Raw genomic sequence first — 460273 nt, 5'->3', positions numbered from 1 at the left:
ATAGATCAGCGGATTGAGAAAGCTCTGGAAGCCGCCCGGCGCGACATCGACATCGAAGCGGCCATGCACCAGCGCGAAGCCGGCATAATCGTGATAGTTCTGCCAGTCCCAGTTGATGTCCTCGCCCGCGACATAGGCGTAGACGGCGCCGGCGATCGCCGATCCGGCGATCACGAGCGGCGTGGCCGGATGTATGCGCGTACTGGGCATCGGTTGCGGAAGCGCCTGGACCTGCGAGACGCGGCGGCCGTCCCGGCGCCGCACCCGACCATGGCGGCGAGGCATGAATCCTTGCTTAAGCGCGAGACCGCGCCGGCCGGCTCAGGCGCCGACCAGGCTTTTCACCGGCAACACCGCCTGCACGACAAGGCCGCGGGCGCGGGCATCCATCACGCCGACGGCGCGCAGCGCCAGCAAGGTGACGGCCTGGACGGTGTCGCGCAGCTTGGCGGGATCCTCGAGCGTGTCCGTTGCCAGCGGCCCGACCAGCGCCTCGTGCAGCGCGCCTAGCAGCGCGGTCGCGGCGAGCTGGGTGTCCTGCGCCGGGAGATGGCCGGCGCGCACGGCGGCATCGATCCGCGAGGCGATCTCGCCGACGATCTCGCGGCGGCTGGCAATGCGCGAGGCGGTCACGTCGACGTCCACCGGTTCCGCGAGAATGCCCCAGGCCAGCTTGCGTTGAGACAGGACGTGGACGGCGACGGTCGAGACGGCCGCGGCGAGCGCCGAGGACGGACCTGGCGCCGCATCGGCCGCGCGGCGGACCGCCGCCAGCTCGTCGCGCGATACCTCGGCGATGAGCTCGGAAATCAGATCCGCCTTGGATGGAAAGTAGCGGTAGACGGTTCCGGCGGCGACGTTCGCCCGCACCGCGACCGGCGCGATCTGAACCGCCGACATGCCGCCTTCCGCCGCGGCTTCGCGCGCGGCAGCCAGAATCGCGCTGCGGCGGGCCGCCAGCCGCTTCACGACTTGATGGGTTCGCCGATAGACCATGGCGTTTCTCGTCCCGGACGCGCCCGTCCAGGAAACGCCCGGCGAACGCTGGTTCAGTGTTTTTGGAGGATCACCCTCGCAAACCGCTGAAAGAACTGAACACCTGTTCAGGAAAAAACACAAGCGCAATCACGGCTTGGTCCGCCTGCGCACGGCGTCACGCGGGGGCGAACGCCGTCTCGGAGCTCACCGGCTGGCGCCGCCACCAGGATCCGGCCCGGGCCAAAACCAGAGCGCCGACCGTTAGATTGGCGACAAGGCCGAGCGGTATGCCGGTCAGCATGAAGCTGATCTGCAGCGCCGCGACGCAGCCGAAGGCCGGCAATTCGTAGCGGCGGAACCCGTCACGAAGGCCCATCCGCACCAGCCACGCCACGGCGATTGCCTGAACCATCATGTCGTACATGAACAGATAGGGCGTGGTCAGCAGCAGCCCGACTGCAAGCGCCGCGGCCTTCAACGCATAGCGCACCGGACTCCGCCATAGCGTCACCAGCACGACCGCAACGGCCGCAGTCAACACCCATTGGAAGGTCCAGGCCAGCGTCTCCGAGCCGCCGAAATAGCGCACCAGCGAAAACAGGCTCTGCAGCTTCCACCATGTCGCCTTGCCCTCGGTCAGAAAGGCCTGCGAGAACATCGGCAGCCAATGCACGAAAGCCTGCCAGCTCTCGAGGCCGAAGGCCATCCAGGACGCGAGCGCCAGCACGATCGCCGTGGCGCTTGCGGCGGCGAAGGCGGTCCAGCGCTGCGTGGCGATCAGCAGGATCGGAAACAGCAAACCATATTGCGGCTTGTAGGTCAGAAGCCCGAGGCAGATGCCGGCCAGCACTGGCCGCGCCGGCAGCCAATACAGCGTGCCGCCGACGAGTGCGGCGGTGAGGCAGCCGTTCTGCCCGACCAGCGTGTTCGAGAACAACGCCGGGAAGCCGGCGGCGAGCACCAGACCGAAGCCGCGGCCGACGATGGCGCGCATGGCAATCGCGAACGGAACGAAGCTCGCATAGGCCCAGCCGGCGAACGCGATGATGTAGGGAAACTGCGCGACAAAGGCGGCGACGAACAGGAACGGCGGCGGATAGTGCCAGGCGAAATAGCCTGGAAAATCCTGCTTCAAAAGATCGAGCTCGACCTGACGCTGCACGTCCCAGTCCCAGGCCAGCGCCGGATGGCCCTGCAGCGCGAGCTTGCCCGCAGCCCAGACGTTGACGAAGTCGGTGGGAAGCCCGAGCCCGTCGGCGCCCCAGATCCAGATGCCCGACAGCAGCCCTGCGGGAAAGAACGCGGCGTTGATGCAGGCGAGCGCGAAGCACACCGCGAACAGGCTCGCGGGAACGCCGGGACGTTGCGAAAGGCGCTGCGATGGGATCGCGGCGGCAACAGGATTGTCGGCCATCTGAACCTCGCCCGCGCCGGCACGGGCGCAACTCCAATCAAGCCATAGGCCGGGAGGCTTGAAGAAGGCTTAAGCGCAAACCGGCCCCGGCGCCGCGCTCAGAAGGCGCGGCTGTAGCCGACCTGGAGGCCGTAGGTCAGCGTGTTCTGGCTGGCGGCATTGGCGCTGATCATCGCCGCCGAGCCCTGCGCGAGCTCGTAGCGCAAGCCGGCACTGCCCTCGACCCAGCTCCGGCTCAGGCGCGGACCGAGCCCGGACATTCCGCAGAACGCCGTGAGCGGCGAGGTGCTATTGCAATCCGCCGCCAGCAGCGAGCCTTGCACGGCAGGCGCGTCATTGCGGAGATTGCCGGCCCAGGCGAGACCGCCGAACGCCGAGAGCCGCTCCGTCAGCGAGCCGCGCAATTGCGCGCCGACGCGCAAGGTCGTTGCCGCCGCATTGAACGCGGAGATGGACGCCGGGAACAGGCCGCCATTCTCGACGAAGCCGCCGACGCGCGCATTGACGTGAGACAGCTGCGCGTAGGGCGTGACTGTCGCCTTGAGGCCAGCGACTGCAAAGGCCCAGCCGATTCGCGCCATCGCGCCCGCCGAACTCGCATGGGTCGCGCCTTGCGAATTCGTCAGCATCGTGCCGTTGAGATAGCCGCGGGTGAGCGTCAGGTCGGGATAGAGCGAGGCCACCGCCATCGCCAGAAACTGAAAGCCGGTGTCCGGGCGGTGCGCGAAGTACGTCCCGAATGTCGCCCCCGGCGCGTCGAAGCGGCCGCCAGAGGCGAGGCCGTTGCGCAGGCCCGAGACGCCGACGCTGAAGCCGATCGACGTCGAGGGCCCAATCGCGCGGGCGAGACCGAAGCTGCCCGACAGTTCGGTGCCGCTGGTGCCGTAACTGGAGTTGCCGGCGACCAGGCCATAAGCGAAGCCGCACCATTGTGAGGCCTCGCCGGCCGCTGTCCTCACACAACGATAGTAGTCCGCGGCGGTCGCGAGCGCGCCCATCGCGGCGTCGGTCGCGGTGACGCCCTGGTTGGCGACGACGCCGAGGCTCCCGAGCGAGCTCCGCTGCTCCAGAACGCTGGTGATGCCGCCAGAGGTCGCCGGAGTGCTCGACGATACGCGGTCCAGCTTGATCAGGAACAGGTCCTGCGTGCTCCCTGGATCGTTGCGAGTGCCGTTGCCAAGGATGAGGATTTGTGAGGACGAGCTGGTCGTGGACACCGCAATGGCAGTCGCGTCGGTCAGCGTGACATTGCTGGTACTGATGCCGACGCTCGCCAGGATCGAGGCCAGCGTGGCGCCCGACGAGGACTGGCCGTCGGCGGACACCGACCAATAGACCGCCTGCGAGCAGGAGCCGCTGCTGCTCGCCGTGCAGGCATATTCGACACGCCCGACCACGTTGTTGCCGGAGGCGTCGACGGCATTGGCGACCGCACCGATGCGGCCGAGATTGTCCGCATCGGTCGGCGCGACCGCGGCGAGCTGCAGGGTGGAATGCGTCGCCCAATTGTCGGTGGAGCTCCAGCGCACCGCCTCGAAACTGCTGGCCGAATTGCCGAGCCAGCCGACCGCGACGCTCGCGGTGGCAACGCTGCCGGTCCCGGCGTTCAGCGCCCGCGCTTCGCCATAGGCGTAGGTCGTTGCGCTGTCGTTCAGCGGCGTCATGCCGAGCCGGGTCATGATGCCCGAGGCGAGCGTCCAGACGAACGGCTTCGGCTGCCAGATCGTGGCGTAGTCGCCGTAACCGCTGATGTCCGACAGCAAGAGGCCCGAGCCGCGCGCCAGGTTGACGTCATTGGTGAAAGCGTCGCGCGGGAACAGTCCGTACCAGCCGACCACCGTGCCGTTGTCGGCTACCGCCTTGCCCGAGCTTGCAGGCGAGTTGACGGGGTCCGGCGTGGCGCCGAGCAGTTGCACCGAATTGGACGCGAGAGTCCAGACGGCCGCCTGCATCGTGCTGGTGCTCGTCGTGATCCGATGCGGCCAGGCCGCGTCGAACTGCAGAGTACCGCTCCAGCCGGTCGCATAGCTGCCGTTCGGACTGATGCCATACGCCGCGCCATCGCTGTCGGCCCCGTGCAGCGGAAGCTGCGTCGGCACGACGCCGGTGAAGGCGCCGGCGGTCGTCGCCTGCCAGACATAAGGGTAGATATCGTAATAGGTCTGGGTGCTGTCGGCGCCGAGCACGACACCAACGACGGTCTTGCCCGCCGCATCGACGCCCGTCGCCGCACCGCTGGCGAAATTGTCGAGCCGCGCAGTCGGCAGCGCCAGCTCGGTCACGCCGCCGGAGTCGAGACCGGCGCCGCCGAAAGTCCAGATGATCGGCACCTCGACCGCATTCACCGAGATGTAGGGCGTTTCGCAAACCTTGCCGGCACTGCCCACCGCCAGGCCGGAGGCGCTCATCCCGCCGGAGCGGACATAGCTCCCGAAGCAGCTGCTGCCGGTGGCATAGGTCGCCTCACCGAAAAAGCTCGAGGTGAACGGCCCGGCGGCGGCCGCATCGAAAACGCCCTGCGCCGCTGCCTCGCGACCGCCAAACGCGGCCAGGCCGACGAAGGACACACTGAAAAACAGGCCCGCAGGAGAGCGCGCCGCACCCAAAATCGTCATCATCCGAATACCCAGCCTTTGAGCATTCGTTAACAACGACAATGGGTTGCAGACAACGAAAAGCCCGGCTGCGAACCGGGCCTGTCGTCTCAATCTCTTGATGTTCCGTATCGGCCCCCGCGGGTCGGCCGCGCCCCCGCCCCGATCAGGCCTGGGGCTGCGGCTCGAGGCCGGGATCCGGATCGGGACGCGGCCGCGGCTTGCCGGCCGGCGGCACGGCCGAGGCGCGCGGCGTCGACGGCTCGATCGCCGATTCGCGGTTCGGCTTCTTGCCCTTGAGCAGGTCGAGGATCTCCTCGCCGGTCAGCGTCTCATATTCGAGCAGCGCCTGGGCGATAGTCTCCCAGTCCTCGCGCTTCTCGGTGATGATGCGGCGGGCCTCCTGCTCGCCGGCCTCGATCAGGCCGCGGATTTCCGAGTCGATCAGGCGGGCGGTGTCGTCGGAGATGTTGGTCGATCGCGCCACCGAATGACCCAGGAACACCTCCTGCTCATTGCTCTGGTAGCGGACGCGGCCGAGCTTGTCGGACATGCCCCATTCCATCACCATCGCACGGGCAAGGTTGGTGGCCTGCTGGATGTCACCGGTGGCGCCGTTGGTGACCTTCTCGGGCCCGAACTTCTGCACCTCGGCCTCGCGGCCGCCGAACATCATCGCGAGCTTAGAGACGCACCATTCGCGGGTGTGCGAGTGACGGTCGGCCTCGGGCAGCGACTGCACCATGCCGAGCGCGCGGCCGCGCGGGATGATGGTGGCCTTGTGGATCGGGTCGTGGCTCGGGACGTTGAGGCCGACGATCGCATGGCCCGCCTCGTGATAGGCGGTCAGCATCTTCTCTTCCTCGGTCATCACCATCGACCGGCGCTCGGCGCCCATCAGCACCTTGTCCTTGGCCTCCTCGAACTCGGCCTGCGTCACCATCCGCTTGTTGCGGCGGGCGGCGGTCAGGGCGGCCTCGTTGACGAGGTTCATCAGGTCGGCGCCGGAGAAGCCGGGCGTGCCGCGGGCGATGGTCTTGAGGTTGACGTCGGGCGCCAGCGGCACCTTGCGGACGTGAACCTTGAGGATCTGCTCGCGGCCGATGATGTCGGGATTGGACACGACGACCTGACGGTCGAAGCGGCCCGGACGCATCAGGGCGGGATCGAGCACGTCGGGACGGTTGGTGGCGGCGATCAGGATCACGCCCTCATTGGCCTCGAAGCCGTCCATCTCGACCAGCAGCTGGTTGAGGGTCTGCTCGCGCTCGTCATTGCCACCGCCGAGACCGGCGCCACGGTGACGGCCGACGGCATCGATTTCGTCGATGAAGATGATGCAGGGCGCGTTCTTCTTGGCCTGCTCGAACATGTCGCGGACGCGGCTGGCGCCGACGCCGACGAACATCTCGACGAAGTCAGAACCGGAGATGGTGAAGAACGGCACGTTGGCTTCACCGGCGACCGCGCGTGCGATCAGCGTCTTGCCGGTGCCGGGAGGGCCGACCAGGAGCACGCCACGCGGAATCCGGCCGCCGAGCCGCTGGAATTTGCCGGGGTCGCGCAGGAATTCGACGATCTCCTGCAGGTCCTGCTTGGCCTCGTCGACGCCGGCGACGTCCTCGAAGGTGACGCGGCCATGCGCTTCGGTCAGCATCTTCGCCCGCGACTTGCCGAAGCCCATCGCCTTGCCGGCGCCGCCCTGCATCTGCCGCGACAGGAAGATCCAGACGCCGATCAGCGCGATGAATGGCAGCCAGGAGACGAGCAGCGAGACGAACCACGGCACGTTGTCGCCCGGCGGCTTCGCGGTGATCGAAACCTTGGCGTCGTACAGGCGCTTCACGAGATTCGGATCGCTCGGCGCGTAGGTCTGGAACGAGGAGCCGTTCTTGAAGGTGCCGTGAATTTCGGGGCCCTGGATCACAACGTCGCGGACATTGCCCTGATCGACCTCGGTCAAGAGCTGCGAGAAGGTGATGTCTTGCGAGGACGCGCGTTGGCCCGGATTTTGGAAGAGCGTGAACAGAGCCAATAGCAACAGAACAATAATGACCCAAAGGGCGAAATTGCGCAGATTGGCGTTCATCGATTTTCCTTCGTGGTCGCGCGGATCGCGGCCGTCTGTCCTCGGACTCATCCCTGGGTAGCCACGAGGGAATCCCCCGGTCGACCGTCTCGTAATCTAGGTACCACTCGCCGCAATGCCAAGGGAACCAGACAGGACTATTTAACGCATCCTAGCCCGATTCCCGCTCAAAAAAAGGCGCGGGAAAAGCGCCGCCGACGCAGGTGGTTAAGGGTCAGCGAAGGCTGCCTCCGTCTCAACTCCGGCGCGGACGACGAGGCGGCGCCGGAGTGATGCGAATGGCCTCGCGCGTCATGCTTACCAGCGCACCAGCCAAGGTTTGTTTTAGCCTGCCCGCCGCAGAGGTACCACCATTTGCGACCCCCGCAAGAGTCCGGTCCATCGTCCGGTCCATGCGATCGAGCAGCGCTTCCGCCTTCCCGAGTTCCACCGGCCCCTCGGTTCCAATCTGGTTGATGGCCCGCATCAGCAATCTCAGCCTGATCTCCGCCGGAAGTGCGACAAAGGCGCGCGCCTCGAACGTCTGCCCCTGGGCAGGCCGGATCGAGCCGCCGCGCGAAGCGCGGAGCGCGAGGTGCTTCTCGGCACCATCGACCATCAGCTCGATGGCCGCGTTGGCGCGGGCGAGGCGGCCGGCGAGCGTCGCCAGCGTCCGCGAATCACCACCCTCGGCTGCCAGCGCCGGCATCAGCGCGCGCAAGCGCGGCCGCGTATAGGCCGGATCGTGGTTGGTGGGGTCATCGGCAAACTCGATCCCGGCCGAGCGAAGGGTGGCGACGAGCCGGGCCTTCGAAATCTCCAGCAGCGGGCGCGCCAGCAGCAGCCCGTCGCGGGCGCTGACCGGTGCCATGGCCGCGAGCCCGACGATGCCGCTGCCACGCAGCAACCGCATCAGCACCGTCTCGGCCTGATCGTCGCGGGTGTGAGCGGTGAGGACGTGGCTTGCACCGGCCTGCCGCGCAGCCCGTGCCAGCAGGCGATATCTGGCCAGACGCGCCGCTTCGGGAATTCCCGTGGTCGGCTTCGGCTCGGTCCAGCGCAGCATCCGGTGCGAAACCTCGAGCTGCCGCGCGAACCGCTTGACCATCGCAGCTTCGCGCCGGGCTTCCGGCCGCAAGCCATGATCGACGGTGATTGCAACCAGTCGCGGCCCGTCTGCCAGCGCCTGCCGCCAGCGAGCCGCCAGCCATAGCAGCGCCATCGAATCGGGGCCGCCGGACACGGCAAGCACCAGCGCAGGCGCATCGGCGAGCGAAGCGAACAGCACCTCCGCTTCGGCCACGCCGATGGGACGGCCGTCGTCGGAAGGATTCGCCTGCGCGGTCTCGTGGGCTGCCATGACGACCCAGATTAGTCGTCGGACGCCGGAACAACAAACTCAAGGCCTTCGCGCGCGACAAGCGCCGCGCGCGGTCAGCACTTCACGCGCTTCTGCTCCTGATCGACGGCCGCCTTCACGCCGGCCGAGGCGCGCGGGTATTTGCGCGTCACCTCGCCGAACGCGGCGCAGGCCGCTTCCTTCTCCTTGAGGGCCGCCAGCGACTGGCCGAGGCGCAGCAGCGCATCGGCCGCCTTCGACGATTTGTCGTGCTTGGTCGTCACCGTCAGGAAGATCTCGGCGGCATCGCGATATTGCTGGCGCCGGTACAGGCTTTCACCGAGCCAGTATTGCGCGTCGCCGATCATCGGATCGTTCGGATATTTCTGGGTGAAGTTGCGCATCGTCTGCTCGGCCAGCGCGTAGTCGCGGCGCTGCATGTAGCCGATGCCGAGATCGTATTCGTCGCGCGGCGTCTGCCGCGGTGGCGCGGTGTCGAGCCCGGCAGCGCCGGGCGCGGCGGCAACCGGCGCACCTTGCGGGTAGCGCCCTGCCCCGGCGTTGGCGACACCAGCCGGATCGCCCGCCGGACGGCCGGCAGGCTGCCCACCGCCGGGCTGGATCGGCAGCGCGCCGCCGCCGAGCGCCTGCGGGGCGCCAGGCGCAGTCGGGTTCTGGCTCGGATCGAACGCATCGCCTCGGCGGCGGACGCCGCCGGCGGCCGGCGGGTCCTGCGTGATCGGCGCGGGTGCCGCGGCCTGTGCCGGCGGATAGCTCGGCGGCGGCTGCTGCGGATAGGCCGGCTGCTGCTGACCATATTGCGGCTGGCCATAGGCGGGCTGGGCGGGCTGGCTGTAGGACGGCGCGATCTGAGTCGGAGGCGGCGGAGCCGCCGCAGTCGGCTGCGCCGCGGGAGCGGCAGGCTGCGCCCCGTTCTGCAGCTGGCGAAGCTGCTCCTGGAGCTGACGATTGCGGTATTGCAGCTCTTCGTTCTGGCCGGTCAGCTGCCGGAGCTGGTTCTCGAGCCGCTGGATCCGGATCTCCGGATCGTCATCGACCTGGGCGATCGCCCGGGTCGGGACCGCCTGCGCGAAAACAACAACGAGCGCTGCGAGAACCGCGATCGCGCTCCTGGAAAGAGACATGAACGACATGCTGCCCTGACGACCGGATCGGCGAGAGGTTGGAAAACATAGCCCAATGGATGGGGCTGTACGGCAGAACGGCAATAGAGACAAATGACGTTCAAGCGAAGACAAAAAGATGAAGCCGGCGTCGGTCTCCGACGCCGGCTTCATCAGCAATCAGTTTGTTCAGCTTTATGAACTTGCGTTCAGCACGGTGACGGCACGACGGTTCTGCGACCAGCAGGAGATGTCGTTACACACGGCGACCGGCCGCTCCTTGCCATAGGAGATGGTGCGCATGCGGCTCTGATCGATGCCGCGCGAGACCAGGAAGTTGCGCACCGACTGCGCCCGGCGCGCGCCGAGGGCGATGTTGTACTCGCGGGTGCCGCGCTCATCGGCATGGCCTTCGATCGTGAAGGAGTAGCGCGGATAGCTCTGCAGCCACTGCGCCTGCTTCTCGAGCGTGGCGATCGCCTGCGGCGTGAGATCGGTCTGATCGCTCTCGAAGAAGACTCGATCGCCGACGTTCACCACGAAGTCCTGCTGGCTGCCCGGGGCCGCCGCGCCGCCCGCCATGGCGTTGGCGTCGGTCAAGCTCTTGTTCGCGCAAGCACCCATCGACAGTGCAACCGCGAGCACGGCAGCCAACTTCAATCCCTGGAGGATACGCATTTGATATTTCATTCCCGGAGCCTCCACGCTCACGTTCTCAACTGCCATCCGGTCTACAGGGCGATGGTTAAGCGAACGTTCCGTCAACCTTGATGGGGCCTTGCAGAACCCCGTCAAATGCTAACGAAACCCGAAAAAGCAGCCCCGATGGTTAATGGGTTGTAAATGTGGCGCCAGGGTGAAGGCAAGCGGTCGTGCGCCTTGAGCAAGGCGCTTTTTCGCTGATTCCTGCGGGAAAGTCGCGGATTGAACTTGGCTGACAGCCTGGTTCGCGCGATCAGGACCGGCGATCAGCCGGCTTTTGCGACCGGCTGAATCCTGAACGAATCACTGAACGCGTCGGGAGCCGGACGATCGAACAGCATGCGCCGCTCGAACGCGCTCGAACGCATGAACGGGAAGCGCTGGAACACACGCTCACGAATCCTGGGATAATGGGCCGCCACGAGCCCGACCGGCTTGGTCAGGCCGGAGTAGAGCCGCGGCTCGCCCCATGGTTCCTGCAGGAACACCTTCTTGTAGAAGGCCCTGTGCTCCGGCCGCACATTGGCGAGACCGATGTCGGCGTTGAAATGGGCGCAGGCGACGTAGCCGAGCCGGACCGTCACATAAGGCAGCGCCGGAAACGACCGGGCTTTCTCATAGTCGGCGACGAACCGCGTCGGATCGATGATGACCTTGCCGCGGTCGAGCTCCGGATGCAGCAGATCGGCGAACATGTCCGACGACAGCGACCGGCGCCATTGCGCGTTCAGCACGCTGATGCGGATCGAGCTATACAGCTCACCATCGACGTAGACGCCGAAGATGAAGCTGTTGGGAAGATCGTCATACTGGTCGGTGACGCGCTCGCTGGCCGAGGGGAGAATGGCGCCTTCACGGAGATAGGCGCGGTAGCGCAGCCGATAGATCTCGTCCTTGTCGTCGGCGGTCAGCGCCAGCCGGTAATCCACATTGTCGAGCGCATCCAATTTATGATCAGCAACGGCAGTCACTTTAGCCGCCGATTTCATTCGCAACCCCTTTTCACACAACCCTTACGAGCACTAATGAGATTAACAGTGCGTTAATTGGGATGCAAAGCTTTCGCCGGTACAGGGTTAACGGCACGTAGAATCCCGGTGCCGCAACCGAGACTTACAGAGAGGCCGGCAGAGCGATGAGGGTTCGCTTCGGATCAACTGCGTGCCGATTCGAAACGAACTCGCGCGCGATGCGCGCGTCCTGCCCCCGGCTGGTACGACGTCCGGTTGTCTTGCATGGCTGGTCGCGGAGCCATGACTCTGAGGCAGAGCCGGTAATCAGGCGATCGAGCGGCTGCCGCCGATGGCAGCCAACGGTTCATCGATCGTCCGCCGCCCATGCGACGCATTGAGCAGCTGGCGGATCCGCACCGCCGGCACGGGCCGGCTGAACAGATAGCCCTGCGCCTCGGTGACGGTGCCGTCGACGCTAACCAGCTCGAGCTGCTCGTTGGTCTCGATGCCCTCGACGACGACCGACATGCCGAGATCGGCCGACAGGCGGGCGACGCCGCGCAGCAGCGTCAGAGGACGGTCGCTGTCGATGCCCTCGAGGAAGGAGCGATCGATCTTGACCTTCTCGAGCGGGAAGTTGTGCAGATAGCTGAGGCTCGAATAGCCGGTGCCGAAATCGTCGAGCGAGATCCGCACGCCGAGCATGTGCAATTGCGACAGCACGTCATGGGTCAGCTGCGTGTTGCGCAGGAGCGACGATTCTGTGATCTCGATCTCCAGGCGATGCGGCGGCAGGCCCGACACTTCAAGCGCATAGCGCACCTCGCTCAGCACGTCGCGCTGGTGGAACTGCTGCGGCGAGAAGTTGACGGCGACGCTCACCGCCTCCGGCCACTTCATGCACTCCAGGCAGGCCTTGCGCAGGATCCAGCGGCCGAGATCGACGATCAGGCCCATGTCCTCGGCGACGGGGATGATGTCGACCGGCGAGACGGTGCCGCGCACCGGATGGTTCCAGCGCAGCAGCGCCTCGCAGGTGGAGATCTTGCCGGATTTCAGATTGACGAGCGGCTGGTAGAACAGCTCGAACTCCTCGCTCGCCAGCGCCTTGCGCAGATCGAGCTCGAGGATGCGGCGCGCCTCGACGGTCTGGGCGAGTTCGTCGCGGAAGAAGCAGAACGTGCCCCTGCCCTCGGCCTTGGCGCGATACAGCGCCATGTCGGCGTTCTTGAGTAGCGTATCGGCGCTGATCCCCGGCGCCGTCATGGCGATGCCGACGCTGGCGCCGATCTCGACCAGGTGATTGTCGATCTTGTAGCGCTCGCTGAGCTGGTCGACGATGCGGCGCGCCAGCACCGCGGCGTCGTCATTGGAGCGGATGTTGCGCTGGAACACGACGAATTCGTCGCCGCCGAAGCGGGCGACGAAATCCTCCGGGCGCAGCATGTCGCGCAGCCGCTCGGACACCGCGCACAGCAATTGATCGCCGCAGGGATGGCCGAGCGTGTCGTTGACCTGCTTGAAGCGGTCGAGATCGACGAACAGCAGCGCCGACAGCTCGCCGTGGCGCTGCGGGATCTTGAGCAGGCGCTCGATCTCGTCGCGGAAGCTGACGCGGTTCGGCAGGGTGGTGAGCTCGTCGTAGCGGGCGAGGTGCGAGATCCGCGCCTCGGCATGCTGGCGCTCGGTGATGTCCTCGAGCAGGACGACAGCGCCGCCATCGGCCATCGGCTGGAAGGTCCATGACAGCGAGCGGTCGCGCACGATGTCGGGATCGCTGGTGATGATGTTATGCGTCTTGGTATGCTCGATCTCCGACAGGATCATGCGGCCGCTGGGGGCCGAGATTGCACCGGAGATGACGCAGGCATTGATGATGTCGGCCGCCTTGCCGCCGCGCTGCAGGATGTCCTCCGGCAGGCTCATCATCTCGCCGAAGCGGTGATTCATGACGGCGAGACGCCCGTCGGGCCCGAACATGCACAGCCCGTGCGGCATGTTGTTGAGCGCGGTGTCGAACTGCTTGGCCAGCGCCGCCTCGCCCTCGCGCGCCACGAAGGCCTGGACGAAGATGCGCTGCAGATTGGTCGAGATGTGCTTGAGCGACATGAAGAACAGCACGCAGAACGCCGCCATCCCCATGTAGTAGGGACTGCCATGCAGCGCGAGCGCCATGGCCAGGGGTCCGCAGGCGAGCAGGATCTGGACGTGGAAGATCCAGGGACGGCCATAGGTCCGCCCCGCCCCCGCCGACATGTAGCAGAGCGTGACCGAGATCGCGATCAGGTGGACGACCGGGTCGCTGTTGTCGACCACGGCGACGACGCACCAGACGCCGAGCACCAGCGCGTACAGCATCGCGCCGATCTGATAGCGGATCTCCCAGCGCGCGACCGCCTCCTGTGTCAGCCGCCCGCGGTCACAGAGGTGCCGGTAGTAGCGCATGTCGAGCGAGCGAAGCCCGCCCGCGACGATGAGCATGACCGCGCATGGCCACAGATTGGAATCGCCGCTCTTCATGGCGGTCATGACGGCCGCGACGGCGGCGCAGAGTGCGCCGGCGAACATCGGACCTGGATCCTGGAAGAGAGAGTCGACGAGAGCCGCCTGGATGGACGGCGACAACTTCTGTTCGTCTTCTCTGGTCTGACTGGCAAGCTGCATTCGGACGCACGCGTTCGGTTCGGTGCGCAAACATTACCGTTCGCAGATGAAGTCTTTCTGAGGGAACATCGTTAGCGGACCGTTTCCATCGCCGCAAAGCGCAGGAATTCCCTCGAAAATTCAGCAGACTAGGCAAACACTACCCAGTTGCTGCAACGAATGGTTCCAATATTTTGGAGAACACGTATCGCGCGACTCAAAAACTGGCGTCCACCGTGGCGTTAGCGGGCCGTCGCCGGCCCGCTCATGCTCACGACAACAGCGGCGACCAGGCCGGATCCGACGCGTAGCCGGGCGTCGGCACCTTCTGCTCGAAGCGGCCGGAGACGTCGATCGTGTAGAGCGACGGGCCGGCCGTGCCGCCGGGATCGCGGAAGAACATCAGCACGCGGCCGTTGGGCGAGAAGGTCGGACCCTCGTTGTGGAAGCCAGCGGTCAAAATGCGCTCGCCCGAGCCGTCGGTCTTCATGATGCCGATCGCGAACTGGCCGCCGCCCTGCTTGGTGAAGGCGATGTAGTCGCCGCGCGGCGACCACACCGGGGTCGAGTAGCTGCCCTCGCCGAACGAGATGCGCTGCGCATTGCCGCCACTGGCGGACATCACGTAGATCTGCGGCTTGCCGCCGCGGTCGCTCTCGAAGCAGATCTGGCTGCCGTCGGGCGAGTAGCACGGCGAGGTGTCGATCGCCGGCGTGTCGGTGAGCCGCGTGGTCGAGCGCGAGCGCAGATCCATCACGAACAAATTCGAATTGCCGCCCTGCTGCAGGCTCAGGATGATGCGCTGGCCGTCCGGGGAGAAGCGCGGCGAGAACGACATGCCGGGAAAATTACCGACGATCTCGCGCTGGCCGGTCTCGATGTTGAACAGATAGACCTTCGGGTCGCCCTGCCCGAACTCCATATAGGTGATCTCCTGGCTCGACGGCGAGAACCGCGGCGTCAGCACGAGATCCGAGCCACGCGTGAGATAGCGGACATTGGCGCCGTCCTGGTCCATCAGCGCCAGCCGCTTGACGCGGCGCTCCGACGGCCCGCTCTCGTCGACGAACACGACGCGGCTGTCGAAATAGCCCTTCTCGCCGAGGAGTGCCGTATAGACTTGGTCGGAGATGATGTGAGCGATACGCCGCCAGTACTCCGGCGCAGTGACATACTGCTGGGCTGCCGATTGCTGTCCCGAATTGACGTCCCACAGCCGGAATTGAACGTTCAGCCTCCCGTCGCTCTGACGCGTGGCACGGCCGGTCAGCAGCCCCTGGACGCTGAGCGGCTTCCAACTGTTGAACTGCGGCAATTGATCGAAATTGGTGATCCGCTCGGGGAACGCGGCCGGATCAACCGGTGCAAAGTACCCGCTACGTTTCAGATTGTTGGTGATCACTTGCGAAATGCCGTTAGCGACGTCGGCGTCACCAGGCCCGCCGGGGACGAACGGAGGAATCGCAATCGTAATGGGCTTCGATTCAGGGCTGATCGACACGCGCTGCGCAAAGGCTCCGCCCGCACGGATCGCAGCGATCGATGCGCCGCCAGCGATCACGAATTGGCGCCGAGTTATCAATTTGGTCATGCTCATCGCTTGACGACTACCTTCAATTTGGCGGTCCACATTGCTCACGATCGCCGATGCAGAATCTCATCGGGATCATTTTCCACAAAGCATACTGCTGCTTGGGCAGAAAGCTGTAAGCCTGGCACTGTAGCGTTGCCCGCTTCCCATTCTCCGCGATCGCGTTGGCAACCGAACGCGAGGGCCCGCCCACCTTTACGATGGACATTGAAGCGACACTTCCGTCAGGCTGGAGATTGATATCGACGTCTGCCCAGAATTGATCGGCGTCCGGACCATTGTACGGAAAATTATAGCAGCGTTTCACCGCCGCACTGAAGGCGCCCTGTAGGCTCGCGAGGTTGGCCTCGGACATTCCCCGGCTCGAGCCGAGAGCCGCATTTGCATTCAGCTCGGCTCCCGTCACCGCCTGCCGCGTCGGGTCCTTCTGGTTGATCAGGCTCGCCATCTTCTCGGCGTCGAACTTGCGTTCGCTCTTGTGCTTCGGCTCTGGGGGCGTGGCATCGGCCTGCTGCTGCGGCTTCGGCGGCTTCGGCTTGTCCTTGTTCAGCACGCTGGCGATCTGGTCCGGATTGAACGGATCGGGCTTCTTCTCCTCCGGCTTCGGCTTCTCGGCCGGCGCGGGCTTCGGCGGATCCGGCTTCTTTTCGGCCACCGGCTTCGGCGGATCGGGCTTCTTCTCGACCGGCTTCTCCGGCTTCGGCTTGGGCTCCGGCGCCGCGTCGGTCTCGGTGACCTGCTTGGTGTCGACCTTGCCGACGATGTCCTCGGTCGGCTTCTTCTCGCCGATCTTGTCGGCCAGCAGCTTCGGCGCGTCCTTCTTGCCCTGCAGCGCGCCGGCCTTGGCCCTCGAGGTGTTGTCCTCGGAGATGACGTCGACCGGCACCAGATCCTCGGGCGGCATCACCATCGGCCGGGCCGAGAAGCTGAACAGACCCACGCACAGCACGATGACGTGCGCGGCCACGGACAGCGCCGTGCCCTTGCGCGTCCGTAGGAAGTGCATGAGGTCGTCTGACGTCATGAGCCCTGTTCCGGCACCACCACGATGCTGGCGCGGTAGCCGGCGTCGCGCGCGAGTCCCAGCACCTTCATCATGTCCGAGTAGCAGGCGTCGCGGTCGCCGCGGATCTTGACGACGTTGTCGGGGCCGCCTGCACCGGCATCCTTCATCGCCTTGATCTTCGGACCAAGCTCGTTGATCGCGATCGGCGAGTCGCCGAGATAGACGTCGACCTTCGAGGCGCAGCCGCCGCCGGTCTTCTTCACGGTGACCTCGAGCGGCGGCTTGGCATCGGCCGTCGAGGCCGAGCCGCCCTGCGCCTGCGGCAAATCGACCTGGATGTTCACGGTCAGGAGCGGCGCCGCGACCATGAAGATGATCAGCAGCACCAGCATGACGTCGACCATCGGCGTGACGTTGATCTCCGCCATCACCTGCGCTCTGCGCCGACCGCGGCGACCACCGCCGCCGGACGCGCTGCCCATGCTCATGCCCATGTTCTGGTGCTCACGATCCGGAGGCCACTATACCCGCCCTCATCCCCGCTCGTCGATCTGACGGGACAGGATGGCCGAAAATTCATCCGCGAAGCCTTCCAGCCGCTGCGCCTGCCGGTTCACCTCGGAGGAGAACTTGTTGTAGAAAATCGTCGCCGGAATGGCCGCGATCAGGCCGATGGCGGTGGCGAACAGCGCCTCCGCGATGCCCGGCGCGACCACCGCCAGCGAGGTATTCTTCGACGCAGCGATCGACTGGAAGCTGGTCATGATGCCCCAGACGGTGCCGAACAGCCCGACGAAGGGACCGGCCGAGCCGACGGTGGCGAGCACCAGCAGGCGGCGTTCCAGCCGTTCCACCTCGCGGGCGATCGACACGTTCATCACCTTTTCGATGCGCATCTGCAGGCCCGCAAAGGAGCGGGCGTGGCCCTCGAACGAGCGCTTCCATTCGCGCATCGCCGCCACGAAACAGGCCGCCATGGACTGCGTCGGCTTGGCCGACAGCACCCGGTAAAGCTCCTCGATCGACTCGCCGGACCAGAACGCCTGCTCGAACCGGTCCATCGAGCGGCGGGTGCGCGAAAACAGGAACATCTTGTCGATCGCGATCGCCCACACCCAGATCGAGCAGGAGATCAGGCCGAGCATGATGATCCGGACCACCCAGCCCGCGTTGGCGAACAATTCGATCAGGGACAGGCCGGTACCGTCGCCAGTCATCCGCAGTATCCTCTCAACCAACCATCCCGGTGTTTTCCGGGGCCATGCATCCGCCGTTCCACGACAGATGCCGTCGCGGCGAAAGCGCCTACGCGAGAAAACCCTGAACTGATCGCTTTAAGAGGCCCGCCGAAGCCATAAGCGGCCTGCTTCCTCTGCCAACGTGTCAAAACAAGGGCTCGTGGCGCGCGTAAGCGCCCCTTAACCAAACCCCCTCCGGGGTTAAGGCGGGGTTACCGCGGACATCCACGGAGGTCAAAGGCCGAGCCGGGACAGCCAGATAGAGCCTTTGTGATCAGGCGCTTGCAAGTTCCGCAGGCATTCGCCTGCCGAACGGCAGCGGCGAGTTGCCACGGCTACGGCGGTATCCCGAAACGCAAGACGCCCGCCGGCGGGGATTCGCAGGCGGGCGTCTCGTGCCGTCAGGGCTGGGGCTGAAAGCCCTGCGGCGTGAGGATCGGTCGATCAGCGCCGATCAGTTCTGAGGCTGGTCGTTCGGCGGCGTCGCCGGACGCGGCTTGTGTTGGGCCATGAAGGCGTCGAACTCTTCCTTGTCCTTGGCGTGGCGCAGCCGGGTCAGGAAGTCGCGGAACTCCTGCTGCTCCTCCTCGAGCCGGCGCAAGGTCTCCATGCGATATTCATCGAAGGCGCGGTTGCCGCTGGAGGCCGGCTGCGAGAAGCCGAACCCGAAACCGCGGCGCTCCATCTTGTCGCGCATGCGGTCCATCTTCCACTGCATCCGCTCCATCTTGTTCGCCCAGCGATCACCGCCGTTCCAGCACGCCATCTTTCTGCTCCCGAGTGTGAAAAAGAGAAGGGCAAGTCCGATCGGCCACCAGATGATGAAGCCGAGCACGGTCACGGCGATCCAGCCGGGATGCCAGGGCGACTCCAGCATGTGGGGCCGGTACCTCTGCTCCTCCTCCGAACCGCGCCATCGATTGACATCTGCGGTGTAGGCCATCTCCCTCTCCATTCGCGGCGCCATGCCGTGTGAATGTAAATAACATTTACATAGCTAGACCAACCCGGGATTTTGTCAAGGCGGCCGCCTGACGCGCCGCCCGGAATATTTCTCACGCTCCGTTGAACCTTTATTTCGGCCGGCCCCAGGGCCCCGCCGGCTTCTCGTCCTCCGGCAATGGCGGCGGCTCGCCGCCAGGCTTGGCGGCCGGCTGACGATCCGTGCTGAAGCCGAGCCCACGCAGATAGATCAGCACCTCGGCTTCGAGGAGTTCCTCCGGCGACATCGGCAGCTTGCGCCGGGCGGCGTCGCCGCGCGCAAACAGCGAGGCGATGCCGTGGGCCATCGACCAGATGTGCAGCGCCATCATCATCGCCGGCGGCCGCGGCACGCCGGGCGGCGCCAAAGCGGCGAGCCGCTCCGCGGCCGCGCGGATCACGCCGAACGCGCGCTCGCCGGCCGCCTGCAGACCTGCCGTCGAGTCGGCCGGCACGCCGGATTCGAACATCGCCGAATAGAACGCCGGCTCCTCGCGGGCGAAGGCGAGATACGCCTTGCCGACGCGCTCGAACGCGGTGACCGTGTCGGGGCGGCCGTCGTCCCAGGCAGCCGAGAGCCGCGCCTCGAACTGCTCGAAGCCGCGCTGCGCGATGCTCGACAGCAGTTCGTCGCGATCGCGGAAATGCCGGTACGGCGCCGCCGGGCTGACGCCCGCCATGCGGGCCGCATCGGCAAAGGTGAAGCCGGCGGCCCCCTTCTGCGCAATAAGGTCGAGCGCCGCCTGCAGCAGCGCCTCCTTGAGGTTGCCGTGATGATAGCCGCGCTCGGCGCGGCGCTGCTCCTTGCGCCAGCTCATGTGAAGGGCTTTTACATGAGCCGGGCGCGAACAAGCCAGAAGCTTTTGGGCGTTCACATTGGCCGGTCTTCGCCCTGCCGCAGGTGTTCTCCTACTCTTTCAGGTGAGAGTGGCAACGAGCACGCCACGCGGTGTGGGACCTAGCCGCCCGGGACCGGCAGCACCGGCATGATCTCGACCCGCTCGCCCGGGAAGATCGTGAAATGCGGATGGTTCACGAACATCTTCGCCGCATCCTCGTGCGAGGCGGCGCGGACCACGGTGAACGCGCCCATCTCGTTGGCGATGTCGTTGACGCCGCCCTTGTCGATCCGCTTGGTCTTGCCGAGCGGTCCGCCCATCGCGACGATGGCGTCCTTGTGGGTGTCGACCCAGGCGTGCCAGGCTGCCATGCCCTGGCGTCCCCGGGTGTTGCGCTCCGTCTCCGAAAGCGCCTCCCAGGCCTGCCATGCCGCACTGGTCCGGCTGCCGAGAAACACGGCGAGATAGGTGTTGCTGTTGTCGCTCATTGCACGTCCCTCCTCTTGTGAACTGGCATGATCAGGCGCGGCCGGCGTGCGGCAGTTCGGAAAAGCCTGCGGCGGCCTGCTGAACCTCTTCGGAAAAATCCGACATCTCCTGCACCTGGCGGATCTCGATGATCTCGTTCTCGGAGGCCGGGCATCGTTTCGCCCAGGCGACCGCCTCTTCGCGCGAGCCGACCTCGATCATCCAGTAGCCGCCGAGCACCTCCTTGGCCTCGGCAAAGGGGCCGTCGGTGACGACAGGCCGGCCACCGGGAAATGACACCCGCGCACCCATCGACGGCGGGTGCAGGCCCTCCAGCGTGATCAGCACGCCGGCATCCTTCAGCGCCTCGTTGTAGCGCATCATCGCCGCGACCCGCTCGGGATCGAGCCGCACATCCGGCGGTGCGCTCTCATAGCCGAGCGGGATCATCAGCATCATGAATCGCATCGTGTCCGCTCCTGTCCTGATCGGGCGTCGCGTCAGCTGTTCGACGCCAGCGCGCGCAGCCGATCCTCCTGCGCGCGCAACTCGGGCGTCAGCGCCGCGCCAAAATCCTCCGCCGCATAGATCTGCCGGATCTCCACCTGGCCGCTCGGGAACGGCGCGCGCATCATGGCTTCGATGACCTGATCGAGCGACTCCGCCTTGATGATCCAATAGCCTCCGACGAGATCATTCGTGGAGCCGAACGGACCGCGCAGGATGCGCGACTCACCATCGGAGTATTCGATCCGCGCGCCCTTTGACGTGGGATGCAGGCCCTCGCCCGTCTCCATCATGCCGGCTCTGATCAGCGTCTCGTTGAACCGGCCCATCTCGGCGAATTCCTCGGTGGTCGGCAGCACGCCGGCTTCCGACTGCTGCGTCGCCTTCACGATCACCATGAACCGCATGGTCGCTCTCCCTGTGCTGCGATCGGCAGGATGTCCCCGCCTTCGTCAGAAAGACGATCCGTGCCGGTCCCCGCCGACAGCGGGGACGGAAATTATTTCGCGCGGTTCCGCGCTCAGCCGGGCTCTTGCGGGAACATGTTGAAATAGGGCTCGGCCTCGGCGAGAACGCGCGCGACCGAGGGCCTTGCCTTGAGCCGGTCGAGATAGAAGGCGACGATCCGCAGATCGCCGCCGAGCGGCTCCACCTTGTTGCCGTAGAACAGCGCCGGCAGCGCCGCGCAATCCGCTAGCGTGAACCGATCTCCCATCGCCCAGCCGCCCGGCGGCAGTTCGGCCTCGAGCATCGCATAGGACGTCCGCAGCCGCATCCTCGCTTCAGCAACGCCAGATGGATTGCGCGCGTCGCTCGGCCGCAGGCGGTCGAATACGATCGTCTGCGTCGGCATGTGCAGATACAGATCGAGGAAGCGATCGCGCAGCCGCGTCCGCAGGCCGAGATCAGGATCCTCCGGAATCAATCGCGCTGCTCCGGGGACGTGCTGATCGAGATACTCGATGATGATGCTCGACTCCGGAACGGTGCGCTGCGCGTTCTCGTCGCGCAGCACCGGAAACTTGCCCACCGGCCACAGCTTCAGGAATGCCGCCCGCTCATCCGCATCGCCGAGATTGACCAGCTTCGGCGTGAACGGAATATCGTTCTCATACAGCGCGATCAGCACCTTCCAGCAGAACGACGAGAGCGGATGATAGTAAAGCGTGAGAGACATGGTTCGCTCTTGATGCATCGATGAGAGAACAGCTTCAATGAAGCCTCAGGACACTTTCCCCTCCCGCGCCGGCACGTAGCGCACGATCACGACGCCGCTCGCCAACGCGCGGCTGTCGATCAGCCGCAGCTTCATCGCCTGCCCCGGCTTGAACAGCGGCGCGCCGCCGCCGAGCACGCGCGGATTGATCGCGATCCGATACTCGTCGATCAGATCGTGCGCCATCAGCGTGGCGGCGAAATCCGCGCTGCCGAACAGGAACAGCTGTTTCGCAGACTCCGTCTTGAGCCTGTCGACCTCGGCCTCAGGCTGCCGGCCCAGCAGATGCGCGTTCGACCACGCGAGTTCGGACAGCTTGCGCGAGGCGACGTATTTCGGGATCGCGTTCATGAACTCGGCGATCACGCCCTGCTGGGCCGGCCAATAGCCGGCCATCAGGTCATAGGTCACGCGCCCGAACAGCAGCCCGCCCGCCTCCTGCAGTTGGGTCTGCGAGAACTGCTCCAGCTCGGGACCCCAGACATCCTCGTGCCAGGACAGGTCGCCGCCGGCGCCCGCGACCATGCCGTCGAGCGTCATCATGTCCCACAACACCAGCCTAGCCATCGGCACGCCTCCCTGACCGCTTTTATTTTGCAAGCAGTTGGAGGATGCCGAGACCGATGCAATATTGCAAGCAGTTTGTTCGCGACGATGCTCACGAGATCCCGATGTCCGACCCTCAGCGCTCCGGCTGCCCGATCAACCTCACCCTCGAGGTGGTCGGCGACAAATGGAGCCTGCTCATCATCCGCGACCTGATGTTCGGTAATCGCCGGCACTATCGCGAGCTGCTCGGTGGCTCCATTGAAGGGATCTCCTCGAACATCCTCGCGGACCGTCTGAAGACGCTGCTCGCCGCCGGCATCATCAGCCGCCAGGACGATCCGAGCCACAAACAGAAGGGCATCTACTCGCTAACCGAGCAGGGCATCGAGCTGCTGCCGATTCTCGCGCAGATGGCCGGCTGGGGTTACAAATACCTGCCGGTCTCGGAGGAGCTCGGCATCCGCGCCAGGCTGCTGATGGAAGGCGGACCGAAGATGTGGGCCGAGTTCATGGACGAGCTGCGCGAGATCCATCTCGGCGTGAAGCGGCGCCGGAAGGCCGGACCAAGCGTCGGCGAGCGGCTGCAGGCAGCCTATCAGAAGGTGGTTGCCGAAAAAAAAGCCGGCGCCACGACGGCGTGATCGCTCTCAGCGACTCTGTCCGCACCGCTACGACCACCGTCATTCCGGGGCAAGGCCGCAGGCCTTAAACCCGGAATCCCGATTTGGTCTCGCGTTTATTTCAACAAGTTCGAGATTCCGGGTTCAATCGCCAACGCTCGGCGCTCGGCGCCTGCGCATCGACGATTGCCCCGGAATGACGGCGCGGAGCCGCAGCTCAGCTCCTTCACGTCGAAGCTGCGCAAGTCGTGACATTAGCGTCGCTCGGACCCGCGGTCCTCGCTGCTCAGTACGGCGTATTGTCCGCCCTGTAGCGCGACGATCTGCGCGGCGCGCGTTCCGGGACCTGGTCGAGCTGCGCGATCGGCCGGCGATAGGTCTCGGCGCGGCGCAGCCAGCCGGCTTCCCACACCCGATTGGACGGCAGATTGCGCACGCGCTGCTGGAGCACACCCTGCACCGCGTCGGAATATTCGGCGAGCACCGCCTTCGGCTCGGTGGTGCTGCCGTTCATCTTGAGCAGCACCTGCTTGAGTCCCCAGCCCTGGCGCTGACCCGTTTCCTTGTCCACCGCCGTCTCGGACGGGTTCGTGCCCTCGCCCTTGAAGTTGATGTAGTCGATCAGCGGGTAAAGATCCTCCGACGCGCGAACGACGCGCGCATATTGCGCCACGATGTGCTCGCGCTCGGCGCCGTCGGGCGTGTTGGCGAGGATCTTGTCCATCGCGCCTTGTGCACGCGCCACGAGGAACTGCGTCTGCTCGGCCATGGTGTCGAGCAGGAATTGCCGCAACTGACGCATCTGCGGCGAGTTGAAATTCTTCTTGAACTCGGCCCGGCTGTTCCATGGGCATGGCGGAACGGGATTCTTGTCGAGCCACGCCGGAAGCGGCGTCTTGCCCTTGCGCAGGAACGCGATCAACCCCGGAAAGCCCTCCTCGTAAGGCGGCTTCGCGGTGACGGGGTACCAGATGAAATGCCCGATGCCGAGCGAAGCGAACTCCTCGCCGGCATTCCACGAGGTGATCGCATCGCGCCGGCCGCCGGCCTCGTTAAGCCAGATCTTGCGTCCGATCATCTGCGCCACGCCGGCAGGGAGCACCCGCTGCGGCACCGTCAGATTCTTGACGTCCTTGGCCTCACGGGCTGCCGTTCGCAGATCGCCCTTGCGCTCGGCGGTCGCGGGCTTGGCGGGCTCCGCAGAAGGCACGGCCAGTTTCTGCGCCGGCGCTTGCGGATCGGCCGGTCGCCCCACGGTCTCCGCCGGGTCGGACTTCAGCGCCTCCTGCTTCGGCGACTCCTGCTTTTGAGCCTCCGGCTTTTGACCGTCTGGCTTTGCTGTCTCCGCCTTTGCCACCTCTGGCTTTGCCGTCTCTGGCTTTGGCGTCTCCGGCTTTGGAGCTTCGGCCTTCAAAGGCTGCGGCGATTGCGGCGGCATCGCGGCCTGCTCGGCCGCTGCCGGCTTCGCAGCAATTGCGGCGCCCTCCGCGGCGGCCGCAACGCTCGTCGACAGACCGAGGACGACACAGGACAGCAGGAACGTGCGCCGCGCGCGCAGCACGCTTTCCGGCCGGCGCGGCGCCTGCCTCTCGGTCGTTCCTAAGAACAATGTGATTCGCTGGCTGATGGATGGACCGCCCATGTCGATTCTACCGAGACTTTGACTTTACGCTACCAGTATGGGGGTCGTCCAAGACGGCACCCGGCACCGCGGCCCGACGGGCAAATCAAGCGCCGGACGAGGATCGCATCCGGCGCGGAATGCCCGCTTATAGGCGCCAGCGCAACCCGCAGGCCGGCTGCGCGGACAGCTTTTTTTCGTGAAGACTTTCAAGCCGATCACCCTTGTCCAGTTCTTCCCGTCAAAATTTTCTTGTTTCTTTTTTCCAGAATTCAGGCTTTCTTGACCACATCCTGCCGCCGATCGAGAGGGACGTTTCGCGGTCGTCACGAACGTTGGGAGCGGGATGCGGTGGACGCGTCGATGTTGCAGCGTGGAGCATGATTCGGAACCGGGGAGCCTCGGCGCACATTGCGCCACAGCTTTCCGACAACATCATGCTCAGAAGTAGACACGCAGACGAACAACGCGGTGCGTACGGCGAAATCGTGTGGTCCTGGCATCCCGATGCTGATGCCGCGTCCGATGCGTGAGCGCATTGTGGCGGAAACGGGGGCAAGACAGCCGGTCCCCGGGGAGAGCACGTATAAGTCGTCAGACCATCGCGCAGGGAAGGCCGGGATGTCTCAGCCGAACCTGTGGTTCCTTCCCCGTGCACTCTTCCCGCACGGGGGCCATGGGGGCGGCGGGCTCCCGGCCTTCCCTGCTCCCTCCGATCGCCGAAGGGAGTCTCGTCGGGCAAAGCTCGGGCACATTGCGCCGCGAGAACGCGAGCTGATGCGCCTGGTACTACCCTTGGCTGTTTGACAACGGCCGCGAACTTCGCTGCGCTATTCGGCCGCGGGGGATCGATCGAACGCATACTCATGAATGTGACGACCTTCACAGCTGGTCCGCGCAGCCCGTGTTAGGACGGAACCAGAGCAAGAGCCGGAACGCCGGCCGAGGAGCCGATGGCCGTGACGGAATCACCTGAGCTCACCGACAAGGTCGCCTTGATCACCGGCGCCGCACGCGGCATCGGGCTCGCGACCGCCAAGCGGTTTTTGCACGAAGGCTGGCGGGTGGCGCTGCTCGACATAGAGGCCAAGCTGCTCGCGGATTCGGCCGCTGCGCTCAAATGTCCCGATCGCACGCTGGCGCTGCATTGCGACGTTGCAGATGCAGCCATGGTCGCCGACGCGCTGGAGCGTATCGCCACGCGATTCGGCCGGCTCGATGCGCTCGTCAACAATGCCGGGGTCGCGCGGTTCGCGTCGGTGATGGAAACCAGCGAGACCGATTGGCAGCGCATCCTGGACGTCAACTTGACCGGACCATTCCTGTGCACCCGGGCGGCGGTGCCGCTGATGCGCGAGCATGGCGGAGCCATCGTCAACATCACCTCGATCTCGGCCGTGCGCGCCTCGACGCTGCGCTCCGCCTACGGCACCAGCAAGGCGGCGCTCGCGCATCTGACCAAGCAACTCGCAGTGGAGCTGGCCTCGGCCGGCATCCGCGTCAACGCGGTGGCGCCCGGTCCGGTCGAGACCGCGATGGCGCGGGCCGTGCACACGCCGGAAATCCGCGCCGACTATCACGACGCCATTCCGCTCAATCGCTACGGGCTTGAAGAGGAGCTGGCCGAGGCCATCTTCTTCCTCAGTTCGGAGCGGTCGAGCTACATCACCGGCCAGGTGCTGGCCGTGGATGGCGGCTTCGATGCCGCGGGAATCGGTCTGCCGACCTTGCGCGGCCAACGCCGGAACGCCTGAGACGGGAACGAATGAAACGATGCCGAGCCGGATGCGCATCATTCTGACCGTGCTGCTCGCGGTGGTGCTGTGGGGCATCGCCACGATGCTGGCGCGCGCCGATGTCCGCATCATCTCCTCGCCCGGCGGCGAGGTCGGACCGTTCCTCGATCTGTTCGAGAAGGTGCGCGCCTCCGGCGAGCGCGTCATCATCGATGGCCCATGCCTGTCGGCCTGCACGCTGGTGCTCAGTCTGGTGCCCGGAGAGCGCATCTGCGTGACGCGACGCGCGGTGCTCGGCTTCCACGCCGCGCGCTCGGTCGACCGCCGCGGCCGCACCTATGCCGAACCCGAGGCGTCGAAGCTCGTGCTGCAGACCTATCCGGCACCGGTCCGCGGCTGGATCGAGCGCCGCGGCGGATTGACGTCGCGGCTCTTGGTGCTGCGCGGGCGCGAGCTGAAGGCGATGTACGCGCCGTGCCGCTAGCGGCGTTACGCCGCGTAGCTGTCGGCCGGCGCGTTGATCATCCAGGGAATGCCGAAGCGATCGACGCCCATGCCGAAGCCCTTGGACCAGAACGTCTTGCCGAACGGCATGGTGACGGTGCCGCCCTCGATCAGCGCCTTGAACTTGCGCTCGGCTTCGGCGGGATCGTTGATCTGCAGCGAGACCGAGATGCCGTTCGGCTTGCCTTGATAGTATTCGGGCGGCGAGTCCGAAGCCATGATGACATCGCCCGCGATCGAGAAGCGGACGTGCATGATCCTGTCCCTGTGCTCCGGCGCACAGGGCATCTCCGGCGGAGCCTCGCCATAGCGCATCATCATGTCGACCTTGGCGCCGAGCACCTCGCCATAATGCTGGAGCGCCTGCGCGCAATCGCCGTTGAAGGTCAGATAGGGGCAGATCATGTCATCCTCCTTGGTTGGAAATGTCAGGCGTCAGCGCAACGGCAGCAACGCGCGCAGACGACGGTCGCGCAGCCACAATCCGCCCCATACCATCAGCCCGAGATAGAGCCCGAACAGCACGTGGCTGAACAGCGGACTGCCGATGCGGACATGCGAGGCGATGGCGCCGCCGAGATAGCCGGTGAGCAGGATGGCGCCGAGCAGCGAGGTCGCCGGCAGCGCATAGAGCAAGGTGCAGAGCAGCGTGATCAGACCGAGCGCGCGAGCAAGGGCGTCGCTGCTTCCATAGCCGATTTGATCCATCGTCTGCGTGACGACCGGAAGCGGGATCAGCTTGATCGCGCCGTCGAACAGCAGGAACAGGATCACCAGCGCGCTCAGGATTCGTCCGCCCCACAATGCGGCGCGCGAGAGCGGCTGGTCCAAGCTGATCGTCGACATCCCGAACTCCTCCCCATGATGCTGCTCCAAGGACGCCGGACGTCTGGCGCCGCCGACAGAGATGCAGAAGCTTTTAGCGCCGGTAGCGGCCTGACCTCACCGGCCCGCCTGCGCCGGCGCGGCTGCGCTGTCGCGCATCAGCCGGTCGAGCTGCATGCGGATATGCGCCGCCTCGGCCGAACTGTGGGCCAGCGCGATGGCGCGGTCGAACGCCGCCCGCGCCTCATCATGGCGGCCGAGTTGCATCAGCAGCGCGCCGCGCACGCCGAAGAAGTAGAAGTAGTTGGCAAGGCGTCCCTCCAGCGGCGCGATCAGATCGAGCGCGGCCTGGGCGCCGCGCACCTTGGACACCGCAACGGCGCGGTTGAGCGTCACGACAGGCGAAGGCTGCACCACTTCGAGCGCGCCATAGAGCAGGTCGATCTGCGTCCAGTCGGTCTCCTCGGGCCTGGCGGCGCGCGCATGCAGCGCCGCGATCGCCGCCTGGATCTGATAAGGGCCGCTGCGCCGGTGCCGCATGGCCTTGTCGATCAGCGCCAGGCCCTCGGCGATCATCGGCTGATTCCACAGCGTGCGGTCCTGATCCTCCAGCAGGATCGGCAGGCCCTCGGCGTCGAAGCGGGCCGCACTGCGCGCGTGCTGCAACAGCAGCAGCGCCGTCAGGCCCATGATCTCCGGCTCGCCTGGAAACAGCCGCAGCAGCAGCCGCGCCAGCCGGATCGCCTCCTCCGACAGCTTCCGGCGCAGCGCGGCGGTCTCGCCACTCGACGAATAGCCCTCGTTGAAGATCAGATAGATCATCGCGGCGACGGCCGTCAGGCGCTCGGCCCGCTCCACCGCACCCGGCGTCTCGAACGGCACGTTCGCCTGCGCGACGCGCGCCTTGGCGCGGGTGATGCGCTGCTCCATCGCCGCGTCGCTGACGAGAAAGGCGCGGGCGATCTGCTTGACTGTCAGGCCGGACACCACGCGCAGCGCCAGCGCGATCTGTTGCGTCGCCGGCAGCTCCTTGTGGCAGCAGATGAACAGCAGCCGCAGGATATCGTCGCGATAATGCGAGCCGTCGAGCCGGTCGACGACGGCGCTCTCGGCATCGCCGAGATCGGAGATCGCTTCATCCTCCGGCAGCGGCTGCTCGCGCCGGCTGCGCCTGACATCGTCGATCGCGGCATTGCGGCCGACCATGATCAGCCACGCCGCGGGATCGCGCGGCGGCCCGTTCTGCGGCCAGCTCTTCAGCGCGCGCAGGCAGGCGTTCTGGAACGCCTCCTCCGCCGTATCGAGGTCGCGGAAATAGCGCAGCAGCGCGCCGACGGCCTGGGGACGGGCTGATGTCAGGGCCGCATCGATCCAGGCAACGTCGGTCATGCCAGCGCCCCGCCCGGCCTGAAGGTGCCGACCGGACGGATCTCATAGGAGCCGCCGGGATTGGCCTCGCCAAGCTCGCGCGCCACCGCGAGCGCCTCGTCGAGATTGGCGCAATCGACGATGTAGAAGCCGAGCAGTTGCTCCTTGGTCTCCGCATAGGGACCGTCGAGCACCAGCGGCGGATCCTCCTTGCGCAAGGTCGTCGCCGCCGTCGTGGGCAGCAGCCGCGCCACCGGGCCGAGCCGTCCCTGCTTGGCGAGCCGCTCCTGGATCACCGCGAGCTTGGCCATGACCGCTGCGTCCTGGTCCTTGCTCCAGGCGCAGACGACATCCTCATCGTGATAGCAAAGCAGCGCATACAGCATCGGCCGGCCTCTCCGTTCGTCTCCAAGACGGCGGAGTATGCCCGGGGCCGACAGGCCCGCGAAGAATTTTCGCGGGTTCCATCGGCACGAACGACCGACCTACCAGGAGATGCCGTACTTGGCGGCGATGTTGCGCGCCCGCGTCTCCTGCGCGCTCTCGCGTGGCTGCTTCGACCGGCCCGCCTGCCGCTGCGACTGGCCCTGCCCGGAACCTTGCGCTTGACCTTGCCCTTGGCCTTGCCCCTGACCGGCGGCGCTCTGGCCCCCCTGCTGGCCGGCGCCCTGCGCCATGCCGGCCCCGCCACCCTGCTGACCGGCCTGCGGCTGTCCGCCGCCCTTGCCGATTGAAATGCCGTTGGCCGACAGGATCGAGCCGACGTCGATGGTCTGGGCCTGCGCCGAGGCGGAGGCGATGACGAGGGCGGCGGCGAGCAGAATTTTGCGCATGACGATGTCTCCGTGGTGATGGCCGGAGATTGGCCCATCCGCGCGATCTGGTATGTGGAACAGATCACGCAAGCTCAAGAGGACCCTGCAATGACCAAAGGCGCGCTGGCGCTCCTGATCCATGGCGGCACCGATAATTGGTCGCCGCAGCGCTGGAAGGCGCGCTTCAACGACGTCTGCGCCGACCGCCCGGTGGTGCTGCTGCCGGATGCGAACCTCGACCCGGCCGACGTCCACTACGCGGCCGTGTGGAAGCCGGTGCCCGGCGAGCTCGCCGGCTTTCCGAACCTGCGCGTGATCTTCAACCTCGGCGCCGGCGTCGACGCGCTGATGGCCGACAAGACCCTGCCGGGCGTACCGCTGGTGCGCGTGGCCGTCGACGACCTGACGCAGCGGATGACCGAATGGGTCGTGCTGCACGTGCTGATGCACCATCGCCAGGAGCTGTACCTGCGCGAGTCGCAGCGGGTGAAGCGCTGGGCGCCGAAGTACCAGTGGCCTGCCGCTGCCATCAACGTCGGCATCCTGGGGCTCGGCACGCTGGGGCTCGATGCCGCCGAGGTGCTCAAGCGTATCGGCTTCCAGGTCGCGGGCTGGAGCCGCAGCGAAAAGCAAATCGACGGCATCGAGACCTTCCACGGCGCAGCGCAGCTCGACGCCTTCCTGGCGCGGACCGACATCCTGGTATCGCTGCTGCCGCTGACTCCGGACACGCGCGGCATTCTCGACCGCAAGATGTTCACGGGGCTGCGGCGCTCGTCGCCGCTCGGCGCGCCCATCATGATCAATGCCGGCCGCGGCGGCCTGCAGGACGAGGCGGATATCCTCGCCTGCCTCGATGACGGCACGCTCGGCGCGGTGTCGCTCGACGTGTTCGGCCAGGAGCCGCTGCCGGCCGACAGCCCGTTCTGGACCCATCCGAAGGTCGTGCTGACGCCGCACAACGCCGCCGACACCGACGCCGACGCGATCTCGCGCTACGTCGCCGAGCAGATCGCGACCTTCGAGGCCGGCGGCACGCTGCGCAACACGGTCGATCGCACGAGAGGATACTGAGACGTCACCTGCCGCCCAGCATCACATCGATCGCGCCGGCGACGATCGCCTCCAGCGCCTTGCGCGGCACCCGCGCGCGGGCGCGCACCGCGATCGAGTGGATCGTGGCCGACGCCATTTGCGCCAGCACGGCCGGGTCGGCCTGCTCCGGCAGATCGCCCTTCTCCTTGGCGCGCCGGAAGCAATGCGCAAACGCCTTGTCGAGCTCGGTCAGCGCATTCTGCACCATGGCGCGGATGTCGGGATCGGCGACGGCTTCCGAGCCGGCCGTCATTACCGTGAAGCAGCCGCGCGGCCCTTCATCGCCGGAGAGATAGATATCGAGCGCCGAGGCGAAGATCTGCTCCAGCTGCCGCCGCACCGGCCAATCGTTGCGGAAGATCTCGCCCATCAAGGCGCGGGCGTTGTCGCGATAGCGCTGATAGCTCTTGATGTAGAGCTCGCGCTTGTCGCCGAACGCGCCATAGAGGCTCGGCCGGTTCATCCCGGTGGCCGCGCTGAGATCGTCGAGCGAGGTGGCAGAAAATCCCGTCGTCCGGAACAGATCGAGCGCCTTGCCGAGCGCGAGGTCCGGCTCATAGGCCCGCGGCCGCCCGCGCCGCTTCGGCTCGGTCGGCACCGCGGGCTTTTCGGAGGGCAGGTCGCCATGCGGCGGCCCCTTCTTTTTTTGTACCATTTCGCACTAAATTCCTTGACCGGTTTTATATTATGCGAGACAGTATAAAAATCAATCAAAGCTCCTGTCGGGAGCCTCAGGGAGATGTCCATGGACCTGTATTTTTCGCCGCTCGCCTGCTCGCTCGCCACCCGCATCGCGCTCTATGAGGCGGGCGCGACAGCGAACTATCTGGAGGTCGATCCCAAGACGAAGATCGTGATGAACGACGGCTCGGATTTCCGCGCCGTGAACCCGCTGGGCCTCGTCCCGACGCTCCGCACCGATGACGGGGAACTGCTGACCGAGAACGCCGCCATTCTTCAATATGTCGCGGACCGCTTCCCCGACGCGAAGCTCGGCACCAGATCCGGCATGGACCGCAGCCGGCTGCATCAATGGCTGTGCTTCATCGGCACCGAGTTGCACAAGGGGCTGTTCATTCCGGTCCTCGACAGGACGGCGCCCGATGAGATGAAGGCCCATGTCCTGAAGAAGAACCTGTCGCGCCTTGATCATCTCGACAACCACCTGCGCGGTCGCGAGTTTCTGCTCGATCATTTCACCGTCGCCGACGCCTATCTCGTCACCGTGATCAACTGGACCATGGCCACGCCGCCGATCGAGCTCGCCAAATGGCCCGCCGTGAAAGCCTACTACGAGCGTCTGCGTGCACGGCCGTCGATCGCACGCGCGATCGCCGAGGAGTTCGAACTCTACAAGGCGGAACTCGCGCGTCACAAGGCAGCCGCCTAGCCACGATGCTTGACCGCGGTCACGCCGGGTTGCAATCCTCGAATCACAGGAGGATTGCACGTGGCAAGCACATCCGTACGAGACCGATTGCTGGCGGACCGGCGCGCGCTGCTCGATCTGGGCACGCGCAACCGGCTCGTGCACATCCCGTTCAAGACCAAGACCACTCGCACGATCGACATCGTCGGCGCACGCTCGGCGACGCTGTTCGAGCTGCTGGGAGAAGGCAAGCGTCTCACGTTTCTGCCGATCAAGGCGGAGACGCCTACAGAGAAGCCGGAAAATCTTGCGGCGACGGAGGACATCGCTCCGCCCCTTCCGCTGCCACCTCCGAGCACGCCGTCCGCGAGCACAAGACAGACCGACAACGACTCTGAGACGCAGCCTCGGCCAGCCGATACGCGCCTCCAGACCCGCCTGTCGTCCGAGGCGCTGCAGAAGCGCCTGCTCGACATCTGGTACGACGCCCGCACGCTGGAGGAGGAACAGGGCGTCAACATCCTCTATCTCGCCTTTGGCCTGCTCAAATGGTTCGAGGACGACGAGTCGGACACCGAGCGCTTCGCACCACTCGTCCTGCTGCCTGTACGTCTCGAACGCAGCAGCGCGGCCGAGCGCTTCCATCTCCTGTCCCGCGCGGAGCCGCCCTCGCCCAACCTGTCGCTCCAGGCCAAGCTGAACGAGGAATTCGGACTCAAGATCGAGGATTTTGGTGACGAGGACGATGTCGACATCGCCGCCTATCTGGCGGGCATGGCCGAGACCGTCGCGGCCAAGAAGAGATGGGAGGTGAAGGCGGACGCCATCGTCCTCGGCTTCTTCTCCTTCTCGAAATTCCTGATGTATCGCGACCTCGATCCGGAGACCTGGCCGGCCGACGGCGCTCTGGACCGGCATCCGCTGATCACGGCGCTGCTGCAGAACGGCTTCGAAGCCTCCGAGCCGATCGTGGCCGACAATGGCAAGATCGATCCCGTGATCCAGCCGATCGCGATGAACCACGTGGTCGATGCGGATTCGTCGCAGGCCGTGGTGATCGAGGAAGTGGTCCGCGGTCGCGATCTCGTCGTCAAGGGACCGCCCGGCACGGGCAAGTCGCAAACCATCACCAACATCATCGCAGCGGCTGCGGCCGAGGGAAAGACGGTGCTGTTCGTGGCCGAGAAGATGGCGGCGCTCGACGTCGTCCACCGGCGGCTCAAAGCCGTCGGTCTCGGCTCGCTCGCGCTTGAGCTGCACTCCAACAAGGCCAACAAGCGGGTGCTGCTCGAAGAGCTGAAGCGCAGCAAATCCGCGAGCGTTCCAACGCAGCGTGGCGAGGCAACCTTGGTACAGCGGCTGACCGACAGCCGCGACGGCCTGAACCAGCATGCCGACATGATGCACCAGCCGCATCAGCCCAGTGAGCTCACGCCGTTCCGGCTGCTCGGCCATCTCGTGCGTTGCGGCGAAACCTCCACGCAGCCGGCGCTGCCCTTGCAAGGCGCGGCATCCTGGACACCGCTGGACCTGGAGCGGCGGCGCGAGCTGATCGCAGAGCTGGCCGAACGAATCGCGGCCGATGGAGCTCCGCATTTGCACCCCTGGCGCGGCGTCGGCCGCGATGCGCTGGACCCCGCCGAGATGGCTGAGTTGCGGAAGTCGCTCGCGGATGTCGCAAGCTTGCTCGACCGTGTCGGCGCCGGGGGTACACGCATCGGCACGATGTTCGGGCTGCCGTCGCCGGCCACCTTGGCCGACGCCACGGGCGTGCTGGCGTTCGCCGAAGCCGCGGCGGCCATGCCCAATTGCGACAGAGCTGCCTTTCGAGATCCCATCTGGAGCCGGCCGCACGAGATAGCCGACGTCATCGACAAGGGCCTGCGCTTTGCCAAATTGAAGACTGCCTTCGAGCAGGCTTTCGTCGATTCCGCCTGGGATGCATCGATGGCCGATTGCCGCAGGGTGATCGCAGAAAAAGGCGGTTCGTGGTTTCGACTGCTCAGCGCACGCTATCGCGGGCATATGGCGGTGCTGACCTCGTACCTGAAGGTGCCGATGCCGAAAGCGCTCGAGCAGCGGCTCCTGCTGATCGACGGCCTCATCGCCGCGCAGGCCGCGCGCAAATCCTTCGACGATGTGGCGAGCGCCGGCAGCGCAGCCTTCGGGACGGCTTGGCAGAAGGAGCAATCCGACTGGGATGCGCTCGCGAAGCTGGCGGCCTGGTGGACGGCGTTCGCGAAACCATTCGCCAATGATGAGACGCGCCAACATCTGGCCCAGCTCACGCTGTCCAGCGAGGACCGGCAAGCGATCGATGATTTCAAGGCCAATCTCGTTCGCATGGGGTCAGGCCTTCAGCGGCTGATCGATTTTCTGCAGCTGGATCCCAGCCGCATCCCGCTGAATCAAAGCGATCAGCTGCGCCTCGAGTCGTTGGCGCAGACCCTGTCGGAGTGGAAGAGCTCCACCGAGCGGCTCACGCGCTGGATCGCCTTCATGGCGCGCGTCCGCCTCGCACGCGCCGACGGCCTCGCGGCGCTGGTCGACCGCGCACTGGATGGCTCGTTGCCGGGCGACTTGCTCGAACAGACCTTCGACACCTCCTACTACGACGCGATGCGCGGCGCGATCTTCGCCCAGCAGCCGCAGCTCAAGCGGTTCGACGGCGCATCGCATGACCGGCTGGTCGAGGGCTTCCGCAAGCTGGACGTCGCGCGCATGCAGCTTGCCCGCGACCAGATCGCCTATGAGCATGCTGCAGCACTGCCGCGCAATGCCGGCGGCATCGGCCCGCTCGGGGTTTTGAACGGCGAGCTCGCCAAGAAGCGCAATCATCTGCCGATACGCCAGCTGTTGGAGCGCGCCGGCCCGGTCATTCAGCAGATCAAGCCGATCTTCCTGATGAGCCCGCTGTCGGTCGCCCAATTCCTCAAGCCCGGTGCGATCGCGTTCGACCTGCTCGTCGTCGACGAGGCTTCGCAGATCGAACCGGTGGATGCGCTCGGCGCGGTCGCGCGCTGCCGGCAGATGGTCGTGGTCGGCGACGAGCGGCAGCTGCCGCCGACGCGCTTCTTCGCCAAGCTCACCGGGAACGACGAGGAGGACAACGAGGATGAGGATCAGCCGACCTTCCAGGTGAAGGATGCCGAGAGCATTCTCGACCTCTGTCTCGCCAAGGGCCTGTCGCATCGGATGCTGAACTGGCACTACCGCAGCAAGCACCAGTCGCTGATCGCCGTGTCGAACAAGCAGTTCTACGACAACCGGCTGTTCATCGTGCCGAGCCCCTATGACGCCGTAGCGGGTATGGGGCTGAAGTTCAACTACAACCCCGATGCGCATTATGAGCGCGGCAGCAGCCGGACGAATCCCAGGGAGGCTCGGATCGTCGCCGAGGCGGTGATGCGCCATGCCCGAGAGATGCCGGAGCGAAGCTTGGGGGTCGCGACCTTCTCGGTGGCGCAGCGCCAGGCCATTCAGGATCAGCTTGAAATCCTGCGGAAGGAAAGCCCCGGCACCGAGGAGTTCTTCTCGCGCGGCACCAGCGAGCCGTTCTTCGTCAAGAACCTCGAGAACATCCAGGGCGACGAGCGCGACGTCATCTTCATCTCGATGGGCTATGGCCGGACGAAGGAAGGCTTCGTCTCGATGAGCTTCGGTCCGCTGAACTCCGATGGCGGCGAGCGCCGCCTCAACGTGCTGATCTCCCGCGCCAAGCTGCGCTGCGAGGTGTTCTCCTCGATCACCGGCGACGACATCGACCTGACGCGTGCCAAAGGCCGCGGCATCGCCGCGCTGAAGACGTTCCTGACCTTCGCGCAGACCGGCCAGCTCGGCCTCGCCCAAGAGACCGGCCGCGATCCCGACTCCGTGTTCGAGGAGCAGGTCGCCGCCAGGCTGCGTCGGCTGGGTTACGACGTAAAGATGCAGATCGGCACCGCCGGTTTCTTCGTCGATCTCGCGATCGTCGATCCCGACAAGCCCGGCCGCTTTCTGCTCGGCATCGAATGCGACGGCGCGCAGTATCACGCCTCCCGCTCGGCGCGGGATCGCGATCGCCTGCGGCAGAACGTGCTCGAAGCCCATGGCTGGGTGCTGCATCGGATCTGGTCGACCGACTGGTTTCTCCGCCCCAAGGAGGAGACCGACAAAGTTGTGAGCGCCATCGAGGCCGCCAAGGCGCATTGGCGGGAGATCGACGACGGGGCGGCCGAATCGCAGTCCGCACCGCCAGCAGAACCGGAAGCCGCATCGCCGGAGCCGATGGACAATCGCCCGGCAGAGGTCGTCGGCCAGGCACCGACACTGGTGCCTTACGAAGAGGCCAAGCTGCGGGTGCGACGCGAGGTCGAGCCGCACGAAACGTCACTGGCCAACATGACGCGGCACGTGGTCGAGATCGTCGCTGTCGAAGGGCCGGTGCATGAATCGGAAATCATCGTCCGGATCCGATCCGCCTGGGGCCTGGCGCGCGCCGGCAATCGCATCCGCGACGCGGTGAAGGCTGCGTTGAACGCGGCGGTCGCGAAGGGACAGATCGCTGGAGGTCCTTTCTATTCCGTGCCCGGTCAGGCGATCGTCGTGCGCAACCGTGAGGATGTGCAGTCGACGACGCTACGCAAGCCCGAGATGCTGCCGCCGGAGGAGATCAAGGCGGCCATCATGCAGGTGATCGAGCAGAACTTCGGTGCGGAGGAGGATCAACTAATTCAAGCCGTCGCACGCCTGTTCGGCTTCGGTTCAACCAGCGCACAGTTGCGCGAGGCGGTGCAGGGAAGCCTCGCGCATCTTCTGCAGTCGGGACGACTGCGTCGGGAGGGAGAGCTTCTGACCAAGCCGGAAGCCTCATCAGCGTAATCTGTCAGGCGAGATCCGCCTTCATCAGGTCGCGCAGGGCCTTCGGGATCGGCTGCGCCCTGCCGCCGCTGATGAAGGCGACGCGGACGTCGGCCTTGACCAGCAGGTCCTCGCCGCGCCGTACCTCCTGCGCCAGCGTGATCGAGGCGCCCTTCACCACGACCGGCCAGGTGACGACGTCGAGCACGTCGTCCATCCGTGCGGGCCGCAGGAAATCCAGGGTCATCGAGCGCACCACGAAGGCGAAGCCCGGGGCCTCGCTGGCGGCCTCCGCGAACAGCGCGTGCTGCTCGGCGCCCATCAGCCGCAGGTGGTTGGTGCGGCCGCGCTCCATGAAACGAAGATAGTTGGCGTGGTAGACGATGCCTGAAAAATCCGTGTCCTCGTAATAGACGCGCACCTGCATGTGGTGGCGGCCGTCGCGGATCTCGCCGTCGAGATGTCTTTGGGTCACCGGAAATCCTCGATCGTCGGAATGCGATCGTTTGGCGCAAGTGAACCGTGAGCGCAAGCTTAAGACGTCACCTCCATGGGTTCCCCGCCGACCGTGACATGCACGATCTCCGGCGGCATGCCGATCCTGACCGGCATGATACTGCAGCCGAGGCCGCCGGAAACGATCACGTCGCATTGCGTGCGGATGTGGCCGTAGGCGAGGTTGACGCCGTTGCGCGCAGGCACTGCAGGCGACCAGCCGAGCACGCGGATCTGGCCACCATGCGTATGGCCGGAGAGCTGCAGCGACACGCGCGCGGGCACGCGAAGCGCGATGTCAGGCTCATGCGCAAGCAGGATCACCGGAGCACCGTCCGTGACCTTCTGCAGCGTGGCTTTGAGATCGTCGACACCGATCCGCGGCACCGGCCTGAAGCGTCGCGCCGGCATGTAGGCCAGCTGATCGCCGAGACCGGCGAGCCAGAACCCATGGCCGTTCTTGCTGAGACGCACGACATCGTTCTCATAAACCGGAATGCCGGCAGCCTCGAGCGCCTTCTGAGCATAGGGCGAGCCGCGCCCATCGCGCTGCACGATCCGATCATCCCAGTAGTCGTGGTTGCCAAGAATGGCGTGAACGCCGAGCGGCGCCTTCAGTCCTCCCAGCACCGGCGCCCATTCCGCGGCATCGATGCGACCCATGTGATGGCGGTGACCGGCGACGTAGTCGCCGAGCAGGACGATCACATCCGGCTGTAATGCATTGGTCCGCTGCACGATGCCGTCGATATGAGCGAGCGACATCCAGGGATCGCAGGCATGAATGTCGGCGATCGCCGCGATCTTCAGCGTCAGGCCGGCCGGCCAGTTGCGCGGGCGAACATGGTAATCAGTAACGCCGAGGCGGAGCGGCTCGACGCCGACGCCGTAGGTGGCGGTGGAAAAGCCGGTGGCGGCAAAAGCGCCGGAGAATTTCAGGAAGCGACGGCGTGACAGCATGGACGAACTCCTCGCACGCAATCCTTTTCCTCGTTCATTGCAACCGATTTCGGGTGCGTCTGTGCAGATTGTCAGCAGATTTCGTTAATCATCGTCGTTGCCAAACAGGCCGATCTGGCTGGGATCGCGGTTCGCGGGCTCGGCCATGCCGAGATGCTTGAACGCATGCGAGGTCAACAGCCGGCCGCGCGGGGTGCGCTGCAGATAGCCGCATTGAATGAGATAAGGCTCGATGATGTCCTCGATCGCATCGCGCGGCTCCGACAGCGCCGCCGCCATCGTCTCGACGCCGACCGGGCCGCCGCCGTAGTTCAGCGCGATGGTCGAGAGATAGCGCCGATCCATCGCATCGAGCCCGGCCGCGTCGACCTCCAGCGCGCTCAGCGCGTGATCGGCGATGGCGCGATCGATCGCGCTGGCGTCGGCCGCGGAGGCGAAGTCGCGCACCCGGCGCAGCAGGCGGCCGGCGATGCGCGGCGTGCCGCGGGCGCGGCGCGCGATCTCGTTGGCGCCATCGGGGGTCATGCCGATCCCGAGCACACGGGCGCCGCGAGTGACGATGCCTTCGAGCTCCTCGACGGTGTAGAAGTTCAAGCGGATTGGAATGCCGAAACGGTCGCGTAGCGGATTTGTCAGCAGGCCCGCCCGCGTCGTCGCGCCGACCAGCGTGAACTTCGACAGATCGATCTTGACCGAGCGCGCCGCTGGTCCCTCGCCGATGATGAGATCGAGCTGGAAGTCCTCCATTGCCGGATAGAGCACCTCCTCCACCGCCGGGCTGAGCCGATGGATCTCGTCGATGAACAGCACGTCGCGCTCCTCGAGATTGGTCAGCAGCGCCGCGAGATCGCCCGCCTTCGCTATCACCGGGCCGGACGTGGCACGGAAGCCGACGCCGAGCTCGCGCGCGACGATCTGCGCCAGCGTGGTCTTGCCAAGACCCGGAGGACCGACGAACAGCACGTGATCGAGCGCCTCGCCGCGCTTGCGCGCCGCCTCGATGAAGATCGACAGATTGGCGCGCGCCTGCTGCTGGCCGACGAACTCCGACAGCTGCTGCGGCCGCAGCGCGGTGTCACCGACATCGTCGGAGCGCCGCTCCGGGCTGACCATGCGCGCCGGCGGCTTCATTTGTTGCCGCGCCGGTATTTGTTCGGCAGCAGTTCGCCGATCGTCACGACGTCGGGGCCCTTGCCGTTCGACGGCACGATGACCCGCGCTTTCGCATCATAGTCATGGATCAGCTCTCGGCAGGTGCCGCAGGGCGACACCACCGCGACCTCGCCGGGCTCGCCGGGCTTGGGATGTCGCACCGCGACGATGGTCTCGATGCCGTGGTCGCCGTGCTCAGTAATGGCGCGGCCGATCGCGATGGCTTCGGCGCAGACGGCGTTGCGGCCGAGATAGGCGTCGATGTTGACGCCGGTGATGATGCGGCCGTCGCGCGTTCGCATGGCCGCGCCGACCTCCTGCCAATCGTTGCGGTAGCGGCTCTTCACCGCCGACGCGGCCGCCTCGATCAGCTCCTTGTCCTTCTTGCTCACCATGGGGAAGATCGTTGTCCTTCTGCTCGCCCGGCGCGGCGACCTACTTTGCAACCTACTTGGCCAGTTCCTTGAGGCCGAGGCGGATGAGTTGGGCAGTCTCGGCCTTGTCGCCGGCGGCACGCGAGGCGGCCGCGATGGCGGCGGCGGCCTGCGGCTGGCCGTAGCCGAGATTGATGAGCGCGGAGATCGCATCCGCGACCGGCTGCGGCGCGCGGGATTCCTCGATGGCGCCGGACAGCCTGACGACGCCGGGATCGACATTGGCGAACGCCGGCGCCTTGTCCTTCAGCTCCGTCACGATGCGCTCGGCCACCTTGGGCCCCACGCCCGGCGTGCGCGCCACCGCAGCCTTGTCGCGCAGCGCGATCGCGTTGCCGAGATCGGCCGGAGGAAGCGTGCCGAGCACGGCAAGAGCGACCTTGGCGCCGACGCCCTGCACGGTCTGCAAAAGACGAAACCATTCCCGTTCGACATCCGAGCGAAAACCGAACAGCTTGATCTGGTCCTCGCGCACATAGGTCTCGATCGACAATGTGGCGGCTTCACCCGGCGACGGCAAGGCCTGCAGGGTGCGCGCCGAGCAGTGCACCTGATAGCCGACGCCGCCGACGTCGATGATCACGAAGTCCTCGGCATAGGAATCGATCAGGCCCCTGAGCTTGCCGATCATAGCCCGGCCACCTTCATGCGCAGCGCCTGGCCCTGGCGGTGATGGGCGTGGGTGATCGCGATCGCCAGCGCATCGGCCGCGTCGGCCGAGGGCGGCTCAGCCTTGGGCAGCAGGATCTTCAGCATCACCGCGATCTGGCCCTTGTCGGCGTGACCCGCCCCGACGACCGTCTTCTTGACCTGGTTGGGGGCGTATTCGGCGACCGTAATTCCGAACATCGCCGGTGCCAGCATCGCGATGCCGCGGGCTTGGCCGAGCTTCAGGGTGGCGACGCCGTCCTTGTTGACGAAGGTCTGCTCAACCGCGGCCTCCAGCGGCTGAAAATCGGCGAGCACCTTCGCCAGCCCCTCGTGGATCGCCAGCAGGCGGCTGGCCAGCGGCAGGTCGTCGGGCGGCTCGACCGAGCCGCAGCCGACATAGATCAGCCGGTTGCCCTCGCTCTCGATCACGCCCCAGCCGGTGCGGCGGAGGCCGGGATCGATCCCGATGATGCGGATAGCTGCGCGAATCGGCTGGGCTTTCATGGGTTAGAGATAGCCTCGCGCCGCCCAGGAGGAAACATAAACGGAACAGCCCGCTGCTCATGCGGCCAGATGGTTAACCGTCCGTCAACCGCCCATCTTCGCCATCAGCGCGTCCGAGATCTCGAAATTGGCATAGACGTTCTGGACGTCGTCATGCTCGTTGAGCAGGTCCATCAGCTTCACCAGCTTCTCGCCCGTCTCGTCATCGACCGCGACCGTGTTCTGCGGTTTCCAGGTCAGTGCCGCCTTGCGCGGCTCGCCGAACTTGGCCTCGAGGTTCTTGGCGACCTCATGAAAACTGTCCGGCGAGGCATAGACCTCGTGGCCGCCCTCGCCCGAGATCACGTCGTCGGCGCCGGCCTCGATCGCGGCATCGAGCACCGAATCGTCGGAGGCGACACTGCGGTCGAACTCGATGATGCCGACGCGGTCGAACATGAACGACACCGAGCCGGTTTCGCCGAGATTGCCGCCGGACTTGGTGAAGAAGGAGCGGATGTCGGACGCGGCGCGGTTGCGGTTGTCGGTCAGCGCTTCGACGATCACCGCGACGCCGCCGGGGCCATAGCCCTCGTAGCGGATCTCGGCGTAGTTCTCACCCTCGCCGCCGAGCGCCTTTTTGATCGCGCGCTCGATATTGTCCTTCGGCATGTTCTCGGCGCGGGCAGCGACGACGGCGGCGCGCAGGCGCGGGTTCATCGCGGGGTCCGGCGTGCCGAGCTTGGCGGCGACGGTGATTTCGCGCGCCAGCTTGCCGAACAGCTTGGACTTCATCGCATCCTGCCGGCCCTTGCGATGCATGATGTTCTTGAATTGGGAATGGCCGGCCATGCGAGATCTCTTGCAATCGTCTGGAGGTCAGGTGGGGACGCGCGGCCTTATAGGCCGGGAATCGTCAAAATCAAAGATTTGGGGTGGTTTCAAGGGGGACGGCCGGCCCTGGGGACCGCTGCGCCGCCCTTGTCCCATAAGCCAAATGTTAACCATGGCTTCACTGTCAAGTGCAAGGATACCGGCCCTCTGCACCTTTTCACGCGCGACCAGGGGTCCACCCCAATGGCGTTTGCTTTCCTTGCAAGACGGACCCCCGCTCCGGAGCCGGTGGCCGAGCCGAAGCCGGTCGCGGCCCCTGAGCCGGCGGCGGCGCCGGACGATTCGGCGAAGGCCATTCTCGACCTTCTCGAGCTCGAGCTTGGCGGCATGATCCGCCAGCTGGAGCGGGCCGCCAATGCCGTGGCGAGCGGCGCTGAGGCGACCGCGGGCACGCTGACCGACATCCGCCAGCGCGCCGATGCCCTGTCCGGCCGCAGCAGCGCCGCGCAGGGCACGGCCGCGACCTTCGCCCAGGCCGCCGAAAAGGTCACCCAGTCCGCCCACGGCATCCGCGCCCAGGTCCAGGACGCGGGCCAGCTCGCCGACCTGGCCAGCGCCGCCGCCCGCGAGGCGCGCGAGAATGTCGATCGTCTGCGCGAGTCCTCCGCGGCGATCGGCAACGTCGTCAACCTGATCTCGCAGATCGCCCGCCAGACCACCCTCCTTGCCTTGAACTCCACGATCGAGGCCGCCCGCGCCGGCGAGGCCGGCCGCGGCTTTGCAGTCGTCGCGACCGAGGTGAAGGCACTGGCGGTGCAGACCCAGAACGCGACCGAGGAGATCACCCGCAAGATCGAGGCGCTGCAGAAGGACGCCTCCGGCTCGGCCGACGCCGTCCACCGCATTGCCCAGGCAATCGAGGCGATCCGCCCCGTCTTCACCAATGTCAACGGCGCGGTCGCCGAGCAGAATCAGACCACCGGAGAAATGTCTGATAACGCCGCGCAGGCGTCGCAATTCATCTCCTCGGTGGTCGACAGCGCCGCCGACATCGGCAGCGCCACGCAGCAGGCGGAAAGCTATGGCGAGCGGGTCACCAGCGCCGGCCGCGCGGTGACGATGTATGCGCAGAAGCTGAAGGCGCGCTGCGCCGTGCTGCTGCGTCAGGGCGACCGCACCGCGCGCAGCGGCAGCGAGCGCCTCCCCTGCCATCTCAAGCTCCAGATCAAATTGGGTGCGCGTGCGATCACCGCGCCGGTCTACGAAATCTCCAATGACGGGGTGCTGATCACCGGGCCAGACGCCAGCCGGCTGCCCGTGAACGAACGTTTCGACGCCGTGCTCGAGGATGTCGGTCGCTGCCGTCTCCGCGTCACCGAGCAGATCAAAGCAGGCGCCCAGGCGAGGTTCGATGCACCCGGCGCGGAGCTGCGCGAAAAAATCGAGGACAAGCTCTGGGCGCTGCACGAGGAGAACAACGAGTTCGTCGCGCGCGCGATGGAGGCCGGCACCGAGCTGAACCGGATCTTCGAGAACGCGATCGCCCGTGGCGAAATCACGATCGAGGACATGTTCGATACCAACTATGTCGAGATCCCCGGCACCGATCCGCTTCAGCATCGCAGCCGCATCCTCGACTGGGCCGAGCGCGCGCTGCCGCCGTTCCAGGAGGCCTTCCTGGCCCGGGATCAGCGCATGGCGTTCTGCGTCGCGATCGACCGCAACGGCTATCTGCCGGTGCACAACAAGATCTATTCGCATCCGCAGCGGCCGGGCGATGTCGCCTTCAACACCGCCAACAGCCGCAACCGCCGCATCTTCAACGATCCGGCGGGGCTCGCCGCGGGCCGCAACCAGCGGCCCTATCTGATCCAGAGCTACGCGCGCGACATGGGCAACGGCAACACCGTCATGATGCGCGAAATCGACGTACCGATCCGCGTCCGCGGCCGGCACTGGGGCGGCTTCCGCACCGCCTACAAATTGTGAGCCGAGCGGTGACCTGCTGAATCCGTCAAGCCCGGGAGCCTGGACATGTCCGTCGCGCAACGCGCCATTCTGGAAAGTCACGACGCGCGATCCGGCGCCGAGCGGCTGATCGACGAGATCGCCGACCGCATCGGCGGGCTCGGCGTCGAGCTCGCCGACGTCGCCGGCAACGTCCAGGAAGTGGCCAACCGGGTAAGCTACCAGTCGCAGCGCTTCGGCCATCTGCAGGCCACCGCCAAGACCATGGTCGCGGCCAATCACGACATCGCCACCGCCTCGCAGGCGGTGCAATCGGCGACCACAGCTGCGGTCGGCGACATCGCGCAGTCGCGCAACGTGGTTGAGACAGCGGTGCGGCACATCTCCGAGCTGGTCGATTCGGTGGAGCGCATCGAGCAGCGGCTCGGTTCGGTCGGCGATGCCCTGTCGCAGGTCGCCAAGGTCTCGGTCGCGATCGAGGCGATCGCCAAGCAGACCAATCTGCTGGCGCTCAACGCCACGATCGAGGCCGCCCGCGCCGGCTCTGCCGGTCGCGGCTTCGCGGTCGTCGCCAGCGAGGTGAAGTCGCTCGCCGAGGCGACGCGGCAGGCGACGCAGCAGATCGGCGACACCCTGCGCGGGCTGGACTCGCAGGTGAAGAGCCTGCTCGGCGAGAGCGGCCAGGCCTCCTCGCGCGCCAAGACCGCGGGCGAAGGCGCCCAGCAGATCGGCGGCATCATCGTCCGCGTCCAGGACGGCTTCACCAGTGTCGGCCAGGAGATCGATGGTGTGGCCAAGGCCGCGACCTCCAACCTCGCGCATTGCGACACGGTCATCACCGAGCTGGCCGAGCTCGCCAAGGGCGTCGACCAGTCCTCGCTCGAGCTGAAACAGGCCGACAGCCGCATCGCCAAGCTGCTCGATCATTCCGAGGCGCTGATCGGGCTGATCGCCGAAAGCGGCGTGGAGACCGCTGATGCGCCCTTGATCCGGACCGTGGTCGCGACCGCACGGCAGATCTCTTCTGTGTTCGAGGCGGCGATCGATCGCGGCGAGATCGCGCTCGCCGATTTGCTGGACGAGAGCTATCGCGAAATTCCCGGCACCAACCCGAAGCAATATCTCACCCGCTATGTCGAGTTCACCGACCGCGTGCTGCCCGCCATCCAGGACCCGATCCAGGGCAGCGACCCGCGCATCGTGTTCTGCGTCGCCTGGGCGCGCGGCGGCTATCTGCCGACGCACAATCCGAACTACCGCAAGCCGCAGGGTCCCGACCCCGTCTGGAACAACGCCAATTGCCGCAACCGCCGGCTGTTCGAGGACCGCGCGGTGAAGAAGGTCGCCGCCGCCAGCAGCAAGCCGTTCCTGCTGCAGACCTACCGCCGCGACATGGGCGGCGGGCAGTTCGTGCTGATGAAGGACCTCTCGGCGCCGATCTTCATCAAGGGGCGCCATTGGGGCGCCTTCCGGATGGGCTTCCGGCCGAGCGCGTAGCGCAACTGTCGTCGCGGAGTCATTGACGCTTCCTATAACTCCGCCGCGATCAGTGGCGGGAGTTGGGACATGAGCGACCATCCGGAGCTTGATGCACTGCAGAAGGCCTACAAGGACGCGGTCGAGGAGTGGATCGTCGCGATCCGGCATGAGGAGGAGCTCGCCTCGGTCAACCACGACGTCGCCGACATCGACCGCTGGGAGCAGGCCCATTTCGACGAGGACGCGGTGCGCGGCAAGGTGAAGGACGCCAAGGCGGCCTATGAGGACGCGCTGCGCGAGAAATTCTTCGGCTTCTGACCGCCCGGCTGCGATCCTATGCTCCCCAGAATGTCGGCTTCGCCTGCGACAGCCGGCCTCCGAGGCGCACCGGCGCGATCCGCTCCGCCAGGCCCGTCGCGTCGTCGGTCTCGACCGCGACGCCGCTCAAGGTCGCCTCGCCCATCGCCGGCTCGAAGCGGGCCGAGGGAATCCCCGACTGGAAGCGGCGCAGCGGCTCGTCCTTCTGCATGCCGATGATGGAGTCGTAGTCACCGGTCATGCCGGCATCGGTCATGTAGGCGGTGCCGCCGGGTAGGATCTGGTGATCGGCCGTGGGCACGTGGGTGTGGGTGCCGACGACGAGGCTGACGCGGCCGTCGCAGAAATGACCAAAACCCTGCTTCTCGCTGGTGGCCTCGCAATGCACATCGACCACGATCGCATCCGCGGCCTCGCGCAGCGGGCAAGCGCCGATCTCACGCGCGATGGCCGCGAACGGATCGTCGAACGGCGTCATGAACACGCGGCCCAGCACGTTCACCACCAGCGCGCGAGCGCCGGTCTTGGTCTCGATCAACGCCGCGCCCCGGCCGGGCGTCCCCGGCGGATAGTTCGCGGGCCGCACCAGGCGCGGCGCCCGTTCGATGAACACCAGCGCCTCGCGCTGGTCCCAGGAATGATTGCCGAGCGTGACGGCGTCGGCGCCGGCATCGAGCAGCTCCTGATAGATCGCCTCGGTGATGCCGAATCCGCCGGCCGCGTTCTCGCCATTGACGATGACGAGATCGAGCCGCCAGTCGCGGATCAGGCCTGGAAGGTGGTCTGTGACGGCGGTGCGGCCCGCGCGGCCGACGACGTCGCCGACGAAGAGAATTCGCAACTCAATGGCTCCGGAAATCCAAGGTCTCTCGCTCGGTTAGCACATAATCGAGTGCCGCGTCGTGGGCCAAGGCCGGGATGGCCTCGGTTTCCTGCACGGCGAAGCCGAGACCTATGCCGATGACATGATGCGATTTGCGCAGGTGCGAGAAGGTGTAGTCGTAGTAGCCTCCGCCATAGCCAATGCGGTGCCCGGTGCGGTCGAAGGCCGCGAGCGGCACCAGCATGATGTCGGGCACCAGTTCGGCCGCCACCGGCGACGGCTCGGGGATCCCCAGTGCGCCGAGCGTCAGCCGGTCCCCCGGCGCGTAGGCGCGGAACGACAGCGAATGCCCGCGCGCCAGCACCACCGGCAGCGCCAGCCGCGCGCCCTGCCCGGCTAATTCGCGCATCAGCGGCATCGGATCGAGTTCGTTGCGGATTGGCGCGTAGCCCGAGACCACCATGCCCGGCTTCGGCGTAAAGGGCAGCCCGCGCGCAGCGATGGCCTGCGCGGCGGCGGCTCTGTCGTCCTCGCTGAGAGCGTCGCGCGCCGCGAGGGCCGTCGCGCGGAGCTGCTGCTTGGTGTGCTGAGCGGCCTTCATCGGCATGCGACGGGACCTCCGTTCAGAGCGCGCGAGCGCGAGCATTTCAACGTTGCAGAAACGCGGCAGGCCAGCAACCGAAGGGGGAGAGGCGATGGAGACCAGACAAGCAGGGACATAAGAGCGAAGCCGCAATCGCCGTTGAAACGCTCGATCCCGGAGTTCCCTACGAAAGTAGGTGGGCACCATATGTCCAGGTCCACGGACCTGGCCAGGGACAGTTCCCTTAAGGATCGATAAGGCCCCGGGGATATGTTGGTTCCGGACGCGCGTCGCAGCCTCGCAGGGCCAATGTAACCATGGCCAGGTGATTTTGCCAGCGGCGGACGTGGATAAGGCACCATCGGGCCGCCAACTCGCTGTCGTCGCCCGGCTCGACCGGGCGACCCAGTACGCCGTGACGGCAGCGATTGAGCCGAAGGGCCGCGGCGTACTGGATCGCCCGCTTTCGCGGGCGATGACAGTTGCGGGGTGGTGGGATCCGGGGCCGACCGCGGCAGAGCAGATCAGAACAGGCATGGCTTCACACTCTCGCGGCGCTCAGCGTCCGAGTTGTTGATTTCGATCGCCCTCTTCAAACAGAGGGCGCAGGGGAGGCCGGGCGTCGGCTGACGCCCATGGCCCGCCTGCGAGAAAAAATGCAGGCGGCAGGTACCACAGGTGCAGCCGGGCTCGCCCGGCCTCCCCTGCGCGACGGTTTGAACGGCTGCTTCGCGTTCTCCCTGGTGCGCCGGGCTGTCTAGCCACCATCATCCACGCGAAGCAGAACGCTCCGCCGTGAACTTGACACCAGCGTCGGGGTGTCAGGACCGCGCGACTTGACCGGTCGTGCATCGCCGTTCGTCCGCGCAAATCGCTTCACGCTGCGTCGACACACGCCCATCGCATCCCACTGCCAACGTCTCGTGACGGTCGCGACACGCCCCTCATGCGGCAGCAGGACGAGCGGAAGCATCCGCCTGATTTGCCCGACACGACAAGCGAGACAGCCTGCGACATCGTAACGCGACGGGCACTTTGCGCATGAGCGACATGCACGGATTGCCCGTCGTGCTGTTGCTGACATGAGCTGCGTGCATCGATTGCCCGTGACGCATCTCAGCACTTCCGCTGTCATCCCGGCGAACGCCGGGATCCAGACCGCGGAATCCATCAATGAGGCACGACGGCAGCCATCGCGTGCAGCCAACTAACAGCAGTGGTTATGGGTCCCGGCGTTCGCCGGGACGACGTCGGTGGGTTGGGCGCCGGCATCGTCCGCGCAGTCATTGCGAGGCGCCCTTGCGTTGAAGCAATCCAGACTGGCTCTGCGTCGACAGTCTGAGTTGCTTCGCTGCGCTCGCCATGACGCTGCGGATATTGCGGCGGATCACACTATTCGCTCCAGATGGACGCAACATCGCTCTTGCCTCCATGCCCGGCGATCAAACAAGCACCATCGCGGCGCTCGCGCGGCAGGGCCGCGTCTTCAAGCGCATAGTCTCGCCACGATTGGGGCTCATCGGTGGGAGCTGAGGTTGTGCAGATTCACGACCACATCCAATGCCTTGTATCGTGCATTCCTGTTGCGTCCATTGGAGTCCTGGCATGCGCTTCGATCTCAGAACTGCGGCGGCGAGCTGTGCGCTGCTGATCGCATCAATGGCGGCGAGCCCCGCGGCCGACGTCAAGACTCACCGCGTCGCGATCCAGGTCGATCAGAACGATCCGGCGGTCATGAATCTGGCGCTGAACAATGCCGCCAACATCATGGAAACGTTCAAGGAGAAGGGCGAGGAGGTCGAGATCGAGATCGTCACCTACGGGCCGGGCCTGAACATGCTGCGCGAGGATACCTCGCCGGTGAAGGATCGGCTGAAGCAGATTGTCGAGCTCAGCTTTCCGGCCAAGATCAAGTTCTCCGCCTGCAACATCACCAAGCGCGGGATGGAGAAGCGCGAGGGACACCCGATCGAGATCGTCGCCCAGGCCAGCCTGGTGCCATCGGGCGCGGTCAGGCTGATGGAACTGCAGGAGAGTGGCTGGAGCTATCTAAAACCATAGGTAGTCATCGCCACAAATCCGCCCGGTTTAGGTCGCACATCATATCTACTTCTGATTGAAACGGTCAGGTCCAGCAGTCGGCTCAGGGGGACTGGGGCAGACGCGATCGGGGGACAATCGTCATGCGTCGAACGCGCGCGGGCGCAGCGCTGATGCTGCTGGCCACGATCTCTGCTGTCTCTCTCACGGCCGGATGCCCGGCCCTGGCTCAAGACGTCCTGAGGGCAGAATCGCTCGACCCGGAGCGGCCCGCCGAGCAGCCGTCGACACCGCTGTCCCTGAAGCCCGTACCACCGGCACGCGCGCCGGTGCGGCGGCCCGCCGAATCTCGGGCCCTCGAACCGCGTGCGCCGGAGACACGCAGCGTGTCCGACGAGACCGCGATCAAGGCCCGGATGAATCAGTGGACCGTCGGTCTCGCCGCCGGCCTGCCGGACGGCGGCTTCGTGCGCTTTGCCAGCGAGATGGCGCGGACGATGGATGACGGCGACAATATGCGCCTCATCCCGATGGTGACGCGCGGCACGACGTCGAACATCGCCGATCTGCTGTACCTGCGCGGCGTCGACGTCGCCATCACCTATGCGGACGCCTTCGACTTCTACGCCAAGCAGGCCGGCCTCGCCAACATCAACGACCGCATTCGCTACGTGCTGCGCTTCTTCATCTCCGACGTGCACATCTATGCGCGCGAGGAGTTCAAGACGCTCCAGGACCTGAAGGGCCAGAAGATCGCGGTTGGCACGGCGGGGGTCGCGGCCGCGCACACCGGGCCTCTGATCTTCCGGCGGCTGGGCATCGACATCCAGCCGGTCGCGGTCGGCGGGCCAGTGGCGCTGGAGAAGCTGCACAAGGGCGAGATCGCGGCCATGGTGTATGTCGCATCGAAGCCCGGCGAAGTGTTCAGCGGCATGAAGACCGCCGACCCTGGCTTCCACTTCGTGCCGATCCCCTACACCAAGCAGTTTGCGGACTTCTATTACCCGACGGCGATCAAGGCCGAGACCTACCCGGCGCTGCTGGCGCCGGACACATCGATCGAGACGATCGCGGTGCCTTCGGTGCTGGCGGTCTACAACTGGAAGCCCGGCAGCGACCGCGCCGACCGCGTCAACCGCTTCGTCGACACGCTGTTCAGCAACCTCGGCCGGCTGCAGCAGCCGCCGTTCCATCCTGGCTGGAAGGATCTCAACCTCGAGGCCCAGGTGCCCGGCTGGCAGCGCTATCCCTATGTCGAGACCGTGCTGGAGCGCATGAAGAAGGACGCCGATATCGGCTTGCCGCCGGCGGCCACAGGCGGCCTGAGCCAGCAGCAGCGCTCTGACGCGTTTCTCGAATCGCAGGCCAAGGCGTCGTCGAAGGCCGAAAGGGACGAGCTGTATCGCTCGTTCCTGGAGTGGAGCAGGAAGCAGCGGAAGTGAGGCTTTGTGCCGTCGTCGGGACAGAGCGCGGGGATCAGCTCAACAACAACGCCATCCCGGGATCGCCCTGGGCCATCGCGCGCTGATAGGCTGGCCGGGCGGCGATGCGGGCGAGATAGGCGCGGATGTTGGGGTATGGCGCGAGATCGCAGGGCAGGAAGTAGCGCATGGTGGTCAGCGAGAACACCGTCATGATGTCGGCCGCCGTCAGTCTGTCGCCGGCGAGATAGTCCGCCTCGCCGCAGCGCGCCTCGACGCTCGCAAAGGCGCGGTCGAGACGCGCACGCATCGCACCGAGCACGGCATTGTCGTCCGGCAGATTGAGCCGGTTCAGGATCATCATCCGGCCCATCGCCGGCTGCAAGGTGCCGTTGGCGAAGTGAAACCAGTACAGGAACGGCGCGAAGTCGGGATCATCGGGCGAGGGCCGCAAGCGGCCCTGGCCATATCTAGCGATGATGTAGTCGACCACCGCACCGGATTCGGCAAGCACGAGTTCGCCGTCGGTGATGACCGGCGCCGCCCCGATCGGGTGCAGCGCCTTGTACTCCGCGGGCGCCAGGACCGTCCTGGCGTCACGCGCGTAGCATTTCAGATCATAAGGAATCTCCAGCTCCTCGCAGAGCCAGACGATGCGTTCGGATTGGGATTTGCCGAGATGATGGACGGTGAGCATGGCGTCACTTTACCATCGCGCCATAGACGATGTCCTGCACCTGCTCGCGATAATATTTGCGCAGCTCGCCCGGCGCGGCCGTGCCGACCACCACCACCAGGCGCTCCTTCGGATCACAGAAGAACTGCGTGCCGAAGGCGCCATTCCAGCTCAACTCGCCGGGATTGCCGGGCACCGCCGACAGGCCCTCGCTGGTGCGCACCGCGACACCAAGCCCGAAGCCGAAGCCGGCGCGATGCGGCTCGACATTGGCCACCATGTTCTTGATCTCCGGACCGAGATGGTTGGCGGTCATGTGATGCACGGTCTTCGGGCTCAGGACGCGCGCGCCGTCGAGTTCGCCGCCATTGAGCAGCATCTGGCCGAAGCGGATGTAGTCGCCGATGGTGGCGAAGGAGCAGGCACCGCCGCAGTCCGACTTCGTCACTGTATCCAGGAGCCTGATCGCCTGCGGCTTGCCGGTGAGCGGATCGTTCGGAAACGGCCGCGCCAGCCGCGGCCGTTGCGCGTCTGACGGCGCGAAGGTCGCATCGTTCATGCCGAGCGGCTTCCATACATTGGCCGCGAGATATTCTCCGAGCCGCTGCTCGCTGACCTTCTCGATGACGGCGCCGAGCACGTCGATCGAGAAGCCATATTCAAACTGCGTGCCCGGCTGATGCGCCAGCGGCAGCTTGGTGATGCGCTCGATGAAGGCCTGGGTGTCGCCCTCGATCGCCGGTGCGATGCCGTCGGGATAGAGCCGCGCCACCGGGCTCGCGCTGTCCGGCCGGCCGCCATACATCAGACCGGAGGTGTGGCGATAGAGATCGTGGATCAGGATCGGCCGGGCCTGCGGCTCGAGCTTGAGCGCGCCATCGGCCTGGACCACGCCGACCTTCATGTCGGCGAAGGCCGGATAGTAGTCCGCGAGCTTCGCCTGCAGCGGCAGCCGTCCCTGCTCCATCAAGGTGAGCCCCGCCACCGCGGCCATCGGCTTGGTCATCGAGGCCAGCGCGAAGATCGCATCGAGCGGCATCGGCGTGCCCTTGACCGGATCGAGCTGGCCGTAGGCCTTGTAGTGCACCAGCTTGCCGTCGCGCGCGATCGCCACCACCGCACCAGGCACGCGCTTCGCGGCGATCTCGCGGGCGAAGAAATCGTCCATGCGAGCCAGGCCGGATGTCGAGAAGCCGACCTCCTCGGGCCTGGCCTCCGCCAGCGGCGCGGCGGCGAGCGGTGTGGCGAGCGCGGTGAAGGCTGCGGCTGCGGCCGCGAAGATCAGCTTGTTCAAGAGCACCTCCCTGAGGCGAACACGATCCCGTTTGTCGTCATGGGATTCGGTGACGTCCGCTTGCTCAAGCAGTAGGGCAGCAGGCGGCGAACGACAAGCGCTCGCAAAATGATCGCGCCGCGGCGATAACGGTTTTCGCGGTTGCACAACGTGACGTCATCGCGAGGGGCGCTCATGCAGACCAGCCAAACAGCAAGACCGCGGGCAGACACGTCCCTCGACGGATCACGCGGTATGGGTCCCGGCGTTCGCCGGGACGACTCGGAGGGTATGGCGAGCAGCGCGCCACACCCTCCGCTGTCGTCCCGGCCTCGAGCCGGGACCCATAAACACCGATGCTGGGATTGGACAGGCACTGGAGCTACAGCGCCGCATCGACGGTGGGAACAGCGCGCGCCGGGGAGGATTGATCACGATCAGTCCCTCAGTTGAGATCATCACCATGACCGCAGCCGAGCTCGCCGATCATTATCGCGCCTATATCGTCTGCCTCAATGCGCAGGCTTGGCCGGCGCTTGGGGATTTCGTGCACGAGCACGTGGTCCACAATGGGCGCGAGCTCGGACTCGCCGGCTATCGCGACATGCTGACCGGCGACTTCGCCGCCATTCCCGATCTTCGCTTCAATATCGGCCTGCTGCTGTCAGACCCGCCACGGATCGCGTGCCGGCTGGACTTCGACTGCACGCCGACGGACGATTTCCTCGGCCTGCCCGTCGCCGGCCGGCGCGTCACCTTTGCCGAGAACGTGTTCTACGAATTTCGCTACGGCAGGATCGCGCAAGTGTGGTCGGTCATCGACAAGGCGGCGATCGAAGAACAGCTTGCGCAGATGTGAGCGAGACGGCGTAGGGTGGGCAAAGGCGCGCCCGTCCTCTGCGTTGTCTTGATCTGTCGGCTGAACGCGCCGTGCCCACCGCCGGCATCACGGATGGGAATCGGTGGGCACGGCGCACGAGACATTGATGTCTGTCGAGACAGCGTCGTTTGCGCCTTTGCCCACCCTACACTCCCGTCATTGCCAGAGGAGCAAGCGGCAAGCCACCGCGATGATGAGTTGTTAGTTCGCCCTCACCTACCCTATCGCCACCCCGCCACCGATGGTCCGGTTCAGCACCTGCGTTGTCCGCTCGATGCGCTCGGCCGCGGCGTTGAGTGCCTTGGCCACCGCGACCTGCGTGGCGCGGGCGCGGTCGCTGGCCTGGTTGCGGACGTTGCGCAGGCCTTCGAGCTCCTGCTCGAGCAACTGTACGCGCTGGTTGGCATCGATCAGCTCATCGCACACGGTGAGCGCGGCCATCACGGTGAGGCGGGCGTCGCCAATCTCGCCGAACTTGCCGCGCAGATTGGTGATGCGTGTTTCGAGGCTCTCCGCGAGTTTCAGAAGCCGCAGTTCCTGGCCCTCCTCGCAGGCCATGCGGTATTGGCGGCCGTTGATGGTGACGTTGATGTGGCTCATTCCTCGTCCTCATCGTCTTGCCCGCCGCCGTTGAGCACCGCGCGAATGGTGCCGATCGCGGTGTCGAGACGTTCGGCGATCTCACGGTTGGTGCGTTCCAGCCGGCGCGTCTTCATCAGCGAGCCGTCGAGTTCGTCAGCGAGGCGGGAGCGGTCGGCGCCGAGCGCCTGGATGCGGGTCGCCAGCTCGTCCTCGTCGCGATCGGCCTCGCGCCGCCGCTCGACCGCGCTCTCCAGCGCGTCCAGCGCGGTCATGAGGCGCCGCGTCGCCGCCTCGAGATCGGCGGCGCCGGGTTCCACCTGGCCGGCAAGATTGGCAGGGTGATCGTTCATGACGCGGATGCGAGGCCCTTATCCCACCTGGGGATAGCGACAAAAGCCGCTGTCCGGCAAGCGTTTACGGGCAAAATCTTACGTGCTGGGCGAGCCAAGTGCAACGCTCGGCCGAAACTATGCACTACTAAGCAACTTTTGGGACGCCCGGGACGTTGCATTGCCTTTGATTCCCGGAACTGAGGTGCTAATCAGCCCGCAAAATCCCGGCCCGCCAGCGATACCGGCGGCTCTCCTGTCATCAGCATTTCACGTTTGGACGGATTCCAGCATGACGCAGGTCGATCATTCCCGCATGGCCAACGCCATCCGCGCGCTCGCAATGGACGCCGTCGAAAAGGCGAAATCCGGCCATCCGGGCCTGCCGATGGGCGCCGCCGACGTCGCCACCGTGCTGTTCACCCGCGTGCTGAAATATGATGCGGCCGTGCCCGCCTGGCCCGACCGCGACCGCTTCGTGCTGTCCGCCGGCCACGGCTCGATGCTGCTCTACGCGCTGCTGTATCTGACCGGCAACGAGGAGATGACGCTCGACCAGATCAAGCGCTTCCGCCAGGTCGATTCGCTGACCCCCGGCCATCCGGAGAATTTCCGCACCAAGGGCATCGAGACCACCACCGGCCCGCTCGGCCAGGGCATTTCCACCGCGGTCGGCATGGCGCTGGCCGAAAAGATGCTGCAGGCGGAGTACGGCAAGAAGATCGTCGACCATCACACCTATGTGCTGGCCTCCGACGGCGACCTGATGGAGGGCATCTCCCAGGAAGCGATCGCGATGGCCGGGCACTGGAAGCTCAACAAGCTGATCGTGCTGTGGGATGACAACGGCATCTCGATCGACGGCCCGCTGTCGATCGCCGATTCGGTCGACCAGGTGAAGCGCTTCAAGGCGTGCGGCTGGGCCGCCGAGCTGATCGACGGCCATGATCCCGAGGCGATCGCCGCGGCGATCGCGCGGGCGCAGAAGTCGAGCCGGCCGTCGCTGATCGCCTGCAAGACCACGATCGGCTACGGCGCGCCGACCAAGGCTGGCACCTCCAAGGTGCATGGCGAGGCGCTCGGCGCGGAGGAGCTGAAGGGCGCGAAGGAGAAGCTCGGCATTTCCCAGGAGCCGTTCTCGGTGCCCGATGACGTGCTCGCGGCCTGGCGCGAGGCCGGCCGCCGCGGCGCGCCGGCGCGCGCCGAATGGGAGACCCGGCTCGGCGAGATGGGCCCGCGCAAGCGCGCGGAGTTCGAGCGCCGGCTGCGCCACGAGCGGCCCGCGGCGCTGGCAAAGGCGCTGAAGGACCACAAGAAGGCGCTGCTGGAGAACCCGCTGAACATCGCCACGCGCAAATCGTCGGAAGCCGCGATCGAGGTGATTGCAGCTGCGATGCCTTTCGAGTTCGTCGCTGGCTCGGCCGATCTCACCGGCTCCAACAACAACAAGGCGAAGTCGGCCACCTCGTTCTCGGCCAAGACGCCGAAGGGCCGCTTCATCCATTACGGCATCCGCGAGCACGGCATGGCCGCTGCCATGAACGGCATCTTCCTGCATGGCGGCTTCGCGCCGAACGGCGCCACATTCCTGGTGTTCTCGGACTACGCGCGCGGCGCAATGCGGCTGTCGGCGCTGATGGGCGCCGGCGTGGTCTATGTGATGACCCACGATTCGATCGGCCTCGGCGAGGACGGCCCGACGCACCAGCCGGTCGAGCATCTCGCCGCACTTCGCGCGATCCCGAACATGCGCGTGTTCCGCCCGGCCGACGCGGTCGAGACCGCCGAATGCTGGGAGCTGGCGCTCAACCGCACCAACGGCCCGACCGTGCTGGCGCTGACGCGGCAGAACCTCCCGCAGCTGCGCACCTCAGCACCGGCGGACAATCCCTGCAGCCATGGCGGCTACGAGCTGGTAGCGGCGCAGGGCGACGCCAAGGTCTCGCTGTTCGCCACCGGCTCGGAGGTCGAGATCGCGGTCGCCGCGCAGAAGCAGCTTGCCGAGCGCGGCATCCCCGCGCGCGTCGTCTCGGTCCCCTCGCTGGAGCTGCTGCTGGAGCAGCCAGCCGAGGCCAAGGCCAAGATCATCGGCCACGCGCCGGTCAAGATCGCCATCGAGGCCGCGGTGCGCTGGGGCTGGGACGCGGTGATCGGCACCGACGGCATCTTCATCGGCATGCATTCGTTCGGCGAGAGCGGCCCCTACAAGGAGCTGTACAAGCATTTCGGCATCACCGCGGAAGCGGCGGTGGAAGCGGCGGTGAAGCGGCTGGGGTGAGCGCGCAACCGCCAAGGCTGCATCGTCGATCTCGCATCTCAACCCTCTCCATGAACTCGCCGGTTGGCGTGTTCATGGTCCTCCGTGTGCAGCGGCCGGTCCGCCGCCCGACCCTCATGGTGAGGAGGCGCGAAGCGCCGTCTCAAACCATGAGGGTCGAGATTGAGATCACGGGCCTCGCCCTTCGAGACGACCGCCTCCGGCGGTCTCCTCAGGGTGAGGGGCAGCATTGACTATGATGCCTCCAGACGTGGACAATACGAGAACAGGCGCGGCTTGATGCGCCGGTTTGCCTGACCTTCCGGAAGCTCCCTTCGCACCATGGCCCCATCCTCCACCGCCCCGACCGACACGGCCGATCGCGCGCTGGCGGTGCTGCATTCGGTATTCGGGCTGCCGGGCTTTCGCGGCGCGCAAGAGAAGGTGGTCCGGCATGTCGCCGAGGGCGGCAACTGCCTGGTGCTGATGCCGACCGGCGGCGGCAAGTCGCTGTGCTATCAGCTGCCGGCTTTGCTGCGCAAAGGCTGCGGCATCGTGGTGTCGCCGCTGATCGCGCTGATGCGCGACCAGGTCGCCGGCCTGATCGAGGCCGGCGTCAATGCGGCGGTGCTGAACTCCACACTGTCGCGCGAGGAGGCCGACGAGGTCGAGCGGCGGCTCATCGTCGGCGATCTCGACCTGCTCTATGTCGCCCCCGAGCGGCTGGTGACGCCGCGCTGCCTGTCGCTGCTGGAGCGCGCCGAGATCGCGCTGTTCGCGATCGACGAGGCGCATTGCGTATCGCAATGGGGGCACGACTTCCGCCCGGAATATATCGGCCTCTCGATCATCGCCGAGCGCTTCCCGGACGTGCCGCGGATCGCGCTGACGGCGACCGCCGACGAGCTGACGCGCAAGGAAATCGCCGAGCGGCTCAGCCTGAGCGACGCGCCGCAATTCGTCGCCAGCTTCGACCGTCCCAACATCCGCTACGAGATTGTCGACAAGAACAACGGCCCCGCGCAGCTGAAGGCCTTCATCAAGGAGCGCCATCCCGGGGACGCCGGTGTCGTCTACTGCCTGTCGCGCGCCAAGGTCGAGGACACCGCGGCGGCGCTGAACGAGGCCGGCATCACCGCGATCCCCTATCACGCCGGGCTCGATCCGGCGGTGCGCTCGCGCAACCAGGACCGCTTCATCAACGAGGACGGCGTCGTCGTCGTGGCCACCGTCGCCTTCGGCATGGGTATCGACAAGCCGGACGTGCGCTTCGTCGCGCATCTCGACCTACCGAAGAGCATCGAGGCCTACTACCAGGAGACGGGCCGCGCCGGGCGCGACGGCAAGGCCTCGACCGCCTGGATGGCCTATGGCCTCTCGGACATCGTGCAGCAGCGCCGCATGATCGACGAGTCCACCGGCGCCGAGGCGTACAAGCGGATGTCGATCCGCAAGCTCGACGCGCTGGTCGCGCTCGCGGAGACCGCCGGCTGCCGGCGCAAGCTGCTGCTGAGCTATTTCGGCGAGAGCCCGGCGGGCGAGAACTGCGGCAATTGTGACAACTGCGTGTCGCCGCCGAAGATGCGCGACGGCAAGGTGATCGCGCAGAAGCTGCTGTCCTGTGCCTATCGCACCGGCCAGCGTTTCGGCGCCATGCACCTGATCGACGTGCTGGTCGGGCGCGCCACCGAGCGTGTCAAGCAGTTCGGACATGATCAATTGTCAGTGTTCGGCATCGGCCGCGAGATGAATGAGAAGCAGTGGCGCGCCGCGCTGCGCCAGCTTGTGGCCATGGGCTACCTGGCGCCCGACAGCGAGGCCTATGGCGCGCTGAAGCTGACGGAGACGTCGCGCGGCGTGCTCAAGGGCGAAACGCCGGTGATGCTGCGCGAGGAGACCGCCAGCACCCGCGCCATCCGCAGCAAATCGCGGCGCGGCGAGCTGGTGGCGCGGCCGGCCGCGGCTGCCGATGCGCCCTTGCTCGCGAGCCTCAGGGCATGGCGTTCGGAGATCGCGCGCAAGCGTGGTGTACCAGCCTATGTCGTGCTGCACGACGCCACCATTGACGGCATCGCCAGTGCCCGCCCGACGACGCTCGGCCAGCTGCGCGATATACCAGGGATCGGCGACAAGAAGCTCGAGCATTATGGCGAGGAGCTGCTTGCGCTGATCAACGCCGCGCGGTCGGCAGGAGCAGGATCGCCGCCAGACAGTTGAGGTTTGCGCGAAAAAGGTCTACCAAAAGGCCCTTATCGTCCGCTCCCGCCCGGCAGAACCGGTCGGCATTAGTTCCAAAACCCTCGTGGCGCCCCTGTTAGGAGGACGCAGACGGGGACGAGAAACGTCATTGAAGGAGACGAAAATGGCAGTCCGGGTCGGGATCAACGGGTTTGGCCGCATCGGCCGCAACGTGCTGCGCGCCATCGCGGAATCGGGCCGCAAGGACATCGTGGTGGTCGGCATCAACGATCTCGGCCCGGTCGAGACCAATGCCCATCTGCTGCGCTTCGACAGCGTGCACGGCCGCTTTCCGCACACCGTGACGGTCGACGGCGACACCATCGATATCGGCCAGGGCAAGATCAAGGTGACCGCCGAGCGCGATCCGTCGAAGCTGCCGTGGAAGGATCTCGGCGTCGACATCGCGCTGGAATGCACCGGCATCTTCACCTCCAAGGACAAGGCCTCCGCGCATCTCACCGCCGGCGCCAAGCGCGTGCTGGTCTCGGCCCCGGCCGACGGCGCCGACGCCACCATCGTGTACGGCGTCAATCATGCGACTCTGACCAAGGATCACCTGGTGGTCTCGAACGGCTCGTGCACCACGAACTGCCTGGCGCCTGTCGCCAAGGTGCTGAACGACACGGTCGGCATCGAGACCGGCTTCATGACCACGATCCATGCCTACACCGGCGACCAGCCGACGCTCGACACCATGCACAAGGATCTCTATCGCGGCCGCGCAGCGGCGATGTCGATGATCCCGACCTCGACGGGTGCGGCCAAGGCGATCGGCCTGGTGCTGCCGGAGCTCAAGGGCAAGCTCGACGGCGTCGCGATCCGCGTGCCGACGCCGAACGTCTCGGTGGTCGATCTCAAGATCGTCGCCAAGCGCAACACCGAGCCGAAGGAGATCAACGAGGCGATCAAGCGCGCCGCCGAGCAGGAGCTCAAGGGCGTGCTCGGCTACACCAACGCGCCGAACGTCTCGATCGACTTCAACCACGATCCGCATTCGTCGACGTTCCACATGGACCAGACCAAGGTCATGAACGGCAACCTCGTGCGCGTGATGTCCTGGTACGACAACGAGTGGGGCTTCTCCAACCGCATGGCCGACACGGCCGTTGCGATGGGCAAGCTGCTTTGAGCCTGTCCCAGTCATTCCGGGGCGATGCGAAGCATCGAACCCGGAATGACGACTGAGGAAGCGCCATGACCCTTCCCAATTGGCTCGGCATCCCCGGCGTACTGCTGCTGATCGGCTTGATCGCTTATGGCTTCCGCCAGGGCATGCGGGTGACGACCAAACAGGAAGGTAATCCGCCGGAGAACACCGACGGATTCAATCACCGCTGATGAGTCCCTCGTATTACGGTGGCTTCAATGACCAAATTCCGCACCCTCGATGACGTCGATCCAAAGGGCAAACGCGTGCTGCTGCGCGTCGATCTCAACGTGCCCATGGAGAACGGCCACGTGACCGATGCGACGCGCCTGGAGCGCGTTGCGCCGACCATTAATGAGCTTGCGACCAAGGGCGGCAAGGTCATCCTGCTCGCCCATTTCGGCCGGCCGAAAGGCCGCGACGCCAAGGACTCGCTGAAGCCCGTTGCTGACGCGCTGTCGAAGGTGATCAAGCGCCCGGTCGCCTTCGCCGATGATTGCATCGGTGAGCCCGCGGCGAAGGCCATTGCCGCGATGAAGGACGGCGACGTGCTGTGCCTGGAGAACACCCGCTTCCACAAGGAAGAGGAGAAGAACGATCCGGCCTTCGTCGCAGAACTCGCCAAGCTCGGCGACATCTGGGTCAACGACGCCTTCTCGGCCGCGCACCGCGCCCATGCCTCGACCGAGGGCCTCGGCCATAAGCTGCCGGCCTATGCCGGCCGCACCATGCAGGCCGAACTCGACGCGCTCGACAAGGCGCTGGGGCGCCCCGCCAAGCCTGTCATCGCGATCGTCGGCGGCGCCAAGGTGTCGACCAAGATCGACCTGTTGGAAAACCTCGTCACCAAGGTGGATGCGCTGGTGATCGGTGGCGGCATGGCCAACACCTTCCTGCATGCGCAGGGCGTGCAGATCGGCAAGTCGCTGGCCGAGAAGGATCTCGCCGCGACCGCGCTGCGGATCATGGAAAAGGCGGAAGCCGCGAACTGCGCGATCATCCTGCCGGTGGATGCGACCGTGTCCTATCACTTCGCGGCCAACTCGCCGTCGTTCGCCTACGGCCTCGACGCGATCCCGCCTGACAGCATGATCCTCGACGTCGGCCCGCAATCGACCGCGCGCATCCATGCCGCGATCGACGACGCCGCGACGCTGGTGTGGAACGGCCCGCTCGGCGCCTTCGAGCTGAACCCGTTCGACCGCGGCACCATGGTCGCCGCCAAGCACGCGGCGGAACGCACCAAGGCCAAGAAGCTGATCTCCGTGGCCGGCGGCGGCGATACCGTCGCTGCGCTCAACCAGGCCGGCGTGGCCGGCGATTTCAGCTACGTCTCGACCGCTGGCGGCGCGTTCCTGGAATGGATGGAAGGCAAGCCGCTGCCGGGCGTCGAGGTGCTGAAAGCCTGACGCTCTGACACTTGTCGGCCATGGATGTTTCTGTTATGTTCTATCCATGGCCGAGACCCCGACAGACGCCGTCCATTCGATCCTGATCAAGATCCAGGAGAGCATTTCCGCGCTTCGATCGGACGTCAGTCAGTTCAGGCAGGACAACCGGGCCGAACACGAGCGCATGGAAGCCGTGATCCGCAAACAGCGCCGGGATTCCGCTGGCATGCTGGTGGTGATGCGCGCCGCTGCCAGCGACTTCGACGAGCGGGTCAGCGCGGTCGAGGAGCGCATGGCAGCTCTCGAAGCCAGAAAGACCTGAAGGCAGGACCTGAAGGCAAGACCTGACAGGAAGACCTGAGCCGGCCCAAAGCCCTCGGTGCTCGTTACGGCTGCTAACCCAAACGGCGCCCTGTTGCCCAGGCCCCTCGCCTGCATCGCCGCCACCCTTGGATTCCGCCGGTCACCGCGTTATGCACGGTGCAGCAGTTTCGACGCGTGCGTCAGCCGCCGCACGGTCCAAATCATCATCAGGGAGTTCCAGCCATGGCCCGCATTACCTTGCGTCAATTGCTCGATCACGCGGCGGAGCACGATTACGGCGTCCCGGCCTTCAACATCAACAACATGGAGCAGGCGCTGTCGATCATGGAGGCGGCGAGCTCCGCTGACGCCCCGGTGATCATCCAGGCCTCGCGCGGCGCCCGCGCCTACGCCAACGACATCATGCTCAAGCACATGATGGACGCGCTGACCGAGATCTATCCGCAGATCCCGATCTGCGTGCATCTCGACCACGGCAACGGCGCCGACACCTGCATGACCGCGATCCAGTCCGGCTTCACCTCGGTGATGATGGACGGCTCGCTCAAGGCCGACGGCAAGACCCCGGCCGACTGGGACTACAATGTCGGCGTCACCAAGACGGTCGCCACCATGGCACATCTCGGCGGCATCTCGGTCGAGGGCGAGCTCGGCGTGCTCGGCTCGCTCGAGACCGGCATGGGCGACAAGGAGGACGGCCACGGCGCCGAGGGCAAGCTGTCGCACGACCAGCTGCTGACCAATCCCGACGAGGCCGTGAAGTTCGTCCAGGAGACCAAGGTCGACGCGCTGGCGATCGCGATGGGCACCTCGCACGGCGCCTACAAATTCACCCGCAAGCCGGATGGCGACATCCTTGCAATGAACGTGATCGAGGAGATCCACCGCAAGCTGCCGAACACGCATCTGGTGATGCACGGCTCCTCGTCGGTGCCGCAGGACCTGCAGGAGATCATCAATTCGTTCGGCGGCAAGATGAAGCCGACCTGGGGCGTGCCGGTCGCCGAGATCCAGCGCGGCATCAAGCACGGCGTGCGCAAGATCAATATCGACACCGACAACCGCATGGCGATGACCGGCCAGATCCGCAAGGTGCTGTCGCAGCACCCGGAGGAGTTCGATCCGCGCAAATATTTGAAGCCGGCGATGGAAGCCATGACCAAGCTCTGCAAGCAGCGCTTCGAGGAGTTCAACACTGCGGGCCAGGCCGGCAAGATCAAGCGCGTGCTGACAACCGCCGAGATGGCCAAGCGCTACGCCAAGGGCGAGCTCGACCCGAAGGTGGCGTGAGCTGGCCTGCAATCAGCTCTCTGGACCTCAGTGACCGCCAAGACCCCGGTCAGCTCCGCTCGCCCTTGCGGCAGGGCTATCGCATATGAAGATCGCGGTTATGTGCTCGTCTCTCTCCACGTCGTCATGGCGGGCTTGTCCCGGCCATGACGACGTCCGGTGCCCTGAGAACGACGTGGTTGCCCGGGCCTTCGCCGCGCCGAAGCGGCTTCGGCCGCGCAGGCGGGGCAAGCCCGGGCATGACTGAGCAACAAGTGAGCAGGATCGTTCGCCGGTACAGCTCCGCATCGCCATATGCGATAGCCCTGCCCCTTACGGGGCGGGTCGGGGTGGCGGTCTCCGGGCGCGATCGAGGTGATGAGAGCCGAGCCACGGCCTGCGGGCACACCGGTCGTTGGAGGCAGGGACCTCACCGCGTCATTGCGAGCAAAGCGAAGCAATCCAGGGGCTGCGGGCGGGACTTTGGATGCTTCGCTCGCAATGACGATCCGTAACTACGACGGAGAGCGTCGGCGAGAGCTGCGACCGCCGCGTGCCGGTCACGGGCCGGTGAACCTCACGGCAGCCGGCGCCCGTGGACCCCACCCTCGCTCCCTCGCCGCAAGGGGGGGCCGACTGCCGCCGACGCGAAAGATCGCTCGACCAACGACGATGAACTTCCCGTTCACCTCTGTGAGAGCCTGCCCCGGCAACGGCCAATGTTCGCTCGGCATCCGCCCGAGAACCGACTAGTTTGACTCGCAGGGCAGGTGTCGTCTGGAGCAGATGATGGACATCTTCGCACTGAGCTGGCACGACCCTGCGTGCCGCCCGCGCCGCGGGGCTCGGCGGCCTTGCGGATCACCGCACCACGGTTTACCCGCAGAGCCATGCTCCGCCCCAGACGTCCCGGGGCCCACCGCATCGACAATGACAGGATTCCCCGGTACGTGATGACGCGGCGCGACGAGAAGGCGGCATAATTTGTCCGGCAAGAGCACTCCCGCGCGGCCTGAGCCGCGCATCTATCTGGCGACGCCTGTGGTGACCGACGCGGCGGCGCTCGCCGCCAGCCTGCCCGTGATCCTCGCCAGCGCCGACGTCGCTGCGGTGCTGGTGCGGCTCAAGGAGAGCGATCCGCGCAGCATGATCACGACGGTCAAGACGCTGGCGCCTGTGATCCAGGGCACCGGCGCGGCGCTGCTGATCGACGGCCATCCCGATATCGTCGCGCGGGCCGGGGCGGATGGCGCACATCTGACCGGTATCGCCGCGCTGGAAGAGGCGCTGCCGGGGCTGAAGCCGGACCGCATTGCCGGTGGCGGCGGGCTGTCGACGCGCCACGACTCGATGCGGGCGGGCGAGCTCGGGGCTGATTACGTGCTGTTCGGCGAGCGTGACGCACAGGGCCGGCGGCCCTCGCCCGATGCCGTCAACGAGCGTCTCGCCTGGTGGGCCGAGCTGTTCGAACCACCCTGCGTCGGCTATGCGATCTCGCTGAAGGAGGCGGCGGACTTCGTCGCCGCGGGAGCGGATTTCGTGCTGGTGGACGACCTCGTCTGGAACGATGAACGCGGCCCCGCAGCCGCGCTGGCCGACATTGGCGCAACCATCCGGCAGGCCCATGCAGCGGCACCCATCGCGATTGCTGGAAGCTGAACGGCCCCGCCCATGACGATGCTGCGCCTGACATGCCTCGTTGCTGCGTTCGTCGTCATGAGCGCCGGTGCACGCGCGCAGATCTCGTTGACGCCGCCGGCCCTGCAGCCGCCGCCGGCGGAGAAACCGAGACCCGCCGAGAAACCGGCCGAAAAGGCGGCGGAGAAACCGAAGGCACCAGCTGCCGCGGCGAAGAAGCCCGCGCCAGCCCCCTCGGCCAAGCCGGCGGCCCCGGCTCCCGCGCCGACGCAGCAGCCGGCGGCCAACGATCCCAATGTCGATTTGGTGTACGGCGCCTATCAGCGCGGCCAGTACAAGACCGCCTTCGACCTCGCCACGCCGCGCGCGCAGGCCGGCGATCCCAAGGCGATGGCGATGCTCGGCCAGCTCTATGAGAACGCGATGGGCATCCGCCGCGACTACGAGAAGGCGGCGATCTGGTACAAGCGCGCCGCCGAGGCCGGTGACCGCGAGGCGATGTTCGCGCTGGCGATGATGCGTCTGGCGGGACGCGGCGGCCCGGTCGACAAGCCGGAAGCGGTCAAGCTGCTGGCCTCCGCCGCCAAGCTCGGCGAGCCCAAGGCGGCCTATAATCTCGCGCTGCTCTATCTCGATGGCCAGACCCTGCCGCAGGACCTGAAGCGCTCGGCTGAGCTGCTGCGGATCGCGGCGGATGCCGGCAATGCGGAGGCGCAATACGCGCTTGCCACCTTCTACAAGGAAGGGACCGGCGTGCCGAAGGATCTGGAGAAGGCCGCCCGGCTGCTCCAGGCCGCGGCTCTGGCCGACAATCTCGATGCCGAGGTTGAATACGCCATCGCCCTCTTCAACGGCTCCGGCGTTCCGAAGGATCAGCCCGCCGCGATTGCGCTGCTGCGCCGGGCAGCCCGACAGAACAGCCCGGTTGCCCAGAACCGGCTGGCTTGGGTGCTTTGGTATGGGATCTCCACGCCGCTCGACAAGATCGAGGCCTACAAGTGGCACCTGGTGGCCAAGACCGCCGGCAAGGGCGATCCCAAGCTGGAGGAGAAATTCGCCGACATGTCGCCCGAGGACCGCGCCAAGGGCGAGGAGGCCGCCAAGCGCTGGCTCGGTACGATCAAGTGACCTGCGGGCGACCAAAGGGCGGCCGGCCGATCCGCCCTTGACGCGGCGGCCCCTTCAGGGCACCCACAGCCAGCCATTTCCAACCGCCTCCCCGTTTTCCGGCGAGGCGCGCACCGCAAGGTGCGGTCAGCCCAGCGCATCGAGCACATGATTCATTCCGCCCTCATCAATGTCATGGTCAAGGCCGCGCGCCGCGCCGGCCGCAACCTCAAGCGCGATCTCGGCGAGATCGAGCACCTGCAGGTGTCGCTCAAAGGGCCGGCCAATTTCGTTTCCCGTGCCGACAAGAAGGCCGAGGAGATGCTCTATGAGGATCTCTCCAAGGCCCGGCCGGGCTACGGCTTCCTGGGCGAGGAAGGCGGCAAGCGCGAGGGCAGCGACAAGTCGCATACCTGGATCGTCGATCCGCTCGACGGCACCACCAACTTCCTGCACGGCATCCCGCAATTCGCGATCTCGATCGCGCTCCAGCGCGAGGACACCGTGATCGCGGGCGTGATCTACAACCCGGCCAATGACGAGCTGTACATCGCCGAGCGCGGCAAGGGCGCGTTCCTCAACGACCAGCGGCTGCGCGTCGCCGCGCGCAAACAGCTGCATGAATGCGTCATCGCCTGCGGCCTGCCGCATATCGGCCGCGGCGACCACCAGCTGTTCCTGCGCGAGATGACCTCGCTGCAGGTCAAGGTCGCCGGCCTGCGCCGCTTCGGCGCCGCCTCGCTCGACCTCGCCTTCGTCGCCGCCGGCCGCTTCGACGCCTATTGGGAACGCGACCTGCAGCCCTGGGACATCGCGGCCGGCATGATCATGGTGCGCGAGGCCGGCGGCACGGTGTCGGGCATCGACGGCAAGGAGGATGCGCTGGCGACCGGGCACGTCGTGTGCGGCAATGAGGTGATCCACCGCGAGCTGGTGAAGGTGCTGAAGGCGGCGGCGTAGTTCGGTTGAACGACAACGGACATCGTTCCAGAAGACATTGGCGTGCTCGCGCCTCACTCTCGGTGTCGTCCCGGCCTCGAGCCGGGACCCATCACCACCGGCCGTCGTGATAGGGCGAGATCGGTCGACCAGCGTGCCTCAAACAGCTCCCTGGGGGTATGGGTCCCGGCTCGAGGCCGGGACGACATCGGGAGTGTGGCCGGCAGCTCGCCCTATCGCTCGAAGGCTATCTGCGCCCGCTCGTGAAGGCCTGCGGCGTGGCGCCGGGCAGTGCCGGGGAGTTGATATCGCTGTCCACACGGTCGGACGACTGGCCGGCATAGCTGAAGCCGAGCGACAGGCTGACATTGGACGCAGGCTTGAACTCGACGCCGCCATTGATCGCGTAGGCCGGCGTCGAGGTCGAGCGACCGTCGAAGGTCGCGAACGGACCGCCGAGGCCCGGCGTGACCTTCAGCGCCTCGAAGCCGCCATAGAAGCTGACGCCGCTCTTGAACGTGTAGCCGTATTGCGCGCCTTCGGTGGTGTACGAGCCGAGCGAGCCGTAGCGATTGACGATGCCCGGGCTGAGGCCGACGCCGGACAGCGCGGCCCAGTTGTTCGCCACGCTGTAGCGTCGCGCGAAGAAGCCGGTGTTGCTGCCGCTCGCCGTGAAGCCCGGGACGTTGCTGTAGGAATCGAGAGTCTGCACGACGCCGGGGTCGGTACTGAAGCCGATCGGCCAGCTCGGAAGCCAGTATTTGACAGGGCCGGATTGGGCCAGAGCTGCTTGGCTTCCCAAGCATACGCCAGCGAGCGCGAAGGCGAGAGCGGATTTGCGAGAGACCATCGACATGCCGTACCCGTTACATGTCGGCGAAGCATACACGGAGCAGACGGGGAACTCCAGCTTGCGAGGATCGGGCACCATGGCGCGCCACCGACGGTGCACTCCCCTCCCCGCAAGGGGGAGGGGAGCGCACCGCCCCGTCGCGACGTTTCGGCGCAATCATCCCCTAAGTCGTTTTTATCCTCTACGGCTGCACCGGGGCCGGCGGCCCATACGCCTCGTCGTCCGCTGCCCCCGCCTTCTCCCGATCCCCCGCGAGCACGCGCTGCACGGACACGAAGAACACCGGCACCATCAGCAGCGCCAGGATGACCACGGCGATCATGCCGCCCATCACGTTGGTGCCGAGCGCCTGCTGGCTGGCGCCGCCGGCCCCCGTGGCCATCGACATCGGCAGCACGCCGCAGACGAAGGCGAGGCCGGTCATGATGATCGGACGGAAGCGCAGCGAGCAGGCCTCGATGGTCGCCGCCACAAGTGGCTTGCCGTGCGCGCGCAGGTCCTTCGCAAACTCGATGATCAGGATCGCATCCTTCGCCGCGAGGCCGATGATGGTGATCAGCGCCACCGTGAAGTAGACGTCGTTGGAAAGGCCGCGCAGATTGGCCGCGACAACGGCGCCGAGAATGCCGAGCGGCACCGTCAGCAGCACCGCGAGCGGGATCGTCCAGCTCTCGTACAGCGCGGCGAGGCACAGGAACACGACCAGCGCGGACAATCCGAGGAGCAGCGGCGCCTGCGAGCCCGACAGCTTCTCCTGCAGCGACTGTCCCGTCCACTCATAGCCGAAGCCGCGCGGCAGCTTGGCCGCCAGGCGCTCCATCTCGTTGAGCGCGTCTCCGGAGGTGAAGCCCGGCTTGGCCTCGCCGGAGATGCGGATCGCCGGATAGTAGTTGAAACCCGCGATCTGGGTCGGTCCCTTGGCCCACTGGACGGTCGCGAACGACGAGAATGGCACCAGCTGACCCTTGGCGTTCTTGACGCTGTAGTTGAGGATGTCGTCCGCATTCATGCGGCTGATGCGGTCGGCCTGCACCACGACGCGCTGCATGCGGCCGCGATTCGGGAAGTCGTTGACGTAATTCGAGCCGAGATTGGTCGAGATCGTGTTGTTGATGTCCTCGAAGGTCACGCCGAAGGCGCCGGCCTTCTCGCGGTCGATCATCAGATTGACCTGCGGCCCCTGCGGCAGCCCCTCGACATAGACCTTCTGCAAAACCGGGCTGGCATTGGCCTCGGCGATGAGCTGATCGGCGGCCGCCACGAGCGCGGTGTAGCCCTTCTGCCCGCGGTCCTGGAGGCGGAAGCTGAAACCGGAGGAGTTGCCGAGATTGTCGATCGGCGGCGGCTGCAGTGCGGTGATTTTGGCGTCGCGGAGCGAGGCGAGGTCGCGATTGATGTCGGCGACCAGCGCCGCGGCGCTGTCGTGCTTGCCGCGCTCCGACCAGTCCTTCAGCGAGATGAAGGCCTGCGCGGTGTTCACGCCCTGGCCGGCATAGCTGAAGCCGGTGAGGAAGGTGACGTCCTCGATGCCCTCGCGCTTGGCCAGGTACTTCTCGACCGCCTCGACGGCGGCTTGCGTCCGCGCATAGGAGGAGTCGGCCGGCGTCTGCACGTCGGTCGTGATGAAGCCCTGGTCGTCGACCGGCAGGAAGCCGCCCGGCAACTGGATGAAGGCGAAGGACAGGCCGACGATGAAGATCGCGTAGATCATCATCAGCCGCCCGGTGCGCTTCAGCGCGCCGCCGACCACGCCGGTGTATTTGGTGCGACTGAAATCCATGAAGCGGTTGAACCAGCCGAACACGCCGGTCTTGGCGTGACCATGGCCGGCCTGCACCGGCTTCAACAGGGTCGCGCACAGCGCCGGCGTCAGCGACAGCGCGAGCAGCGCCGAGAAGCCGATCGCGGCGACCATGGTGACGGAGAACTGCCGGTAGATGATGCCGACCGAACCGGGGAAGAACGCCATCGGCACGAACACGGCCATCAGCACCAGGGTGATGCCGATGATGGCGCCGGTGATCTGGCCCATCGCCTTGCGCGTCGCCTCCTTCGGCGACAGCCCCTCCTCGCCCATGATGCGCTCGACGTTCTCGACCACGACGATGGCGTCGTCGACGAGGATGCCGACCGCGAGCACCATGCCGAACATCGTCAGCATGTTGATGGAGTAGCCGACCAGCATCAGCGTCGCGCAGGTACCGAGCAGCGCCACGGGCACCACGATCGTTGGGATGATGGTGTAGCGGATGTTCTGCAGGAACAGGAACATCACCACGAACACCAGCACGACGGCTTCGACCAGGGTCATCAGCACGCGCTTGATCGAGGCCTTCACCACGGGGGTGATGTCGTAGGGAATTTCATAGGCGATGTTGGACGGGAAGAAGCGCGACAGCTCCTTCATCTTCGCGTCGACCGCGCTGGCGGTCGCCAGGGCGTTACCGCTCGGCGACAGCAGTACCGAGAGGCCGGCGGTGGGCTTGCCGTTGAGGCGGGTGTTGAACTGATAGCTGAGACCGCCGATCTCGATGCGCGCAACGTCGCGCAGCCGCACCGTCGAGCCGTCAGAATTGGCGCGCAGGATGATCGCGCCGAACTCGTCGGGCGAGTCCAGCTGGCCCTTCACCAGCACCAGCGCCGAGGTGCGCTGCACGGTCGTAGCCGGCTCCGCGCCGATGCTGCCCGAGGAGACCTGCGCGTTCTGCGCGCCGATCGACTTGGTGACGTCGTCGGCGGTCAGGCCGTAGCCGATCAGCTTGGCCGGATCGAGCCAGACGCGCAGCGACCGCTCGGTAGAATATAGCGTGGCGCGGCCGACGCCTGGGATGCGGCGGATTTCGCCGAGCACATTGCGGATCATGAAATCGCCGAGGCCGACCTCGTCGAGGCTGCCGTCGGTCGACTGCAGGGTGATGATCTGCAGCACCGCGGCCGAGGCTTCCTCGACCAGGATGCCTTGCTGAATGACCGCACGCGGCAGCCGCGCCTCGACGCGCTTGAGGCGGTTCTGCACCTCGACCGAGGCGTCGTTGGTCGACGTACCCGGCACGAAGTTCGCGGTGATCTCGACCTGCCCCAGCGAGTCGCTGGTGGACTCGAAATTGAGGATGCCGGAGGCGCCGTTGAGCTCCTCCTCGATCAGCCGCGTGACGCTGTTGTAGAGGTTCTCGGGCGAGGCGCCGGGATAGCTGGTCGAGATCGAGATCGAGGGCGGCGCGATGATCGGATATTGCGCCACCGCCAGCAGCGGGATCGCGATGGCGCCGATCAGGCAGATGAACAGCGCGACGACCCAGGCGAAGATCGGCCTGTCGATGAAGAAGCTCGGCATCAGGACTTACCGCGACGCCGACTTGGTTTCGAGCTGCGTCGCCGTGCTGACCTCGGTCCAGGCCTGCGGCGCGACCTTGTCGCCGGCGGCAAATTTCTGGAAGCCGTCGACGACGACCTTGTCGCCGGCGCGCAGGCCGTCGGTGATCAGGACGAGACCATCCTGCACCGGTCCGGTGCGGATCGGACGCGCGATGGCGCGGCTGTCCTCGCGGATGACATAGACCTCGGAGCCGCCGGCGGCGTTGCGCTGCACCGCCTGCTGCGGCACCGCGACCGAGTCGCTGTCGATGCCCTGCTCGATGCGGACGCGAACATACATGCCAGGGAGCAGCTCGCGCTTGGGATTGGCGAACTCGCCGCGCAAGGTCACCTGCCCGGTCGCGGCATCGACCTTGGCGTCGGAGAACAGCAGCTTGCCGGGGATCGCATACGGCGTGCCGTCGTCGAGCACGAGCCGGACCTTGATCGCATCGGGTGCGATCTGGTCGAGATCACCGGACTCGAAGGCGCGGCGCAGCCGGTTCAGCTCACTGACCGACTGAGTGAAGTCGGCGTAGATCGGATCAAGCTGCTGGATGGTCACCAGCGAGGTCTCGTTCTGGACGGCGATGGCGCCTTCGCTGACCTGCGCGGCGCCGACGATGCCGTCGATCGGCGCGCGCACGGTGGCGTAGTCGAGATTGAGCTGCGCGCGTGCGAGATCCGCCTTGCGGGCCTCGATATCGGCCGTGGCCTCGCGTTCTGACGAGATCGCTTTCTCATTCTCGACTTCGGGCGCGGCGCGCTCCTTGAACAGCAACGCGATGCGGCGCGCCTGCTGCACGGCGCGCTCGTGCACCGCCTCGGCCTTGGCCAGCGCCGCGCGGCTCGACAGGATTTCCACCTCGAACGGTTTGGGATCGATCCGATAGAGCGGATCGCCGGCCTTGACCTCGCTGCCCTGGCGGAACAGCCGCTCGACGATAATGCCGGAGACGCGCGGCCGCACATCAGAGACGCGGGTCGGCGCGATACGGCCGGGCAGCTCGCGGACGATCGCGCGCGACTTCTGCTCGACGGTGATGATGCCGACGTCGGGCACGGCGATCTGATCGTTGGCCGAGGCCTGCGCGGGCGTGGTGTCGTTGCAGCCTGCCAAAGGAAGAGCCGCTGCGAGCATCAAGGCGCTGCCGATGAGCGGCGCGCGAAAACGAGACATGGACAATGGAGCCCCTCGATCATGTTTGAAAGCGGTCGACCCAGTGACCGGGTCATGGCGCCATTCTGGTGCCGAGCATGGCCGCACCATAAAAGCGCGCTGCTGCGGCGCAATGCAGCGGCTGGGCGGCCGTATGTCACAGCCCTTAGGCGGTTGATCGAAAATGGCTTTTGGCGACTCACCCAATTGTGAGCGCAATGTGACCGCGCGGTTCCCAAAGGTTCCGTAGAGCGAAACCCGAATCCCGCGCGGTATCCTCGGAGCTAATCAGTTCGTGCGCACTCAGTCGGCGGGCCGCAGGCGGTAGTGGCTGACCCCCCATTCGCGCCCTTCGTCATGGCCGAACAGGCCCGCAGTGGCGAGGAAGAACCAGCGCCAGCGGCGCATCCAAAGCGCGGCGTCGTCGCCATAGACCGGCTGCAGCACCTCGAATATCCGCTCGCGATCGGCGTCGAAATTGGCGAGCCAGTCCCTGGCCGTACGCTGATAGTGCGTGCCGCTCCAGCGCCATTCCTTCTCGACCGCGAACAGATCGTCGAACTGCCGGATCAAGGTGTGGCTCGGCATGATGCCGCCGGTGAAGAAGTGCTGCGCGATCCAGTCCTCGCGATCGTTCCGATCAAACAGATAGGATCCTTTGCGATGGGTGAAGATGTGCATGAACAGCCGGCCGTCCGGCTTAATCCATGACCTGACGCGCGACAGCAGCTCGCGCCAGTTCATCATGTGCTCGAACATCTCGACCGAGACGACGCGGTCGAAACGCCCGTCCGGCGCGAACGCGTTCATGTCGGCGGTGATGACGCGCAGATTGAGCAGGCCGCGCGCGGCCGCCATCTCCTCGATGGCGCGGCGCTGCGAGTGCGAGTTCGAGACGGCGGTGATCTTCGCGTGCGGGAACTGCCGGGCCATGAACAGCGACAGCGAGCCCCAGCCGCAGCCGAGCTCGAGAATGCTCTGCCCATCCTGCAGATCAGCATTGGCGACCGTCTGCCGCAGCGCCTCCTCCTCCGCCTCCTGCAAGGTCGAGACCGGCTCCTTGTAGAAGCAGCAGGAATATTTGCGGTTCGGCCCGAGCACGCGGGCGAAGAACGCGGCCGGCACCTCGTAGTGCTGGGCGTTCGCGGCGTCGGTATGCTCGGCGATCGGGCGCGTGGTCAGCAGGCGGGCGAACTCGGCGTCGCCCATCGCGTTCGCGCCGCTCAAGCGCGTCGCGGTGCGCGCGCACAACTCGGAGATCGCGGCCCGGATGACGGCGTCGGGCAGCGGCACACGCTCGGCGGCCCCGATGATGGTCGAGATGAAGCTCATGCGGTGGCTCCGTTACTTGCCGGCTGAATTCGGCGGGAGGGGAAAGAAGGCGCTGGTACGCGCCTGATAGGCCCGGTAGCGGTCGCCGCGCGAGCGCAGCATCTGTTCCTCCAGCGGCGGAATGCCGGTGACATGGACCAGGATGTAGTACATCAGCAGCGGCGCCAGCAGGCTGGCGAGGCCCCAGGGGTTGTCGAGTGACAACGCGATGACAGGGTAAGCGAGCCAGCACATCCACTCGAAAAAATAGTTGGGATGGCGCGACCAGCGCCACAGGCCGATGTCGCAGACCTTGCCCTTGTTGGCCGGATCGGTGCGAAACGCCTTCAATTGGGCATCTGCCAGCCCCTCTCCGGCGATACCGATGAACAGCACGAGGATGCCGAGATAGTCCTGCAGGCGCAGCTCGGGGGCCGGGGCATGGGCGGCGACGAACATCGCGAACACCAGGGGAATCCCGCCCCAGGCCTGCTGCTGCAGGAACACGAACATCCGCCGCGGCGCGGCCTCACCCCATTGCCGGGCGAACTCGGCATAGCGCGGGTCATCGTCGATGCCGCGGCTGCGCATTGCGACATGGCTGCCCAGCCGCAGCGCCCAGATCGCCACCAGCACCGCAACCAGCCATTGCCGCGTGTTAGGTGATGCGCCGTCCACGGGCCAGATCGCGCCAACGGCGCCGACGAGGCCGACCGAAAATGTCCAGATCGTGTCGACCCAGCCGGAATTCCCGGTGCGCTGCTGCACCACCCAGGCGCCCGCCATCAGGAGGGAGAGTGCCAGCGAAAGCGCCAGCAGCGCCTGCAGAACTTCAACGACGGTCATGACAAAGCCCGGGCATTCCAGCTAGAAATGAACCACGGGACTAAGTACGCCGCGGATGCCCCCCGGTTTCAGCCTCAGTTCCGCGCAGGGGACGGAGATTGCGCCGATCGCGGCTGTTCTCCGGACCCTGGTATGCCATAGTGGATTTTCGGGACCGGTCCCCCGCAACGGATGTCATCGACAATGCCTCAAGGCTCCCCTCCCCGCCCCGCGATGTCAGTCGAACCGACCAAATTGTCGACGCCCCGGATCTTCCTGGTGCGGATGCTGGTCTTCCTGGTGCTGTGCGCCCTGGTCGGGGTCATCCTCTACAAGCAGATCATCATGGCGTTCTTCGCCAATCCGGGCCTCAACGCCCTGATCGGCGCGGTGCTGCTGATCGGCGTGATCCTGGCCTTCCGGCAGATCATCCGGCTGTATCCGGAGGTGTCCTGGGTTAACAATTTCCGCATCGCCGATCCCGGCCTGGCGGTGGCACGCCACCCGACGCTCCTGGCCCCGATGGCCGCCATTCTCGGCCGCGAGCGCACCGGGCGGATGTCGATCTCGCAGCAGACGATGCGCCATCTGCTCGACTCGATCGCCACCCGTCTGGACGAGGCCCGCGACATCTCGCGCTACATGACCGGCCTGCTGGTCTTCCTCGGCCTGCTCGGCACCTTCTGGGGCCTGATCGAGACGGTCGGCTCGGTCGGCAAGGTCATCGACGGACTGAAGGTCGGCGGCGACGCCGGCGCACTGTTCGACACGCTGAAGGGCGGTCTCGCCGCCCCGCTCAGCGGCATGGGCATTTCGTTCTCGTCCTCGCTGTTCGGCCTCGCCGGCTCGCTGATCCTCGGCTTCCTCGATTTGCAATCAAGCCAGGCACAGAACCGCTTCTATACCGACCTGGAGGACTGGCTCGCGGGCACGGTGCGTGAGTATGGCGGCAGCGGCGACACCAGCGCCGACCTCTCGGTCGCGATCGAGCGGCTGCGCACCGCCATGGAGGAAGGCTCCAACCGCGGCGCCACCGCGGCCATGGCGAACCTCGCCGAGGCGATCCAGGGCCTGGTCGCGCACATGCGCACCGAGCAGCAGATGATCCGCGAATGGGCGGACGGCCAGGGCGAGCAGAACCGCGAGATCAAGCGGCTGCTGGAGCGGCTGGCCCGGCAGCCGGAGAAAAGCTAGCGCGCTCTTCGCGCTTGCGTTTGAAGTTCTGAGGAGACGCTGAATGGCGCTTGCCCGTTCCCGCCGGGGTGACTCTGGCCTGAACTACTGGCCGGGCTTCGTCGACGCGCTGTCGACGCTGGTCTTGTCGATCGTTTTCCTGCTCACCGTCTTCCTCGTCGTGCAGTTCTTCCTGTCGCAGGAGGTCACCGGCAAGGACAAGGCGCTGGAGCAGCTCAACGCCAAGATCGCCCAGCTCAACGAGATGCTGTCGTTGGAAAAGCTCGGCAAGCTATCGCTGGACGACCAGGTCGCGCAGTTGCGCGCCGGCCTCTCGAATGCCGAGGCGGAGCGCGACCGCATCAAGGGCCTGTATGACGGCCTCGCCAACGCCGGCAGCAATGCGACCGGCCGAGCCAATGAGCTGAACCGGGCGCTCGAATCCGAGAAGCAGGTCACGGCGCGGGCGCTGGCGCAGATCGAGGTCCTCAACCAGCAGATCAGTGCGCTGCGCCGCCAGCTCGCGGCGCTCGAGGACGCGCTCGACGCGTCGGAGAAGCGCGACAAAGAATCGCAGAACCGCATCGCCGATCTCGGCTCGCGCCTGAACGTCGCGCTGGCGCAGCGGGTGCAGGAGCTGACGCGTTACCGCTCGGAATTTTTCGGCCGGCTACGCGCCATCCTCGGCAACCGCCCCGACATCCGCGTCGTCGGCGACCGCTTCGTGTTCCAGTCCGAGGTGTTCTTCGACACCGGACAGGCGACGCTGCTCCCGGAAGGACAGCAGGAGCTGAACTCGGTGGCGACGGCGCTGATCGATCTCGACAAGCAGATCCCGGCGGAAATCTCCTGGGTACTGCGGGTCGACGGCCACACCGACGTCCGGCCGATCAACAGCCCGGTGTTCAAGTCGAACTGGGAATTGTCGTCGGCGCGCGCCATCTCGGTGGTACAGTACCTGATCTCGCTCGGCGTCCCCGCGCAGCGGCTCGTCGCCGCCGGCTTCGCCGAATTCCAGCCCCTCGACACCGCGAACACCGACGAAGCCTTCCGCCGCAACCGCCGCATCGAATTGAAGCTGACGGAGCGGTAGTGAGCTTGGTCCGGCTCTCCCAGACGTCATGCCCGGCCTTGTGCCGGGCATCCACGTCGGCCGGCACACAAGGTGCGACGTGGATGGCCGGGACAAGCCCGGCCATGACGAGCGCATCATGAGCACCCTTTTTGTCCTCCGTACCTATCACCCTGATGATGAGGATACGGCGATCGCGCTGTGGCAGGAGACTTGGCAGCTGGCCTACCCTGCGATCGACTTCGCGGCGCGCGTGCCGTGGTGGCGCGAGCGCTGGCGCAGCGAACTGGTGCCAAAGGCCGAGGTGATCGTCGCCGAGGCGAACGACACGCTCGCCGGCTTTGTGACGATCGATGCATCGGGCTATCTCGATCAGCTGGTGGTGTCGCCGCAGCACTGGGGCTCGCCGCTCGCGACGCAATTGGTCGATGCCGCCAAGCAGAAGTCGCCAAGCGGCATCACGCTGCTGGTCAACCAAGACAATGCGCGCGCCATCCGCTTCTACAAACGCAACGGCTTCATCGTCGCCGGCGAGGACGTCAACCCGACCTCCGGCCGGCCCGTGCTGCGGATGGCGTGGACAGCTTAAGCGCTGATAGCCCGTATCGCAGCTACACCCACCGCTGTCGTCCCGGACAACCGAGCGCAGCGAGGGCAGATCCGGGACCCAGACGCCGCAGCAGATGTTTGGCGAAGAACGATGTGGCGAGCGTCGCCCGCAAAACATTCGACCGGGGTTGTGGGTCCCGGCGTTCGCCGGGACGACACCGAAGGTGCGGCGAGCCGCAACTACACCCCGCGAAACAGCACGCCGATGGTCAGCACCACGAAGGCAATCGCCAGTGCGTCGAAGGCATGCGCTGTCGACAGCAGCGGGATCGAGGCGTGCATATAGTGCGCGAGCATCGCGACGAGCGCGAGCACCAGCGCGATGGCGAAGATCACGAAGGACGGCGGCGTGAGGGCAAAGCTGCCACGACGATAGGGCATGGTCGTTCATCCCTGTGCAATGGCGCCACAGCATGGATGGCGCGGTGAAGTTTCGCGCAGGGAACGTACAAAGCTGGAGAAAGGTTGCAGGCTCAGGGCTGAGAATTCGCAGTGTTGCCGGGCGCCCACATTGTTGCCGAAACTACACGGTCTCGAACTGCAGCCGCGCAAGCCGCGCATAGAGGCCATTCGCCGCAACCAGCGACGTATGCGTGCCCTGCTCGACGATGCGGCCGCGGTCCATGACCAGGATGCGGTCGCACGAGAGCACGGTCGCGAGGCGATGCGCGATCACCAGCGTGGTGCGGTCCTTCATCAGGCCTTCGAGCGCCGTCTGCACCAGCGTCTCGCTCTCGGCGTCGAGCGCCGAGGTCGCCTCGTCGAGCAGCAATAGCGGCGCGTCGCGGAGGATGGCGCGCGCGATCGCGATGCGCTGACGCTGGCCGCCGGACAGCGTCACGCCGCGCTCGCCGAGCGGGGTCTCGAAACCTTCCGGCAGGCGACGGATGAACTCACTGGCATGGGCGAGATCGGCGGCGCGCTCGACCTCGGCATCGGTCGCTTCGGGGCGGCCGAAGCGGATGTTCTCGCGCGCGCTCGCGGCGAACACCACGGATTCCTGCGGCACCAGCGCCATGCGTTCGCGCACCTTGCGCGGATCGGCGGACCGGACCGGCACGCCATCGACCGAGATGACGCCGGACGCCGGATCATAGAAGCGCAACAGGAGATGAAACAGCGTGCTCTTGCCGGCGCCGGAGGGGCCGACGATCGCGACCTTCTCGCCGGCGCGGATGGCGAACGAGACGTCCTCGAGCACGCGGACATCGGGACGGCTCGGATAGGCGAAGCTGACGCGGTCGAAGCCGATGTCGCCGCGCGCCGGTTCGGGCAGTGCGGTCGGATGCGCCGGTGCGATGATCTCCGGCTTCACGTGCAGCAGCTCGAACAGCCGCTCGGCGGCGCCCGAGGCGGCCGACACTTCCCCCCAGACCTCCGAAAGCTGGCCAAGGCCGGCGGCGGCGAAGGCCGCGTAGAGCACGAACTGGCCGAGCCGGCCGGCGCTGATGTTGCCGGTGAGCACATCGTGCGAGCCGACCCAGAGGATCGCGACCACGCTGGAGAACACGATGAAGATGATGATTGCGGTGAGCACACCGCGCGCCTTGGTCGAGACCCGTGCGGCCTCATAGGCCTGCTCGACCTCGCCGCCGAAGCGTCCGGCCGCGAGCTTCTCGCTGGTATAGGCCTGCACCGTGCGGATGGCGCCGACCAGCTCGGAGGCATAGGCCGAGGCGTCGGCCAGCGTGTCCTGGGCATTGCGCGACAGGCGGCGCACCCAGCGCCCGAACGCGACCAGCGGCAGCACGATCAGCGGAATGGCCAGCAGCACGAAGCCGGACAATTTCGGGCTGGTGAACACCATCATCGCGGTGGCGCCTAGAAACAGCAGCAGGTTGCGCAGCGCGATCGAGACCGAGGCGCCGGCGGCCGACTTGATCTGCGTGGTGTCGGCGGTGAGCCGCGACACCAATTCGCCGGAGCGCGCGGAATCGAAGAACGAAGGCGACAGCGACATCAGATGCGCGAACACGTCGCGGCGGAGATCGGCGACGATGCGCTCGCCGATGGTCATGACCAGGTAATAGCGAGCGGCGCTGGCCAGCGCGAGCACGGCGACCACCGCGATCATGACGCTGAAATAGCTGTTGATCAGCGCGATGCCCTTCGGCGTGAAGCCGAAATCGATCATGCGGCGGACCGCGACCGGGACCAGCAGCGTGGTGAGAGCGGCGATCGTCAGTGCGACCAGAGCGAGAAAGGCGCGAACGCGGTAACGGGCGATATAGGGCGCCAGTGCCAGCAGTGGACGCAGCTTGGAGCGGCGGACCGGCGTCGCCGGCTCGGTCAGGGCCTCGACCGCGGCGACGGCGTCCTGGACCGCCTCCTGCGCCGAAGGGGCCGCGCCCTGCCGCCCGTCAAGCCGTTCCACTGCACTCATGGGATCACCTGAGAATTCATCCAATCTGCCGTCGTGATAGGCCCGCCGCACGTCGCTTGGCAAATCCGGAAACATACCAAGGTGCCGACCGGCACCCCTGGCTTGTTTGGCGACCTTGGCTTGTTTTGGGCGGGACCTTGGGCTATAGAACGCGCCAATTGTCCCCCTTCAGTGACGACAGGATCAGGCGCGGCCGCGCCCCGTCATGTCGTCGCATCACGCCGCAGGATCTGCCATGAAAGCCGACATTCACCCGAATTATCATACGATTACGGTCGTGATGACCGACGGCACCGAGTACCAGACCCGTTCGACCTGGGGCAAAGAGGGCGACAAGCTCAACCTCGACATCGACCCGAAGTCGCACCCGGCCTGGACCGGCGGCACCCAGCAGATCATGGATCGCGGCGGCCGCGTCTCGCGCTTCCAGAAGAAGTTCCAGGGCTTCCTCAAGAAGGATTGATGCGGTGTGAGCCGCCTCGGCGCGGCTCCAGGCCAGCCCCCGAAATGCCCACAGCAAAACGCCCCCGGAAACGGGGGCGTTTTTGTTTGTCCGGCTCGTCAGCTGACACAGCCGGCTCGGCCGAGGCCGAGTGCCACGCCGGCTTATTGCTCGAAGGCAGCCTTCAGCCGGTTCAGGTGCGGAACCAGGGGATTGCCGATCGCGCTCTGGTCCGGCGGCGGCGAATGGATGGTGGAGTCGAGGCGGCGGACGCGGCCCTGCAGGCTCATCGAGCGGGCGATCAGATCCTGCAGCTGCTGCGGCAGCTTTTCCAGCAGGTCGGCCGGGCCGGGATCGGCGGCGGTCAGCTTCACCTTGGTCTTCTCGCGGTTGGCCTGGCCGAGGGTCATCTCGCCCTCCTTCACCGCGCGGTGCAGCAGCAGCCAGGAGGCGAGCTGCATCAGGCGCGTGGTCAGCCGCATGCTCTCGGTCGCGTAGGTCAGGCTGACGGCGCGGTCGAGCGCCTTGGCCTCATTGCGGCCCTCGCCGTCGAGATAGGCGGCGGTCTCCTCGACCAGATCCATGCCTTCCCGGAACAGCGCGCCGAATGCAGCAGAGTTGGTGAGCCGCTCATTGAACTGAACAAGAGCGCCATCGCCCAGCAAACGGTCCGACATGGTTAACGCCTCTTATACGCGACTGATGACATCGTCCGGCAACCGCGCCGGTATGATGAACAAATCATTGCGCGGCCGGTTTCGAGAGTCCAGCAGCAACGCCTAATATGGTTTCCACGGCGTGGGATGTGCCGTGCTCGCCTACCATCTGCGGCTGCAACCCGGCTGTTCAGGCCCGCGTCACGCCGCTTGATCAGTTAGCAGACACAATCACGGCAATAGTGTGCGGTTGGAGGAGGATGTTGTTACTCCTCGCAGCTGCCCACCGCTGCAGGTATTAGCCGATGGAAGATCAGGTGGGGTCTCAAGGCCGACCCGCGACCATCGTTCCTCGCCCGGGCAAGGCCGTCTCCTGCTTGGCGGGGGATCGGTTAACAACTCGGCGCCGACGGCGCGGACTCCGCGAAAGCGGTGCTGCCAAAAAAAGAGCCGCCGTTGCCGGCGGCTTTGAAGTTGATAACAGGGAGGCGTCAAACAGAGTGGACAGGAGCCACTCAGTGTCCAAACGAGGACGGTACCGGTTGTAAACGCGAAAGCTTAATCAACCGTAAATGGCAGGAATTTTTCAAACTTCATTAGCCATCTCGGCCACTGGCCGACCGTATTTTCACGTGCCGCGGAACCAGTTCAGGATTTGAAGATGCTGGCTGCTGCGTCGCGCGAGGCGCGCTTCCTGGCCACCGCCTGCTCGATCCGCTCGATCTCGCCACGCAGGAGCGCGATGCGGCCGGTCAGTTCCTCGACGGAGAGCATCGACAGGTCCTGGCCGATCTCGTGCGAAGCCGCCTTACGCGGCCGGTCGTCGTCCTCGTTTGCCATCTTCGCCCTCTCCCGGTTGCCAGCAGGGGCTGGGCTGGCTTAAGCACGCCGCAGCACCCGCCCGTTGTTCACGCCTGAAGGATTTCTCATGGAACAGCTGCCCGCGCAAATGACCGTGGTCGCCATCAGCCAGCCGGGCGGGCCCGAGGTGCTCAAGCCCGAGACGCGGCCCGTGCCGAAGCCCGGTCCCGGCGAGATCCTGATCAAGGTGAAAGCCGCCGGCGTGAACCGTCCCGACGTCGCGCAGCGCTCCGGCAGCTACCCGCCGCCGCCCGGCGCAAGCGACCTGCCCGGCCTGGAAGTCGCCGGTGAAGTCGTGGCCCTCGGTGAGGGCGCGGTCCGGCACAAGCTGGGCGACACCGTGATGTCGCTGGTCGCCGGTGGCGGCTACGCGCAATATTGCATCGCACAGGACGCCCAGGCGATGACAGTAGCGCCGGCGCTCTCGATTCTGGAAGCAGGCGCCTTGCCCGAGACGCTGATGACCGTCTGGCACAATGTGTTCGAGCGCGGGGGCCTCAAGGAAGGCGAGACACTACTCGTGCATGGCGGATCCTCCGGCATCGGCACCATGGCGATTCAGCTGGCCAAGGCGTTCGGCGCCAAGGTGCTCGTGACGGTCGGCTCCCAGGACAAGGCCGATGCCTGCGTCAAGCTCGGCGCCGATCGGGCCATCAACTACAAGACTGAGGATTTCGTTGCCGTGGTCAAGGAAGCCACCGGCGGCAAGGGTGCCAATGTGATCCTCGACATGGTCGGCGGCGACTACATCGAGCGCAATTACGACGCGGCGGCGACCGACGGCCGCATCGTCCAGATTGCCTTCCTCGGCAGCCCCAAGGCCACGGTCAACTTCGTCAAACTGATGGTGAAGCGCCTCACCCACACCGGATCGACCCTGCGTCCCCGTAGCAATGCGGACAAGGCGGCGATGGTGGCGGCCATTGAGGCCAAGGTGATGCCGTTCCTGCGCGAAGGTCGCATCAAGCCGTTGATGGACTCGACCTTTCAACTCAGCGATGCAGCGAAAGCGCATGCGCGCATGGAGACGAGCCAGCATATTGGCAAAATTGTGTTGGAAATCTAGGCGCCCTCTAAACAGAGTGTGTTTGGAATCTCTTTGATTTTCCTCGCTTTCGTGCCAATGATCGCGCACCTCTGAACCGTGCCTGGAACGGCTCCAAATTCTTTGCGAACGTGCCTTTAAGTTTGAACTGTTTCGCTGTGGTTGGGTGTCGAACGCGGAGATTTGACATTGCGTCTGGTCAGGTGCCTGGCGTCCTTGGTGGCGCTAGGCCTCGTGATGTGTGGTGCCGTTGCCCCCGCTCAGGCCGTTGACGCCGTCAGCGTTCGCAGCGACGCGCCCGCGATCGACCTGACCGGCATCCTCGATCACCAGCGCAGCGAGAACGATCGCATCCAGGTCTCCACCGCGCCCGGCACCGACGGCATCGTCCGTCGCATCGAGGTGCGCGCGCGCGAGGGCGGCCAGAACTGGATCGTATTCGCGCTGGCCAACAACACGGACGACCAGCTCGACCGCCTGATCGTGGCGCCGCACTACCGCGTCGTCGGCTCCGGCGTGCTGTGGCCCGATCTCGGCCTTTCGCGCATCGCCACCATCACGCCCTCGATTGGCGACCTGCCGGAGCGGCAGGAGAGCCCGACCGCCGACGTCTTTCGCGTCACGCTCGATCCCGGCTCGGTCGTGACGTTCGTTGCCGAATTGCGCACCGACAAGCTGCCGCAGCTCTACCTGTGGGAGCCGGAAGCCTACAAGGACAAGGTCAACTCGTTCACATTGTACCAGGGCATCGTGATCGGCATCTCAGGCCTCCTGGCGCTGGTGCTGACGATCCTGTTCGTGGTGAAGGGCAGCATCATGTTTCCGGCCGCCGCGGCGCTGGCCTGGGCGGTGCTGGTCTATATCGGCGTCGACTTCGGCTTCTGGGGCAAGGTCCTGGACATGTCGAACAACGCCGAGCGCGTCTGGCGCGCCTCCGGCGAGGCGATCCTCGCGGCCACGCTGCTGGTGTTCCTGTTCGCCTATCTCAATCTGTCGCGCTGGCATGTGCGCTACTCGCACATCACGCTGGGCTGGCTGTTCTTCCTGGGCTCGCTGGTCGCGGTGGCGCTGTTCGATCCCGCGGTCGCCTCCGGCATCGCGCGCATCTCGCTGCTCCTGATCGCCGTCGTCGGCTTTGCGCTGATCGTCTATCTCTCCAGCCACGGTTTTGATCGCGCGGTGCTGCTGATCCCGACCTGGTTCCTGCTGACCGTGTGGGTCGGCGCCGCCAGCATGACGGTCGCCGGCCAGGTCACCAACGACATCGTCGGTCCGGCGTTGCTCGGCGGCCTCGTGCTGATCGTGATGCTGATCGGCTTCACGGTCATGCAGCACGCTTTCGCCGGCGGCGGCGCCACCACCGGCATCGTCTCTGACGTCGAGCGCCGCGCGCTGGCGCTGGCCGGCTCCGGCGACCTGATCTGGGACTGGGACGTCTCGGCCGACAAGGTGTTCACCAGCCCGGAGACCGAAAGCCTGCTCGGCCTGAAGCGAGGCACGCTGGAAGGCCCCGCCGCGAAATGGCTCGAGGTGCTGCATCCGCTCGACCAGGACCGCTTCCGCGCCGCGCTCGACAGCGTGCTCGACCAGCGCCGCGGCCGCCTGGTGCAGGATTTCCGGCTGCGCACGCCCGACGGCCATTTCATGTGGTTCGCGCTGAAGGCGCGGCCCGTGGTCGGCTCCGACGGCGAGGTCTCGCGCGTCGTCGGCACGCTCACCGACGTGACCGAGTTCAAGAATGCCGAGGAGCGGCTGCTCCACGACAGCGTGCACGACAATCTGACCGGCCTGCCCAACCGCAAGCTGTTCATCGACCGGCTGGCGGCGGTGGCCAATTTCGCCAAGACGATGCCGGCGCTGCGGCCGACCCTGATGGTGATCGATCTCGACCGCTTCAAGCAGGTCAACGATTCCGTCGGCATCGCGGTCGGCGATTCCATTTTGCTGACGCTGGCGCGGCGGCTGTCGCGGATCCTCAAGCCGCACGACACGCTGGCGCGGCTGGCCGGCGATCAGTTCGGCCTGATCCTGCTGTCCGAACAGGATCCCGCGCGCATCACCGCGTTCGCCGAGACCATCCGCAAGACCATCCGCGCGCCGATCGCCTTCAACGAGCGCGAGATCTTCCTGACCGCCTCGATCGGGCTCGCTTTGTCAGATCCGCAGACGCAGCTGTCGGAGGACATCATCAAGGATGCCGAGCTTGCGATGTATCACTCCAAGCGCATCGGCGGCGACCGCATCGACGTCTACAAGCCGGCGATGCGCGCACGCAAGAACGACCGGCTGACCTTGGAAAGCGAGCTGCGCCGCTCGATCGAGCGCCAGGAGATCACCATCCTCTACCAGCCGATCGTGCGGCTGGAGGATCGCTCGATCGCCGGCTTCGAGGCCTTGGCGCGCTGGGATCATCCGAAGCTCGGCCGGATGTCGCCGAGCGAGTTCATCACCATCGCCGAGGAGATCGGCCTGATCGTCGATCTCGGCACCTTCGTGCTCGACCAGACCGCGCGGCAGCTCTCGGTGTGGCAGCGCGCGACGCGGCTGCGCGAGCCGATCTTCGCCAGCGTCAACGTCTCCTCGCGGCAGCTCTTGCGCCACGACCTGATCCACGACATCCGCTCGGTGCTGGCGCGCTCGTCGGTGGCACGCGGCTCGCTCAAGATCGAGCTGACGGAATCGCTCGTCATGGAGAACCCCGAGCACGCCGCGCAGATGCTGGCCCGCATCCGCGAGCTCGGCGTCGGGCTCTCGATCGACGATTTCGGTACCGGGCATTCGTCGCTGGCCTATCTGCAGCGCTTCCCGTTCGACACCTTGAAGATCGACCAGTCCTTCGTCCGCACCACCGCGCGCGGCACGCGGCCGGTGATCCTCAAATCGATCATCGCGCTGGCCCACGACCTCGGCATGGACGTGGTGGCGGAAGGCGCGGAGACGGACTCCGATGCGGTCGAGCTCTATCAGCTCGGCTGCGAATACGCGCAAGGCTACGCCTTCGGCGAGCCGATGGACGCCGACGCCGCGATGCGGCTCTTGACGGAAGAGCGGCTGGAAGCGGCGAGCTGAGGCGGCTCATCGGTCTGGGCGCGGGAGCAAAGCCACGCCGGCAATGCGAGAAGCCCTCCACACCTTCCGGATGCATCTTTTCTTTTCTATATCTTAAGATAGATTTGCGTCAGTACCGCGTTCGCGTGCCGGCTGCGTGTGGCCGCTGCGCACTGCTGCGGCGGGAGGCTCGCGACAGTGCCTTCAGAAATACGTCTAGTCCGCCTCGAACTGCGCCAGTGCCGCGAGCGCGCGGCGATAATTTTCGGCGCCGAGGCGGCGCGCCACCCGCTTCTCGTGCGCAGCAACCGCGACGTTCGCCTTCTTCAGGATCATGCGGCCGCGCTGGGTCAGGTCGAGCGCATGCGCGCGGCGGTCCAGCGCGGAGCGCTCGCGCACGATCAGCCCGGCCTGCTGCAGTTCGTCGAGCAGCGCGACCATGCGTGCGCGCTCGATGCCGAGCGCGCACGCAATCGCGATCTGCGTCGCGCCTGGATTGGCCGTGATCGTTTCCAGGATCGAATAGAGAATGACGTCGAGCTCCAGCGGCGCAAGCGCCGCATTGACGTCGCGGAAGATCCAGTGCTGCAGGCGGCGGACGAAATAGCCGAGATGATTGTCGAGCTCACCGAGACGAATCCTCGGGTCCTGGGCGGCTCCGGCTCGTTGCGCCCGTGCGCTCGCGGTCTTGGACATAGGGCTCTCGCTGATGTCGGACGCCCCTGCCTAGACCGACGCCGCCGCGCGCACAAGCCGCCGCAATTGGTCACACCCACAATAATTGCAAACCACAACTATTCTGTTAGTCTGGCGGACAACAATATAGGTGGGAGGGGGAGCCATGCCGTCAATGACGACGACGGCTGCCTGCATTGCGACGGCAATGCGGCGGCGCGAGAGAGCGGTGCACGGCACGGTCCGCATCGGCGCGCGGGACGTCGCATCGGCCAACGGCCCTCTTTTTTGCGCAGCCTCCGACGGGACGGAGGCTTCTCATGGGTAGCCCCGAGCGCCGTCAAGATCCCGCGCCTGAGATGTTCGCCGCGCCATCCATCGACGCGCTGAAGCGTGACGACGGCGCCATCATTCTGCGCTCGCGCATGCCGCTGGAGCCTTCTGCGCGCTGTACGGGCGAATGGCTGGAGACGTGGGCGCGCAAGGCGCCGGACCGCACCTTCCTGGCGGAGCGCCGCGGCGACACCTGGACGTGGCTGACCTACGGCGAGACGCTGACGCAGGTGCGCGCCGCGGCGGCCTGGATGCTGGCGCAGGGCCTTGGGCCGGAGCGGCCGCTCGCGATCCTCTCCGACAACAGCATCGCGCATGCGGTGCTGGCGCTCGCCGCGCAGCATGTCGGCATCCCCGTCTGCGCGATCTCGTCGGCCTACTCGCTGATGTCGACCGACCATGAGAAGCTCAGGACGATGATCCGGCTGCTCGATCCCGGCGCCATCTTCGTCGCTGCGCACGGCCCCTTCGTCCGCGCGCTGGCCGCAATCGAAGGCTTGCATCGCGCTGTGATCATCAGCGGCGATGGCGAGGGCTCCGGCGCGATGCCACTGCAGGCCTTGCTGACGACGAAGTCCGGTCACGAGGTCGATCGAGCCTTCGCGGCGGTGACGCCCGATACGATCGCAAAGCTGCTGTTCACCTCCGGCTCGACCGGGCAGCCGAAGGCCGTGATCAACACGCACGGAATGCTGACGATGAGTCAGCAGGCCAAGGGCCAGCTCTGGACCTTTCTGCGCGAGGTCGAAGGCGGCCCCGTCATCGTCGACTGGCTGCCCTGGAGCCACACCTTCGGGGCCAACCACAATTTCAATCTGGTGCTCGCCCATGGCGGCTCGATCTATATCGACGGCGGCAAGCCGGCGCCCGGCCTGTTCGAGACCTCGCTCGCCAACCTCCGCAGCATGGTGCCGACGATCTATTTCAACGTCCCGCGCGGCTTCGACATGCTGGTCGCGGCGCTCAAGGCAGACGACGAGTTGCGGACAAAGTTCTTCTCCGGCGTGCAGTGCATCCTCTATGCGGCCGCCGCGCTGCCGCAGAATCTCTGGGATGCGCTCAACGAGATGAGCCTGGCCACGGTCGGCCGGAAGGCGCCGCTGGTGTCGGCCTGGGGCGCCACGGAAACGTCGCCGCTTGCCACCGACTGCCACTTCTTCGCTGAGCGCGCCGGCAATATCGGCGTACCGATCCCCGGCACCGAGCTGAAGCTGGTGCCCGCCGGCGAGAAGCTCGAAGTGCGCGTGCGCGGCCCCAACGTGATGCCGGGCTACTGGAAGGCGCCGGAGATCACCGCCGCCGCCTTCGACGAGGAAGGTTTCTACAAGATCGGCGACGCCGTGAAGCTCGCCGACCCCGATCATCCGGAAGCCGGCCTGTTCTTCGACGGCCGCATCACCGAAGATTTCAAACTCTCCTCCGGCACCTGGGTGAATGTCGGCGCGCTGCGCGTCGCCGGCATTGCTGCGCTGGCGCCGCTGGCACAGGACATCGTCATCGCCGGCCACGGCACCGACGAGGTGCATTTCCTGATCGTGCCGAACATCATCGCATGCCGGAGCAAGGCAGCGCTGGCCGACACATGTTCAATCGGCGAGGTGCTCGCGCATCCTGCCGTGCGCGAGGCGATCGCGCGGGGGCTGGCCAAGCTGCGCGCCGAGGCGGTCGGCTCGTCGCGCTATGCGACACGCGCGCTGCTGCTGGCCGAGCCGCCGTCGCTCGATGCCGGCGAGATCACCGACAAGGGCTACATCAATCAGCGCGCCGTTCTCACCCGCCGCGCCAATCTGGTGGCAAGGCTGCAGGACGAGGCTGCGGCGGATCTGATCAGGCCAACTCCGAACACCTGATGACAATGCGGCCGGCAGGGCAAAGCGACTGATGAGGTCACGGGGGCATCGTGGACCATTGCCGCGATCCCTGTTCCGCGCTGAAATCCCGTAGAACTACGTGGCGGACAACGTCTGTTCGGCATGATGCTACCATGCGCACTTAACCGGGCATCAACTGCGATTCTTTAAAACTATTCGCAATTGGCTCCTCACCTGTCCGGATACATCATGGCTCAGCCGCGTTTCTCGCTTGCGCTCCGCATCTACGCGATCATCGGTCTGTCCTTCTGCGGGCTGGCAGGCCTCGCGGCGACACAGACGCAGAATCTGGAAACCGCATTGCGAGACCAGCGACAGAGCGAGCTGGTGCATCTGACGCAGACCGCCGTCAGCATTGCCCGCGAGGAATATGACGCGATCGCGCGCGACAAGGTGGCGCCCGAGGCCGCGCAGAAGAAGGCCGCCGAGCGCATCGGCAAGCTGCGTTACGGCAGCGGCGACTACTTCTGGATCAACGACATGGGTCCGAAGATGGTCATGCATCCGATCAAGCCGGAGCTGAACGGCCAGAGCCTCGCCGAGAATAAGGATCCCAACGGCAAGCGGCTGTTCGTGGAGATGGTCGACGTGGTGAAGCGCCAGGGCGCCGGCGTCGTCGACTACATGTGGCCGAAGCCCGGCAAGGAGGCGCCGCAGCCGAAGATGTCCTATGTCGCGGGCTTCGAGCCGTGGGGCTGGATCATCGGCACCGGCGTGTATGTCGATGATCTCGAAGCCCAGGTCTGGGCGAGCAAGCGCGGCGTGTTCATCGCCGCAGTCCTGGTGATGCTGATCATCGGATCCATCACGCTGATCATCGCGCGGCGGATGTCGTCGGCCCTGGCTTCGATGAGCGGCGCGCTAACCGAGCTCGGCCACGGCAATTTCGACATCAAGCTGCCGGGCCAGACCCGCAGCGACGAGCTCGGCGACATGGCGCGCTCGATCGAGCAGTTCCGGCTGAAGACCGAGGAGAAGGCGCGGCAGACCGCGATGCTCGAGGACGAGCAGCGCCAGGTGGCCGAGCGCATCAAGAGCAAGGCGCTGAAGGAGATGGCCGAGGCGGTCGAGCAGGCGGCCAGCAGGGCCGTCGGCGAGGTCGCCGAGGGCACCGGCCAGATGGCCAGCAATGCAAAATCGATGACCGACAGCGCGCTCACCCTGGAGCGCAATTCGAGCAGCGTCGCGGCCGCCGCCGAACAGGCGCTCGCCACGACACAGACCGTCGCCAAGGCCTCCTCGCAGCTGGCCGCCTCGATCTCTCAGATCTCGGCCCAGGTGAACTCCTCGCGCGAGCTGACACGCAAGGCGGTCTCCGCGTCGTCCGATGCCCAGGCGACGATCGCGAAGCTGTCGGAGGCCGCCGACAAGGTCGGCGCCGTGACCAGCCTGATCAGTGAGATTGCCGGCCAGACCAACCTGCTGGCGCTGAACGCCACCATCGAGGCCGCCCGCGCCGGCGAAGCCGGTCGCGGCTTCGCCGTGGTCGCCTCGGAGGTGAAGTCACTGGCCGAGCAGACCGCGAAGGCGACCAGCGAGATTGCACAGCAGATCGCCGAAATCCAGGACTCGACGCGCGCCTCGGTGACGTCGATCGGCGCGATCGGCGAGGTCATCCGCAACGTCGAGGCGGTGTCCTCGGGCATCGCCGATGCGATCCAGGCACAGAACAGCGTCACCATCGAGATCTCGCGCACCGTCGAGGAAACCTCGGCCGCGGCGCGCGAGGTGGCGAGCCAGATCGCCGAGGTCTCGCGCGAGGCCAGCGAGGCCGGCCGGCGCTCGACCGACATTCGCGACGGCTCGGGCTCGGTCGCCGAAAAGGTCCAGCGCCTGCGCACAGAGCTGGTGCGCGTCATCCGAACCTCGACAGCCGATGTCGACCGCCGCCTGTCGACCCGGCTGAACATCAATCGTCCGGGCACGCTGCAGGTGAATGGCGCGCCAATCGCCATGACCGTGCGCAACCTGTCGCTCGGCGGCGCGCTGCTCGAGCAGATTCCGACGAGGCTATCGGTCAACACGCCCGTCACGCTGGCGATCGCCGGCATGGTGTCCGATCTGCCGGGCACGGTGACCCGCGTCGGCGATCGCACGGCGCTGGTGCAGTTCACGCTCAACGACGAGCAGACCGCGCGCCTGACGGCCCTGATCTCGGATCGCCAGGCGGCGTGATCCCCCAGGTCTGCTTCAGCGGAAGTGGCAGGCGACGAGGTGGCCCTCGTCGCTCGCCTTGAGGGGCGGCACTTCCCTGCTGCAGATGTCTTTGGCGATCGGGCAGCGGGTGTGGAAGTGGCAGCCTGACGGCGGGTTGATCGGGCTCGGCACCTCGCCCTTCAGCCGGACGCGCTTGCGCTTGATGCTGGGATCCGGGATCGGCACCGCCGACAGCAGCGCCTCGGTGTAGGGATGCTTCGGCGTCGAATAGAGCTGGCGTGACGGCGCGGTCTCGACGATGCGCCCGAGATACATCACCGCGACGCGGCGGCTGATGTGCTCGACCACCGAGAGGTCGTGCGCGACAAACAGATAGGCGATGCCGAACTTCTGCTGCAGATCCTCGAGCAGGTTGATGACCTGGGCCTGGATCGAGACGTCGAGCGCCGACACCGGCTCGTCGCAGATGATCAGCTTCGGCTCGACCGCGATCGCCCTGGCAATGCCGATGCGCTGGCGCTGGCCGCCGGAGAATTCGTGCGGATAGCGCGTCATGTGATCGGCCTGCAGGCCGACGGTCTCCAGCAGATGGACGATGCGCTCCTCGTATTTCTGACGCGAGGACGCCAACCCATGGATCGTCAGCGCCTCGCCGATGATCGCGCCGATCGTCATCCGCGGATTGAGCGAGGCGTAAGGGTCCTGGAAGATGATCTGGATGTCGCGGCGAAGCGCGCGCAGGTTTTCGCCAGACAGCGAGATCACGTCCTTGCCTTCGAAGGAGAGCTCGCCCGAGCTCGGCTCGATCAGCCGGAGCACGCAGCGTCCGGTGGTCGACTTGCCGCAGCCGGACTCGCCGACCAGGCCGAACGTCTCGCTCGGCTCGATGTGGAAGTTGACGCCGTCGACGGCGCGGACGCTGCCGATCTGGCGCTTCAACAGGCCGCCCTTGATCGGAAACGCCTTGGTCAGGTTGCGCACCGTGAGCAGCGGCGCCGAAGCGGCGGCGGGAGCAATGGCAGTGTCGGTCATCACAGCAGCGTCTCTTCGGCGCGAATGCACGCCACCTTGTGGCCGGGCTCGATCTCGCGCAGCGGAGGCTGCGCACGCTTGCAGTCGGGGATGACGAAGCGGCAGCGCGAGGCGAAGCGGCAGCCTTCGGGCGGATTGACCAGCTTCGGCACGCTGCCCGGGATGCTCTCGAGCCGGCTCTTCTTGACCGCAGCGAGATCGATGCGCGGGATCGAACGGATAAGGCCTTGCGTGTACGGATGGCGCGGATTGGCGAACAGGCGCTCGACCGGCGCCTCCTCGGCCACCCGGCCCGCATACATGACCACGACGCGCTGGGCGACCTCGGCAACGACGCCCATCGCGTGGGTGATCAGCATGATCGACATGCCGAGCCGCTCCTTCATGTCCAGCAGCAGGTCGAGGATCTGCGCCTGGATCGTGACGTCGAGCGCGGTGGTCGGCTCGTCAGCGATCAGGAGCTTGGGATTGCACGACAGCGCCATCGCGATCATCACGCGCTGGCGCATGCCGCCGGAGAAATGGTGCGGATAGTCGTGCACGCGGCGCTGCGGATTGGGGATCTGCACCAGTGCCAGCATCTCCGCGGCACGGTCCATCGCCGCCTTCTTCGACAGGCCCTGATGCAACCGGATCACCTCGGCGATCTGATCGCCGACGGTGTAGACCGGGTTCAGCGAGGTCATCGGCTCCTGGAACACGATCGCGATCTCGCTGGCGCGGATGCGATTGAGCTCGGAGGTCGGCAGCGGCACGAGATCGCGGCCTTTCCACAGGATCTGGCCGCCGGCGATGCGGCCGGGCGGCATCGCGATCAGCTTCAGCACCGACATCGCGGTGACCGTCTTGCCCGAGCCGGACTCGCCGACCACGCACAAGGTCTCGCCGTGGCCGATCGAGATGTCGACACCGTCGACGGCCTGAACCTGGCCCTCGTCGCTGTTGAAATAGGTCTTCAGCCCCTTGATCTCGAGGAGCGGAGCGACGCGCGCGTCCATCACATCACCTTCCGCGGATCGAGTGCATCGCGCAGGCCATCACCGATGAAGTTGATCGCGATGACGGTCAGGAAGATCGCGCCGCCGGCGAACAGCGCCCAATGCGGCGCGATGTCGAGATAGTCCTTGGCGTCGAACAACAGCCGTCCCCAGGTCGGAATGTCCGGCGGGAAACCGAGGCCGAGGAACGACAGCGTCGATTCCGCGATGATCGCCGCAGCGACGTCGATCGTGCCGGCGACGATCACCGGTCCCAGCGCGTTCGGCAGGATGTGGCGGACGACGAGGCGGAGGTTGGAGGCGCCGAGCGCGCGGGCGGCCTCGACGAACTCCTTCTCGCGCAGTGACAGGAACTGCGCGCGCACCAGGCGCGCCACCGGCATCCAGCGAAAGCCGCCGATGACGAGCACGATCAGCACGAAGGTGCCGCCTTCCGGGCCGACGATCCCCTTCAAGAGATCGCGGAACAGATAGATCACGAGCAGCAGCAAGGGCAGCTGCGGCAGCGACAGGAACAGGTCGGTCAGCCACATCAGCGCGGCATCGACCGGGCCTTTCGAGTTGCCGGCGACAGCGCCGATGACGACGCCGACGAACAGGCCGACCGCCATCGCGGCGAAACCGACCGCGAGCGAGATGCGCCCGCCATAGATCATGCGCGACAGAAGATCCTGGCCGAGATCGTCGGTGCCGAACGGATGCTCCCAGGACGGCGGCGCGAGACGCGCGGTGAAGTCGATCTCGTTGATCGGCACCCGCCAGATCCACGGGCCGACGATGATGGCGAGCGCCAGCAGCGCCAGCACGACGATGCTGACGGCCGCGAGGCGGTGGCGCAGGAAGCGTCGGACCGCATCGCGCCCGGGCGAGAAGCGGCGCTTTTTCGAAGCCGGCGCGACCGCCGCTTCAACGGAAGGAGATGCGTGGGTCAAGCCAGCCATACAGAATATCGGCGATGAGGTTGAACAGGACGACGAGGCAGGCGAACACGAAGGTCACCGCCATGATGACGGGCGTATCGTTGGCGAGGATCGCGCTGATCAGGAGCGAGCCGATGCCGGGAATGCGGAAGATCTGCTCGGTGACGATGGCGCCGCCGAACACCGTGGGCATCTGCAGCGCGACCAGGGTCACCACCGGGATCAGCGCATTGCGCACCACGTGCTTGACGATCACCTTGCTCTCGTCGAGCCCCTTGGAACGCGCCGTCGTGACGTAGTCGAGCTTGATGACGTCGAGCACGGCCGACCGGACATACCGCGTGTAGGATGCGGCCTGGTAGAGGCCGAGCACGGTGACCGGCATCACCGCCTGCTTGAAATTTTCCCACCACCATATCCACCCCGTCGCCGGGATGTCGGCGCGGTAGACGAACGGCAGCCAGCCGAGATTGACCGAGAACACCAGGATCAGGAGCAGGCCGGTGAAGAAGGTCGGCAGCGAGAAACCGATGAAGGCGAAGGTGTTGGCGATCTGGTCGAAGATCGAATAGGGCCGGCGCGCCGCCAGCACGCCGACCGGGATCGCGACGATCAGCGCCAAGAGCTGCGCGGTGCCGACCACGTAGAGCGTGGCCGGAATCCGCTGCAGGATCAGCGTATCGACGTTGACGCGGCTCGCGAAGGAGAAGCCCCAGTCGCCATGCAGCATGGCGAGCAGCCAGCGGAAATAGCGCACCATGATCGGATCATCCATGCCGAACTTGATGCGCAGGGCCTCGCGGACCTCCGGGGGAATGTTCGGATTGCTCGCGAGCTCGCCGAACGGATCACCCGGCGCGAGCGCAAGCAGCACGAACAGAATCAGGCTGATGCCGAGCAGGCTCGGCACGGCCACGATGAGGCGCCTGAGAAGGTAGTTTCCCATCGCTCCACCTCTACGATGTCTGGCTGGTCATGCTGATGGCGCGATCAGGTCTCGCGATACCAGTTGGCGATCTGCCAGAGGTCGTTGTCCCAGCCGCTCTTGTTCACGACCATGCCGTTCTTCAGACCGATGCAGTTGCGCCGGTTGATCTCGGGCAGGATGTAGTTGTCCTGCACCACGAGGTCGTTGAGCTTGACGAACAATGCCGCGCGCTTGACCGGGTCGAGCTCGCTCGATGCCTGCTTGTAGGTCTCGTCATACTCCTTATTTTGCCAGCGCGAGATGTTGCGGCCCTGCCACTTGTTCTCCTTGCTGGCGACCTCCCACGAGGTGAACTGGTTCATGAAGAACTGCGGGTCGGCCTGCGGCATGGTGGTCTGATACATCTCCATGTCGCAATAGAAGTGCGGGTAGGTGTCGGGGTTCGCCGGATCCGACGAGAAGAACACCGAGGCGACCACCGATTTCAGCTCGACCTCGATACCGGCTTTCTGGAACGCCTGCTTGATGATCGCCTGGTTCTTCTGGCGCGGCGCGTTGATCGAGGTCTGGAACACCAGCTTGATCGGCTTGCCGTCCTTCTCGCGGATGCCTGATGCGTTCTTCTTCCAGCCGGCCTCCTCCAGGATCTGGTTGGCCTTGTCGATCGAGAATTCGAACTTGTTGTTCGGCGAGCGGAAGCGCTCGGGGTTGTTGAGGAAGTTCGCGGTCGCGACGCCGGCGCGGCCATAGATGAACTTCTGCACCGAGGCACGGTCGATCAGGAGGTTGATCGCCTTGCGCACCGCCGGATCAGTGAAGAACGGATGCTTGGTCTTGACGCTCGCGCGCTCGCCATCGACCTCGGTCCAGGGATCGGTGACGTTGAGCGCGATGTACTCGATGTGGCCGGTGACCGTGAGCTGGGCCTTGCCCTGGCCGCCGGCTTCCAGCTTGGTGAGGATCTCGTCCTCGACCTGGAGATTGTAGGCGTAGTCGTATTCGCCGGTCTGCAGCACCGCGCGGGCCGCCGACACGGCATCGCCGCCGCCCTTGACCTCGACCGAGTCGAAATACGGCCGGTTCGCCTGATGGTAGTCGGGGTTGCGCTTGGCGGAGATCGAATCGCCCGGCTTGAAGTCGACATAGATGTACGGGCCGGTGCCCACCGGCTTCAGATTGGCCGGCGCCTCGCGCGACTTGCCGCCGATATAATCAGCGAACAGGTGCTTCGGAATGACGAGACCGTAGGCTGCAACGAAGGCATCGGCCCAGAACGGCGTCGGCGCCTTGAAGTTCAGCTTCACGGTGAAATCGTCGATCTTGTCGATCGACTTGATACCGCGATAGCTGCCGACCGAGACCGCGGCGGTGTCGGGATTGACCGAGTATTCCCAGTTGAAGATGACGTCGTCGGCGGTGAACGGCTTGCCGTCGTGCCACTTCACGCCCTGCTTCAGCTTCCAGGTGACGGAGAGACCGTCGGCGCCGAGCAGGCCGTTCTCCTTGCTCGGAATCTCCGCGGCGAGGATCGGCACGAGATTGCCGTCGGCGTCCCAGCCGGCGAGCGGCTCGTAGAACAGCCGGCAGGCTTCCTGATCCTTGGTGCCGTTGGCGAAGTGTGGATTGAGCAGCGTCGGCGCCTGCCAGAACAAGAGCTTGAGCGGACCACCGCCGCCGGCCTTGGTCGGCTTGTACTCCATCGAGTCCGCCGCGAAGGCGACGCCGGAATGCGCGAGCATCGTGCCGGCCATCGGCGCCGTCAGCCCCACAGCCATCATCCGCTGCACAAAATCGCGCCGCGACAGGCGCCCCGCTTTGACATCAGCGATCTGGTTACGGAGGTCACGCTCGTTCATTCATCGACTCCAGTGTGGTGCTGAATGCCAAAAAAAGCGCCCCGCCAAGCATCTTCGCGGAGCTGCACAAAATTGGATCAGCCTTCTGAGCGACTGTCAAAGCAGAATCCGGGCCAATTTCATAATAAGGAATGGAACGATTGTCGCACCTCGCAGCTGCAGCAAGAGCAGCCCTCCGGAATTCCGGAAACTGGAACTCACCCCGGTATGGTGGCAGCCACAGCCGGGGTGTTCGGATACAGCCCAGCGAATGTGCTCAGCTCTCGCGATACCAGTTCGGCAATTGCCAGAGGTCGTTGTCCCAGCCCGAGGAGTGCGTCTGCAGCCCCTTGCGGATGCCGGAGATGCGCGGCCGGTTCAGCTCCGGAAGCACGTGGCGTTCCGAGCAGACGATATCGTTGAGCTTGATGTAGAGCGCTGCGCGCTTGACCGGATCAAGCTCGACCGTCAGCGCGTTGTAGAGATCGTCATACGCCTTGTTCTGCCAGCGCGCGATGTTGCGGCCCTGCCATTTGTTGGCCTTGCTCGCCGCTTCCCACGATACGTACTGGCTCATGAAGGCCTGCGGCTCGGGCGAGGCCATCGTCATCTGATACATTTCCATGTCGCAGTAAAAATGCGCATAGGTGTCGGGATTGGCGACGTCGCTGGAGAAGAACACGGAGCCGACCACCGATTTCAACTCCATCTCGATGCCGGCTTTCTGGCAGGCCTGCTTGATGATCGCCTGGTTCTTCTGGCGTGGCCCATTGGTCGAGGTCTGGAATACGATCTTCAGCGGCTTGCCGTCCTTCTCGCGGATGCCGTTCGCGCCCTTCTTCCAGCCGGCGTTCTCCAGGATCTGGTTGGCCTTCTCGACCGAGAACTCGAAACGCATGTTGGGCGAGCGATAGCGCTCGGGATTGTTGACGGCGTTCGCCGTGGCGATGCCGCCGCGACCATAGATGAACTTCTGAATCGAAGCGCGGTCGATCAGCAGGTTGATCGCCTCGCGCACCGCGGGATCCGAGAACAAGGGATGCCCGGTCTTGACGCTCGCGCGCTCGCCGTCGACCTCGGTCCAGGGATCCGTGGCGTTGAGCAGGATGAATTCCAGATTGCCGGTTGGCACGATCTCGACCGCGCCTGGCCCGCCGCTCTCCAGCTTGACGAGGATCTCGTCCTCGACCTGCAGATTCCAGGCGTAGTCGAATTCGCCGGTCTGCAGCACCGCGCGCGCCGCCGACACCGCATCGCCGCCGCCCTTGATCTCCAGCGTGTCGAAATACGGACGGTTGGGCACGTGGTAGTCGGGATTGAGCTTGCCCGTGAGCATGTCGCCGGGCTTGAAGTCGACGAACAGATAGGCGCCGGTACCGACCGGTTTGAGGTTGTTCGGCGCCTCGCGGGACTTGGCGCCGATATAGTCGGCGAACAAATGTTTCGGGATGATCGCGCCACGGCCGCTGACGAACGGCGTGAACCATTGCGGCGTCGGCTTTGCGAATACGAGGCGAACCGTAAGGTCGTCGATCCTCTCGATCGTCTTGATGTCCTTGTAGTCGGCGATGGTGACCGCCGAGGTCTCGGGATGTGTCGCGTACTGCCAGTTGAAGATCACGTCGTCGGCCGTGAAAGGCTGGCCGTCATGCCATTTCACCCCCGGCTTCAGCTTCCAGACGACAGAGGTGCCGTCCGCCGCAAGCGTGCCGTTCGCGAGAGTTGGGATTTCCGCGGCGAGCACCGGCACGAGATTGCCGTCGGCATCCCATCCCGCCAGCGGCTCGTAGAAGGCGCGCGAGGCTTCCTGGTCCTTGGAGCCGATCGCGAAATGCGGATTGAGCAGGGTCGGCGCCTGCCAGAACAGGATGCGCAGCGGACCGCCGCCGCCGGCCTTGGTCGGCTTGTACGGAAACGCCTGCGCGGCCATCGCCACCCCTGAATGCGCCAGCATCATGCCGGCCAGCGGTGCCGTCAGCCCGGCCGCGAGCACCCGCTGAACGAAATCGCGGCGTGACAGCCGCCCTTCTTTGACCGCAGCGATCTCGCGGCGCAGGTCCTGTTCGTCCATGACTGTCTCTCCTCCAAATTGTCGGCACCATCGATCGCGCTGCCCTCGTGCCTTCATGCCGGGCGCCCCCTGGGCCATCTGCATCCGGCGGAAGGCACGATCCGGGCCAATGACGACGACATTGTTTCAGCGCGGTGGCTTCAGCTTGCGGAAACGGACGCCGGTGCCGTCGGGCAGCCGGGTCGCGACATAGCCCGCGGCCAGGCAGGCCTCGCGCTGCGGCATCTTTTCCTGAGGGCTGCGCAGGCTGTCCCACCACGACGCCCGCTGAGCGGCCCGCGGCAGGCTGTCGCCGATCAGTTCCTCGATCTCGTCGATGCTGAGTACCAGTTCGGGACGCGTCTGCCGCTTGAGGTAGTCGCTCAGGGCATCATAGTCGGGCAAGGTTCGACTCCATTCGGCAAGCGGCTGTCGACCTGTCTTGACGACAAGCCAGGCCAACGCAACCGCTCGTTAACCTAACATGCGTTACTCGGAGGTTATCCGTCGGTCTACGGACGGAAACCCACGGGGGATGGGACGAGCCGATGCGCTGGATACGCCGAACAGGCAAGGCAAAACCGCCTTGGCGTCTCTCGGCCCGCACGCTCGTCACCTGCTCCATCTCCACCATCATCGGCTTCTCGGCCATCTGCGCCAGCATGATGATCGACCTGCGCCGTGGCGAGGAGATCCGCGCCCGACAGTCGCTGGAAAATCTCGCAGCCGGCATCGGCGCCGACATCAGCCGCAACATCGAGTTGTACGATCTGTCGCTGCGCGCGGTCGGCGCCAACATGTTGCTGCCCGAAATCAACGAGGTCAGCAAGCCGATCCGCCAACTGATCCTGTTCGACCGCGCATCCACCGCGCGATATTTCGGCGCCATCCAGGTGTTCGACGCCAACGGTCGCCTCACCATCGACTCGGCCACGCTCGACCCGTCCCCGGAGGACCGCGGCGACGCCGACTTCTTCCACGTCCAGCGCGACCGCGCCGATGTCGGCCTTCTTGTCAGCAGGCCGGCGCAGCAGCGCGGGCACTATTCCATTGCTCTGAGCCGCCGCATTTCCGCGGCTGACGGTCGCTTCGTCGGCGTCGTCGCCGGCTCGATCCGCCTCAGCTATTTCCGCGACCTGTTCAGCCGGCTGACGCTCCCCGCGGGTGTCGGCCTGACGGTGCTCGGGCGCGACGGCACCGTCGTCGTGACCGCGCCGTTCGACCCCGCCGCGATCGGCCGCAACCTGGCGCGGGCGCCGGCCGTCAATCGCATCTTGACGGAGCCGAGCGGATGGCTGTCCAGCGCTGGCGTGCTGGACGACCCATCGCGGCTCCTGGTCTGGCGCAGCGGCAATGATCCGCTGGTGGTGGTGGCGAGCCGGACCTGGGACGGCGTCTACGCCGTCTGGCGCAACGAGGCGGCGCAGATCGGCGCGATGATGCTGGCGCTCATCGTCTTCGTGCTGGCGGCGACACAGGTCGCCGCGCGCGAGATTCAATTGCGCACCCGGGTCGAGTCCAGGCTCGAGCGGCTCGCGACCACCGATCCGCTGACCGGCCTGAAGAACCGGCGCAAGTTCGACGAGACCATCGAAATCGAGTGGCGGCGCGCGCAGCGGGCCCAGGTGCCGCTGGGGCTCCTGATGATCGATGCCGATCATTTCAAGAGCTACAACGACACGCATGGGCATCAGGCCGGCGACCAGGTGCTGGTCGGCATCGCCGTTTGCATCTCGGATTCGGTGCGGCGGGCCGGCGACTGCGCCGCGCGCTATGGCGGCGAGGAGTTCGCGGTGCTGCTGCCGGGCACGGCGGAGAAGGATGCGCTGCATGTCGCCGAGACGATCCGTATCAAGGTCGCGCTGTGGGCCGGCGAGGCCGGCAACGCCTCGATCAGCATTGGCGTCGCCAGCGTGACGCCGACGCGCGATGCCGACTGGAGCAGCCTGCTGAACGCGGCCGACCGCGCGCTCTACATGGCGAAGGCCGCGGGCCGCAATCGCTGCATCAGCGTGGCCGCACCGAAGCCGCAGCCGCCGGGCTCGCTGGCGGCGTGACGCGGCGCGCGCGGCGTCACATCTAGCTGTTGGCTTCTAGCTCTTGGCTTCTAGCTCTTGGCTTCTAGCTCTTGGCTTCGAGGTACTTCTGCATGTCGGCGCGCAGGCCGTCCCGCAGATCCGCGCGGGCCATGCCGAAGGCGATGTTGGCCTTCAGGAAGCCGGACTTCGAGCCGCAATCATGCCGCTCGCCGTCGAAATCGACGCCGTAGAATTTCTGCGTTTTCGACAGGCCGATCATGGCATCGGTGAGCTGGATCTCGCCGCCGGCGCCGCGCTCCTGCGTCGCCAGGATCTTGAAGATCTCAGGCTGCAGGATGTAGCGGCCGGTGATCGAGAAGTTCGACGGCGCGGTGCCCTTGGCCGGCTTCTCGACCATGCCGTCGACCTCGAAGATCTTGCCGTCGCGCGGGCCTACGCCACAGATGCCGTATTGATGCGTCTGGTCGGCTGGCACTTCCTGCACGGCGAGCACATTGCTCTTCTCGGGCAGCTTGTTGGCGGCGGCGATCATCTGCGCCAGGCACCCCGGAGAATTCAGCACCAGTTCGTCCGGCAGCACCACCGCGAACGGCTCGTCGCCGACGATGTCGCGCGCGCACCACACGGCGTGGCCAAGACCGAGCGGCGCCTGCTGGCGGGTGAAGCTGACGGCGCCGGCCTCCGGCTGGTCGCGCGCCAGGATTTCCATCTCGGTCTTCTTGCCGCGCGCCGCGAGCGTCGCGTCGAGTTCGTACATGCGGTCGAAATGATCCTCAATCGCCGTCTTGTTGCGCCCGGTGACGAACACGAAATGCTCGATGCCGGCTTCCTTCGCCTCGTCGAAGACGTATTGGATGAGCGGCTTGTCGACGATCGTCAGCATCTCCTTCGGCATCGCCTTCGTGGCGGGAAGGACGCGGGTGCCGAGACCGGCGACCGGAAAAACGGCTTTGCGGATCTTCATGGGGCCTGATTAAACCTTGTGACGAATGAATGCGAAATCGATCGCATCTTGGTAGCTCGTTTGCAGCCGAGAACAAAGGCGGATGTTGGTCGACTGGTTCCGTTCGAGGCGCGATGGCACGGCCATATTTCGCTGCTGAGAAACGATTAACCTTGTTAATCTCCCGTTAAGCAGGTCCGGGCCTCCTGTGGCCCACCCTGAGATGGACCTATTGAAGATGCGACGCAACGTCATGCTGGCAGCCTTGAGGACCGGAATGCGGATGGCGGTGGTGGCCGCGGCCCTGGCGACGGTGTCCGGTTCCGCCAACGCGCAATCCGGCAATCCGCTGAACTTCCTCGACAGCCTGTTCACGGGTACCCTTTCGAAGGACAATCCCGGCGCCGCCGCGCCCGCGCAGGCGCCCTCCGTCTCGGGGCCGCAGCCCTGGAGCGGCGAGGACGGTGCCTCCGGCCATCCGCTGATGACGGCGGCGGCGATCCGCGAGGCCGCCGGCAATTTCGACGCCTGCGTCGCAGGCATGTGGCCAGATGCCGCACGGCGCAACATCACGCAGGACAATTTCCAGCGCTTCACGGCGGGCCTCACGCCCGACCTGCGCATCATGGATCTGCTCGACGCCCAGCCGGAGTTCACCAAGTCGATCTGGGACTATCTCGACATCCTGGTGAACGACAATCGCCTGGCCAAGGGCCGCGAGGTGCTGGCCAAATACAAGCCGCAGTTCGACGCCACCGAGCGCGCCTATGGCGTCGACCGCTTCATTATCGCGGCGATCTGGGGCATCGAATCCAACTATTCGACCCAGATCGGCGACCGCAGCGTGCTGCAGTCGACCGCGACGCTCGCCTGCATCGGCCGCCGCCAAGCCTATTTCAAGGATGAGTTCCTGTCGGCCCTGGAGATCCTCAACCGCGGCGATCTCAGGCCCGAACAGTTGCGCGGCTCCTGGGCCGGCGCCTTCGGCCCGACCCAGTTCATGCCGACTGCCTTCAAGCGCTTCGCCGTGGACGCCGACGGCGACGGCCGCCGCGACGTCGTCGACAATCCCGCCGACCTGATCGCCTCGACCGCCAACAATCTGAAGAAGGACGGCTGGCAGAGCGGCCAGAGCTGGGGCTACGAGGTCGTGCTGCCGCAGGGCTTCAACTTCATGCTGGCCGACCGCGCCAAGACCATGAGCTTCGCCCAATGGGAACAGCTCGGCCTGCGCCGCGCCAACGGCCAGCCGTTCCCGGCGACCACCGAGAAGGCCTATCTGCTGGCGCCGGCGGGCGCCCAGGGCCCGGGTTTCCTGATGCTGCAGAATTTCCGCGTCATCATGAAATACAATCCGGCCGAGGCCTATGCGCTGGCGATCGGCCACTTCGCCGACCGGCTGCGCGGCGCCCCGCCCTTCGTGCAGGCCTGGCCGCGCGAGGAGCGCACCCTGTCCCGGGCGGAGCGGCTGGAGCTGCAACAATTGCTGGCGAACCGCGGATTCTACCGCGGAACGCCGGACGGCCAGTTCGGCGGCCAGACCCGCGAGGCGCTGCGGAACTTCCAGGCCTCGATCGGGGCGCCGGCGGACGGTTTTGCCACCACGGACGTGCTGGAACGGCTGCGTGGCCGCTGATCGCCCGCGATGCGCCGGCGCGCGGTAACCTTCCACGGCAAATACCGCGACCCGTCAACACCAACAGGTGAATGCCCGTTTGCGGCCTGATTCCGGTCCTATTATATGGGTTGTCACGATTTGCCGCGCGACGGCTGCGGACGGGTGCGCATGTCAAAGCTGAAATCCATCCTGAAGCTGCTGAACGAGCCCGGCCCGGCGGTCGTGCTGGCCGTTGTCGTCGCCATGCTGGTCGGCATCACTGGCCCGGCCTCGGCCCAATTCTTCAACTTCAACCCGTTTGCCTCGCCACGACCGGCGCCGCGCGGCGGCGGCGGTGGCGGAGGCTGGTTCGGCGGCGACTTCTTCTCACCCTACCAGCCGCAGCAACCCAAGAAGGTCATCCAGGATTATTCCAAGGCGCCGGCGCCGGAGAAGCGCGACAATGCCGCCGCGCCCGAGCGCTACGTTCTGGTGCTCGGCGACGGCATGGCCGACTGGCTCGCCTATGGTCTCGAGGACGCCTATTCCGAGCAGCCGGACATGGGCGTGACCCGCAAGATCAAGACCAATTCCGGCTTGATCAAGTACCAGCCCAAGGGCGAGCCGGCCGACTGGACCGCAGCCGCAAAGAGCATTCTGGCAACCGAGCGCGCCGACGCCATCGTGATCATGCTCGGCCTCAACGACCGCCTCTCGATTCGCGAGCCGGCGGTCGAGAAGACCGACAAGCCGGACGACAAGAAGGCCGCGGCCGACAAGGCCAAGAAGGAGGCCAAGGCCAAGCCTGGGGATACGAAGCCGGGTGATGCCAAGGGAGCCGACGGCAAGCCGGGTGATGCGAAATCCGGTGATGCCAAGTCCGACGCCAAGTCCGACGCCAAGTCCGACGCCAAGGCCGATCCGAAGAGCGACACGGCCGCCAAGCCGGCCGACAGCGAGCTGCCGCAGGACGAGGCCGACAACGATACGCCTGTCATCGCCGCCCCGGAGAAGACGCCGCGCGCGCCGGGCGCGCTGTACGAGTTTCGCGACGAGCGCTGGGTCGAGCTCTACACCAAGAAGATCGAGGAACTGATCGCGGTCGCCAAGAGCAAGGGCGTTCCGGTGCTGTGGGTGGGCCTCCCGGCCGTGCGCGGTCCGAAGGGCACGGCCGACATGCTGTTCCTGGATTCGCTGTATCGCGACGCCGCCGGCAAGGCCGGCATCACCTATGTCGACGTCTGGGACGGCTTCGTCGACGAAGCCGGGCGCTTCCTGCAGAAGGGCCCGGACTTCGAGGGCCAGATCCGCCAGCTGCGCTCCTATGACGGCGTCTATTTCACCAAGCCCGGCGCCCGCAAGCTTGCCCACTATGCCGAGCGCGAGATCAACCGGCTGCTGGCCGCCCGCTCCACGCCGCTGGAACTGCCGACCGAGCCGGCGACCCCGGACGCCAATGCCGTTCCGGGTCAGCCGGCGCCGCGCCCGGTCGCCGGCCCGATTCTGCCGCTGGTCGCTTCGTCCGTCGGCACCGATCAGTTGCTGGGGGGACCCGGCTCACGCCCAGCGGCGGTGGATGCGCTGGCCTCGCGAACCCTGGTCAAGGGCGAGGCGCTGAGCCCGCCCGCAGGGCGTGCGGACGATTTCATCTGGCCGCGCCGTGAGGTCGGCCGCGAGCAGGCCAAGGAGCCGCCAAAGGAGCTCAACAAGCCGGATACGCCCGTCGCGGCGACATCGCCCACGGAGACGCAGCAAACGGCTCCCGGCCAGCTTCCGCCGCAGCAGCGGCCAAAGCGGCTGACGACCCCCGGGGCCCCGGGCCAAACTCAACAGCCGAATCAGAACGGCCAGGCCGGCCAGGGGCTCCGCGACTTCTTCGGCTTCGGCGCGCCGCAACAGCAGCAGCCGGCCCCGGCCAGGCCGCCGACGGCGCGTAATCCGAACGCCCCGCCGCGTCCACCGGCTGCGGTCGGCCGTTCGGCCGCGGTGCTCGACGGAGCTCCGCGCTGACATGACGCAGCCGCTCGCAACGCGCGAGCGAGACAACGAAACGGCCCGCATTCGCTCTCGAATGCGGGCCATTTGTTTGGTCCAAATCGCTGGCTGTGATCAGCTCAGTAGCGCCAGCGCTGCGGCTGCGGCCGGCTCGGACGCATCAGCATCGCCAGCAGGAAGCCGATGCCGCCAGCGACCAGCAGGGCGCCCATCGGGTTGTCCTGCACGCGCTTGGTGAGCGCCTGGGTGCCGTCGCGCAGGCTGTCGGTGCTGCTGCCGAACGTGTCCTTCGCATAGTCCATCGCGGCATCGCCGGCCTCGCGGGCGGCGTCCTTGGCCTGGCCGTAGAGGTTCTGTACGACGCCCGACGCCTCGCGCGCGCGGCCAGACGCCTGCGTGCTCTTGTCGCCGGTCATCTCGCCGATGCCGCCCTCGACCTTGCCTGCGACATCCTTCGCCGTTCCGGTCAACCGATCCGTATCCATCGCCGCCTCTCCTTGTCTCGCGTTTGCGGGGCTTTCCGCTCTGCTAACTGGCTCGGGCGGCGACGGTTCCGACGAACTACAAAATCAGCCCGCCATCGACAACGATGGTCTGGCCGATGATGTAGGACGACAGCGGTGAGGCGAGAAACAAGGCCGCACCGGCCATGTCCTGCGGCGTACCGAGCCGCTTCAGCGGAATCCGCTGCAGGGCGCCTTCGAGGCGCTGCGGATTGGCGGTCGTCACCTTGGTCATCTTGGTATCGACCAGACCCGGCGCGATACCGTTGACGCGAATGCCGTCACCGGCCCACGCCTCCGCCAGCGTCCGCGTCAGCCCGACGGCTCCGGTCTTGGAGGCATTGTAAGCGGGATTGCCCATCGTCGAATGATACGCCGCCGTCGACGACACGATGATCAGCGCACCCTTGGTATCACACAGCAGGCCGTGAAACTTCGTCGCGCAGGCCATCAGGCTGATGAGATTGACCTCCATCACCTTGCGGAAGCCGTCCATCGCGAACTCGCCGCGGCGATACAGCACCGCGCCCTGGGCCAGCACCAGCACGTCGAGCCGGTCGAGGCCCGGCGCGAACGCTTCGATGGCTGCGGCGTTGCTGACGTCGAGTTGATGATAGTCGAGGCCCTCGAGATCGGAACCATCCTCGGCGCGGTAGTCGGCCGCACGGGTCCGCGTGCCGCAAATCGCGACGCGGGCGCCTTGCGCGCGGAACGCCTGCGCGATGCCGTTACCGATGCCGCTGGAGCCGCCGATCACCAGCACCCGTCGCCCTGAGAAATCCAGCGCGTTCATCTCCCCTGCCCTCGTCTTGTTGTTTGTTTCGACGTGCGTGGAGAGCAGACCCCACGCTGTCAACGCGGCCGCGGCTTGCGCCGACGCGCTGCAGACCCCGTCTATTTCGCCGGCGTCAAGCGTCGCAGGCGGCCGGGCGAGTCGTCCTCGATGATCCAGACGGCACCATCCGGCGCGATCGCGACGTCGCGGATGCGCTGGCCCATGTCCCAGCGCTCGGCTTCGTCCGGCTGGCCGTCGGCGCGGAACGCCACGCGCACCAGCGCCTGCGACCGCAAGCCTCCGATCAGCGCGGATCCCTTCCATTGCGGAAACATCGCGCCATCGTAGAAGGCGAGGCCGGCCGGCGCGATCACCGGGTCCCAATAGAGCGGCGGCGCCGTCAGATCCGGCCGCGTTGCATGGCGCGGAATCGGCGTGCCGTCGTAATTGTCGCCATTCGAGACCAGCGGCCAGCCGTAGTTCTTGCCCGGCTCGATCAGGTTGAGTTCGTCGCCGCCGCGCGGTCCCATTTCGTGCAGCCAGAGCTTGCCATCCGGCGCGAATGCGAGGCCATAGGGATTGCGATGGCCCGTCGTCCAGGTCTGGGCCGGCACGCCCTTGTCCTCGGCGAGCGGATTGTCCGATGGCGTGGAGCCGTCGAGATTGAGCCGGAGCACCTTGCCGCGCGCCTGCCGCGGATCCTGTGCGCTGGTCGGCTGCATGCGGTCGCCGACCGTAAGGAACAGATGCGTCCCCTGCGGATCGAAGGCGATGATGCCGCCGGGCTGGCCACCGCCGCCGGCCGGCGTCTGGCGCCAGATCACGGTCGGATCCGTCAGCGCGGTGCGATCAGTGACCAGCGACAGAACGGCCCGGGTCAGAACGAGGCGGCTGCCCTCCGTGCTCGGCTCCGTGTAAGTGATGTAGATCTGCGATGTCGTCGCGAAGCTCGGCGAGACGGCGACGTCCAGCAGACCGTTCTGTCCGCGTACCGCCACCGCGGGGACGTTGCCGATCTCGGTTTTCTCGCCGCTTGGGGTGACGACGAAGATGCGGCCCGGCTTCTCCGTCACCAGCATCCGCCCGTCCGGCAGGAACGCGATCGCCCATGGCGTATCGAATTTGGCGATGTTTTCCGCCTTGAAGGGTTGGCTCGTGCTGGGCCGGCGATTGCCCGCATTGATGCTGTCGGCATGCGCATGAGAGATCGCCATGAGCCAGCGGCCACGAACGCCATGAATGTCTTTCGCGAGGCCATGATGACTCCGTTTGAGCTTGCGGGGGCAACGCACACGCAGTGCGTCAGAGAACGTGGGGACTTCCGCGCCGGATGATAGGTGGCACTGCGGCAAAGTTGAGTGAGCGGCATCTGCACGGTGCTTCGCGTCGGCCAGATCGATACCAGGCCGTAGCGTAGATGCGCATGTCCGACGCGCGCCTACCGCACCGATGTGTTTGATGCTAATTCGATCATGAGATCGTGATGCAGGAATTTCCGCGGGCCGCAAATATGTCCGACCACAAGCAGCTCAGCCGATCGGTGAAGGGATTGACCGTCCTGGTGACGGGTGCGGCGTCCGGCATGGGCCGCGCGACCGCGCGGGTATTCGCGGATGAAGGCGCGCAGGTCGCAGTGACCGACATCGACGAGAATGGCGCGCGCGCCGTTGCGGCTGCTATCGTCGCCGCGGGCGGAACTGCGCGAGCCTGGCCGCTCGACTTGACGGATCGCGATGCGATCTCGGCCGTCGTCAGCAGCGCGGCTGCGCAGTTCGGCGGCCTCGACATCGTCGTGAACAATGCCGGCATCTCGGTGCGGGTGGCGATCGACGATGAGACCTATGACGAAGCCTGGGCGCAAGGGCTCGCGGTGATGCTGACTGCGCAGCAGCGCGTCATCCGCGCGGCGCTGCCGCATCTGCGCCGGTCCAAGCACCCACGCATCGTCAATATCGCGTCCACCGAGGCGCTCGGCGCCACCGCGTTGCACAGCGCCTATTCCGCAGCCAAGGCCGGCGTGACCGGGCTGACGCGCTCGCTCGCGGTCGAGCTCGGCCGCGACGGCATCACCGTGAACTGCATCTGCCCTGGACCGATCACGACCGCGATGACCGCGCGCATCCCCGACGAGCAGAAGGCGATCTATGCGCGGCGCCGCACCGCGCTCGGCCGCTACGGCGATCCCGAGGAGGTCGCGCACATCACCCTGAGCCTGTGCCTGCCGGCAGCCTCGTTCATCACCGGCGCGGTGATCCCGGTCGATGGCGGGCTGATGGCCCGCAACGCCTGACATCTGCCGCGCTGGCATGACAGCCGTGCGCGCGTCTCCCCGGTGCCTGCGTTGACTTCGCAGAGCGCCGGCGTAGCCTTTCGGGTGAGAAGCGGACCGACAGATCCGCCGCGACGAGGACACGCAAGGAGAACGCCATGGCCATCGCCATCCGGCAGCTACACCCCCATTTCGTCGGTGAAGTCTCGGGCGTGGATCTGCGCCATCCGCTCACGCGCGATGAGGTCGCGGAGCTGCAGGCCGCGATCGATCACTACGCGGTGCTCGTCTTCCACGATCAGGACATCGGTGACGAGCAGCAGCTCGCCTTTGCGCTGAATTTCGGCGACCGGGAGAAGGCGCGCGGCGGCACCGTGACGAAGAAGGAGGACTACCGTCTCACCACCGGCCTCAACGACGTCTCCAATCTCGGCAAGGACGGCAAGCCGCTGCCGCCGGATCATCGCACGCATCTGTTCAACCTCGGCAACTGCCTGTGGCACTCCGACAGCTCGTTCCGGCCGATCCCGGCGAAGTACTCGATCCTGTCGGCGCGCATCGTCAACCCGAAGGGTGGCAACACCGAATTCGCCGACATGCGTGCGGCCTACGACGCGCTGGACGAGCAGACCAAGGCCGAGATCGATGATCTCGTCAGCGAACATTCGCTGATGTATTCGCGCGGCTCGCTCGGCTTCCTCGACTACACCGACGAGGAGAAGAAGATGTTCAAGCCCGTCAGGCAGCGGCTGGTCCGCACGCATCCCGCCCACGGCCGCAAATCGCTGTATCTGTCATCGCATGCCGGCGCCGTGGTCGGCATGAGCATGCCGGAGGGACGGCTGCTGCTGCGCGATCTCACCGAGCACGCCACGCAGCCGGAATTCGTCTACGTGCACAAATGGCGACTGCATGACCTGGTCATGTGGGACAACCGCCAGACCGTGCATCGCGTGCGTCGCTACGATCAATCGCAGCCGCGCGACATGCGCCGGGCCACCGTGGCCGGGACGGAGCCGACGGTCGCGCAGCAGGCTGCGGAGTAGCGCTGGTTCAGCGACTTCGTTCCGGAGAGGCCGTCATTGCGAGGAGAGAAGCGACGAAGCCATCCAGAGGGGTCGCAGGGCTCTGGATTGCTTCGCGGAGCCCTCTTACCTCGGCGCGGAGCCTGGCCGTCTCCACCGCTGTCATGCTCCGCGAAGGCGGAGCCTCCAGGACGCCGTGGCAGACGATCTCGAGCCGAGATGTCATGGCGTACCGGATCGTCCGCCTGCGCGGACGATGACAGCTCGGGTCTGCACCTCCGGTCAGACCGGACCAAAGTATTGGAAAAGCCGCCTTACGCGTGGCCCGCGGCGTTGGACAGCATGCCCGGATCGATGCCGATCTTGCGCAGCGCCAGATCGTATTTGCTTTCGACATTGTCACCGAAAATCAGCTCAGGATCGGCGTCGCAATGCAGCCAGCCATTGTCCTGGATCTCCTCCTCGAGCTGGCCCGCGCGCCAGCCTGCGTAACCGAGCGCGAGGATGGCGTGCTTCGGCCCCTGGCCCTTGGCAATCGCCTTGAGGATGTCGATGGTCGTCGTCAGGCAGACGCCGTCATTGATCTTCAACGTGGCGTTGGCGATGAAGTAGTCGCTCGAATGCAGCACGAAACCGCGGCCGGTATCGACCGGACCACCGCTCAGCACCTTCATCGTCTCGGCGCTGTCAGGCAGCGTGATCTGGTCGCTCTTCCCGATGATATTGAGTTGCATCAGGAGCTGCGGGAAATCGATGCTGCCGGCCGGCCGGTTCACCATGATACCCATGGCGCCCTCCGCCGAATGCGCGCACAGATAGATCACGGAGCGCTCGAAACGCGAATCGCCCATCACCGGCATCGCGACCAGCAGCTGGCCATCGAGATAACCGCCGTGAGAGGCTTGATCGCCGATCCCGGTGACTTTGCGGCGAATGTCGCCGAGCCGTTTTGCTTCAGGATTCATCCGCAAGGACTCTCATGATCGCTGATATCCTGATATTGGGATGCGCATCTGTCAATCAAGGTTCAGGTCCCCGCAGCGAAAACTGCCTCACAAGCAATTCAATGGTTTGCGGCTGAACAGCACACTAAAGACGTTTCATGTCCGCCTTGGTTCCTCACCACTCCGCCACACTGTTGATCGCCGCAATGCTGTCGAGCTCGCTCGCGGTCGACGCGCGCGCGCAGGACTCCTCCCCCTGGCAGCGCGACAGCCACTCGGCCGTGCGCCTGCTCGCAGGCTCGCGCAGCGGCCCGGTGCTGCTCGGAGGCATCGCGATCCAGCTGCAGCCGGGTTGGAAGACCTATTGGCGGACGCCCGGCGATTCCGGCGTGCCGCCGCGGTTCGACTTCTCCAAGTCGGAGAACGTCGAAGCCGTGACGGTTCTGTGGCCGGCTCCGACCAAGTTCGACGACGGCGCGGGCGGCCATTCGCTCGGCTATCATGACCAGATCGTGCTGCCGCTGCGCATCGTCAGCAAGAGCGCGGACAAACCGATGATCCTGCGCGCCGACATCAGCTACGCGGTGTGCGAGAAGATCTGCATTCCGGTGGACGCCAAGGCCGAGCTCGCCTTCACCAGCGTCGCCAGCACCGAGGACACCGCCCTGTCGGCGGCCCTCGATGCCGTGCCCAAGCCCGCCAATATCGGCGACCCCAATCCGGTCACGATTCATGACGTCAAGCGCGACGGCAAGAAGGATGTCATCGTCGACGTGGCGGCGCCCGAGGGGCGCGGCGTTCATTTGTATGTCGAAGGACCGACGCCGGACTGGTCGCTGCCGATCCCGACCGCGCGCGACAGCGGCACGCCGGGAATCACACGCTTCGCCTTCGAGCTCGACGGTGTGCCGCCGGGCGTGAAGCCCGATGGTGCAGCGCTGAAGTTCACGCTGGTCGGGCCGGACAAGGCCTACGAGTTCAACGTCAACCTGCCGTAATCGCGCCTTCGGCGAGCCGGGGCTGGCGATCCAACCGATTCTTAACGATGCGTTGATAGGAAGCCCCATCGCCGCCAGCGCGCGGCCGTGGAGCCCGTGCCGTGGCCGTGATGGACACCCGCAACGACCCCGTTTCCCCAGGCCTTCTCGCCCGGCTGAAGACACGGCTTGCCGCGCTTGGCGGCAGCGGCGAGGCCTCGCTGACGCGGCGGCTGGCCGGCACCATCTTCCTCATCCGCGTGCTGAGCGCCGGCCTGGCCTATCTCAGCCAGATCCTGCTGGCGCGCTGGATGGGTGGCTCGGACTACGGCACCTACGTCTATGTCTGGACCTGGGTGCTGCTGCTCGGCAGCATGCTCGATTTTGGCATCGCCTCGTCGGCGCAGAAGATCATCCCGGATTACCGCGCGGCGAACCAGCACGCGCTGCTGCGCGGCTTCCTGTCCGGCGGCCGCTGGCTCACGCTCGCCACGTCCGGCTGTGCGGCGCTGCTGCTGGCCGGTCTCCTCGCCCTGCTGTCGCCGTGGATCGACGACAGCGAGCGCCTGCCACTGTACATCGGCTGTCTCACCCTGCCGGCCTTCGTGGTCGCCAACACCCAGGACGGCATCGCGCGCTCGCATGACTGGATGGCGCTCGGCCTGATGCCGCAATTCATCATCCGGCAGACGCTGATCATCGGCTTCACCGCAGGCGCCTTCGTGCTCGGCTTCGATCTCGGCGCGACCGCGGCGATGGCCGCGAGCGCCGCCGCCGTCTGGATCGCGATGCTCGGCCAGATGCTGGTGCTGAACAATCGGCTCGATCGCCATGTCGAGAGTGGACCGAAGCAGTATGACCTCAGAGGCTGGCTCGCGATCTCGCTGCCGATCCTGCTGGTCGAGAGCTTCTATCTCCTGCTGTCCTACACCGACGTGCTGGTGCTGCAGCAGTTCCGCTCATCGGAGGAGGTCGGCATCTATTTCGCGGTCGTGAAGACGCTCGCGCTGGTGTCGTTCATCCATTACGCGATGTCGGCGACCACGGCGCATCGCTTCGCCGAGTATCACGCGCTCGGCGACAAGGCGCGGCTGTCGGCCTATGTCGCGCATGCGATCAAATGGACGTTCTGGCCGTCGCTGGCCGCGACCCTGGTGCTGCTCGCGCTGGGCAAGCCGCTGCTATGGCTGTTCGGCGCGCAGTTCACGGCCGGATATGACATCATGTTCATCGCCGCGGTCGGGCTCGTGGTCCGCGCGGCCATCGGTCCGGTGGAGCGGCTTCTCAACATGCTGGGCCAGCAGCGCGCCTGTGCTTCCGCTTACGCGGCGGCGTTCGTCTTGAACCTCGTGCTCTGCATCCTGCTGGTGCCGCGCCTCGGCGGACACGGCGCCGCGGCCGCAACCTCGCTATCGCTGGCGTTCGAGACCGTGCTTCTGTTCCGCATCGTCAAGCAGCGGCTGGGCTTGCACGTTCTCGCCTTCGGCAAGGCGTCCTGAGGGAACCACGGTGACGTAACAGTTGCGTCATCTTGTCCTCCGCTTGACGGAACTAAGAGCGTCGCCCCGGCAAGGATTGCCGTGCGCGACGATCACGCAAGTGTTGAGTGCAACGCCTTGATATTGGCGCGATCCTTCGAGCACATGGTTTATACCGCGCGTTGGGGGAGATCGAGATGCCGAGACTGGGGCTCGCAGTGGTGCTGGCTGCACCGTTGTTGTTGGCGGGCTGCATGGAGGCGACGCTGTCGCCAACCACGGATGCCGCGCTGACTCCGCGCGACCGCCAGCTCCTGGCGCGCGCGCCTTACACCGAAGCGCGGATCCCCGAGCAATTCCAGCGTCACATCGTTGAATATACTCGGCAGGAACAGCCGGGCACGATCGTCGTCGATACCGATGCCCGCTTCCTCTACTACGTGCTTCCCGATCGCAAGGCGGTCCGCTACGGCGTCGCCGTGGGCGAGGAGGCAATGGCCTTCTCCGGCGTCGCGACCGTCGGCAAGCTCGCGGAATGGCCGGACTGGGTACCGACCGCCGACATCCAGGCGCGTCTCGGCCCCTATCCGAAGCGCGTCGCCGGTGGTCCCGCCAATCCGCTCGGCGCCCGCGCGATCTATCTCTACGAGGGCAACAAGGACACGCTCTACCGCATCCACGGCACAAACCAGCCGGAATATATCGGCCAGGCGATCTCGTCGGGCTGCATCCGCATGACCAATATCGACGTCGCCGACCTCTACAACCGCGTGCAGATGGGTTCGACCGTGGTCGTGCTGCCGCCGGGCCAGAGCGTCGCGTCGTCGTCCGCAAACGCCTTCGCGCGCCGCATCTGACGGCGGCGGCCGGTCAGGGCGCGGCGGGGCCTAGCCGTAGCGCAGCTTGAGGCCGAGGATCGCCGCGACGAGTGCCAAGGTGATGGCATTCGCGAGGACCAGCGGCAGGTCGCCGATCAGCGCGCCGTACAGCAGCCACATCGAGTTGCCGGTGGTCAACAGCACGAACATGCCAGTGGAGATGTCGTGGGTCGAGCGCGATCGCCAGGCCTTGATCACCTGCGGCAAAAACGAGCTCGTGGTGCAGACGGCGGCGCCAAGGCCGATGAGGGTGGTGAGCAAGGTGACGAGTCCGTGCGCTGGTCGTGAAAACGCAGCGCTTGTAGAACGGCCCGCGCCGAAGCGAAACCCGCTCCGGCGCGAAATTGCGTTTGGGGTGCACGGCCAACGTCCCCCATGGTCATTCCCCGCGAAGGCGGGGAATCCAGTACGCTGCGGCCGTTCGGTGGCTCACGACTGCCGGTGAGTACTGGATCGCCCGGTCAAGCCGGGCGATGACAACGGAGAGAGTTGTTACTCCGCGGTCCAGCCGCCGTCGATCGACAGGTTGGTGCCGGTGATCTGCGCCGCCTCGTCGCTGCACAGGAACAGCGCAAGCGCGGCGACCTGGTCGACCGTCACGAATTCCTTGGTCGGCTGCGCAGCCAGCAGCACGTCGTGGATGACCTGCTCCTTGGTGAGGTTACGGGCCTTCATCGTGTCCGGGATCTGCTTTTCGACCAGCGGCGTCCAGACATAGCCCGGCGAGATGCAGTTGCAGGTGATCTTGAAGGTGGCGAGCTCGAGCGCGACCGTCTTGGTCAGGCCGGCGATGCCGTGCTTGGCCGAGACATAGGCCGACTTGAACGGCGAGGCGACCAGGGAGTGCGCCGAGGCGGTGTTGATGATGCGGCCCCAGCCGCGCTTCTTCATGCCGGGGACGGCGGCGTGGATGCCGTAGAACGCGGAAGAGAGATTGATCGCGATGATCTGCTCCCACTTCTCCGGCGGAAAATCCTCGACCGGCGAGACGAACTGGATGCCGGCATTGTTGACGAGGACGTCGACCGAACCGAACGTGGACTCGCCGAGCGCGATCATGCCGGCGATCTCGGCCGGCTTGCTCATGTCGGCCGGCGAGTGCACCGCCTTCACCTTGAACTCGCTCTCGATGCTGGCGCGCTCCTTCTCGATGTCATCGGGCGCGCCGAAGCCGTTGAGCACGATGTTGGCGCCGGCCGAGGCGAAGCCGCGGGCGATCGCAAGCCCGATGCCGCTGGTCGAGCCGGTAACCACCGCGGTCTTGCCCTTCAAATTCGTCGTCATTGCTTCACTCCTTTTTGGCGGCAGCCAGGTTGCCGTCCTGCGTGAGATCGTAGGTCACCATGGTTTCGCCGGACTGGGGGCGCTCCAGCTGGTCCTTGTGGCGCATCGACGAATGCACGTCGCGTACGCCCGCCTCCCAATGCTCGACCATCGCGACATGGGAGAAATCGTAGTCCTTCGACGACGTCTCGTAGTTCTTGCTGCGATAGATCAGGTGCACCACCGTCACGGTGTTCTCCTGCGCGGCCTTGCACAGGACCTCCAGCGACGGATCGTTGCGCAGCTCCTCCGGCAGCTTGGCATAGAGCTCGCGAAACGCCTTGCGCGTATTGTGGATCATCCGGTTCTTGTCGGTGTTCATCCGCGTGCGGCTGGAATAGCGGATGTCCTTCTCGCGCTCGGCCGCCTCCAGCAAGGTGCGCGGCAGGTCGCCCCGCGCGGAGAACAGATCGACCTGGAAGATCAGCAGGTCGCGGCCGGTCTCGGTGTCGAGCACGTAGTCGAGCGGCGTGTTGGAAGCGATGCCGCCGTCCCAGTAATGCTCGCCGTCGATCTCGACCGGCGGGAAGCCGGGCGGCAGCGCGCCGGAGGCCATGATGTGCTCGGGCCCGATCCGCTTGCCCTGCTTCTTGAATTCGACATTGTCGAAATAGGTGAAGTTGCCGGTGGTGACGCCGACGGCGCCGACCGACAATCGCGTCTTCAGATCGTTGATGCGGTCGAAATCGACCAGCCGCTCCAGCGTCCGTTTCAGCGGCGCGGTGTCGTAATAGCTGACCGATTGCGGCGTGCCGGCCGGCCACAGCGGCGCCGGCGGAAAGCGCGGCGTGAAGAAGCCGGGCACGCCGAAGGCAGCGATCAGTCCGGCGCTGATCTCGTTGAACGCCGAACGGTGATGATCGCCATTGACCAGCGGCTTCCACGGCACCGGCGAGGAGACCATGTGCCAGAACTCCTTGAGCCGCTCGATGCGCTTCTCGCGCTCGTTGCCCGCGATGATCGCGGAGTTGATGGCGCCGATCGAGATGCCGGCAACCCATTCGGGCTCGAAATCGAAATGACACAGCGCCTGATAGGCGCCGGCCTGATAGGAGCCGAGCGCGCCGCCGCCCTGCAGGACGAGCACGCGCTTGGCATCGGAGGGAGTCGTCGGCGGAGCCGGCAGCGGATGATGATTCATGTCAATCGATCGGTTATCAGCAGTTGCGCCAAGGTGGCGTGAGTTCCTGATAACGTCAAATCAACCTCCGGAATAGGTCGCTTCCGGCCAGCGGGGGGGCCTCACCGGACAGGGCGTGCCGCCCACGCAGGGAGCAGCAGTGCCCGTCAGGAAGGCTTCCTGCTGTCAGGCGCGGCCAGGATCATGGTCCAGAAGACCTTGTATTTCGTATTCGGAGCATAGCTCGCGGCAATGCCTATTTTTGTGACACCGCTCTTGAGCATGTTGGCGCGATGGGGCGGCGAGTCGCGCCAGCCCGAAAAAGCTTCCGCCAGCGTGTGATAGCCCGCCGAGACGTTCTCCACCGCGACGGCGGCGTCGTAGCCCGCGCCGTTCAGCCGCTTGGCCAGCGGCGCGCGGACGTCGTGATCGAGCTTGTTCTTGTCCGCCATCGCCTGCGACTGCGACTCCGCAAGCCGCATCAGCTCGGGATCGACCTCCACCGTGCCGAGCCCGTTGTTCTGACGGTATTGTGAAATCATCGTCGCCGCGGCCAGCGCATCGAGCTTCGCCCCCGCGACCGCCATGTCGGCATACATCGTCGGCGCCTGCACCACCGGAGTCTCGGCCGCGCAGCCGGCGAGCAGGAGTGCGATGGAGAGAGCGAGTGCGCGATGCTTCAATGAACCGATCCCTGTACCGATGAGAGAGGCGGGTTGTTGCACATCAACCGTGGCTGAAAGGTGAATCGACGGTAAGTTCCATCGGTTCAATTGCAGCCGTTCCGGCCGATTAAGGGTTGGTCAACCATAAGCCCGGATCGGTCAAGCCACGGTCGGCGCCACATTCCCGCTGTCGTCCCGGCCGACGAGCCGACAGCCAATGTTGTGACGAGAACGGCGCCCCACCCTCGGTGTCGTCCCGGCCAACGAGCCGGGACCCATACTCCGCGGCGGATGTGGTGGAACGCGATGCCGCTCCAGCCTGCCTCAAACAAACGTCACGGAGTATGGGTCCCGGATCGGCGCCCGGCAACGCTGGCGCGTTGCCGGGCTTGTCCGGGACGACACCATGTTGGGTCGAGGTCTGTGATCAACTAACGGTGGGCGAGCCCGAGCGCGACCGCCGCTACCCGCCGGCGAAAATCCGATAATGCCGCGGCTTCAGGCCGATGCGGTCGCCAATGCGGAGCTCGCGGTCGCGGGGGGCGTCGATCTCGATCGTGGAGCCTTCGGTCAGCGCGATCTCGGCGCGTTGCACCGGGCCGAAGCTACGGACGTGGGTGACGGCACCATGCAAGGTGCCGCTCTCGGCCGGACCGATCAGCATGTCATGCCGGCGCACGAACAGGGTCGAGGCGCCGGCGGTTGCGCCGGCTGCAGCAATGTCCAGCGGTCGGCCGTTGAGATGCACGGCCCCGCCGGTGACCTCCACCGGCAGCATGATGGACTCGCCGATGAATCCGTGCACGAAGGCGGTCGCCGGGCTGTCATAGACGTCGCTCGGCGACCCCACCTGCTCGATGCGGCCCTTGTCCATCACGACGACCCGGTGCGCGACCTCGAGCGCCTCCTCCTGGTCATGCGTGACGAAGATCGAGGTGACGTTGATCGAGTGGTGCAGGGTGCGCAGCCATTGCCTGAGCTCCTTGCGCACCTTGGCATCGAGCGCCCCGAACGGCTCGTCGAGCAAGAGAATGCGCGGCTCGATGGCGAGCGCACGCGCCAGGGCGATACGCTGGCGCTGGCCGCCGGAGAGCTGACTCGGATAGCGGTCGGCGAGCCAGTCGAGCTGCACGAGGTCGAGCAGCTCCTTCACCCGCGCGCGGATCTGCGCCTCGCTCTTGCGGATCTTGCGCGGCTGCACGCGCAGGCCGAAGGCGACGTTCTCGAACACGCTCATGTGCCGGAACAGCGCGTAGTGCTGAAACACGAAGCCGACATGGCGCTCGCGCGCGCCGCGGTCGAGCGCGTTCTCGCCGTCGAACAGGATCTCGCCGGCATCAGGCCATTCCAGCCCGGCGATGATGCGCAGCAAGGTCGTCTTGCCCGAGCCGGACGGCCCGAGCAGCGCCAGCAGCTCGCCATTGGCGACCTTGAGGTCGACGCCGTCGAGCGCCTTGAAGGTCCCGAAGGTCTTGACGACGCCTCTCGCTTCAATGGTCATGAGGCATGTCCTCGTCGATGTTACGTTCGAGAATGGTCTTGGCAATCAGCGTGATCAGCGCCAGCATCGCGAGCAGCGAGGCAATCGCGAACGAGGCCACCATCTGGTACTCGTTGTAGAGAATCTCGACCAGCAGCGGCATCGTGTTGGTCTCGCCGCGGACATGACCCGACACCACCGACACCGCGCCGAACTCACCCATCGCCCGCGCATTGCACAGCAGGACGCCGTACAGCACGCCCCATTTGATGTTGGGCAGCGTGACGCGGAAGAAGGTCTGCAGCCCCGAGGCGCCAAGCGAGATCGCCGCCTCCTCTTCCTGCGTGCCCTGCTCCTGCATCAGCGGAATCAGCGCGCGCGCGACGAAGGGAAACGTAACGAAGATGGTGGCGAGCGCGATGCCCGGGAAGGCGAACAGGATCTGTAGACCGTGCGCCTGCAGCCAGGGTCCGAAGAAGCCCTGCGCACCGAACAGCAGCACGAACACCAGACCCGAGATCACCGGGCTGACCGAGAACGGCAGGTCGATCAGCGTGATCAGGAAGGTCTTGCCGGGGAAGTCGAACTTCGCGATCGCCCAGGCGGCGGCCAAGCCGAACAGCAGGTTGGTGCCCACGGACACCGCCGCGACACCCAGCGTGAGACGAATGGCGGACCAGGCCTCGGGGTCGGCCAGAGCTGAAAAATAGGCCACGACACCCTTGCCGAACGCCTCGACGAAGACGACGACCAGCGGCAGCACGACAAAGATGGACAGGAAGGCGATCGCGAGCGTGATGATCGCCAGCCGAACGACGGTCGGCTCGGCGCGCGGATCGCGTCGGGCGGCGCTTTCGGCCAGGCTGCGCGCCGAGGCATCCGGCGTCCGTTGCAGGGTCATCTCGATGCTCATGTCGCGGCCTCAGGTGGACGCCTGGGTCTGAGCCCAGCGCTGCAGGCGATTCACCGCGAAGATGATCACGAATGCCACCACAAGCATCACCACTGCAATGGCCGTGGCGTCGGCATAGCGGAACTCGGACAGGCGGATCACGATCAGGAGGGGGGCGATCTCGGAGACATTCGGGAGATTGCCGGCGATGAAGATCACCGAGCCGTACTCGCCGACGGCCCGGGCAAAGGCGAGCGCGAAGCCGGTCAGCAGCGCCGGTGTCAGGCTCGGCAGGATGACCTTGGTGACGATGTGCCAACGGCTGGCGCCGAGGCTCGCCGCCGCTTCCTCGATCTCGGGATCGAGATCGATCAGCACCGGCTGCACGGTGCGGACCACGAAGGGGATGCCGATGAAGATCATCGCGATGAAGATGCCGAGCGGCGTGAACGCCACCCTGATGCCGGCCGCCGCCAGCGGCGCGCCGAGCCAGCCCTTCTGCGCGAACAGCGCGGTCAGCGCCACGCCGGCAACCGCGGTCGGCAGCGCGAACGGCACGTCGACGATGGCATCGAACAGCCGCCGGCCGGGGAAGCGGTAGCGCACCAGCGCCCAGACGACGATGGTGCCCATCACCAGATTGACGAGCGCCGCCGCGAACGACAGCCCGAACGAGATCTTGAGCGCGCTCAGGGTGCGCCGGCTGGTGACGATGTCCCAGAACTGCGCCAGGCTGAGATCCGTCGAGCGGACGAACAGCCCGGCCAGGGGAATGAGGACGATCAGGGACAGCCAGGTCAGCGTCAGTCCCATGGTGAGACCGAAGCCCGGCAAGGTGCTGCGTCGCGGTGCAAGGACGCTCAAGACGCCACCTGGCTCATTCCGATGTCCCTACTTCCTGCTCGTCATCAGTTCTTGTAGATCTGATCGAACACGCCACCTTCGCCGAAGTGTTCCTTCTGCGCCTTGGTCCAGCCGCCGAACACGTCGTCGATGGTGAACAAATCGACCTTGGCGAACGACTCGGCATACTTCTTGGCGACGTCGGCATCACGCGGACGATAGAAGTTGCGTGCGGCGATTTCCTGACCGTCCTTCGTATACCAGTACTTCAGATAGGCCTCGGCGGCCGCCTGGGTCCCCTTCTTGGCCACGACCGTGTCGACGACGGCGACTGGCGGTTCTGCCAGGATCGACAGCGACGGCGAGATGATCTCGAACTTTTCCTTACCGAATTCCTTCAAGGCCAGATAGGCCTCGTTTTCCCAGGCGAGCAGGACGTCGCCCACGCCGCGTTCCACGAAGGTGACGGTCGCGCCGCGGGCGCCGGTGTCGAGCACCGGAACGTGCTTGTAGAGATCGGCCACGAACTGCTTGGCCTTATCGGCCGAGCCGGCCTTCTTCAGCGCATAGCCCCAGGCGGCGAGATAGTTCCAGCGGGCGCCGCCGGAGGTCTTCGGATTGGGCGTGATCACGTCGACGCCCGACTTGAGCAGGTCGTCCCAATCCTTGATGCCCTTCGGGTTGCCCTTGCGGACCAGGAACACGATGGTCGAGGTGTAAGGCGAGGCGTTCTGCGGCAGCCGCTTCTGCCACTCCTTGTCGAGCAGCCCCTTGTTGGCGATGGCGTCGATGTCATAGGCGAGCGCCAGGGTGACGACGTCGGCCTGCAGGCCGTCGATCACGCTGCGCGCCTGCGCGCCGGAGCCGCCATGCGACTGCTTGATCTCGACGCTCTTGCCGGTCTCCTTCTGGTAGCTCGCGGCGAACGCCTTGTTGAACTCGACATAGAGCTCACGGGTCGGATCGTAGGACACGTTGAGCAGATTGACGTCCGCCGCATAGGCCGATCCCGCCCATGCCAGGCCCGCCACGACAGCCAGAACACGTCGCATCATCGAAGCTCTCCATTTCCAGGCCCGCGATGGTGCAGGCGTCTCCTGCAGATCGCCGGATGTGCACGTCAGAGTCAACGAAACCGGATTTTCTTGTTTCCGATCCGACATTGGCATTTTGCTACGTCATGCACGGCGATGGGATGACTGTTCTTTGCCGCGAGACAATGTCGTCACGACGGCCTGAGCAGCCCGCGCGCCGGGCCCAACTACACCGCCGGTGTCGCAATCGTGTGGATGCCGCACTCTGTCTTGCCGCGACCGCGCCAGCGGCCGGCGCGCTCGTCCTCACCCGCGTCCGAGCGGCTGGTGCAGGGCATGCAGCCGATCGAACGGAAGCCGGAGGCCACCAGCGGATGCTGCGGCAGATTGGCCGAGCGATAGATCTCCGCGATAACCTCGCGACTGACATTGGCGAACGGGTTGAACTTCATCCGCGCGCCGTCCTGCTCGACCACGGCAATCGCCGCGCGCAGGCCACCCTGGAAGCGCTTGCGGCCGTTGATCCATCCGGTGAATGGCGCCAGCGCGCGGGCCAGCGGCTCCACCTTGCGGATGCGGCAGCAGGTGTCGGGATCGGAGAACCATAGATCGTTATCGGCATCCTCGCGCGCCAGCGCCGCGGCATCCGGCTCGATCGAGCGCACGTCGCGCAGACCGAGGATGTCGATGAGCTGGTCGCGATAGCCGAGCGTCTCCGCAAACATGTGCCCGGTGTCGAGAAAGACCACGGGAATCGCCGGATCGACATCGGCGGTGACTTTCAGCAGCGCCGCCGACTCCGAGCCGAACGACGACACCACCGCGAGCCGATCGCGGCCGATCACCTGAAGCGCCGCTTCGATGACCTCGGGCGGCGTTGCGTTGCGCAGCGCCGCATCAAGCGCCGCCACGGACGTGTCATCGGCCTGATGTGATGCGGCCAGCGTGCTCATAGCCCGGCGCGCTCTGCGTGACGCTGTTGCAGCCGCTGATGCAGCGCCGAGATGCGGCCGTCGCCGGCCGGCTGGTAGAACACCGAATAGCGCTTCACGGTCTCTGTGAAAGCCTCGGCGTCGGCCTGCTTCTTGACGTCGAACGCATCGAAGCCGGCGCGCAACATGAACACGAACTGGTCGCGCAGCACCTGCCCGGTGGCCCGCAGCTCGCCCCGGTAACCGTAGCGCTCGCGCAAGAGACGCGCCTGAGTATAGGCGCGGCCGTCGCGGAAACTCGGGAACACCAGCGCGACCAGCGCGAGCCGGTCGAGATAGGGCACGAGATCGTCGATGTCGCGATTGTTCGGCCAGATCACGCCGAGCTTGCCGCCGGTGCGGCCGACCAGCGCGTCGGGACCGGCAAGAAACCGCGTCTCGGAGACGAGGATCGCGCCTTGCGCCGGCAGCTCGGCATCGTCGGTGACGCGGACGAACTCGTCCGCGATGATGTGTCCGCCCTTAACGAGTGGCATAGACCCGCTCCCTGAATGGTTCGACCCCGAGCCGCTTCACCGTGTCGACGAACAGCTCCTCAGGGCTCACGCGCAGCGCAAGATAGGCTTCGACGATGTCCTCGACGACATCGGCAACTTCGGCGTAGGGCACCGCAGGGCCGATCAAGGTGCCGAGCTCGGCGCCCTCGTCGGCGCGGCCGCCGATGGTGATCTGATAGAATTCCTCGTTGTTCTTCTCGACGCCGAGGATGCCGATGTGCCCGACATGATGGTGGCCGCAGGCATTGATGCAGCCGGAGATATTGATGTGCAGCCGGCCGATCAGGTTCGCGGTGTCGTGGTTGGCGAAGCGGCGCGTGATCTCCTGCGCGATCGGAATCGAGCGCGCATTGGCGAGCGAGCAGTAGTCCAGGCCCGGGCAGGCGATGATGTCCGAGACGAGGTTGACGTTCGGGATGGCGAGCCCGATCGCCTCGAGCGCCTTCCACACCGCCGGCAGGTCGCGCTTGCGCACATGCGGCAGCGCCAGATTTTGCTCGTGGCCGACGCGGATCTCGCCGAACGAGTATCTGTCGGCAATGTCGGCCAGCGCATCCATCTGGTCGGCGGTCGCGTCGCCCGGCGGCTTGCCGACCGGCTTCAGCGACACCACGGCGATCGCGTAGCCCTGCTGCTTGTGCGGAAAGACAGAGTTCTTGCGCCAGGCCTCGAACTTGGCATCATGGGCGGCCTGCTTCAGCTCGTCCGGCATGTGCGGCAGCGTCTCGTAGGCCGGATAGAAGAAGCGCGAGCGGATGTCCTCGACGATGCCCTGATCGAGCTTGAGCACGCCGTCGCGGATCTGCTGCCATTCCTCCTCGACCTCGGCCGCGAACTTCTCGATGCCAAGCTCGTGGACCAGGATCTTGATGCGCGCCTTGTAGATGTTGTCACGGCGGCCGTACTGATTGTAGACGCGCAGGATCGCCTCGACATAGCTCAGAATGTCGTGGCCGTGCACGAACGGCTTGATGGTCTTGGCGATGAAGGGCGAACGGCCGAGGCCGCCGCCGACCAGCACCTCGAAGCCGGTCTCGCCCTGCTCGTTCTTCTTCAGACGCAGGCCGATGTCGTGGATCTTGATCGCGGCGCGATCGTGCTCGGACGCCGTGATCGCGATCTTGAACTTGCGCGGCAGGAACGAGAATTCCGGATGCAGGGTCGTGAACTGGCGCAGCAGCTCGGCCCAGATGCGGGGATCCTCGACCTCGCCCGGCGCGACGCCGGCCCACTGGTCGGAGGTGACGTTGCGCATGTTGTTGCCGGAGGTCTGCATCGACTGGATGCCGACCTCGGCCAGATCGGCCATCGCATCCGGCAGCTCGGCGAGCTTGATCCAGTTGAACTGGATGTTTTGCCGGGTCGTGAAGTGGCCGTAGCCGCGATCGTAGCGGCGCGCGACATGCGCCAGCCGGCGCAGCTGATCCGACGACAGCGTGCCGTAGGGAATGGCGATGCGGTACATGTAGGCGTGCAGCTGCAGATACACGCCGTTCTGCAGCCGCAGCATCTTGAACTCGTCCTCGGTGAGCTCGCCCGAGAGACGGCGCTTCACCTGATCGCGGAATTCGGCGACGCGCTCGTTGACCAAAGTGCGGTCGATGTCGTCATAAGCATACATGAGAAGGCCTTCAGGCTTGAGCCGGGAGCGCGATGGTGGCGCCCGTCAGCCGGATGTGTTCGCGCATGTTGCCGGGCTTCACCGCGCCGTCGGCGGCGACCTCGACCGGCGCGATATAGGGACCGATCGCGTTGAGATCATCGGCCACCGCCTCGGTCAGCAGCGCGCGCGCCTCGTCGGCGGTGCGCACGATCGCAGCGTCGGTGAGCTCATCGGACCAGCTCTTCGAACCGGTGCGATAGATCACCGCGCCGTCCCATGTCCGGTTCGCCGTGACGATCGAGGGACCGGTGATCTTGATCTTTTGTTGCAGCGGGGAGGTCATTCAGACGGGTTCCAGGAGTTTTGCAATCACGCCACTGAGAGTCTGCTGACGCCACGGCGCCGAATGCGCCACGACATCACCGATGATGAGGATGGCCGGACCGCCCTCGATCTTGGCGACGAGATCCGGCAATCGATCGAGCGTACCGACCGCGGCCTGCGCATCGGGGCGCGTCACGCGCGCGAACACGCCGACCGGCGTCTGCGGCGAGCGGCCCGCCGCGAGCAGGCCGGAGCGCACCGCCGGCGCCGCTGTCATGCCCATGTAGACGACGACGGTCATCTTGGTATCGGTCAGCGCCGACCAGTCGACCGCCTCGGCATCGCGCTCCTTGTGCGCGGTGAGGAAGGTGATGCGCAGCGCCTTGCTGCGGAAGGTCAAGGGCACCTCGAACTGCGCGGCGGCGCCGATGCCCGCCGTGATGCCGGGCACGATCGTGTAGGACACGCTCGCCTGGCGCAGCGCGTCGACCTCCTCGCCGCCGCGGCCGAACACGAAAGCGTCGCCGCCCTTCAGGCGCACCGCGCGCTTGCCCTCGCGCGCGGCGTCGATCAGCAGCTTGTTCACCGCGTCCTGGCCGATGCCGGGCTTGCCGACGCGGCGGCCCACCGGAACGCGCGAGGCGTCGCGGCGGATGCGGTCGAGAATCTCCGGCGTCACCAGCTCGTCGTAGAACACGACGTCGGCGTCCTGCAGCGCGCGCAGCGCCTTGATCGTCAAGAGATCGGGATCGCCAGGCCCGGCGCCGACCAGGGTCACATGCCCCTCGCCGCGGCCGGCATGATCGGCCCCCGCGAATGCGGTAGGATCGGCGATGCTGTTCAGCGCCGCCTCGGCGTCGTGCTTGCGGCCGGCCAGCACCAGCGCGCCGATCGGGCCATCGACAACACGCTCCCAGAAGCGACGGCGCAGCGGCATCTCCGCGATCCGCGGGTTGATGATCTTGCGGAAGTCGCCGATGAAACCCGCGAGCTCGCCGATCCGCGCCGGCAGCAGCGCCTCGATGCGCTCGCGCACGCGGCGCGCGACCACGGGCGACGAGCCGCCGGTGCCGATCGCCACCACGACGTCGCCGCGATCGACGATCGCCGGGAAGATGAAGCTGGAATGCGCGAGGTCGTCCATCACGTTGACCGGCAGGCCGACGCTGCGCGCCCGCGCCGACATCGCCACGCCGATATCGCCGGCGCCCGCGCACAGCACGGCGATGACGCCCGACAGGTCGGTGGTCAGCGGATCGCCGTCAGCGCGCGTGATCTGGCCATGATCGTCGTGCAATCCTCCGAGATCGAAATCGCCATCGGTCGCGAACCAGCGGATGCGCGCACCCGCGGACAGCAAGACTCTAAGCTTCGCGCGCACGAGCTCGCCCGCGCCGATCAGCAGCACGGGGCCGGTCTTCAGATCGAGAAACACCGGCAGATATTGCATTGCGCTCTTCGGCTTCGACTCTTCGGGGTTGACTGGAATTATTTTCTATATAAGTGTCACGCTACGGACGTAAAGAGAAAATTATTTCTTGGCTTCGCCATAGAATTTTCTCCCAAGCAGGCGATGGCTGATAGCATGCACATTCTCACAAACGACGTTTCCAGAGATCGGTTGCCCTCCTCCGAGCTCGAGCAAGCATCTTCCATGCCGCGCGTGCTGAGCGCCGCGCCGACGATGGATCATCTCGACCAGCTTGAGGCGCAGAGCATTTATATTCTCCGCGAGGCCTTTGCACGGCTGAAGAAGCTCGCGCTGCTGTGGTCGCTGGGAAAAGATTCCAACGTCATGATCTGGCTGGCGCGCAAGGCGTTCTTCGGCCGCGTGCCGTTCCCGGCGATGCATGTCGATACCGGCAAGAAGTTTCCGGAGATGTATGCCTTCCGCGACACTTACGCGCAGGAATGGGGCCTCGATCTCCGCGTCGAGCCCTGCCCGCCGATCGATGCCGTCGATCCGACCCTGCCTCCGGCCGCCCGCTCGGCCGCGCGCAAGACCGAGGGTCTGAAGATGGCGCTCGCGAAATACGGCTTCGACGGCCTGATCGCCGGCATCCGCCGTGACGAGGAGGCGACGCGCGCCAAGGAGCGCGTGTTCTCGCCGCGCGGCGCCGAAGGCCATTGGGACGTCCGCGACCAGCCGCCGGAGTTCTGGGACCATTTCAACGCCTCGCCGCCGCAGGGCGCGCATTTGCGTATCCATCCGATCCTGCATTGGACCGAGGCCGACATCTGGGCCTACACCGCGCGCGAGAACATTCCGATCATCCCGCTGTATCTGTCGAAGAACGGCAAGCGCTATCGCTCGCTGGGCGATCAGGACATCACCTTCCCCGTCGCCTCCAACGCCTCGAGCATCGCGGAGATTCTGGCCGAGCTCGAAAGCACCAAGGTGCCGGAGCGCGCCGGCCGCGCGCTCGACCACGAGACCGAGGACGCCTTCGAGCGTCTGCGCGTCGCCGGCTATCTCTGAAGCGGAGCGCGAGGGTCATGAACATGAGAGTCCCGGCCGCCGCTCCCGCCACGCCGAACGGCACCAGCCGCCCGCAGGTCTCAATCGTCATCGTCGGCCATGTCGATCACGGCAAGTCGACGCTGGTCGGCCGCCTGCTGCATGAGACCGGCAGCCTGCCCGACGGCAAGCTCGAAATGCTGCAGGCCGTCTCGGCCCGCCGCGGCATGCCGTTCGAATGGTCGTTCCTGCTCGACGCGCTGCAGACCGAGCGCGACCAGGGCATCACCATCGACACCACCCAGATCCGCTTCCGCACCAATGCGCGCGAGGTCGTGCTGATCGACGCGCCCGGCCACGCCGAGTTCCTGCGCAACATGATCACCGGCGCATCGCAGGCCGACGGCGCGGTGCTGATCATCGACGCGCTCGAAGGCGTCCGCGACCAGACCCGCCGCCACGGCTATCTCCTGCATCTGCTCGGCGTGAAGCAGGTCGCGGTGGTCGTCAACAAGATGGACCGCGTCGATTTCGGCGAAGCCCGTTTCAATGAGATCAAGGCCGAGATCTCGGCGCATCTCCAGGGCCTCGGCGTCAAGCCGGTCGCTGTGATCCCGATCTCCGCCCGCGACGGCGACGGCGTCGCCGAGCTGACCTCGCGCATCGGCTGGTACAAGGGGCCCACCGTGGTCGAGGCGCTGGACGGGCTGGAGCCGGCCAAGCCGCTGTCGAGCCTGCCGCTGCGCCTGCCGGTACAGGCGATCTACAAGTTCGACGACCGCCGCATCGTCGCCGGCCGCGTCGAGGCCGGTGAATTGCGCACCGGCGACGAGATCGTGATCATGCCGGCTGGCAAGATCGCGAAGATCAAGACCGTCGAGGGCTGGCCGCAGACGCCTGTCACATCAGCGCAAGGCGCCGGACGCTCGGTCGGCATCACGCTCGACCGCGAGCTGTTCATCGAGCGCGGCGACGTCATCGCCCATGTCGGCCGCGAGCCGCAGGCGGCGCGGCGGCTGCATGCCCGCATCTTCTGGCTGCACGATCAGCCGCTCGCTAGGGGGGACAACATTCTGGTGCGGCTCGGCACCCGCGAGGCGCGCGGCAGCGTGGTCGCGATCGAGAAGGCGGTCGATCCCGGCTCGCTGTCGAACGAGGAAAACAATGCGATCGCGCGCAACCATGTCGGCGAGATCGAGATCGCGCTGACCCAGCCGGTCGCCGTCGATCCCTACACCGAGAACGCGCGCACCGGCCGTCTCGTCATCGAGGTGCAGGGCCGCATCGCCGGCGGCGGTCTGGTGCTGTCGATCGCTGCGGGCAAGCGCGCTGCACCCGTCGACATCATTCCGGTGGAGTCCGCGCTGCAGCCGCAGGAGCGCGCCGACCGCTATCGCCACAAGGGCGCGGTGGTCTGGATGACCGGCCTGCCCGGCGCCGGCAAGTCGACCTTGGCGCGGGCGCTGGAGCGGCGGCTGTTCAGCCGCGGCGGCGCCCCCGTGCTGCTCGACGGCGACACCGTGCGCGCCGGCCTCAACAAGGATCTCGGCTTCACGCCGGAGGACCGCGCCGAGAACATCCGCCGCCTCGCCGAGGTCGCGACCCATCTCGCCCGCAACGGCCACATCGCCATCGTCGCCGCGGTGTCGCCGGCGCGCGAGGACCGCGCCGCCGCGCGCCGCATCGCCGGCGACCTGTTCCGCGAGGTCTACGTCGCCACCGCCGCCGAGATCTGCGAGAGCCGCGATCCCAAGGGCCACTACGCCAAGGCCCGCGCCGGCGCGCTGTCGAACTTCACCGGCATCGGCAACGACTACGAGCCGCCACTCGACGCCGAGCTGGTGCTCGACACGGCCACGCGCGGCATCGCCGACGCCACCGATGAGCTGGAAGCGCTGCTGTCGAAAACCGGCGTGCTGTTCGACGACATCGCCGATCTCGGGGCAAATATCTGAGACAGACCGGCGTTCGCCAGCATCGGCGATTGCTCCTGGGGTGAAAGTCTTGCCGTCCCGATGATTGTCATGCTCCGCGAAGGCGGAGCATCCAGTACGCCGTGGCAGACGATATTCGACCGAGGTGTCACGGCGTACTGGATCGTCCGCCTTCGCGGACGATGACAGCCGGGTCTATACGGTCCAATGTGCCAGGACTTTCGAGGCAGTCATCGACCTAACCCGGCACGTTCAGAGCGCCCCGACATACGCCGTGAGATCGTCGAGTTCGGCCTCCGTCGGCAGCCGCGATTCCATCTTCTTGGCGTAGACCTCCCACATCAGCTTGACCGCGTCGCGCAGCGAGGCCGTGCGGCCGTCGTGGAAATAGGGCGCGGTCGACGCCACCGCGCGCAGCGCCGGCACCTTGAACTTGCCGCCGGTGCCGATGTCGTCGCGGCTCTTCTTGTCGAAGGTCGACAGCTGGTGGCAGGTGCCGCAGCCGCCGTCGCCGACATAGAGCTCGAAGCCGCGCTTGACCGCCGGGCTCGCATCGTCGCGCGGGGTGCCGTCCTCTCTGACCTGCCAGTTCGCCGGATAGTTCAGCGTCTTCACATATGCGACCAGCGCCGCGAGGGTCTCCTTCGACGGATCCGGCCCCTTCATGCGGTTGACGATGATGCCGCGGATGCTGTCCTCCAGCGTCGCGGCCTGGCCCTGCCAGCCGAACACCGATCGCTCGCCGACGCCCCACAGGGTCGGCGTATTGCGGCCGTTGGGATCGCCATCGGCGACCGCGTCGAGGCCGACATAGGTCTTGTTGTTGGTATGCCCGGTCGAGAAGTGACAGGTCGCGCAGGAGGCCTTGCTGCCGCCCGACAGGCTGGCATCGTTGAACAGCGCCAGCCCCTTGGCGGCAAGCTCGGCCTCGGAGAGCTGTCCGGGCGGCGTGGCGGCGGCCCCCACCGTTATCGGCTCCGCGGCAGGTGTCTCCGGCGCCGTCGCAGCAGCAACCGGCGGAGTCTTGTGGTTCGGCGTGCGCGGCGCCGCGGCCGCGTGCCTGATCCTGGCTTGATGCGCGGGGGCCGGCGTGGCCACCGCCGTGTGCACCGTCTTCGGCCTCCATGCGGATGCGAGCATCTGCAGCAGGCTGGGCTTGGTCTCGGCCGCATGCATGTAGGGCGCCGTCGACATGTCCGCGGCCAGGGCAGGCAGCGCCAGCAGGCTCAGACAAACAACGGCTGATTTGAGCCCCGCGAACGACATCACCCCGTCTCCCCGCACCCTGTAGATGCGATTAGTTATCGGTAGCCTTTACGTCCGAAGTGGGACTGTGACGCGGCAATGAGTCGGCGCGGGCAAAGCCCGAGTGCTGCAGAGATGTGTCGCGATTGCGGACGACCGGCCTGCGCGACGGCGATCATGGTCGATGCCCGCATGATCTCCCACGCATCAACCTATCAACTGAACAACGTACGAATTAAACATGTGCGCGTGCATGCCACTCCTTGCACAACCTCACTTGCGCGATGACAATCGCTGCGGGGATGGTGGGGACAATGTCTATGGCTAAGAGACTGTTGCGAACGTTGTTGATGGTCGCGATGACGACGATCGTCGGGCGTGAGGCCGCGGCCCAGCCGCCGGCCACGCCGGCGGCCCCGATCGCCGAGTTCGGCACGTTGCCCGATGCGATGATCTTCTATGTCGCGCACGGTCCGCCCGATTCCTGCGGTCCCGGCTGTGCTGATTGGATCGCCGCCGAAGGCACCATCCGGTTCGATACCTTCAAGCGGCTGATCGCGATTCTCGACCGCCAGTCCGGCCGCAAGCTTCCGGTGATCATCAACAGCCGCGGCGACGCCGACCTCGACGTCGCCCTCAGCATGGGCCGCATCCTGCGCGGTCGCGGCCTCGATGCCGGCGTCGGCCGCACCCAGGTGGACGCCTGCCGCGACAAGTCGCAAACCGACTGCCTGACGCTGAAGCGCGCGGGCGGCCCTTTCAACGCGGCGCTCGAGACCTCGCGCGTGCTGTGCGAGACGTCCTGCTTTCTGATCCTGGCCGGCGGCGTCCACCGCAGCCTGCCGCCGGACGCGCGAGTCGAACTCGTCGGCACGGAAATCCGCAACCGGCTGGCCCCCAACGTCTCCGCCGAGCACCGCGCTGGCCTGACCACCTACTACAGTGGACAGGCCCGACTCTATCTGCGCGAGATGGGCATCGACCCCAGCATCCTGGACATCGTCGACCGCAACTGGGCCGATCGCAAACGCCCGACCGACGTGCCGCCTTCGGCGTGGCTCAAGTTCGGCGTGGTGACATCCGGGGCGCTGTAGCGCGCGACCCTCGCGCAAAACGCAGATCTGTAGGGTTGGGCAAAGCGACGCCGAAGGCGGCGCGTGCCCACCGTCCTGCACCGTGCAAGCCCCGGTTTGCACGCCGCTCCCGCGCGGCGCGCGGGCGCGGCTTTGCCCGCCCTACAAACTAATTACGCGGCACAGGCGTTCGTTCGTAGAGGTCGGCCACCCCGCACACCAGGCCGAAGCTAGGAAGCGACAGCTCGTCCCCTGCTTCGAGTGAGATCGATGTCCAACCGCCGCTGCCTCTGAGCTCAAGCATGACCTCCATCCGAGCCACCGCATATCAGCATGGCCGCCGCGATGTATGGGTCCCGGCGCGGAGGCCGGGACGACACCGAGATTGAGGCGTAGGCGTCGTCCCACAGAAGGTGTCGTCCCGGACAAGCCCGGCAACGTGACGCGGTGGCGGGCGCCGATCCGGGATCCATATCCCGTGACGCGGGTTTGAGGCACGTTTCAGCTCATGGCGTCGCCGAGTTGCGCAAGCACCCGCACATCTGCTGCGCGCAAAAGCCGAACTGGCCTGCTCCTCGACCCGATTTCTCCGACGCGTCCGGCAACAGAAATTTCTTTCTTTTTTTCGGAAATCATGTATATCTGTTTGCATCCCGTCCCACACGAGGGACGTTTCGCGACCGTCACGGACGTCGGGTGCGGGATGCGGTGGGCGTCTTGGGCTGCGGTGTGAGCGATCATGCTGGCGGACAGTCCCGAGGCGCACGGCCAAGCCGTGGAGTCCTGGCATCCCGATGCTGATGCCACGCCTGCGACGCGCCAACGCGCTGCGCGGGCAACGGTGACCAGAAAGCCCGGCGCACCGGGGAGACCACGGAGCAACCGTAGAGCCATCGCGCAGGGGAGGCCGGATGTCCGGCTCGTACCTGTGGTGACTGCCGCCTGCATTTTTTTCTGCAGGCGGGCCATGGGTGCAGCCAGCACCCGGCCTTCCCTGCGCCTCTCGTGATCGAGGGGCGGCTGATAGTAAAGCTCGGACGCGAATGCGCGCCGCGAGGACGGGTTCGCATGAGTTATGATTTCGATGAGCGACCATCCCCGTGAGTGCGCCGCCGCATCCCCACCCACAGCCGTCATCGCCCGGCTCGACCGGGCGATCCAGTATTCCAGAGTCGACAGTGAGGCCCACGAGAGGTCGCGGCGTACTGGATCACCCGCTTTCGCGGGTGATGACAGCGGAGGTGATGGCGACAGTTCCGGCGCGGCGGAGGACCCGGGATGACAGCCGTGGATGCGGCGGCAGGATCGCATGCGGCAGGCGCGGGTTGTCCGGAAGCGCCCAGGCCGACCCCGCCGTGCCCCTCCCCCGACCATCTACGATACCCCCTCCCCCCTTCCTTGGCCCCGGCTTTCACGTTAAATGCACTGCACAAGCCGCCGGGAGGCGGCCGTTTCAGCATGCCCAAGACACGCGCAACGCCCTTATTCGAGAGAAACGTCCCATCATGACCCGTATCGACGCCCATGGACTGAAGATCGCCCCCGTCCTGTTCGACTTCATCACCAAGGAGGCGGCGCCGAAGACCGGGATCGATCCGGACGCGTTCTGGGCCGGCGTGGCCGCGATCCTGCGCGATCTCGGGTCCAAAAACCGCGAATTGCTCAAATTCCGCGATACGCTGCAGGACAAGATCGACGCCTGGCACCTCGCCAACAAGGGCAAGGCGTTCGACCTCGGCGCCTACACGGCGTTCTTGAAGGAGATCGGCTACCTCCTGCCGGAGCCCGCGACCCAGAAGGTCGAGACGGCCAACGTTGACGACGAGATCGGCAAGATCTGCGGTCCCCAACTCGTGGTGCCGCTGACCAACGCCCGCTACGCGCTGAATGCGGCCAATGCGCGCTGGGGTTCGCTGTACGACGCCTTCTACGGCACCGACGCCATCCCGCATGATCCGAGCGAGGGCGGAAAGGGCTATAACAAGGCCAGGGGCGACAAGGTGATCGCCAAGGCCAAGGCGTTCCTCGACGCCGCCGCGCCGCTCGCCACCGGCAGCCACACCGACGTCACCGCCTACAGCGTCATTGCTGGGCAACTGTCCGCCAAGCTGAAGAGCGGCAACGCCACTGCACTGAAGAACGCCGGTCAGTTCGCCGGCTACCAGGGCTCGGCCGAGGCGCCGTCCGTGATCCTGCTCGCCAACAATGGCCTGCATGTCGAGGTCGTGATCGACCGCAGCCACGTCATCGGCAAGGACGACCCGGCCGGCGTCTCCGACATGATCCTGGAAGCCGCGGTCTCGACCATCCTCGACATGGAGGACTCGGTCGCCGCCGTCGACGCCGAGGACAAGGTGCTGGTCTATCGCAACACGCTCGGCCTGATGAACGGCACGCTGTCGGCCGATTTCGAGAAGGGCGGCAAGACGCTCACGCGCGCCTTGAACAGCGACCGCAGCTACACGACGCCGTCCGGCGGCACGCTCGCTTTACACGGCCGCAGCCTGCTGCTGATCCGCAACTGCGGACATCACATGTTCACCGACGCCGTGCTCGGCGCCGACGGCGAGGAAATTCCGGAGGGCATTCTCGACGCCGCCGTCACCGGCCTGCTGGCGATCCACGACCTCAAGGGCCACTCCAAGGTCAAGAACAGCCGCACCGGCTCGATTTACATCGTCAAGCCGAAGATGCACGGCCCCGACGAGGTCGCGCTGACGGTCGAGCTGTTCGCGCGCGTCGAAAAGATGCTCGGCCTGCCGGAGAACACCATGAAGGTCGGCATCATGGACGAGGAGCGCCGCACCACGGTCAACCTCAAGGCCTGCATCCAGCAGGCCTCCAAGCGCATCGTGTTCATCAACACCGGCTTCCTCGACCGCACCGGCGACGAGATCCACACCTCGATGGAAGCGGGTCCGATGATCCGCAAGAACGAGATGAAGGCGCAGCCCTGGATCAAGGCCTATGAGGACTGGAACGTCGACATGGGCCTGATCGACGGCCTGCCCGGCCACGCCCAGATCGGCAAGGGCATGTGGGCGGCGCCGGACAAGATGGCGGACATGCTGGCGCAGAAGATCGGCCACCCCTCCGCCGGCGCCACCACTGCCTGGGTGCCGTCGCCGACGGCGGCGACCTTGCATGCCCTGCACTATCACCAGGTCAATGTGAAGGCTCGGCAGGACGAACTGACAAAGGGCGGGCCGCGCGCCAAGCTCGGCGACATCCTCACCATCCCCGTGTCGAACTCGAACTGGGCGCCGGACGACGTCCGCCAGGAGATCGACAACAACTGCCAGGGTATTCTCGGCTACGTCGTGCGCTGGATCGACCAGGGCGTCGGCTGCTCCAAGGTGCCTGATATCCACGATGTCGGCCTGATGGAAGACCGCGCAACGTTGCGCATCTCCAGCCAGCATCTCGCCAACTGGCTGCATCATGGCGTGGTCAGCAAGGACCAGGTGATGGATTCGCTGAAGCGCATGGCGGTGGTGGTGGACAAGCAGAACGCCGGCGATCCGCTGTATCAGCCGATGGCACCATCGTTCGACGGAGTGGCGTTCAAGGCGGCCTGCGACCTGGTGTTCGAAGGCCGGACGCAGCCGAATGGCTATACCGAGTACATCCTCACCGCGCGGCGGCGCGAAGCCAAAGCCAGCGAGACGGCGAAGGCCTGACGACGAAAAGCCCCGGCCGACCGCCGGGGCTTTTTTAGAGCGAATAAAGGTATCATGAAACCTTTTCAGATGACGGCGATGTATTTCAGCAGCGAGATCACGCCGAGCACGATGACGATGACGCGGCAGATCTGCTTGGCCCGGCCGTCGAGCGGCAGGAGGTTGATGAGATAGAGAATGAGAATGACGACGAGGAAGGTGACGAGAGCACTGACGATCATGGAGGACCCCTCTTGCGACGCGTGGACTGCGCTGGCGTTGGCGACCTAACCCGCTCGACGAGGGTTGGTTCCGCAATCGGAACCTCCGAAAGGACTGCGGGACCGTCCGTAGTTCTACCGAGAAATGGAACGCACGAATCTTTACCCATAGGCCGGAAAATTCCTGCGCTTTCAAAGATTCAAGAGACGACCAATGCTGAACCGCCTAACCATCTCCTCGCTGCTGAAGACCGTGATCGTCACGGCTGCCCTGGCCGTGATCGCCCTCTTTTCGCTGAACGCCTGGAGCTCCTGGAGCAGACTGCAATCCGCCCAGCGCATCGCGCGGGTCGCGGAGGTGTCGGGCGTGGTGTTCAAGGCGATGAACAGCATGCGCAGCGACCGCTCGACCACGATCCGGGTGCTGAATGCGGACCAGCTGATGGATGCGGATACCGAGAAATTCGTGCGCGGAGCGCGCGACATCTACGTGCCGGCGCTCAATCGCGCGCTCGAGATGCTGAGGGACATCGAGTTCGCCCAGGCTCCGACGCTGATCGCCGATCTCGACCGGCTCAACAAGATCATCACCGCCGAGCACAGCGAGTTCTGGACCGAGATCGTCAAGCCGAAGGCGGCTCGCCGGACCGGCCTGCCGAAGGAATATAGCGAGACTTTCGACGCGCTGCTGGCGCTGCTCGACAAGATCTCCGGCAATATAGCGGCCAGCGTCAATCACCAGAGCGCGACGGTCGATCAGTTGCTGATGGTCAAGCAGATGGCTTGGCTGATGCGCAACACCGCGGGCGAAGCGTCACTCGTCATCAGCAACGGACTGACGGCAGGCAAGGTGTCCCCGGAATCGGTGCTCGCCTACAACAAGTTTGTCGGTGGCATTGAAACCGCCTGGAAGGCCGTGCAGCTCGCCACCTCCGGCATGGAGATGCCGCCCGCGCTGTCCGCGGCGATGGCGGGCACGGACAAGGCTTATTTCACGCCGGAATATGCCGGCCTGCGCGAACGGTTGATCGCAGCGCTGCAGAAGGGCGAGAAGCCCGAGATGACCGCTTATCAGTGGAGCCCGTTCTCGGTGAACAAGATGACGAGCGCGGTTGCGCTCGCCGAGGCGGCGCTCGATGCTGCCAAGGATCATTCGAGCGCACAGCAGCGTAAGGCGACGGAGTCGCTCATCCTCCAGCTCGTGCTGCTGCTCGCCGCCGTCGTCCTGGGCGGCGCCGCGATGGCGGCGGTGAGCGGCCGGGTGATCCGGCCGCTGCATCGGATGCGCGACGCGATGCTTGCCGTCGCCGGCGGAGACCTGGCCGTCGATACCGGCTATACACAGCGCCAGGACGAGATCGGCGCGCTCGCCAACGCCCTCGAAACGTTCAAGCAACAGGCCCAGGACAAGCTCGCAATCGAGGCCCAGGAGCGCGAGCGCAACGCGGCGACGGCGGCGCGGCAGCGCGCGATCGAGGCCTATGTCGCCGAGTTCGAAGGACTGGTGCGCGACTCGCTGGAGCAACTCGGCCGCGCCTCGACCGACATGCAAGCCACGTCGGCGGGGCTGACCAACGTCTCCCGGCAGACCAATGCGCGCGCCGAGGAGGCTTCGAAAGCGTCCAACGATGCCTCGATGAGCGTGCAGACGGTGGCCTCCGCCGCGGAGGAGCTGAACGCCTCGATCGCCGACATCTCCAAGCAGGCCTCGCATGCCGCGGGGATCGCGAGCCGCGCCGTGGAGCAGGCGCGCATGACCGACGGCACCGTGCAAGGCCTGTCGCAATCGGCCAACCGGATCGGCGAGGTTGTGGGGCTGATCAACAGCATCGCCTCGCAAACCAATCTGCTGGCGCTCAACGCGACCATCGAGGCGGCCCGCGCCGGCGAGGCTGGCAAGGGCTTCGCGGTGGTCGCGTCGGAGGTGAAGACGCTGGCGAGCCAGACCGCGAAGGCGACCGAGGAGATCTCCGAGCAGATCGCCGACATCCAGCGCGTCGCCAATGACGCGATCGACGCGATCCAACGCATCGGAGGCATCATCGGCGAGGTCAACGAGGTCGCCACGGCCATCGCAGCCGCCGTGCAGGAGCAAGGCGCGGCCACGCAGGAGATTTCACGCAGCACCCAGTTCGCCGCCGACGGCACCAAGAACGTGTCCGACAACATCACCGGCGTGAAGTCCGATGCGGATGCGGCAGCGGCGGCGGCCGAGAACGTACGCAATGCCTCAGAGACGCTGGAGAACCAGAGCAGGAGCCTCGGTCATCAGGTCACGGATTTCCTCGGCAAGATCCGCGCGGCCTGAGCGCTGCGCAGGATCATTCCGACGCCACCACCGGCGCGCGCTCATACTTCGCGCGCAGCGCGGCGGGGGCCGGCGAGAAGTTGAGCTCGGCGCTCTTGCGCCCGGCACTGCGGTTGGCGACCTTCAGGCCGTCATCGCTGGCGACGACGTCGCCCTTGCGCAAGGTCGGGTCGTTGTCGATCGATACCTTGGCAAGGCCGAAATGGTCCTTGCCGTTGCAGCTGCAGTTGTCGACGATTTCAGTGCGATACTTGAACGCATTGGGCAACGCGGAATACGACTTGCCGCCCTCGGTCTCGGCATTGTCGATCGAGCTGCCGTAGACGACCTCGGTCTTGGACGCCGGACAGAAGCTATTGCACGTCGCTTCCTTGCTCTGGTCGCCGGTGGCACCGAGCGGGAAGTAGCGTCCGTCACAGGTGCGCACGCACCAGGCGACGCTGCTGCTGCCGCCGCGGTAAGTGACATCGCCGCGCGGGGCAGGCCGCGGGGCCGGCGCCGCCTCGTCGGCGAACGGCATGCGGATGTAAGGCTGCGGCGCTGGCCGCTGCGGCGCATTGAAGCCGCCGAACAGCGCCGAGAAGAAGTCCTGCGCACGGGCGCCGCTTGGCCCGCCCAGGGCGCCGGCGGCAGTGATGGTCGCCACGGCGATGGCTGTGAGGGCCCGTCGGCTGGTCATGATATCACTCCAAGCTTAGTAGACGGCCGCGACCGGCAGCGACATCGCCTGCCGGCCCGACGGCAGCGATGTCACGCGCGAGGCGGCGGCGCGCGCCTGCACGGACGCGGATTTCGGCAGCACCACGACCTTCGTCCCGACCTGCACGCGGCTGAACAAGTCGGACACGTCCTCGTTGGTCAGGCGAATGCAACCGGACGAGACGAACTTGCCGATCGTGGTCGGATCATTGGTGCCGTGAATGCGGTATTCGCTGGAGCCGAGATACATCGCGCGGGCACCGAGCGGATTGCCCGGGCCGCCGGCCATGAAGCGCGGAAGATAGGGCTGGCGCGCGATCATCTGCGCCGGCGGATGCCAGTCGGGCCATTCCGCCTTGCGCGTTACGCTTTGCACGCCCGACCAGGTGAAACCCTCGCGCCCGACGCCCACGCCGTAGCGCAGCGCGCGGCCGCCGCCGAGCACGTAGTACAGATAGGTGTTTCCGGTATCGATGATGATGGTGCCCGGCGCCTCGCGCGTATCGAGGTTGACGATCGTGCGGCGCAGCCGATCCGGCAGCTGACTGTCCTCGTCCTGTCCGGTGAGGGGCGCCGTCGTCTCATCCGGAGGAAACGCCTGCTGCTCCACCGGCGCGTAGCCCAGGCTCTGCGCGCGAGCCGAAGTGAGGCCCAGCACGAGCGCGGCAGCAATCGCGATCATCGATGCCGTGCGCTGCAGGCAGCGCTGGCGGGAAACAAGCCTTGTCATGAGGTGCCCCTGTCGAATGAGCATCGCCGTGCGATGCATGATTGCCACCTCAAACGCGAGATAGGTCGACGTAGTTCCGGCTCGAGAGAGGTCTCGCTGCACAAGTCAAGCGCGACCAACCTCACGTTCGCGCGACGGAACCCGAAGCAGCTTGCCTGGTTGTCGATCGTCAGCCGCGCGGAAAGAACTCCGTCGGGGGAAATCGATGGTGCGTGTACTTCCCACCGAGCGACTGCTCGGGAGCGGCAACGACGGCTCGGCCCTGAATGAGAGCCACCAGGAGCTCCCCCCGGTCATCAAGCGGGCCGAGGTCGTCGCGATCGCGCTCGTCATTCTCACCGTGATCTGCGTGACGAGCGTGCTCTACGTCGCCAGAGGCTTCTTTCTTCCGATCGTCATGGCTTTCGTCGTCGGCACCATGCTGTCCCCAGCCGCCAATCTGCTGGAGCGTTATCGCGTGCCTCGCGGCATCGGGGCAGTGTTGATCGTGATCGCCGTTGCGGCCGGGCTCGCCTTCATCATCGGATTGATCTCGGCCCCGGTGCTCGACTGGACCAACCGGCTCCCGGAGCTCGCGGCGCAGCTCAAGGCCAAGCTGCACGTGTTCGACAAGCCGCTCGCGCTCTGGCACGAGATGCAGACGGCGATCGGCGGCGGCAGCGCTCAGGCTTCCAACACCCTCGAGCTTCCGAAGCTCGACTGGGTGCAACCGACGATCGAGTTTCTCACCCCGACCTTCACCGAATTCATGCTGTTCTTCGCCACGCTGGTCCTGTTCATCGCCAGCTGGCGCGATCTGCGGCGGACGCTGATCATGACGTTCGGCGATCACGAGGCGCGGCTGCGGACGCTGCGTATTCTCAACGAGCTCGAGCTGCATCTCGGCAACTACCTGATGACCGTCACACTGATCAACACCGGCGTAGGTGTCGCGACGGGACTGGCCTGCGCGGTCACCGGCATGCCAAATCCCGCCGGCCTCGGCGCGTTGGCGGCGACGCTGAACTTTGTTCCGATCATCGGCCCCATCGCGATGTTCATGGTGCTGGTGCTCGTCGGCCTGATTGCATTCCCGACCCTGAGCGGCGGCATGGCTGCGCCGCTCATATTCGCCGTGATTACCTTCATGGAGGGTCACTTCGTGACGCCGACCATCATCGGCAGGAGACTCGCGCTCAATGCGCTGGCCGTGTTCATCGCGCTCGCCTTCTGGACATGGCTGTGGGGACCGATGGGCGCCTTCCTTGCCTCGCCGCTGCTGATCGTCGGCCTGATCGTGAAGGAGCACCTGCTACCGGACACTTCGCCGCAACTGCCGGCGGACTAATTCGGTTTCACCCAAGGAACTTCGGCCTCCACGACGCGTTTTGCAGGAGACGCACATCACCTTGCTCCGGGAGCCCTCGATGCCACCCACCGATGGTGAGACCGCCCTGAAGGATCTCACCGACAGCGCCAACTATGAACGCCTGCAGAAGGATGTCCACGCCGTGAAGAACGATATCGCAGCTCTCACCGACCAGATCACCGACGTCCTCAATGCCTTTGCCGGTCAGGCCGGCAAGCAGGCGCGCAGCGGTTACCGCCAGGCCCGCGAGAATGTCGACCAGACTTTTGACGACATGTCCGAGCGCGGCAGTGCCATGCTCGGCGCGGCCCAGGACGCTGCAAGCTCGCTGGAGGAACGGCTCGAAGACGTGATTTCGCAGCGCCCGTTGGCGACGGTCGGTCTCGCGCTCGGCCTGGGATTCCTGCTCGGCGTGTCCTGGAAGCGCTGAGCGCGGTCTCGATCGCTTCAAGCATGATGACGTGTCGGCGCCGCTTTCGGCGCCGATTTGAATTTCGGGTAAGTCGACGAGCCGGAGAAGAGAGATGTTTCAGCGGATCATCGCGGACGTCAAGGAATCGACGGGTCACACGGTCCGGCTGACGTCGCTTGCGCTGGCGGCGGCGATCGGGTTGTTCGTGACGACCTGCTTCCTGTGCGCCGCCGCGTTTGTCGCGGTGTTGCAGCACTACGGCCCGGTTGCAGCGTGCCTGACCGGGGCGGCGATCTTCTTCCTGGTGACGCTGATTGCGGCGATCAGCTACATGATCCGCAAGCGCTCGGTCGCAAAGCATGCGCCGCGGGCCACGGAGACGGCACGATCTGCGGCGCAGTCGCTGCTTGCCGATCCGATGCTATTGGCCAGCGGATTGCAAGTGGTGCGGATGGTCGGGGTGAAACGTCTCATCCCCATTCTCGCGGTCGGCGGGCTGGCTCTGGGGCTGCTCGCCCGTCAGCAGATGTCAGAGGAAGCAGAGCCGGCGGAATAGCGCGGGCAACGCGTCCGCTGTCAGGTCACGCATCGCCCCGGTTGCAGCCGCTTCGCGATCTCGGTCAGAACCGAGACGGACGGCTCGCAGGCCACCGGATGCTTGGCCATCGAGCGCTCGTTTTGCGTGCTGATGATCTGGGAGCCCTGCGGCACCCCGCGTCCCGACGCGGCTGCCGGGCTCGTCAGCGGCAGCCGCAGCAGGAACGTGGTATCGGCAAAGGCGGCGAGTTTGATCGAGACGGTCTGGGTCGGGACACCATCCACCACGACGCTCCCGCGATCGGACTTCGCCGCCCGGTTCACGTGATCCGATGTGACTACCGCCTGATCGGTCGAGGCACCGCCGGACTGGCCGCTGGCGGAGAGTGCCGCTGGAAAATTCGACGCAAGGTCGTGGCCGGAGGCGAATTGCATAGCACCCACCAGCATGGCGGATGCCGCGAGCGTGCCCAAAACTACGACCTTTCCAGTCTGCGACATATCACTGCTCCCTCGCCAGCGGGCGACCGCATGTCAACGTAAGTCGCCGGAAAGGGGTTCTCGGACGGGCAAATCACTTAACCGTGTGTCAACACATGTGGCGTCGGTGAAAAAAGTCGAGGTGGACGGGAACGACTTTTCGCGTCGAGCGTCATCAAGGCAGCCGGTTATTCCCCCTGCCCCATTGACCGGCGACGCGGGGCACCGCCGTGGTGATGCCGGCGGTGCCCCGCATCTTTTGTGCTCCCTGCCACCCGACAGTTCGGCTCCAAACGGTTCCCCTGCCGTGATATCCTTGTTCCGCACGCCTGGGGCGGAGTGGGGAGCGGCGAAGTGAACGTCCTACGATCAGCGGGAATTCTGGCAGGCTGCATCCTAGCCGGGTCCGCTCTCGCCGAGAGTCCCAAGGACAGTTGGATCAAGAGCCTGGCTGTCCAGCTCAAGGCGCATCGACATTATCCGCTGGAGTCGAGCGGCACCGGCGGGACCGCAAGGGTCATCTTCCACATCGACCGCTCAGGTCAGCTGATCTCCGCGGCTCTGCTGGAAAGCACCGGTGACCGGGCGCTAGACAAGGAGGCGCTGACGATGATCGAGCGGGCTCAGCCGTTCCCGGCTCCCCCACCAGATATGAGCGACGATCATCTGACTTTGAGCGTCCCGCTGGTGTTCGCGCCGAGACCGGCATCGGCCATCAACATGGATATCGCACCCGATCCAAGTGCACTACGCGCAAAACTGAACGGCATCTGCCGCGGCTGTTGAACCCGCTCTCCTCGCAGGAGGCCGGGAAAACAAAACGGCGCACTCCGAGGAGCGCGCCGAAGACAAATCTCACAACCAAAAATCCGATTCCGCTCAGGCAGCCGGCTTGGGCATCCGGTTGCGCGAGTTGCGCTGGAAGAACAGCGCCTGACTCGCCACGGCGGAAACCATCGCCGGCTGGAACGGCTTGGAGATCAGGAACGCCGGCTCCGGCCGCTCGCCGGTGAGGAAACGCTCCGGATAGGCCGTGATGAACACGACGGGCACCTCGAACGTCCGCAGCAGCTCGTTTACCGCGTCGAGACCCGAGGAGCCGTCAGCAAGCTGAATGTCTGCCAGGATCAGGCCGGGCTTCTTGTTCTTGGCGAGCGCAACCGCGTCGGCGTGGGTACGCGCAACGCCGATCACGTTGTGTCCGAGATTCTTCACGAGGCTCTCGAGGTCCATTGCGATGAACGTCTCGTCCTCGATGATCAGCACATCCGTCGCGATTTCGGCGGCGAGTTCGCGGCCGGCCGCATCCGCGAGCCGGCGCGTCTCTGCAACGTCGATGTCGAGGATGAAGGAAACTTCCTCCTCCGGAAAACCTTCGAGGGACAGCAGCAAGAACGCCTGGCGCGGGAGCGGCGTGATATTCGACAGGCGGCGCTCGGGCGGCATCGGCAGCGTGGCCACCTCCGCGTCGTCGTTCAGCGCGACCGAGTTCCAGATCTGGGTAAACAGCCGGAACAGCCCGGCGCGCGGGCCGTAGCGCTCGTCCAACAGCGCCGGATCCTGGATCAGCGCTTCCAGCATCGCGCCGACATAGGCATCTCCGGAACCCTGGCTGCCGGTGAGCGCACGCGCATACCGGCGCAACAGCGGCAAATGTTCAGCAACTAGCTGTGATCGGCTCATCCCCACTCCATTCGGTATTCTGGGCTTCCCGCCCGGGTTCCATGATGAGCTGATTACGCCTGAAACGAAGAAAAGTTCCCCAACGCGTGGAACTTTTGTGGCGCGGTTGCATTAGTTCCCGATCAGACCCCCTCGATGGCGAGGATAATTCTTGAAGCTTCAGGGACTTAACTCTCGGGGAAACGTGGAAAAGGTCATGAAAGATGTAAAGTCTCAAGCCAGCAAGAATGCGGCACCGCGCAAGCCCGGCGGACTCAACGCGGAGATCCAGTCGAGGATCGGTCATCAACTTCGCGCGATGTACGACGATGTCGTGCGTCAGGGAGTGCCTGACCGGTTTGCAGAATTGGTGCGCAAACTTGACGCACCGGCAGCACAGTCCCACGTGGAGAACGGCGGGGGATCCAACGACCAAAACGACGGGAGGGAGTGAATGCCTCTCACTGATTCCTTGCGGGACGATATCCTTGCGGCCGTCCCAAGCCTCCGCGCATTCGCGATTTCCTTGAGTGGTAACAGCGATCGCGCCGACGACCTCGTGCAGGAAACTCTGCTGCGGGCGCTTGCCAACATCGATTCGTTTCAGCCGGGCTCGAATCTGCCCGCGTGGTTGTTTACGATTTTGAGAAATCTGTTCCGCTCCGATTACCGCAAACGACGGCGCGAAGTCGAGGACGCCGAGGGCAACTACGCCAAGACGCTCAAGACGCATCCCTCCCAGGGGGCGCATCTGGAGTTCGAAGAGTTCCGTGCGGCTCTCGAGAAGCTTCCTCAGGACCAGCGCGAAGCGCTGATTCTGGTCGGCGCGTCTGGCTTCTCCTATGAAGATGCGGCGGCGATCTGCGGCTGCGCCGTGGGCACGATCAAGAGCCGTGTTAACCGCGCGCGCTCCAAACTCGCGGCGCTGCTTTATGTCGAAGGTGCCGAGGATTTCGGCCCTGACGAGACGGTGCGGGCTGTGATCGGCGGCAGCGGCGGCTGACGCCACTACCGCATTCTGTAAAAAGAGAAGGAGGCGGCCTCCTCGCGGCGGCCGCCTCTTTTGCGTTGGAAGAACGAGTACAAAGAAGGAGTCACGCCGTCACTTGGGCGGACGGACCGGTGCGGAAAACTGCTCCGTCCGATCGCGCTCGGTCATGTCGACGACCGTCTCCATCGGCGCGGTGAGCTCATAGACATAGCTGCCTTCGGTAAAGAAGCGCTTCGAGGCGCCGCCGAGCGCCTCGGGCGCCACCCGGTCGAGCAGGATCAGGCCGAAATCACTGTCGGGACGCCGCGTCGCCTCGCTCGTGTTGCGCTCCTCCCAGCGGAAGTTGAACACCGCGTTGGGCTCGTCGCCGGTCACCTCCCATTTCGCGGTGATGTGCGGATGCTTGCCAACCAGCGAGAGGCCTTCGTCGGAGTGCGACGCGAGCTCGAAAAATAGCAGCGAGAGGCTCTGCGCGGCCCGCGCGCTGACGGTGATATCCGGCCCGCTGACGGCAATCCGCTCGGCATGAGGAATGGCACGCGCCTCGAACAGGCCGCGCAGCTGGACACCTTGCCACTGGCTCTCGCTCAGGAGCGTGACCACGTTCGACATCGCATGGATGCGCCCGATCAATAGCTCGCGAGCCACATCGATGTCGCTGCCATGCCGGAGCGTACGCGTCACGATCGACTGGATCACAGCGAGGATGTTCTTGACCCGATGGTTCAGCTCGTCGATCACGGCCGTGAGGCGCCGCTCGAAGCCGATGCGCACCTGGATCTCGCGGCTGAGCCGGAGATTGTTGTATGCGACATAGCCGAACAGGCCGCCGATGATGCCGGTCAGCGCGAGACCAATGACACCGACGATCGCCGCGGTCTGCTGGGCTCGCCGGGCCGCATTGCTCTTGGCGTAGTACACCAGCGACCAATCGTGATTGCCAAAGGCGACAGTGCGGGTCGACGAAGGCGCTGGATCGTCCGGCCCCCGCGTCCGTGTTGTCACCGCGCCCTGATCATTGGCGACCAGCTCGTCGGACGCGTTCCGCGGGTCCTTCAATGCGACCGAGAAGAGCGAGAGATCGTCATTGGTCAGCAGCAGCGGGCCGATCTCATAGGAAAACGTGACGAACCCGGCGGGCGCGGTTGCGCCCTGCGGCACCACCGGCGCGGCAAGCACGATCCCGGCCGGGCCATCGGGCCGCAACAGCGGCGTCGGATCGGAGGCGACCGGCTTGCCCTCCGCCATCGCGCGCGCCAGCATCGGACCGACGATGGGCTGGCGGTCCAGCGCCCTACCGGGAAGGCGCGAGGTTTCAGCATTGCGCGGCTCGAGGTCCATCAGGACGTCGATCGGGTGGTCGACGTTCGGACCGAGCGGGGTGTCGTCGTAACTGCGTATCGTCGGGTTGGAAAAGCCCGCCTGATGCAACTCGGCCTGCGCGACCGGAAGTTCGTCAGGACGCAACCGGGCGATCCAGGACGCCACCACGAAGTCCGTCTTGAAAGCGTAGATCGACGAGCGCAACGGCTCGAGCATGTTGGCCTTGATGACGGAGGGTGCCCGGAACAGGCCGGAGGCGACCCGGGCCAGCAGCTCGCGCTCGGTCAGCCGGTCCTGCACGAGGCTCGCATGGACGTCGATCGCGCGGGCCAGCGCGATGCGGTCGAGCGCCAGCTCCTGGTCATGGACGCGGTAAGCAGCCAAGCCCGAAAGGGCCGTCCCGAGTAGCGCAATCACACCGATGATGACACCCAGCCGGAGCACTCGTTTACTCTAAGGTCAAGGGTTGGCGAAGGAGGGGACGAGTCATCCAATAACCGGCCTGCTACTCAAGTAACGCGCACCTCGGGCGAGCGGAAGTGATCGGAGAAATCATCGGAAACATTTCCCGAAATACCGGCGGTCGATCAGCCGCCCGAACGCCTTTGGCAGGACGCACTCCGGGTGCGAGTAACACCCGAGGGCCGAAGTTGTTCCGGCCCGGTGAGGCTTTTTTGCGTCTGCAACCAGGACCCGCTCAGCAACGCCGCGGAGTCATGGTCAGATCAGCCGCTCAGGCTTTGGGCTTGAGGCCACCCTTGGCCTCGATGAAGCCGATGATCCGGTCGAGACCTTGGCTCTTCTTCATGTTGGTCATGACGAAGGGGCGCTCGCCGCGCATCCGCTTCGCATCGGTCTCCATCTTCTCCAGAGAGGCGCCGACATGCGGGGCGAGGTCGATCTTGTTGATCACCAGCAGGTCGGAGCGGGTGATGCCCGGTCCGCCTTTGGACGGGATCTTGTCGCCGGCGGCCACATCGATCACGTAGATCGTGATATCGGCTAGCTCCGGGGAGAAGGTCGCTGCCAGATTGTCGCCGCCGGATTCGATCAGCACGAGATCCAGCCCGGGAAACTTGGCGCGCATGTCTGAGACCGCGGCCAGGTTCATAGAGGCGTCCTCGCGGATCGCCGTGTGCGGACAGCCGCCGGTTTCGACGCCCGCGATGCGGTCGGGCGTCAACGAGCCGGAGCGGACGAGAAATTCCGCATCCCATTTCGTGTAGATGTCGTTGGTGATCGCAGCGATGTCGTAGCGCTCTCGCATCGACTTGCAGAGCAGATCCATCAGCGCGGTTTTTCCCGAGCCGACGGGTCCGCCGACCCCGACGCGGAGGGGACCGTGAGACGATGCCATATCATTTACCCTTCTGTCGTCCACGCGACTGCATGGAGCCATCATTTCTGTCGCAGCACGCGCGATGCTGTCCTAACGGATTATCGGGATGCAAGAAACGGCCCGGCGCCGACCGTTGCGCCGAGCGGGATTTGCTTCGTCAAGACCGAAACAGTCTCGTGTATTGGGTCTCGTGACGAAGGCTGGCGAGGTCGGCCCGGAACGTCGCACTGCCAATGTCGTCGAGCGAGGCGTGGAGAGATCTGTCCGCGGTCGCAACGACGACCGGCTCGAGCGCGGCGAGCACGCGCTGGCTGTCGGTCTGCCCCAATGGAACGAGCCGGCTGCCCGCGGAAATCCAGTTCGACACCAGGGCGTGCAGAAAGCCATGCAGCAGCGGTTCCAGAGGCACGCCGTGAAGCGCGCCGACCATCCCCACGGCCACCGGGTAGACGACGACGTCGCATTGCGCCACCGCCTCGTCGAGGCCGGCGCAACTCCAGGCGGACCGCGCGATCTCGATGAAGGCGCGTCCCTGGGCGGCGGTTTCGAGCTGCCGCTCGCGCGACGGCACGAAGGCCGCGGCGAGCTCGGCGACCTCGCTCAGGCGCTTGATGTCGTCCAGTTCGGTCGCCCGGTGCGCGTGCACGAGAAAGGCGGCGTCACAGAAGCCCGAGCCATCGGTGAGCATCGTCGCGAGCCAGCCGCGCAGAGCCGCCGCGTCGCAGATATCGCCGGCTTCGACGGCCCATTCCAGTCCGCTGGAATAGGAGAAGCCGCCGATCGGGAACGCCGGCGACAGCCAGGTCAGCAGCCGGTACAGCGCGGCCAGCTCCGCACCGCCGGCAGCGGACGGGATACGTCCCGCATCATTTGTGGTCATGAGCATGGGAATGACCGTGATGGTGGTCGTGGCCGCAATGCTCGTCATGCACGTGATCGTCGTGCGCATGGCCGTGGTCATGATCATGATGCGCGTGGCTGTGATGCGCGTGATCATGACTGGTGTGATCGTGGCCGTGGTGATCATGGCCATGATGATCGTGATCGTGATCGCCATGCGCATGGCTGGGCTCGGCGTAGGCGCCGCCTTCCGGATCGAACGGCGCCTCGATCTCGATGACGCGCGCGCCAAGACCCTTCACCATCGCCTCGATGACGTGGTCGCGGCGGATGCGCAGGCTCTTGGCCATGATCTGGGTCGGCAGATGCCGGTTGCCGAGATGCCAGGCGAGCCGCACCAAATGATGCGGATCGCCGGCGCGGATCTCGAGCAGCGGCTCAGCAGCGGCGACCACCTCGATCAGCCGGCCATCCTCCAGCACGAGCGCATCGCCGCCCCGAAGCGCGGTCGCGTGCTCGAGATCGAGCAGGAATTCCAGCCCGCGCGTGCCGGTCATCGCCAACCTTCGCCGGTGCCGATCATCGAAATCGAGCAGGACGGAATCGGCAGCGGCCTCTTTCCAACGATGCTGCCCGAGCACGCGCGTGGCGCGGATCATGCTGAAATCCTCATCTCGTAATTCCGCTCAGCGGACATCGACCTTCTCGGGCGTAATGATCTCGATCCTGGGCGGCGCCGCCATGCACTTCACCGCCACGCGTCCGAACGTCTTCATGTGCTCGGTCGCGCGATGCGGGATCAGCGCCTCGGCGTTCTCCCACTGCTCGACGAACACCATCCTGCTCGGGTCGGTGACGCTCTCATGCAGGTCATAGGCAATATTGCCGGGTTCCCTGCGGGTCCCCTCGATGCAGGCGGTGGCGGCGGCGATGAATTCGGCACGCGTTTCGGGCTTGATGGTCAAGGTGGCGACGACATAGATCACGAGGCAGTCCTCCCGGTACGTTTCTGGTTTTGTGTACCGGGAGAAGCTTAGAACATGAAATAGCGCTGCGCCATGGGCAGCACCTCGGCGGGCTCGCAGGTGAGCAATTCGCCGTCTGCGCGCACCTCATAGGTCTCGGGATCGACCTCGATGTTCGGCGTGGCATCGTTGTGGATCATGCTCTTCTTCGAGATCCTGCCGCGGGTGTTCTGCACCGCATAGAGCTTCTTGGACAGGCCGAGCTTGCGCGCCAGGCCGCCGGCAACCGCCGCCTTGGAGGTGAAGATCACCGAGGACGCCGTCAGCGACTTGCCAAAGGCGCCGAACATCGGCTGGTAATGCACCGGCTGCGGCGTCGGAATCGAGGCGTTCGGATCTCCCATCGGGGCGGCGACGATGGTGCCGCCCTTGATGACGCAGTCCGGCTTGACGCCGAAGAACGCCGGCGACCACAGCACGAGGTCGGCGAGCTTGCCCTTCTCGACCGAGCCGATCAGCTTCGACACGCCATGCGCGATGGCCGGATTGATCGTGTATTTGGCGATGTAGCGCTTGACGCGGAAATTGTCGTTGTCCTTGCCCTTGTCCTGCGGCAAGGCGCCGCGCTGCTTCTTCATCTTGTCGGCGGTCTGCCAGGTCCGGATGATGACCTCGCCGAGCCGGCCCATCGCCTGCGAGTCTGACGACATCATCGACAGCGCGCCGAGATCGTGCAGGATGTCCTCGGCCGCGATCGTCTCCTTGCGGATGCGGCTCTCGGCAAAGGCGAGGTCCTCGGCGATGGACGGGTCCAGATGATGGCACACCATCAGCATGTCGAGATGCTCGTCGATGGTGTTGCGCGTGAACGGCCGCGTTGGGTTGGTCGACGACGGCAGCACGTTCTTCAGGCCCGCCACTTTGATGATGTCAGGGGCGTGGCCGCCGCCAGCGCCTTCGGTATGGAACGCATGGATGGTGCGGCCCTTGAAGGCCTTGATCGTGTCCTCGACGAAGCCGGACTCGTTCAGCGTATCCGAGTGCAGCATGACCTGGATGTCGTGATCGTCGGCGACCGACAGACAATTGTCGATCGCGGCTGGTGTCGTGCCCCAATCCTCATGCAGCTTCAGCGCGCAGGCGCCGGCCTTCACCATCTCGACCAGTGCCGCGGGACGCGATGCGTTACCCTTACCAGAGATGCCGAGATTGACCGGGAAGGCATCGAACGATTGCATCATCCGGCCGATGTGCCACGGACCCGGCGTGCAGGTGGTGGCGAAGGTGCCGTGCGACGGGCCGGTGCCGCCGCCCAGCAGCGAAGTGACGCCACTCATCAGCGCGTGCTCGATCTGCTGCGGACAGATGAAGTGAATGTGGCTGTCGAAGCCGCCGGCGGTGAGGATCTTGCCCTCGCCCGCAATCACGTCGGTGCCCGGGCCGATCACGATGGTCACGCCCGGCTGGATGTCGGGATTGCCGGCCTTGCCGATTGCACTGATCATGCCGTCCTTGATCGCGACGTCGGCCTTCACGACACCCCAGTGATCGACAATCAGGGCGTTGGTGATGACCGTGTCGGCCGCGCCCTGCTTGTTGGTCGCCTGCGACTGGCCCATGCCGTCGCGGATCACCTTGCCACCGCCGAACTTCACCTCCTCGCCATAGACGGTGAAGTCCTTCTCGACCTCGATGATGAGATCAGTGTCGGCGAGCCGCACCTTGTCGCCGGTGGTCGGGCCGAACATGTCGGCGTAGACGGAACGCTTGATCTTGACGGACATTTCGTGCTCCAGCCTCTAGCTCTCAATTTTTATAGCGCACCGCTCATTTCGGGCGTGCGCAAATCGATTGAAACTTGGCGACGTTCTCGAGACCAGGCTTGAGCTCTTCGCGGATGGTGGTCTTGCCGACCTTGAATGTCAGGCGTCCGGTGCGCTTGAAAGCCTCGAAAGAAGGCGCATCCGCCTCCAACTCGAAGCTGTACTCCCAGACCGATCCGGCCTCGCTATAGGAAACGTTCAGGAGGGTTTGCCCGTAACGACTCGCCGGCGCCATCTCGACGTGCGGATATCCGTTCGAGCGCAGAAGATCCGCAACCGCGTTACGTAGCTCCTGGCTGGCCTCGCCTGTGGCAGTCATGGTCCCGGACTTAGCCTTGCAGCGGAATGATGGCGAGCCGACATCGTCCGTCGCCTCGTCGCTCCGACTGGGCGACAGCAGCGCCCCCTCGTCATGCTCAAATACGCGCCAGCGCCGGTCGTCCGCTGCCGAGGCAGCAGTAAGCCCTGCAATTGCCAATGCCGCGCACAGGCTGTAGACGGCCGCCGAGGACATACGCGCCAAGCCGCTCACAGCGTCCCTCTCGCATTCGAAACGGTCTCGTCGAACAGCGCATCCAGCCGCGCGTTGACGCCGCGGCAGCCGGCGACGACCTGCTCGGCCCAGCCGACATACTCCATCAGTTCGAGCTGCTGCTCGAGATCCGGCTCGAAAAAGACACGCGCACGGATGTTGCTGATCTTGTCGGCGATCTTGATCTGCTTGGCGCCGTCGGATTTGGCCGGCGCGGCAATGACCTGGACGGCGCGCCGTTCGCTCTTCGGCAACGTCATGTCGTCGGTCACCTCCTCCACGAGGCCGGCCACGCGCGCCCCGAAGCGCTGCGCGAGCTCATCCCGCGTGGTGTCGGTATCCTCGATCGTGTCGTGAAGCCAGCCGGCCGCGACCAGCTCGGCGTCGGCACCGTCAGTCGTGGCGGCAAGGATGTTTGCCACCTCGGCGAGATGATTGACATAGGGCTCCTCGTCGCGGCCCTTGCGCTGCTGGCCGGCGTGGCGGCGTGCCGCCAGCTCGGCCGCTTCGGAGACGAGGCGCAACCCGGTCAACATCGGTCTACAGCTTGCCCATGACGTCGCCGCGGAAGCCATAGACCATGCGCTTGCCGGCGAGCGCCACCAGCTGCACGTCGCGGGTCTGGCCCGGCTCGAAGCGCACCGCGGTGCCGGCGGCGATGTCGAGCCGCATGCCCCTGGCCTTCTTGCGATCGAACTTCAGCGCCGGGTTCGTCTCGAAGAAATGGTAGTGCGAGCCGACCTGGATCGGCCGGTCGCCGGTGTTGGCGACCGAAATGGTCACCGTCTTGCGGCCGGCATTGAGCTCGATCTCGCCGTCCTGGATGAAGAGTTCGCCGGGGATCATCTGTTACCTCGCAGGTTTCCACTGCGTCATGGCCGGGCTTGACCCGGCCACCCACGTCTTTCCATTGAGATCGAAGAGCGTGGATGCCCGGGTCAAGCCCGGGCATGACGATCGAAAGAGTTGGGCTCGCCTCACCGGATCGGCTCGTGCACCGTGACGAGCTTGGTGCCGTCCGGGAACGTCGCCTCGACCTGGATGTCGTGGATCATCTCGGGGATGCCGGGCATCACCTGATCGCGGGTCAGAACCTGGGCGCCTGACTGCATCAGTTCGGCCACGGTGCGGCCATCCCGCGCGCCTTCCAGGATGAAGTCGGAGATGATGGCGACCGCCTCGGGATGGTTAAGCTTCACGCCGCGCTCGAGCCTGCGGCGGGCCACGATGGCGGCCATCGAGATCAGGAGCTTGTCCTTTTCGCGGGGAGACAGGTTCATGCGGCTTCTCTGGTGATCGCTTCTGGATAATCGTCAGTTGGTAAACGTCTAATTGAGCCACAGCCGCGGCAGCGGCACGGCGGAGGCGCAGCCGAGCACGGCCATCATGTCGGCGCGCAGGCTCGCGGCATCTTGGGCACAGAAACGCGCCATTGCAAATCCATTCCAGGCGGACAGCCCGGCCTCCCCACGGGAGGCCGGCAGGCTCTCTCGGATGCGCTCGACCAGCGCGCCGTCGCCGGGCACGATCAGCGCGGTGCCGATCGCGGTCGCGCCATTGGCGATCGCCGGCTGTGCCAGCTTGTCACCGATGTCGCCGTCGAGCCGCACGGTCTCGGCGAATACGAGCTTGCCGCCACGCCGCAGCCGCCAGCGGTCGACGAACTCGCCCTCACGCATGCGCTCGCCCATCGCGGTGCGGCCGAACACGACGATCTCGCACAGCAGCAGCGAGGCAGTTTCAGCAAGATCGATGTCCATGCGGCGGTGAATGCGGGCGCGATCGAACAGAATGGTCTCCTGGGGCAGCCAGGAGATGTGCGCGCTGTCGGCGGCCCTCAGCGCAATGGCCAGCTCGGCCGGCGTGCCCGGCGCGCGGTAGACCTTCTCGGCGGCAGCGCTGGATAACGTCACGCGGCTGCCTTCGCCGGCTGCAACCTCAATGGCGAAACGGTCACCGCCCGCAATGCCGCCGGCCGTGTTGACGAACATCGCCGAGAGACCGTCATCCTCCGGCGAGGGAAAGCGCACGCGCAGCGAGCCCGACTCGTGCAGATGATGGCGCCGAGTCACGCCGTCCTGCAGCCGCAGGTCGAAGCGCACCGCGCCGCGGGCGCGATTGGCCTCGAAAATATCGGCGGCGGCGCTGGCGGGATCGGCCCGCATCGATCCCCTCCCCTGGGACCGGACGCGGCGAGACCGCGCCCTTAGAACTCAATGACGATCACAGCGCCATCTGGCGGCTGATCTCGGCCTGGTCGAGATTGGCGCGCGTGCAGGTGAACTTCACCGCGCCGCGATCCATCACCGCGAAGTTGTCGCCGAGTTCGCAGGCAAAGTCGAGATACTGCTCGACCAGGACGATGGCGATGCTGCCGAGATTGCGCAGATACGAAATGGCCCGGCCGATGTCCTTGATGATCGACGGCTGGATGCCCTCCGTCGGCTCGTCCAGCAGCAGCAACTTCGGCCGCATCACCATGGCCCGGCCGATCGCGAGCTGCTGCTGCTGGCCGCCGGAGAGGTCGCCGCCGCGGCGGCCGAGCATCGACTGCAGCACCGGGAACAGCGAGAACACGTCGTCGGGGATGCTGCGATCGGCGCGCTTGAGAGGGCCGAAGCCGGTCTTGAGATTCTCCTCGACCGTCAACAGCGGGAAGATCTCGCGCCCCTGCGGCACGAAGCCGATGCCCTTGCGCGCCCGCTCGTAAGGCTTGAGATGCGTGATATCGGCGCCGTCGAAGGTGATGCTGCCCGACGCCAGCGGATACTGCCCGACCAGGGCCCGCAGCAGCGAGGTCTTGCCGACGCCATTGCGGCCGAGCACGCAGGTGACCTTGCCAGGCTCCGCCGCGATCGAGACGCCGCGCAGCGCCTGGGCGGCGCCGTAATAGAGGTTGATGTCCTTGACGTCCAACATCGAATTAGCGCCCCAGATACACTTCGATCACACGATCGTTCGACGACACCTGGTCGATGGTGCCCTCGGCCAGCACCGTGCCTTCGTGCAGGCAGGTGACCTTGACGCCGAGCTCGCGCACGAACGTCATGTCGTGCTCGACGACCATGACGGTATGATCCCGATTGATCTCCTTGAGCAGTTCGGCGGTCTGGTGCGTCTCGACATCGGTCATGCCCGCGACCGGCTCGTCGACCAGCAAGAGCTTCGGATCCTGGGCCAGCAGCATGCCGATCTCCAGCCACTGCTTCTGGCCATGCGACAGGCTGCCGGCGAGCTTGCGCCGGACATCCTTCAGCCGCACGGTCTCGAGCACCTTGTCGATCTGCTCCGCCTCGCCCTTCGAGCCGCGCCAGAACAGCGTGCCCTTGACGCTGTGATCGACGTTGAGCGCGAGCAGCAGATTGTCCTCGACCGACTGGCTCTCGAACACCGTCGGCTTCTGGAACTTGCGGCCGATGCCGAGCTCGGCGATGCGGGTCTCGTCCAGCCGGGTGAGATCCGTCTTGCCGTCGAACAGGACCGTGCCCTCGTCGGGCTTGGTCTTGCCGGTGATGATGTCCATCATCGTGGTCTTGCCGGCGCCGTTCGGGCCGATAATGGCGCGCATCTCGCCGGGCTCGAGCGTCAGCGAGAGATTGTTGATGGCATGGAAACCGTCGAAGGAGACGTGCACGCCATCGAGATAGAGCAGCGACGAGGTCGCGCGGGTGTCCATCACGTTCACGGGCTCACTCCGCCATCTTGGGTTCGGTGACGCCGTCCTCGCGGGCGGCGCTGTCGGCGTTCGGCGTCTTGGTGCCGAGCTGGTCCCACCACGCATTGAACGTGCCGAGAATGCCCTTCGGCAGCAGCAAGGTGACCATGACGAACAGCGCGCCGAGCATGAACAGCCAGTAAGGCGCCAGCACGCCCGAGGTGAAGAACGTCTTGGCGTAGTTGACCACGACGGCACCGAGCGCCGCCCCGACCAGCGTGCCGCGGCCTCCGACCGCAACCCAGATCACCGCCTCGATCGAATTGCCCGGCGCAAACTCGGATGGGTTGATGATGCCGACCTGCGGCACATAGAGCGCGCCGGCGACGCCGGCCATGCAGGCCGACAGCGTGAAGACGAACAGCTTGTAGGACTCCACCCGGTAGCCGAGGAAGCGCGTGCGCGATTCGGCGTCGCGGATCGCGATCAGCACCTTGCCGAGCTTCGACGACACCACTGCACGGCAGATCAGGAAGGCGAGGATCAACGCGAGGCAGCTGAGCGCGAACAGGGCCGCGCGGGTGCCGTCCGCCTGGACGTTGAAGCCGAGGATGTCCTTGAAGTCGGTCAGGCCGTTGTTGCCGCCGAAGCCGAAATCGTTGCGGAAGAACGCGAGCAGCAGCGCGTAGGTCATCGCCTGGGTGATGATCGAGAGATAGACGCCGGTGACGCGGGAGCGGAAGGCGAGCCAGCCGAAGCAGAAGGCGAGCAGGCCGGGCACCAACAGCACCATCAGCGCGGCGAACCAGAACATGTCGAAGCCGTGCCAGTACCAGGGCAGCTTGGAGTAGTTCAGGAACACCATGAAGTCCGGCAGGATCGGGTTGCCGTAGACGCCGCGGGTGCCGATCTGGCGCATCAGATACATGCCCATGGCGTAGCCGCCGAGCGCGAAAAAGGCGCCATGACCGAGCGAGAGAATGCCGCAATAGCCCCAGATCAGATCGATCGAGAGCGCCAGGATGGCGTAGCAGACATATTTGCCCCACAGCGCGACCAGATAGGTCGGCACCTGCAGCGCCGAACCCGCCGGCAGCAGCAGGTTGGACAGCGGGATCAGGATGCCGCAGGCGGCGACGATCAGGAGAAAGATCGACGCGCCGCGGTCGAGCGAGCGGGTCAGCAGATGCGGCATCATGCTTCCACCGCCCGGCCCTTGAGCGCGAACAGCCCGCGCGGGCGCTTCTGAATGAAAAGGATGATCAGCACCAGGATCGCGATCTTGCCGAGCACCGCGCCGGCGACCGGCTCCAGGAACTTGTTGGCGATGCCGAGCGTGAAGGCGCCGACCAGCGTACCCCAGAGATTGCCGACGCCGCCGAACACCACGACCATGAAGGAGTCGATGATGTAGCTCTGACCGAGGTTCGGGCTGACATTGTCGATCTGCGACAGCGCCACCCCGGCAATCCCGGCGATGCCGGAGCCGAGGCCGAAGGTCAGCGCATCGACCCGCGACGTCGCGATGCCCATCGAGGCCGCCATGCGCCGGTTCTGCGTCACTGCGCGCATCTCAAGGCCGAGCGCCGTGTAGCGCAGCATCGCCAGCAGGATCGCGAACACGGCCATGGTAAAGCAGAGGATCCAGAGCCGATTGTAGGTGATGGTAATCTGCCCCAGCTCGAACGCGCCGCTCATCCAGGAGGGATTGCCGACCTCACGGTTGGTCGGACCGAACGCGGAGCGGACCGCCTGCTGCAGGATCAGCGACAGGCCCCAGGTGGCGAGCAGCGTCTCCAACGGACGGCCATAGAGGAAGCGGATGATGGTGCGCTCGATCAGCACGCCGATCGCGCCGGCCACCAGGAAGGCGAGCGGTGCGGCGATCAGAAGCGAGTAGTCGAACAGCGCGGGATAGCGCGTGCGGATGACCTCCTGCACGACGAAGGTGGTGTAGGCGCCGAGCATCACCATCTCGCCATGGGCCATGTTGATGACGCCCATCACACCGAAGGTGATGGCGAGGCCGATGGCGGCCAGCAGCAGCACCGAGCCGAGCGACAGGCCGTACCAGGCGTTCTGCACGCCGGACCAGATAGCAAGCGAGCCCTGGATCGATGAGATCGCGCTCGCCGCCGCCCTGGCGACGTTGGCGGGCTGGTCGCCGCCGCTGATCTCGGTCAGCAGCGCCAGCGCCTCCTGGTCGCCGCGCGACCTGATGGTGGCGACGGCGTCGAGCTTGTCGACCTCGCTGGCGTCGGACTTGAACAGCAGGATCGCGGCACGCGCCTCGGCCAGCGCCTGCTTGACCGTGCGGTTGGTCTCCTTGGCGAGCGCCGACTCTACGGTCGACAGCGTCGCCTCGTCATGCGACTTGAACACCGATTTCGCAGCGGTCAGGCGCGTATTGGTGTCCGGCGACAGCAGCGTCAGGCCGCCGAGCGCGGCGTCCACGGTGCGGCGCAGGCGGTTGTTGAGGCTCACCGCCGCGGCATTGTCGGGCAGCTTGTCGACGGCCGCGCCGGTCGCGGCATCGATGATCTTGCCGTCGGTCTGCTTGACATAGACCTTCTTGGTCTCGGCATCGAACATCAGCCGCTCGTCCTGCAGCGCGCTGATGATCGGATAGGCCAGCGGATTGCCGGACACGGCGATCTCGCCCACCGCATCGTCGGTGTCGGAGAAATCGTCATTTGCGAATTTGGCGACCGACTCTTCGAAGCTGGCGGCAAACGCCGGAGCGGTCGCGACGATCAAGGCAATGGACAGAAGAAGACCGCGCACAAGCGCGAGAACAATGGCAGGCACTGGACCACCCCGGCAGGAGGAAGAGAGAAGGCGGCGGAGGTCGCCGCCTTCTCCGGTCGTCACGACGTCGTCAAGCTCAGATCAGGTGCCCGAGCCCAGGCACTTGTTGGTCTTGACGTTGTAGTTGCCGCACTTCTTGCCGACCCAGTCGCCGATCAGGTCCTTGGAGCCCTCGAGCTCCTTCGACCAGGCGTCGCCCGGCACGAGATCCTTGGTCTTGTAGACGACGCTGAACTGGCCATCGCCCTTGATCTCGCCGATGAACACCGGCTTGGTGATGTGGTGGTTCGGCAGCATCTTCGACACGCCGCCGGTCAGGTTCGGCGCCTCGGTGCCCGGGAGAGCGTCGATGACCTTATCCGGATCGGTCGACTTCACCTTCTCGACCGCCTTCACCCACATGTTGAAGCCGATCACGTGGGCTTCCATCGGGTCGTTGGTCACGCGCTTCGGATTCTTGGTGTAGGCCTGCCACTCCTTGATGAACTTCTCGTTGGCCGGGGTCTTGATCGACTCGAAGTAGTTCCAGGCGGCGAGATGGCCGACCAGCGGCTTGGTGTCGATGCCGGCGAGCTCTTCCTCACCCACCGAGAACGCGACCACCGGGATGTCCTTGGCCTTGATGCCCTGGTTGCCGAGCTCCTTGTAGAACGGAACGTTGGCGTCGCCGTTGATGGTCGAGACCACGGCAGTCTTCTTGCCGGCCGAGCCGAACTTCTTGATGTCGGCGACGATCGTCTGCCAGTCGGAGTGACCGAACGGCGTGTAGTTGATCATGATGTCTTCCTGAGCCACGCCCTTCGACTTCAGGTAGGCTTCCAGGATCTTGTTGGTGGTCCGCGGATAGACGTAGTCGGTGCCGGCCAGCACCCAGCGCTTCACCTTCTCTTCCTTCATCAGGTAGTCGACCGCCGGGATCGCCTGCTGGTTCGGCGCCGCGCCGGTGTAGAACACGTTGCGCTCGCTCTCTTCGCCCTCGTACTGGACCGGGTAGAACAGGATGCTGTTGAGCTCCTTGAACACCGGCAGCACCGACTTGCGCGACACCGAGGTCCAGCAGCCGAACACGACCGAGACCTTGTCCTTGGTGATCAGCTCACGCGCCTTTTCGGCGAACAGCGGCCAGTTCGAGGCGGGGTCGACGACGACGGCCTCGAGCTTCTTGCCGAGCACGCCGCCCTTCTTGTTCTGTTCGTCGATCAGGAACAGGATCGTGTCCTTCAGCGTGGTTTCGCTGATGGCCATGGTGCCGGACAGAGAATGCAGGACGCCGACCTTGATGGTGTCGTCAGCGGCCATCGCCGGGCCAAAGCCGGCTGCGCCAAGTGCCAGGCCGGCAGCTGCAGCCAGCCAGCGACGGCGGCTGAACGGCGCCGTTAATTCCTGAGTGAGTCGAGTAAGCATGCGATAATATCTCCCTGACGCAGACGTGCTTCGCAGCCAAGGCGGCCGGCGGTCTGCGGCGGAAGATTCGCAAGAAGCGTGCCATACCGTTCACATCTGGTAAGCCTTTGACCCGAATGTGGAACTTGACAAAATCGCGACGGAAGGTCGCATCCGACTGCCGTCAATTTGGGCAAGCCATCTGATTATTCATCCGGCATGTAGGTGATAATTTATGCATCATGTTTCGAATGGCTAAATTTAAAGCAGCAGGTTACCGCCTGCAGCGCCAACCCGTTGCGCAACGGCCTTGAAAGTGCCGTCCACCTGTTCCATATAGCTGATAGATCGAGGCGAATCGGCCGGATCTCTGCAAGCCGCGTGTTCTTTAGCTCGACCTGAGCTTCTGGCTTTGCATCCTCCCCTATCCAATCTCGACGCTCCAAACACGCGGGTGTCTCTTCAACCACCCACCCGCGTCCGGCTGCCTGCCGACACGGGCCTTATCCTCTTATGGAAAGCCCAATCTTTTGACCTCTTTTCAGGACTTCAACCTCGCGGACGCGCTGACGCGCGCGCTGAAGGAAGAAAATTACACCACGCCGACCCCGATTCAGGCCCAGACCATTCCGCTCGCGCTCCAGGGCCGTGACGTGATCGGCATCGCGCAGACCGGAACCGGCAAGACCGCCTCGTTCGCGCTGCCGATCCTGCATCGCCTGCTCGAGAACCGCATCAAGCCGCAGCCGAAGACCGCACGCGTGCTTGTGCTGAGCCCGACCCGCGAGCTCTCCGGCCAGATCCTGGACAGCTTCAACACCTATGGCCGCCACATCCGCCTGAGCTCGACGCTCGCGATAGGCGGCGTCCCCATGGGCCGGCAGGTCCGCGCGGTGATGCCGGGCGTCGATGTGCTGGTCGCGACCCCGGGCCGCCTGCTCGACCTGGTTCAGGGCAACGCTCTGAAACTGTCGCACGTCGAATTCCTGGTGCTCGATGAAGCCGACCGCATGCTCGATATGGGCTTCATCAACGACATCCGGAAGATCGTCGCCAAGCTGCCGATCAAGCGGCAGACGCTGTTCTTCTCGGCCACCATGCCGAAGGACATCGCCGAGCTCGCCGACTCGATGCTGCGCGATCCGGCCCGCGTCGCTGTGACCCCCGTCTCCTCCACCGTCGAGCGCATCGCTCAGCGCGTGATCCAGGTCGATCACTCCGCCAAGCCGAGCCTGCTGGCCCAGCTCCTCAAGAACGAGCCGGTCAACCGCGCCCTGGTGTTCACCCGCACCAAGCACGGCGCCGACAAGGTCGTGAAGGGCCTGGAGAAGGCCGGCATCCCGGCCCAGGCCATTCATGGCAACAAGTCGCAGAACCATCGCGAGCGCACCCTGGCGGCATTCCGCACCGGCGAGATCCGCACCCTGGTGGCGACCGACATCGCCGCGCGCGGCATCGACGTCGACGGCGTCAGCCATGTGGTCAACTTCGACCTGCCGAACGTGCCCGAAACCTACGTCCACCGCATCGGCCGCACCGCGCGCGCCGGGGCCGATGGCGTGGCCATCTCGCTGGTCGCGGGCGCCGACGAGATGTCGTATCTGCGCGACATCGAGCGGCTGACCAAGACCACGCTGCCGCGCGAAGATCGTCGCACCCCCGGCCAGCGCGACGCCGCTCCGGCCGGCCAGCACCAGCGCCAAAACGGCCACGGCGGCGGCCGTCCTGGCATGCAGAATGCGCGGAGCAACGAGGGCGGGAACGCAGCAAAAGGGCCTCGCCGCCGTCGTCGTTCCAATGCTAAGATGCCGCCTCTGCCAGGCAATCGTCAGGAGCCCCAGCGTCCGCCGCAAGGCGGCGGCAAGGCCGGGTCGATTCAAGGCGTTGCATTCCTGCATCGCGAGGGCAGACCCAAAAACCACGCTCATAACCGCAACCAACGGCCAAACTAGACGTCTATCGATCTGGAGAAAGACATGGCTAAGGAAGAGCTGATCCAGTTCGAAGGGCTGGTCACCGAGATCCTTCCCGACGCGCGATACCGGGTTCAACTTGACGCGGGGCACGAGATCGTCGCCTACACCGCCGGCAAGATGAAAAAGAATCGCATCAAAACGCTCGCGGGTGACCGCGTGACCGTCGAAATGTCGCCCTACGATCTGGAAAAGGGCCGGCTGATCTTCCGCCACAAGGACGAGCGGCCGAGCACGCCGGGCGGCCCTCCGCGCGGCGCGGCGCAGCGTGGCGGCCAGTTCCGCCGGCGCTGAGGCCTGGGGCGGAAGACCGTTCCGCCCTGCATCCCGCTGGATAAATCTTCGCGCAATCAGAGACACATCCAACGCGCCGGCTGCCCGCCGGCGCGTCAAAAAATCGTGCGCCCTCCCGCACCTCAGGATTGTTTTGCGCGGCCATTTCCAATAATATATCCCGCAATCGATTTTCGGCCGGACGAGATTAGCTATTACCGGTACAGCCGGTTCAGACGCTGACGACCCTTCCAAAAATTCGATCTAACCAGCCCAGACCCCTGGGTTACGACATTTGATATCTGAGAAGGGAACTACCCCCGTGAGCATGGGAACCGTGAAGTGGTTTAACGCAACCAAGGGCTATGGCTTCATTCAGCCGGATGACGGCGGCAACGACGTGTTCGTGCACATCAGCGCCGTCGAGCGCGCCGGTCTCGGCACGCTGCGCGAAGGCCAGAAGATCTCCTACGAGATCGTGGCTGACCGCCGTTCGGGCAAGTCGTCGGCCGACAATCTCCGCGCAGCCAACTAAGCCGCGCGCGCTGAAGGCGACCACCGGTTGCCTTCAGCTCTGCTCGGACTTCGTTACGCGACGCGGATCCAGAGAACGTCGAAACAAAAAAGGCCGCTTGCAGCGGCCTTTTTCGTTTTCTGAGGGACGATCCAGACGACGGACGTACCGCGCCTCGCTCCCAGTCTGGCGTCCAGATCACGTGCAGCTTGTCTTTGGGCTATAGAAGACGCAGGTCGACTGCCGCGGTCGGGTATAGGCGACGTCGCTGAGGTTGATACCGGTCTTCGCCATGACATATCCGATGGTCGGAACGTACTGGTAGCTCACCTCGCTGAAGATCAGATAGGTGTTGGCGACCAGAAGATCGGCCGGAATGCCGACGGTGGTCCCCGTGGTCCGCGGCACTGACCCCTTGCTCCACACGACCGTCGCTTGCTTCCCGGTCGAATCCACCACGATCTCCGAGATCGTCGCATTCACGGGCGAGGTCGAATACGGATACATGATGCCGGTCGAGGCAGCGAAGAAGTTCGACATGTCGCTGTCGCCGACCGATGTGGACTGCGACGTCAGATCCGACAGCGTTCGTGCCATCAAGGTCACCTTGCGGTCGACCGCGATCGCCGAGCAGAACTCCACCGTGCCGAAGAACATCACGAGCATCAGCGGCACGATGAAGGCGAACTCGGTGGCGGCGACGCCGCTATGATCGGCGCGGAAGCGACGCAGCAGACGGAATTGCATCTTGGGCCTCGGTCTTTCTACGAAACACATGAGCTGGCTCCCGGCGCTCTTATGAGTACGGCTCGTTCTTGAATGCAGCCGTTCCCACCAGCAGCCGCTTGCTGCCCGACAGGTTTGCGATGTTGTAGCCGAGTCCGGTCACGAAGATCGGCCACTGATAGAACACTCTGACGACGACAATGTCTCCCGCCGCCCCCGGGCTGTAGCTCATGTTGTTGATGAAGTTGCCGCTGGCGTCGATCTGGCTGGCGATCGTCACGTTGGAGAACGACGAATAGCTCTTCACGTCGATGTAGATCTTGTTGCAGTCGAACAACGCCGCCGGAATCTGATTGCAGACATAGCTCGCGAACTGCGACTGCGAGTACGAGCCCTGTTGCGCCTGCCCTGTCAGGATCATGCGTGCCGAGTCCTGGGTGATCGTCTCGAGCACCTGACCGGCAAAGAACATCAGCGCGGTTTCGAGGATCGCGAACAAGAGCGCAAAGAAGATCGGCGCAACCAGCGCGAACTCCAGCGCGGCCGACGCGCGTCGATTGCGTCGGAAGCGTCGCAGCAGCCTGCGGATCGAAGCGGTCGCGGGGACAGAGGCTTGCATTGTTGGACCCGGAATTGGAAAGCGACATCAACTTGGGTGAAAGAAATAGCGGAAACTCCTTGGAAAAGGGTTTCCTACAATCCGAACAAGATGGCAGGCCGCTTCAACCCGCCGTCAACCATGGTCGCGAGGACAGGCACGCAAATCGCGCCGCCACATGAGTGGCGGGTTCACGTCTGCTGACATTGGTGGATCGATAGGCACATCAGCAGCAGACCGGGGGATCGGAGCGCTGGCACCGTCGTCAGGGGAGATCCCCCCTGACAGCTGGTCTGGGAGAGACTGTCCCGAGCGTCAGTTGGTCTTCGGGGCAGACGCCGCATTTCCGGCGGCCTGGCTCGACATCGTCCCGGCCTGGTCGAGCACCGACTTGAAGTAGCTGTCTCCGTCACCGAGGGTGACGCGGCGCTGGCAAATCGGCATGCAGCTGTAGGTCTCTCGATCGACGCCGCGATACACGGTGACTAGCCGGTCGGTCGGTCCGGCGACCTGGATCTGGCGATCGATCAGCACCTGACCGCCGCGGTCCATCGCGATGAAATTGGTGGCGCCGTAGCTCTTGCCGGTCACGACGATGATGCCGCCGCTCTGCAAAGTCACATCGGCAATCATCGGATTGCCGACCACGAGGGTGGCGACACGATCGGGCAGCTTGACCAGCTTGGCCTGGTCGACGTTGACCGCAATGGCCGGATCGGGATCCGCAGATGCCGCGGCCGGACACAGCAGCATGGCAGCGACCGCGGCCCGCAGCGCGAAGGTTACATAAGAACGGCACGACACACTGAACGACATACTCAACCCCGGGACATCTTCGAGCCGTCTCAAGCGATACGCAGCGGTGACGGCGCCCGACCCGGCCAATCTGCGCTCAATTGGTGAACGATCTCCCAACGTGCGCGCCGATTCCTCGAAACCGACGGCGCACTCAGCGGCGGAACGGAAAGACCAGCTGCCCTGCGAACTCGCCCGGCATCGTCGCCTCATCCTTGCCGTAGCTCGTCGGGAGCTGCCCTGCCGGCATGCGGAACGTGCCGAACAGGATGTCCCAGAGCGGGAAGGTGCCGGCGAAATTGGTGTTGCCGCCCTCTTCCATCGCGGTGTGGTGCCAGCGGTGGAATACCGGCGTGGCCAGAACGTATTTGAACGGTCCAAGCGTCCAGTTGAGATTGGCGTGCACGAAGGCGGAATGGAACGTCGTGAACGGTCCGACCCAGATCATGACGTTCGGCGAGATGCCGGCCATCAGCAGGATCACGTCGACGGCGATCGTTCCGAGGATCAGGTTGATCGGGTGAAAGCGCGCCGCCGAGATCCAGTCGAGCTCCTCCGAGGAGTGGTGAACGGCGTGGTATTTCCAGAAGTCGCCGCCGTGGAACAACCGGTGGGTCCAGTACAGCATGAAATCAGCCAGCACGATGAACAGCAGCCCCTGCACCCACTCCGGCAGCTGCGCCAGCGGCCCATGACCGTTCTCGTAGAAAGCGATCAGGTCATCGGCCTCGTGGATCTTGAAGATGACGCTGGCCCCGAGCACCAGCAGCCCGATGCGCAGCACGCGGGCGAACACCGGCACGAAAAACCAATACACCATATCGGTGACGAGCTCGCGCTTCTGCCACCACGGCTTGCCGGGATTGCAGGCCCAGAAATGGCTGAGCACCGAGAAGACGACCGCGAGAACCAGGGTGATCGGCAGAATCTTCTCGATGGTCTGGCCGAGCATCAGCGCGACTTCCCATGGCAGACCGGACATAACATGCCTCGCTTCTTGAACCTCAACGAGGGGTACTCCCTGGTGCTTAAGGAGCCGTGAACCCCGGCGCCGGGCCGGCAAGCGCGCGTCTTTCCCATATGACTGCCGCTGACGAGCTCGCACGAGGCTGATTTCGCACACCCGTCCCCGATCTCATCGAGCGCTGCGGCCTCGTATCAGATGACGTTATTAAGAGACGTAGGGACACCACGAGCGCCAGACTTCAAGGTATGGCGGCAGCCGCCGGGCAATTGTTTCCAGTTTTTATGGAGCGGTTCATTCCAAATTTACTCTGCGCAAGAACCGCCGCGAGAAGCGATGTTTCATCGGTTGAATTAACTACGCCGAAATTCCTGCCCCCTAGGGTGCCCATATGGTCACGGTGCTGAGAACGCCGCAACGACCAGATTATGTTCGACCAGCCACGTGTACATGGAGTTACCCTATGAAGAATCTGCTTGCTCGCTTCGTGAAGGATGAATCCGGCGCGACCGCCATCGAGTACGGCCTGATCGCCGCCGGCATCTCGCTCGCGATCATCGCGGCCGTCAACGGTCTCGGCTCCAGCCTGAGCTCCAAGTTCGGCTCGATCAACTCGTCGCTGAAGTAAGCGGTCGTCACGACCGAGCAAAAAAGGCCCCGGAACTTCCGGGGCCTTTATTGTTTCAACGTCAGCTCCGCGGTGTTCCGTCATGCGTAACCACCTTGTCTCCGCCGTCTCGGCCCGGCGCCCGCAGCGACAGCTCGATGCAGCATTGCGCCTGGTCTGCGGCGCGCTCGCGCTGTCCATCGTCGCGCTCGCAGCCCGCATCGCCAGCGTCTGGTGAAAGCCGGACCCGATCGGCGAACCCCTTATCTGTTTCCCGATCCTTAAAACTCTTACCATTAGATTTCTGCCCGCCGGTGCATGCAGCGCCGTCTCGATGCCGTTGAGAGCCCATGACCCTCGATCTCGCACGCCTGCTGATCTTTCCGGCCCTGATGGCCTTCGCTGCGGCGAGCGACCTGCTCACGATGACGATTTCAAATCGTGTCTCGCTGGCGCTGGTCGCGGGATTCCTGGTGATGGCACCGCTGAGCGGAATGAGCATGGCGGACATGCTGATGCATTGCGGAGCAGGTGCGAGTCTCCTGGTCATCGCTTTCACGTGCTTCGCATTCGGCTGGATCGGCGGCGGCGATGCCAAGGTGGCGTCGGCCGCCGCGCTTTGGTTCGGCTTCGCCCACCTGATGAACTACCTGCTCTACGCCTCGATCTTCGGCGGCGTGCTCACCCTCGCTCTCATGCAGTTCCGCCAATGGCCGCTGCCGTACGGGTTGGCGGGACAACCCTGGCTGGCGCGCCTTCACGCCAAGGACAGCGGCGTCCCTTATGGCATCGCGCTCGCTCTGGGCGCGTTGATGGTCTATCCGGAGACCGAATGGGTGAAGGCGATCGACGCGGTGCGCCTCGCACTCATCTGACAGCACCGTATCAACGCGGTGTTAGGGTGATTTAGATACGCCTCATTAACCATGCTTTGACGAATAACTGCTCAACTCCCATCACGGCGGCGCAAGCGTCGCGGCGTAATGTGGAAAGTGAAGCGTATGAATACCGCACGCATTGTGGTTCTGACCATCGCTGTAGGCGCTGGCGGCGTGGCCGCATATCTGGCGAGCGGGTCCGACGATCGTCAGGCCCAGGTCGCCGCACCCGCGCCGCAGGTCCCGACCGTCGATGTCCTCGTCGCCAAAGCTGACATCGGTCTCGGCCAGTCGATCAAGCCCGAACTCCTGCAGTGGCAGAGCTGGCCGGCCTCGACCGCGAGCTCGAGCTTCATCCGCCGCAACGAGCGGCCGGAAGGCCAGAACGAGGTGACCGGCACGATTGCCCGGGCGCCCTTCATTGCCGGCGAGCCGATCCGCGAGCAGAAGCTGGTGAAATCCGACGGTTCCGGCTTCATGGCTGCGATCCTGCCGGCCGGCATGCGCGCCGTCTCGACCGAGATCTCGCCGGAGACCGGCGCCGGCGGCTTCATTCTGCCGAACGACCGCGTCGACGTGATCCTGTCCAAGCGCGAGCGCAACCCCGATCAGCCCAACGCCGGCGACGTCGTCAGCTCGGAGATCATCCTCGCCAATATCCGTGTGCTCGCGATCGACCAGGCGCCGAAGGAAAAGGACGGCCAGACCACGGTGGTCGGCAAGACCGTGACGCTGGAGCTCAAGCCTGAGCAGGCCGAGACGCTGGCGCGCGCGCGGCAGACCGGGACGCTGTCGCTGGCGTTGCGCAGCATCGCCGACGTCAACATGGCCGAGCAGCGCTCGGACGATAATCGCAGGCGCGGAGACAGCGTTGCCGTCGTTCGCTTCGGCATTCCCAGCACGATGACGACGCAGAAGTGATCGAGAGGACGACCAAGATGACTTGCAGCGAAAATCAGCGGAAACTGCGGACCCTGATGGTCCGCGCGCTGTCGCTTTCGGCCGCCGCTGCGCTGACACTCAACCCGGCGCTCGCGCCGGTGATCGCCGCGGACTACCGCCCGGCAGCCGCAGCGCCGCCCGCAGCTGACGGTCAGATCAATGCGCGCTTTCTCGCGCTCGGTGTCGGCAAGTCCGTGGTCATAGACCTGCCGCGCGACATCAAGGACGTTCTCGTCGCCGATCCGAAGATCGCCAATGCCGTGGTCCGCTCCTCTCAGCGCGCCTACATCATTGGCGCGGCGGTCGGCCAGACCAACATCGTCTTCTTCGACGCCCAGGGCCAGCAGATCGCCGCCTATGACATCGCGGTCAAGCGCGACCTCAACGGCGCACGCGCCGCGCTGAAGCAGCTCTTGCCGAATGCCGACATCCAGATCGAAGGGCTCGGCGACGGCATCGTGCTGACCGGCTCGGCCTCCAGCCAGATCGAGGCCCAGCAGGCCGGCGAACTCGCCGCACGGCTCGCTGGCGGCGCCGAGAAGGTCGTCAACTCGATCACGGTGCGCGGCCGCGACCAGGTGATGCTGAAGGTGACCGTTGCCGAGGTACAGCGCTCGGTCGTCAAGCAGCTCGGCATCGACCTCTCCGGCCAGCTCAACTACGGCACGGCCGTCGTCAAATTCGCCAACTCCAACCCGTTCACGGCGTATGGCAGCAACCTGGTCTCGAACAATGCCGTCAGCGCCGCGTTCGGATCGACCCCGTCCGTGCAGGCGACGTTGCGCGCCATGGAGAACGCGGGCGTGATCCGTACCTTGGCCGAGCCCAACCTGACCGCGATCTCCGGCGAGTCCGCGACCTTCATCGCCGGCGGCGAGTTTCCGGTTCCTGCCGGCTACTCCTGCGATCCCACGACCCATGTCTGTACCACGCAGATCAGCTTCAAGAAGTTCGGCATCTCGCTGAACTTCACGCCCATCGTCCTCTCCGAGGGCCGCATCTCGATGCGGGTGATGACCGAGGTATCGGAGCTCTCCAACGAGAACTCCATCACGCTGTCGCAGGCGGTGAGCTCGACGACCGTCAACTCGCTGACGGTGCCGTCGATCAAGACCCGCCGGGCGGAGACGACGCTCGAAATTCCCTCGGGCGGCGCCATGGCGATGGCCGGCCTGATCCAGCAGCAGACCAAGCAGGCGATCAGCGGCATGCCCGGCCTGATGCAGCTGCCCGTCCTCGGCGCACTGTTCCGCAGCCGCGACTACGTCAACAATCAGACCGAGCTGATGGTGCTGGTGACGCCGTTCGTGGTTCGCGCCGTCTCGCAGAAGGATCTGTCCCGCCCGGATGACGGCTTCGCGGCAGCTTCGGATCCGCAGGCCGATCTCCTCGGCAGCATCAACCGCATCTATGGCGTGCCTGGCCGGACCGAGCCGGGGCGTAACTATCGCGGCACATACGGCTTCATCACGGACTGAGCAGGGACCAAGGACTTGCACCCATGACCATGACATCCCGCCCCGCTCGACACCGCCGGCTGTATCTTGCGGTCGCTCTCGCCGGAACCGCCGTTCTGCTTGGCGCCTGCAATTTCCGCCGCGATCCTGACATCACGGCCAGCATTCCCGATGACTACCGGCTGCGCCATCCGATTGCCGTCCAGGAAGCGCCCGACTCCCTCGTGGTCTTCGTCGGCCAGGGCCGCGGCGGCCTGACTGCCGAGCAGCGTGCCGAGGTTATGGGGCTGGCACAAAGCTGGATGCGTCAGGGCACCGGCGCGATCGTCGCCGATGTACCAAGCGGCACGCCGAACGCCCGTGCGGCCGCCGATTCGATGCGGGAGATCCAATCTCTGTTCTCCGCCGCGGGCGTTCCGCCGCACGGCGTTACCGTCCGCAACTATCAGCCGAAGGACCCCCGCCAGATGGCCGCGATCCGGCTGAGCTATCCGAAGCTCTCGGCGACAGCGGGTCCCTGCGGCCTTTGGCCGGACGATCTCGGGCCCTCGGTCAAGAACAAGAACTGGTTCGACAACAAGCCTGATTGGAACTTCGGCTGCGCCTATCAGCGCAACATGGCCGCGATGGTCGACAACCCCGCCGATCTCGTGCAGCCGCGCCCCGAAACGCCGTCCTACACGACCCGACGCACCGCGTTATTCGAGAAATACCGCAAGGGAGCGTCAACCGCGATCACGTATCCAGAGGCCGACAAGGCCAAACTCAGCGACACAGGCAAATGATCAGCTACGCCCGACAGACCCCAGAGGAGCAGCCTGACGTCGTGCCGCCGCCGGCCGACGATCATATCGCGCCGGCGCCGCGTGTCTCGGTGCAGGCGTTCTGCGAGACGGTGGAAACCGCCGCCACGGTGCAGGCTGCCGGCGAGGACCGGCGGCTCGGCAAGGCGCATCTGAAGATCCAGATGGGCGGCATGGCGGCTGCCATCGAAGCGTATCGCTCGGCGCCGACGCCGAACGTGATCATTCTGGAGACCGACGCGCGCTCCGATATCCTGGCAGGCCTCGACCACCTCGCGACCGTCTGCGACCCCGGCACGCGGGTGGTCGTGATCGGCCGCGTCAACGACGTCACGCTGTATCGCGAGCTCGTGCGCCGCGGCGTCAGCGACTATGTGCTGTCGCCGGTCACGCCGATCGATGTCGTGCGGTCGATCTGCAACCTGTTCTCCGCGCCGGAGGCCAAGGCTGTCGGGCGCATCATCGCCGTCGTCGGCGCCAAGGGCGGCGTAGGAGCCTCGACGATCGCCCACAACATCGCCTGGGCGATCGCGCGCGATCTCGCGATGGACTCGGTCGTCGCCGATCTCGACCTCGCTTTCGGCACGGCCGGGCTCGACTACAATCAGGATCCGGCGCAAGGGATTGCCGACGCGGTGTTCTCGCCGGATCGCATCGACATCGCCTTCATGGACCGGTTGCTGTCGAAGTGCACCGATCATCTCAGCCTGCTCGCCGCGCCGGCGACGCTGGATCGCGTCTATGATTTCGGCGCCGAGGCGTTCGACGCGGTCTTCGACACGCTGCGGGCCTCGATGCCGTGCATTGTCCTGGACGTTCCGCATCAATGGTCCGGCTGGACCAAACGGGCCCTGATCAGCGCCGACGACATCCTGATCGTCGCGGCGCCGGACCTTGCCTCGCTGCGCAACACCAAGAACATTTACGATCTCCTCAAGGCGGCCCGGCCCAACGACCGCATGCCGCTGTACTGCCTGAACCAGGTCGGCGTTCCCAAGCGCCCGGAGATCAACGCCAGCGAGTTCGCCAAGGCCATCGAAAGCCCGCCGATCGTCACCATTCCGTTCGAGCCGCAGATCTTCGGCGCGGCGGCGAACAATGGTCAGATGATCGCGGAGATGTCGCCCAATCATCGGACGACCGAAATGTTTCTCCAGATCGCGCAGCGGCTCACCGGCCGCAGCGAGACCAAGAAGCCGAAAGGCTCCTTCCTGTCGCCTCTGCTCGACAAGCTGAAGGCGAAGTAAGCCTGCGTGGAGTTCTAAGCCGTGTTTGGTAAGCGTAGCGGAACGGACAGCGATACCAGGACCCTCAGGCCGGCAGCGCCAGCGCCCGAGCTCGCGCCGGCGGCCCCCCGTGCGGCATCTCCGGCCGTGCCGTCGCCTCCATTAGCTCCGACTCGGCAGGCTCCCCCGCCACCTGCCCCCGTGGTGGAAGCCCGGCGCTCGGATAATTACTACCAGGTCAAGGCGACGATCTTCGGCGCGCTGATCGAGGCGATCGACCTCGCGCAGCTCGCCAAGCTCGATGGCGAGTCGGCGCGCGAGGAAATCCGCGACATCGTCAACGAGATCATCGCGATCAAGAACATCGTGATGTCGATCGCCGAGCAGGAGGAGCTGCTCGACGACATCTGCAACGACGTCCTCGGCTACGGCCCGCTCGAACCGCTGCTGTCGCGCGACGACATCGCCGACATCATGGTCAACGGCGCCGGCACGGTCTTCATCGAAGTCAACGGCAAGATCCAGCGCACCGGCATCCGCTTCCGCGACAATCAGCAGCTCCTGAACATCTGCCAGCGCATCGTCAGCCAGGTCGGCCGCCGCGTCGACGAATCCTCGCCGATCTGCGACGCCCGTCTCGCCGACGGCTCCCGCGTCAACGCCATCGTTCCGCCGCTGGCGATCGATGGCCCGGCGCTCACCATTCGTAAGTTCAAGAAGGACAAGCTGACGCTCGATCAGCTGGTCAAATTCGGCGCGATCTCGCCGGAAGGCGCCGAGATCCTGCAGATCATCGGCCGAGTCCGCTGCAACGTGCTGATATCCGGCGGTACCGGCTCCGGCAAGACCACGCTGCTGAACTGCCTGACCAATTACATCGATCATGACGAGCGCGTCATCACCTGCGAGGACGCCGCCGAGCTCCAGCTGCAGCAGCCGCACGTGGTGCGCCTCGAAACCCGGCCGCCGAACATCGAAGGCGAAGGCCAGGTGACGATGCGCGAGCTGGTGAGAAACTGCCTGCGTATGCGTCCCGAACGCATCATCGTCGGCGAGGTCCGCGGCCCGGAGGCGTTCGATCTCCTCCAGGCCATGAACACCGGCCACGACGGCTCGATGGGCACCTTGCACGCCAACAACCCGCGCGAAGCGCTGTCACGCTGCGAATCCATGATCACGATGGGCGGCTTCTCGCTGCCGTCACGCACCATCCGCGAGATGATCTGCGCCTCGATCGACGTCATCGTGCAGGCCGCGCGCCTGCGCGACGGCTCCCGCCGCATCACGCACATCACCGAGGTGATGGGCATGGAAGGCGACACCATCATCACCCAGGACATCTTCCTCTACGACATGATCGGGGAGGATGCGAACGGCAAGATCATCGGCCGCCACCGCTCGACCGGCATCGGCCGCCCGCGGTTCTGGGAGCGCGCCCGCTATTATGGCGAAGAAAAGCGGCTGGCGGCGGCGCTCGATGCGGCCGAAGCCGCGGCCAAGGAATAAGGGAGAGCGCGATGAAGTTTCAGGCTCTCGCCCTCGCGTTCCTCGCCGCGACCGCCATCGGCGGCATCGCCTGGGTCTTCATCTATCCGATGCTGTCCGGCGAGCGGAAGGCCGAGCAGCGGCGCAGCTCCGTCGCCAAGGCCGAGCCGGTGGTCCGTCAGGTCGAACGCAATCAGCGCTCGCGCCGCGAGCAGGTCGAGTCGTCGCTGAAGGATCTCGAAGCCAAGGCCCAGAAGCAGAGCAAGGTCCCGCTGAACATCAGGATCTCGCAGGCCGGCCTGGACTGGACCGTGCAGAAATTCTGGATCATCTCCGGCGTCCTCGGCTTCGTCGTATGCGCGGTCGCGTTTTTCGCGGGCGGCGGCCCGCTCGGCGCGCTCGGCCTCGGCTTCGCGGCGGGTCTTGGTCTGCCGCGGTGGATTCTGGGCTACCTCAAGAAGCGTCGCGAGAAGAAGTTTCTCGCTGCGCTGCCGGACGCGGTCGACGTCATCGTGCGCGGCATCAAGGCCGGCCTGCCGCTGTTCGAATCGATCAAGGTCGTCGCCGCCGACGCACCCGAGCCGCTGCGCAGCGAGTTCCTCGCGATCATCGAGACCCAGGCGATCGGCATGCCGCTCGGCGAGGCTTGCGCCAGGCTCTATGAGCGGATGCCGCTGCCGGAGGCCAACTTTTTCGGCATCGTCATCGCGATCCAGCAGAAGTCCGGCGGCAACCTCTCCGAGGCGCTGGGCAACCTCTCCAAGGTGCTGCGTGATCGCAAGAAGATGGCCGAGAAGATCCAGGCGATGTCGATGGAGGCCAAGGCCTCCGCAGGCATCATCGGATCGCTGCCGCCGATCGTGATGCTGCTGGTCTATCTCAGCACGCCAGACTACATCTCACTGCTCTGGACGCATCCCACGGGCCAGTTGATGCTGGTCGGCTGCGTGGTCTGGATGTCCATGGGCATCCTGGTCATGAAGAAGATGATCAACTTCGATTTCTGAAGGGGTGAACCATGGTCGACTTTCTGGTCACCAAGCTGCACGATCCGCACTTCATGACGATGTTCTTCGCCGCGATCGCGGCGAGCGCCACCGTCTATACGTTGATCATGCCGCTGTTCGCTGGCGAGAACCTTAACAAGCGCATGAAGGCGGTCGCCAGCGAGCGCGAACGCATCAAGCAGCGTGAGCGCGAGCGTCTCAATGCCGGCGAGAAAGTGTCGCTGCGGCAGACTCCGAAGCAGCTGGTGGCCAAGGTGGTGGACGATTTCAACCTCACCAAATGGCTGGCGCAGGAGGCCGCGCGCGACAAGCTGATCATGGCCGGCTACCGCGGCCAGGCGCCCTACATCACCTTCCTGTTCGGTCGCCTGGTCACACCGGTGGTGCTGTTCGCCGGCTCCGTGCTCTATGTCTTCGTGATCGCGCATCTCGAGAAATCGATGCCGGTCAAGATCGGCATCTGCGTCGGCATGGCCTATCTCGGCCTGCAGGCCCCGATGTTGTTCCTCAGCAACGCGATCTCCAAGCGACAATTGTCGATCAGGCGCGCTTTTCCAGACGCGCTCGACCTGCTGCTGATCTGCATCGAATCCGGCATGTCGATCGAGGCCGCCTTCCGCCGCGTCGCGATCGAGATCTCCAGCCAGTCGATCGCGCTGTCGGAGGAGTTCACGCTGACCACGGCGGAGCTGTCCTATCTGCAGGACCGCAAGGTCGCCTACGAAAACCTCGCCCGCCGCACCGGCCTCGAAGGCGTCAAGTCGGTCTGCCTCGCGCTCCAGCAGTCGGAGCGCTACGGCACGCCGCTCGGCCAGTCGCTGCGCGTAATGGCGCAGGAAAATCGCGACATGCGCATGAACGAGGCCGAGAAGAAGGCCGCCGCGCTGCCGCCCAAGCTGACGGTGCCGATGATCCTGTTCTTCCTGCCGGTGCTGTTCGTCGTCATTCTGGGACCGACCGGCATCAAGGTCGCCGCCATGCAGTAGAGGCGGTCCCGTCGGCGAATTTTTCGCTTGCGGCGGCGGCGCTGCCCTGGAAGCTAGGCGGAGCTTGACCAGAGGTCTCCGCCTGATGTCCGACACTCTCCGCCGCGCCGACGGCGCCCGCGTCCTCGCCGATCTGAACGCGCTGCGGGCCTTCGGCACCTACAAGACCGGCGTGCATCGCCCGACATTTTCCGACGCGCATCGCCAATCCTTGCATTGGCTCGCCGCACGCCTGCCCGACGCGCAGCTCACGCCGGAGATCGACGGCATCGGCAATGTGCTGGGCACCAGCGCCAAGCCCGGGCCCAAGCTGCTGGCCGGCTCGCATCTCGAGAGTCAGAACTACGCCGGCTGGCTCGACGGCCCGCTCGGCGTCGTGTACGCGCTCGAAGCCGCCCGCGTGCTCAATGCTGATCCCTCCATCGCGGGCGCCGTCGAGGTGGCGTCCTGGTGCGACGAGGAGGGCCATTTCGGCGCTTTCCTCGGCAGCCGCTCCTACGTCGGTGACGTCAGCGAGGCCGACATCGATGCCGCGCGCGACCGCAGCAGCCCGCGCACGATGCGCGAGGCGCTCGCCGAGATGAGCCTTGCCGGCCGCCCGCGCCTGCATGCCGCGCGCGGCCGGCATATCGGCTATCTGGAAGCCCATATCGAGCAGGGCGACACGCTCGAACAAGGCGCGCTCAAGGTCGGAATCGTCACCTCGATCGTCGGCATCTGGCAATATCGCATTGTCTTCACCGGCGCGCAGAACCATGCCGGCACGACGCGGATGGCGGTGCGCAAGGATGCGGGACTCGCGCTCGCCAAATTCTGCGTCGCGATCGACGCGCATTTCCCGTCCGCCTGCGGCCCGCGCACGGTGTGGACCACCGGTCGCATCACGCTCGATCCGGGCGCGCCGAGCATCATCCCGGGCCAGGCCGAGATGCTGTTCCAGATCCGCGACGACAATCCCGCAGTCATCGATCGCCTCGAAGCGCTGCTGCGCGAGCTGGCCGCGCAGGCCACCGCGGCAGGTCCCTGTCCGGTCGTCGTCGAGCGCATCCGCACTGGCGCGCCGGCGATGATGGACGACCGTTTTCAGGATGCGATCGAGGCCGCGAGCGGCGCGCTTGCCGATGGCAAATCGCTGCGGATGCCGAGCGGCGCAGGCCATGATGCGCAGGTGCTGGCCACGATCATGCCCGCCGCCATGCTGTTCGTGCCGTCGATCGGCGGCATCAGCCATCACTGGACGGAGAATACGTCCGATGCTGATATCGTCACGGGTGCCGACGTGTTCGTCGACACCTGCCGCAGGCTGCTCGCGGGCGCCGCGTAGTTCGCCTCACTCGTCCGGCTGGCTGAGTGCGGCCATCGGCACCGCGCTCCGCGGCTTGCCCTTGCCTTGACCCTGGCCTTGACCCTGCCCCTGCAGCATCTGCTTCAGATAGGCGACGTTGGCGGCGGCTTCATCCGGCGGCAGGTCGGCGCGGGCGATCTGCTCGGCCTCGGCGAAGCGGCCCTGCAGGCCGACCACGAGCGCGAGGTTCTGGCGCACCCGCGCATCCGCCCGCTGCGAGCCGTAGGCCTGGCGGAGGGTTTCCTCGGCCTTCGGCAACTCCCGCGTCAACATGTAGGACAGGCCGAGATTGGACAGCACCGACGGCTCGCCTGGCACGATCTTGAGCGCGCTCTCGTAGTAGCGCCGCGCTTCCTCGTGCCGTGCCATCTGGTCGAGCACCGTGCCCTGCACCGACAGCAGCTTCCAATCGGGGTTGTCGGGCGAGTGGGCGCGCGACAGCACGTCGAAGGCCAGCTTGAAATTTCCGTTATCCGCAAGCGCCCGGCCGTAAGCCGCGAGTACGGTCTTGTTGCCGGGATTGGCGAGCGTCGCCTGCTCCAGCACCGCGACGGCCTGCTCGCGCTGGCCGTTGTTGCGCAGCGCCTGTCCATAGGCGACGGCGGTCGCCGCATCCTTCGGGTTGGCGCGGTAGCGCTCGCCATAGACCTCGGCCGCCCGCTGCGGTGTCGCCGGCGGCGGCGGCTCGGCGCGGCTGCCCAGCGAGCCCGTCACGTCGGACACGGTCTGGCAGCCGCCGAGGCCGGCGGCGATGAGAGCGGCGAGCGCCACGGAGGCGAGGAGCCGGGCGATGGAAGGCTGCTGACGCATGGTCACGGGACTCGGGACGAGACGGGCGGATTGAACGCGCCAGCAATAAACTGTTAACGCTAACAGCCGGTTAATGGCGCAATGCGGGCGCGCTGATCACACCTGCGTCGGCCGAAAGGCGATGCGCCCCGCATGATTGCAGTGGCCGGCAAACTCTGCGAAGTCTGGCTCTCGCGCGCGACTTGAGGAACCATCAGGCATGCCGTCGATTTTTGAGACGTCCCCCGCATCGTCAGCCATTCCGATTGCCTTCGTGACGAAGGCGAGCTGGCCTGGGATCAAGGACGGCCTGTCGACGGAAGCGCGCAACTTCGCCGAGGCGAATGGCTATGCCGCCAAGCCCGGCAGCTGCCTGATCCTGCCCGGCGCCGATGGCCGCATCGCGCAGGTGCTGTTCGGCATCGAGGATCCCGAGGCCAGGCACCGCGACCTGTTCCGGCCCGGCACCTTGCCCGGCCTGCTGCCCGCCGGCACCTACCGCTTCGCCAGCGCGCCGCATGATGCCAGGCTTGCGGCGCTCGCCTTCGCGCTCGGCAGCTACCGCTTCGGCCGCTACCGCAAGGCCGAGACGCCGGACGTCCGCCTCGTGCCGCCCGAGGGCGTCGACGCCGCGGAGCTCGATCGGCTGGCCGAGGCGGCGACTTTGGCGCGCGATCTCGTCAACACGCCGTCCAACGACATGGGCCCGGAGGAGCTCGAGGCGGCTGCGAAGCAGGTCGCCGACCGCTTCGGCGCCCGCTTCACCAGCATCGTCGGCGACGATCTGCTGACGCAGAACTTTCCTTTGATCCACGTCGTTGGCCGCGCCTCGACGCGCGCGCCGCGGCTGATCGAGCTCACATGGGGCAGCGCTGATCATCCCAAGGTGACGCTGGTCGGCAAGGGCGTGTGCTTCGACACCGGCGGGCTCGATCTCAAGCCGTCCAGCAGCATGCTCTTGATGAAAAAGGACATGGGCGGCGCCGCCAACGTGCTGGCGCTGGCCCAGATGGTGATGGACGCGAAGCTGAAGCTACAGCTGCGCGTGCTGATCCCGGCCGTCGAGAATTCAGTGGCCGGCAACGCCTTCCGCCCGATGGACGTGTTTCCCTCGCGCAAGGGCCCCACGGTCGAGATCGGCAACACCGATGCCGAGGGCCGGCTGATCCTCGCCGATGCGCTGGCGCTGGCCGACGAGGACAAGCCGGATCTCCTGATCGACATGGGCACGCTCACCGGCGCTGCGCGCGTCGCGCTCGGTCCCGAGCTGCCGCCGTTCTACACCAACGACGAGACGCTCGCCGCCGATGTCGCGCGTTGCGCGGCATCCGAGAACGACCCGCTGTGGCGGATGCCGTTATGGGCGCCGTATGACAGCTGGCTCGACTCGAAGGTCGCCACGATCAACAACGCGCCGTCGGGCGGCTTCGCCGGCTCGATCACCTGCGCGCTGTTCCTGCAGCGCTTCGTCGAGCCGACGACGCGCTGGCTGCATCTCGACATCTTCGCCTGGACGCCGTCGGCGAAACCCGGCCGCCCCGAAGGCGGCGAGTGCCAGGCGGCACGCGCGCTCTACAAGCTCCTGAGCGAGCGCTATGGCTGATCCACGCCTCACGCCGGCGCGCGGCGACATCGCGGCGAGGTATCTCGAAGGTCAGGTCACCGCCGATCGCTTCGTCGACGGCGAGACGCTGGTCGTGATCGATCCGATCGCGCCGCTGCGTCAGCAGCCGCACTCCGGCGCCGAGCTGGCGACGCAGGCGCTGAAGGGCGAGCGCGTCATGATCTACGACCGCAATGGCGAGGGCTGGGCATGGGGCCAGCTCGCGGCCGACGGCTATGTCGGCTGGCTGCCGGAGGCCGCGCTCGCGCCGCCCGCCGCGGCTCCGACACACCGGATCATCGCGCTGCGCAGCTTCGCCTTCCCCGGACCCTCGATCAAGCTGCCGCCGGCGGAGACGCTGGTGATGGGCTCGACGATCGCAGTCATCCGCGAGGATGCGAGCTTCGTCGTGACCGCTGACGGCCAGTACGTGCCGAAGCCGCACGTCGCGCCGCTCGATGCCGCCGTGCCCGACTTCGTCGCCACAGCCGAGCAATTCATCGGCACGCCCTATCTGTGGGGCGGCAAGAGCAGCCTGGGCATCGACTGCTCGGGCCTGGTGCAGGTGTCGCTGCAGGCCGCCGCCATCGCCTGCCCGCGCGACAGCGACATGCAGCTGGCGGCGCTCGGACGCACGCTTGCTGATCATGAGTCCGCGCAGCTCCGCCGCGGCGACCTGATGTTCTGGAAGGGCCACGTCGCCATCGTCAGGGATGCCGATACGATCGTGCACGCCAACGCGTTCCACATGGCCACGCAGATCGAGCGGATCAGCGAAGCCATCGCGCGGATCAAGGCGAGTGGCAGTGAAATCCTCGACATCAAGCGACTTGGCTGAGTTCGTCGGGTGGGCACGGTGCGCAACAAGCGTGGCCGGCGCAGCCCGTCGAGCGAGCGCCTTTGACCACCCTACTGCTCTATCACGTCAACAAATCCCGAACGTGCAACGAATCGCGCTGCTCGTGACTGCGCCCTCTCCCCTTGCGGGAGAGGGTATGTAGGACAGAGCTGCGAGCTCGGTGCGGTGAGAGGTATGCATCTACGAGTACGGTTCGCGGAGAGATACCCCTCACCCGACCGAACACGCCGCGCTTTCCTACATGCCCTCTCCCGCAAGGGGGAGAGGGCACAGTCACGACCAACGTGCTGATGACGCCATTGGGACAGCGTTCGCTGACGATCGACGTAGCCACCGGGACGTATGGCATTCCGATTCACATCTCAAACAGCAGGGCGAGCGTTCGTAGTCTCGCGGCATCTATTGCCCGAGCTATACGGCATCATCCGCCCTCGACAGATGAGAGGGCGCAGGGAAGGCCGGGTGCCGAGCGCACCCGTGGTTGCGTGCACGAAAGCACGCGGCAGTCACCACAGGTACGGGCCGAACATCCGGCCTACCCTGCGCGATGGGCTACGATTTATACGTGCTCTCCCCAGGGACCGGCTGTCTTGCCCCTGTCGGCCGCGGAGTTCATCCACTCCCGCGACCTTGACGCCAGCATCGGGGCGCCAGGACCACACGATTTCGCCGTCCGCGAAGGACGCGCTCGTCTGGCGCTTCCTCACGGCCACCGCATCCCGCACCCGACGCCCGTGACGACGCGTTCGCCCCTCTCGTGGGACAGGACGCGGCCATCATTGTCGATGATGAGCCGGGAGCGCAAGTGATTTATTTTTATCTGAATCTATTGACTGATTTTCAGAAAACCGATCCAACGGGCAAAGCAGGGCGCGGGGCCTTGTCCGGATCCCCAGCCCGACGCCGAAGGGCGACGCCGCCGGCTACGCCGAGACCGATCACATAGATCCAGCCTTCATTGACGCCGACGACATTGGAGCCCAGCATCGAGCCGACGCAGGTCTGCACGATGATCGTCAATCCGACCCACCCGATCCCGTCGCGTCCGCGGACCAGATGGATGTGACTGATCCACATTGCAGCGAGCAGGACGACACCGGCCAGTCCCCATTGCCAGGCGACGGACAGGCTCTGCGCATCGCGGCCGGTGCCGCGCACCTCCAGGGGTCCGCGAGCATCAGCGGCAAAAGGCGGACGGATCGCGCCGGTGCCGTGACCTAACAGCGGCGCTTCGGCAAGCGACGCCAGGGCGCGTCGCCAATCGGGCCGACGCTCCGCGGCTCCGTCGCCGGTGAGAATCGACAGATGCATCTGCACCACGGTTTGCACGATCGGCCGGCTCAACAACGGAGACGCCGCCCACGCAACACTGCCGGTCAAGGCCGCTGCCGCCAACAGCAGCACCGCCAAGCGCCGGCTGACATGGCGTATGGCCAGCACGAGCACGAGAGTGGTGGTGGTGACGCAGGCGGTCTGCGCGGGCGTGACGAGCAGTTCGTGGCTCAGGAACAGCGCGCTCAGTCCTGCGAAGGCGAACGCCGCGGCAGTCTGCCCCCTCGCATGGCCGGCGAGAGCCGGCCCCACCAGCGCGAGCGCGCACAGCGTGAAGGGCTGATGCGAGCCGAGCGCCTGCTCGACCGGCAGGGCTGCTGCCAGCGTCGACGGATCTGCCAGTGCGACCCATGACAGCATCATCATGACGGCCGATGACATCGCAAAGCTCATCAGCACCCAGGGGGCGCGATCCGAGCGCCTGAAGTGATAAAGCAGCAGGGGAAGCAGCAGCAGCTTCGACACGGGATTGACGGCTTGCACGCCCAATTCCCACGGCCCGTCGGACCACAGCACGCCGATATCGGCCAGGACGAACAGCGCCAGCGGCAGCGCGCAGGCCGGAAGCGCCAGGCTTCTGATGAACTCGTCCCAATCGATCGTCGGAATCACCGCGATCGACCAGCCCACCATCAGCACCGTGGTGGCGGTCGTGGACCACGGCAGCGTCACCGCGGCGAATATTGCGAGGAGATCGAGGATGAGGAGATAGGCGGGGGCTTCCGCCCAGGGACGGCCGGCTCCTCCGGCGGCCTCCAGGTTCGGCGTGTCCGGAGCACGGCCCTCGACGTTCATCAGATACGCCTCCTGGAGCATAGCGAACTCCCCATCAGACAAGTCCGACGCGTGCAGCCACGACACCAGGACGGCGGCGAAGCAGGTGCAGCGCGCCCTGGCACCCCGGCCGCGGCACGGGCCGTGGGTTGAACGTGATCCTCAATACGTGGGAATTTTTCACACGTCAACGAATGTGTGGGATTGTGTCCCACAAGCTGGCCGGATAAAATTCAGTCATGGATCCGACATCCCGGACGCCGGCGCCGCTCACCGCGACGCAGCTGCACGCGCCGCTGGCGCGGCTGCTGCGGCCGCTGGTGCGGCTGTGCATCCGTAGCGGCATGACGTTTCCGGCGCTGGCGCAGCTGTTGCGTGAGCTGTTCGTCAACGTCGCCGAGCACGATTTCGCGCTCGACGGCAAGCCGCAGACCGACAGTCGCGTCAGTCTGCTGACCGGCATTCATCGCAAGGAGGTGGCCCGGCTGCGCGGCGCCGGCGCGCCGGTCAACGTGGTGCCGGCGACCCTGTCGCGCACCAGCGCGATCATCGCGCACTGGCTCGCGGCGCCGGAGTTCACCGATGCCAAGGGCGACCCGCTGCCGCTGCCGCGGACGGCCGAGGGCGACGCCCCCTCCTTCGAGGCGCTGGTTTCCACCATCACCAAGGACGTCCGCCCGCGCGCGGTGCTCGACGAATGGCTGGACCGCCAGCTGGTGACGATCGACGCCGACGACAACATCGTGCTCACCGACACCGGCTTCGTGCCGCGCGGCGACGACGACCGAAAATGGTACTATCTCGGCCGCAATTTGCATGACCACATCGCGGCCGCCGCGGCCAACGTCGCCGAGCCGGCGCCGCGCTTCATGGAGCGCGCGGTGCATTATGACGGGCTGTCGCCTAAGCTCGCGCGGCGGCTCGAGGCGCGCTCGCGCGAGCTCGCCATGGAGGCGCTGAAGACCGCCAATCGCGAGGCCAACCGCGCGGTGGCCAAGGACAAGGGCGGCGACGCCCGCTGGAATTTCGGCGTCTACATCTATCTGGAAGAGCCGAAAGACGCGCCCGACGAAGGCGGCTCGACATGATCATGCGCAGGCACGTCTCGCGCAGGGCGCTGCTCGCCGGGCTGTGGCTCGCCGGCACATCAGCACTTGCCTGGGGACAGACCCGCAAGGGCGACGACCAGGGCATCGGCGGCACCGGCATCCGCGGCGGCCAGGATCAGGGCATGGGCGGCACCGGCATCGTCGGCGTGATCCAGCGCTTCGGCAGCATCTTCGTCAATGGCGAGCGAGTCAGCTACGCGCCGGACGTCCCGGTCACGATCGACGGCGAGACATCATCGGTGAAGGCGCTGAAGATCGGCCAGCTCGCCCGCGTGCTGGCGCGGCGCGACGCCGGCGGCACGCTCAGCACCGGCCGCATCGATATCGTCAGCGAGGTCACCGGCGCGATCGAGGCGGTCAGGCCAGGCGAGCTCACTGTGCTCGGCCAGACCGTGATCTCGCCGGGCCAGGAGAGCTGGCGCAAGGTCGGCAGCCACGTCGCGGTCTTCGGCCTCAGGCGCAGCGATGGCGTGATTGTCGCGAGCCTCGTTGACCCGCGCACGGTCCCCACGAGCCGGATCACGGGCGTCGTCGTCCGTGACAGGACCGGCCTATCCATCGGCGGCCTGCGGATCACCGGCGTCGACCAGGCGCTGGTCGGTCAGCGCGTCCAGGCCGAGGGCCGCGTCGCGCAGGGCGTGATGCAGGTGGCGCGGATCAGGCCGGATGACCTCAAGGAGTTCGCCCGCGCCAGCCGGTTGCTGGTCGAGGGCTATGTCCAGCGCGTCGGCAACGACCTGCGGTTCGGCTCCGGCTATGTCGCGCGCGACAATTCGCGCTTTCAGCCGGCGGGCGAGGCGCGCGTCGTCGTCAACGCCGTGCCCGATGGCGCCGGCGGGTTACGCGCCGAAACCGTGCAGGCGGTGACCCGCTTCCCCGGCGAATCCGTGCAGCGACCGCAGGCGCCGCGCGGCCAGGGACCAACGCAAGAACCGGGCAGTCCGCGAGGCCGGAGCGGCGTCAATGGCGGCACCACTGCGCCGGGGACACCGGGCGGCCCGGCTGCCCCCAACAATCCGGTTGCGCCGGGTCATCGAGACATGCCCGGCTTCGGCCGCGACAGCGGCATGTCTCCGGGCGGCATGGGCTCCCCCGGCGGCTTCGGCTCCGGCGGCGTCTCGAACCCGCCGGGCTTCGGCGGCGCGCCCGGTGGTCCTCCCTCCGGCGGCGGTGGCTTTGGCGGGCAAGGCGGTTTTGGAGGAGGCGGCGGAGGCGGAGGCGGTGGAGGCGGTGGAGGCGGCCGGCGCTGATCGCGGCGCGATCACCGACGCAGCCGCCCGTAACCCGAGGCGAGATGGGCGTACCAGGCTTGCGGCGAGTCCTGATTTCGAACTGATCATTTCTCGGACGACATCCATCCGGTCATCATTGCAAGGAGCGCAGCGACGAAACAATCCAGGGTCCCGCCCTGCGACTCTGGATTGCTTCGCTGCGCTCGCAATGACGAGGGGAGAGACCGTGCTTGTTGCGACGAGAGACTTGCTGTTTGCGGAGAGAGATCGGATCGCGCAGCAATCCTGCGGATCAGCAGCACCGCCCTTCACCGTTACCCTGTCCCGTAGCGGGGAGAGGAGCGCAGCGCACCGGTCTTGAGGCTGGAGTTCGTGTCCAACTCACAATGTGACCTGCGTGCGAACCGGGAACTGGCGGGTCCCGATCAGCTCGCCGCAGCGCCGTTCCCCGCGGTCTCGTTCCTGAACGCCGCGGCGAACAGCGCGCGCGTGTAGTCCGTCTTCGGCGCCTTGAACAATTGCGCGGCGGGGCCCTCCTCGACCACCTTGCCGTGGCGCATCACGATGAGATGGCTCGCCAGCGCGGCGACGACGCGCAGATCGTGGGAGATGAACATGTAGGTCAGCTCGCGCTTGCGCTGCAGCTCGCGCAGGAGCTCGACCATCTGCGCCTGGAACAGCATGTCGAGCGCCGAGGTCGGCTCGTCGAGCACGACGAAGGACGGCTCCAGCACGACGGCGCGGGCGACCGAGATGCGCTGGCGCTGGCCGCCGGAGAATTCGTGCGGATAGCGGAAGCGGGTTGCCGGATCGAGGCCGACATCGGTGAGCGCCTTGACGACCTTGGCCTCGCGCGCCTCCTCCGACAAGTCAGGCTGATGCACGCTCAGGCCTTCCGCGATGATGTCGCCGACCGACATGCGCGGACTGAGCGAACCGAACGGGTCCTGGAAGACGATCTGCATGTCGCGGCGGAACGGGCGGACTTCCTTGAAGCTCAGGCCCTGGATCTCCTTGCCCAGAAACACGATCGGTCCGTCGGAGGAGATGAGCCGCAGCAGCGCCAGCCCGAGCGTGGTCTTGCCGGAGCCGGACTCGCCGACAACGCCGAGCGTCTCGCCCTTGCGCACGGCGACGCTGACGCCGTCGACGGCCTTGATATGGCCAACGGTGGAGCGGAACAGGCCGCGCTTGATCGGAAACCAGACCTTCAGGTCCTTCGCCTGCATCACGACCGGCTGATCGGGCCGCGGCGGGGCGGGATCTGGCTTCGGCTCGGCGGCGAGCAGCGCCTTGGTGTAGGGATGCTGTGGCGCGGTGAACACCTGCTCGACCGGGCCCTGCTCGACGATCTTGCCGCCATTCATGACGCAGACGCGGTCGGCGATGCGCCGGACGATGCCGAGATCATGTGTGATGAAGAGGAGGCTCATCCCGAGCCGCGCGCGGATGTCGGCGAGTAGCGCCAGGATCTGCGCCTGCACGGTGACGTCGAGCGCGGTGGTCGGCTCGTCGGCGATCAGGAGATCCGGCTCGTTGGCGAGCGCCATCGCGATCATCACGCGCTGACGCTGGCCGCCGGAGAGCTGGTGCGGATAGCTGCCGAGCCGCGTCTCGGGCTCGGGAATGCCGACCTGGGTGAGCAGCTCGAGCACGCGCGTACGCGCGGCGCTGCCCGAGATCGGCTTGTGCAGATGCAGGATCTCGCTGATCTGCCGCTCGATCGTGTGCAGCGGATTGAGCGAGGTCATCGGCTCCTGGAAGATGATCGAGATGTCGCTGCCGCGGATGCCGCGCATCTCGCCCTCGGACAGCGGCAGCAGATCGCGCCCCTTGAAGCGGATGCTGCCGGAGGGATGCGAGGCAACCGGATACGGCAGCAGCTTCAGCACGGAGAGCGCACTGACGGACTTCCCCGAGCCTGACTCGCCGACCAGCGCGACGCATTCGCCGCGCTTGATGTCGAACGAGACGTGGTCGACCGCGGTCGAGGCGCGGCCGCCCTGGTGAAAGGCGACCGAGAGATCGCTGACCGACAACAGCGGCTGGGTCATCGCATCCATGTCATCGTACCCTGGCGCTCACCTGAACGTCTTGCGCGGGTCGAACGCGTCGCGCACGGCCTCGCCGATGAAGATGAGGAGCGACAGCATGATCGCGACCGAGAAGAAGCCGGTGAGGCCGAGCCACGGCGCTTGCACGTTCGCCTTCGCCTGCGACAGCATCTCGCCCAGCGACGGCGAGCCGGGCGGCAGGCCGAAGCCGAGGAAATCGAGCGCCGTCAACGTCATCACCGAGCTCGACACGATGAACGGCAGGAAGGTCATGGTCGCGACCATCGCGTTCGGCAACAGATGCCGCCACATGATGACGACGTTGGAGACGCCGAGCGCACGCGCCGCCTGGATGTACTCGAAATTGCGGCCGCGCAAAAATTCGGCGCGCACGAGCCCAACAAGCGACACCCAGGAGAACAGCAGCATGATGCCGAGCAGGGTGAAGAAGCCGGGCACCAGCACCGCGGAGAGGATCAGCAGCAGATAGAGATAGGGGATCGCGTTCCAGATCTCGATGAAGCGCTGGAACAACAGATCGACCCAGCCGCCGAAATAGCCCTGCACACCGCCGGCGGCGATGCCGATGATCGAGGAGAAGAACGTCAGGGACAGGCCGAACAGCACGGAGATGCGGAAGCCGTAGATCAGCCGCGCGACAACGTCGCGGCCCTGATCGTCGGTGCCGAGCCAGTTGTATTCGAGGTCGCGACAGCTCTTCAGCCCCTTCTTCTCGACCACGGCCTTGCACTGCGCCTCGGTCAGCATCCAGGTCGGCGGCGACGGCGCCGGCGTCGGCAGATCGAGATTGTGGGTGGCGTAGGAGTAGCGGATCAGCGGCCAGATCACCGTGCCGCCCTTGTCGGCGATCAGCTTCTGCAAGTACGGGTCGCGATAGTCGGCCGCGGTCTCGAAGTCGCCGCCGAATGCGGTCTCCGGATAGGAGACGAAGGCCGGCCAATACAGATGACCGTCGAACTTGATCAGGAACGGCCGGTCATTGGCGATCAGCTCGGCGAACAACGAGACGATGAACAGAAACAGGAAGATCCACAGCGACCAGTAGCCGCGGCGGTTGGCCTTGAAGTTCTGCCAGCGGCGCTGGTTGAGCGGCGACGGCCGGAAGCGATGCCGCGTCGGCGGCACGGCCTCGCCGAGCGGCGCCTGCGTAGTGGTCTCGACGGGGGCTACGGTTTTGAGCATCGTCAGACCTCCCGTGCCTCGAAATCGATCCGCGGATCGATCCACATATAGGTGAGGTCGGAGATCAGGTTCACCACCAGGCCGAGCAGCGAGAAGATGTAGAGGTTGCCGAACACGACCGGATAGTCGCGGTTGAGGATGCTCTCGAACGACAACAGGCCGAGGCCGTCGAGCGAGAAGATGGTCTCGATCAGCAGCGATCCGGAGAAGAAGGCGTGGATGAAGGTACCCGGGAAGCCCGCGATCACGATCAGCATCGCGTTGCGGAAGATGTGACCATATAGCACCTGGGTCTCGCTGCAGCCCTTGGCGCGCGCGGTCATGACATATTGCTTGCGGATCTCGTCGAGGAACGAGTTCTTGGTGAGCAAGGTCATGGTCGCGAAGGCGCCGAGCGCCATCGACAGCAGCGGCAGGGTGATGTGCCAGAAATAGTCGAGGATCTTCCAGTACCAGGGAAAGCCGGCCCAGCCGTCCGAGGTCAGGCCGCGCAGCGGGAAGATGTTGAGGAAGGAGCCGCCGGCGAACAGGATGATGAGCAGGATCGCGAACAGGAAGCCGGGGATCGCGTAGCCGACGATGATCACCGCCGAGGTCCAGACGTCGAAGCGTGAGCCGTCATGCACGGCCTTGCGAATGCCCAAGGGAATCGAGATCAGATAGGTCAGCAAGGTCATCCACAGGCCGAGCGAGATCGAGACCGGCAGCTTCTCCTTGATCAGCTGCAGCACCGACGTGTCGCGGAAATAGCTCTTGCCGAAATCGAAGCGGGCGAAGTTCCAGACCATCAGCGCGAAGCGCTCCGGCGCCGGCTTGTCGAAGCCGAACTGCTGCTCCAGCTTCTTGATGAAGGCGGGATCGAGTCCCTGCGCGCCGCGATATTTGGAGTTGATCTCGCCGCCTGAGCCGACCTGTCCCGGCGGCCGCGCGCCGAAATCCGAGCCGCTGCCGCCGGAGATGCGCGAGGTGCCGCCGGTGTCGGCGCCGGTCAGCTGCGCGATGACGCGCTCGACCGGGCCGCCCGGCGCGAACTGCACCACGACGAAGGAGATGAAAAGGATCCCGAGCAGGGTCGGGAGCATCAGAAAGATGCGGCGAGCGATATAGGCAGCCATGAACTACTTCGCCTGCTCCAGCTTTGCGGCCTTGGCGGCATCGTACCACCAGATGTCTGGGGCGCCGACGCCCGAGGCGTATTTCGGCGGCTTCGGCGGGTGGCTGAACTGATCCCAATAGGCGATCGGATGGGTCGTCCGGTACCATTGCGAGATCCAGTAGTGACCGGCGCGGAACACCCGATCGAGCGCCCGGCAGGCGGAGGTCAGCTCGCTGCGGGTCTCGGCGGCGATCGCCTTCGCAACCAGCGCGTCGATCGCGGGATTGCTGATGCCGGCGAGATTGTAGGACCCTTTGGTCTTGGCAGCGTCCGACGTGAAATACGGCCGCAAGGAGTCGCCGGGGGTCGGCGACATCGACAGCCGCTGCACCGTGATGTCGAAGTCGAAATCCTCGACGCGGGCGCGGTACTGCACGGCGTCGACGATGCGCAGATCGGCATCGATGCCGAGCGTCTGCAGGTTCTTGATCAAGGTGCCGTGGTGCGGCTTGAACGAGACCTCGTCGATCAGGAACTCGATCGCGAACGGCTCGCCGTTCGGCAGCAGCCGCTTGCCGTCCTTCACCGGCAGGCCGGCCTGCTGCAGCAATTGCGTGGCCTTGCGCAGCAGCGCGCGATCCTGGCCCGAGCCATCGGAGGCCGGCGGCACAAACGGCTCGCCAAACACGTCGTCGGGCACCTGGCCGCGGAACGGCTCGAGCAGCTTCAGCTCCTCCGGCGACGGCGGGCCGACCGCGACCATGTCGGAGTTCTGGAACGGCGACACGGTGCGCGCATAGGCGCCGTACATGATGGTCTTGTTGGTCCACTCGAAGTCGAAGGCGTAGGCCAGCGCCTGACGGACGCGCGGATCCCCGAACTTGTCGCGGCGGGTGTTGATGAACCAGCCCTGCCCGCCCGACGGCGTCTCGTCCGGCAGCATCTCGCGCTTGACTCGGCCGTCCTTGATCGCCGGGAAATCGTAGCGGGTCGCCCAGATGCGCGAGGTGAACTCCTCGCGGAACAGATAGCTCTTGGCGGTGAAGCCTTCGAAAGCGACGTCGCGGTCGCGATAGAACTCGTAGCGCACCGTGTCGAAATTGTAGAAGCCGCGGCTCACCGGCAGGTCGGCCGCCCACCAGTCCTTGACGCGATCGAACTCGACATAGCGGTTGACCTCGTATCTGCCGACCTTGTAAGGGCCCGAGCCGAGCGGCACGTCGAGCGTCGATTCGTCGAACGCACGGCTGGCGTAGTAGGCCTTGGAGAAGATCGGCAGGGTGACGACATAGAGCGGCACGTCGCGCGCCCGCTTCTCGACGAAGCTGATCACGACCGTGGCGTCATCGAGGGCCTCGGCCTTCACGAAGTCGCGCAGCTGCACGACGATCAGCGGATGACCCTTGTCCTTCAGCGTGTTCAGCGACCAGGCGACGTCCTGCGCCGTGATCCTCGAGCCATCGTGGAAGCGCGCCTCGGGCCGCAACGTGAAGCGGTAGTTCAGCTTGTCAGGCGAGATCGCGACCGATTTCGCGACCAGCCCATACACCGCATCGGGCTCGTCGCCCGATGGCACCATCAAGGACGCGAAGGTCATCGCCATGCCCTGCGCGCCCTCGCCCTTGAGGATGTAGGCGTTGAACGAGTTGAACGTCTGGTAGGACTGGTTGTAGGCGCGCACTGAGGGGATCAGCGAGAACAGCCCGCCCTTCGGCGCCTCCGGATTGACGTAGTCGAAGCGCGGAAAGTCCGCCGGATACTTCAGGTCGCCGAACGCCGACATGCCGTGCGAGTCCGGGCCGAATTCCGCGGCGTTCGCCGGCTTCAGCAAGGAGACGCCGAGCGCGCCCAGGCCCAGCCCGAGCACGCGGCGGCGGGACAGATGCGAGATCGTGCTCAAGACCGCTTCACCTTGGCAGCCTTGTCGGCGTCGAACCACCACAGTGACGGCCAGCCGCTGCTGGCGAATTTCGGGAACGGCTCGAAATGGCTGAAGCGGTCCCAGCGCGCGCTGCGCGCGAACGGATAGGTGAACTGCGGCACGACGTAGAAATTCCACAGCAGCACGCGGTCGAGCGCATGCGTCGCGGCCTCCAGGGATGCGCGGTCCTTGGCGAAGATGATCTTCTCGATCAGTTCGTCGATGGCGGGGTTCTTGATGCCCACCGCATTCTTCGAGCCCGGCTCATCGGCCGCCTTCGAGCCCCAGAAATCGCGCTGCTCGTTGCCGGGCGACAGCGACTGGCCCCAGGTATCGATGATCATGTCGTAGTCGAAGGTGCGGGCGCGCTGCTCATACTGGACATTGTCGACCTGGCGCACCGTGACGGTGACGCCGAGCCGCTCCAGCGACGGCTTGTAGAACAGCACGATGCGCTCCGATGATGGATCCTGCACCAGGAGTTCGATCGCGACCTGCTTGCCGGCGGGATCGACCAGCTTGCGGTCCTTGATCTCGTAGCCCGCGTCCTTCAGGAGCCTGGTCGCCTCGCGCAGATTGGCGCGGACGTTCTCGGGGTTGCCGCCGACCGGGTTCTGGTAGACGGTGGTGAACACCTCCGGCGGCACCTGGCCGCGCAGGCCCTCGAGGATCTGCAGCTCCTGACCCTGCGGCAGGCCGGAGCAGGCCAAATCCGTGCCCTCGAAATAGCTGTTGATGCGCTTGTATTGGCCGAAGAACAGCTGCTTGTTCATCTCCTCGAAATCGAACGCATAGTTGAAGGCGCGGCGCAGCCGGGCGTCCTGGAATTGCGGACGGCGCAGGTTGAAGACGAAGCCCTGCATGCGGCCGGAGTCGCGGACCGGAAACTCCTCCTTGACCGCGCGCTTCTCAGTGATCGCCGGGAAGTCATAGGCCGTGGCCCATTGCTTGGCCGAATTCTCGCTGATCCAGTCCGCCTGGTCGGCCTTGAAGGCTTCGAGCGCAACGAGGTTGTCGCGGAAATACTCGAACTGCAGCTCGTCGAAATTGTACTGGCCGATGCGGACCGGCAGGTTGGCACCCCAGTAATCCTTCACGCGCTCCAGCTTGATCGAGCGGCCGGGCACGAAGTCCTTGATGCGGTAGGGGCTCGACCCGAGCGGCGGCTCCAGGGTGGTCGCGGTGACGTCGCGCTTGCGGCCCTGCGCGTCGGTGCCTTCCCAATAATGCTTGGGCAGCACGAGCAGTTCGCCGACGATGTGCGGCAGCTCGCGGTTGCCCGGGCCGTCGAAGGTGAACTTCACCTCGAGGTCGCCGGTCTTCTCGGTCTTGACGACATGGCGGTAGTAGGACGAGTAGAACGGGCTGTTCTTCTTGAGCACGTCGAGCGAGAAGATGACGTCCTCGGGCGTCACCGGTTTGCCGTCATGCCAGCGCGCGTCCTTGCGCAGGCGGTAGATCACCCAGGAATAGTCGTCCGGGTAGGAGGCGGCTTCGGCCAGCAGGCCGTACTCGGTCGAGATCTCGTCCTGCGACCGCGTCATCAGGGTCTCGTAGATCTGCGCCGCCGCGACCGCGATGTTGCCCTTCACATACATCACGACGATGTTGAAGTTGTCGAAGGTCCCGAGCGAGATCATCCGGGCCGTGCCGCCCTTCGGCGCGTCGGGATTGACGTAGTCGAATCGCTTGAAGTCGGCCGGGTACTTCACCTCGCCGAACAGCGACAGGCCGTGGCGCCAGACCAACTGCTCGCCGGCCTGCGCCTGCGCCGCGTCGGCGGAAACGAAGCTGGCGGCGGCGCCGAGCGCCGGGGTCATGGCAGCGAAGGCGCTGCTCTGCAGCAGCTGTCGTCGGGTAATCGTCAAATGAGACTTCCTCTGAATAAGATCGCTCGGGAGCCTTCGGCCGGCCTGGGCCGCGACCGCTCCCTGATCCAACGTCTGATCGTAACCCAATTCGCACCGGGCAGGTTGCGCCGGCCGAAGCAGGAGCGCTCCCGGCCACCGAACCCGTTCCATTCAGGCGGACAATATAAGGCAAGGTTTCGACCGATAACCTTGCTTTTTCCTCATGATACCGGGTTGTGAACGGCCTGGATGCGACCAAAGGTCCCAAATGCGGCGAAATTCGCCTCGGATAGCAAAACGGCCGGGCTTGGGGCCCGGCCGTCCAAAATCAGAGCTGAGCCGGGGCTCACTTGGCTGCGGTCGGCAGCGGGGCCGGGTTGTCCGAGAGCGAGTTCAGATAGGCCAGCACGTCGGCGCGCTCCGAGTCCTTCTGGATGCCGGCGAAGCCCATGGCGGTGCCCGGGATGTACCCCTTGGGGTTGGTGATGAACTTGTTCAGCTCTTCGATCGTCCAGGTGCCGCCCTTGGCCTTGATCGCCTGCGACCAGTTGAAGCCGCGGCCCTCGCCGATCTTGTCGCCGACCACGCCCCAGAGGTTCGGGCCGACGCCGTTCTTCTCGCCCTTCGCAAAGGTGTGGCAGGCTGCGCACTTCTTGGCGGCGGCGGCGCCCTTCTCGACGGAGGCGGTCTGCAGCAGCTTCTCGATCGGCTCGGCGGAGGCCGGCGCAGCGGCTTCCTTGCTTGCGCCTTCGGCCTCCTTCACGGCGATCTCGAAACCCGGCTTTTCCGGCATCTTCGGCGCGAAGATCGCGTTGGCGGAAAAGCTCGTGACCAGCACGACCAGACAGGCGGCCAGCACGGCGCCGAGGATTTTGTTCAGTTCGAAGGAGTCCATTTTGGAATCAGGCTCCGAGGGCGGATTTCATTGCTTTGAGGCCGCGGGGCCGCGGCCGTGAATCGCCTCAAGGACTTCATGAAGGCATCGAGCGGAATCGAGCCGTCGCGCCTCCCCCTGCGGCAGAAGTGAGATATCGGTTTGCCCGTGCTCTGGCAACCCGTATAAGCGGGCGGTTTTTGCTGTCCCCATCCCCGTCCGGACGCGCTGTTGCGACCGGCTCCGACCTGCCGTTTTCGGATGACCCGATCCAAGATCCTCGTGCTGATCCCGGCCCGCATGGCCTCCACCCGCCTGCCCGGCAAGCCACTGCTCGACATCGCGGGCGTGCCGATGATCGTGCAGGTGTTGCGCCGTGCGGAAGAAGCGGCGATCGGTCGCGTGGCGGTGGCGACCGACACGCCGGAGATCGCCGCGGCGGTGACCGCGGCGGGCGGCGAGGTGGTGATGACGAGGCCGGATCATCCCTCCGGGTCCGATCGCATCTACGAGGCGCTGTGCAAGCTCGATCCCGCTGGTGAGGCCGATTTCGTGGTCAACCTGCAGGGCGACTTCCCGACCATCGACCCCAGGAGCATCAGCGACGTGCTGCCGCCGCTGGACGATCCCGCCGTCGACATCGCCACGCTCGCCGCACAGATCCACACCGAAGAAGAGAGCCTCAATCCGAACGTGGTCAAGGCCGTCGGCTCGCCCCTGGGTGGACGGCGCATGCGGGCGCTGTATTTCACCCGGGCCACGGCGCCGCATGGCGACGGGCCGCGCTACCACCACATCGGTCTCTATGCCTACCGTCGCGCGGCGCTGGAGCGCTTCGTGCGCCTGCCGCCGTCGCCACTCGAACAGCAGGAGAAGCTGGAACAGCTGCGGGCGCTGGAGGCCGGCATGCGCATCGACGTCATGGTCGTCGATGCCGTCCCGCGCGGCGTGGATACGCCGGCCGACCTCGAAACCGCCCGCCGGCTGCTGTCCAAAGCTTGAGCTGCTAGAAGGCCCATCATGAGCAAGATCTTGAAAATCGCATTCCAGGGCGAGCCGGGAGCCAACTCCCACATCGCCATTTCCGAGGCCTATCCGACTGCCGAAGCCATGCCCTGCCCGACCTTCGAGGATGCGCTCAGCGCGATCTCGTCCGGAGAGGCCGATCTCGGCATGATCCCGATCGAGAACTCGGTTGCGGGGCGCGTCGCCGACATCCACCATCTGCTGCCGGGCTCGGGCCTGTACATCATCGGCGAGTGGTTCCTGCCGATCCGGCATCAGCTGATGGCGCTGAAGGGCACCAGGCTCGCGGACATCAAGACGGTCGAGAGCCATGTCCAGGCGCTCGGCCAGTGCCGCCGCTATATCCGCAACCTCGGCATCCGCCCGATCGTGGCCGGCGACACCGCGGGCAGCGCGCGCGACGTGTCCGAGCGCGGCGACAGAAGTGTCGCGGCCATCGCCTCGCGCCTGGCGGCGAAGATCTACGGCCTCGACATCCTCGCCGAGGACATCGAGGACGAGGCGCACAACACCACCCGCTTCGTGGTGCTGGCGCGCGAGGAGCAGTGGGCCGAGCAGAACTCCGGCCCGCTGGTGACGAGCTTCGTGTTCCGCGTCCGCAACCTCCCGGCCGCGCTGTACAAGGCGCTCGGCGGCTTCGCGACCAATGGCGTCAACATGACCAAGCTCGAGAGCTACATGGTCGACGGCAATTTCTTCGCCACGCAGTTCTACGCCGATGTCGACGGCCATCCCGAGGACAAGGGCCTGGCGTTCGCGCTGGAGGAGCTGAAGTTCTTCTCGCGCGAGCTGCGCATCGTCGGCGTCTACCCGGCGCATCCGTTCCGGGCGACGTTCAGCGAAACACGAGAGTAGCTCTCTCGGGTCGCCACTCATAGCCGCAGCGCCGAGTGGTTATGCGACGGTCTCTCCCACCGTCGTCTCGCCGCGACATCACGCGGTATGGGTCCCATGACGCGGGCACCTACCCTTCGACATAGGCGGCGAGCTCGGCTGACGTTCCCGTCGGGAAGGCATCCTTGAGATGATCGAGGAAGGCGGAGACGCGCGGGCTCAGCAGCCGGCGCGATGGATACAGCGTCCACAGCGCCACCGGCGGGGCGTCGACATCGGCCCAGTGCACGAGGCGGCCGGCGGCGAGGTCGTGGCTGGCGAGCGAGAGCGGCAGGCAGGCCGCGCCGACGCCGGCGCGGACGGCATCGCGCACCATGATCAGCGAGGTCAGGCGCAGGATCGGCTCGACGGAGATTCGCGCCGGCCCTGCCGGTCCCGTCACGGCCCAGCTCGTGATCTGGTCACTGCTGCGAACGATGGCGCGGACGGACGTTGCGTCGTCCGGGCGGGCGAGCGCGGGGTGAGCGACAACCACCATCCGGTCGCGCAGGAAGATGCGTCCGATCAGGCTGTCGTCGGGAGCGGGATTGACCCGGATCACCAGGTCATAGCCCTCCTCGACCATGTCGACGGTGCGGTCATCCGTGGTCACATCGAGCCGCACCTCGGGGTAGCGAAGCGCGAATGACGCGGCGAGCTTGCCCATCGCGGTCTGCGAGAACAGCAGCGGCGCGCTGATGCGCAAACGGCCGCGCGGCGTCTGGCCGCCTGATGCGATCGCGCCGACGGTCTCGTCGAGCTCGGTCAGCAGCGCGCCCGTGCGCTCGAACAGCGCCCGCCCCTCCTCGGTCAGCTTCAGCGCGCGTCCGCCGCGCTCGATCAGCCGGATGTCCAGGCTCGCCTCAAGCTCCGCGACCCGGCGGGACAGCGTCGCCTTCGGACGACCGCTGGCCCGCGCGGCGCGGCCGAAGCCGCCGTAACGGGCGACGAGGGTGAAATCGGCGAGCGCCAGCAAATCCATCTGTTCCACCAATGAGACAAGCTGTCCAATCCTAGCGCCTGTCGGCTCGCATGTGGATCGCTATTTCCCAGGTCTGATCACTTGCACCTGCGCTCGGACCGCCAACACGGGCGCCCCCCTCAGAGGAGACAACCATGACGCTATCAGCCGAAGACAACAGCACGCCCAAGCCGAATATCCTCGTGCTCGGCGCCACCGGCGGTACCGGCCGGCTGATTGTGCGCGACGCGTTGGTCCGCGGCCATCAGGTCACAGCTTTGGTGCGATCGCCCGAAAAGGCCGGGGATCTGCAAGGCGCGCAACTGATCGTCGGCGATGCCCGCGACGAAGCTTCGCTGCGCAAGGCGCTCAAGGGCCAGGATGCCGTGATCAGTTCGCTCGGCACGTCGCTCAGCCCGTTCCGTGAGGTCACGACGCTCTCAACATCGACGCGTGCGCTCGTCAAGGCAATGAAGGCCGAGAATGTTGCGCGCCTCGTCGCGATCACCGGGATCGGCGCCGGCGACAGCCGGGGGCATGGCGGCTTCGTCTATGACCGGCTGATCCTGCCGCTGCTCTTGCGCAACGTCTATGCCGACAAGGACCGGCAGGAGGCGATCATCCGCGACAGCGCGCTCGATTGGGTCATCGTTCGCCCCGCGATGCTCAATGACAAGCCGGGCGGGCAGACGGTGCGCGCGCTGACGGACCTCTCGAACTTTCACGGTGGCACAATCGCGCGGGCCGATGTCGCGCGCTTCGTGGTCAATCAGGTGAGCGACGACAGCTTTTTGCGCCGCGCGCCGCTGGTCACATGGTGAGCAGGGAGATGCGGAGCTGTCGCGACAAATAATCCTGCCAACGAGGTACTCCGTCATGCCCGGGCTTGTCCCGGGCATTCACGTTGTCCTCAGCATGCCGAACGACGTAGATGGCCGGGACAAGCCCGGCCATGACGATGTGGAGAACGACGAGCGCAAACTCGGATCCTCAATCGAGATCGCGGGGAGATGATCCTGCTCTGCCGCTCCCAAGTCCGATCGAGGTCTGTCGAGGACTCCCGTTACGCCGCCGCCTGCCGCTCCAGGCCGAAGGCGTCGGCGAGCAGGGTGTAGGAGCGCTTGCGGGCCTCGTGGTCGAAGATCGCGGTGATCACCATCAGCTCGTCGGCCTGGCTCGCCGCGATCATCGGGTCGAGCTTGGCGCGAACCGTCGCGGGCGAGCCGACGAACAGTCTTGAGCGGTTGCGGGCGATCGAGGCGCGGTCGGAGTCCGTATACGGATAGGCCGCCGCCTCCTCCGGGCTCGGCAGCGGCAGGAACTGGCCGCGGTCGCGCCGGAGACGATTGAGGTCCATCGACGACGCCAGCCGCTCGGCTTCCGCATCGGTCTCGGCCGTCACCACGGCGACCGCCAGGATCGCATGCGGCTGCGAGCGCCAGCGCGAGGCGGTGAAATGTGCGCGATAATTGGTCATCGCGTCGATCGCGTCGTGATTGGCGAAATGATGCGCGAAGCCAAACCCCATGCCCATCTGCGCCGAGAGCTCGCTGGAATAGTCGCTGGAGCCGAGCAGAAAGATCGGCGGCAGCGGCGCATCGTCGGGCATCGCGATGACGTTGTTGTAGGGATGGCCCGCGGGGAACTCCCGCGTCTGCCAAAGGGTCAGCTCATGCAGCCGCTCCAGGAAATCGTCGCCGTCACGGCGGTCGAGCCGGCTCCTCAGCGCATAGGCCGTGGTGCCGTCGGTGCCGGGCGCGCGGCCCAGGCCGAGGTCGATCCGGCCCGGAAAAAGCGCCTCCAGCATCTTGAAGCGTTCGGCGACCACCAGTGGCGCATGGTTGGGCAGCATCACGCCGCCGGAGCCGACGCGGATGCGTTTTGTGACGGCCGCGATCTGCCCGATCATGATGTCAGGCGACGGGCTCGCCACCGAAACAAGGCTGTGATGCTCGGCGAGCCAGTAGCGGACATAACCGAGCTGATCGACGTGGCGCGCCAAATCTATGCTGTTGCGCAACGCCGCCGAGGCCGGCGTGGCCGTGGTTGTGACGGAGAGGTCGAGGACTGAAATCGGGATCATAGTCTCAACGTAATGGCTGCACGGGCCGCGACAATGGGCCAGCTGCGCCGGTGATCTGCTGGAAATGCAGGGATCACGTCCGAATGGAGTTGGGACAAGTTGGCTGTATACAAGAGAACCCTCGCCCTATCCCACATTCAATTTTCGGAAAAACATGCTCATGAGGCCACTTTGGCGCGGTGAAACCTCACTTTTACTTGCCCACATCGGCACCCACACAATCCGGAAAATCTCTATCTAAATCCAAATTTGTGGGCCATATCCCATTTCCGGTGGGCTGTTTATTGCGACCCACTTCCCCTATCTTGGCGCATCTGAGCAGCGATCCGCTCTCAAGTTGAAATTTACGCGCCATCGGGAACCTGCGCCGCCATGACCGACCTCGCCACCGCCGTCACTGACGGACATTCCGCGATCATCCGGCCGAAGATCTCCTTCGAGTTCTTTCCGCCGAAGACCGAGGAAATGGACCGGACGCTGTGGAGTTCGATCGAGCGGCTGGCGCCGCTGGAGCCGAGCTTCGTCTCCGTCACCTACGGCGCCGGCGGCTCGACCCGCGAGCGCACCCACGCCACTATCGCGCGCATCCTGAAAGAAACCGCGCTGCTGCCGGCGGCGCATCTGACCTGCGTCGGCGCCTCCCGCCAGGAGATCGACGAGGTTGTCGATCGCTATCACGAGGTCGGCGTCCGCCACATCGTGGCTCTGCGCGGCGATCCGCCAGGCGGCATCGGCACGCCCTATCACACCCACGCCGAGGGCTATCAGACCTCGCCCGAACTGATCGCCGGCATCAAGAAGCGCCATCCGGATGTTGAGATCTCGGTCTCGGCCTATCCGGAGAAGCACCCGGAGAGCCGCGACTTCGACGCCGACATCGACATGCTCAAGGCCAAGGTCGACGCCGGCGCGACGCGGGCCATCACGCAGGTCTTCTTCGACAACGACCTCTACTTCCGCTACCTCGACCGGGTCCGCGCCCGCGGCATCGACATTCCGATCGTGCCCGGGATCATGCCGATGCACAATTTCAAGCAGGCGCGCGGCTTCGTCACCCGCGCCGGCACCACCGTGCCGGACTGGCTGGCCGAGAAGTTCGACGGCCTCGACAACGATCCTGAGACCCGCAAGCTGGTGGCGGCGACCGTCGCCGCCGGCCAGGTGCACAAGCTCGCCAAGCATGGCGTCGACACCTTCCATTTCTACACCATGAACCGCGCCGACCTCGTGTTCGCGATCAGCCATCTGCTTGGCATCCGTCCGAAGTCCGTCAACAAGGTCGCCGCCTGATGTCCTCCCCTGTGTCCACCGCGCGGTCCGCTTTCCTCGCTGCAGCAGCCAAGCGCATCCTGATCCTCGACGGTGCCATGGGCACGATGATCCAGGCGTTGCAGTTCGACGAGGCGGCGTTCCGCAGCGAGCGTTTCAAGGACTTTCATCGTGACCTGCGCGGCAACAATGACCTCCTGATCCTTACGCAGCCGGACGCGATCGAGGACATTCACGCGCAGTATCTGCGCGCTGGCGCCGACATCGTCGCCACCAATACGTTCTCGGCGACATCGATCGCGCAGGCCGATTACGACCTCTCCGACATCATCTACGAGCTCAACCGCGAGGGCGCGCGGCTGGCCCGCAATGCCGCCACGCGCGTCGCGGCCGAGGACGGCAAGCCGCGTTTCGTCGCCGGTGCGATGGGCCCGACCAACCGCACCGCGTCGATCTCGCCCGACGTCTCCAACCCCGGCTATCGCGCCGTCACCTTCGACGATCTGCGCCTCGCCTATGGCGAGCAGGCGCGTGGGCTGCTCGACGGCGGGGCCGACATCCTGCTGGTCGAAACCATCTTCGACACGCTCAACGCCAAGGCCGCGCTGTATGCGATCGCCGAGCTCTGCGAGGCGCGCGGCATCGACGTGCCCGTGATGATCTCCGGCACCATCACCGACAAGTCCGGCCGCCTGCTCTCGGGCCAGATGCCGGAGGCGTTCTGGAATTCGGTGCGTCACGCCAAGCCGCTGACGATCGGCTTCAATTGCGCGCTCGGCGCCGAGGACCTGCGCGCCCATGTCGCCGACATCGGCCGCGTCGCCGACACGCTGGTCTGCGCCTATCCCAATGCCGGCCTGCCCAACGAGTTCGGCCAGTATGACGAGACGCCGGCCTACATGGCGCGGCTGATCGGCGAGTTCGCGCGTGACGGCCTCGTCAACATCGTCGGCGGCTGCTGCGGCACCACGCCGGATCATATCGCGGCGATCGCCGCCGCCGTCGCTCCGCACAAGCCGCGCATCGTGCTTGACATCGCGCCGCGGCTGCGGCTGTCGGGCCTGGAGCCGTTCGAGCTGACGCCGGAAATTCCGTTCGTCAATGTCGGCGAGCGCACCAACGTCACCGGCTCGGCCAAATTCCGCAAGCTGATCACCGCGGGCGACTACACGGCCGCGCTGCAGGTCGCGCGCGACCAGGTCGAGAACGGCGCGCAGGTCATCGACGTCAACATGGACGAGGGCCTCCTGGATTCGGAAGCCGCGATGCGGACCTTCCTCAACCTCGTCGCCGCCGAGCCTGACATCGCCCGCGTCCCTGTCATGGTCGACTCCTCGAAATTCCACGTTATCGAGGCCGGCCTGAAATGCGTGCAGGGTAAGCCTGTCGTGAACTCGATTTCGCTGAAGGAAGGCGAGGAGAAGTTCATCCACGAGGCGCAGATCGCGCGCCGCCATGGCGCCGCGGTCGTCGTGATGGCGTTCGACGAGACCGGCCAGGCCGACACCTACCAGCGCAAGACCGAGATCTGCGCCCGCGCCTACAAGATCCTGGTCGAGACGGTCGGCTTCCCGCCGGAAGACATCATTTTCGATCCCAACATCTTTGCGATCGCGACAGGGATCGAGGAGCACGACAATTACGGCGTCGACTTCATCGAAGCGACGCGCTGGATCCGCCAGAACCTGCCGCATGCGCATGTTTCGGGCGGCGTCTCCAATCTGTCGTTCTCGTTCCGCGGTAATGAGCCGGTGCGCGAGGCGATGCATTCGGTGTTCCTGTATCACGCCATCAAGGCGGGCATGGACATGGGCATCGTCAATGCCGGGCAGATGATCGTCTATGACGACATCGATCCGGAGCTGCGCCAGGTCTGCGAGGACGTCGTGCTCAACCGCGACCCCGGCGCGTCCGAGCGGCTGCTGGCGCTGGCCGAGAAGTTCCGCGGCCAGGGCAAGCAGACCAAGGAGGCCGACCTGGCCTGGCGCGAATGGCCGGTGGAAAAGCGGCTGTCGCACGCGCTGGTGCACGGGATCACCGAGTTCATCGATGTTGACACCGAGGAGGCGCGCGCCAAGTCGACGCGGCCGCTCGACGTCATCGAAGGCCCGCTGATGGCCGGCATGAACGTCGTCGGCGACCTGTTCGGCGACGGCAAGATGTTCCTGCCGCAGGTCGTGAAGTCGGCGCGCGTGATGAAGCAGGCGGTCGCCTATCTGATGCCATTCATGGAGGCCGAGAAGGCCGCCAACAAGGGCCGCGCCAACGAGCGCTCCAATGCCGGCAAGATCGTGCTCGCCACCGTCAAGGGCGACGTCCACGACATCGGCAAGAACATTGTCGGCATCGTGCTCCAGTGCAACAATTTCGAGGTCATCGACCTCGGCGTCATGGTGCCCGCCGCCAAGATCATCGACACCGCAAAGGCGGAGAATGCCGACATCATCGGCCTCTCCGGCCTGATCACGCCGTCGCTCGACGAGATGGCCTATCTGGCGTCCGAGATGGAACGTCAGGGCCTGAATGTACCCTTGCTGATCGGCGGCGCCACGACGAGCCGCGTCCACACCGCCGTCAAGATCGACCCGAACTACCAGGGCGGTCCGGTGGTGCATGTCAACGACGCCAGCCGCGCCGTCGGCGTCGCCTCCTCGCTGCTGTCGCCCGAGCGCAAGGACGCCTATGCGGCTGACATCCGCACCGAGTATCAGAAGATCGCCGCCGCGCATCTGCGCGGCCAGGCCGACAAGAAGCGGCTGTCGCTGGCTGACGCGCGCGCCAACGCGCCGAAGATCGACTTCGCCAACGCCAGGCCGGTAAAGCCGACCTTTCTGGGCACCAAGACCTTCGTCGACTACGACCTCGCCGAGCTCGTGCCCTATATCGACTGGACGCCGTTCTTCCAGACCTGGGAGCTCGCGGGCCGCTTCCCTGCGATTCTCGACGACGCCAAGGTCGGCGAGGCCGCGCGGGCGCTGTATGACGATGCCCAGAAGATGCTGAAGCAGATCGTCGACGAGAAGTGGTTCACGGCGCGCGCCGCGATCGGCTTCTGGCCGGCCAACGCCGTCGGCGACGACATCGTGCTCTATGCCGATGACAGCCGCACCAAGACCGTGGCGACGATGCACACACTGCGCCAGCAGCTCGAGAAGCGCGAAGGCCGCTTCAACACCGCGCTGTCCGATTTCGTCGCGCCGATGGATTCCGGCGTGCCGGACTATGTCGGCGGCTTCGTCGTCACCACGGGGCTTGGCGAGGATGCGGTGGCCGACCGCTTCAAGAACGCCAATGACGACTACTCCTCGATCCTGGTGAAAGCGCTGGCCGACCGCCTCGCCGAGGCGTTTGCCGAGCGCCTGCACGCCCGCGTGCGCCGCGAGTTCTGGGCTTATGCGCCGGATGAGGCGCTCTCGGCCGATGATTTGATCCTGGAGAAGTACCAGGGCATCCGCCCCGCCCCCGGCTATCCGGCGCAGCCGGATCACACCGAGAAGGCGACGTTGTTCAAACTGCTCGATGCGGAGACAAGTGCCGGCGTGCGGCTGACGGAGAGCTTTGCGATGTGGCCGGGCTCGTCGGTCTCGGGTCTCTACTTCGCCTCGCCTGAGAGCTTCTATTTCGGCGTCGGCAAGATCGAGCGCGACCAGGTCGAGGACTACGCCGCGCGCAAGGGCATGACGGTGGCCGAGGTCGAGCGCTGGCTGGCGCCGATCCTGAACTACATCCCGGCGCGGGGCGGCCAGGCGGCGCAGACGCCGCGCGCGGCCGCGACGCTCGCCCCGGCCAACGACGCCGAACTCGCCAGCCACCCGCCGGGCTGCGCCTGCGCGGTGCACCTCGCCTGGCGCAAGAAGGCCGTCGGCGCGAAGTAGGTGGCACTGCCTCCAAACCCCCACGGCTGTCGTCCCTGCGAACGCAGGGACCCATACCGCGTGATCTCTCCCTCGTCCGCGGTGGCTGAAACCGAGCAAAAACAACATCTCCCTGTGGTTATGGGTCCCTGCGTTCGCAGGGACGACACCGGTTTTGAGGAACGGCTGGTGGCTCCCAGAAGCACTCTCCTGGACGACACCGGTTGCGTCCTCAGTGTCCCCCGCGCCACGACCGTCCCGAATGACAAGGCGCTACGGCTAGCGTGGCCCGATCCAGCGTGGACATCGCCCCCGTAACCGGCTGAAATGCCCCGGGGGCGACGGGTGGTTTTGGTTCATGTCGTTGCAGTTCAGGCTTGCGTCGCGAAACCTGTTCCATGACAGGCTGCGCTTCGTCGCGACCGTGATCGGCATCATCTTCTCGATCGTGCTGGTGACCGTGCAGATGGGCCTCTATGTCGGCTTCCGCCGCATGGTGACGACCATGATCGACCATGCGCCGGCGCAGCTGTGGATCATGCCGGTCGGCACCAAGTGCTTCGAGGATCCATCGCTGCTCGACGAGCGGCAGCGGTTCCGGGCGCTGGCCGTCCCCGGGGTCACCGAGGCGACGCCGCTGGTGATCGGCTATGCGCAATGGCGGCTGCCGCAGGGCACCACGACGCCCGTCTTTGTGGTCGGCTCGGAGCTGCGCGGACTAGGCCTGCATCCCTGGAACGTGGTCGAAGGTCGGCTCGACGACCTCTCGGTGCCCGGTGCTGTCGCCATCGACCAGACCTATTTCGAACGGCTCGGCATCTCGGGCGTGGAGCAGGCCGCCGAGCTGCGTGACCGCAAGGTGCAGGTGATGGCGGTCAGCAAGGGCATCCGCTCGTTCACGACAACGCCATACGTGTTCACCGATGTCGAGCGGGCCCGCAGCTTCACCGGAACGCCGGCGAGCAAGGCATCGTATCTGCTGGTGCGGCTGGCATCCGATGCCGATCTCTGGAAGACGCAGCAGGCGCTGCGCGACAGTCTGGGGAATGTGGAGGTGCTGACCGCGGCCGAGTTCCGCAACCGCAGCCGCTCGTTCTGGCTGTTCGGCACCGGCGCGGGCGCGGCGCTGTTCGCCGGCGCGCTGCTGGGGGTCATCGTCGGCACCGTGATCGTCGCGCAGACGCTCTATTCCAGTACCAAGGACCATCTCAACGAATTCGCCACCTTGCGCGCGATCGGCTCGTCGAGCCGCTACATCTACACAGTCATCATCTGGCAGGCGCTGCTCAGCGCCATCGTCGGCTTCGCCGGCGCCGCCGGCATCGGCAAGATCGTGGCGACCGCGACGGCGGAGTCCGCGCTGCCCGTCATCATGACGCCGCTGCTGACCGTCGCGCTGCTCGCCCTGACGGTGACGATGTGCGTCGGCTCGGCGATCGCCGCGATCGTCAAGGTGATGCGTATCGATCCAGCCATGGTGTTCTCGCGATGAGCGACGTCGTGCTCGCGGCCACCGATCTCGTCCACCACCTCGGCCAGGGCGCCGGCCGGGTGCAGGCGCTGAAGGGCGTAAGCCTGGCGTTGAAAGGCGGCGAGCTGGTGCTGCTGATGGGCCCGTCGGGTAGCGGTAAGACCACGCTGCTGTCGATCCTCGGCTGCCTGATGACGCCGGACGCCGGGACGGTGCATGTCGGCGGCCAGGCGGTCGCCGGGCTCGATGCGGAGGCGCTGGCCAAGCTCCGGCGCGAGCGCATCGGCTTCATCTTCCAGTCCTATCATCTGTTTCCTACGTTGAATGCCGAGGACAATGTCCGCCTCGCGCTCGATGTGCGCGGCGAGCGGGCGCGGACAGCAAAGGCCGCAGCGCGCGAGGTGCTGGCCACCGTCGGTCTCGGCCAGAAGCGCAGATCGCTGCCGCGCGAGCTGTCCGGCGGCGAGCAGCAGCGCGTCGCGATCGCGCGTGCCATCGTCGGCAAGACCCAGGTCATTCTCGCCGACGAGCCGACCGGCGCGCTCGACACTTCCAATGGCCAGGCGATCATGACCTTGCTGGCCGACATCGCCAAAGACCCGTCGCGCGCTGTTCTTGTCGTGACACACGATCCGCGCATCCTGCCGTTCGCCAGCCGCGTCGTTCATATCGAGGACGGCCGGATCGTCCGCGAGGAGGCAGTGACAGACTCGATGAAGAAGGTCTCGAACGCATGAACAAGCCCGGTCGAGCTCCCTACGTTGTCGCGCTGCTGCTGGCGGCGTCGACGGTGCTCGCGGCCGCGCCGCGCTTGATCACCCAGGAGGCGCGCGCCGCCAACGCCCAGGAGGAGCGATGGCTCGCGGTCGCGCCCGGGCGTGTCGAGCCGGCGTCCGGCCTGATCAAGCTGGGCGTGCCCGTGGTCGGCGCGATCCAGGAGGTGCTGGTAAAGCCCGGCGACAGCGTGTTCGCCGGCCAGGCCCTGGTGCGGCTCTCTGACGCCGAGGCGCGCGCGCAGCTCGCCAGCGCCGAGGCGCAGGCGGCGATGCGCAAGCGCGTGCGCAACAAGGAAACGACGCCGTCGGGCGCAGGGCCCCGGCGACGCGCCGAGGATGGCGTCGCCGATGCGCAAGCCGCGGTGTTCGACGCGCGCGTTGCGCTCGACAAGGCGGTGGCCGAGCGGCGCGCCGGGCGCGGCGCCGATGCCGACGTGGAGAGTGCGCGCACGCAAGCGACGAATGCACAGGCGAAGCTGGAGCAGCAGACCGAAGAGTTGCGCAAGGTCACGGCCGACGCGCCGCTGCCGATCGGCGCCGAAGGCCAGCTCAACGTCGCCCGCGCCGATCTGCAGGCCGCGCGCGCCACGCTGGAGAAGCTCACACTCCGTGCGCCGCTCGACGGCACCATCCTGCAGGTCAACGCGCGTGCCGGCGAGATCGCCTCGCCGCAAGGATCGCAGCCGCTGGTGCTGCTCGGCGACATGTCGTCCTTGCGCGTCCGCGCCGAACTCGATCAGCGCGACCTCGACAAGATCAAGGTGGGCCAGCAGGCCGTGGTCCGCTCCGACGCCTTCCGCGGCCGCGACGTCGCCGGCAAGGTCGCGTCCGTTGCCCCGCTGGTCGAGAGCAGCCGCACGGCTGCGCTCAGCCAGCGCAACATGACCGATGTCGACGTCGTCGAGGTGCTGGTCGATCTCGCCGAGCCCGGCCCGTTCGCGGTGGGCATGAAGGTGGATGTGTATTTCAGGCCGTGAGTAGTGACTTCGCTGCTTCCACGGCGGCAGTCCGCTCCCTCTCCCCGTTCTTCACGGGGAGAGGGTTGGGGTGAGGGGCAGACGCACGGGAAGTGCGAATGGTTAGACCTGTACCCCCTCACCCGGATCGCATCTGACGATGCGATCCGACCTCTCCCCGCAAGCGGGGCGAGGTGCACCGAGCCAGCTGCGCGGTGGTCGCGCCAAAACGATAGTGAACGCCCTCCGACAGCATCAATTCCCGCTCGGCGGAGCCAGTGGCTGCACGATCTCCTGGAACGGCGGCAGCGCCTCGCAGCGCGCGGCGTGGGCGGCAAGTGCCGGATAGCGCGTCGCGTCGAACAGCTGCGGATGCGCCTCGCGCGTGAAGCGCAGCACGCAGGCGACGGCGATGTCGGCGTGGCCGATCTGCCCGCCGTACCAATACTCCGTCGAGACCGGCGCACGCTGCGCCTCCAGCATCGCCAGCACGCCGGCGATCTGCGCCTCGCAGCGCTCCACCCACAGCGCGAGCTGGTCCTTGCGCAGCACCCGCTCGTAGATCAGGCTGACCGCCTTGTCGCCGAGCCCGGTGGCGAGCGCGATCGTGTGCAGCTGCTGGCGGCGCAACGCGCCGCGCGGCGCCAGCATCGCACGCTCCGGCCCGACCGCCTCGTCGAGATGATCGAGAATCGCCGTCGAATCGATCAACGCCTCGCCGCCGTCGAGCACCAGCACCGGCACGCGCAGCAGCGGATTGTAAGGTGCGATCTTGTCGGCGTCGCCGAACGTCGACCACGGCTTGTGCTCGAACGGAATGCCGTACAGCCGGAGCGCGATGGCGGTACGGCGGACGAAGGGCGAGTCGTATTGGCCGATCAGGAACATGAGGCATCCTCCTGCTCCCGACATTGAAGCGTCATTCGACCAGGTTGTCAGCTGCCAAGTTCAGGCCAGCAGCGGCACGTGACGTGCGACATCCCGCGGCAGCGTGCCGTCGAGGCGCGGATCCGGGGCGATCTCGATCTGGCGGCGGAACGGGCGGAAGCCGGAGCGCTGATAGAAGGCGAGCGCGCGCGGGTGATCGAAGCTGCAGGTGTGGACCCAGAGCCGCGTCAAGGGCTGCGCCCAGGCGCGGCGCAGGGCGTGATTCATCAGCAGGCGACCGGCGCCGGTGCCGATCAGTTTCGACGTGACGCCGAACAGCACCAGCTCGCATTCGTTTGTCTTGCGAAAATCGAGCTCGAGCAGGGCTTCATCGCCGCCGTCGTGTTCGAGCGTGGTGATTTCGACGCCGTCGGCACCGATCGTCCTGGCAAGCTCGGCTTTACTCATGCGCAATCGCTGCGTCCACAACCACTCATGTCCGACGCGCGCGTAGAGGTCACGGTACCAGCCCGGATCGGGCCGCGCGACGCGGCGCAGCTTCCAATCGCCAACCGGATCGGGCGGGATCACCGGCGGCGCCAGCATCTCGAGCGAGGTCACCACGGCGGCGATCTTGCCGGGCGGGATATCGACGGTGCCGTCGGGAAGGGACATTCGCAGCGCGATCTCTGTCAGAGCCGATCGACAGGCGCGCTTACTCCCGACGTAATTGGATCGCCGCAGCCCAGCGCGCATGCTCGGCGCACATTCAACATCAGGAGCGATGCCCATGCAACGACGAGATGTGCTGCTGACTGCAGCGACTGCGGCCCTGGCCACGACCGGCGCGCGAGCCGCGGCAACGGCCGTGCCGCGCCCCCGGATTCGCTGCAGCGACGGCGTGACGCTCCATCATGAGGAGTGGGGCAGCGGCAGGCCGGTGCTGTTCGTGCATGCCTGGTCGTTGACGAGCGCGATGTGGACCTATCAGATCTCGGATCTCAGCCGGCGCGGGCTGCGCTGCATCGCCTTCGACCGCCGCGGCCATGGGCGCAGCGAGGTCCCGGGCGACGGCTATGGTCTCGATCGGCTCGCGGACGACATCGCCGAGGTGATCGCGCAACTGGATCTGAACGATGTCGCGCTGGTCGGCATGTCCATGGGTTGCAACGAGATCCTCAACTACATCGCCCGCCACGGCACCGCGCGCATTGCGCGGATCGCGATGCTCGGGCCGACCACTCCATTTCCGTTGCAGACCGCGGACAATGCGCTCGGCGCGCCCCGGGCCTATTTCGAGCAGTGCTGGGCGGCATGGCAGAGCGACTTTCCGAAATGGATCGAGGACAACAAGCTACCGTTCTTCACCAAGGACACCTCGCCGCAGATGATGGACTGGGTCGCGGGGATGATGCGGCAGATGCCGATCCAGGTGGCGGTCGCCACCAACCGTGCGCTGATCGCGACCGATCTGCGGCCGGTTCTGCCGAAGATCGATCGTCCCGTGCTGATCCTGCATGGCGACAGCGACGTCTCGGCACCGCTCGACACCACGGGCCGGCCGACGGCGAAAGGCATCAAGGGCGCCGAGCTGAAGGTCTATCCTGGCGGACCGCACGGATTGTTCGTGACCCATATGGCGCAGATCAATGCCGACCTGGCCGCCTTCGCGAGCTGACCGACGCTGCGGGCGCCGTGCCCTACTCGCCTTCGTCGCTTGCCAGCACGCCCTTCACCGCGCGCGCCCAGCCCGCGAGCTTGCGCTGCCGCGTGGCCGCGCTCATCGCCGGCCTGAAGCGGTGCTCGAGGCGCCAATTGTCGGCGAATTTCTCCGGCTCCGGATAGACGCCCGCATTCAGGCCGGCGAGATAGGCGGCGCCGAGCGCCGTCGTCTCCTGGATCATCGGGCGGTCGACCGGCGCGTCGAGCAGATCGGCGAGGCGCTGCATGGTCCAGTCCGACGCCGTCATGCCGCCGTCGACGCGCAGCACGATGGTCGCGGCCGACGCATCCGGCCAGTCGGCGCGCATCGCCGCCCAGAGGTCGTAGGTCTGGTAGCAGACGCTTTCGAGCGTCGCATGGGCGAGCTCGGCAGGGCCGGTGTTGCGGGTGAGGCCGAACAGCGCGCCGCGCACGCGCGGATTCCAATAGGGTGCGCCCAGGCCGACGAAGGCCGGCACCAGATAGACCGACTGCATCGAATCGGATTTATCGGCAAGCGGGCCGGTCTCGGCGGCGTGCTTGATGATTCCGAGCCCGTCGCGCAGCCACTGCACCGCGGAGCCGGCGACGAAGATCGAGCCTTCGAGCGCGTAGGTTCTGATACCGTTGAGCTGATAGGCGATGGTCGTCAGCAGCTTGTTGTTCGACTTCACCGGCGTCGCGCCGGTGTTGAGCAGCGCGAAGCAGCCGGTGCCGTAGGTCGACTTCATCATGCCCGGCGTGAAGCAGGCCTGGCCGATCGTCGCCGCCTGCTGGTCGCCGGCGATGCCCGCCACCTTGATCGGGCCGCCGAACAAATCGGGCGTGGTGGTGCCGAAATCGGCGGAGGAATCCTTCACCTCGGGCAGCATCGAACGCGGCACGCGCAGCAGCTTCAGCAGCGTGTCGTCCCACTGGCCGGTGTGGATGTTGAACAGCAGGGTGCGCGAGGCGTTGGTGGCGTCGGTCGCGTGCACGCGGCCGCCGGTCAGCCGCCACAGCAGATAGCAGTCGACGGTGCCGAACAGGAGCTCGCCGCGCTCGGCGCGCTCGCGCGCGCCGGGCACATGGTCGAGGATCCAGGCGACCTTGGTGCCGGAGAAATAGGGATCGATGATCAGGCCGGTCCGGGCGCTGACGTCGGGCTCGTGGCCCTCGGCCTTGAGCTTCGCGCAGATATCGGCGGTGCGGCGGTCCTGCCAGACGATGGCGCGATGCACCGCCTGTCCGGTGGCGCGGTCCCACACCACGGTGGTCTCGCGCTGATTGGTGATGCCGATCGCGGCGATGTCCTTGGCCGCGAGCCCCGCCTTCTCCAGCGCGTCGCGGCAGGTCATCACGGTCGAGGTCCAGATGTCCTCCGGCTCGTGCTCGACCCAGCCCGAGGCCGGGAAATGCTGCGGGAATTCCTGCTGCGCCACCGCGGCGATCGAGATGTCGGAGCGGAACACCATCGCGCGCGAGGACGTGGTGCCCTGATCGATGGCCAGCACGAAGGACATGGGGCTTCTTCCCGGAAGGTTGACGTTGGGCCGACAAGCAAGCGGATTGGCGGGGGAAGGTCAAGGTGGTTGGAGGGTGCGCAAGGTGCGCCGCTTCACCTAAGCTGCCCGCCAGACTCGGCACCGCTGCGCATGACTGCGCCCTCTCCCCTTGTGGGAGAGGGCTACGCTGACGGCAGCCACGCGGTCGCTCGGGTGAGGGGTTCGTGCCACGATCACGCTGTGAGTATGAGGAAAGAGACCCCTCACCCGGCTTCGATGCTTTGCATCGAAGCCACCCTCTCCCACAAGGGGAGAGGGTGCAGCCGTCGTGCGGAGAGAGACTACACCGCCGCCGTCGTCACACCGCCATCGACCACGATCGTCTGGCCCGTCATGAAGGTGGACGCATCCGACGCCAGATACGCCACCGCGCCGGCGATCTCGTGCGGTTCGCCGATGCGGCGGAGCGGTGTCGTTGCGCAGCGCTGCTTCAGGCGGGCTTCGTCCTCCCACAGCGCGCGGGCGAAGTCGGTCTTGACCAGGCCGGGCGCGACGCAGTTGACGCGCACGCCTTGCGGGCCCCATTCGCCGGCGAGGCTGCGGCACAGCGAAAAGTCGGCTGCTTTGGAAATGCCATAGGCGCCGATCACGGTGGAGCCGCGCAGGCCGCCGATCGAGGAGACGATGACGACCGAGCCTTTGCCGCGCGCGGCCATCGGCGGGATCGCCTTGGCGCAGAGCCACAGGTTGCTCTTCACGTTGGAGGCCATGATCTTGTCGAAGGCCTCGTCGGTGATGTCGAGCAGCGGACCATAGTAAGGGTTCACCGCGGCGTTGCAGACGAGGATGTCGACCTGGCCGTAGTGCTTCACCGCGCCGTCGATCAGCGCGTCGACCTCGGACCGGCGCGAGATGTTGCAGGGGATGACATGGGCGTCGCCGCCATTGGCGCGTATGCCGGCGGCGACCTCCTCGCAGACGTCGACCTTGCGGCTGGAGATCACGACCTTGGCGCCGAGTTGCGCGAGCAACTCCGCCGACGCCCGGCCGATGCCGCGGCTGGAGCCGGTGATCACGGCGACCTGGCCGGCGAGATTGAAGGGGTTGGGGGTCATGATGATTGCTCCGCACCGACAACGTAGCCCGGATGAGCGTAGCGACATCCGGGGTCTCACGAGCTCTGGCGATGAACCCGGATATCGCTGCGCTCATCCGGGCTACGAAACCTGCACTGCCGTCATTGCGAGCGAAGCGCTTCGCTCCTCGCAATGACGGGGTCACTTGTGAGCTAGATCAACCCGCCCGCTTCGCTGACGCGGCGGGTGTGGTAGTCGGTGTCGCCGAAGCTGCTCTCGATCATGGTCAGGCGCTTGAAGTAGTGGCCGATCCTGGCCTCCATGGTCATGCCGATGCCGCCGTGGAGCTGGATCGACTGCTGGCCGACGAACTTGGCCGATTTGCCGATCTGCACTTTGGCCGCGGCGATCGAGGTGGCGCGCTCCTTGGCGTCGTCGAACTCGGCGGCCATGGTGGCGAACATCGACATCGAGCGGGCCTGCTCCAGCGCCACGAACATGTCGGACGCCCGGTGCTGCAACGACTGGAACGAGCCGATCGCGACGCCGAACTGCTTGCGCGTCTTGATGTACTCGACCGTGGTCTTGAGAGACTCGTCCATCAGCCCGACGGCCTCGGCGCACAGCGCGATGCGGGCCTCGTCGACGACGCGCTCGATCAGCGGCAGGCCGTTGGCGGGGTCGCCGATCGCAGCGTCAGCGCCGACCTCGACGCCGGTGAAGGTGACGTCGGCGGCGTGCAGGCCGTCCTGGGTCGGATAGCCCTTGCGGGTGACGCCCTTCGCGTCCGCCGGCACGATGAACACGCCGATGCCCGACTTGTCGCGCTGGCCGCCTGACGTGCGCGCGGTCACGATCAGGGTGTCGGCGTTCTCGCCGTTGAGCACGACGAACTTCTCGCCGTCGATGACATAGCCGTCGCCCTTCTTCTTGGCTGACGTCGCGACATCGAACAGGTCATAGCGCGACTGCTTCTCGAGCTGTGCAAACGCAAAAGTCTTGCTGCCGTCGATGATGCCGGGCAGATGCGCTTCCTTCTGCGCCGCCGAGCCGCCGTGACGGAGGAAGCCGCCCGACAGCACCACGGTCGCGAGATACGGCTCGAGCACCAGCGCGCGGCCCATCGCCTCCATCACGATCATGGTCTCGACGCCGCCGGCGCCGAAGCCGCCGTCCTCCTCGGAGAACGGCAGGCCGAGCAGGCCCTGCTCTGCGAGCTTGGACCAGATCGCGCGGCTCCAGCCGCCCTTCTCCTTCATGTACAGCTTGCGCTTGTCGAAGTCGTAAGCATCCGCCAGCAGGCCGTCGATGCTGTCCTTGAGGAGGCGCTGCTCCTCGGTGAGATCAAAATCCATGTGAGTTGCTCTCTCGAACGCGTGCGTTTGTTGTCGGCGCCGTTGTCGCCATTCATTCACTCGTCATCCCCGCGAAAGCGGGGATCCAGTAATCACCGGCGCCAGTGCTTCATCACGACCGCCGCGGCGTACTGGGTCCCCCGCCTGCGCGGGGGACGACACCTGTGTATGTTGCTACAGCCCCAGCACCGCCTTGGCGATGATGTTGCGCTGAATCTCGTTGGAGCCGCCGTAGATCGAGACCTTGCGGTTGTTGAAGTAGCTCGGCGCGATCTGGGCGGTCCAATCCATGGTCTCGTTGCTGTCGTCGTCGCCATGGATGTCGTAGGGCGCGGCGAACGGGCCGATCACTTCCATCAGCAGCTCGGTCGTGGTCTGCTGGATCTCGGAGCCCTTGATCTTCAGCACCGAGGACGCGGGATTGGGCTTACCCTTGCCGTGCTTGCCCTCGTCGGCGACGACGCGCAGCTGCGTCAGCTCCAGCGCCTTCAGCTCGACCTCGCAGGCCGTCAGCTTCTCGCGGAACGACGGATCCTCCAGCACGGGACGGCCGCCGGATTCGACCTTGGCGGCGAGCTCCTTGATGCGGCGGATGCGCTCCTTGGAGACGCCGACCCGGGCGATGCCGGTGCGCTCATTGCCGAGCAGGAATTTTGCGTAGTCCCAGCCCTTGTTCTCCTCGCCGATCAGGTTCTCGATCGGCACCTCGACGTCGTCGAAGAACACCTCGTTGACCTCGTGGCCGCCGTCGATGGTCTGGATAGGACGCACCGTGACGCCCTTCGACTTCATGCTGAAGACGATGAAGGAGATGCCCATCTGCTTCTTGGCGGAGGGATCGGTGCGGCACAGGCAGAAGATCATGTCGGCGTGCTGGGCGAGCGTCGTCCAGGTCTTCTGGCCGTTGATGATCCACTTGTCGCCGCGGCGCTCGGCCTTGGTCTTCAGCGAGGCGAGGTCGGAGCCCGAGCCCGGCTCGGAGAAGCCCTGGCACCACCAATCGTCGACATTGGCGATGCGCGGCAGGTACTTCTTCTTCTGCTCCTCATTGCCGAAGGTGTAGATGACCGGGCCGACCATGCTGACGCCGAAGGCGAGCGGCTGCGGCGCCGGATAGGCCTGCAGCTCCTCATTGAAGATGTAGTGCTGCACCGAGGTCCAGCCGGTGCCGCCATATTCCTTCGGCCAATGCGAGACGCCCCAGCCCTTCTTGTTGAGGATGCGCCACCAGGTCACCATCTCGTCCTTCGACAGATGCCGGCCCTCGACCATTTTCCGGCGCGTTTCCGGCGGCACGTTGTCCCTGAAGAACTGCCGAACTTCCTCGCGGAACGCCTGCTCTTCCCTCGTGAATGCAAGATCCATTGGATCGCTCCCGTGTGTCGTATGGTCCTGTTAGTTCGTCTCGCTCCGACGTCGTCCCGGCGAAAGCCGGGACCCATAACCACCGGCGGACGTTGGGACGGAAGGCGTCGGCCATCGTGCCACAAGCGACATCACGCGGTATGGGTCCCGGATCTGCGCCTGCAAGCGCTGTAGCGCTTGCAGGCTTGTCCGGGACGACACCTGTTTTGAATCCCGCGCGACCTTGGCCCGGGGACGACAATTGTTTGAAATCCCGCGCGAGCTTCGCCCGGGACGACAGCTGTCTTTGTTATTGCAGCACCTCGAATAGGCCGGCGGCGCCCATGCCGCCGCCGACGCACATGGTGACGACGGCGTATTTGGCCTTGCGGCGGCGGCCCTCGATCAGGGCGTGGCCGGTGAGGCGCGCGCCCGACATGCCGTAGGGATGGCCGACCGAGATGGCGCCGCCATTGACGTTGATCTTGTCGGGGTCGATGCCGAGCTTGTCGCGGCAATACAACACTTGCACTGCGAAGGCCTCGTTGAGCTCCCACAGGCCGATGTCGTCGACGGTGAGGCCGTGGCGCTTCAGCAGGCGCGGCACCGCGAACACCGGGCCGATGCCCATCTCGTCCGGCTCGCAGCCATGCGCGACGAAGCCGCGGAAGATGCCGAGCGGCTGCAGGCCGCGCTTGGCGGCTTCCTTGTCGCTCATGATCACCGAGGCCGAGGCGCCGTCCGACAGCTGGCTGGCATTGCCGGCGGTGATGGTGAAGCCGTCGCCGCGCACGGCCTTGAGGCCGGCGAGACCTTCGGCGGTGGTCTCCGGGCGCGGGCCCTCATCTTGCGACAGCGTGATGTCCTTGAACGAGATGTTGCCGGTCGCCTTGTCTGTCACCGCCATCTTGGTCGAGATCGGCGCCAGTTCCTCGTTGAACTTGCCGCCCTGCTGCGCGGCCGCGGTGCGGCGCTGGCTCTCCAGCGCATATTCGTCCTGCTTCTCGCGCGAGATGCCGTAGCGCTTGGCGACCACCTCGGCGGTGTCGATCATCGGCATGTAGACGTCGCCCTTGATCTCAAGCAGCGCCGCATCGGTGGCCTGAAAGCTGTTCATCTTGTCGTTCTGGACCAGCGAGATCGACTCGCCGCCGCCGCCGACCGCGATCTCGACGCCGTCGAAGATCACCGAGCGCGCCGCGAGCGCGATCGCCTGCAGACCCGAAGCGCATTGCCGGTCGATGGTGGTGCCGCCGACCGACACCGGCAGGCCGGCGCGCAACAGCGCCTTGCGTGCGATGTTGCCGCCGGTCGAGCCCTGCTGCAGGGCCGCGCCCATCACGACGTCCTCGACCTCGGCCGGATCGATCTTGGCGCGCTTGACGGCTTCGCCGATGGCGTGGCCGAGCAGCGTCGCGCCGCCGGTGGCGTTGAGCGCGCCGCGATAGGCCTTGCCGATCGGCGTGCGGGCGGTGGAAACGATGACGGCATCGGTCATGGGCGACCTCCTGTTGGTGTTACGATTGTTTGCTGTGAGATGTTGATGATTGCTGCTGGCGTAATTCGTGACGCGACAATTTGCCGACCGGCGTGCGCGGCAGCTCGTCGACGAACTCGACCGCCGCCGGCAGCTCATGCTTGCCGAGCTTGCCGGTGAGGAAGTCACGCAGCTCCTCGACCGGGAACGGCGCAAAGCCATCGCGCAGCTTGATGAAGGCCTTGGCGGCCTCGCCGCGATAGGCGTCGGGGATGCCGATCACGATCACCTCCTGCACCGCAGGATGAGTGTAGATCGCCTGCTCGATCATCTGCGGATAGACGTTGAAGCCGCCGGAGATGATCATGTCCTTCTTGCGATCGACCAGGAAGTAGAAGCCGTCGGCATCGACATAGCCGATGTCGCCGGTCAGGAAATGATCGCCGACGAACGACTGCGCCGATTCCTCGGGCCTGTTCCAATAGCCCCTGGTGACGTTCGGTCCCTTGACGCGGATCTCGCCGACCTCGTTGATGCTGAGCACCTTCGATGGATCTTCGAGCGACACGACGTCCATCTCGATGCCGGGCAGCGCGATGCCGATCGAGCCCGGCTTGTCCGGCCCCTCCTTCGGATGGCTGGTGCCGGGCGAGCAGGTCTCGGTCATGCCCCAGCCGCTCTTCAGCTTCATGCCGACGCGGCGTTCCAGGATGCGCGCGACCTCGACGGGCAGCGGCGCGCCGCCAGAACCGACGCTGGTCAGCGACGACAGATCGCGCTTGTCGAGATCCGGCAGATTGGCGATCGCGATCCACATCGTCGGCACGCCCGGAAAGTAAGTCGCGCGCTTCACCTCGATGTCGCGCATGACCGCCTCGACGTCGAAGCGCTGATGCAGCGACACCAGGCTGCCAATGCGCAGCGCCGTCAGCAGCACGACCGTGAGCGCATAAATATGGAAAAGCGGCAGCACGCAGATGACGCGGTCGCCGCCGTCATGCTGGGTCCGGGTGGCGCGGCTCCAGATCTCGATGATCGAGACGGCGGAGGTGAGGTTGCCATGCGTCAGCATCGCGCCCTTGGGCAGTCCGGTGGTGCCGCCGGTGTATTGCAGCAGCGCGATGTCATCGGGCGAGATCGTGGGCCACGCCGCGGGCGGCACGGCGCCATCGACGAAGGCACGGTGGGTGATCACCGCCGGACTGTCCGGCAGCGGCGTCTGCGGCGTGCCGACCTTGCCCCAATCATCGTCCTCGCAGACGATCAGGCGGTCGAGCAGACCCTTCGCCAGGAACTTCAGTGCCATCGGCAGCAGCGCCGACAGATTCGACGTCACCAGGATGCGCGCGCCGGAATCGCTGAGCTTGTGCGACAGCGCGATCTCGCCATCGAGCGGCGACAGATGCACGACGCGGGCGCCGGCCTTGAGCGCGCCGAAAAAGTTGATCGGATGATCCGGCGAGTTGCCGAGAAACAGCGCGATCGAGGCGCCCTTGCCGTAGCCCGCGCGCAGGAACGCTGCGGCGGCCTGATCGACAAGCTCAGAGAGCCGATTGAAGGTGATCGGCCGGTCGCGGAATTCCAGCGCGGCGCGATCGCCGAAATCGCTGACGGACTTCGCCAGCAGATCCGGCAATGTACCTTGCGCGAGCGGCGCGTCCCAGCGGACGCCTTCGGGATAGAACTGTTCGCCGGGATGGGTCATGCAAGTTCGACTTCCGTTCGCGTAAGACAGCCCCGCTGCTTCCGTTCCCTCCCCCCTTGTGGGGGAGGGTCAGGGAGGGGGGGTGCTCCGGGCGAGACCGCCTGTGGGGACCCCCACCCCCGACCTCTCCCCGCAAGGGGGAGGGGAGTAGACCGATGCGCGGAGCGGCCGTCGAGCCGCCTCAAGCGGCCTTCCCCTGGGCCAGCGAGGCGAACGTCTTGCCTTCGTCGGCGAGCCGCTTCAGCAGCGGCGCCGGCTCCAGCGAGGGATCATTGGTCTCCTTCGCGTAGTAGGACAGCCGCTCAGCGATCTGCTTCAGGCCGACGCTGTCGGCCCAGTACATCGGTCCGCCGCGATAGATCGGCCAGCCGTAGCCGTACAACCAGACCACATCGATATCAGACGGACGCGCGGCGATGCCTTCAGCGAGGATCTTCGCGCCCTCGTTGATCATCGGATACATCATGCGCTCGAGGATCTCCTCGTCGCTCACGTTGCGGCGCTTGAGGCCGAGCTTGGCGAGCGTCTCGTCGATCAGCTTCTCGACGTCCGGATCGGGCAGCGGCGCGCGCGAGCCGGCCTCGTATTTGTAGTAGCCCTTGCCGGTCTTCTGGCCGAAGCGGCCGGCCTCGCACAGCGCGTCCGCGATCTCGCTCTTGATGCCCCGGTCCTTGCGCGAGCGCCAGCCAATGTCGAGGCCGGCGAGATCACCCATCGCGAACGGACCCATCGGCATGCCGAACTTGGTGACGACGGCATCGACCTGCTGCGGCAGCGCGCCTTCGAACAGCAGCTTCTCGGCCTGCTTGCCGCGCTGCGCCAGCATGCGGTTGCCGACGAAGCCGTCGCAGACGCCGACCACCGCCGGCACCTTGGCGATCTTGCGGGCGATCGACACCGCAGTGACCAGCGCATCCGGCGCAGTCTTCTCGGCGCGCACGATCTCGCACAGCTTCATGACGTTGGCGGGCGAGAAGAAGTGCATGCCGAGCACGTCCTGCGGACGGCTGGTCTCGGCGGCGATGGCGTCGATGTTGAGATACGACGTGTTGGAGGCGAGCACCGCGCCCGGCTTGGCGTATTGGTCGAGCTTGCCGAACACTTCCTTCTTCACGGCCATGGTCTCGAACACCGCCTCGATGACGAGGTCGGCGTCCTTGACGTTCTCCAGGCCGACCTTGCCGTCGATCAGCGCCATGCGCTTCGCCGGGGCATCCGCCGGGATGCCGCCGCGCGCCGCGGTCGCTTCCCAGTTCTTCTGCATGATCCCCATGCCGCGCTTGAGCTGCTCTTCCGCAGTCTCGATCAGCGTGACTGGAATACCGGCATTGGCAAACGACATCGCGATGCCGCCGCCCATGGTGCCGGCGCCGATGATGGCGACGCGCTCGATCTTGCGGCCCTTCGTTCCCTCCGGCACGCCGGCGATCTTGGCAGCCTCGCGCTCGGCGAAGAACGCATAGCGCTGCGCCTTCGACTGATCGCTGGTCAGCAGCTTGAGGAAGCCCTCGCGCTCGCGCTTGAGCCCCTCGTCGAACGGCAGATCGATCGCATAGCCGACCGCGTCAGCCGCCGCGAACGGTGCTTCGAGGCCACGCGACTTCTTGGTGATCGCAGCCACCGCATTGGTGAAGATCGAGCGATCGGCCTTGGCGGCGGCAATCTTCGAATCGTCATCGCGCAGCTTGCGCAGCGGACGGTTCTCCGCCACCACCTTGCGCGCGAATTCCACGCCGCCCGACGCCGGTCCCTCGACGATCTCCTCGATCAGGCCGGACTTGTGCGCTTCCGCCGCGCCGATCGGATCACCGCCGACGATCATCTTGACCGCGAGCTCCGGACCGACCGCGCGCGGCAGGCGCTGCGTTCCGCCCGCACCCGGCAGCAGACCGAGCTTCACCTCGGGCAGTCCGAGCTTCGAGTCCTTGGTGGCAACACGGTAGTGGCAGGCGAGCGCGACTTCGAGGCCACCACCGAGCGCGGTCCCATGGATCGCAGCGATGACCGGCTTCGGACTGTTCTCGATCGTGCTCAGCACATCGTTGAGCGCGGGCGGATTCGGCGGCTTGCCGAACTCGGTGATATCGGCGCCGGCGATGAAGGTCCGCCCGCCGCAGGTCAGAACGATGGCCTTGATCGCGGGATCGTCGATCGCCGCCTTGACGTTGTCGAGGATGCCGCCGCGAACTGCGGCACTCAGCGCATTGACGGGCGGGCTGTCGATGGTGACGATGCCGATGATGTCTTGGCGATCAAGCTTTGCCACTTCGCTCACGCGTAAGCTCCTTGGGATGTCGTTTCTTTGCGGCCGGTTAACGCACCAGCCCATTCTTGGGTCTTCATTTGCGCAGAGTATCAGCCTTGCTTGCGTCTACCCGCTGCCGAACATCAATTCCGCAGTGCGAAACGTAATTCCACATCTTGACAGCCAGGGTTATTTTGAAGCACGAGCGTTGTCAACGAGGCTCATCAATCAACAGCCGATGACATGAAACGCCCAGGGAAGAAACCCGCGACCGATCGCAACTTCGTGGTTGCGCTGTCACGCGGCCTCGAGGTGCTCAGGGCTTTCCGGCCCAATGACGGCCTGCTGGGCAACCAGGAGATCGCGGCACGCACCAATCTGCCCAAGGCCACGGTGTCGCGACTGACCTATACGCTGACCAAGCTTGGTTATCTCACCCCAGTTCCTCGTTTCGAGAAATATCAATTGGCGCCATCAGCCCTGCTGCTCGGCTACGCCGCGCTCGCCAATCTCGGCGTGCGCCAACTCTCCGAACCGTTCCGCGAGCAGTTGATGCGCGAGACCGGCGGCGCGGTGGCGATCGGCGGCCGCGACCGGCTCAGCATGATCTATATCGGGCAGAGCCGTCACGGTGTCGTCAACGTCGAACTCGACGTCGGCTCACGCATTCCGATCGCCACCACCGCCATGGGCCGGGCCTATCTTTGGGCGTTGCCCGAGGAGGAACGCACCGCGCTGATGCGCGAGATGCGCGAGCATTACGGCAACCGCTGGCCGAAAATCCGCGACGGCATCGAGCGCGCCGGCGAGACCGTCGCCAGGCACGGCTTCACCATCTCGGCCGGCGAATGGCAGGACGACGTCCACGCCGTCGGCGCGGCGCTGAGGCTCAACGATGGAACGGGTCCCTATGCGATCAATTGCGGCGCGCCCGCATTCCGCTTCACGGAAGAGCGTCTGCTGACCGACATTGGACCTCGCCTCGTCGCGATGGTAAGAAAAATCGAAGCAGCCTTGGCGGACTCGCGCCGCAAACTAATCAGACCAATAATCAGACGAGCCAATCGTCTCACAAAGACCTCAATAAAAAGCCGAAGCCAGGAGGAAAAGTTGCCCGTGTTGCCGAGGGTATCAGATAGCCTGCATCATCGCGGTCGGCTGGCGCCGCGCCTTCACCTGAACGATTTCGGGAGGGGCGAGACGAGATGACGCAGGCACAACTCGCCCAGACCAACGACCCGCTGCTCGCGGTCCGCGATGTCAGCGTCGTGTTCGGCGGCATCGTGGCGCTGAACGGCGTGTCGTTCGACATGCAGAAGGGCCAGATCCTCGGCCTCATCGGTCCGAACGGCGCCGGCAAGACCACACTGTTCAATTGCCTCAGCCGCCTCTATCAGCCGAGCTCCGGCGACATCCTGATGGAAGGCCGCAGCATCCTGAGCCGGCCGCCGCACCGCATTGCCGAGATCGGCATCGGCCGCACGTTCCAGAACGTCGCGTTGTTCCCGAACCTGTCCGTGCTCGACAACGTCCGCGTCGGCACGCATGCGCGGACCTCGAGCGACATCATCTCGGATTCGCTGCGGCTGGCCTGGATCCGCCGCAGCGAGACTGCCGTGAACACCAAGGTTCACGAGATCCTGGCCTATCTCAATCTCGAGGAGGTGGCGCACAAGACCGTGTCCGGCCTGCCGTTCGGCACCCAGAAGCGCGTCGAACTGGCGCGCGCGCTGGCCGCCGATCCGAAGATCCTGTTGCTCGACGAGCCTGCCGGCGGCCTCAATCACGAGGAAGTCTATGTACTCGGGGACCTGATCCGCCGCATCCGCGACGACCGCCACATCACCGTGCTGCTGGTCGAGCATCACATGGGTCTCGTGATGTCGATCGCCAACCACGTCGTGGCGCTGAATTTCGGCCGCAAGCTCGCCGAGGGCACGCCGGCCCAGGTGCAGGCCAATCCCGACGTCATCAAGGCCTATCTCGGGAGCAAGGATCAATGACGGCGCTTCTTAACGTCAAGGATCTCAGGGCCTTTTACGGCCAGGTCCAGGCCCTGCACGGCCTCTCCTTCTCGCTCAACGAGGGCTCGCTGACGACCTTGCTTGGCGCCAACGGCGCCGGCAAGACCACGACCTTGCGCGCGATCTGCAACATGGTGCGCTCGACCGGTGCGATCGAGTTCGAGGGCAAGCCGCTCAACAACAAGTCGACCGAGAGCATCGTCCGCTTCGGCATCGCCCACGTCCCGCAGGGCCGCGGCACCTTCACCAACATGACGGTGGAGGAAAACCTGCAACTCGGCGCCATCACCCGCAGCGACAAGGCGGCTATCGTCGCCGACATCGAGCGGATGTACTCCTACTTCCCGAAGCTGAAGGAACGTCATACCCAGCAGGCCGGCACGCTGTCGGGCGGCGAGCAGCAGATGCTCGCTGTGGCGCGGGCGCTGATGCTGCGTCCCCGGCTGATGCTGCTCGACGAACCGTCGTTCGGCCTTGCACCGCTGGTGGTGCGCGATCTCTTCGGCATTCTCGGCAAGATCAATCGGGATGAGAAGGTCTCGATCCTTGTCGTCGAGCAGAACGCGCAGCTCGCACTCGAGCTCGCCGACCAGGCCTATGTGATCGAGACCGGTCGCATCGTCATGTCGGGCGCGGCATCCGACATCGCGAACGACGAGAACGTCCGCAAATCCTATCTGGGCTACTGACGGAGTCAGGACAATGGAGCTTTTCACCAACCAGGTCCTGGCCGGTATCGCGACCGGCGCGATCTATGCCTGCATGGCGCTCGCCGTCGTGATGATCTACCAGGCCATCGACCATCTCAATTTCGCGCAGGGCGAGATGGCGATGTTCTCGACATTCATCTCGTGGCAGCTGATGCAATGGGGCCTGCCCTATTGGGCGGCCTTCGTCGTCACGCTCGCGTTCTCCTTTATCGGCGGCATCGCGATCGAGCGCGTGCTGTTCAAGCCGCTCGCCAAGGCACCGATCCTGACCCAGGTCGCCGGCTTCATCGCGCTGTTCTCGATCATCAACTCCTGCGCCGGACTGATCTGGGACTTCACGATCAAGCAATATCCGACCCCGTTCGGCTCCTCGCCGTTTCTGGGCAGCCAGCTGATCTCGACCCACCAGGCGGGCATGATCGGCATTACGCTTCTTCTCCTGGTCGGGCTGTACTTCTTCTTCCAGTACACCCGCGTCGGCCTCGCCATGCGGGCGGCAGCAGCGCTCCCTGAATCCGCGCGGCTGGTCGGCATCAACACGTCCTGGATGATTGCGCTCGGCTGGGGCATGGCGGCGGCGATCGGCTCGATCGCCGGCATGCTGATCGCGCCCGTGGTGTTCCTCGAGCCCAACATGATGGGCGGCGTGCTGATCTACGGATTTGCCGCGGCGGTGCTCGGCGGCCTCACCAGCCCGTTCGGCGCCGTGCTCGGCGGCTTCCTGGTGGGCATCTTCGAGAACCTCGCCGGCACCTACATCCCACACGTGGGCAATGAGATGAAGCTGCCGATCGCGCTGGCGCTGATCATCTCGGTCCTGGTCATCAAACCCGCCGGCCTGTTCGGTCGCAACATCGTGAAGCGAGTCTGATCATGAGCGCAGTCGAGGAAATCGCATCCCAGGCGCCCGCGGTCGAGGCCGTTCCGAAGCGGGCCATGACACTGAGCTCGGGCACAACCTTCGTCGTCGTGCTTCTGCTTCTAATCGTTCCGCTGTTCGTCAAGAACTTCATCATCTTCCAGATGACGATGCTCCTGATCTATGGCCTGGCCGTGCTGGCGCTGAACATCCTGACCGGCGGCTCCGGACAGTTCTCGCTTGGGCAGAGCGCGTTCTACGCCGTCGGCGCTTACACGTCTGCGATCCTGATGGAGCAATACAACGTCAACTATGCGCTGACCCTGCCGATCGCGGGCGTCATCTGCTTCGGCTTCGGCTTCCTGTTCGGACAGCCGGCGCTGCGGCTGTCCGGCGTCTATCTCGCGCTCGCCACCTTCGCACTCGCCACAGCGATGCCCCAGATCCTCAAGCTCGGCTTCTTCGAGCACTGGACCGGCGGCGTGCAGGGCCTCGTCGTCACCAAGCCCGATGCGCCGTTCGGCCTGCCGATGTCGCAAGATATGTGGCTTTACTACTTTACGCTCGCGATCACGATCGCGATCTACATCTTCTCGGTGAACCTGCTGCGCTCGCGCTCCGGCCGCGCCTTCATGGCGATCCGTGACAATGAGATCGCCGCCTCAGCCATGGGCATCGACGTGGCGACCTACAAGACGCTGGCGTTCGGCGTCAGTGCCGGCATCACCGGCGTGGCCGGTGGGCTCGGTGCCATCGCGGTGCAGTTCGTCGCGCCCGACAGCTACACGATCGTGCTCGCGATCTCGCTGTTCCTCGGCATGGTCGTCGGCGGCGTTGGCTGGCTGCCCGGCTCTTTCGTGGGCGCCGCCTTCATCATTTTCGTCCCCAATATCGCCGAAGGCATCTCCAAGGGCCTGTCGGGCGCGGTGTTCGGCGTGCTGCTGTTCCTCGTCATCTTCCTCGTGCCGCACGGTTCGCGGCAGGTGGCGATGGTGGCCCAGCAGCTGCTCGGCAAACTCAGGAAGAACTAAGGAGGAATTCTTGCAGGTCGTTCAACAACTACGTATCGCCGCCCTCGCGACGGCGGTCATCGCCCTCACGTCGGGCGCGGCACTCGCCCAGAAGAAGTATGACACCGGCGCATCCGATACCGAGATCAAGATCGGCAACATCATGCCCTACAGCGGACCCGCGTCTGCCTACGGCGTGATCGGAAAGACCGAGGAGGCCTATTTCAAGAAGATCAACGCCGAGGGCGGCATCAACGGCCGCAAGATCAACTTCGTCACCTACGATGACGCCTACTCGCCGCCGAAGGCCGTGGAGCAGGTTCGCAAGCTGGTCGAGAGCGATGAGGTCCTGGTCGTCTTCAACCCGCTGGGCACGCCGTCGAACTCGGCGATCCAGAAATATCTCAACGGCAAGAAGATCCCGCAGCTGTTCGTCGCGACCGGCGCCACCAAGTGGAACGATCCCAAGAACTTCCCCTGGACCATGGGCTGGCAGCCGAGCTACCAGAGCGAGGGCCGTATCTATGCGAAGTACCTGCTCAAGGAGAAGCCCGGCGCCAAGATCGGCGTGCTGTTCCAGAACGACGATTTCGGCAAGGACTATCTGAAGGGCCTCAAGGACGGTCTCGGCGACAAGGCTGCGTCGATGATCGTGATGGAGGAGAGCTACGAGACCTCCGAACCGTCGATCGACGGCCATATCGTCAAGCTGAAGGCTTCCGGCGCAGATACCTTCTTCAGCGTCACCACGCCGAAATTCGCGGCGCAGGCGATCAAGAAGCTCGCCGAGATCGACTGGCATCCGCTGCATCTGGTGGTGAACGTCTCGGCTTCGGTCGGCAGCGTGATCAAGCCGGCGGGCTTCGAGAACGCGCAGGGCATTCTCTCGGCCGCCTACGCCAAGGACGCCGCCGATGCGCAGTGGGACAATGATCCCGGCATGAAGAAGTTCTTCGACTTCCTCGCGCAGTACGCGCCCGATGCCAACAAGCTCGACAGCTCGACCGTCTATGGCTACGGCGCCGCGCAGACGCTGGTGAAGGTGCTGCAGATGTGCGGCGACGACCTCACCCGCGCCAACGTCATGAAGCAGGCCGCGAGCCTGAAGGATTTCGCGCCGGACACGCTGCTGCCCGGCGTCAAGATCAACACCTCGGCCACCGACTTCGCCCCGATCGAGCAGCTGCAGATGATGCGGTTCAAGGGCGAGAAGTGGGAGCTGTTCGGCGAGGCCATCAGCGGCGCCGTCGAGTAACCGAAGAAGCGAGCCATCGTGCATCGCCGCAGAAAGCGATGCCGATCTACACTGGCCCTCCGTGCTACCGGCACGGAGGGCTTTTTCATGCGCGCAGCTTCCCTTCGCAACGGTGAATGAACACCGGCCCGTCATTTCAGGCTGTTGTTGCAAGGCAAGATCCCGCAGAGATTGCGTTACCCCTCGCAGTTGCACAACAGACCAACGGTTGGGCAGACCGCGAAACCATGGCCCGTGCCGCGATGTCGCAGCCGCGCCGCACCGGCTCTGCTATAGTTTCCCGGTCACAAAGAGAGCCTCCACCAAGGAGGCCATGACACATCATCCAGAGCAACACGGGAGACACGCACAATGATGATCACGCGCAGAGCCGCCCTCGCCTCGGTCGCCGCCATCGTCCTCGCCTCGTCAGGCGCATTCGCCGCCGACAAGAAATACGACACCGGCACCTCCGATACCGAGATCAAGATCGGCAACATCATGCCGTATAGCGGGCCGGCCTCGGCCTACGGTATCATCGGCAAGACGGAGGCTGCCTACTTCAAGAAGATCAACGCCGAGGGCGGCATCAACGGCCGCAAGATCAACTTCATCTCCTATGACGACGCTTATTCGCCGCCGAAGGCCGTCGAGCAGGCGCGCAAGCTGGTCGAGAGTGACGAGGTCCTGCTGATCTTCAACTCGCTCGGCACGCCGTCGAACAGCGCGATTCAGAAGTACATGAATGCCAAGAAGGTGCCGCAGCTGTTCGTCGCGACCGGCGCCACCAAGTGGAACGACCCGTCGAACTTCCCGTGGACCATGGGCTGGCAGCCGAGCTATCAGGCGGAGTCGCGGATCTACGCCAAATATCTCCTGAAGGAGAAGCCCGACGCCAAGATCGCCGTACTGTATCAGAACGACGATTACGGCAAGGACTATCTCAAGGGCCTCAAGGACGGGCTCGGCGCCAAGGCGGCGAGCATGATCGTCATGGAGGAGAGCTATGAGACCACGGAGCCGACGATCGACAGCCATATCGTCAAGCTGAAGTCGACCGGCGCCGACGTCTTCATGAACATCACGACGCCGAAATTCGCCGCGCAGGCGATCAAGAAGGTCAAGGAGATCGACTGGAAGGCGCTGCACCTCCTCAACAACGTCTCGGCCTCGGTCGGCAGCGTGCTGAAGCCGGCCGGCTACGAGAACTCGCAGGACATCATCTCGGCAGCCTATCTGAAGGACGTCTCCGACCCGCAGTGGAAGGACGATGCCGGGATGAAGCAGTTCCTGGACTTCATGGCCAAGGACTTCCCGGAAGGTGACAAGCTCGATGGCGGTGCCGTCGTCGGCTACGGCGTGGCGCAGACCCTGGTGCAGGTGTTGAAGCAGTGCGGCGACGATCTCACCCGCGAGAACGTCATGAAGCAGGCAGCGAGCTTGCGCAACTTCCGCACCGAGATGCTGCTGCCGGGCATCAGCATCAATACGTCGGCGACAGACTTCGCGCCCGTCAGCCAGCTGCAGCTCATGCGCTTCAAGGGGACAAGTGGGAGCTGTTCGGCGACGTGATCTCGGCCGACGTCGGCGGCTGAGGCGCCGGCGGCCGGCGCGAACATGGCCCCGCAGGCTCGACCTGCGGGGTTTGCCTTCTTCATCTTGGCCGGGCTAAGGAGACGAGACGCCTCCAGCCTTGCAGGAATTCGATGATCGACCGCCGTCCACTGTTGCGTGCCATCTTCGACGCCGCCGTCGCCGCGGCCCATCCCGACGTGGTGCTGCCTGCGTTCCTGCCGGCGTCGCCCAAGGGACGGATCATCTGCCTCGCCGCTGGCAAGGGCGCGGCGGCGATGGCGGTGGCGGCGGAGCGACATTACTTGGACACGCTGGGGGTCGATCCGGCGAAGCTCGTCGGCATTGCGACCACCCGCCATGGCCATGGCGTGCCGACCCGCCGCGTCAAGGTGATCGAGGCCGGCCACCCGATGCCGGACGAGGCCGGACTGAAGGCCGCCGACGACACCCTGCAATTGGCGGCGACCGCCCAAGCCGACGATCTGATGCTGGTGTTGATCTCCGGCGGCGGCTCCGCCAACTGGGTCGCGCCGGCGCATGGCGTCAGCTTCGCGCAGAAGCAGCAGCTGACGCGGGCGCTGCTGCGCTCGGGCGCGCCGATCGGCGAGATGAACATCGTCCGCAAGCATCTGTCGCGGATCAAGGGCGGTCGGCTGGCGCGGGCGGGTCAGAAGGCCGAGATCGTCACGCTGGCGATCTCCGACGTACCGCATGACGATCCCTCCGCCATCGCCTCCGGGCCGACGGTGCCGGATCCGACGACGCTGGCGGATGCCCGCGCGATCGTCGCCAAATACAGGCTTGAGGTCGACCCGGCGATCGCGCGGGCGCTCGACGATGCCGCCAATGAGAGCTGCAAGCCCGGCGACCCCGCCTTCGCCCGCGCCTCGTTCGAGCTGATCGCGCGCCCGGCGAGCTCGCTCGCGGCTGCCGTGGCCGCCGTGAAGGCCGCCGGCTACGACGTGCTCGACCTCGGCGCCGATCTCGAAGGCGAGGCCCGAGAGGTCGCCGCCGATCACGCCAAGCTGGCACGCGAGGCCCGTTCGCTCGGCCGCCGCATGGCGATCATTTCCGGCGGCGAGCTCACGGTGACCGTCCGCGGCCAGGGCCGCGGCGGGCCGAACCAGGAATATGCGCTCGCGCTCGCCGACCTGCTCCAGGACATGGACGGCGTCGCGGCGCTGGCCGGCGACACCGACGGCGCCGATGGCGGCGGCGGCAGCGCCTCCGATCCGGCCGGCGCGCTGGTCGATGCCGAGGTCATCGCGGCGATGCGGGTCCAGAAGCTCGATCCGCCGGCCTATCTCGCCAACAACGACGCCACCGCCTTCTTCGCGGCCACCGGCGGTCTGCTGCAGACCGGCCCGACGCTGACCAACGTCAACGACGTCAGGGTGATCCTGGTCGAGTGAGGGCGCCACCCCTTCAGAACTCCTCCGCGATCTTGGTCAGCATCGCCAGCAGCGTCTCGCGCCCATCCGGGCCGAGCAGCTCGTTCAGCCGCGCCTCGTGCTTCGACATCACCAGCTTCTTGGCGCGGGCGAGCACGCCCTTGCCCTTCTCGGTGAGGAGCAGGATGTGGGAGCGCCGGTCATTGGCCGAGCGGACGCGGATGCAGAGGTCGCGGCCTTCCAGGCTGTCCAAAAGCGATACGAAGTTGGGCCGGAGGATGCCGAGCGTGTTGGCGATCTCGGTCTGGTTGCGGCCGGGATTGGCGTCGAGCAGCAGCAGCACCGAGAACTGCGCGGGCGTCAGCTGCAAGGGTGCAACGCAGCGCAGGAAGTCCTCGAACACCTTCAACTGCGCCCGTTTCAGCACATAGCCGAGCAGATCCGAGAGCTCGCCGAGCTGGACCGCTTGCGTCTCCTCGACGGCTACGGCAGCTTCCCGGCGGCTGTCGCGCTTGCTGACGGGCTTGGCGCTATCGGACATCGCGGTCCGCCAAATTCATCTCTGCTTCCATCCCTCGGTCTCGAATGCCGCAGCCGGAACAGCGGCCTTGAGATTATATTCGATAATTGTTATCCACTATATCAAACACGGGCAGCCATTCAACTGCTCCGACCAGCCGCGGGCGCAAGGCACCCCGCGGCGTGCGGTCACCATTGAGGGGGAGCGTCCTGTCTTGAACACAACGATCTTGCTGTTCCTGTTGCAGGACGGCATTACCAACGGCGCGATCTACGCCCTGCTCGGGCTGGCGCTGGTGCTGGTATTCGCCGTCACGCGCGTCATCCTCATCCCGCAGGGCGAATTCGTCACCTACGGCGCGCTCACCTACGCCTCGCTTGCCGCCGGCCGCATGCCCGGGACCGCCAAGCTTGCGGTCGTGATCGGCCTCGTCGCCTTTGCCTTTGACCTCTATGCGATGCGCAAGACGCTGCACGCGCCAAAGATCGCGCGCGCCTTCGCCCTTCACGTCGCCTTTCCGGTCGTCGTACTGCTCGCCAGCATGTGGGCTGCCGACCAACGCATGCCAGCGGGCGTCAGCCTGGTGCTGTCGCTGATGATCGTGGCGAGCATCGGCCTGTCGCTGTACCGCATCGTATTCCAGCCGCTCGCCCACACCTCGGTGCTGGTGCTGCTGATCGCCTCGGTCGGCGTCCACCTCGCGCTGCAGGGCCTTGGCCTGTTGTTCTTCGGCGCCGAAGGGCAGCGCGGCCCGACGCTCCTGACCGCCAGCGCAACGCTCGGCTCGCTCCGCTTCACCGGCCAGGGCATGGCGGTCTACGGCATCACCGTTGCGTTCATCATCGGCCTCTGGCTGTTCTTCGGCTTGACCTTGTACGGCAAGGCGCTGCGCGCCACCGCCGTCAACCGGCTCGGCGCCCGCCTGGTCGGCATCCGCACCACGCTGTCCGGCCAGATCGCGTTCCTGCTGGCCTCCACCATCGGCGCGCTCTCCGGCATCCTGATCGTCCCGATCACGACGCTCTATTACGACACCGGCTTCCTGATCGGCCTGAAGGGCTTCATCGCCGCGATCATCGGCGGTCTCATCAGCTATCCGCTGACCGCCGTGGCCGCGATCGTCGTTGGCATCGTCGAGGCGTTCTCCTCGTTCTACGCCTCGAACTTCAAGGAAGTGATCGTCTTCACACTGCTGATCCCGGTCCTGCTGCTGCGTTCGCTCGCCGCGCCCGCGGTCGAAGAAGAGAAGGATTGAGCCGTGCGCGAGCGTTGGCCTCTCATCATCTTTGCCGTCCTCGTCGCGGCGATCCCGTTCATCCCGGGCATGCCGCCGTTCTGGATCGTGCTGCTCGACAATATCGGCCTGTCCGCGCTGGTGGCGATGGGTCTGGTGCTGCTGACCGGTGTCGGCGGCCTCACCTCGTTCGGCCAGGCTGCCTTCGTCGGCTTCGGCGCCTACACGACCGCGGTGCTGTCGGCGCAGTATGGCGTCTCGCCGTGGCTGACACTGCCGCTGTCGCTGCTGGTGTCGGGTGTCGCTGCCGTGCTGCTCGGCCTCGTCACGGTCAGGCTGTCCGGTCACTACCTGCCGCTCGGCACGCTCGCCTGGGGTCTCGGCCTCTATTATCTCTTCAGCAAGCTCGCCTTTCTCGGCCGCAACGACGGTGTCTCCGGCATCCCGCCGCTGTCGATCGGCAGCCTCAAGATGCTCGATCCCGGCACGATCTATTTCGCGATCTGGGCCGCCGTGCTAATCGCGGCCCTGCTGACGATGAATCTGCTGGACTCCCGCACCGGCCGCGCCATCCGCGCGCTGCGCCGCGGCCACATCGCTGCCGAAGCGTTCGGCGTGTATTCGCCGCGCGCCAAGCTCCTGGTGTTCATCTACGCGGCCGTGCTCGCCGGCCTGTCCGGCTGGCTCTATGCGCACTTCACCCGCGCCGTGAACCCGACGCCGTTCGGTGCCCAGGCCGGCATCGAATATCTGTTCGTCGCCGTGGTCGGCGGCGCCGGTTATGTCTGGGGCGGCGTGCTCGGTGCGGCGATCGTCGTGATCCTGAAGGAGGTGCTGCAAAGCTATCTCCCGCTTCTGCTGCATGGCGAGGGCCAGCTCGAGACCATCGTGTTCGGCATCCTGCTCGTCACCCTGCTGCAGCTCGCACCGACCGGCCTGTGGCCGTGGCTGACGGCGCGGCTGCCGTTCAAGCCTGCCGCCAAGAAGCCGGACACCACGATCAAGCTGCCGTCCCGCGAGCGCTCCGCGGGCACGCCGAGCGTGCTCTTGCAGGTCGACAACGCCCGCAAACAGTTCGGCGGCGTGGTCGCGGTCAACAATGTCTCGTTCGACGTCCAGGCGCGCGAGATCGTCGCGCTGATCGGGCCGAACGGCGCCGGCAAGAGCACGACCTTCAATCTGATCACCGGCGTGCTGCCGCCGACCTCCGGCAACATCTCGGTGCTCGGCAAGGCCGTCGGCAACGCGCCGCCGCAGGACGTCGTCAAGCTCGGCATTTCCCGCACCTTCCAGCACGTCAAGCTGGTGCCCGACATGACCGTGCTCGAGAACGTCGCGATCGGCGCGCATCTGCGCGGCCATTCCGGCGCGCTGTCCAGCATGTTCAGGCTCGACCGCGCCGACGAGGCCAGGCTGCTCGCGGAAGCCGCGCGGCAGATCGAGCGCGTCGGCCTCGGCGACCAGATGCACCAGCTCGCCGGCTCCCTGTCCCTGGGCCAGCAACGCATCGTCGAGATCGCCCGCGCGCTGTGCGTCGATCCGATGCTGCTGCTGCTCGATGAGCCCGCCGCCGGCCTGCGCCACATGGAGAAGCAGCGCCTCGGCGCGCTGCTGCGCGATCTGCGCGCCGGCGGCATGTCGGTGCTGCTTGTCGAGCACGACATGGGCTTCGTCATGGATCTCGCCGACCGCATCGTGGTGCTCGATTTCGGCACCAAGATCGCCGAGGGCACACCAGCCGCGATCAAGACCAATCCCGAGGTGATCAAGGCGTATCTCGGAGCCGCCGCATGAGCACCCTGCTGGAAGTCACCGACGCTCACGTCTCCTACGGCAAGGTCGAGGCGGTCCGCTCGGTCTCGCTCACCGTGGTGGAGAACGAGATCGTCACCATCATCGGCGCCAACGGCGCCGGCAAGACAACTCTGCTCAGCGCCATCATGGGCGTGTTCCCGCTCAAGGGCCGCGTCTCCTTCCTGGGCGAGGACCTGGCCCGCTACGAGATCGAGGACCGCGTCGCGCGCGGCCTCTGCCTGGTGCCGGAGCATCGCGAGCTGTTCGCGACCATGAACGTCGAGGACAATCTGCAGCTTGGGGCCTTCAGAATGTCGAAAGCGCATGCGGCGCGCGGCTTCGAGCACGTCTACACGCTGTTCCCTAAGCTGAAGGAGCGGCGCAAGCAGCTCGCCGGCACGCTGTCCGGCGGCGAGCAGCAGATGCTGGCGATGGGCCGCGCGCTGATGGGCTCGCCGAAGATGCTGATGCTCGACGAGCCCAGCCTCGGCCTCGCTCCGATCATCGTCGCCGGCATCTTCGAGATCGTCGCCAAGCTGCGCGAGGAAGGCGTCTCGGTGCTGCTGGTCGAACAGAACGCCAAGGCCGCGCTCAAGGTCGCCGACCGCGCCTATGTCATGGAGCTCGGCGAGTTCGTGCTGAGCGGCAAAGCCTCGGAAATCGCGACCGACCAGCGCGTCGCGGCGAGCTATCTCGGCTTTGCCGAGACGGCGGCGAGCTGAGCCGGACAGCTGGATGGGACGGCGCCGTCTCAGGATGGTGCCTCCTTCGACAGCAGGAAGTCGACCATCACACGCTCCAGCGCCCGGTACATGTCGATGCCGGTCGCCGTCAGGCAGCCAAGCTCTCGTGCAGCGGCGATGAACGGCGACACCTCCGGCTTGGTGATGACGCAGCCGCAATAGGCTGACGGGCTGACGGTCGCCATGTCGATGGGCAGGGGATCACTGGACTGCATGCCCGCCGGGCTCGCATTCGCGACCATGTCAAATCCATCCGCGTCAGTGCTGCCGACGACCGCGCGGCCTTTGCCGCGCTCGTTGAGGCGCGCGATCAGGGCATCGCGACGGCCTGCATCGCTGTCGTGAATGGCGAGCTCGCGCACGCCGGCGTCGATCAGGGCCAGCGCGATAGCCGAACCGGCGCCGCCGGCCCCGATCTGCAAGGCGCGAACACCGGCCGGATCAAAGCCTGCCGCCTTCGCCGCGCCGACGAAGCCGAGGCCGTCGACCATGTCGCCATGCCAACGGCCGTTCGCACCACGCCGCATCAGGTTCACGGCGCCGATGAAGTGCGCGCGCTCGGTCGCCGTGACGCAAGCGCGGTAGCAGGCGAATTTGTGCGGGATCGTGGCGACGATGCCATCGAGATTCTTCACCCGCGTCATTGTCGCCAGGAAGTCGGCGAGATCGGCCGACGCGACTTGCACAGCCACCAGGATCGCGTCGCTCTCGCGATCCGCGAAGGCTTCGCTGACACCGGCCGGCGCGCGCACCTGCGCGATCGGATCGCCGATGATGATGTGGAGCCGGGTGGCGCCGGTGGGGGCGAAGATCATCGCAGGCCTCCGAGAAAAAGAAACGCTCCGTCCAGATGGCCGAAAGGCCGGCTCACCGAGCCGGCCTTTCTCAAACGAAGCTATGGTCCGTTCGCTCACTTCGCGGGAACGTATTTGCCGTCCTTCACGGTCAGGATGATGCGGGCGCGGTCGTCGAGGCCCGAGCGATCCTTTTCGGTGAAGTTGTAGACGCCCTGCGAGGCCGCGAGATCCTTCTCGCTCAGGAGCGCCTGGCGGATCGCCTCGCGGAACTCCGGCGTGCCGGGCTTCGCGGTCTTGAGCGCCACCGGGATGACGCGCTTGAGGATCTCGAACGCGTCGAAGGAGTGACCGGCGAACTGGCTGCGGCTGTTCGGGCCGTACTTGGCCTCATAGGCCTTGTTGAGCTCGAGGCCGGGCTTCTTGGTCAGCGCGCTGTCATCTTGCGTTTCCGGCGACATCACCGGGCCCGAGGCCATGATCACGCCCTCCGCCGCCTTGCCGGCGATGCGGATGAAGTCCATGCTCGCCGCACCATGGGTCTGATAGATCAGACCGGTGTAGCCGCGCTCGCGCAGTTCGGTCTGCGGCAGCGCCGCCGCGGTGCCGGAAGCGCCGACCAGGATCGCGTCGGGATTGGCGGCGACCAGCTTCAGCACCTGGCCGGTCACCGACGTGTCGGGACGCGCGAAGCGCTCCTCGTCGGCGATGGTGATGCCCATCGGCACGGCCTGGTTCTTGAGATCGTTGAACCAGAGATCGCCGTAGGAATCGGAATAGCCGATATAGCCGACGGTCTTGATGTTGTGCGCCTTCATGTGCTCGTAGAGCACCTTGCCCATGATCGGCACCGGCTGCGGCATCACTACCGACCATTTGGTGCGCTCAGGGGTGACCGGGAACGGCGCCAGGCCGAAATGCGGAATGCCGGCTTCGTTGGCGACGTTGGACACCGCGATGGTCGGCGGGGTCAGCGCCGAGCCCATGATGATGTCGGCCTTCGACTCCGTCACGAAGCGGCGGGCGTTGGTGGTCGCCGTGGTCGGATCGCCGCCGTCATCGAGCACGATCACCTTCAGCGGTACGCCGCCGATCTCCTTCGGCACGAATTCCAGCGCGTTGCGCTCGGGGATACCGAGGGCTGCGCCCGGACCCGTCGTGGTCGTGGTGATGCCGATGGTGATCTCGCTGGTCTGCGCCAGCGCCGGCGCCGACGCCAGCATCGCAATGACGCCAGCCGCAGCCAGATAGGCCTTCCTCATCAAATCCTCCCTCAATCTTTTCGGTTCAGCTCGTGATCCGCCGATCCTGTTTGCAGTTCCGCCCTCAACCAGGGCGCCTTCCAGTTGGGCCGGCCGATCATGTGTTCAACCGTGATCATAGCATTGAACACGAGAAGATCACGCCTCTCCATCCGACCAAAGCACGACAGCTGAACATCCTTAAGACCGCCGCGTGTCGCACCCATTCCTTCGCCTCATTCGCCGAGGAATTTCGCCCGCATCTCCTCCGGAAATGGCGCCGATTTCAACTTGTCCGGATCGGCCGGATCGCGCCCGACCAGCACCCGCGTCTCGAAACCCTCGATCGCAAGCGCCTCGCCCTTGAACACCTTGTGGGTGACGTCGAAGGACGAGCGCTTGATGCTCTCGACCCGGCTTTCGATCGTGATCCAGTCGCCATAGGTCGAGGGGATGTAGAACTTGGCGCGGGTGTCAACCATGGGGATGCCGACCAGCCCGTAGCGGCGGACGATGTCCTGCTTGGAGAAGCCGGCCGCCTCGAACATGACCGAGGTTGCATCATCGAACATCGCGAAGTAGCGCGGGTAGTAAACGATATTGGCGGGATCGCAGTCACCCCACTGGATTTGCACGTCGCGACGGTTGACGAACATGTCTTGGAAGCCTCACTGCATCGCCGATGGCGGTCCGTAGGGTGGGCAAAGGCGCTCAGCGCCGTGCCCACCATTTCCAGCGGCGGTGGGCACGCTGCGCTTTGCCCACCCTACGTTTCTCTCCGTCATTGCGAGCGAAGCGAAGCAATCCAGGGTCCCATCGGGACTCTGGATTGCTTCGTCGCTTCGCTCCTCGCAATGATGAATTCTCACTTCGGCGCCATGCGGAGCGAGCCGTCGAGGCGGACGACTTCGCCATTGAGATAGGGGTTCTCGACCATGTGCAGCGCCAGCGCGGCGAACTCGGAGGCATCGCCGAGGCGGCGGGGGAACGGGATCGCGGCGGCCAGCGAGTCCTGGGCTTCCTGCGGCAAATTGGCGAGCAGCGGGGTCAGGAACAGGCCGGGCGCGATGGTCAACACGCGGATGCCGAACTGCGCGAGCTCGCGGGCGATCGGCAGGGTCATACCGACGATGCCGCCCTTCGACGCCGAATAGGCCGACTGCCCGATCTGGCCGTCATAGGCTGCGACGGACGCGGTGTTGATGACGACGCCGCGCTCGCCGGTCGCCTGCGGCTCCAGCTTGGTCATGCCGTTGGTGGCCAGGCGCAGCATGTTGAACGAGCCGATCAGGTTGACCTTGATGACCTTCTCGAAATCCGACAGCGCCATCGGGCCGTCACGGCCGACGACGCGCTTGGCGACGCCGATGCCGGCGCAGTTGACCAGCACGCGCGGCTGCTGACCGAGCGCCTCGACCGCCTTGGCGACGGCGGCTTCCGCGCCCGCGGCATCGGAGACGTCGCAGATCACCGGAACGCCCTTGATCTCGGCCGCGACCTCCTCCGCCAGCTTGGCATTGAGATCGAACACGGCGACCTTGGCGCCCTGCGAGGCGAGCTTGCGGGCGGTGGCGGCGCCGAGGCCCGAGGCGCCGCCGGTGACGATGGCGGCCTGATCCTTCAACAACATGTCGTCTCTCCCTTATTTCGTTGATCAGCCGGCGATGATGATGTCGTCGTCCGGTGTCGACGCGTAGATGCGCTCGATCAGGTCCTTGCGGTTCTCCAGCACGGCGCGCTGGTTGATCGAGCCCTTGTCGGTGACCTCGCCCTTGTCGATCGACAAGGGCAGGCCGAGCAGCACCGCGCGCGTGATCCGCGTCGAGGAGCCGGTCGCGGTCTTCAGGAATTTCGTGAAGCGCTCGCGGAACGCGGCCACGATCAGCGGATCCGACGCGGTTTCGGCGAGATCATCGAACGGCAATGTCGCGTTGATCAGGCGGCAGCCGTCGAGGTCGAGCACGACGATGGCCGCGATCTCGTCGCGGTTGATGCCGGCGATGATGACGTCGCGCGCCAGCGGTGCGCAGGCCGCGACGAAGCGCGCGCGCAAGGGGCCGACCGACACCCAGGTGCCCGACGCCAGCTTGAAGTCCTCGGCGACGCGGCCGTCGAAATCGAACCCGGCATTGAAGTCGTTGGGATCGGCGGGCTTCAGCGCGTCGCCCATCTGGTAGTAGCCCTCGGAGTCGAAGGCGGCGGCCGAGACTTCGGGAAGACGCCAATATCCGGGCGTCACGTTCGGGCCCTTGGCGCGCACTTCCATCTTGCCGTTGTTCGGCACGAGCTTGGCCTCGTTGCCTGGCACGGGAAGGCCGACATGGCCGGAGCGGCTGGTGCGCGGATTGACCGACATGAAGAACGGCGCGGTCTCGGTCGAGCCGAGTCCCGTCAGCATCGGCACGCGATACCCCGTTTCGGCCACGGAGAGCTCGTCGAGCTCGTTCCAGACGTGCGGCGCGAGCGCGGCGCCGGAGAAGAACATCGCATGCAGCCGGCGGAAGAACGTCTTCCGCAGATTGGGGTCCTCGCGGAAATAGGGCAGCAGCGACTCGTAGCCCTTGGGGACGTTGAAATAGACCGTCGGCGAGATCTCCCGCAGGTTGCGCACGGTCTCCTCGATGCCGCCGGGCACCGGCTTGCCCTGGTCGAGATACATCGAGCCGCCGTTGAACAGCGTGAGACCGATGTTGTGGTTGCCACCGAAGGTGTGGTTCCACGGTAGCCAGTCGACGATGACGGGCGGCTCGTCCTTCAGGAAGGCGAGCGTCTCGCGGATCATCACCTGGTTGGCGCAGATCATGCGCTGGGTGTTGATGACGGCCTTGGGATTGCCGGTCGAGCCCGAGGTCAGCAGGAATTTCGCGATCGTGTCCGGGCCGATCTTGTCATGGACAGCATCGAGACCGGCGAACAGCGGCGAGGCGATCAGCTCCGACAGCATCGTGATCTTGCGGCCCGGGACTTCGCCGAAGGATGCGACGATCTCGGTGCCTTCCGGCGCGTTGGCGATCAGCGCGTCGGCAAACTTGTCGGCGTCGTCGACGAAGACGAGACCCGGCGTCAGCAGCTTCATCAGGTAGGCGAGCTTGCCGTAATCGCGCGACACCAGCGAATAGGCCGGCGACACCGGGCAGAACGGCACGCCGGCATAGAGCGAGCCGAACGCGACTAGCGCGTGGTCGATCGAATTGCCGGACAGGATCATCACCGGGCGGTCCGGCGACAGGCCGCGGGCGAGCAGGCCGGAGGCGATATGCCGGCTTGCCGCCAGCAAGGTGCCATAGCTCAGCTCGCGCCAGCCTTCGGGGCCGACGCGCTCGGCCATGAACACGCGCTCCGGCGTTTCCTTGGCGAAGTGATGCAGCCGATCGGTGATCCGCTGCGGAAAGTCGCCGAGCGGACGCGTCGGCCGGAGATAGATGGTGCCGTCGTCGCGGCGCTCGACGTCGACGACGGGATCATTGAAGGAGATGGCGCGCAACGGATGAACACTGGCGCTCCGCGCCGTGCTGTCCGTTCCTCCCTGTGTGATTTTTGTTGTTTGCGCGGTCATGTCACGTCGGCTTCACTTTGGCTGTCTTGTGATCGAGAAAGGCGCGGATGCGGCCCTTGGCCTCCTTGTCGCTCTGCGCGACGGTGGCCATCAGCGATTCCATCAAGAGACCGGTCTGCGGATTGGCTTCCGCAATCATCGGCAGCGCCTGCAGCACTGCGAAATTCGTCAGCGGCGCGTTATTGGCGATCTTGGCCGCGAGTTCCAGCGCCTTGGTCGTCGCCGCGCCGGCTTCGACGAGGTATTGCGCGAAGCCATAGGACGAGCCTTCGGTCGCGGAATAGACGCGGCCGGTCAGCATCATGTCCATCATGCGGGCGACGCCGATCAGGCGCGGCAGCCGCACCGAGCCGCCACCGCCGACGAAGATGCCGCGCTGGCCCTCGGGCAGCGCGAAATAGGCCGAGGGCTCGGCGACGCGGATATGCGCGGCGCAGGCGAGCTCGAGGCCGCCGCCGATGACGGCGCCCTTCAGCGCGGCGATCACCGGCACACGGCAATATTGGATGCGGTCGAACACGCGGTGCCACATCTGCGAATGCACCAGGCCTTCGGTGGCGTCGCGCTCGCGCAGTTCGGAGAGATCGAGGCCGGAGGAGAAATTGTCGCCGAGGCCGTGGATCACGACGCAGCGGATATCATCGGGCAGGCTGGTGAAGCACTCGCCGATCGCGAGGATGATGCCGTCATTCAGCGCGTTGCGCTTGGCGGGCCGGTTGAGCCCGATGGTCAGGACGGCGCCCTGCTGTTCGATCTGCAGCAGCGACGGATCGCCCGCTGGCGTGGTGTCGGCGTTTCCCATCGTTCGATTGTGTCCTGTTCAGAATAGTTATGTTTTATAACGATCTTGCCAGGAGTCAATAAGCGGCGCCGGACAACGTGTTGTGCAATGCAAAATGAGCGGTGCCTCGCATGAACTACATGAGGCGCGCAGGCCGCATCGTAAGGCGCATCGACGCAAAGGCAAATGACATGATGCGGCATTCCCGCGGCGAATTCGCGCCCGGGGCTTGCTGATCGTTCATCCGCTCGCGTTCACGCTCTCGTGCAGAGGGCGCAGGGAAGGCCAGGCGCCGACTGACGCCTGCGGCCCGCCTGCTAACACAAATGCAGGCAGCAGGTACCACAGGTGCAGCCGGAGAACGCCCGGCCTTCCCTGCGCGATGGTTTTCACGCTTATACGCAGTCTGCCTGGTGCGCCGGGCTTGTTGGCCACCATTGCCCGCGCGGCGCGCAAGCGCCGTCGCGAACGTAGCACCAGCATCGGGGTGCCAGCACGCTGCGACTTCACGTCCGCGCCATGCCGTTCGTCCGCGCGAGATCTCACTCACGCTGCAACATGATCGCGGCCACCGCTCCCCGCCCCGCGTGTCGTGACGATCGCGCGCAACGCCCCTCGGCTTGGGACGGGATGGCGGAAGTGAACCATGAATTCCGACAAACCGCAACATATTTATTTTTTATCGAATACGCCGGATGTCGCCTACCGGCGCCTCGCAGTCCTCCGCTGTCGTCCCTGCGAACGCAGGGACCCATAACCCCAGGGAGATGTTGTGAGGCAAGCTGCCGGACCAGCTTCGTATCCCAATAGGTGACCGGGATTATGGGTCCCTGCGTTCGCAGGGACGACACCAATGTTTTGGGCCGACAGCGTCGCCCACAGCACCTTCGCGCTCGTCGAACCCCGGCTGGCCGCCAAGGCCTGCCCTGGACGAAGGCGAAATGTCTTGCTCACCTCCAGCCAGCTCGGTGGGGCACATGAACGGCCGACAACATCACATTCAGCACCGCTTCAAAGCCCACCGCGTAGAACGTCTCCCGTCACCAAACTTCCCAATGGAGGGGACCATGGTTTCGCTGAAGACATCTCTCGCCGGCGGCGTCGCCGCGCTTGCCGTAACCGCTACCCTGCTCGCCGGCGCGGCGCCGGCCCAGGCGCATGACGGCCGCAACGCGGCGCTCATCGGCGGTCTCCTGGTCGGCGCCCTCGTCGGCGGCGCCATCGCGTCGGAAGCGCAAGCCTATGAGCCGGCTCCGGTGTACCGCTCGCAATACCAATACCGGCCGCAATACCAATACCGCTCCCACTATCGCGACGCGGCGTATGACGGTTATGGCTATGAGGGTTACCGCTACACGCCGGCTCCCCGCTATCGCAATTGCGACCACGGCGGCTACGGCCGGGTGTCGGATTGGGACGACGAGGATTAAGCGTCGGTCTCGGGGGATTTCTGACGTCCGGATAGCCCGGCACTACGCCATGGCGTCCGGACGTCCTGCCGTTCGCAGCGCTGTCGGTCAGGCAAAACCGTCAGCCTCATATTTCGCTGTCGTCCCCGCGAACGCAGGGACCCATAACCACCGGCCCGAATGGGACGATGACTGACAGTGGCGCCTTACCGATGGATTCCGCGGTATGGGTCCCTGCGTTCGCAGGGACGACAGCGGTGGTCGGAGCGATATCTCGCGCTGACATCGTCATTGCGAGCAGCCAACGGGTCCGCGCAAAGCGCGGCCCGATGACATCCGCCAAGACGCAATCTTAAGTCCCGCCCCGGCCCTGGATTGCTTCGCTGCGCTCGCAATGAGGGAGTGTGAGGCAGACAGCCCGACCTACAGCACCACATGCACGTCGATGATGACGCGATCGGCATGCCTGGCGGCGGAGCCGACGAAGACGTGCTCCATCAGCCAACGATATTTGTCATGGCCGGTCTCAAAGCGCGGGTGGGTGCGGAAGTAGATCAGCGCAGGCTCCACCGGCTCGCCGCGCTTGAGCTTCTGCAAGAGGTCGATCGGCCCGAAGCGGATGCCGCGGTTCTCGACATAGATCGTCGCGCCGTCGTCGGTCTCGAAGCCGTATTTGGCTTCGAGGTCGATCAGCTCGCTCGGCCGGATGACCTGGAAGTCGGCGCCGAAATCGCAGATCCGGCCGCTGACGCCCTCGCCGTTCAGGCCGGGGCCCTTCACCTCGCCGCCATGGATCGGGATGATCCGGCGCACGCCGATGCCGGTCTCGCCGGCCGAGGTGACGGCGCCGATCATCACGGTGAGGGTGAAGACATAGCGGGTTTCGAGAACGGGCGCGGTCATCGGTTCATCATCTGTTGCGGCAGCCAGGTGGCGAGCAGCGGGAAGGCGATCAGGATCACCAGGCGGATCAGGTCGGTGGCGACAAAGGGCAGCACGCCCTTGAAGATCGTCGAGAATGACACGTCCTTCACCACGGATTTGATCACGAAGACGTTCATGCCGACCGGCGGATGGATCAGGCCGAGCTCGACAGTCATCACGATGATGACGCCGAACCAGATCGGATCGAAGCCGAGATGCGAGATCACCGGGAAGATGATCGGCACGGTGAGAATGATCATCGCCATGGCGTCCATCAGGCAGCCGAGCACGAGATACATCACCATGATCAGCGCCAGCACGCCGTAGGGGCCGAGGCCGAGGCCGGTGAGGAATTCCGTCACCTTCTGCGGCGTCTGCGTCACCGTGAGGAAGTAGCCGAAGATCAGCGCGCCGATCAGCACGGTGAAGACGGCCGCCGCGGTGCGCGTCGCCTGCAGCAGCGAGGCCAGGATCTTCTCCTTGTTCAGCCGGCCGGTGAACACGCCGATCAGGAACGCGCCGGTGGCGCCGACGCCGCCGGCCTCGGTCGGCGTGAAGCGCGGCAAGAATGGGAGACCATAGAGGCCGCCGATCACGAACAGGAACAGCAGCACCGGCGCCCAGATGCCCTTCAGCCCCGCGATGCGCTCGCGCCACGGCGGCGCCTCGCCCTTCGGCAGGAAGTCCGGCCTGACCTTGCCGATCACCGTGATGGTGATCATGTACATGGTCATCGCCAGCAGGCCCGGGATGATGCCGGCGATGAACAGCTTGCCGATGTCCTGCTCGGTGATGATACCGTAGACGGCGAGCACGGTGGACGGCGGCAACATGGCGCCGAGCGTGCCGCCGGCGGCGATGACGCCGGTGGCGAAGGATTGCGGATAGCCGAAGCGGCGCATCTCCGGATAGGCCACCGCGGAGAACGTCGCGGCGGTCGCGACCGACGAGCCGCAGATCGCGGCGAAGCCGCCGCAGGCCGCCACGGTAGCGATGCCCAGGCCGCCGCGCAGATGGCCGACGAAGCCGTTGGCGGCGCGGAACAGCTCGCGGCTCATGCCGGAGTTGGAGACGAACGTTCCCATCAGCAGGAACATCGGGATGACGCCGAAGGTGTAGTCCGTGACCGTGCGCATCGAGGTCTGGCCGACCAGCTTCAGCGCCGCCGTGCCGTTGACGAGATAAGCGAAGCCGGAGACGCCGACGAGCCCCATCGCCATGCCGACCGGCACGCGCAAGAGCATCAGGGCGAACAGGGCAACGAAGCCGATGACGGCGACCGCATCCGTGCTCATGCGGCCCTACTCCGTGGGCTTGACGTGAGGTTCATGAATCTCCTCGGGATGGAAGATCAGGCGATAGGTCCGGATGGCGATCAACAGCACCGCCGAGACGTCGCCGATCCAGGCAATGGCGAAGAACGGCCAGGTCGGCATGTGCAGATCGTAGGTGAGGACGTTGTCCTCATAGGTGCCGCGCACCTTGTCGAACAGGGTCCAGGTCTGCACCGTGACGACGAACAGCAGCACCAGGGTGGCGAAGATGTCGATCCAGCGCTGTTGGCGCGGGCCGACATTGCCCCAGACGAGATCGACCGTGATGTGGGTGCCGCGGTAAGATGTCGCAGCGATGCCCCAGAAGATCAGGATGCCGAGCAGCATGCGGCCGATGTCGAACGAATCCGGGATCGCGTAGTTCAGCGTGTTGCGCAGCAGCACCGACAGGAAGATGTCGAGCGCGACGATGCCGACGAAGAACGCGGCGATCCACTCGATCGCGTCGATGATCCGATCCATGAAGGCGCGCTGCATGGCGTCCCCGTTCCAGAAAGTTTGGTGCTTCTCGCAGAGTGTGGAGCGAGCTGCTGCGCAGCTGTCGGTGAACTCCCTCTCCCCGTGAAGAACGGGGAGAGGGGGCGCACCGTCCGCCGCGCAACAGTTGAATGCGATGAGAGCTACTGCGCCAGCGCGTTGTACTTGGCGAGCGAGGCCTTCAGCTCGGTCATGGCGGCGTCGGCGTCGATACCGGTCTTCTTGACGCCGTCGGCCCAGGTCTTGAAGAGCGGCTCGGAGGCCTTCTTCCAGGCCGCGGTCTGCTCCGGCGTCAGCTTGTAGACCTCCTGGCCTGACTCCGCCTTGATCTTGTCGACGCCGGCATCCTCGAACTTGCCCCAGGGCTCGCCGACCTTGCCGGCGGTCTCCGTGTTGCAGTTGTCGTCGATCGCCTTCTTCTGCATCGCCGACATCTGGTTGTACTTGTCCTTGTTCATGACGAACACGAAGGTCGTCACATACATCGGCGCGTCGATGTGGAATTTGGTGACCTTGTCGACGCCGAACAGCACCAGCGAGCCGGCCGGGAAGAACACGCCGTCGGCGACGCCACGCTCGATGATGTCGCGCACTTCCGGCGCCGACGACTGCACGTTGGTGCCGCCGAGCTGGGTGACGAAGTTCGCGATCGTCGCATCCGCGGGGCGGATCTTCATGCCCTTGAGATCCTCCGGCATCGTCACCTTCTTGGTGCGCGTATGCAGCGACGACGGCGTATGCACGAAGGCGAGGCAGTATTTGACGTCCTTCATCTCCTTCTCGGCATATTTGCGGTACCACGCGTCGAGGCCTTCCGAGCCGCCCTTGGCGTCGGAGACCAGGAACGGCAGCTCGCCGGCGCCGATGATCGGGAAGCGGCCGGGCTGATAGCCGGGATTCACATAAGTGACATCCGCGATGCCGTCGCGCGCCATGTCGTAATGATCGAACGCCTTGCCGAGCTGCTGCGCCGGGAACACCTTGCCCTTGATGGTGCCGCCGGAGGCCTTCTCGACCGACGCGGCCCAATCTTCCAGCGCCTTCTGCAGCGGATGGCTGGCAGGGACCCAGTGCGAAATCTTCAGATCGAACGTCTTGTCCTGCGCGAGCGCGGGGGTGGTCACACCGGCAGCCAGCGCCAACGCCAGAAGCGTCTTCCTCATCGGGGTCGTCTCCTTCCATCGCGGGCCTTCGAGGGCCCTTTGCTTCATTGTTATAGCATATAACCATCATTGCAAGCGGGACGGCAGGCCTGCCGCCGCTGCACGCGCCGAGCGGAGCCGATCGTCGCGGCAGAGGCAAGTCTGGCAGACGAAAGTTGCAGGCGCATGGCCGATTCATTAACACGTTAAGGATTTGGCCTGCACCCGAAATTGCAGGGCTGTATCGGCACACCACGGAATTGCCGCCGGACCTGCGACATCGTGCGCAGCCGGCCGCAGCCGCGCATGTTTCAAACATCGGCGCAAAACACGTTTGAAACTTTGTAGGCGGTGCAAAATACGCGCGGACGTCGTTGACTGCCGACATCGCCAGCAACGATCGAGACCTGCATGAGCAGCATTCCCGCCGGCTTCGAGCCGCATTTTCGCAAGAGCCCGTTCACCGATCCCTGGGAGCCGCTTTACGCCAGGAGGACCGACAAGGCCGTCATCCTCGGCCTGCGGCTGGCCATGCCGCACACCAATTCGCGCGGCCTGATCCATGGCGGGCTGATCGCCTCGCTCGCCGACAATGCGATGGGCTACAGCTGCGCCCAGGCGCTGGGCTGGGAGGTCTCGCTGGTCACGATCAACCTCGCCGTCGACTATATCGGCAGCGCCGGCATCGGACAGTGGCTCAGCGTCGAGAGCGACGTCATCAAGAGCGGACGCACGGTGTGCTTCGCGCAGAGCCTTGTGCTCGCCGACGACGCGGTCATCGCGCGGGCGAATGCGACGTTTCGCGTGGTGCCGAAGAAGGAGTGACCGGGCCAGTCCGCCTGCGCGTCAGGATTGGCGTCGTCGCGCCACACCTCCGTCATTCCGGGTTCAAGGCCTTCGGCCTTGCCCCGGAATGACGGACGTGTGGCCCGCAGCCGGTGTCAGCCGAAGCGCCAATTGCAGGTTTCGGTGACGAGGTCGACGAAGGCGCGCACCTTGGCGGAGAGCAGGCGTGAACTCGGAAACACGATGTGGATCGGGACCGGCGCCGGCTCGAATTTCGTCATCACCCGCCTCAATCGGCCGGCCCGCAGCATCTCCGCGGCCTGATAGGCCATCACCCGGGTGACGCCGCCGCCCGCCTCCGCATATTGGATCGCGGCATCGGCGTTGTTGGTGACGAGCCGAGGGCTGACCGCGATCCGCAGCTCCCTGCCCTCCTTGACGAACTGCCATTCGTCGGCAGGCCCGAACTGAATCGTCTGGTGCTTCGCCACCGCCTCCGGAGCCCGCGGCTCGCCATGCGCCTTGAAGTAGGCGGGCGCGCCGACCACGATCCGCCGCATGCTGCCGACCTGGCGGGCGACCAGCGAGGAATCCTGGAGATGGCCGATGCGCACGGCACAATCGACCCCATCGTCCACGAGATTGATCTGACGGTCTTCCAGCCGCAGTTCGCCGGCGACCTCCGGATATCGGCTGAGATAGGCCGCCATGACAGGACCGACGTGAAGGCGGCCAAAGCCGACCGGCGCGGAGACCACCAGTCGCCCGACCGGCTGCAGGCGCTCGCTTGCGGCAGCGAGCTCGGCCTCCTCGAGATCGGTCAGGATGCGCCTGACGCGTTCGAGATAGCGACGGCCGGCATCGGTCAGCGTCACCGAGCGCGTCGTGCGCTGCAGCAGGCGAACTCCCAGGTGCTCTTCGAGCCCGGCGACCAGGCGCGTGATCGCCGATGGCGACAGCTTCAACCGCCGCGCGGCCGGCGCGAAGCCGTTCAGCTCGGCAACGGTGACGAACGCTTGCATGGCATCGATGCGGTCCATTCCATCATTGCAGCATTTGCAATGATCCAGTGTCAACTGGCCTGATTATTTCTGTTGGGCGTTGAGGCCATATTGGCGTGACAGCGGCACTGCCGCAGGACAAGGAGTCATTGCGATGACCCAGGCAACCATCCGCACGCCCGGCGACGTCATGTTCTCACCCGCCGCGAGGACGATCCAGGCGCGCAAGGGCTCGCGGGAAAGCTATGCGCATGTGGAGGAGACCCGCGGCTTTCGCCACGAGGTCGATGCCGATCTCGCCGGCCGCCTCGCCGAGGCCACGAGCTTCTATCTCGCCACGGCATCGGCCGACGGACAGCCCTATATCCAGCACCGCGGCGGACCGAAGGGGTTTCTGAAGGTGCTCGACAGCCGCACGCTGGCCTTCGCGGACTTCAGCGGGAACAAGCAGTACATCACCCAAGGCAATCTGTCGGAGAACCCGCGCGCCTACATCTTCGTCATGGACTATGCGCATCGCCGCCGGGTGAAGATCTGGGGCACGGCGCGGGTGGTCGAGGACGATGCCGCGCTCACGGCCTCGCTGATGCCCAAAGGCTACAAGGCGCGGCCCGAGCAGGTGATCCTGTTCACGATCGAGGCCTGGGACACCAATTGTCCGCAGCACATTCCGCAGAAGTTCGATGCCGGTGATGTCGCGGAGGCGCTGGCGATGCGCGATACCAGGATCGCGGAGCTCGAGGCGGAGGTGGCGAAGTTGAAGGGCGAAGGAGCCGCCACCGTTTAGATGAGCGTTTCCTGAGAACCGCGGACACGGCGTACTGGATCGCCCGCTTTCGCGGGCGATGACAGCTGGATGTCCATTGATGATGTGCCAAGCATCTGGAAGCGGTCGTCAAGCTTACGCTGCCTCGGCCGCCCTGCCCCACTCGAACTCCGGAAAGTACGTCGCCATCACGCGATCGACGTAGGCCAAGAGGTTGCCGAAGCCCTCCGTCCGGCGCCGCAGCTCGGAGTCGAAGAACGGCGTGAGGATGCCGGCGATGACGGCGAACGCCGTGGCGTCGGTGCCGCAGGGGCGGTCGCCCATCAGATAGGGCCGCTCGCCGAGTTGCACCGACAACGCGCGCAGCGAGCGCGCCGCGAGGTCGATGTCCTCGTCGGGGGCGTGGCGGCCGAGCCCGGAGATCAAATAGTTCTCGGCGACGCGAAACTGCGCGTCCTCGCGCAGCTTCTCGCGGCGGTCGGCCGGCACGCCGTCGAAGAAATGCGCCGGCCCCTTGGCGAAGTTGACCGGATCGACCCAGCGAGAACCGACGAGGGCGAAATACAGATGATGCTCGATCATGCGCTCGAACGCCCAGGCTTGAGCCCGGGCGCGCATGTCGAGGCCAGTATCGAAATCGAAGTCATATTTGCGCTCGACATGCGCGCGGATGAAGGTGCTGTCGGCGATCAGCTCACCGCCGTCGTCGATGAAGGGCAGTTGTCCCTTCGGCGAGGCCGGCGGCATCGCGCGCTGCTTCCGATAGGCCAATCCGGCCATCTTCAGCTGCACCTCCGTCTTGGTGACGAAGGGGCTGATCTCCGGCAGGCCGAAACCCGCGCCCAGACCGAACAACGTGATCATGACAGCACTCCCGACTTCCTGAGCAGACGGCGAACGCTACGAACATGCTGCTGCCACCATGCTGTCAGCAGCGGCAATAGCGTGGTGGCCAGGTCCAGGCCATAAAGCATCATCATCGACATCACCCCTTCATTCTCGTTGTTGGCCCGGTATAAGGACGGGCTGCTGCCAGCATCGTGTCAGCAGCGGCGGGGTGATCGCTTCCGCGGGGACACACCATGAGACGCGCCGACCGGCTGTTCCAGATCATCCAGGTGCTGAGGCGCACGCGCCGGCCACTGACCGCCGACGCGATCGCGGCCGAGCTGGAAACGTCGAAGCGCACGATCTATCGCGACATCGCCACTTTGATCGGCCAGCGCGTGCCGATCCGCGGCGAGGCCGGCATGGGCTATATTCTGGAAAAGGGTTTCGACCTGCCGCCCTTGATGCTGACGCCGGACGAGATCGAGGCGGCGGTGCTGGGTGCGCAATGGGTCTCCGTCAATGCCGATCCGGTGCTGGCGCGGGCGGCCGAGGATCTCATGGCCAAGATCGCCGACACCGTGCCGGAACGGCTGCGGCCGTTCGTGCTGGAGCCGGCCAGCCGGGCGCCGCGGCCGTGGACCCGCGAGCCCGACCGCATCGACATGTCGCGTACGCGCTCGCAGATTCACGAGGGCCGCAAGATCAAATTGCGCTATCGCGACGAGCAGGGCCGCGACAGCGAGCGCGTGATCTGGCCGATCGCGATCGGCTATCACGACGCGGTCCGCATCCTCGCCGCCTGGTGCGAGCTGCGCCGCGACTTCCGCAGCTTCAGGACCGATCGCGTCGTCGAGGCGACGTATCTGGACGACAAATATCCTGAAAGGCGCGAGGCGCTGCGCGCCAAATGGCGGCGCAGCCTGGTCTGGGAGGTGCCGAAGGATGTCTGAGCCGACCTCCGAGCCCCTGTCCGGCGAAACCGACAACAGCCCGTGTCAAAGCTGCGGCGCCTGCTGCGCCTATTCAGCGAACTGGCCACGCTTCACGATCGAGGAGGATGCCGCGCTGGATCTGATCCCGGCCGAGCTGGTGAATGAGCGGCTCTCGGGGATGCGCTGCGACGGCGACCGCTGCTGCGCGCTGGACGGCGAGATCGCCCGTGCCGTCGCCTGCCGGATCTACGCGATCCGCCCCGACGTGTGCCGGACCTGCATGCCGGGCGACGATGAATGCGCGATGGCGCGGCGCAAGTTCGGACTGCCTGTGCTCAGCTGAGAATGCGGCTCAGACGGTGACGGGGGCGAGATCGTCGTCGAGATCGTCATCCAGCGGCGCCACCGCCGACAACGGCTTTGTGGACAACGAGATGGGCTTCTTGCTGGACAGCGGGGCTGCGCGCCCGCTGCTGCTGTTGCGCGATTGCGCATAGAGCGCGGTGCCGACACGTCCGCCGAAGTGCAACAGATCCTGCTCTGTGCAGGTCGAGGCAATCGCCAGCGCTAGTGAATGCAGATGGGTGCGCCGGTAGCAGAACAGCGCCAGCATGGCCCTGACATCCGCCGACACGCTCTCCACCAGCGCCGGCAGGCCGTTCTCGTCGGCGCGATAGAGCGCCCCGAGCAGTTCCTCGCCGACCGGGCAGGCATCGCTGTCGAAGGCGCTACGGCTTGGAAGCATCTGTTGATCCTCTTGGATCTAGGATGCAGCGCGAATCGCTAACGCGGGGTTAACCATAGCGAAGAGGGGCATGATGTCGGCCCGCAGGCCTCGAGGCGCTGGCTCCAGCGCGCCTGCGCGGCGATCAGCCGTTCGCAGCCATGAAGATCGACAGCCCGAATCCGGTGAGGTGATGCAGCGCCTGGTCGACGCCGATCAGCGTCCAGAACCAGGGATGCTCGAGGGTCATGCCGAAGCGCGAAGAGCAGATGCCCTTGATGCGGTCGATGGTGATGTGGATTGCGAAATCGATCATCGCGACGAACCAGAATTTCGGCGCCACGATCAGGATCAGCACCGTCGCGACCGCGAAATGGATCAGGCAATGCACCAAAAGGGGCAGCGCCCAGCCTTTCCGCTGGTCCTTGCCGTGGGCCATCCAGGCGTTCTGCAGAACGAAGTCGGCGATGATATGCTTGAAGGTGAGCAGCAGCATCCAGCCGACCAGCGCACCAACCGGGACCTGCGACGACAAAGCGGGAAAAGACAAAGCTGACGCTCTCGCTACGACTAACCCTTGGACGCACCGGGAACTGGAGGCGTTCAGCGCAATCTGATGAGAATACCCGGCCAATTCGACGCGTAAGCGACGCTTATGACATCTCTGGTGGCGAATTGCACGCGAAAGGGAACCGCCAATCGCACTCCGCTACCCTTCGCACAGCTCCGGTGGGAGGTAAGGTTACCTATGTGACGCGGTTCCCACAGCCGCGGCAACGCCGGCCGCGGAGCTCACTCCGCGGCGTTGCTGTTCGGTGCGGCCATCGCCCGCGCGCGGATCTGGGCAATGCTCCGCTTCAAGGCGCCCTGGCCCGGCTCCGCCAAGGCGACGGCGCGGGCCTCGGCGATGGCAGCGGAAAGGTCGTGCAGCGGCAGCGTGCCGTCGAAGGTCGGCTTGGCCAGACCGTCGATGATGGCGTGCCAATCGGCGAGTCCTTGCCGGTAGGCATCGCCCTGCCCTTGAATCATCTCGGCGGTGGCGATCACGGCCGGAGCCGCGGCGGGCTGCTTGTCCAGCGCCCGCGCGATCATGTGCAGCCAACGTTCGACCCAGGCGCGCTCCTCGCCATAGCGCACCGATTGCAGCCGCCAGCGCCGCAGCCCCGCGATCAGCTTGAGACGCCGCACCGCGAACCGGGACCGGACAGAGTAGCGCACCTTGATGCGGCGCCGGCCAAGCCAGCCGACCTGCTCGAAGCCGGTCAGCATGTAATCGGCGAGGGCCTGTGGCAGCGCGCCGATCAGTTCGTCGAGCCGAAACCGCCTGACGTCATCGGTATCGCGGCCGCCCGGTCTGCGCCCGCCGTGCAGGCTCATCAGCCTCAGCTGCGCAATCCGGACCGGGTCCTCATAGGCCATGCGAGCGGCCAGATGCTTGGCAATCTCGCCGAGCATGGCGGCATCGACGTTCGACCGGCGAACAAACCGCCTGATCCGATCGACATAGAGCTGGGCGTAGCTGGCACCCTGATATTCCATCAGGAGATGGATGCCCTCGCTCACCGCCGCCGCAGCAGCCTCGGGCAGGCCATCGGGCAGAAAAGGCGGCTCGCCGTCATGGTCGCCGATCAGGTCGGCGAACAGGTAGCGCAGCGAAGACCGGACGCTTTCCACGGTGCTCCGAGCCCTTCAGGTCATGCCGACTTGGCCACGGGCGCAGCGGCCGCCGTCTGCTGCGCCAGCCGCCGCTCGAGCGTTTCGATGTTCTGGAACAGCCGGGCGCTGGCCAGGCGAAGGAAATAGAAGGCAAAGGCGGGGTTCTGGACGTAAAGCTGCTCGACCTGGTCATAGGAGACCGACAGGATCAGGCCGCCCTCGACGCATTCCAGCGTTTGCGTGCGCGTATTGGACGGCGAGATCATGCCGAATTCGCCGACGATGGCGCCGACCGGCAGCTCGATGCCGGATTCGACCAGACGGAAACGGCCGCTGACGATGTAGTACATGCTGTCGGCCTTCTCGTCCTTGTAGAACAGGACCTCGCCTGGACCGCATTTGCGTTCGGTCATGAACGGCTTCAGCCATTCCATCGAGAGGTCGCTGTTGACCGACTGCTTCACGTCGCGGACCAGCTGCAGCATCTGGTGCAGGCGGTAGCTGTTGAGGGGGAGCAGCACGCCGTGCAGGATCAGGACCGGGTAGTTGTGCATCGGGATCGCGGTCGCGATCAGCACGACATTGGTGAGAATCGCGAAAACGCGCAGCGGAATCATCGTCCGCATCGACAGCGTGGCGACCACGAAGATCGATGCGAAGAGGCTGCCGGCGGCGCCTGCATGTTCGACCAGGTGAGACGTATCCATCGGGGATCAACCAGACCCTTTGCTGCTCGGACGGGCGAACGCGCGTTCGGCCGTTTCTTGCCCAATTTAGCGTGTCCGCGCCCGGTTTTGATATACGGCGAACAGACGACGATTGAACCGGTATTTGAGCGGGGCGCGCAAAATTCCCGTCGGAGCAGAGCGGCCGACCAGATCCGACAGGCGAACGGCCCGACGAAGCCCGTGGCGCGAGCTCTCCGGCATCGTTGACGGAGGTTCCCCGATCGGGGCACTTTGCCGGCACCGCCCCTCCCCGGACTCCTCAGCCAAAGGCGCCAGCTCTCCCATGGCCAAATCGTCGTTACCTCCTGCCCTGGCGAGGTTCGTTGCAGCCACGGCCGGACGCGACATGACCGGCGCGGCCTACGCGGCGATGCTCCTCGGCACGACCGCCATGGTGCTGCTGACGCTCGACGCGACCTATGCAGCGGCGCAGCGGTGGATCTATGCCCTGTTATGGGGGTGCCTTGCCTTCTTCGTCGCCGAATGGGCGGTGCGGGTTCAGGCGGCGGCCCGCATGCACCGGGTCATCGCCTATCTCACCTCGGGGCGCGGCCTGGTCGACACCGCCTGCACGGTCGCCGTTCCCACGGCCCTGATCGCCGGCGTCGAGCCGCGCTCGGCCTGGCTGCTGGCGTTCACCTGGGCGCTCAAGGTCGTTCCCGGCGTTCCCGGCCTGCGTCGGCTGCGGCGGGTGATGGTGGTGCAGGCACGTCCGCTGCTGGCGGTGCTGGTGCTGTTCCTGCTGGTGCTGTTTCTCGGCTCCGTCGCCGAATATGCGCTGGAGCATGACGACCAGCCCGCCACATTCGGCAACATCCCCTCCGCGATGTGGTGGGCCGTCGTGACCCTCACCACGACCGGCTATGGCGACGTGGTACCGGTCACGCCGCTGGGGCGGCTCGTGGCGTCGATGGTGATGATCTCGGGCCTCGGCGTGTTCGGCCTGTGGACCGGTATCCTGGCCACCAGCTTCGCCGACGAGACCCGGCGCGACAATTTCCTCAAGACGTGGGAGCTGGTCGGCCGGGTGCCGTTCTTCGCCAGCCTCGGCCCAGCGACCATCGCCGACGTGACCCAGATGCTGCGCACCATCGACCTGCCGCCGCGCGCCACCGTGATCCGCAAGGGCGAGCCCGGCGACTGCATGTATTTCATTGCCGCCGGGGAGGTCGAGGTCGACCTGCCCACCAAGAAGATCCGCCTCGGCGAGGGCGCGTTCTTCGGCGAGATGGCGCTGCTCGGGAATAATCTGCGCTCAGCCAACATCGTCACCACCAGCCTGTCGAAGCTGCTGGTGCTCGATCTCGTCGATTTTCGCGTGCTGATGGCACGCCACCCCGATCTGGCGCAGAGCATCGATGCCGAGGCCGTGCGCCGAACCTTGGAGAACAGGACATGACCGACGGACCGAGCAGCCAAGGTGGCGATGCGCCAAGCACGCCGGTTCTGACGATCGAAGGGCCGCGCGCCACCATCCGGCTCAACCGGCCGCGCCATCTCAACCGCCTGCAGCCCGAGGACCTCGGCGCGTTGATGGCGCTGTTCGACCGCGTCGAAGCCGACGCCGGATTGCGCGTGCTCGTCCTGACCGGGACCGGGCGCGCGTTCAGCGCCGGTTTCGATCTCGGCGCGATCGGGGGCGGGCCGGAGACCAGCCCGGCAGGTGGCGCGGGCCCATCGTTCGAAGCGGTCGTGGACCGGCTGGAGGACCTGGCGCTGCCGACGATCTGCCGGCTCAATGGCGGTGTCTATGGCGGGTCGACCGACCTCGCGCTGGCATGCGATTTCCGGATCGGAGTCGACACCGCAGAAATGTTCATGCCGGCCGCGCGGCTCGGGCTGCACTACTACCCGAACGGCATCAAGCGTTACGTCTCCCGCCTTGGCGTCGATAATGCCAAGCACCTCTTTCTCACCGCCGAGAAGATCGGCGCCGCCGAAATGCTGCGGATCGGCTACCTCACCGGCATGGTGGCGGCCGACGCGCTCGATGCCGAGGTCGAACGATTAGCTGCGCTGCTGGCCGGCAACGCGCCGGCCGCGATGCGCGGCATGAAGCGCGCGATCAACGAGTTTGCCCGCGGCATGCTGGACGATGCGGCGGCTCGCCGCAGACATCAGGACAGCCTGAGCGGATCGGAGATCCAGGAGGGCATGAAATCGTTTGCAGAAAAAAGGGCACCGCGGTTTTGACGGCAATGCAGCGATCTGTCCGATCAGGATTGCATGCATCCCGCGGTATGCAGCCGGTGTTCCGCCACACGTTCAACGAACTATCGACCTAAAGCTCCAATTTGCGGTTGACAGCCTTTTGTCCGTGGCTAGCTTGGCTTTGGGCGGAGACTCTCACATGCAAGTGATAGACGCGTATTGGGGCCGGCGGGCTCTGGACTACGTCGATGCGATCGAAGCGTCGAAGACCAGCGCGAGCGTGATTACCCAATTCGAGAAGATGATCTGCGATCTGGGCTTCCATGCCTACATCATGGCGGGCGTGCCGGCGCCGGGCCAATCGCTGCAGCAGACGATCCTGGCCAATGGCTGGCCGCGGGAGTGGTTCGAGATGTATGCCCGGGAGCAGTTTCACCGCTGCGATCCGATTCCGCGGCACTGCGTGTCGACGCTGAATCCGTTCGCCTGGTCCGAAGTGCCCTATGACCGCGAGGACGATCCGGGTGCGCATGAGGTCATGATGCGGGCGCGCGATTTCCGATTGAACGAAGGTTTCTGCGTGCCGATCCATTATGACGATGCGGTCGGCGCCGTCAGCATCGCCGGCGAGCACCCCAATCTCGCGCCCGACGCCCGCGGCGCGCTGCACCTGATCAGCATCTTCACGCATTCGCGGCTGCGCGCGCTGGCCCGCGCGACCGCGGGCAACCCGGGTCGCCGCCTGTCGCGGATCGAGGCCGAGGTGCTGAGCTGGGCGGCGCGCGGCAAGACGGCATGGGAGACGGCGCGCATTCTGGGCGTCTCTGAGCGCAACGTTCGCTGGCACCTCGAAGAGGCGCAGCGCAAGCTCGCGACCAAGAACAAGACGGCGACCGTTGCGACCGCTCTTGTCAACGGCGAGATCTCGATCTGATCTGGCTTTTCTCCCACTGGATCATTTCGAGTACATCGGCAAATTCCAAACCCCAAGTTGATTCAGACGACCGGGGGTTTCGATGCCTGAGATTCATGTCGTTCGAAAAGATAATCGCGCGCTCTACGAAAAATATTTCGATCCCTATTACAGGCTGCGTCACGAGATCTACGTCAAGCAGCGCAAGTGGATGGATCTCGATCGTCCGGACGGACGTGAGATCGACCAGTTCGATACCGAGGATGCCGTCTATCTGTTCTGCATCGACAACGGTCAGTTGATCGGCTCGATGCGCGCCGTGCCGACGGTGCTGCCGACGCTGATGAGCGACATCTTTCCATATCTCAATCTGCGCGGCCCGGTTCAGCGGCCGGACGTGTATGAGCTGTCACGCATCTTCGTAATCCCGGAGCGACGCGGCGAGCATGCCGGGCCGCGCATCGACATGCTGCTGCTGACCGCCATCATGGAGTACGGCATCTCCATCGGCCTCACCGGCTTCTCGATCGTGCTGGAGAGCTGGTGGCTGCCACGGTTCGAAAAGTGTGGCTGGAAAGCGAGGCCTTTGGGTGTCCCCCACATCATGGACGGGATGTCGGTGCTGGCGGTCCTGGTCGATTGCGACGAGACGACGTGGAAGTCGTTATGCACTCAGATCGGTCTGACGCGGCCGACGCTGACATGGCAGGGACTCGAAGAGGTCAGCCGCCAGGCCCTGCCGGATATCTTTCTTCATCTTCCGCCAGCCGTTCAGCCAGCGCAATGATCTGCTCCCGGTGCCGCGTCAGCCTGAGCCTATGGAACGCCTTCAAGAGGCGGTGACCGAGGAGCGTCGCCTCGTCGACCTCGAGGGCATAGAGGTTGGACGGCGTGTTCATGGAATCCATCGCTGACACACTTCAGGTTTTGAGCCGTGACGGAACCTTCACTCGAGAAGATCATCGAGCGTCTGCAATTCTGCATCGTAGACGCTCGCGCCATGCAACTCAAAATGTTGGAAAGGATTTTGTCAATATCATTGCTCGAAGCCCACGAACTCAAGGAAAAATGCGCGCCAAAGCCATCGAACAGCAGTCATTAGTCATGAATGCTGAAAGTCGGATCGATGGTCGAATGGCAAAGCAGTGATTTCAGAGCCGCTTCACACCGCACAATCCAATGAAGCGCGCGCGGCCACATCGAGCGGCCTCAATTGAAGGGCCCCGTCCTCGACGATCCCGACCACTCGACAGAAACAGTTATTCATCATTCAGCTCGATGCGCGCCTTGATGCCGCAGACTGCGGCCGCAACGAAGATGACGCGTTCGGTTCTCTCCATCGGAACTCGTTTCCACAAGACGCGCCTATTCATCGACGAAACGGACCGTGTCGGCGATGGCGGCGCGGCTGGTCCGATAGGAGTTCGCTTGATGGGCGAGGTCCGGATAGCCGAACGAGATGCCACAGACCACCTTGCGATCGTCACCGAGGCCGAAATGCTGACGGACCAGATCGGAGTGAAACGCGAGTGCCGCCTGCGGCACGGTGGCGATGCCGAGCGCCTGCGCCGCCAGCATGAAACTCGTGACATAGCCGCCGCAGTCGATCGCACCGTAGGTGCCGAGCGCCTCGTCGCTATGGATGATCGCGACATGCGGAGCGCCGAACAGATTATAGTTCTCCAGCGCCTGCCGCGCATAGCCGGCCTTGTCGCCGCGCTCGATCCCGAGCGCGTTGTAGAGCTGGAAACCGCTCTCCCGGCGCCGGTCGAGATAGACGCCGTTGTATTCGCGCGGAAACGGGAAATCGCCCGACGGCGGCTTGCCGCTTGACGCGGCCGCATACATGATCTTGCGAAACGCCTCGGTCGCGGCTCCCGAGGTGATCTCCACGCGCCAGGGCTGGCTGTTGCACCAGGACGCGGTTGTCTGCGCGGCCGTCAGGATGCGCTCGATCGTCGGCCGCGGCACCGGCTCGGCGCGAAAGCTGCGGCAGGAGAACCGCGCGGCCATGAGGTGTTCGAGGGTGGAGATCAGGTCTGGGTAGGCGGCCACGGCTTTCGCTTCCATCTGACTGGCTCTCGTCGATCCTACCCCTCATGGTGAGGAGGCGCGCAGCGCCGTCTCGAACCATGAGGCCACATCGCGGGCCTCATCCTTCGAGACGCTGCTGCGCAGTTCCTCAGGATGAGGGTCTAACTACGTCCCTTGGTCGGGACCTTGTTGAACGGCACATCCTTGTCGACGCGGATATCGCCGGGCAGGCCGAGCACGCGCTCGGCGATGATGTTGCGCAGGATCTCGTCGGTGCCGCCGGCGATGCGCATCGAGGGCGACGTCAGCAGCATCTGCTGGAACTGTCCCTGCGTCTCCGCCTCGTCCGCACCGGTGAGCACGCCGGCCGCGCCTTCGAGGTCCATCGCGTAGGTCGCGATGTCCTGCAGCATGACGCCGGCGACCAGCTTGCCGATCGAATTTTCTGGCCCCGGCCGATCGCCTTTGGACAGCGCCGAGATCGCGCGGTAGCTCGTATATTTCAGTCCGCTCGCCTTCACCGCCCACGACGCGAGCCTGGAGCGCGTGGCGCGATCGTCGATGGCGAGACCGTTGTCGGTCATCAGGTTGGCGCAGAACTCGAACATCTCGGGGAAGCCGGTGGCGAGCCGCGCGCCGATCGACATGCGCTCGTTCATCAAGGTGGTCAGCGATACGTTCCAGCCGTCGCCGACCGCTCCGAGGCGCTGCGAGTCCGGAATCACGACGTCGGTGAAATAGACCTCGTTGAACTCCTGCATGCCGTTGGCCTGCTTGATCGGGCGGACCTCGACGCCGGGGCTCTTCATGTCCAGGAAGAACATCGTGAGCCCCTTGTGCTTCGGCACGTTGGGATCGGTGCGCGTGATCAAGAGGCCGTAGTCGGAGTAATGCGCGCCGGACGTCCAGATCTTCTGGCCGTTGATGACCCAGTCGTCGCCGCGCTTCTCGGCGCGGGTGCGCAGGCCCGCAACGTCCGAACCGCCGGCCGGCTCGGAGAACAGCTGGCACCAGATCTCCTCGCCCGAGGCGAGCTTCGGCAGATAGCGGCGCTTGTGCTCTTCGCTGCCATAGGCCATCACGGTCGGGCCGCACATGCCCTCGCCGATCTGAAACGGCTGCGTCAGCTTGCCGTAGACGCCCTCCTCCTGCTGCCAGATCACCCGCTCGATCGGCGTCGCGCCGCGGCCGCCATACTCCTTCGGCCAGTGCAGGCAGGCCCAGCCGGCGTCGGACTTCTTCTTCTGCCAGGCCTTGCCGACCTCGACGATGTCGGCGTGCTTCAGCCGAATGCGTCCGAGCGAGGAGCTCGCAAGCTCCACCTCCAGCTCCTTCGGCGCATTCGCCGCGACCCAGGCGCGCGCGGTCTCGCGAAAGGCGGCTTCCTGCGGGGTGTCGTCGAAGTTCATGCCTCAGCCCTCACTTGTATTCGTAGAGCGGATTAGCCGAAGGCGTAACCCGCCAAATCCCTGGCTTCGTTAAGCCATCGGCGGGTTACGCGGCGCTAACCCGCCCTACGGCTCTGATTACTACGCGCGTCCCTTGGTCGGGACCTGGTTGAACGGCAGGTCCTTGTCGACGCGGATGTCGCCTGGCAGGCCGAGCACGCGCTCGGCGATGATGTTGCGCATGATCTCGTCGGTGCCGCCCTCGACGCGGGTACCCGGCGCGCGCAGCAGCATCGCCTGGAATTTGCCGGCGACATCAGCCTCGGGACCGCTGAGCACGCCGGCGGCGCCTTGCAAATCCAGCGCGTAGGTCGCGACGTCCTGCACCATCGAGCCCGCGACCAGCTTGCCGATCGAGTTCTCCGGCCCCGGACGCTCGCCCCTGGACAGCGCCGAGATCGCGCGCATGCTGGTGTATTTCAGCCCGCTCGCCTTCACCGCCCAGTTCGCCAGCTTCGAGCGCACGTTGCGGTCCTCGATCGCGGGGCGATCGTCCAGCATGATGTTGGAGCAGAAGTCGAACAGCTCGGGAAAGCCGGTGGCAACACCGGCGCCGATCGACATGCGCTCGTTCATCAGGGTGGTGAGCGCGACGTTCCAGCCGTCATTCACGGCGCCGAGCCGCTGCGAATCCGGGATCACGACATCGGTGAAATAGACCTCGTTGAAGTCCGAATGCCCGCTCGCCTGCTTGATCGGGCGGACCTCGACACCAGGGCTCTTCATGTCCAGGAAGAACATGGTGAGGCCCTTGTGCTTCGGCACGGTCGGATCGGTGCGCGTCAGCAGGATGCCGTAGTCGGAATAGTGCGCGCCGGACGTCCAGATCTTCTGGCCGTTGATCACCCACTCGTCACCGCGCTTTTCGGCGCGGGTGCGAAGGCCGGCGACGTCGGAGCCGCCCGCCGGCTCGGAGAACAGCTGGCACCACACCTTCTCGCCCGAGGCGAGCGGCGGCAGGTATTGCCGCTTATGCTCCTCGGAGGCATAGGCCATCACGGTCGGGCCGCACATGCCGTGGCCGATGATGAACATCGCGGAGAGCTTGCCGAACGGCCCCTCCTCCTGCTGCCAGATCACGCGCTCGATCGGCGAGGCGCCGCGGCCGCCATACTCCTTCGGCCAGTGCAGGCAGGCCCAGCCGGCATCGGCCTTCTTCTTCTGCCAGGCTTTTGCGACCTCGAGAATGTTGGCGTTCTTCAGCGCGGTGCGTCCGAGCGAGGACGCTCGCAGTTCGTCCTCGTATTGCTTGGGCGCGTTCGCGGCGATCCAGGCACGCGCCTCGGCGCGAAACGCGGCCTCGTGCGGGGTGTCATCGAAGTTCATGGCTCAACCTCTCATCTCGTAGGGTGGGCAAAGGCGCAACGCGCCGTGCCCACCAATCCCAATCCGCGGCTTCGATGGTGGGCACGCTTCGCTTTGCCCACCCTACGATCTTGTTCCGTCATTCCGGGGCGATGCGCAGCATCGAACCCGGAATCTCGACGAGATAACCTCTGGATTCCGGGTTCGCTCGCTCCGCGCAAAATGGCGTAGCCATTTCGGCGCGCGCGAGCGCCCCGGAATGACGGGCTTGCCTCACGCCGCGTTGCGCTTGCGCATGCGGTCGATCAGCTGGTCTTCCCAGTAGGACAGGCTGCCCAGCCCGAGCGCGAGCGCGTTGGCGCGGCGGTAGTACATGTGACAGTCGAACTCCCAGGTGAAGCCCATGCCGCCATGGACCTGGATGTTGTTCTTGCCGCAATGCTGATAGGCCTGCGTCGCGCTGATGCGCGCCGAGGCCGCGGCCTCCGGCAATTCCGGCGCATTGGTCGAGAGCGCCCAGGCGCCGTAATAGGCGTTGGAGCGCGCCAAGGTCGCCGAGACATACATGTCGGCCAGCATGTGCTTGACCGCCTGGAACGAGCCGATCGGCCGGCCGAAGGCGATGCGGTCGAGCGCGTAGTCGCGGCCCATTTCCAGCGCGCGATCGGAGCCGCCGACCTGCTCGAACGCGGTCAGCACGGCGGCGCGGTCGAGCACCTGGGTGAGGATGCTCCAGCCCTCGCCGGCCGCGCCGAGCGGCTCGGCCTTGCAATTCGCAAAGGTAAGCTCGGCCTGGCCGCGGGTCGGATCGAGATTGGTCAGCGCCTTCGCCTCCACGCCGCCGGCCTTGGTGTCGACCAGGAACAGCGAGATGTCGCTGTCGCGGCCGGTTGAGGCCGTGCGCGCCGCCACGATGATGAGATCGGCGATGGCGCCATCGGCGACCGGCTTCTTGGTGCCGTTGAGCAAGCCGTTGCCAGCTTCGAGCTTGATCGCCTTCGGCGAAGGATTGCCGGTGCCCTCGAACAGCGCAAGGGTGCCGATCGTCTCGCCGTTTGCGATCTTCGGCAGCCAGGCCTGCTTCTGCGCGTCGCTGCCGGCCAGCATCAAAGCCTCGGCCGCGAGATAGACGGTCGACGAGAACGGCACCGGCGCCAGCGCGCGGCCCACCTCCTCGGCGAGCACGCACAGCTCGAGATGGCCAGCGCCCGCGCCGCCATATTCTTCCGGAATGGCCACGCCGAGGAACCCCATCTCGGCAAAGCCCTTCCACAGCGCGCGGTCATACGGCTCCTTGCCGTCGAGCACGACGCGCACGGCTTTCGGCGGGCACTTCTCGGCGAGGAATTTCCGCGCCTGGTCCCGCAGCTGCTTCTGGTCGTCGGAAAAATCGAAGTTCATGGGATCAACTCTATTGTTGGAAAGTCTCTTGGTGGTCGTCCCGGCGAAAGCCGGGACCCATAGCCACCGGCGATTCGATGGGCCCGGAACGGGCTTCGGCGGCATACGGATGAGCCTGGGAGTATGGGTCCCCGCGTTCGCGGGGACGACACCGAGCGACTGGCAATGACAGCATCACAGCACGATCACCTCGCTGTCGGGCGTTTCAGCATAGAGACGCTCGACCAGGGCGGCGCGGCGTTCCAGGCCGGCGCGCTGGTTGATGTAGCCCTTGTCGGTCAGCTCGTGGCCGTCGATCGACGGCGGCTCGACCATCAGCATCGCGCGGCCGATGCGCCGGCTGCTGGCGCCCTCGCACTCCTTGTTGTGCGCCTGAAGTCCGCGACGGACGCAATCGATGACAGCCGGATGCTTCACCACGTCCTCGAAGGTCGCTTGGGGATTGCCGACTAGTTGCCGGCAGGCGTGCAGGTTCGGCCACGCCAGCAGGCCGATATATTCGCGGTCCTGCCCCGCCACGAGCGCGTCATGGATCGCCGGCGTGGCCGCGGCAATGGCATCGGTGCGCAGCGAGCCGACATGGACGAAGGTGCCGGTGGTCAACTTGAAGTCCTCGACGACACGGCCGGCGAAGATGATGCCCTGCGCGGGATCATTGGGATCGACGAACACGCCGGCGTCGCCGATGCAGTAGAAGCCTTCGTCGTCGAACGCCTTCCTGGTCAGCTCGGGTTGGCCGAAATAGCCGGGCATCACGTTGATGCCGCGCAGCCGCAGCTCGTATTTATCGCCGGTCGGAACCATCTTCAGCTCGACACCGGGGAAGGGCAGGCCGATCAGGCCGACGCGCTCGGTGTTCCAATAGGTGCCGGTCGAGGTCGGCGCGGTCTCGGTCGAGCCCCAGCCGGTGTAGAACACGATGCGCTCGCCGGTGGTCTTGACCGCCAGCGCCTGCATGCGCTCATAGAGATCGTCCGGCAGCCGCGCGCCGCCATACGCCATGATGCCGAGGTCCTTGAAGAACGAGCGGCACAGCGCGTCGTCCTTCTCCATCGCCGCAGCGAGCGCGGCGTAGCCTGCGGGAACGTTGGCGTAGTAGGTCGGCGACACCTCGCGCAGATTCTTGATCGTCTCGTCGAACATGCCGGGCATCGGCCGGCCGTCGTCGATGTAGAGCGTGCCGCCATCGATCAGCAGCGGATTGAACGCCGCATTGCCGCCCATGGTGTGATTCCACGGCATCCAGTCCAGCACCGTGGAGACCGGCGCATCCGGCGCGCGCGGACGCGTCTGCATCATCATCGCCGCATTGGCGCACATCATGCGCTGCGTGTTGATGACCGCCTTGGGCATGCCGGTCGAACCGGAGGTGAACAGCAGCTTGCCCACAGTCTCGGGCGTGATCTGCGCGATCGAGGCATCAACGTCGCCGGTGACGGGCGTCGCGGCGAGATCGGCGAAGCTGACGCTCGGAATGCCCTCGCAGGGACGCGCGACATGCACGACGGTGACGCCGTCGAGATCGAGCGCTTTCAGCGCCTTCTCGAAGGTCGGGCCGTCCTGCACCATGACCACGCCCGGCTTCACCAGCCCGAAGAGATATTTGAGCTTGAGGTGGTCGTGGCTCATGAGCGAATAGGCCGGCGACACCGGCGCCGCCGGCGATCGCGCCTGCATCGCGGCGAAGGTCATCAGCGCGTGCTCGATGGAATTGCCGGAGAGGATCGCCACCGGGCGGCCGTCAAGCTTCAGATTGAGCAGCCCTTGCGTCAGCCCATCGATGGTGCGCTTCGCCTCGGCATAAGGCAGCTTGCGCCACTGGCGCTCGGGGCCGCTGCGCTGCGCGAGCCAGGTCCGCGTCGGCGCTTCCTTGGCCCAGCGCGCCAGCGGCGCGGCGAGATGCGGCTCATAGGCTTGAAGGGGAATGCGCGACTTGATGACGATCACGCCGTCCGCGCGCCGCTCGACGTCGATGTCGCGCGCCAGCCAGTTGACCTTGCGGAATGCCGGCTTCTCCAACACCTTCGCTGCCGTCCCGTCCATTTTGCGTCTCCCGAAATATCGTCCTTTGCGGATCTTGATATCTAGCGGTTGGTATAGACCGGCTTGCGCTTCTGGAGGAAGGCTTCAATGCCTTCCTTGAAGTCTTCCGAGCGGCTGCACAGCACCTGGTTGCGATCTTCCATCGCGATGACGGCCTCGATCGACGACGCATCGACGCTCATGTTGAGGCATTCCTTCGACAGGCGAAGCCCGACTGGGGAGGCCGTCATCATCGCATCGATGATCGGCGCGGCGGCATCATCGAGCTGATCCTCTTCGACGATCTCCGACACCAGCCCGACCATCAGCGCGCGTTCGGCGCCGATGAAGCGTCCGGTGAGAATCAGCTCGGAGGCGACGGAGACGCCGACGAGGCGCGGCAAAAAGTAGCTGGTGCCGATGTCGCAGCCCCCGAGGCCGAGCTTGATGAAAGCGCAGTTCATGCGCGCCGAGCGTGCGGCGATGCGGATGTCGGCGGCGAGCGCCAGCGCGAAGCCGCCGCCCGCGGCCGCGCCCTGCACAAGCGCGATGATCGGCTGCGGACAGCGCCGCATCAGCATGACGATGTCGGCGATGCGGCGCTGCGAGTCGAGCGATTCGGTCACAGTGGGCGGCTCGTTGACGCCGCCGCGGCGCTGCATGGCGGCCTTGAGATCGAGGCCGGCGCAGAAGTTCTTGCCCGCGCCCTTGAGCACGACGACGCGCGTCGCGCGGTTTCGCTGCAGGCTTTCAAAATAAGCATTGAGCGCGTCGATCAGCGCCGGATCGAGCGCGTTCAGGCTCTCCGGACGATTGAGCGTCACCCGGTCGACGCCGTTCTCATGCTCGATCAGCAGCGGTTGGGACATGGCGCGCTCTCTCCTCACCTTCATCCCGGCGAACGCCGGGATCCATAGCCACCGGCTTCATTGGTTAGAGCGCGGCGTCTGCCAGTTTGCCACTCACAGGCGCCGCGGAGTCTGGGTCCCGGCTCAAGGCCGGGACGACAGTAAAGTGCGCCGTCAGCGCGGGGCCATGCGGATGGCGCCGTCGAGGCGGATGGTTTCGCCATTGAGCATCGGGTTCTCGACGATGTGGACGGCGAGGTTGCCGTACTCCGAGGCGTCGCCGAGGCGGGCGGGATGCGGCACCTGGGCGCCGAGGCTCTTGCGGGCCTCCTCGTTCAGGCCCATCAGCAGCGGCGTCAGGAACAGGCCAGGCGCGATGGTGTTGACGCGGATCTTCTGGCTGGCGAGATCGCGCGCCGCTGGCAGGGTGAGGCCGACGACACCGCCCTTCGAGGCCGAATAGGCGATCTGGCCGATCTGACCTTCATAGGCCGCGACGCTGGCGGTGTTGATGATGACGCCGCGCTCCTCGCCGACCGCTTCCGCGGTGACCAGGCGCTCGGCGAACAGGCGCAGCACGTTGAAGGTGCCGATCAGGTTGACGTTGATGATGCGCGCGAACTTCGCCAGCGGATAGACGCCGTCCTTGCCGACGATGCGCTGCGAGCCGCCGATGCCGGCGCAGTTGACCAGCACGCGGGCGATGCCGTGCGCTGCCTCCGCCTTGGCGATGCCGGCCTTGACCTGATCCTCGTTGGTGACGTCGGCATGCAGGGCGACGCCCTTGATCTCGGCGGCGACTTTCTCGGCATTCTCCAGGCTCTGGTCGAGCACGGCGACCTTGGCGCCCTTGGCCGCCATGGCGCGCGCCGTCGCGGCGCCGAGACCCGAGCCACCGCCGGTGATCAGAACGGCGACGTTGTTGAGTTGCATGGTGCGTTTCCTCCTTTGTTTATTTTTAGCGAATAGCGAAAAGGGAGTAGCGAATAGATACTCCCTATTCGCCATTCGCCCTCTTCAGTATCCCGCCGCAGATCAGCGCCTCCATATGGGCGATGTACTGGCGGCAGACATCATCGGTTACCGGACCGACGCCGATCGCGCGCGACATCGCGTGGCGGCCGAAGAACAGGTGATCGCAGGCGCCGATCAGGCTGGTGTAGAACAGCACGGGGTCGACGGCGCGGAACTCGCCCTTGGCGACGCCCTCTTCGATCAGGCGGCGATGAAATTCCAACAGCGGCGCGACGAAGAACTTCGATACCTCGTCGGCGGCCTCGGGACTGCTTTCGTGCAGCAGGTAATGGATCAGCCGGTTCATGTAGGGAAACCGGTGATAGGCGCGGATGATGCCGCTGATGTGCAGCTTCAGCTTGGCGGTCGGCGGCAGCGGCTGCGCCAGAAGGTATTCGAGATTGGCGACCTCCGTGGCGGCGTCGCGCGCAAGCAGCGCCAGCAGTAGGCCGTCCTTGTTGCCAAAATGGTATTTGACCAGCGCGGCGTTGGAGCCGGACTTCTGCGCGATGTCGCTGAGCGAAATCTCGATCGACGACCTCTGAATCATCAGCTCGCTGGCGGCATCCAGCAGCTTTTCCGCGGTGGCATTCCGCCCCACGGCAAGCTTCTCCGGCACGCTGTTTTGCAGCTGAGGTCCCAAGGCGTTTCCTATCGGTTGTTGCGGCCAGATAAGCCGAAGCCGGAGTTGATCTCAAGCGTTAATTGATCGATTGACTAAAGCTCAATCGCGCATTTAAATCGGCGCCAATCACGAACCAAGTCTAGGGAGGAAACCTCATGGCGGAAGCCTATATCGTCGCGGCTGCGCGCACGGCCGGCGGCCGAAAGGGCGGGCGTCTGGCCGGCTGGCATCCGGCGGATCTGGCGGCGAAGGTGCTGGACGCGCTGGTCGAGCGCTCCGGCGCCGCGCCGGACCAGGTCGAGGACGTGATCATGGGCTGCGTCATGCAGACCGGCGAGCAGTCGACCAACATCGCCCGCAACGCGGTACTGGCCTCGAAGCTGCCGGAGAGCGTCCCGGGCACCTCGATCGACCGCCAGTGCGGGTCGTCGCAGCAGGCGCTGCATTTCGCCGCCCAGGCGGTGATGTCGGGCGCGATGGACGTGGTGATCGCCGCCGGCGTGGAGTCGATGACCCGGGTGCCGATGGGCCTGTCCTCGACCTTGCCGGCGAAGAACGGGTTTGGGCACTACAAGAGCCCGAGCATGGAGAGCCGCTATCCGAACATCCAGTTCAGCCAGTTCACCGGCGCGGAGATGATGGCGGAGAAGTACGGGCTCTCCAAGGATGATCTCGACGAATACGCCTATAACAGCCATCAGCGCGCGATCGCGGCGACGCAGGCCGGGCACTTCAAGGACGAGATCGTCCCGCTGCAGATCACCCGCGCCGACGGTTCGACCGACACCCATCATATCGACGAGGGCATCCGCTTCGACGTCAGCCTCGACGGCATCAAGGGCGTCAAGCTGATCGCCGAGAACGGCAAGCTGACCGCTGCCTCCGCGAGCCAGATCTGCGACGGCGCCTCCGGCGTCATGGTCGTCAACGAGCGCGGCCTGAAGTCGCTCGGCGTCAAGCCGCTGGCCCGCGTGCACCACATGACCATGATGGGCGGCGATCCCGTCATCATGCTGGAAGCGCCGCTGCCGGCGACCCAGCGCGCGCTGCAGAAGGCCGGCATGTCGATCGACGACATCGACCTCTACGAGGTCAACGAGGCCTTCGCCTCGGTGCCGACCGCCTGGCTCAAGACCACCGGCGCAGATCCGAGCCGTCTCAACGTCAATGGCGGTGCGATTGCGCTCGGCCATCCGCTCGGCGGCTCCGGCACCAAGCTGATGACGACGCTGCTGCATGCGCTGAAACAGCGCAACAAGCGCTACGGCCTGCAGACCATGTGCGAAGGCGGCGGCATGGCGAATGTGACGATCGTCGAGCGGCTCTAGCTGTCGCTCCATCAATGGTGTCGTCCCGGCCTTGAGCCGGGACCCATAGCCACCGAATCCAACGTTACGCGAGCTGGAGCCACAGCTCGCTTTCACCACAGCCCCCTGTGGTTATGGGTCCCGGCTCGAGGCCGGGACGACGCCTTTTCCTGGTTTAGCAGCGGTGAGCCCTCATGACCCACCCGTCCATTCATGCCCAGAGCCATCCGGACAAGATCGCCTATCAGATGGCGGGGACCGGCAAGGCCATCACCTATCGCGAGCTCGACGAGCTATCCAACCAGGGCGCCCAGCTGTTTCGCGCGCTCGGCCTCAAGGCCGGCGACCATGTCGCGTTCCTGATGGAGAACCGGCTGGCCTTCATGGAGATCGCCTGGGCCGCGCAGCGCTCCGGCCTCTACTACACCGCGATCAGCCGCTATCTCACCAAGGACGAAATCGCCTATATCGTCAGGGATTGCGGCGCCAAGGTCTTCATCACCTCGCCGAAATGCGCCGAGCAGGTGCGCGATCTCGTCGCGGCGGACGGCCCGCTGTTCTTCATGGTCGACGAGCCCGAGCCCGGGTTTCGCTCATGGGACAAGGAGGCCGGCGCGCAGCCCAAGACGCCGATCGCCGACCAGGTCGCCGGCTACGACATGCTGTATTCGTCGGGCACCACCGGACGGCCGAAGGGAATCAAGAAGGATTTCGAAGGCAATCCGATCGATCAGCCCAACCAGTTCCTGCGCGTGCTCTGCGCCGACATGTGCGGCATGAATGCCGAGAGCATCTATCTGTCGCCGGCGCCGCTGTATCATGCAGCGCCGCTGCGCTTCAACATGATGGCGATCACGCTCGGCGGCACGTCGATCATCATGGAGCATTTCGACGCGGAGGAGTTCCTCAAGCTCGTCGAGAAGTACAAGATCACGCAGTCGCAGCTGGTGCCGACGATGTTCGTGCGCATGCTAAAGCTGCCGGAGGACGTCCGCCAGCGCTACGATGTTTCGACCCTGAAGGGCGCGATCCATGCGGCCGCGCCCTGCCCGGTCGACGTCAAGGCGAGGATGATCGAGTGGTGGGGGCCGATCTTGATCGAGTACTACGCGGGCTCGGAAGGCAATGGCGTCACGGTCTGCAACTCGAAGCAATGGCTGGAGCACCGCGGCAGCGTCGGCCGCGCTGTCGTCGGCAAGATCAAGATCCTCGGCGAGGATGATCAGGAAATGCCGACCGGCGAGATCGGCACGGTCTATTTCGCCGATGCGCCTGTATTCTCCTATCACAACGATCCGGAGAAGACGAAGCGCGCCTATAACGACAAGGGCTGGTCGACGCTCGGCGATGTCGGCTATCTCGACGCCGACGGCTTCCTCTATCTCACCGACCGCAAGTCCTACATGATCATCTCCGGCGGCGTAAACATCTATCCGCAGGAGACCGAGGACGTCCTCATCACGCATCCGGATGTCGCCGATGTCGCGGTGTTCGGCGTGCCGAACGAGGAGATGGGCGAGGAGGTCAAGGCCGTGGTGCAGCCGCACGACATGGCGCGCGCCGGCAAGGCGCTCGAGGAGCAGCTGATCCTGTACTGCCGCAAGCACCTGTCGCCGCTGAAATGCCCGCGCTCGATCGACTTCGAGCCCGAGCTGCCGCGCACCCCGACCGGCAAGCTGGTCAAGCGCCATCTGCGCGAGCGCTACTGGCCGAAGAAGGGCGCGGCGTAAGCGGGCCGCGCCCGCAGCTCAAAGCAACGGTGTCGTCCCGGCCTTGAGCCGGGACCCATAGCCACCGTCCCGAGTTTTGCGAAAGCTGGAGCTGCCAGCGCTGCCTACCACATTATCCTGTGGTTATGGGTCCCGGCGTTCGCCGGGACGACACTGATGAGGGCCGCGATGACCTCTTCTTTTCCACTTCCAGCTCTTCCCCCGTTGCCTCTCCCACCCTCCATCCGCTCGCGCTATGTCGATGGCATCAACGGCTTGCGGATGCATGTGCTCGAGGCCGGCTTCGAAACACCCGGGCGCCCCTGCGTGCTGCTGCTGCACGGCTTCCCCGAGCTCGCCTATAGCTGGCGCAAGGTGATGCCGGCGCTGGCGGCGGCGGGCTATCACGTGCTGGCGCCGGACCAGCGCGGCTATGGCCGCACCACCGGCTGGAACGCCGACTATGACGGCGACCTTGCGCCGTTCCGCTTCACCAACCTGGTGCGCGACGCGCTCGGCGTGGTCTATGCCTTCGGTCATCGCCATGTCGCGGCGGTCGTCGGCCACGACTTCGGCAGCCCGGTCGCGGCGTGGTGCGCGGTCATCCGGCCCGATGTGTTTCGATCGGTGGTGATGATGAGCGCACCGTTTCCGGGACCACCGGCCGCGCCGTTCGGCATCGCCGACCATCCGCTCGCGCCGCCCGATGATCCCGTGCATCGCGAGCTGGCCACGCTGCCGCGGCCGCGCAAGCACTATCAATGGCACTACTCGACACCCGAGGCGAACGCGGACATGCATCGCGCGCCGCAGGGCCTGCATGCGTTCCTGCGCGCCTACTACCACCACAAGAGCGCCGACTGGTCGGGCAACCAGCCGTATCCGCTGCAATCATGGACCGCGGGCGAACTCGCCAAGCTGCCGACCTACTACGTGATGGACCTCGACAAGACGATGGGCGAGACGGTCGCCGACGTCATGCCCGACGCGGCAACGATTGCCGCCAATCGCTGGCTGCCGGATCATGAACTCGCGGTCTACACGGCCGAATATGAACGAACCGGCTTCCAGGGCGGCCTGCAATGGTACCGCTGCGGCACGTCGGGCCTGTTCGACGCGGAATTGCAGACCTGGTCGGACCGCACCATCGACGTTCCGTCTGCATTCATCTCCGGCCTGCAAGACTGGGGCATCTACCAACGGCCCGGCGTGTTCGAAGCGATGCAGTCCCGAGTGTGCACCAACATGATCCTGTGCGAGCTGATCGATCGCGCCGGTCATTGGGTGCAGCAGGAGCAACATGACCATGTCAATGAGCTCCTGTTCACGTTCCTGAACAAATCGACAGCCTGATTTCGGACGCCGTTCCGACGTATTAGGCGAATCGAGGAACGAACATTCGGGGTTGACGTTTTTGCATCCGGGCGATGCGCATCAGGAGACGTTTTATGGATAAGAAGATCGCAGGCTTGCTCGGCGCGGTTGCCGCTGTCGGCGCGCTCGGCTCGGCGCAGGCGTCAGCCGCTCCGGCGCCGACCGATGTGCTGAAGGCCAACTCCTACGCCGATCTGCTCGAGCCGATCCCGAACGCCGCGGCGGTGCTGCAGGCGCTCGACGAGCAGGCTCCACCGGCCGCCGAGCCGAAGGTGCAGCTGGCGCAGTGGTACCATCACCACCATCATCATCACCACCATCACCACGGCTACTGGCGCGGCTATGGCTATGGCCCCGGCTATGGGTACGGCTACGGCCCGCGGGTCTACGTGGTACCGCGCCGGTACTACCATCACCACCACCATCATCATCACCACTGGTACTACGAGCGGTATTGATCGTCGTGAGGTGAAAGCCCGGAGGGCGCCGGCCGCGAGGTCGGCGCTCTTTCGTTGCGGGAGACGGGTTGTTGATCTGGATTTGCCGCGAAGAGTGAGTTTGCCCGTTTGTTCCTCCGCCATGCCTGGGCTTGTCCCGCCTGCGCGGCCGAAGCCGCCTCGGCGCGGCGAAGGCCAGGGCATCCATGTGGTTCTGAGCATGCGGACCGGCGTGGATGGCCGGGACGAGCCCGGCCATGACGACGCGGAGACAGTCGAGCGTAAGACCAATTATTGAAGCCGACGCCCGCCTTGAGCGGTGAGAGCCTTACGACTTGCGCGCCTTCTCCTTCGCCGCGCGATGCAGATGGCGATAGGTGCCATCGAACACCGTATCGGTGCTTGACAGCCATTCGGTCTCCTTGGCGAGCACCGGCCTGCTGGCGTGGATGCGGCGCGATTGCAACTCGCGCTCGGCAGCTTCGTCCGGACTCATCGGCTCGACCGTGAAGTTGGCCTCCTCGGGAATGACGATCACCTGCGCGAAGGGCTCGCCCGGACGGAAGATGTGGGTGCGGCCTTCCGCCGGCGCCTTGAACACGCAGAAGAACAGCATCGGCCAGAAATTCCGGATCAGCGCCGGCACCGCGATTGGACAGGTATCGGTGCGATCGGTGTAGAAGCGCGGATGCGGCTCGGTGCGGATCGCGAAGCCCGGGGGCACCTTGAGATCGAGCAGGATCTGATAGGTAAAGAACGCATCGCCGAAATTGCGGAACGGCGGCCATTGCAGGCTCGGACTGGGCGGCTCGCCCCAGTCGCCCGACATCTCGAGCTTGCCGTCCCGCGTCGTGACCTGCAGCTCGAAGTCGTAGGGATAGAACAGCTCGATGCCGTATTGCGCGCCTTCGGAGAACGGCACGCAGTGCCAGACCTGCTCATGCGAGCCATTGGCGCGCGGCTGCCGCTCGCCCGCCCAGCCCGGAATATCCATCTTGGTGCGCCGCGGAGCCAGTCTCGGATCGTTCAGCCTGTATTTGACGGTGGTCATTGGAACTCCTTAGGTAGCTCAGCGGAAACGCGAACGGTGAATTTGCCCAGGGGTTCCCTGACTGGGGCCTGAATGCGACCTCACGAAATGTTTCGCGGCCACCGCGCGGCGGCAGTTTGACCGCGCTGCGGCAATCCATATACAGATTAGAAACGTTCTAAACAGTGGAATGTTGAGAACGTCAAATCCGGGGACCTTGGAATGAAAAATTTCGCCGACCTCACCGAGCGCGAGATCCTGGCGATCGCGATCTCGGCCGAAGAGGAAGACGGCCGCATCTACATGAGCTTCGCGGAGGACCTGGCGGAGCGGTATCCGGATTCTGCGAAACTGTTCGAGCAGATGGCCGAGGAGGAGAAGGGCCATCGCCACATGCTGCTCGAGCTCTACGAGGAGCGCTTCGGCAAGAACCTGCCGCCGATCCGGCGCGAGAACGTCAAGGGCTTCATGCAGCGCCGACCGATCTGGCTGACCAAGAACCTGTCGCTCGACGCCATCCGCAAGGAGGTCGGCACGATGGAGTTCGAGGCCGAGCGCTTCTACGCCAAGGCCGCCGAGCAGGCCAAGGACGTCGGCGTGCGCCGGCTGCTCGGCGATCTCGCGCTGGCCGAGAAGGGCCACGAGCAGGTCGCAGCGAAGCTGACCGACGAGATCCTCAGCCCCGACGTGCGTCACAAGGAGGACGAGACGCGGCGGCGCGTGTTCGTCCTGCAGTACGTCCAGCCCGGTCTTGCCGGCCTGATGGACGGCTCGGTGTCGACGCTCGCGCCGCTGTTCGCCGCGGCCTTCGCCACGCACCAGAACTTCCAGACCTTCCTGGTCGGCCTCGCCGCCTCGATCGGCGCCGGTATCAGCATGGGCTTTGCCGAAGCGCTGTCCGATGACGGCTCGCTGACCGGCCGCGGCTCGCCGTGGCTGCGCGGCGCCGTCTGCGGCGCGATGACGACACTCGGCGGCCTCGGCCACACGATGCCTTATCTCGTCCCGGATTCCTGGACCAACGCGTTCTGGATCGCGACCGCGATTGCCGGCCTCGTCGTGTTCTTCGAACTGTGGGCCATCGCCTATATCCGCGCGCGCTACATGGACACGCCGTTCCTGCAGGCGGTGTTCCAGATCGTGCTGGGCGGAATCATCGTGCTCGGCGTGGGGATACTCATAGGGGCGGCCTAGCATCGATCGCGGCCGGCGGAACTTCCGGCCGCGATCCTGATTGCGCCAAACCTATCGCAACGGAAAGCTCGTCATGACACCACGCCTGCACTACGGCACGCCCGCAAAGATCCTGCACTGGCTGGTGGTGGCGCTGCTCGCCATCCAGTATCCGATCGGCTGGCTGATGCCGGATCTGCACGCCAACACCCCGCCGGGCGCGCCGATGATCCTGCACATCTCGTTCGGCCTCACCATCCTGGCGCTGATCGTCGTGCGCTTCGTGTGGCGCCTCACACATCCGGTTGCGCCCGAAAGCTCGCTGCCGGCCTGGCAGCGGCTGAGCTCCGAGGCCGTGCACTGGATGCTCTATGTCATGGTGCTGGCCACCACCATCACCGGCTGGCTGTTCGCATCCTATCGCGGCTGGAGCGTGTCCTACTTCTATCTGTTTCAGCTGCCGATGCTCGCGGCCCGTAACCCAGCCGGCAATCGCGCCATCGACGGGCTGCACCAGGCGGCCGAATGGCTGCTGCTGATCCTGATCGTCGCCCATATCGGCGCTGCGCTGGCGCATATTTTTGTCTACCGCGATCGCGTCATGCAGCGCATGCTGCCCAGCTAGTCTCAACCGCGCAATTTCGATCAAGCGCCTGCCATCGCCCTGAGGTAGAAACGGACCTGCACGCAAACAGGGAGCAGGACCTTGGCCGCATCGCAATGGACGTTCGCAACCGCAGTCGACACAGCGAAGGCATTGGCGCGTCGCGAGATCTCGTCGGTCGAGCTGACGCAGCTCGCGATCGATCGCATCATCCGACATGACGACAAGATCAACGCCATCTGCGTGTGCGATTTCGATCGCGCACTGGCTGCCGCACGCGCCGCCGATGCGGCGCTTGCACGCGGCGAGCACGGGCCGCTGCTCGGCCTGCCACTGACGGTGAAGGAGTCCTTCAACGTCGCCGGGCTGCCGACGACCTGGGGCTTTCCGCAGCAGAAAGACTTCATTGCCGCCGAGGATGCGCTGACCGTGGCGCGCGTGAAGGACGCCGGCGGCATCGTGGTCGGCAAGACCAACGTGCCGATCGCGCTGGGCGACTGGCAGAGCTACAACGACATCTACGGCACCACCAACAACCCCTACGACCTCGGCCGCACGCCCGGTGGCTCCTCCGGCGGCTCTTCGGCAGCGCTCGCGGCGGGCTATGGCTCGCTCTCGCTCGGCTCCGACATCGGCGGCTCCTTGCGCGTGCCGGCCTTCCATTGCGGCGTGACCGCGCACAAGCCCACTTATGGTCTTGTCCCTACGCGCGGCCACACGCCGCCGCCATTCCCGCCGCTGCCGAACGAGGCGGACCTTGCGGTGGTCGGCCCGATGGCGCGCTCGGCCGCCGATCTCGCGCTGCTGCTCGACGTGATGGCAGGCCCCGATCCGCTGGAAGCCGGCAAAGCGTATCGGCTGGAGCTGCCGCCGGCGCGGCACACGCGGCTGCAGGACTTTCGCGTGCTCGTCGTCGCCAGCCATCCGCTGCTTCCGACCGACACCGCCGTGCGCGGCGCGATCGAGCGGCTCGCAGCCAATCTGGCGAAAGCGGGCGTCAGCATCGTCATGGAAAGCCCGCTGCTGCCCGATTTCGCCAGCTCCAGCCGGCTTTATATGCGCCTGCTGCTCGGCTTCCTCGGCGCAACCATGCCGCCGGACGTTCATGCCGGCGCCATCCAGGCAGCCGCGCACCTGCCCAAGGAGGCCTTAAGCCTCGGCGCCGAGCGTCTGCGCGGCATCGCGCTCAGCCACCGCGACTGGGTGCAGGCCAGCAACGCCCGTTTCGGGCTGCGCGCGCAGTGGCGAGCTTTGTTCGAGAGCTTCGACGCGGTGATCTGCCCGATCATGCCGACACCCGCGTTTCGGCACGACCACTCGCCTGACCAGACGCAGCGCCGCATCAGCATCGACGGCGTCGAGCATGACTACAATGACCAGCTCGCCTGGCCTGGGGTCGCGACCCTGCCCGGCCTCCCCGCCACGCAGATTCCGCTCGGGCTCGTCGACGGCTTGCCGGTCGGCGCGCAGATCGTCGGCCCGTTCCTCGAGGACCGCACGCCGCTGAAGCTGGCCGAACTGATCGAGCGCGAGTTCGGCGGCTTCACGCCACCGCCGATGTTTGCGGATTAGTTCACGTCAGGAGCGCTGCCCACCACCGTCGTCCCGGCCTTGAGCCGGGACCCATAGCCACCGGCGCTTTGGGAACGATGACTCGTGATTGAGCTAACTCGATAGATTCCGCGGTATGGGTCCCGGCTCGAGGCCGGGACGACAGCTGTGTACGCAGCGCCAGATCGCCCCACATCGTCATGGCCGGGCTTGACCCGGCCATCCATCCTTTCGGGAGAGACGGGATGCCCGGGTCAAGCCCGGGCATGACGGGCAACCATCGTCGATACCGGGTTGCCCCGCGCGACTCACGCATCAAATACGATCACGCTACGCAAGGTCTTGCCCGCCTTCATGTTGGCAAAACCCTCGTTGATCTCCGACAGCTTCAGCTTGGCGGAGATCCAGTCCTCCAGGTGCAGCTTGCCGCGCAGGTAGAACTCGACGAGGCGGGGCATGTCGACGCGGAAATGGTTGGAGCCCATCGACGAGCCCTGGATGCGGCGCTCGCGCAGGAAGTCGAAGCCGTGCAGCTCGATCTTCTGGCCGAACGGGATCATGCCGACGATGGTCGCGGTGCCGCCCGGCGCGAGCATCGCGAACGCCTGCTCGGCCGTCTCCTTCCGCCCCAGCACCTCGAAGGCGTGGTGGACGCCGCCCTTGGTGAGCTCGCGCACCTGCGCCACGACATCACCATCGAGGGGATTAATGATGTCGGTGGCGCCGAGCTTGGTCGCGAGCTGCAGCTTGGCCGGATTGGTGTCGATGGCGATGATGCGGCCGGCGCCCGCGATCTCGGCGCCGTTGATCGCGGCCATGCCGACGCCGCCGCAGCCGATCACGGCGACCGTCTCCCCCGCCGTCACCCGCGCTGTGTTGACGACAGCGCCATAGCCGGTGATGACGCCGCAGCCGATCAGCGCGGCGAGCTCGAGCGGCATGTCGTTGCGGATCTTCACGATCGCGTTCTCGTGTACCAGCATCTGCTCGGCGAAGGACGACAGGTTGAGAAACTGATGCAGCTTCTCACTTCGTCCCCATGACAGCCGGTTGGAGGCGCCGGGCGGCATTTTCACCGTGGTGTCGGTGCACAGCACCGGGCGGCCCGTGGTGCAGTTGTCGCAGGTGCCGCAGAACACCGAAAGACAGGTGACGACATGATCGCCGGGCTTCACATAGGTGACGTCTGAGCCGACCTGCTCGACGATGCCGGCCGACTCATGGCCGAGCACCGCCGGCAGCGGATGCGGATAGAGTCCCTCGATGAAGTGCAGATCCGAATGACAGAGGCCGGCGACGGCCGTCCGGATCAGCACTTCGCGCGGCCCGGGCTTGGGCACGCTGATGTCCTCGATCACCAGCGGCTTGTTGACCTCCATCAGCACGGCGGCTTTCATTGACGTTCTCCCTGTTTGTTATGATTTGAGCGAGCGGCGTAGCCGATCGCCTTCCGGCGCTCATGACTGCGCCCTCTCCCCTTGTGGGAGAGGACTACACAGACGCCAGCAACGAACTCGCCAGGGTGAGGGGTTCGTGCGTCGCACTCAGCTCCTCGCCCGCGGCAACCCCTCACCCGGCTTTCATGCTGCGCATGAAAGCCACCCTCTCCCACAAGGGGAGAGGGTGCACCGAGCGCGTGGCGTCAGCTTCGTTCCGCATGTCACTTCATATCTCCTCGCCAGCCTAGGCCACAGATATCAGTTCGCCAACCTCCTGCATCGTCGCATCGCGCTCGCCGAGGAGCAGCGTTGCAATCGCATCATCCGTGTTGTTTTCCGCGAGCTGGAATGGATCGGACGGCATCAGCCGATGATCGACGACGAGCTTGGCCAACAACAGGCGCCGGGCGTCGCCGCGCGTGGCGTAAATGCGCGCGCTTTCCCAAGTGAGCGAGACCACGCTGGCCGTGTGATACAGCAGACTCGTCGCACGGCGCGACTCGGCCTCATTGTCGGCGCGGCCGGCGACCTCGCGTGCGAAGCCGACGGCGCGATCGACGAGGCGATGCAGCTGATCGCGCCACGCCTGCGGCACGGCGGCGCTGTCGTCGAGCCGCGCATGCAGATCGGCTGCCAGCGCCGACTCGGCGCCGTGACGGCCGACGGCCCGCTTCAGCGCATCCAGCGCGACGATGTTGCCGGTGCCCTCCCAGATCGAGCCGAGATGCGCGTCGCGCAACAGCCGCGCCGTGACGAACTCCTCGACATAGCCGATACCCCCACGCATCTCCAACGCATCGCCGCAGACCTTGCGGGCATCGCGCGTCGCGCGAAATTTTAAAGTCGGCGTCAGGATGCGCAGCAGCGCCGCGGCGTCCTGGCTGCCGGCCTCGGCGCGATCCAGCGCATCGGCGGTGAGGAAGCTCATGGACAGCGCCTGCTCGGTCGGCAGCAGGATCTTCATCAGCTGGCGACGGCCGAGCGGCAGGTCCACGATGCGCTGTCCGAACACCACGCGATTACGCGCCACCGTGATCGCATCGTGCCAGGCGCGCCGCATCAGCGCCGTCGACTTCACACCATTGGAGAGTCGCGAGGAGTTGACCATCTCGGCCATCTGCACGAAGCCGCGATCGAGCCGGCCGACCGCATAGGCGATGGCACCTTCCAGCCTGATCTCACCCGACGCCATCGAACGCGTGCCGAGCTTGTCCTTCAGGCGCACGATTCGATAGTGGTTCTGCGTGCCGTCATCGAGGAAGCGCGGCATCAGGAACAGGCCGACTCCGCGCGTGCCGGGCTCGGCGCCTTCGGGACGCGCCAGCAGCATCACCACCTTGGCATCGGCATTGGAGCAGAACCATTTCTCGCCATGCAGGCGCCAGTGGTCGCCCTCGGGCACGGCGACCGTCGTCAGCGTGCCGACGTCGGAGCCGCCTTCCTTCTCGGTCATGAACTGGCCGCCCTGGGTCAGCTTGCGCATGTCGGTCTGCGTCAAGCCGTCAAGGTACTTCGCCTTGAGCGCATGGCTCCCGAAGCTCGCCAGCAGCTTGGCGCAGCCATCGGTCACGTTGATCGGACAGCCCAATCCGAACTCCGCCTGATTGAACAGGAAGGTGAAGGCGTGCTTGGCGGCGACGGGATATTTCGCCGGCCAACCGAGAATGCCCTTGCGGATCGACATCGCATGGATCCCGAACTCGCCGAAGGCGGCGCGCTCGAGCTCGCGATAGGCGGGGTGATATTCGATCCACTGGGCGTCGCGGCCGAAGCGGTCGCGCTGGTGCAGCACCGGTCCATGGCGGTCGGCCAGCCGCGCGCATTCGTCGAGATAGCCGCCGGCGAGCTCGCCGAGCCGGTCGAGATGCGGCACGAGATGCCGAAACAGCGCGTCGGGCAGATGGATGCGCAGGAGGTCGGAGAGCGCGGGATCGGCGCGGTAGAAGTTGAGCCCGGTGGTATCCGGGGCCAGCAGCTCGGGCCTCTTCCCGCCGGTCATCACGTCATCGCGCTTCAGGAACTGATGCATGATCGGTAAGCCCTCGTTCGTTTGCGCCAGTCTTCTTACGGACTCTTCGACAGGTTGCGCCTGATCGGATACACAACAGGCACGGCTCGCGCCGAACCGGGAGCAGATCCATGACCCATCAGCCGACGGAGGTTTATCGCATCTTCGGGGCGGAGATGTCGCCCTATTCGGTCAAGGTGCGATCGTATCTGCGTTACAAGGGTATTCCGCATCACTGGATATTGCGCAGCGCGGAAACCGAGACGGAGTTTTCCCGCCACGCCAAGCTGCCGATCATTCCGCTGGTGGTCGCGCCCGACGAGGCGCCGATGCAGGACTCGACGCCGATCATCGATGCGCTCGAGCTCGCGTTCCCGGAGCCGTCGGTCCATCCCGGCGACGTGCTGACGAGCTTCATCTCCGCTCTGATCGAGGAGTTCGGCGACGAGTGGGGCAACAAATGGATGTTCCATTATCGCTGGGCCGGCGAGCTCGACCAGCGCGCCTCGGCCGGGCGCATCGCCCGCATGGTCGCGCCGAAGACCGCCGACGCCGATATCGCCCGGCTGTCGGAGAAGATCCGCGCGCGCATGGTCGAGCGCCTCGCTTATGTCGGCTCCAACGAGGCCAACGCGCCGCAGATCGAGCAGGGCTTCGTCGAGATGCTCGACCTGCTGGAGCGGCATCTTGCGCTGCGGCCCTATCTGTTCGGCGCAAGGCCGGCCTATGGCGATTTCGGGCTGTGGGGCCAGTTCTACGAGCTGTGGACCGATCCGACCGCCGGCGCCCTGATCGAAGGCCGCGCCCCGCATGTGCTGGCCTGGATCCATCGCATGCTGTGGCCGCGCGGCGAAGGGGCGTTCGAGCTGTGGCCGGAATTGTCGCTGACATTAATGCCGATCCTGACCCGACAGGTCGGCGCGCTGTTCATGCCGTGGTCGCTCGCCAACGAGCAGGCGATCGCGCAGAACCGCGATCAATTCAGCGTCCAGCTCGGCGATGTCGTGTGGACGCAGAAGCCGCAGAAATATCATGCGCGCTCGCTCGCCATGCTGCGCTCGAAATACGCCTTCCTGCACGACCGCAGCCGGCTCGACGTCGTGCTGGAGGAGATCGGCTGCCTCGCCGCCCTGCAGCCGCGCCCGGCCTGATCTCAGGCAAAATTGTGGGGATGGGTGGTGGGCAGTTGGCCTTGGCTGCACTAGCTTGAGGGCCGCGGACGCTTTGCCAAGCATCTTTCAAGGACATGCCTCATGGACATCCCAGCCTACAAGATCGCCTTGATCGTCGGCGCCGGCGAAGGGCTCTCCGCCTCGCTGGCGCGGCTGTTCGCGCGCGAGAAGATCCGCGTCGCGCTGGCCGCGCGCAAGACCGAGAAGCTCGGCGCGATCTGCAGCGAGACCGGCGCCCGTGCCTATCCGTGCGACGCCACCAATCCGGAGGAGGTCGAGCGGCTGTTCGGCCTGGTCTCGCGCGAGATCGGCGAGCCCGATCTCGTCGTCTACAATGCCAGCGCCCGGGCGCGCGGGCCGCTCACCGATCTCGTCCCGGCCGATGTGCAGAACGCGATCGCCGTCAGCGCGTTCGGCGGCTTCCTGGTGGCGCAGCAGGCGGCGCAGCGCATGCTGCCGAACAAGCACGGCGCCATCCTGTTCACCGGCGCCTCGGCCAGCGTGAAGGGATACGCCCAATCGGCGCCATTCGCGATGGGCAAGTTCGCGCTGCGCGGCCTGGCCCAGAGCATGGCCCGCGAGCTGTCGCCGCAAGGCATCCACGTCGCGCATTTCGTCATCGACGGCGGCATCAGGAGCGCGGCGCGGCAGGAGCCGGCCGAGCGGCCGGATTCGATGCTCGATCCGGATGCGATCGCCGCCAGCTATTGGAGCGTGCTGCAGCAGCCGCGCAGCGCCTGGAGCTGGGAGATGGAGCTGCGTCCCTGGGTGGAGACGTTCTGAGGGTTGATGTTCTGTAGCATGGGCAAAGACAAGCCGCGGGACGCGCAGCATCACGCGGGGCGACGTGCCCACCATTGGCGCCGCGCGCTGGCTGAGGGACGGTGGGCACGGCGCGCCGACAGCACGTCACGCGGAAGCCGTGAACGCGCTTTTCCCACCCCACGAACCGCTGCCGACGAGGCCGGTTCGAGCCCCACTCTCGCCTCGTCATTGCGAGCGCAGCGAAGCAATCCAGGACCGAGCAAGGACTCTGGATTGCTTCGCTGCGCTCGCAATGACGCGGACAGGTCTTTGCCTCATAGCAGCCGTCATCGCCCGGCCTTGGCCGGACGATCCCGCAAACGCGACTGATAGCTCAAGATGCGGTGAGGCCGCGGCGTACTGGATGGCCCGCCTTCGCGGGGCATGACAATCGTCATGTCAAACGCGTGCAACCGTCGGCATGGCGTGCCCCGGTGAGAGCGCACGGCTCAACCCCTTCTCGAATCTCACCAGCGTCCAATCATCCGCATGCGGCTGGATCGTGAAGCCCGCCTTGCGGACGAGCGCGATCATCACGTCGTTGGTGCGAAGCGCGTCGCCTGACAGCGTCAGGCCGCCAAGCGCGCGGGCGCGACGTTCCAGCTCTGCGATCAGCGCCGGGCCGATGCCGTGGCCGTGCCAGCGGTCTTGCACCGAGAGGCCGAACTCGACACGGCCCGTGGCGCGGTCGAGCGCATAGCGCGCTTCGGCCACGATCTGGGCGACACCGTCGTGCTCCATCATGCCGACCAGGCTATAGCGGTCGTTGCGGCCGAGCGCGACGAAATCATCGAGCACGGCTTTCGGCAGTTCGCTGAGCGCACCGAGGAAGCGCCTGCTGCGCGAGCGCGGGCTCAGCGCGCGGATGTAGGCCTGAAGCGCGTCGGCGTCGGCCGGTGTCACAAAGCACAGACGCACCTCGTCACCGCGCCGCGTGTGAATGACATCCGCTCCGACAGCGGAGGCGGCGACAGCGGGCGTCGGCATGGCGGGCTCCTGGGAAAAGAGGTGCCGGCGCGGCTCCCATCGCGGAGCGGCGCCGGCGGGGCGGGCCGAGTGAGGGGCTCAGGCCCGCCAGAACGGTTTGTCGATCTCGGCGGCGATATCGCTGCGGGAGAGGCCGAGGTCGTGCAGGTCCCGCTCCGACCACTGCGCCAGCTCGTGGCGGGTGCGATGCCGGAAGCGCCAGGCCGCCAGCAGCTCGGCAACGCCGGACCAGAACCCCGGGCCATGATGTTTCGTCATTGACGAGGAGACGTAAAGGGACATGAAAGCCTCCTGATAAAGCGTGAAGCTGCAATATCGAGGGCTTGCCTTTCATCTACAAACGACATTTATTACCGTTTCGGATGAAATAAGCTCATGAATGAAGGAGACGCGGATGGCGCGGCTACCGTCGCTGAATGGGTTGCGGGCGTTCGAGGCCGCGGCGCGGCATCTGAGCTTCACCCGCGCCGCCTCCGAGCTGAACGTCACGCAGACGGCCATCAGCCATCAGATCAAGCGCCTGGAGGACGAGCTCGGCATCCGCCTGTTCCTGCGCCAGAACCGCAGCCTCGCGCTGACGCCGCAGGCCCGCGACTATCTTCCGCTGGTGCGGGCCGCCTTCGACGATCTGCGCTTGGCGACCGAGCGGCTGGTGCGGAAGGATAACGCCAAGGTGCTGACCGTCTCCACCATCGCCTCGCTCGCCGCCAAATGGCTGCTGCCGCGGCTGACGGCTTTCCAGGAAGCTCATCCCACCATCGACGTCCGCATCACCACCTCGACCGGGCTGGTCGATTTCCGCAAGGACGATGTCGACGCCGCCATTCGCTACGGCCGCGGCCACTGGCCAGCGGTGCGTGCGGAATGGCTGATGGCTGATGAGCTGTTTCCGGTGTGCAGCCCGGCGCTGCTGCAGGGAACCAAGCCGCTGCGCAGCCCCGAGGACCTCGCGCATCACACGCTGCTGCAGGCGAGCGGTGGCTATGACGACGACTGGCGGCTCTGGCTGACGGCAGCGGGCCTGCCTGTCGAGATGTCCCGGCAGAGCCGGCTGAGCTTCGACCTGTCGCTGATGACCGTGCAGGCGGCGATCGACGGACTCGGCGTCGCGATCGGGCGCACGGCCTACGTCCAGGACGATATCGCCAAGGGGCGCCTCGTGGTTCCGTTCGAGATGATGCTCCCGAGCGACGCCGGCTTCTATCTGGTCACGCCGGAGGCGCGCACCGATCCGCCGAAGCTCAAGGCGTTTCGGCAATGGCTCAAGAGTGCGGCGCAGCAGAAGAACGTCTCGTTGAATCCCCTTCCGCCTTAAGGATTTGGCGTCAAATCTATTGGCCGGCACGATGTCGCGTGGCAGATTGCCACACCCTTTCTCATCGGCCGGCGCAGAAGTTCTTCCGCACGAGCCACTCGACGGTAGGAGTTTTCTCGCGTGTCATCGACCCCCATCCAGCAGCCGGCCACCATCAAGTCGCGCATCGGCGCGATCCTGCGCGCCACCAGCGGCAATTTCCTCGAGCAGTTCGACTTCTTCCTGTTCGGATTCTATGCGGCCGCGATCGGCAAGGCGTTCTTCCCGTCCACCGACGAGACGGCGTCGCTGCTCAACACGTTCGGCGTGTTCTGGCTCGGCGCGCTGATGCGCCCGGTCGGAGCGATCGTGCTCGGCGCCTATATCGACAAGATCGGCCGCCGCCAGGGCCTGATCGTGACGCTTGGCATCATGGCCGCCGGCACTGTCGTGATCGCGTTCTGCCCGACCTATGAGACCATTGGCGTCGCTGCGCCGATCATCGTCCTGCTCGGCCGCCTGCTGCAAGGCTTCTCGGCCGGCGTCGAGCTCGGCGGCGTGTCGGTCTATCTGTCGGAGATCGCCACGCCCGGCAATCGCGGCTTCTACACCTCGTTCCAATCGTCGAGCCAGCAGGTCGCGATCTTCGTGGCCTCCATTCTCGGCTATCTCCTGAGCGAATCCATGCCGGCGGCGACCGTGACCGCGTGGGGCTGGCGCATCCCGTTCTTCGTCGGCTGCCTGATCATTCCGCTGATCTTCTTCCTGCGCCGCACGCTGGAGGAGACGCCGGCGTTCCTGGCGATGAAGAAGCACCCGACCACCAGCGAGGTATTCGCCTCGGCACTCGCCAACTGGCGCATCGTGCTGCTCGGCATGATGATCGCGATCCTGACCACGACGACGTTCTACTTCGTCACCGTCTACACGCCGACCTTCGGCAAGACCGTGCTGAAGCTCTCGACCGCCGATGCACTGCTTGTGACGCTGCTGGTCGCCGTCACCAACTTCATCTGGAACCCGGTCGGCGGCGCGCTGTCCGACCGTATCGGCCGCAAGCCGGTACTGATCGGAATCGCCGTGCTGTCACTGCTGACGGCCTATCCGGCGCTGAGCTGGCTGGTGTCGGCACCGACCTTCGGCAAGATGCTGGCGGTCGAGATGATGTTCTCGTTCTATTTCGGCATGTACAGCGGCACCATGCTCGGCGCGCTGGTCGAGATCGTGCCGGCGCATGTCCGCACCACCTGCTTCTCGCTGGCCTTCGCGCTCGCAGCCGCACTGTTCGGTACCTTCACGCCGTTCGCAGCGACCTGGCTGATCGAGAAGACCGGCGACAAGGCCTCGCCCGGCTTCTGGCTGATGTTCGCCGCCGCGCTCGGCATCATCGCCGCGCTGACCGTCTATCGCGGCGGCCAGCAGGCGGTGGCGGCGCGCGAGCCTGCCGCGGCCTGATCGGCTTGTTTGTTGACGCCAAGGGCGGCATCATCCGATGCCGCCCTTTTTGTTTGCGGCCGGAGCGGGAGCAAGGTCTGTGATGGATGAACTGATTGTCGTTGCCGAGCAGGTCGCCGCCCGGCTGATCGCGCGCAAGCAGACCATTGCCGTCGCGGAGTCGTCCGCTGGCGGGCTCATCGCCGCCGCACTGCTTGCGGTGCCCGGCGCGTCGGCCTACTTCCTCGGGGGCGCCGTGGTCTATACGCGCGACGCGCGACGCCTGCTGATGGACATTCCGGACGAAGCGATGAAGGGCATCCGCTCCGCGTCGGAGCCCTATGCGCAGTTGCTGGCGCGGCAGATCAAGTCGCGCTTCGCCACCGACTGGGGCCTGTCGGAGACCGGCGCCGCCGGCCCCACCGGCAACCGTTATGGCGACGCGGCAGGCCACGCCTGCTTCGCCGTCGCCGGCACGGCATCAGCCGTGGTGACGCTGGAAAGCGGCCGCACCGACCGCTTCGCCAACATGCAGCTATTCGCGAAGAGCGCGCTGGAGCTGCTGCTCAAGCATCTCGACGCATGAACCGCTGTCGTCCCGAACAAGCCCGCTGACGCGCAGCGCCGGCGGGCGCCGATCCGGGACCCAGACCGCGTGATCTCGCTTGTGGCAGGCTGAGCGTCGACCTGCTGCGCAAACCAACGTCCGCCGGTGGTTATGGATCCCCGCGTGCGCGGGGATGACAGCGGAGGGTAAGGCACGCAGTTCGCTCCACCAACGGCGTCGTCCCGGACAAGCTCGCCGGCGCGAAGCGGCGGCGGGCGCCGATCCGGGATCCATACCGCGTGATCTCGCTTGTGGCAGGCTGAGCATTGACCTTCGCGCAAGCCAACAACTGCCTGTGGTTATGGACCCCGGCGTTCGCCGGGATGACACTGAATGTGAGGCGCCGGATGTGAGCCCAGCGAGCAGCCGCCGCCCTCACTTCTCCCGGAACGCGCGCATCAGCTGGTCGTGCAGCGGCTTCATCAGATAGGAGATGACGGTGCGGTCGCCGGTCTGGACGAAGGCCTCGACCGGCATGCCCGGGATCAGCTTGACGTCACCCAGACGCGCGATCTCCTCGGGCGGCATCGAGACGCGGATGGTGTAGTAGCTCTGGCCGGTGCGCTGGTCGGTGGTGACGTCGGGCGAGACGCGGCTGACGACGCCGTTCAGCTCTGGCGTGGTGCGCTGGTTGAAGGCGGACAGCCGCAGCAAGGTCTTCTGGCCGACCTGCAGCTTGTCGATGTCCTGCGGATTGACCTTGGCCTCGACCTGCAGATCGTCGCTCTGCGGCACGATCAGCATGATCGTATCGCCGGCGGTGATCACGCCGCCGACGGTGTGCACCGAGGACTGCAGCACCATGCCGTCCTGCGGCGCGCGGATATCGACGCGGCGGAGCTGGTCCTCGGCGGTGACCTTGCGCTCCACGAACTCGCCGATCTTGTCGGTGGTCTCGCGCAGATCCTTGGAGACCTCGCTCACCATGTCCTTGTCGACCTGGATGATCTGCAGCTCGGTCTCGCTGATCTTGCCCTTGGCCTGAGCGCGGGCGGCGATGTACTGCGCGCGCTCGCCATTGAGGCGGGCCGCGTCGCGCTCCAGCGTCGTCAAACGCGACAGCTGCACGAGGTGCTGCTCGTAGAGCTGGCGCACGCCGTCGAGCTCCTTCTGCACCAGCGCGATCTCCTGGTCCTTGGCGGCGACCTGCGCCGAGAGCCCTTCGATCTCCTCGCTGAGCTGGGCGACGCGCTCGCGCAGCTGCGCCTTCTGGCCGATGCGACCGTTGACACGGACCTCGAACAGCTTGGTCTCGCTCGCAGTCAGGCTCTTGACGTCGGGATCGCTCATCCGCTCCAACAGCTGCTGCGGGAACAGGATCTTGGCCCAGCCGCGCTGCTCCGCCTCTAACCGGGCCGCGCGCGCCTGCAGCGCATCGAGATTCTTGGTGACGATGGCGAGCGAGGCCTTGGTCACGGTGTCGTCGAGCCGGACGACGATGTCGCCAGACTTGACGACATCACCATCACGCGCGCGGAGCTCGCCGACGACGCCGCCGGTCGGATGCTGCACCTTCTTGACGTTGGACTCGACCACGATCTGGCCGGGCGCGATCAGCGCGCCGGAGATCTGCTGCGTGGCGGCCCAGCCGCCCATGCCGCCGGCCACCGCGAGCACCACGGCCATGCCGACGATGAGGTGGCGCCGGATCGACTGCTTGGCGCTCTCCGGCTTCAGACCCGGGATCGGACCGGTGATGACCTGACTGCTCATGCGGTCCTGCTCCTCACGACTTCGTCACGCCGGCTTCGGAGACGATCTTGATCGGCGCCGCGGGCCGCGGCTGCAGCACCTGCGCGAGCACGGTCTCCTTCGGCCCGAACGCCTGCGCGCGGCCATCCTTCATGACCAGCACCTGATCGACCGCCTCGATGCCGATCGGCCGGTGCGCCACCACGACGACGATCGCACCGCGCGCCCGCGCCGAGCGGACCGCGCGCGACAGCGCCTCGTCGCCCTCGGTATCGAGATTGGAGTTGGGCTCGTCGAGCACGATCAGGAACGGATTGTCATAGAGCGCGCGCGCCAGCGCCACGCGCTGGGCCTGGCCGGCCGACAAAGCCGCGCCCTGTTCGCCGATCTGCGTGTCGTAGCCGTCGCGCATTTTGATGATGATGTCGTGCACGCCGGCCTCCTTGGCGGCGGCGATGATGCCGTCAGCGGAAGCGTTGGGATCGAAACGGCTGATGTTCTGCGCCACGCTCCCCGCGAACAGCTCGACATCCTGCGGCAGATAGCCGATGTGGCGGCCGAGCTCGTCGGTCGACCATTGGTCGAGGGCGGCGCCATCGAGCCGGACATGGCCGCGCACCGGACGCCAGACGCCGACCAGCGCGCGCACCAGCGACGACTTGCCCGACGCGCTCGGGCCGATGATGCCCAGACCGTTGCCCGCCGACAATGCGAAGCTCACATCCTGGACGATCGCCTTGCTGTCGCCGGGCGCGACGATCGAGATGCCCTCGACCGAGAGCTTGCCGACCGGCGGCTGCAGCTGGGTCGGCGGTGCGCGGTCCGGCATGGTCTGCAGCAGCTGGTTGAGCCGACGCCAGCTCTGGCGGGCGGCGACGAAACTCTTCCAATGCGCGATGGCGAGGTCGACCGGCGCCAGCGCCCGGGCGCTCAGGATCGAGCCGGCGATGATGATGCCCGCGGTGGCCTCCTGGTGGATCACCAGATAGGCGCCGACCGCGAGCACCGCCGACTGCAGCATCATGCGCAGCACCTTGGCGATCGCCCCGAGGCCGCCAGCGACGTCGCTGGCGCGCTGGTTGCCGGCGAGATATTTCTCATTGGTCTCACCCCAGCGCTGCAGCATCCGCCCGGTCATGCCCATCGCGACCAGCACCTCGGCATTGCGCCGGCTGGCACTGACCAGATCGTTGCGGCGGGCGGCGAGGCCCATCGCCTCCTTGGCGGGCGTTCGGGTGAGGAACTCGGTGACCAGCGTCAGGGTCACCAGGATGATGGCGCCGACCAGCGCGGTGACGCCGAGCAGCACGTGGAAGGCGAAGCAGATCGCCAGATACAGCGGCAGCCAGGGCAGATCGAAGAACGCGCCCGGCCCCTGGCTGCCGAGAAAGCTCCTGATGTTGTCGAGATCGCGCAGCGGCTGCAGGCCCTCGTTGCGGCCGCCGGCCGACAGCGGCAGCCGCACCACGGTGTCGAACACCCGCGCATTCAGGCTCTCGTCCAGCGCGGTGCCGATTCGGCCGAGGATGCGGCTGCGGATCATGTCGAGCGCGCCCTGGGCGATGTAGAGGCCACCGGCAATGATCATGAGGCCGATCAGGGTCGGCACCGAACGGCTCGGCAGCACCCGGTCATAGACCTCGAGCATGAAGATCGAGCCGGTGAGATACAGCAGGTTGATGATGCAGCTCATCACCCCGACGCCGATGAAGGCGCTGCGGCAGCCGCGCAAGGCATCGCCGAGCTCGGATTGCCTCGCGTGAGGTGCGGCCGCCATCACCACCTTCTCTTCAATTGATCAAATGAGCTGCACGACCGCCGATCAAAAGCACAAACTGGCGGCAAACAAGGCAAAATATACTGATTCCCATGGCAAGCGTCCAACGACACCAGCTTTAGCGTGAATCAGCTGTTGTGTTTGGTCTGTCTCGCGCGGTGGTGGAAATGTTCAGCCGCCCGGACTCGCGGCCTTAAAGCCGTCCGCCGGTCCGTACCAGGCGAACGACGAGCAGCAGGATGATGGCGCCGAGCGCCGAATAGACGATTTCCGAGACGAGCCCCGTCCCCAGATGAATGCCGAGCCGCGGGAACAGGAAGCTGGCGACCAGGGCGCCGAGCACGCCGATGACGATGTCGCCGATCAGGCCGAAGCCGGTGCCGCGCACGATCTTGCCGGCGAGCCAGCCCGCGATCAGGCCGACGAACAGGATGACCAGAATACCTTCGTTCGATACGTGCATGGCGAGCCCTCATCCGGCGCGGACAAACGGTCCGGCGCGCCAGCGCACCTTAGCGAGACGGCTGCGGCGCTTCGACACGGGATGAGCCGTTCGGTGCCGACGGCAGCGCGTTTCGGGACAAGCGTTACGTGGCCGCCACACTCTCCGCCCCGGCGAGGACGCAACGCGCCAACCGCTGCGGCCCGAGCTGAACGGCCGGCGGCAGCGTCTCCGAACAGCGCGGCTGGGCGAGGCTGCAGCGCGGGGCAAAGGAGCAGCTCCGCGGCGCCTGGTCGAGCGAGGGCGGCGTGCCCGGGATGGTCTGCAGCCGCTCGCCGCGCTTGGGGCCGTGGATGGTCGAGGCGAGCAGGCCGCGCGCATAGGGATGCACGGGCTGGCGGACGATGTCGCGCAAGCTACCCTGCTCGACGATCTGGCCGGCATACATGACGGCGACACGGTCGCAGATCTCGATGGCGACGCCGATGTCGTGGGTGACGAAGATGACGGACATGCCGAACTCGCGCTGCAGCTCGCGCAGCAGCAGCAGGATCTGGATCTGCACGGTGGCGTCGAGCGCAGTCGTCGGCTCGTCCGCCAGCAGCACCTTCGGCCGGCAGGCGAGAGCGAGCGCGATCATCGCGCGCTGGCGCATGCCGCCGGACATCTCATGCGGATAGGAGTCGAGGCGCCGCTTGGCCGAGGGAATGCGGACGACGTCGAGCATCTCCAGCGCACGCGCCGTGCCCTCCGCATAGCTCTTGCCCTCGTGGCGCATCACCGTCTCGGCGATCTGCCGGCCGATCGTGTAGACCGGATCGAGCGCGAGTCCCGGCTCCTGGAAGATCATCGACACCGTGCGGCCGCGGAACTGCGACAGCTCCTCGTCGCTCATCGCGAGGATATCGCGGCCCATGACCTTCACGCCGCCCGAGATCTGCGTCCGCTTCTTCGGCAACAACCGCATCAGCGCCCGCATCGTCACGCTCTTGCCGGAGCCGGACTCGCCCAGCAGCCCCAGCACCTCGCCATCGCCGAGCGACAGGCTGACATCGTTCACCGCATGCACCGTGCGCTCGCCGGTGAATCGGATGGAGAGGTTGGAGATCTCGACGAGGTTGGTCACAGTGCGGCGCTCCTCAGATACTCGGTGTCGTCCCGGGCCAGCACGGCGGCGCATCGCGCCGTCGTGCGCCGACCCGGGACCCAGACTCCCGATGGCTGTTTGCGGCACCATCGCCACTGCGAGTCGTCGCCACACGGCCGCCGGTGGCTATGGGTCCCGGCTCTGCGCCTGCCGCCGCTGCGCGACGTCAGGCTTGTCCGGGACGACACCGAATGTGAGGCGACAGCTTCGATTCCGGCGCGCGCAGGCCGACCTCTTGCATCGCCTTGAGCGTCATGTGGCCGGAGTTCCTCGCCAACACAGCGCTTCATGACAGCGTCGGCACCCGCGCGTGGAAATCGGTCGCGCGTTGGAAGGCGGCGCCGATGGTCAGGATGGTGGCTTCGTCAAAGGAGCGGCCGATCAGCTGCATGCCAACCGGGAGCCCCGTCGCCGTGAAGCCGGTGGGGATCGCCAGCGACGGCAGGCCGAGATAGTTCACCGGCCGGGTAAAGCGGGTGATGCGCTGGATCACGGCCTCCGCGCCGGGCGCGCCGCCGACATCGCTCTCGGCGATCGACGGGGTCACCAGCGGCGACACCGGCGCGATGATCGCATCGACGCCTGCGGTTGCCGCGACATGCGCCGCCAGCGCGGCGCCGCGCCAGCGCAGCGCCTCGAGATAGGCGACGCCGGAGACGGCCAGCGCGTTCTGCAGCCGCATCAGGACCTGCGGGCCATAATCCTGCGGCCGCTCTATCATCCAGCGCTTGTGGAACGCCGCCGCCTCGACCGCCAGCACGAGCTGGCACGCCGCGGTGAGCTGGCGCTGGTCGGGCAGCTCGACTTGCACGACATCGGCGCCCTCGGTCTTCAGCACCGTGATCGCCGCGTCGAGGCAGCGCGCCACCTCGGGATCGAGATCGTCGACGTAGAACGATTTGGGCACGCCGATCTTGAGACCCTTGATCGACGACTGGGTGGCCGCGACATAGTCCTGCACCTGGGCAGCGCTGGCGGTCGGATCCTCGGGGTCCGGACCGGCCATCAGGCCGAGCAGCAGCGCGCAATCCTCCGCCGTCTGCGCCAGCGGGCCGACCGTGTCGAGCGACTGCGACAGCGGCATCGCGCCGGCGCGGCTGACGCGGCCCCAAGTCACCTTCAGCCCGGTGACGCCGCAGAAATTCGCGGGCATCCGGATCGAGCCGCCGGTGTCCGAGCCGAGCGCGGCAAAGGTCAGACGGGCGCCGACCGCAGAGCCCGAGCCGGATGACGAACCGCCGGTGACGTAGCCGAGCTTCCAGGGATTGTGCACCGGACCGTAATGCGCGTTGTGGCCGGTCGGACCATAGGCGAACTCGGCCATCTGCAAGGTGCCGAGCCGGATCGCTCCGGCATCCTTCAGCCGCTGCAGCGCGGTCGAGGTGGTCGTCGCGACGAAGTCGCGGCGGATCAGCGAGCCGCAGGTCGAGACATGGCCGGCCTCGTAATACATGTCCTTATGCGCCAGCGGCACGCCATGCAGGGGGCCCTTAGGGCCGTCCTTGGCGAGCGCCGCATCGGCCTCGGCGGCGGCCTTCAGCGCCGGCTCGGACTCGATCGCCATGAAGGCGTTCAGCTTCGGCTGCCACTGCGCGATGCGATGCAGGCAGGAGCGCGTCACGTCGACCGAGGAGAGCTTCTTCTCGGCGATCGCCTTGGCAACCTCCGTCAAGGTCATCAGAGCGGGTTCCGTGCTCATCGGCCTACCTTCAGCGTCTGCGCGAGGACGTAGCTCGCGGGCTCCAGATCGAACGGCAGCGTGCCGGCGATGGCTGCGAAATTGTCGAACGCCGGTCCGATCGAATCGGAAATGCGCGTCGCCACCTCCTTGTCGACCGGCAGGCCGGAGGCCTCCGCGATGGCTTGGACTTGCTGGGGCGTGGGTCTCGTCATTGACGTTTCTCGCTGCTGGTGTCTGCCCTCAGGCGGCCGGCGCTCGGCTGTGTCCCGAACCTGATATCGCCATATGGCAGGCGGCCTGATGGCCCATTGTATCCAGCTCCGTCAATCTTGGCGCAACATTCGCGCATGGCGCCTCGGCGAATGGGCAGCGGGTGTGGAAGCGACAGCCCGACGGCGGATCGATCGGGTTCGGCGGATCGCCGGACAGCGGCGGCTGCTCGGTGCGCCGGTCCGGATCGGAGGACGGCATCGCAGCAAGCAGCGCGCGCGTATAGGGATGCGCCGGCTTGGCCCAGACCTGCTCGACCGGTCCGAGCTCGACCACTTCGCCGAGATACATCACCAGCACGCGGTCGGAGATGTAGTTGATGACATTGAGGTCGTGGCTGATGAACAGATAGGTCAGGCCGAACTCGCGCTTGAGGTCCGTCAAGAGGTTCAGCACCTGCGCCTCGACCGATTTGTCCAGCGCGGAGACCGCCTCGTCGAGAATGACGAGCCGCGGCGACAAGGCCAGCGCGCGAGCGATGTTGACGCGCTGGCGCTGTCCGCCGGAGATCTCGTGCGGATAGCGGTTGGCGAAGATCTCGTGCCGCAGGCCGACCTTGCCGAGCAGCTCGCGCGCCAGCGCACGCGCCGCGCCATCCGCCATGCCGTGCACCTTCGGCCCGAACGCGATCGACTCCTCGATCGTCAGCCGCGGATTGAGTGAGGCATAGGAATCCTGGAACACCATCTGCATGCCGCGGCGCAGCTCGCGCAGACTGATCTCGTGGCCCACCTGCCGTCCGTCGAAGATGATCTCGCCGGCATCGCGCTCCATCAGATGCATCAACAGCCGCGCCGTCGTCGACTTGCCGCAGCCGGACTCGCCGACGATGCCGACCGTCTCGCCCTTGCCGATGTTGAACGACACGTCATCGACCGCCCGCACCGTTTTGCGCGCGCCGAACAGCCCGCCGCGGACGGGGAAATGCTTTGTCAGCCCATCGACGCGCAGCAGCGGCTGCGCCTTGCCGCCGAGGTCTTCGATGGGTGCGAGACCGGTGACAACTGCAGGCTCGTTCATGATAGTGATCTCGCTGCTGCTGCGCAGGCTCCTTCTCCCCTTGTGGGAGAAGGTGGCGCGGACGCAGTCCGCGACGGATGAGGGGTCTGTGTCCGCGGAGACAGACCCCTCACCCGGATTGCATCTGGCGATGCGATCCGACCTCTCCCACAAGGGGAGAGGTACAGCGCCGATGCCGAGCAATTGTTCGACAACATCACCATCGCAAGCATCAGCTCCGGATATCCATCGCGCTGCGCAGGCCGTCGCTCAGCAGGTTGAAGCAGATCGAGACCGCGAAGATCATCACGCCCGGCAGCGCCGCCACCCACGGATTGACGTAGATCGCGGTCCGCAAGGTGTTCAGCATCAGGCCCCACTCCGGCTCAGGTGGCTTGGTGCCGAGGCCGAGGAACGACAGGCCGGCAGCAAGGATCATCGACACCGAGATCAAACCAGTCGCGTAAACGAAAATCGGCCCGAGCACGTTGCCAAGCATGTGCGCGCGCATAATGGTGAATGCGTTCGCACCGGACGCCCGTGCTGCTTCGACGAAATCGCGATTGCGTACGCCAGTCGTGACACTCTCGGCGACGCGGGTTATCTGCGGCACGAACACGATTGTCAGCGACACGATGGAATTGGTGATTCCGGCGCCGAGCGCGCCGGAGATCGCGATCGCCAGCAGCACCGAAGGGAACGCGTAGAACACGTCGATGGTGCGCATGATCATGGTGTTGACCCAGCCGCCGACATAGCCCGCGACGAGGCCGAGCATGGTACCGATTCCGAAGGCGAGGATAACCGGCGAGATGCCGATCAGCAGCGACAGTCTTCCGCCATGGATCAGCCGCGCCAGCATGTCGCGGCCGAGTTCGTCGGTGCCGAGCGGATAGTTCGGCGTGCCGATGTGGCGCAGGCGGCGGATCATCGAGCCCTGATAGGGATCGGCGAGATGCAGATAAGGCGCGAGCAATGCCGAGAGAAAGATCAGCAGCAGGATCGCGACGCAGACCATGCTGACCTTGTCACGGACGATGCGACGGCCGACGGTCGCCCAATAGCCGCGCGCCTTCGCGGCCGGCGCGGACTGCAGCGAAGCCTCGTTGATCGCGCTCGGGGAACTCACGCTCATCGCTAGCCCCGCTTGATGCGCGGATCGATCGCGGCCTGCGCGATGTCGACCACGAGGTTGAGGATGACGAAGAACATCGCCAGCACCAGGATCGTCCCCTGCAGCAGCGGCAGGTCGCGCTGGAAGATGGCGGAGTTCAGCAGCAGGCCCGAGCCGGGCCAGGAGAACACCGTCTCGATCAGGATCGAGCCGCCGAGCATGTAGCCGAGCTGCAGGCCCATCACTGCGAGCGCCGTAGGCGCAGCGTTCTTCAGCACATGGCGGAACACTTGGCGCTCGCGCAGTCCTTTCGCACGCAACGCCTCGACGAAATCCTGGCTCAAGATGTCGCCGGTCAGCGCGCGGACCGTGCGGGTGACGATGCCCATCGGAATGACCGACGTGGTGATCGCCGGCAGGATGAGGAATCGCAAATGCGCCCAGTCCCACGCCCAGGCGCCCGAGCCGGACGGACCAGCGCCGACCGCAGGCAGCCAGTTCAGCTCGACCGAGAAGATGATGACCAGCACCATGCCGAGCCAGTAATGCGGCAGCGACACGCCGGCGATCGCGATCGAGGTCGCGACCTTGTCGACCCAGGTGTCGCGGAAGTAGCCGGCGACGAGGCCGAAGAACAGGCCGAGCGAGAAGCCGATGATGGCCGCCGCAATCGCCAGCGTCACGGTGTTGGCGACAGCGCGCAGGACTTCAGCGAGCACGGGACGGCCGGTCGCGATCGAGCTGCCGAGATCGCCATTGACCGCGCGCCACAGCCACAGCCCGAACTGCACCGGCAACGGCTTGTCGAAGCCATAGGCCACGCGCAGCTGCTGCGCCAGCTCCTGCGACGCGTCGGCCGGCAGCACCGCGACGAGCGGATCGCCGGGCGTGATGTGAACCAGCATGAAGCAGACCAGCGCGACGCCGATGATGATCGGAATCGCATAGACCATCCGCCTGGCAGCATAAGAGAGCACGAGTCACCTTTTGAGGGTCTATCGGTCGTCATGCCCGGGCTTGACCCGGGCATCCACGCGGTCTCCTCCACGGGTCAAAGATGGATGGCCGGGTCAAGCCCGGCCATGACGACGAGTGGAGGATGGAGCCTTACGGCTCCACCGAGATCGGCGAGAAGTCGATGAACCAGCTCTTCGGCTGCACCACGCCCTTCACCTTCGGGCTCATCGCGCGCGGGCCGACGTCGTGGGCGACGTAGAGGAACGCGGCGTCATCCACCGACGCGGCATGCAGCTCGGCCAGCGCCTTGTCGCGCTCGGCGGGGTCGAAGGTCTGGCGCGCCTTCTTCACCAGCTCATCGAACTTCGGATTGTTGATGAAGCCCCAATTGTTCGACACCGGCGGCGCCATCGACGACTGCAGGAAGCGCACCAGCGCGAAGAACGGGTCCATCGCCGCATAGGTGACGTTGGTGGCATTGGCGCCGTTCGCCGACGCATCCTTGGCGCCGCGGCGCCAGTTGGTGAACAGCGTGTTCCACTCGATGACATCGAGCTTGACGTCGAAATAGCACTCCGCCAGCGCCTGCTGCAGATATTCGTTCATCGGCAGCGGCTGCATCTGGCCCGAGCCGGAGGCCGAGGTCTGCGTCTTCACCTCGAGCTTCTTGTTCGGGCCGTAGCCGGCCTCCTGCATCAGCTTCTGCGCGGCGGCCTTGTCATACTTGATCTCGAAGGTGACGTTGCCGCGCCAGGGATGGCCCTTCTCGAAGGTGCCGGTCGCCGGCACCATCAGTCCGGCCAGCAGACCGTCGCGCAGCCCCTCGCGATCGATGCAGAGATTGGCGGCCTTGCGCACGCGGATGTCGTTCCAGGGCGAGCCCTCGACGCGCGAGAACTGCCAGGGCCAGACATGCGGCTGCTCATTGGCGTAGAGCTTGAAGCCGCGCTGCTTGATCTCCGGCAGCGCATCCGGCGCCGGCGCCTCGACCCAGTCGACCTGTCCCGACAGCAGGGCCGCGGTGCGCGCATTGGCTTCGGGCATCGGCAGCAGGATCATCTTGTCGGCCTTGGGCACGCGCGCCTTGTCCCAATAGGCCTCGTTCTTGACGAGCTCCAGCCGCTCGCGCGGCGTGAACTTGCTCATCTTCCACGGGCCGGTGCCCGAGGCGTCCTTGGCGAACGCCGCCCACGCGGCCTGCGACTTCGCCTTGTCATCGGCGCCGGTCGCGGATTCATAGAGCTTCTGCCACTTCGCCGGGCTCGCCATGAACAGGTTGGTGAGATTGATCGGCAGGAAACTGTCCGGCTCCTTGGTCACGAGCTCGACGGTGAGATCGTCGATCTTGCGCGCCGACGCCAGCGTCGGCATGCGCGAGGCCGTGACGCCGACCTGACTCGGATCGAATTGCGGCGCGTCCTGCTTGAGCACCTTCTCGACGTTCCACACCACGGCGTCGGCATTGAACGGCGCGCCATCATGGAAGGTGACGCCGGGACGCAGCTTGAAGGTCCATTTGGTCTTGTCGGACTCGTCAACCTTCCACTCGGTCGCGAGGCCGGGAATGACGACGCTCGGCTTGTCCGCCGACGACAGGTCCCACATCGTGAGCGCGTCGTACATCGTGAGACCGGTGAAGCGGTTGCCCTCGAAACCCTGGTCGGGCTGGCCGAGCGTGCGCGGAATGTCCGCCGCGGTCATGCCGATGCGCAGCACGCTCTCCGCGCCGGCCGTCGCCGGCAGCATGAGGATGGCGGCGCTCGTCATCATCGCGGCCCCAATGGCCGCGCGCTTCGTCACTGAGGGCGCAAGACGCAAAAGCACGATCAAGATCTCCGATATCGGCTGGCTAAATTCTGGGCAGCAGTATGCAACGCCTATGCCAGGGATGCTCCCGATCGCACGCCTGCGACGCGTGGTCACAACCGTTTGTGCTCAAACGATCCCGCGGGGCTTGGCACCCGGATTGCAGGTTTGGCTCATCGAATTTGATCCGGTTTCCACGGAGCTTCACCCTGATGCGTATGAAATTGTCCTTGCTCGCCGCCGCTCTTGCGCTCGGCCTTTCAGCCGTTGCGGCCCGCGCCGAAACTGTTCTGCGCTACGGCATCTCGATGGCCGACATCCCGCTCACGACAGGCCAGCCCGACCGCGGCGCCGGCGCCTATCAGTTTACCGGCTACACGATCTACGATCCGCTTGTCGCGTGGGACATGAGCGTCGCCGACAAGCCCGGCAAGCTGATCCCCGGCCTCGCCACCGAGTGGAAGGTCGACGACGCCGACAAGAAGAAGTGGCGCTTCACCTTGCGCAAGGGCGTCAAGTTCCACGACGGCAGCGACTTCAATGCCGACGCAGTGATCTGGAATCTGGACAAGGTGCTCAACGATAAGGCACCGCAGTTCGACAAGCGGCAGAGCGCACAGGTCAAGACGCGGCTGCCCTCGGTCGCGAGCTACGCCAAGATCGACGACTCCACCGTGGAGATCACGACCAAGACGGTCGACTCGTTCTTTCCTTATCAGATGCTGTGGTTCCTGATTTCGAGCCCGGCGCAGTATGAGAAGCTCGGCAAGGACTGGGACAAGTTCGCCAGCCAGCCCTCGGGCACCGGCCCGTTCAAGCTGACCAGACTGGTGCCGCGCGAGCTCGCGGAACTGTCAAGGAATTCCGAATATTGGAACAAGGACCGGATCCCGAAGACGGACAAGCTGGTGCTGGTGCCGATGCCGGAAGCGCTGACGCGTACCAACGCGCTGCTCGCCGGCCAGGTCGATCTGATCGAGACCCCCGCGCCGGACGCCGTGCCGCAGCTCAAGGCCGCCGGCATGAAGCTCGTCGACAACGTCACGCCGCATGTCTGGAACTACCATCTCAGCGTTCTTCCAGGCTCGCCCTGGACCGACATCCGCCTCCGCAAGGCCCTCAACCTCGCGATCAACCGCGACGAGGTCGTCGGCCTGATGAACGGTCTCGCCAAGCCGGCCAAGGGCCAGGTCGACCCGTCGAGCCCGTGGTTCGGCAAGCCGACCTTCGAGCTGAAATATGATCTCGCTGCGGCCAAGAAGCTGGTCGAGGAAGCCGGCTACTCGCCGGCCAAGCCGCTGAAGACCACCTTCATCATCGCGCAGGGCGGCACCGGGCAGATGCTGTCGCTGCCGATGAACGAGTTCCTGCAGCAGAGCTTCAAGGAGATCGGCATCGACATCGACTTCAAGGTCGTCGAGCTGGAGACGCTGTACACGCACTGGCGCAAGGGCGCGGCGGACGAGATGAACGCCGGCATCACCGCCAACAACATCGCCTATGTCACGTCCGATCCGCTCTACGCCATCGTGCGCTTCTTCGCCTCCGACCAGATCGCGCCGACAGGCGTCAACTGGGGTGGCTACAAGAACCCGAAGGTCGATGCGCTGATCGCCGAGGCGAAGCAGACGTTCGATCCCGCCAAGCAGGACGAGCTGATCGCGCAGGCGCATGCGGCTGTCGTCGATGATGCCGTGCTGGTCTGGGTCGTGCACGACACCAATCCGCACGCGCTGTCGCCGAAGGTGAAGACATTCGTCCAGGCCCAGCACTGGTTCCAGGACCTGACGACGATCGGGGCGGAGTAGTGAACCGTCGTTCCGGCCTCGAGCCGGGACCCATATTCCGCGGCGGCGGTTGGCGGGCTGGCTAATGCCACGACCAGCGCGGCCACCAATCAAAGCCGGTGGCTATGGATCCCGGCGTTCGCCGGGATGACACCATTGGTGTGTCGTCCAGCCTGCCACAACGACAAATCGTAGGGTGGGCAAAGGCGCGCAGCGCCGTGCCCACCGTCCATCCGCACCGTCAATACATCGCGGTGGGCACGCGTCGCCTGCGGCGCCGCTTTGCCCACCCTACCGGCAACTACTTCGACGTCAGCGCGTGGGCGCCGTTCCAGTCAGGCGGCGGAGGGTTCTGCTGATAGTCGCGGATCCGCGCCTCGTAGAGATCGAACAGTTTCGCCAGTTCCTTCGCCTCGTCCTTCTTGCGGCCGCGCGCGATCGCCGCCAGCGCCTCGTCCCAGTCGCGGCCGCGATAGGCGGCGAGCATCTCGATCGTGAGGTTGCGCAACAGCTGGAAGCGCTCGGAATACATCACGTCCTCGCGGCCGGCGATGGCATAGATCACCTCCGGCTCGGTCTTGCCTTTCACCATGATGAAGTCGAGCTCGAGGATTGCGAGCTTGTCCTTCACCGCGAGCGCGGTCTGCGAGCCAACGATGATTGAAAAACCGTACTCCTTGGATTGCCCCTCGAGCCGCGACGCGAGGTTGACGCTGTCACCCAGCACCGAATAGTCGAAGCGCTGATCCGAACCGAGGTTGCCGACCACGCAGATGCCCGTGTTGAGACCGATGCCGATATTGATCGGAATATAGACATGGCCGCCGTCCTTCGCTTCCTGCTCGCGCGCCCGATTCAGTTCATCGACCCGATCGAGCATGTCGAGGGCGGCCTCGCAGGCGTTGCGATGATGACCTATGTCGTCGAGTGGCGCATTCCAGAACGCCATGATGGCGTCGCCCATGTATTTGTCGATGGTGCCCTTGCGAGCCAGGATCGCGTTGGTCAGCGGGGTGAGGAAGCGGTTCATCAGCTTCGTGAGGCCCTGCGGATCGTGCTTGTAGCTCTCCGAGATCGTCGTGAAGCCGCGGACGTCGGAGAACATGATCGTCATCTCGCGCTCCTCGCCGCCGAGCACCAGCTTCTCCGGCGAATGCGCGAGCTGCTCGACCAGCGCCGGCGACAGATATTGTCCGAACGCCGAGCGGATCTGCCGGCGCTGGCTCTGCTCGCGCACGAAGCTCGCGAAGATCAGCGTCAGATAGATCGCTGTGGTCGACACCATCGGATAGGTGAAGTCGAGCAGCAATCGGTGCTGGGTGTAAGCGTACCAGGACACGCCGAACAGCGCGCTGGCGAACAGACCTCCGACGAGCACGAGAGTGACAGCGCCGAGCTGTGGCGCGAACACGATCACGAGCAGACCCAGAATCACCGCCGCGAAGAACTCGGCCGAAAGCCCCCAGAATGGCGGGGATAGGATCGAGTTCGTGAGGACCGTCTCGAGGACCTGGGCATGCACTTCCACACCCGGCATGGTCGGATTGACCGGCGTCGTCTTGATATCGTTCAGGCCGATCGCGGACGGTCCGATCAGGACCAGCTTCCTCGCGATCTTCTCCGGCGGCACGCGCCCCTCGAGCACGTCGATGGCCGACACGTAGATCGATGGATCATGGTCAGCATAGTGAACCCAGATTCTGCCTCGGCGGTCCGTGGGGATCTCGAATCCGCCGAGGCGAAGGCCGGTGATGCCACCCATATCAGTCCTGATGAGCACCGTGTCCGCACCGGTCACCACGCGGAGCATCTCGAAGCTGAGCGAGAGCATCGTGGTGTCCTGCGCCTGCAGGATCATCGGGACGCGGCGGATGATGCCGTCGCGCTCAGGTGGGATCGTGAACAGCCCGCGTCCGGACGCGGCGTGCTCGATCACCGCAACGTTGCGCAGCAGCCCCGAGTAGCTCTCCATGAAGTCATCGGCAGGCGGGCCGATCGTGGCGACGCCCGTGACCGGCAGGGTCTTGTCGAGTTCGGCACGCACCTCGTTGCTGCCCGTTTCGCCAAGGACGATGCGCGACCGACGCAAGGCATCGGCAAGCACCTGATCATTGGAAGGCAACAACCTCAGCTTTTCGCGCGTCGCTTCATCGAGGTTCGGAAAGGTCTCGGCCGCAATCGCCGGGTTCAGCCGATCAGGCTCCGCGAACACGACGTCGAAGGCAATGACAACGGCACCGAGCCGCGTCAGCCTGTCGATGATCTCCGCGATCCGCGTGCGCGGCCATGGCCATTGCCCGAGCTTGGGATCAGCGACGCTCTTCTCGTCGATATCGACGATCGTGACCGGGCGAACGCTCTTCACACGCGGACTGAAGGCCTGGAAATTGTCGAAGGTACGCAGGCGCAACTCCTGCAATGGAGCAGGATCGGACCCCCGTAGTGCGGCAAAGCCGACGAGCAACAACAGGCAGATCGCGCGCGCGTAGCCGAACCTGCGCGCGAACCACCGTGGCACTGCTCTGAGTCGTTTCATAGGGATCCCACTATCACGCCGGCGCCGGCGATCCGAGGCGTCCGGCTATGCCGGGGATGGCTACGCCTGACGTTCCCACCCCGAACCGCGCTGCTGCAACCCCGGCTCAAACCAGGTGGAAGCCGTCGTGATGCGCCTTGAACTGGTCGAGCGTCACGCCCTTGAGCGTCAGCGTATCATGTGCCGCATCGGTGATGACGGTATCGTGGCCGTTGTTGGCGGACTGCGCCGAGGCGACGAGCGCGTCCATGTTGGCGAACAGCGCGTGATCGATCTCGACACTGTCCTTGGCGAGATCGAGATCGCCGATCGTGGCGCTGCCGAAATGCGGGTTGAACACGAAGGTGTCGTTGCCGCCCTTGCCAAAGATGGTGACGCCACCGCCGACATTGACGAAATTGTCGTCCTGAGCGGTGCCGTTGATCGTCGATGCGCCGTTACCGACCAGGGTGATCGTGAGCGCCTTGGTGCTCGACAGGTCGTGGCCGTCGCCGACCTTCGCTTGATAGGTGACCGTCAGCGTGTCGCCCGGCTTGAGGAAATCCAGGTTCACGGCCTCGGGGTGGTAGCTCCAATGCAGCACGTCCGCGCCGCCGTCGGAGGTCACGCTGTCGAACGAGATCGCGCCGGCGCTGGCCAGGGCCCCGAGATGGACGTTCTCCGGCAGGCTCGCCGAGCCGTTGTACTTGACGACGCCGTCGCCGAGCACCGCGGCGCTCAACACGTCACCGATGTCCTTGTCGAGCACCGTCAAGGTGCCCGACAAGCCACTGGCGAGCTTCACCGGCTGATCCGGAACGTTGCCGGCCGAGACATTGTCGATCTCGAAGGCATTGGCGCCGCTGGCGAGCACCACCTTGTTGAATGGCGACAGGCCGAGGAACTCGACATAGCCGTTCGAGGCGAGCGACGTCTGGCCTCCACTGGCGACCAGGGGCGCCACATCGCTGCCGGTGTAGGACGCGACCAGCTTGGTGCCGTTGTAGAAGGAGATGCTGTTGTAGCTGTCGACGGAGCCCCAATACAGCCCGAAGCTGTTCTTGGCGGTGTCGAAGGTGATCGTCTCGTGCGCACCGCCGCCGATCGTGAGATAGGGCGTCTGGTCCCGGCCGCCATCCATGTAGGGCGCAGCAGACACCGACGAGGAACCCTGCACGATGCCGGCAGCACCGCTCGACGTAAAAGTTGCATGCAGCGCGTGACTGTAGAAGCTGCCATCGCTGCGCCCCTCGTCATCAGCATCCCTCGAGACGTGATCGAAGGTTTCGGTCGGCATCCCCACAACGTTGGTGCTGGAGGGGCTCGCGACCACGAGCGCATGCTCCGTCAGGACGACGGTCTGAACCGGGGGATTGGCCTCGCCGGTGATGACAGGCGCATCCTCCGCGCCGTTGATCGTGATGGTGACGGAGGTGCTGGCGACGCCGCCATGACCGTCGGATATCTCGACATCGTAAGTCAGTGTCACGTGCTGGCCGACACCGAGATAGTCGAACATCTTGTCCTGGGCCGCGAAGGTCCAGGACTGCGAGGCCGCGCCGCCGCCGGTGGAATCGGTGAGCGCTCCGAGCAACAGCCAGCCCTTGAGCACGGACGTATCCGTCGGAAGCCCAGCGACATCGCCGTCGGCAGCGACGCCGGTCACCTTCACGACATGGGTGTCGGTGACGTCGGCATCGGTGAAGCTGATCGTGCCGTGCGTGGTATCGAGACTGCTCGACCCGGACTTGCCGGTCTGCTCGGAAATCTCCGCACCTTGCGGCAAGGAGGTGACCACCGGCTTGTCGTTGGTGCCTGTGAGAGTGACGACGATCGTCGAGGTTGCGGTGCCGCCGTGGTGATCGTCGAGCGTCACCGTCGATGTCACCGTGACCGTCTGGCCGGCGCCGAGGAAGTCGAGCGCGCCGTCGGCGATGGCGTAGGTCCAGTCGACCGCGCCATTGTTGGTGTTGCCGCTCTGGTTGAGCTGGAGCGCCTGCTCCAGCGCCGCGACCCGGGCCGGCGTCAGCTGGGCGGACAGATCGGTTTGCTGGTCAGCCGCGGTCCAGGTCACGCTCTGAGCGTTCTCGAGGATGGCCGCGGTCGGGCGATCGGTCAGGTCGACATCGGTGAAGTGGATCGTGCCGCCGACGCTGTGCAGGTCGCTCGCTCCCGTCGCGCCTGCCGTTTCCACGATGCCGCCGGACAGATTGGCGTCGGCGATCAGCGGCGCCGCGTCATCGGCCACCAGCGTGATGAGCGTTCCGCCATGACCATCGTCGCGACCGACGAAATGCGCATTCGCATAGTCGGCGCCGCTCAGGGTCAGGCTGATGCTGTGGCCATCGCCACCGACGACCGTGAGCACGCCGCTCTTCGAATCATAGGACGCGGTTGTGGTCGCCGGATCCCATTTGATCGTCGTGAGGTCGATCTTGTCCGAGACGCCGAGGCCGGTGATCTTCGCGGCGAAGCCGGCGTCGTCCACAACCAGCGTGCTGCTGCCGTCGCCGCTGAAATCGATCGTCTGCGTATTGCCTCCGGCGACGTGGAGCACAGCACCGGGATCGACGGCGATCGTGCCGGAGCCGGAGATCGAGCCGTCGATCTCGAAGATGCCGGCGGTGATCTCGATGGTGCCGTCGTTGACGAGCGAGCCGTTGATCTGGAACGTCCCACCGACGATCTCGATCGTGCCGTCGTTGATGATCGGGCCGTCGATGCTGGTAAAGCCGCTGGCTGTAAGCGTGCCGTAGATGCGCAGCGTGCCGTCGCCGCTCACGGTGGTGCCGGCCAGGGTGAGCAGCGCATCGACGTCCACGGTGAACACGCCGGAATTGTAGACATGCATGTCCGACAGGGTCACACCGTCGCCGGAGATTTCCAGCGTGCCGACGATGCCGATGCTCAATGCGCCGCCGGTGAGCGAGGTATCGCCCTCCAGCACCAGGGTGGACGGCACGGGGGTGTCGCCCTCGTCATCGATGATGATCTGACCGCCGGCATTGTCGATCGTGACGCTGTCGAACGTGGTCGCGTCCGCGGTCTCGACATGCACAATGCCGCGGTTGACGAGGCCGCCGCCCGCGATCGTGCTGTCCTCGAGTTGCAGCAGCGCTTCCTGATCGACCTTGACGGTCCCTAAATTGTCGATCCAGACCCCGGTCATGGTCGCGCCATCCGCGGAGGCGACCTCGAGCGTGGAATCGGGCGCGATGCCGATGTCGGCATCGGTGACGGTTGCGGCGCCCGTCACGGTCAGCGTCACGGGCGTCCAGGACGTTTCGGGCGGCCCATCCTCCGTCGAAACCAGCCGGAGATTGCCAGGACCGTCAATGCCGCCGGCATCGCCGATCAGCAGTGTACCGCCATCGACGGCACTGCCGTCGATGCTGCTGTCGCCGGTGACCAAGATCGTGCCGTCATTGCCGATCGTGCCGCCGGCCACGCTGGTGCCGGACAGTGAGAGCACGCCACCGAGCGCGATCGCAATCGTCGCCGCGCTTGCATTGGTGATGGTCTCGTCTTCGAACGCATTGCCGAGGCCCGACACGTTGACGGTGCCGGAATTGTCGAGCGTGCCGCCGAGAAGCGCGGCGTCTCCCGTCAAGGCGATCGTTCCACCGGCGTCATTGGTCACGGTGCCGTCGGTGATCCTCGCCTCCGAGAGCGTCAGCTTGGCCGCCGCTTCCACCGTGACGACGCCGTCGGCGTTGTCAATGTTGGTCCCGAGATCGAGATCCAGCGCGCCCTGCGCCTTGACCAAGATCTGGCCGGAATTGGTGACTTTCTCGTCCGAGATCGCGTTGCCGCTGCCGGACACTTCGATGGTGCCGAAATTGACGAGCTCCCCACCGCCGATGTCGGCGCCGCCCTTCAGCACGAGCACGCCGTCAGGAAGTTGCGGCGCGTCCTCCCCGGTCTCCAGCGTGCCGAACGTCTGAACGACGAGCGCGCCCTGGACCACGACCGTGCCGCCATCGATGGTGCCGCCGTCGAGCGTCAGGATGGCGCCCTGATCCACCTCGATCAGGCCGGAAGACTCTTCGCCGCCGTTTTCGACGTCGCCATACACGATCAGCGTGCCGCCGGAGAGCTCGATCGTTCCGGTGTTGCTGATGCTGGCGTCGCTGCCGAACACGCCACCGCCGGAGAGCAGCACCGTGCCGGAATTATGCAGTTCGCTATGGTCGAGGAACTGCGCTGCGCCGCCGATGCCGATGGTCGCGTCCGCGAAGTTGTAGATCCGCGCATCGGCGTTCACAGTCAGCGCGCCGCTGACCGTCAGCGTGCTGGCGTTGTCGAGCTCCGGCACCTGTCCCGCTTCGCCGAAGTCGTTCATTGTCAGCGATCGGGCGAAGGCCGCCTGATCGATGGTGACGGGGAAGGAAGGGGTCAGGCCGTGCAATTGATCGGTGACGATCCACACGTCATCGCTGGCGGTCGGCGCCTGGCCGGTCTCCCAATTCGCACCGCCGCTCCAGTGATGCAGCGCACCGGTCCCGCCCTCGCCGGTCTGCGTCGCGATCCAGACCACGGCCGGATCATCCGTGCCCGTGATGTTGACCACGACGGTTTGCGTGTCGGTGCCGCCGTGCGAATCCGCAACCGTGATCGTGTAGGTCAGGCTGATCGTCTGACCCTTGGGAATGAAGTCGGCGACATAGGCGGGAAGATCGGACAGCTTCCAGGTGACCGAGCCGTTCCCCGTTCCCGTCGAGTCCGTCGCGAGCGACACGGTCAGGGCCTTGTCGAAGAGAGTCCAGAGCGTGTCGGGAATGCTCGCGCGATCAGACGACGTCAACGCTTTCGAAACGACATGGGTGTCGGTGAGATCGACGTCGGTGAAGTTGAGCGTTCCCGAGGTCGCGTCGACCGACTTCAGCGCTCCGCCCTCCCTGCCCGTGCCGCCCGCGAATGCGACCGTCTGGGCGCTCGACGAGATCTGCGGCTTGTCATTGGTGCCGGTCACGGTGATCGTGATCGGCACCAATGTGAATTCGTTGGCCAGCGCGTAGTTGGTGTCGACGCGCACCATGTAGGTCAGGGTCAACGTCTCGCCGGCGCCGAGGAAGTCGAATGCGCTATCGGGGACGCTATAGGTCAGCGTGGCCGAGCCGTAGTTCTTGTTGTTCGGATCCGGGGTGACCTTGATCGCCACCGCTGTGGCCATGACGTCCTGCAGTTGCAGGGCGTTCAAGGAGCCGGTCACGTTGGACTGCTGCGCGCTCTGATAGGCGAAGGACTTGAAGCTGACCGACACCGTCGGCAGGTCGCCGGGATTGATGTCGCCGAAATTCACTCGGCTGAGCACCGTATCGAGATCGGTGCTGATCCCGGTCTGGCCAGGGCGCTCGGTAACAGCGAAGCTCGAGCTGAGCCCGCCATTGGCGTCGAGCACCCGGACCTCCGGCGCGCCGGCATAGTGGTCCAGGCCCGTCGATGTATTTCCGCCCGTATTGGTCGGTGTGGGACCGTCGGTGAAGACAACCTTCGGCGTTGCCGTGGTGCCGTTTGGCAGACTTACCGGCTGGAGCGCCTGCGGGACGCCAAGATCGGCGAATTTGGTCGTCGTCTTCGGGTTGGTGTTGGAATTGTCGGTGAACTTCAGCGTGAAGACGTCGTTGATCAGCTTCTGAACGTCCGGCGTCAGCGGCACCGTCGTCTGGTTCACCACGCCGTTGCTGATCTGGATCTGCTGCCCGGCCTGGTTGACGAGAGCGATCGGCTGCAAGGTCGTCTTGTCGAACAGCACGTAGGAGCCGGTGCGGCCGTCAGGCTCGACCAGCACCTGGAACTTGGCGTCGGGCAGAGTGCCCTGCCCCGGCACCGTGAAGTCGATCTCGACCAGCACGGCGGTGCCGCGGATGCCCATTGTGGCAACCGGCGTGTCGACCTTCATGTCGCCATGCTTGGCGGTTTCGCCCGCCACGAAGGAGATCGTGCCGGCGACCAGGCTGATCAGCGATGAGTTGTTCGACCCGTTGGGGTCGTAGACCATCTCGTTCAGCACCATTCGCGCGTTCGAGGACAGGCCGAACACGGTGCCGTCGATGAAGGTGATGCCGAGCGTCGAGTTCGAGCCGGACTGGACGATGTCGCCCTTCTCGACGTTGTCGCCGTTGTGCAGCAGGATCGAGACGCCGTTGCGAATAACCGTCGCGGTGCCCTGCAGCTTGGTGACGTGGCCGATCACCTTGCCGGCGCTGGCGGCGCCGCCGGCCTGGCTGACCTGGACGGCGCCGGACAGCGCGCTCACGAGATCGCCGGTCAGGTGGGCGCCATCGGGCGAGGCCAGCGCGGCCCGCTTCTCGCCCTTGAAATAATCGTGCACGACCATTTCGCGGCCGTCGGACGACAGCACGAGGTCGACACCCGACCGCTTGAAATCGGCATGGAACAAGAAATGGGCGTCGGCAACGACGATCGCGTCCGCCGGCGCGTGCGCATGCGGCGCGTCCAGCTTCACGAGCTTCGACGCGGACGTGCCCAGGCCATCTGAGAAAAGCGCGGCGTCAGATTTGCCAGCGTAATTCACGGGGGCACCGATTATGGTTAATTATTACATAACAATTGGCGTTCGAAGTCTGCATATCACTGGCAAGTGTCAGGAGGAACCATCTTGAGCTTGTGCCCGAATGAGCCGGAAACGGCGCAACTCACGAGTTTGCTTTGATGCCGTCAAGATTACGCCTTCTTTAGTTCAATGAATTTCATGTATAATAAAGTATTCATGAGCCGTAGATGAATGAAAGTAAGTCTTTAGAAGAATAGATTTTATGCACATTACAGGATCCGACCACCGCATCCGTACCGGCATACTCCCGCGAGGGAGTTTCAAGCGATCGATGGTAAGCGGGGCAGCGGAAATCTACAAATTGCATCGATTTAGCCGAGTCCGCGGAAGCCGCGGAGCCACAACCTGACCGCGAATCGGCATGGCCTTTCGCGACCCCCGTCTCGCTTTCGCTAAGATTTGTCGCCGAGGGGCAACACAACGTTCAGCTTGATCATCACGATTTTATCGCGAGCGCCCCGTTTTTAAGCCGCGCCAAAGCGCCAGCTCAGATGTTGAGTTCAACAAGTAATCGGAACCTCGCACGCGCCATGCGCGGCAGAGGTCCGGCCACGGGGCGTGACATGACTCTTCTCGCGCTGATGCGCGCTTCATTTGCGGCTGCGGCCGCCAGTGCGATCCTTTGGGCGAGCAGCCCGGTCAGCGCCGGTCCGATCGGACAGCCGCGCGGCCTTGGGTCGGCGATCGGCGATCCGGAGCCGTTCGGCCTGCTGCGGACGGAGATCGAGGCGGGCCCACTGCGCGACAAATGGCTCACGCTTGCGCGCAAGCTCGACGACGAGCGCGTGCAGCTCGCGCTGTGCGACGGCGATCGCGAGCGTTGTGCCTCGCCCGCCGCGTTGCGGCTGCTCGCCATCGTCGACCAGGGCCGCGCCCGGGAAGGCCGCGCCCGCCTTGGCGAGATCAACCGCGCGATCAATCTGGCGATCCGCCCCGCGAGCGATCTCGCTCAATATGGCGAAATGGACGTCTGGGCATCCCCGCTCGCCACCTTCGCCAGCCTGGCCGGCGATTGCGAGGACTACGCGATCGCGAAATTCGTTGCGTTGCGGCTGGCGGGGCTGCCGCAGCGGGATCTGCGCATCATCATCCTGCGTGACACCATCAGCGGCGAAGATCACGCCGTGGCATCGGCGCGCCTCGATGGACATTGGCTGCTGCTCGACAACCAGCGGATGGCCATGATCCAGGACAGCGACGCGCGCCGGATCCGGCCGCGCTTCGTGCTCGACGACATCGGCATTGCCGCGCTGCAGGACTCGCCGTGGATGGCCGAGGTGAGCAGCCGTTCGCGCGATTAACCGCCGGCCCGCGGTCGCCGTCACCCCTTGGTGACGTGGACCGCCGGCGTGGCACCGCCATTCCATCGACCGTCGATGGCGCGCTCGATCTGAGCAGCCAGCTGCAGCAACAGGCCGTCATCGGCCTGCTTGCCGATCGCCTGGATGCCGAGCGGCAGGCCGTGCTCGTTGGTGGCGAGCGGCAGCGAGACCGCCGGGATGCCGCAGAGATTGGCGAGCGGCGTGAAGGCGAAGTTGCGCCAGAGATTGCCGAACCAGTCGAGCACGTCCGGATTGTCGCTGATCGTCAGATATTCCGTGGTGCCGATCTTCGGGGTCGGCAGCGCCGTGATCGGCGTCAGGATGATGTCCCACTCCTCGAAGAAGGCGCCGAAGGCGCGCGACGTGGTGTTGAACACGGCCTGCATTGCCGCGCGCTCGGCGAAGCTGGTGCCGCGGCCGGCCTCCCAGATGCGAATGTTGATCGGTTCGATCAGTTCGGCCGGCGGCCGCTCGAGCTTCCGCTGCGCCAGCAGGTTGTTGATGACCATGGCGAAGTTCGAGATGTAGCAGGTGGTCTGCGCCGCGAACGCCGCGCGATAGTCGACGTCCGGCAGAGCATAGCCGACGTGATGACCGAGACCTTCGAGGAATTTTCCGACGCGCTGAAGCTCGGACGCGATGTGCGGCGTCGCGCGATAGTCGCCCCATTGATGCGACAGCGCGATCCTGAGCCTGCCGGGATCGCGCTTGATCAGCTCGACATAGGGCTCCGGAGCAGTCCAATACGGCATGAACTCGCCCGGCGCGCCGCCCCGGCAATGGTCGACGAAGGCGGCGGTGTCGCGCACGCTGCGCGACTGGCAGCCTTGGATCGAGACCAGGCCGGAGAGATCCGACAGATGCGGCGCGATCGAGAACACGCCGCGCGAAACTTTCAAACCGATGTTGCCGTTGACGCCTGCGGGAATCCGGATCGAACCCCCGCCGTCGGTCGCATGCGCGATCGGCACTACGCCGGCCGCGACCATCGCGGCGCTTCCCGCCGAGGAGCCGCAGGTCGTGTAGTCCGTGTCCCACGGGTTGCGCGTGACGTAGACCGCAGGATTTTCCGCCGAGCTGCAGACGCCAAACTCCGGCGTCGTCGTGCGGCCCATCAGATTGAGGCCGGCCCTGCGCATCTTTTTCGTGAGGTGCGTGTCTGCGGCCGGACGGTTGCCGCGCATGTAGAGCGAGCCCTGCTCCTGCAGGCGCCCGGCCATGGTCGGTCCGAGATCCTTCATCAGGAACGGCAGGCCGGCGAACGAGCCATCGGCATTCGCGCCGGCCTTGATCGGATCGTCCACCGCGTCGGCGAAGACTTCCACAACGCCTGATAGTTGCGGATCGACCTTGGCGATGCCCTCGGCAGCCTGCTGCGCCAGCTCCGCCGCGGTCAGTTCGCCGTTGCGAACGCGGGCTGCGAGTGCCATGCCGTCATGCCGGGCCCATTCGTCCCAGCTCATCGCCAAAGTCATTTGCCGTCCGATCCTTCGCGCTGACCGCCGATCGATACGACGATCCTGCGCTGTCTTGTTCTAGCGCGAACCTTAGTTTGCGAAGGCAGCGAGTCAATCAAGCAGGCTGCATGCCGCCAATACGGCGTGCTCATGCGGCACGGCTTACCGCCGGTCGATGACCTGTTCCGAAAATCGGGACACTCTCGGTCGATCTGCAGAAGGCGCTCGAGGCGCGGCTGCGGCAGATCCCCGAAGTCAAGGACGTTTTCACCCGCATCGGCACCGCCGAGGTCGCGACCGACCCGATGGCGCCGTCGCAAGGCGACGGCACCATCATGCTGAAGCCGCGCAGCGAGTGGCCTGATCCGGCGAAGCCGAAAGCCGACCTCGTTGCCGAGATCGAGCGAGCCGCCGACGAGATCCCGGGCAGCAACTACGAGATCTCGCAACCTATTCAGCTGCGCTTCAACGAGCTAATCTCCGGCGTGCGCAGCAATGTCGGCGTCAAGATCTTCGGCGACGATCTCGACATCCTGCAGGGCGCCGCGCGCCAGGTCGAAGCCGCGATCCGCGGCATCGATGGCGCCACCGACATCAAGACCGAGCAGGTCGCCGGCCTGCCGATCCTGACCGTGAAGATCGACCGCCAGGCGCTGTCGCGCTACGGCCTCAGCATCGCCGAGGTTCAGAACGTGGTCGAGATCGCGATCGGCGGCAAGGCTGTCGGCAAGCTGTTCGACGGCGACCGCCGCTTCGACATCGTCGTCCGCCTGCCCGAGCGTCTGCGCGGCAATCTCGATACGATCCGCGCTATCCCGATCCCGCTGCCTGCGGCTGAGGACGCAAGCGCGGCGCCACTGCGCACTGCATTCAACGCCGCCGCGCAGCCGCGCTACGTGCCGCTGTCGTCGGTGGCCGCGGTCGCCTCGGCGCCTGGGCCGAACCAGGTCAGCCGCGAGAACGGCAAGCGCCGCATCGTCGTGACGGCCAATGTGCGTGCCCGCGACCTCGGCTCGTTCGTCGCCGAAACGCGGGCAGCAGTGGCCGAAAAGGTGAAGCTGCCGCCGGGCTATTGGATCGGCTGGGGCGGCCAGTTCGAGCAGCTGCTCTCCGCCACCAAGCGGCTCACCATCGTGGTGCCGATCGCGCTGGCGCTGGTGTTCCTGCTGCTGTTCATGAGCATGGGCTCGCTCGCGGATGCCGCGCTGGTGTTCTCCGGCGTGCCGCTGGCGCTGACCGGCGGCATCGCCGCGCTGCTGCTGCGCGGCCTGCCGCTGTCGATCTCGGCGGGCGTCGGCTTCATCGCGCTGTCGGGCGTCGCCGTGCTCAACGGCCTCGTCATCATTGCCTTCATCGAACGGCTGCGCCAGGGGGGACGGAACATCATGGCCGCCGTTGAGGACGGCGCGCTGGCGCGACTACGGCCGGTGCTGATGACGGCATTGGTCGCCTCCCTCGGCTTCGTGCCGATGGCACTCGCCACCGGCGCCGGCGCCGAGGTGCAGCGCCCGCTCGCTACCGTCGTCATCGGCGGCATCATCTCCTCGACGATACTGACCCTGCTGGTGCTGCCAGCGCTCTACGTCTTATTCAGGCGGGAGACGCGACCCGCCTGAACGATCTCACGACTGATGACGCTTGGTGATCGCCACCCGCGTCGCCTGGCCATAGAGCCCCGCCATCTGGTCGAGCTGCGCGGTCGTCGCCGCGCAACTGTCGATCCAGCCGGGCACGGCATCGAACATCGGCGGCAGCGTCGCCGCGCGCAGCGCCGCATAGTCCTCGGTGACGGCACGGCCGCGCGCCGTGGCGCGATAGCGCGTCTCCTTGCGCGATGAGCGCCCCTCGGTCTCGATCAGTCCGGCGCGCACCAGCTTGCGCGTCGCATATTGCAGGTTGGGCACGTCGACGCGGTTGAGCAATTGGCCGACCTCGGCGAGCCGCTTCGGCTCGTCGCCCATGCGCACGACGTTGAGCACGGCGACGTCGTCGCCGGTCAGCGGCACCTCGCAGACGGCGGCGAGGCAGGACGCCTTCCAGCGATAATAGGACTGCGCCAGCCGCTCCAGCGCGAACTCGAACTCGGACAGCCGCCGCTCGGCGTCGCTGCGGGCCAGGTGCCAGGAGCCTCTGCTATCGCCCTTGCTGTCCTGGTTGTCGCTCCTCTCAGCAGCTTTGTCGGCCCGTGAGCGAGCCTTGCTGCCCGTCGAATTTGCCTTGACCGTCACGGTCTTGCGCTTGGCTGCGGCGTTCGTCGCCCTTTTCAAAATCCCGTCTCCCGATGCCGCTCCGCACAACGCTTGTGCAGCGCATGCTCAATCTCTACTGTTTACATCCGACATTTTTACATTAAAAATTCAATGAAGAAAACACATGAGGCCCGGCGTCACTGTGGACGCTGGCAGGACCGGGGAGCATGACGATGGCTGGCAAAAGCGCTGGACAGTGGATCGACATCGCCGCCGCCGATGGCGGCACGTTCAAGGGCTACCTCGCGGTGCCCGCGTCGGGCTCCGGTCCCGGCATCGTGCTCCTGCAGGAAATCTTCGGCGTCAACGCATCGATGCGGGACGTTGCCGACTACTACGCCGAGGAAGGCTATGTCGTGCTCGCGCCGGACCTGTTCTGGCGCTTCGAGCCGGGTATCGAGCTCGGCTATGGCGAGGCCGACTTCGGCAAGGCCTTCGGCTACTACCAGCGCTTCGACGTGAATCTCGCGATCAAGGACACGGCCGACGCGCTGAAGGTGCTGCGCGCCCGTCCCGAATGCAAGGGCAAGGTCGGTGCGCTCGGCTTCTGCCTCGGCGGCAAGCTCGCCTACCTCACCGCCGCCCGCACCGATGTCGATTGCGCCGTGTCCTATTATGGCGTCGGCATCGAGGCCGATATCGCGGAAGCCAAGAACATCAAGGGCCCGATCGTCTTCCACTTCGCCGAGCTCGACAAGTTCGCGCCTGCCGAGGCGCGCGAGGCGATCAAGGCCGGCTTTGCCGGCCGCGACGACGCCGAGTTCTATCTCTACCCCGGCTGTGATCACGCCTTCGCCGCGCCCGAGCGCGCCAGCTTCGACAAGCCCGCGACCCTGATGGCGCATTCGCGCTCGATCGCCCTGTTCCGGAAGGTTCTGGGCCCGCATTACGATCTGTCGTCGTTGTGGGACAAGCACACCGAGCTCGAATTCGCCACCCGCTCGGCCGAGGCGACGATGGGCACGATGGTCGCCGAGCCCTATGTCAACCACATCCCGACCATGACCGGCGGCGTCGGCTACAAGGACCTGCTGCGGTTCTACGCCAACCACTTCATCCCGAAGACGCCCGCGGATACCAAGCTGGTGCCGATCTCGCGCACCATCGGCGCCGACCGCGTCGTCGACGAAATGCTGTTCTGCTTCACCCACGACATCGAGATCGACTGGATGCTGCCGGGCATCCCGCCGACCGGCAAATATGTCGAGATCCCGCTGGTCGCGATCGTGCGCTTCCGCGGCGACAAGCTCTACAACGAGCACATCTACTGGGATCAGGCCTCGGTGCTGGTGCAGATCGGCCTGCTCGATCCGTCCAAGCTGCCGGTCGCAGGTGTCGAGACCGCCAAGAAGCTGGTCGATGAAAGCCTGCCCTCGAACACGCTGATGAAGCGCTGGGCCGAGAGCGCGCCGCACTGATCATCAGGCGGGGATGGGGCCGGCAGGGGCGCCATTCCCCAATCTGTCATTTGCTCACTCATCGTTCGCTCATTTGGAGTTGCATCACCATGCGTGACCATCAGATCTCTCGCCGTACGATGTTGCAGCTCGCCGGCGCGGCTGCTCTGCCGCTCGCCACCGGCCTGCCGCTGCGTCCCGCCAGCGCCGCCTCCGGCACCCTGACCATCGCCTACAACGTCAATTTGCCGTCGTTCGACCCGACCGTCGGCGTCTCCGCCGTCAATCCCACGATCCAGTCGATCTACCAGGCGATCTTCGATCCCTATATCGGCCAGGCCGCCGATCTCTCGTTCACGCCGGGGCTGCTGACGAAGTGGGGCTGGAACGAGGACCGCACCAAGGTCACGATGGAGCTGCGCTCCGACGCGACCTGGCATGACGGCTCCAAGGTGACGCCGGAGGACGTGGTGTGGTCGCTGACCCGTGCCGCCGATCCGAAGGGTGGCAACCCGATCCAGTTCGTGTGGTCCAAGATCAACAATTTCAAGATCGATGGCCAGACCATCACGGCCGATGTCGTCGAGTTCGAGCCGGTGCTGTTCAAATGGATGGCGTTCCTCACCGGCTACGTGCTGCCGAAAGCCTACTACGAAAAGGTCGGCCCCGAGGGGTTCGAGAAGGCGCCGATCGGCTCGGGCCCGTACAAGGTCGATGCGTTCGAGCGCAACGCGTTCCTGCGGCTGAAGGCGCATGCCGGCTATTGGGGGCCGAAGCCGGCGTTCGAAACCGTGGTCTTCAAGTTTGTCACCGATCCGACCAGCCGCGTCGCCGAGATCGAATCCGGCGGCTCCGACATCACCTTCGAGATTCCCTATGAGGAATTCGATCGTCTGAAGGCCAAGCCGAACCTCGCAGGCTTGACGCAGCCGATCTCCGACATCGGCATGATCTTCCTGACCGACATCGATCCGATGCTCGACCGCAATGTGCGCCTCGCCGCCAATCACGCCATCGACAAGAAGGCGATCGTCGAGAAGCTGCTGCGCGGCTATGGCGTGCCGATCGATACGTTGGAAGCGCCGGGCTACGCCGCCTTCGATCCATCGATCAAGGTCGCCTATGATCCGGAGCTCGCCAAGAGCCTGCTCGCCAAGAGCGGCTACTCGACGTCCAAGCCGGTCAAGTTCACGATCCAGACCACGCGCGGCTTCAAGCCGAAGGACTACGAGATGGTGCAGGCCATCGCCGGCATGTGGCGCAAGGTCGGCATCGAGGCCAATATCGAGGTCTACGAGATCGCCCAGCATTTCGAGCTGCGCGCGCGTCACGCGCTGGCGCCGGCCGCGTTCTACAATTGGGGCAATGCGATCGGCGATCCCACGACCTCGACGGGCTTTGCGATGTTCGGCCCGTCGCCGCATTCGGCCTGGAAGGGCAAGGACCTGATCGAGCGCATCGGGCCCTTGTGGGGCGAGAAGGACGAGGCCAAGCGGATCGCCGGCTGGAAGGCGGTCGACAAGTACATCGCCGAGGAAGGCGAGGTGATTCCGCTGCTGCAATACGTCCAGCCGATCGTACACAAGAAGGGGCTGAAGGTGGTGCCGCAGGCCAACGGCATGATCCTGCCGCAGCTCGTGACTCAGGGCTGAGACGGAGCAGAGCGATGCGCTGGAGCGCCCTACTCAAGCGCCTCGCTCTGATCCCGCCGACCCTGCTCGGCGTCGGCGCCATCGTGTTCGTGCTGTTGCGCGTCGTGCCCGGCGATCCCATCGCGATGATGATCCCGCCGGGCGCCTCGCCCGCCGATATCGCCCGGCTGCGTGCGCTCTACGGCCTCGACCAGCCGCTGCTGTCGCAGTTCGTCACCTGGCTCGGCCAGGTCGCATCAGGCGATTTCGGCCGCTCGATCAGCCTGCGCCAGCAGGTGTTCGAGCTGGTCGGCGCGCGGCTGCCCGCAACGCTCGAGCTCGCCGCGCTCTCCGTCATCATGGCTCTGCTGATGGGGACAGCCGTCGCGCTGGTGGGCAGCCTGCTGCGCGGCAGCCGCGCCGAATGGCTGCTCGACACCACCAACGGCGTCTTCCTCGCGATTCCGGATTTCCTGTGGGCGCTGATCCTGCTGCTCGGCTTCGGCGTGCTGCTGCCGCTGCTGCCGATCTCCGGCCGGCTCGATCCGCAGCTCGCAATCGCCTTCCGCACCCACTTCTATCTGATCGAAAGCCTGCTGACGCTCCGCCTCGACGTCGCTACGGACCTGCTGCGCCATATGCTGCTGCCGTCGCTGGCGCTGGCGCTGCCGTTCGCCGCGCTGGTCGCGCGTCTTCTGAAGGCGCAGCTCGCCGAGGCGGAGGATCAGGACTACGCGCAGATCGCCCACACCCGCGGCTTCTCCCGCACCACCATCCTGCAGCGCGAGGTGTTTCCCAACGCGCTGATCCCGACCGTGGCGCTGTCGGGCGTGCAGGTGACCCTGCTGCTTGGCGGCACCGTGCTGGTCGAGCGCATCTTCTCCTATGAGGGCATCGGCAACATGGCGATCGATGCCGTCATCAACCGCGACTTCCCGCTGATCCAGGGGCTGATCCTGACCTTTGCCGTGCTCTTCATCGCCCTCAACCTCGCCGTCGACCTGCTGGTGGCGCTGCTCGATCCGCGACTGCGCCATGGATGACCGCAATGGCTGATCTTGTTCTCTCCGGTCCGATCATCGCATCGCCATCACGATGGCGCAGCGCGCTCGCGCGCGGCGGCGCGCGGCTGTGGATCGGTGGTCTGATCGTCGCGCTGCTGCTGCTGATCGCGCTGTCCGCTCCCGTCATCGCCCCGCACGATCCCACTGAGCAGGATCTGATGTCGGCCCAGCTGCCGCCGGCCTTCATCCGCGGCGGCGAGAGCGCATTTCCTCTGGGCACCGACAGCCTCGGCCGCTGCGTGCTGTCGCGGCTGATATACTCGGCGCGCACCGCGGTCTCGGTGGCACTCATCGCCTCGCTGCTTGCAGCGCTCATCGGCGTCGTGCTCGGCCTGATCGCCGGCGCCTTCGGCGGCTTGCCCGATCAACTGGTGTCGCGGATGATCGACGTCTGGATGGCGTTCCCGCCGGTGCTGCTGTCGATCGTGCTCGCCGCCGTGATCGGCGCCGGCCTCACCTCCGTCATCGCCGCGATCGTCGTGGTCGACTGGACCCGCTTTGCCCGCATCGTCCGGGCCGAAACCCAGGCCCAGCTCGCGCGCGACTACGCGGCTGCGGCGCGCGTGCTTGGTCTCACCCGCGCGCAGGCGCTGCGGCTGGAGATCCTGCCCAATCTCATCCCGCTGATCGTCACGCTCCTCGCCGTCGAGATGGGCATCGCGATCCTGGTCGAGGTCATCCTGTCCTTCGTCGGCATCTCCGTCACCGGCGACACCGCGAGCTGGGGCGGCATGATCACCGAGGGCCGCCAGATCGTCTATCAGGCGCCCTGGATCATGGCGCTGCCGATCGCGGCCGTCATCGTCAGTGTCATCGGCTTCAACCTGTTCGGCGACGGCCTGCGCGCCGCGCTCGACCCGGTGCAACGCCGATGAGCGCCATCCTCGAGATCGACAACCTTCACGTCGCGATCGGCGCCGCCAATGTGCTGCGCGGCGTCTCCCTGCGCGTCGAGGCCGGCGAGGTGCGCGGCCTCGTCGGCGAATCCGGCGCCGGCAAGTCGATGGTCGGCCGCACCATCTTCGGGCTGTTGCCGTCGAGAGCGAAGATCACCGCGGGCCGCGTCAGCTTCGAGGGCCGCGATCTCCTGGCGATGCCCGGCAAACAGCGCCGCGAGCTGCTTGGACGCCGCATCGCGTTGATCCCGCAGGACCCGATGACCTCGCTGAACCCCGTCCGACGCATCAGCACGCAGATGGTGGCGGTGCTGCAGCTGCACCTGAAGCTGTCGAAGCGCGCCGCGCGCGGCCGCGCCGTCGAACTGCTCACCGAAGTCGCGATCCGCGATCCCGAGCGCGTGCTTGACTGCTATCCGCACGAACTCTCCGGCGGCATGCGCCAGCGCGTGCTGATCGCGATGGCCTTCGCCTGCGACCCCTCACTGGTCATCGCCGACGAGCCGACCACCGCGCTCGACGTCACCGTGCAGCGCCAGGTGCTGCAACTGGTCGAGCGGATGCGCCGGCGCCATGGCGCAGCGATCCTGTTCGTCACCCACGATCTCGGCGTCGTCGCCAAGATCTGCCGCAGCATGACCGTGCTGCATGCCGGCCGCGTGCTTGAGGACGGCCTCACCGCCGACGTGCTGGTGAAACCGCATCACGCCTACACGCGCGCGCTGCTCGCGGCCACGCCGCGCGCCGATCGGCCTGCGGACGCGCTCAAACCGGTGCCGCCGGCGCTGATCGAGAGCCTGTGGGCCGAGGCACACCGGCTCGATCAGCTCGCCGCAGCGAGGCCGACATGAGCGAGATCCTGCTGCGCACCGGCCAGCTCGGCTTCGCCTATCCGGCGCGGTCGCGCGCGCTGTTCGGCAAGCCCGAGATGCGCGACGTCATCAAGTCCGTTGATCTCGCCGTGCCGCGCGGCGCGGTGCTCGGCCTCGTCGGCGAGTCCGGCTCTGGCAAGACGACGCTCGGCCGGCTGCTGGTGCGATTGCTGGAGCCCACCGCGGGCGGCATCCAGTTCGACGGTGTCGAGATCAGCCATATCTCGGAAGCCGCGCTGCGGCCGTTGCGCGCGCGTATTCAGATGATCTTCCAGGATCCGCAATCCTCGCTCAATCCGCGGCTGCCGCTCGCGGTGACCTTGACGCGCCAGCTCGAGATCTATGGTCGCATCAACGGCCGGCGCGACCGCCGCGACAAGGCCGCAGCGCTGCTCGATCTCGTCGGCCTGCCGACATCGTTCGTCGATCGCTATCCGCATGAATTGTCCGGCGGCCAGCGCCAGCGCGCCGGCATTGCGCGTGCGCTCGCGCTGCAGCCCGACTTCATCGTCGCCGACGAGATCGTGTCGGGCCTCGACGTCTCGACCCAAGCGCACATCCTGATGCTGCTGAAGGAACTCAGGGCGAAGCTCGGCCTCACCGTCGTCTTCATCAGCCACGACCTTTCGGTGATCCGCGTGCTGTGCGACGATGTCGCCATTCTGAAGGGCGGCGAGGTGGTCGAGCACGGCCCGGTCGGCCGCATCTTCTCGCATCCGCAAGCCGCCTATACGCGCCAGCTTCTCGCCGCCATTCCGCTTCCCGATGTCGAGCCGGGCTGGCTCGACGACACCCCGTCCCGTCAGCAACCTCAGCAGCAGGGATCAGCCGCATGAGTACCTCGATCAAGGACTCCGTCGTCGTCATCACCGGCGCCACCGGTGCCATCGCCTCCGCCCTCGTCGCCGAGCTGCTCGCGCGCGGCGCCGCCAAGATCTACGCCGCTGCGCGCGATGTCTCGGGCCTCGCGCGCACCGACAAGATCGTGCCGCTGAAGCTCGACGTCACCAGCGACGCGGACGCGGCGGCCGCCGCGGCGCAGGCGTCCGACGCGACGCTGCTGATCAACAATGCCGGCGTCAACCACAACACCGCCTTCCTGCTGGCACCCGATCTCGCCATCGCCACCGAGGAGATCGCGATCAACTATCTCGCGCCGCTGCGGCTGACCCGCGCCTTCGCGCCAGTGCTGATCAAGAACCACGGCGCGGTGCTCAACATTCTCACCATCCTGGCGCGCGTGAACCTGCCGCTGATGGGCTCCTACTGCGCCTCCAAGGCCGCCGCGCTGAGCCTGACGCAAGGCCTCCGCGGCGAGCTGACGCCGAAGGGCGTGCGCGTCGCCGGCGCGCTGCCCGGCGCCGTCGATACCCGGATGACGGCCGGACTTCCCATCCCGAAGATGACTCCGGCCGACGCCGCCAAGGAGATCCTCGACGGCTACGAGGCGGGCGAGGAGGACATCTATGTCGGCGACATGGCCAAGGGCCTCGCCGCGGGCCTGGCGCAGGATCACAAGGCGGTGGAGAAACAATTGGCGTCGGGGTGACGCGCGAGAATAGTAGCACGATGGCAGCGCAAGCGCGTGCTCCGTCCTTCGAAAGGCTGGCTGCTGGGTTCGATCTCACCTCTCATGGTGAGGAGGTGCACCATGAGGCCGGAACAGCGGCCTCGCCCTTCGAGACGCCCGCCTGCGGCGGGCTCCTCAGGGTGAGGGGCGGAAGTCGCCGAGCGACGTGAAATGCGCGGGGTGGCAACAGCTCTCAGCTCACCTCGCGAGTTCGCTGCCGATGGCCGGTGCGCGCCGCACTCGGAACTCAACCTTCATGGTGAGGAGGGCCGTCTTGGCGGCGCGTCTCGAACCCCGAGACCTCAATCGTTCGATGTCAATCCTTGGTCGGAGTCCTTCAATGAAAATCGCCACACGCATCAGCACCACGCTCGCCGCCCTCGCCCTCTCCTCCAGCCTCGCCGCCGCCGACTCCATCCCGGGCCTGCGCGGCCACGACCACACCGGCATCACGGTGCCCGACGTGAAGGCCGCGATCGCCTTCTTTACCGATGTCATCGGCTGCAAGCAGGCAATGTCGTTCGGGCCGTTCTCAGACGACAAGGGCACGTTCATGCAGGACGTCGTCAACGTGCATCCACGCGCCGTGATTCACGAGATCAGCATGGTCCGCTGCGGCTACGGCTCGAACATCGAGCTGTTCCAGTACGAGGCGCCGGACCAGGCCAAGACGCAACCGAAGAACAGTGATTTCGGCGGCCACCACATCGCGCTGTATGTCGACGACATCGACCAGGCCGCCGCCTATCTGAAATCGAAGGGCGTGCGCACCATGCAGGGTCCGATCCCGATCACCGAAGGACCGGCCGGCGGCCAGTCGATTCTGTACTTCCTGACGCCCTGGGACCTGCAGATGGAGCTGATCAGCTACCCCAAGGGCATGGCCTATGAGAAGAACGCGACGACCGTGCTGTGGTCGACCACGGAGCCGCAGAAATAGCCCCGATCGTCGACGTTGTTCTCGTGTACCGCACCACGTGGATGGCCGGGCCTTCGCGCCGAAGCGGCTCTGGCCGCGCAGGCGGGACAAGCCCGGCCATGACAACGTGGAGACAGTCAAGCGGAAGAACGCCTGGCGTTGCAGCCCGGCTCACGCCGATATAGCTGGGTCTAGAACACCGGCGGTGTCGTCATCCAGCCATCCGAGCGCGTCGTGCGGGCCAGGCGCTGATAGCGCGATGCACGGGCTTCGCGCGTTCTGCCGGCAGCCGCACCGAACATCGAGCCGCCGCGCGGATTCACGATCGTGTAGCCGGCGATCGAGCGCGGGTGCTCGCGGGTGACATGGCCGCCGGAGTTGCCGTCATGCACCAGCCAGACATTGCCGGCCACCTGCTGCTGCAGGATCATGACGTGCCCGGAGCGGACCGCGGCCATGCCCGGAGCCGGCATGGCGCGCGGAAAGCGGCGCCAATTGGCGGCCAGATTGAGCTCGGGAATGACGCGGCCGAAGGTGTAGAGCGACGCCTCGCAGCCGCAGAACGCGTGCGGGCAGCCCGAGGGACGGCCACCGACGACACGACCTTCGACGACGCGGCCTTCCGGAATCGAAGCCATCGCGTTCATGTAGGAGTGGTGGCGATAGGAGTAGCGGTGATGGGAGACGTGATGGTGATAAGACGAATGATGGTGGTGACGAGGACGCGCCTCAGCCTGAACGGAGAGAGCAAGCAATGCGGCGACGACAAGAACAACGCGGTACATTCGGAGGACTCCTGTACGCTGTGAAATCCCCCTGCCGCGCGTCAATCACCCGGCAAACGTGTCCTCAACGTGACCGAATCGCCCGAGAGCCATGCAAAAGCGGGACGCCGCTGCCCGCTGACGCGGTTCCGAATTAACGTATCTGCTTGACTCATTGTCGAAACGTCCTTCGCCAATTCAGCGCTCGAGGGGCGGCCCGGGAGGAAAAAATGACCGCGTTTCGCGGAGCACGACGCGGAGAACGATCTGTGCGGGGCTGAACGAAGCTCCAAACTCCGCTGTCGTCCCTGCGAACGCATGCCTTCGCTGGGACGACTGCTGAGTGCAGCGGTGCACCCCCGGTTCGATTATCTGCTCGTCGAGGTGGATCTGCCCATTCGAGACAGATTGCCGGTCAAGGAGGGAAATCTCGCCCGTCGGGCGACTCACAGTGCATTCGACAGAATCCGGATCGCGCGTTCAGGCTGTTGCATCGGGCGAACCGCCATGCGCGCAAAACCCGATTACAGGAGCAGGCTCAAGCTGATTTGGCCTGTCCAGACCTGTCAGCAAAAATTTTCCGCTTCGTCTTTTCAGAATACTATGATCTTCTCAAGCTATCCCGCCTCATCGACGAGGGGCGCTGCGCGGTCGTCACGAAGCGTGGAGAGCGGGATGCGATGGACGGGCCGGTTTGCAGCGTGAACAATCGCGCCGACGAACAACACTGGCCCGTACGGTCAAGTCGCGTGGTCCTGGCCTCCCGAAGCTGAGGTCAAGTCTGCGGTGGTGCGCGAAGCGCCCCGCGGATGACGGTGGCCAACACGCCCGGCGCACCGGGGAGATCGCGAAGCAGCCGTTCAAACCATCGCGCAGGGAGGGCCGGGCTTGTCCGGCTGGACCTGTGGTACCTGCCGCCTGCATTCTTTTTCGCAGGCGGGCCACGGGCCTCAGTCGAGGCCCGGCTCTCCCTGCACCCTCGCTCTGGAGGGGGTGAGATCGATCCATCACTCGGACGCCAATGGGCGCCGCGAGAATCAATCAGTCATGTCTGGACAGTCTGCTCGGCAGTCTCGGTGTCATCACCCGCGCAGGCGGGTGATCCAGTACGCCGCGGCCGCTGTGATTATGTTGAGAGAGCGGTGGAATACTGGATCGCCCGCCTGCGCGGGCGATGACAGCGGTATCAATCGCAAAGGCGGCGATGAAGATGATCCGTCATATCGACAAACTCGGCGTCGTCCCGGACAAGCCGTGACGCGCCACGCGCGGCGCGGCGTCGATCCGGGACCCATACTCCGCGGCGGATGGATGAGGCACGCTGGAGCGACGAGCTTGTGCCGCGTTGTCCACCGGTGGTTATGGATCCCGGCGTTCGCCGGGATGACGGCGGAGAGCGTAGCCGCGCCTTCGCCATTGACCGCCCCATCCATTGGCCTATCTCTTCAGCATCCACAAGCAACGGAACTGGACACCGCCGATGACAGCACATTTCAGCAGCTTCGAGACCGCCATCGATCCCGTGAAGCTCGACCGTCTCGCCGAGGTGGCGGTGAGGGTCGGGCTGCAGTTGCAGCCGGGGCAGGATCTGCTGCTGACGGCGCCGTCGGTAGCGCTGCCGTTGGTGCGCAAGGTCGCCGAACACGCCTACAAGGCGGGCGCGGGGATCGTGACCTCGTTCTTCTCCGACGAGGAGCTCACGCTCGCGCGCTATCGCTACGGCCACGACGAGAGCTTCGACCGCGCCGCCGACTGGCTGTATCAGGGCATGGCCAAGGCGTTCTCCGAGAACACCGCGCGGCTCGCCATCGTCGGCGACAATCCGATGCTGCTGTCCGGCCAGGATCCGGCCAAGGTGGCGCGCGCCAGCAAGGCGAACTCCAAGGCCTATCAGCCGGCGCTCGAGAAGATCACCAATTTCGAAACCAACTGGAACATCATCGCCTATCCCAGCGCGGCCTGGGCGAAGCTGGTCTTCCCTGACGTCCCCGAGGAGGTCGCGGTGGCCAAGCTCGCCGATGCCATCTTCGCGGCGTCGCGCGTCGATCGCGAGGACGCGGTATCGGCCTGGGCGAAACACAATGCCGTGCTGCGCGAGCGCACCGAGTGGCTCAACGGCCAGCGCTTCAGCGCGCTGCATTATACCGGCCCCGGCATGGACCTGACGATCGGCCTCGCCGACGGCCACGAATGGGAAGGCGGCGCCTCGACCGCCAAGAACGGCATCGTCTGCAACGCCAACATCCCGACCGAGGAGGTGTTCACGACGCCGCATTGCCGTCGCGTGTCCGGGCACGTCAGAAGCTCGAAGCCGCTGTCCTATCAGGGCACGCTGATCGACAACATCCAGGTCAAGTTCGAAGAGGGCCGCATCGTCGAGGCCAAGGCCTCGAAGGGCGAGGAGGTGCTGAACAAGGTGCTCGACACCGACGAGGGCGCGCGCCGCCTCGGAGAGGTGGCGCTGGTGCCGCACTCCTCGCCGATCTCCAAGAGCGGGCTGTTGTTCTACAACACGCTGTTCGACGAGAACGCCGCCTCGCATATCGCGCTCGGCCAATGCTACTCGAAGTGCTTCGTCAACGGCACCTCGCTGTCGCCGCAGCAGATCGCCGCCCAAGGCGGCAACCAGAGCCTGATCCACATCGACTGGATGATCGGCGCGGCGGAGACCAACATCGACGGCCTGCACGAGGACGGCCGCCGCGTGCCGGTGTTCCGCAACGGCGAGTGGGCCTGAAACATGAAGGGCCGGAGCACGATCTGCTCCGGCCCTCTTGTCATTGCAATGTCCCGTGGCGGGGTTCGCCGCAGTGCTTCCGACTTATGGCGACTTCGCCTGGGTGGCCGGCTCGACCGTAATCGTGATCCGCTCGGACATCACCGGCTTGTTGTGCGGGATGTGGCTCCAATCGCCGAGCACGAGTTGCAGCGTGTGCTTGCCCGGCGTCAGCGTCACCGAGGCTTCGGTCTGGCCCTTGCCGAAATGCACGTGGCCGGCATCGACCGGGATGGCCTCGTTGAGCGCGTCGCCTTCGAGCGCGGGCGCGTCGATCAGCAGATGATGGTGGCCGGTGTTCGGCGCCTCGGTGCCGGACGGGGCGACGCCCATGCCGGACAGGCCGAAGCGGATCAGGACCGGCGAGGAGACGGTGTCGCCGTCCTTGAGGTTGATGAAGTAGGCCTTGGCATTGTCGGGCGCGGGCGTTTCGCCGGCCATGACCACCGAGGTGGTTGCAAAGGTGGCGGCGGACAGCGTGAGGGCGATGGCGAGGCTCAGTCGGCGCATCCTGGGAAATCCTTATCTCTGCGACGGCGGAAAATCTTTAATGGTGACGGCACGATGCAGGACTGGCCGGGCGTCCCACGGGACGCATGGCCGCATCTTGCAGTGCAAGCAAACAGTAGATCAGAAGGTTTGGCGAGGCCGCGAACAAATTGCGGCGCTTGCGTGATGTTTATAGCGCTGGCGTGGTTGTGATGCGACGGCGGGTCGCGGCGATCAGTTCAAATTTTAACGATCGGGGAAAGCGCCGGTCAGGCCCGTCCGGCTACGGTTGCAGGCTCATGCCGGCACCCGTCCGGTCATTTCAATCCGATGCATTTGAGGTCCATGATGTCGCCGTCCTTGATCGAAACCGCCAACCTCGCCGTCGACCTGGCGCCGGCCCCGATCGAGCCGTCGTGGATCATCGAGGGCAATCCGACTGCGACCTCCTGCACCATCGCCCGCAGCAGCGACGGCCTCGGCTCGACCATCGTCTGGCGCTGCACCGAGGGCAAGTTCAACTGGTACTACGATTTCGACGAGACGATCCTGATCCTCGAGGGCGCGATCGTTCTGGAGAGCGACGGGCTCCCGGCAAAGCGTTATGGGCCGGGCGACGTGATCTTCTTCCGCGACGGCGCGCATGCCAAATGGGCCGTCGAGGGCCACGTCAAGAAGCTCGCCTTCTGCCTGAAGACGCAGCCTTACGTGCTTGGCCTCGCGGTGCGCGTGATCAACAAGCTCAAGCGCATGTTCGTCACGCCCGACGGCCGCCGCGGAGCCAGCCTGGCCGGCGCATAGAGCTACACGCCGTCGAGAATGATCACGGTCGGACTCGACGGCAGCAGCTCGCGCGACATCTTCAAGGACCGCTCGGTGCGGCGGTCGATCTCGAACTGCTGGCCGATCTTGCGCATGAACTCGTCGAGCGGCGTCGCGAAGCGGTGCATCGGCAGCACCACCGAGGCACGCAGCCGCTTGGTGATCTCGGAGATGCCATCGAGCGACATCGTGTAGGTGCCGTCGATCGGCACCATCACCACGTCGAGCCGGCCGATCGCGGCGAAATGCGTCTCGTCGAGCTTGACGTGCAGATGGCCGAGATGGCCGATGCAGAGGCCCGCGACCTCGAAGATGAAGATCGAGTTGCCGTCCTTGATCATGTCTCCGCCGAGCGAGTCGCTGAAATAGCGGCGGATGTCGGTGGTGATGTTGCGGATCAGCACGTCGCCGACGCGCTCGAAGATCTGCGCCGGCTTGCCGTCTTCGCCCCAGCCGCGCAGCACGTGCGGAATGCGCGGGTCGGGCGCCAGCGTGTAGTGCGTCGAATGCGCCCGGTTCATCGTGATGACATCGGGCAGCCGCCCGACCTGATAGGCGCCGCTGTAGTCGGTGGCGATCCGGATGCCCATCGGCGTGTCGATGAAGTAGGTCGAATGGCCGGCATAGGTGATCGTCACCTCGTTGCCGGCCGCCGCCGTGCGGCGCAGGCTGACCGGCATCGCGCGCGGCGTCTCGCCGGCCATCGCCAGGCACTCGCTGGTGCGCGGCCCGGATTGCGCCAGCGCTGGCGAGCCAAACGAAACCAGGACGGCGAGCAGCGAGAGCAGCGGGCGAAGCATGGCGGTTCCCCTTCAACAGCGCGTGCGAGTGTAGCGAGGATTTCCGATCAGAACTATCCTCCTCGCAAAGGCCGCCGATCTCGGCAGGCTCGGCAACACGGGAGGAAGGCATGAGTGATCGGGGCGGATCGTCGCAGACGCACATGATGCAACCAATCAAGGCGGTCGATGCCGGCGTCTTGAGCATCGCTTATGTAGAGAGCGGACCTTCGGACGGTCCGGTCGTGATCCTGCTGCACGGCTATCCCTACGACATCCACTCCTATATCGACGTCGCGCCGCGCCTTGCGGCGCAGGGCTGCCGGGTCATCGTGCCCTATGTGCGCGGCTATGGGCCGACCCGCTTCCGCGATCCGTCGACGCCGCGCTCCGGCCAGCAGGCCGCCATCGGCGCCGATTTGATCGCCCTGATGGACGCGCTCGATATCGAGCGCGCGGTGTTCGCCGGCTATGACTGGGGCGGGCGCGGCGCGTGCATCGGCGCGGCTCTGTGGCCGGAGCGCTGCGCCGGGCTCGTCTCCGTCAACGGCTATCTGATCCAGGACATCGCCAAGGCGCTCAAGCCCGCGCCGGTGCCGCAGGAGTTCGCCTTCTGGTACCAATGGTACTTCCAGACCGAGCGCGGCCGTGCCGGGCTTGCGGCACACCGCGGCGAGATCGCCCGGCTGCTATGGCAGCAATGGTCGCCGCACTGGCGCTTCGACGATGCGACCTTCGCCCGCTCCGCCGCGGCGTTCGACAATCCCGATCACGTCGACGTCGTGATCAACAGCTATCGCCATCGATATGGCCTCGCCGAAGGCGACCCGCGCTATCAGGAGCTCGAGCGGCGGCTGGCGGCGCAGCCTGTCATCTCCGTGCCGACGATCACGCTCGACGGCGACAGTGACGGCGTGATCCCGGCGACCGACGGCCGCGCGCATGCGGCGAAATTCAGCAACCGGGTCGCGCATCGCGTGATCCCGCGCGCCGGCCACAATTTGCCGCAGGAGGAGCCGGAGGCGTTCGCCGCCGCCGTCATGGAGGTGCTGCGCTGACGCGATCAGGACCTCGCCGGACTGAGCTTCCAGGCCGCGAACAACAAACCCGCGGTGATCAGACCACAGATCACTGCGGCTTCCGGCAGCGCGATCGCGAGCGCCGCGGTCGCCGCCCAGCCGATCGAGGAGAAGGCTTCAGCGAACGTCGCGAGCCGCGACGAGGTCTGCCGGCGCCGGAACTGGCTGCGCCGCGCCTGGATGCGGAACCACAGCTGGATCGCCGTCGAGGAGATCGTCGCGATCAGCACCGCCGCTGCTGTCACCAGCGCCTGCCATGGCGCGACCCAGGCGAGCGCGACCACCAGGGGCGCGAAAATCACCGCGATGGTCATCAGCACGACCTCAATCTTTGCACGCACGATGCGCGCCGCCGGCAGCGGGGCCGTCGCCACGAGTTCAGGCGCATCCTCGCCGGAGATCGTGAGCCAGGCCAGACCGCCGGCGAGCTGGCCCGCCGCCATGACGAAGACCGGCGTGATCAGGATCACCGCTTGCGAGCTGTCGGAATAGCTGCGCCACAACAGCAGGGCCGGCGGCACGAGATACAGCAGCTGCATCAGCGTCTGCGAGATCAGCCAGGGATCGCGCCGCAGCAGCATGAGCTCCTTGCGCCGGAGCGCCTGCTGCCGGGAGCCGCCGCGGAAGCTGCGGATCTGCGCGCCGGCGCGGCTGGAGACGCCTTGCGCGGCGGCGCTGATCGCGGTGTCGGCGAAACGCGGCGAGAACACCATCATGACGACCCCGAGCAGCAGCAGCCCGGCCGCAAGCAGGATCAGCAAGGCCTGCGGGTCGCCGAGCGCCGCACGGGCCGGCAGCCAGACGAGGCTGTCAGGATCGGGGGCGATTGCGGCGGCGGCATCGGAGGTGAGGACGGCAAACCGCGACAGCGTGCCATAGGACACGATCGCGGCGATCTGCAGCATGATGACGAAGCCGGCACCGATCACGGCGGCCAGGATCTGCGCCACCAGCCGCGTGCGCGCCGGACCGATCAGGCGGAACAGCACGATGGTGATTGCGATCGCCAGCGCCGCAGCCGTCAGCCCCACGGCTGCCACGACCACGAAGGCAGCAAGCCAGCGGACGCCGCCTTCGATCAGCAGCACGTCGACGAACGGCGTCGCCAGCAGCAGCGCCATGCTGGTCACGGAGAGCGCGATCGCGGCAATGCGCACCGAGAAGATCTCGGCGAGCCGGACCGGCGAGGACATGATGAGATCGAGATCGGCGCGGGCGTAGAACACCCGCGTGACCGACTCGATGGCCTGCGACAGCATCAAGGCCCAGGACAGCATGATGGTCGCGGTGATCACGATCAGCTCGGTCTTGTCGAGCGGCGGCTGCAGGTCGGCATAGCGGCCGACCACGGCCCAGGCCGGCAAATGCATGATGGCGCCGAACAGCACGAGCCCGATGATCGCCGCGCGGGTGCGGCGCCGCCGGCCGGCCGTGATCATGCCGAGCCATTCCCGCCAGGCGAGCCTGATCTCGTGCCGGGCGAACCAGGCCAGCGTTGCCGCCCGCGTCATGCCGCGGACTCGACATCGACGAGGGCGATGAACAGCTCTTCGAGGCTGGTGTCGGTGCGGCCATTCTGCTGGCGCAGCTCGGCGAGCGTGCCCTCGGCGACGATCCGCCCGGCGGCGATGACGCCAATGCGGTCCGCCATGCGCTCGGCGACTTCGAGGATGTGCGTCGTCATGATCACCGTGCCGCCGCGGCGGACGCGCTCGGCGAGGAGACCCTTGACGTGACGCGCGGAGACCGCATCGAGGCCGGTGAGCGGCTCGTCGAGGATGATCAGTTGCGGGTCGTGAACCAGCGCGCCGGCGAGCGCTACCTTCTGCCGCATGCCCTTGGAAAAACCTTCGCAGCGCTCGTGCAGGTGCGGCTCGAGCCCGAGCGAGACCAGGAGCTCACGCGCCGTGTCGCCCGAGCTCGCGGGATCGACGCCCCAAAGGCCGGCGACGAATTCCAGATATTCGAGGGGCGTAAGCTTGTCGTAGATCATCGGCTCATCCGACACCCACGCCATCACCTGCTTGGCGGCAATGGGATCGCGCAGCGCGTCGATGCCGAAGATCGCGATCTCGCCGGCATCCGGCCGAAGCAGTCCGGCGACCATGCGCAAGGTCGTCGTCTTGCCGGCCCCGTTGGGGCCGACCAGCGCATAGAACTCGCCGGCGCGCACGACGAGGTCGAGCCCGTCGACGGCCGGCCGATCGAAACATTTGGTTAACCCTCGCACAGCGAGGGCGGAGCTCTCTGGTGTCATGACCGCTCATTCGGTTTGCATCGCCAACTTGGACGCAACTCGTTGCGGCGCGGTGAACGATCCCCCGATCGTGATCGCGACGAGTCATCCCCGGCAGGCCGGTTCCGGGCGCCAGAACCGGAGCGCCTCCGCCCAGCCTAGCGCAATGATCCGAGCACGGGGCAACGTCGTTAACACGACAAGCAGCCATCATATCGGCTGCGCGGCTCGGACGAGGATGGACGTGACGGAGCAGCTGATCGCCAACCAGACGCGTGACGCCGCTTCGGAGGCCACGGCGCCTCGGCCTCGTCATACCGTCCGGCTGGACTCCTTCCCGCGCGGCGGCGTCGCCGCGGTGTTCGGGGCCAGCGGCGGGATCGGCTCGGCGCTCAGCGCGGCGCTCACCGACAGCGGCCAGTTCGATACCGTCCTCGGCTTCAGCCGCAATACGTCCCCTGCTTTCGATCTCGCCGATGAAGACAGCCTTGCGCGCGCCGCCGAACAGGTTGCGGGAGCCGGTGAGATCCGCCTCGTGATCATCGCCACCGGCAGGTTGCATGAGGGCGAGATGCTGCCCGAGAAGAGCTGGCGCGAACTCGATGCAGGCCGTCTCGCCCGGGCCTTTGCCGTCAATGCAACGGGGCCCGCGCTGGTGATGAAGCACCTGCTGCCGCAACTGCCGCGCACGGGAAAGGCGATGCTCGCGGCGCTGTCGGCGCGGGTCGGTTCGATCGGCGACAACCGGCTTGGCGGCTGGTACGGCTATCGTGCCTCGAAGGCGGCATTGAACCAGCTGGTGCATTGCGCGGCCATCGAGCTTGCCCGCCGCGCGCCCGAGGCCATCTGCGTCGCGCTGCATCCGGGGACGGTGGCGACGCGGCTCTCTGCGCCGTTCGCCTCGGCCTCAGGCATCGCCCCGGCCGAGGCCGCGCGTCATCTGCTCGGCGTCATCGATCGGCTCGCGGCAAAGGACTCCGGCGGCTTCTTCGACTGGCGCGGCACGCCAGTGCCGTGGTGAACCGAACATGCCGAAGATGCGCCGCAAGTCCGACCTCCCGACCAAGATCTGCGCCGCCTGCGGCCGCCCCTTCGCGTGGCGGCGCAAATGGGCGCGCGACTGGGACGTTGTGAAATTCTGCTCGGACCGCTGCCGGTCCGAGCGGCGGACGGCGAGCGCGCCTTCGGCCCGACCCGAGACCTGACGGAGATGGCACGCATGCTCAGCGGCATTCCCACATCCATGCGGATCCTTGGACTGGGCGGGCTGATCCCGTTCGTCGGTCTTGCGCTGCTGGTGAGCACCGGCCAGGAGCCGGCGCGGCTGATCGCGCTGCAGGCCCAGATCGCCTATGGCGCAGTCATCCTCAGCTTCCTCGGCGCGGTCCATTGGGGACTCGCGGTGCAGACGCCGGCCCTGGCCGATTGGTGGCGCATGGCCTGGGGCGTCACGCCGGCGCTGCTCGGTTGGGCGGCGCTGCTGCTGCCGGCCAGGCCTGCGCTGGTGCTCCTGACAGCGGCGCTGCTGGCAGCCCTGATCGTCGACGAGTTTTGTTTCAGCGGCGACGACGGTCGGTCCTGGTTTCTGAAACTCCGGCGCATGTTGAGCGTCGGCGCGATGGCCGCGATGCTCGTGACCTTCGTCGCCATCATGCTCGGCGGAATGCCGGGCGCCGCGTGACCAGCTCCGATGTGGACAGACGCGCGCTGCCTCGGGCAAGCTCGAGCGTCCCCCCGCGAGGCGCCATGAACATCCTGCTGCTCAATCCGAACATCCGCTCCGACATCACCGACCTGATGCTGCAGGTCGGCCGCGACGCTGCCGCGCCCGGCACGACGCTGATCCCCTGCACCGCGCCGCGCGGGGTGCCCTATATCGCCACCCGCGCCGAGGCGCAGATCGGCGGCGCGGTGGCGCTGGAGATGCTGGCGGAGCGCAACGGCACATTCGATGCCGCGATCATCGCCGCGTTCGGCGATCCCGGCCTGTTCGCGGCGCGCGAATTGTTCGACGTGCCGGTGATCGGCCTTGCCGAAGCCGCGATGCTCACGGCCTGCATGGTCGGGCGTCGCTTTGCCATCATCACCTTCGCGCAGGCGCTCGGTCCCTGGTATGAAGAGTGCGTGCGCATGCATGGGCTGTTGGAGCGCTGCGCCGGCATCCGCATGCTCGACGGAAGCTTCAAGCAGATCTCCGACGTGCAGCACGAAAAGGAGGAACTGCTGGTCGAGCTGGCGCTGCGCGCGGTCGAGGAGAACGAGGCCGACGTGCTGATCTTCGCCGGCGCGCCGCTGTCGGGCCTCGCCGCGCGCGTCGCGCATCGCATTCCCGTGCCGGTCGTCGATCAGGTCATTGCCGCCGTGAAACAGGCCGAGGCGCTGCTGGCGCTGAAGCTGCGCAGGGCGACGGCCGGGACGTTCCGGCGGCCCGCGGCGAAGCCGACGACGGGATTGCCGGAGGCCCTGGCGGCGAGGCTCGAGCATCGCGACGTGTAGTTCAGATCTCAGGATCGAGAGGGCAACAGCAAAACTCGCCAAACGTAGTTAGAGCAACGTTCGACACACTGGCATACCGTCCACGCGCTCGCTTGTACACAAATGGCGGCTACTGCCTGAAAAGGCGGCACGGTTCTTGCTTTTTTTCAAACGAACAGAGCAGGAAGCCCATGGCCAGCGTATCGGAAGCCAAGTCGCTCGTTCTCGATCGGATCACGCACCGCTTCGCCAGCGGCACGATGGCCGTCTCCGACATCAATCTCGATGTGAAGGGCGGCGAGATCATCGCCCTGCTAGGCCCGTCCGGCTGCGGCAAGACCACGCTCTTGCGCGTCATCGCCGGCTTCATCGGCCAGAGCGAGGGGCGCGTCATCATCGGCAATGACGTCGTCGACGCGTTGCCGCCCAACAGGCGCGCGGTCGGCATCGTGTTCCAGAACTACGCGCTGTTTCCACATCTCTCGATCTCCGAGAATGTCGGCTACGGCCTCGCCGCGCGCGGCGTCGACAAGGCCACGCGCGCCAAGGAAGCGCAGCGGCTGCTCGACATGGTGCAGCTCGGGCCGTTCGGCGAACGGCTGCCGCGGCAATTGTCCGGCGGCCAGCAGCAGCGCGTGGCGCTGGCGCGCGCGCTCGCGATCAAGCCGTCGATCCTGCTGCTCGATGAGCCGTTCGCGGCGCTGGACAAGAACCTGCGGCTCGACATGCAAATCGAGGTCAAGCGGCTGCAGCGCATGGCCGGAACCACGACCCTGATCGTGACCCATGACCAGGAAGAAGCGTTATCGATGGCCGACCGCGTCGCGGTGCTCAGCCACGGTCATCTCGAGCAGTTCGGCACGCCGAGCGAGATCTACGACGAGCCGCAGACGCTGTTCGTGAACACCTTCGTCGGCACAGCCAACAAGCTGAAAGGTACCGTGGTTGCTACCGACGCGGGTGAGGTCAAGGTGGCCCTGGAGGCCGGCGGCGAGATCATCGCCCGCGCGCCGAAGCCGGTCGCTGCCTCCGCCAAGGTCATCGTCTGCCTGCGTCCCGAGCACCTCACCTTCGTCGATGACGCTTCGGGCTTTTCCGGCGAGATCGGCATGGCGCTGCCGCTCGGCGCCACCGTAGTCCACGAGATCAAGGCCAAGGATGGATCGAGCATCAAGATCTCGCAGGCCCGCACCGGCGGCACGCCGTTGCGCGAGGCTGGTAGCGCGGTGCGCATCGCGCCGCTCGCGCCCGGACTCGCCACTGTCTTCCCGCAATGAACAACCAACACATCGGAGTGAAACATGATGCTTGATCGCCGCCGGCTCCTGACCAGCGCCCTGACGCTGGGGGCCATGCACGCCTTCCCGGGCCTGAGCCTCGCACAGGCACGGCCGCTAGTGTTTGCGACCTTCACCGGCAGTTGGGAGGAAGCGCACAAGGCGGTGCTGGTGCCCGCCTTCCGCAAGGCCAATGGCGATGCGCCCATCGTGCTCGACCCGATGCTGTCGGTCGACCAGATCGCCAAGGTCAACGCCGCCAAGGCCAATCCGCCGATCGACGTGATGCTGCACGATCCGGGTCCGGCGCTGGTCGCGATCGGGCAGGATCTGGTCGATGCCTACCCGGCCGACAAGAGCACCTATTTCAAGGACCTGATTCCAGAGGCGCAGGACGCGATGGGCCCGGCGCCGTTCTTCCAGGTCGTCGGCCTGACCTACAATCCGGAGACCGTGAAGACGCCACCGACCTCGTGGGCGGATCTGTGGAAGCCCGAGTTCAAGGGCAAGGTCGGCATCACCAACCTCAACTCCACCTTGGGCACCGGCTGGCTGGTCGAGATTGCGCGCATGCGTGGCGGCTCCGAAGCCAATGTCGACGAAGGCTTCAAGGCGCTCGAGGAACTGAAGCCGAACCTGGCTGCCGTCGCCGCCAATCCCGGCGCGCTGGCGACCCTGTTCCAGCAGGGCCAGATCGACATCTCGCCCGGCAATTTCAACGCCATCCAGATCCTCAAAGCCCGCGGCGTGCCGGTGGAGTTCGTGGCGCCGAAGGAAGGCGCGATCGCGTTCAAGACCACGATCCACATCGTCAAGAACTCGCCGAACAAGGAGCTCGCCTTCAAGCTGATCGAGGCGGCGCTCTCGCCGGAGGTACAGACGACCCTGATGAACTCGCCCTATCTGATCGTGCCGACAAACACCAAGGTCGCGATGTCCGGCGAGATCGCCAAGGTGCTGGCAAAGGACACCGCGGAGCTGAAGAAGAAGTTCGTGTTCCAGGACTGGAAGAAGATCAACGAGCAGCGCGCGTCGTGGATCGAGAAGTTCAACCGCGACATCAAGATCTGACGCGATGAAGAGCGCCACGACAGCACGGATGACGGCGCCTGGAGACGTGACCAGCTTCAGCCTGGGGCTTGCACTGCCCTTGGGCCTGGTGTTCGCGATCTTCTTCGTGCTGCCGCTGGCGCAACTGCTCTATCTGTCGCTGCACAACGACACCGCGGCGACGGTGTGGGGGCTCGGCCAGTACATCAAGTTCCTGACCGACCCCTTCAGCCTCGCCGTGCTCGGCTCGACGCTGCTGCTCGGCGCCGAGGTGACGCTCGCCTGTCTCGTGCTCGGCTATCCCATTGCGTGGCTGTACCAGCGCTCCGGCAGCCGCGTGCAGACCCTGATCATCATGATCGTGCTGCTGCCGCTGCTCACCAGCGTTGTGGTCCGCACCTTCGCCTGGATCGTCATCCTGGGCCGGCAGGGCATCATCAACTCCGTCTTGCAGTCGCTCAGCCTGATCGGCACGCCGCTGCGCATGATCTACACCCAGGGCGGACTGATCGCGGCGCTGGCGCAGGTGCAGATGCCCCTGATGGTGCTGCCTTTGATCACCGCGATCGGGCGCATCGATCCGAATCTCTCCGACGCCTCGGCCTCGCTTGGCGCCGGCAGCTGGCGGACCTTCGTCAAGGTCATGCTGCCGCTGTCGATGCCCGGCATCATTGCCGGCTGCACCCTCACTTACGCCGCGGCGATCACCGCCTTTATCACCCAGTCGCTGGTCGGCGGCGGGCAGATGCTGTTCATGCCGATGTACCTCTACCAGCAAGCCTCGACCTTGCAGAACTGGCCGTTCGCGGCGGCGATCTCGATCATCTTCCTGTTCGCAGTGCTCGCGATCGTCGCGCTGTTCTCGACGCTCGGCCGGCGCGCCCGCGGCTATGGAGATGCGCGATGAGCAAGCGGCAGCGCAACTGGGAGGCGCTCAGCTTCCAGATCGTGATGACGGTGATTGCGGTGCTGGCGCTGATCCTGATCGTCTCGCCGTCGCTGGTCGTCCTGATCGTCTCGTTCACGTCGGGCTTCTCGCTGAAATTCCCGCCGCCCGGCTATTCGACACGCTGGTACGTCGAATTGTGGAATGCCTGGCAGCTGCAATTCGCCGCGCGTAACAGCGTCTTTGTCGCGCTGTGGTCGACCGGGTTGTCGATCGTGCTCGGCGTCGCCGCGGCGCTGGCGATCTCGCGCTCCAAGACGCTGACGGCGAAGCTTCTGGACTCGCTGTTCATGTCGCCGCTGGTGCTGCCCGCGCTCGCCTTCGGTCTGGCGGCACTGATGTTCTTCTCGCTGATCGGCCTGCCGGTGTCGCTGCTGACGCTGGTGATCGGCCACACCATCGTCTGCGTGCCCTACGTGGTCCGCAACACGGTGGCCGCACTGGCGCAGCTCGAGCCTACCCTGCTGGAAAGCTCGGCGATCCTCGGCGCGTCCAGGCTCTATACGTTCCGCCGCATCGTGCTGCCGCTGATCCGCCCCGGCATCATCTCCGGCGCCTTCATCGCTTTCATGTCGTCGTTCGACAACGTCCCGGTGTCGCTGTTCCTGCGCGACGCCGCCACCGACATGCTGCCGATCCGGATGTGGCAGGACCTCGAAGGCAAGCTCGACGTCACCATCGCCGCGCTGTCGAGCGTGCTGATCATCGCAACCGTCGCGCTGATGGCGATCATGGAGCGCACGACGGGACTGTCGAAGCGGCTGACGGGTTGAGGACCGCTCAGGCCTTACGGCGCTAGTTCGTCTCCCTCTGGCAGCGCGGTCATGGCCGGGCTTGTCCCGGCCATCCACGTCGACCGGCAATCGCGGATCAGCGTGGATGCCCGGGACAAGCCCGGCTACGACGAGAAACTGATTGCCACCTTTGCCTGAGACGAATCCTAAGCCCCGCGGAAGATCGAATAGCCCCAGGGCGTGAATTTCAGCGGCAGGTGAAAATGCTCCTCGACCTTGTCGATGGCGAAGCGAAACGGCACTGTGGTCAGGAATTTCGTTCGCGCCTCTGCTCCGAAGAACTCGCCGATATGAAACAGCACCTCATACTCGCCGGCGGTGACCCCATCGCCCTTGACGACCGGCGCCTGCAACGTCCCGTCGGCGCCGAGCAGGCCCTCGGCGAGCAAGGTGCGGTCGGGGGCGACACGCCAGATGGCCACGCGCAGTCCCAAGGCCGGACGTCCGTTCGCGACATCGACTGCATGAACCGAGATCCCACCGGCCATTCCGCTCTCCGCCTTCAGGTTGCCGCGGCATGATAGACGCGAAAGACGCATCGGCGCCAGCGCCGCCGCTGTGGCCTGCCGTCGCTGCGATGACGGCGCTGCAGGCGCTGGTGTCGCTGGCGCTATTCGCGCCGGGGATCGTGGCGCCACGCGCCGGCTTGAGCATCGAGCAATTGTCGCTGTTTTCGACCGCGGCCTTCGGCATCAGCCTGGCGTCCTCATTCTGGGGCGGCACTCTGGTGCAGAAGGTCGGCTCGCTGCGCGTGGCCGCGCTGTGCGCAGGAGCGGTCTGCGCCGGCATGTCGCTGGCGCTGGTCGAAACGGGCTGGGCGCTGCTTGCCGCCGGGCTGACGCTGGGGCTCGCGGTCGGACCGGAGACCCCCGCAAGCTCCGCACTGCTCGGCCGTCTGGTGCCTGCCGACAAGCGCGCGATGGTGTTCTCGATCCGGCAGACCGGCAGCCAGATCGGAGCTGTGGTCGGCTCGCTGCTGCTGCCGCCGATCGCCGTCATGCTGGCGCCGAGCTCGGCCTATGCGACAGTGATCGTATGCGCCGCCGTCGCCTTCGCGAGCTTCGAGCGGCTCCGCCCGACCTATGCCATCGCGCCTCCGGACATGCCGCGCCTCGGGCTTGCCGACCGGCTGCAGCTGATCAGCGCCGACCGCCGCATGGCGGCGCTTGCGCTTGCCTCGATCCCGTTCAGCGGCATGCAGGTGATCCTCAACACCTGCTTCGTGAGCTTCGGCACGTCGGAGCTCGCGCTCGGTCACGTCGAGGCGGGCTGGGTGCTGGCAACGGCGCAAGGCGCGGGCCTCGTTGGCCGGCTCGGCTGGGGCGCGGTAGCGACGCGGCTGCGCTCCGCGCGCGCCGTGTTGGTGATGGCCGGCGCGGGAATGGCGATCTGCGCGCTCCTGATAGGCCTATGGGGTCCGCTGATGACCCGTCCGATCCTCATTTTTCTCACCTTCGCGTTCGGGCTGACGGCGAGTGGCTGGAACGGCGTGTTCATCGCCGAGATCGCCAATCTGGCCAAGCCCGGACGTGTTGCGGAAGCCACCGGCGCGGTGCTCACGGCTTCGTTTCTCGGCCTCGTCGCCGCGCCACTGCTGGTCGCGCTGCTCACTCCCCGTGTCGGGCTGGGCGGCAGCTTCGTCGCCCTTGGACTGATGGCGGCCGCCGGAGCGGCCGTTCTCCTGATGGAGCGTTTTGATGCGCGCTGATGAGATCGCAGGGACCGTCCTGGCAAGGCAGAGATCGGCACGGGAAATGGCCGAGCGGGCGCTGACGCGCATCGATGCGGCGCGCGCGCTCAACGCCGTCGTGACGATCGATCCGGAGCGAACGCGCGCGGAGGCCGACGCCGTCGATGCCCGCGTGGCAGCGGGTGAGGCGCTGCCGCTCGCTGGTGTGCCGGTGGTGATCAAGGACAATATCTGGGTTGGCGGCTGGCGCATCACCCAAGGCTCCAAGCTGTTCGCGGGGTTCAAGGCGCCCGAGGATGCGATCGCGGTCGCGCGCCTGCGCCACGCCGGCGCGGTGATCGTGGGCATCGGCGCGACCTCGGAGTTCGCCTGCAAGGGCGTCACCACGTCGCTGCTGTATGGGCCGACGCGGCATCCGCATAACCCGGATCTCACGCCCGGCGGATCGTCCGGCGGACCTGCCGTGGCGGTGGCCGCAGGTCTCGTGCCGCTGGCGATCGGCACTGATGCGGGCGGCTCGAGCCGGCGGCCGCCCGCGCATGTTGGCGTGGTCGGCTTCAAGCCGTCCTATGGCGCCGTTCCCTATGGACCCGGCTTTGCCGAGGCCGGATGGGGCATCTCCGTCGTGGCGCCCATCGCAGCACATGTCGAGGATGCGAGGCTCGCTTTCGAAGCCATGGCCGGGATCGATCCGCGCGATCCGGCGACGTTCGATCTGCCAAAGGGGGATGCATCACAGCCGCTGCGCATGGCGTTCTCGCCGCGCCTCGGGCTCGACGTCGCGGTCGACGACGAAGTCGGCAGCGGTCTGCAGCGAGCGATTGATCGGCTGCGCGCGGGAGGAATGCCGATCGCAGATGCCGATCCCATCTGGCCGCCAGACCTCGCCGAGGACGCGGTGATGCCGCTGCAGCATGCCGGGCTGGCCGCGCTGTTTGGTGACGCCTTTCGCCATGATGCCACGCAATTCGATCCTGATATCGCCAAGCAGATCGAGCGTGGCCTCGGCCTCGGCGGCGCCGATGTCGCGCATGCGCTGCAGGCAAGCGCACGGATCGCGCGCGCCTTCGCCGCGTTTTTTCTGGACGTCGATGTGCTGCTGGCGCCGACCGTGCCATGTGTGGCCTGGCCGCTCACGCAGCTCGGTCCGACGATGATCGGCGGCAGGCCGGCGAGCCCGCGCGGCCATGCGGTGTTCACGCCGTTCGCCAATCACGCGGGAGTACCCGCGATCTCGATTCCGTGCGGGAGAGACGCAAAGGGTCTGCCGTTCGGACTGCAATTGATCGCAGCGCGTGGCCGCGATCGCCTGCTGCTCGATGTCGCTGCGCAAACCGAACGCGTGCTAGCCGATCGAGCTTGAACAGCCTCCAGCATTGCGGGTGCTCACCTCGCTGGGCTTGCGCGGAGAGTTGGGCGCACCGCCTCTCATGGCAGCCAGCGTCGACCCAGATCACCAGACCGTTCGCTCTCACTCCTGATCGAACTTCTTCGCCAACCGCGCCCGCGTGATGTGGCCGATCTGGTCGATCGCGTTGGCGATCTCGGTGTCGAGGTCGTTGCTGATGCGGCGGTCCATTTCGGCGATGACGGAGGCCCGGTCGGCGTGCAGCGCCAGGGCGACGATCAGCGGCATGTCGAACTTGTCGCGGTAGCGGCGGTTGATGTCGGCGACGCGCTCGAATTCGGAACGTGAGAGCGAGGTGAAGCCGAGCCGGCCCTGCTCGCCCACGGAGTCGCTGGTCATCTGGCCAGCCAGCGCCTCGCGGCCGGCGAGCTCGGGATGGGCGCGAATCAGCTTCAGCTTCTCTTCGCGGCTCATGGCGCGGACGACGTTCATTAAGGTCGTATGCAACGCGTCCGCTGCATCGTCGAACGCGCTGAGGCCGGCACAATAGGCACGGTCGGCGATCTCGGGCGTATGCTCGAAGATGTCGCCATAGCGCTCAACGAACAGCACGCGCGACATCTGTGACGGACGCCAGACACCGGCCGGCGGATGCGTCCGGATCCAATGCCGGGCGATGTCGAGACGTGTCGCAACCCAGACCTTCTCATGACCCACGACGTAGTCGAGGAAGCGCGCCAGCGCCGCGGCGCGGCCCGGGCGGCCGACGAGACGACAGTGCAGCCCGACCGACATCATCTTCGGGCTTTCGGCACCCTCGGCATAGAGCGTATCAAAACTGTCCTTCAGATAGGCAAAGAACTGGTCGCCCGCATTGAAGCCCTGCGGTGTCGCAAAGCGCATGTCATTGGCGTCGAGCGTATAGGGCACGATCAGCTGCGGACCGTGCGGACCCTGGATCCAGTACGGCAGCTCGTCGGCATAGGAGTCGGCGCTGTAGACGAAGCCCTGCTCGTTGAGGACGATGTCGAGCGTGTGCGCCGAGGTGCGACCCTGGTAGAAGCCGAGCGGCCGTTCGCCGGTCAGCTCGGTGTGGATACGGACTGCCTGCTCGATATGGGCACGCTCGTCGGCCTCGGAGAAGTCGCGATAGTCGATCCATTTCAGGCCGTGAGAGGCGATCTCCCAACCCGCCTCCTTCATGGCGGCCACAGCATCCGGGTTGCGAGCCATTGCGGTGGCGATGGCGAACACCGTCACCGGCAGCTTGCGTGCGGTGAACATCCGCCACAGCCGCCAGAAGCCGGCCCGCGAGCCGAACTCGTAGATCGATTCCATGTTCATGTGGCGCTGGCCCCACCAGGGCTGCGCGCCGACGATCTCGGACAGGAACGCTTCGGAGGCCGTGTCGCCGTGGAGGATGTTGTTCTCGCCACCTTCCTCGTAGTTGATCACGAACTGCACGGCGATGCGGGCGTCGCCTGGCCAGCGCGGATGCGGCGGCGTGCGGCCGTAACCGACCATGTCGCGCGGGTAAACGTCAGCGCTCATCTCACTCAACTCCCGCGATAGGTCTGATAGCTCCAGGGCGTCGCGAGCAGCGGCACGTGATAATGCGCGCCGGCATCGGCGACCGCAAAGCGGAGCGGGATCAGGTCGAGGAACAGCGGATCGCCGGAGGCGAGGCCGTGGGCCTTGAAGTATGCGCCCATATGGAACGTGAGCATGTAGGTGCCGGTGGTAAACTCGTCGCCTGCCAGCAGCGGCTGGTCGGTGCGTCCATCGGCGTTGGTCAGGACCTGCTTGATCCGGTGCCAGGAGCCGTCCGGCTGGAGCATGTCGAGATCAATCGCGACATCGACGGCCGGCTTGCCCCTGACCGTATCCAGAATATGCGTACTCAACCGCCCCATACGTCCGTCCTTTCTCCTGACCCGTCGACACTATCAGCGCGCGGTTAAAGGTTCGAGGCGATTTGCGCCTCACCCGGGGCCCACTGACTGGTCAACCCGACCCCTTGCCGAAGCGCTCGACCAGAAAGTCGATGAACAATCGTACCTTCACCGAGAGGTGCCGCGTCGGCGGATAGATGGCGTAGAGCGCCAATGGGGGCGCGGTGTAGTCGGAGAGGATTGCGGTGAGCGCGCCGCTGGCGAGCGCATCCGCGGCGATGAAGCGCGGGATCAGCGCAATCCCCTGCCCCTTGATGGCGACGTCGCGCAGCACCTCGGCGTTGTTGACGCACAGGCTCCAGGCCGGCTGGATCCAGTGATTGCCGTCCCGGCCGGTGAGCTTCCATTGGTTGCCGGTCAGCAGAAAGCCGTAGGTCAGGGAGGAATGGCGGCGCAGCTCTTCCGGACTCTCGGGCGTGCCATGCCGGGCCAGATAAGCGGGCGCGGCGCAGATAACCCGGTCCACCGGCGTGATCCGGCGCGCCACCAGGCTCGACGATTCCAGCTCGGCGATCCGCAATGTCACGTCGAAGCCGTCCTGCACCGGATCGAGCAGGTCGTCGCTCAACACGATCTGCAACTGCAGCTCGGGAAAGCGGACCATGAAGTCGGCCACGACCGGCCCGAGCCGCATCGTGCCGAACGACATCGGGGCATTGACGCGCAACAGCCCGCGCGGTGCGGCCTGCGACTGGCTGACGGCCTGGTCAGCGGCATCGAGCTCGGCAAGAATCGCGACGGCGCGCTCGAAATAGCGCTGGCCGGTCTCGGTCGGGCTGGCGTGGCGGGTGGTCCGGACGATCAGCTGCACGCCGAGGCTCTGCTCGAGCTCGCCGATATATTTCGAGATCGCCGAGCGCGACAGCCGCAGCTGACGACCCGCTTCGGCGAAGCTGCCGCTCTCGACCACCTTCACGAAAGCCCTGAGGCTGCTGAGCTTGTCCATGGTCTCCAGGCGCCATTGTCGCCAAATCGTAGACAGACACGTCACAAGAGCACGGATTGTCTCCAGATCAAAGCCGGCCAATATTGCGTTCAGACATTCGACGGGCCGCAGCGGCCCTACAGACAGGAGATCCACAATGCCCGGACTGCACCACGTCACCGCGATCGCCGGCGACCCGATCCACAATTTTGGCTTCTACACCCGCGATCTCGGCCTGCGCTTCGTCAAGAAGACGGTCAATTTCGACGATCCCGGCACCTACCACTTCTATTACGGCGACGAGACCGGCCGCCCCGGCACCATCCTGACCTTCTTCCCCTGGGCTGGGGTCCGACCCGGCCGCCGCGGCGTCGGCGAGACGCACCAGACGGCGTTCCGGGTACCGCAGCGCTCGCTCGGCTATTGGACGCAGCGCCTGACCGAGAAGGGCATCGCCTATGAGGCCCTGGAGAAGCGCTTCGGCGAATCCGTGCTGCCGTTCACCGATCCTGACGGAATGGCGCTGGCGCTGGTCGGCGTTCCCGGCGCGGAGAACGAGCCGGGCTATAGCAATGGCGACATCCCGGCCGAGCATGCGATCCGCGGCTTCCACGGCGTGACCCTGCTGCTCGACTCCGCCGAGAAGACCGCAGCCGTGCTCACCGACGTGTTCGGCTTCGCGGAGCAAGGTCGCGAAGGCTCGGTGATCCGCTTCAAGGCGCCGGGCGACGCGCAAGGCAGCGTGGTCGACATCTACGAAGCCAAGGGCTTCCTGCGCGGCGCGCAGGGCGCAGGCTCCGTGCATCACATCGCGTTCCGCGCGGCCGATGATGCCGAGCAGGGCGTGATGGCGCAAAAGCTCGTCGACCGGCACGGTCTGCATCCGACCGAGCAGAAGGATCGCAACTACTTCCGCTCGATCTACTTCCGCGAGCCGGGCGGCGTGCTGTTCGAGATCGCGACCGATATTCCCGGCTTTGCCGTCGACGAGCCGGTCGCCGAGCTCGGACGAAACTTGAAGCTGCCGGCCTTCCTCGAAGCGCACCGCAAGCAGATCGAGGGCGTGCTGCCGAACCTCGAGGAGAACGTCGCATGACCAAGGCCTTGTCCTTCCTTCATCGCTTCCAGGCTGGAAGCGTCCCGGGAGCGGCACCGCTGCTGCTCCTGCACGGCACCGGCGGCGACGAGAACGACCTCTTGCCGCTCGGCGCAACGCTGTCGCCCGGCGCAGCGCTGCTGTCACCGCGCGGACAGGTGCTCGAGCACGGCATGCCGCGGTTCTTCCGCCGTCTGGCGGAAGGCGTGTTCGACGAGGACGATGTGCGCCGACGCGCGCTTGAGCTCGGCGCCTTTATCGGCGAGGCGCGGCAGCGCTATCATCTCGGGGCACCGGTCGCGGTCGGCTACTCCAACGGCGCCAACATCGCCGCCGCGCTGCTCCTGCTGCAGCCGGAAGCGCTGGCCGGCGCGGCCCTGTTCCGCGCCATGGTGCCGCTCGCTCAGCCGCCGGTCGTCCAGCTCGCGCGCAAGCCGGTGCTGATCCTGTCGGGCAAGGTCGATCCCATCGTGCCCGCCAGCAATTCGGCGAAGCTGTGCAGCCAGCTGATCGAAGCCGGCGCCGACGTGACCCATACGACGCTGCCAACGGGTCACCAGCTGTCGCAGGCGGACATCACGCTGGCGCGTGATTGGATTGCCGGACTCCCGCAGGCGATCGCGGCGTGACCAGCATCTGAGCTTGCGGCTTGGATCGATCCTGATCGACAATGCATCGGGCCGCCGTTCGCGGTCCGATGCTGGCGTCAGGAGGATCAATGGCCGTCGACAAGCTGTTCATCAATGCGCGCCTCGACCGGGGCGCGCGCCATGCGATCACGGTCGACCATGGCCGTATCAGCGGCCTGCTAGCCGAAACCGCGCGGCCCGAGGCGCGCGAGGTGATCGATCTCGGCGGCGCGCTGGTCGTGCCCGGCTTCGTCGAAGGCCATATCCATCTCGACACCAGCTTCTATGGCGATGCCTGGAAGCCGCACAAGCCGTGCACCAACGGATTCGACGTGCACGAGCGCGTTGCCTTCCAGGCGGAGAACATGGCCGCGGCAGCGCCGATGGACGTGCGCGCCCGCAACCAGCTCGATCTCTGCATCGGTCACGGCACGGCGCGGATGCGAAGCCATGTGATGGTCGACGGCTCGGTCGGGCTGAAGTCGCTGGAGACGATCCTGCGCGTGCGGGAGGAGTATCGCGACCTGATCGAGATCCAGCTCGTCGCGTTTCCCCAGAGCGGCATTATTAAGAGCCCCGGCACGCCCGAACTGCTCGACGAGGCGATCAAGCAGGGAGCGAACGTGGTCGGCGGACTCGATCCGGCGAGCTTCGATCGCGACGTCGAGAAGCATCTCGATGTCGTGTTCGGCGTCGCGCAGAAGCATGGCGTCGACGTCGACATCCATCTTCATGATGGAGGCATGCTCGGCCTGTTCGAGCTGGAGCAGATCGCCTCACGCACGCGCGCACTCGGCATGCAGGGCCATGTCGCGGTCAGCCACGCCTACGGGCTCGGCGATCTCCCGGCAGAGCCGCTGAAGAAGATTGCCGACGTGCTGGCCGCGTCGGGCGTCGCCATCATGACCAACGCGCCGGGTGCGCGGCCCTTCCCGCCGGTGGCTCTGCTGCGCGCGGCCGGCGTTACCGTGTTCAGCGGCAACGACAACATCCGCGATTCCTGGTGGCCCTATGGCGACGGTGATCTGTTGAACCGGGCCATGATGGTTGGCTATCGCTCCGGCTTCTATGTCGACGACGAGCTGCGGGCTGCCTTCGATCTCGTCACCGCCGCTGGCGCCAAGGCGCTGCGGCTTGCCGACTATGGTCTCGAGGTCGGAGCGCACGCCGACTTCGTCACCCTCAATGCCGAGCACGTCCCGGAGGCGGTGGCGGCCGTGCCCAAAGGACGATCCGTCTACAAAGATGGCCGCCTGATCGCGCGCGACGGCCGCGTGATGCGAACGTGCTGAGCCGCGCTATCGCACCGGCTCGACAGACGGCTGCGACTGCGGCGGCTCGGCGCGCGATACCGTCGCGGCCGCAATCCATTGCGTCACCGCTGCCAATTGCCCCCCGGACTCGCGATAGGCTTGCAGCTGATAGTCCGCCGAGCTGCCGAACTGCATGATGGTCCGGCAGCGCTCGACCTCGGCGAGACAGCCGAGCGCCTCGGCATGTTCAGCGACATCGGCGATCGTCCGATTGAGGATCTCCTGTCCGGTCACGGGACCATCCTCGGTCACAAACAGGCAGTCGGTACCGTAGCGTTGCGCCCGCCATTTGTTCTCGACCGCGATCGCGCGTTCGACGTTGCCGACCGCATCGGCGAGCTCGGGATTGAGATAAAGATGCCGCGCCAAGGCGCGGTACAGCGAGGCGATCGCCACGGCGTCGTCGACCGCCGTGCAGACGTCGGGCGCGCGCAATTCCAAGGTGGGATGCCGCAGCGACGGTCGCATCGCCCACCACACATGACTCTCGTCGGGCATCACGCCGGACTTGGTCAACGCCGCGACATAACGGTCGTACTGCTTCTTCGACGTGAACAGTTCCGGCAGGCCGGTTCGCGGCAGCTCGTCATAGGCGGCGAGGCGATAGCCCTTCAACCCCGTCTCGCGTGAATTCCAGAATGGCGAGGATGCCGAGAGCGCAATGAACACCGGGATATAGGGGATCATCGCGCGCATGACCGCGAAGCGCCGGTCGGGATCCGGCAGCTGGACGTGCACGTGCATGCCGCACAGCATGTTGCGCTGGCCGACGATGCGCAGATCCTCCATCATCTCGGCATAGCGCGGCTTCGGCGTGGGCTGCGAGTTGCGCCACAGCGCGGTCGGATGCGTCGAGCAGGCGAGGATCGTCAGGCCATACTGGCCAGCAACGCTCGCCACCTCGCGGCGGAGGAATTTTAGCTCCTCGCGCGCATCCCCGACGTCGACATGAACGTTGGTCGCCACCTCCAGCTGAGCCTGCAGCATCTCGCGCATCGCCTGCCCGCCGGTCGACCAGTTCGCCGCGTCGAACAGATCATCGGGAGTGCGGATCGCGACATCCAGCGTCTTCGCGTCGACGAGGAAGTACTCCTCTTCGATACCGAAGGAATATTCGGTCACCTCTTCCCCGCCCGTGGCGGAGCGGATCACGAGCCGACGCTCGTCGTCGCTCAGGCCGAGCCGCAGCCGTTCGAGGATCTTCGGGTCCAATCCCATATGATCAATCCTGTCAGATTCAAATGCCGTGCGTCTGCAGCCAGGCTTCCAGCAGAGCCGCCTGCCAGAGGCGCGAATGGCCCTTCGGGCTCATCTCGGCTTCCGGGTTCTGCAGCATGTGGTCGACGAAATCACGTTGGTAGAGACCGCGCGTGCGCGCCTTGTCGTCGCTCAGCACGTCACGCACATAGTCGAGGAATGGCCCGCGCAGATAGCGCAATGACGGCACCGGGAAATAGCCTTTCGGACGGTCGATCACCTCCGCCGGCACGCAGCGTCGCGCGGCCTCCTTCAGGATATGCTTACCGCCGTTCTTTACCTTCAGCTCGGCCGGGATGCGCGCGGCGAGCTCGACCACGTCGTGATCGAGGAATGGCACGCGCGCTTCCAGTCCGAACGCCATCGTCATGTTGTCGACCCGCTTCACGGGGTCGTCGACCAGCATGATCTCGGCGTCGATCTGCAGCACCTTGTCGACCGCGGCACCGCCGTGTTCGGCGAAGAAGCGCTCGACGAATGCGAGGCTGACATCGTCGCCGAGCATGTCCGGCAACAGCAGCCGCTGCAGGTCCGCATGCTGCCAATCGAAATAGGTGCTCTGATATGACTGCACCGGATCGTTCGCCGAGAGGAAGCCGGGGTACCAGCTGTAGCCGCCGAACACCTCGTCGGCGCCCTGCCCGCTCTGCACCACCTTGACCCGCTTGGCGACCTCCGAGGACAAGAGATGGAACGCAACCGCGTCATGGCTGACCATCGGCTCCGACATCGCGGCGATCGCATGCGGCAGCGCCTCGAGCGCGCGATGGCCGCCGATCCTGATCTGCTCGTGATTTGTACCAAACGTGCGCGCGATGATGTCCGAGTAGCGAAACTCATCGCCGCTGTGCCCGCCCACAGCATCGAAGCCGATCGAGAAGGTGCGGATGTCCTGGTGGCCGAGCTTGGACAGCAGTGCGACCAGCAGCGACGAATCGAGCCCGCCGGACAGCAGCACGCCCACGGGCACGTCGGCGACCCGGCGTCGGTCGACGGCCGCCGTCATTGCATCCAGCACCGCCTCCGACCATTCATCGGCAGTCATGGCCCGATCCGTCGGGCGCTGCTCGCCGACATTGAAGTGCCAATAGCGCTCGCGACGCCGCGTGCCGTCCGGCTCGATGGTCAGCAGCGTCGCCGGCTCGAGCTTCTTCACGCCGTTGAGGATCGTGCGCGGGGCGGGAACGGCCGCGTGAAAGCTGAAGAAGTGGTGCAGCGCCGTGAGATCCAGCGAGGTGTCGACTCCGCCACCGGCGAGCAGCGCCGGCAGGGACGACGCGAATCGAAAGAAGCCGTCACCTTCGGTGTAATAGAGCGGCTTGATGCCGAGCCGGTCGCGCGCGATCACGACACGCCCGCAGTCGCGCTCCCAGAGCGCAAAAGCAAACATGCCCTTGAAGCGTTGCACGCAGTTCTTGCCCCAGGCGTGATAGGCCTTGAGGATGACTTCCGTGTCGCCGTCGGAGAAGAAGCGATAGCCCTTCGCCTTCAGCTCGGTGCGCAGCTCGCGGAAGTTATAGATGCAGCCGTTGAATGCGATACCGAGCCCGAGCGCGGCATCGATCATCGGCTGCTGCGCGGCGGAGGAGAGATCGAGGATGCTCAGACGCCGATGTCCCAGTGCGATCCCGCCCTGGACATAGAGTCCGGCCGCATCGGGTCCCCGCGCCTGCATCGCATCGTTGACCAGGCTGAGCGCCGCGAGCGCGGGCTGGCCGGAATGCCTGATTTCACCACAAATGCCGCACATCGCGGAACATCCCACTCCGTTCTTCTACATGCCTCCGATAACCCTCTGTGATCTCTTGCGTTCCGCCTCGAGCTCGATCGCGCCTGCGACAAAGAGCGGAACGATCTCGGCGCGGCTGGACGCACGTGCGACCAGCACGTGATCCGGCGGGACCTCGATCCAATCCGGCTCCTTGTCGTAGGGCTCGGAGACGGCGATCACCTGGTCGCCGTCCTCGCGGTAGTAGAGCGAGTTGGCGCGGTCGTTAGCGGCGAAGCGAAACGCGTAGAGATCGTGGCCATTCGACAGCGCCGAGGTGAAGCGCAGATGCTCGCGTAGGCCATCCTCATTGACGAGCTGACAGAGAGCCCTGATCACCCTCGATGTCGCGCCGATCGGATCCTGATCGATGCCGGCGCCGACCATGGCGAGAAACACCGCCTCGGAGTCCGTCGTGCCGAGCCGGGACGGATACAGCGCATCCGGAATCATGGCCTCCACTTTTCGGCGCAGCCTGTTCCAGCTTCCGACGAAGCCATTATGCATGAACAGCCAGCGGCCGCAGGCGAACGGATGGCAGTTCTGCCGCGTCACCGCCGTGCCGGTCGCCGCACGGACATGCGCGAAGAACAGATGTGAGTGCAGATGGCGGCAGAGATAGCGCAGGTTCTCGTCCGACCAGGCCGGACGCGTCTCGCGATAGAGGCCTGGCTCGGGATGGTCGCCATACCAGCCGAGGCCAAAGCCATCGCCATTCGTGCCCGCTGTCGATTCCAGCGCGCGGATGCTCTGCGTCACCAGGGAATGCTCGGGCTCGGTCACGTAGTGCTCGAACGAGGTCCGCTCTCCGCGGTAGGCGATCCAACGACACATCCTGCCCCTCCGGATGAATGAGTGGACTCAAGATGCGCGTCATCGCGGCGCACTTGGCGAGGGAGGCGGAAACGCGTAAGGCGCTCGCGGGTTCCCGTTCCGCCGCCTTGATGCCGCCGAGCATGGCTTTATCCCGTTGGGCTGGGATTGGAGTCATCGGGCTCAGGCAGCATGCCGGTGCCCGGAGTCTTGTCCCGATCGGTCAGATCCGGCCGCGCGTGCGGACCAGCGGGCGGAATGGCTCCACCTTTTTGGCTTTGCTCAGACCTTGCAGTGCGCCCGGCTTCAGCTGCGCGTTGGTCGGCAGATGTGTCGCGATTGTCAGCGTCGCTCATCGATCATCCTGCCGGCACAACTGCCAGCACAACATCGACCGCGACAACCGTCCGACGGGTCCCACGTTCCCTCATGTGACGTGCGACATCGTCGCGCTTTGCTTACGCCTCCCCGCGCTCCCTCACCAATCTGAGCCACGCCGCGGCCGCAGGCGAAAGATAGGCGCCGCGGCGCCAAGCCATCGCCAGGGTCCATTCCGTATCCGGCTCGTCGAGCAACACGAGGCTGATCGGAACTTGCGTGCGTTGAGTGGCGATCATGCGCGGCAGGAAGGCGACCCCGAGTCCGGCGCCGGCCAGCTCGGCGATGAAGTCGATCTGCGTGCTGCGCGCCGCCACGATCGGCTCGAAGCCGTTGCGTCGGCACGCCTCGCGCAGGATGCGGTTGAGCGCGAACCCCGCTTCGAACAGGACGAACGGCGTGTCGCGCAGTTCGGCCAGCGTGATCGTCTCACGGCGCGCCAGCGGATGATCGACCGACACCAGCGCCATTAGCGGCTCGCGGCGCACGATCTGCGCGGCGAACTCGTCGGCGATCGGCGGCAGCAGGCCGGCAAAGTCGATATCGCCGGCGGCGAGCATCTCGCTCAACCGGTCGCTGCCATGCTCGACCAGCCGGATCTCGATCTCCGGATAAAGCTGGCGATAAAGCGCAAACAGCGGCGCGAACAGCGTGCTCGATCCGATCGGCGGCAGGCCGAGGCGCAGCACGCCGCGCTTCAGCCCGCGCAACTCCTCGAGTTCCGCCTGCAGGTCATCGCGCTCCGCCAGCAGCCGGATGGCGCGGCGGTAGACGATCTCGCCTGCCGCGGTCATGCGGCTCTTGTGGCCGAGCCGGTCGAGCAGCGGCAGGCCGAGCTCGTCCTCGAGCTGTTTGACCGCCTTGCTGACCGTCGACTGCGTCGCGAACACCACTTTGGCGGCGTGGGAGAAGCCGCCCTGGCGGACGACTTCGACGAAGGTTTTTAGGGTTCTGAGTTCCATAATTGAGTTTACTATTCTTATTCGGACTGAAGATCAGTCAATCAATTCATTTTATACATGCTGCGTTGCGGAATATTATTTGCGCACTTAGAGGTTCTTGGACACCGCTTATGACGCAACGCAGCATTTCCATTCACGCTCAACGTCTCCTCCGCCGCAACCGGCTGGTACAGATCGGCATGCTCGGCCTGTTCTGGCTCGCGGGCGAGGCGTTGGCCCGGACCACTGGCCTGCCCTTGCCCGGCGGAATTCTCGGCATGGCGCTGGCGCTCGCGCTGTTTCTGGCGGGAGGGCTCAAGGTCGCCAGCATGAAGCGTGGCGCCAACTGGATGCTGGCCGAGATGCTGCTGTTCTTTGTCCCGGCGGTGCTGGCGCTGCTCGATCATCGCGAGCTGTTCGGGCTGCTGGGCCTGAAGATCTTCGCCATCATCGTCGTGAGCACCACCGCCGTGATGTGCGTGACGGCGCTGACCGTCGACCTCTGCTACCGCTGGACCGACCGTCATGACTCTCGTGGCGCTGTGGCGTGAGCCGCTGGTCCAGGCTGCTGTCTGGTCGCTGGCGACGATTCTGCTCTATCTGCTTGCCAAGCGCGTCCACCGGCGCTGGCCGCGCTGGTGGCTGATGCCGCTCGCGGTGGCGCCGGCGCTGTTGATGATCGCGGCGCTCGCGCTCAACGTTTCCTATCGCGACTACATCCGCGGCACGCATTGGCTGGTTGCGCTGCTCGGACCGGCTACAGTCGCCTTCGCGGTGCCGATCTATGAGCAGCGCGCGCTGATCCGCCGCCGCTGGCCGCTGCTGCTCGCCGGCATGGTCGCCGGCAGCCTCACCGCGGTTGCGACCAGCTGGGCGCTGGCCTATGTGCTCGGCATCGACGGTGAGCTGCGGCTGAGCCTGCTGCCGCGCTCGATGAGCACGCCGTTCGCGATGGAGGTCTCCGGCGAGATCGGCGGCAGTCCCGACCTCACCGCCGTGTTCGTCGTGCTCACCGGCATCATCGGCGCGGCGGTCGGCGATGTCGTCCTTGCCCGGCTGCCGCTGCGCTCGACGCTGGCCAAGGGCGCGCTGTTCGGCGTCGGCGCGCATGGCGCCGGCACCGCGCGTGCCCACCAGATCGGCCGCGAGGAAGGCGCGATCGCCGGCCTCGTGATGGTGCTCGTCGGGCTGATGAACGTCGCGCTGGCGCCGCTGATCATTCAGCTGATGAAGTGATCGCTCAGCGGCGAATGAGCGACGCCAACCAGTTGCTGATCTCGGCCTGACGTTGGCGGTCGTTCGCGACGTCCTGATCGAGCCCGAGACGCCAGAGCAGATCGCGCCGCGCCCGATCCTGATGCAGCGAGGCGAGATCGGCGGCATAGCGCTCGAGTTCGATCGCATCGGCGAAAAATCCCTCATCGACCAGCGGCTGGCCGATGCGTCGGATGACCCAGGCCACGTCCTGCAGGCTGAACTCCGGGTGATATTGTACACCCCAGAAACGACCGTGGCCGCTCCTGATTTCCGCCGCCTGCACCTCGCTCATGGCGTTGCGCGCCGTCACCGTTGCATCCGGCGGCAGCTTGGTCACGATGTCGCTGTGGATCGCCGGCGCATCGAACACCTCGCCACGCATTTCATGCAGCGGATGACGGCGACCCGCCTCCGTCAGTACGACCTTGCGTGCGAAGCCGACTTCGCGGCCGGCCGGATTGAGCGACACCTCGCCGCCGGCAGCGACCGTCGCCAGCTGCAGTCCCCAACAGGAGCCGAACATCGGCACGCCCTGCGCGAAGATCATGCGCAGCAGCTCGATCTGACGCAGGGACTCGGGCTCGCGCTGATAGATGTTCAGCGCCGATCCGGTGATGACGATGCCTTCATAGGCGTCGATCGGCTGCGGCAGCCGCGCATCGGCGTCGGCGGGCGTCGCGATGTCGATCACTGCATCAGGCGCCAACGCACGCAGCACGTCGGCATAGCTCTCCGATGGAGTATGCCCGGCAATCTCCGCCCAGCGACTCCGGCCCGCGAGCGAATTGCCTTCGAGCACGAGCAGCTTCAACACGTCGTCGATCTCCGAGCGATCACAGGCATGGCGGTCTCACGGGTTCAGAACGCCGCGCAGGAACTGCGCGCTCCGCTCCCGCACCTCGGGCCGGTTAAGGATAGTGTGAACGTCGGCGTCGATCACCATCACCTCGGCCTTTGGATCATCCTTGAGAGCGGCGGCACAGGAACCCGTGACGGCGCGATCCTTGTTCCAGGGATTGGCGGCTGAGAAATATGGATCGCGGGCCGAGATCGCGTTGAGCACCGGCTCTTTCGCTCCAATGCCGAGCTTCGGCGCCATGACGAAGTAATTGTCCTCGCAGGACCAGGAATAGATCAGCCGTGCGGCGACATCCTTGCCCGTGTAGCGGCCGACCGCGACAGAGCCCTCGCTGGTGCCCGCAATGACGACACGCTGGCGGTCGACCCAGCTCCAGTCGCGCGAGGTCTTCAGCGCGTTCTCCAGCTCGGCCTGCCGCAGCGCATGGACACGCTCATAGAGCGCGACATCAACGGGCGACGTATAGGTCAGCCGGTCCGGAATCGCGAGGCTGTCGGGCGCGACCGAGGCGACGCCGAGCTCGTCGGCCAGCCAGACCTGAAACTCCTTGATCGCCGGCGCCACACCGCTCGAGCCGTGCATCACGACCACCAGCGGCGCGATCCCGATCACGTCCGGCGCATCCTCGGCATGCCCTTCCCAGCGCCGCCCGCCGGCCAATGTCCGCGGCAGCACGAGATTGGCCTTCGCCCAGGTCAGCGCAAGGTTCTCTGCTGACGGCTCCAGTGCCGAGCCCTTGGTCTCGCCGGGCTTGTCGGCGCCGAGGACGGCCGTGGCTAACAGCAGCGAGACCGCCGCGAGCAACGGGCGCAATAAGATCCTCATCGATCCTGACCCCAAGCGACCAACGAACATGGAAAGATCCCAAACTGCCGCACCTACGTCACTCTCACGACCGGCGCCGAGAGACAAGCGGCACTGCCGGACATCCGGCATGACGCAAATGCGGTCCTCGACAGCAACATTGCCGGGATTGGGCTTGCGACATCTCGCTTGGGATACCCATTCTGCCTTAACGCGGGACCATGATCGATTCTAAGATATGGCATTGGAGCGACTCTCAGATTGGAGTGAGGGGTTCGAGGTGGACAAGGTTCGAAGATCGATTTTGATGATTCCCGCTGCGTGCTTGCTGCTGGCGATGAGCACGGCGTCTGCGCAGCAACGTCCGTCCGACGGACGGGCTGCTTCCACGAACAATGAAAAGGCCATCGTCGTGCTGGCCGCAGATTTGCGTGAACTGACGTCCCTGAGAGACGTCGATCATGTGGGTGACGTGCTGTTTCGGAGGGTCGACCGGTCGCAGGGTCGCGCCAACGATGATTATGACCTGGCGCTTCGCGGCTCGGTTGCGGCCGACTGGAAGCGCGTGTTCGGCCGCGGCGACGACAATCGCGCGCCGCGCGTGTTTACGATCGAGCCGGGTACCTATTACATTGAGAGGATCAATATCGGTAGCGGTCCTACCACCCGGGGACCCGGCTTGGACTCGCCGACCCGGACGCCGCGCTTCGGCGGCTTCAGCGTGCGATCGGGCGAAGTCATCAATCTTGGCCGTCTTGTGGTTCACATGCATTGGGAAAAGGGATTTTTCTCTGCCGAGGTCGAAGACAATTCCGCCGAAGCCATGCAGGCCATCGGCGCGGCCAATCCGCAGGCCGCAGCTCGACTCCGGACCCGTCTCATGAACGTCGTGCCCCAATTTGCCTTCCAAAGCGGAGGCGGGCGGTTCTGAGGCAAGGGCACCGCTTTGACCATCAGCGCCGACCCCTTCGGCGTACGCAACCAATGCGATGGCGCGGAATGATCGCATCGTGACTCATGACGATGTGTGAGGCGGCTCTCACCACGGTCGCGTCGGGGGCCGCGCCGCAAGCGCGAACGAGATGCAGCTTTGGTCCGCCCGAGGGTGCTGCAGTTGCCGCCTGCACCTGCTCGTCTGCCAATGCTTGGGTCTCCGCCGGCAAGAGGGTCGAAGTCGTCGCCGTCAAGCCTCGGAGGAGCACAATTTCACGTGACGCAAGCGCCCAGCGAAATCGCTTGGGCAATCCGAGAACACGACCATCCGCTCGCATCCGGCGGCATCGTTGATCGGCTGCCGAGACGGCCTCGCTGGTCGGCAACATCACGCGGAGCGGCTGTTCCGACGGGCCGGTTACAATCAATATCTTGCGCATCAGTCTCACCTTCAGATCAGAGCGGTCGACGCAACGGCCGCATGCGATGCGACCATTGCGCCAGCCGCGGTGACGGCGAGCTGTTGCCGGATGTCAGCCAGATGTCAGCTCGCCGTCCCACTTGCTCCGCTCCTACTGCCGCGCGCCGCGTGGCGCTTCGCGCTTCAGCTGCTCCAGCGCCTCCGGCATCATGCGCCCGAACATCGAGCTCAGCATCGCCGTCGGGATGAGACCCGAATTGCCGCTCTCCTGCCCCTGGCCGCCTGACATCAGGAATTGCGGAACCAACGGCTGGTTGATCCGGGTCAGCGCCTCGGCGAATTTCGCGAAGTTCTGCTCGGCGAGCCTGAACTCCGGGCCACCATAGGCATCGACCGCGAGCTTGGTCGCCTGCGCATTCGCGGCACCGACCGCGAGTGCGCGATCGGCCTCGCCCTGGCCCTCGAGCCGCGACTGCTCGCCGACGGCGGCCGCCGTCACCTTGCGGGTCTCGGCATCCTTCTGCGCACGGGCGAGCGCGGCCGCGCCTTCGTTCTCATTGACGCGGATCTGGATCAGCGACTGCGTCAGCGCGGCCTGCGCCGCCGCCGTCGCCTTGGCCTCGTTCAGCGTGCGCTCCTGGATCGCGGCCTTCTCCTGCTCCTGGAAGGTCTCGACCTGCTCGCGCGCGACCTGGCGCATGCGCAGCTGGATCAGGATGTTCTCGATGGTCTGGTCGCCGGGCGCCGCGCGCGGCGTGCCGATCAAGACCTCCTGCAACTCGAGCGAATAGCCCTCGAACTTCACCTTCATCTCGGCCGCGGATTCTTCTTGAATGGCGGCGCGGTTCTGCAGCAGCTCGATCAGGGTCATCTTCTGCGCGACGTTCTTGAAGAACGCGGAGACCATCGGGTCGAGCGTCTGCTCGACCAGCTTCTTCACGTCGCCGAAGCGCTGGATGATCATCGGTGCCTTCTTGTAGTCGATGTGCATCACCACCGAGAGCGGCAAGGTCGGCTCGAACGCGTCCTTGGTGATCAGCGAGATCTCCGACAGGTTCTCGTCGAGCTTCATCGCGCCGACCTCGCCGCGCACCCATTTGAGGATGAAGTTGACGGTCGGGATGATCTCGATCTTGCCGGCATAGGTGTTGAACGCGTATTTGCCGGGCAGCAGCGGATCCTTCCAGACGCCGCGGCCGCCATTCCTGACAAGCTCGCCATGTCGATAGGTCTCGCCGGACACGTCGGCCATGTGCGGACCGGTGTAGAAGATGACGACGCCGACATTGCCCACAGGGATGATGGTTTTCGGTACCTCCTCCACCGTGGCGAACAGCCGGTTGATGTACCAGGTGCCCTCGACGATGACCTGCAGCTGACGGCCGCGATGGCCGCCGGCGGCGAGGAATTTCTCGGGCTCCTGGAAATTGTTGTGAAAGGTCGCGGTATCGTGCAGCTCGGTGCCGACCTCCGGCGCGATGATCTCGCCGGGAGGCAGCGACGGGCCGTCATGGACCGTGACGATGCCGACCAGATCATGATCGGCCGCCAGGATGACGGGGGTGAAGCCCCAGCGCTCGGCGATGGTCAGCTGCATCGCGTCGAGCACCACGCGTTCCTGATCGCTCAGCGCATGGCCATAGACGCGCTCGTCGGTGATGATGGCGAACTGCGTCGTATTGATCGCATAGGTGCCCTCGCGCAGGATCTTGCGCTGCGGGCCCTTCTGGCCGCCGGCCAAAAGAAAGCGCCGCGCATCCTGGAAGTCGCTGTTGTCCTCGCTGTCGTTGGCGCCCAGCACCTGAGAGGCGCCGAGCGGCGCGCCGTCGCGGGCGAAGACATAGGCGATCTTGCCCTGGCCGACCGTCACCAAATCGGAGGTGTGGATGCGGTACATGAAGGGAAAGAACAGGTGCAGGCCGCCGCGCAGCACCTCCGGCTCGAAGCCGGCCTCGCCGTGCAGCGCGATGAAACCGTCTGCGACGGAGCCGCGGATGCTCCACAACTTCTCGACGATGCCGACCTGGTTGTTGGGGATGTAGCGGATGACGTTGGAAAGCTTCAGCAGTGCAAGCAACGCAATGATCGCCCCGGCCGCCAGGGCCGGCTGGATCACAGTGGTGATGTCCATGAGGGGTCTCCAAGTCGCGCATGGCCGGGGCGGCTGTTGCCACCGCGCTGTCACCGCGCGCGATCATGCCGATCGATGTCGGCGCGCGAGAAACTAGACCTCCTGCGGATTTTTCAAAGACCACCCTCGCCGAAATATTTCGTCTCTCCGGTTTGAACCTGCGCCGCCATGCGGCGACTCAATCGCCTCCCAGACGCCTCCGCAGCAGCGCCAGCAGTTCGGGTTCGTCGAACGCCGCCGCGGACAGCGCGGCGCCCGCCGCGATGAGGTCGTCGTGCTCGAGATTGGTCCGCATGCCCACGGTCACGATGCCCGCCGCGGTCGCAGCCGCAATCCCCGCGCGAGAATCCTCGAAGGCAACCGCGGTCTCCGGCGCGGCCTCCGCGGCGCGCAGCCCTTCGAGATAGGGCAGCGGGTGCGGCTTGCCGTGCAGCAGCTCGTCACCGATGATCACCGCGCGAAACCGGTCGGCGATGCCGATTCCCTGCAGGATCAGCTCCGCATTGGCACGCGGCGCGTTGGTCACCGCGACGACCGGAATCGAGGCCGCCGCGGCCTGATCGAGCAGCGCGATGAGCCCCGGCAGGGGCTCCACCCGGCCGGCGGCGAGGCCGCGAAACACCTCCTCCTTCTGCGCCATGATTGCGGCGCGCCGCTCCGGCGGCTCATCCGGCAGGAATTGGGCGCCGATCGACGCATTGGAGCGCCCGAGCAGTTCGCGTGCCGCACGTGGGCGGTCGAAGACGTGGCCATAGCGACCGAACACCGCGTTGAAGGCCTCGATGTGCAGCGCATCGGTGTCCGCCAGCGTGCCGTCGATGTCGAACAGCAGCGCCCGCCGCTCTTTGATAACGCCTCGCATCAGCAATTGACCTCAAACTCATCCGGTTATTGACGCGATCTGATCCAACTCTCGACCATCACGGCTGTCGTTATCTCCGAAACGGCGTGAAACCGCGACGGGGGAAATTGCGATGATCGGCCATTTTCAAGCGACCTCCCAGTTCAGTTCGATGACGAAGCTGGGCGCCGCGGCGCTGCTCTCGACCGTGATCCTCGCGCTTCCCGGCGCCGCCCGGGCCGGTCAGGCCAATACGGACATGGTCAACGGCCAGTACTGCAACGCGATGTGCAAGGCCTATATGGCCTGGTCCAACCGCATGCTGGCGATCACCCAGCCGAACTACGCCCGGCCTCAGATCCGCGTCGCCGTGCCAGAGACGGCCCCGCCGCAGAAGGCTGATCGAGCTGAGCGGACCGAGCCGCGGATGACGCAGCATCCGCCGAAGCCGCACCGCCCGGCCAATCTCAACTCCTTCGCGCAGCTGCCCGGCGGCAGCCGGGCCGCGCAACCGGCGATGGACGCCCCGCAGCCCGACGACGGCTCCGCCGCCTATGCCGGCGCGCAGATGGGGCGGATGCTCTCGACCGATCCGCAGCCGGCCGTTGCAGGCCTGCGCGGCAGCACGACGGAGGGTGCCGACATGCGGCTGGTCTCGATCTCGGATACCGGCATGCCCCAGGATCCGAGGACGGTCGGAGACGCCTCCAGCAGCGCGCGGTCGAAGATGCCCTCGATCTGGATGATCCTCGCCGCGGCCGCGCTGGTGGCCTTCTTCGGCCATGGCTGGCTGAAGCGCCGCTCCGGCCCCTCCGAAGAGGCGCTCTGAGCGCTCCTCGCCTGAGGTCGCGGACGAACACCCTCCGGGAACAATTCCGGACAATTTGATCGGTCGCCTGCGGCTGCGACAGGCCGCTCGGTTGAATTGACAGCCCCGTTTCTCTATGCGTGGGCGATGAACATCGCCCTCACAACCCCGCCTTTGAGCGCCCCCTCGTTGAGTTCCTGGCCGCGCCACCGCGCCGACCTCAAGCCCGCGCCGTTCCTGCCGATGAGCCGGAAGGAAATGGACGCGCTCGGCTGGGACGTCTGCGACATCGTGCTGGTCACCGGCGACGCCTATGTCGACCACCCCTCGTTCGGCATGGCGATCATCGGCCGGCTGCTCGAGGCCCAGGGCTTTCGCGTCGGCATCATCTCGCAGCCCGACTGGCATTCGGCCGAGCCGTTCAAGGCGCTCGGCAAGCCGCGCGTGTTCTTCGGCGTCACCGGCGGCAACATGGATTCCATGGTCAACCGCTACACCGCCGACCGCCGCATCCGCAGCGACGACGCCTATACGCCGAACGGCGAAGGCGGCAAGCGGCCGGACCGCTGCACGCTGGTCTATGCGCAGCGCTGCCGCGAGGCGTTCAAGGACGTGCCGGTCGTGCTCGGCGGCATCGAGGCCTCGCTGCGCCGGATCGCGCATTACGACTACTGGTCCGACAAGGTGCGCCGCTCGGTGCTCGCCGACGCCAAGGCCGACATCCTGATCTACGGCAATGCCGAGCGCGCCGTGATCGAGGTCGCGCACCGCATCGCCGGCGGCGAACAGCCGAGGGACATCCAGTCGGTGCGCGGCACCGCGCTGTTCCGGAAAGTGCCGGAGGGCTACGTCGAGCTGCACGCCGACGATCTCAATTCCGCCGACGAAGGCGCCGCGCGCGAGAAGGGCGACGTCGTCATCCGGCTGCCGTCCTGCGAGCAGGTCGAGGCCGACAAGGAGGCCTATGCGCGGGCCTCGCGCGTGCTCCATCGCGAGAGCAATCCCGGCAATGCGCGCCCCCTGGTGCAGCGCCATGGCGACCGCGACCTCTGGCTCAACCCGCCGCCGATTCCGCTGACCATGGCGGAGATGGACAGCGTCTACGACCTGCCCTACGCCCGCGCGCCGCATCCGTCCTATGGCGACGCCAAGATCCCGGCCTGGGACATGATCAAGTTCTCGGTCACGATCATGCGCGGCTGCTTCGGCGGCTGCACCTTCTGCTCGATCACCGAGCATGAGGGCCGCATCATCCAGAGCCGCTCGGAAGGCTCGATCCTGCAGGAGATCGAACGTATCCGCGACAAGACGCCGGGCTTCACCGGCGTGATCTCCGACATCGGCGGCCCCACCGCCAACATGTATCGCATGGCGTGCAAGGACCCGAAGGTCGAGGCCGCGTGCCGTAGGCCAAGCTGCGTGTTCCCCGAGATCTGCCCGAATCTCAACACCTCGCATGACGACCTCATCCGGCTGTATCGCAAGGTGCGCGAGGTCCAGGGCGTCAAGCGCGTGATGGTCGCCTCCGGCGTGCGCTACGACCTCGCGGTCGAGAGCCCGGCCTACATCAAGGAGCTCGTGACGCATCACGTCGGCGGCTACCTCAAGATCGCGCCGGAACATACCGAGCGCGGCCCGCTCGACAAGATGATGAAGCCGGGCATCGGCACCTATCACCGCTTCAAGCAGATGTTCGATGCGGCGGCCGCGCAGGCGGGCAAGAAGTACTACCTGATCCCGTATTTCATCGCGGCGCATCCGGGCACGTCCGACGAGGACATGATGAACCTCGCGCTGTGGCTGAAGAAGAACCGCTACCGCGCGGATCAAGTGCAGACCTTCCTGCCCTCGCCGATGGCCACGGCGACCGCGATGTATCACACCGGCGTCAATCCCTTGCGCGGCGTGCGCCACGGCGCCAGCGACAAGGTCGAGGCCATCAAGGGCCTGAAGCAGCGCCGCCTGCACAAGGCCTTCCTGCGCTATCACGACCCCGACAATTGGCCGGTGCTGCGCGACGCGCTCCGCGCCATGGGCCGCGCCGACCTGATCGGCTCGCGCCCCGACCAGCTGGTCCCCGCGCATCAGCCGCCGGGCACGGGCAAGGCCGCCGGCACGCGTCGGCCGATGCGTCCCGAGCCGCGGCCGCAGCGCTTCACGACCAAGGGCGTGAAGATCAGGAAGTAGCGCACTGGCGCGGTGCGAGCCGAACATCACACCGCGCCCTTGCGCGTGAACTGGTATCGTGAGCGCGTGAGTTGGTATCTCGCGCTCCACATTCAGCGTCATCACCCGCGAAGGCGGGTGATCCAGTACGCCGCGGCCCTTCGGTTCTGTCTCCGCCGCCTCTGGAATACTGGATCGCCCGGTCAAGCCGGGCGATGACAGTGAGTTTGTAGGGCCATCGCTCAATGGTCCTCGTCATTGCAGGCACCATCTCACCCCTCCTCCGCTGTCGTCCCGCCCCACCCTCCGCCGTCATCCCGGACGAGCGCGCACGGCGCGCGAAGATCCGGGATCCATAGCCACAGGACGATGTGTTGAGCACATGCTGAGCCACCTGCGTGCCCCGCGCTTCCGCCAGTGGTTATGGGTCCCGGGTCAAGCCCGGGACGACACTGAGTTTGTCGGGACGCCGTTCCAACTCACAATTACGACGAGGACCGCGCGCGCGGGCTCGCCTCGATCCACTACACGATTTTCCAAACAGCACACCACAGCCCCGCGGCGCATCGGCGCCCGGGTCATGCTGCCGACATCACCCCCGACGATGAGAGGGTGCCGGGGAAGGCCGGACCTCGACTGAATCGGGATAGGGGGGAGTCTCACGACTCTACCCCTCCCACAACACCGTACGTACGGGTCCCGTATACGGCGGTTCGATAGATTGAGCAGCTCAGTGGGGTGCGAGGTAGGGCAATCCGCGTGAGGCGAAGAAGACGTTTGGCAGAGCCATGGTCAGCCCGGCACAGCCTGCGACATACTGGCTCGACGGGCAGTTTGCTCATGCCTGGATTGAGGAAGTTGCCCGTCGTGTTTCATCGCGCTTGAGGAGGCGCGTCGGACACTGCTCTTGCGCAGTTTCGTAAGCCGTTAGGCTCATCGTCACTCAGCATGGGGCGATCTCGTCCATGCTCTCGCAAGCTGGAGAAGGTGTACACGAAGCTAACAGCTTGAATCCCGGCCCGCCCAGCGATAGATCCGGCTGCTCAGCGGGCCGGCGCCCAAGGGGTTGCTGACCTTGATCGTCACGCGCGATCCGGAGCCGGACTTCTCGATGCGCGCCGCGACGAAGTAGTTCATCTTGATCCCATAGCTGCCCGCGACCAGACGAAATTCCGCGAAGCCGCGGTCGCGGTGTATCTCGCCTTCGTATTCGATCTGACCGTGGGTCGGATTGATCCGGTCCTGCCCGGGAGGATAGCACTGTCGGCCGGTCTCCATCAGGCGCCGGAAGATCTCCTCGTAGTTCTCGGAAAAGGTCCGGCTGTCAGCCACGTCACGCGATTTCAGGCCTTCCGGCGACGCCGCGCATCCACCGAGCACCAGGACGGCGATCGCCATCGCAGGCAGAGCTGCCTTGATCCCCATCGTCCATCCCCCAGCGCCAGCGGCCATATCGCCCCGAACCGTCATCCCGCCTCCCCACATACGTCGGATTGCGGAAGCCACACAAGTGCGGGCCTGCAACACGCGCTTAAGCTGCATCCCGGCATTGTCGACGTTTGGTCCCGGACCGGACGACCTCGCGACCCGCTCGACCGCATCCCCGGCCGGTCATGGGTCCGGTCAGCGACCTCGGATCTCCGTCCCGGCGACATCGCCGTGCCACGGCACGCCGCGGTTGAGATAATTTTAAGACACCCTTTGCTTTGATGGTCTCCTCGTCATGCGGAGGGCTCGCGGGTGGGATCTATGACCAAGGTGTTGACATCGGCAGGGCTGCCGCGGCTCGTCTCCGCGATCCTGGCAACCACCATCATCACGGCCGCAGCGATGCTGCCGCGCCCTGCCGAGGCCAGATCGTGCTCGCAGCAAGGCGAGGAATGCCGGGACTGGGCAAGGAGCAAGGTTTCGGCGCAGTATTTCGACAGATATGTCAACCGGTGCAGCGCCGAAACCAACGCCTGCATCGCGCGCTGCAAGACCGGAATCAAGGTCTTCGTCGACGTCTTCGACGGCTCGGGCCGCGCCCAGCAATATTCGATCGACGAGTGCCGCTAGCCCTCGCCGATCAGGACATTGATGCCTGAAGACTGACAGGGATCGATACGGCGCGGAGCGGCGCCCGCACCGGAATGGACAAGAGGTCCGATGCAACGGCCATGACCCCAGGGGAATTGAAAGTCGTGGCCCCGCGTCCGCTCACGGTGGCTGCCGCAGTCATTGCGATCGGCGTCGCCGGTCTTGGCTACGTCATGTGGTCCGTCATGGACGATTTCGGTGCATGCACGACCGTCGAGGAGCGGTCGATCCCCTCCCCTGACCGCAAGAGCCGCATCGTGGTGTTCGGTCGCGCATGCAATGCAACCGTCCCACTCACCACCCAGCTCAGCGTCGCTCCCCTGACGGGCAGCTTCTCGCCGGAAACATATCCACCATTCTTCGTGACGCGCGACGGCGGGCATGTCGACGCCGCCTGGCGGTCGGATGGAGTCATCGAGGTCAAGCCGCCGGCAGACACCGTGATTTATCGGCAGGAGCGAAACGCGGGAGACATCCGCATCATCTACAAGTGAGCCGAAGCAAAAGCGCGGCCTTACTTGATGATCGCGCTGGGAACGAGTGCTCTCCGATTGCTCGCCCGTTGGAATCGGCCGGTGCCGATGGCCTCGCGGCCGCTTGATCACGGATCCGCCGTTCGCGCCTGCCGCTCAGTTCGCGGAAATCGCGTGCAGATGCATCGCGAGCATCATCGGATCGTTGTGGGAATCGGTGGAATAGGACGCAAAGCTCGCCGCGTGGTCATGGCTCGCGCCGGCCTCGGCGCCGTTCGCCGCGGCCGCATCCGCCTGGGCATTCGCCAGCACCTGTGCCGCGCCGGCGGCATCGCCGAGCTTGGTGAGGCTCGCGGCGGTTTCTGCCGCCACCGCCGATGCGATTGCCGCAGCCTGGGCCGGCGTCTGCAGCGGGGCAGCGACGCCCGCGGCGTGCGGGATCTGCGCGAGCAGCGCCTGGGTGTCGGGCGTCGAGATGTTGTAGCCGAGCGTTTCCAGCACCACGAGGTCGATCGGCGACAGCGTCTGCGACGTCGTCGGATTGTAGAACTCGTTCAGCGGATCGTGGCCGCCCTGGATGCCGGTGTTGAGAAAGTCGGCCGGGTCCGACGTCTGGCCGTAATCGGCGATCTTGGTGTGCCCGCCGTCGAGCGAGAAATAGGCGGGAGGACCGGAGGCGATATTGTTGTTGATCAGATGCTGACCCGCCCTGGTGTAGTCGAACAGATCGAAGATATCGAGATTGCCCGGTGAGGGTACGCGCCCCAGCGCATGCGAGAGCTCGTGCAGCGCGACGCCGACCAGCGACTGGTTCGGAATGTCGGTGTTGAAGATGGCAAATCCATCCTCGGTGGTCGTGTTGTTCGGATCGATCAGGCCGAGCACCTTGGCCTGCGCGTTGGAGACGAACACCTGGGAATGGCCCTGCACCGCCCGCGTGGCCGCCAGATTGTCGAACACGGTGTCGCCGGCCGCCGCGTGATCCTGCAGGTCGGTTCGGACCTGGGTGTAGCTGGCGAGCACGCCGTTGCTGACATTGGCGCCCGCGCCGCCGCCGGTGCCGGCAAAGTCGATGGCGAGATTGACGGTGGCCTGGTCGGTGATCGCCGAGGACAGGATCGCCGCCGCCTGCTCGACGCCGGCGCGAAAGCTCTCGGGCGCAGCCGCCGCGGCCGCGTCGAAGGTGAGATTGAACGTGAGACCGCCGGTGTGAACGGCGACCGTTTCGGAGCCGTCGGCATGCAGCACCGGAGCCGAGACCGCGCCGGCGGGCAGCGCGAACGGCGTTGCGGCCGCAGCCATCGCGGTCGCCGTGTTCTTCGCCGCAGCCGCGTCCTGCATCAACAGGGCGTCGGAGCTCAGTCCGAGCTGGTCATAGGTCAGCGTGTTCATTGGCCGGACTCCTTCCCCGTGCCCCGCATCCTCATTTGCGAGACGTTCGCAATGGGCGGACCATCATCGGCAACTAAGTGCAAAGTCTGACGTCGTCGGAACCTCTTCAGGGCATCGGCGCCACGGTTTGGATGCGCGATGCGCGTCTCGCCATGCACCCGCCGCGCTGGTCAGGCGCAGCGAACGCAGGCAATCTGTCGCGGGCGCTCCGCCACACATCCAGCCAAAGATTTTATCAGCCCGTCCGAATCGAGAGATCGTCATGAAGCATCGTCAGCTCGGCCGTTCCGGCCTGAATGTTCCGCCCCTCTGCTTCGGCTGCAACGTGTTCGGCTGGACGGTGGACGAGACGGCCTCGTTCCGCCTACTCGACAAGGTGGAGGACGCCGGCCTCGTTTTCCTCGACACCGCCGACGTCTATTCGCGCTGGGTGCCCGGTCACACCGGCGGCGAGTCCGAGACCATCATCGGCAAATGGATGAAGCAGCGCGGTAACCGGGACAAGATCATCCTGGCCACCAAGGTCGGCATGGACATGGGCGACGGCAAGGTCGGGCTGAAAGCCGATTACATCGCGCGCGCGGTCGAGGACAGCTTGCGCCGGCTGCAGACCGACGTGATCGATCTCTACCAATCGCACAAGGACGACGAGGCGACGCCGCAGGAGGAGACGCTCGCCGCGTATGACAAGCTCATCAAGGCCGGCAAGGTGCGCGTGATCGGCGCCTCGAACTTCTCCGCCGAACGGCTGCAGGCCGCGCTCGACATCGCCAAGGCCAACAGCCTGCCGCGCTATGAGAGCCTGCAGCCGGACTACAGCCTGGCCGAGCGTTCGGTCTATGAAGGTGCGCTGCAGCGCGTCTGCGAGCAGAACCAAGTCGGCGTCATCACCTTCTTCTCACTCGCCGCCGGCTTCCTCACCGGCAAGTACCGCTCCGAGGCGGATTACGGCAAGAGCCCGCGCGGCCAGCGCGGCATTCCGAAATACATGAACGAACGCGGCATGCGCATTCTTGCGGCTCTGGACGAGGTGGCGGAGGCAACCGGCGCGCAACTGGCCTCGATCGCGCTGGCCTGGCTGCTCGCCAAGCCCTCGGTGACGGCGCCGATCGCGAGCGCGACCAAGCCGGAGCATGTCGATACCCTGGTGGCGGCGACGCAGCTGACGCTGACGCCCGATCAGGTTGCGCGGCTCGACGCCGCAAGCGCTTGAGTTGTTAGTTCGCCCGGCGTGTGCGCGGCGCGTTGACGCAGGGCGCGGATCGCACACGCGTCATCGCACGGATGAATTTCAGCGGAGACATGGAACTGTTAGGGCTAATTTGCAGCGGCTTGTGCATCATCACGTGAAGAACAAAATTCGGCCCGGATCGAAATGCTAAGTGCACTGCCAAATTAGAAAGACTCAAGGAAGCGTTCGGGGGTTCGTGTGTCGCGTGGTCGGATTTGCGCACTCGTTTCGACAATCATGCTGGCGGCCGTGTCACTGGCCGGCGGCAGTGCCCAAGCCCAGCAGCAGGCGCGTCCAGCCGCCGGCACCGCCAAGGTCGGCGATCTGCCGGACCGCGAATCGCTGAACTCCGGCACCGTGACCGTCATCACGGCGCCGATCGGCGGCCCGATGTCGGTGATGGGCTCCGACATGGCCGCGGTGCTCGACGACGGCGAGAACCTGCGCGTGCTGCCGATCCTTGGCAAGGGCTCGGCGCAGAACCTCGTCGACATCATCATGTTGAAGAACATCGACATGGGCTTCGTCGCGACCGACGCGCTGGAATTCGTCAAGACGGAATACAACATTCCGGACATTGCCCAGCGCGTGCGCTACATCGCGAAGCTGTTCCACAACGACGTTCACATCATCGCGCGGCGCGAGATCCGCTCGCTCGAGGATCTCAACGGCAAGCGCGTGTTCGCCGAGCGGTCGATCGGCCTGCCGGCCGCGAACACGATTTTCCGCAGGCTGGGCATTCGCGCCGATATCGATTCGGTGACCGATCCGACCGGGGGCCTGCAGAAGCTGATCGATGGCCAGGGCGATGCCTGGATCGCCTCGGTGTCGAAGGATGCGCCGATCATCAAGGGCATCAAGAACGAGGGCGGCCGGCTGCATCTCCTGCCGGTCCCGTATGACCGCGTGCTGCAGGACATCTATCTGCCGACGACATTCTCGTCGGAGGAATATCCCAACCTGGTGCCGGCGGGCACCAAGGTGGACGCGGTCGCGGCTTCCACGGTGCTGATGGTCTACAACTGGCCGGAGAACAGCGAGCGCTATCGCCGCACGGCGCGGTTCGTCGACGCGCTGTTCGGCAAGATCCAGGTGCTGCAGTCGCCGCCGCGGCATCCGAAATGGCGCGACACCGTGCTGTCGGCGCCGGTGCAGGGCATGATCCGCTTCAAGGCGGCGCAGGATTGGCTCGACGGCGCGCGGGCGGTGCAATCGCCGGCTTCCGACGGCAATCCGGCCGAATTCCGCAAATTCCTCGACGAGCGCAAGGCGCAGGCGCGAATGTCGCCGGACGAGGCGGCCCGGCTCTACAGCGACTTCCTGAAATGGCAGCGGAGCAAGGAAGCGCGCTGACGCTCGTCGCATCCCACGCTCGAGCCCGGTCGCGCGGCAAGCGCGTCCGCGGCCAGGGGCCTTGGCGAGGGATCGTCCTCGGCACCTGGTCCCGCTCGCCACCCTCCGGCGACATCTACGCGTGGCGTCTCTATCAATGCGGCGAGATGACAATAGGACGACATCGACGGCGTCCTATTACCTTCGAATAGCTGTGTCTCGTTGTGGTATTCTATTTGCATTTCGCTGAACTGCGGCTTTGATGGACCTCAATCGCTCGTTGCCGCGATCGACGGGCAATCCTCCCTCTCCTGATCGGGCATCATGCCTGCTGATACAGCCACCATTGATTGTCGGCACCGCGCGTGTTCAGCAGCGCGATTGCGATCGTATGACATCCCTTGCCGCCTGATCGGCGGGCACGATTTCAAAATGTGAGCGTGGCGTAATCCCCGTGGCGGAGAACCACGTTCTCAATGATTGCCGAAACCACACGGGTATGAGGGCTGCAGATGATGGATCGGACACAGCGCTGCGCGCCGGCACCGGCCCGCTTCTCTTGAAAAGCGCCGCCATGGTCCGCGAGTTCGGGTTTTCGGCTATCGCCGCCCGGTCGGACAACGATCCGGCGGCGTGGCGCCGGCCGTTCCTGCGCTGGCTGGACGGCATTCGGCCCGGCTGGGCGATCCCGCTGCTGCTGGCGGGATTCGTCACCGTCTGGACGATCTATCTCTGCATTGCCTATGCCGGCGCCGGGTTGCATCCCGACGTGCTGGAGACCTGGAGCTTCGGCCGGCAGTTCGGCTGGGGGTACGCCAAGCATCCGCCCCTGATGGGCTGGATCGCCGGCGCCTGGTCGACCGTGCTGCCGGCAACCGACTGGTCGTTTCACCTGATGGCCATGACCAACGCCGCGCTGGCGCTGTGGTGCGTCGACTTGGTGACGCGGCGCTTCACGACCGGCGACAAACGAGTCATCGTGCTGCTTCTGCTGATGCTGACGCCGGCCTATCAATTTCACGCACAGCGCTTCAATGCCAACTCGGTGCAGCTGGCAACCTGGCCGCTGGCGACCTACTGCTTCCTGCGCGCCTTCGAGAGCCGGACGATGCTCTGGTCGGTCGCGGCCGGCGTCACCGCCGCGATCACGGTGCTGGGCAAATATTATTCGATCTTCCTTCTGATGAGCTTCGCTCTGGCCGCCGCGGCCCATCCGCAGCGCCGCGCCTACTTCGCGTCCGCCTCACCGTGGATCTCGACCGCCGCTGGCTTCGCCTTGCTGTCGATGCATCTCGACTGGCTCATCGTCCATGACGCTGCGCCCATCCAGCACGCGCTGACGCATGCGCAGTCGGACCTGGCGACGTCGCTGCACGATTCGCTCTCCTTCGTGCTCGGCCTGCTGGCCGCGATGGCGGGAGCGGCGCTGACCTGGGTCATCGTCACCGGACCGCGGCTGAGGAGCTTCGGCTCCGACATGGCCGAACTGAATGACGGTCTGCGACTGCTGGCCTATATCGGCATCGGCAGCATCAGCCTGCCGGTGGCCAACGCGCTGATCATGGGGACCGACCTGCCCTCGCTATGGGCGCTCCAGGGCCTGTTCCTGTTCGTCGTGGTGATCGTGTGCGGCGCGAGCTATCCGATCGAGCGCTTCCACACCGTCAACATCACGGTGCTCACCGCCGGCATCGCCGTCGTGGCGACCGTCGTCGCGGCACCGGTGCATGCGCTCTACGGCAACGCGCATGGCTATGAAGAGGGGCGCACCTACTATCGGCAGGTCGCAAACGAGGCGACGCGGCAATGGCGGGACTGGACCGGGCGACCGCTCCGCCATGTCGGCGGCACGGAAAGCCTCGCACTCGCGACCGCTTTCTACAGCGCAGACCATCCCGCCTACGGACTGCCGCCATCAGCCGCATCCACCGGCGTCAGCACCGCATCTGAGGAACGCGGTTGGATTTCGCTTTGCTTCCGCGACCAGCCGGATTGCATCGCGGGCGCGGAGCAGGCCGCGGCTCGCGCGGGCCACGCCGTCCGGCGCGAATTCGTGGTGCAATCACGGCTGCTCGGACGCGCCGGCTGCACCCGCAGAGTCGTGGCGTGGATGGCGACGCCCTGACGGCGCGAACGGCCACTTCAGACACGTTGCAATGGCCTCCGGAGCGAGAGCGGACGACGCGCTGTGACGCCGGTTGTCGTCGCGTCTGAATTGTTGTGCGGCTCGGCTGCCATCTGCTAGGGAATGCGCATCGCGCGATCAGCCGTGGGAGTGTGGGTGTCTCTGACACGCGAACGGATCGAAGGGCTGGCGCCCGATCAGGCCTCGCTCGGCGCGGCGCTGAAGCTGGTCAAGCCCGCGAGCTGGCCGGTGCTGGCGGCGAGCACCGACGCCGAGGTGCTGTGGGGCGAATGCCAGGGCTCCGGCGCGACGCCGTATCGCGTCGTGACAGCTGCCGATGGCGGCGGCTACAAATGCACCTGTCCAAGCCGCAAATTTCCCTGCAAGCACGTGCTCGCGGTGTTGTGGCTGCGCGTCGACAAGCCGGAGCGGTTCGAGAGCGCGAGCCCGCCGCAATGGGTCGAGGACTGGAGCGCGCGCCGTCGCGGCAGCAGCGGACGCCCGCCCGGCAGGCCGAAGCCCGACGGCGAGGAGGCGAGCGCGGCGCCGTCGCTCGATGCGGCCCTGGCCGACGCCGCAGCGCCGGCACCGGTCGATCCGAAGGCGGCCGCACGCGCGGAGGCGCAGCGCGAGCGCATCAAGGCCGAGCGCGAGACAGCGATCCTCGCCGGCCTCGTCGAGCTCGACCGCTGGATCACGGACCAGTTGAACCAGGGGCTCGCCGATTTCGCGACGCGCGCCGCGGCCGCTGCACGCACGCTGTCGACGCGGCTCGTCGACGCCAAGGCCGGCGGGCTGGCCGCGCGGCTCGATCAACTCGGCACCGAGCTGTTTCGCGCAAGTGACGACAGGCGCGCCGATGTCGCGATCGAGCGGCTCGGCGCGATGACCTTGATCGCCTCGGCGTATCGGCATCAGGACCGCCTGCCCGCGCCGCTGCGCGAGGATGTCCGCCGCGCCGTCGGCTGGTCGGTGCGCCGCGAGGAGTTGCTGGCCGACGTCACCGCGCCGCGCGCCAGCAGCGTATGGATCGTCGCCGCCAATCTGTCGGAGGTGCAGCCGGACAAGCTGCGGCGCCTGGAGACCTGGCTCGTCAATGCGCGCGACGACATCAGCCAGCCGCGGGCGGCGGTGCTGATCGACTTCGTCCCTGTCTCGGGAGGCGGTGCCGGCTTTCCGTTCGCGCCCGGCGAGACGATCGAGGGCGAGGTCGTGTTCTATCCCTCGGCCGCGCCGCTGCGCGGGCTCCTGGCGAGCCGAAAGACCGCGGCGCCTGCGTCCTGGCCGCGGCCGCTGCCGGGCCTTACGCCGGGCCTGCAGGACTACGCGGCAAAGCTCGCGTCGCTGCCATGGCTCGAGCGCTGGCCGTTGCTGCTGTCCGACGTTGCGCTGCGCACCGCCGGCAAGGGCGCACTCGCGATCACCGATGTGAGCGGAGCAGCGATTGCCGTCGAGCGCGGCCAGTACGAACAGCTGATGCCGCTGCTCGGGCTCGACAATTTGTCGCTGCTCTGTCTGTGGGACGGCCGGACCGCACAGGTGCTCGCCGCCGACACGCCGCTCGGCCGCTGGCACCACGAGGACTGACGATGGCGAGCGCGATCGATCCGCAGAGCCATGCGAGGCTGCGCCAGAGCTTCCTGCTCGGCCTCACGCGCCAGCCACTCGGGCCGCCGCCGGCGCTCGCCGAGCAGCTGCCGCGGGATCGCGAGCCGGCGTTGCCGCTGCTCGCGCTGTCAGCGCAATGGCAGCGCTTTGCCGGGATGCCGGCGCCGGTCATCGATCCCATTCCGGACGCCGCGCTGCGGCTGCACCAGGATGCGCGACCGATCCTGCCCGACGCCGCGCGCCGCGCGCTGAAGGCTCTGGCGCGCAGCGTCGAGAAATCGCTGGCGTCGAACGTCCTGCCGCTGGCGCTGCGACGTATTCACGCCGCTGGCTACCGGTTGCATCCATTCGATCTGCCGGATTGTGCATCCCACATCAAGGCGGAGGCCGGCGATCTCGGGCTCGCCGAGCGCGCCTTCCTCGCACTGATCGCGCCGGACTCCGATGAGGAAGCAGCCAAAGGCCTTTTCTTCGAGCGGATCACCGCCGAGAACTGGACGACCTTCCCCAAGGCGCAGCGCCGCGGCTTCGTCGCGAAGCTGCGCCGCGACGATCCCGCCGGGGGCCGCGCGCTGATCGAATCCGTCTGGAAGGCCGAGCCCGCGCCGGTTCGCGCGGCGCTGCTCGATGCACTCGCGGTCGGCCTCGGCGAGGACGACAAGCCGTTCCTGGAGAGCCTCGGCACAGACCGCGCCGACAGCGTCAAGCAGCTCGCCGCGCAGCTGCTGGCGCGGATCGCCGAACGCGGCGAGCACGGGGCCCGTGTTGCGGAAGCCGCGCGATGCTTCACGCGCGCCGGCTCGTTCCTGGCCAAGATCGGGCTCGGCTCGGCCTCGACCCTGACCTTCAAGCTGCCGAGCGACGGGCTGAATTGGCAGCAGACGGACGCGCTGCGCGAGCGGCTGTTCGGCGGCCTGCAGCTGTCGGCGCTCGCTGACGCCGCCGGCGTGACGGCGGAGGCCCTGATCGCGGCGCTGCCGCCGGGCGAGCATCGCGTGCTCATGCTGCTGATGGACGCCGCCGCAGCCGAGGGCGACGACGACGCGGTGACCCGCATCATCGGCGCGCGTCTCGGCGCCGGCGAGTCGCTCAACGGCTACATCTTGATGTCGATCGCGGCGAAGGCCCGCCAGCCGCTCGCGCCATCCATCGCCGAACGCGTGCTCGCCTCCTCTGCCTGGCAGAAGACGGTGCAGGAGCTCGCCGATGCGACGACGCCGGCGGCGCAGAAGGATGACGGCCGGCTGGCGCTGATGGCCGCGCTGATGCCGCGGGCCGCGATGTCAGCGTTCACCGCCTCGCTCGCCGCGCTGCCGCTGTCGACCACGCGGGCGGCGAAGGATTTCACCGATCTCGTTCTCGCGCTGCCAGCGTGAGCGCGCCACATGATGCCGGGAGTATGCCCATGACCACCGCCGATGCGAGCCCGAACGAGGCCCAGCTGCGCCGCTCCGCCGAGGCGCTCCATGCCCATGAGCTCGAGGCGCTGGCCCAGGAGGACACGCGGACGCGGCCGGCGCAATGGCAGCTGTCGCCGCAGGCCGTCGTGACCTATCTGATGGGCGGCCGCACCAAGTCGGGCGTCGAGATCTCGCCGAAATATATCGGCAACCGCCGCTTGATCGAGACCGCGGTGGCGACGCTCGCGACCGATCGCGCGCTGCTCATTCTCGGCGTTCCCGGCACCGCGAAATCATGGGTGTCCGAGCATCTCGCTGCCGCGATCTCCGGCTCGTCCGAGATGATCGTGCAATGCACGGCCGGCACCGACGAGAACCAGATCCGCTACGGTTGGAACTACGCGCTGCTGCTGGCCAAGGGCCCGTCGCGCGAGGCGATGGTGGCGACGCCGCTGATGCGCGCGATGGAGGCCGGGCGGATCGTGCGCTTCGAGGAGCTGACGCGCATGCCCTCGGACGTGCAGGACACGCTGATCACCGTGCTGTCGGAGAAGCTGATGCCGATCCCGGAGATCAACGATTCCGTTCATGCGAAGCGAGGCTTCAACATGATCGCGACGGCGAACGCGCGCGACAAGGGCGTCAACGACTTGTCGTCGGCATTGAAGCGGCGCTTCAACGTCGTGGTGCTGCCGCTTCCGGCCGATCTCGACGAGGAGGTGAAGATCGTCACCAAGCGCGTCGGCGAGATCGGCGGCGGGCTGGAGCTGCCGACCATCGCGCCGGCCGATCAGGAGATCATGCGCATCGTCACGGTGTTCCGCGAGCTGCGCGACGGCCAGACGCTGGACGGCCGGCTCAAGCTGAAATCCCCGTCCGGCTCGCTGTCGACGGCCGAAGCCATCGCAGTGACGATCGGCGCCTGGGCGGAGGCCGGTCATTTCGGCTCGGGCGTGATCGATGCGCAGAGCATGGCCGCCAATCTCGTCGGCGCCATCGTCAAGGATCCGGTGCAGGACAGAGTGGTGCTGCAGGAATATCTCGAGACGGTCGTGCGCGAGCGCAAGCCGTGGGCCGATCTCTACGGCGCCATCCGCGACGTGATGTGACATGGCCGCGGCATCGCCCGATCGACTGCATCTCCTGGGGATCCGGCATCACGGGCCGGGCTCGGCGCGCGCCGTGCTCACGGCATTGGATGCGGCCGATCCCGCGATCGTGCTGATCGAGGGTCCGCCCGATGCCGACGAACTGATCAGCTTCGCAGCGAAGCCCGCGATGGTGCCGCCGATCGCGCTGCTGGTGCATGCGCAGGACGATGCCGCCAATGCAAGCTTCTTTCCGTTTGCGGTGTTCTCGCCGGAATGGCAGGCGATCCGCTGGGCGCTGGCGAAGCAGCGACCGGTGCGCTTCATCGATCTGCCGGCATCGCATCGCCTCGCCGAACGGGCCAAGGCGGCGAAGGAGGATGAGGAGACCGAGGCTTCTTCCGAGGACGCCGGCGCGGCGGCGCCTAATCAGCCCAAGACGATCGATCCGGAGCTCGCACGGATCCGGCGCGATCCCCTGGCCTATCTCTCCACACTGGCCGGCTATGAGGACAGCGAGGCTTGGTGGAATGCGCTCGTCGAGCAGGGCGCGCATGGTCCGGAGATCTTCGCCGCGCTGGAGGCCGCGATCGCTGCCCTGCGCGAGACCATCGATCCGCTGCCCTATCAACCCGCCGACGAAGCTCAGCGCGAGCTGCGCCGGGAAGCGCATATGCGCCTGGAGATCGCGGCCGCACTGAGCGCGCAGGACGACCCTGTCGCCGTCGTTTGCGGCGCCTGGCATGTGCCCGCGCTGCGCAGGAAGGTGGCGCTCAAGGATGATCGGGCGCTGCTGAAGGGATTGCCACAGATCAAGGTCACCGCCACCTGGGTGCCGTGGACCGAGACACGGCTCGCCGCGTCCTCCGGTTATGGCGCCGGCGTGATCTCGCCCGGCTGGTACGCGCATCTCTGGAAAGGACTGCAACACGAACACGACCGGGCTGCCGCTCTCGACTCTACCGCTTTTACGACGCGCTGGCAGGCGCGGGTGGCCGAGCTGTTGCGGCGGAACGGCCGGCCGGCCTCGACGGCGTCCGTCATCGAGGCGTCGCGGCTGGCAATCACGCTGGCGGCGCTGCGCGACGTGGCGCTGCCGGGCTTGGCCGAGATGCGCGAGGCGAGCCTCGCCACCCTGTGCGAGGGCGAGACGGCGCTGTTTCGCCTGATCGAGCAGCAGCTCATCATCGGCCAGCGTGTCGGCGAGATCGACGACAGCGTGCCGCAAATGCCGCTCGCCGCGGATCTCGCGCGCTGGCAGCGCAAGCTGAAGCTCAAGCCCGAGGCGCTCGACAGCGACATCGCGCTCGACCTGCGCAGCGACGCGGGCCTTGCGAAGTCGCAGCTGCTGCATCGCCTCGCGCTTATCCAGGTGCCGTGGGGACGGATGCAGGGATAGGGACAGAGCCGCGGCACGTTTCGCGAGAACTGGCGGCTGCGCTGGGAGCCGGAGTTTTCTGTCCGCCTCGTCGAGGCGCTGGTGCATGGCACGACGGTGGCGCAGGCGGCGAGCAATGCCGCGGTCGCGAAGGCGCAGGCGGCCACGTCGCTGAATATCGTCTCCGACATCGTGCGCGGCTGCCTGGAAGCCGGCCTGAGCGAGGCCGCGGAAACGACGATCGCGCTGCTGCAGCAGCGCTCGGCGGCGACCAGCGACGTCGCCGATCTGACCGAGGCGGTGCCGCCGCTCGCCGAGATCCTGCGCTACGGCACCGCGCGCGAGCTGCCGACCGAGGCGCTGCGCCTGCTGGTGATCAGTCTGGTCGAGGCGATCTGTGCGGGACTCGTCTATGCCTGTCGCAACCTGCAGGCCGACGTCGCGACCGAGCTGCGCGGCAGGCTGGCGCGGCTCGATGCGGCGATCGGGCTGATCGAGGACGCCGGCCTGCGCGAGGGATGGCGGCGCGCGCTGGCGCATGTCGCAAATGACAGCTCGGCGCATCCCTTGTTGAAGGGACTGGCGAGCCGCGCGCTGTACGATCACGGCACCGTCTCGCCCGAGCAGACCGCGCTGGCGCTGTCGCGCGCCTTGTCTCACAGCGTGCCGACGCTCGAGGCCGGCGACTGGCTCGACGGCTTTCTCGGCCAGAGCGGCCAGGTGCTGCTGCACGACCACGCGCTGCGCCGGATCATCGACATCTGGCTCGCCGCGATCGATGACGAGGCCTTCAACAATCTGCTGCCGGTGATGCGCCGTGCGTTTTCGAGCTTCGATCGCAGCGAGCGCCGGCGGCTGCTGGATGAACTCGCCAGGCAGCGTCCGCTCGCCGTATCGACCACAACCGACACCGCCCCACTTCAGCCGCTCGCGCAGTTGCCGACCGGCACCGCCGATTTCGAGGCGGCTCTGCCGCTGCTGCTGACCATCCTGGGTGCGGACCGGCCGATGAAGGATGCCAACCGATGAGCCGTGATGCGGATGCCGAGCGCAATCGCCGCTGGCGCCTCGTGCTCGGCGGCGACGATCAGGCCGGCCTATCGGATCGCGACCGCAGGCTCGATGCGGCGCTCGCAGGGCTCTATGACGCAGGCTCCGGCGGCAAACGCGGCGGCGGCCGCCGCGGCGGTCTCGGCGGCTCGGCGCCGCGGGTGGCGAGCTGGCTGGGCGACATCCGGGAGTTCTTTCCCGCGCCGGTCGTGCAGGTGATCCAGAAAGACGCGTTCGAGCGGCTCGGCCTCAAGGAGATGCTGCTGCAGCCGGAGTTTCTCGCCGCGCTGGAGGCCGACGTGCATCTCGTCGCCGACCTGATGGCGCTGCGCTCGGTGATGCCGGAGAAGACCAAGGTCACGGCGCGCGAGGTGGTGGCGAAGGTGGTGAAGGAGCTGATGGAGAAGCTCGACGCGCGCACCACCGAGACAATCCGCGGCGCGGTCGACCGCCGCCGCCGCACGCGACGACCGCGCGCTGGTGACATCGACTGGCCGCGCACCATCGGAAAGAATCTGCGGCACTGGCAGGCCGAGCATCGGACGATCGTGCCGGAGACGCTGGTCGGCCATGCCCGCGCCGCGCGGCAGACCAACCTGGAAGAGGTCATTCTCTGCGTCGACCAGTCGGGCTCGATGGGCACGTCCGTGGTCTATTCCTCGATCTTCGCCGCGGTGCTCGCGTCGATCCCGGCGATCGCGATGCGGCTCGTGGTGTTCGACACCAACATCATCGATCTCACCGAGGAGCTCGCCGATCCCGTCGAGGTGCTGTTCTCGGTGCAGCTCGGTGGAGGCACCGACATCAACCAGGCGCTGGCCTATTGCGAGCAGCTGGTGCGCGAGCCGACCCGGACCCACATGGTGCTGATCAGCGACCTCATCGAGGGCGGCATCGCCGAGCAGATGCTGGCCCGCGCCAAGGCGCTGGTGTCGTCAGGCGTCAACCTGATCGTGCTGCTGGCGCTCAACGACGACGGCCGTCCGGCCTATGACGCCAGGCACGCCGCGATCCTCGCCTCGCTCGGCTGCCCGGTATTCGCCTGCACGCCGCATCAGTTTCCCGAGCTGATGGCGACCGCGCTGAAGCGCCAGGACATCTGGTCCTGGGCCGCCGCGCAGGACATCAAGCTGGTGCGGCCTGAGGATGGCGGCGATCAGGGTCTATGAATGAAGCGCCTCGTTCTGACATCCATCCTGTTGCTCGGGCGCTACGCGGTGCTGCCCGTGGTGGCGCTGGCCGGCGGATTGCTGTTCATCTGGCTGATGCTGCTGGACGACGACACGCGGGTCGTGCTGGCCACCGCGCCGATCATGTTCTGCGTGATCGCGGCCGCGGTCGCGCTGGCGCTCTGAATCCTGTTCGTGCCGGCGCGGCGCGAGCGGAGCAACGTCCTGGACGAAGCGATGGCGCCCGCGCTGTGGCAGATCTGGCGGGAGCTCGATCCGGCCTTCGCCAAGCCGCGGCGGACCCTGCGGTTCGACGCCGAATTCAATGCGTCGATCAGCGAGGCGCGCGGCTTCGCCGGCATCCTCCGCCAGCATGTCAACGATGACCGTCGGGCTGCCGCTGTTGATGATCCTCGACGAGCGGGCCATCCGCGCCACCATCGCCCATGAGGTCGCCCACGCCGAGCTGCGTCACATCACCGGAGCCGGCAACCTGTTCGACTTTCTGCGCGCCTGCGAGAACGTTCTCCATTACGCGAACCCCGATCGCACGGTCACCGGCCGGATCGCCGCTTTTCTGCTGCGCGCCGTGCTTGGATGGGTCAACCGGGAGTATCTCGTGCTGTCGCGCCAGAACGAGCTGGCCGCCGACCGGCGCGCCGCGGCGCTGATGGGATCACCCGAGATGGCGCGATCGCTCGTGCTGATCGCCGGCGGCGTGGCGCAGCTGCGCGAGCTTGTCTTTGCGCCCTTGGAGACCGATCTGCTCGGCGCCATCAGCCTGCCGGCCACGCCGCTGCAGCGCATGTCGACCCATCTCGTCGCCATCCGCGACCATGATGCGCCGGCCGCCGCGGCGGCCAAGAGGATGGAGGAGGAGCCTATGGAGGACAAGGACTCGACCCATCCGCCGCTGCGCGCGAGCCTCGCCAATCTCGGCTATGCCACGCTCCCGGCGGTCGATCCGATCGAGGCGCCGGCCATCGAGCGACTGCTGTCACCCGGTGCCGCGCTTAACCTGTCGGCCCGCCTCGATGCCGAGTGGCGCAAATTGGCACAGGCCAGGGTGCGTCTCGGAGGCTGACATTCAGCATAACAGGTCGCCTTGCCGGATGGCCATTGGAACGCGATCCGCTTCCATGCTATCGTGTTCCCGTGCACGATCTCCGAGACCCGTCGGTACAGCGCGCGCAGCTCAAGGTCGATGTCCAGGCCGGCGAGCCGGACTGGACGCCTGCGCGACAGGATTTATGGCGCCGAATATCCGCGCATGATTTCGAGCCGGAAACGCCGTTCAACTTCACCCAGCGGCTGGCGCGCGATCATTGCTGGAGCCTCGACCAGGCCCGCGCCGCGATCGAGGCGTATCGCCGCTTCTGCTTCCTGGCGATGGTCTCGCCCACGCCGGTGACGCCGAGCGAGGTTATCGACGAGGTCTGGCACCAGCACCTGATCTACTCGCGCGACTATTGGACGATCTGGTGCGGCGAACGGCTGCAGGCCCCGCTGCATCACGATCCGACGCCCGGCGGCGCCGAGGCGCAGATGACCTACCGCCGGCAATATGCCGAGACCCTGGCGCTGCACGAACGCTTCTTCGGGCCGCCGAGCCCCGATCTGTGGCCGGCGACACATCTGCGTTTCGCCGGCCCGCGCTATCACGTCACCGACCTCACCCATTGGCTCATCCTGCCGCGGCCCAGCGCATGGCTGCGGCGGCTGTTCAGGAGATGACTATGGCGCTCAATCCGTTCAACTGGACGGCCGGCCCATTCCTTCTACTCTATGTCGCGAGCGCCGTGATCGTGTTCGCGCTCGTCATCGTCGCACGCCGCATGATCGGCCCGCCCGCAACCTCGATCCGTGCGCTGCGCGAGCTCGAGCTCGCCTATCTCGCCGGCGGCGAACAGCGGCTCGGAGATGCCGTCCTGCTCGGTCTCGCCGCCAAGAATGCCGCGACCTTCACGCCGCGCAATCACAGGATCACCATCGCCGACCAGGCGCCGCTCGCCGCCCTGATCGACCGTCCGCCGCCACTCAAGCTCCAGCCCGAGATGACGCGGCAGCAGTTTCAAACCGCGCTGGGGCCGCTCGCCGAACGCATCAGGCAGCGTCTGCAGTCGCTCGGCTACGCGCCGAGCGAGGCTCAGCTCGCCACCTTCCGCACGGCGGCGCTTGGCCTGATCGGCGCGCTCCTCATGCTGGGCGTCGTCAAGGTGGTGGTCGGCACCGAGCGGCATCACCCGGTCGGCTTTCTTCTCATCCTGCTGGTCGCGACCTGCGTCCTGACCTTCGTGCTGATGAAACGGCCGACACGGACGCGCGCCGGCCATGCTGCGCTCCAGGACTACAAAGCCGTGCACGCCCGCGCGGCCCGCGCCCCGCGCGAGCACGAGCTGCTGATGGCCGTGGCGCTGTCCGGCGCCGTCGTGCTCTCCGGCACCGCCTATGCCTCGGTGCTGGCGACATCGCAGACGCTTGGCGGCGGCTCGACCGGCGGCGGCTGTGGCGGCGGTGGTGATGGCGGAGGCGGTGGCGGCTGCGGCGGCTGCAGCTGAGCCGCTTCCAGCCTCGCCCGTGCCGCCAAGATGGATCGGAAGTCGGCTTGACCTGGCGTGACGTCGCCCTGACGCTCTTCCTGATGGCCATGATTGCGCTGGTGCTCGCGCCGGGTTTTCCGCCGCGGCGCCGTCGCACGGTGCGCCAGCCCGTGCCGCTCGATCCCCATCGTCCCTACCAGGCCTACACCAGGGAGTTCGACGTCGAGGTCGACGCCAACGGCCTGGAGAGCTTCTTCGCCGCGCTCGGTGATGATGAGCGGCGCTTGTCTGAGCGCTATCCCCCGCTCGATCCCGCTCCCTTGTTCGCGCTCGACGAGGAGCTGGCTGCGCGGCGCGCGAACGCATGCGCAGCGTCCGCGCCGATGCGCGCGGATGACGCCGCGGTCACGTTGCTCATCGACCATTCCGGATCGATGCGCGGAGATCCCATCCTCCACGCTGCGCGCGCCGCCCTCGTCGCCTCCGACTTGCTGGCGCGCGTCGGCGCCACCCAGGAGGTGCTCGGCTTCACCACCACGCGCTGGAGGGGCGGACGGAGCCGGGAGAAATGGCTGAAGAACGGACAGCCGTCTTATCCGGGACGGCTGAACGACCTGCTGCACATCGTCTATTGCCGCGCCGGCGAGACGCTGACCGCCGCGCAATGTGCACCGATGCTGTGGCCGGGCCTGCTCAAGGAGAACGTCGATGGCGAGGCGGTCGCCTGGGCCGTAGCGCGGCTGCGACAACGTCGCGAGCCGCGCAAATATCTCATCATCCTGTCAGACGGCGCGCCAGTCGACGATTCCACGATCTTGGAGAACGGCAACGGCTATCTGAGCCAGCATCTGCGGGCCGTGATCGCCGAGATAGAGCGCGAAGGCGACATCCTGGTCGCGGCGATCGGGATCGGCGACCACGTCGCTCAGCACTATCGGCGGTGCGTCACGATCGGCTCTCCCGCGGAATGGGAAGAGGCGCTCGTGCAGCTGATCGAACGCCTGCTGCAAGGCTCCTTCGGCGACAACCTCCCCTCGCCGTAGATTCACCGGCGTTGCGCAAGGGGCCACCGCCGGCACACCGTATTTTTTCGGGCCCGCCTGATTTCGTCTGCACGTCATCGTACTCATTAGTTCGTTGTCAGGATTTGAGTTAGTCGATTGTCCGAAAACTGCGGCGCGTTTTAGCGAATCTCTAATTCCCGTGCTGCACGATCCCGCCACGACGTTCCCGTTGGAGACGTGATGGTGTCCGAGTATCCGAAGTCGAAAGAGGCCGTAAAACTACCGGCTGATTGCAGCATTGCAGCCATCCGGGAAGTCCACGAGATGGTCCGCGATGCATTCGTCCAGCGTGCCGCGCTCGAGATCGACGGATCGTCCGTCGACAAGGCCGACGTTACCGCGATCCAGCTGCTGATTTCCACGGCGAAGACCGGACGCGAGCAGGGACGCGCGGTCGCGCTCACGGACCCGTCCGAGGTGTTGCGCAACGCCATTCGCCGCGCGGGTTTTGCCGGCGACGCCGCCGTCGACCGTCACTTCACGCACAAAACGGACGGTGTGTGATGTCCGCGATCCGCGCAGCCGGCTGGACCAGAGCACCGTTCATCTCGATCGTCGCCCGGATGATCCGCCCATGAGCACGCCCGACTGGACCGAATCGTTCCGACAGGAAGCCGCCGAGCTGTTCGAGACGCTCGAAGGCGCGCTGCTGGACCTCTGCGACACGCCCGACGATCGCGAGCTCGTCGACTGCGCGTTCCGCGCCCTGCATACCATCAAGGGATCGGGCGCGATGTTCGGCTTCGACAAGGTCGCGGCCTTCACGCATGAATTCGAGACCGCGTTCGATCGCGTCCGCAAGGGCGAGATCACGCCGACGCGCGAGCTCATCACCGTGGCGCTCTCGGCCAAGGACTACATCCGCGCCCTGATCGACTCGCCCGACAGCACCGACACCATCATTGGCGACGGCATCCTCGACGATCTCCGCCGCTTCGTGACGCCGAGCACCGTGACGGACGCGCCGCCGCTGCAGCCGTCGGCAACCGATCGAGTCGCCGGCGACGACAACGCCGTCGCGGGCTGGCGGCTGCATCTGGCGTTCGAGACGCACATTCTGAGAAACGGCTCCAATCCGCTCAATTTCCTCGACGATCTCAGCAAGCTCGGCCCCTGCTTCGCCGTCGCGCTGACCGACGACGTGCCCCTGCTCGACGCGCTCGAGCCGGAGGACTGCTACCTGACATGGGACGTGACGCTGCACTGCTCATGCAGCCGCGAGGTCATCGAGGACATCTTCATGTTCGTCCTCGAGGAGATGACGCTGTCGGCCACGCCGCTGACGCGGGGGGAGCTGTCGCCCGTGGCCGCCGAGCCCGTGGCGCCGCCTGCACCGAAAGCACCCGAGCCGTCTGTGGCCGTCACCGAGCAGGCTCCGCCACGGGCCAAGGACAAGGACGCCGATCGGGCGCCGGACCCGCGCCGCGAGGAGCCGAAGCGCGGCGACGATCGCGCCATCGCCACCGTTCGCGTGCAGGCCCGCCGCCTCGATGAGATGATGGACCGCGTCGGCGAGCTCGTGATCGCCCAGGCGCGGCTGAGCCAGCTCGCGGCCGCCAGCTCCGACCCGTCCATCAAGATCGTCGCCGAGGAGATCGAGCGGCTCGCCGGCAGCCTGCGCGACACCACGATGGGCGCGCGCATGGTGCCGATCGGCTCGCTGTTCGGCCGCTTCCGCCGCCTCGTCCATGACCTGTCGCTCGAATTGTCGAAGCCGGTGGACCTGATCACCTCGGGCGAGGACACCGAGCTCGACAAGACCATGATCGAATGCCTCGCCGATCCCTTGGTGCACCTCATCCGCAACGCCATCGACCACGGCATCGAGCAGACCGCGGTCCGTCAGGCCGCCGGCAAGACGGAGAAGGGCCGCATCGAGCTGCACGCGATTCATTCCGGCGCGCAGGTGCTCGTCACCGTGCGCGACAATGGCGCGGGCCTCAACACGGCGCGCATCCGCGCCAAGGCCGAGGAGCAGGGTCTGCTCGCGCCGGACGCTGACATGTCCGACACCGAGATTCACCAGTTCCTGTTTCACCCGGGCTTCTCGACCGCGCAGACGATCTCGGCGCTGTCCGGCCGCGGCGTCGGCATGGATGTGGTCAAGCGCACTATCGAGAACATGCGCGGCTCGATCGACATGGCGACGAAGCCGGGCGAAGGCACGACTGTCACGCTGCGGCTGCCGCTGACGCTCGCCATCATCGAGGGGCTGATGATCAGGGTCGGCGAAGGCCGCTACATCATTCCGCTGTCGGCGGTGGAGGAATGCGTCGAGCTCACCGCGGAGGACCAGCGCGCGCGCGGCCGCAACTTCCTCAACATACGCGGCGACCTCGTGCCCTACCTGATGCTGCGCGACATCCTGCACGCCAACGGCATGCCGGACGAGTATCAGAAGACGATCATCGTCTCGACCGGCGAGACCCGCGTCGGCCTGGTCGCCGACCAGATCATCGGCAGCCACCAGACCGTGATCAAGTCGCTGTCGAAGCTGCACTCGGATGTCACGATCTTTTCCGGCGCCACCATCCTCGGTGACGGCACGGCGGCGCTGATCCTCGACGTCGCCCAGCTGGTCGCGCTCGCGCAGGCGCATGCCGACAAGCAACATCTCCACGAGGCCGCCTGATGAGCCAGCACACAGAGCACGCAGCCATTGGCGGCCAGTCGGCCCAGGTCGTCATGATCGGTCTCGGCGACGAGAAATTCGCGCTCGATGCCGCGATCGTGCGCGAGATCATCGATCCCGTGCCGGCGACCAAGGTGGCCGGCGCCAAGCCGTTCGTCCACAGCATCATCAACGTCCGCGGCAACATCGTTCCGCTCGCGGACCTCAGGCTCCGCTTCGGCATGCCGCCGACGGAGGCCTCGACCGACACGCGGATCGTCGTGATCGAGATCCAGATCGACAGCGACCCGGTGCTGGTCGGGCTGATCGCGGACAAGGTCTACGAGGTCACCGAGATTTCACATGCCGACACGCAGCAGACGCCGCGCGTCGGCGTGAACTGGAAACCCGAATTCATCCGCTTCATCACCAAGTGGCGCGACGAGTTCGTCATCGTACCGAACATCGAACGGATTCTTCACTAGAGATCCGGCTGGGGCACAAGAGGGACACATGCGGTTCACCATCAAGGCGAAGCTGGCAAGCGCCTTCGGCATCACGATCCTGCTGTCGATGATCGCCGGCTCGCAAGGCTATCTGAAGCTCACCGATACCTTGAACACGACCGACACGATCATCGCGGCGGGATCGCGGGTCGAGAAGGCCGGCAATATCGAAAAGCTGCTGCTGCTGCAGGTCCGGGCCGAGAAGAACGCCATTCTTGCCCCCAGCGAGTCCGAAACCGCCCGCTTCGCGAACGAGATCGGAAACATCCGCGGCAACTTCGTCAAGGCGAAGGACGAGCTCTACGAATCCTCGACCGAGGCCGGCAAGAAGCTGCTCGACAAGGTGTCCGCTGCCTACACCCGGCTGAACGCCGAGCAGGATCAAGTCCTCAAGATCGCAGCCTCGGACAAGGCCAAGGCGACGGAGCTGTCGACCGGGCCCGTGCGGAAGGCGGTCGGAGAGGTCACGCAGACTCTCACGGACTACACGACCTTCGTGCAGAAGGTGATGACCGATCATCAGGCCCAGGCGCGGGAGGAAGGCGCCAGGGCGCAGCTGGTCGTGATCAGCCTGGTGACGGCATCGATCGTCATCGCGACGATCTCCGCGCTGTGGATCGCGCTCAGCATCGGCCGGGCGCTCGGTCGCGCGGTCGGCCTGGCCGGCGCGGTGGCCAGCGGCGACCTGAGCCAGACGCTCAAGGTCTCGAGCAATGACGAGGTCGGCGATCTCGTCACCTCGCTCAATACGATGTCGGAGAAGCTGCGCCAGATCGTCGGCGAGGCGCTGACCGCGGCGCAGAACGTCTCCGCCGGCAGCCAGGAGCTGTCGGCCAGCGCCGAGCAGCTGTCGCAGGGCGCGACCGAGCAGGCTTCGTCGGCCGAGGAAGCCTCGTCCTCGATGGAGGAGATGGCCGCGAACGTGAAGCAGAACGCCGAGAACGCCAACCAGACCGAGAAGATCGCGGCGCAGTCCGCCAAGGACGCCGAGGCCAGCGGCGCTGCCGTCGGCCGCGCGGTGGAGGCGATGCAGACCATCGCCAGCAAGATCACCATCGTTCAGGAGATCGCGCGCCAGACCGATCTCTTGGCGCTCAACGCCGCGGTCGAAGCCGCGCGCGCCGGCGAGCACGGCAAGGGCTTCGCGGTGGTCGCCTCCGAGGTGCGCAAGCTCGCCGAACGCAGCCAGGCCGCCGCGACCGAGATCGGGCAGTTGTCGGGCGAGACCCTGAAGGTCGCGCAGGACGCCGGGACGATGCTGGCCAAGCTGGTGCCCGACATCAAGCGGACGGCGGAGCTGGTCGTCGAGATCAGCGTGGCCTGCCGCGAACAGGATGTCGGCGCCGCGCAGATCAACCAGGCGATCCAGCAGCTCGATCAGGTCGGCCAGCAGAACGCCAGCGCCTCGGAGCAGGTGTCGGCCACATCGGAGGAGCTGGCGTCGCAGGCGGAGCAGCTGCAGAGCGCGATCTCCTTCTTCCGGATCGGCGGTGCGGCCGAGCCGGCGCTGCGGGACGAGCCGATCGAGCGTGCCGTCGTTCAGTTGCGCTCGAAGGCCTCGGCCATGGCTGCCGCCGAGCGCGGCGCGCAACCCCCCGCGCCAAAGGCAAGGCCGGCGCGCGCCGCACGCGTCGCCGCCGGCGGCTCGGGTTTCGCCTTCAACCTCGACAACGCCGCGGATGACCGCGACGACGACTTCAAGCGGTTCTGACCCGATCCGGCGCCGCCGCTCCGGACACGGTCACCACAGATCCAAAGGGACCTCAGATGAGATTCACGGTCAAAGCGAAGCTGGCGGCGTCGTTCGGCGTCGTGATCCTGCTGTCGATGATGGCGGGCGCCATCGGCTACATGAAACTGACGGAAACGATCTCCACCACGGAGAGCGTCGTCGCAGCATCAGGACGCATGGAAAAGGCGATGGAGCTGGAAGCGACGCTGCTGCTCCAGGTACGCGCCGAGAAGAATGCGTTGCTGACCACGACGGACACCGAATTTGATCGTTTCCCGGCGGAGATCGCGACGCTGCGCACGAAGCTGATGAAGGCCAAGAATGAGATCTACGCTGGCGCAACCGAGGCCGGACGCAAGCTGCTCGACCAGTTCGCCACGCACTATGCGGCCTTCAACGCCGCGCAGGACGAAGCGCTGAAGATCGGAAAAGCCGATCGCGTCAAAGGCTCCGCACAGTCGATGGACGAGGTGCGCAAGGCGGTCGGCCATGCCGGCGACGCACTGACCGAATACGTGCATTATGTGCAGGGACTGATGGCGTCCCGCGCCGAGCAGGCGCGCACCGATGGCTCTCGCGCCCAGATCCTGCTGATGAGTCTCGTCGGCGCGGCGTTGCTGGTCGGCGTGGCGTCCGCCTTCTGGATCGCGATCAATATCAGCCGTGGTCTCAACAGCGCGGTCGGCCTCGCCGAGGCAGTCGCGCTCGGTGACCTCAGCCAGACGATCGATCACAAGGGCAATGACGAGGTCGGCGACCTCATCAAATCGCTGAATGCGATGACCGCCAATCTGCAGAAGATGGCGACCGTGGCGGACGCGATCGCGGGCGGCGACCTCATGATCGAGGCGAAGCGGCTGTCCGACAAGGATACGCTCGGCATCGCGCTGGAGCGCATGGTCGAGAAGCTGCGCCAGATCGTCTCGGAAGCGCTCACCGCTGCGCAGAACGTCTCCGCCGGCAGCCAGGAGCTGTCGGCCAGCGCCGAGCAGCTGTCGCAGGGCGCGACCGAGCAGGCCTCGTCAGCCGAGGAAGCCTCCTCCTCGATGGAGGAGATGGCCGCGAATGTGAAGCAGAATGCCGAGAACGCCAGCCAGACCGAGAAGATCGCGGCGCAGTCGGCCAAGGATGCCGAAGCCAGCGGCACGGCCGTGGGCCGCGCCGTCGAGGCGATGCAGACCATTGCCGGCAAGATCACCATCGTGCAGGAGATCGCCCGCCAGACCGATCTCCTGGCGCTCAATGCCGCGGTCGAGGCCGCGCGCGCCGGCGAGCACGGCAAGGGCTTCGCGGTGGTCGCCTCCGAGGTGCGCAAACTCGCCGAGCGCAGCCAGGCCGCCGCAGCGGAGATCGGCCAGCTCTCCAGCGAGACCGTGAAGGTCGCGCAGGACGCCGGCGCGATGCTCGCGAAGCTGGTGCCGGACATCAAGCGGACCGCCGAACTCGTGCTCGAGATCACGGTCGCCTGTCGCGAGCAGGACGTCGGCGCCGCGCAGATCAACCAGGCCATCCAGCAGCTCGACCAGGTCGGCCAGCAGAACGCCAGCGCCTCCGAGCAGGTCTCCGCCACCTCGGAGGAACTGTCCGCTCAGGCCGAACAGCTGCAATCGACCATCGCCTATTTCCGGATCGACTCACGCGCGAACGACAACGATGCGGCGCCGATCGATGCCGCCGTGAGCCAGCTGCGGGCCAAGGCGGCCACCATGGCGGCTGCGGACCGCGGCGCGAAGAAGCCTGCCGCCGGCAAGGCCAAGCCCGCGCGCGCGGTGAAGGCCGCCGGCGCCGGCGGCTTCGCCTTCAGCCTGGACGATGACGAGGACGAGCGCGACGCGGATTTCCACCGCTGATCGCCGCGATCGCGGCGCTCCGCTCGCCCCTGGCGGAGCCCGCAACACCTGACGTTCCGCTGGCACAGAAGAGGACGACACATGAGCGAAACGGCTCAATATCTGACGCTCGGTCTCGACGGCGAAACCTTCGGCATCAGCATCCGCAACGTGCGCGAGATTCTCGACATGAAGCCGATCTCGCGGCTGCCGCACGCCCCGCACTTCCTGCTCGGCATGATCGATGTTCGCGGCAGCGGCTATCCGATCGTCGATCTCCGGCTGAAGCTCGATCTGCCGAGCGTGCCGGCGACGGAGGCGACGCGGATCATCATCCTCGACGTGCCGGTCGGCAACCGGCTGGTCGGCGTCGGCTTCGTCGCCGATTGCGTCTTCGAGGTCACCGACATCGACGAGTCCACCGTCGAGCCAGTGCCGGAAGTCGGCGGCCGCTGGACGTCCGACTACATCTCCGGGATCGGCCGGAAGGGCGACAGGTTCGTCGTGCTGTTCGATCTCGCCAAGCTTATGGCTCATACGCGCCTGCCGGTCGCCACGGACCACGGTGGTCATGCCCCAGCTGCAGCTTAAGCCGGCCTGGGCGGAACCGTTCGGTTCCGGCGGGACATTGTCCGATGCGCGTTTCCGCGCGCTGTCGCAGCTGATCGAGGCGCAGGTCGGCATCAAGATGCCGGCCGGCAAGCGCTTCATGCTGGAAGGACGGCTGCTCAAGCGCGTCCGCGCGCTCGGCCTGGCCAGCGTCTCCGCCTATGTCGATGCCCTGTTCGATGGCCATCAGTTCGAGGACGAGCTGATCCACCTGATCGACGTCGTCACGACCAACAAGACCGACTTCTTCCGCGAGCCGGCGCATTTCGATTTTCTGCGCCAGACCGCGGTGCCGGAGCTGATGAAGCTGCGCGGCAGCGAACGCGTGTGCAGCTTCAAGATCTGGAGCGCCGCGGCCTCGATGGGGATGGAAGCCTACACGATCGCGATCGTGCTCGACGAGATGGTCCGCAGCGGGCTGCGCATCGACTATCGCATTCTCGGCACCGACATCTCCAATCCCGTGCTGCGGATCGCAAGCAAGGGAATCTACGACATCGAGGTGCTGACGCAGGTGCCGGATCAGCTCGCCAAGCGCTACTTCCTGCGCTCGCGCGATCCGGCGCGCGCGGAATGCCGCGTCGTGCCTGAGCTGCGCCGCCACGTCAACTTTCAGCGCATGAACCTGATGGATTCGACATATCCGGTCGACCGCGACGTCGACATCATCTTCTGTCGCAACGTTCTGATCTATTTCGACAAGCCGACCCAGCGCAAGGTCGTGTCCCGGCTGTGCTCGCACCTGCGGCCGGGCGGCTTCCTGATGGTCGGGCATTCCGAATCGATGGTTCACAGCCTCGTCCCGGACCTCAAGCAGGTCCGGCCGACGATCTTCACTGTGTAGCGGGGGCGCTCACATGACCAAACCCAAGATTCGTGTGCTGATCGTGGACGATTCCGCGTCGGTCCGGCAGATCATGACCTCGATCCTCGGCGAGGACCCCGACATCGAGATCATGGGCACGGCCGCCGATCCGTTTGCCGCCGCCCGCCGCCTGCAGAACGAGCTGCCCGACGTCATCGTGCTCGACATCGAGATGCCGCGCATGGACGGCCTCACCTTCCTGCGCAAGATCATGGCGCAGCATCCGATCCCGGTCGTGATCTGCTCCGCCGCGACAGAACAGGGATCGCAGCAGGCATTCGAAGCGTTGGAGGCGGGTGCCGTGGACATCGTCCCGAAGCCGCGCGTCGACACGAGGCAGGCGCTGCTGGAAGCGTCCGGGCGGCTGCGCGATGCGGTGAAATCGGCCGCGCGTGCCCGCGTCCGGCCGCGTGCCGCGCGCCGTCCCATGATCGAGAAGAAGCTGACGGCCGATGCGATCATTCCGCCGCCGGTGGAGACGCGGACGCGCCCGACCACCGAGCGCATCGTCTGCATCGGCGCATCGACCGGCGGCACCGAAGCGCTCGCCGACGTGCTCGAGGCGCTGCCCGCCGACAGCCCCGGCATCCTCATCGTGCAGCACATGCCGCCCGGCTTCACCGCGGCCTTCGCTCGTCGCCTGGACGGCCTCTGTGCCATCCGCGTCAAGGAGGCCGAAGACGGCGAGGTGGTGCAGGCCGGCTGCGCCTATATCGCGCCGGGAGCCCGCCACATGCTGCTGCAGCGTATGGGCGTGCGCTATCACATCGCCATCAAGGAAGGACCTCCGGTCTCGCGCCACCGGCCCTCTGTCGACGTGCTGTTCCGATCTGCCGCGCAACATGCGGGACCCAACGCGCTCGGCGTGATCATGACCGGAATGGGCGACGATGGCGCGCGCGGCCTGTTGGAGATGCGCAAGCTCGGCGCCGCGACGCGTGCGCAGAACGAGGAGAGCTGCGTCGTGTTCGGCATGCCGAAGGAGGCCATCGCCCTCGGCGCGGCCGAGAAGGTGTTGCCGCTCGACCAGATCCCTCGCGAGATCCTCAAGTGGCATCACGCAGGCCACGCCGCCGCCGCGCATTGAACGCTCGATCGCGAGAAGTGGCGCGAGGCGCCGTCCTCGCGACCGGCTTTGCACGCGCGGATCAGGGAGACGCTTGCGAGTCCGCCAACGATTCCAGGGACCATTGCACCCTGCTCGGCAGCAGCTGAGCGGAAAGCCGATCAGGCCGCCCGAGGGCTCGCCAGGATCGCGCGCAACGCCTCGGTCAGCCGCGCCAGCTCCGCCGTCGAGCCGATGGTGATCCGGAGATAGTCGGCGATACGCGGCGCCGTGAAGTGGCGGACGATCACCGCGCGCTCGCGCAACGCCGAAGCCAGCGACTGGCCCGAGTGCTCCGGATGCCGAGCGAATAAGAAATTGGCGCTGGAGGGCAGAACATCGAAGCCTAGGCAGACCAGCGCCGCCGTGAGGTCGGCGCGATTCTGCATGATCTCCGTGCGCACGTGCTGAAAGTGCGGCTCGTCCTCGAGCGAGGCGATGGCGCCGGCCTGGGCCGGCCGTCCCAGCGGATAGGAGTTGAAGCTGTCCTTGACCCGCGCCAGCCCCTCGATCAGTCCGGCGTCGCCGATCGCATAGCCGACGCGCAGCCCGGCGAGCGCACGCGACTTCGACATGGTTTGTACCACCAGCAGATTTGGATAGTCGCGGATCAGCGGGATCGCCGTCTCGGCGCCGAAGTCGACATAGGCCTCGTCGATCACGACGGCGGCGTCGCTGCGCGAGGCCACCAGTCGCGCAATCTCTGCCCGCGACAGCGCAATGCCGGTCGGTGCGTTCGGATTGGCCACGATGACCGGGCCGCTGCCGCCGAGATAATCATCGATGCGCACGCGCATCGACGCATCGAGCGGAACGGTAGCGTAGTCGATCCCCAGCAGGCGGCAATAGACTGGATAGAAGCTGTAGGTCACGTCGGGAAACAGCAGCGGCGCGCGCTGCTTCAAGAGTGCGGCGAAGGTATGCGCGAGCACTTCGTCGGAGCCGTTGCCGACGAACACCTGCTCGGGTGCGACCTTGTGATAGGCGGCCAGCGCCTCGCGCAGGCGCGTCGCCTGCGGATCGGGATAGAGGCGCAGCGTCTCGGCCGCCGTGGCCTGGATGGCCGCGATCGCCCGGGGCGAAGGCCCGAACGGGCTCTCATTGGTGTTGAGCTTGACGAGACCTTGGATCTGCGGCTGCTCACCCGGCACATAAGGCGACAGCCCGTGCGCGAGCTCTGACCAGAAACGGCTCAAGACGAACCTCCTGCGGCGCCGACCCGGACCCGGCGGCGCATCGATCGGAGACGATGGGATCGGAGACGGATCATCAGCAAATGGCGCGCCCGGAACGATTCGAACGTCCGACCCTCAGATTCGTAGTATGAATTTGGCGCTTTCCGACTGCACGCGGCGGTGCCTCGCCACACTCTCGCCCACGCAATAAGATACTGATTGGTCATGCACTTTCGCGTCATGGCGTAGTCTGGCGTAATTTGACCTCGATGATTCTCATCCAGGACTTCCCCAGACTAAACCCAGACTAAAATCGGTGAAAGTACCCATGGCTGACCAACGCGAGATTCTCACCGATAAAAGCATTGCGCGTCTTTCCGCAGGAGAGAAGCAGTACAAGGTGCGCGACAGCGAGCTACCGGGATTTTTCGTCCTCGTCGGCAAGCGTCGGAAGACATTCATGGCCCAGGGTGAGTTCTGGCGCGATGGCGTTCGTGAATTCACAGCCCAGGTAAAGCTCGGTGAATTTGGCGACATAACCACGCGACAAGCGCGAGCCGGAGCCAAGGAAGCACTCGGGTCGATCGCCAAGGGCCAACGTCCTGGCGAAGCTCCGACGATTAAGGGAGGCTCAATAACACTTCGGCAGGCCTGGGAGCGCTATCGGAATGCGCATATGGAACGTACGGGTCGAAGCTCGGGGACCATTGGAAATTATCGGGATCACATGGAGCGGCTGTTCAAGGACTGGCTCGATATTCCGCTGGCTCGGCTTGGCCGGCAGCCAAACCTGGTCATTGAACGCCACGACAAGATCACGAAGGAAAACGGCCCATACATTGCCAATGGAGCTATGCGCAGTTTACGCGCCATCTACAACCACGCCCGGAAAGGCAATCCCGACCTGCCTACCGCTAATCCAGTCTCAGCCATCGATTGGAACAAGGAGCACCGACGCAATACCGGTATGGGACCAAACGACATCAGTAGCTGGCTTAGAGAGCTTTATGCACTGGACAACCCGTTAAGGCGGGAATTTCACCTTCTGACGCTTCTTAGCGGATCACGACCAACAGCTCTCAAAGCGGTTCGCTTGGAGTACATCGATCGACGAAGACGGCTTATCCATATCCCAAAGCCCAAGGGCGGTGAGGAGAAGGCATTCGATATTCCACTATCGCGACCTATGATCCGCTGCATCATCCGCGCAATCAGGTGGGGTCGGATCATGTATCCTGAGCAATGGAAATCTTGGTTGTTTCCGGCCGATAGCGAGCGAGGACATCTCGTAGAGCACAAGGAGGACAGAAATGTCCTTTCGAAATGGGGCAACGATCTGCGGCAGAGCTATCGCACGCTTGCGCAAGCCGCCGGAATTTCGGAGCTCGACATTCATCTGCTGATGAACCACTCGCTTCCCGGCGTGAACGCCGGATACATTACACGTGATCGTCTATTAAGAGATCATCTGCGCCAGCAGCAGCACAGAATATCAGAACTGGTTGTTAATGGCCACGAAGTGAAGCGTGATCCGTCGTTAGGACGCTGGCTCAGACGTGCAAAGGTCGAGGAGACAACCGATCAGGCTCAGCCCAAAAGTAAGATCTGAGCCAGGCATCGTGCGTCAGCATGGCGGAAACTCGCTCGAACAGTTGAACTGCCGAGTTCGACGAAGTTTCATGTTAGCGACTTCGGAAGGTCACGGTTCGCGCCTTGTAACCCCGCTTGATTAAGACTGTTGCCTCCTACAGCGCTGCCGGATGCGATGTTGGACTCAAATCTCGTCTCCTTCCCAATGAAAGCCGAGCACCCCTTCGCTTCTCAATTTGCGATCGAACGAAAGGGCAGCGCCATATGATGCCTATGACAACGATGGTACGCCGCGCGTGGGGCTCCCTCGGATCCACCGTAAGCCCCCGGTGACGGCCACCTTGCGTCGGCAGTGAGGCTTCGCGAAGCCGTAGGACTAGTCCTGGAGCTAGTCCTATGGCCAAAGCGGAAGTTGAAGTGATCACGTCGGAGCAGCGACGGCGGCATTGGTCGCGGGCTACTCCGCCTGTGGTCTTCACCGGATGCGTACGATCCACCCTTCAAGCTATCGATAGAGAGCCGCATCATCTCCCTGTGCAAGAGCAGACCGTGATGGCGTTAACCTGTCTTTAACCAGAATTGTCCGACAAGAGTGGGCCTCCAGCATGCGAGCCGAATCTTGCTGCTTCGATTCCCCAGCCGAGTTCGCATCCATTTCGAGCGAGCTTGTAGCCCTGGTTTCGGGGCACTGGCTCCGGTCGATTTCGAGGATTGCGTTGTCCAACGACAATCCCGTGATTTTCCCCGTTCCGACATGCTGCAGGCCTTGTCGTCAACGTGCCTGAGCGAAATTCAGCAGCTGCTGCCGTCGCGTGCGCGGCATCAGGCCTGTTTGTTGAGGCCGCTATCGTTTGCGGCGACGGCCCGGGCCAAGCCATCGATGGGAATGGGCTGCTGGAGCTTTACACGATCGCCTGCGCCAAGCAGTATGGTCATCCAGTCTGATCATCCTATCGAGATCGACACTGTCCTGTTCGAACGGGCTGACTGGGCGCGCCATGCGGCTACGATCACTGCAAACATGCCGCAGACGCTGGCTCCGCACGCATTCATCGGAGCTGAAAGCCGGTCCGACGATCCAATGCCAGCGTTCGATCTGCTGGCAAGGCCGGTGGCCCAAGTCAAGGAATGCTCGCGCCTGAGCTTCATCATGCTCGACACATTGGCCGCTGGTGAGCGGGCGATCTTCGGTCGCGAGAGTTTTCCCGACACGACCGAATTCTTCCGCGCCTGCGCCGATCTGCTGGCGATGCTACCGCCAGCGTTACGCAGTCACACGTCCTTTGCTGCTGGCTTTTCCCGCCCGATCGCGGGCGCGCTGATCCAATGGATCGACGACAGTGTCCCGCCCGCAAGGCCGGGCGCCCTCACGGCTCAATTGATCGGCCGCGACGCGGACCTGACCACGGATGATATCAGCCGCCGATTTCAGGCGCTGTCGACTGCGGACGATACCGTCGGGGCACATCGAGTTCTCTGCCCGGATCGGGCCGGACGGAGACGTTTCGCAAGCCTGTCGTCCGGCGGCGGACGGCGAGCGGAAGTGGCCTGCGCATGGCAAACCTTCGCCGGCGCGATCGAGGACAAGCAGCCAACGATCGCACCTGCATTGACGCAAAGCGCAGCTTCACTCATCGCCACCTTGTTCGAGGGCGCATCCGTGCCGGCCTCCCTGCCGGCGCTTTCCAGCGCCGGCCGTCACCTGCTGATGGTGCGGCTTGGCCGCCCTCTGCCCATGGCCGATTCGGCGGCACTCGAAGACAGCATCGATGCGATCGAGCAGACGCTTGCCGCGGCGAAGTGGCTGGCCGACCGGTCGGGTTGGACATCCAGCCTAGATGCCTTGTCGAAAGCGTCGATCTCCGCCTTGCGTAGGATCACGATCGACAGACCCGACGCCGACATTGGCATCAATAGCAGCCTGGTTCGTGCCATTGCACGGGCGCCGCATTGCCGGCGCATCGTGGCGCGGCTGATCGGGATCGGCGATCAGGCTGTCGCCGACGCCATCTCGGAGGCCTGCACCGTAGCCGGGACGGCCTCCTCGCAGCTTAGGTCTGCGCGCGACAGACTGGCCCACGAGCTGTTCCTGGTCGCCCCCGTCGTCAAATCTGCGCCCAGGTCGCCACGGCGCGAGATCGCTATTGCAACTGTGCGGCTGTCGCTGCCGCCAGCACCGAGCATGCCGGTCGCATCAGAGAGTGAGCACAAAACGCCTACGCGGACCCTGGCATCGACGACATGACTTCCGGCACCCAAAACATGTTGGGTGCAGGCCTGTTCCAGACCACGCTCGGGATCGGCTCGACAACGCCGATCGGCTTCCAGATGCGGAAGAATGTCCGCGCCTCGTGTTCAACCTGCCGTCCTATCTCCGCCCCGTCCGGAATGGACGTTACCGGGACGCCGAGCTTCAGGGTGGTCAACGCGCCCTTCTCGGTCGGCTTGAACCGCGGGAAGCGCGGACAGTAGGACGCGGCCTCAGCTTCAGCCGGGTGCCTGCAATTGGCCGGCTCGCGCGCCGCTGGACCGGTATTGCCGACAAGGAAACCCCAGGCGCTCGATACCTGGATCACCACCCGGCGCTGAAAAGGACCGGCACAGCGCTGCCGTTCGGCGTTGGCCAAATGCGTGAACTCATTGTCGCCGCGCCAGCTCTGACAGAAGGACCGGATCGCCAGCTCCTGCACTTCCCGTCTTTCCGCCAGCCATCGCGGCGTCGACGGTGCCGCAGCCCCGTCCGTCCTGATCTCGGGCAGCATCTCCGGAACGAGCTGGCAGAACAGGGTCTCGTAACATGTCAGGTCGATGAAGATCCAAGGCGCCTTGCGCTCGCGGACATCGATCCAATACCGCGTCCGCAACGGGCGGATTAAGGCGTTCAACCGGCGGACATCTTCTGCACTGCATCGGCTGTGGATCGACAGCGAGACGACGATACCGTCGAACTCATATTCCGCGCGTTCGAGTCCGCTGACCGCAGCGTCGAAGCTCTGCTCCCAGACCTCGATGTAGCCCCTGTGCGTGCCGGCTTCGATTCCAAGCCGGAACGGCGGACTGACGGCTGAAGACCGGGCACCCTCATGAAGTGCGATCATGTCGAGCAGCTCGAATTCGCTGATCCGTTCTTCCTGGTTGATCTGCCGGCCTTCGCGGTCGACCTCATAGGCCCTGAAGCCGACGTCGTGAGAGAGCGCGACACGGAGCGCGGTAAGACGCGTGGACACGCCGGCGCCCGGCAAGCCGGTAAACAGGATCAACGGATCTGCCACTGGATTCTTCTCTCTAGAGCGCCGTTACTGCCAAATTGCCGCTTCCCGCTTGAATTGTAACAGAATAGACTTCAACTGTCGTCCGCCGTTTCAATATCAGCGAACTTGTCGGCCATCACAATGCCGCTTCCCGTCAACGCGATCTGGTTTCCAGCCGCCAGGACGCTCCTGATATCCAGAAACGGCGCGGACAGTCCGGCCTTTTTTTGCGAATTTGAGCAGGTCGATCAGCTCGGACCGAGAGCGTCAGGCGCACGCCGGCGCTACTGGAAGCTTCCCGAAGAAAGCGTGACGAAGCTGGTCGCTGTCGATGAAAACGCAACATCTGAACTTCTTGGCGCACCGGATGGCGGGACGATACCGCTCGCGCTGGATGCGACGTTCGGCGCTCAGAACAATCTGCTTCTGGTGTCGTACAGGAAAGATAGCGGCGCAGCGCCGGTCCTGCAGCTCAAATTCCTTGCTAACGATACCAGCTTTGCCGATGCGAGCGAGCTGCACCGCCATGCACGCGACACTCTCGGACTTGGACAAAAGGACCATGTCGAGGGCATCTGGACATCCTCGATGACGCGCGACGAAAATGGCGTTCGCATCGGTCCCGCGCGACTTGCCTGGCCTTATGGCACGGCACGATTGATCGAGGTCCAGCCGCCCTCCACGATCGATCTGCTGTCGGAGCTCGAATTGACGGCGCGTACCGATCACTACGTCGGTCAATCCGGCGATTTGCGATCCATTGTCCAGCTGTCATTGGGCGCCCCCAATGCCGCTGTCTTGCTGGTGTGGCGAAGCATTTTCGCCGGTCGGCTGGCCACCAACACGCCGAACCCTTTTCTGCAGTCTCTCGAGACCAATGTTGCGCAATATCTTGGCTGGTCGATCCCGTTCAACAGAATTCCTCCCGCCGTGAGCGCGACCGAACAGCCGACCGCGCGGGGCTACTTCCTGCCGAAATCCGGCATTCAATCCGAACTGATGCCGCCGGGACAGAAGCTGACACTGACGTTCCACGGACCGCTCGACATCGACGATGTCGCCATGCTCTGCATCTGCTCGCAGCCCGGCGAGCAGATCACCATCACCCGGCGCCCGGAAGGGGCACCACCGCCGCACCGTCCTGATGATGAGAACCTGCGACCCCAGATCCTCTGCTGGCGCGCCACGATCCACGGCCTGGTGCCGCTGGCTTGGAATGACATCGAGCCGAAGGTCCGCGCAGCCTTGACGGAGCGGCTGGAGTCAGAGCTGCCCAGAACAGGGCCTGGTGCCGCCGCGGCGTCGCCGACAAGCTGGGCGAACGGCAGTGCGGAGACACAAGCGAGGTCGGCCGCGCCACGGGGCACGCTCGTCGACCCGTCATCGCTGTTCAGCGTCAGCGATGAGCTCCGCAGCATCCTCGACGAATGGTTTGCCACGCTCGATCCGAAGATCGTCGGACGACTCTGCGCGGTCAGCGCCGGCGAGCCAATCCCGTTCACCAATATCGCACGGCTTCTTCCCGTCGCCATCGAGGGCATGCTCAGCGTTCCCTCCAATTGGACGGTGTTCGAACGCGACGCCGAGGCGCTCCAGAAGCAGGCGGCGACCATTCAACATCTGCTGGATCCCACGACAGGGCCGCCGCCTGGTCACCTGCGCGGCAATACCCGCCTCTGGCGTTCGATCAGGCAAGCGATGCAGGAGCAGCCGATCTTCGATGAAACACAGATCCGGCTGATCGACGCGATGCTGCCGACTGCGGCCGGATCACTCCCAAGACTCGATCCCGGCGACTTTCACAAGATCGCCCACCTGCTCGGCCACCTCGCCCAAAGCCACCTGCGGAGATCCGCAGCTGGCAATCTCGCGGACACCGCTTCCGCCGCGCCCGAAGCCGGTGTCGAAAGCCCCGGCGCGCAGGCGTAGGTGCCGTTTCGAGAGCGACACTGCGGGATGCGTCGACGCTCCCCCATACGCGCGACCCCGTGGGCGATAGGGTCAACCTGCGGCGACCTCCCGACCTTTCCGCTGCGTAGCCCAATTGGGGTGTACGACAGAATTGTCGTTTTCCAGCTCGGCCGACACCACCTCGTCGCGAAACGCTTCATGCGCACGCTCGACGAAGCCGCGCTCGGTGAGCTCGGTCTCCGACTTTGCAGGCGGGCCGCTCTTCGCGGCGGCGGCGGCTCGTGCCCAATAGGATTGATTGCTCTCGGTGCCGGCTTGCTGCAGCGTTTCGACAGACACCGGCGCAGGTGCAGTCTCACCAGCCATGTCCGCACGTGCCTCAGCCGCGGCCTGGCGAATTCGCTGCACCCGCTCGAATCCAGCAGCGATTGAGGTGACGAAGTGAATGAGGCGCCACGTCACCCGCCAGATCTGGACCTGCGGCCGCTCTTCGACGGGCTCGGCAAAAGCACCGATCGCCAGGACCGAGTTGATCGCCGCACGCTCCTGCTCTCCGAGCCCCGCGCAGGAAATCGTGCCACCGAACTGCGGCTGCGCGGCATCGTGACGGTATTCGATCTGATTCAGGAAGAGACGCGCCTTGTAGACCTCCGGTGGCACCGGCCAGCCGGCCGGAGGCCGGAGCTTGTCCGGCCTGATCTCGATCGCCATCACGTTCCTGGCATGCTCCTCGACATCGGCGATCATGATTTCCTTGCCGCGCGAGAGCGGGCTTGCATTGGCGCGCGCGCCCCAGATGCCCGACAGCACGATCAACCCGTCAAGTGACAGCGCGATGGCCACGGCGATGTAGGCGAGCTTGTCGCCACGTTGAAACGCGGAAATCGTCCGCACGAACGTGTGGGCGTGTTCGTCCTGCTCTTCCGCGTCGCGGTCGATCTCGGCTCCCAGCGCCTTGGTGACATCGTCGTGTAGACCCGCGATCTGCAGACAGTCCCTACCTTTGTCGATCAACTGCTGAAACGAAAAGGTCGACGTGTCCGCCTTCATGCACTTCTGCTGAAATTCGTCCCGACGCCTGGCCAGATCGAAATAGGCGTCAACCGCCGTGCTGGTCTCTTCCGGAACGTCGCACGACAGCTTCTCAGCCCTGGCGCGGCTCTCGGGAATGCCTCGCAGCAGACTGATCACCCGATTGCACTGTGCGGCGATTGCTGTCCAACTATCCCACGTGCGCTTGTTGGAAAATTCCTTCGGTAGATCGCTCAGGCGCGTTGCCGCCGCAGACGCGCTCGACAGATTGCCGGTGATATCGTCCGGACCACGCTGCAAGGCTGTCGCCACCTCGTTCACGGATTTGACCGAGGTCAATCCGGCTTCGGCGTTCGAGAGGTCGAGCTTGGCCTTCTCGAACTTCTCGCTGGCCTGTTGGCTGGTCTGCTCGGCCTTCGTGACTGCACTTTCGAGCGCTGCCGTCTGAGCTTTGAGATTTTCCTTGGTCTTCACCAGCAACTGCTTGCTGTTGTTCAACGCCCTCCACCGGGGTCCCTGTCCAACCGCAGGATTGCCAAGCCTGTTCAGAGTCCCCCTGCCGGTGGTTTCCTCATCGTCCATCTGCTGCTGCATGCGCGCAATGTCGGCATCGGCCTGCCTGATATCCGCGAGGTTTTTGTCCCTGTCCTGCTTCGCGCGCTCGAATGCCTGCGCCGCGTCTTTGGCCCCTGCTTCCAGCCGCTGACTTTCATTGCTGAGTTCGCTGACCTTCGACGCTGCCGCGTTCTGTTCTCTTTGCCGATCCTCCTTCTCCCGGGCAGCCTTGTCGGCGCGCGCCTTCGCCTCCTCAGCCAGCTGCTTAACTCGGGCATCGGCCGCCTTGGTCAGTTCGGGGGCGGTCGCGGCACTGACCACCTGCGCGATGCGCACCTTGTAGGCGTTCCATGCCGGGCCGCCCGACAGATCCGCCGCAGCCTTGTCGCGCTGGTCACCGAGATCCTTGCCTACTTCCGCATTGATCTTGAGCAGCAGGGTCGACGCCACACCTCTCGCAACAATGGCGCGCTGCGTGGTGCTGCTGATGCCCTGAAGAAAGGCATCGAAAGAGAAGAAGACACAGACGAAGGCGCAGATCAGGAAGCTGAGGATCAGCACGAAATGACGGACGATGAAAATCCGCCTGATCCGCTGCCCGACCCGGCTCGTCCACCCCAGTGGCTCGGGCTCGACCGACCCCGCCACGAAGCCTGCCGCGTCGTTCGCATAGGCGTCACCGATCCGCCAGGACAGATGCACCAGCAGGATCTGGACGCCGACGGTGATGAGCAGGCTGACCACCGTCGCAAACTGCTGATCGTCGCTGGTCGCACCACCGGTAAAGTTCCGCATGCCCTGGAACGTGCGTTCGGCAGAAGCCAGCGCCAGTGCGATCGACGCCAGGCTCATGACGACGACGGAATGCCGCGTCAGCAGGAGCGCCTGCAATTGACGCATGGCGTGTGCAAATATCCCTCTCACGGTGCCGTTCCCTCATGAAATGACTAGCAAAGTATCCAGTCCAGTCCGCAATCAAAGGCTCGTATTTCTCGGCGGCGTGACATCCTGCATCGGCGACGCCTGCGGCTCCGCCTCGGGCGGCCGCGTGCCGCGCGACAGTTCGAGCAGGTGCCGTGGACCGCGAAGGATATGCTTGTTGATGTCGGCGAGCTGCGCCTTCACCTTACCCAGCTCATCCTCATGCTGTTCGAGACGGCGGAAATCATCGTCATCTTCGCGCGGATTAGCCTCAATCAAGCGCTGCAGCACGTCGAGCCTCGATCGCAAATACTTGCGGTCGTTCTCTTCGTCGGACGGGGCCTGCATCTCCTCCATCACACGATGTACTACAGAAATCTGCGCGATCTGCTCCTTCACCGGCAACGCATTGTAATCCCGCGTCGCGCTGGCGACCTCCGAATGGCCGACGCTGATCGATTTGATTCCAACAGTGACGCCGTGATGAAATCGCACGCGGCCATCGATGAAGTCCTCGATTTGCCGTTGCACGAGCAGGCTGGTCGGATCGCGCGACGACAGGGAGCTCAGCTCATCGCTCGGCCGCCCGTTGAGGATCTCGAATGTCCAGTCGTTCAGATCTTTGACCAATCGGTCGCGCGACAATGGGATTTCGCCGCGCTGGATCAGGTTGGCGATCTGATCGGGATCGACGCTTCCGATATAATAGTTCAAGGTGGCATCCACCGCGTGGTGCGGGCCCGCCGATTGGCCGGGCTCGACCTTGACGATCACCTGGACATCGCCGATCTGCTGAATGTGCCGGATGATCGTGGCAACGCGGCTGTCGACCCGTCGCGGGCTGACGTGACAGCTCTTGACCGAGAACTCGGCTTTCAATTCCTCGGTGATGGCCCAAACCAGCTGGTTGCGCACATAGTTTTTCTCGCCGTCATCGACAATGGCGACGTCGACCGGCACCTCCCAGCGTTCATATTTCGAGAAATAAGTGGCCGGCTCGATCTGCGACATCACGCGCGAGGCGGCGCGTACCGCCGCTTCGCCAATCGCGGCGCGGATCGCCAGATTGGCGCCATCACTGGGGTCGTTGGGGCGCGTCAGGCGCTGGGCCTGGATCAACTGCTCGAGCCGCGCCAGCGTGGTCAGTTCGACGACCAGGTCGATCTCGAATTCGGCCGGCACCAGGTCGTTTTTGGTCTTGTACTCCCGCCGCTCGACCTGAACCGTCGTCGGCTTCAACCAGATCTTTTCCGGAATGGCGGCGCTGGCGACGAAAGTCTCGACCTCGTGGCCGATCGAATGGGCACGATCCTTCAGCCGCCGATGCACAGCCTCATGCACCTCACGCTCGGCTTCGGCGGTCAGGTCGATGAAATCGCGGCCATGCATGGCCAGTTCCAGCGCCGGAGAGATCTCTTCCTTGATCCAGTCCTTCCGGTTCAGTTTTCGTGCATGATAGATGCCGGCGCCGTCAGTCGTCATCCGGACCTTGGCTTCGACGTGGAACGGGATCGGCCGCGCGAGCCTGCCGGTCCAGTTGACGTCGGCGACGATCAGTTCCTCGGCCGGGACCGGCGGGACGATCGGATCGATCACAAGCGATTTCACCGCATAGGCATAGCGGCCGAGCTCCTCCGCCAGGGCGCTGCTCAACTGCCGCTTCATCTCGTCCGGCTGATACCAGTAGGTGTACAGCGAAATGCGGTCACGAAACGCCTTGCTGACGACGGCGCGCACCAGCGCTTGGCGCTCCTGCTCCGATTGCGGCAGCGGCTCGTTCGAGCGCGACTGAGCCCGCGACAGCACCACCGTGACCGTGATCGGGAAGCTCGCATGGCGGGCGTCCGTCGAAACCACCGGGATCGCCTCGGCCCGAATGGTCACATCAAAATCGATGATCGATCGTTGCATCTGGAAGATCAACTCGGCGTCCAGGTGCAGCTTGCTCGCGATCACACGGGCGACTTCTGCCTGCCAGATCGCCCGGTTGATGGCGATGCGCTCGATCGCCGATTCCGGGCCTTGCCGCGTCGATTCTTCGAGCAGCGAGCCGAGATAGTTGCGAACGGTCTTGAACAACACTTGTGCCGGACCGAGTTCCCGGTCGTGGAACGCCTCGGCGATCCGGCTTGCATAGTCCTTCGACGCCTTCACCCGGATCCGGAAGGCGAGATCCGAGCGTTCGTTGGTCGGAAACACCGCGATCGCCGCGCTTGCGTTGTCGATCCACAACCATTCATCTGGGGTGATCTCGTACAGGACCACTTCATTAAGGATCCGGTTGATCGTGTAGTCCAGCAACCCGGACTCCGGCAACGCTTGGCCGGTTCTCTGGTTGACGGCTACGACTATCCTGCCCGGCTTCGCGAGCGCGCGCCGCTCGATCTTGCGGAGGATCGGCTCAAGTTCGTCGCTCATCTCTATCACTCCTCCGCCGTCTACACTGCAATCAGCGATCTGGTGGCATGATCGTCGAAGAACGCCTGCAATCCGTGCAGGCGGTCGGCTTTCAGGCGATACAATTCCGCGCTCTTGGGCGCCCGGAGGGACTCGGCGCGGGCCGCGCACTTGACCGCGGCGGCAGCAAGCGTGGCGCAGCCGTCGCGATAGATCGCCGATCTCCGGGGAGCCGCGTCAACGATCCGACCGAGCAGGACGCGGAAGCACCGGTCTGCTTCCGACCCCGGCTGAAACGGCTGCAGGCCGAAGGCCGTGAAGCGCCAATGCGCTAGCATGGCCGGCCAGAACAGGCCGTAGAGCGGCAGCCACCGTCGATTGAAGCGGTTGGCCGGCGACGCCTGTGCGCGGACCACCCGTTCGGCCGCGGCTTGGAAATCCGTCTCCGGACCCAGCTTCAGCGCGCTGGTCAGCACCGCTAGCAGTTCACCCATCAGCCGACCCGAACTGGACTGCAGGGTTGCGCATTCGGCTTCGGCGGCGCCCGCCATGATCACCCAGACGCAATCGGCTATCCGGTTGATGACATTCTGGTGCAGGAACGGCCCATCCTGGATGGCGTCGAACGCCGCCAGCGCGGCGAGCCAATCAGCCGGCTCCTGGTTGAAGAAGCCACTGGCAACGCGGCCGATCAGCGCCTCATCCGACTTTTCGGAACTACCCAGGACGTCGCTCTCGGCATTCGGATCGACGATACCGGCAGGCCGCGCAAACAGCCGGCAGACGAGGCGGAGATGCGTCATCCGCTCGTAGGGCATGATGCGCCAGCGCACGTCGCCATTGATGGCCGTATCCCAGACATACACCGCGACGGCACGGATACGGTCGTCCGCCGCCTTGCCGGCCCGCACGGGATCGAAGGCGATCAGCCAGTTCTTGTGCGGCGCGTTCGCCCACGCCAGCGCCGCGCCCAGCCGCTCACGGACCGACGCGATGACCTCGCCGAGCTCCGCATTGTTGGCTCGCGCGACCTCGCGCTGCAACAGCTTGCCGAGCTCGAGCACATCGATGTCCTGGCCGACGGCGAGCATATAGGACAGCATCGACACGTAGGTTTCGGTCGATAGCATGGTTTCCAGATTGCGCAGCATGCTCGCGACGATCGGCCGCCTACGTTCCGACGCGGCGCTGCTCGCGGCGCGCATGCACAGGATGTGGTGGGTCAAACGTCGAACCGATGCCTCGCGCAGCTGCGCGACCAGCTTCTCGTAACGGTGCTGGAGATTCCGGTCCGTAACCTCCGGATCGAGCTCTTCGAGCGCACGCAGGCTGCGCTCCAGTTCGGCATCGGGCTCCCCGATGGCCTCGAGCGACTGCGCCAACTGGCGGTGCCGCCGGATATCGGCGAGCAGCTTGAGAACATCCTCGGGATCGCGCCCCGGAAACAATTTGGCGACGATATCGATTGGCGTCCCCAGATCGCTGATGCCGTGCTGCGCGTCGATCAAGGCCGATGCCAGCACCTCATCGTTGAAGCCATCATCACAAGCATCGCGAATGGCGCAGGCGACACGGACCAGGAGCAGGGATTGCGCCTCCGACAGGATGAGCAGCAGACGCCGGTCGCGCATGCGCTGAAGCAGGCTGTGAACCAGTCCCGGATGCTCCCGGGTGATTTCACGCTTGAGATCGATGATCTTCCATTTGCCACCGATCTGGATCGACTGTCCGTCGACGACACGGATCTGCAATCTCGACAGCGCGCTGTCACGCTCGGCATCGAAGACGACAGCCCATCCCGGCAGCGGTGCCCGCTCGCGGTTCATGCGCTCGGCATCCGCGGAATCGCGAATGACTGCCTCCTGCACGGCAGGCGGAAGCCGCAACATCTCCGCGGGACCGCCCGGCAGCAGGGCGCGACAGAGGGCATAGTATTCATCGACCCGCGCGCCCCCGGCGAAGGCCGCGACGACCAGCATCACCTGCATGACCGGATCGATCGATCCGCCGGATTCCGAGTTGCCGAGAGACCGCGCGAGCTCCTTGCGGGCGCTTCGAAAGCTCGCGTCAGAGATCTCGCCTTCGGCCTGCTCCATCACCTTAGTAATGGCTGCGAGCGCGGCCGTCTGTTCGCTGCAATTGCTGTCGCGGACCAGCTGCTGCAGCTCGAAGCTCAGCACCATCTCGCGGTTGTCGTCGTCGCTGCCGTCCCATTTTCCAGCGCGGCGCAGTGGGTCGCTGATCCTGGCTGCGAGCGTATTGAATGAAAGTGACTGCTCGCGGCAGAATTCCGACAGCCACAAATCAGTCCACGGCAGCAGGCGGATGCGTGGATTGAGCTCGAGCAGGGTGGTGGTATCGATGCGCCGGTCGATCGCCAGCACGAGCAAGAAGTGAAACCGCTTCTCCTTCAGCCGCGCCTCGAATTCATCCATCTTGTCGTCGTAGGCCCGGTCTATCAGACGCGCCAAATCGCCGGCCTTCTCCGAATATGGCATCCAGTCGAGAAATACGGCTTCGCCCATCTGATCACGCGCGGCGTCGATGAAGGCGGACAGGATATGCGAAAAGCTGCTGCGCTTGAGCGCAGGCCATCCGCCCTGGTCGCTCCGGATGAAAAGGCGACCCGGCAACTGGGAAGGCAACAACTCGGCCGGCAGGCCGCGGTCGGACCGCACGCCCAGGATCGTGACCGGCTCGTCTTCGTCCCTGGCAATGATCTCCTCGAGCCTCGCTCTTAGAAAGTCGAAACGATCGAGCCGCTCGTTTGGTCGCGGGCGGCGCTGGCGATCGGCCGTCAATTGAGCGGCGCGATAGATCAACGGTTCACGGTTGACCGGCTGGTCCGCATCAAGCGAAGCCCTGCCGCCCTCGGCGACCTTGTCGGCCTTCAATTCGCCGGACGTCGGCTCCATGCCCGGAGGCGGGCCGTCACCCGCCCGTCCGCCGGAGGCCGGCGTCCCGGCCGGCGGCGCAGAACCGGTCGGCGATTTGACCTCTGGCTTGTCCGGCGCGGAGTGATCGGGGCTGGCGCCGCCGCGTGTGGGCGCAGACGTCGGCGCGGCAACGGCGTCGCCCGTCGTCGCGGGCGCACCCGACGGCACCTCGGGACCGCCGCTTTGCGGGATCTCGGTCATAGCCCCTCCGCGTCGAAGGCCGGCCGAAAGCAGGGCTCGATGGCATCGACCTCGGCGTCTGGAATGATCTGCATTCCCGCGATGTCGGCCGCAGCCTCGATCGCACAGCCATTGCCGTTGCGGTCGCGTGCCCACTCGTAGATCCCTGCTGGAGGCACCTGCATCCTGAGTTCATTGGGCTTGAAGTCGGCCAACGTCAGCGGCCGCCCTTGCGGCGCCTTGGCTGCCGGCATTGATGCTCCCCAAGCAAACGCCAACTCTTCCGGCGTCGGCAGCCGGAGCTTCACGCCCAACGCACCGCCTAACACTTGGATTGCAGTGTCCGCCTGCTCGATCCTGCCCGCCCATGCCGCAAGGCGGCGATGACCCGGTAGCATCCGTGCCGGCGTTTGCAGCCTCATCTCGCTGGCAGCAAGGGCACGCCGACACACGAAGGAGATCGACTCGCAGCTACGATCGACCTTCGGCGCGATCGCGGCGAATTCAAGCTTGAGCGGGTAATCCTTCGCCTCCAACTCGAGAGTTGGGACGATGCCTTCCGCCGTCAGCCGCGCTTCATACTCGCCGGCGGGCCACGCTGGATTCTTGAAATCGAGCTCGCTCTTCAGGAAGCCGAGCACCGCCTTCGACGGGATGATGCCGCCCATGCGCGACAGCTCACCTCCAAGGTGCGCAATTCCGACGAGCACCAGCCGGCCGGCCCGGATCGCGAAGACTCCCCCGCCGCTGGCCCCCTCCCGTGCTCCATAGTCATATTTGACCTCGGTGGGCGTATCGCCGCACCAGGCGCCGTCCGTCCGGAGCTCGATCGGTTGCTGCAGGGCTTCGAGCCGCTCTCCGCCACGCTGCACGCCGACGACACGCGCCACGCCGAGATAGCTCTCCTCGAACAAAGGCGGCGATACGATGCCGAACCGGGCCCGGTCGAGGCGCATCAGAGCGAGATCCAGCGAGCTGTGCTGCGCGACCACGATGCCGCCGGCTTCGAAGCTTCCAGACCGGACGACGGCGCGACGTTGAATGACGTTAGCCAGCGGCCCTCGCGATGCGTAGAAGTTCTCGCCTTCCTCGCCGAACACGTGGGCGCAGGTGATGACATGGAGCGCGTCGACCTGAACGCCCGAGCCGTTACTGGTCTCTCTTTGGATATGCACGAGAAACGCCGGAAGCCGCTGCTTCCAGATATTGAACAGATCAACATCGACGCCCATGCCGCGTCCTCATTATGAAATAGCTTTACAACTCTAAATACGTCTCGAAGAACGACATCTTGAACAGCAAGCGCCTCCGTCGAAACGCGCGATCGTTGCTGGCTCAGCCGGTAAAATCAATCGGACGATCGTCTCGCCATGGCAAGCGCGCGCCCCTCATACGTCCTGTCCATCGCCCGGCTTCTAAAGCTCGTCTTCTCCGCAAACTCGCCTTTCACTACCGCTCAATTCAGACGGTGTGGACAAAAGTCGGCGACCGCTCCGCGCGGTATGGAAGCCATGCGCCGTATCAATGCTCTATATCAGAGATACTGATGATCTCGCGATGTCGCCTGATGCATCGAACAACTCCGCAAACAATAAAGCTCCCCACGTGCCTTCCTTTGATGCGGCCGGACAACTGCACCGCATTCACGGCCTGCATGATCGGAGCAGGTGGCGTAACAATCATGACAGCCATCGGCTGAACAATCAACACTCTCAGCTTTAACGAGCGCCAGATTTGCGCTTGAACCAACCAGCATCGATGCATGACTACTCGCCGATCGAGCCTCGCTGGACAAATCCCGACCTCTGCCAAGCTATCAGCAATCCTCCGCTCTTGGCACGGCAGCGTGCATTGCTCGTGGGAAGGTGCCTAAGTCAGCACTCTCCAAGCCCGCGGCCTCATCACAGTGGTTGCACCTATGGGCCTGGCGGCGCCTGGATCAGCCCGGATCCCCGCTCGGCGTCTGCGACTGTCGGTGAGAACCCCGTCACTCGCGCGCTTGCGGTCAGCCTCGCCTTCAGCTCAGCCGGACCGGACCTCGGATTGCGCCTCGCTAGCCATTCGGACCACAACACCGCTGCGCCTGACACATGCGGCGCCGCCATGCTGGTACCTTGCGAAACGGCAAGCCCTCCTCCGACTCTTGCGGATACGATACCAACCCCCGGCGCCCACAGCTTCGCGTTAGCATTGGAGAATGATGCGACCTCAAATCCATTCGTGCTCTTTTCGACCGCCCCAACCGAGACCACACCCTCAGCCGCTGCCGGCAGGCTGACATCAACAATACACGGCGGCGTCTCGCGTCGTTGGCTCTCATTCCCGGCCGCGGCCACCACGACTGCACCAGTCCGCAACACGATACCGCTGGCGTTGAGCGTCTGGATTATACTATCGAACAACCGTACCGTATCCCGGTAATGCGACAGCGCCATCGAAAATGCTTGTGCGCGCGGATTGCCCTTGGCCTTGAGATCCTCAAAGAGAGCGTTGAAGTCGAAACCAAGCGACATCGAGATCACCCGCGCGCCATTGTCGAGCGCCCATTGCGTCGCCCGCGCAAAGATCGCGGTATCGCCTCGCCCCTCATCGTTCAGAACCTTTCCGATCAGCGCCTTGCGGACACCGCGAGCAATGCCAATCCGGACACCGTCAACATCACGACCGAAGATAGTCCCAGCGCAATGCGTGCCGTGACCATTCGCGTCGCCGTCGTTCGATGAATTCGAAAAGTTTTCCCTGCGCAAATCGACGCCCTTGAACGCCGCATGGCTTGCGTCGATGCCCGTATCCAAAATCGCCACGGTCGTCGCCGCACCATCATCCAACGCCGCAGTCGGCGCGACCTCGTGCACACCCCAGGATATTCCGGCAGCACGGGCCGCATCTAATGTCTTCTCATCAGAGTCTTCGCTGGCGATCAAAGGACGGATGAGTGAGAGCGGCACCGCCGGTGCCAACAAAACTTCGGGATCGCGCCGCAGGTCGCCGGCATCGCGCTCATCAAGTTCGGCGACCGTCAGGCGAGATGGTGGCCGAGCAGACTGCGCCTTATTGCTGATAGCATGCGCGTCAACCAACTCGTTCGATCGCGAGCTGATCTCTCCCAATGGAATACGGCGTAGAATGATATATTCCGACTTGGCCATCGTCGGCTACCTCGGTATTTCTATGTTGGGTATCGTTCTAGCTAGGCACCAGAATCATCAACAGCAAAATTAATGTCTCAATGAGAGAGCCGCGACAGTGGTACTGTCTGCTCTGCAGACGCTATTGCGACGATAATCTATTTCAGATTGCATACATATTGCAACCATCGTTGTTACAGACTGTAACAAAGCACTCTCGAGGACTGATGCGAAGCGGCAAACGACTGCGGCCGCCGTCGCCCAAACGACGCGACCGGACTCGGGTTGGTATAGGCGTTGCGTGTCCGCTTGGAAGGACTCGACTCCGCGTTCTTTAGATGTTCTCATTGCGACATGACCAACCGCCCAGCCAGCTGGCGTATGCCGACACGGAAACGAGCTGAGCAGGTGGTCCGCCACGTCGGCAGGAAGGTCCCCGGCTCCAACCGGCGAACGCGGTGGCCTTCCAGCTACTCCACGCTTGGGAACACGATCGGAGAGGATCGTAGCAGCCGCAGACATGCGATCATAGAAGAGCAAAAGCGGAGGAGAAACAATCCATGTTGAGATCGGAGCTGAGAAACGCGGGGCTCTGTGTGAAACGAAACTCCAAGGCGCGACCGGGCGCCTGGGCATCAGCAGCTCTCTGGGCCGCGCTCGTGATCGGTCTCGGACCAGCCGGCGCCTTCGAACTGCTTGGATATGACTGGAGCTTTCAAAGGCATTTCAGAGCTCGACATTCATTTGTTGATGAACCATTCGCTTCCCGGCGTGAACGCGGGGTACCTCACGCGCGATCGCTTGCTGCGGGATCACTTGCGTCAACAGCAACAAAGAATATCAGAGTTACTTGTCCAAAACCTCGAAATAGCGCGAGATATTAGGCTAGTGCAACGGCTCGGAAGCGCGAAGGCTGAGGAAAATAGACCAACTTAGTCATTCTAAAGACCGAGTCCGCTTGAGGGATCTTTCTTTTGCTCGTGCGACTTCGCTATTTTTCGTCATCGAGCTCTGCGGAGTCCTCCACCAAGGACCGGTAGTATTCTTCCGTCTCCTCATCGAGAAAATCAGCATCCACATCCACTTCAGGCTCAATCACTTCGACACCGCGCTCGTAATAGTCTTCCAGGGTCAGAATGGCTTTACCGATGTCACTGAGGACTACGTTGACCTTGTGCTCCTCGACCTCTTCAGCGCCCGAACGCTCCGGCTCGTCATCGACGTAATCGTAGCATAGCCACGGCCAAACCTCGGCCATGTACTCTGCCATGCTGTGGGTAGGAACCCATTGCGAGACAATGTAGTCAGGCTCACCGCCATAAATTTTTTCGGAATCGAAATAGATCTTGCAGTCCCTGAAGCCCAAGCTTTTGTTGACCCATTCCTCGACCACAAAATAGATCTCGGGTCTGCCAGCGAATTCACCGATCATCGGCAGGTCCAGCGTGAGCCTAAGCTTACGGAACGCCGACGCGTCTGATACACCCTTCTCCAGACGTTCCGCTGCTGCTGCGTTCAAGACGTGGTCGGGAGGAATCTCGATCGACCATCTTCCCGCTCTATGAAATCGGATGTGACCTTCATCCACACGTTGCCAAAGCGTCAGTCCCGTTTCGGGGTGATGGAGAATTATAACTACCGGCAACGAGTGGCCACGCCAATATCGAAGGTGCCGTTCCTCTCCGTAGTAGACATAGTTTTCACTACGCTTGCGGAAGAATGATTTTCCGCTCTTGATCTGCAGCGCCAAGAGACGGCCAGTCGGCTTATCCTCGGTGGCAGTCTCGACCTGGGCATCAATTCCCCAATCCACGATGGTCTGCTCGCGGAATATCCAGCCTAGCTCCTTCGTGAATATCTGGCTTACGGCATTGACGCCTTCTCGTTCGGTCAGCTTCATCGATCCCCCATTCGCTACCCCCTGTTTGGTGGAAACCCGAACAGTCCCTGCGGGCGTGGGGAACCAGTCTGGTCAAAAATCTTCTCAAACAGCTTGATGAGGAAGGCGTCTTGAGACTTCAGAGAAGCATCGGGCAGCGTAGCCTCGTGCTTCACTTCATTGTTCAGAACCTACCATGACTACCGACTGGTTGACCGCTGATCACCAACGTGCGGTCCTTCAGCCCGGTGACGCCGGCAATAACGCGCACAGGGAACTTCACTTTCACGACGCTCGTCATAAACTCAAGGACGTGGAAGATCGTTTCGGCGAAAGCTCTCTCGCAAGTCTCGGTTAGATACCACCGGATCTGCCCTCGCTCGCCTTGGCGCATGATATCGGCGTTGATACCCCAGACCTCCCCCGTGGGGAAGTATTGCAGGATCGCGTCCAAGTTCTGAGTGTTGCCGGCTGGCTCAAAAGTGGCAACGCCCAGCTCATTCGACATCACCATAGCACCACAGCGTGCCAGCCAGAATGTACCAAACTTGCCGATACTGTTGACGAGCGTCTTCTCGGATAAAAGCCTGGGCAGCGGCTCCGTTGGCATTAAACGCAGGAACAGGACTTCCCGGAACGGCATAAACATGTCGCTCTGCATCTGCCGCGAGTATCCTAACTTTCGACCGACGCTGAAGAAGAACTTGCCTGGCTCCTGTACCGGGATGGGCTCATACGGCTCAAAGGCAGGAGCAGTAATCGCTGGCGCTTTCAAGAAACCTTTCAATGCGGTTACGAACTGATCCTTCAGGATCTTCTTCTGGTCTAGGATCTCTGCTTTTGTCGCGCCCTCGACGAGCCGATACGTCACGGGCCAACGTTTGTGCTTGATGTCGAACGGCAAACATTCTGGGCCACCGAATGCCAGATTGAGTACGGCGATCACGTTCTTGTCGCTCAAGCTATGGAGAGCGAAACCGAGTTCGATCGCAACGTTGGGATTTATCAGAGGCAGCCCAGGCTACTCACCTTGCGGCGTCTGGATAGCTGGTCCCGCTCCCACGGGTGTCACGTCCCCAACGAAGACGGTTGCCGCCGCAATCTCATCCAAAATCGTATCCGCGACGCTGGGCATCCCCGTTACGTCTTTGGTGTCGTGGTCCAGGTGGAGGTCCGCCCGACGCGCCTCATCCGGTGGCTCATCGACATCAGGCGTCTCCTTCAGCTCCTGGATTGCTTCATCCAGTGCGTCACGGATCACAAACCTGGCGATGCGGCCAGGCAAGTCGGACTGCCACGCCCAGAAGACTTTCATCGCTTACCCTCGACCCCATGGGAAGGCAGGGAGCCACCCTTGGCTCTGAAGCCAAGTTATAGCACCAGCAGCCCCAGCCAAAGCGATTCCGGTCCACAAGAAGGATCGAGGACGCGCCGCTTTGATCGACGCCCAATACAGAATGGAGCCGATAATCAGGCCCCAGTTCTTTCTGAAGTCGCCATTCCGTTTGGCGATCTCGACCAGATCCGAATCGGACACCTCGGCCTCCTGTCATGTCCAGCGCCTGCCTGGACCTTGGTGGCCCAGCCGTTTCAAGCAACGCACCCTATGTTCAACCGGGCGCCGTCAACCGCAACGCACCGTCGAGGCTACGGCCTATCTCCGGCCGTCAACAGCAACAACGCACCACGACTTGCCTTCAGGATAAGGCCGGACAGTTGGTTTATCGCTTACAAACCCCTAATTTCTAAATTCTCCAGCGAAGTCCGTAGCTTGGGCCTGCAAAGCCCATTTCCGACAGAGGGAATCAATCACTGTTTTGCCCGACGGGAAGAGCAATTTTCGGCTTTCTGCATTGCAAATTTTCATCATTTCAAATTCGGAAAAGCAAAAGCCCCCCCCCCCTTTGGCATATTTGGGCGGGTTTGGCTGGATAAGACTAACTAGCGGCTGAACACGCTTTTTGCCCCACCTACCCTGTCCTTCTCCCCCGCCGCGCTACCTTGATTCGGATGAGGCCGCTCTATGCCGGACTACCTGTTTTCGAGCCACAGCCTGATGGACTACGTTTACAAAAAGGGTAGGGACGCCGCTAACTCCGTGGCCGGGATGGACCCAGAAGATATCCTTCAGAAGCCCGCCGACGACCTTGCCGATATCGTCGAGGCGCATCATCGGGTCGATATCCCTGTCCTCCGGAGAGATCAGGAGATTCTTAGCGAACCTCGCGAAGTTATGCAGCAGGTCAACGACTATGGGCGCAACATCAGCGTCCATGCGATGGAGATTTCCCTGACAGTGCCCTTCGACGGCGACGGCATGTTCTTTCAGTATCAGCCAAGTACCTCCACATCGATGCCGCCCATCGCGCAAGTGCTCCCTGGAAGAAGGTTGATACTAACCGTCAGCGGCCGAACCCTCGACGGCCCTCAGGTTCGCAGCAATTTTGAGCAGACGTTGTCTGAGATCGAGCGCTATCTCAGTTGGCAACGCGAGCAGGCCAAACCGCACAACGAAAGCCTTCGAGAGAACGCTCTCCGGGAAATCGAAGCTCGAAGGAAGAGGCTTCTCGATGCAAGGAGCATGGCAGCTTCGATCGGGCTGAATATGAAGCCCGTGCTCCCCGTTCCAACCAGCCACAAGGCACCGCAGATCCAGCGCAAGTCCGCGCCGGCCTCACTATCACCCAGCAACAGGAAGGCCTTCGTTTCCGAGCCCGAGCTGATCGAAGACGATTACCAGCACATCCTCACCATCATCAAGTCTATGGCAAAGGTAATGGAGCGCAGCCCCGATGCTTTCGTGAACCTGGACGAAGAGAGCCTGCGTCAGCACTTCCTAGTGCCGCTCAATGGCCATTACCGTGGCGAGGGGACAGCGGAGGCCTTCAACAGCGCGGGTAAAACCGACATACTGATCCGAGTAGAAGATCGCAACGTCTTCATCGCGGAATGCAAGTTCTGGGGCGGCACAAAGGTGTGCCACGACGCCATCGACCAGCTCCTCGGTTATCTAACATGGAGAGACACGAAAGCTTGCCTTATGATGTTCAGCAGGTTGAAGGACTTCACCTATATGCTGGGGGAGCTATGGAAGAGCGTTGAGAGCCACCCGAACTTCATGAAAGAAGACCGAAATGAAGGCGAAACGCGGCGCCGATATATCTTCCGGAGCAAGAATGATCCGGACAGGTCGCTAGTCCTCACCTCGCTCGCATTCAACATTCCTAAGGCTTGAAGACGGCCACACCACGTCCCTCACTTGGAAGAACGCCCAGGCACAGGTCAGATGGCCAGGGTCGTATCCCCAGTGATGGTGTAGCTCGGTAGAGCAAAGCCTGCCGAACGGGCATTGCGGTGGTTACCAGCAGTTCTCGGGTAAAATCGGGTTGCGACACGCGAGCGAGGCTGCGTCTTCCTGTCGGCAGAGGTCGATGATCGTCGGCTTCGTAACTTTTCCGGTACATATTTTGAAAGCCGACCAGCTTTCGCAACGGCTACATGAAGAAGCGGAATTGGTAGGGAGCGGAGCCTAGTCCGTCCATTCGTTTGACGACGCGCGCGAGCGTTTTGGCGTAAGCCATCGTCACCGGCAGCATGTCGTATAGCGCGTCGTTATTCCAATCCATCTTCGCGAGCGCAAGAGCCGAGCGGGCGGTTTCGTCCCACGGCCCTTGGCCTGCATGACGGACAAGTCGGATCGGACGAGGCGTGCTTCGGCTGCCTTGATAATACGAGCGATCCGCGACACCCTTCACGTCGCCGTGCATCCAGAGCAGACACTCGCGGTCGCCGAGTGGGATCAGGGTGCCGCGGTCGACCGGATAGCCGGTCGGCTTGCCTCTGCCGCTTTGCTGGTCGCGATCGATGCGGACTCCCCGCCAGCCGATGTCCTCCACCACCTGCACGAGGTCGACCGCTTCGCACAGATGCAGCGCTTCCATGCAGCCGTCGATCTCGTCCTTTTTGAACTCCGTCGTCTTGTGTACCGTCACTCTCCTAGGAGAGCGGCCTGAGTGCCGTCGTCTGTACAGATCCAGCGATCGTCCCATTACGCGGAACATCTCCGTCCGGGACATGAATGGATTGTCCCGTTGTACATCGATTTCGTGGGCGTCGTACGCAACGAACTCAAGACCGGCTCCTTCCGCGTCGAACACTTGGCTGCAGCAAGTGACAAAGCGCGGCCGGTCTGATTCGGTCGGACGCAGGGCGTAGGACAGGCCGATGTAGGCGGCCTCCGGGTCCGAATCTGCGAGTTTCCAGGGAACGCCGCCCGCCTTCGCGTAGATTGCAAGGCCGATCCGCCACATGACGCTCGCACGGTCCGGATAGGCAAGCGCGCGGTCTTCGCGCACGAGCTGGATCGGAATGCGTCGCGCCGCAGTGGCGGCCTTCAAGTGGTCATGAAGATCGAAGTCGTCGCCTTCCGCTCCCGAGAACCCGGCCGCCCAGCTTAGTGGAATATAGATGAAGACAATGTCGAACGCGTCGCGGCGGGCTTCCAGTGATTGGATCGCGCGAAGCAAGCGTTCCGCCAGCAGGACATGGGGCGCGGCCGAGTCCTTCATCTCGCCCTCTAGACGGTCGTCCAGCTCGATATGGCAATCCTTGACCGCCCCCCGCATCTCGACATTGAACACTTTGCGGAAACCGGGCCAGGGAGGCAGGTAGTCCTTGCGCTCGGTCGGCCTGTACTGGGACGCCAGTTCCTTCATGAAGCCGTAGAGCCGGTTTCCCTGCCGCGCGGGAGCGATCGTTGCGATCCGGATGGGATCGGGAACGAGACCGGACGAATAAGGCCCGAACCGCAGCAGCCCGCGCAGAGGGTGGAGATGCACGTCCGAAGCACGGTCGGGGTGAAAGGCGAGCCTGGCTTCGGGAAAGAACAGGTGAGGTGATATCTCGCTCGTCATGGGCGGGCTCTCCCCGAGAACGCGGTGACATTCCCCAGCTTGAAGACCGCATCCACGCCTGCGCTGATCCCGAGCGCCGGAAGGTCGCGCTGCGAGGACGCCAACAGCGTAGACCAGAACTCGAGCAGGACATTGAGCGCCGGATTGTAGCGTCTCACACTCCGTTCGCGCGCGAAATCGCTGGCGGCGGCCCGGTTCGCCTGCGTAAGGCCTTCGAACACGGTGCGCGGCTCAAACAAGAGCCAAAGTCGCTCGTCCGCCCAATCAAGCCTGATCCCCAGGCCTTCCTGCCATCTCAGTCCGGGTTGCTTCGGCACCATCCCGCCGAGACTTCCGGTCAGCTTCCTAAGCGGCAACCATCTTTCGTCGTCTACGGAGGCCGGAGCCAACAGGTCGGCACTTCTGCGACGGGCAGCGGTCATCGGGTGTTCGCGCGTGAGAGCTCGGGTCAACGCTTCGCGGAGGAGCCCGCGCTCGTGGCTGTCGTAGCGCAGCCGACGAGCTTCGATTGGATGCAGGTCGAAGCTCTCGATCTCGTATGCGGAGAGGACAGCTCTGACGTCGGCGTCGGCACCGAAGGCCAGCACGCCTGCTTTCGAACGGGTGCCGATGACGGGCAAGCCCGACGCTTCGATCGTCGACTTGACCTCCGCCACGCCGCCGGCGTCGCAGACGACGCGGCGGCATAGGGTCGGCGTCTCGATCAGTTCGAGCGCGTTGAGTCGAACGACTGGATAGCCCCGGTTCCCGGTCGGGCGCGGGGCGGGAGACCAAACCCTTCGCTCGGATGCGATCTCGTCCAATACCGTCGTGTCCAGGCCCGGCAGGAGCCGCATGAGATCGCGCAACGTCTCGTCGAAATTCTCGATCGGCACGAGACCGCTGTCGATCTCCTTGCGAGCGGCCGCAGCGAGAAGCCGCTGGACGCGCGGCAACGGCGGGTCCTCGCCGCGATGGAGCCAGAAGAGGCCGGCGGGAAAACAGGCGTCGCGTTCGAGCGCCGCTTCGAGGGTGTCCATAACGGACGCGTCTCGACCGCTGTAGCCGGTCGCGACCAGGCCCCACCGGCAGCAGCTATCGATCAGCAGCGCTCTAAGTTTCGCGTCCTGTTCGCGGAGTTCGTCCCCAGTGTTCTTGAGCCGGCGTGATCGGAAGTCGCCGTGAAGCTTGACCTCGACGGGCCAACGTCCCTCATCGATAGCGTCTCGCCCGAGACTGCCAGTCTCGATCGCCACCGTGGTCAACTGACCGGTCCCGCCGTACACCTTCGCGCAGCCGTCTGCGACCAGGGGGTCGAAATTGGTCGTCCAGACCAGTTGGCAACGCGCACCTTTCATCAGCGTAGCCAATGCAACGTGCCCGTAGGAAGGCTTTGCGCCGCTGATCTTCGAGGCAATGTATGTCCGGCGGTCCGCCTCACTTGGATAGACCGATTCGAAGAGCGCCGCATATTCATCGGGCGAACCGGGGGCGGGTAGACTGCCGATACCGTCAATAAACGATTGCAGTTCGCGTCGAACGGCCGGATTCGCAAGGTCGGCGACCTGTTTTGGGGAGACGCGGCGCTGGCTGACGTAGAGCTGCTGCTTGAACTCCCAGATCATGTCCCACGCCGTCGGAATGCCGGCAGCCGCCGAAGCGCCGGCTCCGAGCAGCCACATCAGATTTCCGCCGCGCTGGGAGAAGCGACGCGCGAAATCGTCCGTAGCCACGGTGGGATAGGTCGAATCGTTTATCACGCGAATATCCTAGCTTCGTGAGCTCGGGGATGCGACTCGATCTCACCCTTAGGTTGGGGTTGTCGTCATAATCCTCGGAGGCGGCTCTCAGGGGGGATTCCGCAGCAGTCGGGCAGCATTCGGAACGGTAACAACCGGTCAAGGCCGCGGCCGCGAAACGTGGGCAGCGGCGCGCGCGTCGGCAGGGCGGAAGCAGCCCCGCCTACTTTTCTGGGAGGGCACAGCTTGTCAGTGGCTTCACTACACGCTGAGCCCGGTCTTACAAATGCCCGCTCGATACCTCCAACGTTGCGCTTGAAGCTAAATTGTCATTGTGACGCATCACGATCTGTCAGTACGTGCGTCGCCAGATCTGCCTCGAACGCTTGCTTTCCCTTTGCAGTCCATAGCATTCGTGCCCTTTCGCCCTGATTGCTTTGGAGCTTGTCGGCCATCCAGAGCAGCGCGCCGAGGATCGTGGCACGGTCGTCGCCGGTTAAATCGACGATTCCGGCTTTGGCGACGAGGCCACCGAGTTCTATGAGGTGCCGGGTGCGCTTGCGGCGCTCGACTTGCCACGTGCGCATGTCATGTCGCGCCCTTGCGGCCTGATGCCGGTTGCGCGCCGCTTGGTTGCGTAGGAGCGCCCTCCGTGTTGCGACCAATTGCTGGCGCATTTCGCCGCACCCGGCTTTGAAAGAACGCGGCCCCGCGCTTGGCCCATGCCTCCCTCTTCCCGGCCTCCTTCGTCTCTGCCAGCACGATCAGCGCGCCGGTAAGTTCTTCAGCAGTGAGTGTGTCGGCTCCGGTCGCGATCACCAGCTCGCCAAGCTGGCGCACCTTGCGAGTTTTCAGCCCGCGCGCCTTGTCTTCGAGTGCCTTGAGATCTGCATCAAAGTCTCGTGGTTTGCGCATCATCTTCTCCATGGGTGTTGATGGGGAATGATAGCTTGGCACCCCTCACAGTGCTGTAAGATCGTCAGGACGAGCTGAGACGGGATAGTCCCTCCCGAGATTTTTTCGAGGGAGGGCGCGCTTATACGTCGTGCCGACGTGCGCTTCGCCGTGTAGATGATCCGGCCGCGATGGCGATCTATCATCTTCACGTCAAGGTCATTGGCCGCAAGTCTGGGTCCAGCTCGGTGGCGTCGGCCGCCTACCGTTCGGGCTCGCAGCTGCGCGACGAGCGCTTGGACCGCAGCCATGACTTTTCTGCCAAGCGCGGCGTCGTCCATTCCGAGGTGATGCTGCCTGAGAACACGCCGGAGGCATGGAGCGATCGCGAACGGCTCTGGAACGATGTCGAAGCGACCGAAATCCGCAAAGACGCCCAGCTGGCCCGGGAGGTCGAATTCGCCCTTCCGCGCGAGATGAGTGAGGCGCAAGGGATCGAGCTCGCCCAGGACTTTGTTCGCGCCGAGTTTGTCGGTCTGGGCATGATCGCTGACCTCAATGTGCATTGGGACAAGGCCGAGGACGGCATGCCCAAACCGCATGCCCATGTCATGCTTACCATGCGCGCGGTGGACGAGAACGGTTTTGGCCAGAAGGTGCGGGACTGGAACCGCACGGAGATGGTCGAGCGCTGGCGCCAACGCTGGGCGGAGATCGCCAATGAGCGCCTGGCTGAACTCGATATCGATGCGCGGATCGACCATCGCAGCCTGGAAGCGCAGGGCATCGCACTGGAGCCGCAAAGCCAGATCGGCGCACCCGCCAAACGCATTGAGGACCGCGGCGTCGACGGCGAAGGCAGCGAAGCCGATCGCGCCGAGCTGCACCGCGAGATCGCACGCCGCAATGGCGCGCAGATCATCGCCGATCCCACTATTGGACTGGACGCCATCACCCAGCAGCAATCGACCTTCACCCGTCGCGACCTGGCAAAGTTTGCGCACCGGCACAGCGACCGGATCGACCAGTTCAACCAGGTCCTAGGCGCGATGCGGGGAGCGCCGGATCTGGTCGAACTTGGCAAGGACGCCCGCGGCGAGCATCGGTTCACCACCCGCGGAATGATCGAGGCGGAGCAGCGCCTGCACCGCGCCGCTGAACTGATGGCGGACCGGGCGCGCCATGAGGTGCGCGACGCGGACGGCCAAGCCGCTTTGGCACGCGCGCAAGCGCGCGGCCTGGTGCTTTCTGGGGATCAAGCCGAGGCGCTGGCACATATCACGGACGGACGCGATCTCGGCGTCGTGGTCGGCCATGCAGGGACCGGAAAGAGCGCAATGTTGGGCGTGGCGCGGGAGGCCTGGGAAGCGGCAGGCTTCGAGGTTCGGGGCGTGGCGCTGTCCGGCATTGCCGCTGAAAACCTTGAGAGCGGATCGGGCATCGCGTCACGCACGATTGCCAGCCTGGAGCATGGCTGGGAACAAGGCCGTGATCTGCTCAAATCGAGCGATGTGCTGGTGATCGACGAGGCCGGCATGGTCGGCACGCGCCAACTCGAGCGCGTGCTGTCCCATGCTGCCGATGCAGGCGCGAAGGTGGTGCTGGTCGGCGATCCGCAGCAATTGCAAGCTATCGAAGCTGGTGCGGCGTTCCGGTCGATTCATGAGCGGCACGGCGGCGTCGAGATCGGTGAGGTGCGCCGTCAGCGGGAGGACTGGCAACGCGACGCCACGCGCGATCTGGCAACCGGTAGAGGGGGCCATGCGCTTGAGGCCTACCGCTCCCACGGCATGGTGCATGAGGCCGAGACTCGCGAGCAAGCGCGCGGCGATCTCATCGAGCGCTGGGACCGCGACCGGCAGGCGGCGCCCGACAAGAGCGGGATCATCCTTACCCACACCAACGACGAAGTCCGCGCTCTCAACGAAGCAGCGCGCGAGCGGATGCGGGCCGCAGGCGATCTAGGTGATGACGTCCGCGTAACGGTCGAGCGCGGCGCGAGACATTTTGCCAGCGGGGATCGCGTCATGTTCCTGCAAAACGAGCGCGGCCTTGGCGTCAAGAACGGCACGCTCGGGATCGTCGAGCAGGTCAGCGCGCAATCCATGACCGTGCAGACCGACGATGGCCGATCCGTGCAGTTCGACCTGAAAGACTACAACAAGATCGACCACGGCTATGCCGCGACCATCCACAAGGCGCAGGGCATGACGGTCGACCGCGCCCATGTGCTGGCGACGCAGGGAATGGACGCCCACAGCAGCTATGTCGCCCTGTCGAGGCACCGCGACGGCGTGGATCTGCATTATGGCCTCGATGACTTTGCGGGTCGGGACGTTCTGGTCCGCACCCTGTCGCGTGACCGGTCCAAGGACATGGCCTCGGACTACGATCGGGCCGATCCGATCCAGAGCTATGCCGAGCGGCGCGGGATCACCTTCCGCGAGCGCGTGGCCGAAATCGTGCGCAAGGTCGTGCCTGACAAGGTACGCAACATGTTCGACAGGCTGCGCTCTCCTTCAGATGTGAACGGCCCGGATGGCGGACCGAGGCCCGAGCGGGAAGCGCCGGAAAGGGAAAGGAGCGGTACGGAGGCCTGGCGGCACGACACGGAAGCGCCGGAAAGGAAGCTGGCGGAAGAGGCGGAAAAGGAATTGCGGCACGTGCGGACCCGCGCGCTCGTGCGCCACGCCCGGGCTGTGGATGCCATCTTCACGGCGCAGGAGATGGGCGGCGAGGCCAGTCCCGAGCAGGTGAAAGAACTGCAAAAGGCCCGCCGGGCCTTCGAGGAGGTGCGGCCCCATGGCTCGCTCGATGCCGAAGCCGCCTACAAGAAGAACCCGGAGCTTGCCCGCGAGGCGGCTGGCAGCCGGGTAAACCGCGCCATCCGCGCGCTCCAGCTCGAGACCGAACTGCGCATCGCCCTTAGCCGCCGCGCCGACCGCTTCGTGGAGGACTGGCAGAGGCTCGACCAGGGCAGCCTGCGCCAGTATCAGGCGGGCGATTTCTCCGGCTACAGGGCCACACGCTCGGCGATGGGCGATATGGCAAGAAGCCTCGAACGCGATCCGCAACTGGAATCGCTCCTCGACAATCGCAAGCGGGAGCTCGGCATCGCGTTCGAATCAGGCCGCCGGCTCGGCCTCGAACTCGCCTTCTCCCACGGCATCGACCTCGGTAGAGGCCGCGGCATCGGAATCTGATCCATCCTAATTTCCGCCGGCTCTACGCCTCAGTGCGCCCGACGCGAAAACTTCCTTGCGCGCTCGCAACCGCCCGTCCTGTCTGGTCTCAGCAGCCGTCAGAAACAGCCAGCAGGAGGCAGCGCGGCCATGCGCGAACCAGACCGTATCATCCGCTTGAAAACCGTCCTCGCCAGAACCGGGCTGTCCCGGTCCACCATCTACCGCAAAATCGCCGAGCGGACGTTCCCGGCTCAACTCAAGATCAGCGCAAATGGGACGGGTTGGCATGAATCAGACATCAACTGTTGGATCGCAGATCCCGTCAGGTGGCGGCCGAGACCTCAGCGCGATGAGGTCTAATACGGCTGCTCACGGCACCACGTGCACGTCGAGCACATCAAGGTTTCGCGTCTAAACAAGACCGTTACGATGGGCGGGAGCTGTGGCGACCGACTTACCAGATCCGCGCCCGAAATTTTGGCGACGGCGGGCCGTCGAATTGATCGCATTATCCTGGTCCGCCAAACCACGCCGCAAAGACAGCGGTCACACTGAGTGGCAAAATCGGACTCGGTTTTTCCCTCTCCGAGGAACCAGTGTCACGCTTCGACACCGAGCGGTCGCACCTGCGCTGCAAGCAGCCCGTAGAGGTCCGTCGCTGCATCGGTTTGTCCAAGTCGAAAGGCGCAGACGTCTAATGTCATCGCTCCCACGTCTACCATCAGGTAAAGACCCAGGGCTCTGTTGGGGCGCGGTTTCGCGCGCTGGTGACACCCTATGTGCAATCGGGCTACGTGCTCTATCGCGTCACGATTTCCTCCGTTGGAGGATCGGTCGGGGCCGCGATAAATATCGGCAACCAGGTGCGGATGCTCCGGGCGCAGGTACGCGCGCCGCTTCGCGATGGCCAAGGCTTGGCTCGTTGCGTCTTCCAGGAAGCTATGCAGGACAAGGTGGGTACGGCGGGCGATGGCGTTGCCGACCCGGATGGCTTTGCATACGCCTGCGCAAGCTCCTGCGCCTATATCTGGACGAGCGGTTTCAGCCGTGAAGGCGATGTCATCGGCCTTCACATGTTTCGCTTTGCGGAGGGAAAGGCCGAAAGGATGTCACCGCAAGAGTTGCGCCGGCAGACGGAGGCGGGGATCCGCCAATTGGACGGCTACCTTGCCGCCATGGGGATGCCCCCGGCGTTGCGTGCCCATTCATGGACAATGATCTGTACGATCTCACAAAAGAGGAAGCCGCTCTCATGCTGCGCAACACGGCATTCCGGCCGGTCTATGAGGCAAGCTGCCGCGGCGATGAGAATACGTCACGACAGGGCGGAGCCGGGACGGCGCGCTCGAACGATCCAACGCGATCAGCCTGCTACCAAGAAACGCTGACAACGATGATGCGCCTTGGCACAGCTCCCTATCTTGGTCGTCTGGACAGTTAGCGCGTAGGTGAACCCTGCGCTTCGGCCCCGACGCGGCAGCGCCCCTTCGATAACACCGCCCAGTCAACGCGGATGCGGCCAGAGATTCCTCGGACCCGTTTGGCATGCCAACCGCAGGACAACGGGCGAGGATCGTTACCCCAAGGGCGGAGACGCCTTCTGGCGGCTCCGTTCCGCCACGCTTGCGGCGGGATAGAGCCGTGCCGACGAGGTCCGCCGAGGAGGCCGCCCCCAATGTTTCTGGATTCCTGACGTTCGCATGCTGGAGACGCCGGCCAGCGTCAGCGAAGGAGGATGACCCTGGGAGAAGGTGCTGGCGGCGGACCGCCCAGAGCGCACTAGAGGTTGTCTGTGACAGGACTTTCGTGCGAGCATTTCGCTGGGCACCGCGCTGGGCCGAACGCATCAAGAGCCATGTCAGACGATTTGAAACGGATCGAAGAGTATACGGCGGCCTTCGAGAAGGCGGCTGTCGCCATCGGCTTTCTTTTGCTGCTGCTTGTCCTTTGGGTGCGGGCGCCACATTTTCAGATGAACCCGGCCGCCGGCGCCGGCTTCAGCGGCGTTGTTGGTTTCAATGTCGGGCATGCGGTCGTGTTCGGCCCGATTGCTGTATTCTTGTCGCTTTGCCTCTATCTGGGCATGCTTGGTCGGCGCGAGCAACTGCGAGAGCTGTTCCTTGCCGATGTCCAGGCCGGTGCTTACGAAGACGATAAGCTTTCAAGCGGGGACTTGCTCGTTCTGAACAAGTACCATCGCCCGACAGCGCTTTGGTCGATAGCAAGTCTAGCCGATCAGCTCATCCGGACGCTCTGGTTCTTCGTTCTGCCCTTGGCAGCCTCCGCGATCTTCATCCGCCGGTACCTCGACTTCGTGCCGGCCCCCGATGTTGTGCCGTCGGCCGAGACCTCGGCGTGGTCGCTTCTCACGCGGCTAAATCTCCATTTCTTTTCGGGCAGCCTTTGGGAAATTCGACCGGCCCTACACGATCATTATCTGGACGCAAACTCGGTTGTCAGTGGTCAAATGCCATACATCTACTCGCCGCTGCAGAGCTGGTTCTACGTCGTCCTCTTTGTCGCGAGCCTTGTCCTCGCAGGGCGATCCTGGGCACTGTACTTCCGTGCGGCCAAGCCGAGTGCGGGCGCAGTGCCGGGTGATGCAAAGCAAGACCCGCCAGCGACAGACAATGAAGAAAAGGCCCTGAACTCGCACGACATGCCTTAACCAAATGGATGGTGAACGGTCATGAATACGTGGTCCCGTCTGGCGATGTTGGCAGCACTCTTTCTTGCCGGTCCTGATGCCGTCGCTGAGACGAGCAGCCCCCTACTTACAGGTGGCATCGCCGTCCGCGAGAGGCTTGCTTCGTATTGGCAATCGCTCGATCTTACGGCGCAAACTCTCTCGGCAGGGTCCGTTCCGGACGCTTGGGACGCTGGTTTTTTCCTGGACATGGCCTCGCTCAACGCATTGCTGAGCCAGGCCGCGGGGTTGACTATTCGACACAACGATACGGGTGTTCTCGCGGGAGCGACCGTGCAAGTGACGGCCGTTCGCCTGATCCCCAAAGCAGGCGCACTCGATGCGGAACTCGAACTCGTGGCCGCAAAGTCCGGCCTCTCGATTCCGCTAAAGGCTGCGGCAAGCATTACGTTTCAGGGCATTGCGAAACCGGCTCCCGACCGCGACCCTGTTCTGACATTGCGGATCGAGCCGACGGAATTTTTCCCAAATGTTGGGCACGGTGTGTTCGGGGCGGTAGAGCGCAGCTTCTTCACGACACTCATTCCCGACCTCGCGGTTGCGCTCGCAAACCCGCACACACTCGAACTTCACCTGCAATTACCTGACCGAGTGGACATCCCGTTAGGCCTGCAGAAGCAGCAGACGGTTTCTGTAAACGGCGGCAGTGGGAGTGTGTCGTTCAAGGCAACCATGATGGAGGGCTCGATCGTCCAGCGCATCGCCTATGAAGGCCCCATCTTCAGCGAGAAGGGAATCTGGTTGCTCGGACGGCTCAGCGATCGTGGCACGCGGCCGGTAACGCCGAGAAAGCCCCCAACTGACCGGGCCGAGCTACAGAGAAAGGTTGCAGCCCTTGAAGCGGCCGTCTCCACGCAGTTGGCATCAAGCCTCAGCACCGCTTCGGAACTCTACATTGGGAAGTCCTTGCTTCTTTCCCTGGCGGAGAAGCTCCGGACGCTGGACGCTAGCAAACGCCGCGTATCATTTGTAACGACGGGTCAAAGTGGTTATCTCGCCGGTCACCGTCAAAGCATGGGCGTGCTCGGGAATGTCGGGGTCCAGGCGGTCCTGTTGGATAACGATAGTGGGACGGGTCAGGTTGACTTCGATTTCGGCCAAGCATCGTGGAGCAACGGCACGTTCAAGCTACCCATCGCCGCCGCGATGAAAGCCGCGGTCAAGGTCCAGCTCAACATCGATGTGATCGCCAGCGGTGTTGTCCGCACGTCTGTTGGCATGGTGGGTGCGGGAAACGCTTCGATGACGGCTACGGCAAAGCCACTCGTGGTCACATCCGGTCCGCAGCGGATCGCGGCGCTAGGCTTTCCCGGCACGTGCTCGCTCGTTCGTGCCGATATCAAGACCGACGGGGTTCTTAAAACCGACTTTGGATGGACGAAGGTACCATCGGTCGGCGGCCGGATATCCTCGCCGATCGGTCCGTTACCGACCGTGCTGGTGCTCGATCCCCGGCCACATTTTACGAAGCTCCCCACGCAAACCGTTGGCGCTTGGTCGGTCGTGCCGAAGTATCCGGCGGTGATCACGATGCTGACGCCGAAAGAGTTCAGCGCGACGAGTGAGGGCTTCAATTTGCAGGTTGAGCTCGCCGCAGCTCCCGTGGAAGTGCGCCAAGGGGCTGCGAACCAGGAGGAAGAACTGAAGGCCGCCGAAGCACGCACGAAAGCGCAAGCAGACGCGGTCGTGGCGGCATCGACGGAGGCTCTGAAGAAGGCCCCGGAGGCTGGCGCTTGTCCGGGAAACTCGGAATTCGCGTTGCTGTTGGGCGACTTGGAATTTGGTCCGAACAACGAGCTGGTCCGCGTGCTCGTGCTGCTCGGCAAATTGCCGAAAGAGGCGCTTGAGACCGTTAAGCGCCTTCCAGGCGAGGTGGCGCCGGAGAAAATCAAGGGTTGGATCGAGAATCCAGCCGATTCAGTCCGGCGCGGCGAAGTCGGCAGGCAAGTGGATCGGCTCCAAAAAGAGACATCGCCGGAGAAGGTTAAGGAGTGGACCGAGAAGCCCGTGGACTCATTCAAGCGCAGTACGCCGGGCCAGATCATCACAGATCCCATTGGAGCAGCCGGGCGACTGTTTCATTGACAAAGATGCGCACTCCAACGCGGCAGTATCTGCCAAGGGAGCCCCAGGGTCGTGCGCTTCCCAGGTCCCGATTCAGGAGCAGGTCATCGGCGCGCGGCCAGCTCGTGATCGACGACGTGGCGAAGCTGCGCGGCAGCCCGAGGATCGGGTGACCGCGACAGTGCGGAGATGACAGCTACCCCATCGGCCCCGGCCGCGATCACGGAAGCCGCATTTGCGGCATGGATACCGGCGTTGGCGCACACCGGCAGCTTGGGCGCGCGGCGACGCAAGACCGCGAGGATGCGCGCAAGGCCGTCGAGGCCGATCGGCGCTTGCTGCTGTTCCTTTGACGAACTGGCAAGACACCGCCGCACCCCGCGTAATCAATCAGGGCCACAGGGGCTGCCTCGGCTTCGGCCGTCGATTTGATCGACAGGCCGATGATTGCACGGGGACCGAGCACGCGGCGGTGTCCTCGGCTGTTATGTCATCCGGGCCGATATGCACGCCGTCGGCGCCGGAGTCCAGGACGACATCGATGCGGTCATTAATGATGAGTTGTGCGCCATGCGGCGCGAGCGCGCTTTTGATCGCACGCGCCTGTTCGACGAACGCGCCTTTACTACTACGTTTGTCGCGGAGCTGCACAAGGGTCGCGCCGCCTTCGACACAACGGCGCGCGAGATCCGCGAGGTCGCGGCCGCGCGCCTGCTCGGGATCGACGATGGCATAAAGGCGAAGATCGAAAGGCATGGACAGGTGGCGCGCGGGAGGGGCCGAGGAGGACTCCCAGACATAAGTGGCTTCCCATCTTCATGGATGCATCCTCGGCGCTCGTGCCATTGATGGAGCGTTCGATCTCGAACAGCTCATCGATCCGTTGCACCATCGCGATGGGCGAGAGCGGGATTTCCCTCTTACCGGAAGCCTTGCGTCGCGCGTTCTCCTCGATGTCGGCCATGATGAAGAACGGGCGCCGGGCATGCACCCAACACGCCGCTTCCCGGATCGATCCAGGTCGGCGTCCCGCCAGATAGATCTGACTGTATCCGTCATAGGCGTCGGCCTGCAGGATGCCGGCGTAGCCTGCCAGATGTGCCTGCGGATGCTCGCCCCTGCGGTCGCGGGAATAGTAGAACATCGCTGCCGGCAGGTCATTCCCGCGAGCTCGTGTGCGTGATTGGATTGCGGATGAGTAGCGCGCCTGTGGATGGAAGACCGCATCAGGAACGTATCATCTTGCGAGAACATCAGCGCCGGCTATTCGGGCAAGGTCAATTCCCGCGCATCCGAAACGACAATGGTGTCCGGGCGACCTCGCAGACCGCCTCTATCAGTAGCCGGATTGCCTGCGCCTCCCAGTCGATCTTGTCAGTTGGCCCGTCCCAATATTGGGACATCACATAGGCCGCATGGCGAGCTTTTACACCGAGCCCTACGATAGAGTAAGCGGGCGCGGCCATGATTGCTCGTTCGATGGGGTGAAGACGCGCTAGGATAGCCTCCACACATTTCTCTTGGGCCTCACTAACCAATGCGTTTTCTGTTCCACCACTCGCATCGTCCGGCACAGCTGGCGGCGGATCTGAGCTCGTAATTAGCGCGCCGTTTGCTTCCTGAGCAGCAAGTAATTGGGCAACGAGGTCGTCGAGCTGCGCTTCGAGCGCGAGGAGACCTCTATCGTCGCCTGCTGTCGCCGATTTCGAGCGGCCCAGAGCTTCTATGCGGTTGGCTGATTGATCATTGGACATCGCGCGTGACCTCGGTCGTAGTGTCGGGTTCGCGGCCATTTTTTCGGCTTTAAAGCCGTAGGTCAATAGGCCACAGACCGGTTGGCTGAGGCATGGACCTGCGCCAACGATTCGCGACCAATCTGCGCCGCATCCGGCACGACCGGGGTATCTCCCAGGAGGACTTGGCACACGAAGCTGGGGTCGATCGAGCCTACGTCAGCAGGATCGAGCGAGCCGTGACCTATGTCGGCCTGGAAATCATCGGGAAGTTTGCCGAGGTGCTGAAGGTCGACCCAGTCGAGTTTTTTGCAACTCCGAGCCGAACGCATCGGAAGACTTGAGACGCAGGGCAAACGCCGGCACGCGGTTGAACCCGCGACTGCACGTGTGCGGATCCGGACCGAGTCAGGGTGGCATCCCAAAACAGTCCGTCTCGGCAGCCTGACGCTGCAAACACCGAACGGCGCCCCCCGCATTGAGGAGGCCAGTTCCCGCAATACTGTAAAAAAGTTCCCCAGACTAAAACCCAGACTAAAGGGACACAATAGTCTGGGGTCATTTGGTGCCGATGCAGAAAGCGACGATACGTCAGAAGGATAAATGGCGCGCCCGGAACGATTCGAACGTCCGACCCTCAGATTCGTAGTCTGATGCTCTATCCAGCTGAGCTACGGGCGCGTTTTTCGCTTGTGGCGGGCTCCAGGCCTCGGCGGCCGGATCCCGGAAGGCCGGAGCGGCAAATGCCGGCTGGCCTCGCGAAGGGCCTCTGACTAACGGCTCGGAAGCCGCTTGGCAAGGCTGGAGCGGGACATTTTGCGAGCATTTTTTGGTGCCGAACGGCGGCGGCTCAGGCGCTGGCGCGCTCGGTCCAGAAGCTCTGCAGTTCGACCGGGCGGTCGGGGATCGTGATTCGGAAAGTGGCCCCGAGCGTGCCCTCGACCAGCTGGATGTCGCCGTCATGGGCGCGGACCAGCTCCGCGGCGATGGCGAGGCCCAGGCCCGAACCGCCGGGGCGGCCGGCCCCGCGGAAGGCTTCGAACAGGTGCTCGCGCACCTTCGCCGGAACGCCCGGTCCGGTATCGGAGACTTCCAGGATGGTCACCGCGCCCTCACGGCGTCCGGTGATGCGGATCTGGCGCACGCCCGCGTCGCCCGCGAGGCTGTCCAGGGCCTGCGCAGCATTCCGGACCAGGTTGAGCAGCACGCGGAACAGCTGATCCGGATCGGCATCGATCTTGAGGCCGCGCTCGACCGCGGCGATCCAGGTGATCGAGGCGTCCGGCGACAGCCCGGCTGTCTCCCGCACCTCCGCGATCACGGGCTCGACGGTGACCATGCGGCGGTCCGGCGCCGGCTCCTGCACCTTGCCGTAAGACAGCGTGGATTGGCAGAACGCGATGGCGCGCTCGAGCGAGCGCATCAGCTTCGGCGCGAAGCGCTGGACCCGCGGATCCGGCACGCTGGCGAGTTGGTCCGACAACAGCTGCGAAGAGGCCAGCAGGTTGCGCAGATCGTGGTTGATCTTGGAGACGGCAAGGCCGAGCGCGGCGAGCCGGCTCTTCTGATGCAGCATCGAGACGAGATCGCGCTGCATGTCGGCGAGCTCGCGCTCGGCGACGCCGATCTCGTCGGAGCGCTGGCTCGGCACGATGATGCGCGCCGCGCTCTCCGGATTCTCATGGAAGCCGACCAGGCTCGCTGTCAGGCGCCGCATCGGCCGCACGAACAGGAAATGCAGGGCAAAATACACCAGGGCCGCGGTCAGCATCGCCAGCAGGAGCGACACGCCGAGCAGGTTGCGCGAGAAGCGGTACATCGCCTTGCGCAGCGGCTTCTCGTCGGTGACAACCTCGATGAACTGGGCGCGGCCCGGCGCCGGGCCAATCACGCGCATCGTATGATCGCCGGTCTCGGTCAGCATCTTCAGGGAATTCGCGATCGACGACCACACGGTCATGTCGCGCATGTCGAAGTCGTGGTCGATCGAGGCGGGCAGATCGGCGCTCGCCAGCAGTCGCCGCTGCTGGCCCATCTTGATGGCGACGCCGCGCGCGTTGATCGAGGTCAGGATCTGCCGCGCCAGCGAGTCCGGAACCATGCCGGAGGGCGCTGCGTCGAGCACGAGAGCAGCGGTATTGGCGGCCGCCAGTCGATCGTTCAGTCGATTGCTCCAGAAGTTGGCGATCGCGGGTACGTAGATCAGGACTTCCGCGATCATCACCAGCGGAATGGTCAACAACAGCAGCTTTCCGGACAAGCCGAGCCGGCGCGACCGTTTCGGTCGCAGACGCTCCAGGATCGGCTGGTTGTCGCTCTCTGTCACGTATCGCCCTTGTAAGAGACACCCCCACCCTTACGCGTCCGCAAGATGGGACTGCACCGGAGTCCGGTCAAATTACGGATCGCTCATGTTGAGGTTTCCAAATCGTTCATAATGGAACCCGGATCGCGCGATTCTGACCCTTTCCGCCTCAACCGAGACACTCGTGTAGCGCGGCCCTCGTGTCCCAGTCTTGTAGGTTATTGATCAGGTCACATGACCGGACGCTGACCAGTATCCGTGACGAAGGCGTTTACACCGCCTCTTCACACGTCGTTCGAGCGGCTGGTCGGACGTCTTGCCGCGATTGACGAAGCCGGGACGCTCCCTTATAAGCCGCGCCAACCGTCCGCGATGACCCGGCTCGCCCGGGGCGGCTCGATTTCTGGGCCGGCAGCGGTCCATCTTGGGCCCGAAAGCATCTCCGGACATCAATCGACAATTCAAGCCGGCAAGTTGTCAACTGGCAAATTGCCCGTCAGCGGAGATCGACCCGTGAAGCGGACCTATCAACCCAGCAAACTGGTGCGCAAGCGCCGTCACGGCTTCCGCGCCCGTCTCGCCACCACCGGCGGCCGCAAGGTCCTTGCCGCGCGTCGCGCCCGGGGCCGCAAGCGTCTCAGCGCCTGAAGCCAGGGCGTTCGTCCCGGAGATTTCCATCATGGATCGGCTGCGGCAGCGGGCGGACTTCCTCGCCGTTGCCGATGGCGTGCGGGCGAACAGTCCTGCCTTCGTGGTCCAGCGCCGTGAGCGCGGGGATCAGGGCCCGGTCCGGATCGGCTTTACCGTCACCAAGAAGAATGGCACCGCCACGGAGCGTAATCGCATCCGTCGGCGGCTGCGCGAGCTTGTGAAGCGGCTCGATCCCCTGACGATGCGGCCGCACAGTGATTATGTGCTGGTCGGCCGCCGGGATGCGCTGTCGCGCGACTTCCAGACCATGCTCGACGACCTGACGACCGCGCTGCGCCGGCTCGACCGGCCCCAGGCCAGGCCGCAACCGCGCCGGCCCTCGAATGCCGCCAGGCCGCCCGCACCGACGCCGGGCGCATCCCGTCAACCGGATTGAACGACGAGACGATAAGAGAACGATGACCGACAATCGCAATACCATCCTCGCCGTCATCCTGTCCGGCCTCGTGCTGATCCTGTGGCAGGTGTTCTACAACGGGCCGCAGATGGAGAAGCAGCGCGCGCAGGCCCAGCTGCAGAGCGAGCTCGCCAAGAAGCAGGGGCCCGCCACGCAGCCCGATGGCACCGCGCCGTCGGCTACGCCGCAACCGAATGCCGCCGCCTCGGGCAGCCCGAGCGCGCCGGGCGGCGCGGCGACCACGGCCACCGGCGTCGTGCCGCGCGAGACCGCGATCGCAGCCAACCCGCGCGTGAAGATCGATACGCCGCGGTTGAGCGGCAGCATCTCGCTGAAGGGCGCGCGCATCGACGACCTCGCCTTCGTGCAGTATCGCGAGACGGTCGATCCCAACTCACCGGCGATCGTGCTGTTCTCGCCCTCGAACACCGCCGAGCCCTATTACGCCGAGTTCGGCTGGGTCAACGCCGCCGGCGCCAAGGTGCAGGTGCCCGACCAGAACACGGTCTGGCAGCAGGACGGCGCGAATGCGCTGACGCCCGCGACCCCGGTCAAGCTCACCTACACCAATGGCGACGGGTTGACGTTCCAGCGCACCATCAGCGTCGACGATCATTATCTCTTCACCATCAAGGACGACGTCACCAACGCCGGCAGCGCGCCCGTGACGCTGTATCCCTACGGCCTGATTTCGCGCCACGGCACGCCGCACGTCTCCGGCTATTACATCCTGCACGAAGGCCTGATCGGCTATCTCGGCGAGAAGGGCCTGCAGGAGTTCACCTACAAGAAGATGGACGACGAGAAGGCGGCGAAGTTCGACATTACCAACGGCTGGCTCGGAATCACCGACAAGTACTGGGCGGCGGCGCTGCTACCGATGACCGATGCCCGCCTGCAGGCGAACTATTCGTCGAAGCTGGTCGACAACCAGCACCGCTATCAGACCGACTATGTCGAGAACCCGCAGACGGTCCCCGCCGGCGGCTCGGCCACGGTCTCCACGCGGCTGTTCGCCGGCGCCAAGGAGGCCGGCGTGGTCGGCATCAACTTTCCGCTCGGCGGTCTCGGCGGCTACAATCAGCAGCTCGGGCTGAACCATTTCGATCTCTTGATCGACTGGGGCTGGTTCTACTTCCTGACCAAGCCGATGTTCCTGGCGCTCGACTTCTTCTTCCGCTTCTTCGGCAATTTCGGCGTTTCGATCCTGCTGGTCACGGTGCTGGTGAAGCTGGCGTTCCTCCCGCTCGCCAACAAGTCCTACGCCTCGATGGCCAAGATGAAGGCGATCCAGCCGCAGCTGCAGGCGCTGAAGGAGCGCTATCCGGACGACCGGATGAAGCAGCAGCAGGAGATGATGGAGATCTACAAGAAGGAGAAGATCAACCCGGTAGCCGGCTGTCTCCCGGTGGTGCTGCAGATCCCGGTGTTCTTCTCGCTCTACAAGGTTCTCTTCGTCACCATCGAGATGCGGCATGCGCCGTTCATCGGCTGGATCAAGGACCTCTCGGCGCCGGATCCAACCAATCTGTTCACACTGTTCGGCCTGATCCCGTTCGATCCGACCCAGCTGCCGCTGTTCGGGCACTATCTCGCGCTCGGCATCTGGCCGATCATCATGGGCATCACGATGTGGTTCCAGATGAAGCTGAACCCGGCCCCGCCGGATCCGACCCAGGCGATGATCTTCAACTGGATGCCGCTGATCTTCACCTTCATGCTCGCGGGCTTCCCGGCCGGCCTCGTGATCTACTGGGCCTGGAACAACACGCTCTCGGTGCTGCAGCAGAGCTTCATCATGCGACGCAACGGCGTGAAGGTGGAGCTGTTCGACAACATCCGCGGCACGTTCAGGAAAAAGCCGGCTTGAAAGTTCACCCGCCGAAACGATGAAAGTTTGCGTCATGGCCGGGCTCGTTCCGGCCATCCACGTCTTGAGAGCCACGCACAGCAGCGTGGATGCCCGGGTCAAGCGCGGGCATGACGGAGGCCTAAGCCTGTCATGACCACGAGCAGCGACATCGACGAGCGCCTGATCGAGAAGGGCCGCAAGCTGTTCGCGCAGGCGTGGCGGTTCACCCATGCCTCGCCGTCGATCGCCAGCCTGCCGCCGATGGGGCCAATCGAGATCGCCTTCGCCGGTCGCTCCAATGTCGGCAAATCCAGCCTGATCAACGCCCTGACCGGACAGAACGCGCTGGCGCGAACCTCGCATACGCCCGGCCGCACGCAGGAGCTGATCTTCTTCCAGGGCCCCGATTCGGCACCGCTGCGGCTGGTCGACATGCCCGGCTACGGCTATGCCGCCGCCGCCAAGACCAAGGTCGCGTCCTGGACCGAGCTGATCCACCAGTTCCTGCTTGGCCGCGCTTCGCTCGCCCGCGTCTATGTGCTGATCGACGCCCGTCACGGGCTCAAGGAGGTCGATCAGGAGATTCTCAAAACGCTCGACAGATCCGCCGTCAGCTATCAGCTCGTCCTGACCAAGGCCGACCAGATCAAGCCGGCCGAGCTCGCCAGCCGCATTGCCGAGACGGAGACGGCGCTCGCCAAACATCCGGCGGCGTTTCCGCAGGTGCTAGCGACGTCGTCGCGCTCCGGCACGGGAATGCCGGAGCTGCGCGCCGCGATGGTCCGCCTGCTGGAGGAGCGCGGCGCATGACGCCATGGCGCGTTTTGGTCGCCCTGGCCGGGCTGATGGGCGCCGCCGGTGTCGCGCTGGCGGCCAAGGCCGCGCATGACGCCGACGCGTCGCGGCTCGCGACCGCCTCCACGATGCTGCTGTTCCACGCCTGTGCCCTGCTCGGCACGGTCGCGCTGGCGGAGCGTGGCGTCGTTGCCAGGCGCATCGGCGTGATCGCGGCGACCGGCTTCGTGCTCGGCCCGGCGCTGTTCGCGGGCGACCTGCTGATGCGGCAGTTCGCCGGCGACCGGCTGTTTCCGTATGCGGCGCCGATTGGCGGCAGCTTGCAGATTGCGAGCTGGATTGCGCTGACGGTCTGCGCGCTATGGCCGCAGCGCCGCTGATCCGGTGCTTTGCGCGGCGGCGGCAATCGGATAGAACCGCGCCCGACCACGCCCCGACAGCCGAGATCCCCCAGACATGACCGACGCGACCACCATCAGCCCGCTCGATCAGGCCCGCATCCTGTCCGAAGCGCTCCCGCACATGCAGGAGTATGACGACGAAACCATCGTCATCAAATATGGCGGCCACGCCATGGGCGACGAGGACACCGCCAAGGCGTTCGCACGCGACATCGTGCTCTTGGAGCAGACCGCGATCAATCCGGTGGTCGTGCATGGCGGCGGACCGCAGATCGCGACCATGCTCAAGCGCCTCGGCATCGTCTCCGAATTCGCCGCCGGCCTGCGCATCACCGACGCCGCGACCATCGAGATCGTCGAGATGGTGCTGGCCGGCTCGATCAACAAGCAGCTGGTCGGCTACATCAACGAGGCCGGCGGCAAGGCCGTCGGCCTGTGCGGCAAGGACGGCAACATGGTGCGCGCCGTCAAGGCGACCCGCACCATGGTCGATCCCGACAGCCACATCGAGAAGGTGGTCGATCTCGGCTTCGTCGGCGAGCCCGACAAGGTCGACCTGACGCTGCTGAACCAGCTGATCGGCTATGAGCTGATTCCGGTGCTGGCGCCGCTCGCGACCTCGAAGGAAGGCCAGACCTTCAACGTCAATGCCGACACTTTTGCCGGCGCGGTGGCCGGAGCGCTCAAGGCCAAGCGGTTGCTGCTGCTGACCGACGTGCCCGGCGTGCTCGACAAGTCGAAGAAGCTGATTCCGGAAATCTCGATCAAGGACGCCCGCAAGCTGATCGCCGACGGCACCATTTCCGGCGGCATGATTCCGAAGGTCGAGACCTGCATCTACGCGCTCGAGCAGGGCGTGCAGGGCGTCGTGATCCTCGACGGCAAGGTGCCGCACGCGGTGCTGCTCGAGCTGTTCACCAACCAGGGCACGGGCACGCTGATCCACAAGTGATGGGCAGGGCCGCCATAAGCTCAAGTCTCGTCATGCCCGGGCTTGACCCGGGCATCCATGAAGCTGTTTGCGGTGGGTGCAAGGACGTGGATGGCCGGGTCAAGCCCGGCCATGACTGCGGAGAGAGAGCTGGGTACCCAATATCTCTCCGAGCTCGTTTCGCAGTCTCCCTGGCTGCACTCCTTCTTCCGCTTCTCGCCTCCGCCACCCCGGCCCGCGCCGATCTCAAGCTCTGCAACCGCATGAGCTACGTCGTCGAGGCCGCGATCGGCATCGACGAGAAGGCGGCGACCGCGACGCGTGGCTGGTTCCGGCTCGATCCGGCGACCTGCCGCGTGGTGCTGCAGGGCACGATGACGGCCGATCGCATCCTGCTTCACGCGCGCGCGCTGAGCCTGTATGGCGCCTCACCGATGGCTGAGAACGGCAACGACCAGCTTTGCGTGGCCGCATCCGACAATTTCGTCATCGCCGCCGCGCGACAGTGCCGTACCGGCCAGACGCCGGCGGCGTTCACGCAGGTGACGCCGACCAAGACCGACGACGGCACCTTGATCGCCTATCTCGCGGAGAGTGCCGAATACGACGATGAGCAGGCCCGCCTTGCCGGCATCCAGCGGCTGCTCGGCATCGCCGGCTATGACGCCTCGCCGATCGACGGCGTCGACGGACCGAAGACGCAGGCGGCGCTGGCCGCGTTCCTGAAGAGCCGCGGACTGGCGTCCGATGTCGTCTCGCAGCCGAGCTTCTTCGCCACGATGGTCGATGCGGTGCAGACGCCATCACCGGTCGGGCTGACCTGGTGCAACGACACCCCGCACAAGGTGATGGCGGCCGTCGGCACCGATGACGGCCGCACGGTCGTCAGCCGCGGCTGGTATCGCATCGATGCCGGCAAATGCCTGCATCCTGACATCACCGGACAGCCGAAAAAGGTCTACAGCTTCGCGGAAGCGGTCGACGACGACAACCGCACCATCAAGCTGAAGAACAAGCCGCTGAACTGGGGTGGCCTGGTGCAGCTCTGTACGCGCGAGAACAAGTTCGAGACCACCGAGCAGGGCGACTGCCCAAGCCGCGGCTTCACCGCCACCGGCTTCACCGCCGTCGACATCACCCGCGGCGGCAAGACGCTGCGCTTTGCGCTGCCGTGACCGCTATTCCAATGATGGCCACGATGCCGTGCCACCCTCTGCCGTCATCCCGGCGAACGCCGGGATCCATAACCACCGGCCGTGGTGTGGGCCACCGGCGTCAGCCATCCTGCCCCAAGCGAGATCACGCGGTATGGGTCCCGGCGTTCGCCGGGACGACAGCGGGATATGACGCGCCAGCCGGGCAGGTTGACCTGAGGCAGAATGGATCGAGGCAACAATGACAAAATCACCGCGCGCCTTCGATCACGTCGACACCTGGGTGTTCGATCTCGACAACACGCTGTATCCGCACCACGTCAATCTGTGGCAGCAGGTCGACGCGCGGATCGGCGAGTTCGTGTCCAACTGGCTGAAGGTCGACGCCGCCGAGGCGCGGCGCATTCAGAAGGACTACTACAAGCGCTACGGCACCACGATGCGCGGCATGATGACCGAGCATGGCGTGCATGCCGACGACTTCCTCGCCTACGTGCACAAGATCGACCACTCGCCGCTCGAGCCGAACCCGGCGATGGGCGCGGCGATCGAGCAGCTGCCGGGGCGCAAGCTGATCCTGACCAACGGCTCGGTCGACCATGTCGACGCGGTGCTGGCGCGGCTCGGCATCGCCGGGCATTTCCACGGCGTGTTCGACATCATCGCCGCCGAGTTGACGCCGAAGCCCGCGCGCGAGACCTACGACAAATTCCTGGCGCTGCACGCCGTCGATCCGACCCGGGCCGCGATGTTCGAGGACCTCGCCCGCAATCTCGTGGTGCCGCACGATCTCGGCATGACCACCGTGCTGGTGGTGCCCGACGGCACCAAGGAGGTGGTGCGCGAGGATTGGGAACTGTCGGGTCGCGACGATCCGCATGTCGATCATGTCACGGATGATCTGACGGGGTTCTTGCAGCGGCTGGTCTCCGCATAGCCTTCGTTGCGTCGTCTCGCACAAGCGACCGGCTGGCTGGTCATGAGTTGCGACGGCGGTCCGCCAAATTCGGTGTCGTCCCGGGCTTGACCCGGGACCCATAACCACAGGCCGATGTGTGAGGCACGCAAGCGGCTCAGGATGTGCCCAGCACATCTCCCTGTGGTTATGGGTCCCGGATCGGCGCTCGCGCGAGAGACCTTTTGCATAAACGAACACAGAGGGGCGCTCCGCTTGTCCGGGACGACGGCGGAGTGAACTTGACTCCCCTGCCCCAAACTCCGAAAAAGCCCGCCTGCCCCACCCTGCTCGTACATGACCGACCCCAGGCGACCCGCCCGGGACCAAGCGAGGATCGACCGATGTCACTGTCCGCCCTGGAATCCACCATCAACAGCGCCTTCGACGCCCGTGACGGCGTGTCGACCTCGACCAAGGGCGAGGTGCGCGACGCCGTGGAGAGCGCGCTGGAGCTGCTCGACAAGGGCGAGGCCCGCGTCGCCGAGCGCGCCGCGGATGGCAAGTGGAGCGTCAACCAGTGGCTGAAGAAGGCCGTGCTGCTGTCGTTCCGCCTCAACGACATGAGCGTGATTCCCGGCGGCCCGGGCCAGGCGTCGTGGTGGGACAAGGTGCCGTCGAAGTTCGAGGGCTGGGGCGAGAACCGCTTTCGCGAGGCCGGCTTCCGCGCCGTGCCCGGCGCGATCGTGCGCCGCTCGGCCTTCATCGCCAGGAACGTCGTGCTGATGCCGTCCTTCGTCAATCTCGGCGCCTATGTCGACGAGTCCACCATGGTCGACACCTGGTCGACGGTCGGCTCCTGCGCCCAGATCGGCAAGCGCGTGCACATCTCCGGCGGCGTCGGCATCGGCGGCGTGCTGGAGCCGCTGCAGGCCGGCCCGGTGATCATCGAGGATGACTGCTTCATCGGCGCGCGCTCGGAGGTCGCCGAGGGCGTCATCGTCCGCAAGGGCGCGGTGCTGGCGATGGGCGTGTTCCTGGGCGCCTCGACCAAGATCGTCGACCGCGAGACCGGCGAGACCTTCGTCGGCGAGGTGCCGGAATATGCCGTCGTGGTGCCGGGCGCGCTGCCGGGCAAGCCGATGAAGAACGGGCAGATCGGCCCGAGCACGGCCTGCGCCGTCATCGTCAAGCGCGTCGACGAGCGCACCCGCTCCAAGACCTCGATCAACGAGCTGCTGCGCGACTGATCATCCGGCGTCGGGCGGCCGCACTAGCGGCCGCCCGAACGCCCATGGTAAGCGGGGGGCATGACCGATGCCCTCACCATCACCCGCGACCTGATCCGCTGCCCCTCCGTCACCCCCGCCGACGCCGGCGCGCTCGGCGTGCTCGAAGCCCTGCTGAAACAGGCGGGCTTCACGACCCATCGCGTGACGTTCTCGGAACCCGGCACCGCGGACATCGACAACCTTTATGCACGCATCGGGACCGAGGGGCCGCACATCACCTTCGCGGGCCACACCGACGTGGTGCCGCCGGGCGACGAAGCCTCCTGGAGCCTGCCGGCATTCTCCGGCGAGGTGAAAGACGGCTACATCTATGGCCGCGGCGCGGTCGACATGAAGGGCGGCATCGCCTGCAGCGTCGCCGCGGCGCTGGACTATCTCCGCGACCATGGTAGCCAGCCGAAGGGCTCGATCTCGTTCCTCATCACCGGCGACGAGGAGGACGTCTCGATCAACGGCACCATCAAACTACTGCAATGGGCCGCCGATCGCGGGGAGACATTCGATCATTGCGTGCTGGGTGAGCCGTCCAATCAGGAGGTCATGGGCGACTGCATCAAGATCGGCCGTCGCGGCTCGCAGTCGGGCACATTGATCGTCGAGGGCAAGCAGGGCCACGTCGCCTACCCGCACCGCGCCTCCAACCCGGTGCCGGACATCTCGCGGCTGATCGTGGCCTTGTCGGACGAGCCGCTCGACAATGGCAGCGCGCAATTCCAGCCGTCCAATCTCGAATTCACCACCGTCGACGTCGGCAACACCGCGACCAACGTCATCGCCGGCATCGCGCGGGCGAAGTTCAACATCCGCTACAACGACTGCCATACCCAGGAGTCGCTGCGCGCGCTGGTCGAGCAGCGCCTGGCAAAAGCCTGCGGCAACCGCATCCGCGCCCATATCGACTGGCTGCCGTCGAACTCCGACGTGTTCCTGACCAAGCCCGGCCCGTTCACCGATCTCGCCGTCGCCGCCATCGAAGAGGTCACGGGCCGCAAGCCGGAGCTGTCGACCACCGGCGGCACCTCGGACGCGCGTTTCATCTCGTCCTATTGTCCGGTGATCGAGTTCGGCCTGGTCGGCCAGACCATGCATCAGATCGACGAGCGCGCCTCCGTGGCGGACATCGCGACCTTGACGAAGATCTACCGCGGCATCCTCGATCGCTACTTCGCGTGAGCGGCGCGCCTGATCGGGATCAGGCGGCTTTCACCTCCGCCAAGAACTGATCGACCTCGCGGCGCAGATCCGTCGCCTGCCCTGCGAGGCTCGCGGCGGAATCGAGCAGCGAGCGCGCCGAACCGCGGGTGTCGGCGGCGGCTGCGCTGACCAGCGCGATCGACGACGAAACATCGTTGGTGCCGCTCGCGGTCTGCTGTACGCTGCGGGCGATCTCCCGCGTCGTGGCGCTCTGCTCGGCCACCGCGCTCGCCACCGCTCCCGTCACGCCGCTGATGGTGTTGACGACGGCCGCGATCTTCTCGATCGCGGCGACCGTGCTGCCAGTCTCGTTCTGGATCGCCGCGATCTGGCTCTCGATCTCCTCGGTCGCCTTGCTGGTCTGCGAGGCCAGACTCTTCACCTCGGAGGCAACGACGGCGAAGCCCTTGCCGGCCTCCCCGGCGCGCGCCGATTCGATCGTGGCATTGAGCGCAAGCAGGTTGGTCTGCGAGGCGATGGCACGGATCAGCTGCACGACGTCGCCGATACGCGTGGCGCTGCCGGCGAGCGTGCGGACCTTGTCGGTGGTGTCGAGCGCCTGGCTGGTCGCATTCGACGACTCCGAAGCCGCCTCGGCGATCTGCCGGGTGATCTCCTTCATCGACGCGTCGAGCTCCTCGGATGCGGCCGCGACCGTGCTGACGCCGGCCGTCGCCTGCGCCGCCGCGTCGGCCACCGCCGTCGCCCGCGATGCCGTGGTGCTGGCCGAGCCGTCGAGCGTTTCGGCCGACTGCTTGAGCCCGCTGGCGGCGTCGCTCAGTCGGCCGCACAACGTATCGATCACTTCGCCGAAGCGGCGGGTGAGCGCCTCGATCTTCTGCCGGCGCGCATCGCGCCGCGCTTCCGCGTCGGCGCCCTGCAGCGCCAGCCGGTCGGCCTCGGCCGACTTGTCCTGCAGCACGCCGATGGCATTGGCGAGCGTGCCGACCTCGTCGGTACGGTCGCGATAGGCGACCTCGACATCGCGCGCGCCGCCGGCAATGCGTCCGATCAGCTCGGTCAGGATCGAGAGCGGCTTGATCACGCGGGCATTGAACCACAGCGTTCCCAGAATGGCTGCGGCGATATTGACGAGCAGCAGCGCCAGCGCGAGGGCGAAGCGGGTCTGCGAGTCGGAGATCGCGATCTCGCTCTGACGCAGCGCCTCGGCGATGGCTGCGTCACGCAGCGGCAGGATCGTATCGAGGATCGGAAACATCGCGCGCAGGAACTGATCAGGATCGAGCTCGAGCACCTTGCCGCGATTCGGCGCGACCTGCGCTGCATAGAGATCGCCGCCGCGCGCCCAGTAGCCGCTCTCCACATTGGCGAGCGCCGCCAGGATCGGCTTCTGATCGATCTCGGCGGCGGCAAGCTTGGCCGACGACCAGATGCGCTCGATCCGCCCCTTGAACATCGCCATCGCCTCGGCCGGCTCGCCGGCCATCGGCTGCTTGGTCGCGATCATGCGGATGAAAGTGGTGGTGGCGCGGCCGGCCCAGTCGCGCAGGTCCCAGCCGATCACGGCGAGGCGCGCGGCCTGTCCCACGGCGGGATTGGCGGCGTTGATGCGGCGGACGATCAATTCGACATGGCCGCCGGTGGTCTCCTGGATCGTGAACATCTGCGGCACGTAATCGCGCAGCACGGCGTCCGACCGCGCCGTCCTGGCCTGCGCAACCGCGTCGAGTGCCGAAGCGCGCACGGCGCGCAGCTTCTGCTGAATCGAATCCAGCGCGGCGGTGTCCTCACCGAGTTGCGCAAGGCTGCGCGCCTTGGCGAAGGCCTCGTCCGAGCCTTGCAGGATTTTCTGCAACGAGGCGGTCTCATCCGCCGTCGCCGGATACGGCGAGGCCAGCCGCGGATTGACCATCGCGCGCTCGAGGTTCAGCTTCTCCGGCAGCTTCAACATGGCGGCCAGCAGCTGCGCGTCACGGGCCGCCGTCCTTGCGGATTGCAGCGCGGTGAGCTGCTGCCAGGCGAACAGCACGGTGGCGAGCAGGCCGATGACGGCCCCGAGCAGCAGGGAGAGCAGAAAGACTTGACGAATGCGCACGACCGACCTCGCTGAAGAGCAGCACGAGCGCATCCGATAACAGCGGGGACTTCAATTTGAGGTTAAGGAAGTCTGGCCCGCAATGCAGAATAGCAACTCATCGGGATGCTCATTCGCATATGTTAATGTTGTCGGCGACCGGTTCCACTGAAGATCGGATCTCAATAGTCGACCTGCACCAAATAGAGTCCCTCCGGCGGAGCGACCACTCCGCAGGCCGCGCGGCGGCGCGCCGCCAGGGCGGCTGCCAGATCATCAGCGCTCCAGCGGCCCTGCCCGACCCAGACCAGCGAGCCGACCATCGAGCGCACCTGGCTGTGCAAATAAGAGCGTGCCGAGGTGATAATGGTGACAGCATCTCCATCCCTGACGACGTCGAGCTGATCGAGTGTCTTCTCGGGCGACTTCGCCTGACATTCTGTGTCGCGGAACGTCGTGAAATCATGCTTGCCGATCAGCCGCTGCGCGGCGACGTGCATCGCATCCGAATCGAGCCGCTGCGGCACCCGCCAGACGCGGCCGACCTCGAGCGCGAGATTGGAACGGCGGTTGACGATCCGATAGCGGTAGTGCCGCTTGCGCGCCGAGAAGCGGGCTTCGAACGTGTCGGGTACGATCTGCGCGTCGAGCACGGCAACCGGGTTCGGCCGCAGATGGGCGTTGAGCGCGTCGCGCAATTTGTCAGGACGGAACTCCTTGTCGATGTCGCAATGCGCGACTTGGCCGGTGGCGTGGACGCCGGCGTCGGTTCGACCCGAGCCGTGCACGCGGGTCGGCACACCGCAGGTCGCCTGCACGGCCGCCTCGAGCACGCCCTGCACCGACGGCAGCGTCTCTTGCAGCTGCCAGCCGCAGAACGGCGCGCCGTCATATTCGATGGTGAGCTTGTAGCGGGGCATCGCCTCGATTGCGTTTGGCCGTCATTGCCGGGCTCGACCCGGCAATCCATCCAAGCATGAAGCTTGTTCGCGAGATGGATGCGCGGGTCAAGCCCGCGGCTGACGAGCTGTGGTGGTCAACCGAAGCGCAGGCCCGGCGCAACGCGGGTGCCGCGCAGGAAGTCCGCGGCCTTCATCGGGCTCTTGCCGGCGCGCTGCAGCTCGGTGATGCGGATCGCGCTGTCGGCACAAGCGATGGTGAGCTCGTCGTCGACAACGGTACCCGGCTCGCCCGTGCCGCGAGCGAGGGCGCATCGCAGGATCTTCAGCCGCACCGCCTCGCCGTCGATCGTGATCTCGCTCCAGGCGCCGGGAAACGGCGACAGGCCGTGGATGTGGCGCAGCACAGCATGCGCGGGCTTCGTCCAGTCGATCCGCGCCTCCGCCTTCTCGATCTTGGCGGCGTAAGTCACGCCGTCCTCGGCCTGCTTGGTCAATGTCAGTCCGCCGCGCTCCAGCGCCGCCATCGCGCGAACCATCAGGTCCGCGCCGATGCGGGACAGCTTGTCGTGCAGATCGGATGCGGTCATCGCGTCGGTGATGGCGAGGAGTTCGGCCATCGCGACGTCGCCGGTGTCGAGCCCGACATCCATCTTCATGACCATGACGCCGCTCTCGGCGTCACCTGCCATGATCGCGCGGTTGATCGGCGCGGCACCGCGCCAGCGCGGCAGCAGCGAGGCATGCAGGTTGTAGCAGCCGAGCTTCGGCGCATCGAGAATCGCCTGCGGCAGGATCATGCCATAGGCGACGACCACCGCGGCATCGGCCTCATGCGCGCGGAATTCGGCCAAGGCCTCCTCGGTCTTCAGCGTCTTCGGCGTGAGCACGGGAATGCCGAGCCGGCGCGCCTCGGACTCGATCGGGGTCGGCACCAGCGCGAGACCGCGGCGGCCTCCGGGTTTCGGCGCGCGGGTGTAGACGGCCACGATCTCGTGGCCGTGGCCGGCGAGCTCGAGCAGGGTCGGCACGGCGAAGTCCGGCGTGCCCATGAAGATCAGGCGAAGCGGCATGTGGTCGGAGACCCTGCAAAGCCTCTACCCCGCCGTCATGGCCGGGCTTGTCCCGGCCATCCACGTCTCGCGGCAGTGCCGGATGGAGAGACGTGGATGCTCGGGACAAGCCCGGGCATGACGGAAGAGAGAGATTAGTCGTTACTCGCCGGCGCGCTTGGCGGCCTTGGTGAACTTCTTCATCACGCGGTCGCGCTTGAGCTTCGACAGATAGTCGATGAACAGCACGCCGTTGAGATGGTCGATCTCATGCTGGATGCAGGTGGCGTAGAGACCCTCGGCATCCTCCTCGCGAACCACGCCGTCGAGATCGGTGAAGCGCACGCGCACGCGCGCCGGCCGCTCGACCTCCTCGTAATATTCGGGGATCGACAGGCAGCCTTCCTCATACACCGACAGCTCGTCGGACTTGGCGATGATCTCCGGATTGATGAAGACCCGCGGCTCGCGCTTGGTCTCGCCGCCGGAATCCGGCTTGGCGAGGTCCATGGTGATGACGCGCAGGGGCTGCGCGACCTGGATCGCCGCGAGCCCGATGCCGGGTGCGTCGTACATGGTCTGGAACATGTCGTCGACCAGCTGCCGGATCTCCGGCGTGACCTTCTCGACAGGCTTGGACACCAGCCGGAGCTGCCGGTCGGGCAGGATGATGATTTCTCTTAAGGACATGGCGCGCGATTTAAGCCCCGGAACAGGCGCGGTCAATGTGACGGCGCGCGGTTAAGACATCGCTAACCATGAATTTCAACGGTCCGTTAACCACGCTTCTTAACCCGGCCTTAACCATAAATGTTCTCTCTTCGTTCGCGACGCCTTGCGAATCGGATAGACGGGGGCGATGACCGCCAGCCAGCCGCTCAATTCTGCGCTCAATCCTGTCGTCGTCATGATCGGCGACCTGCCGATCCGGGCCAGCGATGCGCTGATCGGATTCGGCGTGATGGTGCTGCTGCTGCTCGCGATGATCGGCTTGGCGGTGGCCCGCTCCGGACGACGCAGCGCTGTTCTCGCCGCCCAGCAGGCGATGCGAACCGAGGAGCTCGAACAACGGTTCGGCGAGATGATCCGGGTGCAGAGCGAGGCCTCCGGCCGGGTCGACGCCATGGCGCAATTGCTCGCCGGTCGCCAGGTGGATCTGGCGCGCAGCGTCAACGAGCGGCTCGACGCCGTGACCCATCGCGTCGGCCAGTCGATGGAGCAGACTACGCGCCACACCATGGACTCCTTGCGCGTGCTGCATGAGCGGCTCGGCATCATCGACAACGCCCATCGCGATCTCAGCGAGCTGACCACGCAGGTCTCGACCTTGCGCGACGTGCTCGCCAACAAGCAGTCACGCGGCGCGTTCGGCCAGGCGCGCATGGAGGCGATCGTGCAGGACGGGCTGCCGAGGGGCAGCTACGCGTTCCAGCACACGCTCGCCAGCGGCAAGCGGCCGGACTGCGTGGTGTTCCTGCCCGACACGAGGCCGCTGTGCATCGACGCCAAGTTTCCGCTGGAAGCCGTCACCGCTCTGCATGATGCAGAGACCGAGGATGAGAAGCGCGCTGCCGCGCAGCAGCTGCGCACCGACGTGCTGCGGCATGTCAACGACATCGCGGAGAAGTACCTGGTCGTCGGCGAGACGCAGGACACCGCGCTGATGTTCGTGCCGTCGGAGTCCGTCTATGCTGAAATCCACGATGGTTTCGACGACGTCATTCAGAAGGCCTATCGCGCCCGCGTCGTACTGGTGTCGCCGTCGCTGCTGATGCTCGCGATCCAGGTCATGCAGCAGATCATGAAGGACGCCCGCATCCGCGACGCCGCCGACCAGATCCGCAACGAGGTGATCCATCTCGGCGACGATCTCGGCCGCCTGCGCGAGCGCGTGCTCAAGCTGCAGAAGCACTTTGGCGATGTCGGCGAGGACATCCGCCAGATCCTCATTTCAGCCGACAAGATCGAGAAACGCGCTGCCCGCATCGAGGAGCTGGATTTCAGCAAGCCGGACGCAGCGGTGGAGTCGCCGCGGATCGCGCCGGGCACGGGTGCGACGCCGGACCTGTCTCCGCTGGCGGGACGCCTGCAGGCGGGGGAGTGACGGCCGGACGGCTGTCTTGCGTAAGCCAGCAACTCCGACAAGACTGTCATCGCCCGGCTTGACCGGGCGATCCAGTATCCCAGAGACGTCTGATGGGTACGCGCTCCTACTACGTCTACATCCTCGCCAGCCGCATCGGCGGCACGCTGTACACCGGCGTGACAAACGACCTGATGCGTCGTGTGGCCGAACATAGAGCGAAGATATCCGACAGCTTCACTAAACGTTATGGTGTGACCCGCCTCGTCTACTTCGAAGTCTTTGAACAAGTCGAACAAGCCATTCATCGCGAGAAGCGGTTGAAGAAGTAGCCGCGGGATTGGAAGATTTCACTGATCGAGAAGGACAACCCAAACTGGATCGACCTCTATCCGCAGATCGCCGGAGGCGATGGATAGGCCTCTGGAATACTGGATCGCCCGGTCAAGCCGGGCGATGACAGCTGAGCTTGTGGCGCCGTCCAAATCTGCTACCACCCGTTCATGACCGCACCCGACGCGACAAACGACCTCTCAGCGACTGCTGCAAAGCCCGTGGCCCAGCCCGCCCCCACCTGGCGCGAGAGCATGGCCGTCTATCTCCAGCCGCGCGTCCTCGTGGTGCTGTTCCTCGGCTTTTCCTCAGGCCTGCCATTGGCGCTGTCCGGCTCGACCTTGCAGATCTGGATGCGCGAGCTCGGTGTCGATCTCGGCACGATCGGGCTGTTTGCCCTCGTCGGCACGCCCTACACGCTGAAGTTCCTGTGGGCGCCGCTGGTCGACGCGCTGCATGTGCCGCTGCTGACGCGCGCGTTCGGGCGGCGGCGCGGCTGGCTGCTGTTCGCGCAGCTGCTGCTGATCGCGGCCATCCTGCTGCTGGCGCTGACCGACCCGGCGCATGCGCCGTTCATGGTTGCGCTGGCCGCGCTGCTGGTGGCCGCGACGTCGTCAACGCAGGACATCGTGGTCGACGCCTTCCGCGTCGAGAGCCTGCCGGAGAGCGAGCAGGCCGCCGGCATGGCCGCCTATGTCGCGGCCTATCGCATCGGCATGCTGGTCTCGACCGCCGGGGCGCTCGTCGTGGTCAGCGGCTTCGAGAGCTCGGGGCTGACGCGACCGGCGTCGTGGATGTGGGGTTATGTCGTGATGGCAGGCCTGGTGCTGATTGGCACGATCACGGCGCTCGCCGCGACCGAGCCTGCACAGTCCAAGCAGGCCGAAGCTGCGATGGGCGCCGACACCGCGCTGACCCGCGTGGCGCAGGCTGCGGCCGGCGCGTTCGTCGAATTCCTCGGCCGGCGCGACGCGCTCGCCGCGCTCGCCTTCGTCGTGCTGTTCAAGTTCACCGACGCCTTCTCCGGCACCATGACCGCGCCGTTCGTCATCGACCTCGGCTTCAGCAAGGTCGACTACGCGGCGATCGTGAAAGGCGTCGGCCTCGGCGCCACGCTCGCAGGCGGCTTTGCCGGCGGCTTCGTCGCCCGGCGCTATTCGCTCGCCACCAGTCTCTGGATCGGCGGCGTGGTGCAGGCGCTGGCCAACCTGTCTTTCTCCTGGCTCGCGATCGTCGGCGTCAATCAATGGGCGCTGGCGCTGGCGATCTCCGCAGAGAACTTCACGAGCGCGATCGGCACCGTGATCTTCGTCGCCTATCTCTCGGCCCTCTGTAAGAACCCGCTGCACACAGCAACCCAATACGCCCTGCTCACCGCGCTCGCTGCTGTCGGCCGCACCTATCTGTCGTCAGGCGCCGGCTACGTCGCAAAGGCCACCGGCTGGCCGCTGTTCTTCGTCATCTGCGTGCTGGTGGCCATACCGAGTCTGGTGCTGCTGGCGTGGCTGCAGCGCCGCGGGCATTTTGATGCGCTCGGGCCAGTGAAAGTTTAGCTCTCACCTTCATAAAAGGTCGTCATCACCCGCGAAGGCGGGTGATCCAGTATTCCAGAGACGTCTGCGATCGACCGAGGGGGCGCGGCGTACTGGATCGCCCGGTCAAGCCGGGCGATGACGACGGTGATTGGGGCGCTGCATGCGCGTGAAAGCGCCGAGCTTATCACCGCTTCACCAGGCTCCACTTGGTCACGACTGCTTCGCTGATCTGCCCGGCATGCTGGGCGCAGGCGATCTCGTCGACTTTCACCGCGATCTGCTTGCCCAGCAGGCCCTTCAGTTGCGACGCCTGTGCCGGCGTCGCGGTGACCAGCTGGAACGTCTCCGGCCCGGTCTCCAGATTGCACAGCCCGCTCGGCGGCGGCAGGCGGCGTGGCTCGCTGGTGATCTGATAGGCCGATGACGGCTGGCCCGGCTTGGCGCCTTTGACCTTCAGCGCGGTCAGCTCGCCCGACAGCACGTCGCCGGTGTTCAGCGGCTTGCCGGCCTTCTGCGGCGCTTCACCCTGCTGGGCGAGCACTGACGCTGCCGAGAGCACCATCCAAATCGCGCCCAAAGCCAGCCGTTTGCCGAATCCGCGTTTCGTCATCATTCCACTTTCGTCTGTGCTTAGAACAAGGTGCGCTGCCGCATCGCGGCCGAGAGCGTGCCTTCGTCGAGATAGTCGAGCTCGCCGCCGACCGGCACGCCATGCGCCAGCCGCGTGACCTTGACGTTCGCCTCCTGCAGGAGGTCGGTGATGTAATGCGCCGTGGTCTGGCCATCCACCGTCGCATTCAATGCGAGGATGATCTCGGACACCTCCGGCGCATGCGCGCGCTGCACCAGCGCGTCGATGGTGAGGTCCTGCGGACCGACGCCGTCGAGCGGCGACAAGGTGCCGCCGAGCACGTGATAGCGGCCGTTGCTCGCCTTCGCGCGCTCCAGCGCCCAGAGATCGGCGACGTCGGCGACGACTACGATCATCGCGGGATCACGCCGTGGGTCGGTGCACACCGTGCAGGGACTCTGCGTGTCGATGTTGCCGCAGGTCTTGCAGACCTGGATGCGGTCGATCGCGACCTGCAGCGCCGACGCGAGCGGCACCATCAGCGCCTCGCGCTTCTTGATCAGATGCAGCGCGGCACGCCGCGCCGAGCGCGGCCCGAGGCCGGGCAGGCGCGCAAGCAGCTGGATCAGGCGCTCGATTTCAGGACCGGCGACGGCCATCAGGTCACGACGTTCATGAACTAACCGAAGCCGAAGCCCGGCGGCAGGCCGAGCTTACCGGTGATGGCCTGCATCTTCTCCTGCATCGCAGCTTCCGCCTTGCGGCGCGCGTCGCCATGCGCGGTCACCAGGAGATCCTCGAGGATTTCCGCCTCTTCCGGCTTGAGCAGCGACGGATCGATCTTGATGGACTTCACGTCCATCTTGGCGGTCATGCGCACGGCGACGAGGCCGCCCCCGGAGATGCCCTCGACCTCGACATTGCCGAGCTCGGCCTGCATCTCTTGCATCTTCGATTGCAGCTGCGCCGCCTGTTTCATCATGCCGAGAAAGTCAGCCATCGGAGCACCTCGTCATCAGCTTAAAGGTCATCATCATTGTCGGAGTCGAACTCGTCCGGCGGCTCGACAGCACTGGCGTCCGATTCGGGCGGCTCGGGGGCGAGCCGGCGCACTTCGATCACCTTCGTGCCGGGAAACCGCGCCAGGATCTCCTGCACCCGCGGATCCGCTTCCGCCGCCGCCTCGCGCTCGCTCTTGGCGCGCAGGTTTTGCTCGCGGAGGGTCGCCTGCCCCTGCTCGTTGGAAACGATCACGGTCCAGCGCCGGCCGGTCCAGTCCTCCAGCTTGCGGCCGAGGTCTGACACAAGCGCGCGCTGCGCCGTCCGTTCCAGCGCGATCTCCAGCCGGCCGTCCTCGAAACGGACGAGCCTGACGTCCATCTCGAGCGCGCTCTTGGTGATGAGGTCGCGATTCTTAGCTGCGAGGGCGACAAGCTCCTGGAAGCTGCCGAGCCGCAAGGCCGGCTGCTCGTGCGACGCCGACGCCGGCTGCGAGGACATCGCCTGCGGCCTCATGCCGCCACCGACCGCGGCCAGCGTCGGACCCTGCATGCGCGGCGCCTGCATCGGCGCCGCACTCATCACCGGCTGCGCCGCAGTGCTCATGCTGGGCGCCGGCGCAGAGCGTCCGCCGCCGCCATTCGTGACCACAGGCGATCCACCGCCGTTCTGGTCGATCATGCGGATGGCTTCGTCGGGCGTCGGCAGATCGGCCGCATAGGCAATGCGCACCAGCACCATCTCCGCGGCGGCCGCGGGACGCGTCGCGCCTTGCGTCTCGGCGATGCCCTTGAGCAGCATCTGCCACATCCGCGACAGCACGCGCATCGACAGCTTGGTCGCGAAATCGCGCGCGCGCAGCCGCTCGGTCTCGCTGAACGCGACGTTGTCGGCGGTGGCCGGCACGACCTTCACGCGGGTCACGAAGTTCACGAACTCGGCGAGATCCGACAGCACGACGACCGGATCGGCGCCGACGTCGTATTGCTCGCGGAATTCCTTGAAGGCGGCCGCGATGTCGCCGCTCGCGAGATAATGAAACAGATCGATCACGCGGGTCCGGTCGGCCAAGCCCAGCATCTGCCGGACGTCGTCGGCACGCACCTCGCCTGCGCTATGCGCGATGGCCTGGTCGAGCAGCGACAGCGAGTCGCGCACGGAGCCCTCGGCGGCGCGCGCGATGATGCCGAGCGCCTCCGGCTCGATCGTCACGCCCTCCTTGGTCGCGATGCCGGCGAGATGCTTCATCAGCACGTCGGCCTCGACACGGCGCAGATCGAAGCGCTGGCAGCGCGACAACACCGTCACCGGCACCTTGCGGATTTCTGTCGTCGCGAACACGAATTTGGCGTGCTCCGGCGGCTCCTCGAGCGTCTTCAGGAAGGCGTTGAACGCCGCCGTCGACAGCATGTGGACTTCGTCGATGATGTAGACTTTGTAGCGCGCGCTGGCCGGGGCGTAGCGCACGCTGTCATTGATCTGGCGAACGTCGTCGACGCCGGTATGCGACGCCGCATCCATCTCCAGGATGTCCATGTGCCGGCTTTCCATGATCGCCTGGCAATGGGTGCCGAGCACCGGCATGTGGATGGTCGGCCCCTTCACCGAGCCGTCGGGCAGCTCGTAATTCAGGGCGCGGGCAAGGATGCGGGCGGTGGTCGTCTTGCCGACCCCGCGGACGCCGGTGAGGATCCAGGCCTGCGGAATCCGGCCGGTCTCGAACGCGTTCGAGACGGTGCGCACCACGGCCTCCTGGCCGATCAGATCCGCGAAGCTGGAGGGGCGGTATTTGCGCGCCAGAACCCGGTAGGGCTTGGGGGGAGCGTCGGCGCTGTCGGGCGGAACAGGTGGGGCGCCAACGTCAGTCATCGAGCGATCCGCAAGTGAAACATTCCAGGCCGGCCTTCGATCGCGGTCGTCGACGCCATCAGCCTCGACGCAATCAGCCGGAGTGCGGTCGAGCGCCCGCCCTGCGCGGGGTCCCCGCCAACTTTGCGCGATTCGCTCGAGAAAACGAGTAGGAGACTGACGAGCGACCCGATCCGGACCTCGTTAGGGCTGCTTCCTTCCGGACCTGACCCGGTTGGCGAGTGGCTCGTCCACCGCCAATCTCCCGCTGTCTATTTGGGGCCAAACGGTCCGGAAAGCAAGCGCGAGCTTCGCCGGTCCGGCCCAGCGCCCCGCGGGCTTGTGCCGCAGCTCGGAAAGGATTTAGGTGCCGCAGCGCTGCCCGCATGACCGCCCTGCCAGGAACCCGCCCTCATGTCCGAATCAGCCTGGTCGCTCCACCCGCAATTGGCGAAGGACACGATCAATATCGGCGACCTGCCGCTGTCGCGCGTGCTGGTGATCAAGGACGCCAACTATCCGTGGCTGCTGCTGGTGCCGCGCCGCGAGGACGCGGTCGAGATCATCGATCTCGACGAGGTCGCCCAGGCGCAGCTGATGACCGAGATCACGCGGGTGTCGCGCGCCGTCAAGGAGATCACCAAGTGCGACAAGCTGAACGTCGCCGCGCTCGGCAACATGGTGCCGCAGCTGCACATCCATATCATCGCCCGCCGCACCAGTGACGTGGCCTGGCCGCGCCCGGTCTGGGGCGTCGCAACCCCTGTGCCACACGACGCGCAGGAGGTTGAGAGTTTCATCAGCGCTGTCAGGCGCAAGATCTGGCTAGGGTGAGAGATGTCGCCATTCGACTTGTTTCCATTGGGCAAGCCGGCCTTCGTCGGCCATCCGATCGAGCGCGCCGCCCATCTGCGCTTTCATGACGACAAGCTGCTCGCCTTCGAGGGCAAGCCTTCGACCCGCGCCTATGTCGTGCATCGCGATTCGCTGGTGCTGAAGCGCGACGGCGACCAGTTGCGTCCGCTGCTGTCGATCGATGAGGCGCTCGGCTTTGGCGCCAATCCCGGCACGATCTTCCTCGGCCTGCAGGACGGCGCGGCCGTGTTCGGCATGGGCATCTCGCCAGCGGCCGTCGAGAAGCTCGCCGGCCGCGAGGATGTATCGGTCACCGAGCTGCGCGGCTTGGCGATGCAGGGCGCGATTCCTGTCGAGCAACTGGCGACGATCGCCATGGCCAAGTCGATGGTGTCCTGGCATCAGCGCCACGGCTTCTGTGCCAATTGCGGCACCAAGACCGCGATGCGCGAGGGCGGCTGGAAGCGCGAATGCCCGAATTGCAAGACCGAGCATTTCCCGCGCACCGACCCGGTGGTGATCTCGCTGGTCGCCTCCGGCGACAAGTGCCTGCTCGGCCGGCAGAAGCAGTTTCCGGCGGGCATGTATTCCTGTCTCGCGGGTTTCGTCGAGGCCGCCGAGACGATCGAGGACGCCGTCCGCCGCGAGGTGTTCGAGGAGTCCGGCATCCGCTGCACCGACGTGACCTACTACATGACCCAGCCCTGGCCCTATCCGTCCTCGCTGATGATCGGCTGCAGCGCGCGGGCGCTCAACGAGGACATCGTCATCGACCGCACCGAACTCGAGGACGTCCGCTGGTTCAGCCGCGACGAGGCCCAGCTGATGCTGCAGCGGCAGCATCCCGACGGCCTGGCGGGCCCGCATCCGTTCGCAATTGCGCATCATCTGGTCGGCCGCTGGCTGCTGATGCAGACTAGCGGTAGCTGAAGACCGCATTCGAGGCGCCTGACGTGGCCTGAACGGCCGATCCTTGCCTTGGAACGATTTTCTCTATATGAGGGTTTCTCGACCTTCATATGGAACAAATTTCTCCATGACCGACGTCACCGCCCAGGGCCCTGAAGCCAACCGCCGGCTCGACGCTATCGACCGCAAGATCCTAATGGTCCTGCAGGAAGATGCCTCTCTCTCGGTCGCTGAGATCGGCGACCGCGTTGGGCTGTCGTCGACGCCGTGCTGGAAGCGCATCCAGCGGCTGGAGGCCGACGGCGTCATCCTGCGCCGGGTTGCCCTGGTCGATCAGAACAAGATCGGGCTCGGCATCTCCGTGTTCGTCTCGGTCGAGAGTGCCGATCATTCCGAAGCCTGGCTGAAGAAGTTCGCCGAGGCGGTCAGCTCGATGCCGGAGGTGATGGAGTTCTACCGGATGGCGGGCGACGTCGACTACATGCTGCGCGTGGTGGTTGCGGACATGCAGAGCTACGACGTTTTCTACAAGAAGCTGATCAGCGCCGTGCCGCTGAAGAACGTCACCTCGCGCTTTGCCATGGAGAAGATCAAGTCGGTCACGGCCTTGCCGGTGCCGCCGGTCTAGTCCGGCCCGCATAGTCTCGCCGCTCGTTCGAGCCCACACGGTGGGGCCGTGGCAATGCTCAGCCACACGTAGTCGGCCTTTTGTCCTGTTTCCCCATCATCGTTTACCGGAAGTTATCTTCATCCATCTATCTTCAGATGTGATGATGTCCGGTGCAACCATACCTTCATCGTCGCGCGCTTGGCTGAACGCAATGGCGCTTTTGATCGCGAGCTTCGTCGGTGTGGCAGCGCTGTCGCTGCAGGTGCACCCCGGGCGCGAGATCGTCGCCGTCGCTTTTCCACCCTGGTGGAGCGCGCAACAGACGATGCTGGCTGCAGCATCGGCTGACGCCGCTCTCGTGCGTACGACGGCATTTTCGTCGCTGCTCGTGGTTCGTCCTGGCGAACACGACGGCTTGGCGCGGCTGCGCAAGGCGGGGGCCTGGCTCGTCATCGACCCGCAGGCGATCTCCGCCTGCTTTACACAATGATGATGATCGGGGGGATGGGAATGACCGGCGAGACCGACGATCTGGCAATTCTCCGTGACGCAACCAGCAAGCTTCTGCTGGCGGTGCTCTGGATTCACGTTCCACTCGCGCTCATCATCGGGCTGTCGCGCGGCGATTGGATGTTGCCGACGATGATGATGGTCGCCTTGGCGGCCGCGGCGACGCTCTCCTGGCGCAGCGCCGGCGACGGCTTGGCGACCCAGCTCACGGTCGCAGTTGCTCTGATGGGCGGCGTGTCCGTGCTCGTCTACCAGATGTCCGGCCACGCCTGGCAGGTCGACATGCACATGTACTTCTTCGCGGCGCTGGCCTGTCTCGTCGCCTATTGCGACTACCGGCCCATCGTGGCGGGAACGGTCGCCGTCGCGCTTCACCATCTGGTGCTGAACTTCGTTTTTCCGGCCGCGGTCTATCCCGGCGGGAGCGATTTCGGCCGCGTGGTGCTGCACGCTGTCATCCTCCTGATCGAGGCGGGCGTTCTGGGCGCGCTGGCGCTCAAGCTCACGCAGCTGTTCGAAACCAGCATGCGCAAGACCGCCGAAGCCAATGCGGCGATCGCGGCCGAAGCGCGTGCCAACGCCGAGCGGACCGAGGCCGAGCAGCGGGTCAAGCAACAGGGCGATCTCGCCCGGCGCGAGCTTGCGGAAGGCTTCGAGCGCAAGATCGGCGGCATCGTGGAGGCGGTGGCCGTCGCTGCGAACGAGGTCCAGAACCTGTCATCCTTGATGAGCCGTAACAGCGCCGAAGCCTCGCGCCAGACGTCGGCAGCGGCCCACGCCTCGCAGCGCGCTTCCACCAACGTCGAGACCGTCGCTGCCGCAACCGAAGAGCTGACCGCCTCCATCGGCAGCATTTCCCAGCAGGTGACGCGCTCCGCGGAGATCGCCGCGAAAGCCGCCGAAGAGGCGCGACGCACCAACAGCGTGGTCGAAAGCCTCGCCGCGGGCACGCAGAAGATCGGCGAGGTGGTGACGCTGATCCAGACGATCGCCAGCCAGACCAACCTGCTGGCGCTGAACGCCACCATCGAGGCCGCCCGCGCCGGCGAGCACGGGAAGGGCTTTGCCGTCGTCGCCAGCGAGGTGAAAGCGCTGGCCAATCAGACTGCGAAGGCGACCGAGGAAATCTCCAGCCAGGTGCAGAGCATCCAGAGCGCGACGGGTGATGCCGTAAGCGCCATCCAGATGATCGGCGGCACGATCGCCGAGATCGACGGGATCTCCAAGGAGATCGCAACCGCCGTCGAACAGCAGGGGCTCGCGACGGGGGAAATTTCCGGAAACGTGCAGCAGGCCTCCGAAGGCACGCGACTGGTGAGCCAAAGCATGGGCAGCGTGACGCAGGCCTCCAACGAGACCGGCGGCGCCGCGTCCCGGCTGTTGGAGTCCGCGAACGGCCTGTCCTCGCAATCGGCTCGGCTCAAGTCCGAGGTCGATCAGTTCCTGAAATCGCTGCGGGTCGCTTAGTTCGCCGAATTGCCTGGACAAAGGCGAGCGCGCCTCGTGCGAGGCATGCTCGCCCTGGCGTATCAGATCGTCTGATTATAGGCGCCCACTTCGGGGTGCGTCCGCAGCACGACGTTGACCGCCTCGAACATGTCGTGCATGCGCTGCTCCGACACGGGGCTTTCGACGACGACGACGAGCTCCGGCTTGTTGGATGACGCGCGCACCAGGCCCCAGCTGCCGTCCTCCACCGTGACACGCACGCCGTTGACGGTGACGAGATCGCGGATCGATTGACCGGCGACCTTGCCGCCCTGCTGCTGCAGCGTCTGGAAATGCTTCACCACCGCGTCGACGACGCCGTATTTGACCTCGTCGCCGCAATGCGGCGACATCGTCGGCGACGACCACGTCTTGGGCAGGGCCTCCTTGAGGTCGGCCATCGACTTGCCCGGCGCGCGGTCGAGCATCTCGCAGATCGCGATCGCCGAGACGAGGCCGTCATCATAGCCGCGACCGAACGGCTTGTTGAAGAAGAAATGGCCGGACTTCTCGAAGCCCGCGAGCGCACCGAGCTCGTTGGTCCGGCGCTTCATGTAGGAATGGCCGGTCTTCCAATATTCGGTCTTGGCGCCCTGCGCCTGCAGCACCGGATCGGTCATGAACAGGCCGGTTGATTTCACGTCGACGACGAACTGCGCGTCCTTGTGGATCGCGGACATGTCGCGCGCCAGCATGACGCCGACCTTGTCGGCGAAGATCTCCTCGCCGGTGTTGTCGACCACGCCACAGCGGTCGCCGTCGCCGTCGAAGCCGAGGCCGACATCGGCCTTGTGGGCGAGTACGGCGTCGCGAATGGCGTGCAGCATCTCCATGTCTTCGGGATTGGGATTGTATTTCGGGAAGGTGTGATCGAGCTCGGTGTCGAGCGGGATCACCTCGCAGCCAATCGCCTCCAGCACCTGTGGCGCGAACGCGCCCGCGGTGCCGTTGCCGCAGGCGGCGACGACCTTGAGCTTGCGCTTCAGTTTCGGACGGTTAGTCAGATCGGCGATGTAGCGCGCCGGGAAATTCTCGTGGAACTGATACGAGCCGCCGCCCGTGTTCTTGAACTCGGCGTTGAGCACGATCTCTTTCAACCGTGTCATTTCCTCCGGCCCAAAGGTCAGCGGACGATTGGCGCCCATCTTAACGCCGGTCCAGCCGTTGTCATTATGCGAGGCGGTCACCATCGCGACGCAGGGCACATCGAGCTCGAACTGCGCGAAATAGGCCATGGGTGTCACCGCAAGACCGATGTCGTGCACCTTGCAGCCGGCGGCCATCAGGCCCGAGATCAGCGCGTATTTGATCGAGGCGGAGTAGCCACGGAAATCGTGACCGGTCACGATTTCTCGGCTCACGCCGCGCTCCGCGATCAGCGCGCCCAGCCCCATGCCGAGCGCCTGCACCCCCATCAGGTTGATTTCCTTGTTGAACAGCCAGCGCGCGTCATATTCGCGGAAGCCCGTCGGCTTCACCATCGGCTCGGATTCAAAGGCGTAGGTATTGGGGACCAAGATGGGTTTCGGCTTGGGGAACATAAGGAGGGGCCTCGGGAAATCACATCAATGGAACAGTGCAGTCGCGCGGCGCGCGGCTTCATACAAAGACGTCATACAACAAAGGCAGAGGAAAGCAGGCAACAATCAGGCAGGGAGCCTCCCCCATCTGATCTTACGGTATATGGGGCCGCCGTCGCATCGTCCGATCTTCAGCGATCGTGATTACTGCTCCAGCACCATCTGGCCGTTGGCATAGGCGAAGCGCTTCAGCTTGGACAGGAACGACAATCCGAGCAGGTTCTCGGACAGCGCCGCGTCCGGCAACACGAGGGCGTCGACATCGCGCACGGTGAGCTCGCCGAGTTCGACCATCGCAAGCTTCGCCCGGGCGGCCTTCACGGTCCCGTTGGCCGTCGTCACATTGGCGGTGTACTCGCCGCGCGCCGGGCGCAGGCCGAAGCGGGCGGCCGAGCTTTCGTTGAGCGCGACCATCGAGGCGCCGGTGTCGATCATGAAGCTGATGCGCTGGCCGTCGATGCGGCCGTCGGCGCGGAAATGGCCGCGGCGGTCCGTCGGGATGCTGAGGCTGCGCTGGCTTGCGGCTGCGGTGTCTACCGTCGCGCTCCGCACCGAGGGGGTGGCGGACGCAGGCGCCGGCGTGAGGCGATCGGCCAGCTGCGCCATGAAGGTGCCGAGGCCGACGAGAACGGCCGCGAAGATCATTATGTTACGCATCACGCAACGCCCGACTCTACCCCGCAACCGACTTGATCATGAAAGCCGCTGACGGGCGACTGAAGCGTAACGGCTGCCGCCGCCATTTTGGCGAAAACGATGAGCGAAGCGTTAACGAGGGCCATTCGGGCGGTATAATTTGCATCAGCTATGTTCCCCGAGGCTTGGCCCGCCGGGTCGGCATGGCGCTGGCGGGATCCTCCGGCCAGGGATGCCGGGGATAGCGGCCGCGCAGATCGGTGCGCACGGCGGCATAGGAGCCGCGCCAGAAGCCGGGCAGATCGCGCGTCACCTGCACCGGCCGCTGCGCCGGCGACAGCAGCTCCAGCACCAGCGGAACCGCTCCACGGGCGATCGTCGGATGAACGTTCAACCCGAACAGCTCCTGCAGCCGCACCGCGATGGTCGGCCCCTGCTCGGCCTCGTAGTCGATCGCCAGCATGGTCCCGGTCGGCGCCTCGAAATGGGTCGGCGCCTCCTTGTCGAGCCGGGCGCGGAGGTCCCAGGGCAGCAGACCCATGACGGCGTCCGAGACGTCGCCCGGAGAGACATCGCGCAGCGAGGTCCTGTCGGCGAGCAGCGGCACCAGCCAATCCTCGCGCCGCTCGATCAGCCCGGCATCCGACAGATCCGGCCAGGCATCGCCCTCCGCCTTGCGCAGGAAGGTGACGCGATCGCGCCACTGGCTGGCGGCCTTCGACCACGGCAGCCGGTCGAGGCCGGCGGCACAGATCCCTTCGGCGAAGATGCGCGCGGTGTCCTCCGACGGCGTCAGCGCCACCGGCGCATCGGCCATGGTGATCGCGTGCAGCTTGCGCCGGCGGCGCGCACGCAGCGCCATCGCGCTCGGGTCGAAACTGACCTCGTCCTTTGCCTCGATCTGCGCGGCGAAGTGACGCTCAATGTCCTCGAGCGCGAGCGGCGCCGCCAGCAGGATGCGACCGCTGGCCGCCGTGCCGGTCAGCTCGCCCACGGCGATGTAGGGCACCCGTGCCAGCGACGATGTCTGGTCGACCGCGGCGCCGCGGCCATTGGCCAGCACGAAGCTGCCATTGCCGCGGTTGCGCGCCACACGGTCGGGGAAGGCGAAGGCCAGCATCAGCCCGGTCGCCAGATCCCCGGCCTCTCGCGGCGACGCCGCCGAGCTGACCTGCTGCGCCCAGCGCCGCGCCATGTCACGCGCGCTCTGCGCCCGTTGCGAGCGATCTCTGCGGAACTGATCGAGCCGGACCTCGAGGTCGACGCTGTCGCCGCCGAGCCCGCGCTCGGTCAGGATCGCGGCGATATCGGCCGCCTGCCCTGCCGCGCCGTAGTCGGCTGCATCGACGATCATCCGCGCCAGCCGCGGCGGCAACGCGAGCGCCCGCAGCCGCCGGCCCTCCTCGGTGAGGCGGCCGCCGACATCGAGCGCGCCGAGTTCGTTGAGGAGATCGCGCGCCTCCTTCCAGGCCGGTAGCGGCGGCGGATCGAGGAAGCTCAAGCCTGCGGGATCGCTGACGCCCCATTGCGCGAGGTCGAGCACCAGCGAGGACAGATCGGCGCTGAGAATTTCCGGCTGCGTGTAGGCGGCGAGCGAGGCCGTCTGCGGCTCGTCCCACAGCCGGTAGCAGACGCCGGGCTCGGTGCGGCCGGCGCGGCCGCGGCGCTGGTCGACGGCGGCGCGCGAGGCGCGCACCGTCTCCAGCCGGGTCAGGCCGATATCAGGTTCGTAGCGCGGCACGCGGGCGAGGCCGGAATCGACCACGATGCGCACGCCCTCGATGGTCAGCGAGGTCTCGGCGATCGAGGTCGCCAGCACCACCTTGCGGTGGCCCTTCGGCGCCGGCGAGATCGCGCGGTCCTGGACCGCGGCATCGAGCGCGCCGAACAGCGGCACGATCTCGATTGCAGCATCCTGGACGCGCTCGGCGAGCATGGTCTGGGTGCGCCGGATCTCGGCCGCGCCGGGCAGGAACGCCAGCACCGAGCCGGCATCGGCGCGCAGCGCGGAGGCAATCGTCTCGGCCATCTGGCGCTCGACCGGCACATCCGGCTTGCGGCCGACATAGCGGGTCTCGACCGGAAAGGCCCGGCCCTCGCTCTCGACCACGGGCGCATTGCCGAGCAGGCTGGCGACGCGGGCGCCGTCGAGCGTCGCCGACATCACGAGTATGCGGAGATCCTCGCGCAGGCCCTGCTGCGCGTCGCGGGCCAAGGCCAAGCCGAGATCGGCATCGAGCGAGCGCTCGTGGAATTCGTCGAACAGCACGGCCGCGACGCCGGTGAGCTCGGGATCATCGAGAATCTGGCGGGTGAAGATGCCCTCGGTGACGACCTCGATGCGGGTCGCGCGCGAGATCTTCGAGCCGAACCGCACCCGATAGCCGACGGTCTCGCCGGCGCACTCGCCGAGCGACTTAGCCATCCGCTCGGCGCTGGCGCGAGCGGCGATGCGGCGCGGCTCCAGCACGATGATCTTCTTGTCCCCGATCCACGGCGCATCGCGCAGGGCGAGCGGCACCCGCGTCGTCTTGCCGGCGCCGGGCGGCGCCACCAGGACGGCGGTGTTACTGCGTGCGAGCGTGCCGGACAAATCGTCCAGCACGGCATCGATGGGCAGCGGGGTGTCGAAGCGAAGGGGCAAGGGTCGGAACCTGTCATCGTCCGCGAAGGCGGACGATCCAGTACACACAGCCGTCATTGATCACGACGACCGGGCGTACTGGATACCCCGCCTTCGCGGGGTATGACAATCAGTCAGCGTCACGCGCCCTTCGCCGAGGGCCTGCCGACGCTCTCATAGACGAAGCCGTGCGCTGCCATCTCGTCAGGACGGTAGACGTTGCGCAGGTCGACGACGACCGGCCGGGCCATGACCTGCTTCAGGCGGTCGAGATCCATGGCGCGGTACTGCACCCATTCGGTGACCAGCACGATCGCGTCGGCGCCGGTGGCGCAGGCATAGGGATCCTCGAAATAGGCGATCTCGGGCAGCTCCTTCTTGGCCTGCTCGATGCCGACCGGATCATGCGCGCGCACCTTTGCGCCCATGTCGAGCAGACCCGTCACCAGCGGAATCGACGGCGCCTCGCGCATGTCGTCGGTCTCCGGCTTGAAGGTGAGGCCGAGCACCGCGACCGTCTTGCCGCGCAGATTGCCGCCGACCGCATGCGCTACCTTGCGCGCCATCGCGCGCTTGCGGTTGTCGTTCACCGCCAGCACGGATTCGACGATGCGCAGCTGCGTGTCGTAGTCCTGCGCGATCTTGATCAGCGCGCGGGTATCCTTCGGGAAGCACGAGCCGCCGAAGCCCGGACCGGCGTGGAGGAACTTGGAGCCGATGCGGTTGTCGAGACCGATGCCGCGCGCCACTTCCTGCACGTCGGCGCCGACCTTCTCGGCGAGATCGGCGACCTCGTTGATGAAGGTGATCTTGGTGGCGAGGAACGCGTTGGCGGCGTATTTGATCAGCTCCGCGGTGCGCCGCGCCGTGTACATGATCGGCGCCTGGTTCAGCG

The 460273-nt window shown here is 65.6% G+C and carries 402 protein-coding genes, 2 tRNA genes, 2 other RNA genes and 6 pseudogenes (2 of these 412 cut by a window edge); 192 read left to right on the top strand and 220 right to left on the bottom strand.

Translation table 11 applies throughout. The annotated features are described in order from the left end of the window. The 21 genes from BRADO_RS05540 to BRADO_RS05440 form a co-directional block, all read right to left on the bottom strand. Positions 1–210: the beginning of a glycosyltransferase family 87 protein gene (locus BRADO_RS05540; RefSeq protein ID WP_050781082.1), read on the bottom strand. The gene continues 1407 nt to the left of window position 1, outside the view; 210 of the gene's 1617 nt are visible here — the first part of the coding sequence; its start codon is at positions 208–210; the stop codon falls past the left edge of the window. A gap of 111 nt (positions 211–321) precedes the next feature. Further along, a complete protein-coding gene (locus BRADO_RS05535) occupies positions 322–996 on the bottom strand; it encodes a TetR/AcrR family transcriptional regulator (RefSeq protein ID WP_011924331.1) in 675 nt (224 codons plus the stop codon). Between the two features lie 157 nt (positions 997–1153). Continuing rightward, positions 1154–2392, bottom strand: coding sequence for a glycosyltransferase family 87 protein (locus BRADO_RS05530; protein WP_011924330.1), 1239 nt, complete (start codon positions 2390–2392; stop codon positions 1154–1156). 98 nt (positions 2393–2490) lie between these two features. Next, positions 2491–5010: an autotransporter outer membrane beta-barrel domain-containing protein gene (locus BRADO_RS05525; RefSeq protein ID WP_041756141.1), complete on the bottom strand. Its 2520-nt coding sequence runs from the start codon at positions 5008–5010 to the stop codon at positions 2491–2493. Positions 5011–5152: 142 nt separating this feature from the next. After that, a complete protein-coding gene (ftsH, locus tag BRADO_RS05520) occupies positions 5153–7075 on the bottom strand; it encodes an ATP-dependent zinc metalloprotease FtsH (RefSeq protein WP_041757323.1) in 1923 nt (640 codons plus the stop codon). 235 nt (positions 7076–7310) lie between these two features. Continuing rightward, entirely contained in the window at positions 7311–8414 is a 1104-nt protein-coding gene (gene tilS / locus BRADO_RS05515) for a tRNA lysidine(34) synthetase TilS (RefSeq protein ID WP_011924327.1), read from the bottom strand. Positions 8415–8488: 74 nt separating this feature from the next. Next, positions 8489–9538 (bottom strand): tol-pal system protein YbgF, encoded by a 1050-nt coding sequence (gene ybgF, locus BRADO_RS05510; RefSeq protein ID WP_011924326.1) that lies wholly within the window; start codon positions 9536–9538, stop codon positions 8489–8491. A gap of 174 nt (positions 9539–9712) precedes the next feature. After that, positions 9713–10207, bottom strand: a complete 495-nt coding sequence (gene pal / locus BRADO_RS05505) for a peptidoglycan-associated lipoprotein Pal (protein WP_035640505.1) — start codon at positions 10205–10207, stop codon at positions 9713–9715. Between the two features lie 278 nt (positions 10208–10485). After that, positions 10486–11208 (bottom strand): hypothetical protein, encoded by a 723-nt coding sequence (locus BRADO_RS05500; protein WP_170323329.1) that lies wholly within the window; start codon positions 11206–11208, stop codon positions 10486–10488. Between the two features lie 288 nt (positions 11209–11496). Further along, a complete protein-coding gene (locus BRADO_RS05495) occupies positions 11497–13836 on the bottom strand; it encodes a bifunctional diguanylate cyclase/phosphodiesterase (RefSeq protein WP_041756140.1) in 2340 nt (779 codons plus the stop codon). A gap of 250 nt (positions 13837–14086) precedes the next feature. Then, positions 14087–15412: a Tol-Pal system beta propeller repeat protein TolB gene (tolB, locus tag BRADO_RS05490; protein WP_371259351.1), complete on the bottom strand. Its 1326-nt coding sequence runs from the start codon at positions 15410–15412 to the stop codon at positions 14087–14089. Positions 15413–15428: 16 nt separating this feature from the next. Continuing rightward, the gene (locus tag BRADO_RS05485) at positions 15429–16430 is read right to left on the bottom strand and encodes a hypothetical protein (RefSeq protein WP_011924322.1); all 1002 of its coding nucleotides are present in this window, start codon (positions 16428–16430) and stop codon (positions 15429–15431) included. Further along, positions 16427–16906, bottom strand: a complete 480-nt coding sequence (locus tag BRADO_RS05480; protein WP_011924321.1) for a biopolymer transporter ExbD — start codon at positions 16904–16906, stop codon at positions 16427–16429. The genes BRADO_RS05485 and BRADO_RS05480 overlap by 4 nt, the downstream gene beginning before the upstream one ends. A 39-nt stretch (positions 16907–16945) precedes the next feature. After that, positions 16946–17629: a protein TolQ gene (tolQ, locus tag BRADO_RS05475; RefSeq protein ID WP_041756139.1), complete on the bottom strand. Its 684-nt coding sequence runs from the start codon at positions 17627–17629 to the stop codon at positions 16946–16948. Between the two features lie 475 nt (positions 17630–18104). Continuing rightward, on the bottom strand, positions 18105–18593 hold the full coding sequence (locus tag BRADO_RS05470; protein WP_041756138.1) for a DUF2852 domain-containing protein: 489 nt from the start codon (positions 18591–18593) through the stop codon (positions 18105–18107). 130 nt (positions 18594–18723) lie between these two features. Then, positions 18724–19449 carry a TetR/AcrR family transcriptional regulator gene (locus BRADO_RS05465; protein WP_011924318.1) on the bottom strand — a complete coding sequence of 242 codons (726 nt, stop codon included), beginning with the start codon at positions 19447–19449 and terminating at the stop codon, positions 18724–18726. 140 nt (positions 19450–19589) lie between these two features. Beyond that, positions 19590–19958 carry a hypothetical protein gene (locus BRADO_RS05460; protein ID WP_011924317.1) on the bottom strand — a complete coding sequence of 123 codons (369 nt, stop codon included), beginning with the start codon at positions 19956–19958 and terminating at the stop codon, positions 19590–19592. A 31-nt stretch (positions 19959–19989) separates the two neighbouring features. After that, on the bottom strand, positions 19990–20406 hold the full coding sequence (locus tag BRADO_RS05455) for a YciI family protein (RefSeq protein WP_041756137.1): 417 nt from the start codon (positions 20404–20406) through the stop codon (positions 19990–19992). 32 nt (positions 20407–20438) lie between these two features. Next, positions 20439–20852 carry a YciI family protein gene (locus BRADO_RS05450; protein WP_011924315.1) on the bottom strand — a complete coding sequence of 138 codons (414 nt, stop codon included), beginning with the start codon at positions 20850–20852 and terminating at the stop codon, positions 20439–20441. A 113-nt stretch (positions 20853–20965) separates the two neighbouring features. Beyond that, positions 20966–21622 (bottom strand): glutathione S-transferase family protein, encoded by a 657-nt coding sequence (locus BRADO_RS05445; RefSeq protein ID WP_041756136.1) that lies wholly within the window; start codon positions 21620–21622, stop codon positions 20966–20968. A gap of 45 nt (positions 21623–21667) precedes the next feature. Then, on the bottom strand, positions 21668–22228 hold the full coding sequence (locus BRADO_RS05440) for a dihydrofolate reductase family protein (protein ID WP_041756135.1): 561 nt from the start codon (positions 22226–22228) through the stop codon (positions 21668–21670). A gap of 104 nt (positions 22229–22332) precedes the next feature. Between BRADO_RS05440 and BRADO_RS05435 the strand changes: the two genes are divergently transcribed. After that, positions 22333–22851, top strand: coding sequence for a helix-turn-helix domain-containing protein (locus BRADO_RS05435; RefSeq protein WP_041757320.1), 519 nt, complete (start codon positions 22333–22335; stop codon positions 22849–22851). Between the two features lie 265 nt (positions 22852–23116). Here the strand turns inward: BRADO_RS05435 and BRADO_RS05430 are convergent, their stop codons facing one another. After that, on the bottom strand, positions 23117–24472 hold the full coding sequence (locus BRADO_RS05430) for a hypothetical protein (protein ID WP_041756134.1): 1356 nt from the start codon (positions 24470–24472) through the stop codon (positions 23117–23119). A gap of 932 nt (positions 24473–25404) precedes the next feature. On the opposite strand from BRADO_RS05430, the gene BRADO_RS05425 reads away from it, so the two are divergent. Together BRADO_RS05425 and BRADO_RS05420 are read left to right on the top strand one after the other, a co-directional pair. Further along, on the top strand, positions 25405–26205 hold the full coding sequence (locus tag BRADO_RS05425; RefSeq protein ID WP_011924310.1) for an SDR family NAD(P)-dependent oxidoreductase: 801 nt from the start codon (positions 25405–25407) through the stop codon (positions 26203–26205). A gap of 19 nt (positions 26206–26224) precedes the next feature. Then, positions 26225–26671: a hypothetical protein gene (locus tag BRADO_RS05420; protein ID WP_011924309.1), complete on the top strand. Its 447-nt coding sequence runs from the start codon at positions 26225–26227 to the stop codon at positions 26669–26671. Between the two features lie 5 nt (positions 26672–26676). Here the strand turns inward: BRADO_RS05420 and BRADO_RS05415 are convergent, their stop codons facing one another. The 5 genes from BRADO_RS05415 to BRADO_RS05395 form a co-directional block, all read right to left on the bottom strand. Continuing rightward, complete coding sequence (locus BRADO_RS05415) at positions 26677–27096, bottom strand: VOC family protein (protein WP_011924308.1); 420 nt, start codon at positions 27094–27096, stop codon at positions 26677–26679. A gap of 30 nt (positions 27097–27126) precedes the next feature. Continuing rightward, positions 27127–27537, bottom strand: coding sequence for a DoxX family protein (locus BRADO_RS05410; protein WP_244422968.1), 411 nt, complete (start codon positions 27535–27537; stop codon positions 27127–27129). A 96-nt stretch (positions 27538–27633) separates the two neighbouring features. Then, positions 27634–28905, bottom strand: a complete 1272-nt coding sequence (locus BRADO_RS05405) for an RNA polymerase sigma factor (RefSeq protein WP_011924306.1) — start codon at positions 28903–28905, stop codon at positions 27634–27636. Then, complete coding sequence (locus BRADO_RS05400) at positions 28902–29270, bottom strand: YciI family protein (protein ID WP_008961694.1); 369 nt, start codon at positions 29268–29270, stop codon at positions 28902–28904. Before BRADO_RS05400 ends, BRADO_RS05405 begins: the two co-directional genes overlap by 4 nt. Positions 29271–29369: 99 nt before the next feature. Next, positions 29370–29717, bottom strand: a complete 348-nt coding sequence (locus BRADO_RS05395; protein WP_011924305.1) for a hypothetical protein — start codon at positions 29715–29717, stop codon at positions 29370–29372. 90 nt (positions 29718–29807) lie between these two features. On the opposite strand from BRADO_RS05395, the gene BRADO_RS05390 reads away from it, so the two are divergent. After that, complete coding sequence (locus tag BRADO_RS05390) at positions 29808–30773, top strand: glyoxylate/hydroxypyruvate reductase A (protein WP_041756133.1); 966 nt, start codon at positions 29808–29810, stop codon at positions 30771–30773. Positions 30774–30777: 4 nt separating this feature from the next. Here the strand turns inward: BRADO_RS05390 and BRADO_RS05385 are convergent, their stop codons facing one another. After that, positions 30778–31449, bottom strand: a complete 672-nt coding sequence (locus tag BRADO_RS05385; RefSeq protein WP_011924303.1) for a TetR/AcrR family transcriptional regulator — start codon at positions 31447–31449, stop codon at positions 30778–30780. 90 nt (positions 31450–31539) lie between these two features. Here BRADO_RS05385 and BRADO_RS05380 point away from each other — a divergent pair, with 90 nt between their 5' ends. Next, positions 31540–32184 (top strand): glutathione binding-like protein, encoded by a 645-nt coding sequence (locus BRADO_RS05380; protein WP_041756132.1) that lies wholly within the window; start codon positions 31540–31542, stop codon positions 32182–32184. 60 nt (positions 32185–32244) lie between these two features. After that, positions 32245–37023, top strand: coding sequence for a DUF3320 domain-containing protein (locus BRADO_RS05375; protein WP_157872516.1), 4779 nt, complete (start codon positions 32245–32247; stop codon positions 37021–37023). Between the two features lie 4 nt (positions 37024–37027). Here BRADO_RS05375 and ybgC read toward each other — a convergent pair whose 3' ends face one another. The 7 genes from ybgC to BRADO_RS05340 all read right to left on the bottom strand — a co-directional run bounded on the left by ybgC (position 37028) and on the right by BRADO_RS05340 (position 42029). Beyond that, positions 37028–37477 (bottom strand): tol-pal system-associated acyl-CoA thioesterase, encoded by a 450-nt coding sequence (gene ybgC / locus BRADO_RS05370; protein WP_011924300.1) that lies wholly within the window; start codon positions 37475–37477, stop codon positions 37028–37030. A gap of 59 nt (positions 37478–37536) precedes the next feature. After that, positions 37537–38457 carry a metallophosphoesterase gene (locus BRADO_RS05365; protein WP_041756131.1) on the bottom strand — a complete coding sequence of 307 codons (921 nt, stop codon included), beginning with the start codon at positions 38455–38457 and terminating at the stop codon, positions 37537–37539. Positions 38458–38541: 84 nt separating this feature from the next. Continuing rightward, on the bottom strand, positions 38542–39588 hold the full coding sequence (gene ruvB / locus BRADO_RS05360; protein ID WP_011924298.1) for a Holliday junction branch migration DNA helicase RuvB: 1047 nt from the start codon (positions 39586–39588) through the stop codon (positions 38542–38544). Then, positions 39585–40004: a cytidine deaminase gene (locus BRADO_RS05355; protein ID WP_041756130.1), complete on the bottom strand. Its 420-nt coding sequence runs from the start codon at positions 40002–40004 to the stop codon at positions 39585–39587. The genes ruvB and BRADO_RS05355 overlap by 4 nt, the downstream gene beginning before the upstream one ends. Positions 40005–40056: 52 nt before the next feature. Beyond that, the gene (gene ruvA, locus BRADO_RS05350; protein WP_011924296.1) at positions 40057–40674 is read right to left on the bottom strand and encodes a Holliday junction branch migration protein RuvA; all 618 of its coding nucleotides are present in this window, start codon (positions 40672–40674) and stop codon (positions 40057–40059) included. Next, entirely contained in the window at positions 40671–41198 is a 528-nt protein-coding gene (gene ruvC, locus BRADO_RS05345; protein WP_011924295.1) for a crossover junction endodeoxyribonuclease RuvC, read from the bottom strand. The genes ruvA and ruvC overlap by 4 nt, the downstream gene beginning before the upstream one ends. 84 nt (positions 41199–41282) lie before the next feature. Beyond that, on the bottom strand, positions 41283–42029 hold the full coding sequence (locus BRADO_RS05340; RefSeq protein ID WP_011924294.1) for a YebC/PmpR family DNA-binding transcriptional regulator: 747 nt from the start codon (positions 42027–42029) through the stop codon (positions 41283–41285). A gap of 225 nt (positions 42030–42254) precedes the next feature. Here BRADO_RS05340 and BRADO_RS05335 point away from each other — a divergent pair, with 225 nt between their 5' ends. The 3 genes from BRADO_RS05335 to BRADO_RS05325 all read left to right on the top strand — a co-directional run bounded on the left by BRADO_RS05335 (position 42255) and on the right by BRADO_RS05325 (position 45776). Then, positions 42255–44000, top strand: coding sequence for a methyl-accepting chemotaxis protein (locus tag BRADO_RS05335; protein WP_041756129.1), 1746 nt, complete (start codon positions 42255–42257; stop codon positions 43998–44000). A gap of 45 nt (positions 44001–44045) precedes the next feature. Next, positions 44046–45476 carry a methyl-accepting chemotaxis protein gene (locus BRADO_RS05330; RefSeq protein WP_011924292.1) on the top strand — a complete coding sequence of 477 codons (1431 nt, stop codon included), beginning with the start codon at positions 44046–44048 and terminating at the stop codon, positions 45474–45476. A gap of 69 nt (positions 45477–45545) precedes the next feature. Further along, positions 45546–45776, top strand: coding sequence for a hypothetical protein (locus BRADO_RS05325; protein ID WP_011924291.1), 231 nt, complete (start codon positions 45546–45548; stop codon positions 45774–45776). Positions 45777–45792: 16 nt separating this feature from the next. Here BRADO_RS05325 and BRADO_RS05320 read toward each other — a convergent pair whose 3' ends face one another. The 3 genes from BRADO_RS05320 to ssrS form a co-directional block, all read right to left on the bottom strand. Continuing rightward, positions 45793–46617, bottom strand: a complete 825-nt coding sequence (locus BRADO_RS05320) for a TIGR00282 family metallophosphoesterase (RefSeq protein WP_011924290.1) — start codon at positions 46615–46617, stop codon at positions 45793–45795. Position 46618: 1 nt separating this feature from the next. Then, positions 46619–47200 (bottom strand): 5-formyltetrahydrofolate cyclo-ligase, encoded by a 582-nt coding sequence (locus BRADO_RS05315; protein WP_011924289.1) that lies wholly within the window; start codon positions 47198–47200, stop codon positions 46619–46621. 122 nt (positions 47201–47322) lie between these two features. Beyond that, positions 47323–47484: non-coding RNA, 6S RNA (gene ssrS, locus BRADO_RS33480), on the bottom strand. Between the two features lie 1303 nt (positions 47485–48787). Between ssrS and BRADO_RS05310 the strand changes: the two genes are divergently transcribed. Further along, entirely contained in the window at positions 48788–49243 is a 456-nt protein-coding gene (locus BRADO_RS05310) for a DsrE family protein (RefSeq protein WP_011924288.1), read from the top strand. A gap of 365 nt (positions 49244–49608) precedes the next feature. Further along, positions 49609–50664: a TAXI family TRAP transporter solute-binding subunit gene (locus BRADO_RS05305; protein ID WP_011924287.1), complete on the top strand. Its 1056-nt coding sequence runs from the start codon at positions 49609–49611 to the stop codon at positions 50662–50664. Positions 50665–50698: 34 nt separating this feature from the next. On the opposite strand, the gene BRADO_RS05300 is transcribed toward BRADO_RS05305, so the two are convergent. Both BRADO_RS05300 and BRADO_RS05295 read right to left on the bottom strand, forming a co-directional pair. Next, positions 50699–51340: a glutathione S-transferase family protein gene (locus tag BRADO_RS05300; RefSeq protein ID WP_011924286.1), complete on the bottom strand. Its 642-nt coding sequence runs from the start codon at positions 51338–51340 to the stop codon at positions 50699–50701. A gap of 4 nt (positions 51341–51344) precedes the next feature. Next, a complete protein-coding gene (locus tag BRADO_RS05295; protein ID WP_173363485.1) occupies positions 51345–52613 on the bottom strand; it encodes a serine hydrolase domain-containing protein in 1269 nt (422 codons plus the stop codon). Between the two features lie 442 nt (positions 52614–53055). On the opposite strand from BRADO_RS05295, the gene BRADO_RS05290 reads away from it, so the two are divergent. Further along, a complete protein-coding gene (locus BRADO_RS05290) occupies positions 53056–53451 on the top strand; it encodes an ester cyclase (RefSeq protein WP_041757319.1) in 396 nt (131 codons plus the stop codon). 237 nt (positions 53452–53688) lie between these two features. Here BRADO_RS05290 and BRADO_RS05285 read toward each other — a convergent pair whose 3' ends face one another. Together BRADO_RS05285 and BRADO_RS05280 are read right to left on the bottom strand one after the other, a co-directional pair. Then, entirely contained in the window at positions 53689–54072 is a 384-nt protein-coding gene (locus BRADO_RS05285) for a cell division protein ZapA (protein ID WP_011924283.1), read from the bottom strand. Beyond that, the gene (locus BRADO_RS05280) at positions 54069–54404 is read right to left on the bottom strand and encodes a DUF4164 domain-containing protein (RefSeq protein WP_011924282.1); all 336 of its coding nucleotides are present in this window, start codon (positions 54402–54404) and stop codon (positions 54069–54071) included. The genes BRADO_RS05285 and BRADO_RS05280 overlap by 4 nt, the downstream gene beginning before the upstream one ends. A gap of 271 nt (positions 54405–54675) precedes the next feature. On the opposite strand from BRADO_RS05280, the gene tkt reads away from it, so the two are divergent. The 10 genes from tkt (at position 54676) to BRADO_RS05230 (ending at position 66717) form a co-directional block, all read left to right on the top strand. After that, positions 54676–56661, top strand: coding sequence for a transketolase (gene tkt / locus BRADO_RS05275; protein WP_011924281.1), 1986 nt, complete (start codon positions 54676–54678; stop codon positions 56659–56661). 321 nt (positions 56662–56982) lie between these two features. Continuing rightward, complete coding sequence (gene recQ / locus BRADO_RS05265; RefSeq protein ID WP_011924280.1) at positions 56983–58857, top strand: DNA helicase RecQ; 1875 nt, start codon at positions 56983–56985, stop codon at positions 58855–58857. A gap of 145 nt (positions 58858–59002) precedes the next feature. Further along, complete coding sequence (gap, locus tag BRADO_RS05260) at positions 59003–60010, top strand: type I glyceraldehyde-3-phosphate dehydrogenase (RefSeq protein WP_011924279.1); 1008 nt, start codon at positions 59003–59005, stop codon at positions 60008–60010. A gap of 65 nt (positions 60011–60075) precedes the next feature. Beyond that, entirely contained in the window at positions 60076–60219 is a 144-nt protein-coding gene (locus BRADO_RS35345) for a hypothetical protein (protein ID WP_173363484.1), read from the top strand. Positions 60220–60246: 27 nt separating this feature from the next. Beyond that, positions 60247–61437: a phosphoglycerate kinase gene (pgk, locus tag BRADO_RS05255; protein WP_041756126.1), complete on the top strand. Its 1191-nt coding sequence runs from the start codon at positions 60247–60249 to the stop codon at positions 61435–61437. A gap of 46 nt (positions 61438–61483) precedes the next feature. After that, positions 61484–61741, top strand: coding sequence for a hypothetical protein (locus tag BRADO_RS05250; protein ID WP_011924277.1), 258 nt, complete (start codon positions 61484–61486; stop codon positions 61739–61741). Between the two features lie 224 nt (positions 61742–61965). Then, complete coding sequence (gene fba, locus BRADO_RS05245; protein WP_011924276.1) at positions 61966–63033, top strand: class II fructose-bisphosphate aldolase; 1068 nt, start codon at positions 61966–61968, stop codon at positions 63031–63033. A 963-nt stretch (positions 63034–63996) separates the two neighbouring features. Further along, on the top strand, positions 63997–64671 hold the full coding sequence (locus BRADO_RS05240; RefSeq protein WP_011924275.1) for a thiamine phosphate synthase: 675 nt from the start codon (positions 63997–63999) through the stop codon (positions 64669–64671). Positions 64672–64683: 12 nt separating this feature from the next. Then, positions 64684–65778, top strand: coding sequence for a tetratricopeptide repeat protein (locus BRADO_RS05235; RefSeq protein ID WP_011924274.1), 1095 nt, complete (start codon positions 64684–64686; stop codon positions 65776–65778). A gap of 147 nt (positions 65779–65925) precedes the next feature. Next, a complete protein-coding gene (locus tag BRADO_RS05230) occupies positions 65926–66717 on the top strand; it encodes an inositol monophosphatase family protein (protein ID WP_041756125.1) in 792 nt (263 codons plus the stop codon). Between the two features lie 226 nt (positions 66718–66943). Here the strand turns inward: BRADO_RS05230 and BRADO_RS05225 are convergent, their stop codons facing one another. The 5 genes from BRADO_RS05225 to BRADO_RS05205 all read right to left on the bottom strand — a co-directional run bounded on the left by BRADO_RS05225 (position 66944) and on the right by BRADO_RS05205 (position 74219). Beyond that, entirely contained in the window at positions 66944–67498 is a 555-nt protein-coding gene (locus tag BRADO_RS05225; protein WP_244422967.1) for an outer membrane protein, read from the bottom strand. Between the two features lie 232 nt (positions 67499–67730). Next, positions 67731–70883, bottom strand: a complete 3153-nt coding sequence (locus tag BRADO_RS05220) for a multidrug efflux RND transporter permease subunit (RefSeq protein WP_011924271.1) — start codon at positions 70881–70883, stop codon at positions 67731–67733. Positions 70884–70889: 6 nt separating this feature from the next. Continuing rightward, positions 70890–72083, bottom strand: coding sequence for an efflux RND transporter periplasmic adaptor subunit (locus BRADO_RS05215; protein ID WP_173363483.1), 1194 nt, complete (start codon positions 72081–72083; stop codon positions 70890–70892). Positions 72084–72365: 282 nt separating this feature from the next. Next, on the bottom strand, positions 72366–73394 hold the full coding sequence (locus BRADO_RS05210) for a cyclopropane-fatty-acyl-phospholipid synthase family protein (protein WP_011924269.1): 1029 nt from the start codon (positions 73392–73394) through the stop codon (positions 72366–72368). Positions 73395–73406: 12 nt separating this feature from the next. Then, entirely contained in the window at positions 73407–74219 is an 813-nt protein-coding gene (locus tag BRADO_RS05205; protein ID WP_011924268.1) for a DUF1295 domain-containing protein, read from the bottom strand. 183 nt (positions 74220–74402) lie between these two features. On the opposite strand from BRADO_RS05205, the gene BRADO_RS05200 reads away from it, so the two are divergent. From BRADO_RS05200 to BRADO_RS05190, 3 genes are all read left to right on the top strand, one after another. Further along, on the top strand, positions 74403–75392 hold the full coding sequence (locus tag BRADO_RS05200) for a hypothetical protein (protein WP_011924267.1): 990 nt from the start codon (positions 74403–74405) through the stop codon (positions 75390–75392). 43 nt (positions 75393–75435) lie between these two features. After that, positions 75436–76464 carry a peptidoglycan -binding protein gene (locus BRADO_RS05195; protein WP_011924266.1) on the top strand — a complete coding sequence of 343 codons (1029 nt, stop codon included), beginning with the start codon at positions 75436–75438 and terminating at the stop codon, positions 76462–76464. A gap of 118 nt (positions 76465–76582) precedes the next feature. Beyond that, the gene (locus BRADO_RS05190; RefSeq protein ID WP_011924265.1) at positions 76583–77032 is read left to right on the top strand and encodes a GNAT family N-acetyltransferase; all 450 of its coding nucleotides are present in this window, start codon (positions 76583–76585) and stop codon (positions 77030–77032) included. Between the two features lie 200 nt (positions 77033–77232). On the opposite strand, the gene BRADO_RS05185 is transcribed toward BRADO_RS05190, so the two are convergent. Both BRADO_RS05185 and BRADO_RS05180 read right to left on the bottom strand, forming a co-directional pair. Beyond that, positions 77233–77433, bottom strand: a complete 201-nt coding sequence (locus BRADO_RS05185; RefSeq protein ID WP_008960499.1) for a hypothetical protein — start codon at positions 77431–77433, stop codon at positions 77233–77235. 142 nt (positions 77434–77575) lie between these two features. Beyond that, complete coding sequence (locus BRADO_RS05180) at positions 77576–79435, bottom strand: ABC transporter ATP-binding protein/permease (protein ID WP_041756123.1); 1860 nt, start codon at positions 79433–79435, stop codon at positions 77576–77578. A gap of 235 nt (positions 79436–79670) precedes the next feature. Here BRADO_RS05180 and rpmE point away from each other — a divergent pair, with 235 nt between their 5' ends. Continuing rightward, entirely contained in the window at positions 79671–79898 is a 228-nt protein-coding gene (rpmE, locus tag BRADO_RS05175; protein ID WP_012046762.1) for a 50S ribosomal protein L31, read from the top strand. Positions 79899–80041: 143 nt separating this feature from the next. Here the strand turns inward: rpmE and BRADO_RS05170 are convergent, their stop codons facing one another. Next, positions 80042–80554, bottom strand: coding sequence for a DUF1465 family protein (locus BRADO_RS05170; RefSeq protein WP_011924263.1), 513 nt, complete (start codon positions 80552–80554; stop codon positions 80042–80044). 627 nt (positions 80555–81181) lie between these two features. After that, positions 81182–81373, bottom strand: a complete 192-nt coding sequence (locus tag BRADO_RS05165) for a DUF1192 domain-containing protein (RefSeq protein ID WP_011924262.1) — start codon at positions 81371–81373, stop codon at positions 81182–81184. Between the two features lie 88 nt (positions 81374–81461). Between BRADO_RS05165 and BRADO_RS05160 the strand changes: the two genes are divergently transcribed. Next, positions 81462–82460 (top strand): NAD(P)H-quinone oxidoreductase, encoded by a 999-nt coding sequence (locus BRADO_RS05160; RefSeq protein WP_041756122.1) that lies wholly within the window; start codon positions 81462–81464, stop codon positions 82458–82460. Between the two features lie 168 nt (positions 82461–82628). Beyond that, the gene (locus tag BRADO_RS05155; RefSeq protein ID WP_041756121.1) at positions 82629–85508 is read left to right on the top strand and encodes an EAL domain-containing protein; all 2880 of its coding nucleotides are present in this window, start codon (positions 82629–82631) and stop codon (positions 85506–85508) included. Between the two features lie 195 nt (positions 85509–85703). On the opposite strand, the gene BRADO_RS05150 is transcribed toward BRADO_RS05155, so the two are convergent. Next, complete coding sequence (locus BRADO_RS05150) at positions 85704–86183, bottom strand: MarR family winged helix-turn-helix transcriptional regulator (RefSeq protein ID WP_011924259.1); 480 nt, start codon at positions 86181–86183, stop codon at positions 85704–85706. Positions 86184–86482: 299 nt separating this feature from the next. Here BRADO_RS05150 and BRADO_RS05145 point away from each other — a divergent pair, with 299 nt between their 5' ends. Both BRADO_RS05145 and BRADO_RS05140 read left to right on the top strand, forming a co-directional pair. Further along, entirely contained in the window at positions 86483–88345 is a 1863-nt protein-coding gene (locus BRADO_RS05145; protein WP_011924258.1) for a feruloyl-CoA synthase, read from the top strand. 210 nt (positions 88346–88555) lie between these two features. Further along, positions 88556–90541 carry a cache domain-containing protein gene (locus BRADO_RS05140; protein WP_041756119.1) on the top strand — a complete coding sequence of 662 codons (1986 nt, stop codon included), beginning with the start codon at positions 88556–88558 and terminating at the stop codon, positions 90539–90541. Positions 90542–90556: 15 nt separating this feature from the next. On the opposite strand, the gene BRADO_RS05135 is transcribed toward BRADO_RS05140, so the two are convergent. The 7 genes from BRADO_RS05135 to BRADO_RS05105 all read right to left on the bottom strand — a co-directional run bounded on the left by BRADO_RS05135 (position 90557) and on the right by BRADO_RS05105 (position 98691). Beyond that, positions 90557–91555, bottom strand: a complete 999-nt coding sequence (locus BRADO_RS05135; RefSeq protein WP_041756118.1) for an ABC transporter ATP-binding protein — start codon at positions 91553–91555, stop codon at positions 90557–90559. Then, a complete protein-coding gene (locus BRADO_RS05130; protein ID WP_197535374.1) occupies positions 91555–92553 on the bottom strand; it encodes an ABC transporter ATP-binding protein in 999 nt (332 codons plus the stop codon). Before BRADO_RS05130 ends, BRADO_RS05135 begins: the two co-directional genes overlap by 1 nt. Beyond that, positions 92553–93494, bottom strand: a complete 942-nt coding sequence (locus BRADO_RS05125) for an ABC transporter permease (protein WP_041756117.1) — start codon at positions 93492–93494, stop codon at positions 92553–92555. Before BRADO_RS05125 ends, BRADO_RS05130 begins: the two co-directional genes overlap by 1 nt. Beyond that, entirely contained in the window at positions 93460–94419 is a 960-nt protein-coding gene (locus BRADO_RS05120; RefSeq protein WP_011924253.1) for an ABC transporter permease, read from the bottom strand. The genes BRADO_RS05125 and BRADO_RS05120 overlap by 35 nt, the downstream gene beginning before the upstream one ends. Before the next feature lie 44 nt (positions 94420–94463). Then, positions 94464–96257, bottom strand: a complete 1794-nt coding sequence (locus tag BRADO_RS05115; RefSeq protein WP_011924252.1) for a peptide ABC transporter substrate-binding protein — start codon at positions 96255–96257, stop codon at positions 94464–94466. A gap of 256 nt (positions 96258–96513) precedes the next feature. Further along, positions 96514–98307 (bottom strand): peptide ABC transporter substrate-binding protein, encoded by a 1794-nt coding sequence (locus BRADO_RS05110; RefSeq protein WP_041756116.1) that lies wholly within the window; start codon positions 98305–98307, stop codon positions 96514–96516. Between the two features lie 126 nt (positions 98308–98433). Beyond that, positions 98434–98691, bottom strand: coding sequence for a hypothetical protein (locus BRADO_RS05105; protein ID WP_011924250.1), 258 nt, complete (start codon positions 98689–98691; stop codon positions 98434–98436). 143 nt (positions 98692–98834) lie between these two features. Here BRADO_RS05105 and BRADO_RS05100 point away from each other — a divergent pair, with 143 nt between their 5' ends. After that, positions 98835–100343 (top strand): diguanylate cyclase, encoded by a 1509-nt coding sequence (locus BRADO_RS05100; protein ID WP_011924249.1) that lies wholly within the window; start codon positions 98835–98837, stop codon positions 100341–100343. A 64-nt stretch (positions 100344–100407) separates the two neighbouring features. On the opposite strand, the gene galU is transcribed toward BRADO_RS05100, so the two are convergent. Beyond that, a complete protein-coding gene (gene galU, locus BRADO_RS05095; RefSeq protein WP_011924248.1) occupies positions 100408–101289 on the bottom strand; it encodes a UTP--glucose-1-phosphate uridylyltransferase GalU in 882 nt (293 codons plus the stop codon). Between the two features lie 217 nt (positions 101290–101506). Here galU and BRADO_RS05090 point away from each other — a divergent pair, with 217 nt between their 5' ends. Both BRADO_RS05090 and BRADO_RS05085 read left to right on the top strand, forming a co-directional pair. Beyond that, a complete protein-coding gene (locus BRADO_RS05090; RefSeq protein ID WP_041757317.1) occupies positions 101507–102904 on the top strand; it encodes a lytic murein transglycosylase in 1398 nt (465 codons plus the stop codon). Between the two features lie 150 nt (positions 102905–103054). Next, complete coding sequence (locus BRADO_RS05085) at positions 103055–104875, top strand: DUF459 domain-containing protein (protein WP_041756115.1); 1821 nt, start codon at positions 103055–103057, stop codon at positions 104873–104875. Between the two features lie 104 nt (positions 104876–104979). On the opposite strand, the gene BRADO_RS05080 is transcribed toward BRADO_RS05085, so the two are convergent. The 3 genes from BRADO_RS05080 to BRADO_RS05070 all read right to left on the bottom strand — a co-directional run bounded on the left by BRADO_RS05080 (position 104980) and on the right by BRADO_RS05070 (position 107352). Beyond that, positions 104980–105345: a CsbD family protein gene (locus BRADO_RS05080; RefSeq protein ID WP_009029865.1), complete on the bottom strand. Its 366-nt coding sequence runs from the start codon at positions 105343–105345 to the stop codon at positions 104980–104982. Positions 105346–105421: 76 nt separating this feature from the next. Next, a complete protein-coding gene (locus BRADO_RS05075) occupies positions 105422–106156 on the bottom strand; it encodes an SDR family NAD(P)-dependent oxidoreductase (protein ID WP_011924245.1) in 735 nt (244 codons plus the stop codon). A 101-nt stretch (positions 106157–106257) separates the two neighbouring features. After that, on the bottom strand, positions 106258–107352 hold the full coding sequence (locus tag BRADO_RS05070) for a PQQ-dependent sugar dehydrogenase (protein WP_011924244.1): 1095 nt from the start codon (positions 107350–107352) through the stop codon (positions 106258–106260). Positions 107353–107648: 296 nt separating this feature from the next. Here BRADO_RS05070 and BRADO_RS05065 point away from each other — a divergent pair, with 296 nt between their 5' ends. Both BRADO_RS05065 and BRADO_RS05060 read left to right on the top strand, forming a co-directional pair. Continuing rightward, on the top strand, positions 107649–108428 hold the full coding sequence (locus tag BRADO_RS05065) for an SDR family NAD(P)-dependent oxidoreductase (RefSeq protein ID WP_041757316.1): 780 nt from the start codon (positions 107649–107651) through the stop codon (positions 108426–108428). A 137-nt stretch (positions 108429–108565) separates the two neighbouring features. Next, the gene (locus tag BRADO_RS05060) at positions 108566–109453 is read left to right on the top strand and encodes a TauD/TfdA family dioxygenase (RefSeq protein WP_011924242.1); all 888 of its coding nucleotides are present in this window, start codon (positions 108566–108568) and stop codon (positions 109451–109453) included. Positions 109454–109746: 293 nt separating this feature from the next. Here BRADO_RS05060 and BRADO_RS05055 read toward each other — a convergent pair whose 3' ends face one another. Further along, positions 109747–110397 (bottom strand): YqgE/AlgH family protein, encoded by a 651-nt coding sequence (locus BRADO_RS05055; protein WP_041756114.1) that lies wholly within the window; start codon positions 110395–110397, stop codon positions 109747–109749. Positions 110398–110534: 137 nt separating this feature from the next. Here BRADO_RS05055 and BRADO_RS05050 point away from each other — a divergent pair, with 137 nt between their 5' ends. The 3 genes from BRADO_RS05050 to BRADO_RS05040 all read left to right on the top strand — a co-directional run bounded on the left by BRADO_RS05050 (position 110535) and on the right by BRADO_RS05040 (position 113688). Beyond that, the gene (locus tag BRADO_RS05050) at positions 110535–111374 is read left to right on the top strand and encodes a protein-disulfide reductase DsbD domain-containing protein (RefSeq protein WP_011924240.1); all 840 of its coding nucleotides are present in this window, start codon (positions 110535–110537) and stop codon (positions 111372–111374) included. Between the two features lie 101 nt (positions 111375–111475). Next, entirely contained in the window at positions 111476–112852 is a 1377-nt protein-coding gene (locus BRADO_RS05045; protein WP_011924239.1) for a lipopolysaccharide biosynthesis protein, read from the top strand. Positions 112853–113028: 176 nt separating this feature from the next. Further along, on the top strand, positions 113029–113688 hold the full coding sequence (locus tag BRADO_RS05040) for a L,D-transpeptidase (protein ID WP_041757315.1): 660 nt from the start codon (positions 113029–113031) through the stop codon (positions 113686–113688). 30 nt (positions 113689–113718) lie between these two features. Here the strand turns inward: BRADO_RS05040 and BRADO_RS05035 are convergent, their stop codons facing one another. The 13 genes from BRADO_RS05035 to cysG all read right to left on the bottom strand — a co-directional run bounded on the left by BRADO_RS05035 (position 113719) and on the right by cysG (position 125932). Then, positions 113719–113970 (bottom strand): SemiSWEET transporter, encoded by a 252-nt coding sequence (locus BRADO_RS05035; protein WP_011924237.1) that lies wholly within the window; start codon positions 113968–113970, stop codon positions 113719–113721. A 231-nt stretch (positions 113971–114201) separates the two neighbouring features. Continuing rightward, complete coding sequence (locus BRADO_RS05030) at positions 114202–114993, bottom strand: 3-hydroxybutyrate dehydrogenase (protein ID WP_011924236.1); 792 nt, start codon at positions 114991–114993, stop codon at positions 114202–114204. A gap of 4 nt (positions 114994–114997) precedes the next feature. Further along, positions 114998–116173, bottom strand: a complete 1176-nt coding sequence (locus BRADO_RS05025) for a patatin-like phospholipase family protein (RefSeq protein ID WP_011924235.1) — start codon at positions 116171–116173, stop codon at positions 114998–115000. A gap of 146 nt (positions 116174–116319) precedes the next feature. Then, complete coding sequence (locus BRADO_RS05020; protein ID WP_011924234.1) at positions 116320–116835, bottom strand: CAP domain-containing protein; 516 nt, start codon at positions 116833–116835, stop codon at positions 116320–116322. A 445-nt stretch (positions 116836–117280) separates the two neighbouring features. Next, the gene (locus BRADO_RS05015) at positions 117281–118318 is read right to left on the bottom strand and encodes a sulfate/molybdate ABC transporter ATP-binding protein (RefSeq protein WP_011924233.1); all 1038 of its coding nucleotides are present in this window, start codon (positions 118316–118318) and stop codon (positions 117281–117283) included. Next, positions 118308–119210: a sulfate ABC transporter permease subunit CysW gene (cysW, locus tag BRADO_RS05010; RefSeq protein WP_011924232.1), complete on the bottom strand. Its 903-nt coding sequence runs from the start codon at positions 119208–119210 to the stop codon at positions 118308–118310. The genes BRADO_RS05015 and cysW overlap by 11 nt, the downstream gene beginning before the upstream one ends. Before the next feature lie 9 nt (positions 119211–119219). Continuing rightward, positions 119220–120053, bottom strand: a complete 834-nt coding sequence (gene cysT, locus BRADO_RS05005) for a sulfate ABC transporter permease subunit CysT (RefSeq protein ID WP_011924231.1) — start codon at positions 120051–120053, stop codon at positions 119220–119222. A 44-nt stretch (positions 120054–120097) separates the two neighbouring features. After that, positions 120098–121087, bottom strand: coding sequence for a sulfate ABC transporter substrate-binding protein (locus BRADO_RS05000; protein WP_041756113.1), 990 nt, complete (start codon positions 121085–121087; stop codon positions 120098–120100). Positions 121088–121293: 206 nt separating this feature from the next. Continuing rightward, the gene (locus tag BRADO_RS04995) at positions 121294–122019 is read right to left on the bottom strand and encodes a phosphoadenylyl-sulfate reductase (protein WP_041756112.1); all 726 of its coding nucleotides are present in this window, start codon (positions 122017–122019) and stop codon (positions 121294–121296) included. Continuing rightward, positions 122016–122534 carry a DUF934 domain-containing protein gene (locus tag BRADO_RS04990; protein ID WP_011924228.1) on the bottom strand — a complete coding sequence of 173 codons (519 nt, stop codon included), beginning with the start codon at positions 122532–122534 and terminating at the stop codon, positions 122016–122018. The genes BRADO_RS04995 and BRADO_RS04990 overlap by 4 nt, the downstream gene beginning before the upstream one ends. Continuing rightward, positions 122521–124176: a nitrite/sulfite reductase gene (locus BRADO_RS04985; RefSeq protein ID WP_011924227.1), complete on the bottom strand. Its 1656-nt coding sequence runs from the start codon at positions 124174–124176 to the stop codon at positions 122521–122523. The genes BRADO_RS04990 and BRADO_RS04985 overlap by 14 nt, the downstream gene beginning before the upstream one ends. A gap of 10 nt (positions 124177–124186) precedes the next feature. Beyond that, positions 124187–124501 carry a DUF2849 domain-containing protein gene (locus BRADO_RS04980; protein ID WP_011924226.1) on the bottom strand — a complete coding sequence of 105 codons (315 nt, stop codon included), beginning with the start codon at positions 124499–124501 and terminating at the stop codon, positions 124187–124189. Further along, the gene (cysG, locus tag BRADO_RS04975) at positions 124502–125932 is read right to left on the bottom strand and encodes a siroheme synthase CysG (protein WP_011924225.1); all 1431 of its coding nucleotides are present in this window, start codon (positions 125930–125932) and stop codon (positions 124502–124504) included. 234 nt (positions 125933–126166) lie between these two features. On the opposite strand from cysG, the gene cysD reads away from it, so the two are divergent. Next, on the top strand, positions 126167–126961 hold the full coding sequence (gene cysD / locus BRADO_RS04970) for a sulfate adenylyltransferase subunit CysD (RefSeq protein WP_041757313.1): 795 nt from the start codon (positions 126167–126169) through the stop codon (positions 126959–126961). Positions 126962–126978: 17 nt separating this feature from the next. Continuing rightward, the gene (cysC, locus tag BRADO_RS04965) at positions 126979–128895 is read left to right on the top strand and encodes an adenylyl-sulfate kinase (RefSeq protein ID WP_041756111.1); all 1917 of its coding nucleotides are present in this window, start codon (positions 126979–126981) and stop codon (positions 128893–128895) included. Positions 128896–129126: 231 nt separating this feature from the next. Here cysC and BRADO_RS04960 read toward each other — a convergent pair whose 3' ends face one another. Beyond that, complete coding sequence (locus BRADO_RS04960; protein WP_041756110.1) at positions 129127–130140, bottom strand: cytochrome-c peroxidase; 1014 nt, start codon at positions 130138–130140, stop codon at positions 129127–129129. Between the two features lie 338 nt (positions 130141–130478). On the opposite strand from BRADO_RS04960, the gene BRADO_RS04955 reads away from it, so the two are divergent. Then, positions 130479–131213 carry a hypothetical protein gene (locus BRADO_RS04955; RefSeq protein ID WP_011924221.1) on the top strand — a complete coding sequence of 245 codons (735 nt, stop codon included), beginning with the start codon at positions 130479–130481 and terminating at the stop codon, positions 131211–131213. Between the two features lie 1484 nt (positions 131214–132697). Then, entirely contained in the window at positions 132698–134872 is a 2175-nt protein-coding gene (locus BRADO_RS04950; protein WP_011924220.1) for a malate synthase G, read from the top strand. 65 nt (positions 134873–134937) lie between these two features. On the opposite strand, the gene BRADO_RS35340 is transcribed toward BRADO_RS04950, so the two are convergent. After that, on the bottom strand, positions 134938–135093 hold the full coding sequence (locus tag BRADO_RS35340) for a Thivi_2564 family membrane protein (protein ID WP_011924219.1): 156 nt from the start codon (positions 135091–135093) through the stop codon (positions 134938–134940). Positions 135094–135286: 193 nt separating this feature from the next. Between BRADO_RS35340 and BRADO_RS04945 the strand changes: the two genes are divergently transcribed. Further along, positions 135287–137380, top strand: coding sequence for a methyl-accepting chemotaxis protein (locus BRADO_RS04945; protein WP_011924218.1), 2094 nt, complete (start codon positions 135287–135289; stop codon positions 137378–137380). 13 nt (positions 137381–137393) lie between these two features. On the opposite strand, the gene BRADO_RS04940 is transcribed toward BRADO_RS04945, so the two are convergent. Together BRADO_RS04940 and BRADO_RS04935 are read right to left on the bottom strand one after the other, a co-directional pair. Then, positions 137394–138059, bottom strand: a complete 666-nt coding sequence (locus BRADO_RS04940) for a DUF2865 domain-containing protein (protein WP_011924217.1) — start codon at positions 138057–138059, stop codon at positions 137394–137396. 15 nt (positions 138060–138074) lie between these two features. Beyond that, positions 138075–138809, bottom strand: a complete 735-nt coding sequence (locus BRADO_RS04935; protein WP_041756109.1) for a L,D-transpeptidase — start codon at positions 138807–138809, stop codon at positions 138075–138077. 208 nt (positions 138810–139017) lie between these two features. Here BRADO_RS04935 and BRADO_RS04930 point away from each other — a divergent pair, with 208 nt between their 5' ends. The 3 genes from BRADO_RS04930 (at position 139018) to BRADO_RS04920 (ending at position 141125) form a co-directional block, all read left to right on the top strand. Beyond that, on the top strand, positions 139018–140136 hold the full coding sequence (locus tag BRADO_RS04930; RefSeq protein ID WP_011924215.1) for an AI-2E family transporter: 1119 nt from the start codon (positions 139018–139020) through the stop codon (positions 140134–140136). 79 nt (positions 140137–140215) lie between these two features. Next, entirely contained in the window at positions 140216–140587 is a 372-nt protein-coding gene (locus tag BRADO_RS04925) for a DUF883 family protein (protein ID WP_041757312.1), read from the top strand. 94 nt (positions 140588–140681) lie between these two features. Further along, positions 140682–141125: a hypothetical protein gene (locus BRADO_RS04920; protein WP_011924213.1), complete on the top strand. Its 444-nt coding sequence runs from the start codon at positions 140682–140684 to the stop codon at positions 141123–141125. A 20-nt stretch (positions 141126–141145) separates the two neighbouring features. On the opposite strand, the gene BRADO_RS04915 is transcribed toward BRADO_RS04920, so the two are convergent. Beyond that, positions 141146–141607 carry a hypothetical protein gene (locus BRADO_RS04915; RefSeq protein ID WP_011924212.1) on the bottom strand — a complete coding sequence of 154 codons (462 nt, stop codon included), beginning with the start codon at positions 141605–141607 and terminating at the stop codon, positions 141146–141148. Positions 141608–141940: 333 nt separating this feature from the next. Here BRADO_RS04915 and BRADO_RS04910 point away from each other — a divergent pair, with 333 nt between their 5' ends. Beyond that, positions 141941–142372 carry an energy transducer TonB gene (locus BRADO_RS04910; RefSeq protein ID WP_011924211.1) on the top strand — a complete coding sequence of 144 codons (432 nt, stop codon included), beginning with the start codon at positions 141941–141943 and terminating at the stop codon, positions 142370–142372. A gap of 93 nt (positions 142373–142465) precedes the next feature. Here BRADO_RS04910 and BRADO_RS04905 read toward each other — a convergent pair whose 3' ends face one another. After that, complete coding sequence (locus BRADO_RS04905) at positions 142466–143269, bottom strand: response regulator (RefSeq protein WP_009027349.1); 804 nt, start codon at positions 143267–143269, stop codon at positions 142466–142468. A gap of 196 nt (positions 143270–143465) precedes the next feature. Here BRADO_RS04905 and BRADO_RS04900 point away from each other — a divergent pair, with 196 nt between their 5' ends. Then, positions 143466–143702 carry a NepR family anti-sigma factor gene (locus BRADO_RS04900; RefSeq protein WP_008960445.1) on the top strand — a complete coding sequence of 79 codons (237 nt, stop codon included), beginning with the start codon at positions 143466–143468 and terminating at the stop codon, positions 143700–143702. Further along, entirely contained in the window at positions 143703–144251 is a 549-nt protein-coding gene (locus BRADO_RS04895; protein ID WP_006612137.1) for a sigma-70 family RNA polymerase sigma factor, read from the top strand. Positions 144252–144350: 99 nt separating this feature from the next. On the opposite strand, the gene BRADO_RS04890 is transcribed toward BRADO_RS04895, so the two are convergent. From BRADO_RS04890 to urtA, 16 genes are all read right to left on the bottom strand, one after another. Further along, the gene (locus BRADO_RS04890; RefSeq protein WP_011924209.1) at positions 144351–146006 is read right to left on the bottom strand and encodes an HWE histidine kinase domain-containing protein; all 1656 of its coding nucleotides are present in this window, start codon (positions 146004–146006) and stop codon (positions 144351–144353) included. A 289-nt stretch (positions 146007–146295) separates the two neighbouring features. Then, the gene (gene ureG, locus BRADO_RS04885) at positions 146296–146919 is read right to left on the bottom strand and encodes an urease accessory protein UreG (RefSeq protein ID WP_011924208.1); all 624 of its coding nucleotides are present in this window, start codon (positions 146917–146919) and stop codon (positions 146296–146298) included. Positions 146920–147058: 139 nt separating this feature from the next. After that, on the bottom strand, positions 147059–147781 hold the full coding sequence (locus BRADO_RS04880) for an urease accessory protein UreF (protein ID WP_011924207.1): 723 nt from the start codon (positions 147779–147781) through the stop codon (positions 147059–147061). Continuing rightward, complete coding sequence (locus tag BRADO_RS33715) at positions 147768–148400, bottom strand: urease accessory protein UreE (protein ID WP_011924206.1); 633 nt, start codon at positions 148398–148400, stop codon at positions 147768–147770. Before BRADO_RS33715 ends, BRADO_RS04880 begins: the two co-directional genes overlap by 14 nt. A gap of 27 nt (positions 148401–148427) precedes the next feature. Next, a complete protein-coding gene (locus tag BRADO_RS04870; protein ID WP_011924205.1) occupies positions 148428–148727 on the bottom strand; it encodes a putative quinol monooxygenase in 300 nt (99 codons plus the stop codon). Between the two features lie 47 nt (positions 148728–148774). Then, positions 148775–150490 (bottom strand): urease subunit alpha, encoded by a 1716-nt coding sequence (gene ureC / locus BRADO_RS04865; protein WP_011924204.1) that lies wholly within the window; start codon positions 150488–150490, stop codon positions 148775–148777. A gap of 43 nt (positions 150491–150533) precedes the next feature. Beyond that, positions 150534–151061 carry a hypothetical protein gene (locus BRADO_RS04860; RefSeq protein WP_011924203.1) on the bottom strand — a complete coding sequence of 176 codons (528 nt, stop codon included), beginning with the start codon at positions 151059–151061 and terminating at the stop codon, positions 150534–150536. Further along, positions 151058–151597, bottom strand: coding sequence for an HD domain-containing protein (locus tag BRADO_RS04855; RefSeq protein ID WP_041756107.1), 540 nt, complete (start codon positions 151595–151597; stop codon positions 151058–151060). The genes BRADO_RS04860 and BRADO_RS04855 overlap by 4 nt, the downstream gene beginning before the upstream one ends. Positions 151598–151601: 4 nt before the next feature. Then, entirely contained in the window at positions 151602–151907 is a 306-nt protein-coding gene (locus tag BRADO_RS04850) for an urease subunit beta (RefSeq protein ID WP_011924201.1), read from the bottom strand. A gap of 131 nt (positions 151908–152038) precedes the next feature. Then, positions 152039–152341 (bottom strand): urease subunit gamma, encoded by a 303-nt coding sequence (locus BRADO_RS04845; RefSeq protein WP_006612146.1) that lies wholly within the window; start codon positions 152339–152341, stop codon positions 152039–152041. 48 nt (positions 152342–152389) lie between these two features. Further along, positions 152390–153226: an urease accessory protein UreD gene (locus BRADO_RS04840; protein WP_011924199.1), complete on the bottom strand. Its 837-nt coding sequence runs from the start codon at positions 153224–153226 to the stop codon at positions 152390–152392. Between the two features lie 58 nt (positions 153227–153284). Beyond that, a complete protein-coding gene (urtE, locus tag BRADO_RS04835) occupies positions 153285–153980 on the bottom strand; it encodes an urea ABC transporter ATP-binding subunit UrtE (protein WP_011924198.1) in 696 nt (231 codons plus the stop codon). A 4-nt stretch (positions 153981–153984) separates the two neighbouring features. Then, positions 153985–154746: an urea ABC transporter ATP-binding protein UrtD gene (gene urtD, locus BRADO_RS04830; protein ID WP_011924197.1), complete on the bottom strand. Its 762-nt coding sequence runs from the start codon at positions 154744–154746 to the stop codon at positions 153985–153987. A 4-nt stretch (positions 154747–154750) separates the two neighbouring features. Continuing rightward, the gene (gene urtC, locus BRADO_RS04825) at positions 154751–155914 is read right to left on the bottom strand and encodes an urea ABC transporter permease subunit UrtC (protein WP_011924196.1); all 1164 of its coding nucleotides are present in this window, start codon (positions 155912–155914) and stop codon (positions 154751–154753) included. Next, positions 155911–157473, bottom strand: a complete 1563-nt coding sequence (gene urtB, locus BRADO_RS04820; protein WP_011924195.1) for an urea ABC transporter permease subunit UrtB — start codon at positions 157471–157473, stop codon at positions 155911–155913. Before urtB ends, urtC begins: the two co-directional genes overlap by 4 nt. 132 nt (positions 157474–157605) lie before the next feature. Next, positions 157606–158928 (bottom strand): urea ABC transporter substrate-binding protein, encoded by a 1323-nt coding sequence (gene urtA, locus BRADO_RS04815; protein WP_011924194.1) that lies wholly within the window; start codon positions 158926–158928, stop codon positions 157606–157608. Between the two features lie 509 nt (positions 158929–159437). Between urtA and BRADO_RS04810 the strand changes: the two genes are divergently transcribed. The 3 genes from BRADO_RS04810 (at position 159438) to BRADO_RS04800 (ending at position 161688) form a co-directional block, all read left to right on the top strand. Then, positions 159438–160859, top strand: coding sequence for a DEAD/DEAH box helicase (locus BRADO_RS04810; RefSeq protein ID WP_011924193.1), 1422 nt, complete (start codon positions 159438–159440; stop codon positions 160857–160859). A gap of 24 nt (positions 160860–160883) precedes the next feature. Next, positions 160884–161174, top strand: coding sequence for a translation initiation factor IF-1 (gene infA, locus BRADO_RS04805; RefSeq protein WP_011924192.1), 291 nt, complete (start codon positions 160884–160886; stop codon positions 161172–161174). A 301-nt stretch (positions 161175–161475) separates the two neighbouring features. Continuing rightward, the gene (locus BRADO_RS04800) at positions 161476–161688 is read left to right on the top strand and encodes a cold-shock protein (protein WP_006612155.1); all 213 of its coding nucleotides are present in this window, start codon (positions 161476–161478) and stop codon (positions 161686–161688) included. Positions 161689–161865: 177 nt separating this feature from the next. Here BRADO_RS04800 and BRADO_RS04795 read toward each other — a convergent pair whose 3' ends face one another. The 4 genes from BRADO_RS04795 to BRADO_RS04780 all read right to left on the bottom strand — a co-directional run bounded on the left by BRADO_RS04795 (position 161866) and on the right by BRADO_RS04780 (position 164768). After that, the gene (locus BRADO_RS04795) at positions 161866–162414 is read right to left on the bottom strand and encodes a TadE/TadG family type IV pilus assembly protein (RefSeq protein WP_041756104.1); all 549 of its coding nucleotides are present in this window, start codon (positions 162412–162414) and stop codon (positions 161866–161868) included. Positions 162415–162463: 49 nt separating this feature from the next. Next, a complete protein-coding gene (locus BRADO_RS04790) occupies positions 162464–163012 on the bottom strand; it encodes a TadE/TadG family type IV pilus assembly protein (RefSeq protein WP_011924190.1) in 549 nt (182 codons plus the stop codon). Between the two features lie 294 nt (positions 163013–163306). Beyond that, positions 163307–163744 (bottom strand): pilus assembly protein N-terminal domain-containing protein, encoded by a 438-nt coding sequence (locus tag BRADO_RS04785; protein WP_011924189.1) that lies wholly within the window; start codon positions 163742–163744, stop codon positions 163307–163309. 196 nt (positions 163745–163940) lie between these two features. Further along, positions 163941–164768, bottom strand: coding sequence for a sterol desaturase family protein (locus BRADO_RS04780; RefSeq protein ID WP_011924188.1), 828 nt, complete (start codon positions 164766–164768; stop codon positions 163941–163943). A gap of 445 nt (positions 164769–165213) precedes the next feature. Between BRADO_RS04780 and BRADO_RS04775 the strand changes: the two genes are divergently transcribed. From BRADO_RS04775 to BRADO_RS04730, 11 genes are all read left to right on the top strand, one after another. Beyond that, positions 165214–165378 carry a Flp family type IVb pilin gene (locus tag BRADO_RS04775; protein WP_008964729.1) on the top strand — a complete coding sequence of 55 codons (165 nt, stop codon included), beginning with the start codon at positions 165214–165216 and terminating at the stop codon, positions 165376–165378. Between the two features lie 82 nt (positions 165379–165460). Then, complete coding sequence (locus tag BRADO_RS35855) at positions 165461–165595, top strand: hypothetical protein (protein WP_256374588.1); 135 nt, start codon at positions 165461–165463, stop codon at positions 165593–165595. Between the two features lie 112 nt (positions 165596–165707). Continuing rightward, positions 165708–166232: a prepilin peptidase gene (locus tag BRADO_RS04770; RefSeq protein WP_011924186.1), complete on the top strand. Its 525-nt coding sequence runs from the start codon at positions 165708–165710 to the stop codon at positions 166230–166232. 126 nt (positions 166233–166358) lie between these two features. Then, on the top strand, positions 166359–167156 hold the full coding sequence (gene cpaB, locus BRADO_RS04765; RefSeq protein WP_041757310.1) for a Flp pilus assembly protein CpaB: 798 nt from the start codon (positions 166359–166361) through the stop codon (positions 167154–167156). A 17-nt stretch (positions 167157–167173) separates the two neighbouring features. Next, positions 167174–168655, top strand: coding sequence for a type II and III secretion system protein family protein (locus tag BRADO_RS04760; RefSeq protein ID WP_041757309.1), 1482 nt, complete (start codon positions 167174–167176; stop codon positions 168653–168655). A gap of 23 nt (positions 168656–168678) precedes the next feature. Further along, positions 168679–169419 (top strand): CpaD family pilus assembly protein, encoded by a 741-nt coding sequence (locus BRADO_RS04755; protein WP_011924183.1) that lies wholly within the window; start codon positions 168679–168681, stop codon positions 169417–169419. Beyond that, positions 169416–170684, top strand: coding sequence for an AAA family ATPase (locus BRADO_RS04750; RefSeq protein WP_011924182.1), 1269 nt, complete (start codon positions 169416–169418; stop codon positions 170682–170684). Before BRADO_RS04755 ends, BRADO_RS04750 begins: the two co-directional genes overlap by 4 nt. Before the next feature lie 21 nt (positions 170685–170705). Continuing rightward, entirely contained in the window at positions 170706–172169 is a 1464-nt protein-coding gene (locus BRADO_RS04745) for a CpaF family protein (RefSeq protein WP_083794823.1), read from the top strand. Between the two features lie 11 nt (positions 172170–172180). After that, positions 172181–173155: a type II secretion system F family protein gene (locus BRADO_RS04740; RefSeq protein ID WP_011924181.1), complete on the top strand. Its 975-nt coding sequence runs from the start codon at positions 172181–172183 to the stop codon at positions 173153–173155. Positions 173156–173166: 11 nt separating this feature from the next. Beyond that, on the top strand, positions 173167–174141 hold the full coding sequence (locus BRADO_RS04735; RefSeq protein WP_011924180.1) for a type II secretion system F family protein: 975 nt from the start codon (positions 173167–173169) through the stop codon (positions 174139–174141). A gap of 85 nt (positions 174142–174226) precedes the next feature. Beyond that, positions 174227–175465 (top strand): Zn-dependent hydrolase, encoded by a 1239-nt coding sequence (locus BRADO_RS04730; RefSeq protein ID WP_041756103.1) that lies wholly within the window; start codon positions 174227–174229, stop codon positions 175463–175465. Between the two features lie 6 nt (positions 175466–175471). Here BRADO_RS04730 and BRADO_RS04725 read toward each other — a convergent pair whose 3' ends face one another. Next, on the bottom strand, positions 175472–176296 hold the full coding sequence (locus BRADO_RS04725) for a tetratricopeptide repeat protein (protein WP_041756102.1): 825 nt from the start codon (positions 176294–176296) through the stop codon (positions 175472–175474). Between the two features lie 199 nt (positions 176297–176495). Between BRADO_RS04725 and BRADO_RS04720 the strand changes: the two genes are divergently transcribed. Together BRADO_RS04720 and BRADO_RS04715 are read left to right on the top strand one after the other, a co-directional pair. Next, positions 176496–177878, top strand: a complete 1383-nt coding sequence (locus tag BRADO_RS04720) for a M17 family metallopeptidase (RefSeq protein WP_041756101.1) — start codon at positions 176496–176498, stop codon at positions 177876–177878. Further along, entirely contained in the window at positions 177871–178716 is an 846-nt protein-coding gene (locus BRADO_RS04715) for an NlpC/P60 family protein (RefSeq protein ID WP_011924176.1), read from the top strand. Before BRADO_RS04720 ends, BRADO_RS04715 begins: the two co-directional genes overlap by 8 nt. Positions 178717–179577: 861 nt before the next feature. On the opposite strand, the gene BRADO_RS04710 is transcribed toward BRADO_RS04715, so the two are convergent. After that, the gene (locus BRADO_RS04710) at positions 179578–180930 is read right to left on the bottom strand and encodes a hypothetical protein (RefSeq protein WP_011924175.1); all 1353 of its coding nucleotides are present in this window, start codon (positions 180928–180930) and stop codon (positions 179578–179580) included. 152 nt (positions 180931–181082) lie between these two features. Here BRADO_RS04710 and BRADO_RS04705 point away from each other — a divergent pair, with 152 nt between their 5' ends. Together BRADO_RS04705 and BRADO_RS04700 are read left to right on the top strand one after the other, a co-directional pair. Further along, the gene (locus BRADO_RS04705) at positions 181083–181931 is read left to right on the top strand and encodes a DUF6502 family protein (RefSeq protein WP_011924174.1); all 849 of its coding nucleotides are present in this window, start codon (positions 181083–181085) and stop codon (positions 181929–181931) included. Continuing rightward, the gene (locus BRADO_RS04700; protein ID WP_011924173.1) at positions 181928–183202 is read left to right on the top strand and encodes a DUF5666 domain-containing protein; all 1275 of its coding nucleotides are present in this window, start codon (positions 181928–181930) and stop codon (positions 183200–183202) included. Before BRADO_RS04705 ends, BRADO_RS04700 begins: the two co-directional genes overlap by 4 nt. Positions 183203–183609: 407 nt before the next feature. On the opposite strand, the gene BRADO_RS04695 is transcribed toward BRADO_RS04700, so the two are convergent. From BRADO_RS04695 to BRADO_RS04670, 6 genes are all read right to left on the bottom strand, one after another. Next, complete coding sequence (locus BRADO_RS04695; protein WP_011924172.1) at positions 183610–185247, bottom strand: ABC transporter ATP-binding protein; 1638 nt, start codon at positions 185245–185247, stop codon at positions 183610–183612. An 18-nt stretch (positions 185248–185265) separates the two neighbouring features. Then, a complete protein-coding gene (locus tag BRADO_RS04690) occupies positions 185266–186441 on the bottom strand; it encodes an ABC transporter permease (RefSeq protein ID WP_041756099.1) in 1176 nt (391 codons plus the stop codon). Positions 186442–186443: 2 nt separating this feature from the next. Continuing rightward, positions 186444–187556 (bottom strand): microcin C ABC transporter permease YejB, encoded by a 1113-nt coding sequence (locus BRADO_RS04685; RefSeq protein ID WP_011924170.1) that lies wholly within the window; start codon positions 187554–187556, stop codon positions 186444–186446. A gap of 3 nt (positions 187557–187559) precedes the next feature. Then, positions 187560–189428: an extracellular solute-binding protein gene (locus BRADO_RS04680; RefSeq protein WP_041757308.1), complete on the bottom strand. Its 1869-nt coding sequence runs from the start codon at positions 189426–189428 to the stop codon at positions 187560–187562. A gap of 5 nt (positions 189429–189433) precedes the next feature. Beyond that, the gene (locus BRADO_RS04675) at positions 189434–191278 is read right to left on the bottom strand and encodes an extracellular solute-binding protein (RefSeq protein WP_011924168.1); all 1845 of its coding nucleotides are present in this window, start codon (positions 191276–191278) and stop codon (positions 189434–189436) included. 376 nt (positions 191279–191654) lie between these two features. Continuing rightward, positions 191655–192203 carry a cytochrome c family protein gene (locus tag BRADO_RS04670; protein ID WP_011924167.1) on the bottom strand — a complete coding sequence of 183 codons (549 nt, stop codon included), beginning with the start codon at positions 192201–192203 and terminating at the stop codon, positions 191655–191657. A gap of 240 nt (positions 192204–192443) precedes the next feature. Between BRADO_RS04670 and BRADO_RS04665 the strand changes: the two genes are divergently transcribed. Together BRADO_RS04665 and BRADO_RS04660 are read left to right on the top strand one after the other, a co-directional pair. Next, positions 192444–193184: a 3-deoxy-manno-octulosonate cytidylyltransferase gene (locus BRADO_RS04665; RefSeq protein ID WP_041756098.1), complete on the top strand. Its 741-nt coding sequence runs from the start codon at positions 192444–192446 to the stop codon at positions 193182–193184. 18 nt (positions 193185–193202) lie between these two features. Next, positions 193203–194063: a prephenate dehydratase gene (locus BRADO_RS04660; protein WP_011924165.1), complete on the top strand. Its 861-nt coding sequence runs from the start codon at positions 193203–193205 to the stop codon at positions 194061–194063. Between the two features lie 109 nt (positions 194064–194172). Here the strand turns inward: BRADO_RS04660 and BRADO_RS04655 are convergent, their stop codons facing one another. Further along, positions 194173–195063 (bottom strand): LysR family transcriptional regulator, encoded by an 891-nt coding sequence (locus BRADO_RS04655; RefSeq protein ID WP_041756097.1) that lies wholly within the window; start codon positions 195061–195063, stop codon positions 194173–194175. Positions 195064–195197: 134 nt separating this feature from the next. Here BRADO_RS04655 and BRADO_RS04650 point away from each other — a divergent pair, with 134 nt between their 5' ends. After that, positions 195198–195863: an NAD(P)-dependent oxidoreductase gene (locus BRADO_RS04650; protein WP_011924163.1), complete on the top strand. Its 666-nt coding sequence runs from the start codon at positions 195198–195200 to the stop codon at positions 195861–195863. Positions 195864–196105: 242 nt separating this feature from the next. Here the strand turns inward: BRADO_RS04650 and BRADO_RS04645 are convergent, their stop codons facing one another. Continuing rightward, positions 196106–197125, bottom strand: a complete 1020-nt coding sequence (locus tag BRADO_RS04645) for an LLM class flavin-dependent oxidoreductase (RefSeq protein WP_041756096.1) — start codon at positions 197123–197125, stop codon at positions 196106–196108. A gap of 372 nt (positions 197126–197497) precedes the next feature. On the opposite strand from BRADO_RS04645, the gene metF reads away from it, so the two are divergent. From metF to BRADO_RS04620, 5 genes are all read left to right on the top strand, one after another. Next, complete coding sequence (gene metF, locus BRADO_RS04640; RefSeq protein WP_011924161.1) at positions 197498–198415, top strand: methylenetetrahydrofolate reductase [NAD(P)H]; 918 nt, start codon at positions 197498–197500, stop codon at positions 198413–198415. After that, positions 198415–202269, top strand: coding sequence for a methionine synthase (gene metH / locus BRADO_RS04635; RefSeq protein ID WP_011924160.1), 3855 nt, complete (start codon positions 198415–198417; stop codon positions 202267–202269). The genes metF and metH overlap by 1 nt, the downstream gene beginning before the upstream one ends. A 337-nt stretch (positions 202270–202606) precedes the next feature. Beyond that, positions 202607–203740, top strand: coding sequence for an ABC transporter permease (locus BRADO_RS04630; protein WP_011924159.1), 1134 nt, complete (start codon positions 202607–202609; stop codon positions 203738–203740). Then, positions 203737–204456 (top strand): ABC transporter ATP-binding protein, encoded by a 720-nt coding sequence (locus BRADO_RS04625; RefSeq protein WP_041756095.1) that lies wholly within the window; start codon positions 203737–203739, stop codon positions 204454–204456. The genes BRADO_RS04630 and BRADO_RS04625 overlap by 4 nt, the downstream gene beginning before the upstream one ends. After that, positions 204453–205472 (top strand): HlyD family secretion protein, encoded by a 1020-nt coding sequence (locus BRADO_RS04620; protein WP_011924157.1) that lies wholly within the window; start codon positions 204453–204455, stop codon positions 205470–205472. Before BRADO_RS04625 ends, BRADO_RS04620 begins: the two co-directional genes overlap by 4 nt. Positions 205473–205706: 234 nt before the next feature. Here the strand turns inward: BRADO_RS04620 and BRADO_RS04615 are convergent, their stop codons facing one another. Further along, the gene (locus BRADO_RS04615) at positions 205707–206339 is read right to left on the bottom strand and encodes a glutathione S-transferase family protein (protein WP_041756094.1); all 633 of its coding nucleotides are present in this window, start codon (positions 206337–206339) and stop codon (positions 205707–205709) included. Between the two features lie 60 nt (positions 206340–206399). Next, positions 206400–206993, bottom strand: a complete 594-nt coding sequence (locus tag BRADO_RS04610) for an N-acetyltransferase (protein WP_011924155.1) — start codon at positions 206991–206993, stop codon at positions 206400–206402. A 115-nt stretch (positions 206994–207108) separates the two neighbouring features. On the opposite strand from BRADO_RS04610, the gene BRADO_RS04605 reads away from it, so the two are divergent. Continuing rightward, positions 207109–207996, top strand: coding sequence for an alpha/beta fold hydrolase (locus BRADO_RS04605; RefSeq protein WP_050780951.1), 888 nt, complete (start codon positions 207109–207111; stop codon positions 207994–207996). A gap of 22 nt (positions 207997–208018) precedes the next feature. Here the strand turns inward: BRADO_RS04605 and glpK are convergent, their stop codons facing one another. From glpK to BRADO_RS04570, 7 genes are all read right to left on the bottom strand, one after another. Beyond that, on the bottom strand, positions 208019–209521 hold the full coding sequence (glpK, locus tag BRADO_RS04600; RefSeq protein ID WP_011924153.1) for a glycerol kinase GlpK: 1503 nt from the start codon (positions 209519–209521) through the stop codon (positions 208019–208021). A 323-nt stretch (positions 209522–209844) separates the two neighbouring features. Then, complete coding sequence (locus tag BRADO_RS04595) at positions 209845–210618, bottom strand: SDR family NAD(P)-dependent oxidoreductase (RefSeq protein ID WP_011924152.1); 774 nt, start codon at positions 210616–210618, stop codon at positions 209845–209847. 173 nt (positions 210619–210791) lie between these two features. Continuing rightward, complete coding sequence (pimD, locus tag BRADO_RS04590) at positions 210792–211934, bottom strand: pimeloyl-CoA dehydrogenase small subunit (RefSeq protein WP_011924151.1); 1143 nt, start codon at positions 211932–211934, stop codon at positions 210792–210794. A 174-nt stretch (positions 211935–212108) separates the two neighbouring features. Further along, positions 212109–213299, bottom strand: coding sequence for a pimeloyl-CoA dehydrogenase large subunit (gene pimC / locus BRADO_RS04585; RefSeq protein WP_011924150.1), 1191 nt, complete (start codon positions 213297–213299; stop codon positions 212109–212111). A gap of 289 nt (positions 213300–213588) precedes the next feature. Then, positions 213589–214776: an acetyl-CoA C-acyltransferase gene (locus BRADO_RS04580; protein ID WP_011924149.1), complete on the bottom strand. Its 1188-nt coding sequence runs from the start codon at positions 214774–214776 to the stop codon at positions 213589–213591. A gap of 19 nt (positions 214777–214795) precedes the next feature. After that, complete coding sequence (gene pimA, locus BRADO_RS04575) at positions 214796–216460, bottom strand: dicarboxylate--CoA ligase PimA (protein ID WP_011924148.1); 1665 nt, start codon at positions 216458–216460, stop codon at positions 214796–214798. A 181-nt stretch (positions 216461–216641) separates the two neighbouring features. Continuing rightward, entirely contained in the window at positions 216642–218735 is a 2094-nt protein-coding gene (locus BRADO_RS04570; protein ID WP_011924147.1) for a 3-hydroxyacyl-CoA dehydrogenase NAD-binding domain-containing protein, read from the bottom strand. 213 nt (positions 218736–218948) lie between these two features. Here BRADO_RS04570 and BRADO_RS04565 point away from each other — a divergent pair. The 8 genes and pseudogenes from BRADO_RS04565 to BRADO_RS04530 all read left to right on the top strand — a co-directional run bounded on the left by BRADO_RS04565 (position 218949) and on the right by BRADO_RS04530 (position 227529). Beyond that, a pseudogene (locus BRADO_RS04565) lies at positions 218949–219844 on the top strand (IclR family transcriptional regulator). A gap of 66 nt (positions 219845–219910) precedes the next feature. Further along, positions 219911–220708 carry an ABC transporter ATP-binding protein gene (locus BRADO_RS04560; protein WP_011924145.1) on the top strand — a complete coding sequence of 266 codons (798 nt, stop codon included), beginning with the start codon at positions 219911–219913 and terminating at the stop codon, positions 220706–220708. Then, on the top strand, positions 220705–221418 hold the full coding sequence (locus tag BRADO_RS04555; protein WP_011924144.1) for an ABC transporter ATP-binding protein: 714 nt from the start codon (positions 220705–220707) through the stop codon (positions 221416–221418). The genes BRADO_RS04560 and BRADO_RS04555 overlap by 4 nt, the downstream gene beginning before the upstream one ends. A 13-nt stretch (positions 221419–221431) precedes the next feature. Then, a complete protein-coding gene (locus tag BRADO_RS04550; protein ID WP_011924143.1) occupies positions 221432–222310 on the top strand; it encodes a branched-chain amino acid ABC transporter permease in 879 nt (292 codons plus the stop codon). A gap of 2 nt (positions 222311–222312) precedes the next feature. Continuing rightward, positions 222313–223329, top strand: a complete 1017-nt coding sequence (locus BRADO_RS04545; protein WP_011924142.1) for a branched-chain amino acid ABC transporter permease — start codon at positions 222313–222315, stop codon at positions 223327–223329. 10 nt (positions 223330–223339) lie between these two features. Continuing rightward, complete coding sequence (locus tag BRADO_RS04540) at positions 223340–224563, top strand: ABC transporter substrate-binding protein (RefSeq protein ID WP_011924141.1); 1224 nt, start codon at positions 223340–223342, stop codon at positions 224561–224563. A 351-nt stretch (positions 224564–224914) separates the two neighbouring features. Continuing rightward, a pseudogene (locus BRADO_RS04535) lies at positions 224915–226137 on the top strand (ABC transporter substrate-binding protein). A gap of 111 nt (positions 226138–226248) precedes the next feature. Continuing rightward, complete coding sequence (locus tag BRADO_RS04530) at positions 226249–227529, top strand: glycerate kinase (RefSeq protein WP_011924139.1); 1281 nt, start codon at positions 226249–226251, stop codon at positions 227527–227529. Between the two features lie 13 nt (positions 227530–227542). Here the strand turns inward: BRADO_RS04530 and BRADO_RS04525 are convergent, their stop codons facing one another. After that, positions 227543–228049: a MarR family winged helix-turn-helix transcriptional regulator gene (locus tag BRADO_RS04525; protein WP_011924138.1), complete on the bottom strand. Its 507-nt coding sequence runs from the start codon at positions 228047–228049 to the stop codon at positions 227543–227545. Positions 228050–228242: 193 nt separating this feature from the next. On the opposite strand from BRADO_RS04525, the gene BRADO_RS04520 reads away from it, so the two are divergent. The 3 genes from BRADO_RS04520 to BRADO_RS04510 are packed head-to-tail and all read left to right on the top strand — an operon-like array spanning position 228243 to position 231778. Then, positions 228243–229283, top strand: a complete 1041-nt coding sequence (locus BRADO_RS04520; RefSeq protein WP_041756093.1) for a branched-chain amino acid ABC transporter permease — start codon at positions 228243–228245, stop codon at positions 229281–229283. A 3-nt stretch (positions 229284–229286) separates the two neighbouring features. Next, positions 229287–231056 (top strand): ATP-binding cassette domain-containing protein, encoded by a 1770-nt coding sequence (locus BRADO_RS04515; RefSeq protein WP_011924136.1) that lies wholly within the window; start codon positions 229287–229289, stop codon positions 231054–231056. Further along, a complete protein-coding gene (locus BRADO_RS04510) occupies positions 231053–231778 on the top strand; it encodes an ABC transporter ATP-binding protein (RefSeq protein WP_011924135.1) in 726 nt (241 codons plus the stop codon). Before BRADO_RS04515 ends, BRADO_RS04510 begins: the two co-directional genes overlap by 4 nt. Before the next feature lie 29 nt (positions 231779–231807). On the opposite strand, the gene BRADO_RS04505 is transcribed toward BRADO_RS04510, so the two are convergent. The 7 genes from BRADO_RS04505 to BRADO_RS04480 all read right to left on the bottom strand — a co-directional run bounded on the left by BRADO_RS04505 (position 231808) and on the right by BRADO_RS04480 (position 238192). Next, positions 231808–232614 carry a shikimate dehydrogenase gene (locus tag BRADO_RS04505; protein WP_011924134.1) on the bottom strand — a complete coding sequence of 269 codons (807 nt, stop codon included), beginning with the start codon at positions 232612–232614 and terminating at the stop codon, positions 231808–231810. A 95-nt stretch (positions 232615–232709) separates the two neighbouring features. Beyond that, the gene (locus BRADO_RS04500; protein WP_041756092.1) at positions 232710–233855 is read right to left on the bottom strand and encodes an ABC transporter substrate-binding protein; all 1146 of its coding nucleotides are present in this window, start codon (positions 233853–233855) and stop codon (positions 232710–232712) included. 11 nt (positions 233856–233866) lie between these two features. Then, positions 233867–234061, bottom strand: a complete 195-nt coding sequence (locus BRADO_RS34905) for a hypothetical protein (protein WP_157872515.1) — start codon at positions 234059–234061, stop codon at positions 233867–233869. 9 nt (positions 234062–234070) lie between these two features. Then, on the bottom strand, positions 234071–234490 hold the full coding sequence (locus BRADO_RS04495; protein WP_011924132.1) for a thioesterase family protein: 420 nt from the start codon (positions 234488–234490) through the stop codon (positions 234071–234073). A 209-nt stretch (positions 234491–234699) separates the two neighbouring features. Next, a complete protein-coding gene (locus BRADO_RS04490; protein ID WP_011924131.1) occupies positions 234700–235464 on the bottom strand; it encodes an SDR family NAD(P)-dependent oxidoreductase in 765 nt (254 codons plus the stop codon). Positions 235465–235488: 24 nt separating this feature from the next. Next, entirely contained in the window at positions 235489–237390 is a 1902-nt protein-coding gene (locus BRADO_RS04485; protein ID WP_011924130.1) for a feruloyl-CoA synthase, read from the bottom strand. 1 nt (position 237391) lies between these two features. Beyond that, a complete protein-coding gene (locus BRADO_RS04480) occupies positions 237392–238192 on the bottom strand; it encodes a crotonase/enoyl-CoA hydratase family protein (protein WP_011924129.1) in 801 nt (266 codons plus the stop codon). Positions 238193–239238: 1046 nt separating this feature from the next. Between BRADO_RS04480 and BRADO_RS04475 the strand changes: the two genes are divergently transcribed. Continuing rightward, positions 239239–239601 (top strand): hypothetical protein, encoded by a 363-nt coding sequence (locus BRADO_RS04475; protein ID WP_011924127.1) that lies wholly within the window; start codon positions 239239–239241, stop codon positions 239599–239601. Positions 239602–240003: 402 nt separating this feature from the next. On the opposite strand, the gene BRADO_RS04470 is transcribed toward BRADO_RS04475, so the two are convergent. The 4 genes from BRADO_RS04470 to BRADO_RS04455 all read right to left on the bottom strand — a co-directional run bounded on the left by BRADO_RS04470 (position 240004) and on the right by BRADO_RS04455 (position 243478). Further along, positions 240004–240483: a DUF3237 domain-containing protein gene (locus tag BRADO_RS04470; RefSeq protein WP_011924126.1), complete on the bottom strand. Its 480-nt coding sequence runs from the start codon at positions 240481–240483 to the stop codon at positions 240004–240006. Further along, positions 240480–241799 carry a TRAP transporter large permease gene (locus tag BRADO_RS04465; protein WP_011924125.1) on the bottom strand — a complete coding sequence of 440 codons (1320 nt, stop codon included), beginning with the start codon at positions 241797–241799 and terminating at the stop codon, positions 240480–240482. The genes BRADO_RS04470 and BRADO_RS04465 overlap by 4 nt, the downstream gene beginning before the upstream one ends. 6 nt (positions 241800–241805) lie before the next feature. Continuing rightward, the gene (locus BRADO_RS04460) at positions 241806–242315 is read right to left on the bottom strand and encodes a TRAP transporter small permease (RefSeq protein WP_011924124.1); all 510 of its coding nucleotides are present in this window, start codon (positions 242313–242315) and stop codon (positions 241806–241808) included. A gap of 143 nt (positions 242316–242458) precedes the next feature. Next, positions 242459–243478, bottom strand: coding sequence for a TRAP transporter substrate-binding protein (locus BRADO_RS04455; protein ID WP_041756091.1), 1020 nt, complete (start codon positions 243476–243478; stop codon positions 242459–242461). Positions 243479–243868: 390 nt separating this feature from the next. Between BRADO_RS04455 and BRADO_RS04450 the strand changes: the two genes are divergently transcribed. Next, on the top strand, positions 243869–244282 hold the full coding sequence (locus BRADO_RS04450) for a PaaI family thioesterase (protein WP_011924122.1): 414 nt from the start codon (positions 243869–243871) through the stop codon (positions 244280–244282). Between the two features lie 116 nt (positions 244283–244398). On the opposite strand, the gene BRADO_RS04445 is transcribed toward BRADO_RS04450, so the two are convergent. Next, positions 244399–245283, bottom strand: a complete 885-nt coding sequence (locus BRADO_RS04445; RefSeq protein ID WP_011924121.1) for a LysR family transcriptional regulator — start codon at positions 245281–245283, stop codon at positions 244399–244401. A 115-nt stretch (positions 245284–245398) separates the two neighbouring features. Here BRADO_RS04445 and BRADO_RS04440 point away from each other — a divergent pair, with 115 nt between their 5' ends. Then, a complete protein-coding gene (locus tag BRADO_RS04440) occupies positions 245399–246031 on the top strand; it encodes a pyridoxamine 5'-phosphate oxidase family protein (RefSeq protein WP_011924120.1) in 633 nt (210 codons plus the stop codon). Between the two features lie 114 nt (positions 246032–246145). On the opposite strand, the gene BRADO_RS04435 is transcribed toward BRADO_RS04440, so the two are convergent. Continuing rightward, complete coding sequence (locus BRADO_RS04435) at positions 246146–246874, bottom strand: glutathione S-transferase family protein (protein ID WP_011924119.1); 729 nt, start codon at positions 246872–246874, stop codon at positions 246146–246148. 218 nt (positions 246875–247092) lie between these two features. On the opposite strand from BRADO_RS04435, the gene BRADO_RS04430 reads away from it, so the two are divergent. After that, on the top strand, positions 247093–247791 hold the full coding sequence (locus BRADO_RS04430; protein ID WP_011924117.1) for a YafY family protein: 699 nt from the start codon (positions 247093–247095) through the stop codon (positions 247789–247791). After that, entirely contained in the window at positions 247784–248116 is a 333-nt protein-coding gene (locus tag BRADO_RS04425) for a YkgJ family cysteine cluster protein (RefSeq protein WP_011924116.1), read from the top strand. Before BRADO_RS04430 ends, BRADO_RS04425 begins: the two co-directional genes overlap by 8 nt. A 9-nt stretch (positions 248117–248125) precedes the next feature. Here the strand turns inward: BRADO_RS04425 and BRADO_RS04420 are convergent, their stop codons facing one another. From BRADO_RS04420 to BRADO_RS04405, 4 genes are all read right to left on the bottom strand, one after another. Further along, entirely contained in the window at positions 248126–248518 is a 393-nt protein-coding gene (locus BRADO_RS04420) for a hypothetical protein (RefSeq protein WP_011924115.1), read from the bottom strand. A 124-nt stretch (positions 248519–248642) separates the two neighbouring features. After that, on the bottom strand, positions 248643–248993 hold the full coding sequence (locus tag BRADO_RS04415; protein ID WP_011924114.1) for a DUF3307 domain-containing protein: 351 nt from the start codon (positions 248991–248993) through the stop codon (positions 248643–248645). 296 nt (positions 248994–249289) lie between these two features. After that, the gene (locus tag BRADO_RS04410) at positions 249290–250171 is read right to left on the bottom strand and encodes a DUF6537 domain-containing protein (RefSeq protein ID WP_011924113.1); all 882 of its coding nucleotides are present in this window, start codon (positions 250169–250171) and stop codon (positions 249290–249292) included. 20 nt (positions 250172–250191) lie between these two features. Further along, the gene (locus tag BRADO_RS04405) at positions 250192–250860 is read right to left on the bottom strand and encodes a Crp/Fnr family transcriptional regulator (protein WP_011924112.1); all 669 of its coding nucleotides are present in this window, start codon (positions 250858–250860) and stop codon (positions 250192–250194) included. 304 nt (positions 250861–251164) lie between these two features. On the opposite strand from BRADO_RS04405, the gene BRADO_RS04400 reads away from it, so the two are divergent. From BRADO_RS04400 to BRADO_RS34900, 5 genes are all read left to right on the top strand, one after another. Further along, a complete protein-coding gene (locus BRADO_RS04400; RefSeq protein WP_011924111.1) occupies positions 251165–252280 on the top strand; it encodes a cyclic nucleotide-gated ion channel in 1116 nt (371 codons plus the stop codon). Further along, positions 252277–253074: an enoyl-CoA hydratase/isomerase family protein gene (locus tag BRADO_RS04395; RefSeq protein WP_011924110.1), complete on the top strand. Its 798-nt coding sequence runs from the start codon at positions 252277–252279 to the stop codon at positions 253072–253074. Before BRADO_RS04400 ends, BRADO_RS04395 begins: the two co-directional genes overlap by 4 nt. A 157-nt stretch (positions 253075–253231) precedes the next feature. Beyond that, a complete protein-coding gene (locus BRADO_RS04390) occupies positions 253232–253966 on the top strand; it encodes a LuxR family transcriptional regulator (protein ID WP_041756089.1) in 735 nt (244 codons plus the stop codon). 82 nt (positions 253967–254048) lie between these two features. Beyond that, positions 254049–254732: an acyl-homoserine-lactone synthase gene (locus tag BRADO_RS04385; RefSeq protein WP_011924108.1), complete on the top strand. Its 684-nt coding sequence runs from the start codon at positions 254049–254051 to the stop codon at positions 254730–254732. Between the two features lie 110 nt (positions 254733–254842). After that, positions 254843–255094: a hypothetical protein gene (locus BRADO_RS34900; RefSeq protein WP_157872514.1), complete on the top strand. Its 252-nt coding sequence runs from the start codon at positions 254843–254845 to the stop codon at positions 255092–255094. Between the two features lie 216 nt (positions 255095–255310). Here the strand turns inward: BRADO_RS34900 and BRADO_RS04380 are convergent, their stop codons facing one another. The 8 genes from BRADO_RS04380 to BRADO_RS04345 form a co-directional block, all read right to left on the bottom strand. Beyond that, positions 255311–255958, bottom strand: a complete 648-nt coding sequence (locus tag BRADO_RS04380; protein ID WP_011924106.1) for a nitroreductase — start codon at positions 255956–255958, stop codon at positions 255311–255313. A gap of 182 nt (positions 255959–256140) precedes the next feature. Then, positions 256141–257388 (bottom strand): acyl-CoA dehydrogenase, encoded by a 1248-nt coding sequence (locus tag BRADO_RS04375; RefSeq protein WP_011924105.1) that lies wholly within the window; start codon positions 257386–257388, stop codon positions 256141–256143. Positions 257389–257508: 120 nt separating this feature from the next. Next, entirely contained in the window at positions 257509–258753 is a 1245-nt protein-coding gene (locus BRADO_RS04370) for an acyl-CoA dehydrogenase (protein ID WP_011924104.1), read from the bottom strand. 252 nt (positions 258754–259005) lie between these two features. Further along, positions 259006–260133 (bottom strand): acyl-CoA dehydrogenase family protein, encoded by a 1128-nt coding sequence (locus BRADO_RS04365; RefSeq protein WP_011924103.1) that lies wholly within the window; start codon positions 260131–260133, stop codon positions 259006–259008. Between the two features lie 174 nt (positions 260134–260307). Then, entirely contained in the window at positions 260308–262176 is a 1869-nt protein-coding gene (locus BRADO_RS04360; protein WP_011924102.1) for an AMP-binding protein, read from the bottom strand. Positions 262177–262217: 41 nt separating this feature from the next. Further along, complete coding sequence (locus BRADO_RS04355) at positions 262218–263024, bottom strand: enoyl-CoA hydratase/isomerase family protein (RefSeq protein WP_041756088.1); 807 nt, start codon at positions 263022–263024, stop codon at positions 262218–262220. Between the two features lie 153 nt (positions 263025–263177). After that, positions 263178–263936: an SDR family NAD(P)-dependent oxidoreductase gene (locus BRADO_RS04350; RefSeq protein ID WP_008960079.1), complete on the bottom strand. Its 759-nt coding sequence runs from the start codon at positions 263934–263936 to the stop codon at positions 263178–263180. A gap of 64 nt (positions 263937–264000) precedes the next feature. Beyond that, a complete protein-coding gene (locus BRADO_RS04345) occupies positions 264001–264660 on the bottom strand; it encodes a TetR family transcriptional regulator (RefSeq protein WP_011924100.1) in 660 nt (219 codons plus the stop codon). A gap of 137 nt (positions 264661–264797) precedes the next feature. Here BRADO_RS04345 and BRADO_RS04340 point away from each other — a divergent pair, with 137 nt between their 5' ends. From BRADO_RS04340 to BRADO_RS04325, 4 genes are all read left to right on the top strand, one after another. Continuing rightward, complete coding sequence (locus BRADO_RS04340) at positions 264798–265970, top strand: acetyl-CoA C-acetyltransferase (protein ID WP_011924099.1); 1173 nt, start codon at positions 264798–264800, stop codon at positions 265968–265970. A 173-nt stretch (positions 265971–266143) separates the two neighbouring features. Continuing rightward, a complete protein-coding gene (locus tag BRADO_RS04335; protein WP_011924098.1) occupies positions 266144–267679 on the top strand; it encodes an acyl-CoA synthetase in 1536 nt (511 codons plus the stop codon). A 261-nt stretch (positions 267680–267940) separates the two neighbouring features. Further along, on the top strand, positions 267941–269011 hold the full coding sequence (locus BRADO_RS04330) for an alpha/beta fold hydrolase (protein ID WP_011924097.1): 1071 nt from the start codon (positions 267941–267943) through the stop codon (positions 269009–269011). A 95-nt stretch (positions 269012–269106) separates the two neighbouring features. Beyond that, positions 269107–269490, top strand: coding sequence for a hypothetical protein (locus BRADO_RS04325; RefSeq protein ID WP_041756086.1), 384 nt, complete (start codon positions 269107–269109; stop codon positions 269488–269490). A 307-nt stretch (positions 269491–269797) separates the two neighbouring features. Here BRADO_RS04325 and BRADO_RS04320 read toward each other — a convergent pair whose 3' ends face one another. Then, the gene (locus BRADO_RS04320) at positions 269798–270520 is read right to left on the bottom strand and encodes a hypothetical protein (RefSeq protein ID WP_011924095.1); all 723 of its coding nucleotides are present in this window, start codon (positions 270518–270520) and stop codon (positions 269798–269800) included. A 201-nt stretch (positions 270521–270721) separates the two neighbouring features. Here BRADO_RS04320 and mbfA point away from each other — a divergent pair, with 201 nt between their 5' ends. The 3 genes from mbfA (at position 270722) to BRADO_RS04305 (ending at position 273848) form a co-directional block, all read left to right on the top strand. After that, positions 270722–271693, top strand: a complete 972-nt coding sequence (gene mbfA / locus BRADO_RS04315) for an iron exporter MbfA (RefSeq protein ID WP_008960072.1) — start codon at positions 270722–270724, stop codon at positions 271691–271693. A 73-nt stretch (positions 271694–271766) separates the two neighbouring features. After that, the gene (locus BRADO_RS04310; protein WP_011924094.1) at positions 271767–272297 is read left to right on the top strand and encodes a cytochrome b; all 531 of its coding nucleotides are present in this window, start codon (positions 271767–271769) and stop codon (positions 272295–272297) included. Positions 272298–272378: 81 nt separating this feature from the next. Continuing rightward, positions 272379–273848 carry an amidase gene (locus BRADO_RS04305; RefSeq protein ID WP_011924093.1) on the top strand — a complete coding sequence of 490 codons (1470 nt, stop codon included), beginning with the start codon at positions 272379–272381 and terminating at the stop codon, positions 273846–273848. Positions 273849–274135: 287 nt separating this feature from the next. On the opposite strand, the gene BRADO_RS04300 is transcribed toward BRADO_RS04305, so the two are convergent. Both BRADO_RS04300 and BRADO_RS04295 read right to left on the bottom strand, forming a co-directional pair. After that, positions 274136–275224, bottom strand: a complete 1089-nt coding sequence (locus tag BRADO_RS04300; protein WP_011924092.1) for a Zn-dependent alcohol dehydrogenase — start codon at positions 275222–275224, stop codon at positions 274136–274138. 286 nt (positions 275225–275510) lie between these two features. Beyond that, positions 275511–277295 (bottom strand): acyl-CoA dehydrogenase family protein, encoded by a 1785-nt coding sequence (locus tag BRADO_RS04295; RefSeq protein WP_011924091.1) that lies wholly within the window; start codon positions 277293–277295, stop codon positions 275511–275513. 110 nt (positions 277296–277405) lie between these two features. On the opposite strand from BRADO_RS04295, the gene BRADO_RS04290 reads away from it, so the two are divergent. Then, positions 277406–278425: a glutathione S-transferase family protein gene (locus BRADO_RS04290; protein ID WP_011924090.1), complete on the top strand. Its 1020-nt coding sequence runs from the start codon at positions 277406–277408 to the stop codon at positions 278423–278425. Positions 278426–278527: 102 nt separating this feature from the next. Next, positions 278528–279229, top strand: a complete 702-nt coding sequence (locus BRADO_RS04285; protein ID WP_011924089.1) for an SDR family NAD(P)-dependent oxidoreductase — start codon at positions 278528–278530, stop codon at positions 279227–279229. A gap of 420 nt (positions 279230–279649) precedes the next feature. On the opposite strand, the gene BRADO_RS04280 is transcribed toward BRADO_RS04285, so the two are convergent. After that, entirely contained in the window at positions 279650–280237 is a 588-nt protein-coding gene (locus BRADO_RS04280; protein ID WP_041756085.1) for a GNAT family N-acetyltransferase, read from the bottom strand. Between the two features lie 78 nt (positions 280238–280315). Then, a complete protein-coding gene (locus BRADO_RS04275) occupies positions 280316–280519 on the bottom strand; it encodes a DUF1127 domain-containing protein (RefSeq protein ID WP_041756084.1) in 204 nt (67 codons plus the stop codon). A 112-nt stretch (positions 280520–280631) separates the two neighbouring features. Between BRADO_RS04275 and BRADO_RS04270 the strand changes: the two genes are divergently transcribed. From BRADO_RS04270 to BRADO_RS04260, 3 genes are all read left to right on the top strand, one after another. Continuing rightward, on the top strand, positions 280632–281552 hold the full coding sequence (locus tag BRADO_RS04270; protein WP_011924086.1) for a transcriptional regulator GcvA: 921 nt from the start codon (positions 280632–280634) through the stop codon (positions 281550–281552). 120 nt (positions 281553–281672) lie between these two features. After that, positions 281673–282986, top strand: coding sequence for an MFS transporter (locus tag BRADO_RS04265; protein WP_011924085.1), 1314 nt, complete (start codon positions 281673–281675; stop codon positions 282984–282986). An 82-nt stretch (positions 282987–283068) separates the two neighbouring features. Beyond that, on the top strand, positions 283069–283551 hold the full coding sequence (locus BRADO_RS04260) for a CinA family protein (protein ID WP_011924084.1): 483 nt from the start codon (positions 283069–283071) through the stop codon (positions 283549–283551). A gap of 396 nt (positions 283552–283947) precedes the next feature. Here the strand turns inward: BRADO_RS04260 and BRADO_RS04255 are convergent, their stop codons facing one another. The 10 genes from BRADO_RS04255 to BRADO_RS04210 all read right to left on the bottom strand — a co-directional run bounded on the left by BRADO_RS04255 (position 283948) and on the right by BRADO_RS04210 (position 295421). Continuing rightward, positions 283948–285285 carry an HlyD family type I secretion periplasmic adaptor subunit gene (locus BRADO_RS04255; protein ID WP_011924083.1) on the bottom strand — a complete coding sequence of 446 codons (1338 nt, stop codon included), beginning with the start codon at positions 285283–285285 and terminating at the stop codon, positions 283948–283950. Positions 285286–285298: 13 nt separating this feature from the next. Next, positions 285299–287041 carry a type I secretion system permease/ATPase gene (locus BRADO_RS04250; protein WP_041756083.1) on the bottom strand — a complete coding sequence of 581 codons (1743 nt, stop codon included), beginning with the start codon at positions 287039–287041 and terminating at the stop codon, positions 285299–285301. Between the two features lie 193 nt (positions 287042–287234). Next, complete coding sequence (locus tag BRADO_RS04245) at positions 287235–287504, bottom strand: GlsB/YeaQ/YmgE family stress response membrane protein (RefSeq protein ID WP_011924081.1); 270 nt, start codon at positions 287502–287504, stop codon at positions 287235–287237. Between the two features lie 124 nt (positions 287505–287628). Continuing rightward, positions 287629–288609, bottom strand: coding sequence for an ABC transporter ATP-binding protein (locus tag BRADO_RS04240; RefSeq protein ID WP_011924080.1), 981 nt, complete (start codon positions 288607–288609; stop codon positions 287629–287631). Positions 288610–288916: 307 nt separating this feature from the next. Continuing rightward, positions 288917–290329, bottom strand: coding sequence for an Asp-tRNA(Asn)/Glu-tRNA(Gln) amidotransferase GatCAB subunit A (locus tag BRADO_RS04235; protein WP_011924079.1), 1413 nt, complete (start codon positions 290327–290329; stop codon positions 288917–288919). Then, positions 290326–290523 (bottom strand): hypothetical protein, encoded by a 198-nt coding sequence (locus BRADO_RS04230; protein WP_011924078.1) that lies wholly within the window; start codon positions 290521–290523, stop codon positions 290326–290328. Before BRADO_RS04230 ends, BRADO_RS04235 begins: the two co-directional genes overlap by 4 nt. Before the next feature lie 28 nt (positions 290524–290551). After that, positions 290552–291601 (bottom strand): ABC transporter ATP-binding protein, encoded by a 1050-nt coding sequence (locus BRADO_RS04225; RefSeq protein ID WP_011924077.1) that lies wholly within the window; start codon positions 291599–291601, stop codon positions 290552–290554. 211 nt (positions 291602–291812) lie between these two features. Continuing rightward, the gene (locus tag BRADO_RS04220) at positions 291813–292715 is read right to left on the bottom strand and encodes an ABC transporter permease (protein ID WP_041756082.1); all 903 of its coding nucleotides are present in this window, start codon (positions 292713–292715) and stop codon (positions 291813–291815) included. Between the two features lie 2 nt (positions 292716–292717). After that, entirely contained in the window at positions 292718–293671 is a 954-nt protein-coding gene (locus BRADO_RS04215; protein WP_011924075.1) for an ABC transporter permease, read from the bottom strand. 130 nt (positions 293672–293801) lie between these two features. Further along, complete coding sequence (locus BRADO_RS04210) at positions 293802–295421, bottom strand: ABC transporter substrate-binding protein (RefSeq protein ID WP_244422965.1); 1620 nt, start codon at positions 295419–295421, stop codon at positions 293802–293804. Between the two features lie 248 nt (positions 295422–295669). On the opposite strand from BRADO_RS04210, the gene BRADO_RS04205 reads away from it, so the two are divergent. Beyond that, a complete protein-coding gene (locus tag BRADO_RS04205) occupies positions 295670–297265 on the top strand; it encodes an ABC transporter substrate-binding protein (RefSeq protein ID WP_041756081.1) in 1596 nt (531 codons plus the stop codon). A 280-nt stretch (positions 297266–297545) separates the two neighbouring features. Here the strand turns inward: BRADO_RS04205 and BRADO_RS04200 are convergent, their stop codons facing one another. Further along, positions 297546–299780: a CHASE2 domain-containing protein gene (locus tag BRADO_RS04200; RefSeq protein WP_011924072.1), complete on the bottom strand. Its 2235-nt coding sequence runs from the start codon at positions 299778–299780 to the stop codon at positions 297546–297548. A 106-nt stretch (positions 299781–299886) separates the two neighbouring features. After that, positions 299887–306297: a VCBS domain-containing protein gene (locus BRADO_RS04195; RefSeq protein WP_011924071.1), complete on the bottom strand. Its 6411-nt coding sequence runs from the start codon at positions 306295–306297 to the stop codon at positions 299887–299889. A gap of 602 nt (positions 306298–306899) precedes the next feature. On the opposite strand from BRADO_RS04195, the gene BRADO_RS04190 reads away from it, so the two are divergent. Further along, on the top strand, positions 306900–307637 hold the full coding sequence (locus BRADO_RS04190) for a transglutaminase-like cysteine peptidase (RefSeq protein ID WP_083794822.1): 738 nt from the start codon (positions 306900–306902) through the stop codon (positions 307635–307637). A gap of 20 nt (positions 307638–307657) precedes the next feature. Here BRADO_RS04190 and BRADO_RS04185 read toward each other — a convergent pair whose 3' ends face one another. Continuing rightward, a complete protein-coding gene (locus BRADO_RS04185; RefSeq protein WP_011924069.1) occupies positions 307658–309133 on the bottom strand; it encodes an amidase in 1476 nt (491 codons plus the stop codon). 179 nt (positions 309134–309312) lie between these two features. Here BRADO_RS04185 and BRADO_RS04180 point away from each other — a divergent pair. Continuing rightward, positions 309313–310731: pseudogene (locus BRADO_RS04180) on the top strand (efflux RND transporter permease subunit); the annotation flags it as partial. Positions 310732–310737: 6 nt separating this feature from the next. On the opposite strand, the gene BRADO_RS04175 reads toward BRADO_RS04180, so the two are convergent. Beyond that, positions 310738–311382, bottom strand: coding sequence for a winged helix DNA-binding protein (locus tag BRADO_RS04175; RefSeq protein WP_011924067.1), 645 nt, complete (start codon positions 311380–311382; stop codon positions 310738–310740). 155 nt (positions 311383–311537) lie between these two features. On the opposite strand from BRADO_RS04175, the gene BRADO_RS04170 reads away from it, so the two are divergent. The 8 genes from BRADO_RS04170 to BRADO_RS04135 all read left to right on the top strand — a co-directional run bounded on the left by BRADO_RS04170 (position 311538) and on the right by BRADO_RS04135 (position 319734). Continuing rightward, entirely contained in the window at positions 311538–312782 is a 1245-nt protein-coding gene (locus tag BRADO_RS04170; RefSeq protein ID WP_011924066.1) for a dienelactone hydrolase family protein, read from the top strand. A gap of 89 nt (positions 312783–312871) precedes the next feature. Continuing rightward, positions 312872–314413: an ABC transporter substrate-binding protein gene (locus BRADO_RS04165; RefSeq protein ID WP_011924065.1), complete on the top strand. Its 1542-nt coding sequence runs from the start codon at positions 312872–312874 to the stop codon at positions 314411–314413. 14 nt (positions 314414–314427) lie between these two features. After that, positions 314428–315435, top strand: a complete 1008-nt coding sequence (locus BRADO_RS04160) for an ABC transporter permease (protein WP_011924064.1) — start codon at positions 314428–314430, stop codon at positions 315433–315435. 5 nt (positions 315436–315440) lie between these two features. Then, a complete protein-coding gene (locus BRADO_RS04155; protein WP_041756079.1) occupies positions 315441–316331 on the top strand; it encodes an ABC transporter permease in 891 nt (296 codons plus the stop codon). Then, positions 316328–317203: an ABC transporter ATP-binding protein gene (locus BRADO_RS04150; RefSeq protein ID WP_011924062.1), complete on the top strand. Its 876-nt coding sequence runs from the start codon at positions 316328–316330 to the stop codon at positions 317201–317203. The genes BRADO_RS04155 and BRADO_RS04150 overlap by 4 nt, the downstream gene beginning before the upstream one ends. After that, positions 317200–318060, top strand: coding sequence for an ATP-binding cassette domain-containing protein (locus BRADO_RS04145; RefSeq protein ID WP_011924061.1), 861 nt, complete (start codon positions 317200–317202; stop codon positions 318058–318060). The genes BRADO_RS04150 and BRADO_RS04145 overlap by 4 nt, the downstream gene beginning before the upstream one ends. Next, on the top strand, positions 318057–318773 hold the full coding sequence (locus BRADO_RS04140; protein ID WP_011924060.1) for an SDR family oxidoreductase: 717 nt from the start codon (positions 318057–318059) through the stop codon (positions 318771–318773). Before BRADO_RS04145 ends, BRADO_RS04140 begins: the two co-directional genes overlap by 4 nt. Before the next feature lie 361 nt (positions 318774–319134). Further along, the gene (locus BRADO_RS04135) at positions 319135–319734 is read left to right on the top strand and encodes a VOC family protein (RefSeq protein ID WP_011924059.1); all 600 of its coding nucleotides are present in this window, start codon (positions 319135–319137) and stop codon (positions 319732–319734) included. Between the two features lie 170 nt (positions 319735–319904). On the opposite strand, the gene BRADO_RS04130 is transcribed toward BRADO_RS04135, so the two are convergent. Then, complete coding sequence (locus tag BRADO_RS04130) at positions 319905–320498, bottom strand: hypothetical protein (RefSeq protein WP_011924058.1); 594 nt, start codon at positions 320496–320498, stop codon at positions 319905–319907. A gap of 1459 nt (positions 320499–321957) precedes the next feature. Between BRADO_RS04130 and BRADO_RS04125 the strand changes: the two genes are divergently transcribed. Beyond that, a complete protein-coding gene (locus BRADO_RS04125; protein ID WP_011924057.1) occupies positions 321958–323214 on the top strand; it encodes an aminopeptidase in 1257 nt (418 codons plus the stop codon). An 84-nt stretch (positions 323215–323298) separates the two neighbouring features. On the opposite strand, the gene BRADO_RS04120 is transcribed toward BRADO_RS04125, so the two are convergent. Beyond that, on the bottom strand, positions 323299–323763 hold the full coding sequence (locus tag BRADO_RS04120) for a DUF4399 domain-containing protein (RefSeq protein WP_011924056.1): 465 nt from the start codon (positions 323761–323763) through the stop codon (positions 323299–323301). A gap of 327 nt (positions 323764–324090) precedes the next feature. Between BRADO_RS04120 and BRADO_RS04115 the strand changes: the two genes are divergently transcribed. Then, a complete protein-coding gene (locus BRADO_RS04115) occupies positions 324091–324543 on the top strand; it encodes a cupin domain-containing protein (protein ID WP_011924055.1) in 453 nt (150 codons plus the stop codon). Positions 324544–324545: 2 nt separating this feature from the next. Here BRADO_RS04115 and BRADO_RS04110 read toward each other — a convergent pair whose 3' ends face one another. Next, positions 324546–325364 (bottom strand): MBL fold metallo-hydrolase, encoded by an 819-nt coding sequence (locus BRADO_RS04110; protein WP_011924054.1) that lies wholly within the window; start codon positions 325362–325364, stop codon positions 324546–324548. Between the two features lie 110 nt (positions 325365–325474). On the opposite strand from BRADO_RS04110, the gene BRADO_RS04105 reads away from it, so the two are divergent. Beyond that, positions 325475–326401: an alpha/beta fold hydrolase gene (locus tag BRADO_RS04105; RefSeq protein WP_011924053.1), complete on the top strand. Its 927-nt coding sequence runs from the start codon at positions 325475–325477 to the stop codon at positions 326399–326401. A gap of 5 nt (positions 326402–326406) precedes the next feature. Here BRADO_RS04105 and BRADO_RS04100 read toward each other — a convergent pair whose 3' ends face one another. Beyond that, complete coding sequence (locus BRADO_RS04100; protein WP_011924052.1) at positions 326407–327933, bottom strand: hypothetical protein; 1527 nt, start codon at positions 327931–327933, stop codon at positions 326407–326409. Further along, a complete protein-coding gene (locus tag BRADO_RS04095; protein ID WP_011924051.1) occupies positions 327930–328679 on the bottom strand; it encodes an ABC transporter ATP-binding protein in 750 nt (249 codons plus the stop codon). The genes BRADO_RS04100 and BRADO_RS04095 overlap by 4 nt, the downstream gene beginning before the upstream one ends. Positions 328680–328902: 223 nt before the next feature. Here BRADO_RS04095 and BRADO_RS04090 point away from each other — a divergent pair, with 223 nt between their 5' ends. The 8 genes from BRADO_RS04090 (at position 328903) to BRADO_RS04060 (ending at position 335179) form a co-directional block, all read left to right on the top strand. Next, a complete protein-coding gene (locus BRADO_RS04090; protein WP_011924050.1) occupies positions 328903–329679 on the top strand; it encodes an SDR family NAD(P)-dependent oxidoreductase in 777 nt (258 codons plus the stop codon). Between the two features lie 7 nt (positions 329680–329686). Continuing rightward, the gene (locus BRADO_RS33695; RefSeq protein ID WP_011924049.1) at positions 329687–329863 is read left to right on the top strand and encodes a DUF2256 domain-containing protein; all 177 of its coding nucleotides are present in this window, start codon (positions 329687–329689) and stop codon (positions 329861–329863) included. A 5-nt stretch (positions 329864–329868) separates the two neighbouring features. Beyond that, entirely contained in the window at positions 329869–330339 is a 471-nt protein-coding gene (locus BRADO_RS04085) for a DUF3429 domain-containing protein (RefSeq protein ID WP_011924048.1), read from the top strand. Positions 330340–330404: 65 nt separating this feature from the next. After that, a complete protein-coding gene (locus tag BRADO_RS04080) occupies positions 330405–331154 on the top strand; it encodes an aspartate/glutamate racemase family protein (RefSeq protein WP_011924047.1) in 750 nt (249 codons plus the stop codon). Positions 331155–331324: 170 nt separating this feature from the next. Next, entirely contained in the window at positions 331325–332410 is a 1086-nt protein-coding gene (locus BRADO_RS04075; protein WP_011924046.1) for an ABC transporter ATP-binding protein, read from the top strand. Between the two features lie 24 nt (positions 332411–332434). Next, on the top strand, positions 332435–333481 hold the full coding sequence (locus tag BRADO_RS04070) for an ABC transporter substrate-binding protein (RefSeq protein WP_011924045.1): 1047 nt from the start codon (positions 332435–332437) through the stop codon (positions 333479–333481). Between the two features lie 4 nt (positions 333482–333485). Then, complete coding sequence (locus tag BRADO_RS04065) at positions 333486–334367, top strand: ABC transporter permease (protein ID WP_011924044.1); 882 nt, start codon at positions 333486–333488, stop codon at positions 334365–334367. Further along, complete coding sequence (locus tag BRADO_RS04060; protein WP_011924043.1) at positions 334364–335179, top strand: ABC transporter permease; 816 nt, start codon at positions 334364–334366, stop codon at positions 335177–335179. The genes BRADO_RS04065 and BRADO_RS04060 overlap by 4 nt, the downstream gene beginning before the upstream one ends. Positions 335180–335346: 167 nt before the next feature. Here BRADO_RS04060 and BRADO_RS04055 read toward each other — a convergent pair whose 3' ends face one another. Continuing rightward, a complete protein-coding gene (locus BRADO_RS04055; RefSeq protein ID WP_011924042.1) occupies positions 335347–335688 on the bottom strand; it encodes a hydroxyisourate hydrolase in 342 nt (113 codons plus the stop codon). Between the two features lie 29 nt (positions 335689–335717). On the opposite strand from BRADO_RS04055, the gene BRADO_RS04050 reads away from it, so the two are divergent. Then, positions 335718–336908 (top strand): MFS transporter, encoded by a 1191-nt coding sequence (locus tag BRADO_RS04050; RefSeq protein ID WP_011924041.1) that lies wholly within the window; start codon positions 335718–335720, stop codon positions 336906–336908. Further along, positions 336898–338253: an amidase gene (locus BRADO_RS04045; protein WP_041756078.1), complete on the top strand. Its 1356-nt coding sequence runs from the start codon at positions 336898–336900 to the stop codon at positions 338251–338253. The genes BRADO_RS04050 and BRADO_RS04045 overlap by 11 nt, the downstream gene beginning before the upstream one ends. Before the next feature lie 108 nt (positions 338254–338361). On the opposite strand, the gene puuE is transcribed toward BRADO_RS04045, so the two are convergent. From puuE to BRADO_RS04030, 3 genes are all read right to left on the bottom strand, one after another. Then, positions 338362–339789, bottom strand: coding sequence for an allantoinase PuuE (gene puuE / locus BRADO_RS04040; protein WP_011924039.1), 1428 nt, complete (start codon positions 339787–339789; stop codon positions 338362–338364). Between the two features lie 5 nt (positions 339790–339794). Further along, the gene (uraH, locus tag BRADO_RS04035) at positions 339795–340151 is read right to left on the bottom strand and encodes a hydroxyisourate hydrolase (protein WP_011924038.1); all 357 of its coding nucleotides are present in this window, start codon (positions 340149–340151) and stop codon (positions 339795–339797) included. Positions 340152–340242: 91 nt separating this feature from the next. After that, the gene (locus BRADO_RS04030; protein WP_011924037.1) at positions 340243–341136 is read right to left on the bottom strand and encodes a LysR family transcriptional regulator; all 894 of its coding nucleotides are present in this window, start codon (positions 341134–341136) and stop codon (positions 340243–340245) included. 136 nt (positions 341137–341272) lie between these two features. Between BRADO_RS04030 and BRADO_RS04025 the strand changes: the two genes are divergently transcribed. From BRADO_RS04025 to BRADO_RS04015, 3 genes are all read left to right on the top strand, one after another. Continuing rightward, a complete protein-coding gene (locus BRADO_RS04025) occupies positions 341273–342211 on the top strand; it encodes a ring-cleaving dioxygenase (protein ID WP_011924036.1) in 939 nt (312 codons plus the stop codon). Continuing rightward, on the top strand, positions 342208–342840 hold the full coding sequence (locus BRADO_RS04020; RefSeq protein ID WP_011924035.1) for an alpha/beta hydrolase: 633 nt from the start codon (positions 342208–342210) through the stop codon (positions 342838–342840). Before BRADO_RS04025 ends, BRADO_RS04020 begins: the two co-directional genes overlap by 4 nt. An 89-nt stretch (positions 342841–342929) precedes the next feature. Further along, entirely contained in the window at positions 342930–344132 is a 1203-nt protein-coding gene (locus BRADO_RS04015) for an amidohydrolase family protein (protein WP_011924034.1), read from the top strand. 6 nt (positions 344133–344138) lie between these two features. On the opposite strand, the gene BRADO_RS04010 is transcribed toward BRADO_RS04015, so the two are convergent. From BRADO_RS04010 to BRADO_RS03995, 4 genes are all read right to left on the bottom strand, one after another. After that, positions 344139–345371 (bottom strand): carboxylate-amine ligase, encoded by a 1233-nt coding sequence (locus tag BRADO_RS04010; protein ID WP_011924033.1) that lies wholly within the window; start codon positions 345369–345371, stop codon positions 344139–344141. 19 nt (positions 345372–345390) lie between these two features. Beyond that, positions 345391–347160: an N-acetylglutaminylglutamine amidotransferase gene (locus tag BRADO_RS04005; RefSeq protein ID WP_011924032.1), complete on the bottom strand. Its 1770-nt coding sequence runs from the start codon at positions 347158–347160 to the stop codon at positions 345391–345393. Positions 347161–347184: 24 nt separating this feature from the next. Next, complete coding sequence (locus BRADO_RS04000; RefSeq protein ID WP_011924031.1) at positions 347185–348012, bottom strand: class II glutamine amidotransferase; 828 nt, start codon at positions 348010–348012, stop codon at positions 347185–347187. Positions 348013–348449: 437 nt separating this feature from the next. After that, positions 348450–349331: a LysR family transcriptional regulator gene (locus tag BRADO_RS03995; protein ID WP_011924029.1), complete on the bottom strand. Its 882-nt coding sequence runs from the start codon at positions 349329–349331 to the stop codon at positions 348450–348452. A 110-nt stretch (positions 349332–349441) separates the two neighbouring features. Here BRADO_RS03995 and BRADO_RS03990 point away from each other — a divergent pair, with 110 nt between their 5' ends. Together BRADO_RS03990 and BRADO_RS03985 are read left to right on the top strand one after the other, a co-directional pair. Then, positions 349442–349861 carry a CidA/LrgA family protein gene (locus BRADO_RS03990; RefSeq protein ID WP_041756077.1) on the top strand — a complete coding sequence of 140 codons (420 nt, stop codon included), beginning with the start codon at positions 349442–349444 and terminating at the stop codon, positions 349859–349861. Beyond that, positions 349836–350546 carry an LrgB family protein gene (locus tag BRADO_RS03985; protein ID WP_011924027.1) on the top strand — a complete coding sequence of 237 codons (711 nt, stop codon included), beginning with the start codon at positions 349836–349838 and terminating at the stop codon, positions 350544–350546. The genes BRADO_RS03990 and BRADO_RS03985 overlap by 26 nt, the downstream gene beginning before the upstream one ends. A gap of 4 nt (positions 350547–350550) precedes the next feature. Here BRADO_RS03985 and BRADO_RS03980 read toward each other — a convergent pair whose 3' ends face one another. Further along, positions 350551–351381, bottom strand: coding sequence for a type 1 glutamine amidotransferase (locus tag BRADO_RS03980; RefSeq protein WP_011924026.1), 831 nt, complete (start codon positions 351379–351381; stop codon positions 350551–350553). 36 nt (positions 351382–351417) lie between these two features. Then, positions 351418–352251: a hypothetical protein gene (locus BRADO_RS03975; protein WP_011924025.1), complete on the bottom strand. Its 834-nt coding sequence runs from the start codon at positions 352249–352251 to the stop codon at positions 351418–351420. Positions 352252–352510: 259 nt separating this feature from the next. Here BRADO_RS03975 and BRADO_RS03970 point away from each other — a divergent pair, with 259 nt between their 5' ends. Further along, complete coding sequence (locus BRADO_RS03970; RefSeq protein WP_157872513.1) at positions 352511–353161, top strand: hypothetical protein; 651 nt, start codon at positions 352511–352513, stop codon at positions 353159–353161. 574 nt (positions 353162–353735) lie between these two features. Here BRADO_RS03970 and BRADO_RS03965 read toward each other — a convergent pair. Together BRADO_RS03965 and BRADO_RS03960 are read right to left on the bottom strand one after the other, a co-directional pair. Further along, positions 353736–355715, bottom strand: coding sequence for an SPFH domain-containing protein (locus tag BRADO_RS03965; RefSeq protein ID WP_011924023.1), 1980 nt, complete (start codon positions 355713–355715; stop codon positions 353736–353738). 178 nt (positions 355716–355893) lie between these two features. Then, the gene (locus BRADO_RS03960; RefSeq protein ID WP_011924022.1) at positions 355894–356583 is read right to left on the bottom strand and encodes an HAD family phosphatase; all 690 of its coding nucleotides are present in this window, start codon (positions 356581–356583) and stop codon (positions 355894–355896) included. A gap of 106 nt (positions 356584–356689) precedes the next feature. On the opposite strand from BRADO_RS03960, the gene BRADO_RS03955 reads away from it, so the two are divergent. Together BRADO_RS03955 and BRADO_RS03950 are read left to right on the top strand one after the other, a co-directional pair. Next, a complete protein-coding gene (locus tag BRADO_RS03955) occupies positions 356690–357385 on the top strand; it encodes a hypothetical protein (RefSeq protein WP_011924021.1) in 696 nt (231 codons plus the stop codon). Between the two features lie 126 nt (positions 357386–357511). Next, positions 357512–359551, top strand: coding sequence for a YgiQ family radical SAM protein (locus BRADO_RS03950; protein WP_011924020.1), 2040 nt, complete (start codon positions 357512–357514; stop codon positions 359549–359551). A gap of 978 nt (positions 359552–360529) precedes the next feature. Here BRADO_RS03950 and BRADO_RS03945 read toward each other — a convergent pair. Next, the gene (locus BRADO_RS03945; protein ID WP_157872512.1) at positions 360530–361072 is read right to left on the bottom strand and encodes a hypothetical protein; all 543 of its coding nucleotides are present in this window, start codon (positions 361070–361072) and stop codon (positions 360530–360532) included. 207 nt (positions 361073–361279) lie between these two features. On the opposite strand from BRADO_RS03945, the gene BRADO_RS03940 reads away from it, so the two are divergent. After that, complete coding sequence (locus tag BRADO_RS03940; protein ID WP_244422964.1) at positions 361280–361588, top strand: hypothetical protein; 309 nt, start codon at positions 361280–361282, stop codon at positions 361586–361588. Positions 361589–361689: 101 nt separating this feature from the next. Next, positions 361690–362103: a hypothetical protein gene (locus BRADO_RS03935; RefSeq protein ID WP_157872511.1), complete on the top strand. Its 414-nt coding sequence runs from the start codon at positions 361690–361692 to the stop codon at positions 362101–362103. Between the two features lie 135 nt (positions 362104–362238). On the opposite strand, the gene BRADO_RS03930 is transcribed toward BRADO_RS03935, so the two are convergent. Then, entirely contained in the window at positions 362239–363474 is a 1236-nt protein-coding gene (locus BRADO_RS03930) for an NF038122 family metalloprotease (RefSeq protein ID WP_011924016.1), read from the bottom strand. A gap of 262 nt (positions 363475–363736) precedes the next feature. Between BRADO_RS03930 and BRADO_RS03925 the strand changes: the two genes are divergently transcribed. The 22 genes and pseudogenes from BRADO_RS03925 (at position 363737) to BRADO_RS03820 (ending at position 388698) form a co-directional block, all read left to right on the top strand. Further along, positions 363737–364687 carry an aldo/keto reductase gene (locus tag BRADO_RS03925; protein ID WP_011924015.1) on the top strand — a complete coding sequence of 317 codons (951 nt, stop codon included), beginning with the start codon at positions 363737–363739 and terminating at the stop codon, positions 364685–364687. A 255-nt stretch (positions 364688–364942) separates the two neighbouring features. Beyond that, a complete protein-coding gene (locus BRADO_RS03920) occupies positions 364943–366058 on the top strand; it encodes a TAXI family TRAP transporter solute-binding subunit (RefSeq protein WP_050780950.1) in 1116 nt (371 codons plus the stop codon). 553 nt (positions 366059–366611) lie between these two features. Next, positions 366612–368162 (top strand): glycosyltransferase family 39 protein, encoded by a 1551-nt coding sequence (locus BRADO_RS03915; protein ID WP_041757302.1) that lies wholly within the window; start codon positions 366612–366614, stop codon positions 368160–368162. 156 nt (positions 368163–368318) lie between these two features. Further along, on the top strand, positions 368319–369749 hold the full coding sequence (locus BRADO_RS03910) for an SWIM zinc finger family protein (protein WP_041757301.1): 1431 nt from the start codon (positions 368319–368321) through the stop codon (positions 369747–369749). Positions 369750–369751: 2 nt separating this feature from the next. Then, on the top strand, positions 369752–371146 hold the full coding sequence (locus BRADO_RS03905) for a DUF5691 domain-containing protein (protein ID WP_011924011.1): 1395 nt from the start codon (positions 369752–369754) through the stop codon (positions 371144–371146). A gap of 29 nt (positions 371147–371175) precedes the next feature. Beyond that, the gene (locus BRADO_RS03900; RefSeq protein ID WP_041756075.1) at positions 371176–372279 is read left to right on the top strand and encodes an AAA family ATPase; all 1104 of its coding nucleotides are present in this window, start codon (positions 371176–371178) and stop codon (positions 372277–372279) included. Between the two features lies 1 nt (position 372280). After that, positions 372281–374665, top strand: a pseudogene (locus tag BRADO_RS03895) (DUF5682 family protein). Then, complete coding sequence (locus BRADO_RS03890; RefSeq protein WP_011924007.1) at positions 374662–375855, top strand: VWA domain-containing protein; 1194 nt, start codon at positions 374662–374664, stop codon at positions 375853–375855. Before BRADO_RS03895 ends, BRADO_RS03890 begins: the two are co-directional and overlap by 4 nt. After that, positions 375856–376041 (top strand): hypothetical protein, encoded by a 186-nt coding sequence (locus BRADO_RS03885; RefSeq protein WP_011924006.1) that lies wholly within the window; start codon positions 375856–375858, stop codon positions 376039–376041. A 51-nt stretch (positions 376042–376092) separates the two neighbouring features. Further along, complete coding sequence (locus BRADO_RS35290) at positions 376093–376305, top strand: hypothetical protein (RefSeq protein ID WP_162093049.1); 213 nt, start codon at positions 376093–376095, stop codon at positions 376303–376305. Beyond that, positions 376238–376939 (top strand): M48 family metalloprotease, encoded by a 702-nt coding sequence (locus BRADO_RS03875; RefSeq protein ID WP_244422963.1) that lies wholly within the window; start codon positions 376238–376240, stop codon positions 376937–376939. The genes BRADO_RS35290 and BRADO_RS03875 overlap by 68 nt, the downstream gene beginning before the upstream one ends. 71 nt (positions 376940–377010) lie before the next feature. Beyond that, a complete protein-coding gene (locus BRADO_RS03870) occupies positions 377011–377589 on the top strand; it encodes a hypothetical protein (RefSeq protein ID WP_011924003.1) in 579 nt (192 codons plus the stop codon). Between the two features lie 2 nt (positions 377590–377591). Continuing rightward, positions 377592–378413, top strand: coding sequence for a TIGR04222 domain-containing membrane protein (locus tag BRADO_RS03865; RefSeq protein ID WP_157872510.1), 822 nt, complete (start codon positions 377592–377594; stop codon positions 378411–378413). Between the two features lie 47 nt (positions 378414–378460). Further along, the gene (locus tag BRADO_RS03860; RefSeq protein WP_011924001.1) at positions 378461–379438 is read left to right on the top strand and encodes a cobalamin biosynthesis protein CobT; all 978 of its coding nucleotides are present in this window, start codon (positions 378461–378463) and stop codon (positions 379436–379438) included. Between the two features lie 201 nt (positions 379439–379639). Continuing rightward, complete coding sequence (locus BRADO_RS03855; RefSeq protein WP_011924000.1) at positions 379640–379963, top strand: lipid asymmetry maintenance protein MlaB; 324 nt, start codon at positions 379640–379642, stop codon at positions 379961–379963. Between the two features lie 70 nt (positions 379964–380033). Continuing rightward, positions 380034–382091 carry a chemotaxis protein CheA gene (locus BRADO_RS03850; protein ID WP_011923999.1) on the top strand — a complete coding sequence of 686 codons (2058 nt, stop codon included), beginning with the start codon at positions 380034–380036 and terminating at the stop codon, positions 382089–382091. Further along, positions 382091–382555 (top strand): chemotaxis protein CheW, encoded by a 465-nt coding sequence (locus tag BRADO_RS03845; protein WP_011923998.1) that lies wholly within the window; start codon positions 382091–382093, stop codon positions 382553–382555. The genes BRADO_RS03850 and BRADO_RS03845 overlap by 1 nt, the downstream gene beginning before the upstream one ends. 28 nt (positions 382556–382583) lie before the next feature. Then, on the top strand, positions 382584–384287 hold the full coding sequence (locus tag BRADO_RS03840) for a methyl-accepting chemotaxis protein (RefSeq protein WP_011923997.1): 1704 nt from the start codon (positions 382584–382586) through the stop codon (positions 384285–384287). 56 nt (positions 384288–384343) lie between these two features. Further along, the gene (locus BRADO_RS03835; RefSeq protein WP_011923996.1) at positions 384344–386158 is read left to right on the top strand and encodes a methyl-accepting chemotaxis protein; all 1815 of its coding nucleotides are present in this window, start codon (positions 384344–384346) and stop codon (positions 386156–386158) included. An 81-nt stretch (positions 386159–386239) separates the two neighbouring features. Then, positions 386240–386728: a chemotaxis protein CheW gene (locus BRADO_RS03830; protein ID WP_011923995.1), complete on the top strand. Its 489-nt coding sequence runs from the start codon at positions 386240–386242 to the stop codon at positions 386726–386728. Further along, a complete protein-coding gene (locus tag BRADO_RS03825) occupies positions 386709–387590 on the top strand; it encodes a protein-glutamate O-methyltransferase CheR (RefSeq protein WP_050780949.1) in 882 nt (293 codons plus the stop codon). Before BRADO_RS03830 ends, BRADO_RS03825 begins: the two co-directional genes overlap by 20 nt. Positions 387591–387603: 13 nt before the next feature. Beyond that, on the top strand, positions 387604–388698 hold the full coding sequence (locus tag BRADO_RS03820; RefSeq protein WP_011923993.1) for a chemotaxis response regulator protein-glutamate methylesterase: 1095 nt from the start codon (positions 387604–387606) through the stop codon (positions 388696–388698). 140 nt (positions 388699–388838) lie between these two features. Here the strand turns inward: BRADO_RS03820 and hisC are convergent, their stop codons facing one another. Next, positions 388839–389912 (bottom strand): histidinol-phosphate transaminase, encoded by a 1074-nt coding sequence (gene hisC / locus BRADO_RS03815; protein ID WP_011923992.1) that lies wholly within the window; start codon positions 389910–389912, stop codon positions 388839–388841. An 81-nt stretch (positions 389913–389993) separates the two neighbouring features. Continuing rightward, positions 389994–390067, bottom strand: a tRNA-Arg gene (locus BRADO_RS34895). A gap of 152 nt (positions 390068–390219) precedes the next feature. Between BRADO_RS34895 and BRADO_RS33685 the strand changes: the two genes are divergently transcribed. Together BRADO_RS33685 and BRADO_RS03810 are read left to right on the top strand one after the other, a co-directional pair. Further along, positions 390220–391500: an integrase family protein gene (locus BRADO_RS33685; protein WP_244422962.1), complete on the top strand. Its 1281-nt coding sequence runs from the start codon at positions 390220–390222 to the stop codon at positions 391498–391500. Between the two features lie 600 nt (positions 391501–392100). Beyond that, a complete protein-coding gene (locus BRADO_RS03810; RefSeq protein WP_157872509.1) occupies positions 392101–393726 on the top strand; it encodes a hypothetical protein in 1626 nt (541 codons plus the stop codon). Here the strand turns inward: BRADO_RS03810 and BRADO_RS03805 are convergent. Further along, positions 393698–394753 (bottom strand): hypothetical protein, encoded by a 1056-nt coding sequence (locus tag BRADO_RS03805; protein WP_011923989.1) that lies wholly within the window; start codon positions 394751–394753, stop codon positions 393698–393700. The genes BRADO_RS03810 and BRADO_RS03805 overlap by 29 nt on opposite strands. 120 nt (positions 394754–394873) lie before the next feature. Between BRADO_RS03805 and BRADO_RS03800 the strand changes: the two genes are divergently transcribed. Next, positions 394874–396661: a hypothetical protein gene (locus tag BRADO_RS03800; protein ID WP_041756073.1), complete on the top strand. Its 1788-nt coding sequence runs from the start codon at positions 394874–394876 to the stop codon at positions 396659–396661. A gap of 72 nt (positions 396662–396733) precedes the next feature. Here BRADO_RS03800 and BRADO_RS03795 read toward each other — a convergent pair whose 3' ends face one another. The 7 genes from BRADO_RS03795 to BRADO_RS33225 form a co-directional block, all read right to left on the bottom strand. Further along, positions 396734–399130 carry a hypothetical protein gene (locus BRADO_RS03795; RefSeq protein WP_041756072.1) on the bottom strand — a complete coding sequence of 799 codons (2397 nt, stop codon included), beginning with the start codon at positions 399128–399130 and terminating at the stop codon, positions 396734–396736. Positions 399131–399205: 75 nt separating this feature from the next. Next, positions 399206–401719 (bottom strand): hypothetical protein, encoded by a 2514-nt coding sequence (locus BRADO_RS35285; protein WP_162093047.1) that lies wholly within the window; start codon positions 401717–401719, stop codon positions 399206–399208. A 2962-nt stretch (positions 401720–404681) separates the two neighbouring features. Continuing rightward, complete coding sequence (locus tag BRADO_RS03780) at positions 404682–405896, bottom strand: serine protease (protein WP_011923983.1); 1215 nt, start codon at positions 405894–405896, stop codon at positions 404682–404684. Positions 405897–406580: 684 nt separating this feature from the next. Beyond that, a complete protein-coding gene (locus BRADO_RS03775) occupies positions 406581–407813 on the bottom strand; it encodes a S8 family serine peptidase (RefSeq protein WP_011923982.1) in 1233 nt (410 codons plus the stop codon). 970 nt (positions 407814–408783) lie between these two features. Further along, positions 408784–409692, bottom strand: a complete 909-nt coding sequence (locus BRADO_RS03770; RefSeq protein ID WP_011923981.1) for a DUF4365 domain-containing protein — start codon at positions 409690–409692, stop codon at positions 408784–408786. Positions 409693–409855: 163 nt separating this feature from the next. Then, positions 409856–410632 carry a hypothetical protein gene (locus BRADO_RS33230; RefSeq protein WP_011923980.1) on the bottom strand — a complete coding sequence of 259 codons (777 nt, stop codon included), beginning with the start codon at positions 410630–410632 and terminating at the stop codon, positions 409856–409858. Positions 410633–410692: 60 nt separating this feature from the next. After that, positions 410693–410986, bottom strand: coding sequence for a hypothetical protein (locus BRADO_RS33225; protein ID WP_050780947.1), 294 nt, complete (start codon positions 410984–410986; stop codon positions 410693–410695). Positions 410987–411694: 708 nt separating this feature from the next. On the opposite strand from BRADO_RS33225, the gene BRADO_RS03760 reads away from it, so the two are divergent. Then, the gene (locus BRADO_RS03760; protein ID WP_011923977.1) at positions 411695–412906 is read left to right on the top strand and encodes a hypothetical protein; all 1212 of its coding nucleotides are present in this window, start codon (positions 411695–411697) and stop codon (positions 412904–412906) included. 259 nt (positions 412907–413165) lie between these two features. Here BRADO_RS03760 and BRADO_RS03755 read toward each other — a convergent pair whose 3' ends face one another. The 4 genes from BRADO_RS03755 to BRADO_RS03740 all read right to left on the bottom strand — a co-directional run bounded on the left by BRADO_RS03755 (position 413166) and on the right by BRADO_RS03740 (position 417217). Next, complete coding sequence (locus BRADO_RS03755) at positions 413166–414584, bottom strand: hypothetical protein (protein WP_011923976.1); 1419 nt, start codon at positions 414582–414584, stop codon at positions 413166–413168. Continuing rightward, on the bottom strand, positions 414581–416323 hold the full coding sequence (locus BRADO_RS03750; protein ID WP_011923975.1) for an SIR2 family protein: 1743 nt from the start codon (positions 416321–416323) through the stop codon (positions 414581–414583). Before BRADO_RS03750 ends, BRADO_RS03755 begins: the two co-directional genes overlap by 4 nt. Before the next feature lie 308 nt (positions 416324–416631). Then, complete coding sequence (locus BRADO_RS03745; protein ID WP_041756070.1) at positions 416632–416889, bottom strand: conjugal transfer protein TraD; 258 nt, start codon at positions 416887–416889, stop codon at positions 416632–416634. 1 nt (position 416890) lies between these two features. Continuing rightward, positions 416891–417217: a conjugal transfer protein TraD gene (locus BRADO_RS03740; RefSeq protein ID WP_011923973.1), complete on the bottom strand. Its 327-nt coding sequence runs from the start codon at positions 417215–417217 to the stop codon at positions 416891–416893. 170 nt (positions 417218–417387) lie between these two features. On the opposite strand from BRADO_RS03740, the gene traA reads away from it, so the two are divergent. Both traA and BRADO_RS33675 read left to right on the top strand, forming a co-directional pair. Further along, the gene (gene traA / locus BRADO_RS03735) at positions 417388–420399 is read left to right on the top strand and encodes a Ti-type conjugative transfer relaxase TraA (protein ID WP_011923972.1); all 3012 of its coding nucleotides are present in this window, start codon (positions 417388–417390) and stop codon (positions 420397–420399) included. A gap of 129 nt (positions 420400–420528) precedes the next feature. Continuing rightward, a complete protein-coding gene (locus tag BRADO_RS33675; protein WP_041756069.1) occupies positions 420529–420741 on the top strand; it encodes an AlpA family transcriptional regulator in 213 nt (70 codons plus the stop codon). Between the two features lie 239 nt (positions 420742–420980). On the opposite strand, the gene BRADO_RS35280 is transcribed toward BRADO_RS33675, so the two are convergent. After that, on the bottom strand, positions 420981–421454 hold the full coding sequence (locus tag BRADO_RS35280) for a hypothetical protein (protein ID WP_162093045.1): 474 nt from the start codon (positions 421452–421454) through the stop codon (positions 420981–420983). A gap of 782 nt (positions 421455–422236) precedes the next feature. Here BRADO_RS35280 and BRADO_RS03720 point away from each other — a divergent pair. Further along, positions 422237–423049: a hypothetical protein gene (locus BRADO_RS03720; RefSeq protein WP_041756068.1), complete on the top strand. Its 813-nt coding sequence runs from the start codon at positions 422237–422239 to the stop codon at positions 423047–423049. A gap of 21 nt (positions 423050–423070) precedes the next feature. Further along, positions 423071–425173: a hypothetical protein gene (locus tag BRADO_RS03715; RefSeq protein WP_011923968.1), complete on the top strand. Its 2103-nt coding sequence runs from the start codon at positions 423071–423073 to the stop codon at positions 425171–425173. An 83-nt stretch (positions 425174–425256) separates the two neighbouring features. Here BRADO_RS03715 and BRADO_RS35990 read toward each other — a convergent pair whose 3' ends face one another. The 4 genes and pseudogenes from BRADO_RS35990 to BRADO_RS35575 form a co-directional block, all read right to left on the bottom strand. Beyond that, positions 425257–425529, bottom strand: coding sequence for a thiamine phosphate synthase (locus tag BRADO_RS35990; protein WP_011923967.1), 273 nt, complete (start codon positions 425527–425529; stop codon positions 425257–425259). A gap of 13 nt (positions 425530–425542) precedes the next feature. Beyond that, positions 425543–425908: a thiamine phosphate synthase gene (locus BRADO_RS35985; protein WP_011923966.1), complete on the bottom strand. Its 366-nt coding sequence runs from the start codon at positions 425906–425908 to the stop codon at positions 425543–425545. A gap of 70 nt (positions 425909–425978) precedes the next feature. Next, positions 425979–426317: pseudogene (locus tag BRADO_RS33665) on the bottom strand (transposase); the annotation flags it as partial. A 112-nt stretch (positions 426318–426429) separates the two neighbouring features. After that, complete coding sequence (locus BRADO_RS35575; protein WP_011923965.1) at positions 426430–426906, bottom strand: hypothetical protein; 477 nt, start codon at positions 426904–426906, stop codon at positions 426430–426432. A 92-nt stretch (positions 426907–426998) separates the two neighbouring features. Between BRADO_RS35575 and BRADO_RS03700 the strand changes: the two genes are divergently transcribed. After that, positions 426999–427229, top strand: coding sequence for a helix-turn-helix domain-containing protein (locus BRADO_RS03700; protein ID WP_011923964.1), 231 nt, complete (start codon positions 426999–427001; stop codon positions 427227–427229). 260 nt (positions 427230–427489) lie between these two features. Here BRADO_RS03700 and BRADO_RS03695 read toward each other — a convergent pair. Both BRADO_RS03695 and BRADO_RS03690 read right to left on the bottom strand, forming a co-directional pair. After that, a tRNA-Arg gene (locus BRADO_RS03695) sits at positions 427490–427566 on the bottom strand. A 169-nt stretch (positions 427567–427735) separates the two neighbouring features. Further along, a complete protein-coding gene (locus BRADO_RS03690; protein WP_011923963.1) occupies positions 427736–429211 on the bottom strand; it encodes a HAMP domain-containing sensor histidine kinase in 1476 nt (491 codons plus the stop codon). A 492-nt stretch (positions 429212–429703) separates the two neighbouring features. Between BRADO_RS03690 and rpmH the strand changes: the two genes are divergently transcribed. The 10 genes from rpmH to dapE all read left to right on the top strand — a co-directional run bounded on the left by rpmH (position 429704) and on the right by dapE (position 438791). Further along, on the top strand, positions 429704–429838 hold the full coding sequence (gene rpmH, locus BRADO_RS33660) for a 50S ribosomal protein L34 (RefSeq protein WP_006609582.1): 135 nt from the start codon (positions 429704–429706) through the stop codon (positions 429836–429838). A gap of 31 nt (positions 429839–429869) precedes the next feature. Continuing rightward, entirely contained in the window at positions 429870–430277 is a 408-nt protein-coding gene (rnpA, locus tag BRADO_RS03680; RefSeq protein WP_011923962.1) for a ribonuclease P protein component, read from the top strand. 22 nt (positions 430278–430299) lie between these two features. Further along, the gene (gene yidC, locus BRADO_RS03675; protein ID WP_011923961.1) at positions 430300–432168 is read left to right on the top strand and encodes a membrane protein insertase YidC; all 1869 of its coding nucleotides are present in this window, start codon (positions 430300–430302) and stop codon (positions 432166–432168) included. A 132-nt stretch (positions 432169–432300) separates the two neighbouring features. Further along, entirely contained in the window at positions 432301–432960 is a 660-nt protein-coding gene (gene yihA, locus BRADO_RS03670; protein ID WP_011923960.1) for a ribosome biogenesis GTP-binding protein YihA/YsxC, read from the top strand. Beyond that, positions 432957–433325 (top strand): DUF423 domain-containing protein, encoded by a 369-nt coding sequence (locus BRADO_RS03665; protein WP_011923959.1) that lies wholly within the window; start codon positions 432957–432959, stop codon positions 433323–433325. Before yihA ends, BRADO_RS03665 begins: the two co-directional genes overlap by 4 nt. A 76-nt stretch (positions 433326–433401) precedes the next feature. Further along, positions 433402–434298, top strand: coding sequence for an acetylglutamate kinase (gene argB, locus BRADO_RS03660; protein ID WP_011923958.1), 897 nt, complete (start codon positions 433402–433404; stop codon positions 434296–434298). Positions 434299–434384: 86 nt separating this feature from the next. Further along, positions 434385–435452 (top strand): DUF1036 domain-containing protein, encoded by a 1068-nt coding sequence (locus BRADO_RS03655; RefSeq protein WP_011923957.1) that lies wholly within the window; start codon positions 434385–434387, stop codon positions 435450–435452. A gap of 220 nt (positions 435453–435672) precedes the next feature. After that, positions 435673–436368, top strand: a complete 696-nt coding sequence (locus BRADO_RS03650) for a pyrimidine 5'-nucleotidase (protein WP_011923956.1) — start codon at positions 435673–435675, stop codon at positions 436366–436368. Between the two features lie 362 nt (positions 436369–436730). Beyond that, a complete protein-coding gene (dapD, locus tag BRADO_RS03645; protein WP_011923955.1) occupies positions 436731–437576 on the top strand; it encodes a 2,3,4,5-tetrahydropyridine-2,6-dicarboxylate N-succinyltransferase in 846 nt (281 codons plus the stop codon). A 60-nt stretch (positions 437577–437636) separates the two neighbouring features. Then, positions 437637–438791 (top strand): succinyl-diaminopimelate desuccinylase, encoded by a 1155-nt coding sequence (dapE, locus tag BRADO_RS03640; protein ID WP_011923954.1) that lies wholly within the window; start codon positions 437637–437639, stop codon positions 438789–438791. Positions 438792–438810: 19 nt separating this feature from the next. On the opposite strand, the gene BRADO_RS03635 is transcribed toward dapE, so the two are convergent. From BRADO_RS03635 to def, 4 genes are all read right to left on the bottom strand, one after another. Further along, entirely contained in the window at positions 438811–440868 is a 2058-nt protein-coding gene (locus BRADO_RS03635; RefSeq protein ID WP_011923953.1) for a methyl-accepting chemotaxis protein, read from the bottom strand. 161 nt (positions 440869–441029) lie between these two features. Next, positions 441030–441767, bottom strand: coding sequence for a tRNA pseudouridine(38-40) synthase TruA (gene truA, locus BRADO_RS03630; protein WP_011923952.1), 738 nt, complete (start codon positions 441765–441767; stop codon positions 441030–441032). A 116-nt stretch (positions 441768–441883) separates the two neighbouring features. Then, positions 441884–442819 carry a methionyl-tRNA formyltransferase gene (gene fmt / locus BRADO_RS03625; protein ID WP_011923951.1) on the bottom strand — a complete coding sequence of 312 codons (936 nt, stop codon included), beginning with the start codon at positions 442817–442819 and terminating at the stop codon, positions 441884–441886. A 141-nt stretch (positions 442820–442960) separates the two neighbouring features. Continuing rightward, positions 442961–443488 (bottom strand): peptide deformylase, encoded by a 528-nt coding sequence (def, locus tag BRADO_RS03620; protein ID WP_011923950.1) that lies wholly within the window; start codon positions 443486–443488, stop codon positions 442961–442963. Between the two features lie 169 nt (positions 443489–443657). On the opposite strand from def, the gene BRADO_RS03615 reads away from it, so the two are divergent. From BRADO_RS03615 to BRADO_RS03605, 3 genes and pseudogenes are all read left to right on the top strand, one after another. Further along, entirely contained in the window at positions 443658–444902 is a 1245-nt protein-coding gene (locus tag BRADO_RS03615) for a DNA recombination protein RmuC (RefSeq protein ID WP_011923949.1), read from the top strand. A 92-nt stretch (positions 444903–444994) separates the two neighbouring features. Beyond that, positions 444995–445300, top strand: a pseudogene (locus BRADO_RS03610) (GIY-YIG nuclease family protein). A gap of 84 nt (positions 445301–445384) precedes the next feature. Then, positions 445385–446767: an MFS transporter gene (locus BRADO_RS03605; protein WP_011923947.1), complete on the top strand. Its 1383-nt coding sequence runs from the start codon at positions 445385–445387 to the stop codon at positions 446765–446767. Between the two features lie 166 nt (positions 446768–446933). On the opposite strand, the gene BRADO_RS03600 is transcribed toward BRADO_RS03605, so the two are convergent. The 5 genes from BRADO_RS03600 to ffs all read right to left on the bottom strand — a co-directional run bounded on the left by BRADO_RS03600 (position 446934) and on the right by ffs (position 450433). Next, entirely contained in the window at positions 446934–447359 is a 426-nt protein-coding gene (locus BRADO_RS03600) for a hypothetical protein (protein ID WP_041757298.1), read from the bottom strand. A gap of 20 nt (positions 447360–447379) precedes the next feature. Continuing rightward, positions 447380–447979: a recombination mediator RecR gene (recR, locus tag BRADO_RS03595; RefSeq protein ID WP_008964175.1), complete on the bottom strand. Its 600-nt coding sequence runs from the start codon at positions 447977–447979 to the stop codon at positions 447380–447382. 20 nt (positions 447980–447999) lie between these two features. Continuing rightward, positions 448000–448320, bottom strand: coding sequence for a YbaB/EbfC family nucleoid-associated protein (locus tag BRADO_RS03590; protein ID WP_006611474.1), 321 nt, complete (start codon positions 448318–448320; stop codon positions 448000–448002). A gap of 20 nt (positions 448321–448340) precedes the next feature. Beyond that, complete coding sequence (locus tag BRADO_RS03585; RefSeq protein WP_011923945.1) at positions 448341–450188, bottom strand: DNA polymerase III subunit gamma/tau; 1848 nt, start codon at positions 450186–450188, stop codon at positions 448341–448343. 148 nt (positions 450189–450336) lie between these two features. After that, an RNA gene (ffs, locus tag BRADO_RS33420) (signal recognition particle sRNA small type) lies at positions 450337–450433 on the bottom strand. Positions 450434–450581: 148 nt separating this feature from the next. Here ffs and BRADO_RS03580 point away from each other — a divergent pair. The 5 genes from BRADO_RS03580 to BRADO_RS03560 all read left to right on the top strand — a co-directional run bounded on the left by BRADO_RS03580 (position 450582) and on the right by BRADO_RS03560 (position 454518). Next, the gene (locus BRADO_RS03580) at positions 450582–451001 is read left to right on the top strand and encodes an HIT domain-containing protein (RefSeq protein WP_011923944.1); all 420 of its coding nucleotides are present in this window, start codon (positions 450582–450584) and stop codon (positions 450999–451001) included. Positions 451002–451004: 3 nt separating this feature from the next. Then, entirely contained in the window at positions 451005–451952 is a 948-nt protein-coding gene (gene nudC, locus BRADO_RS03575) for an NAD(+) diphosphatase (RefSeq protein ID WP_011923943.1), read from the top strand. Positions 451953–452058: 106 nt separating this feature from the next. Next, on the top strand, positions 452059–452559 hold the full coding sequence (locus tag BRADO_RS03570) for an Lrp/AsnC family transcriptional regulator (protein WP_011923942.1): 501 nt from the start codon (positions 452059–452061) through the stop codon (positions 452557–452559). Between the two features lie 193 nt (positions 452560–452752). Continuing rightward, the gene (locus BRADO_RS35980; RefSeq protein WP_011923941.1) at positions 452753–453031 is read left to right on the top strand and encodes a hypothetical protein; all 279 of its coding nucleotides are present in this window, start codon (positions 452753–452755) and stop codon (positions 453029–453031) included. 20 nt (positions 453032–453051) lie between these two features. After that, a complete protein-coding gene (locus tag BRADO_RS03560; RefSeq protein WP_041757297.1) occupies positions 453052–454518 on the top strand; it encodes a methyl-accepting chemotaxis protein in 1467 nt (488 codons plus the stop codon). A 62-nt stretch (positions 454519–454580) separates the two neighbouring features. On the opposite strand, the gene BRADO_RS03555 is transcribed toward BRADO_RS03560, so the two are convergent. The 4 genes from BRADO_RS03555 to BRADO_RS03540 form a co-directional block, all read right to left on the bottom strand. Continuing rightward, the gene (locus tag BRADO_RS03555) at positions 454581–456080 is read right to left on the bottom strand and encodes a phosphomannomutase/phosphoglucomutase (RefSeq protein ID WP_011923939.1); all 1500 of its coding nucleotides are present in this window, start codon (positions 456078–456080) and stop codon (positions 454581–454583) included. Between the two features lie 183 nt (positions 456081–456263). Next, complete coding sequence (locus BRADO_RS03550) at positions 456264–456764, bottom strand: TIGR02281 family clan AA aspartic protease (RefSeq protein WP_011923938.1); 501 nt, start codon at positions 456762–456764, stop codon at positions 456264–456266. Between the two features lie 160 nt (positions 456765–456924). Continuing rightward, a complete protein-coding gene (hrpB, locus tag BRADO_RS03545) occupies positions 456925–459399 on the bottom strand; it encodes an ATP-dependent helicase HrpB (RefSeq protein WP_011923937.1) in 2475 nt (824 codons plus the stop codon). 119 nt (positions 459400–459518) lie between these two features. After that, positions 459519–460273, bottom strand: the 3' portion of a protein-coding gene (locus tag BRADO_RS03540; protein ID WP_011923936.1) for a UDP-glucose/GDP-mannose dehydrogenase family protein. Its footprint extends 565 nt past the window's final position; the window shows 755 of its 1320 coding nt (coding positions 566–1320); its start codon lies beyond the right edge, outside the window; its stop codon occupies positions 459519–459521.

Source organism: Bradyrhizobium sp. ORS 278, assembly GCF_000026145.1.
Taxonomy (GTDB): domain Bacteria; phylum Pseudomonadota; class Alphaproteobacteria; order Rhizobiales; family Xanthobacteraceae; genus Bradyrhizobium.
Note: the sequence above shows the minus strand (reverse complement) of the source record. Positions and strands in the feature narration are given on the sequence as shown.

Excerpts from the sequence above, each read along its gene's own strand:
- BRADO_RS04075 (WP_011924046.1), top strand. The coding sequence starts at position 331,325 with ATGGCCAGCGTATCGGAAGCCAAGTCGCTCGTTCTCGATCGGATCACG.
- BRADO_RS04390 (WP_041756089.1), top strand. The coding sequence starts at position 253,232 with ATGCAAGTGATAGACGCGTATTGGGGCCGGCGGGCTCTGGACTACGTC.
- BRADO_RS03700 (WP_011923964.1), top strand. The coding sequence starts at position 426,999 with ATGGACCTGCGCCAACGATTCGCGACCAATCTGCGCCGCATCCGGCAC.
- BRADO_RS04980 (WP_011924226.1), bottom strand. The coding sequence starts at position 124,501 with ATGACCTCCCCGCTGCAACAAAAGATCAAGATCACCGGTCCCTCGATC.
- BRADO_RS05445 (WP_041756136.1), bottom strand. The coding sequence starts at position 21,622 with ATGTCTCTCACGCTTTACTATCATCCGCTCTCGTCGTTCTGCTGGAAG.
- BRADO_RS04505 (WP_011924134.1), bottom strand. The coding sequence starts at position 232,614 with ATGATCTTCGCCCCCACCGGCGCCACCCGGCTCCACATCATCATCGGC.
- BRADO_RS03580 (WP_011923944.1), top strand. The coding sequence starts at position 450,582 with ATGTCCGAATCAGCCTGGTCGCTCCACCCGCAATTGGCGAAGGACACG.
- BRADO_RS03930 (WP_011924016.1), bottom strand. The coding sequence starts at position 363,474 with ATGAACACGCTGACCTATGACCAGCTCGGACTGAGCTCCGACGCCCTG.
- BRADO_RS05470 (WP_041756138.1), bottom strand. The coding sequence starts at position 18,593 with ATGGCCTACACCGCAGATGTCAATCGATGGCGCGGTTCGGAGGAGGAG.
- BRADO_RS04385 (WP_011924108.1), top strand. The coding sequence starts at position 254,049 with ATGCCTGAGATTCATGTCGTTCGAAAAGATAATCGCGCGCTCTACGAA.
- mbfA (WP_008960072.1), top strand. The coding sequence starts at position 270,722 with ATGAAAAATTTCGCCGACCTCACCGAGCGCGAGATCCTGGCGATCGCG.
- BRADO_RS03995 (WP_011924029.1), bottom strand. The coding sequence starts at position 349,331 with ATGGAACTCAGAACCCTAAAAACCTTCGTCGAAGTCGTCCGCCAGGGC.
- BRADO_RS04760 (WP_041757309.1), top strand. The coding sequence starts at position 167,174 with ATGACTTGCAGCGAAAATCAGCGGAAACTGCGGACCCTGATGGTCCGC.
- BRADO_RS04255 (WP_011924083.1), bottom strand. The coding sequence starts at position 285,285 with ATGAGCAGTCAGGTCATCACCGGTCCGATCCCGGGTCTGAAGCCGGAG.
- BRADO_RS05075 (WP_011924245.1), bottom strand. The coding sequence starts at position 106,156 with ATGAACGCGCTGGATTTCTCAGGGCGACGGGTGCTGGTGATCGGCGGC.
- BRADO_RS04285 (WP_011924089.1), top strand. The coding sequence starts at position 278,528 with ATGGACATCCCAGCCTACAAGATCGCCTTGATCGTCGGCGCCGGCGAA.
- BRADO_RS04050 (WP_011924041.1), top strand. The coding sequence starts at position 335,718 with ATGATAGACGCGAAAGACGCATCGGCGCCAGCGCCGCCGCTGTGGCCT.
- BRADO_RS04650 (WP_011924163.1), top strand. The coding sequence starts at position 195,198 with ATGACGCTATCAGCCGAAGACAACAGCACGCCCAAGCCGAATATCCTC.
- BRADO_RS05170 (WP_011924263.1), bottom strand. The coding sequence starts at position 80,554 with ATGTCGGACCGTTTGCTGGGCGATGGCGCTCTTGTTCAGTTCAATGAG.
- BRADO_RS04220 (WP_041756082.1), bottom strand. The coding sequence starts at position 292,715 with ATGAGCGTGAGTTCCCCGAGCGCGATCAACGAGGCTTCGCTGCAGTCC.
- BRADO_RS04740 (WP_011924181.1), top strand. The coding sequence starts at position 172,181 with ATGAAGTTTCAGGCTCTCGCCCTCGCGTTCCTCGCCGCGACCGCCATC.
- nudC (WP_011923943.1), top strand. The coding sequence starts at position 451,005 with ATGTCGCCATTCGACTTGTTTCCATTGGGCAAGCCGGCCTTCGTCGGC.
- BRADO_RS04010 (WP_011924033.1), bottom strand. The coding sequence starts at position 345,371 with ATGGGATTGGACCCGAAGATCCTCGAACGGCTGCGGCTCGGCCTGAGC.
- BRADO_RS04225 (WP_011924077.1), bottom strand. The coding sequence starts at position 291,601 with ATGAACGAGCCTGCAGTTGTCACCGGTCTCGCACCCATCGAAGACCTC.
- BRADO_RS03720 (WP_041756068.1), top strand. The coding sequence starts at position 422,237 with ATGTCAGACGATTTGAAACGGATCGAAGAGTATACGGCGGCCTTCGAG.
- BRADO_RS04920 (WP_011924213.1), top strand. The coding sequence starts at position 140,682 with ATGTTTCAGCGGATCATCGCGGACGTCAAGGAATCGACGGGTCACACG.
- galU (WP_011924248.1), bottom strand. The coding sequence starts at position 101,289 with ATGAAGATCCGCAAAGCCGTTTTTCCGGTCGCCGGTCTCGGCACCCGC.
- BRADO_RS04415 (WP_011924114.1), bottom strand. The coding sequence starts at position 248,993 with ATGCTGCTGCTCACCTTCAAGCATATCATCGCCGACTTCGTTCTGCAG.
- BRADO_RS03865 (WP_157872510.1), top strand. The coding sequence starts at position 377,592 with ATGGCGCTCAATCCGTTCAACTGGACGGCCGGCCCATTCCTTCTACTC.
- BRADO_RS05230 (WP_041756125.1), top strand. The coding sequence starts at position 65,926 with ATGATTCATTCCGCCCTCATCAATGTCATGGTCAAGGCCGCGCGCCGC.
- BRADO_RS04325 (WP_041756086.1), top strand. The coding sequence starts at position 269,107 with ATGGATAAGAAGATCGCAGGCTTGCTCGGCGCGGTTGCCGCTGTCGGC.
- fmt (WP_011923951.1), bottom strand. The coding sequence starts at position 442,819 with ATGCCGCTTCGCCTGATCTTCATGGGCACGCCGGACTTCGCCGTGCCG.
- gap (WP_011924279.1), top strand. The coding sequence starts at position 59,003 with ATGGCAGTCCGGGTCGGGATCAACGGGTTTGGCCGCATCGGCCGCAAC.
- BRADO_RS05200 (WP_011924267.1), top strand. The coding sequence starts at position 74,403 with ATGCCTCAAGGCTCCCCTCCCCGCCCCGCGATGTCAGTCGAACCGACC.
- BRADO_RS04370 (WP_011924104.1), bottom strand. The coding sequence starts at position 258,753 with ATGAACTTCGATGACACCCCGCACGAGGCCGCGTTTCGCGCCGAGGCG.
- dapD (WP_011923955.1), top strand. The coding sequence starts at position 436,731 with ATGTCACTGTCCGCCCTGGAATCCACCATCAACAGCGCCTTCGACGCC.
- BRADO_RS03920 (WP_050780950.1), top strand. The coding sequence starts at position 364,943 with ATGCTGGCGGCCGTGTCACTGGCCGGCGGCAGTGCCCAAGCCCAGCAG.
- BRADO_RS05185 (WP_008960499.1), bottom strand. The coding sequence starts at position 77,433 with ATGCCCTATCGTCGTGGCAGCTTTGCCCTCACGCCGCCGTCCTTCGTG.
- BRADO_RS03945 (WP_157872512.1), bottom strand. The coding sequence starts at position 361,072 with ATGCAGCTTAAGCGCGTGTTGCAGGCCCGCACTTGTGTGGCTTCCGCA.
- BRADO_RS04445 (WP_011924121.1), bottom strand. The coding sequence starts at position 245,283 with ATGGACCGCATCGATGCCATGCAAGCGTTCGTCACCGTTGCCGAGCTG.
- tkt (WP_011924281.1), top strand. The coding sequence starts at position 54,676 with ATGACGCAGGTCGATCATTCCCGCATGGCCAACGCCATCCGCGCGCTC.
- BRADO_RS04140 (WP_011924060.1), top strand. The coding sequence starts at position 318,057 with ATGAGTACCTCGATCAAGGACTCCGTCGTCGTCATCACCGGCGCCACC.
- BRADO_RS33695 (WP_011924049.1), top strand. The coding sequence starts at position 329,687 with ATGCCGAAGATGCGCCGCAAGTCCGACCTCCCGACCAAGATCTGCGCC.
- BRADO_RS04295 (WP_011924091.1), bottom strand. The coding sequence starts at position 277,295 with ATGCATCAGTTCCTGAAGCGCGATGACGTGATGACCGGCGGGAAGAGG.
- BRADO_RS33685 (WP_244422962.1), top strand. The coding sequence starts at position 390,220 with ATGGCTGACCAACGCGAGATTCTCACCGATAAAAGCATTGCGCGTCTT.
- BRADO_RS35985 (WP_011923966.1), bottom strand. The coding sequence starts at position 425,908 with ATGCCTTTCGATCTTCGCCTTTATGCCATCGTCGATCCCGAGCAGGCG.
- ruvC (WP_011924295.1), bottom strand. The coding sequence starts at position 41,198 with ATGAAAGCCCAGCCGATTCGCGCAGCTATCCGCATCATCGGGATCGAT.
- BRADO_RS03925 (WP_011924015.1), top strand. The coding sequence starts at position 363,737 with ATGAAGCATCGTCAGCTCGGCCGTTCCGGCCTGAATGTTCCGCCCCTC.
- BRADO_RS05195 (WP_011924266.1), top strand. The coding sequence starts at position 75,436 with ATGGCGCTTGCCCGTTCCCGCCGGGGTGACTCTGGCCTGAACTACTGG.
- yidC (WP_011923961.1), top strand. The coding sequence starts at position 430,300 with ATGACCGACAATCGCAATACCATCCTCGCCGTCATCCTGTCCGGCCTC.
- BRADO_RS04690 (WP_041756099.1), bottom strand. The coding sequence starts at position 186,441 with ATGCTCAAAACCGTAGCCCCCGTCGAGACCACTACGCAGGCGCCGCTC.
- BRADO_RS04435 (WP_011924119.1), bottom strand. The coding sequence starts at position 246,874 with ATGATCACGTTGTTCGGTCTGGGCGCGGGTTTCGGCCTGCCGGAGATC.
- BRADO_RS03900 (WP_041756075.1), top strand. The coding sequence starts at position 371,176 with ATGACCACCGCCGATGCGAGCCCGAACGAGGCCCAGCTGCGCCGCTCC.
- ybgF (WP_011924326.1), bottom strand. The coding sequence starts at position 9,538 with ATGTCTCTTTCCAGGAGCGCGATCGCGGTTCTCGCAGCGCTCGTTGTT.
- BRADO_RS05205 (WP_011924268.1), bottom strand. The coding sequence starts at position 74,219 with ATGACCGTCGTTGAAGTTCTGCAGGCGCTGCTGGCGCTTTCGCTGGCA.
- BRADO_RS05335 (WP_041756129.1), top strand. The coding sequence starts at position 42,255 with ATGGCGTTTGCTTTCCTTGCAAGACGGACCCCCGCTCCGGAGCCGGTG.
- BRADO_RS04925 (WP_041757312.1), top strand. The coding sequence starts at position 140,216 with ATGCCACCCACCGATGGTGAGACCGCCCTGAAGGATCTCACCGACAGC.
- BRADO_RS35855 (WP_256374588.1), top strand. The coding sequence starts at position 165,461 with ATGCGTAACCACCTTGTCTCCGCCGTCTCGGCCCGGCGCCCGCAGCGA.
- BRADO_RS05050 (WP_011924240.1), top strand. The coding sequence starts at position 110,535 with ATGTCCGCCTTGGTTCCTCACCACTCCGCCACACTGTTGATCGCCGCA.
- BRADO_RS35575 (WP_011923965.1), bottom strand. The coding sequence starts at position 426,906 with ATGTCCAATGATCAATCAGCCAACCGCATAGAAGCTCTGGGCCGCTCG.
- BRADO_RS04525 (WP_011924138.1), bottom strand. The coding sequence starts at position 228,049 with ATGTCCGATAGCGCCAAGCCCGTCAGCAAGCGCGACAGCCGCCGGGAA.
- BRADO_RS04405 (WP_011924112.1), bottom strand. The coding sequence starts at position 250,860 with ATGGATACGTCTCACCTGGTCGAACATGCAGGCGCCGCCGGCAGCCTC.
- BRADO_RS05090 (WP_041757317.1), top strand. The coding sequence starts at position 101,507 with ATGCGACGCAACGTCATGCTGGCAGCCTTGAGGACCGGAATGCGGATG.
- tolQ (WP_041756139.1), bottom strand. The coding sequence starts at position 17,629 with ATGACTGGCGACGGTACCGGCCTGTCCCTGATCGAATTGTTCGCCAAC.
- BRADO_RS04205 (WP_041756081.1), top strand. The coding sequence starts at position 295,670 with ATGCGTATGAAATTGTCCTTGCTCGCCGCCGCTCTTGCGCTCGGCCTT.
- BRADO_RS04580 (WP_011924149.1), bottom strand. The coding sequence starts at position 214,776 with ATGACCGATGCCGTCATCGTTTCCACCGCCCGCACGCCGATCGGCAAG.
- BRADO_RS33225 (WP_050780947.1), bottom strand. The coding sequence starts at position 410,986 with ATGAAAGTCTTCTGGGCGTGGCAGTCCGACTTGCCTGGCCGCATCGCC.
- BRADO_RS04045 (WP_041756078.1), top strand. The coding sequence starts at position 336,898 with ATGCGCGCTGATGAGATCGCAGGGACCGTCCTGGCAAGGCAGAGATCG.
- BRADO_RS04750 (WP_011924182.1), top strand. The coding sequence starts at position 169,416 with ATGATCAGCTACGCCCGACAGACCCCAGAGGAGCAGCCTGACGTCGTG.
- recQ (WP_011924280.1), top strand. The coding sequence starts at position 56,983 with ATGGCCCCATCCTCCACCGCCCCGACCGACACGGCCGATCGCGCGCTG.
- BRADO_RS04670 (WP_011924167.1), bottom strand. The coding sequence starts at position 192,203 with ATGGACTCCTTCGAACTGAACAAAATCCTCGGCGCCGTGCTGGCCGCC.
- BRADO_RS05250 (WP_011924277.1), top strand. The coding sequence starts at position 61,484 with ATGGCCGAGACCCCGACAGACGCCGTCCATTCGATCCTGATCAAGATC.
- BRADO_RS35290 (WP_162093049.1), top strand. The coding sequence starts at position 376,093 with ATGGCGCCCGCGCTGTGGCAGATCTGGCGGGAGCTCGATCCGGCCTTC.
- BRADO_RS05395 (WP_011924305.1), bottom strand. The coding sequence starts at position 29,717 with ATGCGCAAAATTCTGCTCGCCGCCGCCCTCGTCATCGCCTCCGCCTCG.
- BRADO_RS04155 (WP_041756079.1), top strand. The coding sequence starts at position 315,441 with ATGGCTGATCTTGTTCTCTCCGGTCCGATCATCGCATCGCCATCACGA.
- BRADO_RS05430 (WP_041756134.1), bottom strand. The coding sequence starts at position 24,472 with ATGGGCGGTCCATCCATCAGCCAGCGAATCACATTGTTCTTAGGAACG.
- BRADO_RS04950 (WP_011924220.1), top strand. The coding sequence starts at position 132,698 with ATGACCCGTATCGACGCCCATGGACTGAAGATCGCCCCCGTCCTGTTC.
- BRADO_RS05455 (WP_041756137.1), bottom strand. The coding sequence starts at position 20,406 with ATGCGATTCATGATGCTGATGATCCCGCTCGGCTATGAGAGCGCACCG.
- uraH (WP_011924038.1), bottom strand. The coding sequence starts at position 340,151 with ATGGGGCGGTTGAGTACGCATATTCTGGATACGGTCAGGGGCAAGCCG.
- argB (WP_011923958.1), top strand. The coding sequence starts at position 433,402 with ATGACCGACGCGACCACCATCAGCCCGCTCGATCAGGCCCGCATCCTG.
- BRADO_RS04480 (WP_011924129.1), bottom strand. The coding sequence starts at position 238,192 with ATGGGAAACGCCGACACCACGCCAGCGGGCGATCCGTCGCTGCTGCAG.
- BRADO_RS05055 (WP_041756114.1), bottom strand. The coding sequence starts at position 110,397 with ATGAATCCTGAAGCAAAACGGCTCGGCGACATTCGCCGCAAAGTCACC.
- BRADO_RS04230 (WP_011924078.1), bottom strand. The coding sequence starts at position 290,523 with ATGACGAGACCCACGCCCCAGCAAGTCCAAGCCATCGCGGAGGCCTCC.
- BRADO_RS04170 (WP_011924066.1), top strand. The coding sequence starts at position 311,538 with ATGGCTGGCAAAAGCGCTGGACAGTGGATCGACATCGCCGCCGCCGAT.
- BRADO_RS03650 (WP_011923956.1), top strand. The coding sequence starts at position 435,673 with ATGACAAAATCACCGCGCGCCTTCGATCACGTCGACACCTGGGTGTTC.
- BRADO_RS05190 (WP_011924265.1), top strand. The coding sequence starts at position 76,583 with ATGAGCACCCTTTTTGTCCTCCGTACCTATCACCCTGATGATGAGGAT.
- BRADO_RS04280 (WP_041756085.1), bottom strand. The coding sequence starts at position 280,237 with ATGCCGACGCCCGCTGTCGCCGCCTCCGCTGTCGGAGCGGATGTCATT.
- BRADO_RS05460 (WP_011924317.1), bottom strand. The coding sequence starts at position 19,958 with ATGAGCGACAACAGCAACACCTATCTCGCCGTGTTTCTCGGCAGCCGG.
- infA (WP_011924192.1), top strand. The coding sequence starts at position 160,884 with ATGGCTAAGGAAGAGCTGATCCAGTTCGAAGGGCTGGTCACCGAGATC.
- BRADO_RS03550 (WP_011923938.1), bottom strand. The coding sequence starts at position 456,764 with ATGATCTTCGCGGCCGTTCTCGTCGGCCTCGGCACCTTCATGGCGCAG.
- BRADO_RS05435 (WP_041757320.1), top strand. The coding sequence starts at position 22,333 with ATGTCCGACCCTCAGCGCTCCGGCTGCCCGATCAACCTCACCCTCGAG.
- BRADO_RS05150 (WP_011924259.1), bottom strand. The coding sequence starts at position 86,183 with ATGTCCAAGACCGCGAGCGCACGGGCGCAACGAGCCGGAGCCGCCCAG.
- urtC (WP_011924196.1), bottom strand. The coding sequence starts at position 155,914 with ATGATGCCGCATCTGCTGACCCGCTCGCTCGACCGCGGCGCGTCGATC.
- BRADO_RS05485 (WP_011924322.1), bottom strand. The coding sequence starts at position 16,430 with ATGACGTCAGACGACCTCATGCACTTCCTACGGACGCGCAAGGGCACG.
- BRADO_RS04895 (WP_006612137.1), top strand. The coding sequence starts at position 143,703 with ATGCCTCTCACTGATTCCTTGCGGGACGATATCCTTGCGGCCGTCCCA.
- BRADO_RS05450 (WP_011924315.1), bottom strand. The coding sequence starts at position 20,852 with ATGCGGTTCATGGTGATCGTGAAGGCGACGCAGCAGTCGGAAGCCGGC.
- BRADO_RS05115 (WP_011924252.1), bottom strand. The coding sequence starts at position 96,257 with ATGAACGAGCGTGACCTCCGTAACCAGATCGCTGATGTCAAAGCGGGG.
- BRADO_RS04365 (WP_011924103.1), bottom strand. The coding sequence starts at position 260,133 with ATGAACTTCGATTTTTCCGACGACCAGAAGCAGCTGCGGGACCAGGCG.
- BRADO_RS04720 (WP_041756101.1), top strand. The coding sequence starts at position 176,496 with ATGCCGTCGATTTTTGAGACGTCCCCCGCATCGTCAGCCATTCCGATT.
- traA (WP_011923972.1), top strand. The coding sequence starts at position 417,388 with ATGGCGATCTATCATCTTCACGTCAAGGTCATTGGCCGCAAGTCTGGG.
- BRADO_RS05330 (WP_011924292.1), top strand. The coding sequence starts at position 44,046 with ATGTCCGTCGCGCAACGCGCCATTCTGGAAAGTCACGACGCGCGATCC.
- BRADO_RS04120 (WP_011924056.1), bottom strand. The coding sequence starts at position 323,763 with ATGCGCCGACTGAGCCTCGCCATCGCCCTCACGCTGTCCGCCGCCACC.
- BRADO_RS04700 (WP_011924173.1), top strand. The coding sequence starts at position 181,928 with ATGATCATGCGCAGGCACGTCTCGCGCAGGGCGCTGCTCGCCGGGCTG.
- BRADO_RS05480 (WP_011924321.1), bottom strand. The coding sequence starts at position 16,906 with ATGGGCATGAGCATGGGCAGCGCGTCCGGCGGCGGTGGTCGCCGCGGT.
- BRADO_RS04375 (WP_011924105.1), bottom strand. The coding sequence starts at position 257,388 with ATGAACTTCGACGACACCCCGCAGGAAGCCGCCTTTCGCGAGACCGCG.
- BRADO_RS04945 (WP_011924218.1), top strand. The coding sequence starts at position 135,287 with ATGCTGAACCGCCTAACCATCTCCTCGCTGCTGAAGACCGTGATCGTC.
- BRADO_RS04320 (WP_011924095.1), bottom strand. The coding sequence starts at position 270,520 with ATGACCACCGTCAAATACAGGCTGAACGATCCGAGACTGGCTCCGCGG.
- tilS (WP_011924327.1), bottom strand. The coding sequence starts at position 8,414 with ATGGCAGCCCACGAGACCGCGCAGGCGAATCCTTCCGACGACGGCCGT.
- BRADO_RS05120 (WP_011924253.1), bottom strand. The coding sequence starts at position 94,419 with ATGGGAAACTACCTTCTCAGGCGCCTCATCGTGGCCGTGCCGAGCCTG.
- BRADO_RS04995 (WP_041756112.1), bottom strand. The coding sequence starts at position 122,019 with ATGAGCACGCTGGCCGCATCACATCAGGCCGATGACACGTCCGTGGCG.
- BRADO_RS03555 (WP_011923939.1), bottom strand. The coding sequence starts at position 456,080 with ATGTTCCCCAAGCCGAAACCCATCTTGGTCCCCAATACCTACGCCTTT.
- BRADO_RS04235 (WP_011924079.1), bottom strand. The coding sequence starts at position 290,329 with ATGAGCACGGAACCCGCTCTGATGACCTTGACGGAGGTTGCCAAGGCG.
- BRADO_RS05060 (WP_011924242.1), top strand. The coding sequence starts at position 108,566 with ATGGCCATCGCCATCCGGCAGCTACACCCCCATTTCGTCGGTGAAGTC.
- BRADO_RS04210 (WP_244422965.1), bottom strand. The coding sequence starts at position 295,421 with ATGATGACGAGCGCCGCCATCCTCATGCTGCCGGCGACGGCCGGCGCG.
- BRADO_RS03605 (WP_011923947.1), top strand. The coding sequence starts at position 445,385 with ATGACCGCACCCGACGCGACAAACGACCTCTCAGCGACTGCTGCAAAG.
- BRADO_RS04185 (WP_011924069.1), bottom strand. The coding sequence starts at position 309,133 with ATGACTTTGGCGATGAGCTGGGACGAATGGGCCCGGCATGACGGCATG.
- BRADO_RS03975 (WP_011924025.1), bottom strand. The coding sequence starts at position 352,251 with ATGAGGATCTTATTGCGCCCGTTGCTCGCGGCGGTCTCGCTGCTGTTA.
- BRADO_RS05410 (WP_244422968.1), bottom strand. The coding sequence starts at position 27,537 with ATGTCGACGATCAGCTTGGACCAGCCGCTCTCGCGCGCCGCATTGTGG.
- BRADO_RS04065 (WP_011924044.1), top strand. The coding sequence starts at position 333,486 with ATGAAGAGCGCCACGACAGCACGGATGACGGCGCCTGGAGACGTGACC.
- BRADO_RS05355 (WP_041756130.1), bottom strand. The coding sequence starts at position 40,004 with ATGGTGAGCAAGAAGGACAAGGAGCTGATCGAGGCGGCCGCGTCGGCG.
- BRADO_RS04645 (WP_041756096.1), bottom strand. The coding sequence starts at position 197,125 with ATGATCCCGATTTCAGTCCTCGACCTCTCCGTCACAACCACGGCCACG.
- BRADO_RS03800 (WP_041756073.1), top strand. The coding sequence starts at position 394,874 with ATGCCGCTTCCCGTCAACGCGATCTGGTTTCCAGCCGCCAGGACGCTC.
- BRADO_RS04355 (WP_041756088.1), bottom strand. The coding sequence starts at position 263,024 with ATGTCCCAACCGCTGCTGATCGAGCATGAGAACGGCGTCGACCGGGTG.
- BRADO_RS35980 (WP_011923941.1), top strand. The coding sequence starts at position 452,753 with ATGGCGCTTTTGATCGCGAGCTTCGTCGGTGTGGCAGCGCTGTCGCTG.
- BRADO_RS03890 (WP_011924007.1), top strand. The coding sequence starts at position 374,662 with ATGAGCCGTGATGCGGATGCCGAGCGCAATCGCCGCTGGCGCCTCGTG.
- BRADO_RS04455 (WP_041756091.1), bottom strand. The coding sequence starts at position 243,478 with ATGAGGAAGACGCTTCTGGCGTTGGCGCTGGCTGCCGGTGTGACCACC.
- BRADO_RS05380 (WP_041756132.1), top strand. The coding sequence starts at position 31,540 with ATGGACCTGTATTTTTCGCCGCTCGCCTGCTCGCTCGCCACCCGCATC.
- BRADO_RS04055 (WP_011924042.1), bottom strand. The coding sequence starts at position 335,688 with ATGGCCGGTGGGATCTCGGTTCATGCAGTCGATGTCGCGAACGGACGT.
- BRADO_RS03885 (WP_011924006.1), top strand. The coding sequence starts at position 375,856 with ATGAAGCGCCTCGTTCTGACATCCATCCTGTTGCTCGGGCGCTACGCG.
- BRADO_RS05125 (WP_041756117.1), bottom strand. The coding sequence starts at position 93,494 with ATGGCTGGCTTGACCCACGCATCTCCTTCCGTTGAAGCGGCGGTCGCG.
- BRADO_RS05405 (WP_011924306.1), bottom strand. The coding sequence starts at position 28,905 with ATGACCGACGTTGCCTGGATCGATGCGGCCCTGACATCAGCCCGTCCC.
- BRADO_RS03935 (WP_157872511.1), top strand. The coding sequence starts at position 361,690 with ATGACCCCAGGGGAATTGAAAGTCGTGGCCCCGCGTCCGCTCACGGTG.
- BRADO_RS05000 (WP_041756113.1), bottom strand. The coding sequence starts at position 121,087 with ATGATGCGACGTGTTCTGGCTGTCGTGGCGGGCCTGGCATGGGCGGGA.
- BRADO_RS04095 (WP_011924051.1), bottom strand. The coding sequence starts at position 328,679 with ATGACACCAGAGAGCTCCGCCCTCGCTGTGCGAGGGTTAACCAAATGT.
- BRADO_RS04475 (WP_011924127.1), top strand. The coding sequence starts at position 239,239 with ATGGTTTCGCTGAAGACATCTCTCGCCGGCGGCGTCGCCGCGCTTGCC.
- BRADO_RS04260 (WP_011924084.1), top strand. The coding sequence starts at position 283,069 with ATGGATGAACTGATTGTCGTTGCCGAGCAGGTCGCCGCCCGGCTGATC.
- BRADO_RS04340 (WP_011924099.1), top strand. The coding sequence starts at position 264,798 with ATGGCGGAAGCCTATATCGTCGCGGCTGCGCGCACGGCCGGCGGCCGA.
- ureG (WP_011924208.1), bottom strand. The coding sequence starts at position 146,919 with ATGGCATCGTCTCACGGTCCCCTCCGCGTCGGGGTCGGCGGACCCGTC.
- BRADO_RS04490 (WP_011924131.1), bottom strand. The coding sequence starts at position 235,464 with ATGTTGTTGAAGGATCAGGCCGCCATCGTCACCGGCGGCGCCTCGGGC.
- BRADO_RS05080 (WP_009029865.1), bottom strand. The coding sequence starts at position 105,345 with ATGGATACGGATCGGTTGACCGGAACGGCGAAGGATGTCGCAGGCAAG.
- BRADO_RS03950 (WP_011924020.1), top strand. The coding sequence starts at position 357,512 with ATGAACATCGCCCTCACAACCCCGCCTTTGAGCGCCCCCTCGTTGAGT.
- BRADO_RS04660 (WP_011924165.1), top strand. The coding sequence starts at position 193,203 with ATGAGCAAGATCTTGAAAATCGCATTCCAGGGCGAGCCGGGAGCCAAC.
- pal (WP_035640505.1), bottom strand. The coding sequence starts at position 10,207 with ATGAAATATCAAATGCGTATCCTCCAGGGATTGAAGTTGGCTGCCGTG.
- BRADO_RS04250 (WP_041756083.1), bottom strand. The coding sequence starts at position 287,041 with ATGGCGGCCGCACCTCACGCGAGGCAATCCGAGCTCGGCGATGCCTTG.
- urtA (WP_011924194.1), bottom strand. The coding sequence starts at position 158,928 with ATGCTTACTCGACTCACTCAGGAATTAACGGCGCCGTTCAGCCGCCGT.
- BRADO_RS04775 (WP_008964729.1), top strand. The coding sequence starts at position 165,214 with ATGAAGAATCTGCTTGCTCGCTTCGTGAAGGATGAATCCGGCGCGACC.
- BRADO_RS03715 (WP_011923968.1), top strand. The coding sequence starts at position 423,071 with ATGAATACGTGGTCCCGTCTGGCGATGTTGGCAGCACTCTTTCTTGCC.
- BRADO_RS05400 (WP_008961694.1), bottom strand. The coding sequence starts at position 29,270 with ATGCTGTATGCGCTGCTTTGCTATCACGATGAGGATGTCGTCTGCGCC.
- BRADO_RS04610 (WP_011924155.1), bottom strand. The coding sequence starts at position 206,993 with ATGTCCCTTCCCGACGGCACCGTCGATATCCCGCCCGGCAAGATCGCC.
- BRADO_RS05425 (WP_011924310.1), top strand. The coding sequence starts at position 25,405 with ATGGCCGTGACGGAATCACCTGAGCTCACCGACAAGGTCGCCTTGATC.
- BRADO_RS04550 (WP_011924143.1), top strand. The coding sequence starts at position 221,432 with ATGGAGCTTTTCACCAACCAGGTCCTGGCCGGTATCGCGACCGGCGCG.
- BRADO_RS04705 (WP_011924174.1), top strand. The coding sequence starts at position 181,083 with ATGGATCCGACATCCCGGACGCCGGCGCCGCTCACCGCGACGCAGCTG.
- BRADO_RS04905 (WP_009027349.1), bottom strand. The coding sequence starts at position 143,269 with ATGAGCCGATCACAGCTAGTTGCTGAACATTTGCCGCTGTTGCGCCGG.
- BRADO_RS05015 (WP_011924233.1), bottom strand. The coding sequence starts at position 118,318 with ATGACCATTGAAGCGAGAGGCGTCGTCAAGACCTTCGGGACCTTCAAG.
- BRADO_RS04290 (WP_011924090.1), top strand. The coding sequence starts at position 277,406 with ATGACCCATCAGCCGACGGAGGTTTATCGCATCTTCGGGGCGGAGATG.
- cysC (WP_041756111.1), top strand. The coding sequence starts at position 126,979 with ATGAACATGAGAGTCCCGGCCGCCGCTCCCGCCACGCCGAACGGCACC.
- pimA (WP_011924148.1), bottom strand. The coding sequence starts at position 216,460 with ATGACCCATCCCGGCGAACAGTTCTATCCCGAAGGCGTCCGCTGGGAC.
- BRADO_RS03990 (WP_041756077.1), top strand. The coding sequence starts at position 349,442 with ATGACGCAACGCAGCATTTCCATTCACGCTCAACGTCTCCTCCGCCGC.
- BRADO_RS04070 (WP_011924045.1), top strand. The coding sequence starts at position 332,435 with ATGATGCTTGATCGCCGCCGGCTCCTGACCAGCGCCCTGACGCTGGGG.
- BRADO_RS04900 (WP_008960445.1), top strand. The coding sequence starts at position 143,466 with ATGAAAGATGTAAAGTCTCAAGCCAGCAAGAATGCGGCACCGCGCAAG.
- BRADO_RS04150 (WP_011924062.1), top strand. The coding sequence starts at position 316,328 with ATGAGCGCCATCCTCGAGATCGACAACCTTCACGTCGCGATCGGCGCC.
- BRADO_RS03965 (WP_011924023.1), bottom strand. The coding sequence starts at position 355,715 with ATGGACATCACCACTGTGATCCAGCCGGCCCTGGCGGCCGGGGCGATC.
- BRADO_RS04790 (WP_011924190.1), bottom strand. The coding sequence starts at position 163,012 with ATGCAAGCCTCTGTCCCCGCGACCGCTTCGATCCGCAGGCTGCTGCGA.
- BRADO_RS04935 (WP_041756109.1), bottom strand. The coding sequence starts at position 138,809 with ATGACAAGGCTTGTTTCCCGCCAGCGCTGCCTGCAGCGCACGGCATCG.
- BRADO_RS04495 (WP_011924132.1), bottom strand. The coding sequence starts at position 234,490 with ATGTTCGTCAACCGTCGCGACGTGCAAATCCAGTGGGGTGACTGCGAT.
- BRADO_RS03665 (WP_011923959.1), top strand. The coding sequence starts at position 432,957 with ATGACGCCATGGCGCGTTTTGGTCGCCCTGGCCGGGCTGATGGGCGCC.
- BRADO_RS04330 (WP_011924097.1), top strand. The coding sequence starts at position 267,941 with ATGCATGTGCTCGAGGCCGGCTTCGAAACACCCGGGCGCCCCTGCGTG.
- BRADO_RS04755 (WP_011924183.1), top strand. The coding sequence starts at position 168,679 with ATGACCATGACATCCCGCCCCGCTCGACACCGCCGGCTGTATCTTGCG.
- truA (WP_011923952.1), bottom strand. The coding sequence starts at position 441,767 with ATGCCCCGCTACAAGCTCACCATCGAATATGACGGCGCGCCGTTCTGC.
- BRADO_RS04960 (WP_041756110.1), bottom strand. The coding sequence starts at position 130,140 with ATGTCGTTCGCGGGGCTCAAATCAGCCGTTGTTTGTCTGAGCCTGCTG.
- BRADO_RS03830 (WP_011923995.1), top strand. The coding sequence starts at position 386,240 with ATGAGCGAAACGGCTCAATATCTGACGCTCGGTCTCGACGGCGAAACC.
- ruvA (WP_011924296.1), bottom strand. The coding sequence starts at position 40,674 with ATGATCGGCAAGCTCAGGGGCCTGATCGATTCCTATGCCGAGGACTTC.
- cysD (WP_041757313.1), top strand. The coding sequence starts at position 126,167 with ATGGATCATCTCGACCAGCTTGAGGCGCAGAGCATTTATATTCTCCGC.
- BRADO_RS03850 (WP_011923999.1), top strand. The coding sequence starts at position 380,034 with ATGAGCACGCCCGACTGGACCGAATCGTTCCGACAGGAAGCCGCCGAG.
- BRADO_RS05210 (WP_011924269.1), bottom strand. The coding sequence starts at position 73,394 with ATGAGCTTCATCTCGACCATCATCGGGGCCGCCGAGCGTGTGCCGCTG.
- BRADO_RS04300 (WP_011924092.1), bottom strand. The coding sequence starts at position 275,224 with ATGAAAGCCGCCGTGCTGATGGAGGTCAACAAGCCGCTGGTGATCGAG.
- BRADO_RS04620 (WP_011924157.1), top strand. The coding sequence starts at position 204,453 with ATGAACAAGCCCGGTCGAGCTCCCTACGTTGTCGCGCTGCTGCTGGCG.
- BRADO_RS04560 (WP_011924145.1), top strand. The coding sequence starts at position 219,911 with ATGACGCAGGCACAACTCGCCCAGACCAACGACCCGCTGCTCGCGGTC.
- BRADO_RS04735 (WP_011924180.1), top strand. The coding sequence starts at position 173,167 with ATGGTCGACTTTCTGGTCACCAAGCTGCACGATCCGCACTTCATGACG.
- BRADO_RS04270 (WP_011924086.1), top strand. The coding sequence starts at position 280,632 with ATGGCGCGGCTACCGTCGCTGAATGGGTTGCGGGCGTTCGAGGCCGCG.
- BRADO_RS05180 (WP_041756123.1), bottom strand. The coding sequence starts at position 79,435 with ATGAGTGCAGTGGAACGGCTTGACGGGCGGCAGGGCGCGGCCCCTTCG.
- BRADO_RS05500 (WP_170323329.1), bottom strand. The coding sequence starts at position 11,208 with ATGAAATCGGCGGCTAAAGTGACTGCCGTTGCTGATCATAAATTGGAT.
- BRADO_RS33715 (WP_011924206.1), bottom strand. The coding sequence starts at position 148,400 with ATGATCCGCGCCACGCGCGTGCTCGGGCAGCATCGTTGGAAAGAGGCC.
- BRADO_RS04530 (WP_011924139.1), top strand. The coding sequence starts at position 226,249 with ATGATCGACCGCCGTCCACTGTTGCGTGCCATCTTCGACGCCGCCGTC.
- BRADO_RS03940 (WP_244422964.1), top strand. The coding sequence starts at position 361,280 with ATGACCAAGGTGTTGACATCGGCAGGGCTGCCGCGGCTCGTCTCCGCG.
- BRADO_RS03820 (WP_011923993.1), top strand. The coding sequence starts at position 387,604 with ATGACCAAACCCAAGATTCGTGTGCTGATCGTGGACGATTCCGCGTCG.
- BRADO_RS04145 (WP_011924061.1), top strand. The coding sequence starts at position 317,200 with ATGAGCGAGATCCTGCTGCGCACCGGCCAGCTCGGCTTCGCCTATCCG.
- BRADO_RS05525 (WP_041756141.1), bottom strand. The coding sequence starts at position 5,010 with ATGATGACGATTTTGGGTGCGGCGCGCTCTCCTGCGGGCCTGTTTTTC.
- BRADO_RS35340 (WP_011924219.1), bottom strand. The coding sequence starts at position 135,093 with ATGATCGTCAGTGCTCTCGTCACCTTCCTCGTCGTCATTCTCATTCTC.
- BRADO_RS03770 (WP_011923981.1), bottom strand. The coding sequence starts at position 409,692 with ATGAAGCTGACCGAACGAGAAGGCGTCAATGCCGTAAGCCAGATATTC.
- BRADO_RS04030 (WP_011924037.1), bottom strand. The coding sequence starts at position 341,136 with ATGGACAAGCTCAGCAGCCTCAGGGCTTTCGTGAAGGTGGTCGAGAGC.
- BRADO_RS04730 (WP_041756103.1), top strand. The coding sequence starts at position 174,227 with ATGTCCGACACTCTCCGCCGCGCCGACGGCGCCCGCGTCCTCGCCGAT.
- fba (WP_011924276.1), top strand. The coding sequence starts at position 61,966 with ATGGCCCGCATTACCTTGCGTCAATTGCTCGATCACGCGGCGGAGCAC.
- BRADO_RS04105 (WP_011924053.1), top strand. The coding sequence starts at position 325,475 with ATGAGTGATCGGGGCGGATCGTCGCAGACGCACATGATGCAACCAATC.
- metF (WP_011924161.1), top strand. The coding sequence starts at position 197,498 with ATGACCGACCTCGCCACCGCCGTCACTGACGGACATTCCGCGATCATC.
- cysG (WP_011924225.1), bottom strand. The coding sequence starts at position 125,932 with ATGCAATATCTGCCGGTGTTTCTCGATCTGAAGACCGGCCCCGTGCTG.
- BRADO_RS04545 (WP_011924142.1), top strand. The coding sequence starts at position 222,313 with ATGAGCGCAGTCGAGGAAATCGCATCCCAGGCGCCCGCGGTCGAGGCC.
- BRADO_RS04990 (WP_011924228.1), bottom strand. The coding sequence starts at position 122,534 with ATGCCACTCGTTAAGGGCGGACACATCATCGCGGACGAGTTCGTCCGC.
- BRADO_RS03840 (WP_011923997.1), top strand. The coding sequence starts at position 382,584 with ATGCGGTTCACCATCAAGGCGAAGCTGGCAAGCGCCTTCGGCATCACG.
- BRADO_RS04450 (WP_011924122.1), top strand. The coding sequence starts at position 243,869 with ATGAGCAGCATTCCCGCCGGCTTCGAGCCGCATTTTCGCAAGAGCCCG.
- BRADO_RS03915 (WP_041757302.1), top strand. The coding sequence starts at position 366,612 with ATGGTCCGCGAGTTCGGGTTTTCGGCTATCGCCGCCCGGTCGGACAAC.
- BRADO_RS04715 (WP_011924176.1), top strand. The coding sequence starts at position 177,871 with ATGGCTGATCCACGCCTCACGCCGGCGCGCGGCGACATCGCGGCGAGG.
- BRADO_RS05220 (WP_011924271.1), bottom strand. The coding sequence starts at position 70,883 with ATGCCGAGCTTCTTCATCGACAGGCCGATCTTCGCCTGGGTCGTCGCG.
- BRADO_RS04130 (WP_011924058.1), bottom strand. The coding sequence starts at position 320,498 with ATGTACCGCGTTGTTCTTGTCGTCGCCGCATTGCTTGCTCTCTCCGTT.
- BRADO_RS04200 (WP_011924072.1), bottom strand. The coding sequence starts at position 299,780 with ATGAAACGACTCAGAGCAGTGCCACGGTGGTTCGCGCGCAGGTTCGGC.
- BRADO_RS04555 (WP_011924144.1), top strand. The coding sequence starts at position 220,705 with ATGACGGCGCTTCTTAACGTCAAGGATCTCAGGGCCTTTTACGGCCAG.
- BRADO_RS04485 (WP_011924130.1), bottom strand. The coding sequence starts at position 237,390 with ATGACCGCGCAAACAACAAAAATCACACAGGGAGGAACGGACAGCACG.
- BRADO_RS03600 (WP_041757298.1), bottom strand. The coding sequence starts at position 447,359 with ATGACGAAACGCGGATTCGGCAAACGGCTGGCTTTGGGCGCGATTTGG.
- BRADO_RS33675 (WP_041756069.1), top strand. The coding sequence starts at position 420,529 with ATGCGCGAACCAGACCGTATCATCCGCTTGAAAACCGTCCTCGCCAGA.
- BRADO_RS05070 (WP_011924244.1), bottom strand. The coding sequence starts at position 107,352 with ATGGCGATCTCTCATGCGCATGCCGACAGCATCAATGCGGGCAATCGC.
- pimD (WP_011924151.1), bottom strand. The coding sequence starts at position 211,934 with ATGGATTTTGATCTCACCGAGGAGCAGCGCCTCCTCAAGGACAGCATC.
- BRADO_RS05365 (WP_041756131.1), bottom strand. The coding sequence starts at position 38,457 with ATGCTGTCACGCCGTCGCTTCCTGAAATTCTCCGGCGCTTTTGCCGCC.
- BRADO_RS04080 (WP_011924047.1), top strand. The coding sequence starts at position 330,405 with ATGAACATCCTGCTGCTCAATCCGAACATCCGCTCCGACATCACCGAC.
- BRADO_RS04985 (WP_011924227.1), bottom strand. The coding sequence starts at position 124,176 with ATGTATGCTTATGACGACATCGACCGCACTTTGGTCAACGAGCGCGTC.
- BRADO_RS05110 (WP_041756116.1), bottom strand. The coding sequence starts at position 98,307 with ATGGACGAACAGGACCTGCGCCGCGAGATCGCTGCGGTCAAAGAAGGG.
- ruvB (WP_011924298.1), bottom strand. The coding sequence starts at position 39,588 with ATGAAGCCGCCGGCGCGCATGGTCAGCCCGGAGCGGCGCTCCGACGAT.
- BRADO_RS04675 (WP_011924168.1), bottom strand. The coding sequence starts at position 191,278 with ATGACCCCGGCGCTCGGCGCCGCCGCCAGCTTCGTTTCCGCCGACGCG.
- BRADO_RS04275 (WP_041756084.1), bottom strand. The coding sequence starts at position 280,519 with ATGTCCCTTTACGTCTCCTCGTCAATGACGAAACATCATGGCCCGGGG.
- urtE (WP_011924198.1), bottom strand. The coding sequence starts at position 153,980 with ATGTTGGACGTCAAGGACATCAACCTCTATTACGGCGCCGCCCAGGCG.
- BRADO_RS04725 (WP_041756102.1), bottom strand. The coding sequence starts at position 176,296 with ATGCGTCAGCAGCCTTCCATCGCCCGGCTCCTCGCCTCCGTGGCGCTC.
- BRADO_RS03560 (WP_041757297.1), top strand. The coding sequence starts at position 453,052 with ATGACCGGCGAGACCGACGATCTGGCAATTCTCCGTGACGCAACCAGC.
- BRADO_RS04845 (WP_006612146.1), bottom strand. The coding sequence starts at position 152,341 with ATGAACCTGTCTCCCCGCGAAAAGGACAAGCTCCTGATCTCGATGGCC.
- BRADO_RS05165 (WP_011924262.1), bottom strand. The coding sequence starts at position 81,373 with ATGGCAAACGAGGACGACGACCGGCCGCGTAAGGCGGCTTCGCACGAG.
- BRADO_RS04665 (WP_041756098.1), top strand. The coding sequence starts at position 192,444 with ATGACCCGATCCAAGATCCTCGTGCTGATCCCGGCCCGCATGGCCTCC.
- BRADO_RS04125 (WP_011924057.1), top strand. The coding sequence starts at position 321,958 with ATGACAGCACATTTCAGCAGCTTCGAGACCGCCATCGATCCCGTGAAG.
- BRADO_RS03825 (WP_050780949.1), top strand. The coding sequence starts at position 386,709 with ATGCCCCAGCTGCAGCTTAAGCCGGCCTGGGCGGAACCGTTCGGTTCC.
- BRADO_RS04780 (WP_011924188.1), bottom strand. The coding sequence starts at position 164,768 with ATGTCCGGTCTGCCATGGGAAGTCGCGCTGATGCTCGGCCAGACCATC.
- pgk (WP_041756126.1), top strand. The coding sequence starts at position 60,247 with ATGACCAAATTCCGCACCCTCGATGACGTCGATCCAAAGGGCAAACGC.
- cpaB (WP_041757310.1), top strand. The coding sequence starts at position 166,359 with ATGAATACCGCACGCATTGTGGTTCTGACCATCGCTGTAGGCGCTGGC.
- BRADO_RS04160 (WP_011924064.1), top strand. The coding sequence starts at position 314,428 with ATGCGCTGGAGCGCCCTACTCAAGCGCCTCGCTCTGATCCCGCCGACC.
- BRADO_RS03745 (WP_041756070.1), bottom strand. The coding sequence starts at position 416,889 with ATGCGCACGTGGCAAGTCGAGCGCCGCAAGCGCACCCGGCACCTCATA.
- BRADO_RS04380 (WP_011924106.1), bottom strand. The coding sequence starts at position 255,958 with ATGGCCGCGCGGTTCTCCTGCCGCAGCTTTCGCGCCGAGCCGGTGCCG.
- BRADO_RS03855 (WP_011924000.1), top strand. The coding sequence starts at position 379,640 with ATGGTGTCCGAGTATCCGAAGTCGAAAGAGGCCGTAAAACTACCGGCT.
- BRADO_RS04795 (WP_041756104.1), bottom strand. The coding sequence starts at position 162,414 with ATGCAATTCCGTCTGCTGCGTCGCTTCCGCGCCGATCATAGCGGCGTC.
- glpK (WP_011924153.1), bottom strand. The coding sequence starts at position 209,521 with ATGTCCTTCGTGCTGGCCATCGATCAGGGCACCACGTCCTCGCGCGCG.
- BRADO_RS04605 (WP_050780951.1), top strand. The coding sequence starts at position 207,109 with ATGCAACGACGAGATGTGCTGCTGACTGCAGCGACTGCGGCCCTGGCC.
- BRADO_RS04470 (WP_011924126.1), bottom strand. The coding sequence starts at position 240,483 with ATGACCGCGCCCGTTCTCGAAACCCGCTATGTCTTCACCCTCACCGTG.
- BRADO_RS05465 (WP_011924318.1), bottom strand. The coding sequence starts at position 19,449 with ATGAGCTGGCGCAAGGAGCAGCGCCGCGCCGAGCGCGGCTATCATCAC.
- BRADO_RS04770 (WP_011924186.1), top strand. The coding sequence starts at position 165,708 with ATGACCCTCGATCTCGCACGCCTGCTGATCTTTCCGGCCCTGATGGCC.
- BRADO_RS03835 (WP_011923996.1), top strand. The coding sequence starts at position 384,344 with ATGAGATTCACGGTCAAAGCGAAGCTGGCGGCGTCGTTCGGCGTCGTG.
- pimC (WP_011924150.1), bottom strand. The coding sequence starts at position 213,299 with ATGGATCTTGCATTCACGAGGGAAGAGCAGGCGTTCCGCGAGGAAGTT.
- BRADO_RS03775 (WP_011923982.1), bottom strand. The coding sequence starts at position 407,813 with ATGGCCAAGTCGGAATATATCATTCTACGCCGTATTCCATTGGGAGAG.
- BRADO_RS05145 (WP_011924258.1), top strand. The coding sequence starts at position 86,483 with ATGGGTAGCCCCGAGCGCCGTCAAGATCCCGCGCCTGAGATGTTCGCC.
- BRADO_RS05215 (WP_173363483.1), bottom strand. The coding sequence starts at position 72,083 with ATGTCTCGTTTTCGCGCGCCGCTCATCGGCAGCGCCTTGATGCTCGCA.
- BRADO_RS05325 (WP_011924291.1), top strand. The coding sequence starts at position 45,546 with ATGAGCGACCATCCGGAGCTTGATGCACTGCAGAAGGCCTACAAGGAC.
- BRADO_RS04420 (WP_011924115.1), bottom strand. The coding sequence starts at position 248,518 with ATGCTTCCAAGCCGTAGCGCCTTCGACAGCGATGCCTGCCCGGTCGGC.
- BRADO_RS05130 (WP_197535374.1), bottom strand. The coding sequence starts at position 92,553 with ATGGACGCGCGCGTCGCTCCGCTCCTCGAGATCAAGGGGCTGAAGACC.
- BRADO_RS04000 (WP_011924031.1), bottom strand. The coding sequence starts at position 348,012 with ATGTGTCGTTGGATCGCCTACCGCGGAGAGCGGACCTCGTTCGAGCAC.
- BRADO_RS05280 (WP_011924282.1), bottom strand. The coding sequence starts at position 54,404 with ATGAACGATCACCCTGCCAATCTTGCCGGCCAGGTGGAACCCGGCGCC.
- BRADO_RS04940 (WP_011924217.1), bottom strand. The coding sequence starts at position 138,059 with ATGACCAGCCGACGGGCCCTCACAGCCATCGCCGTGGCGACCATCACT.
- BRADO_RS03780 (WP_011923983.1), bottom strand. The coding sequence starts at position 405,896 with ATGGGCGTCGATGTTGATCTGTTCAATATCTGGAAGCAGCGGCTTCCG.
- rpmE (WP_012046762.1), top strand. The coding sequence starts at position 79,671 with ATGAAAGCCGACATTCACCCGAATTATCATACGATTACGGTCGTGATG.
- BRADO_RS04685 (WP_011924170.1), bottom strand. The coding sequence starts at position 187,556 with ATGGCTGCCTATATCGCTCGCCGCATCTTTCTGATGCTCCCGACCCTG.
- BRADO_RS05025 (WP_011924235.1), bottom strand. The coding sequence starts at position 116,173 with ATGAATCATCATCCGCTGCCGGCTCCGCCGACGACTCCCTCCGATGCC.
- BRADO_RS03615 (WP_011923949.1), top strand. The coding sequence starts at position 443,658 with ATGACCGCCAGCCAGCCGCTCAATTCTGCGCTCAATCCTGTCGTCGTC.
- BRADO_RS04465 (WP_011924125.1), bottom strand. The coding sequence starts at position 241,799 with ATGAGCACGGATGCGGTCGCCGTCATCGGCTTCGTTGCCCTGTTCGCC.
- BRADO_RS04020 (WP_011924035.1), top strand. The coding sequence starts at position 342,208 with ATGACCAAGGCCTTGTCCTTCCTTCATCGCTTCCAGGCTGGAAGCGTC.
- BRADO_RS05440 (WP_041756135.1), bottom strand. The coding sequence starts at position 22,228 with ATGGCTAGGCTGGTGTTGTGGGACATGATGACGCTCGACGGCATGGTC.
- BRADO_RS05140 (WP_041756119.1), top strand. The coding sequence starts at position 88,556 with ATGGCTCAGCCGCGTTTCTCGCTTGCGCTCCGCATCTACGCGATCATC.
- BRADO_RS05285 (WP_011924283.1), bottom strand. The coding sequence starts at position 54,072 with ATGAGCCACATCAACGTCACCATCAACGGCCGCCAATACCGCATGGCC.
- BRADO_RS04855 (WP_041756107.1), bottom strand. The coding sequence starts at position 151,597 with ATGTTGACCGGGTTGCGCCTCGTCTCCGAAGCGGCCGAGCTGGCGGCA.
- tolB (WP_371259351.1), bottom strand. The coding sequence starts at position 15,412 with ATGAGCATGACCAAATTGATAACTCGGCGCCAATTCGTGATCGCTGGC.
- BRADO_RS04165 (WP_011924065.1), top strand. The coding sequence starts at position 312,872 with ATGCGTGACCATCAGATCTCTCGCCGTACGATGTTGCAGCTCGCCGGC.
- BRADO_RS05495 (WP_041756140.1), bottom strand. The coding sequence starts at position 13,836 with ATGCAGCTTGCCAGTCAGACCAGAGAAGACGAACAGAAGTTGTCGCCG.
- BRADO_RS05420 (WP_011924309.1), top strand. The coding sequence starts at position 26,225 with ATGCCGAGCCGGATGCGCATCATTCTGACCGTGCTGCTCGCGGTGGTG.
- dapE (WP_011923954.1), top strand. The coding sequence starts at position 437,637 with ATGACCGATGCCCTCACCATCACCCGCGACCTGATCCGCTGCCCCTCC.
- puuE (WP_011924039.1), bottom strand. The coding sequence starts at position 339,789 with ATGAGCGCTGACGTTTACCCGCGCGACATGGTCGGTTACGGCCGCACG.
- BRADO_RS03875 (WP_244422963.1), top strand. The coding sequence starts at position 376,238 with ATGACCGTCGGGCTGCCGCTGTTGATGATCCTCGACGAGCGGGCCATC.
- BRADO_RS03590 (WP_006611474.1), bottom strand. The coding sequence starts at position 448,320 with ATGGCTGACTTTCTCGGCATGATGAAACAGGCGGCGCAGCTGCAATCG.
- BRADO_RS05535 (WP_011924331.1), bottom strand. The coding sequence starts at position 996 with ATGGTCTATCGGCGAACCCATCAAGTCGTGAAGCGGCTGGCGGCCCGC.
- BRADO_RS04440 (WP_011924120.1), top strand. The coding sequence starts at position 245,399 with ATGACCCAGGCAACCATCCGCACGCCCGGCGACGTCATGTTCTCACCC.
- BRADO_RS05385 (WP_011924303.1), bottom strand. The coding sequence starts at position 31,449 with ATGGTACAAAAAAAGAAGGGGCCGCCGCATGGCGACCTGCCCTCCGAA.
- BRADO_RS05030 (WP_011924236.1), bottom strand. The coding sequence starts at position 114,993 with ATGACGACGAATTTGAAGGGCAAGACCGCGGTGGTTACCGGCTCGACC.
- BRADO_RS04695 (WP_011924172.1), bottom strand. The coding sequence starts at position 185,247 with ATGGATGCGATGACCCAGCCGCTGTTGTCGGTCAGCGATCTCTCGGTC.
- BRADO_RS04245 (WP_011924081.1), bottom strand. The coding sequence starts at position 287,504 with ATGCACGTATCGAACGAAGGTATTCTGGTCATCCTGTTCGTCGGCCTG.
- BRADO_RS04430 (WP_011924117.1), top strand. The coding sequence starts at position 247,093 with ATGAGACGCGCCGACCGGCTGTTCCAGATCATCCAGGTGCTGAGGCGC.
- BRADO_RS04085 (WP_011924048.1), top strand. The coding sequence starts at position 329,869 with ATGGCACGCATGCTCAGCGGCATTCCCACATCCATGCGGATCCTTGGA.
- BRADO_RS03585 (WP_011923945.1), bottom strand. The coding sequence starts at position 450,188 with ATGACTGACGTTGGCGCCCCACCTGTTCCGCCCGACAGCGCCGACGCT.
- BRADO_RS05135 (WP_041756118.1), bottom strand. The coding sequence starts at position 91,555 with ATGACCGACACTGCCATTGCTCCCGCCGCCGCTTCGGCGCCGCTGCTC.
- BRADO_RS34905 (WP_157872515.1), bottom strand. The coding sequence starts at position 234,061 with ATGGGTGCGACACGCGGCGGTCTTAAGGATGTTCAGCTGTCGTGCTTT.
- BRADO_RS04880 (WP_011924207.1), bottom strand. The coding sequence starts at position 147,781 with ATGACCACAAATGATGCGGGACGTATCCCGTCCGCTGCCGGCGGTGCG.
- BRADO_RS05085 (WP_041756115.1), top strand. The coding sequence starts at position 103,055 with ATGTCAAAGCTGAAATCCATCCTGAAGCTGCTGAACGAGCCCGGCCCG.
- BRADO_RS04615 (WP_041756094.1), bottom strand. The coding sequence starts at position 206,339 with ATGTTCCTGATCGGCCAATACGACTCGCCCTTCGTCCGCCGTACCGCC.
- BRADO_RS03985 (WP_011924027.1), top strand. The coding sequence starts at position 349,836 with ATGACTCTCGTGGCGCTGTGGCGTGAGCCGCTGGTCCAGGCTGCTGTC.
- BRADO_RS03905 (WP_011924011.1), top strand. The coding sequence starts at position 369,752 with ATGGCGAGCGCGATCGATCCGCAGAGCCATGCGAGGCTGCGCCAGAGC.
- BRADO_RS03570 (WP_011923942.1), top strand. The coding sequence starts at position 452,059 with ATGACCGACGTCACCGCCCAGGGCCCTGAAGCCAACCGCCGGCTCGAC.
- BRADO_RS03740 (WP_011923973.1), bottom strand. The coding sequence starts at position 417,217 with ATGCGCAAACCACGAGACTTTGATGCAGATCTCAAGGCACTCGAAGAC.
- BRADO_RS04015 (WP_011924034.1), top strand. The coding sequence starts at position 342,930 with ATGGCCGTCGACAAGCTGTTCATCAATGCGCGCCTCGACCGGGGCGCG.
- BRADO_RS04335 (WP_011924098.1), top strand. The coding sequence starts at position 266,144 with ATGACCCACCCGTCCATTCATGCCCAGAGCCATCCGGACAAGATCGCC.
- BRADO_RS05100 (WP_011924249.1), top strand. The coding sequence starts at position 98,835 with ATGCGCTGGATACGCCGAACAGGCAAGGCAAAACCGCCTTGGCGTCTC.
- BRADO_RS04655 (WP_041756097.1), bottom strand. The coding sequence starts at position 195,063 with ATGGATTTGCTGGCGCTCGCCGATTTCACCCTCGTCGCCCGTTACGGC.
- BRADO_RS04840 (WP_011924199.1), bottom strand. The coding sequence starts at position 153,226 with ATGCGGGCCGATCCCGCCAGCGCCGCCGCCGATATTTTCGAGGCCAAT.
- BRADO_RS03955 (WP_011924021.1), top strand. The coding sequence starts at position 356,690 with ATGATCGGCCATTTTCAAGCGACCTCCCAGTTCAGTTCGATGACGAAG.
- BRADO_RS03755 (WP_011923976.1), bottom strand. The coding sequence starts at position 414,584 with ATGACGAGCGAGATATCACCTCACCTGTTCTTTCCCGAAGCCAGGCTC.
- BRADO_RS04955 (WP_011924221.1), top strand. The coding sequence starts at position 130,479 with ATGACGACGATCGTCGGGCGTGAGGCCGCGGCCCAGCCGCCGGCCACG.
- BRADO_RS04630 (WP_011924159.1), top strand. The coding sequence starts at position 202,607 with ATGTCGTTGCAGTTCAGGCTTGCGTCGCGAAACCTGTTCCATGACAGG.
- BRADO_RS03795 (WP_041756072.1), bottom strand. The coding sequence starts at position 399,130 with ATGCGTCAATTGCAGGCGCTCCTGCTGACGCGGCATTCCGTCGTCGTC.
- BRADO_RS04115 (WP_011924055.1), top strand. The coding sequence starts at position 324,091 with ATGTCGCCGTCCTTGATCGAAACCGCCAACCTCGCCGTCGACCTGGCG.
- rnpA (WP_011923962.1), top strand. The coding sequence starts at position 429,870 with ATGGATCGGCTGCGGCAGCGGGCGGACTTCCTCGCCGTTGCCGATGGC.
- recR (WP_008964175.1), bottom strand. The coding sequence starts at position 447,979 with ATGGCCGTCGCCGGTCCTGAAATCGAGCGCCTGATCCAGCTGCTTGCG.
- BRADO_RS04395 (WP_011924110.1), top strand. The coding sequence starts at position 252,277 with ATGACCGACGGACCGAGCAGCCAAGGTGGCGATGCGCCAAGCACGCCG.
- BRADO_RS04135 (WP_011924059.1), top strand. The coding sequence starts at position 319,135 with ATGAAAATCGCCACACGCATCAGCACCACGCTCGCCGCCCTCGCCCTC.
- BRADO_RS05235 (WP_011924274.1), top strand. The coding sequence starts at position 64,684 with ATGACGATGCTGCGCCTGACATGCCTCGTTGCTGCGTTCGTCGTCATG.
- BRADO_RS05065 (WP_041757316.1), top strand. The coding sequence starts at position 107,649 with ATGTCCGACCACAAGCAGCTCAGCCGATCGGTGAAGGGATTGACCGTC.
- BRADO_RS04595 (WP_011924152.1), bottom strand. The coding sequence starts at position 210,618 with ATGACCCCCAACCCCTTCAATCTCGCCGGCCAGGTCGCCGTGATCACC.
- BRADO_RS04190 (WP_083794822.1), top strand. The coding sequence starts at position 306,900 with ATGACTCTTCTCGCGCTGATGCGCGCTTCATTTGCGGCTGCGGCCGCC.
- BRADO_RS04500 (WP_041756092.1), bottom strand. The coding sequence starts at position 233,855 with ATGAGGAAGGCCTATCTGGCTGCGGCTGGCGTCATTGCGATGCTGGCG.
- BRADO_RS05415 (WP_011924308.1), bottom strand. The coding sequence starts at position 27,096 with ATGATCTGCCCCTATCTGACCTTCAACGGCGATTGCGCGCAGGCGCTC.
- BRADO_RS05040 (WP_041757315.1), top strand. The coding sequence starts at position 113,029 with ATGCCGAGACTGGGGCTCGCAGTGGTGCTGGCTGCACCGTTGTTGTTG.
- BRADO_RS04400 (WP_011924111.1), top strand. The coding sequence starts at position 251,165 with ATGGCCAAATCGTCGTTACCTCCTGCCCTGGCGAGGTTCGTTGCAGCC.
- BRADO_RS34900 (WP_157872514.1), top strand. The coding sequence starts at position 254,843 with ATGGAATCCATCGCTGACACACTTCAGGTTTTGAGCCGTGACGGAACC.
- BRADO_RS05340 (WP_011924294.1), bottom strand. The coding sequence starts at position 42,029 with ATGGCCGGCCATTCCCAATTCAAGAACATCATGCATCGCAAGGGCCGG.
- BRADO_RS05290 (WP_041757319.1), top strand. The coding sequence starts at position 53,056 with ATGACCGCAGCCGAGCTCGCCGATCATTATCGCGCCTATATCGTCTGC.
- BRADO_RS05310 (WP_011924288.1), top strand. The coding sequence starts at position 48,788 with ATGCGCTTCGATCTCAGAACTGCGGCGGCGAGCTGTGCGCTGCTGATC.
- BRADO_RS04360 (WP_011924102.1), bottom strand. The coding sequence starts at position 262,176 with ATGGACGGGACGGCAGCGAAGGTGTTGGAGAAGCCGGCATTCCGCAAG.
- BRADO_RS03845 (WP_011923998.1), top strand. The coding sequence starts at position 382,091 with ATGAGCCAGCACACAGAGCACGCAGCCATTGGCGGCCAGTCGGCCCAG.
- ureC (WP_011924204.1), bottom strand. The coding sequence starts at position 150,490 with ATGTCCGTCAAGATCAAGCGTTCCGTCTACGCCGACATGTTCGGCCCG.
- BRADO_RS04025 (WP_011924036.1), top strand. The coding sequence starts at position 341,273 with ATGCCCGGACTGCACCACGTCACCGCGATCGCCGGCGACCCGATCCAC.
- cysW (WP_011924232.1), bottom strand. The coding sequence starts at position 119,210 with ATGAGCATCGAGATGACCCTGCAACGGACGCCGGATGCCTCGGCGCGC.
- ftsH (WP_041757323.1), bottom strand. The coding sequence starts at position 7,075 with ATGAACGCCAATCTGCGCAATTTCGCCCTTTGGGTCATTATTGTTCTG.
- BRADO_RS05300 (WP_011924286.1), bottom strand. The coding sequence starts at position 51,340 with ATGCTCACCGTCCATCATCTCGGCAAATCCCAATCCGAACGCATCGTC.
- BRADO_RS04005 (WP_011924032.1), bottom strand. The coding sequence starts at position 347,160 with ATGTGCGGCATTTGTGGTGAAATCAGGCATTCCGGCCAGCCCGCGCTC.
- BRADO_RS04310 (WP_011924094.1), top strand. The coding sequence starts at position 271,767 with ATGACACCACGCCTGCACTACGGCACGCCCGCAAAGATCCTGCACTGG.
- BRADO_RS04850 (WP_011924201.1), bottom strand. The coding sequence starts at position 151,907 with ATGATCCCCGGCGAACTCTTCATCCAGGACGGCGAGATCGAGCTCAAT.
- BRADO_RS04100 (WP_011924052.1), bottom strand. The coding sequence starts at position 327,933 with ATGACGCGGGCGGCAACGCTGGCCTGGTTCGCCCGGCACGAGATCAGG.
- BRADO_RS05315 (WP_011924289.1), bottom strand. The coding sequence starts at position 47,200 with ATGAAGGCCGCTCAGCACACCAAGCAGCAGCTCCGCGCGACGGCCCTC.
- yihA (WP_011923960.1), top strand. The coding sequence starts at position 432,301 with ATGACCACGAGCAGCGACATCGACGAGCGCCTGATCGAGAAGGGCCGC.
- BRADO_RS03760 (WP_011923977.1), top strand. The coding sequence starts at position 411,695 with ATGCCGGACTACCTGTTTTCGAGCCACAGCCTGATGGACTACGTTTAC.
- BRADO_RS04060 (WP_011924043.1), top strand. The coding sequence starts at position 334,364 with ATGAGCAAGCGGCAGCGCAACTGGGAGGCGCTCAGCTTCCAGATCGTG.
- BRADO_RS04510 (WP_011924135.1), top strand. The coding sequence starts at position 231,053 with ATGAGCACCCTGCTGGAAGTCACCGACGCTCACGTCTCCTACGGCAAG.
- def (WP_011923950.1), bottom strand. The coding sequence starts at position 443,488 with ATGTCCTTAAGAGAAATCATCATCCTGCCCGACCGGCAGCTCCGGCTG.
- BRADO_RS04915 (WP_011924212.1), bottom strand. The coding sequence starts at position 141,607 with ATGTCGCAGACTGGAAAGGTCGTAGTTTTGGGCACGCTCGCGGCATCC.
- BRADO_RS05390 (WP_041756133.1), top strand. The coding sequence starts at position 29,808 with ATGACCAAAGGCGCGCTGGCGCTCCTGATCCATGGCGGCACCGATAAT.
- BRADO_RS05530 (WP_011924330.1), bottom strand. The coding sequence starts at position 2,392 with ATGGCCGACAATCCTGTTGCCGCCGCGATCCCATCGCAGCGCCTTTCG.
- BRADO_RS04460 (WP_011924124.1), bottom strand. The coding sequence starts at position 242,315 with ATGCAGCGCGCCTTCATGGATCGGATCATCGACGCGATCGAGTGGATC.
- BRADO_RS05160 (WP_041756122.1), top strand. The coding sequence starts at position 81,462 with ATGGAACAGCTGCCCGCGCAAATGACCGTGGTCGCCATCAGCCAGCCG.
- metH (WP_011924160.1), top strand. The coding sequence starts at position 198,415 with ATGTCCTCCCCTGTGTCCACCGCGCGGTCCGCTTTCCTCGCTGCAGCA.
- BRADO_RS04785 (WP_011924189.1), bottom strand. The coding sequence starts at position 163,744 with ATGCTGCTGTGTCCGGCCGCGGCATCTGCGGATCCCGATCCGGCCATT.
- BRADO_RS04350 (WP_008960079.1), bottom strand. The coding sequence starts at position 263,936 with ATGCAACTCAACAACGTCGCCGTTCTGATCACCGGCGGTGGCTCGGGT.
- BRADO_RS04625 (WP_041756095.1), top strand. The coding sequence starts at position 203,737 with ATGAGCGACGTCGTGCTCGCGGCCACCGATCTCGTCCACCACCTCGGC.
- BRADO_RS04110 (WP_011924054.1), bottom strand. The coding sequence starts at position 325,364 with ATGCTTCGCCCGCTGCTCTCGCTGCTCGCCGTCCTGGTTTCGTTTGGC.
- BRADO_RS35345 (WP_173363484.1), top strand. The coding sequence starts at position 60,076 with ATGACCCTTCCCAATTGGCTCGGCATCCCCGGCGTACTGCTGCTGATC.
- BRADO_RS04425 (WP_011924116.1), top strand. The coding sequence starts at position 247,784 with ATGTCTGAGCCGACCTCCGAGCCCCTGTCCGGCGAAACCGACAACAGC.